This window comes from Vibrio gallicus (assembly GCF_024346875.1).
GTDB classification, from domain to species: Bacteria; Pseudomonadota; Gammaproteobacteria; order Enterobacterales; family Vibrionaceae; genus Vibrio; species Vibrio gallicus.
The window spans coordinates 115,343-576,715 of record NZ_AP024871.1 but is presented as its reverse complement, the minus strand read 5'-3'; the positions used below and the strand labels follow the sequence as shown (position 1 = coordinate 576,715).

The following is a 461,373-nucleotide window of genomic DNA, read 5'->3' as shown; positions in this document are numbered from 1 at the left end:
ATAACCATGGTTGTCGACATTTGGTTATACAGCACGAAAAAAACGATCGCGACTAAGATAAGGAATGCGGCAACTAACTGTTTGGTACGATCAACGCCTTTCAAAAGCATGGTACGAATACAGAAAGTTAAAATACCAGCAGTACAACCAATACCGATAAGATAGGTACTAACGTGTGGATTCAAGTAAGAGAAGTACGCAATAACATAGCCTACAACCAAATAAGTTAAGACAGGTAACAGGCGCGCGAAAGTCATAGGTTGCTTATCAAGCTCATCAACCACATTGTCATACAGCTTGCGCTTCACAATAAAGTTAAGAGCAGCCGCAGACTTACCAAGCACAACCAATGCTAGTACTGACATCACACCATACGCACTATCCATAAATAAAGGTGCGATACCAATACCTACCAACGAACCAACGTTGATTGCCATATAGAAGTAAGTCATACCCGATTTACTACCTGCATCATCCCCTTTATAGATACGACTCACAAGAGCCGTTGTTGGTGAAGCCACTAAGGAGTTAATAGCAGGAAGCAATGCATAAGCCATAATAAAGGCGTGTGTACCAAGGGAATGCACATTTGAGCTACCGAGATAAATTAAGATATATGCAAGGGCGATAAGACATACCCCCCAAGTAATACCACGACGAATACCAAGGTATTTATCAATAATGTAGCCACCAATAATTGGCATCATATAGCCGATAGCTTGGGTTACCCCCATAAACTCATAAGCCTCTTTCTCGGTCATACCTAGGCCATCTCGAGCGATAGGAAGAGTCAAGAAAAGGATAAAAATCGACATGATAGAGTAGGAAGCAAACTGCCCAAAGAACGTAATGGTGGTAACGTTAAATACTTGGGAGCTAATCAGCTTCTTATCTTCGTTAGGTGTATTAGATATAGTTTGCAAAATAAGTATCTCTAAAATCGTTTATGATTAAACCCAGCGATACAAGGGCTCAACGATAGATATAAAGCTATCGCGCGCGCAAAGGTAGCAAACTATTCATAGCGGATCAGAGTGGCATTATTACATTCCACAAATAGTAAACGGAGCAATTCGATTAAAAGCTAATCAACCAGATTGATAATAAAGAAAAAAACTTACTTTTCACCTAACATAGCGTCGGCTACTTGGAATACATTACATCTAGCAATGATGCGACAAGGATATAACACGGAGTGTTAGTTGCACTTTGCTCAACCAAAAAAAAATGGCCAGCAATGCTGACCATTCAATCCAAATAAAATCTATTATGGCGTATAGAAAGTGGCCGCACCTGGACCAACAGGTAAACCAAATACGAATACCCATACATAGAACAGTACTGACCAGCCCGCAATAAAGCACAGTGAATATGGCAGCATAGTTGCGACTAAGGTACCAATTCCAAGGTTCTTCATATAGCGGGTTGCGACGGCTAGGATCAAGCCAAAGTAACTCATCATTGGAGTAATGATGTTGGTAGTAGAATCACCAATACGATATGCCGCTTGAATAGTTTCAGGAGCATACCCAACCAGCATCAGCATAGGTACAAATATTGGTGCAGTAACCGCCCATTGCGCAGATGCTGAACCAATCATTAGGTTGATAAATCCGCACATCAAAATAAATGCGAAAAATAGCATAGGTCCTGTCAAACCAATTGATTGCAAGAAATCAGCACCCGCAACTGCAAATACCTGACCAAAGTTAGTCCACTTAAAGAATGCGACGAATTGTGCAGCAAAGAATACAAGTACGATATACATTCCCATAGAAGACATCGACTTTGCCATTGCATTAATTACATCTTTATCGGTTTTCATAGTGCCAACAGTGCGCCCGTAGACAAACCCTGGGATGGCAAAGAAAACAAAGATAAAGGCAACAATACTCTTAAGGAAAGGAGAACCAGAAACCAATCCTGTTTCAGGGTGACGCAGTGCTCCCCACTCTGGAACTATAGTCAAAGCGATGACTGAACTTACGGCCAAAACAGCAATACCTGCACGTTTTAGTCCTCGTTTTTCATTATCACTTAGCACACCCATGCTGTCGCCAGATAAATCCTCAGATGCTTCTTCATCATTATATTTACCAAGCTTAGGCTCAACAATCTTCTCAGTAACAAACGCACCGGTAATCGCGATAAAGAAGGTCGATATAAACATGAAGTACCATTTCGACTCTGGACCTACGGTATACGTTGGATCAATCATCTGTGCTGCAGTTTCAGTAATACCTGAAAGTAGCGGATCAACGGTACCAATAAGTAAATTTGCAGAGTAACCACCTGAAACCCCAGCAAAAGCCGCCGCTAAGCCAGCTAACGGGTGACGCCCTAATGAGTGGAATAACATCGCCGCAAGAGGGATAAGTACCACATAACCCAGCTCAGATGCTGTATTGGAGATAATACCAGCAAATACCACCGCCACTGTCACCATGCGAGTCGACGCTCCCATGACTAAGCCACGCATTGCAGCAGATAGCATTCCTGAGTGCTCTGCAATTGCGACACCTAACATAGCTACCAGCACAGTGCCTAAAGGAGCAAATCCTGTAAAGTTACTCACCAAATTGGTAACGATTAGACGCAAGCCTTCACCATTAAGCAGGCTTACCACCTCGATTATGCCGCTAGCACTACGACCAGGTGCACCTTCAGGGCGAGGATCTATAACTGAAACGTCAAAATAACCAGCAACACCAGACAGGAGTAGAATACCAACACAAAAGATTGCAAATAAAGTGATAGGGTGTGGTAATAGGTTGCCTAGATATTCAACGCTATCTAAAAAACGCGTAAATATCGGCTTCTTGGGTGGGCGCAGTGTCTGTTGAACAGATGTACTCATCTATATCTCCTTTGTAATTATAGTTATCTTTTTTACGGGTTACTCCCGCATCTACGGTTGTAGCACGTCATCCTACGACTACTGCAAAAATAAACCGGAAACATACCCTACAAAAATCCATTTTAAAAGTGAGCAATCTCTCAGAAAAGATTATATTTTTTTGTTAAAAGCTCTAAAAAATCATGCAATTAGAGACAAAACCCCGCTATAGCAATAGTTTAACGGTATTTATACTTCTTTATTACTGCCCCCTCATCACTGAGCCTGTATTTTCAAATATGTGACGCAGCACAAAATAATTCGCTATTATAAACAAGACTTTTTATAGATCTTGAACTATATACAACCTCATGCATACAATCGAACCTATTGGCACTATCCATACTCCTTACAAAGAAAAGTTTGCGATTCCGCGTCAACCCAACTTAGCACCCGACGTAATTACAGAACTGCATCTGATTGGAGAAGCAAATAACGAAGCAAGCGTTCGCGAACTTGAGCAGTTCTCTCACTTATGGCTGCTGTTTTTATTTGATCAGAATATAGAAGCAGGTTGGAAGCCCACAGTACGACCACCAAGACTTGGCGGCAACAAACGTGTGGGGGTCTTTGCCAGTCGCTCAACCTTTAGACCCAATGCCATTGGAATGTCGGCTGTGGAACTAAAAAGTGTCGAGATTAAAGGGGGTAACGTTGTTGTGAAGCTAGGCAACGTCGACCTTGTTCATGGCACCCCAATAATAGATATCAAGCCTTACATTCCCTACTCCGATGCAATAGCAGACGCGCGAGCAGGTTACGCCGAGCAATCTCCTCAAACCAAGCCTGTCGTATTTAGGCCTCAAGCATTAGATGTGTTACAAAAAAGCCCCGACAGCGAGTATCGGCAATTAGCCCTACAACAAATTCTGTCTCAAGATCCTAGGCCTGCTTATAAACAAAAACAGTCCGACAATAAGAGCTACACAGTGCAACTCTTTGATTGGGACGTAAGCTTTGAAGCAATAGAGGAAAGGATTGAAGTCACTACGATAAAACCTTTAGCGTAAGGCAATAGACTGATACTATAGAGGGCTTATTCTCCTAGGGTTACCTAGGAATTTTTTACTTAATCTAGACAACGGAAAGCGTAAATGCGTACCAGTAAATACCTAGTTTCTACCCTTAAAGAAACGCCAAATGACGCAGAGGTTATTAGCCACCAGTTAATGCTTCGTGCGGGTATGATTCGTAAACTTGCCTCGGGCCTATATACTTGGTTACCCACAGGTTTGCGTGTACTGCGTAAAGTAGAGAACATTGTTCGCGAAGAAATCGACAACGCAGGTGCTGTCGAAATACTAATGCCCGTTGTCCAACCCTTTGAGCTTTGGGAAGAAACAGGACGTTCAGAAAAAATGGGGGCCGAGCTATTGCGCTTTACTGACCGCCATCAACGTCCATTCGTTCTAAGCCCAACGGCTGAAGAAGTAGTAACTAGCCTTGTTCGTAATGAAGTCAACTCTTACAAGCAATTGCCTTTGAATCTATATCAAATTCAAACTAAATTCCGTGATGAGCGACGCCCTCGCTTTGGTGCTATGCGCGCACGTGAGTTTAGCATGATGGACGCTTACAGCTTTGATATTGATAAAGCAGGCCTAGAGAAATCATATGAAGCGATGCACGAAGCCTACTGTAAAGCCTTTGACCGTATGGGCCTTGATTATCGCCCTGTAATGGCAGATACCGGTGCTATCGGTGGTAATGGCTCTCATGAATTCCATGTACTTGCTGAAAGTGGTGAAGACCTAATTGCTTTCTCAACTGAGTCCGATTTTGCAGCTAACATTGAAAAAGCAGAAGCACTTGCTCCCCAAGGTGAGGCAGCGGCGCCAACTCAAGAGATGACGCTAGTTGATACTCCAAACGCGAAAACAATCGCCGAGCTAGTTGAGCAGTTCGAACTGCCTATCGAGAAAACAGTTAAAACCCTATTTGTTAAGGCATCTGACGAGGTTGATTCGCCTCTGATTGGCCTTATCATTCGTGGTGACCATGAGCTTAATGAAGTAAAAGCTGAGAACCTACCTCAAGTTGCTTCGCCATTAGAGATGGCAACGGAAGAAGAGATTCGTGCAGCAATTGGCGCAGGTCCTGGTTCACTTGGCCCAGTAAACCTTGAGCTACCATTTATTGTTGACCGTAGCGTTGCTGTAATGAGTGATTTTGGCGCTGGTGCAAACATCGATAACAAGCACTACTTCGGTGTTAACTGGGGACGCGATGCTGAGTTAGGTCAAATTGAAGACCTACGTAACGTCGTTGAAGGTGATCCAAGCCCTTGTGGTCAAGGTGTTATTCAATTAAAACGTGGCATCGAGGTTGGGCACATTTTCCAACTTGGTAATACCTATTCTGAGAAAATGAACTGCAGCGTGCTTGGCCCTGACGGTAAGAGCGCTATCCTTGAGATGGGCTGTTACGGTATCGGCGTATCACGTGTTGTGGCATCAGCTATTGAGCAAAATCACGATGCTAACGGCATTATCTGGCCTGAAGCATTAGCACCATATCAGGTCGCTATCGTTCCGATGAACATGCATAAGTCAGAACGTGTTAAAGAAGCAGCTGAAAAACTGTACGCTGACCTAACAGCGCAAGGGTTTGAAGTATTATTTGATGACCGTAAAGAACGCCCGGGGGTTATGTTCAAAGATATCGAACTTATCGGTATCCCACACACAATCGTGATTGGCGATCGCAGTATGGATAACGGTCATTTTGAATATAAAAATCGTCGTGATGGTGAGAAAGTGCCAGTTGAGATGGATTCTGTTATTGAGTACATCAAAGCGCAGATTAAATAGTCGAAAACAGATGAAGGCAGCTTACGCTGCCTTTATTTTTTAAGGGAAAGTAATGAAAGCATACGATTGTTGTGAGCTAGTACGTCAACTATACGCTCAAATTGGCAGTGGTGACCAAGCCTATGTACCACAAGCTATCAGCTGTGCGGTAAAGTCACTAAATGACATAGCTACTGACCAAACTCTACCAAAAGAAACCCGTGAAAAGGCAGCATTTGCCGCCGCTAACCTACTAATCTCAGATTTTGAGGACTAACTATGAACCTAGCTAACTATCAAACTATGGATGTAGTTATGCTAATGAGCATAGTGAATATGAAGTTGCGTGATGACTTTTCTGGTGACCTTGATGCCCTAAGCTCAAGTTTTGACATCGACAAGCAAGCCCTAATCGATCGTCTACAAACTGCCGGATTTGAGTGGCTCGCTCAAGCCAAACAATTCAGATAACACCCTCTTTACGGCATGCCTTAAACAAAAAACGGCTTTACTAATAAAGCCGTTTTTTATGCATTATTTATTTCCGCGCTTAAGGCTAATAATTTTTATATCTCGAATAACTGGTAGTTCTTCAGTTCAGGAATAGTAGCAACGACTCCTTTCTCTTGTTTAGAGAGCGCCTTCATCGAATCACAGTATTGCTGTGCCTGCTTTTTAACCTGCTTTGAATTCTGTTTTAGTTTGTTCTGAACTGAAACCTGTAATTGGGCCATCTGCTGTTGCAGAGCAGAGAAATCAACTCCCTTGTCAGATTTCATTTTTTCTTGAAGTACCGTAAATGCGCTGGCAAAAAACTCACGATTAAAGACTTCTTTGGCTTGAGAAAAGTCCTTGCTCCAGTTCTGATATACGTCCTTAAATGCGTCAGGCTTTAATACCATTTCACCGTTTTGATAGTAGCGTTTTTCAAGCTTGTCATAATAGCTAGCAACTGCGCTACGTACGTTCTCAAATGCCTTAGTATTGTTAAATGAAGCAGAGAGGTCGTCGATCACCTCATTAGCCACAGCAACACCAGACTTAGCGATCTCTTTTGCTTTAGGTACGACCGTGTTTAATTGCTCACGGTAGTCTTGCAACTGTTGTGACTGTTCGCTAGAAAGTAAGACCGCTTTACCTTTGATAATTAGTTGGTTGTCGGCCTGAAACTCAGCTGCGTTACCATGCTTATCGATAATTTTTACGTTCTTACCATCAAGATGCAGCTCTTGATGTACATCTATAGGACAAGCATTTGCTGGCATTTGCTCAGCCATAACCACTCCTGATGACATTACGCCGACACTTAAGGCTGCAATTGCTACCAAGCTGTGTATCTTTTTACACCACATACTACTCAATCCATTAATCTATTTTGTCGCTATTATCCAACAAGCTTAATTGCTTGGCTACAGCCTCTGACTGCAACATTACATTCAGCCCCAATAACCTTATCTCTCGACCATGTTGGCGAGTTAGAACCTGCTCTAACAATCCATGAAATGTATTCAAATCCAATTGCTTAGAGCCGCACTCAATGGTGGTCGTTTGAAAATCAGCAAACTTCACCTTGATACCTTGCTTGATAATTTCTCGACCAGTACGCTGTAAACGCTGCTCCAATTCAGGGTATAGCTTTTGCTCAATCGACTGCCAGCATTGAGTGAAGGTCGCTATATTTTGGTTAAAGGTGCGCTCTACCCCAACCGATTTTCGCTCTCGCTCGACCTCGACATTTCGCCTATCGACACCATGGCAACGCTTCCATAAAGATGCCCCTAACCGTCCATACTTAATCAATAAATCGCGATAATTACTTTTACGTACATCTTCTCCAACGTATAAGCCGCCGCGATTTAGCTTTTGTAAGGCAACCCTGCCAACGCCTGGTATTTTCTGCAAAGGCATCTCATCAATAAAGCTTTGCACCTGATGTGGAGGGATAACAAACTGACCATTAGGCTTATTTAAATCAGAAGCAACCTTGGCTAAAAATTTGATAGGCGCAATTCCCGCCGACGCGGTTAATCCGGTGACGTTAAAAATATCGTTGCGTATAGCTTGAGCAATAAGTGTGGCAGAGCCTTTGCATTGGGTACAGTCAGTCACATCTAGATAGGCTTCATCTAATGAAAGGGGCTCGATTAAAGGAGTATAGCGAGAAAATACCTCTCTGATCTGAGCAGAAACGGCTTTATAGACTGACATCCTTCCAGCTACTACTAATAATTCTGGGCATAATTTTTTAGCCTGCGCGGTTGGCATGGCGGAATGGATGCCAAACTTACGTGCTTCGTAATTACAAGTGCTTAATACACCGCGCTGCTTTTCGCTGCCACCAACAGCCATAGGTCGGCCTCGGTATTGGGGAAAATCACGCATTTCTACTGCCGCAAAGAAACAATCCATATCGATATGAATGATCTTTCGGTTAAACTCAGGCTTCAAGTACTGTTTAGGCATACAGTTATTCTACCCTAATGTAACATTATATTACTAGAGTATTAGAAAACTTGATCTACTAGAGATATTGAAAATTTACTAGTGCTAGTATTCGTTGATTTTCCTAGATAAGGAGAAAAGAAAGTCATGTCTACTATTTTACAGGGTATGCAAATGCTCTTCGTCGCATTTGGTGCTTTGGTTCTAGTTCCTCTATTAACGGGATTAGACCCAAGTGTCGCTCTTGTCGGCGCAGGTGTTGGTACTCTTTTATTTCAAATTATAACAAAACGCACGGTTCCTATCTTTTTGGCATCTTCTTTTGCCTTTATTGCTCCAATTCTTTACGGCGTTCAGGCATGGGGCATTCCTGCAACCATGGGTGGCCTAATGGCAGCGGGTATGGTTTATGTCATCCTTGGTGGCATCATTCGTGTGCGCGGTGTTGGAATTATCCATAAACTGCTACCACCAGTGGTAGTGGGTCCCGTTATCATGGTTATCGGCTTAGGTCTGGCTCCGACTGCGGTTAACATGGCACTGGGTAAATCTGGCGATGGCGCAATTCAATTGGTCGATGGCCAGCTATCGCTATGGATTGCATTGGCATCACTTTTCACTACCATTTTAGTTAGCGTATACGCAAAAGGCTTCTTAAAGCTCCTGCCTATATTCTCTGGTATCGCGGTAGGTTATATCTTGAGCCTGATGTTTGGCATTGTTGATTTTACTTCTGTTTATCAAGCAAGCTGGTTTGCACTACCAAACTTTACTACCCCTGAATTCAACATCAACGCGATTCTATTTATGATTCCTGTTGCTATTGCACCAGCGGTTGAACACGTAGGGGATATATTAGCTATCTCAAATGTGACGGGTAAAGACTACCTTAAGAAACCAGGCTTACACCGCACTATCGCAGGTGACGGGATCGCAACTATGGCGGCAAGTATGATGGGCGCTCCACCAAATACCACCTATAGTGAGGTGACTGGCGCGGTAATGCTAACTAAGGCATACAACCCTAAAATCATGACTTGGTCGGCAGTAACAGCAATTATTCTAGGCTTTGTAGGTAAGCTAGGCGGCCTGCTACAAACTATCCCTGTACCAGTTATGGGCGGCATCATGATGCTGTTATTTGGTTCAATTGCGACTGTAGGCCTTAACTCTCTGATCAAAAACCAAGTTGACCTTCACCAATCAAGAAACCTAGTGATTGTTGGCGTTACCTTAGTATTTGGTATCGGCGGCATGGCCTTTGGTATTGGTGATTTCAATCTGCAAGGCATCAGCCTATGCGGTATTGTTGCAATCCTTCTAAACCTAATCCTGCCAAAAGAACTTGGTGAGTCTAAGGTTGTCGACAACGCTCAGATTGATGACAAATAACCTTATTCAAGGCTAAAAAAATCCCAACACTAGGTGTTGGGATTTTTTTTACCTAATAATGTAATTAAGCGATTCTATCTTTTTCCCACTCAGCCATCTTCTCAGCTCGAGCTGCAGCCTTAGCTTCTCGACGCTTACGAGCATCACACGGTTCAGGGCAACTGCATACCTTGTCGATCCCCATAGCGTCCAAGCCACCGCAACTGCCTTTGACTACTTTCTTCTGAAAAATGTAGCCCACTGCCATCAAGGCAATGAACCCTAGGAATACACCAAAAGTAACTAAGTATGTTGCCATTATCGTGCCCTTTTACTTTATATACTGCGCAAATGCATCGGAATAAATCTCTTTAAAGCCATCCGCTGTTTTTACGATCATAAACACCGCTAGGCCATTGTCATTTGCTACACGTAAGCCTTCTTTATCTCCAAGAACCATTAAACCGGTTGCTAGACCATCTGCGGTCATACATGAAGGGTGAAGCGCTGTTACTGAAACAACCTTATTCGCGATAGGTTTGCCTGTTTTAGGGTTTATTATATGCGAATAACGGATTCCGTCACGCTCAAAATAATTACGATAATCACCAGATGTGGCCATCGCCATATCTCCAGGCTGTACAATTAACTCTACTTGGCGTGAATTAACCACTGGCTTTTCAATCGCTATGCGCCATTTCATATCCTTGGCGTTAGTCCCTTTAAGACGAAGCTCTCCACCAATTTCAACCATATAACGGTGAATATTTAATGATGCTAGATATTCGGATACCACATCAACGCCCCAACCCTTTGCAATAGTCGACAGGTCAACATACAGTTCAGGCAGGTCTTTGTGCAGGGTGTTGCCATCAATAAATAGATGATGGATACCGATCATTTTACGGCGAGCGTTAAGTTCATCAGCGGTTGGTACTGTATCTGGACGCGCTTCAGGGCCAAACCCCCAAAGATTAACCAGAGGCCCTACCGTGATATCTAATGCGCCCTCAGTCAATTTATTCAAGCGAATCGCTTCTTTTACTACCGTTGCCATTTGCGGTGAAACAACAAAATCCTCGGTCGTTTTTAGTTGATTAAATTGACTCAGCTCTGAATTCGGTCGATAAGTGGACATCTGATCATTAACTTGATTCAGAAGCTCATCTATTTTGCTCTGTATTTGAGTGGAGTCCGGTGCGTCACCATCAGCTATATATTTTATATGGTAGGTAGTGCCCATTGTTTTACCACTTAACGCTACCTGCTGTGGGGCTTGCTCGCACCCCGTCAAAACCATTGCTGCAACAAAGATTGCTAATACAGTTTTTAATCTTTTGCCAAGATGAGATACAAACTTCATCCCGCTCTCCATAACCATTAACTCATATAAAAGAAAAAGGCTGACTCTAATGAGTCAGCCGTCTTATCTCTCGATTATCGATTAACCACCGAAGTCATCGAGTAGGATATTTTCATCCTCAACACCTAAGTCTTTTAGCATACCAATAACGGCTGCATTCATCATAGGTGGACCACACATGTAGTATTCACAGTCTTCTGGCGCATCATGATCGCGTAGATAGTTTTCATACAGAACATTATGGATAAAGCCTGTGTAACCATCCCAGTTATCTTCTGGAAGTGGATCAGACAGCGCGCAATGCCAAACAAAATTGTCGTTCTCTGCTGCCAGATTGTCGAAGTCTTCGATATAGAACATCTCGCGCTTAGAGCGAGCACCATACCAGTAGCTCATCTTACGCTTAGATTTCAGACGCAACAATTGGTCAAAGATGTGTGAACGCATCGGTGCCATACCTGCACCACCACCGATAAAGACCATTTCAGCATCAGTTTCTTTAGCGAAGAACTCACCAAATGGCCCCGAAATAGTACATTTATCACCCGGTTTAAGCGACCAAATATACGATGACATAACGCCCGGCGGTACGTCAGGGTTATTTGGCGGTGGCGTTGCGATACGCACGTTAAGCTTAATCAAACCACGCTCTTCTGGGTATGATGCCATAGAGTAAGCACGGATTGATGGCTCATTCACAATAGACTCATAACGGAATAGGTTAAACTTATCCCAATCTTCTCGATATTCTCCTGGAACATCAAAATCTGAGTATTTAATGTGGTGAGGTTCAGCTTCAATCTGAATATAACCACCCGCACGGAAAGGTACTTCTTCACCCTCAGGGATCTTAAGCACAAGCTCTTTGATGAAGGTTGCTTCGTTGTCATTTGAAAGAACTTCACATTCCCACTTTTTAACACCGAAGATCTCTTCAGGAAGCTCGATCTCCATATCTGACTTAACCGCTACTTGACACGCTAGGCGTTCACCTTCGCGAGCTTCGCGCTTGCTAATGTGATCAAGTTCAGTTGGCAGAATATCACCACCGCCAGATTTAATCTTCACACGGCACTGACCACAAGAGCCACCACCACCACAAGCAGAAGATACAAAGATCCCACTTGCAGCCATAGCACTAAGCAGTTTATCACCCGGTGCTGTGATGAACCCTTTCTCAGGGTCACCGTTTACTAAAATGTTGACATCCCCTGTAGGCACTAACTTAGATTTGGCGAACAAAATCACCAACACTAAAGCAAGCACGATCAGAGTAAACATCACAATGCCAAGAATAATATCCATTGACTAATCCTTATTATTTACTCTTACAGTTGAACACCAGAGAATGACAAGAAACCAAGCGCCATCAAGCCTACAGTGATAAAGGTAATACCTAGACCACGCAAACCCGGAGGCACATCAGAATACTTCATCTTCTCGCGAATACCGGCCAAAGCGACAATAGCCAGCAGCCAACCGATACCAGAACCAAAGCCGTATACGACCGATTCTGTAAAGTTGTAATCGCGCTGTACCATGAAAGATACGCCACCAAAGATTGCACAGTTAACCGTGATTAACGGCAGGAAAATACCCAGTGCGTTGTACAAAGGTGGGAAGAATCGGTCGAGAATCATTTCTAATATCTGAACCAAAGCTGCGATAACACCGATAAAGGTGATGAAGTTTAGGAAGCTAAGGTCTACACCTGCTACCAATGCATTCTCTTTTAGCACCAAGTTAAACAACAGGTTGTTAACTGGTACAGCGATAGTAAGTACTGCGGTTACCGCAACACCAAGACCGAAAGAGGTTTTAACCTTCTTAGATACTGCAAGGAAAGTACACATACCTAAGAAGAATGACAGTGCTAAGTTTTCGATGAAAATCGATTTAACTAGCAAACTAATATAATGTTCCATAACGTCCTTACTCCTTCGCTTCTACTTGCTCTGGCTTGAATATGCGGATAACCCAAATCATAAAGCCAATCAAGAAGAACGCTGATGGTGCGAGTAGCATCATGCCGTTAGGCTGATACCAACCGCCATTGCTAGCCAAAGGAAGTACTTCCAAACCGAATAGCTTGCCTGAGCCAAACAATTCGCGGAAGAAAGCCACTGTGATAAGTACAAAACCGTAACCTAAACCGTTACCGATACCATCAAGAAATGATGGAATTGGTGCTGATTTCATCGCGTAAGCTTCTGCACGGCCCATTACAATACAGTTAGTAATAATAAGACCAACGAATACTGATAGCTGTTTAGAGATATCGTACAAGAAGGCTCTTAGTACCTCATCAACTACGATAACAAGCGAAGCGATGATAGCCATCTGTACGATAATACGTACGCTATTTGGGATATGGTTACGAATCAATGAAACAAAGAAGTTCGACAAGGCAGTTACAAACATTACTGCCAGCGTCATAACAAATGCTGTTTCAAGTTTAGTGGTTACAGCGAGTGCAGAACACACACCTAGAACCTGCAAAGCGATTGGGTTGTTATCTAAAACTGGAGCCCAAAGGTTTCGCTTCATCTCTTTAGAAAGTGCCATTAGTTCAACTCTCCTTCGCGAACTTTAGCTAGGAACGGACCAAAGCCCATGTCGCCTAACCAGAAATCGAAAGTATGCTGCACACCATTACCGGTCAAGGTCGCACCTGAGATACCATCAACACCATGTGTATCACCAGGAGCAGCACCACCTTTAACTATGCGTAATGCAGGTTTAAAGTTGTCGTCAAACAGCTTCTTACCTTCGAACTGAGCACGCCAAGTTGGGTTTTCAACTTCACCACCCAATCCAGGAGTCTCACCTTGTTCGTAGTAGGTAATACCAGAAACGGTGTTGCCATCCATCTCTACTGCAACGAATGCGTACATCATTGACCAAAGGCCTGTACCGTGAACCGGTAAAATGACGCGAGTGTAATGGCCATCTTGTTTAACTAAATAAACTGTACCGACATCTGCACGACGAATAATCTTGGCTAGATCTTTATCAGCAGCTAGGCGCTGGGATTGAGATGGGTCTTTAGCTGCACTACGTTGATCATAATGTGCTGCATCGCCTTCAACAAACTCACCACTATCAAAGTTAACCAAACGAGGTTCAATGAACTCTTGGTATAGCTCTGGAATTGGTGCATTTTCTTCAATACCAGCAACGTCGATAATCTTGCTCTGTTTATCTAATTGTGCGTTAGCTTGCTGCTTGTCGCGCAAACCAACGGCTGCAGTCGATACCACGATTGAGCACACTAAGCTCAAACCGATGACCACCGACAGCGTCTTTTTAATGCTATCGTTATTACTTGCCATAGCGTGCTTGTCTCCGCTTAATGTTCTTCTCAACAACGAAATGGTCAAACAATGGTGCAAATAGGTTCGCAAATAGGATAGCCAGCATCATACCCTCTGGGTAAGCTGGGTTAACTACACGAACAAGCACACACATGACACCGATTAGAGCACCGTACCACCACTTACCCTTATTGGTAAATGAAGCGGATACAGGATCTGTTGCCATAAATAACATACCAAATGCAAAGCCACCCAATACTAAGTGCCAGTACCAAGGCATGCTGAACATAGGGTTAGTATCAGAACCAATCAAGTTGAACATGGTTGCCGTTGCAATCATACCAATCATAACACCAGCAATAATGCGCCAAGACGCAATACCCATATATACGATCAGTGCCGCACCGACAAGTAACCATAGCGTTGATACTTCACCGATAGAACCTGGAATGTTACCAACAAATGCATCCATCCAAGTGATAGCTTGTTCGGTTACATTATGAACTAGATGACCTTGTCCGCCTTGAGACCATTGACTCAATGCAGTTGCGCCAGAGAAACCATCCGCAGCAGTCCATACTAGATCACCAGATATTTGTCCTGGGTATGCAAAGAATAGGAATGCACGTCCTGCAAGAGCAGGGTTAAGGAAGTTACGACCAGTACCACCAAAGATCTCTTTGGCAACCACAACACCAAAGGTAATCCCAAGTGCTGCTTGCCATAAAGGCAGCGTTGGCGGAACGATTAAGGCAAACAAGATAGAGGTAACAAAGAAGCCTTCATTCACTTCATGCTTACGCACGATACAAAATAGTACTTCCCAGAAACCGCCCACAATAAATACAGTGGCATAAATAGGCAGGAAGTAGGTTGCTCCGAGCAACATCTTACTGCCCCACCCCGCATCAGCACTTATTGAGCCACCTAGTAATTCAGTAAACCAGTAATGCCAGTCTCCTGAAACAATAGCGGCTAACTCAGTACCAGAATGCAAGAAAGTCAATGCACCTATTGCTTGGTTACCGGCGTTATACATACCCCAAAACATTGCTGGGAATACCGCAAACCAAACCATAATCATGATACGTTTCAAATCAACGCTATCACGCACGTGTGAACGAGTCGCAGTTACAGTGCCGGGAGTATAGAAAAGGGTAGCCGTTGCTTCATAGAGTGGGTACCACTTTTCAAACTTACCGCCCGCTTCAAATTGCGGTTCGATATCTTCGAAAAACTTTTTCAGCATGGGTTAACCTTCCTTCTCAATAGTGTCTAAGCAATCACGAAGCATCTCACCATACTCATACTTACCAGGGCAAACATAGGTACATAAAGCAAGGTCTTCTTCGGCTAGCTCTAGAACACCTAGACGTTGTGCACTATCTAAATCACCCGCGCACAAATCACGAAGCAATAACGTTGGTTCCATATCAAGTGGCATTACTTTTTCAAAGTTGCCGATTGGAACCATAGCGCGTTCACCACCATTGGTTGATGTGGTTAAGTTAAATAATTGTCCTTTAAACAGATGCCCAAGGAATGAACGAGTTACAGAGAACTTATTTTTACCTGGCATAGCCCAACCAAATAGTTCTTTATCACGCCCTTCACGCAATGCAGAAATTTGACTGTGATAGCGTCCAAGGTAGGCATGTACTCCAGCCGCTTTAGTACCACATAGAATCGAACCAGAGATAAGGCGAACCTCTCCTGGCATTAGCTCTTTTTCTGCTAACTCAGTGATACTTGCGCCAACTGTAGTTTTTACCAAACGTGGATTGCTAACTACAGGTCCCGCTAACGACACTACGCGTTCAGAGTCAATTTCACCGGTTGTGAATAGATTACCAATAGCAATCACATCTTGATAATTGATGCTCCAAGCGACATGTTCAGCATTGACTGGATACAAGAAATGCATATGTGTACCAGCCAGTCCCGCAGGGTGCGGACCATCAAAGACATGCTCTTCAATGTTTGATTGTGAAGAACGAGGCAGAGATGCGCCCTTCTTACACACGTAAACCTTCTCGTCAGTTAGAACCGAGAGAACATCAAGACCCGCAATGAATGCTTCTGATTGAGAATTGATAATCACTTCAGGGTTTGCCGCTAATGGATTGGTATCCATCGCAGTAACGAAGATCGCATTTGTTTTTGAGTCAATTGCAGGAACCTTGCTGAACGGACGAGTTCTCAAAGCAGTCCACACACCAGAGTCAACTAACTGTTTACGGATGATACTTTCATCCAAGTTAACCAATTGCTCTTGCGTGTATTTGTCGAAAGTAATTTGCTCATCGCCTGCTATTTCAATAACAACAGACTGCAAAACACGTTTCGCACCACGGTTAACTTCAATAACCGTGCCACCTTGTGGAGCGGTAAAGATAACCCCAGGGTTCTTTTTATCTTCAAAAAGAATCTGGCCTTTCTTTACGCTATCTCCCACGCGTACATGCATCGTTGGACGCATACCCACGTACTCTTCGCCAAGCAAGGCGACTTTTGAGACGGGATTACCGTCATTAATCACCTGGGTGGGAGCTCCCGATATAGGAAGATCCAAGCCCTTATTTATTGTAATCATACGCACTTGCACTATTTTCCAGGAAAAAAATGGGTGTCTGCCAAGACGCTCTATCTTGGCCTAAGCGACCCGACATAGAGTCGATTCGCTATTATATTTTTGTAGTTTGAAGCTCTAGGCTATAACAAGCCTGCTCCGGGCGGAGGATTATAGCACCCCACTAATTTGTATTCTATGTGCTGGGGCATCCAAACCCATTATTCTGAATCCACAAACCCACACATAACCCAGTAATGTGACACCGATCACAGAAAGAAATCTTTAACTCTGCATTCTTTCTCTTAATACTGAGGTTGTTACTCACCACCTCGGCATGGTGGGCTTTCAGGAATACTCTGCTGTTGCCACTCCAATTTAGTTAAGGTATGCATCGACAATGCATGTAGACCTGCTGCAAACTCGTCACTCAGTGTTGAGTTAACTAATCTATGTCTGGCAATTAAGCGTAAGTTTTCAAATTTATCACTAACAATAACAACCTTAAAATGGCTCTCTGAGCCCGGCGGTACATTATGTTTATGGCTCTCATTTATAACCTGTAAATGAGTGGGAGTTAGCGCTTGATTTAACTTCTGTTCGATAACCTGCTGTAGCATATTGATTCTCTTTATTTTGGTCTTCGAGTATCTATACCCAGATTCTTACAAACAATTTAAGTGGGTATAAGTATAATCCATAGCGCTACTTTTAACGCATCCGTAACATAAATGTAAAGCTAGATATCTCATTGTTAGATTAAAATAACAATCTCGATATTTTAATCAATTCTTCAGGTATCAGTCGCAAAAGAAAACCTGATTTGAGACAATGGACAAAGACTAAGATCACTATTTTAACAATATGAAAATCAATCTATCACAGCACGGTCAAAACCTGAGCCTTATGCGCTTCCCCAAGCAAGCAAAAGAAACACTGCAAGCTTGGGATGCAGGGGATGAATATATCATTGACCATTTCATGCAAGCCCCGCTCCCCAAAGGCAAGCACATACTGATACTAAACGACCAATTTGGCGCGTTAAGCTGTTGGTTTTCAAAGGACTATAAAGTGACTATGCAGACTGACTCTCATATCAGCTGGCTAGGTACTCTTAAAAACCTGCAACGTAATGATTGCAATAAGGTTTCCCTTATACGCTCTACTGAATCCTTGCCTGAAAAGATTGACTTGGTATTAATGAAGATCCCAAAGAATAATCGTTACCTAGTATGGCAACTGTCTCAATTGAAGCTCAACATCAAAGCGACAACCCCAGTTATTGCGGTAAATAAGGCTAATCTAATTCATAGCTCTACCTTAAACCTGTTTGAACAATACCTAGGACAAACCCATACCTCATTGGCACAAAAAAAGCATCGCCTCGTCTTTAGTCAGGCAAATGCCATCCAACCGAAACAGGTCGCATCAAGTACAACTTGGGACGTGAGTGAACATCAAATAACACTAGAAAACTTGCCGAATGTATACTCAGGTGAAAGCCTTGACCTTGGCGCCCGTTTTTTACTAGAGCACCTTCCAAGTAGTGAACAAGATCGACGCATTATCGACCTTGGCTGTGGCAACGGCGTACTTTCAGTAAAGATTGCGCAATTAAACCCTAATGCCCACATTACCAGCGTTGATGAAAGCTATATGGCGGTTGAATCAGCGAGAAGAAACCTCTTCAATAACCTTGGTGATCAACAGCGTTTTACATGCAAGGCTAATAACTGCCTCGACAAATTTGAACCGCGTAGCTGTGATCTCATTCTATGCAATCCGCCTTTCCACCAGCAAAACACAATTACTGACCATATCGCGTGGCAGATGTTTAATGATGCAAAACGCACCCTAGATGCTAGTGGTGAACTTTGGGTAATTGGTAACCGACATCTGAACTATCCTGCAAAGCTGTCGCGCCTGTTTGGTAAAAACAACGTCAATGTTGTGGCTAGCAATAGCAAATTTGTAATCATCTGTGCTACAAAAGCAATAGGTTAACTCCATTCTCATATTTAAAAAGGACATAATAATGAGACATTTACTGATTGCGGCTTGTACTATGCTCGCACTAAGCGGTTGTGCAAGCCCAACATCAGAGCAGTTAAATTTCACCCCCACTACAGATAATAGCCAGATTGCACTTCATCAAGCTAAATCTGTCACCCTGACTACAAAGGATATTCGTACCGCCCAATATCTTGCCTTGGTTAAAAAGAACGAAGATAAAGCACTACCAATACACGCTAAGCAAAATGTTCGAGTCGCACTAAACAATGCCTTACAGGGGGCTTTGCAAAAGCAAGGTTTCAACATTGTGCCTAACAGCGATAATCACATTCAGCTTGAGGTCCAAGAGGCACTAGTGCGCGTAAGCTCTTCAACCTTTAGTAATCAAATGCAAGCCAAAGTAACCCTAACGGTTACAGCTGAAACCAAAGCCGGTAAATTTGTAAAAACCTATACTGGCAGCGCAAAGGGTGAAAACTCTATGGGTGCATCGAATGAACAAATCGAACATATTATCAATCACGTATCTAAGCTAGTGCTCAATGAAATCACTAATGATGTTGAGCTTATCGATTACATGGAGGAAACCTTTAAATGATAAGAAATCTATTACTTTGCTGCGCACTCTTTAGTGCCAGTGTTTGGGCAAATACCAAGGTCGTATTTGAAACAACTCAAGGCAATTTCACCATTGAATTAAATGAGCAGCAAGCTCCACAAACCACTAAAAATTTTATGAAGTATGTGGATGATGGTAGCTATGAGGGCACTATCTTTCATCGTGTTATCAAAGGTTTTATGGCTCAAGGTGGCGGCTTCGATAAAGAGATGAAGCAGCGCCCAAGCTATGCACCTGTAAACAATGAAGCCAGTAACGGGCTTCAAAACCAAACGGCAACCGTAGCTATGGCTCGCACTAATGATCCAGACTCAGCCACTCGCCAGTTCTTTATTAACTATTCAAACAATGATTTTCTTAACTACTCATCATCAAACCCTGGTTATACCGTATTTGGTAAAGTTAGCTCTGGATTTGATGTGGTAAAGAAAATGGCAACGGTTCCAACCAAAACCCAAGGTTTCATGAAAGATATACCAGTAACTCCAATCGTTATAACTAAGGTTACTGTACAAAAGTAATACCGCTCACCACCGGCTAGGGGCGTTGCATACGCCCCTTTTCTAGCCCACAAAAAGGAACACCAATGTCAGAGAAACTGTCTTGGGGACAAACGATTCGTAGCTATATGGACAAACGCTTGATGTGGGTGTTTATGCTTGGCTGTTCTAGTGGTTTCCCATGGGTACTCATTGGGTCAAATATGTCAGGATGGCTAAAGGATGCGGGCCTCACCCGCTCTGCTATTGGCTATTTTGGTTCAGTATTTGCCGTGTATGCGATTAACTTTATGTGGGCTCCGCTGGTTGACCGAGTCAAACTTCCTATTTTGCACCGTTTTCTTGGACAAAGGCGCTCTTGGATACTGCTCTGCCAAGCTATTATTCTTGGTTGCACGATCGTCATTTCAGGGGTTGATCCTGCAAAAAGCTTAATGTTTACCTCAATGTTGGCGCTTTGTATTGCGATTGCCTCCTCAACACAAGACGTAGCTATAGACGCATACCGTATTGATACCTTTCCTAAAAGTGAAGCCTCTAAGCTGCCGCAAGCATCAGCAATGGCCGTGATGGGGTGGTGGACTGGATATTCTCTACCTGGCTATCTGGCGTTCGTTAATGCCGATAGTATTGGATGGAATGGGGTCTATGTCGGCATGGCAGTGATTGTCGGTATATTAATGCTATTTACTTTACTGGTTGGGGAACCCAAAACTAATCGCAGCTCTTTACAAGCAGAAGCTGAACAGCGACACGCCAAAGTCGTTGGCTCTCCTATTATAGCTTGGTTTAGTGTCACCCTTATTGAACCCTTTGCTGACTTCTTTAGGCGCAATGGCACTCGCGTGGCTTTAACGTTACTGCTATTCGTTTTCTTATTTAAGATTGGTGAGGCGTTCCTTGGTCGCATGTCAATTCCATTCTACAAAGAGATAGGCTTTAGCAATGAACAAATTGGCGACTACTCTAAACTTATCGGCTGGGGAGCTACCCTATTTTTCACCCTTGTCGGGAGTATGTTTAATGTAAGGTTTGGGATTGTTAAGGGACTCATGATCGGTGGTATTGCGATGTCGAGTAGCAACCTAATGTTTGCATGGATGGCAAATACAGGACCAAATGAACATTTATTCCTTGCTACTATTTTAGTCGACAATTTCACTACCGCTTTCTCTACAGTAGCCTTTGTTTCATTCTTAACCATACTGACAGGCCAAGCGTTTTCAGCCACTCAATATGCGCTACTGGCATCTCTTGGTAACCTAGGAAGAACTACTTTGGCCTCCTTTAGCGGAGAACTTGTAGACTACCTAAATGATTGGTCACTGTTCTTTATCTTGACAGCGGTGATGGTAATCCCAAGCTTGATCATGCTGTATTCACTACGCCATTATTTCTCAGATATACTAGAAAAAGCACGCAAGCGAGATGTGGAGATAGAATGTAAGCACTCCTAACCATCTCGTTGGCATAAAATAAATAGGGGAGCTCTCGCTCCCCTATTTATTGCTTAAAATCCATATTACGGATACATACCACGCCCAAACAGATTAAATATTCGAGCTGGCCCCTGAGTGAACACCATCGGCTCACTTAATACGGTCAAACACAGACAATCTTGCCCTACTTCTGTTCTTGGTGAGTGCCTTGTGGTGGAATCTGCAATGGTGAAATCCCCCTCTTGATATTCACCCTCTTCGTCCACGAAACGGCCATGAAGTACTAAGGTTGTTTCAATTCCCTTATGAGTGTGCTGAGGAACCTGAACTCCGCCACTAATATACAATAAGCTGACACGTTCATTTTCATCAATATCAAAGTTTGCGCTATAGACCTTCCCCCCGTAACTCTTCCAATCATTCAGTCTATGAGTAAGGCTATGCAGTGCTCGTGGCAGAACAAACTCTTTGCCATTCACAGTTACCTTGATGTCTCCATCAATGCGAGGTACTAACGAGGCTGGCTGTAAATTGGTGATGTCGTTAAACATCTGCTCCATATCAAAGGACATGTCTTGTTGTGCTTGTGGAAAGTGCTCAAACTCTTGAGAGGCTTGTTTTGCCTCCAGCTTTTCAACCTCAGCCTGACATTGTGGGCAAGTCTCTAAATGAGAAGCGATCGTTATACCATTGCAAGCATCTATCGTCCCATTTGCGTAAGCGGTTAGTAATTCTATGCTTGGATGATGTTTCATACTTGATCCGCCCTTATCGAGTCCTTTAGTTTTTCAACCGCTAATCTTAATCTAGATTTTACGGTTCCCAATGGTATATCAAATTTATCAGCCACCTCTTGATGAGGTAATTCATCTAGGTAGATGGCTTTGATTACTTCTTTTTGTTTAATAGGTAAAGTATCGAGATAGCGCACGATCTGTTCACGAAGCATACTTCTCTCAGGTGAATAGTGATCCACTAAATCAGGTGGGCAATAATCATCTGGCCAAATATCTTCAGAGTAAACGTGCAGTTGTTTACCTCTTTGCTTTCGCAACATATCAAAACAAAGGTTTCTGGCTATGGTATAGATCCATGTTGAGAGCGCGCTCTTACTACTGTCAAACAGGTGAGACTTTTGCCAAACCGCTGCCAGAGTCTCTTGCACCAACTCCATTGCAACTTGTTCGTTTCCCATATGCTTATAAGCGAATTGCTTCAAGCGAGGAGTGAAATAACGAAATATGTCAGCAAAAGCCTGTTTGTCACCTTGTTGAACCTTAGCCATACACTCAGCCCATTGCGCCTTCGTGGGTCCTGAAGACGAGGAGCTTGTAGCCTTGGTTATGGTTTCCATGTATCACCTATCAGGTTGAGAGGGGTTCCCCCTCCATCATTCAGTTATATCTGCAGCAAATAGTCCACCGTTGGTTGCAATGGCTTTGTATACCTTGCCATCTTCTAATGTAACCTCTGTTGGACCTAAGATTGGTGTCTTGCTACCCGGAGCAGTTACTGTGACAAAATAGGTACCACCAGCAACATAAATATCCTCTATAAAACTTGTATACGTAAAGTTAACCAGTGCAGGATCACTATTAATAATATTTCCATCACTCGTTAAGTGTATGTCAACCTCAGCCGCAGCGGACACAGAGGCAGCATGTAGCACATTCAGGGTAGCACTGGTTGCTACAGGGCGACGTTTATCAAGGATAACAAGCGGTGCAATATCGGGTAGATCATTGATAGCGTATACGCTGTAATTAACCCCCGGCGCCAACTCCGTATCGGCGGCATCAATTTGCAATACACCTGGATTATCAAAGGCGTACACGCCAAGGTCATAGGTTGCAGAGTCAAGTGGCACGTAATCCGTTACATCGGTAAACGACAGGTCAGAAATTGCCTCATTGCCATTAACTGAAACATCGACAACGGGTGTGTTAGAAGAGAGATGACCAACTCTTATTTCTGCTTGGTCATTCACATCATGAACCACAAAAGAGGTAGTGCCATCCATAACCAATAGTTTAACCGGAGATGAGCCCGTTATCTTATGTGTGTTTGGAATCGCAGCCACAGTTAATTCAGCACCTTCGGGTAAGGCAACACTACCTGAATCAAAAGCGACGGTTGTGCTACCAGCCAAAGCTAAGCGAATTCGGTATTCTCCACCAGGCACAAATACTACCCCCGTAAAGTCTTTGTATGCCAAAGTAGCAAGCGCGGTTGCAGGATCGATATTGGCATCCGGCGCGGTAACATGAACATCCACATCTGGAACACCTGGGGCCGCATGAACCGCCTGCACATCAACGGTTGTGACATCACCATCACCAGCACTGTCTCGGGTTATAATTAACGGTTCTACAGCAAACTGTGAACTTGGATCTGCCTGCCCTACAACCATAATTGTATATAAGGTATTTGGGTCAAGGTCTAACACCGTTCTAGGGACTACAGTTGCCACATCTCCAGCGGGAAGCTGCACATCAACCTGCACTGAATTTTCACCATCTTCTAAGCTGACATATCCCGATGCCGTTGCGTAATCCACACCACTTAGCGCAGGCTCATCGTTAACAATGACATTGGCAAGTGGTGCATCGGATAAAGCATGCACAGCCTGAACGTGGCTTTGAGTTGCATTGTCATTATCATCATCGTTACAGCCTACTAAGATTAAAGCTGAGGTAGCCAGCACTGCAGGTAAATATCGTTCTAACATGATGTTATCTCCGTAATTTTTCTCACTGCGAATCAATTGCTTGGCAAAGAAATTTAAGTGCTTCACCACAATCGGACTGAGAAGTAAGGTGTTCAAATTGCTGACATTCTATAGGTAGGATCTCCAACCATCTCTGGCTAACCCAGCTTGCATCATCAAAAAAGCAATGCGGATAAAGACGCCTGATCTCTGGAAATTTCTGATACACGCGTTGAAGTTGGTTGCTAATAAATAAAGAGGATTGATTGAGCTCTTGACTGCTCCAGTTACTCAGAAGATCGACTTCTGCGCACCTTAAGCCATCGAACTCACTCCATACCCTTTTTAACTTAAAGCGTCGTGTACCAACGATAGTGACCCCAAGAAAGCCATCATCTAGCTGTTCAAAATCAATAATTTTAGTGAGTGTTCCAACACGAGAGACATTATTTGGAGATGACAAAGATGGGTCTCCAAGCAAACAGATCCCAAATCCTTGATCCTGCTTACAGCAATCGCTAATCATCCGATTGTAGCGGGGCTCAAAGATCCTAAGAGTCATTTTCCCCTCAGGGAGTACGACCGAACTTACAGGGAATAACTTGATTACCGACATATTGCACTTCCATATTTCAATCTCAAATATTGTTACGCTGCCCTTCTTTAATCGATCACTAATTAACAACAAGCAGCTAAAAATGGCGTGAATATATTGAGCAACTTAATATCGACGCACCTTATCCATAGTTATGAGATCAAGATCACACACTTAGATGGAACTTTTGCAAAAAAGTGCTTTCATTTGTGGGTGAGATCTCTATTATTCGAGCCACGAAATCGGTTGCTTTGGAAAAGTAACCACAAACAGCTAATAATTAGCTGATTTCTATCGCAAACAACTTTTGAGTATCTTTTATTATGCGCAAATCTTTATTGACACTTGGACTACTAGCAGCAACATCAGCTCCAGTATTAGCAGCTGACTACACCGATGGTGATATCCACAAAAATGATTACAAGTGGATGCAATTTAACCTTATGGGTGCTTTTAACGAAAAAGGTGCTGGCCCTGAATCTTCTCACGATTACCTAGAAATGGAATTTGGCGGTCGCTCTGGAGTCTTTGACCTATACGGTTATGTTGATGTATTCAACTTGCTGAGCAATCCTAGTTCAGATAAAGATGGCCAAGAAAAGATGTTTATGAAGTTTGCGCCTCGTGTTTCTCTTGATGCATTAACCCATAAAGACCTTTCTTTTGGACCTGTACAAGAGCTTTACGTAGCTACTTTGATGGAATGGGGCGGAAATTCTGGTGTAAACACACAGAAAATTGGTCTAGGTTCTGACGTAAACGTACCTTGGTTAGGAAAAATTGGTCTTAACTTCTACGGAACTTACGACTCAAATTCAAAAGACTGGAACGGTTACCAAGTATCTACCAACTGGTTCAAACCTTTCTTCTTCTTCGAAAACGGTTCATTTATCTCTTACCAAGGTTACATCGATTACCAATTCGGTATGGAAGATAAACAAAGCTATCAAGCAAGTAATGGTGGTGCGATGTTCAATGGCATCTACTGGCACTCTGAACACTATGCTGTTGGTTATGGCTTGAAACTTTATCACAATGTATACGGATTCGAAGACGGTCAAGCTTTACCTTGGGCTCCAGTAGCTGATTCTTCAGGCATTGGTCATTACGTTTCTGTTACTTACAAGTTCTAAGAACTGTATAACCTCATGCTCAAATAGGCGCCGATGGCGCCTTTTTTTATGCTTTTTATTCGCCCGATTCCGGTAAAAGCAGTATCCTTGCTCTGATTTAGTTCCTATGGGAGAAGAGTGTGAAGATCGCGGTTGTAGGAATGGGAGCGATTGGTTCCCTATTTGCATATTCATTGAGTCAAGATGGTCATCAGTTAAGTTGTTGGACAAAAGGCCAACACAGCACCCTGTCTATTGCTTTAGACAAGGATAACATCCGCTCTTTTCCTACCAATATCCCATCACAACTAGAGCAGTGCGAACTGGTTATTGTCTGTGTTAAATCATGGCAGCTACAACAGGCTCTGAAGCAGGTCTTACCCTACATACCGCTTGCTGTCCCTATATTAATTTCACACAACGGCATGGGCGCGATTGAGCAATCAAATAAGCTACTTATAAACCGTCCAATATTGTTTGCCACCACCACCCACGCCGCTCTAAAGCCATCTTCAAATCAGGTTCTACATACCGGCTGGGGACAAACCACCATTGGCCCGTATTCAGAACAAGCCCGCAATTTAACGTGGGTAGTGGATTTGATTAATCATGCCTTGCCTGTCGCAAAATGGGAAAAAAACATCAAACAGGCGCTATGGCATAAACTGGCTATAAATTGCTGCATAAATCCCCTTACTGCACTATTAAACTGTCGTAATGGTGCGTTAGATACCCCAGATACAGCCAATACGATCAAGGCGATATGCTCAGAAGTCAGCCTAGTCATGCAAGCTGATGGATTTCAGGTTCACGCATCGCAACTTGATCAAACCGTTAATTCAGTGATAAAGGCCACGGCAAACAACTATTCTTCCATGCATCAAGATATCGCGCATCATAGAAAAACTGAAATCGACTATATTACAGGGTATCTGCTACAACGTGCTAAAATTCACACAATAGACACCCCACACAATCTAAAGTTATATCAAGAAATCAAACAGTTAGAGGTTGGCAATGACAATTAAAGCCTTAGTTCCCATAGCTCAAGGAACCGAAGAGATGGAAGCTATCACCATCATAGATACCCTAATTCGCGCCGACTATGAGGTTACAGTAGCCAGTGTTGATTTCGAAGGCAGGCTACAGCTTACCGGATCAAGAGGTATCCCCTTGGTTGCGCAGAAAAAATTGGTCGAGGTTGCGGATGAAGAATTTGACGTTATCGCCCTCCCCGGTGGTGTGGCGGGAGCTGAGGTATTTCGTGACAGTATTCTATTAGTCGAGATGATCAAACAGCAAAAATACGATGGTCGACTCAACGCAGCTATATGTGCAAGCCCTGCGCTGGTGTTTATCCATCATGATATCTATCCAGATACATTAATGACATGTCATCCACACTTTCAGTCTAAGATCCCTAGTGATTTGTGGCGCCCAAAGCGCGTGACCTACGACTTAAATAATAAGGTTTTGACTAGCCAAGGGCCGGCAAGCGCATTTGAGTTTGCTATTGAGATCATCACCCTGCTATCAGGAAAAGCATTTGCATGGCAAGTGGCTGAACCCATGGTTCCTCTACCAAACTTAAACCTATCTGATTTAGGAGAAAAACGTGTTTGATATACAAGCGGTAAGAGCTCAGTTTCCCGCCTTAAGTAATGTACCGTTTACCTACCTAGATAGCGCGGCTACTACCCAAAAACCACAAGCAGTTATCGATGCAATTACTCACTATTACACCCAGAGCAACGCGAATGTGCATCGTGGTAGTCATAGCTTAACCACTCAAGCGACCACTCAATTTGAGCAGGCGCGTGAAACCGTATGCCGCTTTATCAATGCCCAATCAACAAAGGAAATTGTCTGGACACGCGGCGCTACTGAGGCGATAAATCTTATCGCTCAAACCTACGCTAGAAACAGCCTAAAATCAGGTGATGAGATATTAATTAGTGAGATGGAGCATCACGCCAACATTGTTCCTTGGCAGTTAGTCGCCACACAAACTGGCGCTAAGATAGTTAAAATTCCGATGACAACTGATTGTCAGTTGGACCTAGATGCCTATAAAGCACGACTAACCCCTAGAACGAAGATTGTTGCTATCAGCCACGTATCTAACGTCACCGGTACTCGCCATCCTATCGAAAAAATGATAGCCATAGCTAGGCAGAATAACTGCGTGGTGGTGGTTGATGGTGCGCAGGGTATTGTCCATGAGACCGTAGATGTTCAGGCTTTAGGTTGTGATTTCTATGTCTTCTCAGGGCATAAGCTATTCGCTCCAACGGGAATTGGCGTATTGTATGGACGCTTACCCTTGCTTGAGGCGATGCCACCTTGGCACGGCGGAGGTAAAATGGTGCACAAGGTCAGTTTTGAGGGAACCTCGTTTAGTGATTTGCCCGGTAAATTTGAAGCCGGAACACCTAACGTAGCTGGCTCCATAGCTCTGGCTACTGCAATCAATTGGTTGCAAGGTATCGACATGCAACACGCAGAGCAACATATTACTCGATTACAGCACCAAGCCTACCAAGGATTGTCGGCTATCGAGGATGTAACCGTTATCGGTTATCAAGAGCAAGCCAGCGTCATTAGCTTTGTCATAGATGGTGTTCACCACCAAGACATCGCCACCTTGCTCGATCAACAAGGTATTGCATTAAGGGCTGGACATCATTGTGCCCACCCATTTATGGATGCTTTAGATATTAAAGGGACGGTACGTGCATCCTTTGCTTTGTATAACAATATGGATGATGTGCAGAAGCTTATCAGCGCCGTAGAAAAAGCCGCAGATATGCTGTAGTAAGGAAAGTAGTCTATTTTGATAATATAAAGAGTCCTTAGTTTGGGACTCTTTATATTTAAAAGCGGTTTTAAATCATCTGTTTTATCTGCTCGACAATCGCCTTTAGGCCATTGCCACGAGATGGACTCAAGTGCTCAATGAGTCCTAATTTAGCAAAGTAACCCTCGAGATCGAACGCCTGTATTTCATCACCCGTTCTATTATTAAGGGCAGCCAAAGCAATCGCGATAAGACCACGCACGATACGTGCATCAGAATCAGCAGAAAAATGCCATTTCCCTGCAACGTATTCACCGGTCAGCCATACCTGACTCTCACATCCCGCAACCGTAACATCAGCATTTCTTTGCGACTGCGATAACACAGGTAACTTCTTACCCCATTGGATAACCTGACGATAGCGCTGCTCCCAACCAGACAGCGTCTGCATGGTCGCCACTATCTCATCGTGGTTTATACTATATCCAAATGGGTTATTTTGGGCAAAATCTGAAAGTTGAGCCATAACCTAACTATGCTTTTGAATGAGTTTTTCAATAATACGTGATACCGCAACAAAACCAAAGGTTGCAGTAACCACCGTCGCTGCACCAAAGCCCGTTGCACAATCCATACGCTTAGGTCCCTCAGCAGTAGCCTTCACGCCACATACAGAGCCATCGGCTTGTGGATACTTAAGCTGCTCTGTTGAGAAAACGCAATCAATGGCGAACTTTCGCTTTGGATTTTTACTAAAGTTATGGAAGCGACGTAATTGATCTTTGATTTTTTTCGCTAGCGGATCTTGCACTGTTTTACTGAGATCGGCGACGCAAATCTGAGTCGGATCAACCTGCCCACCCGCACCACCAATAGTGATAACCTTGATCTTATTGCTGCGACAATAAGCTAGTAGTGAGGCCTTGGCCTTAACACTGTCAATCGCATCCAGCACATAGTCGTAATCTTTGCTCAAATATTGCGCTTGATTGTCTGCGTCAATAAAGTCATCAATGAGATTGACCTTACACTCAGGGTTAATCAGCCTAACACGCTCCGCCATCACCTCGATCTTACTTTGACCAACAGTGCCTGTCATAGCGTGGATCTGACGATTAATATTAGTGACGCATACATCATCCATGTCGATGAGTGTTAACTCTCCAATACCACTACGCGCTAAGGCTTCAACAGCCCACGAGCCTACCCCACCGATGCCTATCACACACACATGGGCTGCCCGTAGGATCTCTACTTGGCTATTCCCGTACAGGCGGCGTGTGCCACCAAAGCGCTGGTCATAAGATTCTGATGCTGGGCTAGTCAACTCTCGCATGACGATATTTCTCCACACAAATACAACAAGAGTGCGATTTATACGCACTCTTGAGTTTAATGTCTAGGGTCTGTTGGGCAATTGCCAAGGATTTTCAGTGGGGCTATTTTCTAACCCTAACTTCCATACCCGACCAAAATGCTTATAGTGACCAGACTGAACCCCTGCTCGCGGTCCCATACCATGATATAGGTCGAGGTGGTTGTGCTTAACTGCGCCACCGGTATCTAATACAATCAATAATCGTAATGCATGGGAACCAGACCAAGTACCATCAGCATTAAGCAGTGGTACCTCTGCTAATATCGGAGTACCCATAGGTAATAAACTGCGGTCTCCTGCAACAGATGCTAATGGAAGTAATGGAATACCAGCGGTTCCACGCACTGCCAGGTCATCCTTTGGAGCAAAGAACACATAAGATGGGTTTTGCTCTAACAGCTCACGTACCGTTTGCTCATCATTTTCACTTACCCATTGTTTAATCGCCTTCAACGACATTTTATGTCTTGGCACTAAACCACGCTCTATGAGTATGCGTCCAATGCTGACATATGGGCGATTATTTTTACCTGAGTAGGCAAAATATTGCATGCTATTGTCATCACCGAAGTGCACAAATCCACTGCCTTGCACTTCCATCAAGAATGGGTCTATTCGATTCGCAGCGTAACCTAACTCAAGCCCTTTGCCATCTAGTGCACCTTCGTTGATCTGAGCTCGAGTAGGACACTGTCCTGAACAATTCGGTTTTCCGTAAAGGGGGTATTTATATACTGCATCCGCTTGATGTCTTAACTCAATAACCGGTGAAAAGTATCCGGTAAACAGTACGTTCCCCTTCTTATCTCCACCACGCATCTGAGCGCTCTGAATACCATAGTTGGCAAGCTCATCAGGATTACCACTTTGCAAAGCCCACTCCGAAAGAGTTTCATACAAACCACGATATTTTCTAGCCATCGAAGGTGAGTTTTCCAGCACCTGTTGGGCTTGCTTATCAAACGAATTGAGATCTCGATATGCATTACTCTCAACCGTATCGACTTTGGTCAGAGGCTTAGTAAAAGTTTGGTCTGAATATTGCTGTCCGAGATCTGTATTTTGAGCACAGCCAGCAAGTAAAAGGGGTATAACAAAGGAGGCAAATATTTTACGCATATAATAAACAGATAGTTAAGCAAGTAGTAGCAGGATGACAAACTCACACCAGCAACGCAATCTTTACTTCATTATTGACTAACAATTGACGATTAAAATATTCGACTAATTTTGATACAGATATTGCATTTTAATATTTACTCATTTAAATTACATAAAAATTCAAACTGGATATTGAGATGGTTCGCAGTACTGAGTTGGTAAAAGGATTTAGGCAATCAACCCCCTATGTTAACTCACATAGGGATAAAACTATGGTTATCTCCCTAAGTGGCGAGGCCATAAGCCATGAAAACTTCCCTAACATCGTTAGTGATATAGCGCTATTACATAGCCTTGGAGTTAAGCTCGTTCTAGTTTTTGGCGTACGCCCACAAATAGAGCAAAGCCTGCAACAACACGCTATTGATGCCAACTATCACAAACAAATTCGAGTAACAGACTCTGCGACTTTACCTCTGGTAATGCAGGCTGCTGGTCAGTCACAGCTTGCGATTACTGCGCACCTATCGATGAGCCTCAATAACACCCCTATGGCGGGTAATGAACTCAATATTGTCAGTGGTAACTTTGTCATCGCTCAACCGCTAGGCGTTGAGGATGGTGTTGATTATCAAAGCAGTGGTCGAGTTCGCCGTATTGACGTACAAGGCATCAACAGAGCCCTTGATCAAGGCTCGATCGTTTTAATTTCCCCTGTAGCCGGTTCAGTAACTGGGGAGTGCTTCAACTTAGTATCTGAAGATCTCGCTACCAAGATTGCTATCAAACTGGGGGCTGCAAAATTAATAGGCTTCTCTCCAGAGCAAGGCTACGTAGATGATAGTGGTGCTGTGGTTTCTGAGCTAATACCACAACAGGTAGAAAATATCCTTAAGCAAGGAAAGGCTTTAAACAGCAATCGTAGATTTTTAGAAGCCGCTTTGCTGGCATGCCGTAAAGGCGTGCAGCGTAGCCACTTAATAAGTTATGCTGAAGATGGAGCACTTATTCAAGAGCTGTTCTCACGAGACGGTATTGGTACTCAGATAGTGACCGAAAGTGCCGAGCAGATCCGCAAGGCGACGATCGATGATATTGGTGGGATATTAGACTTAATCATTCCTTTGGAAAGTGAAGGGATTTTGGTTCGCCGCTCTAGAGAGCAACTCGAACAAGAAATAGAGAAATTCACCATCATCATCAAAGATGACATCATCATAGGTTGTGTTGCTCTTTACCCTTATCCAGAAGATGATATGGCGGAAATGGCCTGCCTTGCAATACACTCTGAATATCGCGATGGCAATAGAGGCGCCCACCTCTTAACCCATATGAAGCATCAAACCCAATGCTTAGATATAGCGCAACTTTTCATTCTAACTACTCACAGCCTACATTGGTTTAGAGAGCAAGGTTTCAGTGAAATAGAGATCGCTGATCTTCCAATCAAAAAGCGCGATCTCTATAACTTCCAACGCAACTCTAAGATCCTAGCGCTGGATGTCTAAACGCTGAGATAGATGGCTACTGCGCTCTGTTTTACGCATAACAGAGCGCTTTATGATCCCATCATCCGCGATAATCTTAAGAAATGACTTGGCTCGAGTAACACCTGTATAGAATAGCTCTCGCGTGAGTATTGGTGATGGCAGTTTGGGTAATAACAGGTAGGTATTCTTGAACTCGCTCCCCTGCGATTTATGTATTGTCATTGCAAATGCAGTTTCGTGTGCAGGCACACGGCTTGGTAATACAGCTTTAACCCCACCATCAGGCTGCTCAAAAAACACCTTCATTCGAGGAGTACTATCACTGGTATCCATCAAACAAATACCTATATCACCATTGTAGAGTTGCTGGCTATGATCATTAGTAGTGATCATAATTGGGCGCCCCAAATACCAAGTATCACGATGCTGAGCAATTAAACCCTTGCTTGCCAATCTTTGCTCTATCTTTTGGTTTAGCCCTTCAACACCAAACTCCCCTTCTCGAACGGCACATAGCAGGCGCGTAGTCGAAAACTGCTTTAATACTTGGGCGGCGTATGTTCGCGTAGGTGCCTCATTCTCAGGCCTCAGCTCCAAATAGGCGCGATATTTCTCTCCCAACTCTATGACCAACTGGTTATAGCTGTCACTTTCTAGCTCGCTATGCTGAACATCGTCTAGGTTTTGCTTAACAAGGTGTAGACTCTTATCTGCATCGCCATTATTAATCGCTTTGGCCAACATCCCAATACCTGAACGGCTATGAAAGCGATAACTTTTTCTTAGAGTCGTCAGGCTATCCGCTACCGCACTTTGAGTAGCTGGTGTATTTGTGTAGTTATATCCGGTTAATTGCGTAAGTGCTTGTCGATAAGATTGGGTAAGCCCAGCTTGCAATGCACAAATATCACCAAGCACAGAACCGGCCTCCACTGAAGACAACTGATCTCTATCGCCTAATAAGATCAAGCGTGCATGCTTTGGCAATGCATCTAATAACTTGTGCATTAAGGGTAAATCGACCATCGAGGCTTCATCAAGAATAAGCAGGTCTAGGTGCAGTGGATTGTGTGCATTATGTTTAAAATCAACCTTACCCGCGCGTGCACCTAACAAGCGATGAATGGTACTGGCAGTGGTCGGAATGCGCTCTTTTATCTGCGGTGAAACAGGTAAAGAGTCTATCGCCTGACCTATCGACTCAGTAAGACGCGCCGCCGCTTTGCCAGTAGGGGCTGCAAGTTTTATATTTAGATTACCTGAAACAGAGCTAACCAGTGCGGCTAATAGCTTTGATACTGTGGTCGTTTTTCCGGTGCCCGGCCCACCAGAAATAACGCACAATCTACGTAATAGGGCGGTCGCCGCTGCTATCTTTTGATAGTTCTTACAAGCCGATTGTGGGATAAGGGTGGCAATGGACTCAAGATCACTTGAGCCAGTGGCAGTCTTGGCAATGTCCAACACTTTGCCCCACTCTATTTGTGAAGCTTCCTCAATATCTAAGGCTTCACAAATAATCCGTTGCCACTGACTATCATTGGCATGATCCAACCCCTGCAGGTCTTTAAACAAGTAGCTCCACTGCCACTCAAATAAGCGATCAAGCTCTTGGGATAAATGCTGTTTGGTATGAGCGTCTAGCTCTATGGGTGTTGCAAATTCAATTAATTTATTAGCTAACTGCGACTCAAACTGCCAGTATTTTTGTAGATACAGGCTTCCAAATTCATACACCAAAGGCCTAGCTTCATGCTTTGAATTCCGCATGATAAGCGAGCTCAGTTTGATCTGCTCTAACCAATCTATATCGAGCAACTGTGGATCTAGTAAGGATTGAAACTTAGCCGCTGAGAAAGTATCAAGGGGTGACCATTTGTCATCAATCGTTAAGCAACTGTTTCCCTTACTTAATTCGAAACTCACCGCAGCTACTAATACTGCGCTCGCTTCACGATGTTCCGGCGGCTCGTTTTCTGATAAAAACTTGGCTAACTGATAATCCAATTGGCGAATTAAACCTAACTGGCAAAATTGTTCAAGCCACTGTAGCCAAGTGAATTCTTGAAAAGGGTTTTGTTCAGTGATTGGTAATGTTGCGTCCATTTATTTCACTTCCCCTTTAATATGCATGTCCAGCTGTTCAAGTAGCGCTTGATTTGGCTTGGTATTAAATACACCATAATCACCACTGCCATCCATTCCTCGTAAAAACAGATAATAGACCCCACCAAAATGTGTTTGGTAGTCATAATCCAAGATTCGAGATTTCAAAAAACGGTGTAAAGCTAAGGCATAGATCTGATACTGGGCATCGTATCTATGCTCTAACATCGCCTGCTGTAAGCTTTGGCTATGATATAAAGAAGCATCATCCCCAAGATGATTGGACTTCCAATCCAATACATAGAACTTCCCCTCATGTTCAAATACGAGGTCTATAAAGCCTTTAAGCATTCCTTTCACTCGATTAAATTCAAGGGCTTGAGCCTGAGCTGTGAGCGAGTCATTGTCACTGGCAATCTGATGAAAAACCTGCGCTGAGAGATGCTTTATGGGTAATAAAAACTCCATTTCAACCAAACGCTGTTTCGGTTGTAGGCGATTTAGCTTAAGACCCTTGCCATCCAAATCGGTATCAAGAACCGTATTTACCATACTCTGTAATATTGGTAACCATTCGCTATCTAACTGCTCATCATGGAGTAACTTTTCAATTATGGCTTGATTCAATTCACTAAACGCAGTTTCGGTATACTCAACCTGTTCAAAAAGGGTATGCAAAAACGTGCCCGGATTTGCACCACGAGGAAAGTTAAACATATTCCTTTCGAGTACTATATTCGGCATAGCTTGGTCTTGAGCTGCATCAATATCGATATCACCAGACAACAACGAGCTCGGTGTATAGCTATGTTTACCCGCCTTCGACAACCCTGAATAACTGGTCATACGCCATTCGGTATCAATGGTATGTTTCAGCTGCGCCGCAACAACTTGCTGCTGTGATTGATGAGAAGTAACAACCTGACTGTCATCCCATTGCGGCGGTTCGCATACCCGCATACAAGCAAACTTACTCTCTAATTCATTCAAGCAATGACTCAGCACACTCGCTTCTTGAGGCTCTGCCCCTTGTAACAGATAGCCAATTGCGCTTTGATGAGTAGAGAGTGCTTTTTTATTACCATCTTTAAGGGCCGCAATCCCCATATAACAGCCATAAACGGCACGGGTAATTGCCACATAGAGCAGTCTTAAGTCTTCAGCCAATCGCTCCTGCTCTGCTTGCTTGATACCTTGTTTATTATTATCAAGGTCAAGGCGGCTTTGCTTGAGTTCAGCGTCATAGTAAATGGCTTGCTTTGAGGCTCTAAATCCACTCACAAATGGCACAAAAACCAGATCATACTCAAGTCCTTTTGACTTATGTATTGTCACTACCTGAATCAGATTTTGCTCTGATTCTAAGCGCTGTTTTTGTTCTTCACTGCCATCACCAGAATTGGCATTCTCTATACGCTCATTGAACCAGCGCAATAGTGCATACTCACTTTCAAGCTCAACGGATGCCTGCTGTAACACCTCTGCAAGGTGCATTAAATCGGTCAGTAGGCGCTCACCTTCAAGCTGTGACTTTAGGGTTTGAGCTAGGGTTCGTTTTTGTATCCAGTAGCGAATAAGCGCCATCACCCCAAACTTGTCTAAGTATTGTTTGTAGTCTGTAAATTCATTAACCACCGACTCCCATTGCGATTCATCTTGCTGTAAGGCATCTAGATAGGACAGCGGCAGCTGTAAAAGCTGGCAACCTAGGCTTGCGCGAATCGCCCCTTCATCGTGATTATTTAATACTGCATACAGAAACATAGCCAGATCAGGCGCTGCGGCAGAGGCATATACACTGTCTCTGTTTGATAGGTATACACTGGCTATACCTTTCTTAGAAAGTGCCTGGCGAACCATAGCGGCTTCGTTCCCTGTACGAACTAAAACTGCGATATTATTTGGTTTAATCGATTGACCAGCGACAGTAGCCTGACCTCGCTGTGAGGCGGTTAGTAAGCGCCCTATCTCTGTCGCACAACCTTGCGCCATTACTTCCAAGTAGTCTGCTTTTTTCACCCCTTGCTCGCTATCCATTAACCAAGTGGTTAATGCTGGTTGAGGTTCACCTTCAACTTGCCACTGCATGCTATGAGCCTTAGGGCTTGGGTCAACCGCTATAAAAGGTATGTCATCATCGTATATAAACGGCTGTATTGCTTCAGAAAAGAGTAAATTACTTGCCTCAACCATATCTGCACTTGAACGCCAGTTAGTGGTTAGATTGAAATGAGATGTAACCTCTTTACGAGCTTGAATATAGGTAAAGATATCCGCCCCTCTAAAGGCATAAATCGCCTGCTTAGGGTCCCCTATCATAAATAGGCCACACTCGGCATGGCCTTGATATACCTGACTAAAGATACTGTACTGCTGCGGGTCGGTATCTTGAAACTCATCGATCATTGCAACTGGATATAGGCTTCGAATTCGCTCACGCAATAGCTCTGTTGTGTCATTTAACAGTGCTGTATTGAGATGTGATAGCAGATCATCAAACGAAAGCTGATGCTTTTTCTGTTTACTTTTAATCACAGACTGTCGGCAAGTTTCAATAGCGTCTACAAGGATAGATTGCTTTATATCTATGGCTGGCAGCTGCAAGAAAACCTCTATTTGATCAAAAGCCTCAAGCTGAGGAGGGGCTCCCTTTTTGGTTTTATCTTGCAACACTGAGCATCTAAAACGCTCTAGCTCCGCTGGGAAGGTTATCGAATTAGATTGTTGCTCAGCCCAACTATCAAGCTTACTAATCCAGTTGGGTACATTTCGCTTGTTGTAGGGGTTTTTAGCAATGCCTGAATCAGCAATTATTTTTTCGACTTGTGAGCTGGCTTCTAACCATTGCGACTTCATCTGTTGTGTCTTAATCAGTCTATCTTGATACTGCTCAGTCAGGTTATTCACTCCCCCAGGGGCGTAAATATAACGCTCACTACCGGAAAGGTGAGTTTTTATCTCTTTAAGCAGTATCTCTGGCGAGCGCCATTGTTCTCTTACTGCATCCACCAGCGCTTGGGGTAACGGGTAAAATTGTCGACGCCAGTAGTCAGCAACCGCCTGCTTCATCAATTCACTTTCATCGGTAATTAACTCAGAAGCAAAGCGACTTCCTGATTCAAATGCATTTTGTGTCAGCATTCTTTGACAAAAACCGTGAATCGTAAATATTGCTGCTTCATCCATCTGTCGCTCTGCATCTAGGAGTAACTGACACGCCAGTCCATGGTCTGGAGTCTGATTAAGTAATGGCTGTATCACAGGATCATTGGACTCTCCGCGACTAAAGGCAATTCGAGCTTGGTGGATACGAGCTCTAATTCGGTCACGCAACTCTGCGGTTGCCGCCTCGGTAAAGGTTACAACTAGGATTTGTTCAACCGTAAGTGGGGTTTTATGTGCACTAAATTGATCCCCATGTCCCAGTAACAACCGCAGGTAAAGCCCTGCGATAGTAAAGGTTTTTCCTGTTCCCGCAGAGGCTTCAATAAGCCTCATGCCATGCAAAGGAAAAGAAAGCGGCTCAAGTTGTTTAACTGTGATATTTGATAACTGACTCATACCTAACCCAAAACAAGGTTGAAAATTTTGTGAGCCTAAACCAACTCTTTCAATATTCTTTAGAAACAGTGGTTTATCTCATTGAAGATTGCGATCTATTTCACTGTTATACATAACAGTTATCCGTAGTCTTCGTACAATCGAAAAAATTGGTCTCTCTGACCTTAGGCCGCTAAGAATTACCCTACATATAATAAAATCTAGCGGCCGCCTAACTCTGCCAATCAATCCATCAGTTTTAATCGCTCGATAGCAGGAAGCAGTATCCGCTCACTCAACTGCATTGCTTTACTATAAAAATTGCTATCCAACTCCTTCCATACTCGCTGAATATAATAATTATCGTACTCTCCGTTAGAGTAGTTATTCCCAACCAATACTGACTCAAACTTACTTCTAGCTAAGGCTCTAGCTTGCTCTGAATCCATCTTAACTAATCGTTTATTAAACTCAGACATGGCTTCAAATGCACTAACGGGAAAATAGGGTAGCGGTACTTTTTGTCCTGCAAGAAACTCGGAAGTAAGATCATCAAATAAGCTCTGGGCTACGTCGGTATCTAACGCTTCAAAGTAATAATGTTGTACCCCGCTATGCTTATCGAATCCAATAAAATGCGTCTTCGTAGGCTTACTACTAATGCTAGCAATCAAGTGCTGAATCCAAGTAGAAAATATATCTTGTGAACGAACCCTGCCCGCTCGATAATAAACACCACCAGCGGCATAGCGTTGTTTCAGCCACCCTACTAATTGCGTATCTTGATTTAGAGGTAGCGAGACTTGAATATCCACTTGCGCAGAGGCCGTAACAAACTGCACTTCTTTAGCTATTTCGCGAGCGACCGCTTCGACCTCTTCTAGCTCAGCGGTGCCAAAGTAACCAATAGGTAACTGCCCAGATATATGCAGCCAATCGGCAAGTTTGTCAGTGCCGAGCACGCCTTGATCTAACTCAGCCTCTAGCAGCTGCTGTTTAAACAGGTATGACTCTAAGCCATTAAGTGAAAAAGGTTCGTTATCTTCAATCGACTCACCTTGTCCTTCAAACCAAATATTCAATTGACGATTAAAGAAATACTTCACCGGCAAGGACCAAAAACGAATCAGCTCTTCAATATCGATCTCTGTTGGCAGGTTAGGATTTATTGAATGATCAGCACTCAACGGTAGTGAGATATCCATATTGGCAACAGCCGCCCATTCACTGGCGAAGCTACCCCTATGCTCAGAAAAAGCATCCAAACTAAACGGCGTCATACTGTGTTTAAATGAAATAGAGTCAAGTAGTTGTTGTCCCGACATATCCACACTTAGCTGTGTATCGACATCTAAGCAGTAGTTTTGAGAACAAAACTCCATCAGCTCAGTAACTACAATAGAAGGAAGTCGAGGGCTATTATCATGTATCGATTGCCCAACGTAGCTGATATATAATTTTTGTTGGGCTGATAGAATCGCTTCTAAGAAAAGATACCTATCATCATCCCTACGACTACGATCGCCAGATCGCGCTTTTACATTAATAAGGTCAAAGCCTTCTTTTGCCACCGTTCGCGGGTAAGCCCCATCATTCATCCCCAACAAGCAAACAACCTTAAATGGGATCGAGCGCATTGGCATCAAGGTACAGAAATTCACCTGACCGGCTAAAAAACGCTGACTTATACGGCTAGTATCAAGCTTGCCCTGCAAATATTCGCTCACAATTCGAAGATCTATTAGTTGCGAAAATTGCGCCTCTTCTGTTTGTCCTACTAACTGGGATATTGCGTCTCTTATCGTTTTTATTGCCAGTTCGTTATCCACATCTAAGATAAAAAATGCCTCTAGCATTTGAATAACTTGCTGCTGCCATAAATCAGCCGTTCTTGCCTTGGCTAATTCACCTCTGTGTTGCAATAGGGTTTCAACAAAGTGCGCCAACTTACCAGCCAACTCGGCCTGTAATCCTTCAACCTGTTGATAGGGTGCTACCGCTTGTTGTGCAATATCAAAGGACGTATCAGAGGACATGGCGTAACCCATTAAAATTCGTCTCAATCCAAACAACCACGTATTTTGGCTCATCTCTGGAAGCTCTAGCTCCAACGATGTTTGGCTGTCGAGCCCCCAACGAATCCCTGCCTCTTCAATCCAATTAGACAACAGATCAAATTCCGACTCCGATATTGCAAACCGCTGCAATATGGCTGGCGTCTCAAGCAGAGATAATATTTCACCTCTTTCACAGCGACTATTTGGCAAGTTCAACAGCTGCATAAAGGCGTTTAGTATCGGTGATTCTTGGCTGGCACTACGATCAGATATTGAGAAAGGAATGCGTCTTTCATAAGGTGTATTGCCAAATATACTTTGAATAATGGGCGCATAGGTATTGATATCAGATACCATCACTATGATATCTTTAGGCTTGAGGTTGGGATCGCTATTAAATAGATGCAGTAGTTGATCATACAAAACCTCCACCTCACGCGTAGCGCTATGACAGGCATGCAAAGTCAAAGAATTATCATGCTGTGGTACAACTTGCTTATGATGGCTGTCTAGTAGGTTGCTATCATCTTGATGCTGTTCAAGTAGCAGCATGTCTTGCTGTATCTGGGTAAGTAGAGATATAGAATCAACATCAGCAAAGGCATCAATTTCATTGCTTTCAAGGAGCGATAATAAATGGAGATTATCCCTGCCTTGCTTTCCTAGTGAGGCTAATAGGTTATTGGAGACTGCTAAATGATTAGATTCAGGCAGTTGGTTGCTCTCGATATCCCCTTTAAGTAAAACCTCACCTTGCTCTTGCAACCAGTCTTGTCCATGCCAGCGAATTTTAGGACGATTCTGTTTAGACATCTTGATTAACGTTTTCTGATCTTTGACATCTCCCCAATAGAAACGGCAGGGATTATGAAATAACAGATGCACATCAATATGCTCACCAAGCGCTTTGAGCGCTTCTAGGTACTTAGGCGGTAGTGAGCTGATACCGAACACAAACAAACGCTTAGGTAGCCCTTCATGCTCAACCAGTTCACCACGGCTTAATGCATCAATAAAACTCTGATAGAGGTTTGCCCTATGGTATGGGGACTGATTAAGGCTTTGGGTATAATCAACTAAAGCGCGCCATAATTCTCCTTGCCACAACCCTTGCTCACCTAGCTCTAATGGATGCAGTCCTTGCTCCCAACTAAGGATATAATCAGCACGGTATACAAGGTATCCATCAAAGATATCAGCAATTTTTTCACACAGCTGATAGCACTTAGACCCATCATTGTCCTGCTCGAGGTATTGAGCCAGAGGCGAAAAATTCTTCCCCTTTAAAAGAGTCGGCAAGATGTGCATCAACTTCCAAGTCATTGCCTCTTTATTAAAGGTACTTCGCTTAGGAACATCAGGTAATATTTCAACAAACATGTTCCAAATAAAGGTAGCAGGCAGCGGGAAGTTGATATTTGCAGCGATCCCTTCATCCTCGGCAATAGCCATCTTTAGCCATTGCGACATCCCGGGGCTTTGTACCAAGATTTGTTCTTGTTCGAAAGGAGAAGAAAGAGGTTTTTGACCCATCAGCGCAATTAATAGCGACTTAAGTACATCAATTTGATTAGAGTGATAAACGGTAAACAAAGCTGGCTCTCAATCCATTGAATTATATCAATAAGACTAACATAACCAGCTTAAATTAACGGAATATCAATAGCATTATTTCGCCATTGCAGCCAGTCGAGGCTGAACCAATAGATGATTGAGGTATTTAAATGCGACATAGCTGACAACTACCACTGCAATAACTAACTCAATAATCGCTAAGGTATGGATTTGATTAACGTACTCAGATGCAACCTTTAAGCTCATCATCCATGCTGATACCTTAAATAGTGCGGTGGCACTAATAACCAAAGGGAAAGTAAGCGCCGAATAAGCAGGACTAAATGGAAGCTTCAACAAGCGATAGAGTGCTAGATAGATAACTAACGTCATAAGCACTGCAATCCCAAATAGTAACGCGACCACCATAGGCGATGGTATAGAAACAAAAGAGAGATACCCTGCTAATGAAAGACTGGCAGGAGCTGCCATAATCGCGATAGTTGGCTTAGCCGCATCGTGTACTAACTCTGAAAACATAAAGCGGTAGATCATTAAAGGCAACATGACTGCGTAAGCCAACATCCCAAAGTATAGGGTTATTTCGGCAATCCAATGCAATGACTCTCCACCATGAAAAGTAAGTGCGGCAACAATAATACCTACCGGAGGCACAAACCAACTTGGGAGCATATGTTGCAACTCAAAGCTTTGACTGCGATAGAAAATGAAATTGATTAAAAATACAATATGCAGGATAACCGCAACCAGCCAAATGGCATGTCCTAGCCATGAAGCATGATTCGCAATAGCGTGTGAAACTACCATGCTTGCCATAGCAAAGGTAGGCACAACACTACCAACAACAGGATGGGCAAGGTCTTTTTTTAGAAGCTGCGGATGTAATATAAATTTAGTCGCTAGAATAAGCAGTAGCAAAAACCCTAGTGTGGCACCTGTATTCTGCGCATAGCCATTAAAAATGCCTATGTTTTCTAAACACCAGCCTAAACTAGCAATACCTAATGCGAGTCCAGCCATTGGTGTTGGTGCATTTTCAATACGAGATAATAATTTCACTGAGCCCTCGATCTGTGTTCTAAAAAGTAATGCGTTCAGATTACACTTGCATTTCGTTTATTAAAATTTAAAGATACAAAACACACGTCAAGTAAAATTAAACATTATGTTAGCCTTCACTCTGCGCCAACTCGAAGTATTTATCTCAATCACACAAGCTCGCTCTCTATCAGCGGCAGCCACGAAGCTGTGCTTATCTAAAGCCGCCGTAAGCCTTTCTTTAGCCGAGCTTGAAAATCAACTTGGGCATAGCCTATTTGACCGCATCAAAAACCGCTTGGTGCTCAACAATGAAGGAAAACTTTTACTTCCCGCAGCCAATGAATTATTGGACCGAGCTAGAGAGCTGCCCCAGCTATTCAATCAGGGCTCCCAACTAACAGGTAAAATCCACCTTGGGGCAAGCAACACCATAGGGAATCAATTGTTACCATTATTAGTTCGCGATTTTACCGCAAAACATCCTAATATTGAATTTGATATGCAACTTTCAAACTCATCCGCTTTGGTTCAACAAGTGTCTGAGTTTGGTTTAGATTGCGCACTAATAGAAAGCAATGAAGTCTCCCCTCAACTCAATCATCACTCTTTTGGTTACGACAACATGTGCATTGTATGTGCGCCCTCTCACCCATTATTGAATAACAAAAACCTTTATCTCCATGATTTAGAATCACAAAGTTGGCTACTACGAGAGCCCGGTTCGGGATCTCGAGATTTCTTTATTACCCACATTGCCACTCAACTTAAAAGCTGGAATAAAGCATTTGAGCTGACTTCTAGCGAAGCGATTATTAATAGTGTTGGCGTTGGATTGGGACTGGCTTGTCTATCGGAATTATCCGTAGCAACCGCAATTCAAGCAGGAAAGGTAGCAAAACTTGCCATTCAACTGCCACTAGCTAGAAAGATGCAGCTTGTGGTGCATAACAAAAAACACCTCAATCCACAGCTAAAAGCCTTTATTGACTTTAGTCTTGCTTGGCGATTGAGCAATCACCTCGCAAAATCAGCAACTGAACTAGACTGTAAACAGTGAATTCTGTATAAATCAACAGTATCAAATAACCTAATTTAATGAGGATGAACCATGGCTGTTATCGTCAAGTACGTGGTAGAACGCAACGGAGAAGAAAAGATGACTTTTACCTCAAAAGCGGAAGCTGATGCCTATGACAAAATGCTGGATATGGCCGACGAACTATTCGAACTGCTAGGTAAAAGTGAAATTATTGCAGATGAAGAGAAGCAAGAAGAGCTTTCTATGTATCTGGCAAAAAACAAAGACGAAGTACTTTACGCCTTGGGAGCAAAACGCAAACCTGCCCCTAAAAAGCCAAAAGTGGTAAAAGATTCAGCAATAGATGAATCTAGCGAGTCTGATGCAGCTTAAACTCTAGAATAGTTGTACAGGGACTGCTAACGTAGTCCCTATTAATCACTCATATGCAACAACCTCAATGAAAGAGTTAATTCTTCATGCTGTAACTGTGTTTATGGGCTTTTTTGCTATCATGAACCCTATTGCCAACACCCCTATATTCCTTGGACTTACTAGTGGTGCAGACCATGCCACCGCCAAATCAGTCGCCCTACGTTCCGTATTTATCGCTTTTATCATAGTTACTATTTTTGCGATATCAGGAAAGATCATCTTTGACCTGTTCGGTATCACCTTGTATGCACTGCGTATCACGGGTGGTATTTTGGTTATCATGATTGGCTTCAATATGCTGCAAGGCAAGAATGAACACACCCACGCCAATAAACGCATGTCAGCATTAGAGCAAAAACAAGCTGCACTCGGAATTGCTGTATCACCACTAGCAATGCCTATTTTGGCAGGTCCTGGCACCATAGCGACAGCGATGAACTTCGCCGCAGTTGGGGGCTATTATGAGGTAAGTATTACTGTACTTGCGTTTGCACTGTTATGTGGCATTACCTATTTACTATTTGTCTCTGGTGAAGCCTTAGTGAAAGCACTCGGCGCAAGTGTGCTCAATGTAATTACTAGAATGATGGGGTTAATCCTAGCTGTAATCGGTATGCAGATGCTTATCGAGGGTATCCATCAAGCCTATAGTGCGCTATTCAACTAGTGCAGCACTCATAGACTCAACCATTTTGTCAGTTTTCATGATTTAGCCCTTTTCACCTATGCTTGGGCTGATTATAGTGTAATCCTGATAACAAATTTAAGAGGCATGCATTCTGATATCTGGGTTCATAAATGAGCTTAGCTAGCATGCCAAAACTATTATATGGAGATTTATTAATGTCTTTCTTTGCACTGGCTCTCGGTAGCGCAACCAAAAACCGAGATGGTAAAATTATTGAAGCCTTCTTCCCTGCCCCAATCTTAAACCCAACTTCTGATTTAATTGCAGCAGTTAAACAGGTATCAAACTACACGCAAGGCAATCAAAGTATTGAACTATCTCCACAGCAATGCGCCGAGCTTGTAACTGTGTTTGAAAATAATAACCAATCTGCAAGCGCAAACTTTGCTTCAAAAGCAGCACAATCAACTCAACCTTTGGTGATTACAGTTCTTGAAACTGATGACAAGCCTCAATCAGTTGCCGAGGGCTTTTTAAAGTTGCAACTTATTTCTCATCGCCTTGCTAAACCACACGCTATTGTTCTCGATGGTATTTTTGGTCTACTACACAACATCGCATGGACAAATGAAGGCCCTATCGATCTTCCTGAGCTTGCTGAACGTCAAATTGACGCTCGCCTTGCTGGACGTGCTTTAACGGTCGATTGCGTAGATAAATTCCCTAAAATGGTAGACTACATTGTTCCGACTGGCGTTCGTATTGCTGATACCTCTCGTGTACGCCTTGGTGCGCATGTAGGTGAAGGCACAACCGTTATGCACGAGGGCTTTATCAACTTCAATGCTGGCACAACAGGTGTAAGTATGGTTGAAGGTCGAATCTCAGCGGGTGTTATGGTTGGTGAAGGATCAGACATTGGTGGTGGTGCTTCAATTATGGGCACACTCTCTGGCGGCGGTAAGGTTGTTATTGCTATTGGTGAAAATAGCCTACTTGGCGCTAATGCTGGCCTAGGCTTTCCTCTAGGGGACCGCTGTACTATTGAATCTGGCTTGTACGTAACAGCTGGCACCAAAGTGCAGATGCTTGATAGCAATGGTAAACCAGTTGAGATAGCAAAAGCACGTGATCTTGCTGGAAAGTCGGATCTACTTTTCCGCAGAAACTCTCAATCAGGTGCGGTAGAGTGTCTTACCAATAAGTCTGCTGTTGAACTCAATAGCGAATTACATAGCAACAACTAACCATTGTTTCCGAGATGAATTATTGTTTCGTGAAATAAAAACGTAAAAAAAGGGAGAACATTATGTTCTCCCTTTTATTATGCTTCGACATTAGAGCGAAGCAAAAACTAAAGCTAACTCTCTTCAGTTGTTACTTTTCAGATAACGTATGAAGATTAACTTCCTCTTGCTTCTTACCAGCGCCTGGGTCGTTGAATGTATCGATATCTAACGCACCCTCTGACTTACCAACAATTACAGTAACCGCACTATCACCTGTAATATTTACCGCAGTACGAATCATATCCAATAGGCGATCCACCCCCATAATTAAGGCAATACCTTCTAAAGGAAGACCCACTTGGTTCAATACCATTGCAAGCATAATCAAACCAACCCCTGGGACACCAGCAGTACCTATAGAGGCCAATGTCGCAGTTAGGATTACCGTTAGATAGTCCCCCATAGTTAGGTCAATATTGAACGCTTGTGCAATAAAGGCGGTCGCAACACCTTGCATGATGGCAGTACCATCCATATTGATCGTTGCACCTAACGGTATAGTAAAAGATGAAACACGGTTATGGACTCCCAAGCGATGAGTCGCAGTTTCCATAGTCACCGGAATGGTTGCATTTGAAGAAGCAGTAGAGAATGCGAACATGACCGCATCTTCCATTTTCTTCAAGAAGTTGATCGGATTTAGACCCGTTGCAACCTTCAATAATATTGGATATACCACCAAACCTTGAATCAATAATGCGGCGCTCAATACCAGGAAGTACCCCCCAGATTGACAATAGCTCCAAGGCCAATATTTGCAAACAGCTTCGACATTAAGAAAAACACACCATAAGGAGCGATATTCATAAGCAGCGTAACGAGCTTCATGATCACTTCGTTGATATCACGAAATGCAGCGGCAACTCTATCGCCAGCTTCGCCACAAGCGCTTATCGCGATACCAAACAGCAACGCAAATACAATAATCTGCAGTGTGTTTCCCTGAGCCATAGATTGAATCGGGTTGGTAGGGAACATATCGATAATAACTTTGCCTAGCGAAGGCGCTTCGGTCGCAGTAAAGGAGGTTGCCGCAGTGAGGTCGGCACCACTACCGGGCTGGAATACCGTTCCCATGAAAATAGCCATAGAGATAGCGATCATGGTTGTAATGATATAAAAAAGCAGCGTTTTTCCACCAAGTCGACCTAAGGTAGAAATGTCTTTTAGGGAACTGGTTCCGCAAACTAGAGAGACAAAGACCAATGGCACTACAAGCATTTTTAAGCTTGCAATAAATATAGATCCACCGACATCAAATAAACCGTTTACCAGATAACCTTGTACAAAGTGGTTTTCTGAAAATATCAAACGAATAATAAAACCTGTCAGTATCCCTAATACCATACCCATAATCACACGGGCTGTCAGAGACAGTTTTTTATCAGTATTCATCTATGAATACTCCTTCTTAAAGTGTTTAAAGAGCTTTGAACGGCTGCAAAGCCCCCACAAACCCTATCAGACCAACAATAGATAATTATTCTCACTTAGCCTGTTAATTATCAGTATTTGAAGGCCGTCTCAATTTTACGCTTCCAAAAACATAAATCCTAACAAACTAATCACACAACAAAGACAAGTTAGCTCAAAAAACACCCAGACCCAACGCGGTAAACCACCAGCATTTCAACATCGGAGTCATACATTCCATTTTCAAAACAAACGCAACCTAAACAAAAATATAATAAGTCCAACTTCAGGTAATAATTGTAGCTCAATCATCAATTTTTTTGGTACTTACCACCATTGCTAGTGCTCTATCTGCAATAAAAAATAAGCACTCCAATAAATTGGAGTGCTTATCCATGTGGCATACTAATCTTAGCTTACTGTACTACCCTTCTACCGGTTCAACTTTTTGCAGTCGCAATTCCGACAGAGCTCTTTCTAGGTTCTCATTGGCCGTCTTATAGTAAGAAGGCTTTTTATCAATTGCTTGTTGAAAGTATGGAATCGCTTCTTCTGGGCTTCCCCTTAACATCACGAAGTAACCTACATTATTAAGCGCTTCTGGCTCACTCATATTCCTTTTAAATATATTCAAAGCTTGTCGGTTATCCCCTAAAGCAATATAGATTAACGCCAGATTATTCAGTGCTTTTTCATTCCCAGGTTCTCTTTTAAGGGCGCGATTGGTTATCCGTTGCGCCAAATAGTACCCTCCACTCATATAATGAGAATAACCAAGGTTAACTAGAGTCTGGGTTGAGTTTGGAGCAATCTCTAATGCTCTTTCATAGTAGCGCTTAGCAAGGTCATGGTTTTGCTCCGTATCAGATAATACGCCCAGTCCCATATAACTTCTAAATGGGCTCTGAGAATCATAGGGTAAATCTTTAAGAACTTCGTCTGTAAGCGAAGAGTAATTTTCCAAGACCTGAGGGTTATTAAGCCTAACTTGATCCTCACTTACAGCTCTAAAGAAGTAGGTTCTACCTTCATCTACCAAGCCCTGCTTAGTATAGATAAGCCCTAACTCCTCCAAAGATTTAATGCTATTGGGCTCAGCCTCAACTGATTTGAGATACGCCTTTTCAGCTAGTGCAACATCTCCCTTTGCAGCATGGATTCGACCTATGGTATAGAGGGTTTTAGGCTGATGAGTTGCATCGTTAAACGTGAGTGAGCGAATATATTCATAAAGAGCTAAATCATAATTTTGATTGGTTAGCGCTTTATCCCCTCTTTCAATAGCCTCTAACTCTGTTTTAGGTGGCTCTTCATTAGTTAACGAGTCAACAGGTTTACCTGAATATAAGCTGTTATCAAATGAGCTGTTTTTGTTGTCGGTATCTGAGGCACAACCGAACAGGCTCACACCTAAGGTCAATGCGACAACCAGTTTTTTAAGTTTGAAATCCATTTCTTATTTCCTTAGCTATTTTAGCGCATCGAACAGCGTCATTAATCCAGGTCCCAGCGCCACAATAAAGAAGCAAGGCCAGATAAACATCACCATTGGGAATAACATTTTTGTGGGAATTTTTGCTGCAACCTCTTCTGCTTCTTGAGTTCGTTTATCTCGATAGTCTTCAGTATAGTCTCTTAAGGTTTGTGCAATACTCCCCCCAACTTTGGCGGCATGTGAAAGCATTGTCACTAGCCCAGTCAACTCAACTACACCGGTTCTATCGACCAACTCTTTAAAGGCGATTGGCATTTCAACACCGGCTTGAATCTTAGCGCATACCGTCTCTAGTTCGGCGGCAAAATCGGGGTGACTCACCATAAGCTCGTCTCCCACTCTTTTAAGCGCGGCATTGAACCCCAAGCCAGATTCAGTACACACTACGAGTAAGTCTAAAGCATCGGGGACCGCCGCTTTGACCCTGTCTTTTCGCTCAGAAACCATCTTGGCCAAAACCATATTTGGACCAAATAGACCAAACCACAAGGCCACAATAATAAGCAGTGTCATATATCCTGAGTCTCTCATCAGGAAATATACAACGGCCGATAAAAATACACCGATCAATGCACTAAATAGCTTTATCGCATAAAACAGATTTAAGGCACTTTGATCATGATACCCAGCCTGAATAAGTTGCAGTTGTATACTGTGTCTTTCTTTAGCTGAGTTGGGAACCATGAGTGGTGCAAAGTTTTTTAACGCGCTGTCCATTCGATCAGACCTTGCATGTGGGTCAGAATCACCACTAATCGATTTCAGTTTTCTTTTTAAAGGCGAGTTAACGCCCAGCACTAGCATCCCGACAGCCATAACCGCTAAGACTGTGCCAACCATAACCATAAATAAGAAAAGATTATCGCGACTGATTAAGTCTTGCAGTGATGATGTACCTAGTAAGCTATTGAAATCCATAACTACACCTTAATATTTACAATTCTTCTTATCCAAAACGCACCAATCGCAAGGCTCACGATACCAACGCTCACTGCGGTAATACCTCGAGGATCACTAATCAATAGTTCAGCATGAGTTGGGTTGATAAACATAGTTAATATATAAAGTGCGAAAGGAGACAGTACTAAGATCCATGAGGAAAGACGAGCCTCTGCTGATAGGGTTCTTATTTTCCTAGCTAGTTTAAACCTAGCACGTAAAACCTTCGAAACCTTATCAAGGTTCTCAGTCAAATTACCCCCTGTCTCTTTTTGCAAAATAACTGCACTCGCAAAAGCCAACATAGACACAGTTGGTGTTCTATCAACCATCTGCATAATTGCAAGGCGCATATCATAGCCAAAATTGAGCAGGTTAAAGGTTTTACTAAATTCCAGTCCAATAGGGTCTGGCATCTCCTCACCAACCTCTTTAAAGGCTTGGTTTATCGGTTGGCCCGCCTGAAGGACCCGCTTAATAATATCTAACGATTCTGGTAACTGCTCTTCAAAGGTTTGTAGTCGTTTAGATATACAGCGCTGGATCCACATATATGTGATAACCACCGGCGCAAAGAAAATAGCTACCGATACATACCACTGCTGGTTTAACACCAGAGATACAACTAACGCTAAGACACTTGCTAACGTAACCCACCCCATCAAACGCCCGAGGGTTACTTTTAGGCCTCCTAGTTCAAGCATTTTTTTAAGGCGTTCAAAGGCAGGTATTTTAACCATCTGCCTTTCAAAGGGGGTCATTTCTTTAAGATAATACTCTTGAAGTAATGACAAACTCTCTTCGTCTACCTTACGCTGAGCCTGCTTTAGTCGCTTGGCCAACTCACCATGTTTTGCCTTTTGTCCTGCAACAGGTAACAGCAATGCTTGTGAGATAAATAGAACAGCAAAAAACAGCAATACTAGAAATAAACCCAAATTATCCATAGCCTAATGCCTCTCTAGTTACTGGCTTTAAAGAGTTCAAATGGAATATCCAGACCTCTTTTTACCAAGTTGTCATGACAAGATGGCACGATTCCTGTCGCAATATATTCACCGATAATATTACCGTTCTCATCAATACCTCGACGGCGGAACTTAAATATTTCCGACATAGTAATAACATCACCTTCCATACCGTTAATCTCACATACACTAACCATGCGACGTTTACCGTCTTCTTGACGCTCCATCTGAACCACAAGGTGAATAGCAGACGCAATTTGTGAACGCAGGTTTTTTGCAGTCATGTTCCATCCAGCCATGGCGAACATATTTTCTACCCGGCTAAGGGCATCTCGAGGGGTGTTTGCGTGAATCGTGGCCAGTGAACCATCGTGACCTGTGTTCATAGCTGAAAGCATATCTACCGCTTCGGAACCACGCACCTCACCAATCACGATTCTATCTGGACGCATACGAAGTGAGTTCTTAACTAAATCACGCTGGGTAATCTCTCCTTTCCCTTCAAGGTTAGCAGGGCGGGTTTCAAGGCGAACGACATGTGGCTGTTGTAATTGAAGTTCAGCTGAATCCTCAATAGTTACGATGCGTTTATTACTGGGTATGAAACCAGAGAATATATTGAGGGTGGTAGTTTTCCCTGAACCGGTACCACCAGATATGAGAATATTCAGCTCCCCAGTAACAGCCGCTTCGATAAATTTGGCCATCTCTGGAGAAAGAGAGTTAAAACCTAACATATTATCCATGGTCAAACGGTCTACTGCAAAGCGACGAATTGAAACCGAGGCACCATCGATTGCAAGGGGTTGAATTATCGCGTTAACCCTAGAGCCATCTTTTAAGCGAGCATCAACCATTGGCGATGCTTCATCAATCCTACGCCCAACTTGACTAACGATTCTATCGATAATATTCCGCAAGTGCCTTTCATCTAAAAACGTATGCGGGGTTCGCTCCAGTTTACCAAACCTCTCGACGTATACGCTTTGAGGTCCATTGACCAAAATATCCGACACGCTTCGATCATTTAAAAGCGGCTCTAAAGGCCCTAACCCGAACACTTCGTCTTCTATCTGCTTAATGACACGTTTTCTCCCTTCCAAGCTTACTGGATGGGTTTTATCATCATTCATTAGCTGGCTTACAGCTTCTTGCAGTTCTCTTTTCGCCCTTCCTTCTTCGAGATTAGATAACACACCTAAATCAAGGGTCTCTAATAGCTTTTTATGGAAGTAGTGTTTAACGTCCTGTTCTTGCTTTTGTGCTTTATCTAACTCTGGGACATTATCAATATCAGACTGGCTCACATTTGTTACCGGCGAAATACTCACCTTAGTCTCAACAACTTGCTCTTGTTCTTGTTCTTGATTTTCAGCACTATTCGCTTTTCGCTCAAAATCTGGGTTAATATTTTTTCTTTTGAAAAACATAGTTGTTCCTCACTTAACTAAATAGTTTCTTAAGCCAACTGGTTTGAGATTCCGATTGTGGGACAATCGACAGAGCAAGTTGAGTAACTGCATTTGAAATCGGAGTACTCTTTTTATTCATCGCAAATGGTTTACCTAGATTTGAGCTTTCATTGACCGTTTTATAGTCATTGGGTAACACATGCACTCTTACATCCCCTAAAGCCTCTTCAATATCAGTGATTTTTAATTGATGCTTTTTGTCGTAGCGATTTATCACCACTTCTAACTGATTTTTAGGAGTGCCAAATTCAAGCTCTAATACGGATACCATGTCATTAGTATTCTTTAGCGATACGTATCCTTGCTGCGCAATCAAATAATTTTTGGTCGCAAGAGAAATCAAAGATCCATAATTGGCCTCAATTCCTCTAGAGAGATCCGCAACAATATGAGTGTAGTACTGACGTAGCAAAGGGATCACACGATGTAAATCGCGAGCTTTTAACTCATTTTCGATGGGGTGGAGTTGTTGAAAATTCAAAAAATACAAATTACTGGAGTGTTTGGACACCAGAGACTCAAGAGAGACTTCATCTAAACCTGAAGCGCCATCAATGACATCATGCAGTCCGTGTTGAGGTTGAAGATCTAAATAATCTTGGATAGCCCCAAATTGAACATCGAGATCAAGCAGCAGCACCTTGTTCGATTCTATCTTCGCTAACTCAATCGCGACATTCATCGCCACAGTAGATGCGCCACATCCCCCTTTACTGTTAATAAAGGTAAATAATTCAGATAGGTGTCGTGAAGACAGTTTCTCTTGTGAAATGGTTTTAAGAAGATTAGCAAGCCCCTCAAGAGTCGTTGATTCTGAGAGGAAATCCGACGCTCCAATACGCAATGCGGTTTTTAGCTCGATGCTATCGGCTTCATCACCGAACACTATTAATGTGGTATTTCCTGCTTGCAATAGCCCATTATTTTCATAAAGTTCCGAAATATTATGCGCCCAGTCACTAGATGCCTGAACAAATAATAGGTCTGGTGCCGCCGATTGGTTTAGTACACCTTCAGCCAAGCGCTCCAGCTCCATAAAAACTAGAGATACATTGTTACACCCTGCAAATTGCTTGTTTAGGTGAGCCTTAAACGACTCATGACTATAAACAACCCAAATTTGTAATTGGCTCTTTAACACCAATTTAAAGTGGTTATTGTCCGGTGTGATTTTAACTATTTCGCTCATTCCTTGGCCTCGTTAAAATTCAACAGATACCAATTATTTTATCTGTCCTCCGCCAGCTATAGTGGGGTAATGGATATCAGACAAAAAGCCCAAACCGGCTGTAATTCCTTTAAGCACGGTCAAGGCATGAGATGGCAACTAATTTTATTAAAATTGTTAATTACTAAAGCCTGAACCAATTGATATGTTCTTGCTTGCCCCTTTATTATAGCCCTTAATAGAAGCTTGAGCCCTCTCACCACTTCCTTCTGGTAACACTCCTAGGTTTTCCTCGGTAGCATTGGGGTTATAGGTCTGTTCTGCTTTGAGGTAGGCTACGGATTTGCCCAGTTCACTATTGTTAGAGCATCCAACCAAACCAACCATTAAGCACAATGTTATAAATATTTTATCCATGGTGATGTTCCCTATAATGAATGTCCAAACTGGCCTTCAGATCCACCCTGTGATGACGGCACCTTATTGCTTTCGGGTGCTTGTTTTTCACTATTTGGTACAACGAGCTCCGAATCGTAATAGGCAGATTTACCTATCAGATAAAACTCGATATCCGACGGTTCAACAAAACCATCTGTTGGTAATGTGATTTTATTTCTATCAATAGGTTTGGCTAAGCGTGGGGTAACCAAGATAACAAGTTCAGTTTCTCCCGATACGTACTGCTTACTCTTAAACAAGTTACCTAATACTGGGATGTCTCCAACACCAGGCATTTCATTAGCAATATCACGACTGTTTTCATTTAACAGACCCGCAATCCCGATAGTCTGGCCGTCTGCAAGTTCTAGCGTAGAAGAAGCGCTTCGCTTGGTAATAGGGGGAACAATATAGGCGGCATTAGAATCACCCGGGTTATATGACAGAGCACCAGTTGCTGCAACTTCACTCACCTCAACCGCCAGTTGAAGGTTAATTTTTTGATCACTAAGTACAACTGGAACAAAATCTAGCCCAACACCGTATTCCTTATATTCAATGCCTATCCCGTCATCATTTGGTACAGGAATTGGAAACTCACCACCGGCTAAAAATTTTGCTTGAGAACCACTTAATGTGGTCAAGTTTGGTTCAGCTAGAACCTTAGCCACACCATTTTCTTTTGCGATATCCAAGGCAAAAGTAAACAAAGTATTGCTGTCTACCAGCCCCCCAAGTAAGCCAAATTCATTGGCACCAACATTACCAATTATTGGCTGAATAATTCCAGATATCGCATTCTGACCTATACCAGCCCCCGCACTTGTTGCACCCCACGTGAAATCACCACTTTTTTGGAAGAAGTGAAAATTGGAATCAAAGCGACGCACTAAAGAGCGTTGCACTTCGGCTACGGTAACCTCCAGCATGACCTGTTGTGCTCCGCCTATGGTCATTAGGTTGATAACCCCAACATCCGCTTCGCCTGCATCGTCTTCAGTCGCATTTGCAGCTTGCCCCGCAGAATAGGTTTGTGCGACTTTAACAGCAATATTCATATTCTCTTGATTACTGACTAAACCACTCAAAATAAGCTTGTCTTGCGAGCTATGAACCTGTACTTGCTCATTCGGTAAAAACTCATATAGCTTCTGCTTTAGGTTATTTAGATCGTGAGTTACTTCTACGTTTAATGATTCAATTAGTCGACCTTGTGCATCCCAAACCGATAGGTTAGTCGAACCCAATTTTTTACCGATCAGAAACAGCTCATCTGAACGTATCATTACAATATCAAGCACATTGGGATCCCCTAGAGAAACCTTCTTCGCTTTACCTGCTATCTCTACATGGGTTGATTTATGATGTGGTATCGAAATAGTCCTGCCCGACTGCGATGCTGCCAACGAAACAGATACAAAACTTACCATTGTGAATATGAGTACTAAAATCCTTTTCATGTGTACCTCACTCGCTGACTCGAATACTTGAACGGCTGGTGCCTTTAATAATAGTCACACTAGGCGGAGCCACATAACGTCTTTGTGGTTTATCAATAGTTTGCGGATTTCTTAACGCTAATTGAATCGTTCCGCGGCTGTTTTCAGTTAACAGCTTTTCCGCTTCTCTTGGTGTTACTTCTAAGGTTACAGCTCTTACTATAATAGGCTTGTTATCATTAGTTCTTGCGGTTTGGTCTACAGCCAAAACCCGAATATTTTTTAATACCGTTGAGGTGCGATTATTTCTGGTATTTAGGATATCGACCTTATTACCAGGAAGAAGGAAACCCGCCACCCCGATAACATCATTAACTCGTATTGTTAACGCCCTTTTATCTTCAGGAATAAGTACAGCTAGGCTTGCGCCCTCATTCGGGCCACCAAAGTGCGATATATGGATAATTTGACCTGCAAACACTTGGTTTTTGGCAACCATACCCTCAAGTTGGCCATAGTCCTTAACCACCGTAGAGTCTATCCATGCCACTTCAAGTTGCTTCTTAGCTAAATGCTTGGCTTCAATAACAGTCCCTTCAGGAATATCCACTGCCGCAATCACCACCGGATGACGCTCAATAGTTTCAACCTTCACTTGTGGCTGAGTTTGACCCTCCATCCACTGCTTGGCCACCATAACTGCGCCCAATCCAAATACTACCGACAGGACTAATAAAAATATGATCGTTCCTTTGCTCATAATACCGACCCTCCGTGCTCGTCAGCAGTAAAATAAAGATCCCACGCCCTTTGTAATATAGTAGAGTTCACCTGAGGTGCAATCTCTTCAAACTGAATAATATCTTGGCTAATACCTAGAATATCTTTAGGTAAACATGGGAAATATCCTACTTTATGTAAAGAATGTAGGTTTAATAGGGTTTCAAGAGCAGAAGGAAGCAACTCAAGATCCTTATTTTTAGATAGGTCAGACCACAAATTTATATAGTCATTCTCTAATAAAGGTTGGAATTGGATCTTATATCCAAGGCGCCTTAAAAAGGCGGGATCAGCGATAGTCTGAGGATCTAAGTTGGTTGAAAATGCCATAGTCAAAACAAATGGTATGGTAATTTGTTGACCATTAGGCAATGACAGATGATCGTAATTGTACTCCATTGGAACGATCCAGCGGTTCAATAAAGTGGCAACCGGCATAGGTTGACGCCCAAGATCATCAATCACTAAAATACCGTTGTTGGCCATCATTTGTAGTGGTGCTATCCAAATACGGTTGTGTTCGGAATGATTGACCTCGAGCATATCCATAGTCAACTCGCCACCAACTTGGATATCAGGCCTCTTACATAGTACCCAACGCTTGTCGTAGTGACTCTTCAGCGAAATGACATCTCGATTATGTTTGTTGTCAACAGGCTTATGATGCTGCTCTGAGAATACCTTAATAATATTCCCAGCAGCAAATACTGCATAAGGGATATAGACCGAGGTATTGAGTGCATTCAATATTCTAGCCGCCACAAAACTCTTACCGGTACCTGCATGACCATACAAGAGCAGAGCTCTTCCTGAGTTAATTGCAGGACCCAACACTGGTATAAGCCTATTTGCGCCGTACACGTCAGACAGCGCTCGCTCAACATCAGGGCGTCGAATAAGTTGCGCCCTAAGGTCTTGCAGTTCAACCATTTGGTTATATTTTTGCAGCGATACTGGTACAGGGCCGATATAGGCGTCTTTTTTAAATGCTACTTCTGCCTCAGCCAGCCCTTGCTCAGACAGTGCGTATCGGACATGGCTCTTCGCTGATTCAGAAAATAGAGATTGTGCGCTAGGCTGAAACACTTCAACTAGGGCTTTTTTTCTCAATTCAGACAGAACATCCTCAATCAAATGCGTGACAATTCCTAGCATCTGAGCAAGATGTAATATATCTGTTTTGGGGTATGCTGATAGGTGCTTGACGACAAGGTTTTCGACAACGGCAGTTGGAATACCTAAATCATCCATGGAAGAAATAATAGCAGGGGCAGCAACTTGAGGGCTAAGGTGTGAATCAGAGCTCGTTGTATCATTCATAGAGGAAGCACTCCATTATTGTAGGATGCTACTAAACGCAAGACCTAATGTAACGGCAGGAGCAAAAGGCATGACCAGTTTATTGCCATAAATACTGTGTGAAGTATCTAGGTTACTTTTAAGTAGAAGACTCGGATCCATGCAAACTAATAGCGGATTGGTAACACCCAAACGGCTAATATTCATCAGTGCCGTGAATACACCTAATATACCGGCAGCCATTAGAATCCAGAAACTAGCCTCTAGAAGAGATCCCCACCCGACTACGTATCCGATAACCGAGAGCAGTTTTACATCTCCAGGAGACATTATTTTGAGAACGTAAAGCAGCAAAGAGCAAGCTAACATTGCTCCAAATCCAATTATATGTTCAACTAAAAAAATACCATTTGATATTAATAATAATGTATTAATAAACAGGATCATAAGTAATAACTTATTGGGTATTTTATTTTCAGTTATATCTTTAATGGAAACCATTATTAATAGAATCCAAACTAGAATTGAGATTTGCATAGTTGAAAAGGTACATAGTTAGGGTATAACTATGTACTCAATACCTTCTGTGATTGGAACCAATCAGTAGCAACGTGTTAATTTTTTATTTTAAATGAGTAATAATTCCCAGGTGAAATCATGGTCAATTAAGATTTGCAATCTTAATCTTAAATAATTAACTGAGCATCTATTAATAATTATATATTACACGTTTACAGCATTACGACTATAGAACCGAGATTCAATACAGTTAGCCAGAAATGCCTGCAATAATATTCGATAATTTTCCATCTAACTGAGTACCAAGGGTTGTGAATATAGTCGTTATGGCAGCAACTAGAAGTGATGCACCAATAACGTATTCAACAACCGTCAACCCTTCTTCATTATCGAGAAAAGCTTTAATATTTTTAAAATTGTCCATAATATCTCTCCAAAAGTCAGTCCCTTAACTGGACTCACAAATTGTAAGCATCTCACTTAAACAATGTTAGGATTTTGTTGCTAAAATGGAGCATTTCAAGTCAACATAATCCAAATCATAATGATTAGTTGCCTTCTGGTAAGCTTGATACGGTCTGATTGATTTTTCCTGAAAGGGTCACCTCATAACCAGTAAAGAAAACCACCAAAGCCCCTACTAGCAAAGCAGCAGCTACCACGTACTCAACCACGGTTAACCCTTCCTGATCTTGCATGAATTGCTGAAAATAATGCACCTGACGTCTCATTTTTGTTCTCCAACAGAATCTATTCATCGGATAATGTGATCATAGGTCATAGTTTATACAATGAGCTAGTCACTTTATTGCATAATCTTGCCATATTGGACTAAACTGTACTCAGCTCCCAAGGATGAGGAGCAAATCAAGGAAGATGGTTATGGAATCTAAACACTTTTGGATAGGTGGTGATTTCACACGGATAAGTGAACACGCCCCAGCGCAACTCGAGCAACTTTTTTTAAACTTTGGTCGAGACATTTCAGTGCTAACCCGCCCTGACATTAAATGTGCTTATTTTTTACTCGACAAAGATGTCATTGAGTTGTTTAAGCTTGCTCAAAATATTTGCAACAACTTGAATAAGTCATTGATTGTAGTCAGTCTACTACCTAGATATGAAGTTGAACTGCAACCCGCTGTAATTTCTCATTTTCATACCCTCTCAAAGGCTAAAACCTTTGAAGAGCAATTAGAAAGCATCATTCAACAGACTAATAATATTGCCCCTTCAAATAAAGGGAATATCTATACTCGATTAGTAAAGATTGATTCCTACATAGAAGACAATATCACACAAGATATTCGTGAAGAAGACCTTGCTAAACTAGCCAGTTTCTCTACAACTTATTTTTCTAAGTTTTTCAAAAAGCATAAAAAAATCAGCTTTCAACAATATCTCAGTAACAAAAGGGTTGCACTATCAAAGGTACTGCTAGAGCAACACCCTGATGAAAAAGTAGCCTCAATTGCATTTAGAGTAGGATATTCTGATGTCTCTTATTTTAACCGAGTATTCAAAAAACACACCAATTTAACCCCAACACAATATCGACAGCACACAAATTAACTTTCTTTATTAATCCCATATAAATCTCTGCTAAGCTTTTGAATACAAAAACGATAGTGAAAGTGAATGAGGAAGATATGGATTCAAATTTGGGCGTGGCGGAAAATAATGACATTTTTACTAATCCACCTTGTAGCTTACCTCCCCCGAATGAGCTCATCTTAAAATGGGCTCATGAACGACCAAACGAGGTTTACCTTAGACAAATAATTGATAGAGAGTTTGTCGACTACACTTATTCCGATATAGCCGATATGGCATTGAGGTTTGCTAACTCATTACGAAATTTAGGGCTAAAACCAAAAGATAAGGTCGCATTCATATCAAAAAACTGTGTTGAATGGTTTATTACAGACCTAGCATTAATGCTAGGTGACTATATTAGTGTGCCTATATTTCCTACCGCTGGCGCACAAACAATAGAGTATTGCATTACACATAGTGAAAGTAAGGCTCTTATTGCAGGTAAGCTTGATGATTCTACCCCAACCTCTGAGGTGATCTCTCGTAATCCAGACCTGATAACTGTCTCTTTTCCTTATGACTCAGCGCCTATCTGCGCTCATAAATTTGCCCAACTGGTTCACGACGTAGCCCCATTACCAGAGGCGGAGTACGCTCATCACCATGATGATAAGCTGATGTCGATCGTTTACACCTCAGGAACCTCAGGTACGCCCAAAGGCGCGATGCTGACCTATGGCGCATTTTCGTGGTCAGTACAAATGCTGGTTCAACATATTGGCATACAAGCCGGAGATAGAATGTTTTCCTATCTTCCGCTTGCGCACATAACAGAGCGCGTTTATATATTCGGTTCATCCATTGCCGCAGGACTACCGACAGCATTCCCTGAATCTCTAGATACGTTTATCGATGATGTTAAGATGCATCGACCAACCCTATTTATATCAGTCCCTCGACTGTGGACCCTTTTCCAACAAAGAATTCAGGATAAATTACCGCCTAAAAAACTTAATTTATTGCTAAAAATTCCGATCTTGAGCGGCATTATTAAAAAGAAAGTGGCGCAAGGATTAGGGCTAGACCAAGCGAGAGTTTTAGGTTGCGGCTCAGCACCTATAAGCCCTTCTATTCTTGAGTGGTACCACAGTGTTGGATTAAATATTACAGAGGCATGGGGAATGACAGAAACCTATGCTTACGGCACCTTAAACTATCCATTCAATCAGAACAAAATCGGTTCTATTGGACAAACAGGCCCCGGAGTAGAAATAAAAATCGCCGATGACGATGAAATACTATTACGAAGTAAGGGATTATTCTCAGGGTACTATAAAGAAGATAGCTTAACTGGAGAGAGCTTTAACAGTGATGGTTGGTTACATACAGGGGATGCAGGGCTAATTGATGATGAAGGATATATCTATATCCAGGGACGTAAAAAAGATACGTTCAAAACGGCCAAAGGTAAGTTTGTAGCACCAGTTCCTATTGAAAAGTCCTTTATTGAACTAATTAGAGTAGAAATGCTGTGCCTAATTGGACTGGGAATGCCAGGCCCAATAATGCTAGTCGTGCCACATGATTTTCCAAACTTTGATAAGCAGCGCTATGAAAACTCGCTTAAAAAAGTATTGGATAAAATGAATCGCACTTTAGATAACCATGAAAAAATCAAAGGGATTCTAGTTATCAAGGAACCTTGGAGCATAGACAACGATATATTGACCCCTACTTTAAAGATAAAGCGTCATGTGTTAGAGAAAAAATATCACGACATAGGAGATAACTGGCCTGACACGCCTGTCGTTTGGGAATCGTAAGTATTTATATATAAAGCAGTAATGCAGGCTAAAACCTGCATTACTGTTACTGACCAATAAAATGCCCCATCGAGTAATCCTTGTATAACTAACGCACCAAATAACGCCAGATTAAGAACAAGAACCTTAAATCTATTCTCGTTTTTATTACATAGCCTAATTAACGCAGATATAGATAGCTTACAAATTAACAACAAAGCGATAGCAGCACCAAATATTCCAACTTCAACTAGCAGCTGTAATATAAAATTGTGGGGCTGAAAGAAACCAAGACTTCCCATAAAGCGATAAGCATCTGGTCCACTTCCAAGCCATATTGACTCTCTAAATACAGATAAGGCATCAGACCACAACACCAGACGGTTACTAGAGAATTGATTCAACGTCACTGAATCTGCATTCGTAAAGTCACTTAACAACCTATTTAACCCATTCCACTCCAAAACATTTAATGGTAATGAGATAACAATAGTCACCATTGAGATAAAGATAAGATAATAGAGTCTCTTTAGCTTAGAGTATTGTGAGTATTGCAGATATCCAAACATAAATATAATAGAGGCAAACAGAGCTAAGAAACTTCCTCTACCACCTAGCCATAATAACAAACCTAAATTAGATATATAAAGCAAAGAATAAGCCACCCACTTAAACTTATTTTCATTATCAATTAATAGTCTATACGACAAATACACACAAGAGGTACAACAAACAAAGCCAATGATTCTACGGTTAAATACAAATGGAAGTTGACTATTTTCATTATTTATAACTGACGCAATATTAAAGTTATAGTCATAAATATAATAAAAAGCACATACAGATACCGCAATAGATATATAAAAATATATTAATTCAGGACTACCCCACCGTTTAAAATGCTCAATACATGAAATGAAAAATAAAAGATGTATACATAAGAATAGCATTCGCATCGATGAAATATATAAAGAAAGATTATCTAATTCAGGAGCAACCACCATATAGCTAATAATATAGGTAGTAATAAAGCCAATAAATAGCATCACACTAGGGCTAGCGTAATTGAATCTAACCCTAAGCTTAGTTTGCTGCCTAATATAAAGGATATAGACACACTGCACAGCTGCTATCAGCCAAAAAGACCAGTACGCATGGTAATTTAAAAATATTGAAAGAAAAAAAACGCCCGACAAGAGTCTATTAGCCCTACTCTTTGTCAAAAAATCCCTCTCTATTACCATGGTAACTCCCTTACCACTATTGTCGTCACTTTAGAATAGTTCAAAAACAAAAGCCCCGATAGCTTTCGCTATCGGGGCTTTATTAAAGCTTAAAAGATTACCTAAGAATTACTTCTTAGCTTTTTCTTCTTTAACTTTAGCAATTACTTCTTCTGCCACGTTCATTGGGCATGCTGCGTAGTGAGAGAACTCCATAGAGAACTGACCACGACCAGAAGTAATTGTACGTAGGTGACCGATGTAGCCGAACATCTCAGAAAGAGGTACGTCAGCTTTAATACGAACACCAGTAACACCAGCTTGTTGATCTTTGATCATACCACGACGACGGTTAAGGTCACCGATAACGTCACCTACGTGATCGTCTGGAGTGAACACGTCAACGTGCATGATTGGCTCAAGAAGTTGAGCACCAGCTTTAGGCATTGATTGACGGAATGCGCCTTTCGCTGCGATTTCAAATGCGATTGCAGATGAATCCACTGCGTGGAAGCCACCGTCGAATAGTTCAACTTCAACGTCTAGAGTTGGGAAACCAGCAAGAACACCGTTTTCCATCATAGATGCAAAACCTTTCTCAACTGCAGGCCAGAATTCCTTAGGAACGTTACCACCAACAACTGATGATTTGAACGAGAAACCTGAACCAGCTTCGCCTGGCTTGATGCGGTAGTCGATCTTACCGAACTGACCAGAACCACCAGACTGTTTCTTATGCGTGTAGCTATCTTCAATTGGTTGAGTGATAGTTTCACGGTAAGCAACCTGAGGAGCACCAACAGTTAGGTCAACACCGTAAGTACGCTTAAGGATGTCAACTTTGATGTCTAGGTGAAGCTCACCCATACCTTTAAGGATGGTTTCGCCAGTTTCTTCGTCAGTTTCAACTTGGAAAGATGGATCTTCTGCAACCATTTTACCGATAGCGATACCCATTTTTTCAGAACCGCCTTTATCTTTTGGAGATACAGCGATAGAGATTACTGGAGTTGGGAATACCATTGGCTCTAGAGTTACTTGATCTTTTGGATCACATAGAGTGTGACCAGTTTGAACGTTCTTCATACCAACGATCGCAATGATGTCACCAGCTTGTGCGCTAGTTAGTTCGTTACGGTCATCAGCTTGCATCTCAACCATACGGCCAACACGCTCTGTTTTACCAGTGAATGAGTTCAAGATGGTGTCACCTTTGTTCAATTTACCAGAGTAAATACGAACGAAAGTTAGAGCACCGAAGCGGTCATCCATGATTTTGAATGCAAGCGCTTTGAATGTTTCGTCAGCAGACACGATAGCGTGGTTGCCAGTTTCGTTGCCTTCTTCGTCCATAAGAGGTTGAGGATCAACTTCTGTTGGAGAAGGTAGGTAATCAACAACTGCGTCAAGAACGATTTGTACGCCCTTGTTCTTAAATGCAGAACCACAGTATGTTGGGAAGAACGCTAGTTCGTTAGTACCTTTACGGATACAACGCTTAATGTCTTCGATAGAAGGCTCTTCGCCGTCCATGTAAGCCATCATTAGGTCATCGTCTTGCTCAACAGCTGTCTCGATTAGCTCTTCACGGTATTGCTCTACGTCGTCAACCATGTCCGCAGGAACATCTTGGATTTCGTAGTTTTCAGGAAGACCAGTGTCATCCCAAACGTATGCTTTACGAGTTAGAAGGTCTACAACACCAACGAATTCATCTTCGCGGCCGATTGGTAGAACCATAACTAGAGGAGTTGCACCTAGAACGTTTTTAACTTGGTCAACAACGTTGTAGAAATCTGCACCCATACGGTCTAGTTTGTTAACGAAAATCAGACGAGCTACTTCTGATTCGTTAGCGTAACGCCAGTTAGTTTCTGATTGTGGTTCAACACCACCAGAACCACAGAATACGCCAACACCGCCATCAAGTACTTTAAGTGAACGGTAAACTTCAACTGTGAAGTCAACGTGTCCAGGAGTATCGATAACGTTTAGACGGTGATCTTTCCAGAAACAGCTTACGGCTGCTGACTGGATAGTAATACCGCGCTCAGCTTCCTGTTCCATGAAGTCAGTAGTTGATTCACCATCATGAACTTCACCAGTTTTGTGGATCTGGCCGGTAAGCTTTAGGATACGCTCAGTTGTCGTGGTTTTACCCGCATCAACGTGCGCGAAAATACCAATATTTCTGTATTTTGATAAATCAGTCATCGTTTTACTCTATCAATAGGATATAAAATGCGCGCTGAGTATACCATAATCTGTACAGACTGATAGCCTTGCGTGCATGTCGAGGGAAAAAACATTAATTTTTTCCAATTCAAAAAATATAGGTGACTTTTATACATCTGGAAAGCTGGTTTTCATCACATTTCATCAAATGCTTGGATAGCTTCTGATAGGTTTTTTACAGCGTGAATTCTCATACCTGGAATCCCACCCTTTGGCATATTAGAAAACGGCACAATGGCTTGAGTAAAGCCATGTTTGAAGGCTTCATTTAACCGCTCTTGCCCACTAGGGACTGGACGGATCTCCCCTGCTAAGCCTACTTCACCAAAAATAACCGCATCTTTAGGTAGCGATCTATCCCTAAAACTAGATAACAACGCCATGACTAAAGCTAAATCAGCACTGGTTTCTGAAACCTTAACTCCGCCTACTACATTGACAAATACATCCTGGTCAGCCATCTGCATTCCGCCATGCTTATGCAATACAGCAAGTAGCATTGACAAGCGATTCTGTTCTAGGCCAACCGCTATGCGTCGAGGGTTTGCTAGCTGAGAGTAATCCACTAACGCTTGTATCTCAATAAGCAAAGGACGAGTCCCTTCCCAGATAACCATTACCGAGCTACCGCTGGTTTGCTCCTCACCACGAGAAAGAAAAATTGCCGATGGATTAGAAACCTCTTTTAAACCCTCCCCCGTCATGGCGAACACGCCTAACTCATTTACCGCACCAAAACGGTTTTTATGACTGCGTAGGGTTCTAAATCGACTGTCTGTACTGCCATCTAATAACACTGAGCAATCAATAATATGCTCTAGAACTTTTGGTCCCGCTAGAGAGCCATCTTTAGTTACATGCCCCACCAGAAATATGGCCACATTATTTTGCTTAGCATAGCGAGTTAACGCCGTTGCGGATTCGCGCACTTGCGCTACTGTACCTGGAGAAGACTGTACATCCGATACATGCATAACCTGTATCGAATCAATAACCATTACTTTTGGTTGCTCTTTTTCAGCTACCTGACAAATTTTGTCGACATTCGTCTCAGAAAGCATCTTTAGCTTATCTTTGGGTAACCCCAAGCGAGATGCACGCATCGCCACTTGTTGTAACGACTCTTCCCCTGTTACATACAGTGTTGGTAAGTCAGTTGCTAGGCGGCACATAGTCTGCAATAACAAGGTTGATTTACCTGCGCCCGGATTACCACCAATCAAGATCGCAGCACCAGGAACAATGCCGCCACCTAAGACACGGTCAAACTCTCTAAAGGTTGAACTAAACCTTGGAACCTCTTGCAGGTCTATGTCTGCAAGTATCTGAACTTGCGACTGGGTTGCATTTCCAGCATACCCAGTAAGTCGCTCATTTCTCGCCACAGATGGAGAGGCTGCCAGCTTTACTTCAGTGATGGTATTCCACGCGCCACAAGCATTACATTGCCCCTGCCAACGAGGGAAATCTGCACCGCAATCGTTACATACGTAGGCTGTTTTTACTTTTGCCATGATTACTTATTTCTTACATTGTTGAATAACTAGAGAGGCACTTAGAATGCAAAGTACACCGCCCAGTGCTGAATATTTTATGGCAGCTTGCGCTTGTTGCTCAACCTTTGGCTTTGCGTGATACGCAATACCTAAGCCGGACTCGGCCATCATGACTAAATCATTCGCTCCATCACCAACTGCTACGCTATTTGATTTTGGAATATTATACGTCCCCCTAAGCTCTCGTAGTATCTCAGCTTTGGTTTCAGCTGAAACCACATCACCAATAACGCGACCAGTAAGTACACCGTCAATAATCTCGAGTTGGTTTGAACGGGCAAAATCCAGCGCTAAACTCTGTTTTAAGAAATCAGAAAAATAGGTAAAGCCACCCGATGCAACCGCCACCTTCCAACCGAACTGTTGCAACTGTTCGATAAGAAGTTTGGCTTCTGGCATCAAAGGAAGGGATACTCGCACTTGCTCTAAGATTGATTCAGGGGCATCGGCAAGCTTGCCAACTCGTTGGCGCAGGCTCTGTTCAAAATCAAGCTCACCTTGCATGGCACGCTCGGTGACCTCTGATACCTCATCCCCAACTCCGGCAAGCTTGGCAATTTCATCAATACACTCAATCTGAATCAAGGTTGAGTCCATATCAAACAAGGCAATTCCTGGCTCAGAAAGGTTCGGCAGCGCATCGACACAAACTGAATCAATCTGGTAATCAGCAAAGCTAGAACTCAAACCTTTAAGGGTGTCTACATCAATTAATAATACGTTATAACCCGCTATCTGCCATGAGGCATAGATTGAAGTAGACTCAACTAGGGCATGAATTTCTTTTTTTGAGAATACGATTGCTAACGAATGATTCTCGGGAAGTGTAGAATCTGAAAACTTAAGGTGTGAAACGGGCATGGTGCTCTTTCCTTGGAATTGTACGCTATACAGCAACTTACCCTATTGCAATTTATAAGCGCAAGTCCCACTATGAAATTTGTCTCAAGGTAAAGCATTAAATATATGAGTGACTCACTATTTTCTATTAAGGTTTTTATTAAAGCGATTAGTATTGCGCTACTGGCACTGATGTTTGTAACTATTGTACGCAGCAGCTTTTTTATTAGCCAAGGTAATCAACAGATTCAATTTAAACAGTTACAGACGCTGACAAAGCTTCTCATATCTCAAGCCTCTTTATCGGCCAGTGAGCTTATGATTAGAGCGGATCAAGAGAAACTGCGTGAATTGGCAAACCGCTTGGCCAAAGATACTTTAGTAGACGATGTCACCATCTATGACAGCAAAGGTGTAAAGCTTGCCGCAAGTAACAAAGCGACAACCGCACGCGAATCATTAGGGTTAGATACACCACTAGCCTCAGCAGGTATCGGAAAGCAACAGCTAGTTGAACCCATCTACGCTCAAAAAGCTATTATCGGCTATGTACGGGTCACTTTTGAGAAAGGACGGCTTACTGCATTTTCAGATCACCATTATCGTAACAGCGATCGCTCGATGCTGCTTATGATATTGCTAAGCTTTATTTCCGGTGTGCTAATCACCTTATTGTTAAGGCCTCAAAAATAAAAAAAAACGCTTGGCAATATGCCAAGCGTTTTCACAAATAGCTAACTAAATAGGTTATTCATCACCTAATAATACAGATTCAAGAGCGACTTCCATCATCTCATTAAACGTCGTTGCTCGCTCATCTGAGGTCGTTTGCTCACCACGCTTGATATGGTCAGATACAGTACAAATAGCCAAACATTTAGCACCATATTCAGCTGCAAGGCCGTACATACCAGCCGCTTCCATTTCGACCCCTAAGATACCGTATTTGTCTAGAACATCGAACATTTCAGGGTCAGGCGTGTAGAACAACTCAGCTGAAAATAGGTTACCTACTTTAACGTCGATACCTAGTTTCTGAGCCGCAAGCTCTGCGTTTCTAGCCATGCCGTAATCTGCAATCGCTGCAAAGTCATGGTCCTTAAAACGGATACGGTTTACTTTAGAGTCTGTGCATGCACCGATACCAATAACAACATCGCGTAGATTTACATCATCACGCACCGCACCACAACTGCCCACTCGAATTATCTTTTTAACGCCATAGTCTTTAATTAACTCTGTCGCATAAATAGAGCAAGATGGGATACCCATACCATGGCCCATTACTGAGATTCGACGCCCTTTATAGGTACCGGTAAATCCGTACATATTACGCACGTCACATACTTGTACGGTATCATCAAGAAAAGTCTCTGCAATATACTTTGCTCGCAACGGGTCACCCGGCATCAATACAACGTCTGCAAAATCACCCATTTCAGCATTAATATGAGGAGTAGCCATTATTTTATTATCCTTTCGTTATTCGTTGTTTAAAGGAAGTTAGTTCCATAATCCATTTTCGATGTACCAAAGTACTGCGCTAAACTTTGTCCGATATCGGCAAATGTTGAGCGGCGCCCCAGAGAGCCAGCTTTAACCGTCTCACCGTAAACCAATACGGGTATATGTTCACGGGTATGATCTGTTCCCTGCCACGTCGGGTCACAGCCATGATCGGCAGTTAAGATAAGCACATCATTTGGTTGAAGTAGCTCATAGATCTCTGGGAGTCTTTTATCAAAGTACTCTAGAGCCTCCGCGTAACCGGCTACATCTCGACGATGTCCATAAGCTGAATCGAAATCAACAAAGTTGGTAAATACAATCGTATTGTCACCCGCTTGTTTGATTTGTTGTTTGGTTAAATCAAACAAGCCTTCTAGGCCTGTCGCCTTAACCTTTTGGGTAATACCACAATGTGCGTAGATGTCTGCAATCTTACCCACAGAAATGACTTCACCTTGTTTCTCTTCCACTAGTTTTTGCAATACGGTTGGCGCAGGAGGTTCAATAGATAGATCTCTGCGATTACCCGTCCTTTGGAAGGATCCTGCTTTTTCACCAATAAATGGGCGCGCGATAACGCGGCCAATATTGTAGCCTTCAAGTTCCTCACGAACGATATGACACAATTCCATCAGTTTATCTAAGCCATAACTTTGTTCATGGCATGCAATCTGGAATACAGAATCAGCGGAAGTATAGAAAATAGGCTTGCCGGTTTGCATGTGTTCTTCACCTAGGTCGTCTAATACCTGGGTACCGGATGCGTGGCAATTACCAAGAAACCCAGGAATACCTGAACGCTCGACAATTTTATCGAGAAGGGCTTTAGGAAAGCTTTGTTGCTTATCACTAAAGTAACCCCACTCAAATAACACTGGAACACCTGCTATTTCCCAGTGCCCTGATGGGGTATCTTTACCTGAAGAAATTTCAGCGGCATGCCCATATGCTCCAATAATATCGGCCTCTTTATCCAAACCAATAGGAAATATTCCCGTTGACTCTTCGGCCGCGAGACCGAGACCTAATCGAGAAAGGTTGGGAAGGGTTAATGGTCCACTGCGGGTATCACTATTAGCCAGCCCTTTAGCACACTGCTCAGCTATATGCCCTAAGGTATCAGAGCCAACATCACCAAACTTATCCGCATCTTCGCTAGCGCCAATACCAAACGAGTCCAGTACGAGAATTATTGATCTTTTCATATTAGCAATCTCACTCTATATCTTGTGCACGGATTTGGGTGTAAACATTAGGCGTTGCCTTGTATTGACTGGCTTCTCCTACTTCCAAGGCAGCTTTCAGTAACTCAGCGGCTTGCTGCCACTGCTGCTCATTTCGTGCATGAATTACTGCAATAGGAGAATTGTTATCAACCACTTGCCCCAATTGAATGAATTGATCAAAACCTACTGCATAGTCGATTTGATCGCTTGCGACCCTGCGACCACCACCCATAGCAACCACAGCCATACCGATAGCGCGGGTATCCATAGCGATAACGGTTCCCGCTTTATCAGAAAATACCGGCTTAATGACTTCTGCCTGGGGAAGATAGCTTTGATAATTTTCAACAAAGTCACTTGGCCCACCTAGGCCTGCAACCATCTTGTTAAAACATTCAGCCGCCTTACCATTATCCAATACTTGAATCAGTTGTTGTTCGGCATGCTCGGAATCAACAGCTAAGCCACTTAGTACTAACATTTCTTTACAGCAAGCCATCGTAACTTCTAGGAGACGTGGGTTGCGATACTCTCCAGTTAAGAAGCGTACCGCTTCACGAACCTCAACTGCATTGCCCGCAGAAGAAGCTAATACCTGGTTCATATCCGTTAAAATTGCCGTGGTTTTAGTACCAGCACCGTTTGCTACTGCGACAATAGAGCGTGCCAACTCTTCAGATGCGGTATAGGTTGGCATAAAGGCGCCGGACCCGACTTTTACATCCATTACTAGCGAGCCTAAACCCGCCGCTAATTTTTTAGACAAAATAGATGCTGTAATAAGAGAAATATTATCAACAGTGGCAGTGATATCACGAGTGGCGTATACCCGCTTATCAGCAGGAGCTAGATCACCTGTTTGTCCAATAATGGCTACCCCTGCATCTTTAGTTACTAAACCAAAGACATCATTAGTTGGCACAATATTATAGCCAGGAATAGACTCTAACTTATCTAAAGTGCCTCCAGTATGGCCCAATCCGCGTCCAGATATCATTGGCACATACCCACCACATGCTGCAACCATAGGGCCAAGCATCAATGAGGTAACATCGCCAACACCACCAGTAGAATGCTTATCCACCACCGGGCCATCGAATTCCATATGTGTCCAATCAAGTACCATGCCTGAATCTCGCATCGCACAAGTTAATGCTATACGCTCTGGCATAGTCATTTCATTAAAAAATATTGCCATAGCAAAAGCTGCGATCTGACCCTCAGATACGCTTTCTTTTGTTACACCTTGAATAAAGAAGTTGATTTCATCTGCGGTAAGGATTTCACCGTCACGCTTCTTACGAATAATTTCTTGAGGTAAATACATAAAGCCCTACCTTTATACCAATCATAGTAAATAACTGTTCATCCTAGCCGGCTAAAACACTCGATAACCGCGTTAAAATTTTTGATTGTAGGATAAATTATTAAAAACAAAGGCGCGTTACTCTATAAAAGTACGAGCCTTCTCAGACTATTAGTATGCAGCTGGATCTGCTTTCTGGTCTGTTACTTCTAAGGTATTAAGTAGGTTTGTCAGCAAGCTCGAAGCACCAAAGCGGTAATGGCGTCTATCTGCCCAAGAATCACCAAGAATATCATCAGCCATAGCTAAATATTGCGCAGCATCTTCAGCACTGCGCACGCCACCGGCTGGTTTAAAGCCAACGTTTGTCACTCCCATATCACGGATAACTTCTAACATCATGCGAGCATATTCTGGGGTTGCGTTAACTGGTACTTTACCAGTTGAGGTTTTAATGAAATCTGCACCAGCTTTAATACAGATCTCTGAGGCTTGCTTTATCAAGGCTTCTTCTTTTAGCTCACCAGTTTCGATAATCACTTTCAACAGGATATCGCCGCACGCAGCCTTACATTGCTTGACCAACTCAAAGCCAACGTCGGCATTACCCGCCATTAGTGCTCGGTATGGAAATACTACATCAACTTCATCAGCACCGTAGGCAACCGCTGCTTTGGTTTCAGCAACCGCAATATCGATATCGTCATTGCCGTGAGGGAAGTTGGTTACCGTTGCAATGGTTACATTATCAGAACCCTGTTCACGTAATGTTTTCTTGGCAATAGGGATAAAGCGAGGATAGATACAGATTGCCGCAGTACTGCCTACTGGCGTTTTAGCTGCATGACACAAATCAATCACTTTTTGATCAGTATCGTCGTCGTTTAGTGTTGTTAAATCCATTAGTTTAAGTGCACGCAGTGCGGCAACTTTCAAATCGCTCATTTTGTTCTCCGAAGGTTAATAGTTTAGATGCCAATGTCATTATAGGTATGAATAGTGCATCCAAACTCAATGAACGGACTTGGTTCCGTGAAGACTTGGTGAATTGACCAATTGCTATCCTTGTCACCGTGATTAATACAGCCATACCTTGGCTGTAGTTGTACTAATTACTAATCACATTAGTATTTAAATAATATACTGTTATTGCATAAAGCGTTCTACTATCCATTGGTAGCAAACACCACCTAAATAGACTCCAACTATCCCCATGACACCAGATAATACAGGTGGTGCAGGGATCGGTAGCTTTATTGCCGAGAATAGAATCCCAACGATAAAACCCGCAAATACAGCAAGCAAGACTTCATTCATCTTTTATTCCTGACTATCAATTCAAAGTAACAGTATAGTTACTGTATTGGCCTTCGTAATATAGACGATAAAAGCAAACGTTTTGCATCTCAAAAACACCAAGCAAGGTGATTTATCCTTGCAAATAAAAGCGCCCCGATGTCTAACAACGGAGCGCTTTAAGTCTTAAGGTTCTAAGCTTGGCTATTCAGCCCTTAGAAAGATAAGAAGAATCCAGCAATAGTTGCGGCCATAAGGTTAGACAATGTACCTGCAATTACAGCTTTAATACCCATACGAGCAATCTCAGCACGACGCTTAGGTGCAATACCACCTAGACCACCAAGTAGAATTGCGATTGATGATAAGTTAGCAAAGCCACAAAGAGCAAAAGAGATGATTGCTTTTGTTTTCTCACTAAGAACAGCAGGAGCCGCATCACCTAGGTAAGGTGCAAATTGCGCATAAGCAACAAATTCGTTAGCTACGGTTTTAAGACCGATAAACTCACCAGCAACTTTAGCTTCAGACCAAGGAACACCGATAAGGAATGCTAAAGGAGAGAACAACCAACCAAGGATAGATTCTAAGGTTAAGTGCTCAAAACCAAACCAACCGCCGATGCCACCAAGTAAACCGTTTACAAGTGCAATTAGACCGATAAACGCAATCAACATTGCGCCAACGTTTAGAGCAAGTTGCAGACCAGCAGATGCACCGCCAGCAGCCGCATCGATTACGTTAGCTGGTTTATCTTCGCCTTCAACTGAAGTATCAGCCAATTGTTCAATCGGCTCATCTGTTTCTGGCTTCATGATTTTTGCAAACAATAGACCGCCAGGTGCAGCCATAAATGATGCCGCTACTAGGTATTCAATTGGCACACCCATAGATGCGTAACCCGCTAATACACCACCAGCAATAGAAGCAAGACCACCACACATAATGGCAAACAACTCAGATTGAGTCATACGTGGCACAAACGGACGCACTACCAATGGCGCTTCTGTTTGACCAACAAAGATGTTTGCTGCCGCTGACATTGATTCAGCACGAGAAGTACCTAGGGCTTTTTGCAAGCCACCACCAAGAATGCGGATAACCCACTGCATAATACCTAAGTAATAAAGTACAGAAATTAGTGCAGAGAAGAAGATAAGTGTAGGCAATACACGGAATGCGAAAATAAAGCCACCGCCACCGAACACTTCAAACATTTTGTCTGAAACAAGGCCGCCAAATAGGAAAGAAGTCCCGTCAGCACCGTAGTCAATTACACTTGAAACACCATCTGAAACGCTTTTCAGTAAGTCTTTACCCCAAGGTACGTAAAGTACGAATGCACCCAGCGCAAACTGGATAGCAAATGCACCAGCTACAGTGCGAATATTAATAGCTTTGCGGTTGTCTGATAGAAGTACTGCAATCAATATCAGTACGATCATGCCCACTAGGCTCATAAACAGGCTCATGGTTTATGGCTTCCTTATAAAATTGTAAAAAAAAGTTATGTATAAAACGGGCGTGATTATACCCAACCCAAAACGACAAGGTAAAGCATAGATCACGCTTTTATGATGTTTCATACGCAAACGTTTAAATCAAATCCGATCTAAGTCACATTCAAATCAAAATACTGACTAATAAACAACCAATCCAATCATAAGCTTGCAAATAATTGATTACTATTGCGCCAAAGGTGCTTTGCTAGTATAGAAGTGTTTTCACTACGTATCTTTACAAGTTGCAGGAAAATGTGAGGTAAATAATGTGGCGAGTTAGTCCCTCCTTCATAACCATGTAACGGCATGTCAGGTGCATCAGTCTCAAGCACCAATGCATCTAGAGGTAATCGAGCAAGTGCATCCCTTGTGCGGTGCGCACTTGGGCGGGTAATCACACTGCCTACCCCTAGTTTCATTCCGATATCATAGAAGGCTTTGGCTTGCTGATAGTTACCACTAAAACCGTGAATCACACCTTTAACCCCCGTATGCTTGTTGAGTAATGAGAGCACTTGATGATGCTGTTTTACTGAATGAACAACGATAGGTTTATTGTGTAGGCTCGCCAACTGCAACTGAAACTCAAATACCTCTACCTGCTTATCAAGACACTCCTTATATCGCTTATCTAAGCCACACTCTCCAATCGCCGCTATATTAGCGCCATGGCTTTCAATAAACGCAGCCAATAATTGGCACTCGTGATGCAACTCTTCAATCGACTTATAAATAGCCAATACCCGCTGAGGGTGAATCCCAACCCCTGCCAGTATTTTCGGTTGTTGCGCCAATTCTAAAACCTGACCCCAGTTATTACTGCCTATCGAAGGCACTAAAAAACGCGTCACCTGGGCTTGCTCGAACTTTTGCAGATAATTCTGCCAATCATTTTGAAAGCAATCGAAGTCTAAATGGCAATGAGTATCAAACCACACAATACATATCCTTATTACTCAATCTAATACCTGACTAAAGGTTAATTCACACCAATAGCTAATATCAATAAAGAGCATTTCATAACGAAAGTACAGCGCTAAAGACCTTACGGTTAGGTCATTAAATAAAAACACTGCAAATGAATATTGGTTCAGTATAAATTTCATTTATAAGGGAAGCATATCCCACATTCTTGTTGCAGTTAAGTTAGCTGTACATAATTCATCTCATCGTCAGGAGGCATAAAACGCAAGGAGCCGTAATAATTAACCCAATGAGAACTCAGCAAACATGAAAGCAAGCATATTAGCTCTATCTATATCTACTCTCCTATCCGCTTCAGCATTTGCCTCAGCAACCAAAGTAAACCTTGATGCTGCAAACTCAGCTACCGATCAATTAATTACCTCCCAGATGCAGGCAATTGATGCTTCGGTACAACATCAACTTGCAACTAAATACGCTAATGCTCAGCCAGGGGATATAGCCATCATTGATAATGATGTTTATGAGCAGCAACCTAATGGCACTTGGGCAGCTGTAGGTACAGCATCTGCAGCGCTCGTTGCTGGTATGCTTTCTGGCTCTTCAAACTCTTCTTCAGATGAGTTCAGCCCTGAACTTCCAATCTATGAAGAGCCTACTGGAAATTCTCCAGAATTTGGTGGCGACCGTCCTGAATTAGAACAGCCAACGAAGCCAGGTTACAACGGCGTTGAGTTCGATCGCGTTAGTGACTCCGTTATCAATGTAACCAAGAACGGCATCCCTATGGGGTCTCTGTTTATGACTGAAGGCGAGTGGTATTACGGCGCTGTCGGTGGAGCCGAGCCTATCCATATCACTAAAGACCTTATCAACGGCAAGCCTCCAATTGAGGTTGACCCAACTAAGCCAGGCTACAACGGCGTTGAGTTCGATCGCGTTAGTGACTCCGTTATCAATGTAACCAAGAACGGCATCCCTATGGGGTCTCTGTTTATGACTGAAGGCGAGTGGTATTACGGTGCTGTCGGTGGAGCCGAGCCTATCCATATCACTAAAGACCTTATCAACGGCAAGCCTCCAATTGAGGTTGACCCAACTAAGCCAGGCTACAACGGCGTTGAGTTCGATCGCGTTAGTGACTCCGTTATCAATGTAACCAAGAACGGCATCCCTATGGGGTCTCTGTTTATGACTGAAGGCGAGTGGTATTACGGCGCTGTCGGCGGAGCCGAGCCTATCCATATCACTAAAGACCTTATCAACGGCAAGCCTCCAATTGAGGTTGACCCAACTAAGCCAGGCTACAACGGCGTTGAGTTCGATCGCGTTAGTGACTCCGCTATCAATGTAACCAAGAACGGCATCCCTATGGGGTCTCTATTTATGACTGAAGGCGAGTGGTATTACAGCGCTGTCGGCGGAGCCGAGCCTATCCATATCACTAAAGACCTTATCAACGGCAAGCCTCCAATTGAGGTTGACCCAACTAAGCCAGGCTACAACGGCGTTGAGTTCGATCGCGTTAGTGACTCCGTTATCAATGTAACCAAGAACGGCATCCCTATGGGGTCTCTGTTTATGACTGAAGGCGAGTGGTATTACGGCGCTGTCGGTGGAGCCGAGCCTATCCATATCACTAAAGACCTTATCAACGGCAAGCCTCCAATTGAGGTTGACCCAACTAAGCCAGGCTACAACGGCGTTGAGTTCGATCGCGTTAGTGACTCCGTTATCAATGTAACCAAGAACGGCATCCCTATGGGGTCTCTGTTTATGACTGAAGGCGAGTGGTATTACGGCGCTGTCGGTGGAGCCGAGCCTATCCATATCACTAAAGACCTTATCAACGGCAAGCCTCCAATTGAGGTTGACCCAACTAAGCCAGGCTACAACGGCGTTGAGTTCGATCGCGTTAGTGACTCCGTTATCAATGTAACCAAGAACGGCATCCCTATGGGGTCTCTGTTTATGACTGAAGGCGAGTGGTATTACGGCGCTGTCGGTGGAGCCGAGCCTATCCATATCACTAAAGACCTTATCAACGGCAAGCCTCCAATTGAGGTTGACCCAACTAAGCCAGGTTACAACGGCGTTGAGTTCGATCGCGTTAGTGACTCCGTTATCAATGTAACCAAGAACGGCATCCCTATGGGGTCTCTATTTATGACTGAAGGCGAGTGGTATTACGGCGCTGTCGGCGGAGCCGAGCCTATCCATATCACTAAAGACCTTATCAACGGCAAGCCTCCAATTGAGGTTGACCCAACTAAGCCAGGCTACAACGGCGTTGAGTTCGATCGCGTTAGTGACTCCGTTATCAATGTAACCAAGAACGGCATCCCTATGGGGTCTCTGTTTATGACTGAAGGCGAGTGGTATTACGGCGCTGTCGGCGGAGCCGAGCCTATCCATATCACTAAAGACCTTATCAACGGCAAGCCTCCAATTGAGGTTGACCCAACTAAGCCGGGTTACGAAGGCATCACTGTCGAGGAGAGAGGCGGTGTTTATTATATTGATAAAAATGGCCAAAACATGGGGGCTCTGTTCAATAATGGTACCGACCTGATCTGGAACCCTGCCAGCGGAGACTCGGTTGTGGTCAGCAAAGACATGGTGAACAGCAAACTGAAAAACGTAAACCAAGCTAAGCTAAAACAGTTTAAGTCCAAAGTGCAACATCGTTTAACCAAGCTTAAGAAGTAACGATAACGCTTTAGCAAAACCTAAAACAATAGTCCTCTGATAGTAGAGGACTATTTCCTTTAGCTGACCTACTTTGGATCTTGTATGCGTTTTTTAACCACTCTCACCCTATTTATCTCATTTAATATTGCCGCTGAATCTACTTTAGTCGGTACGATAGAGAAATTTACCGACATATTTGGCATCAGCTTTTCTCAGTACCAGGGCAGTACAATTGCAACGCTAGATGGTAACTATTACGTAACCGAAAGACTTAGGGCATTTGGTGATATTGATACCGACTTAAACTGGGAGTTGGGTACTGGATATTCAATTTGGAGCGGGGAAAGCTACTACACGGAAAATAGTATTACTATAAGTGAATACAAGCTATCTACTGGCATCTTTGCTGCAAAAATGGTCAGCTCTGATTGGACCCTAATTGGAGATATGAACTATAACTACAAATTCGATACCGAGCGCTGCTTTGAAAATTTACAAGACCTTTGCCCAACAGAGTCATTATCAGATTCCTTTGAATACTCAGCGGGCTTAATCTGGAGCCCAATACAATATATAGATCTGTTGTATAAATTTAATCATGAAATTGGTTTCAAAAAAAATGCATACCATTTCTCAACACCAGATATAACGCTTAAAACCGACCGAACCAATCAGATCTATCATGAGATAGTCGCATTTATTAATATGAAGTATTTAAGACCATCAATAACCTACACTACTTATCAAGATAAAAGACGCGAAGATAGCATTGAGTTTGGCTTAACCTTTGACTTCTAAACTCGATTCAATAATCTTCTCAACTCTTCTCGCAATGCTTTATGCTGTACATTGTTTTGATACTTCTTATGATAAGTAAACTCAAACTCGACTGTTCGCATAGCAAAAGGGGGCTTCAAGATTTTCAAACCAAAGGCTTGGGCAAAAGAAGCCATGCTCTTCGATATTGCTGAAACATAGCTAGTCCCCTTAGTTGCAATAATCAGGTTGGTCATGTTTCCAACCTCAATGGCGACTTTTCTAGGAAGACTTTTTCCAGCCAGCACATCCACAATTTGTGCATTTTGCCGAAACAGCTTAAGTGTTACGTGCTCAGCTTCCAAATACTGCTGCATCGTGATTTCATTACCGATCACTGGATTTTCTTTATCACACATAAGAACTAACTCATCAGTGAAGGCGTGTTCAAAGTTAAGCCCACCTTCCCTTGGCAAGTTGTAATCGATAACCAAGTCTGCTTTATTGAGCTTTATATCCTGAATAACATCATCTGCATTTTTGGGTGATTCAAACAGCTGAATAGCGGGCATTTCTGGCAATATACCTATCGCGTTAATTCCTGCGTACACCACAAGCTTCTTTTCACTCGATACTGCGCCATCCATAAGCTCCAGTGCACTAGCCAACTGCAGCGCTAATTGATGCGCACGCGATGTTGGATCAATATACCTTCCCTTTCGAATAAAAAGTGGATATCCAAGAACCGTTTCAAAGCGCTTGATAGCTGAGCTTACCGCAGGTTGTGTAAGGTTCAACGACTCTGCAGCTTTGGTAATCGTGCCTAGGTTATATACCGCTAGAAAGGGGCGCACTAAATTAAGGTCAAACACCAGTATCTCCTTTACTTGATGCTTACTAGAGAAACAAAAAAGCCAGTTGCATGCAACTGGCTTTCAAATAATTAGTGTTCGCGAGTAGCTCGGAAGTCTACATCTGGGAAGCGTTCTCGAGCTAAGTTAAGGTTCACCATAGTTGGCGCAACGTAAGAGAGGTTATCGCCGCCATCTAGAGCGAGGTTACTCTGGTTCTTACGCTTAAACTCTTCTAGCTTCTTAACATCATCACATTCAACCCAGCGCGCTGTCGCAACGTTTACACCTTCGTAAATCGCCTCAACGTTATACTCGGCTTTCAAGCGTGCAACCACTACGTCAAACTGAAGTACACCAACCGCGCCTACGATCAAGTCATTATTCTGTAGTGGGCGGAATACCTGCACTGCTCCCTCTTCAGAAAGCTGTACTAGACCTTTAAGCAATTGTTTTTGCTTTAATGGATCTTTTAATCGAATACGACGGAATAACTCTGGTGCAAAGTTAGGGATCCCTGCAAACTTCAAGTTTTCACCTTGGGTAAAGGTGTCACCAATCTGAATTGTGCCGTGGTTATGCAGACCAATAATATCACCAGCATAGGCTGTTTCAGCACGTGTACGATCACCGGCCATAAAGGTTACTGCATCAGAAATACTAACATTTTTTCCGGTACGAACATGGTTCATCTTCATACCTTGCGAGTAAGTGCCTGATACGATTCGCATGAAAGCAATACGGTCTCGGTGTTTCGGATCCATGTTAGCTTGGATCTTAAATACAAAGCCTGAGAACTTCTCTTCAGTTGCGACAACCTTACGCTCATTGGCTTCACGCGTTTGTGGCGCTGGTGCCCATTTGGTCAAGCCATCAAGCATATGGTCAACACCAAAGTTACCTAACGCAGTACCAAAGTATACCGGTGTTAACTCACCAGCCAAGAATAGCTCTTGGTCAAACTCAGGACATGCACCAATAACTAGCTCTAACTCTTCGCGTACGCTTTCAGCTAGATCAGCACCTACCGCGGTATCTAACTCAGGGTTATCAAGCCCTTTGATAATACGTACTTCTTGAATCTCGTGACCATGGCCTGATTCATAAAGAATCGTTTCATCACGGTGAATATGATAAACACCCTTAAATTCTTTACCGCAACCAATTGGCCAAGTGATTGGCGCACAAGCCATACTCAGTTCACTCTCAACCTCATCTAGAACCTCCATTGGATCGCGCACATCACGATCCAATTTGTTCATAAAGGTCACAATTGGAGTATCACGTAGACGCGTTACTTCCATTAGTTTACGAGTACGGTCTTCGACACCCTTTGCCGCATCAATAACCATTAGGCAGGAATCAACTGCGGTAAGGGTTCGGTAGGTATCTTCAGAGAAGTCTTCGTGCCCTGGGGTATCGAGAAGGTTTACCAAGCAATCATTGTATGGAAACTGCATTACCGAGGTGGTAACAGAAATACCACGCTCTTTTTCCATCTCCATCCAGTCAGATTTGGCATGCTGGTTCGAGCCACGACCTTTTACCGTTCCCGCTTTTTGAATGGCGTTTCCGAATAAAAGTACTTTTTCGGTAATAGTGGTCTTACCCGCATCCGGGTGAGAAATGATAGCAAACGTACGACGCTTGCCTACTTCTTGCTGAAAGGGACTGTTTGACATTTATCGGGTTCTTTAAGTTAGTGCACTGTCTAATATTGGCGCTATTTTCGCTGATTCTGCGCCATTTCACAATCTATCTATAAAAGAAAGGCTCAATCCATGATTGAGCCTTTCTCGTTTGATGTCTATTTATAGCTAATTATCCGATTTCAACAAACATATCGTCGTTCACTTGGCTAGCACAAGCAAGGAAGTACCCTTGCTCAACATCTTCATCACTTAGTGGCCCTGTCGTTGAGCTAACAAGCTTAGATTTATCGCCCTTACAGCGACAACTACCGCATACACCAGCACGACATGCCGCAAATATCGGTAAACCTTCACTCTCTAGTGCATCAAGAACAGTCTGTTCCCCATCAATAGTCACTTCCTGCCCATTGATTGTTAGGGTATGTGAACCAGAATTACTTCCAGTTTCAGGTATCGCAACTTGAAACTGTTCATGATGAATGTGTTGTTTTGCTAGGCCTAGGCTTTCCAGCCATTGTTGAGCAGACTGCATATACCCATCAGGGCCACACATTAATGCGACTCGTGATGCTAAATTGCTATCTAGCTCAGCTAACACTTGCTCACTCAAGCGAGCATGAAACTCATCACCAGATTGATTGCTCACACACCATACCAGTTGTAGGTTCTGATATTGACTTGCCAGTGCTTCAAGTTCTTCAACGTAAACTCTATCTTCAGCAGTACTCGCGCTATGCACAAAAACTATATCCGCATCAGGGTTTTCAGCTAAACGTGATACCAGCATTGAATAAACAGGTGTAATACCACAGCCTGCACTTAATAGAATTAAGGCTTGGTCTTGATAAAGCTCAGCATTGAACTCACCAGCTGCTGGCATAGCCTGCAACGTATCACCTACGCTTAAACTATCAGCTAAATGGTTTGAGACTAAACCGTTGTTCACTCGCTTAATAGTCAAGCTACAACGAGTTTGACCCGGTTGAGAAGCCAAAGAATAACAGCGCTGTTCAATTGCACCGTCTATCTCAACTTGAATAGGAAGAAATTGACCTGGAATAAAATCCAAGCTTTGATCCGCCTCAAACCAATAGGTATTGATATCTTGAGTATCTCGGCGAATTTCAGTACAGGTTAATTGCATCTTTAAGTCTCCAAACGCAAATAAGATGCGCCCTAGGGCGCATCTTTTCTCGAGTTAAATTATGGTTTAAACCGATTAGCCAAGGATATCAGCTAGATCTTGTTCAACCGTAGTGATCAAACGTAGACCCGTTTGCTCATTAAGGTGATTGATCAGGTTATCGGTTAGGAAAGCAGGCGCTGTAGGACCAACACGGATATCTTTAATACCCAATGCCAATAGCGTCAATAGTACTGCAATCGCTTTTTGTTCAAACCAAGATAGGATCAGTGACAATGGCAATTCATTAACTTCACACTCGAAGGTTTCTGCTAGCGCAAGAGCTAACTGAATTGCAGAGTATGCATCGTTACACTGGCCAACGTCTAGGAAACGAGGGATACCATTGATATCACCAAACTCAAGGTCATTAAATTTAAACTTGCCACACGCTAGAGTTAAAATTAGCGTATCTTGAGGCGCAGCCTTCGCGAACTCAGTAAAGTAGTTGCGCTCTTTTTTGTCACCATCACAACCGCCAACTAGGAAGAAGTGACGAATGTTACCTGCTTTAACTTGTTCGATAACAGCAGGAGCTGCATCCATTAGTGCGTTGCGAGCAAACCCAGTCATAGTAAAATGTGGGATTTCGTCAAACTTAAAGCCTTCACACTCAAGTGCTTTATCAACAACAGCAGAGAAGTCATGCCCCTCAAGGTGTTCAACACCAGGCCAACCTACAATGTTACGAGTAAACATGCGATCGGCATATGCGCCAGTTTCAGGGTTGATCAGACAGTTAGATGTCATCACTATCGCGCCTGGGAAGTTAGCGAATTCTTTTTGCTGGTTCTGCCAAGCAGTACCGTAGTTACCGACTAGGTGTGGGAATTTACCGCCAAGCTCTGGATAAGCATGTGCTGGAAGCATCTCACCATGGGTATAAACATTGATACCCTTACCTTCCGTTTGCTCAAGAATGTACTGAAGATCGATAAGGTCGTGACCAGAAACTAGGATAGCTTTACCCGCTAATGGCTTCATATTCACTTTGGTTGGTACAGGATGACCAAATGCTTCTGTTTCACCTTTATCTAGCATCTGCATTACGGTGTAGTTTAGGTGACCACACGCCATTGCCAGACCAAGTAGCTCATCCATATCGTTCACACCTTCGCCTAAGCGAGCCATGATACGGTGGAATTCAGCAGAAACAGCTTCGTCTTGTTGACCAAGAATACGAGCATGCTCCATATAAGCAGCAACACCTTTTAGACCATAAAGAGCCAATAAACGAAGGCCCATGATATCTTCACCAATTGCGTCCGCATCTTGGTTTAATGCAGCTTCTGGAGCACGACTAAGTAGAACTACTTTTTCAGCCTCAATCGTAAAGTTCGCAGCGCCTTCAAATGCTTTTGGTGCAACGTTTTGAGTCATACACGCAGCTTCATAAGCACTCTTAATACTATCGCGTAGCTCAAGAGCTTGCTTGGTGTATTCCATTAAGCGAGCATCATCAAAGTTAACATTGGTTAAAGTTGAGAAAAATGCCTGTGGAACATAAGCGTCGACGTTAGTATCCACGATACCTAGCTCACGAGCAGCACTTGCATATGCACTCACGCCTTGCAGGATATAAATTAATACGTCTTGAAGATCAGAAATCTCCGCTGTTTTACCACACATACCCATCGCATACTGACAACCATTAGCAACTGGAGTCTGCATAGTTTGTTCACACTGAATACAAAACATTGTTCACCTTTAAGTAGCATTCAAAATAAATGTTTTGCGAGATATTACTCCTAAATCTCATTCTTAAAAGGCATTTCATATGCAACTTAAGTTTTCATTGATTTTAATCAAGATAGAAAACCGCACTCTACAGTGAACAATTCTCATTCAATGTTAGGTAGAAGCCATTGAAATAAAAAAGCCCTCTCAGTGGAGGGCTAAACGTAGTAACTCATTAAAATGGCATCCTCACGTCCCGAAGACGTTGGATAGTAACCTCGCCGGCGGTCTACCTCATTGAAGCCACTATTAAGATAGAGGTTTTGTGCGATGACATTTGACTCTCTAACCTCAAGCCAAATACTTTCCACTTTAAGTCGCTCACAGCGTTGAATCAGATAGCTAACAAGGCGACTACCAACCCCTTGGCCTTGGAACTCTGGTGCAACAGCTACGTTAAGCAAACTGACTTCACCAACAATATTCTGCGCATAGAAATACCCAATTAAGATATCACCATCAAACATACCGAAGTGCATTGCACCTCGGCTATTGAGGTCGTCAATCATACTGCGTTGCCATGGGTGTGAATGAGCACAAGACTCAATCTGCCATACTCGCTCTAGGTCTCGCACCTCAAGTGGTGCATATTTATAGTTACTCATATGACTTAATCTGTTCCCATAATGCTCGACGGTTTTGATTGTGGCCATCTATCTCCGTCAATAGTGGAGAATGTAAGGCTTTAGATATGTTTGTGCTTTGAGGCTCACAACCACAAAACCAAACCCACTCAAGATTATGCTCTCCCAATTGAGTAAACTGATTAGGTTGAATATGACGGCAATACTCTAAGCTCAATGACATTGCCCCTTGAATAACCTTCTGCATAAACAAGGCTTCAGAGCCTTGTGGAAGAGCTTGAGAAACAAATAACAGCTTGATATTTGAATCGATGATTAGAGATTCCGGCTGATAACCTTGCAGCCTATCCGGATGCAGTAAGCTCCATCGCTCTATACCCATCTCACTTAATAAGGCTTGATTTCTAATCTGATCCACTAGCGACCTCAATATTGATCAAATTCTTCAGAGTATTCAATTAACCCTGACAGCCCAGTAAAGCTATCCCCAGTTAAATCTAGAACCTGAAATGCACCTGCGGGTATATCCCATTGGCAACGGAATCGGTGTTGCTCTGCTGCTGCAAAGCCAAAGCGCGAATAATACGCAGGATCACCAAGAACAACACAGGCGGGATAACCCAACTCAAATAAAATAGACAAGCCTTCACGGATCATCTGCTCGGCAATCCCTTGATTGCGATACTCTTCCGCGACCGCGACCGGAGCTAAACCTTGCCAGCCATAATCGATTCCAGCAAGGGTAATTGATGAGAACTGAGCACTACCCATAACTTGTCCTTCATCATCACTGGCTACTATGCTGAGTGTTACCTTGCCATTTTCACGTAAAGAACGTACTAAATTTGCTTCTGCGTCGGTCGGGAAAACAGATTTAAGTAATCGATCAATCGAAAGATTATCCGCTGGAGCTTCTGTTCTAATAAGCATTATGAGACGTTCCTGATATTAAGGTTGAATCTGGTACATCGACACCTTTAGACACAAAAGTAGCCAATTGAGATAAGCCTATAGTTACTACCTTAGGCAATGCATCAAGATCAACGCTATCCATAAGGTTCTTAACCTCTAACCCTAGCTCAGTATCCCCTTCTATGCTCAAGCGGCGCTGAAAAAACAGTGTATCTGGATCTTCTTTTCGACCTGCAATCAAAATAAGATCGTTCAGGGTACCGGAAAAGCTGACGTCGTGCGCTTGCGCTTGGGTCTCAACTATCAATACTTCATCTTGAAAGCTGATAAACCACTCAAGGTCTAGATCAATAACAGAAACCTTAAGCCACTTGTCTTGTAAGAACTCAAAATCACCATCTTCTAACGCTTCTTTAAATACCATTTTTAGCCCTTCTAGCATGCTAATGCTATGTAACTTACTTGGAAGTAGTTTAGCTGGGCGCTTTAAAATACTAGCTGCGTTAGAAACTAAATGGTGTCTTACTTTGTCGAGCACAGGAATTCTCTATGGTTAGGATTTTTAAACATCATACTAAAATGTTCAAAGATGTGAACTGAGCTTGCTCAAACAAAGCACCTTTCGATACAAAAATGCCTCATATCAAGGTTCATACCAGAATCAGCAGTAAAATACTCTTCATTATTTCTAACTCTATGAATGCATTAATGGAATTACTTTGTCCGGCAGGCAACCTGCCCGCACTTAAAACCGCCATAGATTGCGGTGCCGATGCTGTTTACATCGGATTTAAAGATGACACCAATGCAAGGCACTTTGCTGGTTTAAACTTTAATGGTAAGAAATTTGAAAAAGCGGTGCAGTATGTGCATAACGCTGGTAAACATATTCATGTTGCTTTAAACACCTTTGCTCAACCGCAAGGCTTTGAGCGCTGGACCAATGCAGTTGATATGGCCGCACAAAATGGCGTAGATGCATTGATCGTGGCGGATATTGCGCTACTCGAATACGCCGCGAAACATTACCCTGAGCTTGAGCTGCATCTGTCAGTTCAAGCATCTGCAACCAATGTGGCCGCAATTGATTTCTACCATAAAAACTTCAATGTAAAACGAGTTGTTCTACCCCGAGTGTTATCCATCCACCAAGTAAAGCAACTCTCCCGTAATCTAACCTCAGATGTAGACTTAGAAGTGTTTGCCTTTGGCAGCTTATGCATTATGTCTGAGGGTCGTTGCTACCTATCCTCTTACTTGACCGGTGAGTCACCAAATACCGTCGGAGCATGTTCTCCGGCTAAATTTGTACGTTGGCAAGAAACGGAGCAAGGGCTTGAATCTCGCCTAAACGACATTCTTATTGACCGCTATGCTGAAGGGGAAAACGCGGGCTATCCAACGCTGTGCAAAGGACGTTTTGATACCCAAGTTGATGGCGAGAATAAGCGCTACCATGCTCTTGAAGAGCCGACTAGCCTTAATACCCTTTCACTTCTACCTGAACTTTTTGCGGCCAATGTTGCTTCAGTAAAAATAGAAGGACGTCAGCGCAGCCCAGCTTATGTTGAGCAAGTTACCCGCACTTGGCGCGCTGCGATTGACGCATATCAGCGCGACCCTGCCAACTATCAAGTACAACCGAATTGGGATAAGGCGCTGGCCAATGTATCTGAAGGAACTCAGACAACATTGGGTGCTTATCATCGTAAGTGGCAATAACGGAAAATCGAATCATGAAATACTCACTAGGGCCACTTCTCTACTTTTGGCCAAAGCAAGACATTGAACAATTTTATCATCAAGCAATGAACTCAGATGCGGATATCATCTATCTTGGTGAATCGGTTTGTTCAAAGCGCCGTGAGATGAAACCAGCCCATTGGCTCGAATTAGGAAAAGCATTATCTAGCTCAGGAAAACAGGTCGTTGTATCGACAATGGCGCTGTTAGAAGCACCAAGTGAAGTCAATATAATGAAGAAGTATATCGACAATGGTGACTTTGTAATTGAGGCAAATGATGTATCTGCTGTTCAGTTAGCCTATGAAAAGCGCGTACCTTTTGTGGTAGGTGCCGCCATCAATACCTATAACGCACATACACTAAACCTATTTTTAAAACAGGGCATGATTCGCTGGTGCATGCCGGTAGAGTTATCGCGTGATTGGTTGGTAAATACCCTGCAGCAATGTGATGAGCTTGGTATTCGCGATAAATTTGAAGTTGAAGTATTTAGCCACGGATATCTTCCTTTAGCCTACTCTGCACGCTGCTTCACTGCACGCGCTGAAAACAAAGCCAAAGATGAATGCGAAACCTGCTGTATTAAATACCCAACTGGCCTGCAGGTGAATAGCCAAGAAGGACAGTCTGTTTTCAATCTAAATGGTATCCAGACTCAATCAGGTTACTGCTATAACCTAATCAATGACCAAGCCTCGATGGAAGGGATCGTTGATGTGGTGCGCCTTAGCCCCCTAGGTGTAGAAACCTTTAGCCACCTTGAACAGTTTAAGTCCAACCAAGATGGTTCAAATCCATGTCTATTACAGGACCGACAATGTAATGGCTATTGGCATCAAGTCGCTGGCCTAGAAGTTAAATAGTCCAAAAAAGTAAGGCGTCCAATGGACGCCTTACACTATTACTGATTTTGGCTCTGCTGTCGCAGATCCTTGAAGATATTGCCCAACTCAAGTAAGGCATATCTGTGTTCTACATAATCATAAACATTAAAACTCAATGCCAGCTTGTATAGGCCAATCGCTTCCGAGTACTCACCCGCAAGTTGATGTTTCTTAGCTAGATAGAAGTACGCCTCAGTTAAGCGCTGCGCAAGGGCTGTGTTGCCTGAAATTCCATTGGGTAAATTTTGAAATACCTGTTGCTCAGACTCTTTATCTAGCATCAAGCCAACTAAATCCCAACCCCATAAGTCGTTCTTATCTTGATAACGTTGCTGTAATTTTTTAGTCGCGGCACTCTTATCCGTTTTCATCTCTATGATATATAGCCAAAGAGCTCGGAAAGGATCGCTCGGATCGTCTTGATAATGCTGGGTCATTGCATCAAGAGCGAGATCCTCTCGACCTCCATAATACAGTGCAATGGCTTGATTTCGCTCAGCATATTTATTTTCAGGGTCTAACTCAAGGGTTGAATCAAACGCTTCATAAGCTGCGTCAAATTGGCCAATTTGTGTAAAATAGACCCCTAACAAATTAAATATATCTGGCTGAGCAGGGTTTATGGATAGGCTTTGATTAAAATCATAACGAGCCAACTCTCTCAACCCAAGGCTATCGTAGTAAACGCCGCGCTCAAAGTGCAACTGAGACCTTTGTTGCGGGGTCAAATCATCTTGCAACAATAACTGTGTAGAGCGAGCTATCTGCACCTCTTGCTGAATCGTAGGTTGAAGAGGTACCGCCAATGGTGGTGCCCATTGCTGACTTCCTCGACTAGAACACCCGCTTATAATCAAAGCTACGCTAGCCACAAACAGACTAATCCATTTCACAAACAACTACCTCCATGTGAGGAATATCAACTTAGTTCCTTTAGAATAGAAAAAGAGGAGCATAAATGCTCCTCTTTTTAGTCCTGATATCGATTTTTTTACTTAAAAATCAATATTATTCCGCAGCAGGTGCGTCGTTAGACTCTTCTGCTGGTTTTTCTACCGCTTCTTTCATGCTCAAACGAACACGGCCTTGGCGGTCGATTTCAAGAACCTTAACTTTAACTTCTTGGCCTTCAGTTAGGTAATCAGATACTTTCTCTACACGCTTCTCAGCAATTTGAGAGATGTGTACTAGACCATCTTTACCAGGAAGGATAGTAACGAATGCACCAAAGTCAGCTAGACGTGCAACTTTACCTAGGTAGATAGTACCCACTTCTACTTCAGCAGTGATAGCCTTGATGCGATCGATAGCATCTTGAGCTTGTTCACCAGAAGTTGCAGCAATCTTAACTGTACCGTCGTCTTCGATTTCGATAGTCGTTCCAGTCTCTTCACATAGAGAACGGATAACTGCGCCACCTTTACCGATAACATCACGGATTTTCTCAGGGTTAATCTTCATTTGGTGGATACGTGGAGCAAATTCAGAGATGTCTTCACGAGCACCAGAGATAGCTTCATCCATTACAGAAAGGATGTGCTTACGCGCACCTTGTGCTTGGTTAAGAGCGATCTGCATGATCTCTTTAGTGATGCCTTCGATCTTAATGTCCATTTGAAGAGCAGTGATACCATCGTGAGTACCTGCTACTTTAAAGTCCATGTCGCCAAGGTGGTCTTCGTCACCCAAGATGTCAGAAAGAACAACAAAGTCATCGCCTTCTTTAACCAAGCCCATAGCAATACCTGCTACAGAAGCTTTAATTGGTACACCAGCATCCATAAGAGCAAGAGAAGTACCACATACAGAAGCCATTGAAGAAGAACCGTTAGATTCAGTGATTTCAGATACAACACGAACTGTGTATGGGAAATCTTCAACAGAAGGCATAACTGCAGCAATACCGCGCTTAGCTAGTTTACCGTGGCCGATTTCACGACGCTTAGGAGAACCAACAAAACCTGTTTCGCCAACACAGTATGGAGGGAAGTTGTAGTGTAGTAAGAAGTTATCTTTACGCTCACCAGTTAACTCATCGATGATTTGAGCATCGCGTTGAGTACCAAGTGTTGCTGTAACTAGAGCCTGAGTCTCACCACGAGTAAATAGAGCAGAACCGTGAGTGCGTGGAAGTACACCAGTACGAACGTCTAGCGCACGAACCATGTCTTTTTCACGGCCATCGATACGTGGGTTACCAGCAATGATACCGCTACGTACTACTGTTTTTTCCAAGTCATGGAAGATGGTGTGAATTTCTTTTGGATTAAGATCTGCATCTTCAGCCAATAGTTTCTCTTTTACTTCATCGCTGATCTGATGGATACGGTCATAACGCGCCATTTTCTCAGTGATTTGGTACGCTTCAACTAGTTGTGCTTCTGCAAGCTCAGCAATCTTGTTGTTTAGCTCAGTGTTTTCAGCAGGAGCAACCCAATCCCATGCAGGAGTTGCTACTTCAGCAGCAAACTCATTGATTGCAGAGATAACAGTTTGTTGTTGGTCGTGACCATAAACAACAGCAGCTAGCATCTCTTCTTCTGTCAGGTTGTCTGCTTGAGACTCAACCATTAATACTGCGTTATCAGTACCAGAAACCACAAGGTCTAGCTTAGATGTAGCGAGCTCAGTAATGCTTGGGTTAAGTACAAGTTGACCATCAACATGACCAACACGAGCAGCACCGATAGGACCATTAAATGGCATACCTGAAATAGCAAGAGCGGCAGAAGTCGCGATCATGGTTGGGATATCAGGCTGAACATCAGGGTTCACAGAAACAACAGTCGCAATTACTTGAACTTCGTTTTTAAACGCGTCTGGGAAAAGTGGGCGAATTGGGCGGTCGATAAGGCGAGCCGTTAGAGTTTCGCCTTCAGAAGGACGGCCTTCACGCTTGAAGAAACCACCTGGGATTTTACCAGCAGCGTAAGTACGCTCTTGATAGTTAACAGTTAGCGGGAAGAAGTCTTGGCCTGAAACCGCTTCTTTTTTACCTACAACTGATACAAATACAGCTGTGTCGTCCATGTTTACCATAACGGCAGCAGTTGCTTGACGAGCCATAACGCCAGTTTCTAGCGTTACTGTGTGATTTCCATATTGGAAAGTCTTAATAACTGGTTTTTCGAACATTCTAATTCCTTGTTCTAAGCTTGAGCTTAGATGAGTGGTTCATTCAAGGCATTACAAATCGCGACTAGTAAAAAAAGAGTCCAACAGCAAAGCGGATTAACTCTGTTTTTAATAGTCGCGACCTTTTGGTCGACGAGTGTGACTGTAATGCTTCAATTTCTATTCAAATCGTTACGAATTTCACGCAAAAATTCGTGGTGTATTATAACGGCTTAATCTAGATTTGGCTAAATTTAGACAGCAAAAAAGGGGCTAAAAGCCCCTTTTTGTACAAACTGTTCTATGCAGTCACTTATTAGCGACGTAGGCCTAGACGTTTGATTAGTGCGTGGTAACGATCTAGGTTTTTACCTTTAAGGTAATCTAGAAGTTTACGACGACGAGAAACCATACGTAGAAGACCGCGACGGCTGTGGTGGTCTTGTTTGTGGTCAGCAAAGTGACCTTGTAGGTGGTTAATAGAAGCTGTAAGTAGTGCTACTTGAACTTCTGGTGAACCAGTATCGCCTTCGCCTTGTGCGTATTCTGCAACGATTGCTGCTTTAGTTTCTGCATTCAGAGACATAATTCTCTCCTGATAAGAGTAGGTTTAAAAGTTGTAGCGCCAATCTCTGATTCAGCCGCTACGCGAAGCGCGAATTATACGGATAAGATTTAGGTAAAGCAAGGGGAAGATCTGACCTAGATTCTAGAACCTAGGTGCTAGGCTTTAACCCTGCTCTTCGCTAAATACAACTAAACGTTTTGGGGCAACACGGCCGTCATCGTCAATATCAGCAACGCCGATGAAGAGCTTCTCTTCACCTGCGGTCATTCGCACAGGGCCTTCAACTGGAGCACCAAACACCTGTACAGGTTGTCCGTGCTGAACCATATCCACAAGTTCTGGGATAAGGTTTACTTCAGGAAGGTCTTCTACTGCGGTATCCATTGGTAGCAACAGTGGATCGAGTAACTCTTTTGGCGCAATCTCTTCGGCATTCGCTTTATCGAGCAGCTCCTGCAATTGTTCCAGTGTTACCATTTTTTCGTAAGGGTATTTTGCAACACCAGAACGACGAAGATAAGTAACATGAGCGCCACAGCCGAGCATTTCCCCTAAGTCGTCCACAATCGTACGAATATAGGTTCCCTTAGAGCAATGCACTTCGAGCTCAACCTCATCGCCTTCAAAACGAATCAGGTTAATCTCATATACCGTTATCTTTCGAGATTCACGAGGTACTTCGATACCTTCACGCGCATATTCGTAAAGCGGTTTACCCTGATATTTCAGCGCTGAGAACATAGATGGTACTTGATCTGTCGTGCCTCGAAACTTCTCGATACACTGCTGAAGTTTTTCCTCACTCACATCTACTAGGCGAGTTTCAACAACCTCTCCATCTGAATCCGAGGTGTTAGTACGCTCACCAAGTTTAGCTATAGTGCGATAACGCTTATCTGAATCAAGGAGATACTGTGAAAACTTGGTTGCTTCACCTAAGCAAATAGGTAGCATTCCAGTTGCCAATGGGTCAAGCGCTCCCGTATGTCCTGCTTTCTGAGCAAAGAAGATACGCTTTACTTTTTGCAGAGCATCGTTAGATGAAATTCCAGTGGGTTTATCTAACAAAACTACGCCATTGACCGGGCGGCCCTTACGTCGTCTTGCCATTACTCTTCATCCTCGCGACCCGAATCCTCGCGACGTTTCTTATCTTTAGATACGACTTCACTCACAAGGCTAGACATACGTATACCTTCAACCAGAGTGCTGTCATAAACAAAGCGCACTTCAGGAGTCAAGCGTAGACGAATACGCTTACCAAGCATCATACGGATCTGTACTTCATGCTCTTTTAGCGCTTCAAGGCTAGTTTCTGGAGTTTGATCGCCAATGCATAGGAAGGTAACAAATACCTTAGCTACGGCTAAATCGCGTGATACCTCAACGTCGGAAATGGTAACCATTCCAATACGAGAGTCACGAACTTCACGCTGTAATAATACAGCCAGTTCTTTTTGCAGTTGTTGCGACACACGCTGTGTGCGGCTAAATTCTTTTGACATTTCTTTTCTCACTTTAGAAAAAATAATGAGGGGCATAAGCCCCCCATGGTGTATTCAACAACCAATTATCAAACCTTAGGGGTCAGACAATTTTTGTCAATGTGTTGATTAGTCAAGAGTACGCTTAACTTCAACGATTTCGAATACTTCGATTTGGTCACCAACGCGAACATCATTATAGTTCTTAACGCCGATACCACACTCGTAGCCATTCTTAACTTCTTGTACGTCATCTTTGAAGCGGCGTAGAGATTCTAGCTCACCTTCGTAGATTACAACGTTATCACGAAGTACACGGATTGGGTTGTTACGCTTAATCACGCCTTCAGTAACCATACAACCAGCGATTGCGCCCAGTTTAGGTGACTTAAATACGTCACGTACTTCAGCAAGACCAATGATTTCTTGTCTGAATTCTGGAGCAAGCATACCGCCCATCGCTTGTTTAACTTCGTCAATCAATTGGTAAATGATTGAGTAGTAACGAAGGTCTAGGTTCTCGTTTTCAACAGCGCGGCGAGCAGATGCATCAGCACGAACGTTGAAACCAAGTAGGATAGCGTTAGACGCTGCTGCAAGTACTGCGTCAGTCTCAGTGATACCACCGACACCAGAACCTACGATATTCACCTTCACTTCTTCAGTAGAAAGTTTACGTAGAGAATCAGCGATAGCTTCCACAGAACCCTGAACGTCCGCTTTAAGTACAACGTTAAGCTCAGCAACTTCACCAGCAGTCATGTTAGAGAACATGTTCTCTAGTTTCGCTTTCTGTTGACGTGCTAGTTTCACATCACGGAATTTACCTTGGCGGTAGTTGGCTACTTCACGAGCTTTACGCTCATCACGAACTACAGTTGCTTCGTCACCTGACGCAGGAACACCAGATAGACCGATGATTTCTACAGGGATCGAAGGACCTGCTTGTGTGATTTCAGCACCGTTCTCATCGCGCATTGCACGAACACGGCCGTATTCTTGACCACAAAGTAGGATATCGCCCTTGTTAAGCGTACCAGACTGAACAAGAACCGTTGCAACTGGACCACGACCTTTATCAAGGCGGGATTCAACAACAACACCAGATGCCATACCTTCAGCTACAGCTGTAAGCTCTAGAATCTCTGATTGTAGAAGGATAGTTTCTAGCAGGCTCTCAATGTTAGTACCTTGTTTTGCAGAGATGTGAACAAACATGTTCTCACCGCCCCACTCTTCAGGGATAACATCGTATTGAGCTAGTTCGTTCTTAACGTTGTCTGGGTTTGCACCCTCTTTATCGATCTTGTTCACAGCAACAATCAGAGGTACACCCGCCGCTTGCGCGTGCTGGATTGCTTCGATTGTTTGTGGCATTACACCATCATCTGCTGCTACAACTAGAACAACGATATCCGTAGCTTGAGCACCACGAGCACGCATTGCGGTAAACGCGGCGTGTCCAGGAGTATCCAAGAACGTAATCATGCCGTTGTCAGTTTCTACGTGGTATGCACCGATATGCTGGGTAATACCGCCCGCTTCACCTGAAGCAACATGTGCTTTACGAATGTAATCAAGTGTTGACGTTTTACCATGGTCAACGTGACCCATGATAGTAACAACTGGAGCACGAGATACAGCGTCAAAAGCGTTGTCACGATCTGACAGTACTGCTTCTTCTAGCTCATTCTCTTTACGAAGAACAACCTTGTGTCCCATTTCTTCTGCAACTAGAGCTGCAGTTTCTTGGTCAATCACTTGGTTAATGGTTGCCATAGCACCCATCTTCATCATTACTTTGATAACTTCAGTCGCTTTTACAGACATCTTGTTAGCTAGCTCAGCAATTACGATAGTTTCACCGATAACTACATCTGCTTTTGCTACAGCGGCTGTTTTATCGAAGCCATGCTGCATAGAAGACGGTTTAGCGAGTTTGCCACGACCGCGACCGCGTTGGTTACGACCACCGCGAGTGTTAGCTTGAGCTTTATTATCGCTCGCTTTTTTCTTTTTCTTCTTACGAGCACCACTGGTATCTGCACGACGATCTGCTTCATCCTCTGCTTCACGAGCATAGGTAGAGGTCGTTACGTGATAGTCACCGGTCTCAGTTTTTTTACTTTGTTCTTCTTTAGCCCAACGCTCAGCATTCTCTTCAGCCAATTTACGAGCATCTTCAAGAAGCTTCTCAGCTTCTTGTTCTACTTTACGTTTTGCTTCTTCTTCTTGGCGACGCTGTAGTTCAGCCGCTTCTTTAGCTGCCATGTCGTTCTTCACTTTACGCTCTTCTGTCTCTTTTTGCTCAGCCTTAACATTCTTAGGTTGAGCTTTTTCTGCTGCTTCACGCGTTGCTTTTTCTTCAGCTTCTCGTTTGGCCGCAGCCTCTGCTTCGCGCTTGGCTGCTTCAGCTTCACGGTTAGCTTTATCTTCAGCTTCACGCGCCGCTTTATCTTCAGCTTCACGGTTAGCTACTGCTTCTGCTTCTAGACGTGCTTGCTCTTCTGCTTCTAAGCGAGCTTCATCATCTACAGTAGTACGCTTAACGTATGTACGTTTTTTGCGCACTTCTACAGTAACATCTTTGCTCTTACCGCCGCCAGCAGAAACGCTTAAAGTGCTGCGTTTTTTACGCTGTAGAGTCAAACGCGTTGGTTCAACCTCTCCAGCTGCGTCGCCATGCTCACGCTTAAGGTGTGTTAGGAGTGTCTGTTTTTCATCATCGCTTACGTTGTCTGCCGCTGTTTTTTTCATACCTGCGTCAGCAAGTTGTTCAACGAGACGATCAACCGGCGTACCAATTTCTTCACTCAGTGCTTTAACTGTTAGTTGTGTCATTCAACTACCTCCGTGCCGATTATTCTTCGTCGCCAAACCAACAAATATTACGTGCAGCCATGATTAGCTCACCTGCGCGTTCTTCTGTTAGTTCTTCGATACCTTCTAGATCATCAATACCTTGGTCTGCAAGATCTTCTAGAGTTTTCACACCTTTCGCCGCTAACTTAAACGCCATTTCGCGCTCTAGCCCTTCTAGAGCTAGTAAGTCATCTGCTGGGTGAAGTCCCTCGAAGGTTTCTTCTTTTGCAAGTGCTAATGTTGTAAGAGCGTTTTTCGCTCTAGTACGTAGCTCTTCAACAAGATCCTCATCTAGGCCATTGATTTCTAGTAGCTCGTTCATAGGAACGTAAGCTACTTCCTCTAAGGTAGAGAAGCCTTCTTCTACAAGAAGTTCAGCGAAATCTTGCTCGATATCTAGGTGCTTAATGAAGCTTTCAATAGCTTCAGTTGATTCTGCTTCGTGTTTCTTCTGTAAGTCTTCTACAGTCATTACGTTCAGTTCCCAACCAGTAAGTTGCGATGCCAAACGTACGTTTTGACCACTACGGCCAATTGCTTGCGCTAGGTTATCAGCTTCAACAGCGATATCCATTGAGTGCGTGTCTTCATCTACGATGATTGACGCTACATCAGCAGGAGCCATTGCATTGATAACGAACTGCGCTGGGTTGTCATCCCAAAGGATGATATCGATACGCTCATTGCCTAACTCACCAGATACTGCCTGTACGCGTGCTCCACGCATACCTACACATGCACCTACTGGGTCGATACGGCGATCGTTAGTTTTAACTGCGATCTTGGCACGAGAACCTGGATCACGAGCTGCTGCTTTAAGCTCGATGATCTCTTCTGCAATTTCAGGCACTTCGATACGGAATAGTTCAGTTAGCATCTCAGGCTTAGAGCGAGTGATAAATAGCTGGAAACCACGTGCTTCAGGACGTACTGAGTAAAGTAGACCACGAACACGGTCACCTGGACGGAAGTTTTCACGAGGAAGTTGGTCATCACGTAGGATTACCGCTTCTGCGTTTTCACCAAGGTCTAGAATAACTGTTTCACGGTTCACTTTCTTAACAACGCCAGTGATTAACTCACCTTCGTTATCAATGAACTTTTCAACGATTTGCTCACGCTCAGCTTCACGTACTTTCTGTACGATTACTTGCTTAGCAGTTTGAGTCGTAATACGGTCAAACTTAACTGATTCGATATCATCTTCAATGAAATCACCAATCTGAATCGTTTCATCTTCATATTGAGCCGCTTCAATAGAGATTTCTTTAGTTGGGCTTTCTACTTCTGCAACAGCTTCCCAACGACGGAAAGTATCAAACTCACCGCTTTTTCGATCGATAGCAACACGTACTTCGATTTCAATTTCATATTTCTTTTTGGTTGCAGTTGATAGTGCAATTTCTAGAGCTTCAAAAATACGCTCACGCGGTACCGCTTTTTCGTTCGATACGGCTTCAACTACAGCTAAAATTTCTTTGTTCATTCTTCTAGCCTCTTCAAACAGACTTAAAATTTAGGGATCAGATTGGCTTTAGAGATGTTGCTCAATACGAACTCATGCTCTTCTTTGTCAGCTTCGATTGTAATCGTTTCGCCATCGACCTTGCGGATAGTACCTTTCCATTTACGGCGGTTACCCACACCCATCTTCAAGACGATATTGACATCATGCTCCAGAAACTGCTCATAGTGTGCTGGTTTAAACAGAGGGCGTTCAAGGCCTGGTGAAGAAACTTCTAGGCTATACGCAACCGAAATAGGGTCTTCTACATCAAGTACCGCACTAACTTGATGGCTTACTTCTGCACAATCATCGACATTGATGCCATTCTCGCTATCAATAAAGATGCGCAGTGTCGAGTACTCACCAGCACGAATAAATTCAAGTCCAACTAATTCATAGCCTGACGCCGCTACTGGCGCTTCAAGCATTTCAGTTAGTTGTCTTTCTAAACCAGTCATTGTTCAACCACTCCAGAAACAAAAAAAGGGCATAAAGCCCAATTCAAATACCAAGCACCCCACAGTGAGAAACTGCAGATAACAAAAAACCCCGATAGTCGGGGTTTTATGATGCTGGACCCTGATATCACTAAGCTAAAAGAAGCTTAGCTCATAACAGACAAATGTCAGTTATGATGTTAGAAAAACGAATTCTGATCGCGAGACCTGCTAGATACTAGCGAGATTCACTGTGTCTTATGAACAATCAATACTCTGTATTGGCTATTCATAAAGCTTATCAAGAAATGGTTGCGGGGGCCGGATTTGAACCGACGACCTTCGGGTTATGAGCCCGACGAGCTACCAAACTGCTCCACCCCGCGTCCGACTGTGAACGATATACGTTCAACAGATTGTTTTTCAAACAATTAATGGTGCCGAGAGAGGGACTCGAACCCTCACACCAAAGGCACCAGCACCTCATGCTGGCGTGTCTACCAATTTCACCATCTCGGCAAGAATCATTTCAGCTTATTGAGGAATCTCTTCGCCGGTTTCGGCTGGAACTTCACTCGCTGGGTTATCTGTTTTTTGAATAGTTTGACCCGCAGTAGGATCAACCCATTGAGACTCGGTCTTATGCGTAGACATATTACCAAGAACCAAACAAACAACGATAAATACTGCTGCAAAAACTGCAGTCATTCGGGTTAGGAAATTTCCTGAGCCGCCAGCGCCAAACACTGTGTTTGATGCGCCTGCACCGAAAGAGGCTCCCATATCTGCGCCTTTACCTTGTTGAATCAGAACTAGGCCAATCACACCAAGCGCAGCCAACAGGTAAATCACAAGTAGAGTTTCAAACATCTTTCCACCTATGTTCCAAATTGTTGAGCCAGCGCCATCATGATAAAAAACCACAACAAAGCTAGCGTCCCTTATTAGGGCGGACGCAATACTATCGAAAGCAGCCCGCTGTTACAAGGAAAAAAAACACCTTACCTATCAATTGCTCAGCATTTGAGCACCCTAGGTAGTGGCATCTGCTTTTTTATTTAAAAATCCATCGAGGATAACCATAGCTGCGCCAATAACGATGGCACTATCAGCAAGGTTAAATGCTGGCCAATGGTAGTTTCCAACAAAGAAGTCTAGATAGTCGACAACAAAACCATGTACGATTCGATCGAACACATTGCCTATCGCTCCACCGATGATCAGAGCATAAGAAATATTGTTCCATTTATCGCTACTCGGCAAGCGCTTCATCCATAGCATCAGCATTGCACAGACAACAAAAGCAATCCCAGTAAACAACCAGCGTTGCCAGCCATCTTGGTCGCCCAAGAAACTAAAAGCTGCGCCATAGTTATGAACATATAACAGATTAAAGAAAGGCAACACCTCAATACGGTTTGCCCATCCATAACCCATATTATCCATAACCACTAGCTTAATGCCGATATCTGCGACAAAAATCAGAGCCGCTAGCCATAACCAGCGTAGCCCTGTAGTTTTAAATGCACTCATATTAAACAAACTTACGAGTTTCGCCGTCGCCTTCTACGTTAGATACGCAGCGGCCACAGATGGTTTCATGACCTTCAATAGTGCCTACATCTGACGTATGGTGCCAGCAGCGCTCACACTTCTGTTGCTCCGTTGCTTTAACCTCTACAGCGAGACCTTCAACTTCTGTTTCAGATGCCGCTTCACTCTTCTCAGATAAAGGACGCACTTCAGCTTGAGAAGTCAATAACACAAAACGAAGCTCATCAGATAGCTTGCTTAATTTAGCTGCAATCTCGTCACTGGCAAATAGAGTTACCTCTGCTTGTAGTGCCCCACCGATGATTTTTTCTTTACGTGCATTTTCAAGCAGTTTATTTACCGCAGTACGAACCTGTTGAATCTCTTCCCAGAACTCGTAGCTTAGCTCTTCGTTTTCATCTAATCCGAATAGGCCGGTATACCACTCGCCAGTAAAGACAAACTTATCTCTAGAGCCCGGCATTTCATTCCAGATTTCATCAGCAGTAAATGACATGATAGGAGCCATCCAGCGTACCAGTGCTTCTACGATATAGTACAACGCAGTTTGGCAGCTACGCTGAGCATGACTGCCCGCCTTCGCTGTGTACTGACGGTCTTTAATCACGTCTAGATAGAAAGAGCCCATTTCAATAGAACAGAACTGCATTAAACGCTGCGTTACACCATGAGTGTTGTATGCCTCAAAACAGCTAACAATCTCTGTTTGAGCTTCTAGAGCACGCCCTACAGCCCAGCGGTCTAAAGCAACCATTTCTTCTGCTGGGACAAGATCTGTTTCTGGATTGAATCCATTTAGGTTAGCTAAGAAGAAACGCGCAGTATTACGAATACGGCGATACGCATCAGCGCTACGCTTTAGGATCTCATCTGAAACCGCAACTTCACCTGTGTAATCGGTAGAAGAAACCCATAGGCGTAGAATATCTGCGCCAAGGCGGTTAGTTACGTCTTTAGGTGCAACAACGTTACCGATAGACTTAGACATCTTACGTCCGTCACCATCCACCACAAAACCGTGAGTTAACACTTGCTTGTATGGTGCTTCATCTTTCATCGCAATCGATGAAATAAGTGATGATTGGAACCAGCCACGGTGTTGGTCCGAACCCTCTAGGTAAAGATCTGCGCTAGCACCGTTATACTCCTCACGAGCATCAACGACCGAGTAGTGAGTAACACCAGAATCAAACCATACATCTAATGTATCAAGGGTTTTTTCATAGTTCTCAGCGTCTGCTTCACCAAGCAGTTCAGCCACATCCACATCCCACCAAGCTTGAATACCTTTTTGCTCAACTAGTTGAGCAACTTTTTCAATTAACTCTTGGGTATTAGGGTGAAGCTCCGATGTCTCTTTATGTACAAATAGGGTAATTGGCACACCCCAAGTACGCTGACGAGAAATACACCACTCAGGGCGTCCTTCAACCATACCTTCGATACGGCTTTGACCCCATTCAGGCATCCATTCAACATCTTTGATAGCACCTAATGCTTTTTCACGTAGACCCGCTTGGTCCATAGAAATAAACCATTGTGGTGTCGCACGGAAAATAATAGGTGTCTTGTGACGCCAGCAGTGCGGGTAACTATGTTCATAAGCATGATGATGTAAAAGAGCACCTTTTTCTTTTAGTACATCAAGAACCGATGCATTAGCTTTAAATACATGCTGACCGGCAAAAAGCTCTGTGTCTGGCAGGTAAACACCATTTGAGCCAACAGGATTTGCTATTTCTAGGCCATATTTTTGACCGACCACGAAGTCTTCTTGGCCATGACCCGGAGCGGTATGCACAACACCAGTACCCGATTCAGTAGTAACATGGTCACCTAAAATGGCTGGTACACTGAAATCATAAAATGGGTGGTTAAACTCGCTTAGCTCTAGGTCTGCACCTGTAGCAAAACCAAGATTATGGTAGTGCTCGATACCTGCGCGATCCATAAGTTGAGTCACTAATTCAGACGAAACGATTAGACGCTCAGGTTGACGCTCATCAGTACCTTCAACTTGAACAAGCACATACTCAAGGTCATCACGTAAACATACCGCACGGTTTGCAGGTAGTGTCCAAGGAGTAGTAGTCCAGATAACTGTTGAGATTTGACCTTGACCTTCAACGCCATCAGCCAATGCAAACTTAGCAAGTACAGCCGCTTCATCTTTCGCTTTAAAGCGAACATCAATAGACGGTGAAACCTTGTCTTTATACTCAACCTCAGCTTCCGCAAGTGCAGAGCCACAATCGGTACACCAATGCACAGGTTTAAAGCCTTTTAATAGGTGACCTTTGTCAGCTATTTGGCCTAATGCACGAATAATATTTGCTTCAGTTCCAAAGTCCATTGTGCGATATGGTTTATCCCACTCACCCATAATACCTAGACGCTTAAAGCTTTCTTTCTGGCCTTCTACCTGGCCTGCTGCATACTTACGACACTCTTCACGAAACTCAGCTGCAGAAATCTTCTGACCTGGCTTGCCTTTTTTCTTCTCAACCATAAGCTCAATTGGAAGACCATGACAATCCCAGCCAGGAATATAAGGTGCATCAAACCCAGACAACGTCTTAGATTTGATAATAATGTCTTTAAGAATCTTGTTTAGTGCATGGCCGATATGAATATCACCATTTGCGTATGGAGGACCATCATGTAGAACAAAAGGCTTATTGCCTTTTTTAGCTTCACGGATCGCACCGTAAAGATCTTCCTTATACCAACGCTTTAGCATCTCTGGTTCACGGTTCGCCAGATTACCACGCATAGGAAACCCTGTTTCAGGAAGGTTCAGGGTATCTTTATAATCAGTCATCGATTCTTAATTCCGTAATATTGGGCGATGTTTAGATATTAAGGTTGATATAAACATCAACGCTTTGTCCGAAGCAACCACACCCTAGCTGCTTCAGCATCTAATTCAATTTGAGTTTTTAGCGCGTCGAATGACGGAAACTTCACCTCGTTGCGCAGTTTATGTAGCAAGCACACTTCAAGTTGCTCACCATACAAATTTGTAGAGAAGTCAAAAAAATGAACTTCGAGTTGCTGACGGACTCCGTCAACCGTAGGTCTTTGCCCTACATTGGCGACCCCACCTAGGGTCTGCCCTTTATATTTCGCTTCTACGACGTAAACCCCAGACACTGGAGAAACACATCGTTTTAACGGTAGGTTTGCGGTTGGAAAACCGATTGTTCGGCCCAGTTTCCTGCCGTGAGAGACGCGACCACTAATGCTATAGTCTCTTCCTAGCATAGTCTTCGCAGCCACTAAATCATCTTCTGCTAATGCTTTTCGAATAGCAGTGCTACTTACACGTTGCTGTTCTAAACAGAAACTGCTGGTACTCACAACCTCAAACCCAAATTCCTTACCAGCTTGTTGTAGCAAAGCAAAATCACCTTGGCGTTGTTTACCAAAACGAAAATCATCACCAACAACAAGGTACCGAACCCCTAACTGCTCAACAAGCAATTGCTGAATAAAGCGCTCTGCTGGTAAATTGGCAAATACTTTATTGAAGTTAAGGCACAACAAACTGTCTAGATCGAGTTTGCTCAATTGCACAAACTTATCTCGTAGTCGTGTAAGCCTTGCCGGCGCCTTTTGCTGCATAAATAGCTCGAGCGGTTGAGGCTCAAATGTCATTACAACCGCAGCAAGACCAAGCTGGTTAGCTTTTAGGTTAACTTGCTTCAATACGGCTTGATGGCCTAAATGTACACCATCAAAATTACCTATGGTCAATACGCATCCCCTATGGCTAGGGCGAAGGTTATGACTGCCTCGGATTAATTGCATGAAACTCGCTTAAACCTAATCTAATTAGTCTTGTTTGCTAAACTGGCGAATTATATACCTAAATGGCGACAATATGCCAGTATAAGCCCCTAGCCTTCTACTTTTAGATGACGTAGACGAATCCCGAGTAATAATGCACTAATCAAATAAGTCACACCACCAGCTGCAATCAAACCGCTCAACTGCAATACACGCCCCATCAAGCTCATCTGCAGCCATGCTGACATCGGTGGCAAGATGTATACAATTACTGCCACCATAAATGCCCCTGCCACCAGCAATCGTAACAAGTACCCGATAGTTTGCTTACTTAACTTATACACCTTGGCTGTGTGTAAACCTCGATACAGCAATGCCATATTTACAAATGCAGATAATGCGGTTGCCATCGCCAAGCCTACATAGCCGTAATGCCATGCGAATATAATATTAAATACCATGTTAGTGGTCATTGCGATAATGCCATAGCGCACTGGGGTTTTGGTGTCTTGACGCGAATAGTACCCAGGGGCAAGAACCTTAATTAACATAAAGTTGAGCAGACCTGAAGCGTACGCGATTAAAGACATTGAAGATTGATGAACCTCATAGGTTCCAAACTCACCGCGCATAAATAAAACCATAAGCAGCGGCTTGGCCAACACAATCAGCCCCAACATTGCAGGAAGCCCAAGTAAGAACACCATACGGATTCCCCAATCCATGGTATTAGAAAACCCTTGGCTATGGGCATTAACATGTTTTTTGGAAAGAGCAGGTAATATTACTGTTGCAATCGCAATCCCAAACAACCCCAATGGAAACTCAAGTAAACGGTCAGAGTAATAGAGCCAACTAATTGATCCTGTTTGCAAAAAGCTGGCAATAAAGGTATCTAGAAGCAGGTTAATTTGGCTAACAGACACACCAAATAACGCAGGGATCATAAGGGTACGGATCCGCACCACCCCCGGATCATTCCACCCCCATTGTGGGCGCACTAGCACTCCCTCTCTCGCTAAGAAAGGAATTTGAAACAAGAACTGAACTAAGCCGCCTAGGAATACGCCGATCGCCAAACCAATTTCAGGGTTATCTAAACGCGGCGCAACAGTCACCGCCATCAGAATCAGCATCACATTTAGAAAGACAGGGGTAAATGAAGATACGGCAAATTTACCTAAGGTATTTAATACCGAGCCAGATAATGCCACAAAGGTGATAAACCATAAGTATGGGAAGGTGATCTTTAACATCAAGCTTGCCATTTCAAATTTTTCAGCCGATGGCCCACCCTTAAGCCAATCAATAAACCACCCCGTACCAAAGATTGCGGTTACGACTCCTGAACCCAATACGCCAAATAGGGTAACCACTGTGACTATGACGCCTAACGTTCCGGACACCTTGGCAATCAGCTGGCGCGTTTCTGTCATGTCCTCTTTTTGTTGGTACTCAGTTAATACTGGGACAAATGCCTGAGAAAAGGCACCTTCGGCAAATAACCTACGCAAGAAATTAGGTATCTTATTTGCAAAGAAAAACACATCGGCGCTTGCCCCCGCTCCCATTAGATTTGCCACAACCACATCACGTACTAGCCCTAACACTCTAGAAACGAGAGTCATAGCGCTAACAATAGCACCCGACTTAAGTAAGCCTTTACTCACACAATATTCCTTACTTTTCTTTGTCTATACAATGATGTTTAAAGTGCCTTCACCTAATTCAATCACTCGACGAACAGAGAATAAATCATGCCTACCATGCAAGCCTGATTATTTGATATCATTAGGTGTACATTAAATTAGTTTAGTCTCTGAACAAGAGCGACCAATAAATGAACTGCATCTTCAATGCACTTGGATATAGCATTACCTTTAAAATGCTGTTAGAATCCACGCCATCTTAACCGTGTTCTCCTTTCTAAACAAAATTTGTTTGTTTATGACGGGTTTTCACACAATTTAATTGACTTTCGGATAACAAAGAGGCATTCTCCACGACCTTAATATTGTTACCGAATAAGTTTTGGGAGTTAGACCCTTGGCAAACAGCAAATCTGCTAAGAAACGCGCTATCCAAGCTGAGAAACGTCGCCAGCATAACGCTAGCCGTCGTTCTATGATGCGCACTTACATGAAAAAAACTGTTGCAGCTATTGAAGCTGGCGACAAAGAAGCTGCTACAACTGCATTCGTTGCAGTTACTCCGATCCTAGATCGCATGGCAACTAAAGGCCTTATTCATAAGAATAAAGCTGCTCGCCATAAAGCACGCTTCAACGCTGCAATCAAAGCACTTTAATAGTCTTGTGATTGTTTTTAAAAACCGGCTTATGCCGGTTTTTTTGTGTCTAAATTATTTGAATAGCCTAGAAAAGTCCGCATCACAAACACTCTTAACCGCTGGGTGTTGAATCATACGTTCAGCAAAAATCACAAAAAACTCTTCCTTTAAGTCCTTTATATTCGCTATATGTGAAAATTCAGCCAATACATTATGGTGCGCAGGATAACTGGTAGGGGCAATAAATACTGTTTCAGGATGAGCATCAGCAAAAGCCTTCATTAAGGCAACGTCATCAAACTCACCCAGAATATTTGGCTGATAACCTTGTCTATCACACCACTCAAGAATTTTTCTTCCCATAGAGGTTCTAGAGCCAGGTATCAAAAGCTTATATTGAGCAATATTATTTAAGAACTCTTTTTCTTCGACAGGTGTTGCAGAATAAAAGCTCATACTACAATCACCCAGCTTCTTACTATATAGACCCGCATTTTGTGAAGAATCAATCGCACAATCAGACAAAATCATATCGAGTTTATGCTGTGCAAGCCTTTCTAATAACAGTTCGTGGGTTGCTTCAAAGCAACGCAGGTGGATATTGCCATCCATAGGAATAGTTGTAGACAGGATCTGACTTACTAAGCGCTTAGATAGCGCATCCGCAACTCCCACTTCAAACAACAGGTTTGCTCTTTGACTGTAATTAACGATATCCATCATTTCATAGCTAAGATCAAACATGCGATCAGCATATTTAAATACTAACTGCCCAAGTTCAGTTGGTTCAATGGTGCGGCCATTTCGCTTGGTCAACTTACCATTTAACCGCTGTTCCAACGCTTTGATTTGTCCGGTTACTGTTTGTGGTGTCAAAAATAGAGCATCTGCTGCCTTAGTTAATGAGCCTTGTTTACACACCATCCAAAAATAATAAAGATGGTTATAGTTTAGGTGTGACATTCACATGATCCTTAGAGTGCAAATTTCAATGTATATGCTTATTTACTTCGAAAATACCGAATTAATTTTGCAGTAAGATGACACATTTGCAATAAATAATTTATTCCGAGATCACTTTTTTGGATAAAAACCACAGTTACAAACAACATAAAACCAAAGCAAAACCACCAAAAACCCTTACCAAACAACACCTTAAGTGGGAATTGTAACTGGTAAATACTTTACTATCCTAAAGGCAATGAAATGCACAGTTTTTGGCGAGTGTAATATAAATGAAATATAAGTTATCTAAACTCGCCAACAGTTAATTAATCGCCTAATTAAAGGTCGGAGAAAATCCATGAATAACCAAGCATCTTCAGTGACAACCACAGGGGTAGCTAAAGCTACTTGGCTGCGCTGGGCTAACTTAGCTTTCATGTTATATCTTTTGCTTGTTTCTGTATCTCTGGTAGGAAGTGGTTTTAAGCTTGCTTCTGGCGAGCATGCAAAGACATTATTTGAGTTCGCCTCTCATCCAGTTGCTGGCTTAATGATAGGTCTAGTTGCAACGGCCTTGATTCAATCATCAAGTACTGTAACTTCAATTATCGTTGGCTTAGTTGCCGGTGGTCTTCCTGTAGGGATTGCAATCCCTATGGTTATGGGTGCCAACATTGGTACAACGGTAACCAATACCTTAGTCAGCTTGGGGCACCTGCGCTGCAAAATAGAGTTTAAACGTGCTTTTGCAAGTGCAACGGTTCATGACTTCTTCAACCTGTTAGCTGTTCTTATCTTCCTACCTTTAGAGATGATGTTTGGTATCTTTGCCAAGATGTCAGCATGGTTGGTTGCACCGTTAATGACAACTGGTGACCTTAACATGGGCGGCTTTAACTTTATTAAGCCTTTGACTAAGCCATTAATCAGTGTTGTACAAGACCCTCTAACCGCACTTGGTCCAATCGTAGCCGGTGTTAGCATGATTATTATAGGTATCGCAACCATCATAATCTCTATCACTATTATGGGTAAGCTAATGAAAAGCTTGATGGTAGGCCGTGCACGAGAAATCCTAAAAAATGCCATCGGTCGTGGCCCATTGCACGGTATTTTCTCGGGTTCAATTGTCACCATATTAGTTCAATCATCTTCTACTACAACCAGCTTAATGGTTCCGCTTGTAGGCTCTGGTGTGCTTAAGGTACGTGATGTTTATCCATTTACCCTTGGAGCAAACATCGGCACCTGTATTACTGCGCTACTCGCAGCAACTGCTGTCACTGGTGAGTTTGCAGCTTATGCATTGCAGATTGCACTGGTTCACCTGATATTTAACGTCTCTGCCACGCTGTTTATTTTTGGTATCCCGCTACTGCGCGAACTGCCACTAAAAGGAGCTGATTGGATTTCAACTATGGCACTGAAGAACAAAGGTGTAGTTGCCGGCTATCTAGTTGCAGTGTTTATCTTTATGCCAGGTCTGGTTATCGCTATGACTAGCTAATTACTTCCTGCTACGCATATAAAAAGCCCAGCTAGCTGGGCTTTTTTATTATTCATTATAAAACAGCACTAAAGAGCCGCCTTTAAGAGTGCTTCCATAGTTAATATTAATACCGACCCCAACGTTATAGACCAGCGACGAGTAATCACTGGTATCTATCACCCAGCCAAACGCATATTCATTGTAATGGGTCGCACCTATCGGGTCTCGCAAGTCCCCCCCTACATCTATGCGTCTAAATCGCACCAGCAAGTCTTGCTTTCTATCCCCCCACGCATCTAGATGGTACTTATACTGCAAGCTATTCATAACTCGCCATCCTTCAGGCGTTGCATTTGCAGTTCCAATAGAGCCACCATAGCTGCGCCCCCAAAAATAGTGATACTCCGTATTAAACTGAATCTCTCCAGCCCCTACATCTTTGGTGTAAATAAGATCCAGTTGCGGCTCAACTATCCATACATTGGAAGAACCATTAATAACTGAGTCAATATTCTCTCTATCAATAAGCTCCTTCAGAGGGCTATTAGCGGTAAATTCATTCCGATAGTACATTAGGTGCAAACCAGTTCCACCAAACAACTGCCAGCCTTCAGAGAGCTGGTAACCTAACGAGTATTCAGCATAGCCCGCTAAGATTTGATCGCGGGTTTCATCTGCTGGCCAATCTAAATCGAGTTCATTTATAGCTTGGTAATCAATATCTCGATTGAGCTCCATAAAAGCAGCCCTTAGCTTTAATCTATGCAGCCATTTACTGTGGTCACTTTCAAAGTGGAATGAAATAGGAAGAGAAGTACCGGTAATTCTTTTACGTGTATCTAGGGACTCTTGCCCTCCAAGACTGGGATTATCGATACCGAATATCTTATTGGGATCAAAACTGGCAAAGCCAAATGAAATCATCTCGCTATCGGTCAGTACTAGCGCTGTTGCAAACACCCCTTCTAGATACTTGTCAGTATCTAGTAATGGGGCGCTAGTGGCAGATAGCGGCAACACACTTGCGGCTAAAAATAATGAACAACGTCCTTGTTTCATTCTATAAAGCTCAAATAAAAAGAAAGGCTGATAATAATTAATTATCAGCCTTTAATCGCAAATGTGCCAATTATCAGTGAGTTAAACTGAGAAAGGATACTTAATTGCAGGGTGAGACTCATACCCCTCGACCGAAAAATCATCTAAAGTCACCCAGGTTTCTAGGTCTTGTAACGATTTAATCTTCGGATTGATAATAAACTGAGGTGCCAAGAGCGGTTCTCGCGTCAATTGCACGTCTCTCATCAATTCAAGTTGGTCTTCATAAATATGAGCATTGACTATTTTATGGTATGCCTGCCCCGGTTTCTTACCCGTAATTTGCGCCATAATAGCTAGAAAAACATAGACTTGAACCATGTTGAAGTTAAGGCCCAAAGGTACATCACATGAACGCTGAGTGCTATTGAGGTACAAGGTATCACCTAGCAGTGAAAAGTGATGGCTGTACATGCAAGGCCGTAGGCACCCCATGTGAAACTCACCTGGGTTATAAAAATTAAGGATCTCACCTCGGTCATCTACACCGCGAGTGAGATCATCAACAATCTTTTTCAGCTGGTCGATATGACCACCATCTGGCTTTGCCCACTGCCGCCCCTGAACTCCGTATACTCGCCCCATATCATCCGTGCCTTTACGGAAGCTATTTTCAAGCCAAGCTTGGTTCAGGTTTGAATTGGCATCCCAGGTTTTTGTGCCAAGCTCACGAAACTGAGCTGCATTGTCATAGCCACGGATATAACCGAGAAGCTCTGCAACAGCAGCCTTCCAAAAGCTTTTACGTGTTGTTACCAAAGGGAAGGCATTATTTGCTACATCATAGCTAAGATCCGCATTGATAACCGTAAGACAGCGTTTTCCTGTTCTTTCGTTTTCAATCCAATGTCCCTGTTCAACAATTCGATGGCAAAGGTCTAGATACTGCTTCACTTATTTCTCCTCGTGCGCTTGAGTTTGCAGAGACTTTTTATTGTATTTATATGCCCACCACAGCATGACGGCACCAATAAAGATCATCGGAGTAGATAAAATCTGTCCCATTGAAATCCAATCACCAAATAGACCTAACTGAGCATCAGGTTCTCTGAAATATTCCACGATAAAACGGAAACTTCCGTAACCAATAAGAAAAAGTCCGGATACCGCTCCCGCAGGTCTTGGCTTCTTAATAAACAGGTTTAGGATTAAGAATAAAACAATCCCTTCAAGAAACGCTTCATAAAGCTGAGAGGGATGACGAGGAAGGTAGCCACCACTAGGGAACAGCACCGCCCAAGAGACATCTGTTACACGCCCCCAAAGCTCATCATTCATAAAGTTGCCTACTCGTCCCATACCCAATCCAAACGGAATCAAGGGCGCGATAAAATCGGCAACATTGAAAAAAGTTCGTCCATTCTTATAGGCGTAATATGCCATAGCCGATATAACGCCTATTAGGCCACCGTGGAATGACATACCTCCGGTCCATACCTTAAATAGATACAGTGGATTATCCAAAAACAGGTCAAAATGGTAGAAGATAACGTAGCCAATTCGACCACCGACCACGACACCTAAAAACCCCAAAAAGAGTAAGTCTGAAACTTGCTCTCTATTCCAACCACTCCCCTTTTTATCGGCGCGACGATTGGCAAGCCACATAGCAAACGCAAATCCGACTAAATACATCAACCCATACCAACGAATAGAAATGGGGCCCAGTTCTAGCAAAACCGGATCAATGTGCGGATAGGTGATAAATTCCTGATTCATAATTTCTCGATAAATATAACATCAACTAATAAGCGTTCTTGCTGCAATAAGTAGCAACAAGCAAGCAAAAAACTTTTTTAACACTGGGGCTGGTAGCGTCGAAGCTAACTTTACTCCCCAGCGAGTTGTAAGTACTGAACACGATGCAATAGCAAAAAAAGCAGGCAAATAGACAAAGCCCACACTATAAGGCGGTAGTGTATCACTATTAGTTCCATGAAGGATAAATCCTAGCATTCCTGATAGAGCCAATACCGCACCACATATCGACGAAGAACCTATCGCTTTTCGCATTTCAACGCTATGCCTGCTCAGAAATGGCACCATCAAAGATCCACCACCAATCCCAGCTAAGCTTGAGATTGTACCTATGATACCTCCCGCGCCCAAAGTTATAAACCGAGAAGGCATAGTTCGGTTCCGACCACTTTTGACTGAGAAAAACATCTGTAAAGCGAGACTTAGAACTATTGTGCCAAAGATTTTAGGTAGATATTCAGTAGGAACCCATTCCGCAACAAAGCTTCCGGCAAAGCCACCAATAATGACGCCAGGCAATAAGCTTTTAATTACACAAGTATCAAAATTTGTCGCTCGAATGTGGTTAAAGGCAGAAGACGAAGAGGTAAAAACAACGCAAGCTAAAGAGGTAGCCAACGCCATATGCATTGCAATTTCAGTAGGTATATCAAAAAAAGGCAACAAATATAGCAATGATGGCACTATGATTAAGCCACCACCAATACCGAGCAAGCCTGCTAATACGCCAACAATGCCACCTAGAACAACTAAAACGATAAGCAATTCAAACATTATTGTTTACCCGGCTTAACATAGCCGATGAGTTTTTGTTGTTTTAAGTAGTCTTGTGCCAAGTTATGTACATCTTCAGCATAGGATTGTTGTAAAGCTTGAGCTGACAGCTCACGCAACTTTTTAATTTCAGTCTGGCGGATGAGGTGTTTAATTCGGGCCACATTCGATGAGTTCATACTTAACTGCTCAAAACCCAAGCCTAACAACAATAAAGCACCCAATGGGTCACCAGCTAACTCACCACATACCGACACTTCCAATTGCGATTCCTGACAGCGATGTTGTATGTCATGTAGCGCCATAATAACCGCAGGGTGCATCACCTCATACAGCTCAGAAACCCGAGCATTATTGCGATCAACTGCGAGCAAGTATTGGGTTAAATCATTGGTGCCAACAGAGACAAAGTTAATTTTCTCTGCAACGAATGGCAGTAAATATATAAGTGATGGCACCTCAATCATAATCCCGATTTCAGGCCGACGCACCTGCGGAAAGCTCAATGATATTTCATCAAAAGCCTGCTCAAAAAGCCTTAATGAAGCATCTAATTCTTTCACACTTGAGATCATAGGTAATAAAATTTTCAACTTACAACTTAGCCCTACACTTGCTCTGAGCATGGCACGCAGTTGAATCAAAAAGATATCAGGATGATCTAAGGTAAAGCGAATTCCCCTCCAGCCAAGAAAAGGGTTTTCCTCTTCCATAGGAAAATAAGGTAATGATTTATCGCCACCGACATCTAAGGTACGCATAACAACAGGCTTCCCCCTTGCTCGAACTAGTACCTGTCGATAGTGATAAAATTGCTCATCTTCTGATGGAAATGATTGCTTAAGTAAAAAGGATACCTCAGTTCGATATAGACCAATCCCATCGACAGCCTGACTCAAGGCACTGGTTTCATCGATATCTAATCCCGCATTCATCAGCACCTTAATATGCAAGCCATCTTTAGTGATCGCTGGCTTTAAGGCTGTTGATTCTACCTTAGAGCGCATCTCAAGCTCTTCATTGAGAAGCTTGCGATAATATTTACGTTGCCCAGCTGTCGGTTGAGGCATAACCTCACCGTTGTAGCCATCAACAATAATAATACGCCCATTGGCAATATCAGATGATACCGGCACACCTAATACAGCTGGGATCCCTAGCGCCCGAGACAATATCGCCGCATGGGAATTAACCCCGCCTTGCATAGACACAATCCCGAGGATTTTATCTCTAGGTATGGAAGCAAATAACGTTGTGGTCATTTCATTTACAACTAGAATAACTGGCTCGGCCAACTGAACCTGCTTCGATTGAGAATGATGCAAGAAATAGAGTAGCCTTTGCCCAAGTTCTCGAACATCTTGTGAGCGTTGTTGTAAATAAAGGTCACTCATGCGAGCAAAATGATTCGAATAGCGCTCAATTACTTGGCGAAGCGCCCACTCAGCAGCATCACCTTTATCTATTTGTCCTAGCAATTCCGAGCGCAATTTAGGGTCATTTAACAAGTGAGTAAACAGGTCAAAAATAGCCAATGCATCTTTATTGAGATCACTGTCTAACTGCTTTCGCAACCGACGGAACTCTTTAAGCGCATTTTCAATTGCCAGCAGTAACCATTCTTTATCACTTTTAGGATCGACCGCAGATGCAGGAAGTACATCGGTTAGAACATACTCGTCACTTTCACGCCATATTGGACCAATAGCAATCCCTTTACTGGCACCGATACCGCTAAGTAGCGGCCGACGTTTATGTTGTAATAGCCACTTACCTTGCTGTTGCTCATTGGCAATCAATACCGCCAACTGAGCTGCCAGAGTAACTAGGAAGGATTCCTCTTGCTCATTAAACTGCCTAGATGCTTGCTGCTGTATAACCATTACGCCAAGAACACGCTTTCGGTATACGATGGGCGTCGCTAGATAGGCTTGATAAATATGCTCTCCCAGTTGTGGAAAGAACTTATAGCTAGGATGAGAGGAAGCTTTGGCAAGGTTTAAGGGTTCAGCCGTACGGTAAACAAGACCAACTAAGCCTTGATTAAAACCTATATGAAGGCTTTCTCCACTAAAAATCAGCCCCTTGGTTGCCATTAACTCAAGGCGCTGTTTTTGATGATTAGAAAGGTAGATAGTGCAACATTCGCTATCCATTGCACTACATGTTTTTTCCACCAGCAGTTCTAGGGCTTGATGAATATCATCTGCCCGCGATACATGCTCAACTATCTCCCTTAGTTGATTTAGCATTAACGCTATCCTCTACGGTGTTTGCGTTTACGGTTTTGTTTTCTGTCATTAAACGGCATGGCAAAAGATGCAAACTCTTTCATCGCTCGACGATATACATCGCGCTTAAAAGAGACAACTTGTCTTACTGGATACCAATAACTTACCCAGCGCCAACCATCAAATTCAGGAGAATGCCCCTTTTGCATATCAATATGGGACTCATCGCCCACTAATTGCAGTAAGAACCATTTTTGCTTTTGACCAATACAGACAGGCTTAGAATCCCAACGAACCAGTCGCTTAGGTAGGCGATAGCGCAACCAATGACGACTGGTAGTAACTATTCTTACATCTTGCTTTGTTAGCCCAACCTCTTCATACAACTCACGATACATGGCTTGCTCAGGGGTTTCCCCATCATCAATGCCACCTTGTGGAAATTGCCAAGAATGTTGTCCGTATCGCTTAGCCCAGAAAACTTGACCGTGGTTATTACATATTACGATTCCCACATTTAAGCGGTAACCATCGCCATCGATCACTGGCTAGCCTCTACAATAAAATTTTATATACCTCGATTTTTCCACAGATCCCCTAAGGTAGCAAACCTATACTTCTCAAAAGTTACTAATTTCGTATCAATTGGGACATATATGTACTAAAACTCGGTTTATTTACACTTATCAACAACAAAGCGCAGCCCTCTTCATTTTTATTCACTATATCTGTGAATAACTTTGTGCGAAAACTTTTCCAGTCCTAATTTAGTGTACACATAATAACAGGCACTAAATGTAGAGAAAACAAACAACATATTATTTATCCATTTAAAAACAGTATGTTAAATACAAATATTCACTACAAATACATAGCAAAGATATGATTAAAAAACGATCCATCTAGATCGGTTAAAGATCCACCAACCCTTTCTTTATCCACATGCAACGCTCTAAAAGGCATAATTGGCACCGCAAAACAAGCACAAACCGCCCCCTAAACCCCTGTTTATTCATACATAGCTTTATTTAATTCACTGGGTACATACCTTCTCTGTGGATAAGTCAGAAAATAGACATTATTCATAACTAGATATGTCCCTATTTCGATCATATCATCAACAGAGATCGTTAATATGAGAACTGCCGTGAGCCTACCAACCCCCACTACCGAGAAAGAGCTTTGTGAGCGAGCCTTAAACCTAGCTGGCTTCACCTTAGGTGAGCTTGCCCAACAACTCGATATTACGCCTCCAGATGATCTTCGCCGAGATAAAGGCTGGGTTGGACAATTGATCGAGCGACATTTAGGTGCGCAAGCAGGCAGTCGTCCAGAACAGGATTTCATTCATCTTGGTATTGAATTAAAAACAATCCCTTTGAGTCATACCGGAACCCCATTAGAAAGCACCTTTGTTAGTGTGGCACCACTCACTGGTATCACTGGGCTGCGATGGGAAGAGAGTCATATAAGACAAAAGCTAAGTCGAGTGTTATGGATACCTGTCGAGGGAGAGCGTGAGATCCCTGTTCAAGATAGACATGTGGGAATGCCTGTTTTATGGTCTCCCACTACCCAACAAGAGCAACTCATACGCAATGACTGGGAAGAGTTAATGGAGATGATAGCTCTAGGTCGTATCCATGAGATCAACGCGCGATATGGGGAGGTTTTACAGATACGCCCTAAAGCTGCCAATAGCAGAGCACTCACAGATGCATTTGGTGCAAGCGGCACAAGCATCAAAACATTACCTAGGGGGTTCTATTTACGTAGCAGTTTCACGAAACAGATCCTACACAACGCTCTACATGCTATAGAGTGAATCTAGTTAATAGCTATTTAATGACAGCTCAATATCGTGATAAAGCTTACCATCAGAAACACCGCATTCATCGTAAGCATTGTGTAGGCGTAAATAAACGCTGCACAGCCCCAAGCGTGTTAATTCCTCTTTAACTAACTCAAGAGAAGCATAACTAATAGGAGATCCATTCTCCCTTATGGGCTCAAGCCGGTGTTTAAATTCAACTGCGATCTGATATGTCGAGAGATCCGCACACCCAATAACAAATACTTTAGGTACCACTGAATGTCTCTCTATATCAGCATGAATCCATTGATCAAACTGCTGTTTTTGCATGACTAGCCTCACTTTGGCTAACTTTCTGCACTCAATAAAAGTAAAGTTCAGTTAGTTGTCGGGATCAACCTATTGCCTAAGAATATTATTAGCCATTGCTACTCAATAACTTTTCGACCACATCTCCTAGTATTTTAAAGGTTTCGGTTCTCGAACTACTCGGACGCCAAACTAGGCCAATATCCCGATAAGCTCGCCGACCGGGAGGATCAACAATCTCCAGATCATGATTTACCAACAAGCCATGATCAATCGCCATCTGAGGAATAAAAGTGGTGCCTAATCCATTTTCCACCATTTGCACTAAGGTGTGTAAGCTGGTGGCAGTGAAAGGATTTATCTTTCTTTTTTCAGTCAATTTACAAGCTGATACAGCATGCTCTGTTAAACAGTGTTCTTTTTCCAAAAGAAATACTGATTGGTCAGGAAGGTCTTCATAATGCAAAGGGATCTTAATTTGTTTCGCTTGTTCCTTACTGATCACCATTCGAAATTGGTCTTGGCCTACGAAGCGACTGGCAAGCCCTCCTATATCTACAGGTAGCGCTAATACCAAAACATCTAATTGTCCATCTTGCAAAGCGGTTAATAGATTGGCTGTGGTGTCTTCTCTAAGTAATAGATTAAGGTCTGGAAACGATTGATTCACCTCTCGCACTAAGCTGCTCAATAAAAATGGAGCGATAGTTGGAATAGCACCTAAACGTAATTGCCCTTGCATCAAGCCACCACATGCTAAATGCCCTAGTTCCATTAAATCTTGGCTTTTGGTTAGCAGTTCCCTGCCTTGTTTAACCACCATTTCGCCAACATGAGTAAACACTAAGCTGCTTTTCTTCTCTTTTTTTTCATAAAGTGGGCAACCAAACTGCTCCTCTAGATTCTGAATACCTTTACTTAAAGTTGATTGGCTAACAAAGCAAAGCTGTGCCGCTTCTCCAAAATGTCGAGTTTCATAGAGGGTGATTAAATAATGTATCTGCTTCAAACTAGGCCATTTGTTCATAAAACTATCGAATCTCCACTAACTCATCGCCTCAAAATGTGCGTTAGATAACAAAATCTAAACATCGTTTTTTTCGATTGTATCAATCTATTTATTTCGCTTTTTTCTATAATACGTTTTGTATTATAGTCTGTCTCGTTAAAACACGGATTAAGCCTAACCTATAGGCATAACAATAATTTATTAGGAGCAAGATCATGGTATTAGTAGGTCGTCAAGCACCAGACTTTACAGCAGCAGCAGTACTAGGTAACGGTGAAATCGTTGATAACTTCAACTTTGCTGAATTCACTAAAGGCAAAAAAGCTGTTGTTTTCTTCTACCCACTAGACTTCACATTTGTGTGCCCATCTGAGCTGATCGCTTTTGATAACCGTCTTCAAGATTTCCAAGACAAAGGCGTTGAAGTAATCGGTGTTTCTATCGATTCTCAGTTCTCTCACAACGCATGGCGTAACACTGCTATCGATGATGGCGGTATCGGTCAAGTTAAATACCCTCTAGTTGCTGACGTTAAGCATGAAATCTGTAAAGCATACGACGTTGAGCATCCAGAAGCTGGCGTTGCTTTCCGTGGCTCTTTCCTAATCGACGAAGATGGCCTAGTACGTCACCAAGTAATCAACGACCTTCCTCTAGGCCGTAACATCGACGAAATGCTACGTATGGTTGATGCACTTAACTTCCACCAGAAAAATGGTGAAGTTTGCCCAGCACAATGGGAAGAAGGTAAAGCAGGTATGGACGCATCTCCAAAAGGTGTTGCAGACTTCCTATCTGAGCACGCTGCAGACCTAAGCAAATAAGCTTAAGTTCATGTTAATATCAGCAGGTTGGAGCAATCCAGCCTGCTTTTTTTTGCTTATAAAACAGAGGCTTTACCTATGCCCTTTGAGCTAGAAGTTTGTATCGATAATATCGAATCTCTATCCACGGCAATCGCAGCTGGTGCAACGCGAATAGAACTGTGCAGCTCCTTAGCTTTAGGGGGACTTACGCCATCATTTGGGTTCATGCAACAAGCTGCCAAACAAAGCACAGTACCCATTTATGCCATGATTCGACCGCGGCAAGGGGATTTTCTGTTTAGCCCGCAAGAGTTTGATTTGATGTTAGCTGATATCAACGCAGCTCAAGAGGCAGGGCTAAGTGGCATTGTTATCGGTGCATTAACCGCATCAGGAGAGATCGATACGAAAAATTGCCGCAACCTCATTAAAGCTGCCCTTGGTATGGGGGTGACGTTTCACCGTGCATTTGATCTATGTAAAGAGCCGACAACAGCACTTGAAGAAATTATCAATTTAGGCTGTGAACGCATATTAACATCAGGCTTAGCCCCAACAGCTGAGGCCGGTAGTGAGGTATTAAAGCAGCTCAATGAATTAGCAAAAGGGCGGATCTCTCTAATGGCAGGAGCTGGAGTTAATCAAAGCAACGTAAAAGGCATCATCCAACAGTCAGGGATAACTGAGGTTCATCTTTCAGGAAAAGGGTTTCGTAACAGCTTAATGACCTTTAATTCAAGTAATGCAAAAATGGGTGCCGATGAAGTCGATGACAGCCAGATCCCTGTTACACAACATCAAGCCGTTGCCAATGTAAAAGCAGTACTAGATTCGCTTAGCTAGCCCGATATTTGGAAATTTCTTCATCATTAGAGTGGCGTACATCTTTTCCTTTTACTGCATAGATGATGTATTCACAGATATTTTGGCACCTATCGCCGACTCTTTCGATAGCTCGCGCAGACCACATCACCTCTAGAATGGTAGGAATAGAATCCGTTTCGTCGATCATCAATTGCGTCAATTGCTTGATAACCGAAGAGTACTCTTGATCAACACGCTCATCCATTTCATAAACTAACGCTGCAGACTCTAGGTCCATTCTAGCAAATGCATCAAGTACTTGATGAAGCATACTAATTGCCAAGCGGCATAAGGGTTCTAATGACGTCTGATACCTAGGGTCAGCACTCTTATGGTCTAAAGAAGTTCGAGCCAAACGAGAGGCAACATCACCAATTCGCTCTAAATCTGCAATGGTTTTGATGATCGACATCACCAATCGCAGGTCTCCCGCTGTTGGCTGGCGCCTTGCAATAATGCGCGTGCAGGCTTCATCGATTGCTACCTCCATCGCATTCACATTATGGTCTTCGGCAATGACCTTTTTGGCTAACTCAAAGTCTTGCTTGACCAGCGCGCGTAATGCATAGCCCAGTTGCTGCTCTACCAACCCACCCATAGCAAGTACATGGCTTCGAATAGCTTCCAACTCAACATTGTATTGTCCTGATATATGACGACCTGAGTGCATGTTGTTCTCTATTTCCTATCCAATTCTGCCGGTAATGTAATCTTCTGTTTGTTTCATTTTGGGTGATGTAAACATCGAATCGGTATCTCGATATTCAACAATCCTTCCCATATGAACGAAAGCAGTATAATCACTTACCCTTGCCGCTTGCTGCATGTTATGAGTAACGATGACCACCGTATAACGTGCCTTTAGCTCATTAATCAGCTCTTCTATGGTCAGCGTAGATATTGGGTCTAAGGTCGAGGTGGGTTCATCAAGAAGCAAAACCTCCGGTTCAATAGCTATTGCTCTCGCAATAATTAAACGCTGCTGTTGACCAGCGGAAAGACGAAATGCACTTTCATGCAGCCTATTTTTCACTTCTTGCCATAGTCCAGCCCCGCGAAGTGCCTGCTCACAGCAGTCATCGAGTACTCGACTGTTCTTAATACCCTGTAAGCGCAATCCATATATAACATTCTCATATACTGATTTTGGAAATGGGATTGGCTTTTGGAACACCATACCCACTTTACGACGTAACGCAGACACATCGACATTCGGAGCATAAATATCTTCTCCGTACAGTCGAATATTACCTAAAATATCACACCCCTCAACCAGATCATTCATCCGATTTATCGAGCGCATAATAGTCGATTTACCACATCCAGAAGGGCCAATAAAAGCAGTAACCTTCCCCTTAGGGATCTTCATCGAGATATCAAAAAGAGCCTGTTTCTGCGCGTAAAAGAGATTAAGGTTATCAATCTCAATTGCAGTTTTGTCCGCAGGAAGATTTTCAATATCTAGTGGCTTCAACAAATTAAAAGACGATAGATCAGAAAACATGTTCATCAAATCCTAGGTTACGAAAGCTATCTCTTAACGAGTTACGAATTCTTATGGCGATCAGGTTTAAGCCAATGATCACAGTGACTAACAGCATCGAGGTTGCATACACCAAAGACTTAGCAGCTTCTAGATTTGAGGTTTGAAAGCCAGCGTCATAGATGTGAAACCCTAAATGCATGAATTTACGGTCAAGGTGGACATACGGGAATTGCCCATCAACAGGTAAACTTGGAGCCAGTTTCACTACCCCAACTAGCATCAATGGCGCAACCTCTCCCGCCGCCCTAGCAACTGCCAATATCATAGCGGTTAGTATTGCTGGCATCGCCATTGGCAATACAATGCGCAGTAATGTTTCTGATTTGGTTGCTCCTAGAGCAAACGAGCCGTGCCTAACAGATCTGGGGATTCTTGATAATCCATCTTCAATCGTCACCACAACCACAGGCAAGGTCAACATTGCGAGCGTTAATGATGCCCACAACAAACCAGGCGTGCCAAAAGTCGGGGCTGGTAGCGCATCAGAGTAAAATAGCTCATCTATCGTCCCGCCCATGCCATACACAAAGAAGCCCAATCCAAATACGCCGTATACAATAGAAGGTACACCAGCAAGGTTGTTGACCGAAATTCTGATCACGCGGGTCAACCAATTATTTTTGGCGTATTCGTGTAGATATACCCCTGCAAGAACACCAAGAGGCATAACAGCAATAGACATCAGCAGCACCAATAACACCGTGCCAAAAATAGCAGGGTATACTCCCCCTTCAGAGTTAGACTCTCTTGGGTCTTGTACCAAAAACGCCCATACTGATTTACACCAGTGCTGTAGCTTATCTATATGGCTCATTGCATTGGGATACCACGCATCCAGTATTCGCGTAAATTTAATCTGATGAGATTGACCATACATGTCTTGAACCCAAACAGAAGATTTACTCATCTGTTGCTGTAACTTATCAACCTTTGCTTCAACTTCGTTTCTATATTTATTTAATTGCGCTCTATGCTGATTTAATTTAGCGATTTGCTCTAGGCTACTTTCATGCTTTAACAGTTCAGCAATCTGTTCACGATTACGTTGCAATTGCCATGACAGTGGCTCTACTTGGTTTTCGACTAAATAGGCGATTTTATCGCGAATTCTATCCGTCTCATCAAGGGCTTCATGTACTCTTTTGGCAAGGTCATCAGTAAATTGCCCTTGCTCTGTCACCAGAGATTGTACTCGTCCAATAAACGGGCCAGACTTAGTTCGATTAAGAACAATAATATCTTGCTCTAGCTGCTCCTTTGACCACTTATATGCGAAAGTGGAAATAAAATCATTACCATAAAAATCTCTATTTCCAATCCGAATAACAAGGCGCTCAAGGCTAGGCACGGCTTGGCTTTGTATATCCAGCACAAGGTCTTTTGGGATCTCAGCTTGCTGTTGCTTGGACAGCTGTCGCAAAGGTATTTGTTGTCGCTGATAAATCTCTCCTATTACACGTTGCCCATTCGCGTTTTGCCACTCATATACCGGTTGTGGCCAAAAATAGTTTATACCGTTCCAGCCAATAAAAAGCAGGATGCCTAAAACCAATAGCATGCTCACGGTAACTGCAAGGGAGGACAGCCATATCCAGGGTTTTCCAGATTTAATCCAATCAATCACAAGCAGCCCCTACAGCGAACGATATTTATCGCGCAAGCGTTGACGAACACTTTCTGCAACGCTGTTAACAACAAAAGTAAAAAGAAACAAAATCAGAGCTGACAAAAATAATAGGTGGTAATGAGAGCTCCCTACTTTTGATTCTGGAAGTTCAGTGGCAATTGTTGCAGTCAATGAACGCAAGCCATCGAATATATTCCACTCAGTAAGCGGTGTATTCCCGGTTACAGTCAAAACGATCATAGTTTCACCTACGGCTCTGCCCATTCCGAGCATAACGGCTGATATAATACCGGGACTGGCAGTAAGCAATACCACTCGGGTTAAGGTCTGCCACTCCGTTGCACCTAACGCTAATGAACCGTCTGATAAGTGCTTAGGTACCGACGATATAGCATCCTCTGCAATGGTGAAAATTGTCGGGATCACAGCAAACCCCATTGCAAGCCCTACGATCAAGGAGTTGCGCTGCTGATAATCCCAGCCATGATCAGCAAGATACAGGATTAAACCATCGCTAAACCAAAGACTCTCAAGATAAGGAGCAATAAAAAACGTCCCCACAATCACAATTAATAACACAGGAAGAAGTGATAACAGGTGCAGACCACGCGGAACTCGTCGACTATACCCAACCGGAACCCATAGCCATATTCTGCCTAAAAGCAGCGTCACAACGGGCATTGTGATAACACTTAAAATAAAGCCGAGTAGATTCTTTTCTAAAAATGGAGCAAACCATGTGGCTGCGACAAAGCCAATAACAAGCGTTGGCAAAGCCTCCATCAATTCAATAGTAGGCTTAACTACATTTCGCACTGGAGAAGACATAAAGAAAGCGGTATATATCGCACCAAATACCGCTATAGGTACTGAAAATAGCATGGCATAGGTTGCCGCCTTCAAGGTACCAAACACCAAAGGTGTCAGACTAAACTTTGGCTCAATATCCTCTGTTGCGGCTGCGGGTTGCCAAACATAATCAGCACTAGGGTAACCTTCATATTTAATTTTTTGAGTCAAAGCTTTTAATGATATTTGCTGATGTGGGGCTTCAACTCGAGTTATCGACGCCTGTTTACCAGCAATATTGAGTATGAACTCATCATTCTCCGATAGCACACTGATAGCTGGGGATAACAGCGCAGATTTAAACCGCATAATCGGTTTACTATTGGTTGCATTAAATAGGGTATATTCTCCATCAGCTTCAATAGTCCAAAACCCTTTTACTGTATGTTGCGCCAGTATATGAGTCAGTGGTGATGCTAGTTGATAGTTTTGTCCACGAATAAATTGTCGCCCTCTGTTCACCACCATAAACCACAATTCAACCTTATTAGTGGTATCCGAGGTAATTACACTGCGCTCGCCATTTAGTAGCTTAAATGTCTTGGATAAATCATCGACGGCTAAAGAAGCGTGAGCAATCCTTGGCACAAAGGGGGCACCTACTTTTTCTCGGTTGAATAAATGGAAAGCATTATCATCGAGTACAGCCAGAAAACGCCCATCTTTGGAGATTTGAATCTGGTTAATGTTATTAAAATGGTTGCGTAGAGTATGCTGTTGGCGATGCACAGCTCCTTTAGCATCACTCCAATAGCTTAGTATTTCTACCTGCTTAGAATCAGCCCTCACAAAAACAGAGTTATCCCCCTGCTTAGCAAAGACAAAATTATTGGTGGCAAAATGATCATCACCAAAGCTCAATTGAGGTAAGGTATTATCCACCCTAAGGTTCGGGGTATAGTTTCTGCCTGTTTCCGAGTGTGAAACAATAAACTCAGGCATCACCACTTCAATGGCGCCAGAGCTATCCATTGTCGCAACCCAAGACTGCATTCCTGACTGACTAACAAACAACGGTTCGTGTTTAAGCTGCGCTTGATTTACTAACTCCGCCTGTCCTTTATTTATACTGTAGTAAGTGATTTTTCCAGACTTCGTAATAAGGACAATATTATGTCCTGTGCTATCAATAGTCGCATCCATAATCATGGCGCTATCAATTGGCAGTTCAAGCTGTATCGAATGGTGTGAAGGGGAACTGAAAACAGGAATAGTCTCTAAAATAAAGTACATAAATATACCCAATAAACCAACTAATAACCCTAGGCCGCTAGCTTTGACCACGGCGGTTATTAGTTTATCTTTGAGTAAACGTACTCTATTGCTCTCTTGTAACAAGTGAAGGCCTTATAAATATTTGCTGCTAATTAGACGAGCTTGATGCTGCCGATTTTTAATAATTGATATTACCTTGATTGAGCTAATAGCTATCGCTACAACTTTAAGCCCAATTTCGCTAACTCTCGTTGTGCTAGCTCTTTTGATATTGAAATGTACCCACTGCGAACTACAGCGTCTTGTCCTTCATGTGAATAAATAAACTTTATAAACTCTCTTTGTCTACGCGACAACATACGATTTGGCGGTTTATTCACATAAACATACAGCTTACGGCCTAAAGGGTATTTACCGCTAATAATGTTTTTGCGAGTTGGTAATGTGTAGCTATCTCCAAAATCATCTAACGCTACTAATCTAGAACCCACTACCGATGAAGCCACTCCAGAATATCCAATTGCAGATGGAGACGACGCTACAGATTGAACAACCGAACTTGCACCTAACATCTCATTTACTGAGTTACGAAAATCACCACCACAAAGCACCTTACTCTTAAATACTTCATGTGTACCAGAGACTGAATTACGCCCAAAGGTCTGGATCTTTAATCTTCCCCAATTTTGAGTAACCCCTAACTCACTCCACGAGGTTACTCTATGTTCTGAACCACAAAAGTTAGTCGCAGAGAAAATAGAATCTAACTGCCTAAAATTCAGTCCCTTTATTGGGTTATCCTGATGCACGTAAACACCTACTGCATCTAATGCAACAACTAAAGCTGTAGGCTCATAACCGTATTGTTTCTCAAACGCAGCAATTTCACTTGGCTTCATCAAGCGACTCATAGGCCCAAATTGAGCTGTGCCCTGAGTAAGGGCTGGAATGGCACTCGAACTACCTGCGGCATGAACCTGCATATTGACACTAGGATAGACTACAGAGAAATCCTCAGCCCATGAGGACATGATTCCAGCAAGAGAATCTGATCCTATCGATGATAAGTTACCGCTCACCCCATATATCTTCTGATAGCTGGGTAACTCATCTCCTGCTGTTGTCATACCCGAAAACAGCAACAGAGTGATAGATAACCAGTATTTCATCAAGCGACTTCGCCTCTCACTACAAAATGTTGAGGTAGTACAAAAGAAAACTGGCTTCCTTGTCCCAACTCACTTTGCACTTCGAGCTGAGTATCATAGTGACTCAAGGTATGTTTTACTATCGCAAGCCCTAGACCGCTGCCTCCAGTTTCACGTGAGCGATCCTTATCAACGCGATAAAAACGTTCAGTAAGGCGATGTAGGTGCTGTGACTCGATCCCTTCACCAGTATCAATTACTCTAAACTCAGCCCCAGATGCTACTTCCTGCCAGCACAGGGTGATATGGCTTGCTGGTGGCGTGTATTTCACCGCGTTATAGACTAAGTTTGAAATAGCACTACGCAGCTGATCTTGTTCACCTAATACCATTAAAGACTCATCAATATCTAAAGAAATCTGATGCTGCTTCGTTCCACTTAACGCTATCGCCTCTTTCTCTAATATGTGTAACATCTTAGGGACGTCAATAACGTCATCACCAGCGCCCATTGGCGCGGCCTCAATTTTAGATAAAGTAAGTAATTGATTCACTAAACTATTCATTCTATTTAGCTGCTCAGTCATAACGCCATGAGCTTTAGGCCACATTGGACCAACCAACATATCAGGGTCGGCTGTCATCTCTAAGTAGCCTTGTAGAACAGTCATTGGGGTTCGGAGTTCATGCGATACATTGGCAAAGAAGTTTCTTCTCATTCCTTCTAGCTGTTTTAGCTGCGAAACATTTCGCACAACTAGCATTTGTTCACCATCCGTGTAAGGCACAATCCGCAACTCAAGAATACGCTCCATATTTAATGGCGAGCGCATTTCCAAGGGTTCAGAAAAGTCATTTTTACTGAGGTACTTACTAAAGTCTGGTGAACGTAACAGATTGGTGATAGGAAGGTCTGAGTCCTCAGGCCAGCGAAAACCTAATAGTTGCTGAGCTAAACGATTACACCAAACAATATTACCTTCATCTCGGAATACAACCACAGCATCAGGTAGAGACTCCGCACCATTGCGGAAACGACGAACTAAACTGGTAAGCTCTTTGCGCTTACGGCGCTGACGCAGTTGCAATCGATACATACCGTCAAAGAGCGGTGCCCAGTTTCCAGAGCTAGAAGGTGGAGACAAGCGTTTGTCATTCCATAGCCAACGAGAGAAGCGCATTTGATTATATAAATGCCATCCCAACTGCAGAACAGTTGCAATCAACAGCATCCAAGACATATGACCAAATAACCAGCCTAAGATTAGCCACGGTGTGTAAAAAAAAGCCAGCTCAAGAGCTAGCTTCTTCCACGTCAACTTTTCTACCATCTATTGGTATTCTCCAAAGTTCAAGCGTTGAAGGACTATGCTTTTACAGAAAAGCGGTAACCAGCTCCGCGAACGGTTTGGATAAGCTTATGATGATCCGTCGCTTCTAACACTTTTCTTAATCTACGAATATGTACATCCACAGTGCGATCTTCAACATACACATTAGTGCCCCAAATATTATTTAGAAGCTGCTCACGGCTGTATACTCGCTCTTGGTGTGTCATAAAGAAGTGTAACATCTTAAACTCAGTTGGACCCATATCTAGCGGTTGATCAATTGCGGTAACGCGATGTGAAACAGGGTCTAGGCGTAACTTTTGAACATCAATAACATCTTCGGTTGATGTTGGTGAAGCTCGACGAATAACAGCCTTTAAACGAGCGACTAGCTCTTTAGGAGAGAATGGCTTAGTAATATAATCGTCAGCGCCAACCTCTAGCCCTTTAACTTTATCTTCTTCTTCACCTCGGGCGGTGAGCATTACTACTGGGATGCTACGCATCATCTCTTCGCGCTTGAGGTGTTTAATAAAGTTAATACCAGTACCACCAGGTAACATCCAATCCAGAAGAATAAGATCAGGAAATGGTTCCTTTAACTGGCTAATAGCAGTGTCATAATCTTCGGCTTCGACCGTCTCATAACCTTTCTGCTCTAAAACAAAGCAAAGCATTTCACGGATCGGTGCTTCATCCTCGACTACTAGGATTCTTCTAGACATTTCTTTTATTACCTCAGTTCATCTTAAGATACTACTATTATCAAGGTAAATTATGACAGTTTTGTGTCCATTGAAAACAAAAATTAATAATAAATTCACTATACAGCGCGCTTTTTATATTAGGCGAAAGGCACCGCTATAGATTATGATCGCATCTTTGCCGTCCAAAAATTAGAGTCTTTATTATGTGGTTCAAAAACTGCCTTGTTTACCGATTCAATCGTGAAATTGATATCAACCTGGAAAAACTAGAACAGCAACTGAGTGAATTTCAATTCAGCCCTTGTGGTAGCCAAGACAAACAAAAGTTTGGTTGGGCTTATGCAATGCCTGGACAAGATCAACTCTTAAGCCACCAAGCCGAAGGTAAAATTTTGCTATGTGCAAAAAAAGAAGAAAAGTTGCTTCCAGCATCGGTGGTTAATGAGGCCGTTGCCAATAAAGTTGACCTTTTAGAGCAGCAAGAAAATCGTCGCCTTAAAAAGACTGAGCGAGACACCATCAAAGATGATGTGCTGATGGATTTACTCCCAAGAGCATTCTCACGCAGTCAGCGCACATTCTTACTTATTTCTATCGCTGATGGGGTCATCTTAGTTGATTCCGCAAGCAGTAAAAAAGCAGAAGATGCACTTTCTTTACTGCGTAAAACACTCGGCAGTCTTCCTGTGGTTCCTGCACTACCGAATACTCCAGTAGAAGCAACCCTTACCGCTTGGGTCGACGCAGATAACGCACCAACAAGCTTTGAGGTTTTACAAGAAGCAGAATTGAAGTCAGCAGTTGAAGACGGCGGTATTATTCGTTGCAAGCAACAAGACCTGCAAAGTGAAGAGATTAAAAATCATATTTTGGCCAACAAACTAGTCACTAAACTTGCCCTTAATTGGGAGAACCGTATTGAGTTTGTATTGGCTGACGATGCCAGCTTGAAGCGCCTTAAGTTTGGCGACGACATCAAAGATCAAAATGATGATATTCCTCGTGAAGATAAAAGTGCTCGCTTTGATGCAGACTTTTCACTAATGAGTAGTGAGTTAATATCATTGGTTGCAGACTTACATCAAGCACTTGGTGGCCTCGAACAGTCGTAACATCAACTAGAATTAGGCTTGTACTATTTTTTTGTGGCGATTTTTACATCAATGCCGTAAAATTCGCCCTCCTTTATATCCCATCATTTAGTGATGCGATCCTGACTTGATATCAGAAAGAGTGTACAAGATGTTCAAACCAGAATTACTATCGCCTGCCGGCAGCCTTAAGAATATGCGTTATGCCTTTGCATATGGCGCAGATGCCGTTTATGCAGGACAACCACGTTACAGCCTTCGTGTAAGAAACAATGAGTTCAACCACGAAAACCTACAGATCGGGATCGACGAAGCGCACGCTCAAGGAAAGAAGCTGTACGTTGTTTGTAACATCCAGCCGCACAACTCAAAATTAAAAACCTTTATTCGTGACCTTAAACCTGTGGTAGAGATGGGCCCTGATGCCTTAATCATGTCTGACCCAGGCCTAATCATGATGGTACGCGAAGCCTTCCCTGAGATGCCTATTCACCTTTCAGTACAAGCGAATGCGGTAAACTGGGCTACAGTAAAATTCTGGTCTTCACAGGGTGTAGAGCGCGTAATTCTGTCTCGTGAACTATCTCTTGAAGAAATTGCAGAGGTGCGTGAGCACTGCCCTGATACTGAGCTAGAGATCTTTGTTCACGGCGCACTATGCATGGCTTACTCTGGCCGTTGTTTACTATCAGGCTACATTAATAAGCGTGATCCAAACCAAGGGACATGTACCAACGCATGTCGTTGGGAATACAAAGCAGAAAAAGCAACTGAAGATGATGCAGGCCAAATCGTTGAGATTCAACAACCTGAAGAGCGCCCAGACAATACCCTTGGTCTAGGCAAACCGACCGATGAGGTTGTGCTTCTATCTGAATCTCACCGCCCAGAAGAAAAAATGGCGGCATTTGAGGACGAACACGGCACCTATATTATGAATTCAAAAGACCTGCGTGCAGTTCAACATGTTGAGCGTCTGACTAAGATGGGTGTGCATTCACTTAAAATTGAAGGCCGTACCAAATCTTTCTACTATTGTGCACGTACAGCCCAAGTTTATCGTAAAGCTATCGATGATGCGGTTGCAGGTAAACCATTTGATGAGAACCTACTTGGCACTCTTGAGAGCCTTGCTCACCGTGGTTACACCGAAGGTTTCCTACGCCGTCATACTCACGATACTTATCAAAACTATGACTACGGTTACTCCGTGTCTGATTCGCAGCAGTTTGTTGGGGAATTTACCGGTAAACGCCGTGGCGACTTAGTTGAAGTTGAAGTTAAAAACAAATTTATTGTCGGTGATAGCCTTGAGCTGATGACCCCAAACGGCAATATTGTATTTAACCTAGAAGTAATGGAAAACCGTAAGTCTGAGAGTATTGATGATGCAAAAGGCAATGGCCACTTTGTATTTATTCCTGTACCTAAAGATGTAGATCTAGAGTTTGGATTACTGATGCGCAACCTAAATGCAGGTCAAGATACGCGTAACCCAACAGGTAAGTAACCCATGGCGCTACTGATCCAAAGCAGTTGTATTAACTGTGATATGTGTGAACCTGAATGCCCTAACAATGCAATTAGCATGGGTGACTCTATATATGAAATTGACCCAGATTTATGTACTGAGTGTAAAGGGCATTATGATGTACCAACTTGTAAATCGGTATGCCCGATAACCAAATGTATTATCACAGATCCACAGCGAGTTGAAACAGAAGCTGAACTTCTTGAGAAATTCGTGGTTATTCAAGGGCTGGCGTGATTCGTTAATCAACAATAAAAATCCGATACTCATTATTGAGTGTCGGATTTTTTCATTTAATAGGTATTAATTTATGTTTGATCTGTGGCGTACACTACATACCATAACTCAATATCAATATCTGTCACAACCGGGTAAAAACTCAATCATGGGTTGGGCTGGAAGCGGTAAAGGTCGCGTTGAAACGCAATTAAATAATGACACCATATACTTTACTGAGTCGGGTGAATTCATTCTTTCTCAGAATGGCTATAAAGTAGAAACGAGTAATGAGTTCATCTGGAGTAGGGTCTCAAATACTCGCATAAAACTTTATCACTCACGCTTTGGAAGAGAACAAAAAGTTGAGTTATTTGAGCTTGTCTATGACAGTGACTCTAAAGCGTGGGAGAGCGAACAAGCACACCTATGTGGGGATGATATCTACAGTGGAAAAGTGCTTGAAAGTGAGCGCGGACTAGAGTTCTTTTGGACTATCGCAGGTCCACGTAAAGAAGAAAATTTACATTACTATTATTCGAGGTAAGCGTGGGATACTTAATTGCAACAACCATCATGTGGTCACTTTCTTTTAGTTTAATTGGTGTTTATCTTGCAGGGCAAGTGGATGCATATGTGTCGGTCTGGCTCCGTATTGCTCTAGCAGCATTGGTTTTTGTACCCCTACTACGCATTAAAGCAGTATCTAGCAAAGAGGCTATTCAACTAATGGCCATTGGCGGCATACAACTTGGGCTGATGTATATCTTCTACTACCAATCGTTTTTACTATTATCCGTCCCTGAAGTTTTAATATTTACCGTCTTTACTCCTATTTATGTAACGCTTATCTATGATGCGCTTAACAAGCAGTTTAACCCTTGGTATCTATTGACTGCATTAATTGCCGTCGCCGGAGCTGTCGTTATTCGATATGACAGCATAACTGAAAATTACTTAGTTGGTTTCTTAGTTGTACAGTGCTCAAACCTTTGTTTTGCCTTTGGCCAAGTTGGATATAAATATTTCAAAGAATCACGCCCACAGATGCACCAAAAAGAGATTTTTGGTTGGTTTTATATCGGTGCTTTAATCATTGTTAGCATTGCATGGTTACTATGGGGTAAGGCTGAGATGCCGACACAACCTTTACAACTGGGTATACTTTTATGGTTAGGTGTCGGTGCTTCTGGTGTTGGCTATTTTCTTTGGAACCGCGGTGCCAGTAAGGTTGATCCTGGGTATCTCGCAATCATGAATAATGCTTTGATTCCAGCAGGACTTATTGTAAATGTAACCATTTGGAATCGTGATGAAGATATTCCGCGCTTAATAATTGGCGGTATGATCATTCTTCTCGCTCTATTTATCCATTCAAAGATCAAGCGTAATAGCCCTTCAAGTAAACAAGTCTAACCTAAAGCTCTAGTGCCCTTTTTTATGTATTCATATATTGAAGGGCACCACTTTATTGGCATATTGATTAAACTTACTGCTATAGATATTGAGTAAGAGTAATAAGCTGATGAAGATAACAAGCTTGGGCCATGCGGCCTACCTTATCGAAGGTAACAGAGTCAAAGCACTTATCGACCCTTTTCTTAGTGGTAACCCCAATACAGAATATGATGAGTATTCTTTTAATGACATCAGCCATATTTTCGTCACTCATGGACACGCCGATCACCTAGGCGATACGATAAATATAGCTAAACGATGTAATGCGACTGTCATAGCTAACGCCGAGATTTGCGGCGAACTCAACAAGCTTGAAGTAAAGACTCATGGCATGCACATTGGCGGGCGTTTTCAGTTCGATTTTGGCAAGGTTAAAATGACTCCAGCCCTACACGGATCACGCTTAGACCTGCCCAATGGCGCAGTGTATGGTGGTAATCCCGGTGGCTATATTATTGAAGTGGATGGCGTTAAGCTATATCACGCGGGTGATACTGGTTTAAGCGTTGAAATGACCTTAATCCGTAAAGAAAATCTCGATATAGCACTATTACCCATTGGTGGTAACTACACCATGGATATTGAAGATGCCTTACTGGCAGCAGATATGCTTAAAGCAAAGCTAACTATCCCAATGCATTACGATACCTTTCCTTTGATCAAAGCTAACCCTCATACCTTTATACAATCACTCCCTGATAAGCTTAAAGGCTGCTTATTGGCAGTTGGGGAATCGTTGGAAGTGTAGGGATTTTGGTGCAGAATAGAACTTAAAAAGTCCGATACTTGTGTATCGGCTTTTTAAATAAGTGGCTTCGTTTCCGGGACTCGAACCCGCGACCCCCGGCGTGACAGGTCGGCTTTCTTTCCAAGGTGTAGCAACCAACTGAACTGCCGTTCCTATTAATATGCCAAACGTATTAATATGCCGAAGCTCACTTTTATGAAGACGAAAAAAAACCGATACTTTCATATCGGTTTTTTTAATAAGTGGCTTCGTTTCCGGGACTCGAACCCGCGACCCCCGGCGTGACAGGTCGGCTTTCTTTCCAAGGTGTAGCAACCAACTGAACTGCCGTTCCTATTAATATGCCAAACGTATTAATATGCCGAAGCTCACTTTTATGGAGACGAAAAAAAACCGATACTTTCGTATCGGTTTTTTTAATAAGTGGCTTCGTTTCCGGGACTCGAACCCGCGACCCCCGGCGTGACAGGTCGGCTTTCTTTCCAAGGTGTAGCAACCAACTGAACTGCCGTTCCTATTAATATGCCAAACGTATTAATATGCCGAAGCTCACTTTTATGGAGACGAAAAAAAACCGATACTTTCGTATCGGTTTTTTTAATAAGTGGCTTCGTTTCCGGGACTCGAACCCGCGACCCCCGGCGTGACAGGTCGGCTTTCTTTCCAAGGTGTAGCAACCAACTGAACTGCCGTTCCTATTAATATGCCAAACGTATTAATATGCCGAAGCTCACTTTTATGGAGACGAAAAAAAACCGATACTTTCGTATCGGTTTTTTTAATAAGTGGCTTCGTTTCCGGGACTCGAACCCGCGACCCCCGGCGTGACAGGTCGGCTTTCTTTCCAAGGTGTAGCAACCAACTGAACTGCCATTCGTATTTATATGCCGGTGTTCACTTTTATGAAGACGAAAAAAAACCGATACTTTCGTATCGGTTTTTTAATAAGTGGCGGAGTGGACGGGACTCGAACCCGCGACCCCCGGCGTGACAGGCCGGTATTCTAACCAACTGAACTACCACTCCGCAGTGGTATCTTTTACTAAATAAAGTCTTAGCGTTGGTCGCTTTATTTAGTTTTGTTTCCAGATTATTCAATCTAAAAACGCAATTAAAGCCTGGCGATGTCCTACTCTCACATGGGGAAACCCCACACTACCATCGGCGCTACTGTGTTTCACTTCTGAGTTCGGCATGGAATCAGGTGGGTCCACAGCGCTATGGTCGCCAAGCAAATTTCTTATTTGTCTTCAGCTTTTTCAAAAAAAGCTAAAAGCAAAAATTAATAATTCGGAAAGCTATATTTAAAAGTTATTGTCACACATTCAAAGTTCTTACTTCGAGTCCACAAAACCCCTTGGGTGTTGTATGGTTAAGCCTCACGGGCAATTAGTACAGGTTAGCTCAATGCCTCGCAGCACTTACACACCCTGCCTATCAACGTTCTAGTCTCGAACAACCCTTCAGGACACTTAAAGTGCCAGGGAAGACTCATCTCAGGGCTCGCTTCCCGCTTAGATGCTTTCAGCGGTTATCGATTCCGAACTTAGCTACCGGGCAATGCCATTGGCATGACAACCCGAACACCAGAGGTTCGTCCACTCCGGTCCTCTCGTACTAGGAGCAGCCCCCTTCAATCTTCCAACGCCCACGGCAGATAGGGACCGAACTGTCTCACGACGTTCTAAACCCAGCTCGCGTACCACTTTAAATGGCGAACAGCCATACCCTTGGGACCGACTTCAGCCCCAGGATGTGATGAGCCGACATCGAGGTGCCAAACACCGCCGTCGATATGAACTCTTGGGCGGTATCAGCCTGTTATCCCCGGAGTACCTTTTATCCGTTGAGCGATGGCCCTTCCATTCAGAACCACCGGATCACTATGACCTGCTTTCGCACCTGCTCGAATTGTCATTCTCGCAGTCAAGCGGGCTTATGCCATTGCACTAACCACACGATGTCCAACCGTGTTTAGCCCACCTTCGTGCTCCTCCGTTACTCTTTGGGAGGAGACCGCCCCAGTCAAACTACCCACCAGGCACTGTCCTCATCCCCGATAAGGGGACTAAGTTAGAACATCAACACTACAAGGGTGGTATTTCAAGGACGGCTCCAACGATACTAGCGTACCGTCTTCAAAGCCTCCCACCTATCCTACACATGTAGGGTCAATGTTCAGTGCCAAGCTGTAGTAAAGGTTCACGGGGTCTTTCCGTCTAGCCGCGGGTACACTGCATCTTCACAGCGATTTCAATTTCACTGAGTCTCGGGTGGAGACAGCGTGGCCATCATTACGCCATTCGTGCAGGTCGGAACTTACCCGACAAGGAATTTCGCTACCTTAGGACCGTTATAGTTACGGCCGCCGTTTACCGGGGCTTCGATCAAGAGCTTCGACCGAAGTCTAACCCCATCAATTAACCTTCCGGCACCGGGCAGGCGTCACACCGTATACGTCATCTTACGATTTTGCACAGTGCTGTGTTTTTAATAAACAGTTGCAGCCACCTGGTATCTGCGACTCCTAGTAGCTCCATCCGCAAGGGACTTCACCGCCAAGAGCGTACCTTCTCCCGAAGTTACGGTACCATTTTGCCTAGTTCCTTCACCCGAGTTCTCTCAAGCGCCTTGGTATTCTCTACCCGACCACCTGTGTCGGTTTGGGGTACGATTTCTTATAATCTGAAGCTTAGAGGCTTTTCCTGGAAGCATGGCATCAATGACTTCACTGCACGTAGCAGCTCGACATCGTATCTCAGCGTTAAGAAAGTCCGGATTTACCTAAACCTTCCGCCTACATACTTGAACCTGGACAACCATCGCCAGGCCCACCTAGCCTTCTCCGTCCCCCCATCGCAATTATAAGAAGTACGGGAATATTAACCCGTTTCCCATCGACTACGCCTTTCGGCCTCGCCTTAGGGGTCGACTTACCCTGCCCCGATTAACGTTGGACAGGAACCCTTGGTCTTCCGGCGAGGGGGTTTTTCACCCCCTTTATCGTTACTCATGTCAGCATTCGCACTTCTGATACGTCCAGCAGCCCTTACAGACCACCTTCAACCGCTTACAGAACGCTCCCCTACCCCGCATACAAAAGTATGCAGCCGCAGCTTCGGTGTATAGCTTAGCCCCGTTACATCTTCCGCGCAGGCCGACTCGACCAGTGAGCTATTACGCTTTCTTTAAATGATGGCTGCTTCTAAGCCAACATCCTGGCTGTCTGAGCCTTCCCACATCGTTTCCCACTTAGCTATACTTTGGGACCTTAGCTGGCGGTCTGGGTTGTTTCCCTCTCCACGACGGACGTTAGCACCCGCCGTGTGTCTCCCGGATAGTACTCAATGGTATTCGGAGTTTGCAAAGGGTTGGTAAGTCGGGATGACCCCCTAGCCTTAACAGTGCTCTACCCCCATTGGTATTCGTCCGAGGCGCTACCTAAATAGCTTTCGGGGAGAACCAGCTATCTCCAGGTTTGATTGGCCTTTCACCCCTAGCCACAAGTCATCCGCTAATTTTTCAACATTAGTCGGTTCGGTCCTCCAGTTGATGTTACTCAACCTTCAACCTGCCCATGGCTAGATCACCTGGTTTCGGGTCTAATTCTAGCAACTCGACGCCCAGTTAAGACTCGGTTTCCCTACGGCTCCCCTATACGGTTAACCTTGCTACTAAAATTAAGTCGCTGACCCATTATACAAAAGGTACGCAGTCACGCTTCGAGGCGCTCCTACTGCTTGTACGTACACGGTTTCAGGTTCTATTTCACTCCCCTCACAGGGGTTCTTTTCGCCTTTCCCTCACGGTACTGGTTCACTATCGGTCAGTCAGTAGTATTTAGCCTTGGAGGATGGTCCCCCCATGTTCAAACAGGATATCACGTGTCCCGCCTTACTCGTTTTCACTTAAAATGCGTTGTCGGTTACGGGGCTATCACCCTATATTGCGAGACTTTCCAGACTCTTCACCTGACGCATTAAAAGCTTAAGGGCTAATCCAATTTCGCTCGCCGCTACTTTCGGAATCTCGGTTGATTTCTCTTCCTTCGGGTACTTAGATGTTTCAGTTCCCCGAGTTTGCCTCATTAACCTATGTATTCAGTTAATGATACGTGCTTATGCACGTGGGTTTCCCCATTCAGAAATCCCAGACTCAAATGGTTATTACTACCTAATCTGGGCTTATCGCAAGTTATTACGTCTTTCATCGCCTCTGACTGCCAAGGCATCCACCGTGTACGCTTAGTCACTTAACCATACAACCCCAAAGGGTCTTGCTTAACGCAATGCGTTTGCTACAACGCAGTATGACGTTTCCAAGGTGCGTTATCTCTTTATTATGAGCGAGATAACATTCGATTTTGCCGGACTCAAATTTGAATGCACTCTGGCAAGAATGCATTCCCAAGAACACTTGAATGTGTGTTGGTACCTAAATCCCTCTTTACTTAAAAAGAAGTACTTAGGATTTGAGAACTTTTAAATTTGATAAATAATGCTTTCTCCGTATAAAACTGGACATTATTTATCGTCAGCTTTCCAAATTGTTAAAGAGCATGTATTTCTAGCCAAAAGGCAATAAAAAACATTTTCTAATTACTTTCAGTTACTTCGCTTAGGCGACAAAAATCCCAACCAGCATCAATTTCTTGTTCTGGTTTGGAATACGTTTCCAAAAATAGTTAGAGAATGGTGGGCGATACCGGGCTCGAACCAGTGACCCCCTCCTTGTAAGGGAGGTGCTCTCCCAACTGAGCTAATCGCCCACATTTTATTGTTCAGTGGTATGAACATTCTAAGATGGTGGAGCTATGCGGGATCGAACCGCAGACCTCCTGCGTGCAAGGCAGGCGCTCTCCCAGCTGAGCTATAGCCCCATCTTAGGAACTATTTTCTCCTTTTAAAGGGAGAAAATGGTGGGTCGTGCAGGATTCGAACCTGCGACCAATTGATTAAAAGTCAACTGCTCTACCAGCTGAGCTAACGACCCAATGGTATCCCGTAGGGGAGTCGAACCCCTGTTACCGCCGTGAAAGGGCGGTGTCCTAGGCCTCTAGACGAACGGGACACTAGATTCACATTTACTCCAAAGAGCAAACGCAAATTGTTGAAGCGCCTTGGGGGGCACTTCAAAATCTCTTTACTTTCTAAACCATATCAATCTGTGTGGACACTCATCGTGAATAATCATCGTATAAGGAGGTGATCCAGCCCCAGGTTCCCCTAGGGCTACCTTGTTACGACTTCACCCCAGTCATGAACCACAAAGTGGTAAGCGTTCTCCCGAAGGTTAAACTACCTACTTCTTTTGCAGCCCACTCCCATGGTGTGACGGGCGGTGTGTACAAGGCCCGGGAACGTATTCACCGTAGCATTCTGATCTACGATTACTAGCGATTCCGACTTCATGGAGTCGAGTTGCAGACTCCAATCCGGACTACGACGCACTTTTTGGGATTCGCTCACCATCGCTGGCTCGCCGCCCTCTGTATGCGCCATTGTAGCACGTGTGTAGCCCTACTCGTAAGGGCCATGATGACTTGACGTCGTCCCCACCTTCCTCCGGTTTATCACCGGCAGTCTCCCTGGAGTTCCCACCATTACGTGCTGGCAAACAAGGATAGGGGTTGCGCTCGTTGCGGGACTTAACCCAACATTTCACAACACGAGCTGACGACAGCCATGCAGCACCTGTCTCAGAGTTCCCGAAGGCACTAAGCTATCTCTAGCGAATTCTCTGGATGTCAAGAGTAGGTAAGGTTCTTCGCGTTGCATCGAATTAAACCACATGCTCCACCGCTTGTGCGGGCCCCCGTCAATTCATTTGAGTTTTAATCTTGCGACCGTACTCCCCAGGCGGTCTACTTAACGCGTTAGCTCCGAAAGCCACGGCTCAAGGCCACAACCTCCAAGTAGACATCGTTTACGGCGTGGACTACCAGGGTATCTAATCCTGTTTGCTCCCCACGCTTTCGCATCTGAGTGTCAGTATCTGTCCAGGGGGCCGCCTTCGCCACTGGTATTCCTTCAGATCTCTACGCATTTCACCGCTACACCTGAAATTCTACCCCCCTCTACAGTACTCTAGCCTGCCAGTTTCAAATGCGGTTCCGAGGTTGAGCCCCGGGCTTTCACATCTGACTTAACAAACCACCTGCATGCGCTTTACGCCCAGTAATTCCGATTAACGCTCGCACCCTCCGTATTACCGCGGCTGCTGGCACGGAGTTAGCCGGTGCTTCTTCTGTCGCTAACGTCAAACGATGCAGCTATTAACTACAACGCCTTCCTCACGACTGAAAGTACTTTACAACCCGAAGGCCTTCTTCATACACGCGGCATGGCTGCATCAGGCTTGCGCCCATTGTGCAATATTCCCCACTGCTGCCTCCCGTAGGAGTCTGGACCGTGTCTCAGTTCCAGTGTGGCTGATCATCCTCTCAGACCAGCTAGGGATCGTCGCCTTGGTGAGCCATTACCTCACCAACTAGCTAATCCCACCTGGGCTAATCTTGACGCGAGAGGTCCGAAGATCCCCCTCTTTGGCCCGTAGGCATTATGCGGTATTAGCTATCGTTTCCAATAGTTATCCCCCACATCAAGGCATATACCCAGGCATTACTCACCCGTCCGCCGCTCGACGCCCAATAAATCACCCGAAGGGTCAATGTTGTCGTTTCCGCTCGACTTGCATGTGTTAGGCCTGCCGCCAGCGTTCAATCTGAGCCATGATCAAACTCTTCAATTAAAGTTTTGTTGCATCTAAGATGCGGCTCAATGAATACTGACTTCAAAACTGTTCCTTACTCGAAAGTAAGAAGTAATTTTAAAGCTATTATCGTTCCAACAGAACGATAATGAATTGACTGTGCTCTTATCGGTCTTTACTTTTAAAAAAGTAAAATAAAACAGCTCAAGGCTGCACCCAATTTGATTTTGGTCACTCAGTTCATTGATAAATCTTTTCGATTATCATCAACGAGTGCCCACACAGATTGATAGGTTTAAATTGTTAAAGAGCTTGCTTTCGAGGCTTACCTCTCAAGCGGACGGCCTATTCTAATGAAATAATTATTAGTGTCAAACACTTTTTATCAATCAATTCATGTTTTTAGAACCGCTTATTGTCAGCGACTTTTATCGTGACAACGGAGGCGCATTATAAGAATAAAACGCCTCCTGACAAGCCCAAAATGGCTTTTTTTTAAAAAAAAAGTGTAATTGAGCGAATATTGAACATAGCAAACGTTTACGTGACTTTTTTAGCCCTGTAATCCCCTACTTGCGCTCATTGTTTTACTTGTTTTGCCACAATATGTTCATCCTTAACCTCAAGCTGGATAGGGAGTGTTGGGATAAATTCCCCAGCTAGTAGTGATTTAGCGAGTGGATTCTCAATATATTGCTGAATCGCTCTTTTAAGGGGCCTTGCTCCATATACTGGATCAAAACCAATTTGCGCAATTTTATCTAACGCCTGTGCGCTTATCACCAAATGGAACTCTTTTGCCTCTAAACGCTTAATTAGTGCATTTAACTGAATCGAGGCTATGTTCTTAATATGCTCTTGGCCTAACGGGTGGAATACAACGCTCTCATCTACGCGGTTTAAGAACTCTGGACGAAAATGATTTTTCACCACTTCCATCACCCTCTCTTTCATCTGCGTATAGCTAGTTTCGCCAAATCCATCATGAATCTGAGTCGACCCTAGGTTTGAGGTCATAATTAGCACCGTGTTACGGAAATCAACGGTTCGTCCTTGGCCATCAGTTAATCGACCATCATCCAATACTTGTAATAGGATATTGAACACATCAGGATGCGCTTTCTCCACTTCATCAAGTAAAATAACCGAATAAGGTTTACGGCGAACAGCCTCGGTTAAATACCCTCCCTCTTCATAGCCTACATAACCAGGAGGTGCACCGACCAATCTTGCAACTGAGTGTTTTTCCATGAATTCTGACATATCAATACGCACCATTGCCTCTTGACTATCAAACATGAAATTGGCCAGTGTTTTGCAAAGCTCTGTTTTACCAACCCCTGTTGGACCTAAAAATAAAAACGAACCAATAGGCTTGTTTGGATCCGATAAGCCCGCTCGACTGCGACGTATGGCATCGGCCACCGCATCTACAGCTTCATTTTGCCCAATGACACTGCGGTGCAACTCTTGCTCCATGCGCAGCAGTTTACCCTTCTCGGCTTCCAACATTTTTGAAACCGGAATACCCGTCTGCTTGGAGAGTACCTCGGCAATTTCAGCATCAGACACTTTATTTCGCAGCAGTGTCATTTCTATTTGCTCGACATTACTCGCCAATTCCAACTGTTTTTCTAGCTCAGGAATACGACCATATTGCAGTTCAGACATACGATTAAGGTCGCCCGCTCGACGTGCGAACTCAAGGTCTAGACGTGCTTGCTCAATCTCTGCTTTGATATTTTGAGTGCCAGAAAGTGACGCTTTTTCAGCAGTCCAAACTTCATCAAATTCCGCATATTGACGCTCTTTGTCGGTAAGCTCTTCATTGATTAACGCAATACGCTTTCGACTGGCATCATCGTCTTCTTTATGTAGTGCTTGCTGCTCCATTTTTAATTGAATAATTTTGCGGTCAAGCTTATCCATAACCTCTGGTTTTGAATCAATTTGTATACGAATCGATGATGCAGCCTCATCAATAAGATCTATCGCTTTATCTGGTAACTGTCTATCCGTGACATAACGGTGTGAAAGGGTTGCCGCGGCGACTATAGCAGGATCGGTAATATCAACGTGGTGGTGAAGCTCGTACTTCTCTTTTAATCCACGTAATATCGCAATGGTATCCTCTACACTAGGTTCATCGACTAATACCTTTTGGAAGCGGCGCTCCAAGGCAGGATCTTTCTCTATATATTGGCGGTGTTCATCTAATGTAGTCGCTCCAACACAATGAAGCTCGCCTCTAGCTAGCGCCGGTTTTAGCATATTACCGGCATCCATTGCCCCTTCGCCTTTACCTGCGCCGACCATGGTATGCATTTCATCAATAAAGAGAATTATATTGCCCTCTTCTTGAGCCAACTCATTAAGTACCGCTTTTAAACGCTCTTCAAACTCACCTCTATATTTAGCGCCTGCGATCAAAGCCCCCATATCCAGAGCGAGCACGCGACGACCTTTAAGTCCTTCCGGAACTTCATCATTGATAATACGCTGTGCCAAGCCTTCCAAAATCGCAGTCTTACCAACACCAGGCTCACCAATTAGAACTGGGTTATTTTTGGTTCGGCGTTGTAACACTTGAATAGTACGGCGTATTTCATCATCTCGACCAATCACTGGATCTAGCTTACCCTGCTCTGCACGGGCGGTGAGGTCTATGGTGTATTTTTCTAAGGCTTGGCGCTGCTCTTCTGCGTTGGGGTCGTCAACCTTTTGACCACCGGTGATCTTTTCGATCGCCTCGATGATTTTTCTTTCGCTCAGCCCCTGAGATTTTAATATAGGCCCCAGCTGACTGCTGTCATGAATCGCAGCTTGTAGAAAAAGCTCAGAGGATATATAGCTATCATTTCGTTTCTGAGAAAACTTATCACAAAGATTGAGAAGCTTAGTTAACGCTTGGGATACCTGAACATCCACTGCCATCCCACTTACTTTAGGTAGCTTGTCGAGCTGCTCAGACAACTGAGCGCGAAGCTTGGCAATGTCAACCTGAAGCAGGGACATTAATGGACGAATACTACCGCCATTTTGATTAAGCAGTGCAGATAATAGATGGGCTGGTTCTATATATTGATGATCTCGGCCAACCGCTAGAGATTGTGCATCCGAGATTGCGGCTTGGAATTTTCCAGTTAATCGATCAAAACGCATTTCGAACTCCTTTGAATACAAACTCACTTGTTTACTTTATATTCAAATGGATGCGCGAAACGCATTTTTCAAGGCTGGCTCACCTTATACTTTGTACTACTCTAGTCTGTTATCCAGATAAAGCTTGCTTGACGGCCAGTATTAGATTGTCTTCTATAGGAAAAGAATGTCTCAGGATTGGAGTAGGTGCACAGATTCGATAAAGCGACATCTTTACACCCCATACGGGTTAAGCGTAGCTTGGCTAATAGCGGTAAATCAGCCATAAATTTTCCCGGTTTGTGTTGTATAAAGGCAATCGCATCACTTGGTTCAATATCAACAAACTGTTGGCGAACCTCTTCGCCCACTTCAAAGGCTTCGACGCCAATTGCAGGACCAATCCAAGCTGTAACGTCTTGTGCAAAGCACTCAAGTGTATTCTCTAAAATACCACCGACCAGTCCCCGCCACCCTGCATGGGTAGCAGCCACTTGCTGACCATTTTTACTGGCAAACAAAACGGGTAAACAATCGGCGGTCATAACACTCAATACAACCCCTGGTGTAGAAGTAACCAAGGCATCGGATTCAATGGCTGAGATTGAAGGACTATCAACCGAGGCAACAACGGTCGAGTGGGTCTGATTCATCCATATAGCAGCGCTAGGCATATTACTTACCTGCTGCAAGTGCTGACGATTGCGCTGTACTAGCTCTGGATCATCAGACACATGCATACCTAAATTAAGACTTGCAAAGTCTCCTGTTGAAAAGCCGCCAGTACGAGTAGAACTGACTGCTTGCACAGTATTAGGCAATGCCCATTTAGGACGAATAAAACTCATTAATAGTCGTCTTCTGGGTTCAGTTTGGCATCGATACGCAGCGCTTCTGCCATCTGCACCATATCATCTGGCACAGGAGCATGAAAACTCATCTCTTCACCCGTTGTTGGGTGTATAAATTTAAGCATAACCGCATGCAAAGCTTGGCGATCAAAACTACGAATCATCTCCGTCAGTTTCTCAGACGCACCTTTTGGAATACGAGCTCGTCCTCCATAGGCTATATCTCCTAACAACGGATGTTGTAAATAGGACATATGCACACGTATTTGGTGAGTACGGCCAGTTTCTAGGCGTAAACGGATACGAGTGTGCTCACGAAAGTGCTCAGCTACACGGTAATGGGTGACAGCGGGTTTACCCAACTCATTGACAGCCATAAGGGTGCGCTTATTTGGATGGCGGCCAATCGGCTTTTCAATCATGCCACCAGCGGTCATTTTACCGATCGCAATCGCTTCATATTCACGTGTAATACGACGCTTTTGTAGCGTACGAACTAAACGAGTTTGGGTTGGTACATTTTTAGCGACAACCATCAAACCTGTGGTGTCTTTATCCAGACGGTGCACGATACCAGCGCGTGGCACTTCTGCAATCTGCGGATAATGGAACAGCAATGCATTCAATACAGTACTGTCGGGAGTACCCGCTCCAGGGTGCACAACAAATCCACGCGGTTTATTGATAACTAAAAGATCTTCATCTTCGTATACAATATCGAGAGGTAAGTCTTGGGCTTCCCAGCGTTCTTCATCTTCGATTTCAGCGACGACAGTGATCTCTTCTCCCCCCATAACTCGTATGCGGGGCTTAGTAATAACCTTGCCATCAACGGAAACGTTTCCGTTTAACAACCATTCTTTCAAGCGTGAGCGAGAGAAATCATCAAATAGCTCAGCTAGAGCTTGATCAAGTCTTTGCCCTAATTGGCTTGGATTAACGGTATTTTTTAACTCTATTTTTTGGGCCATATCGAACTTTTTAAAAAACTGTGGGACTAATGCTTACGACTATGAAAAAATAGACGTTTCGGTTATTGTATCTGCTATCTAGCTGATTGTAACGTTCACACAACAAATAAAATTATCTAGCATGGCTTCTGGTTATAAAATGAAACACCTACCCGCACTCGGATTGCTATCAGTTTTGCTGTTAGCAGGCTGTAGTAGTAGTGATGAAATCGTACCTGATGTACCGCCATCACAACTGTATGCTGACGCGCAAACTTCTCTTAGAGAAGGTGGCTGGACTTCCGCAATTGAAAAATTGGAAGCTCTAGACTCTCGCTACCCATTTGGTCCTTACTCGGAGCAAGTACAGCTAGATCTCATCTTTGCTTACTATAAAAATGATGAATTGCCTCTCGCATTAGCAACTATTGAGCGCTTTACACGCCTCAACCCAACCCATGATAAATCCGATTGGATACTATATATGCGTGGCTTGACCCATATGGCTCAAGACAGAAACTTTTTGCACGATGTATTTAATATCGATCGTTCAGATCGCGATCCTGAACCGGTTAAACTCGCCTTCTCAGACTTCAAGCGCCTACTACAACGCTATCCTGATAGCGCTTATGCTGAAGACTCCATGCAACGTATGATCTCCCTAAAGCATAGACTTGCCGAATACGATCTAGCTACTGCTGACTTTTACGTAAGACGCAAAGCTTGGATTGCGGCAATAAACCGCACTCAAGAGATTCAAAAGACCTACCCTGACACTGAAGCTGCTCGAAAGTCATTACGCCTCCAACTTATTGCTTATCAAGAACTAAACCTTGACGACGCTGTAGCGCGCACTGAAAAATTAATTGAGTTAAATCCGTTATAAGTGTTAAGTTTAAGAGACCGAATGTTAAATAATTAGCATTCGGTCGCAGACATGAAGTCTGCTTTTTCATTAACCTACAGGGACTGTAGTATGAAAAGTCTATTGATTTGGCTTATAGCTTTAAGCTCTTTCTCGGCTATAGGGCTTGAGCTTTCTCCATTGCAACGCAATACCTACAAAGGAGACCTAGATCAGTTAAAACAAAAAGGGGTGATTCGAGCCCTAGTGTCTGCTGATCTTGGTTTTTATTACGTTGAAGGTGGGCGCCCCAAAGGCATCATTGCTGAACAGTTGCATCACTTTGAAAATAACCTCAAAAAACATACCCCGTTAATGCGGATAAAGATCATCCCAGTCGGGCGTGATGATCTTCTACAGGCTCTTGAGAATGGGTTTGGTGATATTGCAGTCGCCAATCTTACTATCACCGAAAAACGCTCCAAGCTAGTTGACTTCAGTGACCCGATTCTGAAGGGTATCCAGGAGCTGTTTGTAACACATAAAGACTTCCCTAAAATCACACAGCTTGCAGACCTTGAAGGCCTTGAGGTTTGGATTAGAGCCAGTTCTAGCTACTTTGAGAGTATTCAAGCATTCAATCAACGCCTGTCCGATAAAGGACTCGCCCCAATGCGGGTCAATTTTATTCAAGAAGATTTGCAAGACATTGAACTGATTGAGATGGTCGACCAAGGCTACATTCGAGCAACCGTCATCGACAGCCACAAGACCAAATTATGGTCAAAGGTCATGAATAACATCCAAGTACATACCGAATTCCCAGTACGAGAAGATGGCAATATTGCTTGGGCACTACGTAAAAACAGCCCTCAATTAAAAAGCGAAGTGAATCGCTACCTTAAAAAAGCTAAGGGAGGTACCCTGCTCGGCAACGTCATCTATGGCAAATATATAGATAACACTCGATGGCTTAATCGCGCCCTGAATCCTAAAAAAATGGCAAAGCTTAGTAGCCTTTCTAAAATCTTTGAGCGATATGGTGAGCAGTACGATATCGACTGGGTGATGTTATCTGCGCAAGCTTTCCAAGAATCAGGCTTAGATAATAGTAAGGTGTCACACCGAGGTGCAGTAGGCATAATGCAGGTGCTACCTGCTACTGCAAAAGACCCTTATATCAATATCCCTAATATTCAGCCGGTAGAAAATAACATTCATGCTGGGACCAAATATCTGCGTTTCATCCACGACCGTTACTTCAATGACCCGGATATTGAAGAGAACGACAAGGTTTATTTTAGCCTTGCCTCATACAATGCAGGTCCTGCAAAAATTCGGAGAATGCGCTCACTTGCGCGCAAGCATGGCTATGACCCCAATATCTGGTTTAACAATGTAGAGATCATTGCTCGTCGTAATATAGGACGTGAACCGGTGCAGTATGTCGCCAATATCAACCGCTATTACGTTATCTATAAACAGCTTGGGCTCATTCAAGATGAGCGTATCGAAAACAATATTACCGGAGAGGCAAACATCGAACCTGTGCAATTGATATTTGAGACAAATAAGTAGGATTATTATTCATTAAGGCAGGGTTATGCAGACGCGCTAAAACACTAAAAATTGATGATTTTCAGCGTCTCTTCCCTTTCAAAATTGCCACCAAATCAAAGGGCTTGCAAGCAATTTTTTACAAACATTGGTATAGAGTCACAAACCCTATCACAGAAGGTATTTGACCCCAATCAGTGTGATCTTGATCGTATTATTTCATGATAAAAATCGTATTCTAGATACATCCCACAAGGGTTTCTACAGAGGAAAGAGCTTATGCAAATGAACATTACCGGAAAAAACATTGAGATTACCTCTGCTATCCGTGCGCATATCGAAGCTAAATTTAAAAAGCTAGAAAAATGGCAAGTAGATATTATTGGTTGCCAAGCTAGCTTCCAAGAAGAGCCAAATAAAAATAAAAGATTTGAAGCTGTCATTACCGTTCCTAAGGGACAGCTGGTTGCCTCTTCTGTACATGAAGATCTTTATATTGCAGTAAATGAAGTAGAACAAAAGCTTGAGCGTCAGCTAAATAAATTACGTCATAAACCCGAAGCTCGACGTGCTGCGCCTGTAGAGATTGCTACGCCAGAGGAAGATCCGGTCTAGTTTATCGCATTTCTAATCAACATATGAACAACAGCGCCTAAAGGCGCTGTTTTTGCTTGACCGTAAAACTCGCCTTGCTTATTGTGAGATAAAACCTTCGGCGTCTCATTAAAGGAAGCAATAATGGCACATCCCCCTATTTCTCTGGAAGAAATACGAATTAAGCTCAACGCACTCGATGATCAACTACTGAGCCTGCTCTCAGAACGCCGAGCCCTCAGCCTTGAGGTAGCAAAAAGTAAAGTCGAAACCTCAAAGCCTGTTCGAGATGCTAAAAGAGAACAACAACTGCTGGTTAAGCTCATTCGAAATGGTCAAGACAAATACCAACTCGATGCACAATACATCACCAAGGTATTCCATACCATTATCGAAGATTCTGTGCTGCTGCAACAATCGTATCTACAAAATCTGGTTAATCCCGCTTTACAACGCAAGCCTTTGGCTCGTGTCGCCTTCTTAGGCTCAAAAGGCTCTTACTCTCATCTTGCCAGTCGTGACTACTTTAGCCGACGCAATACAGACCTTATTGAGCTCAACTGCGATGGCTTTAAAGAGATTATAAAAACCGTTGAATCAGGGCACGCTGACTATGGAATGCTACCCATAGAAAATACCAGTTCAGGCTCAATCAATGAGGTATATGACCTTTTACAGCACACTACCTTATATATTGTTGGTGAGCTTGCTCAGCCAATTGAACACTGCCTTGTTGCAACCTCTGAAATTCGATTGGAGCAGATTAAAACCCTCTACTCTCATCCGCAGCCCCACCAACAGTGCAGTGATTTCTTGAGTCGACTTGATGGGGTTAAACTTGAAACCTGCGTCAGTACTGCTGATGCAATGCGTAAGGTCAAAGAGTTAGATAGACCTGATGTTGCAGCAATTGGCAATGCCATCAGTGGTAAGCTTTACGGGTTACAAACTATTCAGCAAAATATTGCCAATCAAACCGAAAACCACACCCGTTTTATCGTAGTTGCCAGAAAACCCGTCAGTGTTTCCACTCAAATTCCTGCTAAGACAACCTTGATTATGTCAACCTCTCAAGAGGCTGGCTCATTGGTAGAAACATTGTTGGTGCTGCAACGCTATGGCATCAATATTACCAAACTAGAATCACGACCTATTATCGGCAATCCGTGGGAAGAAATGTTCTATATGGATCTAGAAACAAACCTAGATTCTGAGTGTACCCAAAAGGCAATTAATGAGCTGCAAACCATTACCCGCTACCTTAAGGTGCTAGGCTGTTACCCCAGCGAAAACATCAAAGCCACTCAGGTTAAAATGCCTTAAATGATGAAAAAAGTAATTGTTGCCTCATTAAACCCGGCCAAAATTAATGCGGTAAAAAGCGCATTCTCTGAGGTATTTCCAGAGCGTCTATTTAGCTTCGAGGGAGTTAGTGTTGCCAGCGAGGTACCCGATCAGCCAATGTCAGATATCCAGACTAAGCAAGGTGCTCTAAATCGAGTTCATAATGCAAAAGCGCAAGTTAAAGATGCTGATTTTTATGTTGGCCTTGAGGCCGGAATTGAAAACAACGCCACTTTTGCGTGGATGATTATCGAATCGATGGCCACTCGCGGTGAATCACGCTCATCGAGCCTGATGCTCCCACCAAAGGTAATCCAACGAATAGAAAGCGGTGAAGAGTTAGGTGATGCTATGGATTTTGTTTATGGCACGAGTAATATCAAACAAAAAGGTGGGGCGATTGGTATCCTTACCGATAATCGTTTGAGTCGCAGTAGCGTGTATCATCAAGCTCTGATTCTCGCTCTCATCCCGTTTATTAACCCTGATTCTTTCTAAATCTCTATAACAAAGGCGCTCAACGGAGCGCCTTTGTTATTTATTCAGCTGCAACAGATCTGACAGTATCTTGATCTCCTCTTTTGAACGAGCTTTTAACTCATTATTACCTCGAGTCACCGTTGCTATCCCTACCCCAAGATCTTGACTAATCTGGCGCTGGGAGCACTGCTGATTCAAAAGCATATCCAATATCTTAGCTCGAGTCGCCAACGCTTCGCGCTCATCAGCCGTCAGCATGATAGACAACAACGTCTGTTGATGCCCATCAGCGACCGCTTTTTCAATCATCTGCAGAACCTTGTTCCATTCTTGATCTGGCACGTTCAACTTCTTATCTAACCTGTCTTAATCCTATTAATACTTCATTTCAGACTCTAAGTCAGATAAAAAGGTACCTTTTTTATCAAGAATATCTCGATAATAAACCTCAAACATCAATATATTCTGTATATAACCTCGGGTTTCCTTAAATGGGATAGCCTCAATAAAGGAGTACGCATCCAGTTTGCCTCCGGTACGCTCACGCCATTGTGAGATGCGATTCGGCCCTGCGTTATATGCTCCAAAAGCAAAGATTCGGTTGCCATTATAGTCTTCCATCAGGCTCGATAAATATCGACTTCCAACCTCAATATTTTTCTCCACAGTGAAAAGATCATTAGCTCCTTGGTAATCAAGGTCGTACACTTTTGCGGTATGAGAGGCCGTTTTCGGCATAATTTGCATTAAACCACGCGCTCCAACAGGAGACTGCGCGTCCGCATCCAGACCACTCTCTTGACGTGCAAGGGAGATTAACGTGACCGGATTCACATCGTATTTCTTGGCATAGAAATTGAACCACCACTGATGAGCTAGTGGGAAACGCAGGTCTAGATGATCCCACATTTTCGCTTCTATGGTCGCGATAACAGTTAGGTGGTGCCAATGTTTCTTAGCCGCGTATTGAGCTAATGCGCGCTGCTGATCATGGGTAGCACGGGATAATAACCAGCGCCACTCATGCTTAGCTGCACTAATTTTATCCACCGCAATTAGCTCCTTAATTCGAGCTAGACTAGAGCTAAATTGCGTTATCGAGGCCGCTTTGTCCACAATAACAGACGACTGATACTGTACCGGAACATTTAAATAATCTGCCGCCGCTATACTATAGAAATTACGATGCCCGAGCAGTTCCTGCATGCGAGCCTTACCTTGCTCTACCTCGCCTTGAGCCAATTCTGTGCGAGCTAACCAGTACTGCCAGCGCTTTGAGTTACGATCTTTTTGTGGCAGGCGCTCGATCCATATGGCAAGGCCATGCCAATCTTGATGCTGTATCGCTAACCTTGCTCGGCGCTCTAGCCAAGTCTTATTATGGCTGTGAAGTAACGTATCATCTCGCCATTTCGCCAATGTTTCGTCATCGGTATTGATCAGGCTATAAGCAATATAATCCGCAACCTGTTGCTTCTCTTGGGCAGTGTATTTTTGAGCCTTGGCAACTGGGTCTAGCAAGTTAATCGCTAATTGTGGTTCCCTTTCAGCATAGGTTAATTGCCTCAATGCAGACATACTCACCTTTTTGTTGTACTCGGTCGCAGCTTGACTCTGCGCATAGTTTTTTAGGTGTGAACGACTTTTATACAGTTGATATATTGCCATTGCATTCTGAGACGCATCATCTGACTTCGGTAAATCTTTGAGGTAATTTATCAAGCCGCCGTTTCGAGCAGAAAATGCTAACTGCATACGTTGCAAAACCAGTTCATCACTGCGCATACCTGCCTTGTTCCACACCTCAAATAGCGGGTCACACTCTTTGGCTATACTGCTGCCGTTCAGCCACAATTCATTTGCTCCCTGAAACGCTCGCTGGGTCTCTCCTAGCTTATATTTAGAAAAGTAAAAACTACATTGGTAGCTTTGCATGCGAGGCTTGGTTGTTTGAAAGTGATAGAAGCCATCCCAGTTTTGATTCTCTACCAATGCATCTAGGTACTCACCTCGAATTGTTTGTGAGAACGGATATTGATGATGCTGTTTAATATATTGCTCTACCTCTTTAGGTGTTCTGTGCGCTATATCTAGTAAAAACATACGATAGTCTAGATAAGGTGTTAACGGGTAATCATCCAGTTGTTTACGCACCGCTGTAAACTGTTCAATCTGATGTTGAGTAATCAATAACTGTGCCTGTTCATAGGTTTCTCTTTGCTGCTCTAGGGTCATCGCTGACACTGATAGCGACGCTATTCCTAGACCAAGGCCAAGCCATTTTATTATTGCTGCCATAACACTCCCAAAAGCAAAGAAAATTCCAACATTTAAGGCTAAGGGTTTTGGTTTTTCCGTTTCCCCTGCATTAATCAATAATACGCAACAAATCATGACAAATGTAAGAAGCCTGCAAACTTATAATATAAGTTTGTTAAAGCATGTATTTTAAAGGCCGGTGACGTAACAAAATCGATTCTAATAGTATAAAATAGAGCCTTATATCTTTATAAGACACAGGATCAAAAGGCAATGGCTGAATACGTCTATACCATGTCTCGGGTGAGCAAAGTTGTGCCGCCAAAACGTCAAATCCTAAAAGACATCTCTTTAAGCTTTTTTCCAGGGGCGAAGATTGGTGTTTTAGGCCTCAATGGCGCTGGTAAATCTACGCTACTACGCATTATGGCAGGTATCGATACCGACATTGATGGCGAAGCACGCCCACAACCAGGGCTCAAAGTTGGTTATCTTCCACAAGAACCCGTTCTAGATGAGTCTAAAACCGTACGTGAAATCGTAGAAGAGGCGGTTTCTGATGTTGCTGGTGCAATGAAACGTCTCGACGAAGTCTATGCTGCGTATGCAGAACCTGACGCAGATTTCGATGCGCTAGCAAAAGAACAGGGTGAACTTGAAGGCCTTATTCAAGCAAAAGACGGACATAACCTTGAGAACTCACTTGAACGCGCTGCTGATGCACTTCGCCTGCCTGAGTGGGATCAGAAAATTGAACACCTATCTGGTGGTGAGCGTCGTCGCGTAGCTATCTGTCGTCTACTGCTTGAGAAGCCAGATATGCTGCTTCTTGATGAGCCTACTAACCACTTGGATGCGGAGTCTGTCGCTTGGCTAGAACGCTTCCTTGTTGACTATACAGGTACCGTTGTGGCAATTACCCACGACCGTTACTTCCTAGATAACGCAGCTGGCTGGATTCTAGAACTTGACCGTGGTGAAGGTATCCCATGGGAAGGTAACTATACCTCTTGGCTTGAGCAAAAAGATGCTCGCCTACAGCAAGAAGCCTCTCAAGAGAGTGCTCGTCAAAAGACTATCGAGAAAGAGCTTGAGTGGGTTCGTCAAAACCCTAAAGGCCGTCAATCTAAGTCTAAAGCTCGTATGGCTCGCTTTGAAGAACTGCAAAGCGGCGATCGTCAAAAGCGTAACGAAACCAACGAATTGTTCATCCCACCAGGTGAGCGTCTTGGTGACAAAGTTATCGAGGTTAAGAACCTGACTAAATCTTTTGATGGCCGAGTTCTTATCGACGACCTGTCATTTAGCATGCCTAAGGGTGCTATCGTCGGTATTATCGGTGCCAATGGTGCAGGTAAATCAACTCTATTCAAGATGCTAAGCAGCACAGAACAGCCTGATTCAGGTAGTGTTGAAATGGGTGATACGGTTAAACTGGCTTCTGTTGACCAGTTCCGTGACAGCATGGATGACACTAAAACTGTCTTCCAAGAGATCTCAGAAGGCGCTGATATCATCAAGATCAACAACTTTGAAATTCCAGCTCGTGCTTACTGCTCGCGCTTTAACTTCAAAGGCTCAGATCAGCAGAAAGTGATCGGCCAGCTTTCTGGCGGTGAGCGTAACCGTGTTCACCTAGCTAAGCTTCTTAAAACTGGCGGCAACGTATTGCTTCTCGATGAGCCAACCAATGACCTTGACGTAGAAACCCTGCGTGCGCTAGAAGAAGCTCTACTTGAGTTCCCAGGCTGCGCAATGGTTATCTCGCATGACCGTTGGTTCCTAGACCGTATCGCAACTCACATCATCGATTACCGTGATGAGGGACAGGTTAACTTCTACGAAGGTAACTACAACGAATATATGGAATGGCTGAAGAAAACCCTTGGTCCTGAAGCGGCTGAACCACACCGTATTAAGTACAAACGCGTGTCTAAGTAATTAGACTTATCTAATAAAAAAGGTCGCATAATGCGACCTTTTTTTAAGATATAAACCTAGCCTTCTCGCTGTATTGCATCGTTGGCTTGTTTGAGTAGCTTTTGGCTCTCTGTCATGAACAATTTTGAATAGTCTCCAAACCAATTGGATACCCCATTAAATTGCTCAACGAAAGACGCTTTATCGTGATTATCGAGTAATGATATAGCCTCACCAAAACGCTGATGGAAGCGCTTAATCATCGCAATATTCTGCTCTGAAGAGAGAATAATATCACCATATAAGTCAGGGTCTTGAGCAAACAAGCGCCCTACCATTGCCAACTCTAGTCGATAAATCGGTGAGCTTAACTTCATCAAGGTATCTATATCTGGGTTTTCTTGACTCAGATGTAACCCATAAGCAAATGACGTAAAGTGGCGCAACGCTTGAATTAGGGTCATACCATTATCATGCTCCTGGGCATCCATAGGACAAAGGCTCGCCCCCCAGATAGCAAACTGCTCAAGCAGCCATTGATAATGCTCAGCACCTCGTCCCTCACAGTGCACAATAACTTGCTTGGCAAGGCTTGGAACATCAGGACCAAACATTGGGTGTAACCCAACAACTGGACCTTTATGTACCTGCATCATCGCAGTTAAGGGGGCGTGCTTAATTGAAGTAAGGTCGCATAAAATACAATCCTCAGGAAGGTGTGATAGTGTTTCAATCACCCCCTGAGTAAGATTGATTGGCACACTCACGACAACTAAGCCTGCATTGGCAAATATTGCTTCAGATTGTTCCCAATCTTGGCGGCCAATCACCTTTACATTGTAACCGGAAAGATTAAACATCTTATGGAACAAGCCACCAAGCTGTCCTCGCCCACCGATAATAACGACATCCTTCAAATTAGGATTAAGGCACTTAAACCCTGAATCATTTTCACTGGCGTAGGATTCACGCATAGTACGGCGCAAAATATCTTCTATAAGCTGCGGTGGAATGCCTCGCTTTTCCGCTTCAGCGCGACGAGAAGCAAGCATTGCAGCCTCTCGATCTGGGGCATAGATAGGCAAACCATGTTCACTTTTTACTTCCCCGACCTTTTCCACTAGCGCTAAACGTTGCTCCAATAGATCAAGCATTTGCTTATCTACATGATCTATCTCATCACGTAATTGCAGAAGTTCCTTTGCCATACTTTACTCTAATGCCTACTTCAAACGATCTTGTAAAAAGGGTACCAGTTCTTGGTGCGCTTTTGTTAATAATTCCTCGGTACTTTCCCAATTGATACACGCATCTGTAATCGAGATACCGTAAGCCATTTCGCTTAGTGGAATATCGGAGCTCTGGTTACCTTCATTGATATTACTTTCAATCATTAGACCTATGATAGATTTATTGCCTTCACGAATTTGCTGAATGGCATCTGCTGCAACCAATGGCTGACGGCGATAATCCTTACGTGAGTTTGCATGGCTACAATCGATCATTAGTGATGCTTCAAGTCCAGACTTAGCTAACTCTTCTTCACATTCACGTACAGATACAGAATCATAATTGGTTTGTTTACCACCACGTAAAATCACATGCCCATCGGGGTTGCCTTTGGTGGTAAGAAGTGCCACCTGACCTTCACGGTTGATACCAATAAAACGATGGCTTGAAGAAGCCGCTTGCATTGCATTGATTGCGGTAGAAAGGCTGCCATCAGTACCATTTTTAAAACCAACTGGCATTGACAAACCACTTGCCATTTCACGGTGAGTTTGTGATTCAGTAGTACGAGCACCAATCGCAGACCAACTAAAGGTATCAGCTACATATTGTGGGCTGATTGGATCCAGCGCTTCAGTAGCTAAAGGAATCCCCATCTCCGCAAGCTCAACTAGCAGTGTTCGAGCGGTATGCAAGCCGTGCTCAATATCAAAGCTTCCATCAAGATGTGGGTCATTGATAAGACCTTTCCAACCTACGGTTGTGCGTGGTTTTTCAAAGTATACGCGCATCACTAAATACAATTGATCGCCAACAACCTCAGATAAAGCTTTAAGTCGCTCAGCGTACTCTTTTGCAGCTTCTACATCGTGGATTGAACATGGACCACAAACAACTAGCAAACGATGGTCTTTTTTCTTGATGATATCGGCAATTGTTTGACGAGAAGATTGAATAAACTGACGTGCTGTTTCGCTCAACGGCAACTTCTGTTTCAGTTCTTCAGGGGTGATCATAATCTGTTCATCAGTGATATGAATATTACTAAGTTCGCTACGTTGCATAATTCCGCCGTAAAAAATATTGTACAGGTGTTGTTAACTCTATGCATACAAGATACCAAGCTTAATATTTAAAGCAAGCATTTTGTACACATTTAACTACATTGCATGTAAACAATAACTTACACCCAGCTTGCTTCAATGTAAGTTATTGAAGATAAACCATTTTAGATATGCCATTCTAAACGTGTAAACTTAACGCTATATCTTCCCCCTAAGAAATAGTATGGAACTGATCCTCTCTTTATTACAGCAAATGTGTGTTTACTTAATGGTGGCGTATACCTTGAGTAAGACTCCCCTTGTCATTCCGGTGCTCAACATGTCTAAGCGCAGTAGCCATAAATTTATCTGCTACGTAATGTTTTCACTATTTTGTATTTTAGGAACCTACTTTGGGTTGCAGATCAATGATGCCATTGCCAACACTCGCGCCATTGGCGCTGTATTAGGGGGAATATTTGGCGGGCCATTGGTCGGATTTGCGGTGGGTTTAACTGGTGGACTGCATCGATATAGCATGGGGGGATTTACTGACTTGGCCTGCGCCATATCAACCACAGCAGAAGGCGTCATCGGAGGTCTTGTGCACCTTTATATGATAAAGAAAAATCGCCGTGAGCAACTGTTTAGCCCTACGTTAATATTTTTTGTTACCTTGGGGGCGGAGGTTGTACAAATGTGCATCATATTGATGGTAGCTAAGCCCTTCTATCAAGCCCAAGTTTTGGTTGAATCCATTGCCACACCAATGATTCTCGCCAACTCTCTGGGGGCGGCATTTTTTATCAGCATACTGCAAGACCGCAAAGCCATACTTGAAGAGTATTCAGCGGCCTACTCTCGGCGAGCCCTTAAAATTGCAGAGCGCTCTGTTGGGATTTTTACGGAAGGGTTAAACCCCACTAGTGCCCAAAAGATTGCCTCTATCATTCATCAAGAAACCAATGTTGGCGCAGTTGCTATTACTGATAAAGAGAAGATATTAGCATTTGTAGGCATTGGCTCAGATCACCATAAACCCAATACCGAGATATCATCGGCTTACACGCACGCCTCAATCAATGAACATCGTATTATCTATCTAGACGGCAAAGAACACCCATATCAATGCTCTATAGATAGCGAATGTAAACTAGGCTCAGCTTTGGTTATTCCTTTGCATGCGGATGAAAAAGTAATCGGAACTATTAAGTTATATGAACCGCGACGTAAGCTGTTCTCTTCTATCAATATGGCAATGGCTGAAGGGATTGCTCAGCTACTCTCTAGCCAGATCTTAAACGGCGATTATCAACAGAAAAAAATACTGCTGTCACAAGCTGAGATAAAATTACTACACGCACAGGTCAATCCGCATTTTCTGTTCAATGCATTAAATACCATTAGTGCAGTAATTCGTCGCGATCCAGACAATGCACGCCGCTTAATCCAGCATCTTTCACAGTTCTTTAGAGGGAATCTGAAGCAGAACACTGAATTTGTTACCCTTAAACAAGAGATTGAACATGTTAAATCCTATCTCACAATAGAAAAGGCTCGCTTTGCCGACCGTTTGGATGTAGATATCGATATTGACCCTCGCTACCTAGCAACTCATATCCCAAGCTTTACTCTGCAACCACTAGTAGAAAACGCAGTCAAACATGGCGTGTCCAATCTATTTGAAAAAGGAATAATCCGTATCTACGGTGAAGTAACAAATGACGGTTACCAGATCACAGTCGAAGATAACGCAGGCTTATTTCAGCCTGAGCAAAGAGATAAATCGGGTTTAGGTATGCAGATCGTAACTAAACGCCTTACTAACTATTTTGGCCAGCAGTCTGAGTTAGAGATAGCCTGCGAAGCCAATCAATATACTAGGATGAGTTTTCTGCTCCCCACTAATCTATGAGCACACAAAAACTAACCGCAATTGTCATTGATGACGAGCCTCTTGCTCGCGAAGAATTGATTGAATTATTGACTCAAACCGAGCGTGTTCAGGTCGTTGACCAAGCAACTAATGCAATCCAAGGATTACAGAAGATCAATGCCCTTAAGCCCGATATCGTCTTTTTAGATATCGAAATGCCTCAGGTTTCAGGGATTGAACTGCTGAGTATGCTCGACCCTGACACCATGCCAGCGGTTGTGTTTGTCACCGCTTATGACCAGTATGCTCTGCAAGCATTTGAAGATAACGCCTTTGATTATCTTCTCAAGCCCGTCGATTATGCCCGTTTAGATAAAACCGTATGCCGCTTAGCTAAACGATTTAACCAACACCAACCCACTACCGATTTTTCAGCTATCACACCAGAACTTGAGCACGTACCTTGTATTGGGCACAACCGCATTATGCTAGTGCCTATCAATGAAATAGAAGTCGCTTTTAGTGACATTAGTGGCGTTACTATTCAGACCACAAATAATACTGCAACCAGTCAATTGACCTTGAAGATTCTTGAACAGAAAACTCACCTTGTGCGCTGCCATAGGCAATACCTAATCAACCTTAAAACCATTAAAGAGATTAAGCTCCTTGAGCAAGGACTTGCAGAGATAATCACTCAAGGAGGCCATAGTGCACCGGTCAGTCGACGTTACCTTAAACTACTTAAAGAACGCCTTGGGTTTAACTAATATAGTACCGTTGCTTTAGCTAGATTCGAGTCGAACCAATGCCTCTGATGCCTGCTTCCATTTAGCAGAAGCACGCAGCTGTGAAAGGTTAAAGCTATGTGTTTTCTCAAGCAACTTAGCATTAAATACCTGCGTAACCTCAAGGCTATCAAGTATCTCGACAGCGCCGTTACGATTATTACACATCAACACCATATCACAGCCAGCTTGCAATGATTGTTGCGCACGAGACGCCGCTCCCCCCATAACTCCCGCACCTTCCATATTGAGGTCATCAGAAAAAACCAACCCTTGAAAGTTCAACTGTTGACGCAGAACCTGCTTTAACCAATATTCAGAACCACTAGCAGGTTGTGAGTCGTAATGAGGGTAAATAACGTGTGCAGGCATCATGGCGTCTAATAAACCACTATCGATCTGACTTTTAAATATCGCCATGTCTTGCTCAAAGATTGAGGTTCTTTCATCAATTGGGGTCTCTTTGTGAGAGTCAGCAAGCACACCACCATGTCCAGGGAAGTGTTTACCTGTGGTTGCCATCCCCGCCTCTTTCATGCCTTTCATATAGGCACTGCTATACCTAATCACTGTATCTTGATCTTCACCAAAAGCTCGCGATCCGATAGCAAGGCAGTCATGGCCGGCATCCAGTACTGGAGCAAAACTCAGATCAATATCATGGGCAATGATCTCTGCCGCCATAAGCCATCCTGCTTGCTGCGCTAGTTGTAGACCATTTTTATGCTTAGCAAACTCTTGCGCAGGAGGAATGCGAGTAAAGCCATCTCGAAAACGTTGCACTCGCCCACCTTCTTGGTCAACCCCAATAAGGATTGGGCGCTTAGCTGCTTTTCGAATTGATTTAGTCAAAGCTAACAGCTGCTGATTATCATGGAAGTTACGAGTAAATAAGATCACACCACCTACAGATGGATGTTGGAGTATCTCTTTTTCTTCAGCATCAATTTCAAAACTCTCTACATCAAGCCATAACGGGCCCATATCAACTCCTTAAATATCATTAATAATCGCAACTCAAATAAGGAATAAGCTCAGCTGAGTAGCATTAGCAGGGTATTCAGTTTATTGTTATTTGACAATCACTTGGCAAATTATATTCGACATGAAAGAAAAATATATCGGTATCATGTCAGGAACAAGTCTGGATGGCGTAGACCTTGCTTTAGCAAGCTTTGAAAACGGCAACACTCAGTGCCTGGCAACCTTTGAATACCCCATTCCGTGGGAATTAAAACAAAAGACCCTTGCTGTCTGTCAAGGGCAAGCAACAACGTTAGCTGAAATTGGTGAATTAAATCAAAGATTTGCTCGTTTATATAGCGAGGCGACTATCGCTTTCCTAACTCAACATTCTATCGAGCGTGAATCCATTACCGCTATCGGATGCCACGGGCAAACCGTCTTTCATCAACCAACAGGTCCCTTCCCTTTTACGACTCAAATTGGGGACCCTAACTATATCGCTATTCACACTGGTATAAAGGTGGTGGCAGACTTTAGAAGCAAAGACATTGCTCTTGGGGGGCAAGGTGCACCGTTAGTCCCTGCCTACCATCAAACCCTTTTTAGTCGTGAACACTCAACCAAGGTAGTATTAAATATTGGAGGCATCGCCAATATTTCCGTACTCAAACCCGATACAAGCGTACTGGGTTATGATACTGGCCCCGGAAACATGTTAATGGATGCGTGGATACACCGCCATCAGGCAAAACCTTATGATAAGCAAGGTAAACTAGCGCAACAAGGAAGCGTGAATAGCGGCTTATTAGAACAGCTAATGACCGATCCTTTCTTGGGGCAAGCATACCCAAAAAGCACCGGTAGAGAGCACTACAACCTAGCGTGGTTGGATACACAGCTGCAAAACTTCTCAGATATTAGTGTTGCAGATGTACAAGCAACCTTACTGGAATTCACTGCGCGCAGCATAAGTGAACAATGCCAATATCATGCGCATGGAAACAATAACCAACTCATGATCTGCGGTGGTGGGGCTAATAATCCAGCTTTAGTATCTCGCATTAAACAGCTTGTTCCCACTTGGCAAGTCACCGATACCGACGCCCATGGAATCAGCAGTGATTATATGGAAGCCTTAGCATTTGCATGGCTTGCTCATCGCCGGATTCATCAACTGCCAAGCAACCTTCCACAAGTCACCGGCGCACGAGAAAAAACCTCTCTCGGTGTTATTTATCTACCCAATTAGGAGTCTTCATGTCCAATCACTTAATCGACGCGCTAGCAAAACTTGTTTCCGAAGATCGCAATCCAAATACAATGGATCTCGATACGCTTTCTAGTCTTGAGATAGTTGAGAAGATGAACCAAGCCGATAAAGAGGTGCCTCTTGCTATTGAAAAGGCGTTACCCCAAATAGCCAACGCAGTAGATGCAATTGCGATGGCATTTAAACAAGGTGGCAGGCTGATATATATTGGTGCCGGAACCAGTGGCCGCCTTGGAGTACTTGACGCATCAGAGTGTCCTCCAACCTTTAGCGTCGATAAAAACCAAGTTATTGGCATGATAGCTGGCGGAAAAGCAGCCATGTTTGAGGCTCAAGAAGGCGCTGAAGATAGCCTAGTATTGGCTGAGAAAGACTTAGCATCTATTGGGTTGGCAGCTGTCGATGTTGTGGTCGGCATCGCTGCAAGTGGCCGAACTCCATACGTTATTGGCGCATTAGAATATGCTAATAATATAGGTGCAACCAGCGTCTCGCTTTCATGTAACCCTGACTCTCCCATTGCCAACAGGGCGACGATAGCTATCTCGCCTATCGTAGGCCCAGAAGTACTCACTGGCTCAACTCGCCTCAAGGCGGGTACCGCTCAGAAATTGGTTTTAAATATGCTTTCTACTGCAAGTATGGTGAAAACAGGTAAGGCCTACCAAAACCTAATGGTAGATGTAAAACCAAGCAATGAGAAATTGGTGGCACGCGCCATTCGGATCGTCATGCAGGCGACAGAGTGTGATAGAGAACAAGCAGAAAAAAGGCTAAGGCAGGCAGATATGAAGGTAAAACTGGCTATCATGATGCAGTTAACAGGATCTGGCAAAGCACAAGCCACAGCTCTTTTAGAGCATCAAAACGGCTTTATACGCCAATAAACCCTAAAACAATCATTTAAAATACATCATTAAACACCTGACATTGTTCGCTCAATGTCAGGATAGGTTGGTTTTATGTAAATTCGCGTAGATAAATAACTTCTCATATTTGCCTATTGCTTGAATTGAGTCACAAAAATATAATTTAAGCAACAAATAAGTATCAAAGGCAATTGACTTTTCATATTGAAGTTAACGGTTTTTTTAGACCCTTAACTCAATATTCAAAGTCAGTGCCTTATCGATTCGTAAATGAAGAGGTTCTATGCAATTTAATACATCAAAACTGGCTTTAGCTGCCCTAATTTCAAGTGTAGTTGCACTTGGCGGTTGTCACGATTCACATCATAGCGATAACGCTCCTGTTGCAGTAAAAGCACCAGAAGATGGTGAGTTAGCAAACATAAAGCTAACTAAAGAAGAGCAAGTTCGTAAAGAGCAGTTGATGCTAATTGCTGGTCTAGATGCTTCATTAGCAACCACTTATGCGAAAGATAAACAAGCGACTCAAGACATTCTTGATGCTGCAAGAAAACAGCAAGGCCCTAAAATTAGAACTGCATTCCCTGGTGTTGCAGCTCAACAAATTCCTTATGCGCTACAAGCGGACCTATCAGCTATCCAGCACGCTATGGGGTGGCCTGATTTCGATGAAACATTAACTGCGGTTAAAGGCTTCATGCAAGAGATCTCTAGTTCTAAGCCTAATCACGTATACAACCTTGGAGCAGACTTCCCAACGACTAAGGTTCTAGATTCAAGTGTATATGATTGGAATGAACTAGAAACTCAATTACATTACATCGTAGTACACCTTGATACACCAATTGTAGACAATACTGGTACTGCAGAAACTATCCGTCAAATGTTAGCTGGCGATGGTAAAGATAAGCAAGGCTACTATGCTGGCGACCTTAACGCCTCTATTGCAGCTATTCCTCCAATGCCAAAAGCTTCTGATGTAACCGCTTCAACTGGCGACCTTAAATCTCAACTAAAAGCTAAATTTTATCTTGATGACCAAGACATAAAGCTAGTACTAGAGAAAGCTAGTAAAGATGCTAAGGTTGCGGCAAACCTCAAAGCAATGCTAGCCAAAAACAATAATGACCTTATCTTCCACGGTACTAACCCTGCAGAGTTTGAATTTGTATCTCCAGCAACCAATGCAACACCAGGCTATGTACAAGACAACTGGACACCACAGCTAGAAGCACGCTTCAAGCGTATATTTGGTCAGGTTATGTTCCTATATAACACCCCTGAATTTGCACAGCAGTTCGATAATGGCAACAACGTTGCAATGCTGGATAAAGCAACTCAAGGTAAGCCAGGTCCATTTAATACACCGATGCCAAATAGCTTTGCGCAGTTAAAAGCGGATTCCCTAGTCACCACCGAAGCCCACAAACTGAAAGTTGTGCTTTCTGGCAGTAAGACTGGCTTTGACTATGGTATGGCAGCGGCTAAAGGCTCTTCTCAGAAAGTGGTAATGACGGTTGAAGAAGACTCACTACTGCACGCTGGATTTGGTCAGGTGCCACTAGTAGCGCACGAATTTAGTCACACTTGGGGTTATGCTCACGATCCTGTAAATGAGACCATGCTAAAACCAAACAACATCCCGTACTACATTCAGTTCATCATGGGTTATAACCAAGACCTAACTAAACTATGTGGCAATAGCGCACAATGCCACGCTAACAGTAAATCAGATGTTGGTGCACCTACCCTAACTTGGGGTAATGCAAACAGTATCCAAGTTGAATACTTTGGCTTTAACACCTTCTAATCGAAGCGAATTTACATTGAGCTAAATTAATCAATAGCAATTAAAAGGCCAGTAGTACTATTACTACTGGCCTTTGTTATTTTGAATTAGTTACGCTCGTTCCAGCCGCGCTGCCATTCCATACGAAATTTTTGCGCATCTTCCCTACCTTCACACGCACCTTCATAGTAGTGACCGGTAAGCCCCATCTGATAGGCGAAGTTAGGATTACAATACTCAGCAACTCCTCTGCTATAGCCTTGCTCATAAGCTCCGATATTGGCCTCTCCTAGCTCTTTTAATCGAGAGTAGGTTCTCGGCAGACTACCTTTAACACCATCTCGATAACCGATAGCATTCCAGTCTCCCTTCGCAATGAGGTCAGTCTCACTACTGGCACACCCGATTAGCATTGCGGCACTTATTACCAATATCCCTAGATTTAGCGACTTCATGAGCACTCCATTGCAATAATTTTGATTAGCTTAACATAATTACACCTAGTACAAGTGCGGTACAAACGCCTTAAAAAACCACTCAAATCAACATCTCGACCGCTTAGTATAGTATCCGACCGCTGACCCCGATAGGGAAGGTATTCATTGCCAAGGCTTCATATTATGTAATGAATAAATTTGCTAATTAAATCCAAACACTAAGAGAATATAATTATGTTGTGGTTTTTAACTTGTGTTGCGGCACTTATAGCCGGTTACTTCATCTACGGCGCTATCGTAGAAAAGATTTTCGGGATCAACGAAAAACGTAAAACGCCGGCTCATACTAAACAAGATGGTGTCGACTATGTACCTATGTCGACCAAAAAAGTGTATCTGGTTCAGTTGCTAAATATTGCTGGCGTTGGCCCAATCTTTGGCCCAATCATGGGGGCACTTTACGGCCCTGCTGCTATGTTGTGGATTGTTCTAGGCTGTGTATTCGCTGGTGCTGTTCACGATTACTTCTCTGGTATGCTTTCAGTACGTAATGGCGGCGCTTCGGTTCCCACCCTTGCTGGGCGCTACTTAGGCAATGGCGCAAAACACTTTATGAATATCTTTGCCATTGTTCTATTGCTACTGGTTGGTGTGGTGTTTGTTTCAGCTCCTGCCGGCATGATTACCAATCTCATCAATGACCAGACTGATTTCACGGTGACTATGACCACTATGGTTGGCATTATCTTCGCCTACTACATCATTGCCACTATCGTACCGGTTGATAAAATCATTGGCCGTTTCTACCCACTGTTTGGTGCGCTACTGATTTTTATGTCCGTAGGTCTAATCTCAGCGGTTGCTATCTCTGACTCTCACAGCGTTATGGGCAACTTTGAGGTCAGCGATATGTTCAGCAACATGAACCCGAACGACCTTCCACTTTGGCCGGCACTATTTATCACCATTGCATGTGGCGCTATATCAGGCTTCCACGCAACTCAGTCACCACTCATGGCGCGCTGCATAGAAAATGAGAACAATGGCCGCTTTGTATTCTACGGCGCTATGATAGGTGAAGGTATTATCGCTCTTATCTGGTGTGCTCTAGCGCTTTCGTTCTTCGGCTCTGTTGATGCGTTATCTGATGTTATCGCAAACGGTGGTCCGGGTAAGGTTGTGTATGACTCTTCATTTGGCCTGCTAGGTGTAACTGGTGGTATCATTGCCTTCCTAGGTGTTGTGATTCTACCTATCACCTCTGGTGACACAGCATTCCGCTCAAGCCGTTTGATCTTGGCTGAATATTTCAACCTAGACCAGAAATCAATACGTAATCGTCTAATGATGGCCGCTCCACTGTTTATTCTCGGTGGCATCCTAACTCAAGTAGACTTCGGTATTATCTGGCGCTACTTCGGATTTGCAAACCAAACAACCGCGGTAATGATGTTGTGGACCGCATCGGCTTATCTGCTACGTCACAATAAATTCCACTGGATCACAACCGTACCAGCAATGTTTATGACTACGGTATGTATCACCTTCATCTTAAATAACGCAAGCCTTGGCTTTGGTTTGGATATGCAGGTATCGACCATCATAGGTATCATCACTATGTTACTTATCACTGCAAGCGTTATAAAGAAGTCAGCGGGCAAAGGGGAACGCGAACTCCCTGGGGACAAACAACAGACTAAGCCAGCAACTGATATCGCTTAGCCGCTATTAACTATTGAGAAAAAAGGCTTCCCGAGGGAAGCCTTTTTATTGATTGTAGGTAAACCACCACTTAGTTTTACTAAGCTATTTACACTTGTTTGATCTGTAACTCTCTTGGCACTTCGAAGAACATATTCTCTTCTCGACCTAAGATTTCATTAACAGTCGCACCATCAGTCAGCTCTTTAACTCTGTCTAAAATAGTGTTTACTAATTCTTCTGGCGCTGAAGCACCTGCGGTCATGCCAATTTTTTTGCACCCTTTCAACCAGTTTGCATCAATATCTTCTGGGCAATCCGTTAGATAGGCAGGCGTGCCAAGCTTTTCAGCTAACTCTTTGAGACGAGTAGAGTTGGAGGAGTTCTTCGAACCTACCACTACCATAACCTCTACCTGACTGGCTAAGGTACGCACTGCATCTTGACGATTCTGTGTGGCATAGCAGATGTCATCTTTGCGCGGCCCTTGGATATCAGGAAACACCTCACGCAACTTATCTATTACACCTGCAGTTTCATCAACGGAGAGCGTAGTTTGGCTGACATAATGTAAATTAGATGGGTCTTTAACCGCTAACTGGTCAACATCATTCGGGGTTTCAACTAGGTACATACCACCATCATCGCTGGCGTATTGCCCCATAGTTCCTTCCACCTCTGGGTGTCCCGCATGACCAATAAGTACCACTTCGATATGCTTGCGACTCGCACGCGCTACCTCCATGTGCACTTTAGTTACAAGAGGGCATGTGGCATCAAACACGGTAAGGTCTCGTTTTTTTGCCTCATTGCGCACCGCCTGAGAAACACCATGAGCGGAAAATATAACAATATTGTCATCTGGCACTTCAGATAACTCTTCAACAAATACCGCACCACGACGCTTAAGGCCTTCAACCACGAAGCGGTTGTGCACCACTTCATGTCTAACATAAATAGGTGGCTGATACATCTCTAAGGCACGTTCAACGATACTGATAGCGCGATCCACCCCAGCACAAAAGCCTCTTGGGTTGGCTAGAAGAATTTCCATGGTCATTTTATTATTACCCAAATGCAAAACTGCTCACATTCTAGCGGTAACTGAGTGTTTAACTCAAGTATTTGCTATTCGACCCCAACAATTTCAACCTCAAACACAACATCACGCCCAGCTAAAGGGTGATTGAAATCAACGGTCACAGAATCCCCTGCAATCTCAGTAATTATCCCTGGGATCTCAACGCCGTCTGGGCCACTAAACGCCATCACAGTTCCAACCTCTACCTGAGTATCTCCGACAAACTTGGCGCGCTCCATATAATGAATATTATCTGGATTTGACAGACCAAATGCATCTGACGCGGCTAAAGAAATAGAACGTTTCTGTCCCTTACTCATACCAATTAAGTGGGTTTCAAAGTTATCACTCAGGCTACCATCACCAATAATAAGTTTGGCAGGCTTCCCCATTTGATAGGTACTATCTGCGACTGAACCATCTTCTAGCTTAATTGCAAAGTGCAGTGTCACTGCACTATTTTGGGTAATTGTAGGCACAATATCATCCTTCCAATAAAAAAACGGCCGACACCATGTCGACCGTTTTATTAGACTACTTGATTCAACGTTTGCCCTTAAGGCATTTCATCAAATTCTGCGCCTTCCTTCTCAACTTTTGGTGGCATCAAGTGCTCACGAGAAACACCAAGTTTCAGAGCTAGGTTTGATGCAACATAGATAGAGGAGTAAGTACCAACAGTAATACCAAGCAATAATGCTAAAGCAAAGCCATGGATGTTTGCACCACCCTTAGTAAACAGAGCTATTACCACAAACAATGTTGTACCAGAGGTAATCAAGGTACGGCTTAGGGTTTGAGTAATAGCACCATTGATAATCTCAACCGAACCGCCTTTACGGATCTTACGGAAGTTCTCACGAATCCGGTCGAATACTACTATGGTATCGTTGAGTGAGTAACCCACCACTGTCAGCAAGGCTGCAACTATGGTTAGATCCACCTCAATCTGTAGTATTGAGAAAATACCTAGGGTAATAATAACATCGTGCGCCAAGGCCAATACCGCCCCAGCAGCTAGACGCCATTCAAAGCGTACCGATACATAGAGCAAGATACAGATAAGCGATACGATAATCGCAAGGCCGCCCGCTTCTGCTAGTTCATCTCCGACATTCGGTCCAACAAACTCAACACGACGCATTTCTACGCTTTCACCAGTGCCTTGTTCTAAAGCTTCGATAATCTGGCTGCCAAGTTGTTCACCCTGCAGGTTATCTCTAGGACGTAGACGTACCATTACTTCGCGAGCAGAACCGAAGTTTTGTACTGTTGCGTCACCAAACCCTTTTTGGTCAAGTGCACCACGGATCTCTTCTAGATTAGCTGGATTTTCAAACCCAACCTCAATCAGAGTACCGCCGGTAAAATCTAGACCCCAGTTCAACCAATTAGTTGATAGGGTGAAGATTGACGCAACAATCATTAATACTGACAACACAACCGCGCCTTTCGACCAGCGCATAAAGTCGATCGCTTTGTCAGCTCTCATTAGTTGAAACATGCTAATACCTTCAATTAGATCGACAGTTTAGAGATGCGTTTACCGCCATACAGCAGATTAACCACACAACGTGTACCAATAATGGCAGTGAACATTGAGGTCAAGATACCGATAGACAGAGTTACCGCAAAGCCTTTAATCGCACCAGTACCAACCGCAAATAGGATAATGGCGGTTAATAGGGTGGTGATGTTGGCATCGGCAATGGTACTGAATGCATTCGCATAACCTTGGTGAATCGCTTGCTGAGGATTACGTCCATCACGCAGCTCTTCACGGATACGCTCAAATATCAATACGTTAGCATCCACCGCCATACCGACTGTCAATACAATACCGGCAATGCCTGGTAGGGTCATAGTGGCCCCAGGAATCATAGACATAACGCCTATGATCAACACTAGGTTAGCCATTAGAGCCATGTTGGCAATGAAACCAAACTTACGGTAATAAAACAGTGTAAATAGCATTACCGCAACTAGGCCCCAAACACACGCTTGAATACCTTTATCGATGTTTTGTTGCCCCATAGATGGACCTATGGTGCGCTCTTCTACGATAGAGATAGGAGCGATAAGAGCACCGGCTCGCAATAATAGTGCTAGGTTGTGTGCTTCAGCTGATGAGTCAATACCTGTAATACGGAAGCTACGACCAAGAGCAGACTGAATCGTCGCTTGGTTGATCACTTCTTCGTGCTTACTTAGGATGACTTTACCTTCCGGCGTACGCTTACCACTGTCTTTGTACTCAGCAAAAACAGTCGCCATTAGCTTACCAATATTCTTTCTAGAGAAGGCTCCCATCTTGCTTCCACCTTCGCTATCTAGCGAGATGTTAACCTGTGGACGACCGTACTCATCGGCACTTGAACTTGCATCCGTGATGCTAGAACCGCCAAGAATAACGCGTTTTTTAAGTACAACAGGACGTCCATTACGGTCTGTTTTAACTTCACTTCCGGCAGGAACACGACCACTTGCAGCCGCAGCTATATCAGCCTGCATGTCCACTTCTCGGAACTCAAGGGTAGCCGTTGCACCAAGAATCTCTTTAGCGCGAGCAGTATCTTGAACACCGGGAAGCTCAACCACAATACGGCTTGCACCTTGACGTTGAACAAGCGGCTCTGCAACACCTAATTCATTCACACGGTTACGAAGGATTGTAATATTCTGCTCTACGGCATAATTACGAACCTCAGTTAGACGGGCTTCATTAAATTTGGCAGTTAGCGTAAAGCGACCATTGGCATCTGAATCCGTAAATACAGTGTCGGCATGCTTAGATCTAAGCAATTGCTTTGCTTGGTCAAGCTGAGCGGCATCACGTAAGATAACCTCAACAGAGTCTTTATTGGCGCGAATAGAGCGGTAACGAATACGCTCTTCACGCAGTTCACTGCGGAAGGCTTCTTCTTGTTGACCGATCAATTTTTGCATTGCTGCGTCCATATCCACTTCCATTAAGAAGTGCACACCACCACGCAAATCCAGGCCAAGTTTCATTGGCGCAGCGCCAATACTTTCTAGCCAGTTTGGTGTTGATGCGGCTAAGTTCAGCGCAACAATCAGATTAGGGCCTACCGCTTCGCTGATAACGTCTCGAGCACTAATCTGAGTATCAGTGTCGCCAAAACGTACCAAGATAGAGCCATTCTCTAAAGCGATAGATTTATGTGATAGGTTCTCTTTTTCAAGAGCTTGGGTGACAGTATCCATGGTTGCCATATCAACAGAGGCACCACGTGCCCCTGTAATTTGAATGGCTGGATCTTCACCGTACAGGTTTGGAAGTGCGTACAGGGCCGCGACCAAGATGGCCAAAAGTACCATCAAATACTTCCATAACGGATAACGGTTTAACACAGCGAGGATCCTTAAGCTGGTTTTATAGAGATTTCAGTGTACCCTTAGGTAGCACTGCTGTAACGAATTCTTTCTTGATTACAACTTCGTTATTCTGGTTAAGCTCAATTGCAATAAAGTCATTCTCTTCAGAGATTGAAGCAATTTTACCAACGATACCACCACTGGTTAGAATCTCATCACCTTTAGACATAGAAGCAATAAGGTTTTTATGCTCTTTAACGCGTTTTGATTGTGGACGGTAAATCATAAAATAGAAAATTACCGCGAACATACCTAGCATGATCAGCATTTCAAAACCACCACCTTGTGATGCGCCTTCAGCTGCAGCATGAGCTTGAGAGATGAATAAACTCATAACAAAAAGTCCCCTTTTAAAAAAATTATAAATAAAGTTATCGTAATAGATGAGGCTTTCTCCCTATAGTTTCAAGGGGGATAGCCCAAATACTAACAGGGCAAATACAACAAACTGTTGAATTTGCCCTGAAATGGATTATTGCGCGTCACCTTTCATCAAAGGTGGCACTTCACGGTCTCTACGTGCATAGAACTCTTCTACAAACGTCTCGAAACGATCCTCATCGATTGCTAGACGAATACTCTCCATTAAACGTTGATAATAACGAAGGTTATGGATGGTATTCAAACGAGCACCCAAGATCTCGTTACAGCGATCGAGGTGGTTCAGGTACGATTTAGAATAGTTGCGGCAAGTGTAACAGTCACACTCAGGATCTAGTGGAGAAGTGTCGGTTTTATGTTTCGCGTTTCGGATCTTGATCACACCACCGGTCACAAATAGGTGACCATTGCGTGCATTTCGCGTCGGCATAACACAGTCAAACATATCGATACCACGACGAACACCTTCAACGAGGTCTTCAGGTTTACCGACACCCATCAGATAGCGAGGCTTATCAGCTGGTAGTTGTGGGCAAGTATGCTCCAATACTCGGTGCATATCTTCTTTTGGTTCACCAACCGCAAGGCCGCCAACAGCATAGCCATCAAAACCAATATTGGTTAAGCCTTCAACAGAGATATCACGCAGGTCTTCATAAACCCCACCTTGCACAATACCAAACAGTGCATTTGGGTTCTCAAGCTCATCAAAATGGTCACGAGAACGCTGCGCCCAACGTAAAGACATCTCCATCGACTTCTTAGCTTCATCGTGCGTCGCTGGGTAAGGCGTACATTCATCGAAGATCATAACCACATCAGAGCCTAGGTCACGTTGGATCTCCATCGACTTTTCTGCGTCCATAAAGATTTTGTCACCGTTTACTGGGTTGCGAAAGTGCACGCCAGATTCTGTGATCTTACGGATATCTCCAAGACTAAATACCTGAAAGCCACCTGAATCGGTCAAAATTGGGCCCTGCCAATTCATAAAATCATGCAGATCGCCGTGCATCTTCATCACTTCTTGCCCAGGGCGAAGCCAAAGGTGGAATGTATTACCAAGTAGAATTTCAGCGCCAGTGCCTTTCACCTCTTCAGGTGTCATGCCTTTTACTGTGCCGTAGGTACCTACCGGCATGAAAGCAGGGGTTTCAACCGAACCACGGTTGAACTGTAACTGACCTCGGCGAGCAACGCCGTCGGTTTTCTTGAGTTCAAATTTCACGAAGGACTCCAATATGCCAGAGAAACAATCTGACGGTTAGTTTAGGACATATCTCGTAAGATATAGCGCCTTATAAGAGTGTTTGCATTCAGATGCAAAAAGTATCTATCTATAATACTTTCTAGAATTACCTAGCACTCGCCTACTCTAACTAACTACTGCGCCAGTTAGGGGTTGAATTCTAAATTCTCGCTTATAACCCTTTGCGAGTCACAAACATAGCATCGCCATAACTGAAGAAACGATACTTGTTCTGAACCGCATGGGAATAGGCATTCATAACATGATCATAGCCTGCAAACGCACTTACCAGCATAATCAGAGTTGACTCTGGAAGGTGGAAATTAGTTAACAAGCCATCAATAAGTTGAAACTCATAGCCTGGGTAAATAAAAATATCGGTGTCACCAAAAAAGGCCTTTAGTTCAGTGCCATTTTTGACTGCATCTTGAGCGGCACTCTCTAAAGAACGAACCGAGGTTGTTCCAACTGCAATCACACGTCCACCCTTGTGCTTGGTTTCAAGAATGGTATCTACAACCTCTTGGGTAACCTCAACATACTCCGCGTGCATGTGATGCTCTAAGATGTTGTCGACCCGTACAGGCTGAAAGGTACCCGCACCTACATGTAGGGTAACGAATGCAAGCTTAGCGCCCTTAGCTTGGATCTTGGCTAAAATAGCTTCATCAAAATGCAGCCCAGCGGTAGGGGCGGCAACCGCTCCTGGTTTCTCATTGTAAACCGTTTGATAACGCTCTTGGTCTGAATCTTCGTCAGGGCGATCAATGTAAGGAGGCAATGGCATATGCCCTACCTCTTCTAAGATCTTCAACACGGCTTTATCTGAGGTGAATTTAAGCTCAAACAGTGCATCATGGCGAGCTACCATCTCCGCTTGGTATTGATCATCGTCGCCTAAGAATATCTGAGTTCCAGGTTTCGGTGCTTTTGAAGAGCGCACATGGGCCAAAATAGAATGCTCATCTAGCATGCGCTCGACTAGAACCTCGATTTTACCGCCACTAGCCTTACGTCCAAATACACGCGCAGGAATCACGCGAGTATTATTAAATACCAGCAGGTCTCCAGCTTGGATGGAATCAAGGATATCGGTAAACCCCTTGTCTTCAATAAGGCCACTATTGCCATCTAACTTAAGCAAACGGCTCGCGGTACGCTCCTGCATAGGGTAGCGTGCGATCAACTCATCAGGGAGTTCAAAATGAAAATCAGAAACTTGCATGGGGTCTACAATCCTAGGCTAAATTTTTTGCAGGGCGCTAGTATAGATTGCCATCAGGCAAGATCAAGGAAAGTTCGACATTCTACACAACTCCTTGCTAAAGCGATCAGTAAGCACCACTCAAAAAAGTAAAATAAACGTTAAAATTTTGGGCGTTTTTTGGGGTTAAATCAAAGTTTAAAGCGAGACCTAAACCTATAGTTAATAAAGATGGAACTGACAGGAGATTATTATGATAACAATAGCCGAGCTTATGACTCGAACCCCCTACACTCTGCTGCGCTCCAATACCTTAGCAGATGCTAGAAAATTAATGGCAGAGCACGATATTCGGCATGTTCCAGTAGTCGATACCGATGACAAGCTATTGGGGTTAATTACTCAGCGAGATATCTTGGCAGCTCAAGATTCGAGCTTGCAGGTTAACCCAAATAGTGACGCCTACACCCTAGAAACACCACTCAACCTCGCAATGCGTAAAAACGTATTAACTGTCTCTCCACGAGCAGGATTACGAGAAAGCGCACTGGTAATGCAAAAACGAAAAGTTGGGTGTCTACCCGTGGTTTCAAATCATATTTTGGTCGGCATTATTACTGACAGTGATTTTGTGTCGGTAGCAATCAACCTGCTTGAGCTACAACAAGAAGTTGAGCCTGTAGAATCCGATACATAAAAAAACGGCACCCTAATTAAGGTGCCGTTTTTGATTCTAAACTGCAATTACTGCTGTGGACGCATTGCAGGGAATAGGATTACGTCACGGATAGTGTGCGTGTTGGTAAACAGCATTGCCAAGCGGTCAATACCAATACCTTGGCCTGCTGTTGGCGGCAGGCCGTGTTCTAGTGCTGTAATGTAATCAGCATCGTAGTACATAGCTTCATCATCACCGGCATCTTTCGCATCAACCTGTGCTTTAAAGCGAGCATCTTGATCTTCTGCATCATTTAGCTCAGAGAATCCATTTGCTACTTCACGGCCACCAATAAAGAACTCAAAGCGGTCAGTAAAGAACGGGTTGTCATCGCTGCGACGCGCCAATGGAGAGATATCTGCTGGGTAGCCAGTAATAAAGGTAGGCTGAATCAGTTGCGGCTCAGCGGTTTCACCAAAGATCTCTTCAAGCAATTGACCACATGTCCAGAACGTTTCTACGTTAACATGCACTGATTTAGCGATAGCAACCATCTTGTCACGGTCTTGCAGATCAGCCTCAGTTAGGGCTTGAATGTCAGCGTGGTCAGGGTTGTACTGTTTGATCGCTTCAAACATGCTCATGCGCGCGTAAGTGCCACCAAACTCAACAGTTTCATCACCATATGGCATTGAAGTAGAACCCAATACTTCCACCGCTACAGTACTTAGCATCTCTTCAGTAAGATCCATTAGGTCTTTATAATCAGAGTAAGCTTGATAGAACTCCATCATAGTGAATTCTGGGTTGTGGCGCGGAGACAAGCCTTCGTTACGGAAGTTACGGTTGATCTCGAATACGCGATCAAAGCCACCCACAACCAAACGCTTCAGATACAGCTCTGGAGCAACACGCAGGTACATATCGATATCTAGCGCATTGTGATGGGTGATAAACGGACGCGCCGTTGCACCACCAGGAATCACGTGCATCATAGGTGTTTCAACTTCAAGGTAGCCTTTGCCACTCATGAAGCTGCGAATTGCAGATACAAGCTTAGAGCGAACAATAAATGCAGAACGAGAATCTTCGTTCACAATAAGGTCAACGTAGCGCTGACGATAACGCATCTCTTGGTCAGTCAAGCCGTGGAATTTTTCTGGAAGCGGACGAAGTGCTTTAGTTAGCAACTCGTATTCTTCCATATTCACATATAGGTCGCCTTTACCAGATTTATGAAGCGCACCTTTGATGCCTACGATATCACCGATATCTAGACCTTGATATTTCGCTTTCAGGTCTTTCTGAACGTTTTTCGCAGCATAGCCTTGAATACGACCAGAGGTCTCTTGAATCACAAGGAAGGGACCACGTTTAGCCATAATACGGCCCGCAATAGCGACGATGTGGTTAAGCTCTTCTAGCTCTTCTTTGCTCTTTTCACCGAACTGCTTTTGTAGGTCGCCCGCAAGTGCGTCACGACGGAAGTCATTCGGGTGGCCATTTGCGTTACAGTTTTTGCGAATTTCATCTAGTTTCGCACGGCGTTCAGCAATTAGCTTATTTTCTTCTTGAGCGTTGTCATTTTGAACAGCATCAGTCATTTTGATCTATCCTGCTTCGATATAGTGTCGGTGAAAAGCTTACAAACCTGATTTCAGGCTAGCTTCAATAAATTTGTCTAGGTCGCCATCTAGGACGGCTTGGGTGTTGCGATTTTCAATACCAGTACGCAAATCTTTGATACGTGAGTCATCCAGAACGTAAGAACGAATCTGACTACCCCAACCTATATCCGATTTCGCATCTTCATTGGCTTGCTTCTCGGCATTCTGTTTTTGCAACTCATATTCAAACAATTTAGCACGTAGTTGCTTCATCGCTTGATCTTTGTTCTTATGCTGAGAACGATCGTTCTGGCACTGTACAACAATATTCGTTGGCAAGTGAGTAATACGTACCGCTGATTCTGTGGTGTTAACGTGCTGACCACCAGCACCAGATGCACGGTATACATCAATACGTAAATCAGACGGGTTGATATCTATCTGAATATTGTCATCAATCTCTGGATATATGAATGCAGAAGCAAAAGAAGTATGACGACGACCGCCTGAATCAAATGGTGATTTACGAACTAAGCGATGTACGCCCGTTTCTGTGCGTAACCAGCCGTAGGCGTACTCACCAGCAATACGAACCGTTGCTGATTTCAATCCTGCAACCTCGCCCTCTGATACCTCGATAACCTCAGTTTTGAAGCCTTTCGACTCAGCCCAACGCAGGTACATACGCAGTAACATAGAGGTCCAGTCTTGAGCCTCAGTACCACCAGAGCCTGATTGCAAATCGATATAGCAATCAGAACCATCATGGTCACCAGAAAACATACGACGGAACTCTAGCTTCTCTAGCTTCGCTTCTAGTTCTGCTAATTCAGGTTCAATCTCATCGAAGGTTTCTTGGTCTTCTTCTTCCACCGCAAGTTCAAGTAAACCTTCGACGTCTTCGCCGCCTTGGTCAAGTTGATCTATGGTTTCTACAACCGCTTCAAGGGATGCACGTTCTTTACCAAGTGCTTGAGCACGCTCAGGTTCGTTCCATACATCGGGTTGTTCTAGCTCTGCATTTACCTCTTCTAGACGCTCTTTCTTAGCGTCATAGTCAAAGGTACCCCCTCAGGACATTAGTGCGTTCAGACACGTCCTGTAGGCGGTTTTTAATAGGATTGATTTCAAACATCTTCTGCCAGTAATTTGAATAGAAAATAACCGCAGAATTTTACTTAAAAATGTGACCAAGATACAGGAATATTTACTATATCCTTGCCATATAGTGAATTTTATTAGGCACCTTCGATATGCTCTACCATTAATTGCATGCTTTGATTACCACGAAACTCATTGATATCTAAGCGGTATGCAAGGCGAACCTTAGTTGTTGCCGCATCAGGCCAGCGTCTAAGATCTACGTTAAAGGCAATGGCATCCACCATAATATTAGTGGGATGAGAGCGATGCAGGGGTTCAAGCATCAGCTTAAGGTGCTTTTCACCAACTAATTTCTGATGCAATACCTTAAACTCACCATCAAAGATAGGCTCTGGAAATGCTTGCCCCCAAGGACCGCCTTGACGGATTTCTTGTGCGGTATGCATATTAAACTGCTCAGGAGTAAGCTCGCCATCCGATAAGATAATGCCTTTAAGGGCATGGTCATCAAGTTGCGCTCGAACCGCGTCGTCAAATAGCTTAGAGAATATTTCAAAATCTTTTTCTTTAATGGATAAGCCCGCTGCCATTGCATGTCCACCAAACTTCAAGATAAGGCCTGGGTTTTGAACATCAATCAGATCCAGCGTATCACGCATATGCAAGCCTACAATCGAGCGGCAAGAGCCTTTAATCACACCATCACCACCGTCAGCAAATGCAATAACCGGACGATGAAACTTATCTTTGATGCGTGAAGCTAGGATACCAATTACGCCCTGATGCCAGTCTCGCTGAAACATGGCTAGCCCATGAGGCAGATCCTGAGTACTACTAAATTGTAGCCGTTCACACAGCGCCATTGCCTCTTGTTTCATCCCCTCTTCTATCTCTTTTCGAGTCTGATTAAGAGAATCAAGTTCAGATGCCATACGGCGCGCAGCATGAATGTTGGAACACATTAATAACTCGACCCCAAATGACATATCATCCAAGCGACCAGCTGCATTAATACGTGGTCCTAGAGCAAAACCAAAGTCAGAGGCCACTAGGCGGCTCGGGTTGCGCTTTGCTATCTCAATTAAGGCTAAGATGCCAGGTCGCCCTTTTCCAGCGCGTATTCGTTGTAGGCCTTGATGTACTAATATTCGATTATTCTCATCCAATGGCACCACATCGGCTACCGTGCCAAGTGCGACTAAATCGAGCAACTCAGATAGGTTTGGCTCTGGTATACCCCGCTCACTAAAGCTATTTTTTTGCCTTAGCTTGGCTCGCACCGCAGCCATTAGATAAAAGGCAACCCCAACCCCAGCTAATGCCTTAGAAGGAAAATCACATTCATGTAAATTAGGGTTAACCATCGCATCGGCATCGGGGAGCTCATGCCCTGGCAAGTGGTGGTCAGTAACCAGCACCTTAATATTATGTTGCTTGGCGTATTTAACCCCTTCAATCGAAGACACACCGTTGTCGACCGTCATAATAAGCTCTGCGCCCATTGCGATAGCTTGTTGTACAACCTCAGGACTAAGCCCATAGCCGTCTTCAAATCGATTGGGGACTAGATAGTCAACATTGCTGGAGCCTAACATACGCAAAGCTAAAACCGACAGCGCGGAACTGGTTGCGCCATCAGCATCAAAGTCCCCCACCACAATAATACGCACACCCTGCTCAATAGCATCAACGAGCAAATCAGCCGCAGGCTGAATGCCATATAGGCGAGTAGGAGGTAATAACCCCTTTGCCCCTTTATCGAGTTGCTGTACAGACGTCACCCCTCTCGAGGAATAAACACGACGCATTAAAGGAGAGAGTGAATCAGGCAGGTGTGATATATCACAAACAGGACGGCGTTGAATTTCAATCATGATGGCAACAATACGTAGTGGAAAAGAAACAGCGCGGATACATCCGCGCTATAATTTTTGGCAAGATTACGACTTATCTTCTGCTTGAAGGCGCTCAAGCAACGCTTTAGGCGGCAGATAACCACCCACATTAATGCCGTTTGGTGTAAATACTGATGGCGTTCCGGTTACACCGACCGCGCGACCAAGCTTATGTTGTTCAACAATGATTTGTTGGCACTGCTTGAGCTTATCGGCAGGCACTGATGCCGCTTTACCGCGTAGCTTAACATCGTCCATCGCCTGTTTAGGGTCATCACTACACCAAATGCTTGCCATTTGATGACCAATATCACTCGCGGCACCAGCACGCGGGAATGCCATATAACGGATGGTAATTCCTAGGTCATTATATTGTTGCATCTCACTGTGCAGTTTATGACAGTAACCACATGAAATATCAGTAAATACAGTCACTACATACTTTTCATTTTTTGCTTTGTAGATAACCATATCATCTTTATGTTCACTAAATAGCTTGGCAAATTTAGGGCCATTGCGTAGCGCTGCAACATCCTTGAAATTACCTTTATCATCTAAAGAATACAGCTTCCCAGGGATAAAATAGTCCCCTTTTAGTGAAGAATAGAATGTCCCTTGATCGGTAGTAACTTCTACGACACCTGGCATTTCAGACTGCTCAACGTGAAGGATAGTCACTCCGATTTTTTCAAATCGCTGCTTAAGCTGAGCTTGGTCGAAATCTGCTGCACTGGCTTTGAAGACCAGCATAGAGCAGAGCAATAGGCCAAGGGTGCGAGATAAGTACTTCATATATGTTCCTTTATAGAGACCAACTAGGCTCTTGGGTGGTGTTGCTGATGGATCAGCTTTAATCGTTCTTTTGCTACATGAGTATAAATTTGCGTTGTCGATAAGTCACTATGCCCTAGCAACATCTGTACAACCCTGAGATCTGCGCCGTAATTTAATAAGTGCGTAGCAAACGCATGTCGCAATACGTGAGGTGAAAGTGAGTCACTGTCTATATTAGCGATTTGCGCATAATGTTTTATACGGTGCCAAAACGTTTGACGGGTCATTTGACGGGCTCGCTTGCTAGGAAAAACCACATCCGATGAGGTCTCTCCAAGTAACTCTGGGCGACCTACAGTCATAAAACGCTCAATCCAATCAATGGCATTTTCCCCCATAGGTACCAATCGCTCCTTACCCCCTTTACCAATTACCCTAACTACCCCTTGACGCAGGCTTAGGTTCTCAGTGGTCAAACCCACTAACTCGGTAACGCGCAATCCGGTAGCATACAGAAGCTCTAGCATCGCCTTATCTCTAAGCTCAATGGTATCTTGCGGGTTTGGAGCAGCAAGTAGGCTTTCCACCTGTGCTTCACTAATATCTTTTGGTAAGCGCTTGGCCAGTTTGGGGCGAACTAAAAGTGCCGATGGGTCATCTTCGCGCATTCGCTCACGATTGAAATACTGGAAGATACGACGCATTGCTGACAACATGCGGGCCTTACTCGATTGGGCGAAACCCTTTTCTGAGAGCCAGATTTGATAGTCGAGCAATTGTTCATTGGAAACGGTCAATAGATCCGAGTCTATAGACTCTAGCCAAGTAACCAGTTTACTTAGATCTAAACGGTACGATGCCAAAGTATTCTCTGACAGCCCTTTCTCCATCCAAGCCGCATCTAAAAACTGCTCAATAAGCTGCTGATTTGACAAGCTATAACATCCAACCTTGTGCATTAATTGATACCAGTATACCCGATAACGCCACACGCAAACTGCAATAGAAACAAAATAGAGGTAAAATCCTTTTACCTCGACTAAGTAGTATGCAAATAGAATGAAAATAGGACTATTTTACGGCTCAACCACTTGTTATACCGAAATGGTTGCGGAAAAGATTCGTGACATCATAGGCTCTGAGCTAGTTGACCTGCACAACGTAAAGCAAAGCCCATTAAGCTTAATGAGTGACTATGATTTACTGATTTTAGGTATCTCTACTTGGGACTTCGGCGAACTGCAAGAAGATTGGAGTGAGGTATGGGATACGCTAGGTGAAATAAGCATCACAGGAAAGCATGTGGCGTTGTTTGGTCTTGGTGATCAAGAAGGTTACGGTGAATGGTACTTAGATGCTATGGGACTACTGCACCAGCAACTGCAAGCTCATACCCCTCAGTTTATCGGATATTGGCCAATTGACGGCTATGAATTTACAGGCTCAAAGGCCCTAACCCAAGATGGTAAGCAGTTTCTTGGTTTGGCACTAGACGAAGACTCTCAATATGATCTCACCGACGAACGCCTCAACACATGGTGCACACAGATACTCACTCAATACGCCGACTCGTTATAATTTACCGTCGACACTATGAATAAAACTAAGAGTTTTGAATTTAAAGCCTTCACCATACATGGTGGAAACAGCGGTATGCCAGTCAGCACTGATGGCGTACTGCTGGGTGCATGGGCAACAATCGAATACGCCAACACCATCCTAGATATTGGTACAGGAACTGGATTGCTGGCGCTAATGTGTGCCCAAAGAAACCCACATGCCAAGATCAACGCCATCGATATCAATCATGAAGCAATTGTTGCTGCAACCCATAACGTTGAGCTCAGTCCGTGGAATGATCGCATTCAATTGCAGCAAATCGACGTTAGTCAGCTTATAGCTCCAAAAAAATTTGAACATATTATCTGCAATCCACCATATTTTAATTCTGGTGAACAGAGTCGAATACAGCAAAGAGCAATCGCTCGGCATACCGATACACTCAGTCATCAAGCGCTACTTATTGCCGCTGATAAATTGTTATCATCACAAGGAAGAGCAAGCTTCATTCTGCCAACAGTTGAAGGCGAAGCCTTTATAGCTCAAGCAGTTAGCTATAATTGGCATGTATCACGACGCTGTGAAATTCAAACCACAGCGACTAAACCCGTTAGTCGATTACTGTTTGAGTTGTCACGTCAAGAGTGCCAAATAGAGGCTTCTCAACTGCTAATTCATCAACAGCAAGCGTACAGTAAAGCGTTTGTTCGCTTAACCCAAGATTTCTATTTGAAGATGTAGGCTATATACTACACCCTTTAACACCACTCCATTGCGGATCGTAACTGTGATTAGAACCTTTGCTGATTTAGATTTAGACCAAACATTAATTAAAGCCATTGAAGAGGTAGGCTATGAGCGCCCAACTAAGGTGCAAAGTGAAGCTATCCCTCATGCTTTAGACGGCAGAGATATTCTTGCTTCCGCCCCTACAGGAACGGGAAAAACAGCGGCATTCGTACTGCCAGCACTGCAATACCTTTTAGACTTCCCGCGTAAAAAAGGTGGCCCAGCACGCGTACTTATCCTGACCCCTACTCGAGAGCTTGCCCTTCAAATCACCGAGCAAGCTCAGGCGTTGGCGAAAAATACTAGCCTGAATATCTTCACGATTACCGGTGGTGTTACCTACCAAGAGCATGCAGACATTCTCTCAACCACCCAAGATATCGTGGTCGCAACGCCTGGTCGCTTGCTTGAGTATATTGATGCTGAGCGCTTTGATTGCCGCGCAATCGAATGGCTGGTTCTAGATGAAGCGGATCGCATGCTTGATATGGGCTTTGCTCCAGTTGTCGATCGACTTTCAGCTGAGTGTCGCTGGAGAAAACAAACCTTACTATTTTCTGCAACTCTTGAGGGACAAGGTGTTGAAGGCTTCACTACGGATCTTCTAACTAATCCAGCAGAAGTGAACTCAACCCCACCAATTAAAGAGCGCAAGAAAATCACGCAGTGGTATCACCGTGCTGATGATGCTGAGCATAAGCTGGCACTACTTAAAACTATTCTTACCGAGCAAGCAGAACGTACCATAGTATTTCTTAAGACTCGTGAACGTTTAGGCGAATTACGCCAGCAACTCGATAGCGCGCAGATCCCATGCAGCTGGATTCAAGGTGAAATGCCTCAAGACAGACGTAATAATGCAATCCGCCGCTTTAAAGAGGGTGAACTCAACGTATTATTGGCAACGGATGTAGCCGCTCGTGGTATTGATATTCCAGATGTTAGCCACGTTATCAACTATGACCTGCCTCGCACCGCCGATGTCTATTTGCACCGTATTGGCCGTACTGGTCGTGCTGGTAAAAAAGGCTGTGCTATCTCCCTAGTGGAAGCTCATGACCAATCTATGATGGAGCGCGTACAGCGCTACACCAATGAAGCCATTAAAGAGCGTTTCATTAAAGAGCTGCGTCCTAAACACAAAAAACCTGTGTTTAAGAAAAAGAAGAAGAAAGAAGATAACGCCAAGCCTGCTAAGAAAAAAGTTAAGAAGAAATAGGCTGTGCAGATAGTATAGGAGAGCTTAGGCTCTCCTTTTTTATGTCGCAGACTCTGGGGCGCAGATAACCTAACTTAGCGTTGCCAGTCAATATATGTTATCTGATATAAGCAGTGCCAACTTAAAGGGGAATCTGGGGCAAGCTTGGGATGTTGGAATGGTTGCTTAATATCCCGCATACCAACCTTTTGCATTACCCGCTGTGACGGCAAATTGCATAACGCCGTAAAGCTATACACAGCTTCGAGTCTGAGCTCTTCAAAGGCAAATTTAATCACCCGATTGGCCGCTTGTGGCGCTAAACCTTGCCCCCAAAATGCTTTATTAAAACGCCAAGCTATCTCAACAAAGTCATGCTCTAGAATACCCTCTTCAGATTTGCGTGATTGTAAACCGAGCATGCCAACAAACTCACTTGTCGCCTTCAGTTCGACCACCCACATCCCCCATCCTTGCTCAGATATTTCCTCACTTAAGTGGCGAGCAAACTCTACGCTCTGCAGTGGTGATAATGGGTTAGGGAAATAGCGCATCACCTCATGGTCTGCGTTCATCTGTACAAAGCTATCGTAATCTGTTGCTTTCCATGGGCGCAACAAAAGCAGCTCAGTCTCTAGGCTAAAGCGCTCATGGTTACTGCTGTTCACGCTTAAACACCAGCTGCGTTGCGGTTGATTCAGACTCGCAATAATAGTATCCCGCACTGTCGAACTGCTTGAGTGCATCAACTGAATTGATACGATGTTGAATAATATATTTTGCCATCATACCGCGTGCTTTTTTAGCAAAGAAACTAATCACCTTATAGGTGCCATTCTTGCAGTCCTTGAATACAGGGGTAATAACCGTCCCTTGAACCCCTCGCACCTTAACCGATTTAAAGTATTCATTTGACGCTAGGTTGATTAGCAGGTCATCCCCCTGCGCAACTAAATCTTGATTGATCTTATCTGTTATCTGATCCCCCCAGAAATGATACAGGTTACTCCCTTTAGCATTGGCTAAACGAGTACCCATTTCTAGGCGGTAAGGCTGCATAAGGTCTAACGGTTTTAATAAACCATATAAGCCGGAAAGCATTCTAAAATGTGACTGCGCATAATCAAAGTCTTGCTCACTGAATGTTTCTGCTTCTAGCCCTGTGTAGACATCGCCTTTAAAGGCTAAGATAGCTTGACGGGAGTTTTGCAAGGTGAAGGTTTTGGACCACTGCTCAAACCTAGCGGCATTGAGCCCTGCAATCTTATCGCTCACCTTCATCAGTCCAGATATATCGGCTGGTGTTAATTGACGGCATATCTCGATAAGCGCAGAGGCTTGTTGAACAAAGTCTGGCTGAGTATATTGCTGGGTTGCTAACGGCGATTCAAAATCAAGAGTTTTAGCAGGCGAAACGAGTACCAACATTACAGAATTCCTTTGCGAGTTTGAGATGTATCCAAATTGACAAGAAGTATGCAGTCATATGGATACGACTAGGGTATAAAAAAAGCCGTGCTATGTCAGCACGGCTTTTTCAATCAATATCATCGGTGAGACCAATTACTCTTTTTTAGTCGCATCCTTGTTATACCAAATGCCTTCTTCTAACTGCGATTGAAGTTCAGGGTAATCATTGGCATCAAAGGTTGGTAACTTACCGGCTTTTAGTTGCTGGTTATAATCTTTGGCTAACTTAACCACAATACCTGACAGCAATAAGATAGCCACCATATTCACTATTGCCATAAGTCCCATCGAGACATCAGCCATAGCCCATACCACCGGCAATGAAGATACCGCGCCAAACATAACCATGCCCAACACGATAATCCTGAAGATATTCAAGCCTGCTTTGTGGTTGTGCTCCAAGAAAATTAGGTTGGTTTCAGCATACGAGTAGTTTGCGATAATCGAAGTAAATGCAAAGAAGAAGATCGCCACTGCCACAAAAATGCCACCCCAGCTTCCTACTTCGGCACTCAGTGCTCTCTGGGTCAACTCAATACCGGTTATCTCACCACCAGGTACGTACTCTCCAGATACAAGGATAATCGCAACGGTCGCGGTACAGATAACAATAGTATCTGTAAATACACCAAGCATCTGAACATAACCTTGAGATGCTGGATGCGGTGGATAAGGTGTTGCTGATGCTGCGGCGTTTGGCGCAGAACCCATGCCCGCTTCGTTGGAGAATAGTCCACGCTTGATACCATTGATCAATGCTTGAGCAATCGCATAACCCGCTCCACCAGCTGCTGCTTCTTGGAAGCCGAATGCACTCTTAAAGATAAGCGCTAGTACATCAGGCACCTTCTCATAGTTTATAGCCATTACGTAGAAAGCAAGTACAAGATAAGCAAGAGCCATGACCGGAACAACCAACTCAGCCGTACGTGCGATTTTACGGATACCACCAAAAATAACAAACGCAGAAAGCAGAGCAACACCCACACCGACAACCCAAGTGTCGATACCAAAGGCATTATTCATTGCGTTTGCAATGGAGTTTGCTTGTACTGAGTTAAATACCAAGCCAAATGCAATTATAAGGAGAATAGAGAACAACACACCCATCCAGCGCATGCCTAGCCCTTTCTCCATATAGTAAGCAGGACCACCACGATAGTTGCCATCTTCGTCTTTGGTTTTGTATAGCTGCGCCAAGGTACTTTCAGCAAATGAGGTTGCCATACCGAGCATGGCAATCACCCACATCCAGAAGATAGCCCCAGGCCCACCTAAAGTAAGAGCTACCGCAACCCCAGCCATATTACCTGTGCCAACGCGAGCAGCAAGACTGGTACAAAGAGCTTGGAAAGAAGATATACCGGCCTTGTCAGCCTTACGGCTATTTTTTAGAACACTGAACATGTGTCCGAAATGTCGAAACTGAATGAACCCTAAGCGCAAGGTAAAATAGATACCACCACCTACCAACAAGTAGATAAGGATTGATCCCCAAAGAAGATCATTCATTAAATTGATAATGTCTGTCATAGCAAACCCTATTATTTTTATTAGACTTCAAAAAGATGAAGAAACCGTACCGCCCCAATGGATTGATATTCCTTCCATTGAAAATTAGAGCGCATACAAAAACTGAGTCTAAATCCTTTATGAACCACAGTAAGGCTAGGTGTTAGCAACTAGCCAGCAGAGAGATATATTAAGCAAATGATTTCTATGCACTCAATCCGGCGCATCATGCCGTCAACATAGATAAAAAGCAAATTTCACTGGTATCAGCGATTACAAAACAAACGATTCTGTCACCAACAACAGAAATAGCCCCCATTTAGAAACATTTTCTTCACAAAAAAACAATAAATGCGAAATAGTTCATAGATATATTGGGCTTGTTTATGGTTATAATTATGACAGTAATCTAAAGGTTCAAGGAGAAGCTTTAAATTACTGAACAATGTTCAACGCTCGCGTGAAATATAAAGGATGTATTTATGGACAGCTTGCAACTCGATGACATTTATCAAACCCCAGAACCTCGTCGCGCTCGTGGTAGTCGCTCTAAACCAGCAAAGCGTAAGTGGAGAGAAATCGAAGCCATTAAAGACCGTCAGCGCTTACAAAAAGAGCTGATGGATCTCGATATTGGTGCTGAATATGAGTTGGAAGATATAAAACTATAACTCAGTCCACGATGAAAAAAGGATGGCTTTGACCATCCTTTTTTGCCAACGCGTAACTTAAGTCAATTATCAATCTGTTTCTTTGAGCCTTGTCGCAAGTTGTTTATATCGGTCTGCGATTGTATCGCCAAATACAGGATCTTCTTCTTGTGCCCCCCAGTGCTGCTCTAAATACTGCCAATCAGAAGTCGTAAATGTTTGCTTAATCAAAGGGATAATTTGCTGCTCTTCAAGATCAAGGTGTTGTTTTTGGCGACGGATAAAACCCTCTAGTTGATTGGCGAAGACGTCAAATGGTACCACAGCATCATTTAAGATCATCTCCACCACATCGAGGAACTCATGAGTCAATTTAGCAAGGGCTACATGTTCCAACTCTAAATTCTGGATCTGCTGCTGCTCGCCATACTTCTCAATATAATAGTGGTAGATCAGATCTTCTTTAGGGTGGTGAGTTCGTTCAGAGTGATCACAAAGATAGTCTGCAACCTCTTTAACTAATGAATAATTAATTGGCTCTTCTGCTCTTAAGTGAGCCAGCTTTTTATTTAGAATGGCAAGTAAACGCACCATATATCCATGCTCGCGATGGATCCTTTCTAATAACATTTTTATTCCCCTTCCATATCCACTGCTCTAATTTTAAGCAATAATTTAGATTACGTATTGGATAGGTTCAAAAAACTTACTTTTTATATGGACATTAATCTGGATTGGTAGGTATTTGCCAATCTATCTGCGAACGGCCATTTGAGGTGAGGTACTGGTTTGCTAATGAAAAGTGTCGACACCCAAAAAAACCGCGGCGCGCGCTTAAAGGTGATGGATGTGCACAGCTCAAAACCAAGTGCTTAGAATCATCAATTTCCGCCCCTTTTTTCTGAGCATGAGCTCCCCAAAGCATAAACACTAAGCCTTGCTTATGTTCAGACAACAGCTTAATTACCGCTTGAGAAAAGGTTTCCCAACCACATTTGGCGTGGGAGTGTGCAAGCCCTTCTTCTACCGTCAATACCGTATTGAGTAGCAGGACGCCTTGTTCTGCCCAATAGGATAAACAGCCGTGCTCAGGAACACTAAATCCTGCAATATCGCTATCAAGCTCCTTATAGATATTGCGTAAAGAAGGTGGGGTTTTATTACCAGGTAATACAGAAAAGCTCAACCCATGCGCTTGATTAGCCCCATGATATGGGTCTTGACCCAATATAATCACTTTTACATTATCTAATGGCGTACTATCAAACGCAGCAAAGACTTGATCTTGAGGTGGATAAATCTGTTTTCCTGACTCTCTTTGCTGAGCAACAAAGCTTTCAATCTGTGTAAAGTAAGGAAGCTGTTGTTGCTGAGCAATAAATTCTTGCCAATTCATTTTTCGCACCTTGCTTAAATTAATGGCATTAGAATAACTTGTTAAGCACTCCGAATACATTGTTTCTTTGGCGCACGCTGCGGGGTTCTAAAGTGCCCTTGACCACGCTGAATTGGACGAGCTTGCGGAACAACTGAGATTGAATTAAACATGGCACACTCCTTGTTAATGTGACTTCCATCACATTAAGTATTTAAGGAAATGTGCCTAAAGATCAATTAGGATCTTAAATATCCCTCAAAAGTATTAGATAACTTGTTGCTCAAAGGCTCTAAGTGCTTGGATCTCTTGCTCCCATAACTCTGGCTCAATAGTTTCAAGAACAAGAGGAATGTGGTTGAACCTAGGATCTTGAGCAATAAACTTAAAACACTCCCAACCAATTTCGCCAGCCCCTAATGAGTGATGCCTATCGACCTTCCCCCCTAAAGGGATCTTTGAGTCATTGATATGCATAGCTCGCAAATAGTGCATCCCTACTACTCGTTCGAACTCATCAAAAGTCTGCTGACAGGCTTCAAATGTTCTTAGGTCGTATCCCGCAACAAAGGTATGACAGGTATCAATACACACCCCGACTCGGGATTTATCTTCTACCTGCTCAATAATTTCAGCAAGATGCTCAAAGCGCCAACCTAAATTACTTCCTTGGCCTGCGGTATTCTCGATAACGGCTACCACATTGGGAACGGCTTTATGTGCCAAGTTAATTGACTCGGCAATCAAGCTTAGACACTCGCTCTCCGATATTTTCTTAAGGTGGCTCCCTGGGTGGAAGTTAAGCAGAGTTAAGCCCAACAGATTACAACGCTCCATCTCATCAATAAACGCCGCTCGAGATTTTTCTAACTTTTCAGCCTCTGGCGCACCCAGATTTATCAAGTAGGAGTCGTGAGGCAGTATCTGCTCTGATTTAAAACCCAGTGCAGTACAGTTTTTCTTAAAGGAGTCGATACTTTTTTGAGTTAATGGCTTTGCCGCCCATTGCCGTTGATTTTTAGTAAACAAAGCAAATGCATTTGCGCCAATTTCCTTGGCTCGTAATGGAGCATTCTCAACTCCTCCCGCAGCCGAGACATGCGCTCCGAAAAACTTATTTGTTGTCATTGAATTTTCTCATTTTATCTCTATTTGACCCGCATAATCCGTTCTGGAACAGCATCGAATATCATCTAAATGTTGTAAATTTACGACACTTAGTGGGAAATTTGTTGATAATGTGTAAAATACACACCCTAACTTCCTATTTTACGTATAACTTGATCATAATCATGGAAAACACCTTAAAAAAACTATGGTTTCTAGTTGTTTTTTGACGTAAATCAATATAAATTGACAAACATCAAGTGAACGAGAGTATTTACGCTCCGAACTGAAAAAATTTACTTACTGTAAAACCATTATTTTTTTAACACTTAGGAGAATATCATGATCCAAGGAATTCAAATTACTAAAGCAGCAAACGATGAGCTACTAAACTCTATCTGGCTTCTAGATTCTGAAAAAAATGAAGCTCGCTGTGTAGTTGCTAGTGCTGGTTATGAAGCAGACCAAGTTGTTGCTGCATCTGATCTAGGTGAATATGAAAGCCGTGAAGTTGCTATCGAAAAAGCACCTAAAGTAGAAGGTGGTCAACACCTAAACGTTAACGTTCTTAAGCGCGAAACGTTAGAAGATGCGGTTAAACACCCAGAGAACTACCCACAGCTAACTATCCGTGTATCTGGCTATGCTGTACGTTTCAACTCTCTAACTCAAGAGCAGCAACGCGACGTTATCGCTCGTACCTTTACTGCTTCTCTATAATCAGAGAGCATTAAAGAATTAGGTATTCCACCTAATAACAGAATCAAGGCCCAGTGATTATTCACTGGGTTTTTTTATGCCTCCTTTTTATGAGTAAAAGTGAGACATAAAAAAAGCGGCAATAAATATTGCCGCTTGCTTATCTCATATAAACGCTATGCTTGAACGCTTTTCAAAACAGCCTTTAACTGCTCAAAATCGTTATTCAATTCTTGAGACAATAGCTCCATAACCGCATGCTTTGCTAATGGACCAGGCAGCTCAATATCTGTGCCTAGAATATCGTCTACAACCTCTTTAAACTTAGCTGGGTGCGCCGTGCATAGGAAGATACCTGTTTCACCTTGCTGTAGCTGCTCTTGAAGTACTCGATAAGCTATAGCACCATGCGGCTCACACAGATAACCAAGCTCGTTTAGCTCTTTCACACTGTGTGCACTTTGCTCATCCGATACTGCGCCACTACCAAGGGTATCAAGCCCCCAGCCTTTACGTTGACATAGCTCTTCGATACGAGGCCAGTTGTTTGGCTGACTTACATCCATTGCATTCGAGGTAGTTGCAACCGTTGGCTTTGGATCCCACTCACCAGTAGTGAGGTAGCGAGGCACAGTGTCATTGGCATTAGTTGCGGCAATGAAGCGCTTAATAGGTAAACCTAAAGCCTTCGCTAGTAGCCCAGCAGTTAGGTTGCCAAAGTTGCCACTCGGTACTGAAATCACCAGGTTTTCACGTTGCTGTTTACTCAGTTGAGCTGCCGCTTCAAAGTAATAGCATATCTGCGCCATCAAACGGCTAATATTGATTGAATTCGCTGAGTTTAAGCCAATCTCTTCACGTAGAGCCGCATCATCAAACGCTTGTTTAACTAAAGCTTGGCAATCATCAAAATCACCGTTGATCGATACCGTATGGATATTTCCACCAAGGGTACAAAATAACTTTTCCTGTAATGGGCTGATCTTTCCTTTAGGGTACAGGATCACTACATTGATATTTGGCAAACCATAAAATGCATGCGCTACTGCAGCACCGGTATCACCAGAAGTCGCCGTTAAAATAGTGATCTTGCCTCCATCAGAGACAGCGAGCAAGGATTGAGCCATAAAACGGCCACCAAAGTCTTTAAACGCCAGCGTTGGACCATGGAATAATTCAAGTGCATAGGTGCCATCTTTGACTTGCTTAAGTGGTGCTGGGAACTGAAAAGCATTCCCGACTAATTCATTCACTTGTTCACTGCTAAGCTCATCACCAATCAAAGCTGATAAGATCTTACCACTTCTGGTTACGAAGTCTTCTGCAAGTAATTGATCAATATCGCCCAGTTGCGGGATATCAGTTGGGAAAAATAGCCCCTGATTACGTCCTAATCCTTGACGTACCGCTTGTGAAAAAGAGACTTGCTCATCGTTGTGTTTGATGTTGTACAGCTTCATAAATTGCTTCCTGTAATTTTCGAGCCTTGTTGGTCTATTTGACAAATATGCACGAAACCATCTTCATTTTGAACATAATTTGCAGCCAACCACGCCTGCACGCGCTGTGCTACCTCTAAACTATCGCAGACCGTAAATAAAGTCGGACCACTACCTGAAATACCTGTGGTCAATGCGCCAGCAACTGCAGCGTAATCTCTAGCTTCTGCAAAGCCCGGAAGTAACCGCTGACGATACGGTTCAGCGATTACATCTTTAATCATTTTTGCCGCCAGTAATGGCTGGTTCGAATAGCTTGCATGAATAAAACCTGCAAGATGACGACCATGTGCAATGATGTCTTGTCGACGATACTGCGCAGGTAAAATTTCTCTAGCTGCGGCAGTTGAAACATTAATACCAGGGTATGCCATAACCCAATACCAGTTGTCGAAACTTGGTACTGACTGGCTAATAATATCAAGTTCTTCAACCATTAACTGTACGCCACCAAGGTAACATGGGGCAACATTATCATAGTGAATGCCACCTGAAATTTTACCTTCCATTTCTCCCATCAGTGCCAACAATTCAGTTTCAGTTAGCGGGTTTCCATGGAATTGGTTCAAGGCATCTAATGCCGCAACAATCGAACAGGCACTCGAACCTAGGCCCGAACCAATTGGCATATTTTTTTCTAAGGTGACTTCAACTTGAAGTAGAGCTAAGCCCTTACTTTTCATCTCTCTTGCAAATACAGTCCAGCAATCATAAACAATATTCTGTTTCGGATCGGTCGGTAGTTTAGAAACAAAATCACCGGCTACTATCAGGCTAAATGCCTTTTCTCCTTCACAAACAGTGACTTTGTCTCCTAGCAGAGAGCCATCTATAGGCGATACCGCAGCACCAAGCACATCAAAGCCAACACTTACATTACCAATTGAAGCTGGCGCGTATACCGTTACACTTTTTGACATAACTAAATCCCTAACTTCCAGCCTAAGGTACGCATCACATCTGAGAATACACCTGCAGCTGTGACCTCAGTACCCGCTCCATAACCACGCATAACCAATGGAATTGGTTGATAGTAGCGGCTATAAAATGCCAAGGCATTCTCGCCGTCTTTTACTTTAAATAGCGGGTCATTTTCGTCTACTGCTGCGATAGTAACTCGGCATTTACCTTGATCTATTTCTCCAACATAACGCAATACTTTACCCTCAGCGGCTGCCTGTTGAGAAAGCTCACTAAAGTACGCATCTGCCTGAGGAAGGCGCTCGATAAACTCCTCAACTGTCCCTGAATCATCAAAACCTGGTGGTAGAGCTTGATCAACCACAACGTCCTCAAGTTCAATCGACATCCCTGTTTCTCGAGCCAGAATAAGCAGCTTACGCGCAACATCCATCCCAGAAAGATCATCTCGAGGATCAGGTTCGGTAAAACCATTATCCATCGCGACTTTGGTTGCTTGGCTAAGGGTCATCCCTTCATCTAATTTACCAAAAATAAATGACAATGAACCAGATAAGATACCGTTAAATTTCTCCAGTTCATCTCCGGCAGAGATAAGGTTTTGCAGGTTTTCAATAACGGGTAAACCAGCACCAACTGTCGTCTCATACATAAGCTTGCGGCGAGAGCTACGTGCTACCTGGCGTAATTGATGGTAGTAGGCCATGCTTGCCGTATTTGCTTTCTTATTCGGTGTCACCACATGGAAACCAGCGGCTAAGAAATCGGCATATTGTTCAGCAATATGTTCGCTAGATGTACAGTCAACCAGTACAGGGTTGATAATATGATTACGTTTAACCACTGCACTTAGTGATGCTAAGCTAAATGTTTCAGAGGCATTGCTCATTCGATCGCGCCAATGCTCTAATGGTAATCCCTCAGGATCAAGCAACATACCCTTGCTGTTCGCTAAACCACAAACACGAATTACAACCCCTTGTTTGGCTAATTTCTGCTGTTGACGACGAACTTGATCCACCAGCTCACCCCCAACACCACCAATACCTACAACAAATAGATCTAGGAAGTTTTTCGAGTTAAACAGGTTTTCATGGCAAGCTTTGATCGCCTCTGAAACCTTATCTTCTGGAATCACCGCTGAGATAGCGCGCTCTGATGAGCCTTGAGCAATTGCAGTGATATTTACGTTAACTTGAGTAAGAGAAGTAAAGAATTTAGACGCTACGCCTCGTGAGGTACGCATACCATCACCAACCAGAGTTACAATTGCTACATTGCTAATGAAATCAACCGGCTCTAACAACCCATCTTTAAGCTCTAGCTCAAATGCATCTTCTAGAACAGCCTTTGCTCTATCGCAATCGGCAGCTTCAATACAAAAGCTAATACTGTATTCAGAAGAGGACTGAGTGATTAAAACAATCGAAATTCCCGCCGAAGACATGGCACCAAATACACGGCTCGCCATACCAACCATACCCTTCATACCTGGGCCTGAAACATTCACCATCGATAGGTTATTGAGGGTTGTAATACCCTTGATTTCTAGGTTGTCTTCACCAGTGTCTAAACCAATTAACGTACCAGCACCTTGCGGGTTAAAGCTGTTCTTAATTAAACAAGGGATATTGAAGCGTGCAATAGGTGCGATTGTTTTAGGGTGTAAAACAGATGCACCGAAGTATGAAAGCTCCATTGCTTCTTGATAACTAAGAGATTTCAGTAAGCGAGCATCTTCTACTAATCGAGGATCACAGTTATAAACGCCGTCGACATCGGTCCATATTTCACAGCAGTCTGCTCTTAAGCAAGCGGCAAGCACAGCAGCAGAGTAATCGGAACCATTACGTCCAAGCGTTACCAGTTCACCTTTCTCATTACCGGCAGTAAAGCCAGGCATGATATGTACTTTACCCACTTCTAATGGCGCTGATTGAAAGTTTAGAGTCGAAACCTCTAAATCAACCATTGCCTCTAAGTAATCACCATTAGCCAAAAGATAATGCACAGGATCTAGTAATGCTGCAGGTTGTCCTTTAGCCTCTAAAACTGCTTTCATTAACTGAGTGGAGATTTTTTCACCTTTACTGATAATGCGAGCATTAACGTGTGCCGGGCAAGTACCTAACAAACCAATACCATGAATAAAGTCTTCGAGGTTATCTAATGACTCTTTTACCTGTGCTTCGAAGGCATCAAGTTGCAGGTTGGGTAGCGTGGCTTGAAGCTGAGAGGCTAACTCTTTAAATGAGGTTTTAAGCTCTTCTACATTGCGCTTGGTATCGCGTCCTTCAAGCGCAGCGTCAATGATTGCTACTAATTTATTCGTGGTTTTACCTGGGGCTGAAAGTACTACTGCCAACTCTTCTTGATCGGCATTATTAGCAATGATATTCGCCGCGCGCATAAAGCGATCTACATCTGCTAACGACGATCCCCCAAATTTTAATACTCGCATTTCATTCTCCCTGAACAAAATTAAAAAAAAGGCCTGTATCTGATGGGGATACAGGCCTTTTTTTGAAAAAATTTATCTCAATAGCCTGCCCCAGCACAACCGGTGCCGGTAATAATAATTCTGGTAATCAGGCTTAATGAATTCATATAAATAAACTATCTTCGAACTTGTTTCTTTTAACTAACTCTAGCAATACCTATTTTTTAATTGTTAGTCAATATCTAATCGTGGTTCATCATTATTTTTGAGGTTCATCAAGCCAAAAAAGTAGAAATCGTCACGCTATGACATAAAAAAAAGCACAAAAAACGACCTTTGCATTGGCAAACAACAACGACAACTTCCATACTTGAACATCGTTAAAGGACTAGATTAGAGGAGGGGAATACCATGCAAAGTAAAATATCTGCCCTTTTTCTAGTGACGACAACATTGCTGTACCTCCCTTATGCTTTAGGCCAAGAATCTGAAACCTCACATCCCCAGCCTTGGCTTACTCCAGAGGCATCACCACATAAGGTTTTCGTTAACGCCGACTCGAGCGCAGGGATACAATTTGATGTTTGGCAAATGGATACTGGCTACTCATACTCGGTAATGGATAATATCGACCTATACATAGCCACTCGCATCACCAACAGCGCAGATGAGCCTCATCAACGTGGCTTTCTAAGTGGTATGAACTATCATTTCAACGACAAACTATCATTAAATAGCGCCATCTATACCTCACCTGCAAGCTCACAGAGCGTTAATAATGCCATGAGTGCCGAAGTGTCTGGTAAATACATGCTCACCGACACCCTGAATGTAAAGGCAACCTTAGATTATGAAGAGTGGCAAAGTGGCGTCGAGGTTAAACTCGGGTTTAGCTTTTAGTTTACTATTTAACCATAGTTTGCCGCATCATTGTGGATTGAGGTGCTAACACTCAAATGTAAATACAAATATCTCCCCTCATGATTGCCGCCACCCTATATCACTCTAAAAAATGAACCAGATCACATATTTACAGTTATAAACGCGCATAATGTTAATGAAAAATTGATTGATTGAGGTCAATAAAGTGCAAGCTATTAACAATAAGAGATTGTTATGAAGCTGTTAAGTGAGTACAATCACGCCCAAATTGGCTGAGAATTAAAGTTTACGGAACTGAAATTATCGGAAGATAGATTCCATGGAGGGATAGTTAAGGTTAAATGAAATCATACATTACATCAGTAATTATGAGCATTTTAATTACCTTAATGTTATTTTTTTGCCTAGTATTTATATATTTATAGTTAATTGCACAGTTTAGGTAGAGTAATGCAAACCCCTAACATTCTTATCGTTGAAGACGAACAAGTTACCCGTAGTACCCTTAAAAGTATCTTTGAAGCCGAAGGTTATAATGTATTTGAAGCAATTGATGGTGACACTATGCACCAAACAATCGCTGAGCATTCAGTTAATCTTGTGATCATGGATATTAACCTTCCAGGCAAGAATGGCTTATTGCTAGCTCGTGAACTACGTGAGCAAGCGAATGTCGCTCTGATGTTCCTGACTGGTCGTGACAACGAAGTAGACAAGATTCTAGGTCTAGAAATTGGTGCAGATGATTATATCACTAAGCCTTTCAACCCTCGTGAACTGACTATTCGTGCTCGCAACTTACTTGCTCGCTCAATGAATGCAAACCGCGAAGGCGAAGAAGAGAATAAAAACGTTGAGAAATATACCTTCAACGGTTGGATTCTTGATATCAATAGTCGCTCTCTTGTGAACCCTAACGGTGAGTCATATAAACTACCTCGCTCTGAGTTCCGAGCTCTACTGCACTTCTGTGAAAACCCAGGCAAGATCCAAACTCGTGCTGAATTATTGAAAAAAATGACCGGTCGCGAGCTTAAGCCACATGATCGCACTGTTGATGTAACCATTCGTCGCATCCGTAAGCATTTCGAATCTGTTGTGGGTACTCCTGAGATTATCGCCACTATCCACGGCGAAGGTTACCGCTTCTGTGGAAACCTAGACTAAGTATTTTATCTAGTCCATAAACAATAAAACCCAGCTATAAGCTGGGTTTTTCTATATAGAGCTGATACCTAAAAGACGAGATCAACCTTCACATTTTTGTCAACAGCCCATACTTGCTTTTGGCCATTATCCAATAAAACGCCCACATCAAGGGTATCGACTTCGTTAGCAAAATGCTCTGGTTGCTTAAAGGAAACCTTCCACTGGTTTTCACTGCCAGCTTCAACCTCAAAATCTTTATCACTCACCTCAACCACATCACTCCCGTGACGCAATACAATGGCGGTTACATCCATATTTGCTGGGATCTCTCGGTCAGCCGATAAGCTCAAACTACCATGAAGCGGCGCTGTGGGCTCTTCACCTATGGTCGGCATCTTATTAATCCAAAGACTACTGGTAAGATTAATGTTGGTTTTTTCTACGCTTACCGATGCTTGATTCTGCCACGGCACATTGCTAGTAGTAGCGCAGCCAAATAACAGTGATGTGCATGCTAATGCACTTGCTAAAAGTTTTAGTTTCATTCAAAAAATACTCCGAGCAGAGGTTTACAACCTAAAGGCCCCACCACTACTTTTTCAGATTGGTATCATTAAAATTTTCGTCAATCCAGTTTAACAGTATCTGAATATCATTTAAGTAATTGTTTCGTATCTCATCTACCCAATCGTGAATATTTTCCCACCATGCAGGCAGCTCTGGGGACTGCGCCTGCTGTGCCACAGATTGAATGCGCTGTAGACCCACGGAACCTGCCGCCCCTTTAATTTTATGGGCTTCTGATGCTATCGCCTTTTGATCTTTTGCTACCAGGTTGGAATCAAGGATAGAAATATACTCAGGCATCATATCCGAAAATAAAGCAATGCTATCGAGCACAGGCTTTTTACCTACTATCTCAATATAAGATGTCAGCATCTCTTTATCGATAAGGGTGTCGACCGATAACTCAGTCGATGCATCTTCTAGAACCGCCTTGGTCGCATGGGAAATAATATCCACCTCATACGATTGTACGTTACATAACTTATGCATTATCTTACGCAGTGCCTTGGCTGAAAGCGGTTTACTCAAAGCATCTTGCATTCCAGCACCTCGATACTCCGTCTTATCTTTCACTAGATTAGCGGTTAAAGCCACTATCGGCGGTGATGATGGATACTGTTTACGGATATCTTTGGCGACATCAAAGCCGGTCATATCCGGAAGTTGAATATCTAGTAGCACTAAATCATATTTATCAGGTGCAAACATCTGCAACGCTTCTTTACCTGTTCTAGCAACATCAACGCTATGACCCAAGCTTTCAATTAAAGAGCGTGCAACGGTAATGTTCAGCTCAATATCTTCGACCATAAATATGGATAAACCGTTCTGTACTGGCTCAATTTCAAACTCCGCTTGAGATTTATCGGCCAGTGGCACCGTGATTTCAACATAAAAAGTGCTGCCATGCCCTAACTCACTTGTGGCGTATAGCTCTCCTCCCATTTTATCTATGAGTGAATGCGATACAGCCAGACCAATACCCGTACCTACCGCATGTAGATTACCCTCGCCTGACTTCACTTGATAATACATCGCAAAGATCTTATCTAGCTCTTGTTCTGGAATACCAACACCAGTATCTTCAATTTCAAAGCGAAGGCTTACCTGATTATTATCGACAGGCTCAGCGCTAACGTTTACGTTTACCCCCCCCTGCTGGGTAAACTTTATCGCATTACTGATTAAGTTCCATAGCACTTGGCGAAGACGTGTGGCATCGACCATCACACTACCTGGCATGTCAGTTAACCTATCTAACTCAAAATTCAGATTTTTCTGATCAGCCATCAGGCGTGACAAGCTATCTAATTCACTGACAAATTCATTAAAGTTTAACTCTGAAGGTACAAGCTCCAATTTATTACGATCAAATTTATCCATATCTATTATGTCGTTAAAGATATGGCCTAAGGTAATCGCACTGACGTTAATCGTCTGCATATATTGGCGCTGTTCTTTATCTAGTGAGGTATCCAATAGCATTCGACTCAAGCCTACGATGCCATTTAGAGGGGTTCTTAGCTCATGGCTAATGGTCGAGATAAAGGTTGTCTTATCTCGACTCGCTTTCTCTAGAGACTCTTCATGTCGCTTGCGTTCGGTAATATCTCGTCCAAATCCAGCGAGGCCTAAATGCCTTCCCTGCTTATCAAAGAACGGCGCTTTTCTGAGCTCAAAGAATGCTTTATGACCATCTGGATATTCCAACCACTGCTCATAAATAATCTCTCTGTTATTCTCAATAACTATCTTGTCAGTCTCTACAATCTGCTGTGCGATCTCTTTTTTATAGACCTGCCAAGGTGTTAGACCCACTAGATCTTGCTCGGTTTTACCCGTTAGTTTCTCTACTGCCTGATTGCATCCGGAAAAAACGCCATCTTTACTGCGGTAATAAAAGAGGTCTGGAGAGGCGTCAATAAAGGAGCGTAATAAGGCAGTACGCTCAGACAAAGCTATTTGAGTCGCCTCGCGTTGAAACACCTCATGCTCAAGATCAGACATAATTTGCTTGCGCGACTCTTCTGCTGCCAGCCTCTCTTTTATCTCTGAATTTAGCTGCTCGATATTTTGTCTTAATTGATGATTTAGCTCTAAATCACGATCACGCATATCATTGAGCTCGGATACGAGTTTGGATAATCGACTGCGAGATTCTTCTAATTGCTCAACCATTGTCGAGATAAAGTAGACAGCCCAGGGCGTAATAATGAGACCAAATGCCATCGAGCGCAGCATATGATGGGTATCAAAGGGCTCATTAAGAATGAATGCAATCGTAACATGGACAAACAATGCCAATATTATCAATGCAATAGCTAGGATAATAGAAAAACGATATATCCCAAGCCTAACCAGCCAGTTGACATAATATTGTGTGAAGAATTTAAGTGGGCGCATCAAGCAGTCCTATTATGGGTACTGCTTGTAGTCTATATTGAGCTCATCAAAAAGTAACCTAAGCGAGTTACGATCGGTGACTTAGATTTAAAGTTGGGGAGTTAGTATCGGTTTACTATAAATAAACGGTCGCTCAATCAATGTCCCCTGAGCACCCTCTTTATCAAGAGTTCGTCCTATTTCTGTCATCGCCAGCCAACGGTTTTCACACCATAAAGGCGACAATAATGTTGGGCGTCGCGCAGCAGAAGATACCCTATGATACACAACATCTGGTGGGGTCATACGGATCATTGTCGATGCAATATCAACATACTGTTCAAGACTTGGCGCCTCTAGTTTGCCTGCCTTCCACGCTTTCGCCATGGTACTACCTTCTACAATATGCAGCCCATGCAACTTGATGCCATCAGTACCAACATCGAGCACCTTTTTTAAGGTCTCAATATTATCCTGCTTAGTCTCTTTTGGTAGCCCTACAATGAGGTGAGTACACACCTTTATACCATGAGCACGTGCTCGCTTGGTGATCTGTGCATAACACTCAAAATCATGGCCTCGATTAATTCGCTTAAGGGTATTATTGTTTGCGGTTTGTAACCCCAACTCCAACCATATTTCATACCCTTTTTGCTTGTATTCAATCAATAAATCCATCACCGCATCAGGCACACAATCAGGACGCGTTCCAACACAAAGACCAACGATATCGGATGAACGCAAAGCCTGTTCATACATATTACGCAGAACCTGAACCTCAGCGAAGGTATTGGTATAGGCTTGAAAATAAGCGAAGTATTTTTTGGCGCGTTTGATTTCACCGGAACGGTCGCTCAATTGCATCTCAATAGACTGGGCTTGGGTGTTTTCGTCAACAAAAGAAGATACATTGCAGAAGGTACATCCTCCTCGACCAATAGTGCCATCTCTATTGGGGCAACTAAAACCACCATGCAAGGTCAATTTGTGCACCTTTTCCCCATAACGACGTTGGAGATCTTGCCCTAAAGTATTGACTAATTCATGGAGTTGCATCGAGTTCTTGCCTGTTATTCAAAGTAAGTGCGTCCCTATGAAACTAAATTACATCCGTGCATTAAAAGCGGCCCATTTTATCATGTGCCTCAATTTATTTCGATGTTCAATTAGTGAACAATTAGTTCACAGTCAGTTTCCACTACAATCTGCGCCCTATCCCTCACTAGTTCGTGAACAAAAAATGTCCATTAAAAATAGATTTTGCGACAACTTTCGTTGGAATTTGGCAAAACAAAAATGTAGGATAGTTTCACCTGTCACTTAAAAACAGTGCTTTTTATGCACATTTTTTAAATGAATAGTCGGTTAAATCCTAAACCTACCTATAACACTCACCGCTTTAAGCCGTGATATAAAGGATTAACCATGGAATTGTTTTACTCGCGATACTTTCAGCGAGAGACGGAATGGACGCTCGCTAACTTACCTCAAAGTTAGCTTATATAAGACAACTACAAGGATTGGTCCAGCTTTGCTGCGACCCCATTAGATTGGAAGGATTATCTATGTTGGATAAAGAGCAATCAGCACAAGGTCTTTATACTCCAGAATTGGAGCATGACGCTTGTGGTATCGGTTTTGTTGCTCACCTCAAAAACCGAAAATCGCATCAAGTCGTTACACAGGCGCTAGATATGCTAGCACGTATGGAGCACCGTGGCGGTCAAGGCTGCGATCCTGCTTCAGGCGATGGTGCTGGTATTTTACTGCAAAAACCGCATGAGTTTCTGCTAGAAGAGTGTGTTAATCAAGGGATTCGCCTACCCTCTTTTGAGAAGTATGGCGTTGGTGTCGTGCTATTTCCAAGAGATGAGTATAAACGAGCACAATGCCGAGATATTCTAGAGCGCAACGCGCAACGTCTTGAATTAGAAATTCTAGGCTATAGAGTACTCCCAACTGACAACTCAATGTTAGGTGCCGATCCCCTCAGTACAGAACCACAATTTGAGCACGTGTTTATTGGTGGTGGTCCAAGTACTACACCTGAAGAGCTAGAGCGAAAACTCTATGTGCTGCGTAATTACACTGTACGAGTATGCTTAGAAAGCGTATCCAATATTGGTGATGACTTCTATATCAACTCTTTGTCTTATAAGACATTAGTTTATAAAGGACAGCTCACTACAGAACAAGTACCTCAGTACTTCCTAGACCTGCAAAACCCAACCATGGTGACTGCACTGGCCTTGGTTCACTCACGCTTCTCAACCAATACATTCCCAAGATGGCGCCTGGCTCAGCCTTTCCGCTATATTGCGCACAATGGTGAGATCAACACAGTTCGCGGTAACCTGAACTGGATGAAGGCGCGTGAAGCGATTCTTGAGTCTGACTTATTCAGCCAGGCTGAAATCGATATGCTACTGCCTATCTGTCAAGAAGGTAGCTCAGATTCATCCAACTTCGATATGGCTCTAGAGCTGCTAGTGCTATCGGGTCGTACTCTGCCACATGCTCTGATGATGCTTATCCCAGAAGCTTGGCAAGAAAACAAGAACATGGATCCTAAGCGTCGTGCTTTCTATCAGTATCACGCTAACATTATGGAACCGTGGGACGGCCCTGCATCAGTATGTTTTACTGATGGTGTTCAAGTAGGTGCCACGCTAGACCGAAATGGTCTACGCCCTTCTCGCTATACAGTGACTAAAGATAACTTCTTAGTGATGGCATCAGAGTCTGGGGTAGTGGAAATTGAACCAGAAAATGTTGAATTTCGTGGCCGCCTGCAACCGGGTCGTATCTTCGTTGCCGATCTAGAACAAGGTCGCATCATATCTGATGAAGAAGTAAAAGATTCAATCTCAAACGCTCAGCCGTATGAGAAATGGGTTGAAGAAAACCTCCTCAGCCTCAAAAAACTGCCTGACGCAGAAAACGAATTCAACCAACCTTCTCCAGATCGCTTACTGCACAAGCAACAAGCGTTTGGCGTGAGCTCTGAAGAAGTTAATGAAATCATTGTACCTATGGCAAGAGATGGCAAAGAGCCACTATCTGCTATGGGTGCTGACTGGCCATTAGCTGTGCTATCGCATCAGTCACAACACCTATCAAACTACTTTAAGCAGCTGTTTGCTCAAGTTACCAACCCACCAATCGATCCGATTCGTGAGCGTATGGTTATGTCTTTGAATACCTACCTTGGTAAAGACCATAACCTACTAACGGAAACACCAGAGCACTGTCAAAAAGTAGAGCTTGAATCTCCAGTTCTATCCAACTCAGAACTAGAGAAACTGCGTGCTATCGATAATGAGCACTTACAAGCTAAAACCCTAGATATCGTCTTCCAAGCCAGTGAAGAAAAAGGCAAGCTGCAACGAGCACTAAAACGTATCTGCCAGTATGCTGAAGATGCAGTAACCGATGGTTATTCCATTATTTTGCTTACCGACCGTGCCGTAAACTCTAACCACGCTGCAATCCCTGCAATGTTGGCGGTAGGTGCTGTTCACCATCACCTTATCCGTAAAGGTCTACGTGCCAAATGTGACATTGTTGTTGAAACCGCTGATGCGCGCGAAACCCATCACTTTGCTACGCTCATTGGCTATGGTGCAAACGCAATCAACCCATACTTGGTTATCGAAACCTTAGTTGAACTGCAACGCACTAAGAAATTAGATCCAGAAGTCCACGTCAAAGAGCTGTTCGAGAACTACCGTAAGGGTGTTAACGGCGGCCTACTGAAGATCTTCTCTAAGATGGGTATCTCAACGCTTCAGTCTTACCACGGCGCTCAAATCTTTGAAGCACTCGGTATCAGTAAATCTGTTGTTGATAAGTACTTTACGGGTACGGTTTCTCGTATTCAGGGTCTAACTATTGATGACATCGCTAAAGAAGTGATGGTTCGTCACCGTATCGGCTACCCGGCACGTGAGATCCCAGTACAGCTACTCGATGTTGGTGGTGTTTATCAGTGGAAACAGCGTGGTGAAAAACACCTGTTTAACCCTGAAACAATTTCACTACTACAGCAATCAACTCGCAATAAAGACTTTGCTCAGTTTAAGCAATATACCCAAGCAGTTGATAGCCAAGGTGATAACGCTGCAACCCTGCGTAGCCAGTTAGATTTTGTTAAAAACCCAGCTGGCTCTATCCCACTTGAAGAAGTTGAACCAATTGAAAGCATTCTAAAGCGCTTTGCAACAGGTGCAATGTCATTTGGCTCTATCTCTTACGAGGCGCACTCTACCCTTGCTGTTGCTATGAACCGCATCGGTGCGAAATCAAACTCAGGTGAAGGTGGTGAAGACCCATCTCGTTTTGAGCGCAAAGAGAATGGTGATTGGGAACGCTCTGCTATCAAGCAGGTAGCCTCTGGACGCTTTGGTGTAACCTCTTATTACCTAACCAACTCTGAAGAGATTCAGATTAAGATGGCGCAGGGTGCTAAGCCAGGCGAAGGTGGTCAGCTACCGGGCGATAAAGTTGATGACTGGATCGGTGCAACGCGTCACTCCACTCCTGGAGTTGGCTTGATTTCACCACCGCCACACCACGATATCTACTCAATCGAAGATTTGGCTCAGCTTATCTACGACTTGAAGAACGCAAACCGTGCTGGTCGTGTTAACGTGAAGCTAGTATCAGAAGCGGGTGTGGGTACTATCGCATCAGGTGTAGCTAAAGCTAAGGCTGACGTGGTTCTTATTGCAGGCTTTGATGGCGGTACAGGTGCATCACCAATGTCTTCTATCCGTCACACGGGTTTACCGTGGGAACTAGGTCTAGCTGAAACCCACCAAACACTACTGAAGAATGGTCTACGTAACCGTATCGTTGTTCAGTCTGATGGCCAAATGAAGACACCTCGTGACCTTGCAGTAGCAACACTACTTGGCGCTGAAGAGTGGGGCGTAGCAACCGCAGCCTTGGTTGTTGAAGGCTGTATCATGATGCGTAAGTGTCATAAGAATACCTGCCCAGTTGGCATCGCAACTCAAAACAAGACCCTGCGCGAGCGCTTTGATGGCCGCGTAGAAGATGTTGTAACCTTCTTCCGCTACATGGCTGAAGGTATGCGTGAAATCATGGCTGAGCTTGGCTACCGCACCATTCAAGAAATGGTAGGTCAGTCTCACAAGCTTAAGGTTCGTAATGATATCGCACATTGGAAATACAAAAACCTAGACTTATCGCCTGTTCTTCACCTAGAACCGGCGCGCGAGCAAGATGGCGTATTTAACCAAATTGAGCAGAACCACAACCTTGAAGATGTATTGGACCGTAAGCTTATCCAAACCGCGATCCCAGCTCTAGAGAATGGTGCTGCGGTTAAAGCTGAATTCCCAATTATTAACACCGATCGAAGCGTAGGCACCATGTTGTCTAACGAAATCTCAAAGGTATATAAAGACCAAGGGTTACCAGCTCTGATGGACGTTAAGTTCAACGGTAGTGCGGGTCAATCATTTGGTGCTTTCCTTGCCAAAGGCGTTAAGTTTGAGGTTGAGGGAGACGCGAACGACTACTGGGGTAAAGGCCTATCAGGCGGTACTCTTGTACTCTATCCTGATGCCAAATCAAACATTGTTCCTGAAGATAACATTGTTGTGGGTAACGTATGTTTCTACGGTGCAACCTCTGGTGAGTCTTATATCCGTGGTCTAGCGGGCGAACGCTTCTGTGTTCGTAACTCTGGCGCTAAGGTTGTTGTTGAAGGTGTTGGTGACCATGGCTGTGAATACATGACTGGTGGTGTCGCTGTTATCCTTGGCTCTACCGGCCGTAACTTTGCAGCAGGCATGAGCGGCGGTGTCGCTTATGTATGGGATAAAGCAGGAGACTTTGAAAGCAAGCTAAACGCAGAGCTTGTAGACTTAGATCCTATCGAAGAAGAAGATAAAACTCTAATTCGTGACATGCTGACGAAACATGTTCAATTCACAGGAAGTGAGGTTGCCAAGACGTTCTTAGACAACTTTGAAGTAAGCCTGCAATCACTGTTAAAAGTGATGCCGCGTGACTACAAAGCTGTTCTACAAAAGAATAAAGCAATCGCTGAGCAACAAACTGAAACGGAGGCAGTTTAATCATGGGTAAGCCTACTGGATTTTTAGAAAACGGTCGTGAACTTCCAAAAAAACTCGACCCATCGGTTCGTATCGAAGACAACAAAGAATTCGTGTTAAACGAAGAATTTGGCGAAAAGATCAATACTCAGGCATCGCGTTGTATGGACTGTGGCGTACCTTTCTGCCACAGCGGTTGCCCAATCGGCAACATCATCCCTGAGTTTAACGATGCGGTTTATCGTGATAGCTGGGAAGAGGCTTGGAATATCCTAAGCTCGACCAATAACTTCCCAGAATTTACCGGTCGTGTATGTCCATCACCATGTGAAACAGCGTGTGTACTAGGGATCAACCAAGACCCTATTACCATCTGTAACATTGAGAAGACTATCGTAGAGCGTGCTTATAAGGAAGGCTATGCCAAGCCTAAGAAGCCCCGCTGTCGTACCGGTAAGAGTGTTGCGATTATAGGTAGTGGTCCTGCCGGCTTATCTGCCGCAGAGCAGCTAAATAGCGCGGGTCACTGCGTAACTGTATTTGAGCGTGATGAGAAAGTGGGTGGCTTACTGCGCTTTGGTATCCCTGACTTTAAGCTAGGCATGGATATTATCGACCGTAAGATTAACCTTATGGCAGATGCTGGTGTGAAGTTTGAAGTGAATGCTCACATTGGGGTCGATATCAACGCTCAGCAACTTCGTCAAGATTTTGACGTCGTGCTACTAACTGGCGGTTCAACCGTACCACGTGATCTTCCGATCCCGGGTCGTGAGCTATCAGGTGTGCACTTCGCTATGGAGTTCTTGGGACAAAACAACCGTCGCGCTAACGACATGGACCTAAAGAGTGAAGAGATTCACGCGGCAGGCAAACATGTTGTGGTTGTCGGTGGTGGTGATACGGGTTCTGACTGTGTAGGTACCTCTAACCGTCATAAAGCGGCGAGCATTACTCAGGTTGAGATCATGCCGCTCCCACCAGAGAAACGCCCCGCTAACATGCCATGGCCGCAATACCCAATGATCATGAAAACAACCACTTCTCACGAAGAAGGCTGTGAGCGTCATTGGAACATCCTAACCAAAGAGTTTATCGGCAACGATAAGGGTGAGGTAACCGGTCTACGTATTGCTGATATCGTTTGGCAAGACGCAGCTCCTGGTGAGCGTCCATCATTTAAAGAAGTGGCAGGCAGTGAGCGTGTGATCCCTTGTGATATGGCATTCCTAGCAATGGGCTTCTTGCACCCAGAACCAAGTGGTGTACTTGCTCAGCTCGATATTGAACTAGACGAGCGTGGCAATGTTGCAGCAGAAGGCTTTGCTACAAACCAAAAAGGTATATTTGCAGCAGGTGATATGCGCACAGGTCAATCGTTAGTTGTACGTTGCATCAACGAAGGTCGTGAATGTGCAATCGCTATCGACAAATACCTAATGCAAGGCTCCAACCTAGAATCTATAGCCAATTCGCAGATGTTGTCTGCATAGATACAAAACCTCACTAGCGTGAGGACAATGATCTCCAATCTTGGCCAGCAGTTCATGCTGGCCTTTTTTATGCCCACCGCACTCTATTTTATGATGACTCCCTTGACCTGCGATCATGAAAGCTTTAACTTGCCATCCATATGTAGCGTAAATGAATGTAAGTTGTTAAGCATTAAGGTGCGGCCACCATTCATTTTATATTGGATTATTTATAGGTTTAAGTTGATGATAAAAAAAGGATTAATCATAACAAGCATGGCATTACTTACCTCTGCTTGTAGCAATGGAGATATAACAATGCAAGACCGTACTCTTAACCCTTGTGGCGATAAACCAAATTGCGTATCAACCCAAGATACTCGTGAACAGCACGCCCTTGCTCCTTTTTCTCTCGCACAAAATGCGTCTATAGACTCTATTGAGCAAGCCGCACTAAGCCTAGGTCGCGCCCAAACAGCAGTAAAACAAACTGATTATCTGCGCATTGAATATACGAGTAGAGTGTTCAGGTTTATTGATGACCTAGAGCTAAAAATACAAGATGGAAAGCTGTTGGTACGCTCTGAATCTCGTACTGGGCATTCTGATTTTGGTGTTAACCGTGAGCGAGCGGATAAGCTAAGACAAGCCCTAGTTGAGGCGGATCAAATTACACCTTAATTGTCGCTGTCTATTAGTTAGTCTAATCCCTCATAGCAATAAGCCCTAGCCACCTACTCTTGAGTTTTTAGGGCTAAATACCGCACTAATTATGCTGACGCTTCAACAAACAAAGGGATATGCTACAATCTCGCCAATCTAAATATACTAAAGCGAGATTTTCATGAAAGTCGGAATTATTGGCGCAATGGAGCAGGAAGTATCCATTCTAAAACAGTCTATTTCCAACCTTACTGAGCAACAGAAAGGCGGCTGCACCTTCTATGCTGGCAATATAAAAGGCGTTGAGGTAGTACTGCTGCAATCAGGAATCGGAAAGGTCGCAGCTTCTATTGGCACTACCCTGTTAATCAATGAATTTCAACCCGATATCGTTATTAATACTGGTTCAGCCGGTGGATTCGACGCCAGCCTTAACTTAGGTGACGTAATTATCTCTAGCGAGGTTCGCCACCACGATGCCGATGTCACCGCTTTTGGTTATGAGATTGGACAAATGGCCGGTCAACCAGCAGCGTTTATTGCAGACCAATATCTTATCGAGCTTGCTGAAAAAGCACTTGGTGATAAGCATGCTGTACGTGGATTGATTTGCACAGGTGATACCTTTGTATGTACCCCCGAAGCACAACAGCGTATTCGCAGCAACTTCCCTAGTGTTATCGCGGTAGAGATGGAAGCTTCTGCTATTGCTCAGACCTGCCATCAATTCAACATGCCTTTCGTTGTTGTACGAGCTATCTCGGATGTTGCAGATAAAGAATCTCCAATGAGCTTTGAAGAGTTCTTGCCGCTTGCTGCTAAGAGCTCATCTGAGATGGTGTTCAATATGTTAGATCTTATCTCACAGCAATGAGCCTGCTCTACTCAATAGACCTATTTGGCACTGCAATCTTTGCTATCTCTGGTGTATTGCTTGCCGGGCGTTTGAAAATGGATCCATTTGGGGTACTTGTACTCGCATCCGTCACCGCCATTGGTGGCGGCACTATTCGCGATATGATGATAGGCGCTACCCCGGTATTTTGGATCCACGATAACAACTACATTTGGGTCATCATACTGACAAGCTTAGCTACCATGCTGATTGTACGTAGGCCCAAGCGCATACCTTGGTATGTATTGCCGGTATGTGATGCAATAGGGCTTGCGGCCTTTGTCGGGATCGGAGTTGAAAAAGCACTCTCCTATCAAGCTTCATATTTAATAGCGGTAATGATGGGGGTGTTAACTGGCTGTGGAGGCGGTATCATCCGCGATATTCTCGCGCGTGAAATTCCGATGGTTTTACGAAGTGAAGTCTATGCGACCGCTTGTATTGCCGGAGGGGCTATACATACTGGTTTGCTTACATTTGGCTTTACATCAAATAATGCCATGTTGGGTGGTATCTTTGTTACCTTAGCCATACGATTGGCGGCAATTCGCTGGCATCTCTCGTTACCTACTTTCGCTCTAAAACGCACATAAGTACAAGGCATCTAAGGATGCCTTTCTTTTTGCCAGTAAATCATCTAACGTTGGGTAATTGATTCCTATATTTCACTACAATAATGTTACTCGAAGGTATAGAAACACTACTGGTATTAAGCAAACATAAAACTATGAGCAAGGCAGGATCACAGCTTTATATTAGCTCGTCTGCGGTAAGTAAGCGCATCTCCAATCTGGAGAAGAGACTCAATAAGAAGCTAGTAGAGCCTAACGGACGGCAAGTCCGTCTAACCCCTGAAGCACAGAAGTTAATTGAAAGCATCGGCCCAAGTTTCTTAGAGCTACAGGGTAGAATATTTGATCAGCAGAGCATCCCTGAACACACGCCTATTGTATTAGATTGTTCGGAGACACTGATTGCCGGTTATATTGGTGAGAATATCTCGTTACTTAAACAGGTAGAAAAAACCTTCAAAATAACCACCAATCATACCCCTCGCATCGTAGAAAACATTCAATCAGGACGAGCAACAATTGGTATCTGCGCTGGTTTTTTACCGTCACACCATGGGCTAAAAACCTACCATCTGCTCGATGAGCCTTTTTATGTGGTCAGCACAGCACATCTTGAGCAGTTACCTGAGCGCCTTATTTGTAATGACTTATCTAACCCAGCCAACAGCTATCAGTTGCCTTTGTTAAGTAAGGTTGGCATTACCCCTGCAATGGAAATGGATTCTTATACTGCAGCAGCTAAGCTCGCGTTAGGAGGGCTAGAACCGGCTTTAGTCCCTTATTCTATCATTAAAGCGCTCTCTATCTCAGACAAAAATATCTATCAATTTGAAGGACTTAAACACCTCTATCGACCGGTATATATCTGTGTACGCATTAATAGCGAAAAAAACCAGAGGGTTAAAACAATGATACAAACCATTGGTGATGCTGTTCCCAAAGCAATTTACTAGCCATTATCATGGACATCAGGATAACCATAGGACGCACCCATTTTTGCCCCTTATTAATCACAACCTTAGCCCCAAGGCGAGCGCCTAAAAAGCCACCGATAGCCATCAACAGTCCAACTTTCCACACCGGAAGGCCTGCAATTATGAAGAAGGTCAGCGCTGTAATATTAGAGGTAAAATTTAATATCTTAGTCCGAGCGGTTGCTTGAACCAACGAGCAGTTAGCAATGGCAACAAAACAGACAGTAAAGATAGACCCAGTTCCTGGGCCAAAGAAACCATCATAAAAGCCGACGCTACAACCAACAACCAATGCAAACATCGCATCAGAGATCCTTGGCTTCTTATCCGATGATTCAGTCGCCGGAGGGGCAAGTAAGAAGTAACCTGAAATTAAAATCAGCAATATAGGGATAAGGCTAGTCAGTATCGACGCATCAATATATTGTACTGAGTTGGAGCCAATTGCCGCACCAATAAAGGTAAAAAAGATAGCTAAGCGCATCTCTTTAAGGCTGACGAAACCACTTCTAACAAAGTAAAGGCTAGCGGAAAAGCTACCAAAAGAGCTTTGCAACTTATTGGTTGCAAGAGCTTGAGTTGGTGGCAGGCCGGCAGCAAGAAGTGCAGGGACAGTTAACAACCCCCCTCCACCTGCCATGGCATCAATAAAGCCTGCAAGCCCTGCAACAAAAAATAGAAGAGTTAAAACCTGAATGGAGATCTCCACAACCTTACTTCCTAAACGTAACTAAATATTGGGCAAGAATAACACTGTGATCCAGCTCACTAAAGGGAAAGCTTGGATTCTAATTCATTCCACTTATTCATCAATAAATAGCGCCAGCTTAAAACAAAAAAAGCCCGCTAAAATAGCGGGCAATGAGGTTGTCTATGTGGGGTATAACACCCCACTAATTATTATTTTAGTTTAAGTCTCGGCTAGAAAAGCTAACCAATTTGGCTTATGCCAGACTCAATTTTACTTTTGCATGCAGCTCTTGAACTGAAGTAACGTTCTTGGTTGCATCTGAATTATGAGATAGACATGTAGCAAATGCAGCGTTCAAGGTAGTGGTATAGTTCACTTTCTCAGCCAGTGCACCACGACGTAAAACCTTAGAGTCTTCAATCGCTTGACGTCCTGCTGCTGTATTCACAATGTAGGTGTACTCATTGTTCTTGATACGGTCAAGAATATGAGGACGACCTTCGTGCACCTTGTTTACTAGGCGAGGGTTAATACCCGCTTCGCCAAGGATTACCGCAGTACCATGAGTTGCATCAAGCTTGTAACCAATCTTGATTAGCTTAGATGCCAGGTCAACAACACGCTGTTTGTCACCTTCTCGAACAGAAAGTAATGCTCGTCCACCTTCAGGATAAACCTTACCACAGCCAAGCTCTGCTTTAGCAAACGCTTCAGCAAAGGTTGCACCTACGCCCATAACCTCACCAGTAGAGCGCATTTCTGGGCCCAATAGTGGATCAACACCAGGGAACTTGTTGAACGGCAATACTACTTCTTTAACTGAGTAGTATGGTGGGATGATCTCTTTAGTGAAGCCTTGAGCTTCTAGAGATTGTCCTGCCATTACGCGTGCTGCAATTTTAGCAATTGGAGCACCAGTTGCTTTAGATACAAACGGTACGGTACGCGCTGCACGAGGGTTAACCTCGATTAGGTATACTTCGTTGTTCTTAACCGCAAACTGGGTGTTCATTAGGCCACGAACACCTAGCTCAAACGCTAGCTTTTCAACTTGCTCACGCATCACATCTTGGATTTCTTGGCTTAGGGTGTAAGCCGGAAGTGAACATGCTGAGTCACCTGAGTGAACACCCGCTTGCTCGATGTGTTCCATGATACCGCCGATAACAACGCGCTCACCATCACAGATGGCATCAACGTCTACTTCAATAGCGTCATCTAGGAAGCTATCAAGTAGTACAGGTGATTCGTTTGATACGCTTACTGCTTCGTTGAAGTAGCGACGCAAGTCTTGTTCGTCGTATACAATTTCCATCGCACGACCACCAAGTACATAAGAAGGACGCACAACCAGTGGGAAGCCGATTTCGCGAGATTTCTCAACCGCCTGCTCCATAGTTGTTACTGTTGCGTTTTCTGGCTGAAGTAGGCCTAGACGGTCTACAGCAACTTGGAAGCGCTCACGGTCTTCTGCACGGTCGATAGCATCTGGGCTGGTACCAATGATAGGTACGCCAGCGGCTTCAAGAGCACGAGCCAGTTTCAATGGTGTTTGACCACCGTACTGAACGATAACGCCTTTTGGCTTCTCAACACGAGCGATAGCTAATACGTCTTCCAGGGTTACTGGTTCGAAGTACAAGCGGTCTGATGTGTCGTAGTCAGTAGAAACTGTCTCAGGGTTACAGTTAACCATGATAGTTTCGTAGCCATCTTCACGCAGTGCTAGAGAGGCGTGAACACAGCAGTAGTCAAATTCAATACCTTGGCCGATACGGTTTGGACCGCCACCTAGGATCATGATCTTGTCTTTATCTGTTGGATTTGCTTCACACTCTTCATCGTAAGATGAGTACATGTAAGCGGTATCCGAAGAGAATTCAGCAGCACAGGTATCAACACGCTTATAAACAGGGTGGATATCATACTGGTCGCGCAAGCGACGAATCTCGTTTTCAGCAACACCTAGAATCTTAGATAAGCGAGCATCGGCAAAGCCTTTACGCTTAAGTTGGTTTAGAACATCTTTGTTCAAGCCAGCAAAGCCGTTCACTTTAACTTGTTGCTCAAGCTTCACTAGGTCTTCGATTTGAACTAGGAACCAAGGGTCAATTTGCGTTAGGTTAAATACGCCATCTACAGACATACCTGCACGGAATGCATCCGCGATGTACCAAATACGCTCAGCGCCAGCATCTTTAAGCTCGTGACGGATCTTAGTCAAAGCGTCAGGAGCATCTAGGTCAACCATCTCGTCAAAGCCCGTTGCGCCAACTTCTAGGCCACGCAGTGCTTTCTGTAGAGATTCTTGTTGGTTACGACCAATCGCCATCACCTCACCAACAGATTTCATCTGTGTGGTTAGACGGTCGTTAGCACCTGCAAATTTCTCGAAGTTAAAACGAGGAATCTTAGTCACTACGTAGTCGATTGTTGGTTCGAATGATGCTGGAGTTGCGCCACCAGTGATGTCATTCATAAGCTCGTCTAGAGTAAAGCCTACAGCCAGTTTCGCTGCAATCTTAGCGATTGGGAAACCTGTTGCTTTAGATGCTAGAGCTGAAGAGCGAGATACACGTGGGTTCATCTCGATGATAACCATACGGCCATCTTTCGGGTTGATACCAAACTGTACGTTTGAACCACCTGTCTCTACACCAATCTCACGAAGTACTGCAAGAGACGCGTTACGCATCAATTGGTATTCTTTATCCGTTAGGGTTTGAGCTGGTGCTACTGTGATTGAGTCACCGGTGTGGATGCCCATTGGGTCGAAGTTTTCAATCGCACATACGATGATGCAGTTGTCCGCTTTGTCGCGAACCACTTCCATCTCGTACTCTTTCCAACCGATTAGAGATTCATCGATAAGAAGCTCGTTAGTCGGAGATAGGTCCAGACCACGACGACAGATGTCTTCAAATTCTTCTTTGTTGTACGCAATACCGCCACCAGTACCGCCCATAGTGAACGATGGACGAATGATACAAGGGAAGCCTACCATGTCTAAAACTTTGTAAGCTTCTTCCATAGTTTTCGCTGTATCAGCCGTTGGGCACTCAAGACCAATTGATTTCATCGCTTTATCGAAGCGAGAGCGGTCTTCTGCTTTATCAATCGCATCAGCCGTTGCGCCGATCATTTCTACGTCAAACTCAGCAAGTACGCCATGCTTTTCAAGGTCTAGTGCACAGTTAAGTGCAGTCTGGCCACCCATAGTAGGTAGGACTGCATCTGGGCGCTCTTTAGCGATGATGTTACGTACTACTTCCCACTGGATTGGTTCGATGTATGTTGCATCGGCCATCTCTGGGTCAGTCATGATAGTTGCTGGGTTTGAGTTAACTAGAATTACTCGGTAGCCTTCTTCACGAAGTGCTTTACACGCTTGTGCGCCAGAGTAGTCAAACTCACACGCCTGACCGATTACGATCGGGCCAGCACCTAAAATTAGAATGCTTTTAATGTCATTACGTTTTGGCATTTTTCTCTACTCCAACTTACGCTTTGTCTTGCTTGTTAGAAGCAAACTGGTTAATCAGGTCAATGAAATGGTCAAATAGCGGCGCTGCGTCGTGTGGACCTGGGCTCGCTTCTGGGTGACCTTGGAAGCTAAACGCTGGCTTATCAGTGCGGTGAATACCCTGTAAAGAGCCATCAAATAGTGATTTGTGCGTTGCGCGTAAGTTAGCTGGTAGTGTCTCTTCATCAGCAGCAAAGCCGTGGTTCTGAGAAGTAATCATCACTACATCGCGATCTAGGTCTTTAACAGGATGGTTGGCACCGTGGTGACCAAACTTCATCTTCACTGTTTTAGCGCCTGATGCCAAAGCTAGGATTTGGTGACCAAGGCAGATACCGAAAATAGGTAAGCCTTTGTCTAGGAAAGTCTGTGTTGCTTCAATGGCGTAAGTACACGGTGCAGGGTCACCAGGGCCATTTGAAAGAAATACGCCGTCTGGGTTCATTGCCAGTACTTCTTCCGCTGAGGTTTCAGCAGGAACAACGGTTAGGCGGCAGCCACGGTCAACGAGCATGCGCAGGATGTTGCGTTTTGCACCGAAGTCGTAGGCAACAACGTGATATGGCAGTTCTGAGTCATCTTTCGCTTGTGGAAGACCACCTGTGAGCGTCCACGAACCTTGTTTCCATTGGTACGCTTCTTTTGTAGTAACCTCTTGCGCAAGATCCATTCCTTTTAGGCCAGGGAATTCTTTTGCTTTAGCTAGCGCTAGAGCTTCATCAAGGTTGTTACCAGCAACAACACAACCGTTCTGTGCACCCTTCTCACGTAGGATACGGGTTAGTTTACGCGTATCTATGTCTGCAATGCCGACAATGTTTTGAGATTTAAGGTAATCAGAAAGAGAGAGTTCGTTGCGGAAATTAGAAGCGATAAGAGGGAGATCGCGAATTACGAGGCCTTGAGCGTGAATCGAGGTTGATTCTTCGTCTTCGGAATTAGTTCCGGTATTGCCAATATGAGGATAGGTAAGAGTAACGATTTGCTGAGAATAGGAAGGGTCGGTAAGTATTTCTTGATAGCCCGTCATTGAAGTATTGAAAACAACTTCTCCGACTGCTGAACCATCAGCTCCAATCGACACCCCACGAAACACAGTCCCATCTTCCAGGACTAATAGCGCTGGCTTATTCAAGACAACCTCCAAAAATATAAATATGTGAAATTATTAAATTAAATTTCAAAAATACAGTCCATCTAGAGAGTCAGATCACATTTGCTGAATCCAGATAAATTGGCGGCATTCTAATTATCCATACTAATATTGTCAATAATTAATGCGATATTTCATGCTTATTTTGACATTCTCATCCTCAACCACCTATAAAGAGCCATTAATGCATAACTTTATGGATTATTCTCTGCGCATACGGCCTATTTTATCCCAAAAAATGGCAGTTCATAATAAAAAGACACTTCATCCAAATAGCAAACGATAACCCGCCTAGTTTTAACTTACTTTTGCAGCCTTAGGTGCAATATCACAACAAGAGCAGCAAAATAAACAATAAACTACGCCATACAAGCAATTTATGACCATGAAGACTTCACGCAATAAAAATGCCAGCGTTGCTGGCATTTTTATTCACTAAATATTATTCAAATCTAGAACATCGGTCATGGTGTACATGCCTTCTGGCATATCATGCAACCACAGAGCCGCTCTGATCGCCCCATTGGCAAAGGTCATACGATCGGTAGCTTTATGGGTTATCTCTACGCGCTCACCTAAATCAGCAAACATCGCAGTATGTTCACCAACTATATCGCCGGCACGAATCGTTGCAAAGCCAATCTCATCTCGGCTACGCTCACCCGTGATTCCCTCGCGAGCATATACAGCAACATCAGAGAGCTCATTGCCCATAGCATTTGCAATCGCCTCTCCCATGCCAATAGCAGTACCTGATGGCGCATCGACTTTATGTCGATGATGAGCCTCGACAATCTCGATATCCGTATAGTCGCCCATAACCTTGGCTGCTTTCTCTAACAGCTTAAATACCAGATTAACACCGACACTAAAGTTAGGCGCCATCACAATAGAAACCTGTTTAGCGTATGCTTCAACTTGCTGTTTTTGTTGTTCATTAAAACCTGTGGTGCCAATAACAATCGACTTGCCGAACTGCTTACACAGTTCTAGGTTTTTTAGGGTGTTCTCTGGTGCGGTAAAATCGACAATTACATCGAAATTATCGATTACCTTAGTAAAGTCATCTACTAAGCTAATATCAAGCTTACCTTCACCACTAAGCTCACCTGCATCAACACCAATCAAAGAAGAATGTGGACGTTCATTGGCAGCACCAAGCGTTGCACTTTCTATCGCTTTGGTTGCTTTCACTAAGTTCCGGCCCATACGGCCTGCCGCTCCGGCTACTGCAATTCTAACCACTTACCGATTCTCCCCATCTACATAGCTAAATTTTATCCAAATAATGTATCTGAATCACACTTTATAATCCAGAACATTAGTGGCGCACACACTTCTAAATGAATCTATTCCTAATATACTCACGTCGCACGCTCGTATTCAGTCCATTACTTGTAATCGAATAAAAAATATCTCGCAACACAACCGCGTTAAACCCGCAGTTATTGACCATTAAACTGGTGCATTACCGCCTCAACAATAGGCTGGTTTGCTTCAGGAAAAGCATACTGATGCAAATCACTTACGGCCACCCACTCTCCCTGCTGCCCTTCTTTGCCATACGGCTTTCCGCTGAAAGCTTCGATTAAGAAGAAGTCAAAATTCAACGATTTATCAGAATAGTCAAAATCAAAGCTCTGAAATAATTGCACTGTGAGGTTGTTGATCCCAACCTCTTCATGCAACTCTCGCTCTATTGCGTCTTTAGCCAACTCTTGAAATTCTACCTTGCCCCCAGGAAACTCCCAAAAACCACCTTTATGTGCATGATCTGGCCTTTTGGTTATAAATACTTGGTCTTGATTTGAGTTTAGAATGATTGCGGCAACTATATGAATACGCTTCACTACTCTTCCTCTTCTATATCTATAGCTAAAAAAAAGCCGCGATTAACGCGGCTTATAAATCAATAGAGGTAAAAAATTAAGCTATCTTGCCATGGCATTGCTTATATTTTTTACCCGAACCACAAGGGCACGGCTCATTACGACCCACTTTTTGAGTGTTGCGTACTGGCTGCTGAGGTTGCTGTGGCTCTGATTCATCGGCAAGCTGATTGTCGGCTTGTTGATGTTGAGCTTGAGCCATACGAGCGGTTGCTTCAGCCTGAGCTTGGCGCTGAGCTTCTGCTTGCTCAACTTGTTCAGGTTGCTGAACTCGAACCTTACTTAGAACCTGAATCACATCTGATTTCAAGGTATCTAGTAAGCCTTCAAATAGCTCAAAAGACTCACGCTTATATTCTTGTTTCGGGTTCTTCTGTGCATAACCACGTAGATGAATACCCTGACGAAGATGATCCATTGCTGCTAGGTGTTCTTTCCACAACCCATCTAATGATTGCAGCATCACGGATTTTTCAAAGTTACGCAATACAGATTCACCAACAGCTTCTTCTTTGAGCTTATAGACTGCAACCGCTTCCGCTAGGATTTTCTCACGCAGCGCTTCTTCATAAAGCTTATCGTCTTCATCTAGCCAAGATTGAATAGCAAGATCGAGATCAAAGTCAGATTTAAGTTGATCTTGTAGGCCTGGTATATCCCACATATCTTCAATTGATTGTGGCGGAATGTATTGATCGATAATCGATTGAATAACATCAGCGCGGTTGTGCTCAATCATTTCACTGATATCTTCAGCAACCATAAGCTCATCACGTAGTTCATAAACAACTTTACGCTGATCGTTTGCTACATCATCATATTCTAGAAGCTGCTTACGGATATCAAAGTTGCGGCCTTCAACCTTACGTTGCGCCTTTTCAATTGAGCGAGAAAGCATCTTACTCTCAATAGCTTCACCTTCGTCCATACCTGATTGGATAAGTCCAGCCATGCGGTCAGAAGTAAAGATACGCAGTAAGCTATCTTCCATTGATAAATAGAAGCGTGAAGAGCCCGCATCACCTTGACGGCCTGAACGACCACGGAGCTGGTTATCGATACGACGCGACTCGTGGCGCTCAGTACCAATAATATGTAAACCGCCAGCGTCAAGAACAGCATTATGAATTTTCTGCCACTCTTGCTTCGCTTTTGCCATTTGCTCTTTGTCTGGTTCAGCTTGGTTCTCGAATTCCATTTTCCAGTTGCCGCCCAGCACAATATCAGTACCACGACCAGCCATGTTAGTCGCAATAGTCACCGCGCTAGGTAGACCAGCTTGCGCTACGATATCGGCTTCGCTTTCGTGGAACTTCGCATTCAATACGTTGTGTTTGATCTTGGCTTTCTTCAGCGCATTTGAGAGGAGCTCTGATTTTTCAATCGAAACTGTACCAACTAAGGTCGGTTGACGTTTCTCAACACGCTGTTTGATATCTTCGATAATGGCAGCAAATTTATCTGCTTCGGTGCGGTAAACCACATCGGCCATATCATCACGAATCATAGGTTTGTTAGTTGGGATAACAACTGTATCTAAGCCATAGATAGACTGGAACTCAAATGCTTCGGTATCAGCCGTACCTGTCATTCCTGACAATTTGTCGTAAAGGCGGAAATAATTCTGGAAGGTGATAGATGCTAGGGTTTGGTTTTCATTTTGAATCTTCACACCTTCTTTAGCTTCTACTGCTTGGTGAAGACCTTCAGACCAGCGACGCCCAGGCATAGTACGGCCGGTGTGCTCATCAACAATAACCACTTCACCTTCATCTGTAACAATGTAATCTACGTTACGTTCAAACAGTACATGCGCACGCAAACCTGCATTCACATGGTGTAGAAGGCTAATGTTAGCTGGAGAATAAAGGGTGTCACCCTCTTCCATCATGCCATTTTTCACCAGTAGCTCTTCAACAAATTCTTGACCATTTTCGGTCCAATGAACTTGCTTTGATTTTTCATCAACTGTGTAGTGACCGTCGCCGCGATATTCTTCACTGTCTTCTTTATCTTGTTTCTCAAGATGAGGAATCAAGGTGTTAACACGAGTATAAAGATCAGAGCTATCTTCAGCAGGACCAGAAATAATCAGCGGAGTACGCGCTTCATCGATAAGGATGGAATCCACCTCATCCACAATCGAGAAATAAAGTTCGCGTTGTACACGGTCTTCGGCTCTAAATGCCATATTATCGCGCAAATAATCGAATCCAAACTCATTATTTGTTCCGTAAAGAATATCGGATTTATATGCTTCTTGCTTGGCTTGAGGTGGCATATTTGACACATTGATACCAACGGTCATACCAAGGAATTCAAATAGTGGGCGGTTGGTTTCTGCATCACGGGTCGCTAGGTAGTCATTCACTGTTATTACGTGAACCCCCTTACCGGTCAATGCATTTAAATAAGCAGCTAAAGTCGCAGTTAAGGTTTTACCTTCACCAGTACGCATCTCTGCAATTTCGCTGTCATTAAGTACCATACCACCAATTAGCTGTACGTCGAAATGACGCATGCCAAATACACGCTTAGATGCTTCACGAACTGTGGCAAATGCATGAGGGAGTAATTGGTCTACGGTTTCACCCTGTTCTAAGCGCTGACGAAATTCTGCTGTTTTGGCTTGTAGTTCTTCGTCACTTAATTTTTCATAATCTGGCTCGTAGCTGTTGATCTCTTTAACGATCTTGCGAAGTCGACGTAGAGTCCTATCATTTCGACTGCCAATTACCTTTGTCAGTAGCTTAGTTATCATGATTCTATATATCTCGTGTTGGGACCCATATAGGTCCAAAATTGCTCAGCTTAGTATATGTGAAAGATATTGTGCTCAAAGCCCACACTTTCAAGCTTTAGTGTGCCCTAGTGTATGAAATTTTGATGTCCGCCACCAATGGAAACTGGATTTGTTTGAGCAAACCTCTATTTTTGTCTGACTAATGACCAAACATAGAGCGATTCAAGGCTCAACACGTGGTAAAATTGCAAATAAAGATTTGGAAATAAGGCAAATACGTGCGAGATCATAGGCCCACACTCACTGAAGATATTATCAGCAAATCTAAACTGTCTGATATTCAAAAGCATGCCGCCCAACTCCATCGGTTAAATAAAACTGTAATTGAACTATTGCCAAAAGACATTCAACGCTACTGCCGCGTGGCAAATTGTCGTGGTGGACAGCTTATTGTTGAAGTCGCTAACGCCTCTATCAAAATGAAGCTTAACTACGACCGCCTACATCTACTTTCTCAACTGCGTAAACAAGGCTTTGCCAGCCTGATAAATATCGAAATCAATGTGAGACCTGAGCTATATATCAACGCGCCAGCCCTAGTAAAAGAGCCTGCGATAAAGCGCCCTCCACTTTCTCAGGCTGCCGCCGATAACCTAAACATGTTGGCCGAAATGGCGCCTGACAAAATAAAAAAACGATTGCAGAACATTGCCAAGCTAGCCCAAAAGTAACTCGCCCACTGAATTTGAACCAAAAAAAAGCAGACCGAAGTCTGCTTTTTTAAAACTGATTGTTATGCTAAAACCATATTAGGCTCAGCAAATGCAACGGGGGAGCCAACTTCTTCTTCGAAGGTTACCCACTCCCAAGCTTCTTGATTCGCTAACACTGCACGTAACAGTTGGTTATTCAAGCCATGCCCTGATTTAAATGCGCGTAACTCACCAACAATTGGTGAACCGCACATATACATATCACCAATAGCATCCAATACTTTATGAGTAACGAATTCATTGCTGAAGCGCAGGCCATCTTCGTTAAGGATACGATAATCATCCAGAACGATCGCGTTATCAAAGCTACCACCCAAAACTAGGTTTTGAGATTGGAGGTATTCGATATCACGCATAAAGCCAAAAGTACGAGCACGTGCGATATCTTTCACAAATGAACTTGACGAGAAATCAAACAATAGATGCTGCTCATCTGAATCGATTGCAGGGTGTTCAAATTCTATTTCAAAATCCAATCGGAAGCCGTTATAAGGAACTAATTCAGCCCACTTATCGCCATCTTCAACACGAACTGGTTTCTTAATACGAATAAAGCGCTTAGCCGCATTTTGCGTTTCAATGCCCGCTGACTGCAACAGATAAACAAATGGGCTAGCACTGCCATCCATAATTGGGATCTCCGGTGCATCGACCTCGATAATTAAGTTATCGATTCCCATACCCGAAAGTGCCGCGTTCAAATGCTCGACAGTTGAAATACGCACGCCATCGTCATTAACAAGGGCAGTACATAGCATAGTATCTCGTACTGAATTCGCGTCTGCTGGAAAATCCACAGCAGGCTCTAAGTCTGTTCGACGATATACAATACCAGTATTGGTTGCTGCCGGGCGAAGCGTCAGAGTCACTTTGCGACCGGAGTGAAGTCCCACACCAGTAGTTTTAACAATCTCTTTTAAAGTACGCTGCCTAATCATGCAATACCCCTCATTAACACAAAATTACTAGCTTCATCAGCTAGGTCAGACATCCTACCAGCTTTTTGATAATTGTCAAAAAATGAACAATTAATCAGCCTGGTTGCGTAAGAACGCTGGAATATCTAAGTAACCACTTTCAGGTTGACCGTTTGTAGCTGGTTTCTGTTGAGCGGCTGCTGCACGTCCAACTGGCTCAGATTTTTTCACAGGAGATGGTGTTGGTTGAACCTTCACTTCTTCTGCTTTATGAATCGGAGCTGCTACCTTAGCCGGTTCTGCTGTTGCGACTGCAGGCTTAGGTTTAGCACCACCTGAAACAAGCGTGATCTCTGGTTTCTTTTCAGAGCCAATACCTGTTGCTACCACGGTTACACGGAATTCATCAGACATGTCAGGGTCTAATGAAGTACCAATTACAACTGTAGCATTATCAGAAGCAAATGCTTTAACCGTGTTACCCACGATTTCAAATTCATCCAGACGCATGTCCATGCCAGCAGTAATGTTAACCAACACACCACGAGCACCAGCTAGGTCGATATCTTCAAGTAGTGAGTGTGAAATTGCAGCTTCTGCCGCTTCTTCCGCACGGTCTTCACCAGTAGATACACCGCTACCCATCATAGCTTGACCCATCTCAGACATTACGGTTCGAACATCTGCAAAGTCAACGTTGATCATACCTGGGCGAGTAATCAGCTCCGCAATACCTTGTACTGCATCTTTGAGTACATCGTTTGCATAACCAAATGCTTCTAATAGAGTTACATTGCGACCATAAACTTTAAGTAGTTTCTCATTTGGAATGGTAATCAAAGAATCGACATGCTTAGAAAGCTCCTCGATACCTTGTTCAGAAAAAGCTAAACGCTTCTTACCTTCAAAACCAAATGGCTTGGTAACTACTGCTACAGTAAGTACACCAATCTCTTTCGCAATTTCAGCAATAACCGGAGCAGCACCAGTACCTGTACCGCCGCCCATACCAGCTGCGATAAATACCATGTCAGCACCAGCTAGCACTTGTTTAATCGCTTCGCGATCTTCTAGGGCTGAATCACGACCTACCTGAGGGTTCGCGCCCGCGCCTAGACCTTTAGTAATATCAGTACCGATCTGAATGACTGAGTTAACTGTGGCCTTGCGTAGTGCCTGAGCATCGGTATTAATGCTGATAAACTCAACACCTTCGATTGACTCACGTACCATATGCTCAACAGCGTTGCCGCCGCCGCCGCCAACACCAACGACCTTGATAACCGCTTCATCATTCATTTCTGTCATCGGTTCAAACATGTGCTATCTCCGTTCCCTGGGTTCCAGGTTAAAATTCTTTTTGTATCCAATTACGCATTTTATTAAAAAAGTCGCTAAACGATGACTGTTTCGGCTCAGAGTATTCGCCATCGTCATTGAGTCGACTGTCTTTACCATAATGCAATAAACCAACTGCCGTAGAGTGGTAAGGTTCTTTTACATAGTCAGTTAGGCCTTTAACCTCGGTAGGTTTACCGATTCGGACCTGGCTGCCAAACACTCGTTCAGCACACTCAACTAAGCCTTCAATCTGTGCTGCACCACCGGTCAATACAACGCCTGCTGCAATATGGTGATGCTTAACGCCACTCTCTCTCATGCTATTCTGTGCGTGTTCAATAGCCTGATTAATCAAGCCCATGAGTTCAGTATAACGTGGTTCTATAACTTCCGATAAGGTTTGTCGCTGTAAACTGCGAGATGGACGACCACCAACACTAGGCACATTGACCGTGTCATCTTTGCTTACTAATTCACTCTTAGCACAACCGTATTTCGCTTTAATTTCTTCAGCGTCATTAATTGGCGTACCAAATGCAAATGCAATATCACTAGTTACAGAATTGCCCGCATACGAGAACACTTCTGTATGACGAAGAGCACCGCCGGTCCATAGAGCTACGTCCATGGTTCCTGCGCCGATATCCACCACACAAACACCCAATTCTTTTTCATCTTCGGTAATAACAGCATCACTTGCCGCTAAACCGGAAAAGACCAATTGCTCTACGGTTAATCCGCAACGCTCAACAGCCTTTATTACGTTTCGCGCCATATCGTTATGGCATGAAATCATATGAACACTAACCTCCATACGTACACCAGAAAGCCCTAATGGATTCTTGATGCCGCCTAGGTGGTCAATCTTAAATTCTTGTGGGATAACATGAAGAATTCGTTCTTCTTCACCAATCTTAATCGAACGAGCAGTATGGATTGCACGATCCATATCTTCTTGGGAGACCTCTTCATCAGAGATCGTTCCCATTCCTTTCTCTATTCGGCTAGTAATATGCTGGCCAGAAATCGATAGGAATACATTGCTGATTTTACACTCAGCCATTAGTTCCGCTTGGTTGACAGCGCGCTCTACAGACTTAATAACGGAATCCAGATCGTTTACACCACCCTTATCCATGCCTCGAGAAGGACTACTGCCAGATCCAATAATATTGATCTGTCCGTCTGGAAGGATTTCACCGACTAACGCTGAAATCGTTGCAGTGCCAATATCCAGACCGACAATCAAACTATCATCCATGCCCTTGGTCATTATTACTCTCTACTCTTTTTGATCCGACAACCAGCCTATTGCAGCTCCAGTGTCGTAGCGTAAGTCTATGTAACTGATCTGTTGTGCTTTTTCATCCAGGTGCTGGTAAAGCTCAATAAACCGCTCAACCCTTTCATCCAACGCTTCCTTACCTAATTCTAGGCGGATGCCATTATCTAAAATTAATTGCCACGCACGCCTATCATTGAGAACCACTGAGGTGATTTCTAGGCCTAACGCGTTAAATTTTGGGGTAATTTTATGCCAAGTATCTAACACTTGTTGGCTCGAATTTTTTGGGCCATACAGGCGCACAATATCTTGATCTTTCTGATGCAACCCCCCTGCATCAGCATCAAAAACAACGGCATGATCATCAAGTAAAGCGTTGCCATTCCAGATAGCTATCGGAGTATGCTCTACAACAAACACCTTTACTGTATTTGGCCACTGCTTACGTACAGATGCATTTTCTACCCAAGGTAAAGACTCTACTGCTTGTTGCAATTGGTCTACATCCTGAGTCATGAAGGTTCCAAGGGGCATGATATTTGATAGCGCATGCTGGACATCGGAGTTATGTACATACTCCAAGTCACCCTGTAAAACAAATTGAGAAAGGGGTAACCGCCCACCATCTCGCATCCATGTCACTGTGGCACTAATTCCAACAGCAATTGCGACCACCACAGCGATAAAAAAGCTGAAATCTGTCCAAGAAAACTTAAATTTTCGAGCTATTGTCGTCTCTGTTTCGACGTTTAATACTGATTCCATATTATTAAGTGCGTCGACTTCCTAATTAATAGCTTATCTAAGCCTACAGACAAGCAATACTTACATGATTATACTTGCCTGAGGCCATCTTTCCATACCAATAAAACACAATTCTTGTAAGAATTTAGCTTTTTTGCATAGTTTCAATGTTAAGTTCGAGTGTTTCTAACTTTTTAGCAACTTTACCTACGTCTCCAGCCCCTTGGGTAAGAACTAAATCACCGTCTTTAATCAAGTTTGCTAACACACTTGGTAATGCTTGTTGATCTGCAACAAATACAGGCTCCAGCTTACCGCGACTACGAATGGTACGACAAAGAGAGCGTCCATCCGCACCAGCAATCGCTTCTTCACCAGCAGAATAAACCTCTAGCATAATAAGCACATCAACCTTGTCTAATACGTTAGCAAAATCATCATAGAGATCGCGCGTACGGCTGTATCTATGTGGCTGGAAGATCATAACTAAACGCTTATCTTCCCAGCCAGCACGAGCAGCTTCAATGGTAACGTCAACTTCACTCGGATGATGACCGTAATCATCGACTAACATAGCCTTGCCATTACCCGTTTCAAATTCACCTAAATGCTCGAATCGACGCCCAGTACCTTGAGTTGCAGACAAAGCAACAACAATCGCTTCATCTGAGATATCATCCTCAGTTGCGACTGCAATCGCTGCCGAAGCATTTAACGCATTGTGCTTGCCCGGTAAGTTGAGTGTGATATCTAGGTCGGCTTTACCTTTTCGCTCCACCGTAAATAAACTTTTATGGCCCTGTTGGCGATAGTTAGTAATACGTACATCTGCATCTTTACAGAAACCGTAGGTAATAACCTGACGGCTTATTTGAGGCAGCATCTCTCGAATAACAGGATCATCGACACACATAATAGCCTGACCATAGAAAGGCAGTTTATGCAGAAAATCAATAAACGTTTGTTTAAGTACACTAAAGTCACCACCATAAGTATCCATATGGTCGGCTTCTATGTTGGTGACAATCGCCACCATAGGCTGTAAGTGCAAAAACGAAGCATCACTTTCATCCGCTTCTGCTATCAGGATTCGACTCGACCCTAAGCGTGCATTGGTACCGGCACTCTTAACCAAGCCGCCATTAACAAATGTTGGATCAAGACCTGCTTCTGAATAGATTTGAGTAACCAAAGCCGTAGTTGTGGTTTTGCCATGAGTCCCAGCGACTGCAATCCCATGACGATAACGCATTAATTCAGCAAGCATTTCAGCGCGACGAACAACCGGAATACGAGCCTCTTGCGCAGCTTTTAGCTCTGGGTTGTGTTGATTGATCGCGGTAGAAACCACCACCACACTCGCACCATCAATATTAGACGCACAATGGCCAATAAAAACCTTGGCACCCTTGGCAGTTAAGCGCTCAGTCACGACATTATTCGCAATATCTGAGCCAGAGATGGCATAGCCTTCATTTAATAACACCTCGGCAATGCCACTCATGCCAGCACCACCGATACCAACAAAGTGGATACATTGCACTCGGCGCATTTCAGGGATCATGGCGCGGATCTGCGCTAGGTTCTGCTTATGTTCAATTACCATTAGGTTCTCTTTTCTTATTTTGCTAGCGCTTGAATGGCCTGTGCCACAACTTTATCTGCACTCACTTTAGCCGCTAAACGAGACTGGGTTGCCATATGCAGCAACTGTTCGCGGGTTAAGCCATTTAACATATCGTACAATGCATCAACTGAAAGTACATCTTGCTCTATCATCTTGGCCGCATCAGCCTCAACCAAATAATCTGCATTTAATGCCTGTTGGCGATCTTTATGCGGGTAAGGAATAAATATTGCGGCTAAACCAGCGGCGGATACCTCAGATACAGTCAATGCTCCAGAGCGACATACAATTACGTCTGCCCATGCATAGGCCTCATCAACATCATCAATAAAATCAGTGACTTTGGCTTGGTTTACTCCAGCTTGCTGGTATCTGGCATTTACATCCGCAGAGTTATTTTTACCGACCTGATGCCAGATGGTATAACCTGAGTTCAGTTTGCCCATTACCTGTGGCAGGGTATGATTTAGGATGCGAGCGCCCTGACTCCCCCCCATAACCAAAACACGAATATCGCCCTGACGTCCACTCAATCGAACCTCTGGGCTCGGCAATGCCACCACGCTACTGCGCACCGGATTACCCACTACTTCTGCATCCTTGAATGCGCCGGGAAATGCTTGAAAAACTTTACTTGCAACCTTAGCTAGCCAGCCGTTAGTTAAACCTGCAACCGCATTTTGTTCGTGCAGAACTAACGGGATACCACACAGCTTAGCCGCGATACCACCGGGACCACTAACATAGCCCCCCATACCTAAAACCACATCGGGCTGATAAGCTTGAATATATTTCTTGGCTTGGCGTATCGCATTAACGATCTGAAAAGGTGCGGCAATCAGCTTTTTAGCGCCCTGACCACGCAGGCCTTTTACCTTAATAAAATCAATTTCAATACCGTGCTTAGGAACAAGATCGGCTTCCATACGGTCAGCCGTACCTAACCAGCGAATTTCCCAGCCATGCTGCTGCAAATATTTAGCCACTGCTAACCCCGGAAAGACATGCCCTCCAGTACCACCAGCCATAACTAACAGACGCTTATTTCGTGTCATTATTTGTATCCTGATTAAAGGAGTCTAGATATTCCTCAACCCTGTATTCATGATCGATTCGAAGCACAATTGCCACTGCAATCGACATAATAATTAAACTAGAACCGCCATAACTAATTAGGGGCAAGGTCAGCCCTTTTGTTGGTACCATACCCGCAGCAGCCCCAACATTGACCACGGTCTGGAATGCAAACCAGATCCCAAAACCAAATGCAAGATAGCCACTAAAGACATGCTTAGCCTCAAAGGCTCGTTTACCAATAAAGATGATCTTAAATACTAGAGCAAAGAGTAATAGCAATATTGCACATACCCCCACAAACCCAAGCTCTTCGCCAATAACCGCAAATACAAAGTCGGTATGTGCTTCAGGGAGATACGCAAGTTTCTGTATCGAGTTACCTAACCCTTGCCCCATCCATTCACCACGACCAAATGCCATAAGTGACTGCGTTAGCTGATAACCACTGCCAAAGGGGTCTTCCCAAGGGTTCATAAACGAGGTAACACGCTTAACACGGTAAGGTTCAATTGCAATAAGAACCATAATGCTAAGCACCCCCATCGCAGCTAACGACAAGAACTGCCAGAGCTTAGCCCCAGCAATAAACAGCATGCCAAACATAGTCACTAGCATTACGACTACCGTACCTAAGTCAGGTTGGCCAAGTAACAATATGGCTAGAGTTCCAAATACCAGCATAGGTTTAATAAAACCACCAAAAAAGGTACTACGCACCTCTTCTTGCTTACGAACTAGGTAGCTGGCCATAAATATAAACAGAGAGAGCTTTGCCAATTCTGCTGGCTGGAAGTTTATCGGACCTAATGGAATCCAACGCGATGCACCATTTACCGATTTACCTGCGACCAATACTATAAATAGCATCAATACACAGACGATAAGCATCAGCGTACTCCAATTCATCCAGTAGCGCGTAGGGATATGCATAGCAACCGCCATTACACACACTGACAAAGAAAGATAAATCGCATGCTTAAACATGTAGTGGAACGGCGCATTAAAGTCAGAATAACTTGCTTGAATCGATGCCGATGACACCATAACCAAGCCAATCAGCATCAGCATCAGCGACAACCATACCAATTGGCGATCATACATGACCGGCATCGCCTTCACTGGCTCTGGTTCTGGTTTTGATTCCGTCTCTGGCAAAATTTCTGCTTGAGTATCTGCCGATTCAATAAGTACATCCGGTTGGTCTGCAACCATTTCAGTTGAGAATTTGGATTTTGCATTATCCGATGATCCCTTACCATGGAATCGATTAAACCACTTCATAAACATCTTTTATTAATTATAAGGGATTGTAGATTTAGCTAACTTGGTAAAAAAATCACCACGCTGCATAAAATTCGCAAACTGATCAAAACTGGCACAAGCAGGAGACAGCATCACCATATCACCCATTCTTAATTGGGGGCGGATGACTGATATCGCCTGTGACATATCCTGAAAATACACACTATTGGATGATAGTGGCATAAATTGCTCTCCATCTGCGCCAAAACAGCACAGCTGAACATTAAGTTGGCTTAGAGCTGGGGCTAATTCTGAAAAATCGGCTCCTTTGCCATCGCCACCTACCAATAAATAAAGCACGCCAGGTAGCTGTAAGCCCTGAATGGCAGCAAGGGTACTGGCGACATTGGTAGCCTTAGAGTCATTTACCCACACTACGCCACTCTCTCGACTTACAACCTGACAGCGATGGCTTAAGCCTTGATAACTCCTAAGGGTATCAAGGGCTAACAATACATCGACCTCAGCCGAATCAAGTAACGCTATAGCCGCAAGTACATTAAGCTGGTTGTGCTGCCCAACCAAAGACAATTCATCAGCGGCAATAAGAGGCTGACCTTGTTTGGTTAACCAAGTTTTACCGTCATTTTCTGCAAGGCTGTACTTTGCCTGTGACAGACCGAATTCAACCACATCATCAGTGCTACCATCGGGATAGGTTGCTTTATCGTTGAAATTTACAATCTTGGTTTCAGCGCACTCGAAGATGCGTAACTTAGCCTGGCGATAATCCGCCATACCAATATAGCGATCCATGTGGTCTTCAGAGAGGTTCAAAAATGCAGCTGCTTTTAGTTTCAGGCTTGATGTTGTTTCAAGCTGAAAGCTTGATAACTCCAATACATACAGGTCAGCATCTTGTGTAAGTAAATCAAGAGCTGGAACGCCAATATTACCACCAACGCCAACCTTAAAGCCTGCTGCTTGAGCCATTTCACCAGTTAGGTCTGTAACTGTGCTTTTACCATTTGAACCAGTAATCGCGAGTACCGGCTTGTTTACCGCCCACGCAAACAACTCAATATCGCCGACAACCTTAACTCCAACTGCCATAGCCTGTTGCAATGGCTCACAAGCAAGAGCAATACCGGGATTGGCAACGATAAGGTCAGCATCATTCAACCATTGCTGATTCCACTCGCCACAGTGTAGCTCTACCCCCGTAGGGAGTTGATCCGCGCCAGGAGGCTGTGATCGAGTATCGATAACCTGAATGGATAAGTCTTGAGTTAGGGTCAGCAAGTGACGCACAACAGACAATCCAGTAATTCCCAAGCCAACGACGACAACCTTATTAATACCTTGCCAATGTTGCATTGCTTAACGTACCTTCAAGGTCGCAAGACCAATTAAAACTAGAACGATTGAGATAATCCAAAAGCGCACGATAACACGTGGCTCTGGCCAGCCTTTAAGTTCATAGTGGTGATGAATTGGAGCCATACGGAATACACGCTGACCACGTAGCTTGTATGAACCAACCTGTAAGATTACCGACAGCGTCTCCATAACAAATACGCCCCCCATAATCACTAATACAAATTCTTGGCGTACCAATACCGCAATAGTACCCAGTACTCCACCTAGTGCTAATGAACCAACATCACCCATAAATACTTGTGCTGGGTAGGTGTTAAACCATAAGAATCCAAGCCCGGCACCAACAATTGCAGTGCAGAAAATAACCAGCTCACTAGTATATGGGATATAAGGAATATGCAAATACTGTGCAAAGTTAACGTTGCCTGTGGCGTAGGCAATAATAGCAAAGCCAGCTGCAACCAAAATAGTTGGCATGATGGCTAATCCGTCTAGACCATCGGTAAGGTTTACAGCATTGCTGGTACCAACAATTACGAAATAGGTCAGGACAATATAAAACAGCCCCAGTTGCGGCATAATATCTTTAAAGAAAGGCACTACTAATTGTGTAGCCGCCGTATCTTGACCGTGCACATACAGTGCAAATGCCACGACTATCGCAATTGCGGATTGCCAGAAATATTTCCAGCGCGCAATCAAGCCATCGGTATTTTTACGCACTACCTTACGATAATCATCTACAAAACCGACTGCACCGTAGCCAAGCAGTACAAACTGCACCGCCCAAACATAAGGGTTAGTAAGGTCAGCCCATAGTAGCACCGTGATGGTGATAGCCGCTAAGATCATCACCCCACCCATAGTGGGTGTGCCGTGTTTACTTAGGTGAGATTCCGGACCATCATGACGAACGATCTGACCTATTTGCATCATCTGTAGACGAGCGATCAATTTCGGTCCAATCCAAAGAGAGAGACCTAACGCCGTCAAAATACTCATGATCGAGCGGAAAGACAGGTAATCAAATAGTCGGAAAAAAGAGAAATATGGCTGAATTAAGTCCGCTAGCCAAATAATCATTTAAGCTTCTCCTTCAAAGCAGCGGCAATCTTGCCCATCTGTGCACTATTGGCACCTTTCACAAGCAAGGTATGGTGGGATTGTGAGTCGATTAGTATGTGTTGTTCTATATAGTCCAGCATAGTTTGGTGGTCATCAAAATGAGTGCCCCCCGTTTGCTGGCTAATAACCTCAGTGTCATCACCATAGGTTAGAACATGTTCAAATGAAAATTGAGCTGCATGTTGTCCGACTTGACGATGAAGTTCAATACTTTCTTCACCAAGTTCCGCCATAAACCCAAGAATCAACCAACGTGTACCTGAAAAATTAGACAACAAATCTGCTGCCGCCTTCATAGCAGGAACGCTGGCGTTATAGCTATCATCAATAAGTCGAATTTTATCGGTTAATGACTCAAGTGCAACTCTACCTTTAACCTGGGTTAAAGCTTGGAGCCCCTCGATTATACGCGGTAGTTCAATCCCCATATTCAAGGTGATAGCAGTCGCCGCTACAGCATTAGCTACATTATGCTTTCCGACAACGCTAAGAGATAACAGCGCCGTATCAGATGGAGTGTGCAGTTGGCATGTTGCATAGCCGTCAGCATCCACCTCAATATTAGAAGCGTAAAAATCAGCCTGTGAGTTTTGTAACGCAAAGGTTTGAACTTGAGTATGTGACAATTTTTCCTGCCACAGCTCTGCACCATGACTATCTAAGTTGTACAGCGCTAAGCCTTGTTCACTCAAGGTGTTAAAAATCTCACCTTTGGCTTGCTTAACCCCGTCAATAGAGCCAAAGCCTTCAAGGTGTGCCGCGGCCACATTGTTAACCAGTGCAATATCCGGTTTAACTAATCCAACCGTATAATCAATTTCACCGATATGGTTAGCGCCCAGTTCTATCACTGCAAAGTCATGCTGCTCATTGGCTCTCAACAGGGTCAATGGTGCGCCAATATCGTTATTAAAGTTACCTAAGGTCGCAACAACATTACCTTCTAAACCTAGGATAGAAGCAACCATCTCTTTGACTGTGGTTTTACCGCAGCTACCAGTAATCGCTACGGTTGGGATTTGTAGTGTCGAAAATACCCAAGCGCTCAATTGCCCTAAAGCAATCCGCGTATCATTGACCACCAGTTGCGGAATATCAATCGGTAGAACTCGTTCAACCAATAGTGCTGATGCACCACTAGCAGCAACATCCTCACAAAAATCATGGGCATCGAATTTATCACCTACTAAAGCAATAAACAGCTGTTGTGGTTCGATATGTCGACTGTCAGTAGAGACAGATATAATAGAGGTATCGTCACCAACCAACTGAGCACTAAGCGGCTCAACCAGTTGCGATAATGAGCAACTAATCATACGCTAATACCCAATAGATTCATTGCTGACTCCCTGTCTGAATAATGGATGGTTTTATCTCCAATGATTTGATAGTCCTCATGCCCTTTTCCTGCCAGCAAGATAATATCTTGAGCAGTTGCATTTTCAATAGCATAAGACAAGGCACAAAATCTATCATGCTCGACTTGTACTGAGCTTTGTTCACTTATGCCCGCCAACATATCTTGAATGATTTGTTGAGGGTCTTCACTGCGGGGATTATCATCGGCCAAGATCACCTTATCGGCAAAACGTGAACCAATCTCGGCCATCATAGGTCGCTTACCGCGATCTCTATCACCGCCACAGCCAAATATAGCCCAAAGTTTACCTTTACAATGCACTCTAAGTGCACATAAAGCTTTCTCTAATGCATCCGGGGTATGAGCATAGTCAACCACTATCTTAGCCATGTCAGTTTTATGAAAAAGTTCCATTCGCCCTATCACTGGCGTTAACTCAGCCGCTGTTTTTTCTAGCGCACTTCGCTCAACGCCGAGAGCGAGTAGCGTTGCAAAAGCAACTAATAGGTTGCTGGCGTTAAATTCACCAATCAATGGTGCGACCAAACATCCAGCCCCCCAATGACTTTGATATTGAATTTCAATCCCTTGCTCAGAATACTTAACCTCAGAGGCGTAGATATAAGCAGCCGTTGCTGGCTTGCTAATCAAGGAAACCGCAATCGCGTCGGGTAACTCTTCCAGCCACTGCCTTCCAATACTGTCATCAGCGTTAATAATTTTGTGCTGACAGGCATGCTGAGTAAAAAGGCTCTGTTTCGCTTTCGCGTATTCTGCCATGTTGCCATGATAATCGAGGTGATCTCGACTCAGGTTAGTAAACACACCTGCGGCAAATGTTAGGGCCTTAATTCTATGCTGAACTAAACCGTGAGATGAGGTTTCAAGTGCCGCAAATTTTGCGCCTTGTTGTTTCAATTCACTTAAAATCTTGCGAATTTCTATCGCACTACCTGTGGTATTTTTAGCTTGCTGTAGGTTCTCAAGAAAGCCATTTCCGGTCGTTCCCATAACCGCTGTAGGTAGCTCAACTTTACTCAACCATTGCGCCATTAGCTGGGTAATTGTGGTCTTACCATTAGTACCCGTAACGGCAATAAGCTCTAACCCAGAACTTGGGTACAAACGACCCGCAAGCTCAGATAAGTGTTCAACAAGGGAATCGAGATAGACAATTACCGTATTTTCGACCCACTGTATGGTGCCATGCGGATAGCCAGCATCACTTTGCGCTAAAACCGCGTTGGCCCCAGCATTTATAGCGTTAGATATGAACTTCCTACCATCTACAGCATGCCCTTTGATCGCAACAAAAGTACTACCTTGGGTGACTGCTCGGCTATCAAGCTCTAGCTCGGTTATCGTAATAGCCTCAAGCTTGGTTTCTGTTGTGATAAGCCAAGGCTGTATAAGGTATGGCAGTGTAATATTTGAAGGCATGTCTAATTATCCTTTGCTGCATCAGGGGTAACGTTCAAGATCTGAAGTGCTCCCTTCATAACTTCACCGAATACTGGCGCTGCTACTGCACCACCGTAATATTCATCCCCTTGAGGCTCATTGACGACCACAACCATAGCGATTCTCGGGTGACTTATTGGTGCAAGACCTGCTGTAAGTGATACATATTCATCACTGTATCCTCCCGAGTTGGCTTTACGCGATGTCCCTGTTTTTGCGCCGACACGATAACCAGGCACACGGGCGTGAATCGCAGAACCGCCAGGCTGAGTAACGGCTTCAAGCATCAACAATAACTTAGCAACGTTTTCCTTTGAGGCGATTCGCTTCGGCTCCAAGCCTCCCGTCTGCCCTTGAACGATATGCAAAGGCATATCCATACCGTAATTCCCTAACGTGGCATAAGCGTGCGCAAGCTGTAATGGAGTTAACGCAATACCATAACCAAAGGCGAGAGTCGCAATCTCAAACTTAGACCAGCGACGACGGTTTGGAAATAGGCCGGCTGTCTCACCAACTAGGTTAAGCCCTGACATTGAGCCAAATCCAACTGAGCTATAGGTACCCAGCAATGCTTCTAATGGCATCCCTAATGCAAGCTTTGCTACCCCAACGTTACTTGATTTCTGCAAAATAGTTTTCAGGTCAGCCTTGCCCACTGGCGAGCCATCTCTGACTCGGCTACCCCCTATTCTGAAAAAGCCATTTCCAGTATCAACGATGGTATGCTCATCAGCCGTTCCTGTTTCAAGGGCGGTTAAAACAACAAAGGGCTTAATCGATGAACCCGGCTCTATCGCATCGGTAATCGCGCGGTTACGCATCCTAAAAGTTTGCAATTGATCACGAGCGTTTGGGTTATATGACGGGGCATTCACCATCGCCAAGACTCCCCCAGTTTGCACATCGATCATCACAATAGTACCAGAGGTTGCTCTATGGTCAGCAACCGCTTGTTTAATTGCGCGATACGCAATAGCTTGTATGCGCTGGTCGATAGTAAGTTTTAACGGCTTACCTTGCTGTCCTTGCTTGGAAGAGATATTTTCAACCACGCGACCATCTCGGTCTTTACGGACCTTTCGCGATCCATCAGAGCCCGAGAGCCACTTATCGAAACTTTTCTCTATACCTTCTTGACCATGCCCATCTACGCCAGTAATCCCGACAATATGAGCACTCACCTCACCTGCAGGGTAATAGCGTCGAGACTCACTCGACATACCAATGCCTTTGAGCTTCAACTCTTTGATGTACTTAGCCATCGCAGGGCTCACTTGACGCTGCAAGTAGATAAAACGGCGATGCTTATGGCTATCAATACGATGAATCAGTTCATCTCGGTCAAGATGAAGAACATCGGCCAGTGCATGCCAACGTTTAACATCTTGCAACCCGTCGCCTTTTTCAAAGATGGTTTTAGGGTCAGCATAAACAGCTTGCACCGGGACACTAATGGCAATTTGCTCGCCATTTCTATCCGAAATAATGCCGCGAGCAGACCTTACCGCATGCACGCGAACCGAGCGCATATCACTCTGCTTAATTAGGGTTCCTGGCTCAATAATTTGGATATAAGCAACTCGTGCAACTAGCGAACCCAGTAATAACAAGACAAAAGCCAATACAGTCATATAGCGCCAGCGGATGATCCCTGACTCCATAACCTCTGTCATTGCGGGTGTTTTCTTAGGGGCTACACGTTTATTCTTATTCTTCGGCTTGCTTTTTTTAGCTGCTACTTTTTTAGGCTTCATTTCAATCTAACCAAAACTTCTTTGTCTGAATCAGGACGAATCATATCCAATTCAGATACTGCTATTTTTTGTACACGACTGTGTTCAGAAAGGGAGTTCTCTTCAATGATCAGGTTACGCCATTCATCATCCAGCTTTTCACGAGCGGTCAATTGTTGGTTTTTCTGATCGATAGCGTGGCGTGTCAGGTGCGTCGTCAGTACTACTGACATCGCACTAAAGAAAATAATAATTAGCAGAAACATTGAGATCCGCCCTGCGGTAAACAGATCCTGCACTATGTGCATACCTAATAACGGAACCTGTTCGTGATCTGGCGTTTCAATACGCTCACCAAATGGCTTTAGAATCAACTCCTTTAGAGAAGGCTTACTCCTAGGACGAGCAAAAGGTTTGGTGTTCGCTTTTGGTTTTTTGTTACGCGCGTTAACTTTGCTCTTGCCACCAGTTAAGGCTTTAACAGGCTTAATTAACTTCCTTGTATGTTGAATCATAATTTTTCAGCAATTCTTAATACCGAGCTTCTGGCTCGTATATTGACATCAAGTTCAGATTTGGACGGCTTTATCGCCTTGCCAACAGTTTTAAATACCGCGCTACCCAATTCCTTAATTTGGTCTTCAGTTAATGGCATACCATGTGGTACTTGAGGGCCTCGGCTCTCTTTACGCATAAACTGTTTAACCATACGGTCTTCTAAAGAGTGGAAACTAATAACAGACAACCGCCCTTGCGGGGCTAGTACTTGCTTGGCACCATTTAGTGCAGTAGCAATTTCATCCAATTCACTATTAATATAGATTCGAAAGGCTTGAAAGGAACGGGTCGCTGGGTGCTTTTTCTCTTTATAACTTTTTGGTGCCGCTTCCGAGATCAGCTTGGCTAACTGAGAGGTACGTATCAGAGGCTCATTTTCTTCGTTTTCACGATAGGCTACGATAGCTTTGGCGATGCGCCATGCGTGTTTATCTTCACCAAACTCACGAATAACCCAACAAATATCCTCAACATCTGCGTCTTCTAACCACTTAGACACAGGGATACCTGAGGTAGGATCCATACGCATATCTAGTGGTCCATCTTTCATAAAGCTGAATCCACGTTCGGCATCATCTAGCTGCGGGGAAGAGACCCCGAGGTCTAGAAGTACCCCATCAACCTTATCTTTTAGACCACGTTCGATTGCATACTCAGCAATCCCAGAGAATGGACCGTGGATAATGGTAAACCTAGGATCATCAATTTTGCTGGCTTCCGCAATTGCTTGAGGATCTCTATCTATGCTGTAAAGTTTTCCGTTTTCACCTAGTTTAGATAGGATGGTACGGCTGTGACCGCCACGGCCAAAAGTGCCATCGATATAAATGCCATCAGGCTTAATATTTAGGCCGTCAATAGACTCATTCAACAGCACCGATACATGCTTGAATTGTTCGCTCATTGGAGAAGCTCAGCTAGTTTAAAATAAACAGTACTTTAGTGTACTGAATTCAAAGAGCTTAGTCAGCGTTTGTGTGCTAAATCTCACAATAATTCTACGTAAAAAACGTTATATAGCGGAAATTATGATGCTGGAAGCATAAGGATTTTGAAAGTTGAGCTTGCAGAAATAATAAAGCCTCGAACAAACGTTCGAGGCTTTATTATTTTATTGGTGGAGCATACCGATAAGCCGGGTTCTGTACCGCTTGCGCGGTGATAGCCATTCGTCTAGGCCAGCAATCGCTCACTGGCTCAAGCAACCTACCCGCTCTCTTACGCGAGCAACGCAATGTGAGAGCCTATTTGGTCTTGCTTCGGGTGGAGTTTACCTTGCTACGAACTGTTACCAGTCGCACGGTGCGCTCTTACCGCACCCTTTCACCCTTACCTGTGCCCGAAGGCCATCGGCGGTTTTCTCTCTGCTGCACTTGTCGTGGGCTTGCGCCCCCCAGGCGTTACCTGGCACCCTGCTCTATGAAGCCCGGACTTTCCTCCCCTCCGTCAGTCTCCCGAAGGACATCAACGAAGCAGCGACTATCTGGTTAGCTCCGTGGCAGATTGTATAGCGTCCAACCTAAAATGTCTACCGCCAGATTGGGTTCAGCTTAGGTTCTCTAAACCCCACTTATACAGGGCATTCTTTTTAAGGTTGTAAATCTCAGAAGCCAAAGCAGCTGCTTTCTTCAAAGGGAGTTCTTTTACTAAAATACCTAAGGTGCGCTTAACCTCTTCTGGCAATTCATTATCAGCCTGCTCACGGTGACCATGCACCAATAACACCATTTCACCACGAATACGGTTACTATCTTCGTTTAACCAAGGAATCAATTCACCTAACGGCATTCCCTGAATCGTCTCAAAGGTTTTTGTTAGCTCTCGAGCTAGCACTACCTGACGGTCCTCTCCAAGAATAGCGAGCATGTCATCTAAAGAATCAAGGATACGATGCGGTGACTCATAAAAGATACAGGTGCGCTCTACCTTGGCCAAAGACATAAATTTGTCACGACGCCCTTTGCTCTTAGGTGGTAAAAAACCTTCAAAGCTAAAACGGTCTGACGGCAAACCTGAAGCACTCAATGCTGCTATCACGGCACATGCCCCAGGCAGTGGAACCACTCGAATCCCAGCGCTACGACACTGATTAACGAGATGATAGCCTGGATCACTAATAAGTGGCGTTCCAGCATCAGACACTAGGCCAATATTTTGTCCGCTCAGTAATCTTTCCACCAACACTTGGGCTTTTTGCTGCTCGTTGTGGTCATGTAAAGCAAAGGTTCGAGTTGAAATATTCAGGTGCGATAGCAAACGTCCGGTATGTCTTGTATCTTCCGCTGCTATTAGGTCAACTTGGTTTAAAACCTCAATTGCACGCTGAGTTATATCCCCCAAATTTCCTATTGGAGTAGGCACAATAAAGAGTGTTCCTACGGAAGATTCTAAAGAATTGTTATCTGTCATTTGTTTACCGTCACTTGAAGGATTAATATAGAGGTAATTAACCCATACGATTTAAAGAACTCATGGCGCAAAAAAAACGATCTGGATACAGTGTATCACGCATTTTTACCCCAATTGCATTGTCTGTACTTCTCGCTGCTTGCTCAACCCAACCTTCTGGGCCGGACGTAGCGCAACAGTCTAATATTCTTAATGAGCCAACTCAAACCTCTGAGTTTTATCTCATGAAGGCGGACTCTACTGAGGGTGCATTGCAAGTCGATTGGCTTATTCTATCCCTAAAAGCAGCTGTCGATGAAAATAATTCGGATCTAGCGAATCGTATTATACGACGTCTTGCCCAACTGCAGATGACAGAGAAGCAACAAGCTGAATGGCAACTAGCTAGAGCAGAGTTGATGGTAAACAACAATCAACCAGCAGATGCTATCAAACAGCTTAACTTCCAAAATCAATGGAAACTAGATAGACAACAGTGGCATCGATACTACGAGATGCGCTCGGAAATCTACCAAGCATTATACCTACCGATCAAAGCTGCAGAAGAATTGATCTACGGCGCTGACTTCTTAAATGAGGATCAACAGCAAGCAAACTCAGATCATATATGGGCATTACTATCATCAACCTCATTAGATGACCTTAGTGCAATCACAGTAAAAAGTGATGAAAAGGATCTCGAAGGATGGCGTACACTTGCTGTCTATAAACAGACGCTAGGCGGCAATCTACCAAGGTTGCAGAAAACCGTACAGAAATGGATTGATGAAAACGTTAGCCATCCTGCCGCGCTTTATACGCCAACAGAGTTAAAAGAAATTCTCGCTTTAGAGATCCTGCAACCGGCTAAAACTGCTCTTATTTTACCATTAAGTGGTAAGTTTGCTAAGCAAGCTAAGATTATCCGCGATGGCTTTGTATTCGCAATGATGCGCGATAAAGAGCGTGACCCAACAACGGATTACGTTATTATCGACAGCGAAAAAAACAGCATGGATGATATCGAGCAACAACTTATCGACCAAGATGTCGACTTCGTTGTTGGCCCGTTAATGAAGGATAAAATTGAGAAACTGCAACAACTACAACAAGAAAGTGCGGCTCCAATTCCAATGCTGGCATTAAACTTTCCTGATGAAGTGATTCAAAATAACCAGTTCTGCTATGTGACCCTCTCTCCTGAGCAAGAGGCTCAAGAGGCGGCAAAACACTTGGCTACGTCAGGCTATAAGTACCCATTAGTTATAGCACCAAACGGTTCATATGGACGACGTATGGCAAAGGCCTTCCAACAGCAGTGGGCACAGCAACAAGACACCAAAGCTGCTGCAGCTTACTTTAAATCAAATAGCCAGCTACAGTTTGCGGTAAATAATGTATTTGGCATACAGCAGAGCAAACGTCGTATTGCACAAATGGATAATTTGGTAGGTATGGAGATGGAAGCTACCGAGCGTTCACGTCGTGATATTGATGCGGTGTATATCATAGCGAAAGACTCTGAGCTGAATCTGATTAAACCATTTATTAATGTGGCGATTAACCCAGAAGCGACACCACCGAAGCTGTACGCTAACTCATTGAGTCACTCAGGTATACAGCGTGCATCTCAAGACTTATCTGGTGTTATCTATAGCGATATACCAATGCTAGTAAACCCTGATCCCGCACTAGAAAAAGAGATGCAATCAGTGTGGAGTAAATCAAACTTCCAGATTATACGCTTACGTGCTCTAGGCATGGACGCATATAGTTTAGTGAATTCACTGCCAAATATGAAAGTAAGCCAAGGGCTAACTGTTCCAGGTCAGACTGGCGTACTAAGCATTGATGACTCATGTGTTGTTCAACGCCAGCTTAGCTGGGCTGAATATGAGTCTGCTAAGTAAGTTTAAGATTGGACAACAGTATGAAACCCAGGCTCTGCAGTTTTTGCAGGGCCAAGGCCTTACGCTAGTAGAACGTAACTTTCGAGCTAAATGTGGTGAAATAGACCTCATTATGCTCGAAAATGACGAAATTATTTTTGTAGAAGTGAAATATCGCAGCCACACAAATTTTGGAGTGGCTAGTGAAAGCGTGACTCGAGCCAAGCAATCTAAGCTCATAAAAACAGCCCAGATTTGGTTAAGCACAAATAAAAAGTCAGCGCACCATACTTATTTTCGATTTGATGTCGTCACTATTACAGGACAACAGCAACAAATTGAATGGATTAAAAACGCATTAACCGAAGGATAGACATGCACGACAGCATCAAAGCCAGCTTTACCGAGAGTATTCAGATTCAAATTGCCGCAGCTGAAGCCCTCCCCGATGTCATAACCCATGCAGCGCAAGCTATGGTCAGTACCCTATTAAATGGGAACAAGATCTTATGCTGTGGTAATGGAGGGTCGAATGCAAACTCTCAGCAATTTGTATCTTGTCTATTAAATCGATTTGAAACAGAGCGCCCTAGTCTACCAGCAATGACTCTAACCTCAGATATTGCGACACTTACCGCCGTTGCTAACGACTACCACTATGAAGAGGTTTTCTCCAAGCAAGTACGAGCTATTGGACAGCAAGGTGATATCTTGCTGGCTATATCTACTAGCGGCAATAGTAAAAATATTATTAAAGCGATGGAAGCTGCAGTAACCCGTGATATGACTATAATCGCTCTCACAGGTAAAGATGGTGGTGAGATGGCAGGCTTATTAGGTGAACATGATGTTGAAATTCGTATTCCTTCAAATCGTACTGCTCGAATCCATGAAATGCATATGTTGACCCTGCATTGTCTGTGTGATCTTATTGATCAGGTCTTATTTCCTAGCCATAGCTAATAACCGTCAAAGGGTGAAATCATGTTGTACACTCGACAATTAAAATTAGTCATATTAACTCTATTTGCCAGTTTTGCCCTCAGTGGCTGCGCAGGAATGCTAACCCTAGGCTCAGATACACCAAGCGTCTCTGATGTGCGCTCTACAAGTCAGGTTTGGCAAGACAATAATATCGAATTTGAAGCCGCTGCACTGAGCAACAAGCCGCCCTTTAGAGGCCATTCTCGTATTGCTGCAAATGCTTATCGTGGACGGGTGGTGCTAATCGGTCAGATTGCAACAGAGCAACAGAAACAACAAGTTGAAGAACAAGTTAAGCTGGTTAAAGGCGTAAATAAAGTCTACAACCAGCTGCAAGTAGGACCGGTTGTCGATGTTAGCCAGATGAGTCGTGACAGCTGGATAACCACCAAAGTGAAGTCGTTCTTAACGCGTGAAGCAAAGCTTAAAGGTGCTAGCATTAAGGTCATCACTGAAAACAATGAAGTATTTCTATTTGGTTATGTTACCGCTGAACATGCCAATATTGCGACCGAGGTTACGCGCAATGTCTCAGGCGTAAAGCATGTAATTCGAGGATTTGTGGTAGCTGAAAACGCCATTGATGATGTCGACAAACCTAGCGAGCCTGAGCGCCGTGAAGCCACCGTAGAAGATATTATTGAATCAACGCCAACTCAAGCCACTACGACAAACGAGAATAGCGTAACCAATCAAACATCACAGGCAGATGAATCAGACAACACCAATTCTACCGACGATGATGACGCTGTTGCTGAAGACTCCAATCAACCCTATATAGACTCTTCTGATAGAATCACTGAGGAAGACCTGTAACAACAAAAAAGTCTCGCATATAGCGAGACTTTTATTTTATCAAAGCATAGATACTATTTTACTACACGTAAGCTAGGGCGACCTTTTGGAGGACGAGGTGATTCATCATCTGGACCACTCTCTTCATCACTAGGCGCAGCTTCAACCGGTTGAACGCTATCCGTCGAAGAGAGGTGTTGAATTTCTTCGCTCTCTTCAATATCGTCATAGGCTTCTTCTGGCTCAAACATAGTACCAGCACCGTTTTCACGAGCGTAAATTGCTTGCACAGCATAGATAGGCACAATAACCGAGTGTGGACGTCCACCAAAACGAGCATGAAAGGTTACCGCTTCATTGCTTATTTCGATATTGCCTACCGCACGTGGTGCAACGTTCAAGATAATCTGTCCATCTTGTACGTATTCATCCGGCACCCGCACTCCACTCATCATAGCGTCTACTACTAGGTGTGGTGTCAAATCATTATCAACCAGCCACTCATAAAAAGCGCGCAGCAGATATGGTCGACGTGGCGTCATTGCAGAAATATCCATTAGCGAACGAGACGCATCTCACGCTCAGCTTCAGTTAAAGAAGCAAGGAATGAGTCACGTTCAAATACGCGATTCATGTATATTTTCAGCTCTTTAGAACCTGGGCCTGTTAACTCAATACCGAAAGTTGGTAAACGCCACAATAGTGGAGCTAAATAACAATCGATCAAGCTGAAGTCTTCACTCATGAAGTACTCGCTTTCAGCGAATAACGGACCAAGCATCAGCAAGTCATTACGCAGCTTCTGACGGGCTTTTTCCGCTTCTTCCGCATTACCGCTAATCACCTTCTCAGCAAGGCTATACCAGTTACGTTGAATGCGATACATCATAAGACGATTCTTACCGCGGTCTACTGGGTATACAGGCATAAGTGGTGGATGAGGGAAACGCTCGTCCAGATATTCCATGATGATTTTTGAATCATAAAGAGTCAATTCACGGTCTACCAAGGTTGGCACAGATTTGTATGGGTTTAGCTCTGTAAGCTCAGTAGGTAAGTTTCCTTCCTCTACAAGCTCAACCTCGACGCTTACTCCCTTCTCAGCCAAGACAATACGTACTTGATGGCTAGCCATATCAGTAGCGCTTGAGAATAGAGTCATCACAGAACGTTTATTGGCAGCTACAGCCATGAGCCCTCCGGTCATTATTCAATAAAACAACAATGGAGGCATCATGCCCCCATTAAAGAAATTAGCATTACATGATATCACGATTAGTGGATATCGCGCCAATACTCTTTATATAGTAAGAAGGCAACGCCAGTAAAGACAAGCAAGAATAACAAGGCCCACAGCCCCATTTGCTCTCGCTCTACCTGAACTGGATCTCCTGCATACTCAAGGAAGTTAACCAGATCCCGAATCGCATCATCATATTCACTCTGACTTAGCTCACCAGTACCATCCGCCTTCACTCCAACCACAACACGTTGTTCTTCACCATCAACCAGCGTAGTTTCATAAACTGGCTTCGGCACACCCTGAAGCTCCTCAAGAGCGTGCGGCATACCAACACTTGGGAAGATAATGTTATTCACCCCAAATGGACGGCTCGGGTCTTCATAGAATGAGCGTAAATAAGTGTATAGCCAATCTACGCCACGAACTCGTGCGGTCAAAGTTAGATCCGGTGGCGCCGTACCAAACCATTTAGCGGCATCTTTTTCCGGAATATTGTTGGTCATCAGGTCGCCAATCGCAGCCGACGAATCAAACATTAGGTTTTCACGCATTAGATCAAGCGGAATACCTAAGTCAGTAGCAACGCGTTCATAGCGCTGATATTGAGTGGCATGACAACCAAAGCAATAGTTCATAAAGGTCTGTGCGCCACGCTGCAATGAAGCGTGGTCACGGATATCATTGTTAGCTTTGTCTAGTGCGAAGTTACCACCAGCGGCAAAACCGATAGCTGGTAACAGCGCAAACAAAAATACGAATAACTTCTTCATTATTTAGTCACCCTCGTCGGTAGCGTTTTGGTTTTTTCATTCTTGCTGTAGATAAATAAGACCACAAAGAACATAAAGTAACCCACACTAAACAAGCGTGATAAATTGGTATACAACTCTGTTGCTGGCAGGGCTCCTAGCACCCCTAAACCTACAAATGAAACCGTAAATTGAATTAAGTTAACCATATGGATCTTGCTACGGTAGCGGAACGAACGAACGTTACAGCGATCGAGCCATGGCAATAGGAATAACACCACAATTGATCCACCAAAGAACACAAACCCAATAAGTTTGTCCGGTATTGCGCGTAAAATGGCGTAGTTTGGAGAGAAGTACCAAACCGGAGCGATATGCTCAGGGGTCTTCAACGGGTTCGCAACCTCAAAGTTAGGTGGTTCAAGGAAGAAGCCTCCCATTGCTGGTGCGTAAAACAGCACATAACAGAAGAATAGTAAGAAGACACCAATATAAAAGAGATCCTTTAAGGTTCCATATGGATGGAACGGCATGGAGTCAATAATGTCATACTTCTTGGTATAGTCTTCGTGGAATTTGAAGTCAGCCTGGTAATCTTCACCCATAGTTCCTTTTGGAAGCTTAGTGTCGATACCGTCTGGGTTATTAGAGCCTACTTCGTGTAGCGCTAAGATATGCAACGCAACTAGCAACAACAATACAATAGGTAATGCAATAACGTGCAATGCAAAGAAGCGGTTTAGGGTTGCGCCCGAGATAACATAGTCGCCTCGAATCCATAGCGTTAGGTCATCACCTACGAAAGGAATAGCCCCAAACAAGCCTATGATTACCTGAGCTCCCCAGTAAGACATCTGCCCCCAAGGTAGCATATACCCCATGAAAGCCTCTGCCATTAGAACGACAAACAGTAGCATGCCGAATAGCCATACTAGCTCACGTGGTTTCTGATAAGAGCCATAGATAAGACCACGGAACATATGCAGGTAAATAACGATAAAGAAGAAAGATGCGCCAGTAGAGTGCATGTAACGTAGTAACCAACCGTACTCAACGTCACGCATGATATATTCAACCGATGCAAACGCACCTTCTGCCGAAGGAACATAGTTCATGGTTAGCCAGATACCTGTCACGATCTGGTTGACTAAAACCAGCATGGCTAAGGCACCAAAGATATACCAAAAGTTTGAATTTTTGGGCTGAGGGTATTCCGACATGTGTTTGCGATAGGCATTCATTGCCGGGATGCGCTTTTCAATCCAGCCGAGTAAAGCCTCCATTAAGCTTCTCCTTCGTCTTCGCCGATCAACAGCAAGTTATCATTCAGGTACATATACGGTGGTATTGCGAGGTTATATGGCGCCGGTACCCCTTGAAATACTCGACCTGCCATATCAAACTTTGAACCATGACATGGACAGAAGAACCCTGATTTAAGCCCGCTTACCTGCTCACCAAAATTATTTGGCATGTAAGTCGGTGAACAACCAAGGTGAGTACATAATCCCACGGCTACGAATATTTCAGGCTTTAAAGAACGATAAGGATTTTGGGCATAAGAAGGCTGTTGTTCTTCTACTGAATTCGGGTCACGTAATTGATTTTCTATCTTGCCAAGCTCTGCAAGCGTTGACTCTCCACGGCGGACAACCCATACCGGCTGACCACGCCAGATAGCTCTCGCCATCTGTCCTTCTTCAAGCTTGCTTATATCAAACTCAACAGGTGCACCTGCAGATTTAGCACGAGCACTTGGATTCCAAGACTTGATAAAGGGGACAGCCACAGCAGCGGCTCCCAGCCCACCGACTACTGCCGTAGTTGCGGTCAGAAACTTGCGGCGTCCATTATTTAGTGGCGCATTGCTCATCCAACATTCTCCCATTTGCTCCTTTGGATAGATTTACTCTTTTAACAGAGCAATATCTCTATTTTTATGGGGAGAAATGATAAAGAAAGTGTTACTTCAAGACAAGATAAAGCTACCTTTTCACAACATATGTAAACAAAATCAGAGCATAGGTCACAAAAAGCACAAAAGTGATAACTTGAAGGTGGAAGGGGTTATATAGAAAGGATTTTTTATTTTTAAAAAAACAAAAAGCTCGGTATAAAACCGAGCTTTTTCCAACACAATTCCAGTAAAAACTGGAGCATTGCTCTTTCGTAAAGAAAGATTAACGCTTCGAGAATTGTGGCTTACGACGTGCTTTACGTAGACCAACTTTCTTACGTTCAACTTTACGTGCGTCACGAGTAACGTAACCAGCTGAGCGTAATACAGGGCGTAGAGACTCGTCATACTCCATAAGAGCGCGAGTGATACCGTGACGAATTGCACCAGCTTGACCAGAAATACCGCCACCTTTAACAGTGATGTATAGGTCAAGTTTTTCAATCATTTCAACTAGCTCTAGTGGCTGACGAACAACCATGCGAGAAGTTTCACGACCGAAGTACTCATCAAGGCTACGCTTGTTGATTACGATGTTACCAGCGCCCGGTTTGATGAAAACACGAGCAGCTGAGCTTTTGCGACGACCAGTGCCGTAGTATTGATTCTCTGCCATTTCCATAATCCCCAATTAGATGTCTAGTACTTGTGGTTGTTGAGCAGCATGGTTGTGCTCAGCGCCAGCGTATACTTTTAGCTTACGGTACATTGCGCGGCCTAGAGGACCACGTGGTAACATACCTTTAACAGCTAGTTCAATAACCATCTCTGGCTTCTTGTCGATCAGTTTTTCAAAAGTGATAGACTTAAGGCCACCTGGGAATTCAGAGTGACGGTAATACACTTTACCTTTAGCCTTGTTACCAGTTACGGTAATCTTCTCAGCGTTAACAACGATGATGTAATCACCAGTGTCACAATGAGGAGTGTATTCAGCTTTATGCTTACCGCGTAGGCGAGAAGCGATTTCACTTGCAAGACGACCTAGAGTTTTACCTTCAGCGTCTACAACATACCAGTCACGTTTTACTGTTTCTGGTTTAGCAACGAATGTTTTCATGCTAATAATAACCCGTTATATTTGAATTTAAACCAATAAGGAGCAATTGCTCCCACTGTCTAAGAGCCCATTCATCACCCCTTCGAGTGGTGGCACTCTTTGGCAATTTCCATAAAGAAAATCACCTGCAGTAACGGTGGGTCGCAGGATTATACCCGAGTAAGCCTAAAACGCAATCCTATTTGAGACTTTTTTAACCACTATTTAAATCCATTTTCTCTTTAAGCAAGGTGCTCTCGTTCAAGATAAGCCAGACTTTGCATTTCCGTAAGCCTTGACTGACAGCGTTCGAATTCGAACCCTAAGCGCTGCCCTGCATACAGTTCATTTAGTGCCACATCTGCTGAGATAATAAGACATACATTACGCTCATAGAACTCATCAACTAAGGCAATAAAACGCCTTGCTGCATCATCTTTATCGGCTTTAATATGCGGTACATCGCATAGTAGAACTGTATGGTACTCTCGCGACAGCTCAATATAGTCATTCTGACTTCTTGCGCTCTGACATAGCTGTTTAAAACTCGCCATCAGCACCCCGTTGTAGGCCTTGCTCACTTCAATAACACGATGGTTTATGTCTATAGACTTAACCCCAACGCCCTGCTCTACCTCTATGCCGCTAAGCCGCTGAAAATAGTGCTCAAGGTTTTGACTGGCGATATCATTTAAGGGGTAATGATACAACTCAGCTTGTGAAAGGGTACGTAATCTAAAATCATTGTCGCTATCTAGCTGATGAACTGCGCAATTACTTTCAATTAGCTCAATAGCTGGTAGGAATCGAGCTCGCTGCAATCCATTTTTATATAATAGATGAGGAGGAATGTTTGAGGTCGCGACCAGGGTAATATTACGAGCAAACAAGGCTTGAAAAAGCGTGCCTAACAGCATGGCATCGGTAATGTCTGATACAAAAAACTCATCAAAGCAGATAATATCGGTCTGTTGCTTAAATCTATCGGCTACCAACTCCAATGGGTCACTTTGTTTGTCTAGGCTCTTGAGTTCATCGTGCACACGATACATAAAGCGATGAAAGTGCAGGCGCAATTTACGCTCTGTTGGTAGTAGATCATAGAAACTATCCATCAAATAGGTTTTACCTCGACCTACCCCGCCCCAGACGTACAAACCTTGCACCGCATCAACCGGCTTTGGTTTACTAAGCCACTTACGCCATGTAGATATTTTTTGTGGCTGTTGATTTTGCACCTCAGTAAAGCATTGAAATAGATGCTCAAATGCTTCTACCGCTTTAAATTGCTTCGCGTCATACTGAAAACCATGCCTGTCTATGTCTTGCTTATATTTTTGTAAAGGGGTCATAGATAACAATAGTTAATACTAGATTCTTTATTGGTAAGGCTTTCCATAGTAGCATGGGGTAAGTTAAGGTGTAAGGACACTGTAACTCGATTGTTAACAAGATAACAAAAGGAAAGACTATGCCTTGGATTTATGCAGTCATCGGCTTATTTGTAGGTATCATCATCGGAATTATCATTGCCCGCATTACGACTCCGCAATACCAGAAACAAAAAGAGCTACAAAAAGAACTTGAAGCCTCAAAGTTTAAGCTAGAACAACAACGTCAGGACCTGACTGACCACTTCTCTGACACCGCAGGAATGTTAGATAGTTTAGGTAAGGAATATCGTAAGCTATATGAGCATATGGCAGCTACCTCAAACGAACTGCTTCCAAATACGCCTGAGCAAGATAACCCGTTTGCCAAAAAACTCGAGACTCAGAACACAGACCAAGGTCAATCTGAGGCGGACTCTGGTGCTCAACCAAAAGACTATGCCAAAGGCGCCACAGGCATGCTAAAAGAGGAAGAGAAGGTAATCTTAGACGCCCCTGAAGCAGTCAAGGCGTCTTAATTTGGCTTTAACCTCATAAATAGCACTAACCCTATAAAAATTTAGGGTTAAAAATGAACTGGCATTGGTTTTTCAGGTCATATATTTTCGTACACCTTAGTAGCCTCCTAAATCAATTGTTTCAGGGGTCGATTTTTTATTGTGAAAGGAGATTATGATGAAAAAACCTTTGCTTGCTTTCTCTATTGTTGCACTAAGTATTAGTTCCATCATCACACCACTGCAAGCCAGTGCTGCGCTTCCAACTCAGATTGAAGGGCAACAACTTCCAAGCCTTGCACCTATGCTAGAGAAGGTTTCACCCGCAGTTGTAAGCATTGCCGTTGAGGGTACGCAGGTTTCTAAGCAACGTATCCCAGAAAGTTTCCGCTTCTTTTTTGGTGATGAACTCCCAGCTGATCAAGTTCAAGAGCGTCCTTTTCGAGGTTTAGGATCAGGCGTTATCCTTGATGCCAACAAGGGATATATTGTCACCAACTACCATGTCATTAATAACGCTAACTCTATCAAGGTTCAGTTAACCGATGGTCGAGAATATAAAGCGGAGCTCGTTGGTGGCGATAAGATGACGGATATCGCCCTGCTTAAGCTAGAGAAAAAAGCCAAGAATCTGACTCAGATAAAACTAGCCGACTCCGATAAGCTACGAGTAGGCGACTTTACTGTCGCAATAGGTAACCCATTTGGGCTTGGTCAAACAGTAACATCGGGTATTGTCTCCGCACTAGGACGCAGTGGGTTAAACCTTGAAAACCTCGAGAACTTTATCCAAACAGATGCAGCGATTAATAGCGGCAACTCCGGTGGTGCATTGGTTAACCTTAGAGGTGAACTGATCGGCATCAATACTGCAATCCTAGGTCCAAATGGCGGTAATATCGGCATTGGTTTCTCTATTCCATCTAACATGATGAAAAACCTTACCGACCAAATCCTAGAGCATGGTGAAGTGAAGCGCGGTATGCTTGGCGTACAAGGTGGAGAGATCACCTCTGAGTTAGCAGATGCCTTAGGTTATGAATCCAGCAAAGGCGCGTTTGTTAATCAAGTTATGCCTGATAGCGCCGCTGAAAAAGCAGGCCTACAAGCCGGCGATATTATTACCTCACTCAATAGTAAAAGCATCAACACCTTTGGTGAACTGCGAGCTAAAGTTGCAACGCTAGGCGCAGGCAAGAAGATTACCCTAGGGGTTATTCGAGACGGGAATAAGAAGACCTTTAATGTCACCCTCGGTGAATCCAAACTACAGAAAACAAAAGCTGAGTTGATTCATAAAGGACTCGCTGGTGCTGAGCTAAGTAACACCAGCAAGAGTGATAAAGCCAAAGGGGTAAAAGTAACCTCAGTAGCCGATGGCTCTCCAGCTCAATCTTATCAATTTGAGCAAGGTGATATCATTGTTGGCGTTAACCGTAAGCCTATAAGTAATCTTGGCGAGTTACGTAAGATCACTGAAAAAACCGACGGTGTATTGGCGTTGAACGTACTACGTGGTGACCGTAAGATAATTATCGTAGTCCGATAATCCCTGCTATTTAGAGGTCATAAGGGAAGCACACTGCTTCCCTTTTATTTAATTAAAATAGAGTGTTATGCTTAAGTCTTGCTCTAAATTATTGAGATATTTATGCTGAAATTTCTATTACGTTCGACACTACTCGGGTTGCTTGCTGCGGCGATTGTTATCGCTATTGTTCCCAATCTTCGTAATAAGATACTTCCTCAGCCCTCTCCTTCTCACACCCAACAAACCCCTGATACGCCCATGTCATTTAATACAGCGGTTCGTCGAGCAGGGCCTGCGGTGGTCAATATATATAGCCGTCAATATTCAGAAGATGATCGCCGAAAACTGAAGACTCAAGGCTTAGGTTCTGGGGTTATCGTCAGTAAGAAAGGCTACATCATCACCAACTATCATGTCATCGCCAAAGCCGATCAAGTGATCGTAGCCTTACAAGATGGACGAATTGCCAGCGCACAACTGGTTGGGCAAGATCAAAGAACCGATATCGCTGTACTGCAAATATCTCTCTCCGATCTACCAATAATCCCACTCAATCCAGATTATCAAGCTAAGGTGGGCGATGTTGTTCTGGCGATAGGCAACCCCTATAACTTAGGTCAAACGACTACGCTGGGAATTATCTCAGCAACGGGTCGCTCATCTATCAGTAGTGATGGCAGACAAGCACTATTGCAAACCGATGCTGCAATTAATGCGGGTAACTCAGGTGGCGCATTGGTCAATAGCACCGGTGATCTGGTTGGTATCAATACCTCTTCTTTTCAACAGGCCACTGATCTCGAAACCTATGGTATATCCTTTGCTATCCCATACCAGCTTGCACTAAAGATCATGCGTAAGATCATCGCTGATGGGCGCGTCATTCGCGGTTATATCGGAGTAGATGGCCACGATATCAGCCCTATGACTAATCGCTTGCTACTGGGGAACTTTAGCAGCGGTATTGTTGTGCTTCGAGTTGAGGCCGACGGTCCTGCCGACAAAGCCGGAATTAAGCCACGTGATGTTATCGTCAAGATAGGCGAAACCACAGCCGATAACAGAGAAAATGTTATGGATGTAATCACCGACGCAAGGCCGGGAACTAAGGTCAATATCTTAGTCATTCGCGATGGCCAGCAGCTCACTATCCCCGTCACAGTAGGGGAAGATATTCGCACCATCAATACACCACAATCGTAATACACGAAATATAAAAAAGCCGAGTTCATCATGCTACTCGGCTTTTTTTGTGTCAGATTATGATATCAATCCTACTAAATAGCAGGTCATTCTAGCTTGTTAAAACACTCGCTAACTGCGTTAGAATCTTTGATGGGTATCAATCCAATTCTATATTTGTAACCCTTTGCAATCCACGAGGTAGCATTGCACCTCTTCGGCCACGTTCACCACGGAAATTATCGAGATCCGAAGGCTTCAATCCTAGCTTACGCTTACCGGCATATAGCGTGATAGAGGCTCCAGCAGGAATAACCGTGAGGTGAGATAAAAACTCTTCACGCGCCTTTGACTTAGCAGAAGGAATATTTATGATTTTATTCCCTTTACCTTTACCAAGTTGTGGCAAATCCTTAATCGCAAATAACAGCATGCGACCTTGATTGGTAATAGCCAAGATTTCATCTTGGTCTAGGTTACCTATTTGGCTAGGCTGCATAATTTCAGAGGCTTGTGGCAGGTTAACTAACGCCTTACCACTGCGGTTTTTCGATACAAGGTCACTGCCCTTACACACAAAACCATACCCAGCATCAGACCCTACCAGCCATAATTGGTCCTCTTCACCCATCAATACTTGACGAATCGTAGTGCCTGTCGAAATATTTAATCGTCCCGTAATCGGTTCACCTTGGCTGCGAGCCGAAGGTAAGGTATGAGATTCAAGGGCATAGCTTCGACCATCAGATCCTAAGAAAATGGCTTGTTGATTGCTCTTTCCTTTAGCGGAAGTTAGATAATTATCACCAGACTTATAGTTCAATGAGGATGCATCTACCTCATGCCCTTTAGCGTGACGTATCCAGCCTTTCTCAGACAATACAACAGTAATAGGCTCACTCGGTAGCAAGTCTTTTTCAGTAAGCGCACGCGCCTCTGCTCGCTCGACTATCGGCGAACGGCGGTCATCACCAAACTTCTCCGCATCAGCCTTAATCTCTTTCTTGATCAGGGTATTAAGACGGCGCTCAGAACCAAGCAGTAGCTCTAGATGCTTACGCTCTTTCTCAAGCTCATCCAACTCACCACGGATCTTAAACTCTTCAAGTTTGGCTAATTGACGTAACTTGGTATCCAGAATGGCATCGGCTTGAATTGCGGTCAGCTCAAAGCGTTGCATCAACACCGGCTTAGGCTCATCTTCGCTACGAATAATCTCAATTACTTCATCAATATTGAGATATGCCGTCAACAAGCCTTCAAGGATATGCAGCCTTGCTAACACCTTATCTAAGCGATACTGCAAACGGCTACGCACCGTTTGACGGCGAAACTCAACCCACTCTCTTAAGATCTGTACCAGGCCTTTTACTTGAGGGCGCTTGTCCAAACCGATCATATTGAGGTTTACACGATAGTTTTTTTCGAGATCAGTCGAAGCAAACAAGTGATTCATTAACTGATCACAATCAATACGATTTGAGCGAGGCACAACCACGATGCGTGTAGGGTTTTCATGGTCAGATTCATCTCTTAGATCATCAACCATAGGTAACTTCTTAGCTCGCATTTGATTTGCGATTTGTTCAAGAAGCTTAGAGCCTGAAACTTGATGCGGAAGCGAGGTGATAACAATATCACTGCTCTCTTTATGCCATACAGCGCGCATCTTGATTGAACCGCGTCCAGTACGATAGATCTTTTCAATATCAGACTTAGGCGAGATGATCTCAGCCTCAGTTGGATAGTCTGGGCCCTGAACATATTGCATTACATCAGCAAGCTCAGCCTTTGAATTATCAATCAATTCAATTGCAGCATTGGCAACCTCACGCACGTTGTGCGGAGGAATATCAGTCGCCATACCAACCGCAATACCTGTAATACCGTTTAATAGTATATGAGGTAGTCGCGCAGGTAGCATCTGCGGCTCTTTCATCGAGCCATCAAAGTTTGGCTGCCAATCTACGGTTCCTTGGCCTAGCTCTCCAAGTAATACCTCGGCAAACTTAGACAGCTTAGATTCGGTATAACGCATTGCGGCGAAGGACTTAGGGTCATCTGGAGCGCCCCAGTTACCTTGTCCGTCAACCAAAGGGTAGCGATAGGTAAATGGCTGTGCCATCAATACCATTGCTTCATAACACGCGGTATCACCATGTGGATGATATTTACCTAAAACATCACCAACCGTACGCGCAGATTTCTTATATTTAGCCGATGCGCTTAAGCCAAGCTCGGACATCGCATAGATAATCCGACGCTGAACAGGCTTTAAACCATCTCCAACATAAGGCAATGCACGGTCCATAATGACGTACATTGAATAATTCAGATAAGCGTCTTCTGTAAACTTGCGCATTGGCAGTTGTTCAACGCCGTCATAGGTAATTTCGTTAGACATTGTTATACCTCAGCCATATCACCGTTACTTTGCAGCCAATGACGACGGTCATCAGCACGCTTTTTACCAAGCAACATATCCATCATTTCCATGGTTTGCTCATCATCATCTATGGTCAACTGCACTAAACGGCGAGTATTAGGATCCATAGTAGTCTCACGCAATTGGAGTGGATTCATCTCACCCAAACCTTTAAAGCGTTGTACATTGATCTTGGCTCTTTTCTTACTTAAGCGATCGATAATGCCATCTTTCTCATCATCATCTAACGCGTAAAATACCTCTTTACCGCAATCAATTCGATACAGAGGCGGCATAGCTACATACACATGTCCTGCATTAACTAACGCTCGGAAGTGACGCGTAAATAGAGCGCATAATAGGGTTGCGATATGTAGTCCATCCGAGTCCGCATCCGCTAGGATACAGATCTTGCCGTAACGTAGACTATTAAGATTATCGTTATCAGGGTCGATACCTAGTGCAACCGAGATATCATGTACCTCTTGCGAAGCCAGTACCTGATCAGCGGCGACTTCCCAAGTATTGAGGATTTTTCCGCGCAATGGCATAACCGCTTGAAACTCACGATCGCGAGCCTGCTTAGCTGAACCTCCCGCAGAGTCCCCTTCCACCAAAAACAGCTCAGTACGATTCAAATCTTGCACTGAGCAATCGGTTAACTTACCTGGTAAGGCTGGTCCAGAGGCGACCTTTTTACGCACAACTTTCTTGCTCGCTCGCATACGACGATGTGCATTGGCAATACAAGCCTCTGCCAGTTGTTCTGCGATATGTGGCATTTCATTAAGCCATAAGCTAAATGAATCTTTAACCACTCCAGAAACAAACGCAGCACAATGACGAGAAGAGAGTCTTTCTTTAGTTTGCCCCGCAAACTGAGGGTCCTGCATCTTAACTGACAACACATATGAACAACGCTCAAATACGTCATCACCCGTAAGCTTTACTCCTCGTGGCAGGAGGTTGCGGAACTCGCAGAATTCACGCATGGCATCGAGTAACCCCTGACGCAGGCCGTTGACGTGCGTACCACCTTGCGCTGTTGGAATAAGGTTAACGTAGCTCTCGGTAATTAATTCACCACCTTCTGGTTGCCAAGTAATTGCCCAATCTGCGGCCTCAGTTTCACCACTGAACTCACCGGTTAATGGTGACTCAGGTAAAACCGTATAGCCCTTAACGCCTTCAGCCAAATAGTCTTTTAGACCACTCTCGTAGTACCACTTATGCTCTTTATTATTTACTTTATCGTTAAAGGTAATCTCAAGACCTGGGCATAACACAGCCTTAGCTCGAAGATTATTGACCAGTCGAGTAACTGAAAAGTTTCCTGAATCGAAATACTGCTTTTCTGGCCAAAAGTGTACGCTCGTACCACTATTACGCTTACCGCAGGTACCTGTAACCTCTAGCTCTTGAACCTTATTACCATGCTCAAATGCAATCTCATACACCTGACCATCACGACGAACCTTAACCTCTACACGCTTAGATAAAGCATTTACTACAGAGATACCTACGCCATGCAGACCACCTGAAAACTGGTAGTTTTTGTTAGAGAACTTACCGCCAGCATGCAATTTACAAAAGATAAGCTCAACACCCGAGATTTTCTCTTCTGGGTGGATATCTACCGGCATACCACGACCATCATCAGTGATTTCTAATGATTGGTCTGCATGCAAGGTGACTTGTATCTTAGAGGCATGGCCGGCCAGAGCTTCATCGACACTGTTATCGATAACCTCTTGACCCAAATGGTTCGGGCGAGACGTATCAGTGTACATTCCTGGACGACGACGAACAGGCTCCAAGCCATTTAAGACTTCTATCGCTCCAGCGTTATATTGTTCTGTCATATTCTGAAATTTATACTCTTGAAGTTATCTTGCATTATTCCTAAAGCGATACGCATCAGGTTTTACTGTGCAAGTACAAGCAACTCGAACCTCGGCAATAACCGGTTGTCCAAACCCATCGAGTCGCAGTTATTCACGTAAAAAGATGTCCTATCATACTCTGGATCTGAATCTTTCCTGTCAAGTTTCGCGGTTAATACATCCCAAAAACAATGAAGTTTGCTGATATATCAAGCAAACGGAAACTAAAGCTGTAAAAAATCAATTATTTCTTTGGCGTGGCGTTCAAAGCCAACAAAGCTGTGATCGCCTCCCGCTTCTATGGTCTGTTTCGCACCTTGATACTTAGCTACTGCTTGATGATAATCCAAAACCTCATCTCCTGTTTGCTGTAACAGCCAAAAATCTTGTGGCGATGCTAGATTTTTGACATCAATACCTCTTAGGTCTTCAACGTGCTGCGGCTGCAAGTTGTACTGTTGATGGGTATAGGGGTTTACCTGTGGTCCAAGATAATCTTGTAACAGCTCATAAGGCTTGGCGGCGGGGTTCACCAATACCGCTTTCATTGGGTATTCATGTTTTAGCCAAGTGGCAAAATAACCACCCAACGAGCTCCCCACCACTCCCATATGATAGTCGGTAGAGTAGCGTTCACACAGTTCACGCAACAACGCAAAACATGGCTGCGGATAAACTGGTAGCTGTGGTGAAACAAAAGTGATATCCGGGCGGTGCTCGGCGCAATACGCCTTTAAAATCTCCGCCTTCAATGACAAGGGTGAACTATTAAAACCATGTAAATAAAGCAATAAAGAAGGTTTAGATGACAAAATAGGCTCCCTTAATAGAATAAAGCGACATTAATGCCGCTTTATATCACCTTACGAATATGTAATTAGGCTCTGTTGAGCTAATAACCTTGTGCATCAAAGTCTGGCACAAAGCTACCATCTGGCAAGCGATACACCTGTGATTCTACTCTTCCATCTTTATGCAGCGTTAGAGAACGCCACCCTGGTGAAAGGTTATCTAATGAAAATTCGTTGCTGTTCACTTTGAATTGAATACAAGTTGAGGGCGTCGCTAATATACGAACACCGTGCCTTTCACTCTCAAACTCTTGATGCACATGACCAGATAACACAGTGCGTACATTAGAGTGCCTATCAAGCACTTCCCACAGCTGTTTGGCTTTTTGCAATCTATGCTGATCCAACCAAGCACTACCGATAGTTACTGGGTTATGGTGAAGTAGAACCAAGCTATGACGTTGTGAATGCTCGGCAAGCTTGTTATCCAAAAACTCTAGCTGTTGAGCGTCAAGAAAGCCATGTGGCAAGCCTTGAACCTGGCTATCAAGTAAAATAACCTGCCAGTAATCACCAGCTAAAAAGTGAGTCGAATCTTGTATCTGAGGATGGGGCAAGACTGCGCCCATGCTTGGAATAAAGTCATGATTACCCGGTAGCCAGTAACACGGTTTTTCTAGCGGCTTAATTCCGTGGATAAATTTCTCATACGAAGCTATAGAATGATCTTGAGAGATATCACCGGTCGCGACGATAGCATCAAATTTATGTCGTTTTTTTATGATATCTTCAATTACAGCATAAAAGCTCTGCTCGGTATTCACACTAAGCAAAGTCCTTTCGCCATCCTCAAAGAGATGCATGTCTGTTATTTGTAATAACTGAACAGATTCATCTGCCACAACCAATTGCGGTTCCACTGTCTAAAATTCCAAGTTTAATTTCATCTCAAGCCTAAACCTAAAGTAGCGGCTCACGGCTAATTCCCATCTTCAAGCAGAATGTCAACCAGTCCCCAAGAAATTGATTCAACTGATGCTTTTCATCTTTTTGCATCATTCTTGCGTTGGGGTAGTCATATCGAGCGTGTATTACTCTCATTTTTTCACTTGCACACACTTCTGCAACCTTAGCATCGTGATAAAGGCGTACAGTCATATGCGGAAGTGGAAAAACGGGAACTTGATCACACTGAAAAACATCAACGAGGGTGGTGTATCGGGTCACTTCCATCACATTTATTTGATATACCTGTGATTGAACCTGATAAGTTCGAGCGTCACCAACCTCATGATTTGCAGGAAGTAATGCATTCAACTTCGCATAATTAGTCTCATACAATCGCATAAGACCTGCAAAGTCTACATGATACTCCTTATTAGATGCTAATTTTGCCATGATGCTCTCACCTGTTCATAATTTAGCATCAACCACTGTAAAGCCATAATCGAAGATGCATTCTCAATTGTACCATTTTTAACCAGCTCATAGGCTTGCTCACGGCTAAAAATATGCACTTTGATATCTTCATTTTCAGATGCAACACCAAAAACCCCACCTTCATTAGGCGCGTCTACGCACCCAATAAATAGCTCTATTCGCTCAGAGCAACCGCCTGCCGATGGGTAATATCCAGTGATATGCTGCAGATCTTGTACTTCCAAACCAGATTCTTCCATGGCTTCTCGTTTGGCAACTTCAGCTGGGGACTCATTGGGTTTATCTAGCATTCCGGCTACAATTTCAAGTTGCCACGGCAGAGCTTGATTAAGAGCTCCCACTCGAATTTGTTCCACCAAAACAACGCTGTCTTTTACCGGATCATAAGGCAACATAGCGACCGCATGACCTCTTTCTAATAGTTCACGCTCAACGATATTACTCCACCCACCATTAAATAGCTTATGCTTAAACTTATATTTATTAAGCGTAAAAAACCCGCTATACAGAGACTGTTGACCTATAAGTTCGACATCTTGTGTAGCGAATGTTGGATAGCTATATCGTTTGCTCATAATCCGTTTACATCCTTGATATTTGGACAGAAAACACCCATTTTAATCAACTTAAAAAATAAAAGTTACTGTTTTTTTTTAATTGCTGATAAATTACTCAGTAACTCGACGCAGAATTGGAGTTTTATTAGTTTTTGGTAGTATGCTAAGTAATAAGATGTACAATAACCTGCTTATTTAAATTTCATACACTCAGTAGTAGGAAAGAGCCCACAAATGAAAAAAGTGCTATCTGTTTTGATCGCAGCTTCGCTCGGAACACTTTCTATTTCAGCCTCGGCCGAAAACCTAGCTGAAATATACAAGCAAGCTCAAGATAACGATCCTCAATTACTTCGCTCAGCAGCGCAGCGTGATGCAGCTTTCGAAGCTGTATCTTCCTCAAGAGCCCCACTCTTACCACAAATTTCACTAACTGCAGCCTACAACTATGGCGAGGGTTATTTTGGTGAAGAGACCAATGCGTTCACCGCTGGTGTCGGCTTGAGTCAAGAACTGTATCAGCGCTCTAGTTGGGTTACTCTCGAAACTTCTGAGAAGCAGGCGCGTCAACAAGACTCCGCTTATGCTGCACAAAAACAAAACCTGATTCTACGTGTTGCAACAGCCTACTTTGAAGTCCTTAGGGCTCAAGATGGCCTAGAGTTTGTTCAAGCAGAGAAAAAGGCCGTTGCTCGCCAATTAGACCAAGAGAAGCAGCGCTTTGATGTTGGTCTATCTGCAATTACTAACGTACACGAAGCACAAGCTGAATACGATAGCGTACTTGCAGCAGAAGTCACTGCAAAAAACAGCCTAGTAAACAGCTATGAATCACTACGTGAAATCACAGGTCAAGGCCATAACAACCTCGATGTGCTGGATGTAAAACGCTTCTCAGCGTCACCGGCTGCTAAATCTACTGATAAACTTGTCGAACAGGCTCAATCAGAAAACTTGAGCTTATTGGCCGCTCGTATCAATCAAGATATCGCTCGCGACAACATTAAGCTAGCAAGCTCTGGTCACCTGCCTTCATTGACCTTCAATGCAGATGCAGGCTATGCCAACGGTACCCTAAGTGGTACTACTGATGTGGATGATACCAAGTACAACCTAGGTATTAACCTTTCAGTGCCACTGTATACCGGTGGTAATGTTTCAGCTCAAGTTAAGCAAGCTGAATACAACTATGTGGCAGTAAGTGAAGACCTAGAAGCCTCTTACCGCTCAGTAGTAAAAACTGTTCGCGCCTCTAAGAACAACATCGATGCGACCCTAGGCTCGATTAAAGCCTATGAGCAGTCTCTAGTATCCGCTGAATCTGCATTAGCCGCTGTAGAAACTGGCTACGAAGTAGGTTCGCGTACTATCGTTGATGTTCTAGACTTTACTCGTCGCGTATTTGAGGCGAAACGAAATCTATCAGATGCTCGCTATAACTACGTGATCAGCGTATTACAGCTAAAACAGGCCGTTGGTACGCTAAGTGAGCAAGACGTATTGGATATCAATACTGGGTTAATTCCTGCTACTTCAGCAACGAAAGAAGACAGCTAACTCGCTAATTAAAAATAAAAAAAGGATGGCTTTCGCCATCCTTTTTTATTTTTATCAGCAATCAACAAACATACACTACTTATTTTTTGCCTTTAATCGCTTCGATAATCTCTGTCGTCGAGCAGCCATCTTCAAAGTTTAAAACCTCGACGCTACCACCAGCGGCAATAACCTCTTTACCACCTGCGATCTCTTCCGGTTTGTAGTCACCACCCTTAACTAAAAGATCAGGCAATATCTCGGAAATCAAGCGTTGCGGGGTATCTTCAGAGAAAGGCACAACCCAGTCTACAGCACCTAAGCCAGCCAATACTGCCATACGGCGATCCGTTGGGTTAACCGGACGAGCTGGCCCTTTAAGCCGTTTAACTGAATCATCGGTATTAACCGCCACAATCAGCCTATCACCTAGCTTAGCCGCATGATTTAAATAGGACACGTGTCCTGCATGCAGGATATCAAAGCAGCCATTAGTCATAACGACATTTTCACCCTTGGCTTGCGCCTTACGTACCGCTTCAATCAATGCTGACTCTGCAATGACGCCATAGTCAGTATCTTGTGAACCATGAACCGCTTCTGCTAACTCAATGGTTGAAAGCGTCGATGTACCAAGCTTACCAACTACAACCCCAGCGGCAGCATTAGCTAGCGCACACGCTTCTTGTAAGGATTTTCCAGCTGCAACTGATGCTGCAAGCACAGATATTACTGTATCACCCGCGCCTGTAACGTCGTAAACCTCTTGTGCTTGGGTTGGCAGATGGAATGCCTCACAACCTTTGCGAATCAAGGTCATGCCATTCTCACTACGAGTCACTAGCAGGGCTTCAAAATCAAATTTTTCAACAAGAGCCAGGCCCTTCTCAATCAGCTCTTCATCGTTGGCTACAGGCCCTACAACATGCTCAAACTCAGTCATGTTTGGCGTTAATAGCGTTGCACCACGATAGCGTTCAAAGTCTGCACCCTTGGGGTCGATAAATACGGGAACACCCGCCTCACGAGCCTTAGCAATCATTGCTTGAGAGTGCTCAAGTGCGCCCTTAGCATAGTCTGAAAGAATCACAGCTTTGGCTTTGTGTAGTGAAAGATCCATACGTGAAAGCACGGCTTCTTCATCAATGTCGCTAAATTTATCTTCAAAATCAAGACGGATCAGCTGCTGTCCACGACTCATTACTCGTAATTTAGTAATGGTTGGGTAGTCCGGAAGCGAAACAAAGTCACAGCTTACTTTCAACGCGGATAGCTTTTCAGTAAGTACGCGAGCGGGCTCATCAATACCAGTCAGCCCAACTAGGTTAGTTACCCCTCCTAGTGCTGCAATATTCATCGCTACGTTTGCCGCACCACCAGGACGCTCCTCGTTATTCTCTACTTTCACCACAGGCACTGGTGCTTCTGGTGAAATTCGTCCCGTAGGGCCGTACCAATAGCGATCTAGCATAACATCACCAATGATCAGTACACCCGCTTTGCTATAATCGGGAAGAATCGGTTTCATAGTTACTCCGAACTGTAAAATTTATCTGCAATTCTAGCACAGCTAACAACTTGACTTTTAGTGCTATTCACTGAATTTTAGGTCAACTCATCATCCAGTGACGCCATGCATCACTAACCCATAGACGTTCTTGCTCAAATTTAGTAGATGAAACGTCCGCATCAAGATCCAATAGATTACGCCGATGGATCTCATTTCTCATCAAAGTATAAGCACTGGTAAGTCGCGTCGCCTGTTGCTGATCCAATAATCCGGCATCAACTAAGCTTGCCAAAATACGAACATTATCCGACCACACAGTTAATTCAGGATAAGCGTGGCTAAAATTTAACACCCAATATTGAGTCAAAAATTCAATATCAGTAATACCACCTTGATCTTGTTTGAGCATGAATCGTTGTGATTTCTTACCACCGAGATGGTCACGCATTTTCTCTCTCATCTCGACAACCTGCTGTTTAAGGTCATCGCTATCGCGAGCGGTTTGTAAAACGTTACGCCTTACATTATTAAACTCTGTAACGAGTGCCTCATCACCATAAATGGCTCTGGCTCTCACTAAGGCTTGATGCTCCCATGTCCATGCATCTTGCTGTTGATAATCATCAAATGCATCAATTGGGCTCACCATCAAACCAGATGCTCCCGATGGTCGCAGACGGGTATCGACTTCATACAATACGCCAGAGGCAGTTCGAGTTGAAAATAGATGCACGATACGCTGGGCAAACCGCAGATAGAACTGTCGCCCATCAATACTCTTTTCACCGTTGGTATAGGACGATACTGGACAATTATGGACAAATACTACATCTAGATCTGAGTTGTACCCCAGCTCCCAACCACCTACTTTGCCGTAGCCCAATACTGCAAACCCCTTGCCTTGATCAAGGTGGTTAGGCTCACCATACTTGGCCTTCATCTGAAACCATGCTTGATTAATCACTTGCTCTACAACTGCTTCAGCAAGATACGTTAGGTGATCGCTCACCTTCATTACGGGTAAGACTCCCGCAATATCTGCAGCCGCAATACGCAAGATACAGGTTTGCTTGAATTGCCTTAGTGCTTCCATCTGCTGCTCCATATCCTCTTCAGGAATACGGGTTAGATAATCACGCAACTCAGCTTTATAGCTACTTAATTCAATCGGACGATACAGCTGCTGTGGGTCGAGCAGCTCATCAAGCAGAACCGGATATCGCCCTAGAAGTTCAGTAATCATTGGGCTTGCGGTGCACAGGCGTACCAGCTGTTCGAGTGCAGCTGTATGTTCATCAAGCAGCTCTAAGTAAGTGGTGCGGGTTATAATCTTTGAAAGTACACTAAGCACTCGCTCTAAGCCAAACTCCCCTTCTGGGTGATTGCAGATACTAGACAATACTTTGGGCATTAAACGATTTAAAACCTCTCGACCTCTAGGACCAAGAGTTTTCTTTCCTAGCTCTTTTTTAAAGTGGTGCAGGGTTTGAGCCAACTCAGAGGGGAGTTTCTCTGTTAGCTTCTCTTTACACTCATCGAAGATAGACTCTAATGCGGCTTGATCACTGGCTAACGCCCAGCTCTCAACAAATACAGGTTCGACACCTTGTTGTTGCTCGTCTTCTCCTCCAATCAGATCCTCAAAGACCTGATGTACGTGTGAGGTATGTTGTTGTAGCTGTTCTAACATTGCCGCATACGATTCAAATCCCATCACAGTTGCAAGCTGCAATTGTCTTGATGGTGTATCCGGTAAGGTTTGAGTTTGCTTGTCTTCTTCCGCTTGCAGCAGATTTTCTAGCTTGCGTAAAAACAGGTACGCCTGAGTTAAACCATTGACCTCTTCAACCTCAAGTAATCCTTGCTCTTTTATAGCATCTAGAGTTGGCAACAAACCTCGCCCACGTAAGCTTGGCTCGCGTCCTCCTCGAATCAGTTGAAACACCTGGGCAATAAATTCAATCTCTCTAATACCGCCTGAGCCTAGCTTTATATTATTTTGTAAGCCACGGCGCCTTACCTCTGCGGTAATCATGCTTTTCATGCGGCGTAGAGATTGAATGGCGCTAAAGTCAATATAGCGACGAAATACAAAAGGACGCAGCATCTGGCGAAGTTCTTGATACCTAGGGTACATTTCACGCCCCATAACCCTAGCTTTAACCATCGCATAGCGCTCCCAATCACGCCCTTGCTCTTGGTAGTAATCTTCTAAGGCAGCAAAGCTCATGACTAAAGGACCACTGTCCCCAAACGGCCTTAAGCGCATATCTACTCGGTAACAAAATCCATCTATTGTATGTTGATCGAGGGACTTAATAATGCGCTGCCCAAGGCGAGTAAAAAATTGAGCATTAGCAATGCTACGTCGCACACCTTGCGTCTCTCCGTTTTCAGGGTAAGCAAAGATCAAATCAATATCTGAAGAGTAATTAAGCTCACCACCGCCTAGCTTACCCATCCCAATGATCAGCATCTCTTGCGCTTCACCTTGCTGATTGGTTGGTGTTCCCCATAGCTTACAGCACTCTTTATAGTGCCACGCATAGGTCTCAAAGATGATGGATTCAGCTAGCTCAGAGACATGCTTTAAACTGTGCTCAACTGACCCAATATCATTGATGTCGCGCCAGGCAACCCAACACAACTCACGATGACGAAACAATCGCAACTGACGCATTAGGCTCGCTTCATCACGACACTCTGCTAAGTCCAATTTTAATCGCTGACGATAGTCATCACTGCGCTCATCGTCACTCAACATCTTAGGCAGTTGCTCAATAAGCTGCGGATCTGCGTTTAGTCGTTCAGTGAGGAAGCGACTAAATGCTGTTACTTTGTGCAACTGTTCCAGGTGTTCAGCTGTCCATTGCTGTTCAAGCTGAGGATAGTTTTGGGTTAATTGCTCAAATGCGCCCTGCTGTTCCATTTCCATCACCTAATATAAGTATCTTGTCTAAGCATAAAAAAAACGCTTGCCTCAGGGCAAGCGCTAAACTTCATAGTTGTGCTCAATCTTTCCAATATGCTTCGACTTCTAAGCACATTGTTCGAGTTTGCTCCATCGCATGTAAGATGGATGCCTGTTGTCTATATAGCCAACGTCGCAGCTGCTCCTGCTCATCACCTTCAAGATCATCTACTAATGGACTTATCGTTTCTAAAGTCAACAGATCATCAATACCTTGCGCTAAATCTGCCCACGGAAGGCGAAACTGTTTGCGTAGCTCGTAGTCATAAAGGGACGCAAAGCAGATACCAGAAAAAAGACTGCGATTGAGGTGATACTGCTCTTGCATATAATCCTGCGCAGTAAGGACCTGCTCGACAGGGAATGAGCTCTGTAATTCTGCCCAGGTGCGGTCTAATTGATGCTTTGAAAACTCGACAATATTTGAGTTAATTCTCTTGCTAGCTCTTTCATCGAGAAAGTGCTGCCAACCCTTACTCAATAACCAACGGCTTACATCGAGTATTAGGCCTGAGTAACGTGAGGACTGAAAAAGGTGTAATACATCTTGTTGTGAGGGAAGCTCATCTCTCATCTCAGACAGGCGCTTGACCAGCTTTTTACGGGCATCCAATTTGCGCAATGCATGCCCTCTATCTTCAGTAAGATCATCAAGATAATCAGCACTTTTCAGCCAACTAAATTCTTGCTCTAACCACTTCAGCTCCTGCCGTACCACTGCACTTGCTCGTTTCGGAATAATGCCGTCAAACACAGCTAAGGTCTGTCTAACAAAACTTAAGGCGTGACTGATCTCATGCAGACACTCCATTGAAGGCGATTCTACATAACTTTGCTCATGATAAAGCCAATGTGCTAAGGCATGTTCCAGTGACTTAATAAAGCAGCTTTCAACACTATCACTGGCTTGAGTGGCAACTAAGCCTAATGGCTGTGGTTTACTTCCTTTATAGCCTTGGGCAAGGCGATAGCCACGCGCCGCTTTACTTAGGTTTCCTAATCGAACACCACCGTGCTCACTAAACTGACGAGCCAGGGTAAATAGAGCCTCGGTTTGTCCTGACTTCAATTCCAATTCAAGCTCACATATAGGGGAGCTCTTATCGCCAGCAATAACCTCACCAATATCTAGAGCCACCTCAACTTGGCTACCATCATCCATACCAATTAGCCACATTTCCCGGGTAAAGTTGGTCGCGAAAATAGGATTAAGCTGTGCACCTAATTGAGCAACAGATAGCCCTTCTGGCCAAATATCTTCTGGATGTAGCTTTAGATCAGGGGTGTTACTGGTATGTTCTGCATTATACTCAGGTCTTTGGTGTAAACCGGCTACCACTCGCCCTGATGTTTTTACGGTTTGAACGTATACATCATCAAAGCGTCGAATGCGCATCCCAATATCATGCTCTCTTAGCCAGTTATTAGGGGTATCGAAGTAGGTATTACCAAGTTCTTTACTATTTTGCTGGAGGATTTTTTGTTGTGTTAGCTTTTGCTTTAAAACGTCTGAAAATTCTGGAGATACAAAAAATTTCAGCTCTATTTCATTTTCCATGGAGTTCTCGTATTGAAGATTTAGCTATCCCAAATCAGTTAATAGCAGATTAAGACCAAAACACGTCATCAGCAAGAGGCTTTAGGCTACTCTATACCCATTGATTCAAGTTACACGCCTCTATTTAGAGGTTTATAAAAAAATACACCCAATTAGTAGTACAAAACACCAAAAACTAGAGTAATTAAACTATCCTTTGCTCTTCAAATTATGAAAAAACCTATTATAGTTACACCCCAACATGACAAACGAATTACATAGCTTCTATGCCAGTAAATACCATAATGGGCTTGTTTGCAAAATCTCCCATCAAGCCACTACAGCAACACGTTGCGAAAGTACAAGAATGCTGCAGTTTACTTCCACAGTTTTTCGACGCTGCGAATAACGGTGAATGGGATAAAGCCACTGATTATCAACAGCAGATATCATCTCTAGAAAAAGATGCTGACGCACTCAAACGTCAAATACGTTTGCATCTGCCAAGCGGCCTTTTTATGGCTATGGATAGAAGAGATCTATTGGATGTGCTTACTCAGCAAGACAGAGTAGCAAACCTAGCAAAAGATATTTGCGGCCGTGTAATAGGTCGTCAACTATTAGTGCCTCATAGCATGTACCCTGACTTCGTCACCTACGTGAATCGTTGTCTTGATGCTGTAGGGCAAATGTATTCAGTAATTAATGGATTAGAAGAATTACTCGAGACAGGCTTCAAAGGACGTGAAGTTACACTTATTGCATCTATGATTGATGAACTAGATCGCATTGAAGATGATACGGACAATATGCAGATTGGCTTACGCCAAAACCTACTTGCCATAGAGCAAGACTATAGTCCTGTTGATGTCATGTTTTTATACAAGATTCTCGAGTGGGTTGGTGCGATTGCAGATCAAGCTCAGCGCGTATGTGCGCGTCTTGAACTGATGATTGCTCGATAATTATTCATTAATCTTCCTGCATAGATTGCAAAGGAAACTCCATGGAAATTCTCGCTAACTACGGCACAATTCTATTAATTACTGCCGCAGCATTTGGCTTTATGATGGCCGTTGGTATTGGTGCCAACGATGTAGCAAACGCAATGGGTACCTCTGTAGGTTCAAAAGCCCTGACCGTAAAGCAAGCAATCATAATTGCAATGATCTTTGAATTCGCTGGTGCTTATTTAGCCGGTGGTGAAGTGACTGATACCATTCGTAAAGGGGTTATTGATACCTCTTTATTTACTGCCCATCCAGACCTCCTGGTATTTGGCATGATGTCGGCGCTATTAGCCGCTGGTACTTGGTTACTACTGGCCTCTTTTATGGGATGGCCAGTATCAACGACCCACTCTATCATTGGCGCTATCATTGGCTTTGCAATGGTCTCTGTTGGCTCTAATGCTATTGATTGGAGTTCAGTACAAGGCATAGTGGGTAGCTGGGTAATTACCCCTTTTATCTCGGGTATTTTTGCTTACTTTATCTTTATTAGCGCCCAGAAGTTTATCTTCGATACAGATAACCCTATGGCTAATGCCAAGCGTTATGTACCTGTTTATATGTTTCTCACCACCCTGGTTATTGCTCTAGTTACGATCAAAAAAGGTCTTAAACATGTAGGGCTACACCTAACAAACGGTGAGGCTTGGGCATGGGCAGTTGCGATTTCATCGGCAGTAATGGTGCTAGGTTATTTCTATATCCAACAGCGTTTCAAGCATGACCAAGAGAACCATGAACACAGCTTTAGCGGTGTAGAGAGTGTATTTAGCACATTAATGGTTATTACTGCTTGTGCAATGGCATTTGCACACGGTTCTAACGATGTAGCCAATGCTATCGGTCCTCTATCAGCTATCGTTTCAACCATAGAAAACATGGGTGAAATTGGCGCTCAATCAAGTATTGCATGGTGGATCCTACCTCTAGGCGGTATCGGTATTGTGATTGGTCTTGCGACTCTAGGTCACAAAGTCATGTCTACCGTAGGTACTGGGATTACAGAGTTAACCCCTAGTCGTGGCTTTGCAGCACAACTAGCCACTGCGAGTACCGTTGTTCTAGCATCAGGTACAGGGCTTCCTATCTCTACTACACAAACCTTAGTTGGTGCAGTATTGGGCGTAGGCTTTGCACGTGGTATCGCAGCCCTAAACCTAGGTGTAGTAAGGAATATTGTTGTGTCTTGGGTTGTTACCCTACCAGCTGGTGCATTTCTTGCGATTATCTTCTATGAGATCCTACTTCGAGTATTTTAGTTCTCAAAGCTGATTGAACAATGTCAATCAGGTGTCATTTTTTGACAATCTCAGGTTATAGAGGGAGCTTAGCTCCCTCTTTTAGTTGCAGGCGGCGCTGAATCTACTTACTATTTAAGCAATCTTGGAAGGCACAAATAGAGCATATGAAAATGTCTCCTTCCTATTAAAATTAGAAATATCTAAAGGACAAACAGTGAAAAAATTATTTCTTATTGCAGTTGCCCTTGTGCTTTCTGCACCTGCATTTGCGAAAACCCGTTATATATCAGATGATCTTTTCACCTATATGCATTCCGGCCCGAGTGCTCAATACCGCATTATAGGTAGCGTTAACGCTGGTTCAAAAGTTAACTTAGTGAAAACAAACACCGGCTCTGGTTTTAGCGAGGTTGTTGACTCGCGCGGTCGCAGAGGCTGGGTAGAAACCAAATACGTAAGTACGGTTGAAGGGCGAGCAACACGCATGCCTCGTCTAGAAAAAGAGTTGGCTGAAGTTAAAGCTGAGCTTGCCGGATTCAATAAAAAGGCAGAGCAAGAACAAAAAAGCCTAGTTAGCTCTCTTAAAGCTCGCAATACTCAGATCTCTGACATGGAAGAAAGCTATAACCATATCAATGATCAACTAACTTCAGCACAGAGTGAAGTTCGCGAACTGCGTGCACGTCTAGATACTCAAAAAGAAGACCTACTGCTTAAATACTTCATGTATGGCGGCGGTGTTGCAGGTCTAGGCTTATTGTTTGGCTTATTGTTGCCACACATTATTCCTCGTCGTAAGAAATCTCCAAACGGCTGGGCTTAACACCTCGCCTCTTAAGACCTAGCTCTAAGACCTAAAAAAAGCTGCCATTGATATGGCAGCTTTTTTGTATCTATCGATCAGATAATCGGCTTTACCCTTTCCATTCATAGAGTGCGGGTATCTTGATTTTATCTCCAGCAAACGAGACTACGATATAACGAGGTGCTATCTCCACCAGCTTGACGCCAGCTCCAGCAGACTGCCCTTCTTGTAACTCTTTACCGTTAATCTTCACCCAGCGATGGTTTGAACTACTGGCATACATATGGGTTTGTAGATTCAATGCAGGCAAGCGTCCGTGGTATTTAGCGCTGTTTTTCTCAATATCAACTAGGTTGCTCGATTGCGATGGCACCTGATTGGAGCGTTGAGAGCCAGACTTAGAGTCAGATTCTAATACGTCCGGGCTATCTTTTAAGATACTTGAAACCTGATTTGCTAACTCGGGAGATAAGCCACTAAGATCCAGCTTAGATAGATTCCATTGCCCATCATCCGCACCATCTTTAGCCGATACCACCTTTTGCTGCGGATGGGCTGTGTTGTGCTCAGTTCGCTTCCTAATTGGTTTAGGCAATTCAAGCTTAGGTAAAGCCGCCAAATTTTGAGGCTGCGGTTTATCGAAGAATTGGATATCTAACACAGCTTGATCTGCAGTGTCTTTCATCGGCAGTATAATTGCAGGTGCATCCATAAAGCTATTTACAATACGATAAGAAAGCTGGTCTACCGGCTGCCCTATGCTCGGCACATAAAACTTTAATGACGCCCCGATGAGTACCCCTACAGCTCCAATCAATAGCCAATTAGATATCGAGTCTGTTTCAGTTTGAGCCTGGGTTACTTTAGGAATACGTGCGGGTTGAACCTGCTCATATTGCTTTTGTGATTTCTGCAAAGCCTTTAATACCTGAGACATTACATCGCCTCCTTAGACACTGCTAACAAAGTGGGTGCCTTATGATTACTCAATCTATCGAGCTGACGCAAGGTTCGCTCTCCAGCAACGCCATCTGCTGTCAGCCCTTGCCATTCTTGAAATGAGCTTACCCGCTGCTTTAGACTAGCGGTAAACAGAGAGGTATTAAGTGGCTCAACATTTAACGCCTTCGCCAGCAATTCATCCAGCTTACTTACCTGTACTCCTCGATAATCAAGCTTGAGTGTATCGGTAATCTCACTATACCAAAGTGTGGTGAACTCCCCCTGCCAGTGCTGCTTTAGCCATGTCAGAGGCAATTTTAGGCTTTGATTATTGATAATCAATTCTACCTTATCTCTCCCCACATAAGTCAGCAGAGCATAGAACGGCATCCCCTCTCGATAAAGGGTCAAAACAGTTGGTCGATTAGAGGCAACGATTTGTTCTAGAGATGCAGTGCCTTGATAGCAATGAAAGGGGGCGTGCGTACTTGAGAGACAGTTGGCATCGATTATCGAAGCCTTGTAGCCCCATAGAGCATACAGAGACTGCATTGCCGTAGTTAGCGAACTACTTTGCTCAACCAAGCTATCTAATCTCTGATTTTGCTGCTCTCGCTGCATGACTAATGTTTGGCTACGCTGCTCAAGTTTTTGTTGCTGTTGAACTAACATGGCATGCTCATCGCCCACTCGGTGATATTGCTGCCACATAGACATGGCACCAAAGCCAAGCCCTGCACATAAAATAAAGCCAGCACACATAGCTTTACGAGAAATCACTGAAGTGGAGGAAGATAAGCCTGCTTGTGGTAATACTTGAAACGCAACAACATCTTGGCTTGCTTGCAGGGCAATCTTGCTGTCTACCTCATTCAATTGACTCAACATCGCATAGTGCAGCGCCTTATCACATACAAGATTGATTAAACGAGGCACACCTTGGGTTTTGCTAGCTATGATCTTGAGCGCTTTGCTACTAAACAGCTTCTTATCACACCCAGCAACACGTAACCGAAACTGGATATAGTCGCCAATTTCTTTCTCGATTAAGGGCAGAAGATGATAGCGCCCAGTAATGCGCTGGGCTAACTGACGCAGCTCAACCGTCTGCAGCTTCTGCTGCAATTCGGGTTGACCAATCAATAGCACTTTAAGCAGTTTATGGCTTTCAGTTTCAAGATTAGTCAGTAAGCGCAGCTGCTCTAAAACCTGAGCACTAAGGTGCTGGGCTTCATCAATAAACAGCAACGTCTGTTTACCTTGCTGATGATTTTGCAAAAGGTACTGATAGATAAGTTGGGACAACTGCTTTAGTGAAGTTGGCTGCTGATAGGTTAAGCAAAACTCATCACAGATAGCTTCCAGTAGCTCCAATTCAGAAAAGGTTGGATTAAGGATAAGACCCGTAACCCAATTGGACTCCAAGCTGGCTAACATCGCCTTAGAAACAGTCGTTTTACCCGTACCTACCTCTCCGGTAAGCATGGCAAACCCACCGCCACCACTAATTCCCATTTGTAAATGAGTCAATGCTTCACGATGACGACCACTTAAGAATAAAAACTTAGGGCTCGGTACTATTGAAAATGGCTCATCAACAAAGCCAAAATAATCTTTATACATGTCGGCGGTGCGACTCCACTTCTTTTCTAGCTAGGCTCAAGCTACCATTGAAACAAATAATGTAAAGCTATCTTGAGCCTTTTGACCTTTGACGATCAAATTATGCTCAAGACTCAATCATCTTAAGCGTGAACAATTAGAGGTTAATATCTTGCAACGTTATCTAGTCGGTGGTGCCGTACGCGACAAATTACTTGGTATTGAAAACTACGACCGCGATTGGGTTGTGGTTGGCTCAACACCAGAACATATGCAACAGCAAGGCTACCAAGCGGTAGGAAAAGACTTTCCAGTGTTTCTCCACCCCAAAACCAAAGAGGAGTATGCCCTAGCGCGTACCGAACGTAAATCGGGTGCTGGATACACTGGATTTGACTGCTTCTTTACCGCTGATGTTAGCTTAGAAGAAGACCTAATCAGGCGCGATCTCACCATCAATGCCATCGCTGAAGATGCCAACGGCAATCTTATCGACCCCTATCATGGGACAAGGGATATTGAAAACCGAATATTGAGACATGTCTCAAGCGCTTTTACTGAAGATCCATTGCGCGTACTTAGGGTGGCTCGTTTTGCCGCAAAGCTTCACCATTTAGGGTTTAGTATTGCAAAAGAGACCATCGAGCTTATGCGCGCCATCAGCGCCTCTGGGGAACTAAAAACCCTGACTGCGGAACGAGTATGGCTAGAGTGGAATAAATCCTTGAACACTAAAGACCCTCAAGTATTCCTTGAGGTGTTGCGAGCATGTGGCGCATTGGTCGAGGTACTCCCTGAGTTAGACCGCCTATTTGGCGTACCCCAGCCGGCACAATGGCATCCTGAAGTCGATAGCGGCATCCATACCCTGCTCGTAGCAAAGCAAGCGGCGCAATTAAGCCCCTTGGAAGAGGTGCGCTTTGCAGCTCAAGTTCATGACCTAGGCAAAGGAATAACCCCTGCATCAGAATGGCCTAGCCACAAGCTGCATTGCCATACCGGCATTAAGCTTATCGACGCCCTATGCCAGAGGTTACGAATCCCAAACCAATTTAAGCAACTAGCTAAAAATGTCTGCGCTCAACACTCGAATATACACCGAGCTCAAGAGCTAAAAGCTGCCACATTATTAAAGGTATTAGACTCCTTAGATGTATGGCGCAAGCCTGAATCCCTGCCGCAGGTACTACTTTGCTGTATAGCTGACTCTCGCGGGCGCACAGGGTTTGAAGAGATAGATTACCCCCAGCAACAGTATTTTACCCAAGCCTACCAAGCGGCCTTAGCCGTAAGCGTACAATCCGTTATTCACGATGGGTTTAAGGGAAAAGAGATCCGCGATCAACTCAATAACCGCCGAATTGAAGCAATTCAACAGGTAAAGCAGGACTGGCAGGCACAAAAAAAGTGGCTCTAAAGCCACTTTTTCTTAACCTCATTTACTGCATCAGTAAGAAGGTGAATAGACCCGCCCCAAGCAGCAGTCGATAAATGACAAACGGGGTCATTCCCATACGAGAAATGAGCTTCAGGAAGTAGTGGATACAAATATATGCACTAACGAAAGAGACCGCAATCCCTGTACTAAGCACGCCAAGATGCATCGGCTCAGGGCTCAATGCGAGCTTAGTCCCTAAATATCCACCAGCCAATGTAATAATTGGAATCGACATTAGGAATGAAAACCTTGCCGCCGCTTCTCGAGTAAACCCAAGGTATAGAGCCGCGGTAATGGTCGCCCCAGAACGAGAAGTCCCCGGAATCATTGCCATTGCCTGCGCAACACCAATAAATAGCGCCTTCTTCCATGTGGTTTGATATTCATCGTCAGCCAAACGCGAGTGTTTATCTGCCCACCACAGCAACAAGCCAAAGATGATCGTCGTACACGCAATAACCCAAGCACTGCGTAGATATAGCTCAATTAGATCATTAAGGAATAACCCTGCAAGCCCCGCAGGAACAGTAGCTAAGATAATCATCCACGCAAATGTGGATTCCTTACTGTGTTGCTGTTTAAAAACAGAGCTAAAAAAAGCACCCAGTAAGCTCACTACTTCATGACGAAAATAGAGGACAACCGCCAATAATGTGCCCACATGTACTGCGACATCAAAGGCCAGTCCTTGATCTTCCCAACCTAAAACAGCAGAAGGTAAGATCAAATGCGCCGAACTAGAAATCGGCAAAAACTCAGTAAGGCCTTGTATCAAGGCTAATGCGAAGGCTTCAAAATAACTCATTAAATTGCATCACTAAAATTGGATAGAAACAGGGAATAGGTTCTTCATTCCCCCAATGGACTCGAATGTCTGCTCCCACAACTGACGCACCGTGCGGCCATCATTGGGTATAACCAAATCCGGGCAAAGTTCCAGCAAGGGGTGCAATACGAAGTTAAACTTATAGATATCACTACGCGGAAGCTGCGGCTTTTCTAAGCAGGTCTCACTTCCAAATAATAAAATATCAATATCTAGGGTGCGATCTTGATTCTTTCTCGCATCCTGTGGACGTCCATATTGGACTTCGAGAGCACGTAAATGCAATTTTAGCGGCTCAAGTTCTAACGAAATGTCTAACTCGACCACAAAATTGAAAAATTCCGCACCATCGAAGCCACTTGCAGGACATCGATACACAGTCGATACTTTTAGATTAGCATCCAATTTTTTCAATTCGGTGACAGCGAGTAAACTATTTTGACGCCTATCAATATTCGTACCAACCCCAAGGTAAACTCGTGTCACAAGCTTCCTCGCTCGATTACCACTCCAACACTGCTGGCTTGCGGTACTGCACCGGGTTTACGTACTCGAATCTTGACCCAAGGCACGTTAAACTGTTGCATGATAATAGACGCTACTTCCTCTGCAACGCGCTCAACAAGTAAAAAACGGCCATTTTCAATATGCTGCAAAATAGCTTGGCTAACAGAGAAATAATCTAGAGCATCACTTACATCGTCACTATTGCCTGCTGGGCGATTGTCATGGGCCATTTCAATATCTAGCACTAGTTTCTGCTTGATCTGTTGTTCCCAGTCATACACCCCTATGGTAGTGATAACTTCCAGTTGCTCAATAAATACGCGATCTTGAATCATACCCATAGTCCTATATCATCCGTTAAAGTTTGAGGTCGGATAAACCCAATCAACAAAAAAACGTAATATACTACATCCAGTGTCCATCTATCATCTTGATTCGTGGACTGACTGAGACAAATTTGTAAAGGATATCTATGTCTGCAACGGTACTGCTAATGATCTTCTGCGCCTATTTACTAGGCTCGGTATCTAGCGCCGTATTGATCTGTCGTCTATTTAAGCTACCAGATCCAAGAAAATCCGGTTCTCATAACCCTGGAGCCACTAACGTGCTGCGCATTGGTGGTCGCCTGCCAGCATTCTTAGTGTTGTTCTGTGATATGTCGAAGGGAATCATTCCTGTGTGGAGTGGTTATTTCTTAGATATTGACCCGGTGATGCTCGGCCTAATTGGGATTGCCGCCTGCATTGGCCATATTTACCCTATTTTCTTTCACTTTAAAGGTGGCAAAGGAGTCGCGACAGCAATAGGCGCTATCGCACCTATCGGTTGGGACCTTACCGGTATGCTAATGGGAACATGGTTAATCTCAGCCTTAGTATTTCGCTTTTCATCTCTTGCGGCACTAATAACCGCTTTAATAGCCCCTTTCTATACTTGGCTAATTAAGCCGCAATACACGCTTCCAGTAGCAATGCTGTGTTGCCTTATCATCTGGCGACACCAAGAAAATATTAAGCGCTTAATCAATGGTGAAGAGCCAAAGATAAATCTAAAAAGAAAGCTCGCTAAAAAATAACTAAACATAAAAAAACGCCCCTAAATTAGGGGCGTTATGATTTGAATTATTTTGTGATGGGGTGCAATTGGTCAATCGGCCAGCGAGGCTGCGCTTGAACCGATAGATCGGACGTTTCATTATTCTTCAAACGCTGCATACCTGCGTAAGCAATCATCGCACCATTATCTGTACAAAATTCGGTTCTTGGGTAATAGACATCGCCACCAACCTTTTTAGCCAATGCGCCTAGTGCTTCACGAAGCTGCTTATTGGCACTCACACCACCAGCAATAACAATGCGCTTCATACCGGTTTGCTCAAGAGCGCGTTTGCACTTGATAACTAAGGTCGCACACACCGCCTCTTGGAAAGCATAAGCAATATCCGCGCGAGTTTGGTCATCGTTATCATTGGCCGCTATCGTATTTGCAGCAAAGGTTTTTAGACCAGAAAAACTCATGTCTAAACCAGGTCTATCTGTCATTGGGCGCGGAAACTTGAAGCGACCAGGGGTGCCTTTCTCTGCTAAGCGAGATAATAATGGCCCACCTGGGTAATCTAACCCCATTAACTTAGCGGTTTTATCAAACGCTTCCCCTGCGGCATCATCAATGGATTCGCCAAGAATTTTATACTCTCCAATCCCTTTCACTTCGACAATCATGGTATGCCCGCCAGAGACTAACATTGCAATGAACGGAAAAGGAGGTGGCGTATCTTCAAGCATCGGAGCCAGCAAATGCCCTTCCATATGGTGTACAGGAACCGCTGGCACTCCCCACGCATAAGCAACACTGCGCCCTATGGTTGCGCCAACTAATAAAGCCCCTACCAAACCAGGGCCTGCGGTGTAAGCCACACCATCAATATCATCCGAGGTGAGGTTGGCCTCTTTTAATGCTTGCTTGATAAGTGGAATCGTCTTTTTGACATGATCTCGAGACGCCAACTCTGGCACTACTCCACCATAATCTGCGTGCAATTTAATTTGGCTGTAGAGCTGGTGTGATAACAAGCCCTTTTCGTCGTCATAGATTGCGATGCCTGTTTCATCACAGGATGTTTCAATACCTAAAATTCGCATAATGTTCTCGAGATGCTGACAATTTGGCGCATATTAACATTGTCCTTCTATTGGTCACAAACTATTGATCGTTTTATCCCCAATAAAGTGCTTTACAAACACCATCAGTTCGGATTAAAATTCCGCACCATTTTTGATCAAACTGGTTGTTCTCCACACATATCGATTTGTTTGGAACAGTGTAGACCAGTATTAACGAATAACCCCTGAGGTGAAAGGCATATGCCAGTAGTTAAAGTACGTGAAAACGAACCGTTCGACGTAGCTCTACGTCGCTTTAAACGCTCTTGCGAAAAAGCAGGTATTCTTTCTGAAGTGCGTCGTCGTGAGCACTACGAAAAACCAACTACAGTTCGCAAACGCGCTAAAGCAGCGGCTCAAAAGCGTCACGCTAAAAAGCTAGCTCGCGAAAACGCACGTCGCGTTCGTCTTTACTAATCCCCGATTTAATTAGGAATTAGTAATGGCTCTTATTGATAATCTCAAAGAAGAGCAAAAATCTGCGATGAGAGCCAAGGACAAAGCGCGCCTTGGCACTATCCGTTTAGCTTTATCAGCAATCAAGCAACGAGAAGTCGACGAGAGAATTACTCTCACTGACGACGACATCATTGCTGTGCTGACTAAGATGGTTAAACAACGTCGCGATTCTGTCGCTCAATTTGAATCTGCTGGTCGTCAAGACCTTGCTGATGCTGAGAAAGTTGAAATCACAGTACTTGAGGAATTTATGCCTCAACCACTTAGCGAAGAAGAAGTTACTGCATTAGTTGATAATGCAATTACTGAATCCGGAGCTGCGGGCATGCAAGACATGGGTAAAGTGATGGGCGTTCTTAAGCCGCAAATTCAAGGGCGCGCAGATATGGGTAAAGTAAGTGGTTTAGTTCGCTCTAAACTTGCTTAATCCCACATAAAAATTAAAGCAGGCCGTGCTATTCTCTGAATGCACGGCTTGTTTGTATCTCCAAACCAGTAACTTCTTTAGGATTTATGGCAGGACATATCCCTCGCAGCTTCATAGATGACCTCCTTGCTCGACTCGATATTGTCGACATCATCGATGCGCGCGTAAAACTAAAGAAACAAGGCAAGAACTACGGTGCTTGCTGCCCCTTCCACAACGAGAAAACCCCTTCATTTAGCGTTAGCCAAGAGAAACAGTTCTATCACTGCTTTGGCTGTGGTGTGCACGGTAACGCCATTGACTTTATGATGGAGTTTGAGCGTCTAGAGTTTGTAGAAGCCATTGATGAGCTCGCATCACACATTGGCGTAGAAGTACCTCGAGAACAGCGTCAAGGTGGAGTTAACCGCCAAGGGCCTCAGGCCAACTCAGAACAAAAACGTTCCCTTTACGATCTATTAGGTAGCATCGCCAACTACTATCGCAGCCAGCTTAAGACCAGCGCCGGAAAGGTTGCAGTGGAATACCTAAAGAATCGCGGGCTTAGTGGAGAGATAGCTCAAAAGTTTGATATTGGCTTTGTACCAGATGAGTGGGATTCTGTTCGCAAAAACTTTGGTCAACAGAAACAAACCCAAGATGCGCTAGTTAGTGCCGGTATGCTGATAGAGAACGATAAAGGCAATCGCTATGACCGTTTTCGTGGCCGGGTTATGTTCCCCATTCGGGACCGTCGTGGGCGTGTAATTGGATTTGGTGGTCGTGTCATCGGTGATGGCACGCCTAAGTATCTCAACTCACCAGAAACACCTGTATTCCATAAAGGTAAAGAACTCTACGGTCTCTACGAGGTTCTGCAAACGCACCGCTCTCCAGAACAGGTGTTAGTGGTTGAAGGCTATATGGATGTAGTAGCACTGGCGCAATTTGGTGTCGATTATGCTGTTGCATCCCTTGGCACCTCAACCACGGGTGACCATCTACAGATGTTATTTCGCCAAACCAGTACTATTGTTTGTTGCTATGATGGTGATAGAGCTGGACGTGATGCGGCATGGCGCGCTATGGAAAATGCCCTTCCCTATCTCAATGACGGGCGTCAGCTTAAGTTTATGTTTTTACCAGACGGTGAAGACCCAGATAGCTACATTCGAGAACACGGTAAGGTTGCATTTGAAAAGCAAGTACAAAGCGCTACTAACCTCTCTGACTTTATGTTTCAGAGCTTATTATCGCAAGTCGATACCAGTAGTAAAGAAGGCATGGCAAAGCTAAGTACTTTAGCCGTACCTTTGATTGATAAGGTTCCAGGGGGAACGCTTCGCCTCTATCTAAGAGAGTTACTAGGACGCAAACTAGGACTAGTTGACGAAAGGCAGTTGCAGCAGCTCATAGCCAAGAATAACCAACAACAAAGCCGGCCTGCTCCCCATAAGAAAATTGAACGTACACCGATGCGTGTCGTCCTTGCTCTATTGTTACAAAACCCACAATTTGTGGAGTTTGTCCCGAATTTAGAATCTATTGGGCAAACTAATTTGCCTGGTCTAAGTTTATTATTCGATGTGGTTGATAAATGTATAAATCATCCCCATATAACCACAGGTCAGCTATTAGAGCACTGGCGCAATCATAACAATGAAAAAGTGTTGTCACTTTTAGCCAGTTGGGATATCCCAACCTATAAAGAAGAAGACAACCTAGAAGATATTTTTTGCGATTCACTAGATAAGGTAATTTATCAGTGTATCGAGAAGCAAATTGAGACTCTGCAAGCAAAAGAAAGAAGTCTCGGCTTATCAGTCGAGGAAAAAAGGGAGCTACTAGCATTAATGCTAGATTTAAAAGCATGATACCCCTATTCGCTTGCATCGTTAAAACTTTGCTATAATTAGCGGTTCGCAATTCGCAGCAAACTCGTTCCATCACAGACCAGAATTTGGATACTATCTATGGATCAAAATAGGCAGTCACAGCTTAAAGCACTTGTCCTAAAAGGCAAGGAGCAAGGCTATCTAACATACGCAGAAGTTAACGATCACCTGCCACCTGAAATCGTTGACTCTGAGCAAGTTGAAGACATCATTCAGATGATCAACGATATGGGCATCAAGGTAGTTGAAAACGCTACAGAAATTGATGACGATACTATCGATGAATCAAACAATGTCGTCGACGAAGAAGCCGCAGAAGCCGCGGTAGCTGCCCTTAGTAGCGTAGAAAGCGAGATCGGTCGTACAACCGACCCTGTACGTATGTATATGCGTGAAATGGGTACTGTTGAACTACTAACGCGTGAAGGCGAGATCGACATTGCCAAACGTATTGAAGATGGTATTAACCAAGTTCAAGCATCTGTTGCTGAGTTCCCAGGCACCATTCCATACATCCTTGACCAATTTGATAAGGTTCAAGCTGAAGAACTTCGTCTTACTGACATCATTGCTGGGTTTGTTGACCCTGATGATCAAGAGACCACTGCACCAACCGCAACTCACGTTGGTTCAGAGCTTGCAGAAACTGATCTGAAAGATGCAGATGCAACAGAAGACGACGATGAGGAAGAAGAGGAAGAAGATACAGGTATCGACCCTGAGCTTGCTCTAGAGAAATTCACATCGCTACGAAATACATACCAAGACCTACAACTTGTGGTGAACTCTGAAGGCCGCGATAGCAAAGCCTACAGAAAAGCAACTGATAAGGTTCTCGACGTATTCCGTGAATTCCGTCTGACACCAAAGCAATTTGACCACTTGGTAACTAAGCTTCGCACCTCTATGGATCGCGTTCGTACCCAAGAGCGTCTTATCATGCGTCAAACCGTTGAATACGGTGGCATGCCAAAGAAAGAATTCGTTAAACAATTTACTGGTAACGAATCAAGCGATGCTTGGCTAGACCAAACACTCTCTTCTAACGTAGCGTATAAAGATAAAGTTCTGCGCAACGAAGAAGACATCCGTCGTTCGATCCACAAACTGAAAATCATTGAAGAAGAAACTTCATTGACCGTTCAGCAGATCAAAGAAATCAGTCGTCGCATGTCTATCGGTGAAGCGAAAGCTCGCCGTGCTAAGAAAGAGATGGTTGAAGCAAACTTACGTCTAGTAATCTCGATTGCTAAAAAGTACACCAACCGTGGCCTACAGTTCCTTGACCTGATTCAGGAAGGTAACATCGGCCTAATGAAAGCGGTTGATAAGTTTGAATATCGTCGTGGTTATAAGTTCTCTACTTATGCGACTTGGTGGATTCGCCAAGCGATCACTCGTTCAATTGCAGACCAGGCACGTACCATTCGTATCCCTGTGCACATGATCGAGACTATCAACAAGCTAAACCGTATCTCGCGTCAAATGCTACAAGAGATGGGTCGTGAGCCACTGCCAGAAGAATTGGCAGAGCGCATGCAAATGCCTGAAGATAAGATCCGTAAAGTACTTAAAATTGCCAAAGAGCCAATCTCTATGGAGACACCAATCGGTGACGACGAAGATTCGCATCTAGGTGACTTTATCGAGGATACAACTTTAGAGCTTCCTCTAGACTCTGCTACCTCAACTAGCTTGAAGTTCGCAACCAAAGACGTTCTAGCGGGCCTAACCCCTCGTGAAGCAAAAGTACTGCGTATGCGCTTTGGTATCGATATGAACACTGACCACACCCTAGAAGAGGTTGGTAAGCAGTTTGACGTTACTCGTGAACGTATCCGTCAGATCGAAGCAAAAGCACTACGTAAACTACGTCACCCAAGCCGCTCAGAAACCTTGCGCAGCTTCCTAGACGAGTAAAATGACACTCTAGTGTTTAAAAGGTGAGCTTAAGCTCACCTTTTTTGTACCTAATGGTTCGATTGCTCAAAAAGCATACGTAAATCAGAAGATTGAGCGCACTGTTCCCTAGACACTCCCGCCACCATCTCATATAATCTTCACCCTAAATGGCCCCTTAGCTCAGTGGTTAGAGCAGTCGACTCATAATCGATTGGTCCGCAGTTCAAGTCTGCGAGGGGCCACCATATATAGAAAGGCCTGAGAGCGTTATCGCTTCTCAGGCCTTTTGCTTTTCCGCTCTCTTAGCTGTTACATACTTCAATGAAGCCCCAGAAGCTCTTAATCCTGCATTCAAAACTAATAAACTTCGCTGTAATCAAACTCACTCTCCCTAAAGATTTGTATTTCACCTAGGATACATTCGGTTACAAAGTTCCTTGTCGCTTTGCAATATAGTGTCGTCATTGTCATTTGAATTGAGCGAATAAGGCTTTAATCATGAAAAAAATTAGTTTAACTATCTCTGCTATTTTACTTTCACATGCGGCTTTAGCTGATGCTGGAAACACTTATATCCGCAACGGTAATATCTATAGCCATGAAGGCAAAGGCTTTGTGGGAGGCGGTGTCATTACTGCTAGTAAATACTATAAGGGTCAAAAGCACCAAACCACAGCTTATCTTAACGGCGGGTATCATGGTGAAGATTTTAACGTCGATCTTGGCAACGGTATTAACTATCGTTTTGCGGGTAACAACGACGATATACTTAACATGAGTGTATTTATGGTCGCTAACCCTGGCTTTGACGCCGATGATGCAAAAATCCTAAAAGGCATGAAAGATCGTGACTTTAGCGGTGATCTTGGTTTAAACGCCGACTTTCACCTAGGACAAGGCACCCTTTCTGGTAAATTCCAACAAGACGTCACCGGTGTTTATAAGAGCTTCCAGACTGACCTGACTTACTACCACCCAATGCAGCTTGGCTTTGTCGATTTCGTGCCGTATGCAGGTGTACATTATTACAGTGAAGACTTTGTTAACTACTATGCGGGGGTTTCTTCTTCTGAAGCAACCGTTGGACGTCCTGCCTACAAGGCTGATGGAGCCTTTGCATATAAGGTCGGTTACAACATGATCATTCCGGTCACTGAGCACCTCGATATTACTCAAGCAACGGGCTATGCGTATCTAGATTCAGACCTATCTGATTCGCCGTTAATTGATAGTGAAAATCAATGGGCAACCACAGTTGGCGTGAACTACACGTTCTAAATTAGGGGTTCTATAATGAGGCTACTAAATAACTTTTCAATCGTTGCGTTGCTTGCACTGCTGCTGAGCGCTTGCGCTACTCCGTATAATACGCAAAAAAGCTTTTGGACATTTGGTAAGGGTTTTACAACCACACAGATTGCCTCTGATAGCTGGCAGATTAGCTTTGTTGGAAATAACTACACCGATAGAGCTAAGGTTCGAGAGTATGTGATGTATAAATCCGCGCAGCTGTGCCATAAAGCAGGGCTTCCTTACTTTACCTACACCACCGAGATCACCAATCGTGACTCTGTAGGTCAAGTTGGAGTCGCAAACGCTAATAATGACTTAATCATAGGTACGTCAAGCATCACTAAAGAAGGCTCTAGCGTGGTTGAAGTGACTGGCTTAAAGGCGATACCTAGTAATCCCAAGCATCGCATCTACGATACTGAGTTCATCTTAAGTCATCTAAACGTTAAAGGTTAACCTCATTATTTTGACGCGAAGCACCCTACTTATCACTAGTTGGGTGCTTTTTTTATCGGGATTTTTTGTCGAGTATCGCTAGGCTTAATTTCATACTCGCACCGCCAAGCTCTGGATCACTATGGATGGAAAGCTTTGATCCCATCCAGGCACCGATGCGTACGACGATAGCTAGCCCCATACCGTGTCCGGCGTTGTCTCGGCTTTGTGTTCCTCTTACAAAGGGTTTTATTACCTGCTCTGCTTCTTGCTCATCAATTCCTTTGCCGTCATCGGCAACCGTAAGCTCCGCTATATTGCCCTGTTGTACAAGCTGTACGCATATTTTGGATACCCCAAAACGCTCAGCATTACTCAGCAGATTCCCTAATTGCATGGATAAGTATTTAGGGTCACTCTCTACCATTATAGGCTTAGAATAGGGTCGAAATTCGAGTTGATGGGTATCTGAGGTATAAGCGGCTAACTTAGTTTCCAACCAACTATTAAACTCAATAACCTCTAACTTGGGCTCAATATTGGCTTGATCGAGCCTTGCATAACTGAGCAAGGTTGAGACCAGCTCCTCCATAGTATCTAAGTCACGATTGATGCGGGTAAAATATTTAAGCTGCAGCTGTTCATTATCGGTTTCTTCGACAGCTTCTATGCCAAATCTGAGTCTGGCTATTGGTGTTTTTAGATCATGTGATACAGCGCGACTCAACAGTTTATTGTCATCTACTAGCTGTGAGATACGGTCGGCCATCTTATTAAATTCGGTTTCAATTTCAGCAATATAGGATGACCTATTTACCTGAATTCGTTGTTGAAGCTCCCCCATACCAAAGGATTTAGTCACCCTACTCAGATTCAGTAGTTGTCGAATCAGCGGAGACACCCACAGCAACAAAATAACTACCATACCAACATAAAAAAGCAGGGTGTAAAGCCGATTAAAAGTCGGAACTTGCTCTTCTACTGGTAATAAATGGGTTTTGATATTCAGTACCTTGCCAGTATTCGGTAGCCGATAGTGAAGGGAGACTCCTTCGTTCGATTCCAGTACCAGCGAGCCTTGGGATTCAAACTGCAATTTCAATGAGGGTGGCAAAGGAAAATTCGCCTCATTAATCAGTGACAGCTGTTCATTGTTATGTTGATTCCAGCTTTCTATAAGGCCTTTACTATCAACCCCGCTATCATCAATAGCGTGCGCTAAGCTCACCCCAGTGAGTTGCAATGCCTGTATCCGCTCTCTCGCTATCATTGATGCCGACTTGGTTTGGTGTTGGGTCGCATATTCCGTAATCGACCACCCCAAGATAACAATTGAAGTAAGAACAACTAAAACCAATGAAGCAATCAGCTTTCTCATATTAAAGTACTGGCCTACTGGTTATCATCGCGGCAAAACAGGTAACCTTGCCCACGAATCGTTTTGATTTTATAGGCTTGCGGTGGCGCATCTTGAAGCTTTTTTCTTAGCCGTGAAATACGGTTATCAATAGAGCGATCAAAGCCATCATATTCAATCCCGCGCAACTGCGTGGTGAGATCGGTACGAGAAACCACAGTGCCTTGTTTAGAAGCCAACAACCAAAACGCATCGAACTCATTCGCGTTGAGATCTAGACTATAATTACCAATCGTGACCGACTTTGCGGTGGCATTAAGGGTCAAACTGTCAAACTGCAGCAGTTGTTTGGGCTTTTCATCCGTAGCGCGACGCAACAGCGCCTTAATATGAGCCAGCATAACCTTAGGGCGTACAGGTTTGGTTAGATAGTCATCAGCACCCACTTCTAGGCCTTTAATTTCATCACCATCTTCCACACAAGCGGTCATAAATAATATCGGGCCTGAATAGAAGGCTCTCGCCTCTTTACAGACATCAAAGCCCCCCTTAACTGGTAACATGACATCCAATAATACAAGGTCTGGGCTTTCTTCAGATATCATCTGTAGAGCAAAATCCCCCTGACTTGCGACCGTCACACTATAATCGTGATCGATAAGATAATCTCCGATCCACTCAGCCAACGATGTATCATCTTCAACCACCAATATGTGCTTTTTGTCGCTCAAAATAATCTCCATCCAGATTGGGACTGCTTGGGCGCCTTATATACCCAAGTTACGACCACTTTAACCTCAGCCAGCACCTTAGCAGTGGTTTGCTCAATTAGCCGATACGTCGTAGTATTTGCGTTTTCAAAGCTGTATTCATAGCCTTGCAAGAAACGCCCTTCCCAGCATACAAGGTTTTTACCATTGTCCACCTGCAACAAGCAGTACTTTCCGTTATTTGGGGTCTGCCATTGAAACGCTATCGTTTGATAGCAGGTCTGGCCTTTGTGCAGAGCAACGCACTGCTGTGGGGTGGCAGTAAAATCGATACTATGCTCTGCTGCTGACGCTGGCATAGCACTCATAAATAACAGCAATAGGCAGCACAAAAATAATCTATTCATGCTTCCACCTAAAATACATAACTTATTGAGACGTTAAATAACGAGTTGTAATCCGCCTTACTAAATGGGCTTTCGGAGATTTCATCCGATATCGACGTAATACGATAGATTGAGCGAAATACGAAATCTTGGCTGATAGGATAAGCTGCACCAAGCTCTAGGCTGTAATTAATCGCGCTTCCCGGTTGATATTGATAAAATTGACTGGTCGCTTCCTCTGCGCTTACACCATATATATTACGAGTCAACTGCTTCGACAGGTATGTGGCACCGCCCAAAGTATATAGATTCCAGTTTCGCACCTGCCACGACTTACCTAGCCTTACTGTGCTCTGAAAGCCCTGATTATTATAATAATCACTCACCGCTCGGAACTGGAATACATAGTTATCATCCCAATAGCGAGTTGCGCGAATACCAGCGCCAACATAGAGAGACTCATCCGACATCAGGTAAGCATTTTTTTGTGCTTCGTTCATCGAACTAAGGTCTGAATCATCATCTCTTTGCCACGTCATCTCTAGGTTTGCCGCTAAGAAATCAAGTGACCAATGCTCTGAGTTCCAAAAATTATATCCAAGATTGGTTCCATCTTGCGAGAGATGAACCAGCTCAACGAACAACCCTTTATATTGATAAATGCCACTAAGCATTAATAGCGGTTGAACATCATCATGCTCGGAATCACGCACATCAACCTGGTTTATGGCCAGCGCACTAACCCCTACCTCAAAGTAACCACCGCTATCTAAGCGACTTCCACTTTGAGCAACACTGCTAGATATATCCTCGGCATAAACCGCAGTCGAAAACAGAAGACCACTTCCTAGAAGTAGCGCGATTAGCGGTCGTATAACACAGCTAGATAGGTACGAAATACCAACCTGCTGGGCGGAGTGAGATTGCACTGATTAATCCCAATATTGTTCTCTTTAGGGGTACAACTATTATGGCCCTAGCACCCAGCTGAGTCCATAATCCCTGAATAAGATTCAACACTTAATCGCTACATATTCCAAAATAGCGGTTTATTACTACTAACCGTAAATCACAGGCAAAAAAAATCCGCGCTAAGCGCGGATTTAATATTAGATATAAGGTTACTTGTTATCGTCACGAAGGAAGATCAACCAGTAGTAAACACCTACAAATAAACCACCGCCGATGATGTTACCGATAGTTACAGGGATTAGGTTGTTTACAACAAAACCCATTACATTTAGGTCTGCGTAGTTTGCAATATTTGCACCGGTCATGTGCCAAAACTCAGCTGGAGCGAAGTTTTTAATAGCAATTGCCATAGGTACTTGGAACATATTTGCAATACAGTGTTCAAAACCAGAAGCAACGAACATCGCTACAGGTAGGATAAGAACCATCACTTTATCAGTTAATGAGCGAGCACCGTAGGTCATCCATACTGCAAGACAAACAAGCAGGTTACACATAATACCTAGCGCTACAGCCTGGATAAATGTGTGATGCAGTTTATGTTGTGAGATAGCCATAGCGTTCAAGCCCATTTGGCCATTGTCGCCCATGTATTCACGGGTAACGAGCATAACGCCCACTAAGATGATTGCGCCAACAAAGTTACCACAATAAACAGCTGCCCAGTTCTTAAGAAGCTGAAGCGTAGTAATTTTACCACTTGCTCGTGCAACTAGAGTAAGCACACTACTAGTGAATAGCTCAGCACCGGTAACAACCACTAAGATCAAACCAAGGCTGAATGCTAAACCACCAGCTAGCTTGCTTATTCCGTAGGCCATATCGCCAGCGCCAGTAGTAACTACTGTATAAAAGACAAAGGCAATACCAATGTGTATGCCTGCGGTTATTGCCAAAAGAAATGATTTAAACTGGTTTTTACTGGCTTTCTTTACACCTGCTTCAACAGCGCGTTTCGCCATTTCAGGGGGCATAAATGAGTCAAAAGTATTCAGATCAGAATCAGCCATGTGCAATCTTATCCATATTAGAGGGTTAAATAGTACGCAGAATTTACTCTTACAATAAATCATTGCATAGAGATGTTTATGCAACTTTATATTTACTATTCAAACTATATGCCATTTATTCACCCGCAACTTAATATTTTTCGGAAATCAAAGGTCACTTTTCCCCTCTGATTTACTTGCTCTATCCGACAAAAAAGCACAGCCCAACTTTATTTAACGCTATTTTAATAAATAATAACCGTTGTTTTTCTCATGACCCGTAGTGATGCATGTCCACAGATACCATACAAAAAGATGAACCCGTAAGCCGCGTGTTTTGGCGCTTTGCCATACCTTCTGTCGCCGCTATGCTAATCAGTGGCCTATATCAAATTATCGATGGTATATTTGTTGGTCATTATGTCGGCTATGCGGGGCTTGCCGGTATCAATATGGCCTGGCCGATTATCGCTTCCATTATGGGGTTTGGTATTTTAGTTGGGATGGGAGCGGGGAGCCTAATATCAATGGCAAGAGGCGCTGGCGATAACTCCCAAGCACAGCGGATACTTAATAATGCTATAGGATTACTATTATTCTTCTCTGCTCTTGCTACCCCATTAGTCATGTTGTTTGGTCATCAATTATTACTATTGCAGGGCGCTCATGGGGTGTCACTACAACACGGCTATGACTATATTCATATATTTGGTTACGTGGCTCCTTTTGCCATTATATCTACCGCGATACCCATATTAATACGCAACGACAATAGCCCGCACATAGCGACGGCACTAACGATCCTTGGTGCCGTGCTAAATATCGGGCTCGATTACCTCTATCTTGGCGTACTCGACCAAGGGTTGCGCGGCGCGGCGATTGCAACGGCAATCTCTCAAATCATTGTCACTGGAGTTGGCGTTGTCTATTTTATTAGTGCGCAAGCCGAGATCCGCGTTACCAAGATTAGGCTAAATCTCTCATCCATATTAGCTATCAGCCGACTCGGCAGTTCAAGCTTAGTGATGTTTGCTTACTTCTCGTTTGTTATTGCGCTACATAACCTGTTGTTAATGAAGTATGGGGGTGAGGTCTACGTAGGGGCGTTTGCTATCATCGGCTATATTGCGACCTTGTACTACCTGTTTGCAGAAGGGATTGCCGCCGGTATGCAGCCTCCGGTTAGCTATGATTTTGGCAATGCTAGACCACATAGAGTAAAGCAGACTGTCATGTTAGCTGGCAAGGTTATATTGATATCAGGGACGGCCACGATACTACTACTAAATCTATATCCTGAGTTTTTCATCTCACTATTTTCAAGCCAAGATGAAAGCCTACTTCGCACCACAATAGAGGGATTAAGGTTGCATCTGAGCCTGCTGTTCTTAGATGGCTTTCTATTCTTGGCTTCGGTTTATTTCATGGCGGTGGGTAAAGGAGGCAAAGCGCTATTTGTGTCTATGGGTAACATGTTGGTGCAGTTCCCCTTTCTTTATTTTGTACCACAATGGCTTGGAGTCACTGGGGTTTGGCTAGCCTTACCTCTTTCTAATTTAGTGCTGACCCTAATTGTGGCACCTATGCTGTGGAAAGATCTAAAGCTACTTACTGAACTGAAATTTAAGGCGGTAAAAGCATAACAAATACGCCCTACACCGCCTCTAATAGCTACAAAACAGTGCGCAGATAATCCAACATACCGCAAATAGCGGCTACCTGAGCAAGATTGCACTGCTGCGCTGTCGCCTTATTACTATCTGGATACACCTCCGTTGTGGTGGTGTATTGCGCTCCAGTAAAGCCAGCACATAAACCAAGCTTTTGTAGCGGATAGTTAATCACACCAAACTGAACTACAGGGGAGCCGATAATCGTTCCGTCAGGATCGGCGGGTGCAATGTGAGTCACCTTAGAAACCGATTCAATAACCGCCTTTTGCAATTCAGGCTGAGGGTTATTTGTATCCCCAACGGTATAAAAGCCATCGGGAATTGAGCCTGCTGAAAACTCGATACCGTCTCTAGCCGCAAGAGCTGGGCGAAACTCTTGCTCATCACTATCTGTGGTCTCATGCAGGTCAATATGAGCTAATATATCAACGCCTAGACCCTGCACAAACTGCATCACCAATGCAGATTCAGGCGCTGGGCTATTGGCAACAAAAGAGCGGTTCGGATCAACAGCATCTGGATTCCAGCGATTAATGATCTCATAACCCCACGGTGAAACGCACGGCACAACAATCAAGTTAAAGCTGTCGAGGTACTGTTCTGCCTTATCTTTTAAAAACAACAAGGATCCGTGAACGCCAGAGGTTTCATAACCGTGTACACCTCCGGTCACCAAGACAGTGGGTTTGCTGTTATCCCAGCCCTTAGATGTGAACCCAAATAGAGGGTACTTACCAGATTGATAGTTAAGTTCGCCATATTGAATACGCTCAAATGCATCACTTACTTGTTCTATTTTTACTAGCACATCATCTTGATACGAACGCTGCACAACACGGCTATCACGCCATTGTTGCACCTCTTTGTGTGTCCATTTTTGCCCCACAGTACCAATAGGGTAACGATAAGATTGCTGCATAACAATGCTCCATATCACTTACAGTATGGGATTAGCCTACCATACTCCACATGCGAATACTCAGTAGCCTAGAGTGCTTAATAGTAAAAAGATCATCATGATCTAATTACTATTAAAGCTTGGTTAACCAAAACCTACCGTTCTGCTTTATCTTTAATCCGCAGGGAATACAACCCCGGTCTGTCGACGTATCTCAGTTAATAATTTTGAGACGATTAAAGAGCGCTGCTTATCTTGAGGATTAATCTCTCCTTGATTGACCCTTTCGGCAAACTTAAGCGCTTCGTAATACATGGGATTTGAGTGTTGATCCACGCTCAAATTCTGAGGAGCTTGGTCTCTTTGATGTAGCGTAACTGTATTGCATAAGGCGATCATATCGACCTGTAGGCTTGATGCCTCCCCCTGAATCTCACTGGCTAAGAAACTGTCATTAACCTTTGAATGCGTCACAACAACATCAAACTCTCCGTAGTTAAAGATAACGCTACCATGCCCATCAACCCCTGAAGCCAGCTTTACAGCATTCGCTTTCAGCGATAGTGGCTCACCAAACAATGCAACCGTAGCTGAAACACAATAAAAGCCAATATCCATAATCGACCCATTTGAAAAGTCAGGATTAAAGGTATTTGGATTTTCACCATCGAGATACTTTTGATAGCGAGAAGAATACTGGCAATAGTTGATATTCGCCTTTCGAATTTTACCTAGCTTAGATAGGTTATCTCGCAGTACCTGAAAGTTTGGTAAATATTCAGACATATAAGCCTCGAATAATACTGCATTATTTTTTTCTGCTACCTCAAACATCTGCTGAGCAAGTGCCGCAGTGCTCGCCATTGGTTTTTCGACAACCACATGCTTACCCGCTTCCAACATCAACATTGTCTGAGGTGCATGGTAAGAGTTGGGGCTGGCGACATAGATACAATCTGCCTCACTTAATGCCACTTGCTCGAGGTCTGTATAGATGCGGGAGGTTGAGAATTTGTCAGCGAATGCTTGAGCAGAGTCCTTATTTCGGGAATAGACCCCGTACAATTCGAACTTGTTGGTATCTAACGCGGCACGCACGAAACGTTCAGTGATCCAGCTGGTGCCTATGATAACTAGTTTTAGCATATTTATTCCTACAACCCCGACAATTAACAGGGACTATATCATGCATATTTAGTCCAATATCTTGCAAAATCTCACTGAGGATTTATTTCATTGTTAAAAATAATTATTTTGAGCTAAAACCTTGTTCTAAGACAAATCTCAACCGTGAATTCAATCTCGCAAGGTGTTAGAATCTGACACCATCAAGAAATTTTATTACATTTTATATTTTTGTCGCCTTGCACATTACTTTTAACGTACAAACGAGAAAATAAGAGATTATCCGCTTTAAAATTAGCATAAAGGCTGTTTTATAAGCTATTTTTACTCAATTACTGTATCAGGATATTACTGAGTATAAACAGACAGCATGATAGCCATATGATCTAAATTTTGTAATTTAATTACAAATGAAGTAATATGCTCGGCAGTATCCTATTTGAATTTATATAATACTTACCGGAGAGTATTTTCCATGAAAAAGACCAAAATCGTATGTACGATTGGCCCTAAAACAGAGTCTGTAGAGAAGCTAACTGAACTTGTAAACGCTGGTATGAACGTAATGCGTTTGAACTTCTCTCACGGTGATTTCGCAGAACACTCTGCACGTATCGTAAATTTCCGCACCGTAATGGCAAACGCAGGTAAACAACTAGCTATCCTACTGGATACTAAAGGTCCTGAAATCCGTACTATCAAGCTAGAAGGCGGCAATGATGTTGACCTAGTAGCTGGTCAAGAATTCACATTCACTACTGACGCTTCAGTAATTGGTAACAAAGATATTGTTGCTGTTACTTATACTGGCTTCCCAGCAGACCTTGCAACTGGTAACACTATCCTAGTAGACGACGGTCTAATTGAGATGGAAGTGCTTTCTACTACTGCAACTGAAGTTAAGTGTAAAGTTCTTAACAACGGCGCACTAGGCGAAAACAAAGGTGTTAACCTTCCTGGCGTTTCTGTTCAACTTCCTGCTCTTTCTGAGAAAGACAAAGCTGACCTGAAGTTTGGTTGTGAGCAAGGCGTTGATTTCGTTGCAGCTTCTTTCATCCGTAAAGAAGAAGACGTTAAAGAAATCCGTGAGCTTCTAAATGCTAACGGTGGCGAAAACATCCACATCATCTCTAAAATCGAAAACCAAGAAGGTGTTGATAACTTCGACGCTATCCTTGAAGCTTCTGACGGCATCATGGTTGCTCGTGGCGACCTAGGTGTTGAAATCCCAGCTGAAGAAGTAATCTTCGCTCAGAAGATGATGATTGAGAAGTGTAACCGCGCTCGTAAGATGGTTATCACTGCAACTCAAATGCTTGATTCTATGATTCAAAACCCACGTCCAACTCGCGCAGAAGCGGGTGACGTTGCAAACGCAATCATGGATGGTACTGATGCAGTAATGCTTTCTGGTGAAACTGCTAAAGGTAAGTACCCTGTTGAAGCTGTTACTATCATGGCTCAAATCGCTAACCGTACTGACGGCGCGCTTAAAGCTGAACTAGGTTCTCGTCTTGATAGCCCACGTCTACGCATCACTGAAGCAGTATGTAAAGGCGCAGTAGACACTGCTGAGAAGCTAGCGGCTCCTCTAATCATCGTTGCTACTAAAGGCGGCAAGTCTGCACGTTCTGTACGTAAGTACTTCCCAACTGCAAGCATTGTTGCTCTAACAACTAACTCTAAGACAGCTGCACAGCTAGTTCTTACTAAGGGTGTTCGTCCAGTTCTTGTTGATTCTATCGACAGCACTGACGCATTCTACAAAAACGGTAAAGAATACGTTCTTAACGCTGGTTTTGGTAAGAAAGGCGATATCGTAGTTATGGTTTCTGGTGCTCTAGTTGCTTCAGGTACTACTAACACAGCATCTGTACACGTACTGTAATTACAGTTCAAGTCAGATACTAAAAGAGAGCCTAGCGGCTCTCTTTTTTGTTTTTAGTAAGCAAATAATTCGCTTCTGTGGGTATTCATTAGCAACACCATCGGCAGAAAGTAAACTGGATTAACGCTTATTCCCAGAAGCATCAAGCCCCCAACTATCAACCTAACAAATGCACTTTTTAGCATCAACTCGCCTCTTTTAGTCACCAGAGCACAATTCCGTTTCCGTCTGGGCGATTAATATTCACACGAATTTTATAGGTTAAATTTCAATCAATCAAGGCGTTTACACCGAGCCTCTGTGAGACTTCAAATTTTTTCACTAAAAAAGCCACTTCCTTTCAGAAGTAGCCTCTTAAGATTATATAACGATGTAATCTAGGATTATGTGCGCAATGTGCGATCGCCTCTCGCGATGCCAACTACGCCACTTCGCGCAACCTCAATAACCTCAGTTGCTTCGGATACAGCCTTAATAAAGGCATCCAATTTCTCACTGGTCCCTGCAAGCTGAACCGTATACTGAGAGGTCGTAACATCAACAATCTGGCCACGGAAGATATCAGCTGTACGCTTTACCTCTGCACGTGCAAGACCGGAAGCCTTGAGCTTGACCATCATTAACTCACGTTCAATATGCTCGAACTCTGTCACCTCTTGCACTTTAAGCACATCAATTAGCTTATGCAGTTGTTTTTGAATCTGCTCTAGCTGAAGCTCGTTGGTTTCAGTTGTGATATTCAGGCGAGATAGGGTCTCATCATCGGTCGGAGATACGGTCAAAGATTCAATGTTATAACCACGCTGAGAAAACAAGCCTACTACTCGAGACAGTGAACCCGGCTGGTTCTCCAGTAACAACGAAATAATGTGTTTCATGTTAGGTTCTCTCCGTCTTGCTTAACCACATTTTATCCATACCTTCCCCTTTGATCTGCATTGGGTAGACATGCTCAGTCTCATCGACACTGATATCAACAAATACCAAGCGATCTTTTAATGCCAGTGCTTTCTCAAGCCCAGATTCCAGCTCGTCAGGGGTTTGAATACGTATCCCAACATGACCATAAGCTTCCGCAATTGCAGCAAAATCAGGTACAGAGCTCATATAAGAGTTAGAGTGACGACCTTGATAGATGATATCTTGCCACTGCTTCACCATGCCTAAAAAGCGATTGTTTAGGTTAATAATTTTAACTGGGATATCATATTGTAGAGCTGTCGATAGCTCCTGAATATTCATCTGAATACTGCCATCTCCGGTTACGACTACAACCTCTTCTTCAGGGTGAGCAAACTTCACTCCCATCCCCGCAGGCAAGCCAAAGCCCATAGTGCCTAAGCCGCCAGAGTTAATCCAACGTCGAGACTTATTAAATGGATAGTACAGCGCCGCAAACATCTGATGCTGCCCTACATCAGAAGCAACATAAGCATCCCCCTTGGTCAACTTATGCAGGGTTTCAATCACCTGTTGTGGCTTAATTCGATCCGGCGAGGTCTGATAGGACAAACACTGCTTAGCACGCCATACCTCAATATCACTCCACCAACTATCTAATGCGGCTTTATCATTACGCTCTTCTTGGGACACCAATAGCGATGTTAGGCTCTGTAAGACCTTCTCTGCCGAGCCAACAATAGGCAAATCCACACGCACATTCTTTGATATAGATGATGGGTCGATATCAATATGAATAACCTTGGCATTAGGACAGTATTTTTCTAGGTTATTTGTAGTTCGGTCATCAAAGCGCACACCTACACCAAATATAAGATCGGCTTCATGCATCGCCATATTCGCTTCATAGGTTCCGTGCATGCCAAGCATGCCGAGCGAATTGCGGTGCGTTCCAGGAAATGCTCCCAGCCCCATAAGGGTACTCACTACCGGAATACTCAACTCTTCTGCTAGCTGAAGAAGGTATTCATCTGATTGTGAGATAACCGCTCCACCACCAACATACAGTACCGGTTTCTTTGCCTCTAATAGCGCTTTTAGCGCTTTCTTGATCTGCCCTTTGTGCCCGGTTGTAGTCGGATTATAAGAGCGCATCTTAATCGCTTCTGGGTATTGATATGGAAGCTTAATAAGAGGGTTTAATATATCTTTAGGCAGATCAATAACTACCGGTCCAGGGCGGCCAGTAGAAGCAATATAGAATGCTTTTTTTATAGTTTCAGGGATATCTTCCGTCGATTTAACCAAAAAGCTATGTTTAACCACAGGACGAGATACACCAACGATATCACATTCTTGAAATGCATCATTGCCGATAAGATTATTTGGCACATTCCCTGAGATAACGACCATAGGGATAGAGTCCATGTATGCTGTTGCAATACCGGTAATGGTATTGGTTGCACCAGGACCTGAGCAAACCAAGACCACACCAGGTTTCCCTGTTGAGCGTGCGTAGCCATCAGCCATGTGTGTAGCCGCTTGCTCGTGTCGTACTAGTAAGTGTTTGATCTTATCTGCTTTGGCATGCAAGGCATCATAGATATCAAGAACCGAACCGCCGGGATAGCCAAAGATTTGCTCAACTTGCTCTTCAATCAATGACTGGACGACCATCTCTGCACCAGATAGCATTTCCATTAATTTCTCCTTACCGACACGGGTGTATTGGGTGAACACAACGTGCGGTTTTACATAGTTTAGGGCTTATTCGTAGCCTAACAGTGAAATCCTCGCCTCATCGTCCACAAGTGACACATGAAGCCTGTTCTGACTATGTTTTTAAGCCAGCCATAGCAGACTTAAAATAACCTAATTACCATACCGTTTTTTTTCCATATATGTCTACGTAAAAAATACATTTTATTAACATGATTGCAGTAAGGTAAGTTTCATAATCAAGCGGGTGTGATATATGCAACGCAATAAAAAAGCCCGCTGACAAAATGCATTGTCAGCGGGCTTTATATTGGAAAGATATGTAATTTACTGCTTAGGCTTTTTCTTGCCCTTCGCGCCATCTTCATACATCTCTTCAATCTCATCTTGATAGCGGTCGTTAATAACCTTTCTACGCAGTTTTTGGGTTGGGGTTAACTCCCCTTTCTCCATTGAGAACGCCTTAGGTAGCAGCTTAAATTTCTTAACTTGCTCAAACTTAGCTAGGTTTTGTTGTAACTCAGCAACGCGTGATTCAAGCATCTCGACAATTTGGCTATTTTTCAGTAGCTCAACTTTATCGTGATATTTAATATTCAGCTCTTTAGCGTGCTCTTCTAGCGCCTCAAAGCTTGGCACTATCAAGGCAGACACAAACTTACGAGTATCAGCAATCACTGCAATCTGTTCGATAAAGTGGTCTTTACCAATGGTACCCTCGACAACTTGAGGCGCGATATATTTACCTCCCGATGTCTTCATTAACTCTTTGATTCTATCAGTAATAAATAGGTTACCATCTTCATCAAAATGCCCCGCATCACCGGTTTTAAGAAAGCCATTGCTGTCGAAGGTCTTGGCCGTTTCTTCTGGTAATTTATAGTAGCCGCGCATCACCATTGGTCCACGGACTAAAATCTCATTTTGTTCGCCAATCTTCACCTGAGCACCCGGCATTGAGGTACCGATAGAATCAGGATTAAACATTGGCTCATCCCAGCAAGATACAGTCGCTGTCGTCTCGGTCATACCGTAACCCAGCTTAACATTTAGGCCTAAGGCGTGAAAAAATCTACCTATGGTCTGATCCAGCTTTGCACCACCACATGGCATGATTTTAATACGGCCACCTAGCAGTTCACGCAACTTACTTAATACCAATTTGTCGGCAAGGGCGTGACTTTTCTTAAGCATTAATGAAGGCTTGCGTTGCTCTTGGTGACAAAGGGCCATTCTCGCACCCATATTAACAGCCCAAGTAAACATCGCTTTTTTAACAAAAGAGGCGTGAGAAACTTTTTCATGAATCGCTGAGAAAATCTTCTCATAAAAGCGTGGTACTGCGCACATAACCGTTGGTTTCACTTCACCCAAGGCTTCACGCACCTGCATGGTATCAATTAAGTAGCAGTTGGTCGCACCGGTATACAGGACATACATTGTCCACGCCCGCTCAAATACATGCGACAAAGGCAAGAAACACAATGAGACATCGTCTTGAGTTAAATTAAGGCGCTCTACATGCCCTTGTAATTGGTAGGCAAAGTTTGCGTAATCGAGCATAACTCCTTTCGGTTGACCTGTAGTACCTGAGGTATAAATCAGGGTCACAAGATCATCAAGGTTAGCGTCGTCAATACGCTGTAAAAAATCCTGTTGAAGCTCTGGATTATCTATTACCGCTTGTTGACCTTGTTCAATAAAGGCATTCCAGCTTAGAACATGTTGATGATCACCAAGATCAACATTGTCACTCATAGCAACAATAAGCTGTAGCTGAGGACATCGATCAAAAATAGACACTGCTGAGTCAAATTGCTCTTGCTCGCCAGCAAATAAAATCTTCACATCGGCGTTTTCAAGCACGTAAGCAGACTGCTCAGCGGTATTAGTTGGATAGATAGGTACAGTTACCAGGCGAGCCTGCAAAGATCCTAAATCTGCCATGCTCCATTTGGGCATGTTATTAGAGTTGATACCAACTTTATCTTGCACACTCAGGCCTTGAGCTATCAAAGCTAATGAAACAGCATCCATTTGCTGACCAAGTTGCGTCCATGATATATCAAGCCAAGTCCCTTGAACTTTGTGTTTAAGGGCGACTCTATCTCCACCATCTATGGTACGTTGGCGGACATTTTTAACAATATGGAACTCTTTGATGCTCATAACTCTACCTCATGGCTTACACTTGTAAGCTGAATTGACGCCCTAGTCTACATCCGAGCAAGAAAAACGCAATTCCATTATTGCCTCACTCTATATAAATTGAGACTCAAACCACGTTATTTATATCCCTTTTAGCATAGTCAATGTGTCGTTTTGCATATAAAAAAGCACTGCCAGTCTCCCTAACAGTGCCTTCCTATACTAATTAGCGACCTCTATGCTGAAAGTCTCTATACTGAAAGTGCGTCTTTTTCTGTGGCGACTTCCGAACAAATGCGCATTAGCTGGTCTTTAATCCATACATGTGCGTTATCTTTCTGAGTTGACTCATGCCAAGTTAGATAAGCCTTTACTTGGTTGTCCTGCTTTGGATAAGTGAGGGTATGTATACCCAAACTCGCTGGGAAATATTCAGTAATCCAACTTGGTACAGCGCAGATCAACTCTGACTGAGCCGCTACCGCTATCAAATTACCTAGCGTTGCGCCTTGGTACGCAACCTCACAGCTAAGATTACGATAGATCAATTCATTAAAGTTAAGCAGGCCATTTACAGAAGATAATCGCGCATGCTTTTCATTTTGGAACTGCTCTATTGAGATGCCACTAGACTGGCCGAGACGAGGGTGCTGATTGGAACACACTACCACCAACTCATCAGTGAAAATCTCTGTACTAACAAAGCCTTCTTTCTCAAACTTCACATAATCAATAACGAAATCGATGTCTTGATATTGAAGCTTCTCTTCCATAGTGCTGCCAGTTAATGAATCTAATTTAAGATTCACTTGTGGGGCTTGCTTACCAATATCACGCATTAACCTTGGAGCAAAGCGCACATCATTTGGCGTACAAATCGCAACCGAGAATGTTCTCGATGAGGTTGCGGGCTCAAAGCTCGCCCCTGGCAACTCATTCTTTACTAGCTGTAAGGCCTGACGCACAGGACCAAATAGCTGACGTGCTCTCAACGTCGGAGCGATACCTCGACCTTGCCTCATAAACAGTTCATCTTGAAACATCACTTTTAACCTTGCCACGGCGTTACTCACTGCCGGCTGTGACATATTGAGGTTGTGGGCAGCACGGGTGATATTTTGCTCTTGCATTACAGCATCGAAAACCGTTAATAGGTTTAGATCGACACCACGCAAGTGGTTCTCTCGACAAACTCCTTTAGTCGCTTGGTGTATGGTATTGCTAGTCAACATATTGTCAGTCTCTTTATAGTAGGATCATTGTGGTCAACTACCTGAACGGAACGTCAAGCTATCTCATCATCATCAACCTGATGAATAATCAACCCCTCTACTATCTGGCAAAAGAAAACCAGCTCCAAACAAATTGACAAAGAATCAGTATATTTTAGCCACCACTCACACGATACCTTTCAAAACAACGACTTAAACAGCGCATAAAAAGTTCTAAATTAGATTATTCAACCTAAAATGGGAACAATGTTCCCATTGATGACGCGATAACGATCGAGCTATGAGGTATTTTCAACCCATCCCCCCTTCAATTTAAGGCATGCTTCGCTCGTATTATCAATCCATTAAATGAGTGCAGTGACTGGGAAAATCGACCTGTTTCCACAGCTTATCACTAAGGCTTTGTTGCTGATCCCACTTTCCTTCTATAACCCAATCTGAAATTGCACCGGCCACATCTGGATACAATATAGGATCAGGTTTATCTTCTTCCAACCAACTGCGAACAATGGAAGGCGCAAGCTCAAGCATTGCTCGCCCCAAACCTAAATGGTCAATCGTTGCGACATTGCTTTGCTGTTCAAACTGCCCATCTAGTGGCTTCAATAGCAGTTTTTTTCCAAGGCTGAGTGCTTCTGATGGCAACTCAAATCCGCCATTAGCAATCACACCATGGCAAGCAAATAGGTCTTTTTGAAACCCTTGAACGGAGAGTGGGGAAAATTGAATATTATGGTCTTCATGCATGATGTGCACATCAGGGTGATAGCAACGAAATTGGTACTCTCCAAATTTTTTCAGTAATTCACTTACCTGCTTAAGGTCTTCAAACGGCAAGTAAACTAGAACAAAATCTTGTTCAGTGATTTGGCTATCTACCTCAATGTTAACTATTGGAGGTAAAATAGGTTGGTCAAAATGGTACCAATGTAATCCCAAATGAAAATCGGCGGGTGCAAAATGATGAATGATCGTTTTATCCATCAATCCATACTCTTTCTTTGGTACATGGTATCGAAAAGCATTTTGATGGCTAATACTAATACAAGGTACCCCTTGCTTTTTTGCCGCCCAAGCGGTGACCGGCTCAAAATCATTCAGAACAAGGTCATAATCTTTAACCTTGGTTTGATTGATGTCTTGAAATAAACCTATCAAGTTATTGTTAGTTGCGGTTTTTAGATAATCAATCTTACCGCGGTTTGCATTAAACGATAGGCCGCCGAAGGTTCGATAGTCATCAAATATATCCATAGAGAAATACTTGTGCTTATCTCTTCCTGAGAACGCAAAGTCCACTTCAACACCCTTAGTACGCTTTAAAGCCTTAGCCATCGCTCTTGCTCGTGCGATATGACCATTTCCAGTCCCTTGGACACCATAAAGAATCTTCAATTTATACTCCAATAATCGAAATGGCAGTGAATGCGCTAAATACCCCTAAGCCCACCCCTACAACAATGTCACTAAAGAAATGCACACCTAATAAAATTCGAGACATAGCAATCATTGCCGCCCATAGCGCAACAAATGGTATTAAACTCGGAAAAAAGAAGCCGGCGAGTACTGCCATGATGGTGGCTGCAGCAGTGTGTCCTGACGGCAAACTATACCTATCAGACGGCTCAATAAGATTGATAATTTTTGCAGACAAATTATGCGGTCGACGTCGACGAAAGATATTCTTCGTCACCCAATAGATCGGCAGTTCAATCGCAAAAGCAAGCAAACTACATATCAATAATAATCGCCCTTCAACGGGCTCGATTAACCACGCTATAGCGGCCAATATCGGATATAGATGCCCATCCCCTGTATGCGAAACTGCGCGACTAAATTGTCCAACTTGGCGAACATATTTATGCCCAACACACAAATGAGAAAAGGCAAGATCAAACCTTACGATAGGATTAATGCGTGTAATTGAATGTGTTTCGATACTACTCATATGTTCCTCTTCGTTCTTTGCTATAACCTATTGACCAAGTTAGGCATCGCAAATGACAAAGAGGTGACGTTTTCCCCTCAGCAATATTACAGTTCCAAAAAACTTTTATGAATCATAAAAAAAAGACAGGCCGTAGCCTGTCCTCTAGTCGTAATAACTCATTGCAAGTCTAATTATATCGATAGGTTTTCATGCTTAGTAACCTTGCCAAAATCTGCCAATATTGCGTAGGCGCATGGCACCATAAATAGCACTAATACGGTCGAAGCAAAGATACCAAATACAATCGAAATAACCAGCGGCTGAATAATCTGAGCCTGAAGGCTGGTTTCAAGTAGCAGTGGTAACAAGCCTGCGGCAGTTGTCATTGAGGTGATAAACACCGCTCTAAAGCGCTCACGACTCGCTTTAACAACGGACTCATGCACGCTATCTCCTTCATCTATATGATGCCGTATATATTGCACCAACAATATGGAGTCATTGACAACAATCCCCGCCAGAGAAACAAACCCCATCATACTTGGCATGCTCATGTTGTGCCCAAGTAGAAAGTGCCCCCATATAACCCCGATAAATGCCAAAGGTATCGCCAGCATAACCACAAAGGGCTCTAAATAACTGCGGAATTGATAGCTCAAGATAGCGAACACCCCGAACAAACCAACCAAGAAGCCTTTCCCCATAGACGAACCGGTTTTGGCTGAATCTTTAGACTCCCCCTCGAAGTCAAAGCGAATCCCTGGATACTTCTGTTTGAGCTTAGGCATCTCTTGCTTGATAAAGGTTGAGATGATCTCTCCTGAACTTGCTTTCGAGGTATCCAGATCGGCAAATACACTTACTGTTCTTAAGCCGTTTACTCTCTCTATACGTACATAGTTTCTTTGAAAATCAAAGCTAGCAATACTTGATAGAGGGATCTGAGCGCCGCTCGGCATAATAATAGGAAAGTTAGATAAACGATCGAGATCGCCTGCTACTCGCTTATCAAGGCGCACTTCAATCTTGATGTTTTCAACCCCAACCTGTATCTCATCAGCAGTCTGTCCATAAAAGGCAGCCCGCAACTGGTTAGCTATCATCTGTCCATTAACGCCGTAGACTTCGGCCCCTGGGCGAAGTTTTACCAACACCTCTTCTTTACCCATCCGCATATCATCAAGCACACCGTGTACCCCATCAAACTCATTGAGGTAAGATTGAATATCGATGGATGCCGCCTTTAATTGCTTCAAGTCATCATGCTGCAAACGGATCTCAATCGCTCGTCCACCTGGTCCCATGGTAGGCTCTTTAAATACTAAAGAAATTGGGGTTGCAAGCTCGCCAACATCTTTGCGCCACGCTGCAACGAAATCATCAATGCGCGTATTACGCAGCTCAGCTCCGAGTAGATCAAGGCGAACCGTTGCTAGGTGAGGACCAGATTCGTTGGCATCCGCATTGCTATTGAAGCTGGCAGTAATGTGCTGGACTAATGGTGTGCCATTTTCAACATCTTTAGTGAGCTGCTGGTCTAGCCTTTTAGCTGAAGCAATCAACTTATCGACAACCACTTCGGTCTGACTCAATGATGAACCTGGAGGTAAGATAATGCGAGCCTCGGCAATATCACCTTCCAAATCAGGGAATGGGACGAATTTGAGGTGTCCGCCTACCAATAAAGAAATTGAGATCAGCAGCGCGGCAACAACCCCTCCCATAAATAAATAGCGGTACTCTACCGCCTTATCGACAGCGTTGACTAAGGTATGGTTCCTAAAGTGTTCAAACTTTTCCAGAAACACCTGTTTAAAGCGCAGATCAGGACGCTCTTTCTTTTTCGAATGTAATGAGTGCGCTAGGTGGTGAGGTAGAATTAGAAAGGCTTCAACCAAACTCAGCGACAGTACCAGTATCAATACCTGTGGCACGGCTTTAAGTACTGCTCCCATCTCTCCATCTAAAAACAGCAGACTACCAAAGATACATATCGTGGTTAAGAATGAGGATAGGACTCCCGGAAATACCTTACGCACCCCGTTATAAACTGCATCATCAATCTCCTCTCCTTTATCTAGATGGGAGGCGATAGATTCAGCGATAACAATGGCGTCATCCATCATGATACCTATTGCCATCAGCAAACCGACCAGCGACATAACGTTGATAGAGATCCCCAGATTAGACATTAAGAATATGCCACCAAGGAAGGCTACGGGTAAGCCGGCGGCAACCCAGAAAGAGTAACGCAAACTAAAGAACAACCACATGGTAAAGAAGACCAACACGATCCCCTGCCCACCATTCTCTACCATCATAGTAAGTCGGTCCCATAGTACCGAAGAAAGGTCGTTAGTAGTCTCTATCGTGACGCCATCAGGCGCGATTTCTCGCTGATCATGAACAAATTTAACCACTTGGTCTTTAATTCGCAGTGCGTCATCTTCTTTGTTTTTACTTACCTTTAAAATTGCCGATGGCTTGCCATCGAACAATACTTTTTGTTCATCTAATTCAAAACGGTCGGTAATAGTTGCTACATCACGCAGATGTATTAACGAGCCATTGCTGCCTGAGCCTATAACAATACTTTCTAATTGAGTTGGTGTGATTTTGCGCTCATCAAAACGAATTAAGAAATTCTTATCTGGCGTTTCAACACTGCCACTGGGTAATTTTACGTTTTGCTTACCTATCTGCTGAGCGATATCACTCACCGTAAGCCCCAATTGGCGCATAGCTTGAGCATTTAATTCCACGCGGTACTCATGTTCCGAGAACCCCGAAACATTGACCAAAGACACACCATAATCAAGCTTTAGAGTACGCTTTAATTTTTCTGCATACGCCTTTAACTCTGGCCAAGTTGTATTCGCGGTAATTGCAATATCAATTACGGGCTCATTCCAATCGAGTTCTTGAACAATTGGCGACTCAATCTGGTCAGGAAAGTCATTAATTGCATTTATCTGTGTTTGTACATCCACTAGCATTCGGCCAATATCTGCACCATCATCTAGTTTCAGAATTAGGCTTGCACTGCCTTCAACCGCCTCACAGGTTGTCTCTTCAATATTGGATAATCCATCAATCGCATCTTCTAGGCGTACACATAGGCTCTCCTCAACCTCCATCGGAGAAGCACCAGGATAGACGATAGTCGCCATAATATAAGGGGGAGAAAACTCAGGAAATGTCTCACGCTTGATGGTTGGCAAAGCAAGCAACCCCACCAACAATAGCAGTAGCATTAATAAATTAGCTGCCGTTGGGTGTCTAGAGAAAAAACGAATCACGCTTTATCCTCCGGTTGTTCCTCAAGCTTCAATGACATCCCTGAAATAGCAGGCAGTAGATCATTAAGGATCAATTGATCGCCGTCTTTGATATCACCATCAATCACCACCTTTTGCTCTCGACGGTATTTAATCGTAACCGGTAAAATCACTAATTTGCTGTTCTTAAATAGATATACTTTATCTCCATGTAAGGCTCTCTCTGGAATAATCCAGCTTGGGGAAGCCATTCCTTCTATTTGCGCTCGAACCAACATTCCACTGACTAATGGTGGGCCTGATTTTTCATTAAGCTGCTTATAGTCTTGTGAGATCTCTAGAATCACGCCAGCAGTCGCTTGGCTGGGATCTATCGAGTCTGAAATACGCGCAACTTTTGCAGGCCAAGTGGCCTCGAGGTTACCACTTGATAAGGTTACCTGAGCCTTCAGTTTTTCAATGCTTGGCAAAGGTGAACCCACAGCATCGCGGGTTAGATTAGAGATACTTCCTACTAGCCTTTGCACATCATGGATAGACAGTTGAGCCTCAACCTCCATCGTATCTAAACCTTGCGCAGACAACATTTCTTGTTGTTGATTAACTACCTGATTAAGCTCAATGCCCACCTCAGAAATACGAAGGTCTTGAGGTAATACGACCGAGGTTTTGGCTAGTTTTGTTTGCGCTTCTTGCACCTTAGATTGATTGACCTTAACCAAGGTCTGTGCAACCTGCTTTTCATCGGGATAGAGTGCTAATTGATTTTCAATATCCTGCACTACTTTTTGCTGGGCAAGATAGGTTTGCTGCTGAGAGTCTACATCGGATTGAGATGCTACTTTTTTCAGTCTAAGATCTTGTTTTCTTTGAAGCTCTTTCTTGGTTAGCAACAAACGAGAACGCTCTATTTTTATACTGCTTTGACGGTTTTTATGTTCTAAAGAGAGTTTCTTCAATTGCGTTTCGCTTGAGCTCAGGTCTGCTTTTGCTTGAGTCAGTTTCAGTTCATAATCAAGGGGATCAATACGTAGTACTTCCGTTCCCTTTGGCAAGATACGCCCACGCTCTAAAGATGGGTGACGATACACGACCTTACCTGAAACCTCAGCAATCGCCTTCCACTCAAACTTCGGTGCCACCTTGCCAAAACCAATGATTTTCGGCGCCATAGGTTGTAGATGCAGTGGCATAACCTCAACCACCTTAGAGCGGTCTCCTGCTGGTTTAGTTGCAACCTCTGGACGAGTCTCCATCATGATAATTAAAACAATAACTCCGACAGCTAACGCTGGGAAAAATAATAGCTTTTTACTTATTTTCATTGCTTAGTCTCATAGTTCAGCAAACCGTCACGCGGCGAGATAATTATTCAGCATACATTGACCAATTATTTTTTCGGAAATCATCAATTAGGCCAAAGCATATATCATACCTTGTACAACCAATCTGAGACCAATCTAATCAGGCATTAGCTCTAACTCATTATTAGTGATGCATATTTTCTAACTTATAATCCAACCTAGTACTAAATTTGCAAAATTTATTTCCATTATACTTGACGACTGCATAAAAAGTACGGTATTACTCTATTAACTTACTTGATGGAACGTTTATACAAATGAACTTTGGTACTTTCTCAACCCTACTCCTCCTCCTCATCGTGACTTAATCACGCGGGTAGCTAGTGGATGAAAAATACCACCATCAATATAGAAACCCGCACATTGATTGCGGGTTTTTTTGTATTTGAACTGGACAACAGCATAAGGAAGTCAACATGAGTGATCAGGTCATTATCTTTGACACAACGTTACGTGATGGTGAGCAAGCACTGTCTGCGAGTCTTACTGTCAAAGAAAAGCTACAAATCGCATATGCTCTAGAGCGATTGGGCGTAGACGTCATTGAAGCTGGCTTTCCGGTATCATCACCAGGCGATTTTGAGTCAGTTCAGACCATAGCTAAAAACATCAAAAACTCACGTATTTGTGGTCTATCGCGAGCTGTCGCTAAAGATATTGACGCGGCGGCCGAAGCGCTAAAGGTTGCTGAACAGTTCCGTATCCATACCTTCATCTCTACTTCAACTATTCACGTTCAAGATAAGCTTCGACGCAGTTATGATGATGTTATTGAAATGGGGGTCAATGCGGTCAAACATGCCAGAAACTACACCGATGACGTAGAATTCTCTTGTGAAGATGCTGGTCGAACCCCTATTGACAACCTATGCCGTATGGTTGAAGCCGCTATCAACGCTGGGGCTAATACCATCAATATCCCAGATACGGTTGGGTATACGGTACCAAATGAATTTGGTGGCATTATCCAGACCCTATTTAACCGCGTACCGAACATCGATAAGGCTATCATCTCAGTGCACTGCCATGATGACTTAGGTATGTCAGTTGCCAACTCAATTGCCGCGGTGCAAGCTGGTGCTCGTCAGGTTGAAGGCACAATCAATGGTATCGGAGAGCGTGCAGGTAACTGCTCACTTGAAGAAGTTGCGATGATAATTAAGACTCGCGAAAGCCTATTGAATGTATCTTCCAATATCAAACACAATGAAATCCATCGCACCAGCAAGCTTGTTAGTCAGCTATGTAACATGCCGATTCAAAGCAATAAGGCCATTGTTGGTAGCAACGCATTTAGCCATTCATCAGGCATTCACCAAGATGGCATGCTAAAGAACAAAAATACTTACGAAATCATGACCCCTGAGTCAATTGGCCTTAAAAACCAAGCCTTGAACCTAACCAGTCGCTCTGGTCGCGCCGCCGTGAAGAGCCATATGGAAACTATGGGTTATCGTGAAGAAGAATATAACCTAGACACCCTATATGCAGACTTTTTGAAACTTGCAGACCGCAAGGGACAGGTGTTTGACTATGACCTTGAAGCGCTAATGCACTTCGCAAACCTGCGCGATGAAGATGATTTCTTTAAGCTAAAATATCTAAGCGTCCAGTCAGGCAGTATCATGGCGACCACCAGCATTAAGCTTTTATGCGGTGATGAAGAGATGAGTGAAGCTGCGGTTGGTAATGGCCCTGTTGATGCTCTTTATCAATGTATTTACCGTGTTACTGGCTACGATATCGTGCTTGATAAGTTTGACTTAACCGCCAAAGGTGAAGGTGAAGATGGCCTAGGCCAAGCCGACATTATCGCTAATTATAAAGGTCGAAAATATCACGGTACGGGTATATCCACCGATATCGTTGAAGCTTCAGGTCAGGCTCTATTACATGTAATCAATAGCATTCATCGCGCTGACCAAATTGAAGAGATAAAACAGAATAAACTCGCTGAAACCGTTTAAATTTCATCCCCTCAATTGAGGGGACGTTCTAGCTTATTTTATAGGAAGCCTATTTCATGGTAGATAAAACTTACAACATCGCAGTATTACCTGGTGACGGCATTGGCCCAGAGGTAATGCAACAAGCTCACAAAGTACTAGATGCAATCGAACAAAAGCATGCAATCAAGCTAGCGCGTACAGAATATGACGTGGGCGGTATCGCTATCGACAACCATGGCTCTCCGCTACCACCACACACCTTAAAGGGGTGTGAGGATTCAAATGCGATTTTGTTCGGCTCTGTAGGCGGCCCGAAGTGGGAAAATCTACCACCTAATGAACAACCTGAGCGAGGCGCACTTCTTCCGCTACGTAAACACTTCCAACTGTTTTGTAACTTGCGTCCAGCACAGATCCACAATGGCTTAGAGGGTTTCTCCCCTCTGCGCGCCGATATCTCAGAGCGCGGTTTTAATATCGTTGTGGTTCGTGAACTAACCGGTGGCATCTACTTCGGCCAACCAAAAGGACGTGAGGGTGAAGGCGCAAATGAGAAAGCGTTTGATACCGAGGTTTATCATCGCTATGAGATTGAGCGTATCGCTCGTATCGCATTTGAATCCGCTCGTTTACGCAACAAAAATGTTTACTCTATCGATAAAGCAAATGTACTTCAGAGCTCTATTTTATGGCGTGAAGTGGTAGAAGAAGTCGCTAAAGACTATCCAGATATTACCTTGAACCATATGTACATCGATAACGCGACCATGCAACTTATCAAAGACCCGTCTCAATTCGATATCATGTTGTGTTCTAATATCTTCGGCGACATCCTCTCTGATGAATGTGCCATGATTACAGGCTCAATGGGCATGCTTCCGTCTGCCAGCTTAAATGAAAGCAACTTTGGTCTCTACGAACCGGCAGGCGGCAGTGCTCCTGATATTGCAGGCAAAAACATTGCTAACCCAGTAGCTCAAATCCTATCGGCGGCATTGATGCTTCGCTACAGCTTAGGTGAAGAAGCCGCAGCAAAAGATATCGAAACGGCAGTAAGTAAAGCACTATCTGCAGGTGAACTAACCGCAGACCTAGCGGGCAAAAATACAGCTCTAACCACATCTGAAATGGGCGACAAGATTGCTCAATACATCTTGGGCGCGTAAGGAATCAATCATGGCTAAAACCCTATATGAAAAAGTCTACGATGCACATATCGTAGTTGAGGCTGAAGGCGAAAACCCAATTCTATATATCGATCGTCATCTGGTACATGAAGTAACCTCACCACAAGCTTTTGATGGCTTGCGAGAAAAAGGCCGCCGTGTACGCCAAACAGAAAAGACCTTCGCCACTATGGATCACAACGTCTCTACCACCACCAAAGACATAAATGCCTCTGGTGAGATGGCGCGTATTCAGATGGAAACCCTATCTCATAACTGTGGTGAATTCGGCGTTCGTTTATATGACCTTAACCACAAATATCAAGGGATCGTTCATGTTATGGGGCCAGAACTGGGTATCACCCTACCTGGCATGACCATAGTGTGTGGTGATTCTCATACCGCAACCCACGGGGCATTTGGTTCGATTGCCTTTGGTATTGGTACCTCTGAGGTTGAGCACGTACTTGCTACACAAACCCTAAAGCAATCTCGTGCTAAAACCATGAAGATTGAAGTTAAAGGCAAGGTTGCACCAGGCATTACCGCCAAAGACATCGTATTAGCTATCATAGGAAAAACCACCGCTGCCGGCGGCACTGGCTATGTGGTGGAATTCTGCGGTGAAGCTATCACTGACCTTTCTATGGAAGGACGTATGACAGTGTGCAACATGGCAATCGAGCTTGGCGCTAAAGCGGGTTTAATCGCACCTGATCAAACCACTTTTGATTATATCAAAGGTCGTAAGTTCGCACCTAAAGCTGAAGATTGGGATGCGGCAGTTGAGTACTGGTCTACATTACACAGTGATAGCGACGCTCAATTCGACGCAGTTGTCACCTTAGAGGCAAGCGAGATAAAGCCACAGATCACCTGGGGAACTAACCCTGGCCAAGTTATCTCGGTTGATACCCCAATCCCAACTCCAGAAAGCTTTTCCGATCCAGTTGAGAAAACCTCAGCCGAGAAAGCCCTTGCGTATATGGGACTAACCGGCGGCACTTCACTTAAAGACTATAAAATCGATAAGGTGTTTGTTGGCTCTTGCACCAACTCTCGTATCGAAGATATGCGAGCGGCAGCTCAAATAGCCAAAGGACGTCAAGTCGCCAGCCATGTGCAAGCTCTTATTGTTCCGGGCTCTGAACAGGTTAAAGCACAGGCTGAATCTGAGGGACTAGATAAAATCTTCCTTGATGCTGGCTTTGAGTGGCGACTACCAGGTTGCTCTATGTGCTTGGCAATGAACAACGACCGACTAGGTCCTCAAGAACGCTGCGCATCAACCAGCAACCGTAACTTCGAAGGTCGCCAAGGTCGTGAGGGTCGTACTCATCTAGTCAGCCCAGCGATGGCAGCAGCGGCAGCAATTGCCGGTCACTTCGTCGATATTCGTGAATTTGAACAGTAAGGGAAACAAATGTCTGGTTTTAAGCAACACACAGGGTTAGTCGTTCCTCTAGACGCAGCAAACGTTGATACGGATGCCATCATTCCTAAGCAGTTCTTACAAAAAGTAACTCGAACCGGCTTTGGTAAGCACCTATTCCATGACTGGCGCTTCCTCGATGACGCAGGTCAACAACCGAACCCAGAGTTCATTATGAACGCACCAAGATATCAAGGTGCAAGTATTTTGCTAGCTCGTGAAAACTTTGGCTGCGGCTCCTCTCGTGAACATGCTCCATGGGCACTGGCTGACTACGGTATTACGGTAATGATTGCACCAAGTTTTGCCGATATATTCTATGGCAACTCGATCAACAACCAGATGGTACCGGTACGCTTGAGCGAACAAGAGGTAGATGAAATATTTACCTATGTACAGCACAACGAAGGCGCACAGGTCACGGTTGATCTAGAAGCAATGACCGTAACAGCAGACGCGAAACAATACTCTTTCGAGATTGATGAGTTTCGTCGCCACTGCCTGCTAAATGGCTTAGACAATATTGGTCTAACCTTGCAACATGTAGATAAGATCACAGAGTACGAACACAGCATCCCAAGCTTCATGCGCTAATTTCATCAAAGGTGAAATAAAGTTCATACTAAAAAGGTCGTGTAATTACACGGCCTTTTTTTATGGAGAAAACAATGCGTTATCTATGCTTACTTATGGCATGCCTTTCATTCTCATCCCTAGCTGCGCCAAAATCAGAGCTTTGGCCTTACTGGAATAAACAAGGCACGAATACAGGGCTTAACCACCAAGCTTGGCAAACTCTGTTAGACAAGTACCTAGTAACCCAAGGTGAGTACACACTCTTTAGCTACGCTAAGGTCAGCAAGCAGGACAGAGCCAATCTACAAGGTTATTTACACTCATTGACCAGCATAGACCCAACAACCTATACCAAAGCTGAGCAATACGCGTACTGGGTTAATTTATACAACGCCCTTACCGTAGATCTGATTCTTCAGGCATATCCGGTTAAATCCATTACCAAGTTAGGCGGCTTATTTAGTTTTGGTCCATGGGGAGATAAGTTAATTAGCATTCAAGGACAGGATGTTAGTTTAAATGATATTGAGCATCGGATATTGCGTCCTATATGGAATGATCCTCGAACCCACTATGCGGTCAACTGTGCAAGCCTTGGTTGTCCTAACCTGCAACCACAAGCCTTTACCGCACGCAACCGTGAAGCGCTGCTTGAGCAAGCCGCAGTAGGCTTTATAAACAGTGATAAGGGCGTTCGATTACAAGGAAACAACCTACAGTTATCTTCTATTTACGACTGGTTTGCTGTGGATTTTGGCGGGGAAAAGCAAGTACTTGCTTACCTGGTACTATACCGCCCTGAACTAAAGGGCTTTTCAGGTAAAGTGAGCTTTGATTATGACTGGCGATTAAACCAGCCTCAATACGAGTAGCAAATGAGATAAAGAGCTTAGGCGCAGTGCTTGGCAGACAACCAAGTACAGTGCCTAAGCTCCCAAAAAGAAAAGACTTATACTAACGGCATAAGTTTATTTGGTTACTTGAAGCCGCGCTCTTTTTTAACCAGATCATAAGCACTCTGGATCTCTTGAGCCTTCTCTTTCGCTACTTCTAGCATCTCAGGAGGTAAGCCCTTAGCTGATAGCTTATCAGGATGATGCTCATTCATCAGTTTACGATAAGCACGCTTAATCTGTTTAGAATCCTCCTGCGCATCGACACCTAGAATCTCATATGCTGCCGCTAACTGATCTTCAGAAGGCGCTTGTTGGAAACCGCCACCGTGCTGATGACCTTGATACCCGCCACCTTGCTGGAAGCGATACGCTGCCTCTTGCATACGCAAGCGACGCTCAAGTTGCGCAGCATTGAACCCCAATTCCTGAGCTACGATATGCAGTACATCACGCTCTTTAGGGTGAAGACTGCCATCGGCAAATGCAGACGACACCTGAAGCTCTAGAAAGAACTGCAGCAGATCTTTACGTCCATGACTACCCGCTTTAACTCGGCGTAAAACTGAGCGTAGCGGAAATGAGGACGATTTACCTTCTCTAAATGCCTCTTGTGCGGTACGCTTTTGATCTGGATTTAGATTCATGCGCTGCATCATTATCGACGCTAGTTGAATCTCACTCTCTGTTACTTGGCCTTTGGCCTTGGCAACATGCCCCATAACGGAGAAAGCGGCTCCAAAAAACTCAGCTTGCTGGGCTGGATTTACGCTATTTTGAAATCCACCAAACGAAGAGTTATAGCCAGATCGCCTTGCTTTTGCACGGTCAAAGCTATGCCCAATAATAAGGCCAAATAACAAACCAAAGGGTCCGCCGAAAAGAAACCCAAAAAAAGCGCCTAAAATTTTACCAAAAACGAACATCATGCTTCTCAATTTACTAATTTTTAAAGAGTAATGTACTCTCTTTAGTGCCTGTCGTTCCAAATTCTATTATCATTAGGAACATTCTGCCGAGATTACGGTCAACTACAGTCTACGGACTTATTTACCATCAAGGAAGTTTCCACCCGATGTCAATTTTTCCCCGCACCTGGCTTGCAATATCTATCTCCGCCATTTTTATGGCGACGAGCGCTCAAGCTGAAACAAGTGTGCAGGAGAACTCCACTGAAAATCAAGGTGTTCACAAAGAATCTGAAGCACCAAGCACATCAAGTCAAGATGTTGCGACTAAATCTTCAGTGCAAAATTCCGATGATGACTCAAGCGAGAACAATACCGAAGCGGCTCCCGAGCTTAAAGCTATTTTAGCCGCAGCCAATGATCAAACAATAGATGTGACTGAACAATGCTTCCCACCAGATAATGCTGAACCGAATTCTTTACCCACTAAGGTAGAAGCCGACTCTCTAGAAGGCGTCAACGGTCAAGAAGCAACCTATAGCGGCAACGTTCAGGTGACTCAGGGAAATAATCGTCTTAGTGCCGATACAGTCACACTCCACCAGCAAGATAACCTTGTGGTTGCAACCGGTAATGTCAAGATGACCAATGGGCAGATACGCTCAGTCTCCGATAAAGCAACAACCAACCTAGATACCGATGTCTCTACCCTAGAAATGGCCAACTATAGCCTACTTTGTCAAAGTGGCCGTGGTGACGCTAAGGTTATTCGGGTTGAAGGCAAGGCTTACTATGAATTAGAAGATGGTAGCATTACATCCTGTCCTGAGGATGATGATTCTTGGCGCTTGGTTTCTTCATCAATTGAGATTGATAACGAAGCAGAAGAAGCAACCCTGTACAACCCAAGGTTTGAGATTCAAAAAGTTCCGGTGTTTTATCTACCTTGGTTAACCGTTCCGATTGGTGACAACCGTAAGACAGGCTTTCTTTATCCGACGGTTTCATACGGTACCAGCGATGGTGCTGAGGTGGAGATCCCTTTCTATTGGAACTTAGCGCCTAACTATGACCTCGAAACTACTGCCAAATATATGAGCGAGCGCGGTACGCAATTGGACGGTAAGTTTCGTTATCTGAGTGATTTTGGGCGTGGTGAGATTCAGGCTCAGTATCTAGGCGACGATCAGAAATATCCTGACTTGGATGATCGCTGGGGCGTTGGTTATAAACACTATGGCGTATTTGATAGAAACTGGAAACTGCAGGTCGACTACGCCAAGGTAAGTGATATCTACTATTTTAGAGATATATCTTCCAGTATTGGTGAGCGCGAAGATGGTCAGTTGCTACAACAAGGTCAAGTATCATGGAGAAACGAACACTGGGATACCAGCTTACTTGTTCGTGATTTCCAATTACTGTCCACGACCACTAACCTTCCATATCAGATGATGCCTCAGCTAAGGGCTAACTACTACTTCCCTGAGCTTACCGACTTTATCGATTTTGATGTAATTAGCCATATTACCCAGTTCAAGACCGATGACGCCCGAGGCGTAAAACCTATATCTGCTACTCGAGTTCATATTGAGCCTGGGGTCAAGATCCCGCTTACCACCACTTGGGGTGGTTGGGAAACAGAGGGTCGCCTATTAACGACATACTACAACCAGGATCTGAGTAATATGAACCCTGGCAGTGTCGGTGATCTTAAACAAGATGTGACGCGTGTTATTCCTGAATTCCGTAGTAGTGGCTCTCTCTATCTAGAACGCGGCACCAGTGTTTTCAAAGGCTACACCCAAACACTTGAGCCTAGAGTTCAGTATTTGTATGTACCAGATGAAGACCAATCTGATATCTACAATTATGATACAACCCTAATGCAAACCGATTACTACGGCCTATTCCGTACTCGGAAGTTCAGTGGTGTTGATAAGATAGTGTCAGCGAATCAGGTAAGCTACGGTGCCACCACCCGATTTTATGACCAAAACTATAGAGAGCGTCTCAACCTCTCCTTTGGCCAAATTTATTATCTAAATGATAATAGCAACAATAACAGTAGCAATAATCAGGAAGATAATAACTACTCGGCATGGGCAGTTGAGGCTGATTTCAACGTCAACGACTATGTCTTTTACCATGGTGGTATTCAGTATGATATTGGTGATGAAGAAGTGCAGCTTGCCAACAGCACCTTAGAATATCGACGAGGTGCCGGCTATGTGCAAACCAACTACCGCTTTGTATCTCGTAAATATATAGAAGATTCAGTAGATGGCATCAATGTTGGTAGTGTAACCAATGATGGCATCTCACAAGTTGGTCTACTTGGCGGATATAAATTTAACAAGAACTGGAACGTCAATGCTCAGTACTTCCATGATACAACTGAAAATATCATGCTTGAGGCACTAGCTAGACTAACCTACACCTCTGATTGCTGGTATGTTGGGGTTACTTATACCGACCAGTTGCGCTCTTGGGACACCGTAGGTGCTCCAAACCCGGGCCCTGAATATGAAGAGAATATCAGCTTCAATATCGGGATTATCGGCTTTGGTACAAACTTTGGCACTGACTATGGTGACGGCGGCAATGCTCTAGGGTACGGTCGACCTTTCTACCTCAATAACTAGGGTCCGTTTGACCTAATAACATATTTAAACGTATTGGAAGTAACATGAACATGTGTAAACGACTTCTCACTTTAGCCATGATGGTGCTAATCCCTACATTGGCAACTGCTGCACCTGTCGAACTCGATAAGGTTGCGGTGATCGTAAATGATGGGGTCATCCTACAAAGTGATATTGATAGCGCAATAAAAGGCGTAAAAGCGGGCGCTGTTGAGAAAAAGCAAAAGCTACCGGATGACACTGTGCTTCACGATCAAGTGGTCGACAAGCTAATTATGGATGAACTGCAATCCCAAGAAGCTAAACGTATTGGGGTACGTATCGATGATAATCGACTCGATGAAGCGATAAAAACCATCGCTGATAATAATAAGCAGACCCTGCAACAATTAAAAGGCAGCGTTCAAGCTAGAGGCTTAACCTACGCCGAATTCCGCGAACAGATCAGAAAAGAAGTCTCTATATCTGAGGCGCGCAATGCTCTGGTACGTCGCCGTATTAATATTTTGCCTGCTGAAGTTGAAACCATGTCCGCGATGCTTGCCAAAGAAAGCAACAAGACCGTGAACTACCGTGTCGGCCATATACAGCTTCGATTCAATGACCAGCAAACCAAAGCTGAGGTTCAACAGCAAGCTGAGGAAATAGTAAAACGACTCAATAGCGGTGAAAACTTCTCAGATCTCGCTCTTGAATACTCTAAAGGCCCTAAGGCTCTTGAAGGTGGCGATTGGGGATGGATGCGTAAAGAAGAGATGCCTACCATATTTGCAGACCAAATCACCACCCAAGGTAAAGACGCAATTATTGGTCCATTTCGCAGCGGTATCGGCTTCCATATTTTAAAAATTGAAGATGTCCAAGGCCTTGAAACTGTTGCCGTAACGGAAGTGAATGCCCGCCATATCCTGATCAAAACCTCGGTTATTTTAAGTGATGATGGTGCGAAAAGAGAGCTAGAAGATATTACTCGCCGCATTCAATCTGGAGAAGCTTCGTTTTCTGATCTAGCCAAACAATACAGCGCCGATCCAGGCTCTGCGGCACGTGGTGGCGAACTTGGTTTCCAAACCCCTGACCTTTATGTTCCTGAGTTTAAACACAAGGTAGAGACCCTCCCTGTAGATAAGATTAGTGAACCATTTAAGACTGTTCATGGCTGGCATATCGTTGAAGTACTCGGTCGCCGTCAAGTAGACCGTACTGATAGTGCAATGAAGAATAAAGCCTACCGAATTCTATTCAATCGCAAATTCAATGAAGAAGCGACAGCTTGGCTACAAGAGCTTCGTGCAAGTGCATTTATAGAAATGGTACAGCCTGATGACGCAGATGCAATTGAAGAGGCAGATGATGAGTAAGCGTATCGTAGTTACTGCTGGAGAACCTGCTGGCGTAGGGCCTGACTTAGTGTTAGCACTTGCTAACCTATCATCAAATCATCAATTCGTGGTATGTGCCGACAAGCAGATGCTTGCTGAAAGAGCGAAGCATTTAGGTATCGACGTGACCTTAGTTGACTATGATGCAAGCATATCATCCGCGCCACATAGTAAAGGCACATTGGTGGTCGAACATGTCGCTATGGCTGAGCCTTGTGTCATTGGCGAGCTCAATGAAGCAAATGGTCACTATGTATTAAAAACACTGGAACGAGCAGCCCAAGGTTGCCTTAGTGGTGAGTTTGCCGCTATAGTCACCGGCCCTGTGCATAAAGGGGTAATAAACCGAGCTGGTGTTGCCTTTAGTGGCCATACTGAGTTTTTTGCGGAGCAATCTAATACACCACTAGTGGTGATGATGCTTGCAACAGAAGGATTAAAGGTTGCGTTAGTAACGACTCACATACCTTTAGCTTATGTTTCAAAAGCCGTAACCGAAGAGCGCTTAACCAGCATTATGCAGATTTTGCATCAGGATATGGTGAGTAAATTTGCATTACCTAACCCTAAGATTTATGTATGCGGTCTCAATCCTCATGCGGGTGAGGATGGCTGTCTAGGTACTGAGGAGATCGAAACCATCGCTCCTACCCTAGAAAAATTACGCGCAGAAGGCATGAATATTACTGGCCCACTGCCTGCTGATACCATCTTCAACCAAAAATATTTGGATGATGCAGATGTAATTTTGGGTATGTACCATGATCAGGTGCTTCCAGTGCTAAAATACAAAGGGTTCGGCAATTCGGTGAATATTACCCTAGGCTTGCCATTTATTCGTACCTCTGTGGATCATGGGACGGCATTAGATTTAGCAGGAACCGGTCAAGTGGATTCAGGAAGCTTCCAGACCGCGCTTTCCCATGCGATAGAATTAGTTGAGAAAAAACAATGAGAAATGATGTCCATTTAGGACACAAAGCGCGTAAACGTTTTGGTCAGAACTTTCTAAACGATCCCTACATTATTGATGGCATCGTTTCCTCTATCAATCCTCTTCCAGGGCAAAACCTGGTTGAGATTGGTCCTGGCCTTGGCGCAATTACTGAGCCTGTAGGGCAATTAGTGGATAAGCTTACGGTTATTGAACTAGACCGTGACTTGGCTGAGCGCTTGCGCCTCCACCCACAACTTGCAGATAAGCTAACCATTCATGAAGGCGATGCTATGCGCTTCGACTTCACGCAACTGGTTAAGCCAAACAACAAACTGCGTATCTTCGGCAACCTGCCATACAACATATCGACGCCATTGATGTTTCATTTGTTTGAATATCATGCTGACATTCAAGATATGCACTTTATGCTACAAAAAGAAGTGGTTAACCGCCTTGCAGCTGGCCCTGGTACTAAGGCGTATGGCCGCCTAACCGTTATGGCTCAATATTACTGTAAGGTTGTTCCAGTTCTTGAAGTGCCACCGACCGCATTTGTACCGCCACCAAAAGTGGACTCAGCCGTCGTTCGATTAGCCCCTTATGAGGTTCTACCGTATCCAGCAAAAGACCTAAAATGGTTAGATAGAGTTTGCCGAGACGGCTTCAACCAAAGACGTAAAACTGTGCGCAATTGCTTTAAACCTCATGCGAGTGCAGAAGAGCTTGAGCAACTTGGTATTTCACCAACAATGCGCCCTGAAAACCTCACCTTAAAGCAGTTTGTTGACCTTGCTAACTGGTTAGCAGATAAACACGCTTAGGTAAACCACCCAAGGAGACCACATGGATGTACGTCAACCTTGTATAAAATGCTTTGTAAATACCAAATACATAGAGGCTCAGTCTGATCCAGACAACAGTCACTATGTATTTGCATATATGATTACCATCAAAAACCTTGGGCCAGAGTCGGTTCAATTATTATCTCGTCATTGGCTCATAACCGATGGCAATGGTAAACAACTCACAGTTGAAGGTGATGGCGTAGTTGGAGAGCAACCCATCATTAAGGTTAACGACGACTATACCTATACCAGTGGCACTGCACTAGAAACCCCCGTCGGTGTTATGCAGGGACACTACGTTATGCAGAGTGAAAGTGGTGATACCTTTACCTCTGAGATAGCCCCCTTCAATCTCGCAATTCCCAATATCATCAACTAGCTGAGGCTTGTCTTGTCTACCTATATTGTCGGCGACATCCAAGGATGCTTGCAAGAACTAAAACTCCTGCTATCTAAAGTACAATTCAATCCAAATATCGATACCCTGTGGGTCGCAGGAGACCTCGTAGCTAGAGGGCCTGAGTCATTACAAACACTGCGTTTTATTAAGTCCCTTGGAGATAGCGCCAAGGTAGTACTGGGCAATCATGACCTGCATTTACTTGCCGTATCCTTAGGCATACACAAGGTAAAAGAAAAAGATAAAACAGCACCAATACTATTGGCTGAGGATAAACAAGACCTACTTGACTGGCTTAGGCATCAACCCTTACTTGCCGAACACTCAGACTTTGTATTAAGCCATGCTGGTATCTATCCATTATGGGATCTCAATACGAGCCGAAGCCTAGCTAAAGAGATCGAAACCATATTGCAAGGGGAACACTGGCAGCAACTGATTAGAGATATGTATGCCAATCAACCCATCATATGGAGCAGCAATCTAACAGGTATCGAGCGCCACCGTTTTATCATCAATGCGTTTACTCGTATGCGATATTGTGATCAACAGGGCCGACTTGATATGGCAAACAAGCTCTCTCCTGAACAACTAGATGACAACCCATTGATTCCCTGGTTTGACTTACCACAACGTGTACCCCTAGAAAAAACCGCTATTTTTGGACACTGGGCTGCCCTAATGGGGTTAACCACTGAACATGTAATTGGTCTAGATACAGGTTGTGTTTGGGGAAACCATATGACGATATTGAGGTGGGAAGATCAGTGCTACTTTGAGCAAGCAGCACTGACAGAAGCTTAAGCGAACACTAGTTATTTCTTTCTAGAATAACAAACTGCATGTTGTGAGCGTTCTTCTCGTCGCTGGTGACATGCTGTGAATACGTCTGTGTCCACTCACCCCCCCATTGTGGAAACTGAGTGTCTCCGTCAACTACAAGGTCAATGTGGGTAAGATAAAGCCTAGATGCCAGCTGCAGACAGCTCTGATAAATAGAACCACCGCCAATTATCATCACCTCTTCAACCCCATCGACAAGCGCTAGCGCTTGCTCAATCGAGGTTACCGTCGACACCCCTTCGATTTCTAAGTTAGGATCTCGGCTGATAACAATATTTTGCCTACCAGGCAGAGGTCGCCCTATCGATTGGTAGGTTTTTCTGCCCATAACCACAGGCTTACCTAATGTGCATTGCTTAAACCAAGCAAAGTCAGCCGGAAGATGCCACGGCATCTGATTTTCTTTGCCGATAACGCGATCTTGCGCCATTGCAGCGATCATACTAATGACCATAAAACCTCTTGCTAAACTATCGGCTTACGTCGATAAATAAATAACCCAGGCATTGCTAATCCGATAGCTAAGCCTGCAATAATAAACATGGCACTCAGAAAGTTTTCAATCAGGAGAGCAAATAGCTCATGGGAGTACCCAAGCTGATTGATCTCAACTAAAGCCGTCATAGCATTGAATGCATACACCCCTGGCACCATTGGGATCATAGCTGCCACAGTGAACACTTTGGGGTGAGCTAAAAATCGATGCGACCACAATACGCCAATAAAACCCACCAGTGTGGCGGCAAATAAGGTAGACCATTCAATAGACAGTCCAAACTGCATCATAAGGTAGCGAGAGCCATGCCCAATAGCGCCACCCATCGCACAATATATTAAGGCATTGCGAGGAACATTAAATACCAAAGCAAACCCTACTGCTGGTATCGCAGCAAACAACATATCGTCCACTAATCCCAGTAATAACTCAGCCCAAAACGTCATAGCGTGACTCCAAATAAGCCCAACACTCCACCCACAGCAACAATACCCAAGCAAGTTGCGAGCGTGAGTAGACTCGCCATCACAAAGCGAGCAATCCCCATGTTGATATATCCTTTTAATACATCTGCAACTGAATTGATGAGCGGAAAGCCCGGCACTAGCATCAATACAGCGGATGCCATAACCAAATGTGGGTAGTTTCCAATACCAAATACCGTCGCTTGGGCTGATATTAGGGAGGTAACAAAAGCTGTCAAACCAAAGTTTAACAATGGGTTAAAATGACGATGGCCGATCTCTTGGCGTACAGTCATTCCCACAGAGGATGCGATGAATGTCATTATAAACACCCATATATCACCACCAGCCAAATGGCTAAAAGCGGCACAGGATAAACCAATCATACCGACAACGAGCCAGCGGTTGTAGCGCTCGGGAGTGATATTATTCAATCTGGCTTGAGCCATTTCAAAATTCAATATCCCTCGCTCCAACATAATACAAACTCGTTGAATATCAGTCACAACCTTCATATTAATCCCTCTATCGGGACAACGCCGAGTGGTGGTTATACAGCGCCCGTTATGTAAGGTGGTAATGACCAAAGCATTCGAGGTCAGAGAAACCTCTACTTCATCTAAACCGCACGCCAGCCCAATGCGCTGCATGATGCCACCAATTAACGCACTCTCAGCCCCATGGGCATGTAACATCTGACCTGCCTGAGCAACAAGCCGGCTTATAAGCCTTTGATCTGTATTCATTTTCACATCGTAAGTAATTGGTGTTCAAAATCGAAATACGGTTGCACTAAGAACAGAGTACCGTACATATCAAGCTGATTTAGACGTGTGTGATAGGTTCAGAGCTAGAATCAGCAAACGCTTTAAGCTTGCAAGGTCTTCAATAAGCTTTACATTAAGCCAAATGTAGCCATATATATCGGTTTCATGCCCATCAATATCTGCGATGATACTCTTAAGCTCTTGGATAATTTCCTTGCTGTTTAGCGTCTCGCCATCATCAATAAGCTCACCAGTTGTCACCATATGCGCCATATCCATCAGTTTTTTCTCTACTTGTTTCTGACACAACTTTAATTTTTTGGAATAAAGCATATTGAGATGACTTTCACGATCACTCCAATATGAGTGATTTAGTAACTCTATGGTGCACAGCATATTGCGGAGTTGATTCTGGATGGCATCAATTATCTGACCATTCAAGCGAGTCTCTTTGATTGAAGGAGTTCCAAGGGTGTTTATCTTAGCCATCTCTTTCACCAAACTCTTTTGAAAGGGTTCGAGATCAGGTTTTTCGATAACATTCGGAGAATAGGAAAGATGATAAACGGTAGAGAAATTACTTAATACGCGATGAATTCGCATACGCCAATGAATAAAGGCACGCTGTGGATAAATTAAACAAAATGCCACCGCGATAGCACAACCAATAGAGACATCAAACGCTCGCCATAGGGCAACACTAACGTCGCTATCTCCGCCACCAGCAGTGACAGATAACGTGATACAAACCAGAATACATACATAGGGACGCTTACCTTGAGAATAATAAGCGCTGATGTAGATAACTGCGCCACACCAAATAAGCGTGGCTATAAAAGAGTATTGAGATATCGCTATTGCAAGCACACCAGAACCTGCGCCAATTATCGTTCCTAACACTCGATGCCAAGCACGAGGAAGCACATTTCCTAGATAAGACATTGGAACTATGACCACAACAAGGGTGATTAAGATCCAGGTTCGTTCAGGAACGTCAAAGTAGCCTGTTAATAGCATTGTAAGCATAAAAGCGAGTGCGACACGCACGCTATGTACTACACGATAATTCGTAAATATGAAGGTATCTAGACTAGAAATTGCTTGATCAAGGCGCATTACTCTTTCCATGAGATGATGAGCAGAATAAAAAAAAGAGCCTGAACCTCGTTCAAACTCTTAAAGATAAATTATGCTTAATTGACGTCTAAATGTCCAATGTTACTCTCGAACCCAGATCACGTGTCCGTCATCTTCATCGTCGTCGTCGTCGTCAAACTCATCCCAGTCGCCGTCTTCAGTTACGACATTATTACCAGACATTGCGTCTTTATGGTAATCGTCCCACATAAAGTCAACTTTCTCATCTTCGCTGGTCTCTTCAGCTTTACGAGGTAGAGATTCCATAAAGTCAGCAAGCTTAAAGCACAGCTCTTTAGTGCCGTTGCGATTGATTGCAGAGATCTTAAAGTACTGCTCTTCCCAACCAAGGGCATCTAGGATTGCTTGGATGATCTCATCTACCTCTTCTTCAGGCATAAGATCAACCTTATTAAATACCAGCCAGCGAGGCTTATCCGCTAATTTTCCACTGTATTGTTCAAGCTCATCGATAATGGTTAAAGCATTCTGTACTGGATCACTTTGATCAACAGGCATTATATCGATCATGTGCAGTAACACACGGCAACGTTCAAGGTGTTTTAAGAAACGAATACCAAGGCCAGCACCATCAGCAGCACCTTCAATAAGACCTGGAATATCAGCAACCACAAAGCTCTTCTCTGGTACTACTGATACAACACCAAGGCTTGGGATTAAAGTAGTAAATGGATAATCAGCTACCTTTGGTTTCGCTGCAGATACGGCGCGGATAAAGGTTGATTTACCAGCATTTGGTAGGCCAAGCATACCAACATCAGCCAATAGCAATAGCTCAAGACGAAGTTCACGAACCTCACCTTTAGTACCCATGGTCTTTTGACGCGGCGCTCGGTTCACTGATGATTTGAAACGGGTATTACCTAGTCCGTGCCATCCACCTTTACCAACCATGACCTTCTTGCCGTGCTCTGCTACCTCACCCACCACTTCATTGGTATGGATATCTACAGCGCGCGTACCAACGGGTACCTTCATTACTAAGTCTTTACCACGCTTACCAGTACAGTTACCACCACTACCATTCTTACCGCGTTCTGCCGCGTAAAAACGTTGGAAACGATAATCGATAAGGGTGTTCAGGTTTTCATCAGCTTCAATGTATACATCGCCGCCATCGCCGCCATCGCCACCATCAGGGCCGCCTTTGGCTACAAATTTTTCACGCCAAAAACTTACAACGCCGTTACCGCCATCGCCAGCTTCAATCTTTACTACTGCTTCATCTACGAATTTCATTTCTCACTCCAAAGCGGTGTGAATATTCTGCCTGGATCAACTTTAGCAGATCCATACCTAATTAGGGATCTAGGGGTCTGGGCTATAAGCCCTAGACTATAAGCAATCTAGGACTCAGAGCCAAGAAACCTAGTATCCTATAAATAAAAAACCCCGCCAGTTTGGCAGGGCTTTTAAATTCAGCTTGAAACTAAGTAATTATTACTCAGAATCGATGCTAACAAATTTACGGTTCTTAGGACCTTTAACTTCAAATTTCACTTTACCTTCAGTAAGAGCGAAAAGAGTGTGGTCTTTACCGATACCAACGTTAGTGCCTGCGTGGAATTTAGTACCACGTTGACGAACGATGATGTTACCCGCTAGAACTGATTCGCCACCAAAACGTTTAACGCCTAGACGTTTACTTTCTGAATCGCGACCGTTACGAGTAGAACCGCCAGCTTTTTTGTGTGCCATTGTTAAACTCTCCTAAAACTTAAGCGTTGATGCCAGTGATTTTCACTTCAGTGAACCACTGACGGTGGCCTTGTTGTTTGCGAGAATGCTTACGACGACGGAACTTAACGATTTTAATTTTATCGCCACGACCGTGCTTAACCACTTCAGCAACAACTTTGCCGCCCTCAACAAGAGGAGCACCAACAGTGATTTCTTCACCATTAGCAATCATCAGAACTGAGTCAAACTCAACAGTTGCACCAGTTTCAACGTCCAATTTCTCTAAACGAAGGGTTTGACCTTCGCTAACACGGTGTTGTTTACCACCAGATTGGAAAACAGCGTACATATTTTACTCCGCTTTTTCCGCACAGCCTTAGCCTGTTTTGGGCAGTTCGGGTGTGCGCTAAACTAATTCATCAATAGGGCGCAGATTCTACGTGAATGCTTCACATAAGACAAGCCATATTTTAAAAAAATTGGCGAAAACATAATCGCCTCATAAAAGTGTGTGAATGATGCCTTTTACGGCTGTATTTAGCAATGATTTTTAGTATAAAATCCGATTCTAATTATCAGTTTAGCTACCTCTTGTAGCCCTTCATTTCGGAATAAAAATGGATTTTAGTGCTATCCAAGCCCTGACATCAGATGACATGGCAAAGGTCGATAAGACCATCTATGCCCAACTGAATTCAGACGTAGCCCTGATTAATCAGCTCGGCTTCTATATTATTGGCAATGGCGGTAAACGCCTTCGCCCATTGATTACCTTATTGTCTGCTCGTGCTCTTGGCTACCAAGGCGAGAAACACATCATGGCGGCAGCCTTCATTGAATTCATCCATACAGCCACCCTGCTGCATGATGACGTTGTCGATGAATCCGATATGCGTCGCGGCAAAGAAACGGCTAACGCAGCTTATGGGAACGCAGCCAGCGTATTGGTAGGAGACTATATTTACACCCGCTCTTTCCAAATGATGACCAGCTTAGGATCTTTAAGGATCTTAGAGCTCATGAGCGAAGCGGTAAATGTGATCGCAGAGGGCGAGGTTCAGCAATTAATAAATTGTAACGATCCTTCAACTACTGAAGCGAGCTACATGCAGGTTATCTACTCCAAGACCGCTCGCTTATTCGAAGCTGCCTCACAGATGGCCGCTATTCTTACCGATGCTCCGGCACATATAGAGCAAGCAATGCAGGATTATGGTCGATACCTCGGAACTGCATTTCAGCTTATTGACGATGTATTGGATTACACCGCAGACGGTAAAGAAATGGGCAAAAATGTAGGGGACGACCTTGCTGAAGGTAAACCTACTCTACCCTTGTTATACGCTATGCAAAACGGCAATGACCAACAACGTGAGATGATTCGCGACGCAATAGAACATGCCAATGGAATGGAACATCTCGACGATATTCTAAGTGCCATGCGTGAAACTGGAGCCCTAGAGTACACCACTCAGGTTGCAGAAAATGAGGCAGACAAAGCCATTGCGGCGTTATCTGTACTCGATGATAGTGAAGAAAAGCAATCGCTTATTGCCCTAGCCCACCTTGCTGTAAAGCGGAATAAATAATTTAAGTATAAAAAAACGCGTCACTTCAAGTGACGCGTTTTTTTATTAATAATATTGCTCACACCCGGTGTGCATCTGTTCTTGAGCTTCAAGACGTACAATATCTTCAGCCCACTGCTGATTATCAAGGTCTTGTAACAACACGGTTTGATAAGCTCTATCGATAACGATCACCCGACCAATACCAAGATCAGATTCTACCCACATACCTTTCTCTATATTTAAGATATCCATGGCTTGCCCCTTTATCAATAAGATAACTAGGGCTCTATGACCCTAGAATCTCTTACGTGCAAAGCCATCAATAAGATCAATATAGATATGATGTTAGCTATATTTAAAACGTCGGCCTACTTGACGAACTCTTCACCTATCTTGATATCACCAACCAAGGTTTCGAGCATGCCATCTAGTGCGCTCTTTTCAAACTCACTCAGTGGACCGTAATCTAAAATTTGCTCAACGCCATCTTTACCAAGCAGTACCGGCTGAGCAAAGAAACGAGCATGCTTTCCATTGCCTTCGACGTAAGCACATTCAACAACGTTCGACTCGCCTTGTAGAGCTTTAACCAAAGAGATACCAAAGCGGCAAGCTGCTTGCCCCATCGAAAGGGTTGCACTACCACCACCAGCTTTCGCTTCAACAACTTCGGTGCCTGCGTTCTGGATACGATCAGTTAAGGCGACAACTTCTTCGTGACTGAATTCAACACCCTCTACCTGAGATAGTAGTGGCAAAATAGTTACACCAGAGTGACCCCCAATAACAGGTACATCCATGGTTAATGGATCTTTGCCTTTCAGTTCCGCTACAAACGCCTCTGAGCGAATAAGATCTAGGGTGGTCACGCCAAATAATTTGCGTTTGTCATAAACCCCTTCTTTCTTCAATACATCAGCAGCAATAGCAACCGTTGTATTTACTGGGTTGGTAATAATGCCAATACACGCAGTTGGGCACACTTTAGCTATCTTTTCTGCTAGTGATTTGACGATACCTGCATTTATATTGAACAGATCAGAGCGATCCATTCCTGGCTTACGTGCAACACCTGCGGAGATAAGCACAACATCCGCACCTTCTAGCGCCGGCGTTGGATCTTCACCAGAAAAGCCTTTAATTGAAACATTAGTTGGAATATGACTAAGATCAGCAGCAACACCAGGAGTTACAGGGGCAATATCATATAACGCTAAATCAGTGCCTGCAGGCAGGTTGTTTTTAAGTAACAGAGCTAACGCTTGGCCTATACCGCCTGCGGCTCCAATAACAGATACTTTCATTACAATCTCCTTGGGTAAAATAGGATAATTTTTTATCTTTCCACGCTATACGATTCACTTAAAATTTACAATTAAACAACCTTGCGTTTGCGACTTTACTCACTTACTGCAATTACCCATCAAACTCTAAAACAAAATAAATATTCATTCTTCGATATCTATCACTTTCTGTTTTCGCCTGTATATTGGTATCTGTAATCTTATGTGAGACAATTATCTGCACTCCATCTTTCTGCTGGCTTCTCACGCCTAACAAGAATTAAAAAATAGGATCTCTAATGCGAAACAGCGAAAAACAAGACCAACTAATACGTGAATTTAAATCTCTTCTTAAACAAGAGCGCTTTGGCTCTCAAGGTGAAATAGTTGAAGCCTTGAAACTGCAAGGGTTTGAAAATATAAATCAATCCAAAATATCCCGTATGCTGACTAAATTTGGTGCCGTTCGTACTCGAAATGCCAAAATGGAAATGGTGTACTGCCTGCCTGCTGAGCTTGGTGTACCGACCGTTTCAAGCTCTCTTAGAGAATTAGTGCTGGATATAGATTATAACAATGCGATTGTGGTTATTCATACCGGACCTGCTGGGGCTCAACTCATTGCGCGCCTACTCGATTCTTTAGGTAAATCTGAGGGTATTTTGGGAGTTGTCGCTGGCGATGATACGATATTTATCACCCCGACTATTGATGTTACAACTAAGCAACTATTCGAATCAGTATGCGATTTATTTGAATACATTGATTAATATCTAACAATAAAAGCTCATCGTCACAGATTGTGACCTTTAGCACAAAGTTTAACATTGCCCCTGCCCCCAAATATATATGGTATGCCTTATATCATGGGGGCTACAAATCGATTCATTTTACATTTCCCTTACCTGATCGTGCATTAACATCACGTTTGTAACCTTCAGCGTCTATTTATCCACTTTTTTTTGTTATCATTCAGCTACTTTTTCGGGCTCCAAATGTTGCCAAATAGTACTAAAATGGTTGTACTTACTAGCAACAAATATAATCCGACTAGGCAAACAGTCTCCTTTTGGGTTTAGTAATGAAGCGTTAAAGAAAAAGATGTCGTTTCCAAGTAGGAAACCAATAGCACAAAGAAGGCTGTTGATATGATCATGGATATAAGGATAAAGCTATCATGGCATTGAAAAATATAATTCAGCTTGGCGTTATTGCCGCAGCTACAATGGGAGCAACAACGCTTTCTGCGCAAGAGTTTATAACTATAGGTACTGGTTCTGTGACTGGTGTTTATTACCCGACAGGCGGAGCTATCTGCAAACTGGTCAACAAAGACCGTAATGACCACAATGTACGTTGCTCTGTAGAGTCAACGGGGGGATCGATCTACAACGTAAACACCATTCGCTCTGGTGAATTAGATTTTGGTATCGTTCAGTCCGACTGGCAGTTCCACGGTTACAACGGAACGAGTAAGTTTTCAAAACAAGGTCCATACAAAAAGCTTCGTGCAATGTTCTCCCTTCATACAGAACCATTTAATATCATTGCCCGTGAAGATGCTGATATCAATAACGTCTCTGACCTAGCAGGCAAGCGTGTCAATATTGGTAACCCAGGCTCTGGTGACCGTGCAACAATGGGTGTTGTTATGGACGCTATGGGCTGGACCAATGACTCCTTTAAGCTAGCTTCTGAACTCAAAGGATCTGAGCGTTCACAAGCACTATGTGACAATAAAATTGACGCATTTATCTATATGGTTGGTCACCCAAATGGCTCAATAAAAGAAGCCACCACCTCTTGTAATGCGAAGCTAGTTCCAGCAACGGGGCCACAGATAGACAAGATCGTTGCAGATAACCCCTACTATGCATTTAGTACGGTGCCAGCTGGAATGTATCGTGGTACAGACCAAGATATAAAAAGCTTTGGTGTAGCCGCAACTATGGTAACCACATCTGATGTTTCGGATGAAGTGGCTTATACCGTAGCTAAGGCTGTATTTGAAAACTTTGCTACCTTCAAGCGCTTGCACCCTGCATTCGCTAACCTAAAGAAAGAAAACATGGTGAAAGATGGTATTTCAATCCCTCTCCACCCTGGCGCTGAAAAATACTACCGTGAGATCGGGTTGATCAAATAAGATCATAGCGGCATACGAACTAAGGGGGTCGATCCCCCTTATCTAATTCAAGCCTCCTATACTGGAGGCTGTTTCCCCGAACCTATCCTAACCCATTTTATTTATTCGGGGTTGTCAGTCATATCAATACATACATTTGGCTAGACTTGAGCACAGAGCATACTCCAACAAGCCTGTGCGACAACAAATTAGGACACACTAATGACTCAATCAACGACGCCCCCTCAAGACGTCCAAGAGATGGTTGCCCAGGCTGATACTGGCGCTAGAAATCCAAGCGGTATTCCAGGTCGCATCTTATGGACAGTACCTCTTTTATGGTCACTGTTTCAGTTATGGTATGCCTCACCACTGCCATTTATATTTAACTTTGCCATATTAAATGATACTGAAGCTCGAGCAATTCACCTTACTTTTGCTATTTTCCTTGCCTTCACTGCTTATCCAGCTAGTAAGCGTTCTGCCCGAGATAGAATCCCAGTCGTAGATTGGGTCCTAGCTCTACTTGGAAGTTTCGCTGCCGCCTATATCTATATTTTCTATACCCAATTAGCTGAACGCTCAGGAGCACCAACCTCATTTGATATCGTTGCCGCTGTTACCGGGATGCTATTGCTACTTGAAGCCACTCGACGTGCTTTAGGCCCTCCACTTATGGTGGTTGCCGCGGTATTTCTAACCTATACCTTTGCTGGGCCTTATATGCCTGATGTGATTGCACACAAAGGTGCAAGTTTAAATAAGGCTATGTCACACCTATGGCTAACTACTGAAGGTGTATTTGGGGTTGCACTGGGAGTTTCCACTTCGTTTGTATTTCTATTTGTTCTATTCGGGGCCATGTTAGAGCGAGCAGGCGCTGGGGCATACTTTATTAAAGTCGCGTTCTCATTATTGGGGCATATGCGCGGTGGCCCAGCTAAAGCCGCCGTGGTGGCGTCTGGTTTGTCAGGTTTAGTATCAGGTTCATCTATTGCTAACGTTGTAACTACTGGCACCTTTACCATCCCATTAATGAAACGTGTGGGCTTCCCCGGAACAAAAGCTGGGGCTGTGGAGGTTGCTGCATCAACTAACGGTCAGTTGACTCCTCCAATAATGGGAGCAGCGGCATTTTTGATGGTGGAGTATGTCGGCATTTCATATGTTGAGGTTATAAAAGCGGCACTACTACCTGCACTGATCTCCTACATTGCCCTTATCTATATTGTGCATCTAGAAGCCTGCAAGGCAGGCATGCAAGGTTTACCGCGTCGCCATAACCCAACACTAGTACAGAGCCTACTCTCCTTTACCGGCACCATTCTTGGGCTATGTATTCTTAGTGCTGCCGTTTACTACGGTATTGGCTGGACTAAGGGTGTGTTTGGCGCGGCAGCAACACCGATTGTTTCAATAGCACTGCTTGTTGTATATGTACTTCTGGTACGAGTCTCTTCTCGCTATCAAGCACACGCCGAAATGGATCCAGACCTAACCGTAATTCCAGACCCTGGACCGACAATAAAATCCGGACTGCATTTCCTACTACCGATTGTGGTGCTGGTGTGGTGTTTGACTGTGGAGCGTTTCTCGCCAGGCTTGTCCGCATTTTGGGCAACCGTCTTTATGATCTTTATCTTGCTGACTCAAAGGCCATTAATGAGCTTTTTCGCTAAGCAAGATACGCTACTTGCATCATTTAAAATAGGGGTTAGAGACCTGTTAGAAGCACTGGTTTCTGGTGCTCGAAATATGATAGGTATCGGGGTTGCAACCGCAGCCGCAGGTACGGTGGTTGGGGTGGTAACCCTAACCGGAATCGGGCTAGTCATGACCGATTTTGTTGAGTTTATCTCTGGGGGCAGTATCATTTTAATGCTGCTATTTACCGCTATCATTAGTCTCGTGCTCGGAATGGGATTGCCCACAACGGCCAATTACATCGTGGTATCAACCCTAATGGCGCCCGTTATAGTGACCTTAGGCGCCGCTCACGGGCTCATTATTCCATTGATTGCGGTACATCTATTTGTGTTCTATTTTGGCATCCTAGCTGACGATACGCCTCCCGTTGGTCTTGCCGCATTTGCCGCAGCCGCGATAGCCAAATCTGACCCTATCCGAACTGGTATTCAAGGCTTTACCTACGATATTCGAACCGCAATATTACCATTCATGTTCGTGTTTAACACCCAACTGCTAATGATAGGTGTTGACAGTTGGTGGCATTTATTCTTAACCGTCATCTCTGCCACAATCGCGATGCTGCTCTTCTCAGCAGCCACTCAAGGATGGTGGTTCACTCGCAATAAATGGTGGGAAACGCTAGCTCTACTTATTCTAACCTTCTCATTTTTTAGACCTGGTTTTTGGTGGGATATGATTTATCCAAACACCCTTGAGATACCCGCAACTCAGATCAGTCAAGTCGTCGAGAAGCTCCCCATTGGAACCCCAATAGAGATGCGAGTCGAAGGCTTAACCTTAGACGGTAAACAGATGAGTAAAACGGTACGCCTTCCATTTGAGGAACAAGCCAAGGGAGCGGAAGATCGCATCGCCTCTATGGGATTAATGCTATCTAAAACCGAACATAAGGTCATCGTAGATATGGTCGAGTTTGGCTCACCCGCAGAGGCTTCAGGCATTGATTTTGATTGGGAGATAAAGCACATAATCCAAAAAGCCGATCGCCCAATGAAAGAGTGGGTTTTCATCCCAGCCCTAATCTTGGTAATAATAATTGGCCTAAATCAACGTCGACGCAGTTCTAAGGCCACTATATCAGTTTAAATTGATTTCGCTCAATGCCCCATAGTTTGCTCTATGGGGCAATAGCAACTCAAGAAATCACAGGCGCCATATTAGATGTATAAACAAATTCTAGTCCCTGTTGATCTGAACGAACAAGGGTTCAGCGACAAGGCATTAAAGGCCGCGGTTTGGCATGCAAAGCAATCCAACGCACAGCTACACCTACTCAATGTGCTACCGGGCATTCATATGTCGATGGTTGCCACTTATTTTCCTCAAGATGCAGTTAAGCAGATGAAAAAGGATGTCGAGAAACAATTACGCGCCTTTGCCGATAACTTTATCGACCCTGAACTTGTTTACCATGTTCATATTGCTGAAGGTAAGCCGTACACTACCATCATCGATTATTCAGAAAAACTCGGCACTGACCTTATCGTTATGCCTAGTCATAAGCGCTCTAAAATCGATAAGGTCGTACTCGGCTCAGTCGCAAGTAAGGTTGTTGAAAACTCACATATCAATGTTTTGGTCATCAAACCTAATGGTTAATTGAAAAACGGTTACATTGACACCCTTTTCTAGACCACACGGTTATGCGAACCACCAGCGACAAAGCTTTCGATATTGTCTAATAAGATATCGACTAATCCCTGAATGGCTGAGTCGCTACCCCAAGCAACATGCGGGGTTAGCAGCAGATTAGGTAGATGTGCATTAGCAATTAATGGATTATTTTCATCGGCAGGCTCTTGAGTAAACACATCAAAACCCGCTCCAGCTATCTCGTTTGAAAGCAAGGCATCAACTAAGCTAGCCTCTTCAACCAGCCCACCTCGGCCACTATTAATTAACACTGAGGTTGGCTTCATCAAGCTAAGTTCATGCTCAGAAATCAGGTTCTGTGTTTGCTCATTGAGGGGACAATGCAAGGTTACTGCATCGGCCATCTTCAACGCTTGCTCAAATTCAACATATCCAGCACGCGCCTCAGACGCACCTTTTCGCTCAGCGTAAATCACTTGCATTCCTAGAGCCTTGGCTAACTCTCCAACTGCACCACCTAAACTACCCGAACCGACCACAGCCAGTATAGAACCAGCAATATCGGCAATTGGATGGGTAAAGAAACAAAACTGCCCTTTGTGTTGCCAAACACCATTTTGAATATCTTGATGATATGCAAATAGATTGCGCTTCAAAGCAAACAGCATCCCGATGACATGTTCAGGTACCGATTGGGTCGCGTAACCCTGTACATTGCAAACCGCAACACCTTGTTGCTGACAGTAGTTGAGATCTACATTGTTGGTTCCAGTAGCAGAGACCGCTATTAACTTAATACTCGGATGGTTTCTCAGTGTTGAAGCATCTAGAACCACCTTATTGGTGATCACAATATCAGCACCGTCTAGGCGCTCTGTGAGCTGTTCCTGAGAAGTGGTAGGGAAACTTGCCCACTGATGCTCAAACGAGAGCGGGCGAAACTGGATATGCTCAGGAATAGTATCCTGATCGAGAAATACAACCTTGTACATGAGTGCCCTTAATTAAAAATAAAAATCAGCAGTACCAACCTTACTTAAAATTTGCGCTTCACGCCGTTATTTTTAGTAAGGAATGGCCTGTTCAAGGCCATTTCTTTAATTTTTAGGCAAGGTCTTATAATCAGGTAACTCTGAAGGTGATGAATAGATATCTAATACCATAGGCTCAGCATCAGTAAAGAAATCACAAGCAACAAACATACTCACCAATTGGTTATCCTTGGGATGGTAAAAACTCAGCTCTGTCGAATGCAGTTGAAGTCGCTCCGAGTAGTCTTGCGCCTGCGGATGTGCATAGAACTCATCACCAACAATTGGGTGGTTAATTTCGCTCATATGCACGCGAAGTTGATGCGAACGTCCGGTAATAGGTAGCAAGCGAACAATACAGGTTTGAGCCTCTTGTTCTACCCTTTGGTAGTCAGTCTGAGACGGTTTACCATCTTGATTACACACCTTCTGTCTTGGTCTGTTTGGCCAATCACAAATCAGAGGCAGATCAATTAACCCCTCTTTTTCCTCTAACGTTCCCCATACCCGGGCATAATAGACCTTATGGGTTAAGCGGTATTGAAATTGCTTTTTAAGGTGTCGCTCCGCATCCTTAGTTAACGCAAATAACATCAAACCTGAGGTTGCCATATCCAGCCGATGCACCACTTGAATATCCGGGTACTCCTCAACCAAGCGGCTCCATAAGCTGTCATAATGCTTCTCTTCACGCCCAGGAACCGACAGTAAACCTGCCGGTTTATTAGCAACCAATATATGCTCATCTTGATAGGTGATATCAATCCAAGGGTCTATTGGCGGTCGGTATTCCATCATCACTGCGCTATGGCTCCATTAATTGTGAGAAACAACGATCACACGCAAAGAATCCAATTGGATTTGAGCATTGGCAATATATTTATCCAGCTGTTGAATTTGGTTCTCAATCGCCTCAACCTCTTCATCACGAATGTTTGGATTCACAGCCTTCAGCGCTAATAAACGCTCTAACTCAGCATTCAAGTTAGCACGCATCTCGCTCTGCGCCAGCTGTTTCACTTGCTCGTGTTCGGCTCCAATCTTCTCATCACCCGCCTTGATCAACGCCTGAATCTGCCCTTGTACCGAGCCGACTAACTTACTCGCCATATGTCGATTAATTGGGCTAAGTTGACGGTTAAAACTGTCAAATTCAACTTGCTGAGAAAGGTCATTGCCCTTACCGTCCAACATAATTCGAATTGGAGTCTGCGGCAGATAACGGCCAATACCACTACTTTTGGGAGCCTGTGCATCAACAAGATAGATAAGCTCTAACAGCATGGTTCCGACAGGTAATGCCTTGTTTTTAAGCAGTGAAACCGCAGAGGCACCAACGCCTTCAGTCAGTAGCAGATCGATGCCTCCTTGAATCATAGGGTGCTCCCAAGACATGAAGTGCATATCTTCACGAGAAAGGGCGGTATCGCGATCAAAGGTAATCGTCGCACCATCATATGGAAGACCCGGATAACTAGGCACTAGCATGTGTTCTGAAGGAGAGACCACCAATGCATTCTCGCCCTTATCGTCTTGATTAAGTCCAATACAGTCAAACAGACTCAATGCAAAGCTCACAAACTGAGTCTCTCCATCTTTAGCCGAAATTTGCTCAACCAATTGATGTGCACGCTCACCGCCGTTTGAGTGCATCTCTAGCAATCGGTCACGACCGTGCTCAAGTTGTTGTTTCAGTTCCTGATTTATTTGGGCTGATTGAGCAATAATATTATCTAATTCCGCTGAATCTCCCGTTGCCACCATTTCACTAAGTTCAAAGGCGAACTTCTCATATACGGTGCGCCCTGTTGGGCAGGTTTCGGCAAAAGCATTCAGGCCTTCATGATACCAATGGGCAAGCACACCTTGAGAGCTTCCCTCAAGGTAAGGCACAAATATATCGATATCAGAGCTTTGACCAATACGGTCTAGACGCCCAATACGCTGTTCAAGCAGATCAGGATTAAATGGAAGGTCAAACATCACTAATTGATTCGCAAACTGGAAGTTGCGCCCTTCAGAGCCAATCTCTGAACAGATCAATACCTGAGCACCACCTTCTTCTTGTGCGAAGTAAGCCGCGGCCTTATCACGCTCTATGATTGACATTCCTTCATGGAATACCGTGGCACGAATGCCTTCACGCTCACGCAATGCTTGCTCAAGCTGCAATGCAGTTTCCGCTCGTGATGCTATGACCAAGATCTTATCAGCACGCTTCTCTTTCACTTTATCGATAAGCCAATCAACACGGCTATCAAACTGCCACCAGTTACCTGTATCACCAAGCTCTTGGAATATTTCTTCAGGATAAAGCATGATTGTGGCCTGTTTTTCTATAGGCAAATCACGGTTAAACATCTTAGAAACCTTCACTGCACGAGTATATTGCTCAGGCATAGGCATAGGTAAAAGGTGTACACGACGCTCAGGAAAGCCTTGAACCGCTGCGCGAGTATTACGGAACAACACGCGCCCAGTGCCATGTCTATCCATAAGGTTGTCGATCAGCTCATGTCGGGCTAATAGTTGCTGTTCTTGGTGAGCACTATCGGCAACCGCACGCAGCAGCGGTTCAATATCTTGCTCTGCAAGCAACTCTCCAATCTGGTTCTTAGCTTCATTAGACAGAGCGCCGCCAGATAATAGTTGTCCAACCGCATCAGCAACCGGTTGATAATTCGCTTCTTCTTCTACAAATGCTGAGTAGTCATAAAAACGATCAGGGTCCAATAGGCGCAGGCGTGCAAAATGGCTTTCACGTCCTAATTGCTCTGGAGTCGCGGTTAATAGCAATACAGCAGAAATACTGTTCGCCAGTGACTCAACCGCAAGGTATTCCGCACTTGGTGCATCAAGGCTCCATTCAAGGTGATGGGCCTCATCGACGACCAATAAATCCCAATGTGCATCTAATACCTGCTGATGACGCTTAGGGCTGTTTTTTAAGAAATCTAAAGAACACAAAACAAATTGCTGAGTCTCAAATGGATTGTGAGCATCGGCATAAGCCTCGATACAGCGCTCTTCATCAAAGACAGAAAAATGCAGGTTAAAGCGGCGCATCATTTCTACTAGCCATTGGTGCTGTAGGGTCTCTGGAACAACAATCAGAATACGTTCAGCTCTACCAGCTAATACTTGCTGATGAATGATCATGCCGGCTTCGATGGTCTTACCTAAACCAACCTCATCGGCCAGTAGCACGCGCGGTGCATATCGTTTACCAACTTCATGTGCGATAAACAGCTGATGCGGAATGAGTCCAGCACGCATGCCGTGCAATCCTCGCAGTGGACTTTTATGTTGCTGATATTGATTTTGAAGCGCTTGGTAACGAAGTACAAAGTTGTCCATACGGTCAATCTGACCAGCAAATAGCTTATCTTGAGGCTTATTAAAGCGGATCTGGTGGCTTAAGAATATTTCTCGCAGCTCAACATTTTGCTCTTGGGTATCAAGTCGAGTACCAACGTAGGTTAATACGCCATTGTCATCCAATACTTGTTCAACCTGTAGTGACCAATCTTGATGAGATTCAACCTGATCACCGACAGAGAAAATAACTCGAGTAATAGGCGCGTCACTAATGGCGTACACCCTCTCTTCTTCAGATGCAGCAAACATTAACGCTACCGTTCGGGCATCAATAGCCACCACTGTACCTAAGCCCAAATCACTTTCTGTGTCACTAATCCAACGTTGACCTATCGCAAATGCCATCCAGCTCAATCTCCTCAATAAAATTGATGGTTAATAGACTCTAATAGTAGAAGAAAAACGCAAGATATATGTGCTATTTACTTCTAACAATTACAACTACACCGCTTACAAAAAAGGGCGTAATCATATTGCATCCAATGAAGTCGGTCACGTAAAACCTTAATTTTACAGAGTAAAAATCAAGCACTCGAATAACTAGATAGTTAAATAAACCCAATAGCCATCGACAAATTTGAGGTACTCGCCGTAAATATTAGGCGTCTCGCTGGTCATAACCCCAAGGTTGAATTAGGGCCTGTTCAATACCTAGATGATCTAATATGCGGGCCACCATAAAGTCTATAAGATCTTGTATTGATTGTGGTTGATGATAAAAGCCTGGCGCTGCAGGCATGATTGTTACCCCCATCTTAGAAAGCTTGAGCATGTTCTCAAGATGCAAGGTAGAGAATGGGGTCTCACGTACCATAAGGATAAGCTGGCCACGCTCTTTGATAACCACATCAGCAGCTCGCTCAATAAGGTTATCTGACATACCATGTGCAATAGAGGCTAAACTGCCTGCAGAACACGGGCATACCACCATTTGTCTCGGCGCTGCTGAGCCTGAGGCAACGGGAGAAAACCAATCTTCTTTACCGCATACCACAATGGCCTCATCACCACAGCCTAAATAACCCACTAACGCCTGCTTCATTGACTCTGGACCACTAGGTAGCTTTAGGTTGTGTTCAGTAGCAAGCACCACCCTTGCCGCAGAAGAAATCAGTACAAATACCTGATAGTTGGCTTGAATCAATCTCTTAAGAAGCGTCAATCCATAAGGGGCACCTGAAGCCCCTGTCATCGCCAGCGTTATCTGTTTATTATGCTTCTTCATATCGGCTATCCATTCTGGTGCTTGGCTTCTAATGCACTCAATAGTTTGGTATGAATGCCTTCAAAACCGCCATTACTCATAATTAATATATGATCACCAGCTTGGCTCTCCTTCACTAAAGATTCGACCAACTGCGATACGGAATCAGAAACAAAGCTAGGTTGAGAACACTGCTGTGCAACCTCAGAAACGGACCATTCAATATTATCAGGCTGGTACATATAAACTCGGTCAGCCAGATTAAGAGAGTTGGCTAACGTATCCTTGTGCACTCCCATCTTCATGGTGCTAGATCGTGGCTCTATTACAGCTAAAATACGTTGTTGACCAACCTTATTGCGTAGCCCTTCAAGGGTGAGATTAATCGCTGTTGGATGATGAGCAAAATCGTCGTATATCACGATACCATTGACCTCACCTTTCAACTCTAAACGCCTTTTAGTATTGATAAACTTGCCCAAAGCCTCACACGCTAATTCGGGTGCAACCCCTACATGCCTAGCGGCGGCGATAGCCATTAATGCATTATTGACATTATGCTCACCAACTAGATTCCAATCCACTTCGCCTACCACGCGGCCTTCATACAACACGTCAAAATGACTACCGTCGATATGCCTTTTAGTTACCTGCCACTGTTGGTGAGAGAACTCAGTCTCACTCCAACAGCCACGTTGTAATACATCCGCTAACGCAACATCATCGGCAGGCGCTAGAATACGACCATTGCCCGGAACCGTGCGCACTAGGTGGTGGAACTGGCGCTTTATAGCTTCAAGATCATCAAAGATATCAGCATGGTCAAACTCTAGATTATTCATAATTAAGGTGCGTGGATGATAGTGCACAAACTTAGAGCGTTTATCAAAGAAGGCACTATCGTACTCATCAGCTTCTACCACAAAAAACATGCTCTGCCCTAAGCGAGCCGATTGTCCAAAGTTACCCAATACTCCACCGACTAAAAAACCGGGATTGTAACCACAATCTTCCAATATCCACGCTAACATGCTTGAGGTTGTGGTTTTACCATGGGTTCCAGAAACCGCTAACACCCAGCGATCATGCAATAAAAACTCTTGTAACCATTGCGGGCCAGAGGTGTATTTAAGGTTGCGGTCCAGTACATATTCAACACAAGGATTGCCACGACTCATCGCATTACCAATCACAACCAAATCAGGAGCAGGGTCAAGCTGAGAAGGGTCATAGCCTTGAATTATATCTATCCCTTCTGATTCTAAAAGAGTGCTCATCGGAGGATAAACATTGGCATCACTGCCTGTCACCTTATGTCCCATTTGCTTAGCTAAAACCGCCGCGCCTCCCATGAAGGTACCGCAGATGCCTAAGATGTGAATATGCATAGTCGTTCCATTTGCTTAATCGGCATTTATCTTATGTAAGTTATTGTGCGCGTATCAGAAATGAACCTCAAGATAGTTTGCAAACTGTTGACCGGTGAATAACAAAAATAACCGCAAGCTACTTATGCCTCTCTTGTTTAATCAAATTTTCCTGTAATATTTAAAATAATGTGACACTGATCAGTTAGTTTTCACCTCGTAATATGTTTTATGGTGTAAATTCGGAGAGGATTAATAACCCTAATTTTTGTCATAGAACTAGAACGGAACCTCCCCCATGTCCAATCTGAGAACTCTTGGCGAATTCATCATTGAAAAACAGTATGACTTTCCTCATGCCAGTGGTGAGCTTTCGTCTCTTTTGTCGTCGATTAACCTAGCGGCAAAAATTGTACATCGCGAGATCAATAAAGCAGGTCTTGTTGATATTACTGGCGCAGCCGGTGAAGAAAACATTCAAGGTGAAGCGCAACAAAAACTTGATGTATTAGCGAACGATACATTCAAAGCAGCTTTGCAAAACCGCGACCAAGTGTGCGGCATCGCTAGTGAAGAAGAAGACGAAGCCGTTGCTTTCGATGGTGAATTAAACCAACGTGCAAAATATGTCGTTCTAATCGACCCACTCGATGGTTCTAGCAACATTGATGTTAACGTTTCTGTTGGTACTATTTTCTCTATCTACCGTCGTCTATCACCTATGGGTCAACCAGCTGAAAACCGTGATTTCTTACAGCCAGGTACAGAGCAAGTTGCATCTGGGTATGTGATCTATGGTTCATCAACCATGCTGGTATATTCAACAGGTAAGGGCGTACACGGCTTTACTTATGACCCATCAATCGGTTCATTCTGCCTATCCCATGAAGATATGAGATTCCCGAAACAGGGATATATCTATTCAATAAATGAAGGTAACTATATTAAGTTCCCTAAAGGCGTGAAGAAGTATATTAAATACTGTCAGGAAGAAGACGAAGCAGGTAAGCGTCCTTACACCTCTCGTTATATCGGTTCACTCGTATCAGACTTCCACCGCAACCTACTACTTGGTGGTATTTTCTTATACCCAAGCACACGCTCTTACCCAAGTGGTAAACTGCGTCTGCTGTATGAGTGCAACCCAATTGCTTTCCTTACAGAGCAAGCTGGCGGCTCAGCAACAGACGGTGAGCGCCGTATACTAGAGATTAAACCTGAAGAACTGCACCAACGTGTACCTTTCTTCGTAGGTTCAACCGACATGATTGATACACTACACGGTTTCCTAGAACAGCATCCGGGCGAATACTAAACTTAAATGGGCGTCGTCAGACGCCCATTTTTATTTCTGCTCCACCCAAATAATGGCATCGCTATCAAATCCAACTTCCTTAATCTTACGTAGGAAGCGCTGCTTTAATGCCTCGTCAACCTGTGGGGTACGAGATAGTAGCCATAGATAGTCATGATTTGGCCCCGCAACAAATGCATATTGATAATCATCTTTATCCAGCTCAAATATCACATAGGCGCCATAGAAGGGACCAAAAAAGGATACTTTAAGGTGGCCTGATTCTTCAGAGTTAACAAAGTAGGCTTTGCCCTCTGCGGTTCTCCATTGCTGGCTTTGAGTATCAAAGCCGCGGTTGATAACCCTAACCCCATTGTCATCTCGCAATGAATATTGGGCTGTAACCCGATTCATACCTCGCTCAAAGGAGTGATCCAAGCGAGCGATCTCATACCATTTACCTAAGTAGCGCGACAGTTGAAAACCCTGCACAGGCTCTACCTTATCAGGTACGCCAACGCAGCCACTTAGCATCAACGCCAATAAAACCATCCATAGTTTCATCTTGTATCCTTACTGATTAATCATAGATAAATGCAAATTAGTTACGCAAATTCCAGTCTCCAGACTCAATTGCCTTGCCATTTTCAGAGCCCTGATACAGATATATCCAAGCCTCACCAAACGGAGTTTCTAATACCTCACGCCGGTATTCAGTTGGAACATCCTCCAGTATATCTAGTTGCTCTAGTACCTTTTCATCGATACGATAAATTTCACCCGTGATTGCGCTGTATCCTTCAACAAGTCCTGGATAGGCACCTAAATCGAACAATGCATATTCTGGCTTGGTCTCAAACATACCAAGTAACTCACTAGCCTCAAGTAGATGATGATTACTCTCGCCCTGACGTAATGTTCCGTATACAAAAACCAAATATTGCATCTTCCTTGCTCCAATAGCGGTTAATTGAATTCAAATTGATAAAGTAAATCAACGGCATTATCAGCCCCTGACATTACCTCTAAATATAGCTCCTTCATAATGCGGTAGCGGAAAGTAAATTCACCGATCGGCTCAAAAATACCAACACCATATTTTACCTGTAACCCAGGAAGTATATATCCACTCACCGTAACCTGTGAGTCATCACCACTACCGGCCGTATCCAGTTGCAGGTCGCTCACTCCAAACGCTTCGCCTATCTCTCCAACTAAGCGGCCACTTTGCGCTAAACTTAGCCCAATTAGTGCCGTTGTCATGGTGTTACCACCTGAACTGCTATCGAGATCTCGTCCTCGTAAAATATAAGACAAAGCATTAGCCTGCGGCATCGAAGGTTCAGAAAAGACCTGAACACTCGGTTCATCGGCAGGCCCTGTGACCCTAATACCAGCAATAACATCGTCTTCAGTATTCTCTGGGTTTCGAATTGCTTTAATTGATAAGAATGGCTGATCAGCCGGGCCATTAAATTGAACCTTTCCTTCATCAATCAGCAGGTCTTGTCCGAAAGAACGATATGAGCCATCAACAATACTCACCTCACCTAAAATAAAGGGAGCATTATTTTTTTGCGAGACGTTAAGTTCCCCAACTAGGCTACCTTTAAGGCCAAATGCACTCAGTCTAAAGTCATTTCCAATAATCACTTTGATATTCGAATGTATCTTAAATGGAAACTCTTTGGTCTGTTCAATTGGTTTGAGGTCCTTGTCGACGACAATCTCATCTGAAGATACTGAAATAGCCGATGGAGGAAGCTCTTTGACCTCAATCCGAGCCCATGGCAGCCGCACCTCACCACTGACATCAATTAGGCCCGGAGTAATCGCCACCGAAATATTTGGCGAGACCTTGGCTTTGACCTCTGGTGGAAGTTCCACCAGCAACTCTTGCGCAGCAAGATTGAGGTGCGCATGCCAATCCTCAAGTGAGGTCCAGTCAGCATCGCCTTTCAGATTTAGCTTACCCTCTTGGGTTTCAATATTTGACTGTAATTGAGCCTGATAACCAGAGAAACGCATTGTGAGATCCCCTGATTGAATATCGACAGGCGTTGCATCCCCTTTAGCTACTAGGTCTTTAACCTTGAAATCACCCACGATCTTAGGCTGCAGAGCTGGCCCTGTAATATGTAAATCAGAGTTAATCTCAGCCCCAACCTCACTAAACTCTCCAAACAGAGGCTGTAGCATCTGCAAGGTCAGTTTTTGCAGTTGAATACGAGCATCGAGCTGCTTATTTTGTTTTGAAACATTAGCAATGCTGGCCTCACCTTTTAGGTCACCATTGTCCTTTAAGTCAATTAACCATTTAGCCGAAAGGTTGTCCTTCATTAAGCTGGCGCTTAGTGCAATGTCATTCCAAGCGACGACTAAAGGTCTATCAAGTTTCTGAGTCACACTGCCCGTTGGCATTTCAACCTGCAGTTCAAGTTCAGGTAATGCGGTTGGCGACCACTTAGCTCTCGCAGTAGCATTTAGCTTACCTTTAAGTAAGGTTTCAGGAGGAAGCAGTGGTTGAATTTGAGAGAAGTCAAACTGGCTAATACTGGCAAACACCTCACCAGATTGCCCCGCTATAACATCCTTATCTAAACAAATTTTTGATTGCGATTGTAGCCAACAATGCGCCTCCACAAAGGCTTGTTGCTTATCAACGTCATAAGCGAGATTAGGGGCATGGTCTAGACGCCATGTACCTTGCAGCGTTGTAAATTGGGCGGAGTTTAATCGACCGTCCCATACCAGCCCTGGGGTTTCCTTCGCTCCCCCTTCAACGCTAAGTGCTCCCTTAACCATCTCAGAATCGATACTGAAATCAAATCTATGTTGCTGCTGTGAACCATTGAAATTGAATTCGCTGCTTGTAACCTTTTGTCCCTGATAATCCAACTGATTCACCCCTAAAGAGATTCGACCTTTAGGGGTTGGTAGCGGAATCACATCTCCCTTAACCGAGACACTATCTACTGTAAGTTGCTCTAACCATTTGATCTTTTTCGCAACAATATCGGTGATCACCTCGGGGGTATTTTGTGCTCCTCGAAGCTTCAAGCTACCAATAATTGCACCGTTAACATCTGGTACCGTATGCCCTAGCTTAGGCACATCAATCTTGGCATCGAGATCCCATTGTTTATCTAATCCCCCAGAGAGTCGAATGCGGTTCTGACCATGGGCCACGACCAACCCAGGGGTTTTTAGCTGATATTCACCGCTACCTTGAGGGTCTTTAGCTTCAAGTGCTCCGTTAATATTCAAGGGATACTGCCGAAAAATGCCATCGATATCTAACTTGGGCACCTTAACTTCCCAACCTCCCGCTTGAGTCAATCGACCAGAGGTTTGCAACTGCCCACTAATATTTCCCTCAGCCTGAGGCCAATATGTGCCCGGTTGAATCTGCTCAAGGTTCAGGTCTGCTTTCCAAAAAACCAAGTTATCCCAATTAGCTAAAACCTTGCCTTTGACCTCTCCCCCAAGGGTTTTGACATCAATATCACGCAAGTCCAACTGCACCATACTACCGTGGCCATCAACATTAAGGTCAACGTCAGGTATCTGGGTACCTTGTGCCGCGGCATCTAACTGCAACGAATAAGCTTTTAGGTTTCCTTTCGCCATCAGTGATGCGATCTGCACCTTATACTCAGCCTTACCCTTTAAAGGCCATTGTAGTTTGGCTTTAGATAACGCGATATCGAAAGGAAGTTTAGGGTCGAGAGGTTTCAGTTTAGCCTTAATATCCGCATGAATAAGATCCCTTAGGCTCGCATTAAGAGCAAGGTCTGCGATACTGCCCTCGGCATCTAAACTAAGAGACTGGCCTGCAGCTTGGGTTTGCTTAACCTTAGCATTGGCTTTGAGTTGCAACGGATAATCCCCCACCAGCTGACTATTACCTTTCAGGTTCGCATCAAGTTGCGGCATCGACAGATCAAAGTTCTGTATATCGACATTATTGCCTTTAGCAAAGCCAACTAGGTTTACTTTATCTAACTGCACATCAGGGTTGGTTAACTTAAAATCGGTGACCGTTATACCTTGGATATCAATACTGAGTGGAATCCATACCTCAGGTAGAACAATCGGGGCTTCCGTCTCTGCTGTAGATGGCGCAGGCTTGGTTTCAACCGAGGTCGACTCTGGAGTAGGCGCTAGCGTAACGCGCCCTCCATCAAAGGAAGTTGGGGTTAGCGTCAGGTTATCAAAGCGCATCTGAGCGCCGGTTTTAAACTCTCGCCATGTGACCTTATTACCTAAAATACTAAGGTCGACCTTATTCAAATACAGGTCATTAATCTTTACTCCGATCCCAAACGGGATCGACACCGAACGCAGTGGTTCACTGGCTTCATCTTCGGTTGTATCTTCCGAAGGAGGAAGCTTAGTAAGTGCTAACTTAGCCCCTTCGACACCCAGGGTATCTACACACAACTGGGCTTGTGGTAAGCAGCGCAACTGAAGGTCTAACTCCAACTTATCAGCATGAAAATCAACGAACAGCTGCGGATTTTTATAGTCAATATTGTATAAGCGAAAGTCGGTGAGTAAGGCTCCATCAACCTCATCCACACTCAGTTCAGAAACAAACTGCTCCGCTGTCCAAACAATACTTTTCAAGCCTGAATTGGTAAAAAGTAAGAAATACAGCAACGCCAGAATAAAGAGAATAAGCGCCAACACACCAAGGGATAGATGGGTAAGCGTCCATAAAATACGCTTCCAAAGGGGGCGCTTTTTGTGTTGTTTCTTTTGTGGCTGCTTGGGTGGTGTTTGTGTCATTACAATTCAGGCCCCAATCCAAAGTGAATCTGGTACTGATCTTGCCCTTCCTCTGCGTCTAGAGCAAAACCTAGATCAAGGCGCACCGGTCCAACTGGTGATGCCCAACGCACCCCAAACCCTGTACCCGTTTTCCATTGTGGGGTTTCATTCCATGCATCACCATAATCCACAAAGGTGGCCAGCCACCAATTGCCATAAACTCGATACTGATACTCTAAGCTACTCGTCACCATATACTTCGCACCAGTTAGCTTACCTTTGCTGTCCTTAGGTGAAATAGACTCATATTTATAGCCACGTAAATTGTTATCTCCCCCAGCAAAAAAGCGCAGTGATGGCGGAAGGTTGAATACTGACTCTGTAAAGTTTGCACTGCCATTTACTCGAAATAGTCCACGGTGATTACGACCTAAGCTTCGAATCCAAGCGCTATGCCCTTGTACACGAAGTACTCGCGCCTGCGAAAGAAGTGCTTCATCACCATATTCTAATGTAATAGATTGCTTATCTCCCCACATCGGCATAGCACCGCCTCGTGAGCGCGTCTTAGAATAAGAAATACCGGGCAGCAGCATAGTAAATCGATCATCTTGTATACCTTGTTTGAAGTCTTCATTGAGTAAACGAATAAAGACAGTGCGATGCCAGCCGCTATCGAGCTCCCAATGGCGCTCTAGACCTAGGCTAGATTCAAAGCTTATCGTATCGTTGTTATCTAAATACTTCATCCCATACTGGATTCGATAAAACTCTTTAAGCACATCTTCAAGGGGAATTTTATAGCCCACAACGACCTGTTGTTCGGGTTTAGATAATTCAAAGCTACTGTCAAAGCTATGCCCTTGAGCATTCAACCATGGGCGCTTCCAAGCGAGCTTACCTCTCACCCCAACATCGGTAGAGACCCCAATACCGGTTTCGATTTGATGCTTAGATTGAGGGGCTAACTGGATGGTCATTGGCAATTCATGATTACCTTGGCCGACCTGACTTAAGTCTGGTTCGACATATACCGTTGAGAACCAATCAGTACTCGAAAGGTTTTGATTCAACTGACCAACGTCACTGGCAAGATAAGGGTCTCCTTGCTCAAACGGAATAACAGATCGCACCCTATCTTCTTCAATTTGAGAGCCAGAAATCTTGATTGGCCCAAAGTGATAGCGAAAACCACTGCTATAGTGCAGACGCACAAAGGCTTGATTAAGGTCTGGTGCTACCTCTAGGCGAGCCATAGAAAAGTCACCCTCAAAGTAGCCATGTTTTAGGGCTAAGTTTCTAATATCAGATTTTAATGCGTCGTATTGACCATGATTAAGGCGAGCACCTACCTTTAATGGGCTCTTATCCAATAACGCTTTGAAGGCAGGATCATCTTTAGCCTCACCTGTCACTTCGATGTCTAACTCTTTTATAGTAATAGGTTCACCGAGCTCGACCGTAACATTGAGCTCTTGTTCTTCCTTATCTACAGTGAAAGAAAGTATGGGGTGGTAATAGCCCATAGCACGAAGCGCTTGGGTAATATCATCTTCTATCTGGGACTGAAAGCGTAGCGAGGTTGAATAGTCTTCTTCAGGAATTGCCGATAGGTACACGTCTACGTTGTCTTGGACTTCTCCAGACAATCCTTCAATATTTAGAGTGGCCTCTGCGAGACACCAATGACTAACACACAAACAAGCCAGTGCTAGACAATTCCTTATAAGACGCTTAACCATTGATGAGGGGTTACATTACTTCCTGTAGTAAGACACTGATGCCAAAATATATCCAAATCAGCAAACCCATAGTATAAAGGATTAAATAGAGAAAAAAATTCCGAATATTCAATCTTTTGCAAGGAGACGCTATGTTTGACAAGCAAACCATGATTTCAAAAAAAGACGCGCTTGTAGGGCGTGATGCTCCCATCCTGACTAAGGGGACACATTTCGTCAACCATACAGATTTGACCGCACCTCCAGCAAATGGTTGCCAGCAAATTTTATTAGGTCTCGGCTGCTTCTGGGGAGCTGAGCGATTATTCTGGAATACCCCAGGGGTTGCATCTACATCCGTTGGTTACAGTGGAGGCTATACCCAGAACCCAACCTATGAAGAAGTGTGTTCGGGACAAACTGGGCATACCGAAGTGGTTAGAGTGATATTTGATCCCGAGCAGATATCGTTAAAACAGATTTTAACTCTATTTTGGGAAAAGCATGACCCGACTCAAGGCATGCAACAAGGTAATGATAAAGGGACACAGTATCGCTCTGCTATTTATACATTTGATCAACAGCAGCATACAGTAGCGGTAGCATCTAAAGCAGATTATCAAGCATTACTTGCTCCGTCAGTTACAGACAGCATCACCACTGAAATTGCTGCAGCTACAACCTACTTTCTAGCAGAAGAGTATCACCAACAATATCTCGCTAAGAACCCAAATGGTTATTGTGGCTTAGGCGGGACAGGGATATGCTTCCCGCCAGACGAAAACCTATAAACAACATATACTAACGTTTAAATCATCTCGATACATAACAACGGAATAAAACATGAAGCTAAAACACCTTATTGCAGCTGTTGGCGTAACCCTTTCTTTTTCTTCTTGGGCTGTAAACTTTACCGCTGGTGACAAAGCCCCTGAAGTAAAAGTAGAAACATATGGCGAAATTTTAGTGAAGCAAGATGATATCGCCTATCAAAACTGGGACTCTGCGACTATGGCGGGTAAGACTCGAGTTATTCAAGCGATTGCTGGACGCTCTGCTGCAAAAGCCCTAAATCAACCAATGATAAAGGCCATCATAGCCGCCCAACTGCCTGATGAACAATATCAAACCACAACCATCATCAACCAGAGTGATTCGATCTGGGGTACAGGTTCATTTGTAAAATCCAGCGCTGAAGACAGCAAGCGTGAATTTCAACGCTCTTCTATTGTGCTTGATAAAGATGGTGCGGTAGCCAAGGCATGGCAACTCCAACCGAAATCATCCATGATTGCTGTGCAGAGTAAAGATGGGCATATCTTGTGGGCTAAAGATGGTGAGCTAACCCAACCCGAAATAGACAAAGTCATCTCTCTGATAAAGAGCGATTTACAGTAAGCAAGTTTTAGAAAGTCATTATGATACAATGTATCATTAGATGCTGTTTTACAATTCTCAAAACAGATATAGAAACTCTATTACTGACTCCACATAAAGGATTACACACCATGATAAAAGCCACACGCCCACTCCTATCAATGAGCGCTATCGCAATTGCCATTACGTCTTTGTCTGTCCATGCGCAAGAGCACTTCCGTCAGCATGAAGCTCATGTACATGGTCACGTTGCATTTAATATTGCTCAAGATGGCAAAGACCTGTTAGTTGAGATCCACGCACCTGGTGCGGATGTTGTTGGCTTTGAACATGCTCCAAGTAATGCCGAACAAAAACAAACCCTTAAATCAGCACTGTCTACATTAAACAGTGCAGATACTATTCTAACATTGAGCTCTGATGCGAATTGTAAACTGGCTTCCGCAGAAGTGACGCATACTCTAGGTCAACATCACGATGAGCATGAAGAACATGACCATGAAGGGCATGACCACGATCATGAAGGTCACGACCACGGCCATCATGATGACCATGACCATGACCATGACAAGCATGATCACGAGGGTCACGAGCATCATGAAGGTGGTCACGGGGAGTTTACTATCGCTTATCAATACCAATGTGGTGATATGTCAAACCTAAAGCAGATAGATACGGCTTGGTTTGAACACTTCTCTAACACTAAAGAGATCAATGCTAACGTCCTTACCGACAATGCCCAAAAAGCACTAACCCTTGCCAAGGGTGAAAATGTAATTAAGCTATAAGCTTATACACCGAGCACTTAGGTGCTCGGTCTTAACCCACTATTTTTATCTAGGATTTATTGTGTCTCAACCTGAAACCGTCATTGAATTGAACAATGTACGCTTTACTTGGCCAGACGCTGAAAAAGCGACACTGGATATCCCCTCGCTCACAGTTAAACGCGGTCAGCATATCTTTATCAAGGGCCCAAGTGGTTGTGGTAAATCAACCCTACTCAGCCTACTTACAGGGATCAGTAGCTGCGAAAGTGGGACACTAAAGGTATTAGACACCGAGCTTTCAAGCCTAAGTCAAACTCAAAGAGATCGCTTCCGAGCTGACAACATTGGCTATATATTTCAACAGTTTAATCTTCTTCCTTATCTATCTGTAATCGATAACGTGATACTACCCTGTCATTTTTCTAAGCGTCGCAAGCAGGGAGCAGATTCAGACCTAAAACAGCAAGCAAGGCAACTGCTCAGTCGACTGCACCTTGCTGAAGAGCTACTGGATAAACCTGTCGTAGAGCTGAGTATTGGTCAGCAACAACGCGTCGCAGCTGCGCGAGCGCTGATTGGTAAGCCCCAATTGGTCATCGCCGATGAACCAACTTCGGCACTCGATTTTGCTAATCGCACTGCATTTATTGAACTCCTTATGGAGCAAGCACAGCTCGCCGATTCCACTTTAGTATTTGTAAGTCACGACCCGACATTAGAAGCCTTATTCGATATTAGTGTCGACCTGCAAGATATTAACCTTATCAAGACGGGGAGTATCAACTAATGCAAGCTACAGCCCATCTGGCTTGGAGAAGCCTAATAAACCGCAAAACTACCGCAATTCTAACCATACTCACGGTAGCAATATCGGTCATCTTACTGCTTGGTGTAGAGCGCATCCGTACTGAAGCTAAAAATAGCTTTGCTAACACCATTTCAGGCACTGACCTTATTGTCGGAGCGCGCTCCGGCCAAGTAAATCTGCTTCTTTACTCTGTATTCCGTATTGGTAATGCGACCAATAATATCGATTGGAAGAGCTTTGAAGAAATCAGTAGTCAACCGGCTGTGGATTGGGCAATTCCAATCTCTCTTGGTGACTCACATAAAGGATTTCGGGTTATGGGGACAACCCAAGCCTACTTTGACCACTATAAATATGGTCAGAAGCAGCATATTGAATTAAGCCAAGGCCGCCCTTTTTCAGGATTATTTGAGACCGTACTTGGTGCTGATGTCGCCAAAGAGCTCGGTTATAAAGTCGGTAGCAAAATCATCATTGCCCACGGTATATCAGATGTCGCATTTGCCCGACATGATCACCTTCCATTTACCGTAGTCGGTATTCTTGCTCCCACAGGAACGCCTGTCGATAAAACCGTACATGTATCCCTCGGCGCCATTGAAGCTATACACGTTGGTTGGGAATCTGGAGCCAACCTTGGGACTAACCCAGGAGCGGAAGTACTGAAAAAGATGGATTTTCAGCCCAAGCAGATCACCGCCTTTATGCTAGGATTAAAATCCAAGATCCAAACCTTTTCTTTGCAACGCCAGATCAATGAGTATACCAAAGAACCCTTATCTGCAATTCTACCTGGAGTCGCGCTATCGGAACTTTGGGGAATGATGTCCGTTGCCGAGCAAGCCTTGTTAGCTGTATCTGGGTTTGTGGTTGTAGCAGGACTTCTTGGCATGCTAAGTAGTCTATTAACTAGCCTTCAAGAACGTCGCCGTGAAATGGCAATCCTGCGTGCTATGGGTGCGAGACCTCGGCATATTTTCGTACTATTGGTTAGCGAAGCCACCGCTTTAACACTGGCGGGAATACTGGTAGGTATTGCGGGATTATATGCTTTACTTGCTATCGTCGGCCCCATAATTCACCATCAGTATGGTATTCGTATTGGATTGAATCTTTTAACCAGCTACGAATGGACATTGATGGGGTTAGTCTTGATTGCCGGTGTTATTATTGGCTTTATTCCAGCATTTAGAGCATATCGTCAATCCCTTGCTGACGGCATGACGATCCGAATATAAGAGAGTGCAAATGAAAAAAGTGTTTCAGGGAGTCTGTGCCTTAGTGCTTATTATGATGAGCACCTTAGTACATGCCGAACCATTAGAATTGGACTGGGGCGACCTCATTCCAGAGGCTGAGCGCGCTCAGTTTGATCATCAAGGAATGCCAGTTGCCGTCAATCACGATGGGATGGCTCGAGCAAAACAGCACATTGTTGGTACAATGCGCACTGAACTCGATGGTAGCGAAATAAAGATCCCAGGATTTGTTATTCCTCTAGAAGGGGATGCAAACACTGTGACTGAATTTTTGCTCGTACCTTACTTTGGTGCGTGCATTCATGTACCACCACCACCGCCTAATCAGATCGTATATGTGAAGTTTCCAAGTGGCGCTCCTATACAAAAACTATGGGATGTGGTGTATGTGGTCGGTGAGCTAAAGGTTCAGACCGTAGAGCATGAACTTGCTGAAACAGGTTATTTGCTCAACGGTGTTAAAATCGAACCCTATGACGACGAATAAACTCGATTAGTAACTCAGTTACACATACGCGCTAGCTTCGGCTAGCGCTTCTTTATTGGGCTTAAACCACTGCAGCTTTTCACCCAACTCAACTACCTCACCTATCACCACCAAAGCGGGAGCCTCTGCTTGTTTTGCCAATACCGATAACTCAGATAACGTACCAAAAAATACCTTCTGCGATACCGTTGTTCCCTTTTCTACCACGGCAATAGGAATCTGCTTATCTCGACCGCTTTCAATAAGCTTATTCTGTATATATTCCGCTCTCATCAACCCCATGTAGACAACCAAGGTCTGATTCGCTCGCGCAAGTGTAGACCAATCAAAGCTATCAGACTCAGCCTTTAAATGGCCAGTCACAAACATCGCGGATTGAGCAAAATCTCGATGGGTTAAAGGGATGCCCGCATAAGCGGTTGCACCAGCGGCTGCGGTAATACCAGGCACAACCTGAAAGTTAATTCCGGCATCTACCAATACTTCTAGCTCTTCTGCTCCGCGTCCAAAGATAAAGGGATCGCCGCCTTTTAAACGCACTACCTTATAGCCTTGCATAGCAAAGTCGACTAATAACTGATTGGTTTTCTGCTGCGGTACACTATGAGATCCCGCCCGCTTACCGACACACACTAAAATAGCGTCACTGCCTGCTAAGGCTAGAATTTCCGGCGATACTAAGTAATCATAGAGAATAACTTCTGCCTGTCTTAGCATATTAAGCGCTTTAATGGTAAGCAGTTCAGGGTCACCCGGCCCGGCACCAACTAGGGCTACAGTTCCCTTATCTAGAGTTGAGAAAGGCAGCTTAGAATCGTATGCAGGTCTAGGTGTAAAGGGAATTATGGTATCGAGCATGATGTAGGTCCCAAAGAATAATTAGCTCGATTATCACGCAATAAAGGTATAACCTTAAATTCGATATTTTTATTCTTTATAACCAAAATGGATGTCGATGGCGATGTTGCAGTGGAAAACCCTAAGATTTGAACAAATTGACTCCCATCTACTTTATCAACTGATCAAACTAAGAATAGATGTATTCGTTGTTGAACAAGAATGTCCCTATCCTGAATTAGATAACAAAGATACCTTAGCTGAGGTTCGCCACTTATTAGGCTTTATCAATGATGAACTTGTTGCCTGTGCAAGGCTTCTACCTTGTGGCGTCTCTTATCCTGAGGTAAGTATCGGAAGAGTTGTAATTGCTAAGCAATGGCGTAAACATAAATTAGGCCATGATTTAATGACTAAAGCTGTCTCTACATGCCTAGATATATGGCCAAATCAAGACATCGAGATTGGCGCTCAAAACCATCTTCGCCAATTCTATGCCAAACACGGTTTTGAGGCTTTTTCAGAAGTGTACTTAGAGGATGATATTCCTCACGTTGATATGCGTCGCTATCGCTAGTTATTTGCTACGCCCAAAACTGCCGTCAGATAACCTAAAGAACATGATCGAGTCATTACCGTTCTCCAGTTGCAATATATCTAATTGACCTTGATTGTTTCTTTTAAAGCGCACCAGTTGCCCCTGGCGGATCTGACTCAGCGGTTTATCTGGCCCTTCTATTTTGGCCAAAGCATTTAACGCCGACATACTTAGATCGTTATTACGAAATACATTAGCCAAGGTATCACCGGTTTTGACCTTATACTCAATCCATTGTTGAGAGACCGGCGTATGTACAACGGTGCCGGGTTGTTGGGTCGTACTACCTGCTAATAAATCTTGTTGCTCACTCAGTCCTTGATTATTGATAGGCACCGAGACTCGTTGATTAAGTACCGTTGCCTCTTGCTTCACTGCACTGATTTTTTTAGGCAGCGGGCTCAAGATCGCAATAATAGTAATAGGCACTAAAATCATAAGGGCACGTCGATGGAACTTTGGCAATGGTATAGATAACCGGCCAAATGCCCCTTTGATATTGCTAGGCAATTTTTTCCATTCAATGCCTTGAAACTTTTCTGTCAAAAGCTCTGTATGTCGTTTCGAGCGATTACGCCGATTCATTCCATATTCCCCTAAGAATCTCCTAGTTTACCCACACTGAATTTGTAGCTAGGGCGTAGTCAGCATATATAAAATTTAAACCATTGAATACAAACAAACTATTTATAGATGTAATTTTAAGCAAAATTTCAGTAATAAATACGAGAGATGAGTATAGCTTTACATTCACGAGCAACAAAATTTCAAACAAACACAGAAACTGGTATGCTTAGCGTTTCGCAAAAAACACACAAAGAGAAACTCTTATGTCTGAAGTAACATTCGAAACTGTAGAACAAAAAGCAAGCTACGGTATCGGTCTACAAATGGGTCAGCAACTTGCTGGCAGCGGCCTAGAAGGTCTTAACGTTGACGCTATTGCTCAAGGTATTGCGACAGCTCTACAAGGTGAACAACCAGCGATTGCAGTAGACGAAATAAATGAAGCACTTCAAGAGCTTCACACTCGCATGGAATCTGCTCGTTCAGAAATGGCTAAAGTTGCTGCTGCTGACGGCGAAGCATTCCTAGCTGATAACGCTCTTCGTTCAGAAGTTTCTGTACTTGAATCTGGTCTTCAATATGAAGTACTTGTTGCAGGCGAAGGTGAAATCCCAACTTCAGATAAGCAAGTTCGTGTTCATTACCACGGCCAACTAACTGACGGCACAGTATTTGACAGCTCTGTATCACGCGGTCAACCTGCTGAGTTCCCAGTAACAGGTGTAATTAAAGGTTGGGTTGAAGCACTTCAACTTATGCCTGTAGGCTCTAAGTGGAAACTATACATTCCACAAGACCTTGCTTATGGTGAGCGTGGCGCAGGTGCTGCTATCCCTCCATTCGCAGCGCTAGTATTTGAAGTTGAGTTACTGGCTATTCTTTAAGCCTATGAGCAACACTTCTATTAATTTGAAACGGTCTCTTTGAGGCCGTTTTTTTATACATTCAATAAATATTAGTTCCCACGTTGCAAGGAGCACCACAAACATGCCATGTTAGTATTTGTGTTCAGTATAAAAACTAAGGAAGGAATGCCCCATGAAAGACGAAACACTAGCCATTCATTACGGTTATGAAACCGACCCAACAACCAAATCTTGTGCGACCCCAATCTATCAAACCGTAGCTTACGAGTTTGACGATGCACAACATGGTGCAGACCTCTTTGACTTGGCAGTACCCGGCAATATCTACAGCAGAATAATGAACCCTACCAATGACGTTTTAGAGAAAAGAATGGCGGCATTAGAAGGTGGGATTGCAGGCCTTGCGGTAAGTTCTGGCTCATCTGCTATTCATTACGCGATACTAACCTTAGCTCGTAGTGGGGATAACATAGTATCAACGCCACAACTATACGGTGGTACTTATACGTTATTTGCGCACATGTTACCAAGTTTAGGTATCGAGGTACGTTTTGCTAAAAATGATAGCAGTGAAGCACTTGCTGAACTCATCGACGACAACACCAAAGCGGTTTACTGCGAATCAATCGGCAACCCTGCCGGTAATATTGCAGATATCGGCGCTATCAGTAAACTAGCCCATAGCATGGGTGTACCCGTTATCGTTGATAATACCGTTGCGACTCCAGCTGTGTGCAAACCGATTGAACACGGTGCTGATATCGTAGTGCATTCATTAACTAAATACGTAGGCGGCCATGGTACAACGCTAGGTGGCATGATCGTTGATTCAGGAAAGTTTCCATGGGCTCAATTCCCCGACAAGTTCCCTGAGTTTAACCGACCAGAACCTTCATACCATGGCGTAGTGTATGCTGAAGCCTTTGGTGAAGCCGCATTTATTGGACGCGCTCGTACCGTTCCTCTAAGAAATACCGGATCAGCGTTATCCCCAATGAATGCCTTTATGCTGATGCAAGGGCTAGAGACACTGTCTTTGCGCATGGAACGCCATTGTGAAAATGCGATAAAGGTTGCTAATTTTCTAAATAATCACCCTAAAGTTAGCTGGGTAAGCTACGCAGGATTAGAAGATTCGGCATACTATGAGCTTGCTCAAAAATACATGCAGGGTAAACCCTCGAGTATCCTATCTTTTGGCTTAAAAGATGGCTATGAGGCTGGAGTTAAGTTCTATGATGCTCTTCAGATATTTAAGCGCTTAGTTAATATCGGTGACGCGAAATCACTTGCATGTCACCCTGCATCAACAACCCACCGCCAGCTTAATGAACAAGAGCAAAAGAATGCGGGTGTTGCACCTGAGATGATTCGTTTATCTGTAGGTATTGAACACATTGATGACATCCTTGCAGACCTTGAACAAGCTTTGAATCAGTAACCCCAATACTATTCAGCATAAGCGGCGCTATCATAGCGCCGTTTTTTTTCACAGCAAGGCGAACAATCCTCTCCTAAAATTAAGATCCTTCAAGATTGTTTTACAGGAGTTAACAATGAAACTATGGATTGTTCCACTGCTCGCTACCATAGCATTTAGCACCCCAAGTTATGCACTATTCGGTTTGTTTGACTCAGATGATGATGAAAAGAAAACCGATGTATCAGCGCTAGCTGGCTCTATTAACGACCAGCTTAGTACGACCCAAAACTCACCTTTAACCGATTTGTTGACTGAACAACTAGATGTTACTCCGACCCAAGCCGCTGGAGGGGCGGGTGCATTACTTTCTTTAGCTCAATCTCAGCTATCAAACGGTCAGTCGAGTGAATTAGGATCGTTAATTCCGGGCCTAAATAGCTTCACCTCTTCTACTGGGCTTGCATCTATGATTACCAATATGGATTCAGTTAAGAGTACCTTTGAAAAGCTAGGGATTGACCCATCATTGGTGTCTCAGTTCGCACCGGTGATTATGCAGTATCTTACTTCACAAGGAGCAAGTAGTGGCTTACTGGGATCTTTAGGAAGTTTGTGGGGGTAGCTTTACTATTGTAATGAACAATTGCTAAACGGGGTGAGTCTGATACGAGGAGCGTGGTGCTTTTTGGTAACAACTAAGTGAGAGCTGTCAAAATACAATTTTTAGCGTGATTATATTTTAGATACAAAAAAGCCGAGCAGATGCTCGGCTTTTTCGTTATATCACGAACTGATTACTCAGCAGCTTCTTCAGCAGCTGGGCGATCAACAAGCTCAATGTAAGCCATTGGAGCTTTGTCGCCAGCACGGAAGCCAGCTTTTAGGATACGTGTGTAACCACCCTGACGGGTAGCGAAACGTGGACCTAGTTCGTTAAATAGTTTTGCCACAACTTCGTTATCACGAGTGCGAGCAAATGCTAGACGACGGTTAGCAACACTGTCTGTCTTAGCTAATGTAATCAAAGGCTCAACTACGCGACGTAGCTCTTTTGCTTTTGGTAATGTAGTCTTGATAACTTCATGACGTACAAGAGAGCTAGCCATATTGCTGAACATCGCTTTGCGATGTGAGCTGTTGCGGTTGAGTTGACGACCACTCTTACGATGGCGCATGACCTAATCCTTCTAACTATTATCGATTAATCTTCAGCGATAGATGCTGGTGGCCAGTTTTCTAGGCGCATACCTAGAGACAGACCGCGAGATGCAAGTACGTCTTTAATCTCTGTTAGAGACTTCTTGCCAAGGTTCGGAGTTTTAAGAAGCTCCACCTCGGTACGCTGTACAAGATCACCGATGTAGTGAATCGCTTCTGCTTTTAAACAGTTAGCAGAGCGAACTGTTAGCTCAAGATCGTCTACAGGACGAAGTAGGATAGGATCGAACTCCGGCTTCTCTTCCTCTTTCTCTGGAACTCGTACATCACGAAGATCTACGAACGCATCCAATTGTTCAGCAAGAATAGTTGCTGCACGACGGATAGCTTCTTCCGGTTCAAGAGTGCCATTGGTTTCCATATCGATAACCAATTTATCCAAGTCAGTACGCTGTTCTACACGAGCTGCTTCAACACTGTAGGCAATTTTGTCTACTGGGCTGTAAGTAGCGTCGACTAGTAGGCGACCGATTGGACGCTCGTCTTCTTCAGTATGAATACGAGCTGAAGCTGGAACATAACCACGACCACGTTCTACTTTGATACGCATAGCGATCTCTGCATTGTCATCAGTAAGATGACAGATAACGTGTTCTGGGTTAGCGATCTCTACATCACCATCATGGGTGATGTCACCTGCAACCACAGGGCCTGAGCCTGATTTGTTAAGTGTAATAAACACTTCATCTTTGCCTTCGGCAACGCGCACAGCTAACCCTTTCAGGTTAAGTAGGATTTCAAGAATGTCTTCTTGAACGCCTTCTTTAGTACTGTATTCGTGAAGTACGCCTTCAATCTCTACTTCTGTTACGGCACAACCCGGCATAGAAGATAGAAGAATACGGCGAAGTGCATTACCAAGAGTGTGACCGAAACCACGCTCTAATGGCTCAAGAGTTACTTTTGCGTGTGTCGTGTTGATCTGTTCGATATCAACTAGACGTGGCTTAAGAAATTCTGTTACAGAACCCTGCATTGTGTCCTCTCTTTAGTTTAACCTTACTTAGAGTAAAGTTCGACGATCAGGTGTTCGTTGATGTCAGCTGATAGATCAGAACGTTCTGGTAAACGTTTGAACGTACCTTCCATTTTGCTGCCATCTACTTCAATCCAAGTTGGTTTTTCGCGTTGTCCAGCAACTTCTAGAGCCGCTTTAATGCGAGATTGCGTTTTAGCTTTCTCACGAATAGAAACAACGTCGTTAGCCGCTACTTTGAATGAAGGAACGTTTACAACTTTACCGTTAACTAGGATAGCTTTATGGCTAACTAGCTGGCGTGCTTCTGCGCGAGTTGCGCCAAAGCCCATGCGGTAAACTACGTTATCAAGACGACCTTCAAGAAGCTGAAGCAGGTTTTCACCTGTGTTGCCTTTAAGGCGTGCAGCTTCTTTGTAGTAGTTACGGAATTGTTTTTCTAGAACGCCATATGTACGACGAACTTTTTGCTTCTCACGAAGCTGAACGCCATATTCAGATAGACGACCGCGACGAGCGCCGTGTACACCTGGAGCGTTATCGATTTTACACTTGGTATCGATCGCACGGATGCCTGATTTAAGGAATAAATCAGTACCTTCGCGACGGCTAAGCTTCAGCTTAGGACCCAAATATCTTGCCATGTTCTTTCTCCAATATTCCTAGAAACGAAACTTAAACGCGACGTTTCTTAGGTGGACGACAACCGTTATGAGGGATCGGAGTTGCATCAACGATGTTGGTGATGCGATATCCTGCTGCATTCAATGCACGGATAGTTGACTCACGACCAGGACCTGGGCCCTTAACCATAACTTCCAAGTTCTTAAGGCCATATTCTTTAGCCATTTCGCCAGCGCGCTCTGCTGCAACCTGAGCTGCGAACGGAGTTGACTTACGAGAACCACGGAAACCTGAACCACCTGCAGTAGCCCAAGCTAGTGCGTTACCTTGACGGTCAGTAATGGTCACGATTGTGTTGTTAAAAGAAGCATGAATGTGCGCTACGCCATCAGCTACTTGCTTGCGGACGCGTTTACGTGCGCGAGTTGGTTGTTTTGCCATTGTACTCTACCCTTCCGACTATTTCTTGATCGGCTTACGCGGACCCTTGCGGGTGCGAGCATTGGTTTTAGTACGCTGCCCACGAAGAGGTAGACTGCGACGATGACGAAGACCGCGGTAACAACCAAGGTCCATGAGACGCTTGATGTTCATTGAGACTTCACGACGAAGATCACCTTCTACAGTGTATTTTGCAACACCATCACGCAGCTGATTGATCTGCTGTTCTGTTAGTTCACTGATCTTAACATTTTCAGCAATACCCACTTCAGCTAAAATAGCTTGAGCGCGGGTTTTACCGATGCCGTAGATCGCAGTAAGTGCGATTACAGCATGTTTTTGATCAGGAATGTTAATGCCTGCTATACGGGCCACTATTCACTCCTAGTACTTTCATAAAGAATTATCCGCTGCAGAGCCCGTTGAGGATACGCAGCGGCATACTACTTCTTTTGCACGCAAAAGGTAGGCCGAGGAATATACTCGAACCTACCCTATATTTCAAGTAAAAATTTCTGTTGATTAGCCTTGGCGCTGTTTATGCTTTGGCTCACTACAAATCACGCGCACAACACCGTTGCGTTTGATGATTTTGCAGTTACGACAGATTTTTTTAACGGAAGCACGAACTTTCATTGCTAAACTCCGTAATTAATCTTGGAATTACCGCCGATTAACGGCCGTAACCCTTCAGATTTGCTTTCTTCAACACAGAATCATACTGTTGAGACATCAGATGAGTCTGTACCTGTGCCATAAAGTCCATGATTACCACTACTACGATGAGTAGGGAGGTACCGCCGAAGTAGAAACGTACGTTCCACGCTACCATCATGAACTCGGGAATCAGACAGATAAAGGTAATATATAGAGCACCTGCAAGGGTAAGTCTAGTCATTACTTTATCGATGTATCTAGCTGTCTGCTCTCCTGGGCGGATGCCGGGTACGAAAGCACCAGACTTCTTCAAATTATCTGCTGTTTCACGCGGGTTGAATACCAACGCCGTGTAGAAGAAGCAGAAAAATATGATTGCGGCTGCATAAAGCATAACATACAGAGGCTGACCAGGGCTTAAAGCAAGTGAAACATCAGTTAACCAACCGAATGTAGCACTCTCACCATTCTGACCAAACCACTGAGCTAATGTTCCAGGGAACAAAATAATGCTCGATGCAAAAATCGCAGGGATAACACCAGCCATGTTGATTTTCAACGGCAAGTGAGAACTCTGCGCAGCAAATACCTTACGACCTTGTTGGCGTTTCGCATAGTTAACGACGATACGACGTTGACCACGCTCCATGAACACAACAAAGTAGATAACAGCAAAAGCTACCACTGCAATCAATAATAGAAGAAGAACGTGCAATTCACCTTGACGCGCTTGTTCAATTGTTTGACCAATTGCTCGAGGCAAACCAGCAACAATACCTGCAAATATGATTAACGATATACCGTTACCAATTCCGCGCTCTGTAATTTGTTCACCTAACCACATCAAAAACATGGTGCCGGTTACTAAACTCACGGTAGCAATTAGGGTGAACATGGTTTGGTTGATAACAACCAGATTGTCGACCATATTCGGTAAACCTGTTGCAATACCGATAGCTTGGAATGTTGCAAGTACCAGCGTGCCGTAACGCGTATACTGACTTATCTTACGACGGCCAGCTTCACCCTCTTTTTTAAGCTCTGCAAGAGCGGGATGAACAACGGTTAGCAATTGGACCACAATAGATGCCGAAATATACGGCATGATACCAAGGGCCAAGATAGATGCACGCGATAGCGCACCACCTGAGAACATGTTAAACATTTCTACGATGGTGCCCTGCTGCTGATCCAGCAATTGGGCAAGGACAGCTGCGTCAATACCAGGAATCGGAACAAAAGAGCCCGCACGAAATACTAATAACGCGCCTATTACGAATAGTAAGCGTGATTTCAATTCAGCCGTGCCACTTTTTGCACTACTAAAATCTTGTCCTGGTTTTTTAGCCATCTGTACCTTTCCCGCGAAGATTATTCTTCGATTTTACCGCCGGCAGCTTCGATTGCAGCTTTAGCGCCTTTAGTTACGCGAAGACCTTTAACAGTCACTGCTTTATTGATCTCACCAGATAGAACAACTTTTACAAACTCGATGTTCTTAGTGATCACGTTAGCAGCTTTAAGGCTGTTAAGATCTACAACGTCACTTGATACCTTCGCTAGCTCAGCTAGACGAACTTCAGCAGTCACTAGGCTCTTACGAGAAGTGAAACCGAATTTAGGTAAACGCTGTTTCAAAGGCATTTGACCACCTTCAAAACCTACACGAACTTTACCGCCCGAGCGTGATTTCTGACCTTTATGGCCACGGCCACCGGTTTTACCCAGGCCTGAACCGATACCACGGCCTACGCGCTTCTTAGAAGGCTTAGAACCCGCAGCCGGTGATAGAGTATTCAAACGCATTCTGATTACTCCTCAACTTTAACCATGTAGTAAACCTTGTTGATCATGCCGCGTACTGCAGGCGTGTCTTCAAGTTCTACTGTGTGGTTGATGCGACGAAGGCCAAGACCACGTAGGCACAATTTGTGCTTAGGTAGACGACCGATTGAGCTTTTAGTTTGAGTTACTTTAATAGTAGCCATGGTTTACTCCGAAATATTTTCAACAGTTAGACCACGTTTAGCAGCCACCATCTCAGGAGATTTCATGCCACTCAAACCATCGATAGTCGCGCGAACGATGTTAATAGGGTTTGTAGAACCGTATGCTTTCGCAAGTACGTTACGTACACCTATAACTTCAAGTACTGCACGCATCGCACCACCGGCGATGATACCTGTACCTTCCGCTGCTGGCTGCATGTAAACTTTAGAGCCAGTATGACGACCTTTCACCGCGTGGTGAAGAGTACCTTCGTTAAGCGCGATAGTAACCATGTTACGACGTGCTTTTTCCATTGCTTTTTGAATCGCAGCAGGTACTTCACGAGCTTTGCCGTAACCGAAACCTACACGACCATTACCGTCACCAACTACTGTTAGTGCAGTAAAACTAAAGATTCGACCACCTTTAACCGTTTTAGAAACACGGTTAACAGCGATTAGCTTTTCTGCCAAATCTGAAGCTTGTTGTTGTTCTTTAGCCATCTTCCAACCCTACCTTAGAATTTCAGACCAGCTTCGCGAGCAGATTCTGCTAGCGCCGCCACTCGACCGTGGTATTGGAAACCAGAACGATCAAACGCAACAGCTTCGATGCCTTTTTCAAGAGCACGCTCAGCAACAGCTTTACCAACTGCCTTAGCTGCGTCTACGTTACCAGTATTCTTAACTTGCTCACGGATCGCTTTTTCTACAGTAGAAGCAGCTGCGATAACCTCAGAGCCGTTTGGTGCAATAACCTGTGCGTAAACGTGACGTGGAGTACGATGTACTACAAGACGGTTTACACGAAGTTCAGCAATCTTACGACGTGCACGTGTAGCACGACGGATGCGAGATGCTTTCTTATCCATAGTGTTACCTTACTTCTTCTTAGCTTCTTTGGTACGCACAAATTCATCTGCGTAACGAACACCTTTGCCTTTATAAGGCTCAGGTTCACGGTAAGAACGAATGTCAGCTGCAACCTGACCAACTAGTTGCTTATCAGCACCAGTTAGTACAATCTCAGTTTGAGTTGGACATTCCGCTTTAATACCCGCTGGCACTTCGTGCTCAACTGGGTGAGAGAAACCTAGAGTTAGACTTACTGCATTGCCTTTAACAGCAGCACGGTAACCAACACCCTTAAGGGTAAGTTTCTTTGTAAAGCCTTCAGTAACACCAACAACCATGTTATTCACAAGAGCACGTGCAGTACCAGCTTGAGCGTTAGCTTTAGCGATACCTTCGCGTGGAGCGAAAACAATAGTGTTATCTTCCTGTGAAACTTCTACTGCGCCGTTAAGCACACGAGAAAGTTCACCTTTAGGGCCTTTAACAGTCACTTCTTGACCGTTAAGTTTCACCTCTACGCCTGCTGGAATAGAGACAGGTGCCTTAGCAACACGAGACATATTCTACTCCTTAAGCTACGTAGCAGATGATCTCACCACCAAGACCTGCCTTGCGAGCAGCTCGGTCTGTCATAAGACCTTTGGAAGTGGACACTACAGCAATACCCAAACCACCCATCACAGAAGGAAGGCTGTCTTTATTTTTATAGACACGCAGACCTGGACGAGAAACACGTTGGATTTGCTCGATTACTGGTTTAGCTTGGAAGTACTTAAGAGTAACTTCTAGCTCTGGTTTTGCTTCGCCTTCAACAGCGAAATCAACGATGTAACCTTCGTTTTTCAGCAAAGTAGCAACTGCAACTTTAAGCTTTGAAGAAGGCATTTTTACAGCAACTTTGTTTGCTGCCTGACCGTTACGAAGACGGGTCAGCATATCCGAAATCGGATCTTGCATGCTCATAAGATATACTCCAAATGATTAAGTGGCAATTACCAGCTAGCCTTACGAAGTCCAGGAATCTCGCCTTTCATGCAAGCTTCACGAACTTTGATACGGCTTAAACCGAATTTACGTAGGTAACCGTGTGGGCGACCAGTTTGGTTGCAACGGTTACGCTGACGTGATGCACTTGAATCACGTGGAAGAGATTGCAGTTTAAGCACTGCATCCCAACGATCTTCTTCTGATGCGTTCACATCGCTGATGATGTTTTTTAGCTCTAGACGCTTTTCAGCGAATTTAGCTACTAGTTTTGCACGCTTAGCTTCGCGTGCCTTCATAGATTCTTTAGCCATAACAGTAACCCTTCACCCTACTTACGGAATGGGAAGTTAAAGGCAGCCAGCAGAGCTCGGCCTTCCGCATCTGTGCCCGCTGAAGTCGTGATAGTAATATCAAGACCACGTACACGATCAACTTTATCAAAGTCGATTTCCGGAAAGATGATTTGCTCGCGAACGCCCATGCTGTAGTTACCGCGTCCGTCAAAAGACTTAGCGCTAACGCCACGGAAGTCACGTACACGTGGTAGAGCGATTGAAATCAAACGCTCAAAGAAGTCCCACATGCGTTCGCCACGCAAGGTCACTTTACAACCGATAGGGTAGCCTTCACGGATTTTAAAACCTGCAACAGATTTACGCGCTTTAGTGATAAGTGGCTTTTGACCAGAAATGGTCGCCATATCAGCTGCTGCGTTCTCTAGAAGTTTCTTATCGTTGATTGCTTCACCAACACCCATGTTAAGGGTGATTTTCTCGATTCTAGGGACTTGCATGACGCTTGAGTAGCTGAACTCTTTGGTCAGTTCAGCAACTACAGACGACTTGTAGTAATCATGCAGTTTCGCCATAGTTAACTCCAAAATACTTTATATCTTAGTTAGAAACGATTTCGCCATTAGACTTGAAGAAACGAACTTTCTTGCCATCTTCAAAACGGAAACCGATGCGGTCTGCTTTGCCAGTAGCTGCGTTGTAGATTGCAATGTTTGAAGCATCAATTGCTGCTTCTTGCTCTACGATACCACCTTGAACACCCATTGCCGGTACAGGCTTCTGATGTTTCTTAACAAGGTTGATACCTTCAACGATAACTTTACCAGTTGTCAGAACCTTAGTTACTTTACCTTTCTTGCCTTTATCTTTTCCAGCAAGAACGATTACTTCGTCATTACGACGGATTTTAGCTGCCATTTCTTTGCTCCTTATAGTACTTCTGGAGCCAGTGATACAATCTTCATGAATTTCGCATTACGAAGTTCACGAGTCACTGGGCCAAAGATACGAGTGCCGACTGGTTGCTCAGTAGTGTCGTTCAACAATACGCAAGCATTACGGTCGAAGCGAATGACAGAACCGTCTGGACGACGTACGCCTTTACGGGTGCGCACAACCACCGCCTTCAGAACATCACCTTTTTTTACTTTACCGCGAGGAATTGCTTCCTTCACTGTAACTTTGATGATGTCACCGATATGTGCATAACGACGGTGAGAGCCACCCAGAACCTTAATACACATTACCTTGCGCGCACCAGAGTTATCTGCAGCGTCAAGTGTACTTTGCATTTGGATCATTGTTAGTGCTCCGCTAAATATTAAAAACTAGACCCTCTCGGGTCGGGCTGCCTCTTTAAAGGGACGCGAATTGTAACACCCTTTTCCCTTATTGGGTAGACAAAAAATAAGCGGCTTCCAAAAAAAACTGGAAGCCGCTTTAAGCTGCTAAGAATTAACGAAAATTAGATTTTCGCTTTTTCAACAACTTTTACCAAAGTCCAAGATTTTGTCTTAGACAGTGGACGACATTCTAAAATTTCAACTGTATCGCCTAGGCCACACTCGTTGTTTTCATCATGTGCGTGAATCTTAGTCGTACGCTTTACGAACTTGCCGTAAATTGGGTGTTTAACCATGCGCTCGATAGCAACAACAATAGACTTATCGCCCTTGTTGCTAACAACACGACCAAGTGAAGTACGGATTTTGTCGCTCATTATACGTCTGCCTTCTCAGTCAAAACGGTTTTAACACGTGCGATATCACGACGTACAGCTTTCAGAGTATGAGTTTGCTGAAGTTGACCAGTCGCAGCTTGCATACGCAAGTTAAACTGTTCACGTAGCAAATTCATTAGCTCAGCGTTAAGCTCTTCAACGCTTTTTTCGCGTAACTCTTGTGCTTTCATTACATCACCTGCTTAGTTACAAATGTTGTTTTGATAGGCAGTTTACGAGCCGCTAGGCGGAACGCTTCACGTGCCAACTCTTCAGGTACGCCATTCATTTCGTACATAACCTTGCCAGGTTGGATTTGTGCAACCCAGTACTCAACGTTACCTTTACCTTTACCTTGACGAACTTCAAGAGGTTTTTCAGTAATTGGTTTGTCTGGGAAAATACGAATCCAGATTTGACCTTGACGTTTGACGTGACGTGTCATTGCACGACGAGCCGCTTCGATTTGACGAGCAGTAATACGTCCACGACCAACAGCTTTAAGACCGAATTCGCCGAAGCTTACTTCAGTACCTTTAGCCAGACCGCGGTTACGACCAGTCTGAACCTTACGGAATTTAGTACGTTTAGGTTGTAGCATCTGTCGACTCCTTACTTACGGCCTTTACGCTGTTTCTTAGGCTTATCGCCTTTAGGCTCTACTGCATTAGCAGCTGGCATTCCACCAAGGATTTCTCCTTTGAAGATCCAAACTTTAATGCCGATTACACCGTATTGGGTGTGAGCCGAAGAAGTTGCGTAGTCAATGTCAGCACGTAGGGTATGTAGTGGCACACGGCCTTCACGGTACCATTCAGTACGCGCGATTTCAGCACCGCCAAGACGGCCACTTACTTCTACTTTGATACCCTTAGCACCTAGACGCATTGCATTTTGTACCGCGCGCTTCATAGCACGACGGAACATAACACGACGCTCTAACTGAGAAGCGATGCTGTCAGCCACTAATTGACCGTCCAGCTCAGGCTTACGTACTTCAGCGATGTTAATTTGCGCTGGTACACCTGCGATTTTCGCTACAGCTGCGCGTAGTTTCTCTACGTCTTCACCTTTCTTACCGATAACAACACCAGGGCGAGCAGTGTGAATAGTCACACGAATGCTCTTAGCTGGACGTTCGATAACGATACGTGATAGAGACGCTTTTGCTAGTTCCTTAGTAAGGAACTGACGTACCTTGAAGTCGCCGTCTAGGTTGTCAGCGAATTCTTTGGTATTAGCAAACCATGTAGCATTCCAAGGCTTGACGATGCCAAGACGAATACCATTAGGATGTACTTTCTGACCCATTGCTTAATCTCCTAGTCTTTTAGCGGTCTGCTACAACAACAGTGATGTGGCTTGAACGCTTCAAGATACGGTCTGCACGGCCTTTAGCACGAGGCATAATGCGCTTCATGATAGGGCCCTCATCTACAAAGATTTTAGCGACATTAAGATCATCAATGTCCGCACCTTCGTTGTGCTCAGCGTTCGCGATTGCTGACTCTAGAACTTTCTTAATAAGTTCAGCAGCTTTTTTGTTGCTGAAAGTTAGAACTTCTAGTGCTTGATCCACAGATTTACCGCGGATTTGGTCTGCAACTAAGCGAGCTTTCTGTGGAGAAATACGAGCAAAGTTATGTTTAGCTAAAGCTTCCATTATCTACTCCTTATTTCTTCTTAGCTTTCTTATCAGCAGCATGGCCGCGATAAGTGCGAGTTGGTGCGAATTCGCCCAGTTTGTGGCCGATCATTTCTTCGGTTACAAAAACTGGTACGTGCTGACGACCATTATGGACAGCGATGGTCAAACCGATCATAGTTGGTATGATCATTGAGCGACGGGACCAAGTCTTAATAGGCTTTTTGTCTCCGCTTTCCACCGCTTTCTCTACCTTCTTCAGCAAGTGTAGGTCAATAAAAGGACCTTTCTTGAGAGAACGTGGCATGGCGATTCCTCTTAATTAGATTACTTGTTACGACGACGTACGATGTACTTGTCAGTGCGCTTGTTCTTACGGGTTTTGAAGCCTTTAGTAGGCATACCCCAAGGTGATACTGGGTGACGACCACCAGAAGTACGACCTTCACCACCACCGTGTGGGTGATCTACTGGGTTCATTACTACACCACGTACGGTTGGACGTACGCCGCGCCAGCGTGAAGCACCAGCTTTACCTAGTTCACGTAGCATGTGCTCAGAGTTACCAACTTCACCGATCGTTGCACGACCTTCAGAAAGAACTTTGCGCATCTCGCCAGAACGTAGGCGTAGAGTTACATATGCACCGTCGCGAGCGACGATTTGTGCGTATGCACCTGCAGAACGAGCAATTTGTGCACCTTTACCAGGCTTAAGTTCAACACAGTGAACAGTTGAACCAACTGGGATGTTACGCATTGGCAGGGTGTTACCTGCTTTAATAGGCGCATCAACACCAGACTGGACTGTATCACCAGCTGAAATGCCTTTTGGTGCAATAATGTAGCTACGCTCACCGTCTGCGTACAGAACTAGAGCAATGTTTGCGCTACGGTTTGGATCGTATTCTAGGCGCTCAACTTTCGCTGGGATGCCATCTTTAGTACGTTTGAAATCAATCAAACGATAGTGATGTTTATGACCACCACCGATATGACGTACAGTAATACGACCGTTGTTGTTACGACCACCGTTCTTAGAGTTTTTCTCTAGAAGAGGTGCGTATGGCTTACCTTTGTGCAGGTCAGCATTAACAACTTTAACTACGTGACGACGACCAGGGGAAGTCGGCTTACATTTAACAATAGCCATTTCTCAACTACTCCTGTTATTCCGCACCGCCAACGAAGTCAAGATCTTGACCTTCTTTCAAGGTAACGTAGGCTTTCTTAACGTCTGAACGACGGCCTTCACGCATACCTTGACGTTTGGTCTTACCCTTAAGAACAAGAGTATTTACAGACTTAACTTCAACTTCAAAAAGCTTTTCTACTGCTGCTTTGATTTCTCTTTTAGTTGCATCTTTTGCTACTTTGAAAACGATAGTGTTCGCTTTCTCAGCAGCCATAGTTGCTTTTTCAGAGATATGTGGAGCACGTAGAACTTTTAGTAGACGCTCTTCAGTGATCATGCCAGCATCTCCTCAACTTGCTTAACTGCCTCAGCAGTCATTACAACTTTGTCAAACGCAATAAGACTCACTGGATCAATCGCAGCAACGTCACGTACGTCAACTTTGTAAAGGTTACGAGCAGCTAAGAATAGATTCTCATCTACTTCACCAGTCACGATCAGAACATCTTTAAGCTCAAGCTCTTCAAGCTTAGCAATTAGCTCTTTAGTTTTTGGAGCTTCTACTGAGAAGTTATCAACAACGATTAAACGCTCTTGACGAACAAGTTCAGAAAGAATGCTCTTCATAGCACCGCGGTACATTTTTTTGTTTACTTTTTGGCTGTGATCTTGTGGTTTCGCAGCAAAAGTAACACCACCTGTACGCCAGATTGGGCTACGAATTGTACCAGCACGCGCGCGGCCAGTACCTTTTTGACGCCATGGCTTAGCGCCACCGCCAGATACTTCAGAACGAGTCTTTTGAGCACGAGTACCTTGACGAGCACCTGCTGCAAATGCAACAACTACTTGGTGTACAAGAGCTTCGTTGAAGTCACGTCCGAAAGTAGTCTCGGAAACAGTTAGTGCATCAGCACCTTTAACCATCAATTCCATTACTTACTCCTAGACGTTAAGCTTTAACAGCTGGTTTTACGATAACGTTGCCGCCGATAGAGCCTGGTACTGCACCTTTAATAAGAAGCAGATTGCGCTCAGCGTCAACACGTACGATCTCTAGGTTTTGAGTCGTTACACGCTCAGCTCCCATGTGACCAGCCATTTTTTTGCCTTTAAATACGCGACCTGGAGTTTGGCATTGACCAATAGAACCAGGAGCACGGTGAGACAAAGAGTTACCGTGAGTCATATCTTGAGTACGGAAATTCCAGCGCTTAATAGCACCTTGGAAACCTTTACCTTTAGATGTACCAGTAACGTCTACTTTTTTAACGTCATTGAAAAGTTCTACTTTTAGCTCAGTGCCAATTTCAAACTCTTCTCCGTTTTCTAAACGGAATTCCCAAAGACCGCGACCAGCTTCAACACCAGCTTTAGCAAAGTGACCTGCTTCAGCTTTGTTTACACGGCTAGCTTTTTTCTCTCCAGCAGTAACTTGGATTGCAGAGTAGCCGTCAGTTTCTACAGAACGAATCTGTGAAACACGGTTATTTTCTACTTCAACAACTGTTACTGGGATAGAAACGCCTTCTTCAGTAAATACGCGGGTCATACCCACTTTACGTCCGACTAGACCAATCATTCTTCTAATCTCCCTTAACCTAGGCTGATTTGAACATCAACACCAGCAGCAAGATCTAGACGCATAAGAGCATCAACAGTCTTGTCAGTTGGTTCGACGATGTCGATCAAACGCTTGTGAGTACGAATTTCGTACTGGTCACGCGCGTCTTTGTTAACGTGCGGAGAGATAAGAACAGTGAAACGTTCTTTACGAGTAGGAAGTGGAATAGGACCACGAACCTGCGCGCCGGTACGCTTTGCTGTTTCAACGATTTCCGCAGTTGAAGCATCGATTAGCTTGTAATCGAAAGCTTTTAGGCGGATACGAATACGTTGGTTCTGCATGAGACAGAGCTCCAATTAATAATTAAATACACAAACAATATCGCCACTCACTCTTATAAAGATAAGGGAATGCCGATTGATTTATGTGAAACCGTAGCCTCCAAAATCAGGAAGCGTTGTCAGCTAATTTTCGATTAACTTATAGCTCTCGCTATTTTATTAATTGTATTAACCGCGAACATAAGCGGAGTATACGTTACCTAGGCTAATAGCCTAGCTCCTCGATGCTCATTGGTTCACAACCGACTTAAGTCAGTGGGAGGCATTATACAGATCGCAGAATAGTATGCAAGGGGTGTGTGAAAAATAATCGGAATTCAAGTCAGAGTGTGGGAATAGAAGAGTCTGATCGCTGAAGGCTTATAGCTGTCAGCTTATAAAATGCAAAAAGGGAAGCCGAAGCTCCCCTTTTTAGATGCGGTCTCTTCCGAAGAAGAATATCGCAAGATATTAACTAAATATTAGTCAAAGATCTTAGCAACAACACCAGCACCAACGGTACGGCCACCTTCGCGGATTGCGAAACGTAGACCTTCATCCATTGCGATTGGAGCGATTAGCTCAACAGTCATTTGGATGTTATCGCCTGGCATTACCATTTCTACGCCTTCAGGTAGAGTGATATCGCCTGTTACGTCAGTTGTACGGAAGTAGAACTGTGGACGGTAACCTTTGAAGAAAGGAGTGTGACGGCCGCCTTCGTCTTTAGAAAGAACGTACACTTCTGACTCAAATTTAGTGTGTGGGTTGATTGAACCTTTAGCAGCAAGTACTTGGCCACGTTCAACGTCATCACGCTTAGTACCACGTAGTAGTGCACCAACGTTCTCACCAGCACGACCTTCGTCAAGCAGTTTACGGAACATTTCAACACCAGTACAAGTAGTAACTGTAGTATCTTTGATACCAACGATTTCTACTTCGTCACCTACGCGTAGGATACCGCGCTCGATACGACCAGTTACAACAGTACCACGACCTTGGATTGAGAATACATCTTCAATAGGAAGTAGGAACGGTTGGTCAACAGCACGCTCTGGAAGTGGGATGTAAGAATCTAGTGCTTCTGCAAGCTCAACGATTTTATCTTCCCATTGTTTTTCGCCGTTTAGAGCGCCAAGAGCTGAACCTTGGATTACTGGTAGATCATCACCTGGGTAATCGTACTCAGAAAGAAGTTCACGAACTTCCATTTCTACTAGTTCAAGTAGCTCTTCGTCATCAACCATGTCACATTTGTTCATGAATACGATGATGAAAGGGATACCAACCTGACGACCAAGTAGGATGTGCTCACGAGTTTGAGGCATTGGGCCATCTGTCGCAGCAACAACTAGGATACCACCGTCCATTTGCGCAGCACCAGTGATCATGTTTTTAACATAATCGGCGTGTCCTGGGCAGTCTACGTGTGCGTAGTGACGTTCAGGAGTATCGTACTCAACGTGAGAAGTTGCGATTGTGATACCGCGCTCACGCTCTTCTGGAGCGTTATCGATTGATGCGAAGTCTTTCGCTTCACCGCCGTACACTTTTGAAAGAGTAGTACAGATTGCAGCAGTTAGAGTTGTTTTACCGTGGTCAACGTGGCCAATAGTACCAACGTTAACGTGCGGTTTCGTACGTTCAAATTTTTCTTTAGACACGATTGTGTTCCTTCCTAGTTATTGATTCGCCGAGACACAAAAAGTCGGGGCGCGCCAGAAGTTGCTATTTTATGCGGCATCTTTCGATAGCGCAATAGAATCATTATTAAACAGTAGCTATTTTCGCGATAAAGCGTGACTAATGTTTAACCACGTTCCGCAATAATAGATTCAGCGACATTCTTAGGTACCTCAGCGTATTCGCTAAACTCCATAGAATAAGACGCTCGCCCTTGAGTTGCAGAGCGTAAATCAGTTGAATAGCCAAACATGACAGACAGCGGAACCTGCGCGCGGACAATTTTCAGTCCAGCAGTACCATCTTCCATGCCTTCAATAATGCCGCGGCGACGGTTTAAGTCCCCTACTACACTACCCATCCAGTCGTCTGGCGTGGTTATTTCAACTTTCATCATTGGTTCAAGGAGAACTGGTTGTGCCTTAAGAGCACCATCCCTAAACGCCATTGAGGCAGCGATTCTAAACGCTATCTCACTTGAGTCAACATCGTGGTAAGAGCCATCAAACAAGGTAGCTTTGACATCCTGCATAGGATATCCAGCAAGCACACCATTGATCATTTGCTCTTCAATACCTTTCGATACTGAATTGATGTATTCACTTGGAACCACACCACCCACAACATCGTTCACAAAAACAAAACCTTCGCCCGGTTCTGATGGCTCAAGCTTAAGCCATACGTGACCATATTGGTTACGTTCACCTTGACGAATAAATTTACCTTCAATTTCAGTTGTACCACGAATTGCTTCACGGTAAGCCACTTGAGGGTTACCTACGTTACAACCAACATTGAATTCACGCTTCATACGGTCAACGATGATATCAAGGTGAAGTTCACCCATACCAGAGATCAACGTTTGACCAGTTTCTTCATCCATTTCGACACGGAAAGAAGGGTCTTCTGCTGCAAGCTTGTCTAAAGCGATAGCCATTTTATCTTGATCGGCTTGAGATCTTGGCTCAACCACAATCTGGATTACCGGTTCAGGAAATTCCATGCGCTCTAGAATCACCTTATGATGCTGGTCACACAAGGTATCACCTGTGGTTACATCTTTAAGGCCGATTACTGCTGCAATATCACCTGCATATACTTCTTTCACTTCTTCACGCTTGTTCGAATGCATCTGCACAATACGACCAAGGCGCTCTTTTTTCTGTTTTACCGAGTTGTAGACTGTTCCAGCCGTTTTAGCAACACCAGAGTAAACGCGCATAAAGGTCAGCGTTCCCACAAATGGGTCAGTTGCAATCTTAAACGCTAGAGCTGAGAACGGTTCTTTATCATCAGCATGACGCTCGACGTCTTTTTCGTTCTCATCTACACCTTGAATTGCTGGAACATCGATTGGTGACGGTAGGAAGTCAACAACGGCATCAAGCACAGCTTGAACGCCCTTATTTTTAAAAGCACTACCACATGTCGCCAATACAACTTCATTGTTAAGGGTACGGATACGCAGACCTTGTTTGATCTCCGCTTCGCTTAGTTCACCCTCTTCAAGGTATTTATCCATCAACTCTTCATTGGCTTCCGCTGCTGCCTCGACCAAGTTGGTACGCCACTCTTCAGCACTTTCAAGCATATCCGCTGGGATATCTTCATAAGAAAAAGACATACCTTGGTCGGCTTCATTCCAGCTGATTCGCTTCATCTTGATAAGGTCAACAACACCAGCAAACTCATCTTCCGCACCCACATTTAATTGGATAGGAATCGGAGTTGCGCCAAGACGCTCTTCGATTTGATCGACAACACGTAGGAAATCGGCCCCGGTACGGTCCATTTTATTTACGAACACTAAGCGTGGGACACCGTATTTATCAGCTTGACGCCAAACGGTTTCAGATTGAGGTTCTACGCCTGATGCACCACAGAATACAACTACTGCACCATCAAGCACGCGCAGTGAGCGTTCTACTTCAATGGTGAAATCAACGTGTCCTGGGGTATCAATGATGTTGATGCGATGGTCTGGGAATTGAGCTTCCATACCGCGCCAAAAGGTGGTGGTAGCCGCAGATGTGATAGTGATACCACGCTCTTGCTCTTGCTCCATCCAGTCCATAACTGCTGCGCCGTCATGAACCTCACCAATTTTATGGGAGAGACCGGTATAGAATAGAATACGCTCACTTGTGGTTGTTTTACCTGCATCTACGTGAGCCACGATACCGATATTACGGTAGTGCTCTATAGGAGTTTTACGAGCCACGATTGTATCCTCTTATTAGGGACTATTAATATTTAAAAAAAGCTTCAGAAATATTGATAGTTCCTATTTTTCTGTTCCGAAAAATAGACAAATGCAGCGAGCATAAAGCCCGCTGCACTTAAAGGTATTACCGAGGGATTACCAACGGTAGTGAGCGAACGCTTTGTTAGCGTCAGCCATGCGGTGAACGTCTTCACGTTTCTTAACCGCAGTACCTTTGTTCTCAGACGCATCTAGCATTTCAGCAGCTAGGCGTTGAGCCATAGATTTTTCACCACGCTTGCGCGCAGCTTCAACCAACCAACGCATAGCAAGTGCGTTACGGCGAACCGGACGAACTTCTACAGGTACTTGGTAAGTTGAACCACCTACACGGCGAGATTTAACTTCTACCGCTGGGCGAACATTTTCAAGAGCTTCTTCAAATACAGCTAAGTGGTCTTTACCAGACTTCTCAGCCATAGTTTCTAGTGCAGTGTAAACAATTTTCTCTGCAGTAGATTTTTTTCCGTCAACCATAAGGATGTTAACGAATTTTGCCAGCAGTTCAGATTTGAACTTAGGATCTGGAAGGATCTTACGCTGACCAATAACGCGACGACGTGGCATAGGAATTCTCCGTTGTCTTCTTCAGGTTATCCAAAACTTTTCAGTTTCTTCAAAATTAAAATTTAATTTAGTGTTTGGCCTTACTTAACGGAATCCATTAAGACTTAGGACGTTTCACACCGTATTTAGAACGACCTTTCTTACGGTCGTTTACGCCAGCACAGTCAAGTGCGCCGCGAACAGTGTGGTAACGTACACCTGGAAGGTCTTTAACACGACCACCACGGATAAGAACAACACTGTGCTCTTGAAGGTTGTGGCCTTCACCGCCGATGTACGAAGTCACTTCGAAGCCGTTCGTTAGACGAACACGACAAACTTTACGAAGTGCTGAGTTAGGTTTTTTAGGTGTTGTAGTGTAAACACGAGTACACACACCACGTTTTTGTGGACACGCTTCTAGCGCAGGCACGTTGCTTTTAACAACTTGCTTTGCACGAGGCTTGCGTACCAACTGGTTAATAGTTGCCATTAACTAGCTCCTGATTTACTTAAAGTAAGCTTTGTGAAAAATCTATACCCAATGCACTAGTGCAATTAGGGACGCGAAATTCTATGCGGGGACAGGTGGGGTGTCAAGAAATATACAGATCTTTTTCGTACAAAATTCATTCTAGGAACAGTAGTCATTGGTTTTAACTACCAAGTAATCGACTTACTGTGTTCTGCTGTGAGGTCTACGAAGCCAGAAAAATCAATCACTGCAATACTTGATTCTAGCATATCAATGATGCCCCTAGCCTCTGCATCCGGTCGTAACACCAGTGTTTGCAGGGGCTGAATGGATAAAAACGCATGATGACGTGGATTAGCTGCGTACACCGCATCTTCCACCAGCAGAAACCGATCTGTTGCTGTGGCGTACATGACTGCCTGTTCTAACTTATCTATTCGTGAAATTATGTGTAGCATTTAAAATCTCAGTATTTGAATACACTCGGACATTTTTTGTGCCACCTGGGATGGCGTTAGGAGCTCACCATCTAAGATAAGGTCTTTTTTGACCACACCATATTTAGATAAGCTCGTTTCACAAATAAAAATATCTTCCACATCATATAGCTCTAGTAAGCGAAAGGCGGCGATATAATCTCTGCTTAATATCGCTTGTGGTTGTTGCCGTTTAAGGAGCTGCAAAACCCCTTCGCCCACAAAAATCACACTGATATCTTCACTTAGAGCCGACGTTGCAAGGATCGCATCCAATCCCTCGCGCCCTTGAGCTGTAGAATGAGGCGCAGCTGAAAATATAAAGCCTAATTTCTTCACAGCTGCACCACCCTATCTCGAGTTAATAGGGCCTCGGCTAAACTGCCCAACCCAGACTGTTCAAATCCGTTAGCAAGGTTTGTTTGAGTTAATTGATGCTGTTGGGCTTCTTGCTCACCTATGATGCCTCGACGCAAAGAGGCGGCGACACAAGTTTGAAGCTGTATACCATGTTCTGCTGCAAGTTGTTGCCATGCTGCGACTAGATCAAATTCATCGTTGGCGGGAACCGTTAAACCGTTGCCATTGCTTACACCCTGCTGATAAAAGAAAACACTGACTAAGCGATGGCCTTTTTTAATCAATGCTTGCGCAAATTGGTAGGCATTTAATGGGCTTTGATCCCCATAAACACTTCCATTTACAACCAAGGTATAGGTTAGGCTCAAGGTTTACTCTCCAGTCTTGCGTTGACGGATGTATAGATAAACCGTGTGTTTTGAAATATTTAATCTATCCGCGACGCGGTTAATCGCATCTTTGATATCAAAAATTCCTTTATCATAAAGGTCCATCACAATCTGGCGATTCTTAGTATTGTTAGAAACACTTTTATCAGCATTAACCTCATCGATAGTACGTTCAACCGTTTGATCGACCAGCTCTTCAACATCACTTGCAAAGTTTACCGAAGATGCAGCAGCTTCCGCTTCTTCTGTTGGCATGAATGAGTGTAATACTTGGGAGAACGGCGCATCCAAGTTAACGTTAATACATAAAAGACCAATGACGCGATTATCACCATTGTGTATCGCTACCGTAATTGATTTCATCAACACGCCACCCTTAGCTCGGGTAAAATAAGAACGAGAAAAGTTACGTTCCGAGCCTTCAATATCTTTAAGCATTTTTAGTGCAAGATCAGTGATAGGAGAACCAACCTGACGACCGGTATTTTCGCCGTTTGCAATACGAATCGCAGAGGTGTTTAAGTCTTCTAGTGAGTGCAGGACAATCTCGCAAAAAGGACCTATCAAGCTAGCAATACCGTCAACCACTGCTTCATAAGAGCGCAAGATTACTTTGTCATGTTCCGTGAACGGCTTTACGTCAACTGAATCTAATTCAAGGAGAGATTCTGCATGGAGAGGCTGATATTGCACTTAAAGGTCCACCTAATGAAATTCAAATATTGCATTAAAGTTTATCAGATTATTTTAAAAAAGTGAGGATTGGTTACATTTAAGTCACTGTAATTCTGATCTAAATCATAAGTTTCTTCCACCTAAGCCGCTGTATTGTCAATCCTGAACAGAGATCTAGTTCATACAGATATAAAAAAACCGAGGACAAAGCCTCGGTTTGATTAACAAATTTACGCTGTTATTTTTTCGCGTCAGTCGCTTGTTGTTGTGGTGCTTCAATACTTAGCAGTTCAACTTCAAACACTAGCGTTGAATTAGCAGGGATTTTTGGTGATGCTTGATCGCCATATGCCAACTCTGGTGGGATAACAAATTTATATTTAGAGCCCACTTTCATTAACTGAACACCTTCAGTCCAACCAGGGATAACGCGATTAAGTGGGAACGTTGCAGGTTCGCCGCGGTCAATTGAGCTATCGAATTTAGTGCCGTCTGTAAGCGTACCTTCATAGTTAACTTTAACTACATCTGTCGCTTTTGGTGTTGCACCTGTGCCTTCTTTTTCTACTTGATAAAGAATGCCAGATTCGGTTGTTTTAACGCCTTCTTGCTTAGCGAACTCAGCACGGAAATCTTCACCCGCTTTTACTGCAGCTTCAGCTGTAGCTTTTGCTTTCGCTGCCATTTTTTCACTTACACGCTTATCTAAACCTTCTAGAGCGGCACGAATTTCATCTTCTTTAAGGCCAGGTTCGCCTGAGAATGAATCAGTAATACCTTTAAGTACCATCTCATCGCTAAGATCAATGCCGATTTCACGAGGTTTTTCTACGCTTGTCTTAAGGTAAGTAGCGAAAGAAACACCAATCGCATATGCTGCTTTTTCATCATCAGATTTGAACGTCATTGCAGCAGCTTCAGTTGCCGCTTGTGGAGCAGCCTCAGTTTTAGCAGCAGTTGTATCTTCTTTTTGACAACCTACTGCTAGAGCTACAGTAGCAGCTAGCAAAGAAAGTTTTAGCATTGATTTCATTTAATTCTCCAATTAATGGCCTAGCCATTTGTTGTAGGGCACTTTAAGATGCCACGCTTTGGTGACCGATATTTTAATATAAATTAAATTTGGTCAGCCGAATACAGATTAGTGTACGTTTTATCTTTCAATTACAGAAACATATTATTGTCATCTCAGTGTCAGAAAAGATACAACTATATAAAAAATTGAATTGTTAGCTTATAGACCCTATTTTTTGAAATAGTTCCCTAATGTAAACTCACTTAACAATAAAAACGACGAATATCAGTTATGACCAATAAAACCGAAGCCACCGACGTAATCGCTTTATTTACTCAACAAATCGATGATATGGAATGCAAAATCGCATTCCAAGAGCAAACCATTGATGAACTCAATGAAGCATTGAGCCAGCAACAAGTTCAAATCAGCAAGATGGAACAGCAAATGCGGCACATAGTAGGCAAGGTGAAAAACATGGAAACCTCAAACCTTGCAGATCCTTCCGAAGAAACGCCTCCTCCCCATTATTAATGGTAGCAAGGCATACTATTCGTCGGCATAAATTTTGACACTCACATTACCGTAAATATCAATAGCAGCTCTATACATACCGGAGCTGTTCATTGCGAAATGAATATCACCCGTTGCATCAAGGGCTATTAACCCGCCCTCTCCACCCATTGCCTCTAACTCACCATGGATAACGTGTTCAGCGGCAGTATGTACATCTTCATTTAAGTAACGCATTCGAGCGGCAAGATCTCCGGCAACCTGTTTGCGAATAAAGAATTCTCCAACACCTGTGGTCGATACCGCCACATTGCCATTCTCTGCGTGGGTTCCCGCTCCGATAATTGGACTATCTCCAACTCGGCCATACTTTTTGTTCGTCACCCCACCAGTACTAGTAGCAGCCGCCAGATTACCTTGCATGTCTAATGCAACAGCCCCCACAGTACCGTGCTTTCTATCGTCTGGATATTTGCTCTCTGAAAGGGCAAATAATCCCTTCTCTTTCATGGAGTTAAGCTGTTCAACTCGACGTTGCGTAATAAAGTAAGATTCATCAACAAAATCAAAGCCCTGCGACTCAGCAAATCGTTGCGCTCCATCAGCAATTAGAAATACGTGATTACTTTTTTTCATCACTGTATTTGCTAGCTCAATCGGGTTCTTAATGCCTTTGATTCCCGCAACAGCGCCCGCATTGAGATGCTTTCCATGCATGATAGAGGCATCCATTTCTATGCGTTCCTCATGGGTCAAAACAGAGCCCTTACCTGCATTAAATAGAGGCGAATCCTCCATCACCTTAACTGCAGCTATTGTGGCGTCGCCAGCATCACCCCCTAGGGTTAATACGGAATAACCAGCGCGAACTGACTCTTCAAGGGTATCTAGCACCGCTTTTTTGAGTTCATCGCTCATATTTTCTCGCAAAATAGTGCCTGCGCCGCCATGAATAGCAATACTTATAGGTTGATGCATAACATTTCCTTCGTTATAAAACCAAAAAAGCCCCCCATCACATGGGAGGCTCATTATTCATTTACAGATTAGTGATTTGAACAGCAGTCATCGCCTTTAGAGCAATCACCTTTCCCACCACAGCACTGATGGTCGTCATCTTTTTTATGGATGTGACCATGGGCTATTTCTTCTTCAGTTGCCGCACGCAATGCCACAACTTCAACATCAAAAGTCAGCGTTTGACCAGCTAGCATATGATTTCCATCAACAACCACATGGTCACCATCGACTTCAGTAACCTCTACAGGGATTGGGCCTTGGTCTGTATCTGCAAGAAAGCGCATGCCGACAACAATCTCATCTACGCCTTGGAATACATCAGCAGGTACACGCTGAACCATAACGTCAGAATGCTCGCCATAAGCCTCTTCAGGGCCTACGGTAACACTGAACTTATCACCAACCGAGCGACCAGTTAACGCATTCTCTAAACCTGTAACTAGGTTGTTGTGCCCGTGCAAATAATCTAAAGGAGCATCAACGCCCGCCTGATCAACAACTACGCCCTCTTCCACTTTTACTTGGTAAGCAAGGCTTACTACTGAGTTATTGTCAATTTTCATAGTCACTCCAAATGGTGATTGTTCAAAAAAGAGCCGCAATCATACCGATTAAGTGATCTTATTTCTAGGGCTCAAAGATTCCAATAATGGATTGCTTAGATGCTGCCTGTTGTTGCTGCTCTGTAACCCGCTGCTGCTTGAAATCACAACTTACGCACTCAGCCCACTCGACCTTATTTTCCTCCCACCAACGTAAGGTGTCTGTTTCCTTGCATTCTGGACAGGTCGCGCCAGCAATAAACCGCTTTTTAATACTCATGTTATTTATTCCAAAAGTGACTCGATTGTCGTTCGTTTTCTATTTCTCTATCGAAGATTTCTTCTAGTTCCTTACGCGCTTCCTTAGCTCGCAGTGCTAAGTTCTGCTCATCTCGATGCTCAGGTAGTAGCTCCTCAAGCATTTTATGGTCCAGCTTGCCAAAGTGCTTGGTCGCTCGCGTTGCTTGATGAGGATGCATCCCAAGCGAGACCAGTAATTGCCCCCCTAAGTCCAAGGCACTCAGAAAGGTTTCTCTAGAGTATGAGTTAACCCCGTGATTAAGCAGTTGATACGCCTCTACTCGGCTACGTGCTCGAGCCAATATCTTCAGGTGCGGAAAATGTTGCTGGCACATCTCTACCGTATCCAATATTTCATCTGGTGAATCGGTGCATAACACAATCGCCTCGGCGGTATTGGCTCCAGCTGCCCGTAATAAATCAATATTACTCGCCTCTCCATAATAAACTTTATACCCAAATTTTCTTAGCAACTTAATTTGACTGGCATCGCTCTCAAGAATGGTAATCTTGATCTTGTTCGCATACATAAGACGCCCAATAACCTGCCCAAAGCGCCCAAACCCAGCCACGATTACTTTTGGCTTTCGGCCTTCAATAGGTTTAACCGAGTCCTCTTCTGTCGGGTTAATACTGCGCGCATACCACCAACTTTGCCCTTTAAGTAATAATGGCGTAGTCACCATAGAAACACTCACCACTACCAATAGGAAACTCGATACCGAATCATCTAATAAGCCTAGCGCTAAAGCGGCGGTAAATATCACAAAGGCAAACTCTCCCCCTTGACTCAATATTGCCGACATCCGACTGCGTGATTTAGACTTCAGCCCAAACAGGTGTGCGAGTCCATATAAGACATAGCCTTTTACCACCACCAAACCGATAACGGTCAACAAGATTAATAGTGGATTTTCAATGAGTAACCCAAGGTTCACCGACATCCCGACCGAGATAAAAAACAAGCCCAATAGCAAGCCTTTAAATGGCTCGATAGTGATCTCTAACTCATGTCGATACTCACTTTCGGCTAATAACACCCCAGCTAAGAAGGTGCCGAGAGCCATAGAAAGACCAAGATATTGCATGATAACCGCAATACCAAACACCACTAGCAGAGCCGTTACCGTAAATAACTCTCGCGCCCCACTTAGTAATACATAACGAAATAAAGGGCGTAATAAGAAGTGACCAGCCACCAAGAGTGCACTGACCGCTGCCATTTTCATACCAACATCAGACCAATTCCCAGCAACATTACCCGCTAGCAGTGGCAATACTGCCAACATTGGAATGACAGCTATATCTTGAAACAGCAACACGGCAAACCCAGACTGTCCGGTTTCAGTACCAGATAACTCCTGCTCTTCGATAACTCGTAACGCAATCGCGGTTGAGGAAAGGGCCAACCCCATACCTATAGCTAAACTGCTACTCCATGATTGACCAAAAAAGTGAGCTACCAGCGAGATAAGTGCGGTAGTTAACACCACTTGAGCGCCACCAAGCCCAAGTATCGGGACTCGCATTGCCCACAATTTTTTCGGATTAAGCTCTAAGCCAATTAAAAATAGGAGTAACACGACCCCCAATTCGGAAAAGTGAAGAATTGAATCAACATCACTGATCAAGGCAAGGCCCCAAGGGCCGATAACAACACCAGCTATCAAGTAACCAAGCACGCTACCTAATCCCAACCTTTGAGCAAGAGGCACTGCAATGACGGCAGCACTGAGAAACAATACTCCACTTTGGATCAGGTCATTATTCAAGGCCATTTTCCGCTCCTAGATTGGTTGTGGCGGCAAAAGGATCACTCAACCATTTCGCGTAATCTAAAGCATGCTGGACACGCTCAACATCACTAACATTGCGTGACCAATATAAGATCAAAGGCTCAACCCAGTGCATTTGACACAGAGCAGCAGTTAATTCAAAGGGTTGCAGGATCTGCTCTAAGGGGTATTTGTTGTAACCGTCCGGTGAAAAAGCACAGGCTTTGCCACCTGTAGTGATGACGCTACGCCAATACTTATCTTTTAGGGAGCATTGCGCCCCGAATGCAAACCCTTTATCCAAAACCCGATCCATCCATTCCTTCATCAAAGCAGGGCAAGAATAGAGAAACATAGGGTGCTGAAAGACAATAAAATCATGTTGGAGTAAGCGTTGGTGCTCTGCTGCAATATCAATAAAAAAATCGGGGTATTCAGCATATAGATCATGAACCGTCACATTTGGTAAAGCTTGAATCTGCTCTATCATGCATCGATTAGCAACCGAGGTATCCGGCTCTGGGTGTGCGTATATCACCAACACCTTAGGGGGGTTATTTGTGGTTATTTCCGTCATTCCGTGACATTTTCCCATAAATACTCATCTGCTTTCTATCCTACCATATTAAATTCGTTGCAAAACACCGCATAGCAGCTGTGATGTTCGACTTTTGGATCGCTAACGCCTAATATGCCTGCCAAGATTATCAATATGCGACTTCCATGATTACTTTCTCTGAAATCCAATTGCTGCGTGGCGGCAAAGCACTCCTAGACAGTGCAACAGCAACTATCCATCCCGGTGATAAAGTCGGCCTTGTCGGTAAAAATGGGTGTGGTAAATCCACTCTCTTTGCCTTGATGAAGGACGAATTATCTATTGATGCTGGTGATTTCAAGCAACCAAAACATTGGGAGTTAGCCTGGGTTGCCCAAGAAACCCCAGCTCTTGAACGCTCAGCTTTAGAGTACGTGATAGATGGTGATAGAGAGTATCGTCAATTGGAAACTGAATTAGCCGATGCTGAAGCCAAAGATGATGGTAACAAGGTAGCCCTGCTACACGGAAAAATAGAGACCATCGGGGGTTACTCTATTCGTGCTCGCGCAGCTGAACTCTTGGATGGTCTAGGATTCTCACAGCCACAAATGCAGTGGAATCTAACCCAGTTTTCTGGTGGTTGGCGAATGCGCCTAAACCTTGCACAAGCATTATTATGTCGCTCCGATCTATTGCTACTCGATGAACCGACCAACCACTTGGATCTCGATGCTGTAATGTGGCTAGAGCGCTGGCTGCAAAGTTATCGCGGTACCCTAGTAGTTATATCCCATGACCGCGACTTCCTAGACCCAGTAATAAACCGCATTATCCATATTGAAAACCAAGTGCTCAATGAGTACACCGGAAACTACTCCTCGTTTGAAACCCAACGTGCTGAAAAGTTAGTTCTGCAACAGGCTAAGTTTCACAAGCAACAAAAACAGATGTCTCATATGCAGGGCTACATCGATAGATTCCGCTATAAGGCATCTAAGGCTCGACAGGCTCAGAGTAGGATAAAAGCCTTAGAGCGCATGGAAAAAGTGCTGCCCGCGCAATTTGATAATCCGTTTAGCTTTGAATTTAGAGAGCCAGATGCACTACCTAACCCAATCGTAATGATGGATAAAGTCAGTGCCGGTTATGGCGAAAAAATAATACTAGACCAAATACAGCTCAACTTAGTTCCGGGTAGTCGCATCGGTCTATTGGGGCGCAATGGCGCAGGTAAATCTACCCTTATCAAATTACTCTCTGGTGAGTTAGCTCCAAAAAGTGGGGAGTGTACTTATTCTCAAGGGGTAAAAATCGGTTATTTTGCCCAGCACCAACTTGAGACGCTTCACCCAGAAGAAACCCCGCTACAGCATCTAATGCAGATAGCCCCCAAACATACCGAGCAGCAACTACGAGACTACCTAGGAAGCTTTGGTTTCCAAGGTGAAAAGGCACTGGATAAAGTTGCTCCTTTCTCTGGTGGTGAGAAGGCACGCCTTGTCTTAGCATTATTAGTGTGGCAAAAACCAAACCTATTACTACTCGATGAGCCAACCAACCATTTAGACCTAGATATGCGTCAAGCGCTTACTCTAGCCTTGCAAACCTTTGAGGGTGCAATGGTTATCGTGAGCCACGATAGATACCTATTAAAAGCAACCACCGATGACTTGTATCTGGTTCATGACCAAATGGTAGAACCATTCGATGGTGACTTAGTTGATTACTATAAATGGCTAACAGAGCAACAGAAACTGACCAAGAAGGCGGACTCTACATCTATCACCAAAAGTAGCGAAAACTCTGCCGCCGCCAAGAAAGACCTGAAACGCAAGCAAGCTGAATTCCGTAAGCTTACTGCTCCAATTCGTAAAAATATAACTAAGCTTGAAGAGAAGATGGATAAACTCAATCAAGCTATTGAAGAGTGTGACCAACAGCTTAGCGATACGGATCTATATCAGATGGAAAACAAAGCTAAACTTACACAAGTGTTGAATAAACAGGCGCAAGCAAAAGCGGAGCTTGAAGAGGTCGAAATGGAATGGATGAGCGAGCAAGAGAGCTTAGAAGGCATGCAGGCTGAGCTGGATATCGAATAATATTTATGGCAAAGAGCACGCCCAATCAAACCCTAACCGTAGATAACCTATGGCAATTTAGCCTACGCTACTACTCGGTTCGAGAAATTAAAGAGGCGTGCCTAACCCTACAAAATCAATTCGATGGCAATGTGAATTTGCTACTAGCATTGCGTTGGCTAGAACAACATAGGCTGACCTTTCCAAAACAACAGTGGCCCCAACTTCAGCAAAGCCTTGAACGAACAGAGTCACTTTTACATGATTTTCGTCAATTGAGACGTAAAACCAAACAGTACCTCCCCAACTCTATAGACAAAGAGTCACTGCAATTCGAATTGCAATTGGAGCGCGAGCAACAGGTGGATATCGTGGCAGCAATTCATACCTTAACTATCACAACTGCAACCACTGAAAACTTGATAGATGAATACTGTCACCAATTGGGAGCTAAGCAACTTATTGATGAATTTAGGACACAAAGAGATGCAGAATAAATTCACACCGCACTGGAGCATAGCCAACCCTCACTTACAGACCCTGCTACCTCGGTTTGTAAGAAAGACTCCCTTGTTTACTCCTATATGGGAATCCATTCAGACCCCAGATAACGACTTTCTTGACTTGGCGTGGAGTGAAGATTGGAATCAGCTCCAAGCTTATAAAAAGCCCATTTTCATTTTATTCCATGGCCTTGAAGGTAGCTTTAATAGCCCCTATGCCAATGGACTAATGCACGCATTTGCTGATAAAGGTTGGCTTGCAGTAATGATGCATTTCCGTGGATGTAGCGGCAAACCAAACAAACAAGCCCGCGCTTATCATTCGGGAGAAACTGAAGATGCGCGTCAATTTTTAGAGCATCTAAATCAAAGGTTCCCATACAATCCTAAGGTAGCCGTCGGTATATCGCTAGGAGGGAATATGCTAATCAACTACCTAGCTAAATATGCCGATCAACCACTCATAGATGAAGCCAGCATAATCTCAGCTCCATTAGATTTAGCTGCGTGCTCGAAGCGTATTGAACACGGTTTCTCCAAGCTATATAACAGCTACTTGCTTAACTCATTGAAGCAATCATCTCTCAATAAATTGCATCTACTCGAAGAAGCGCTTGGCATTAATCGAGAAATGATCCTGAACATGCGTTTGTTACATCAGTTTGATGATGCTATCACAGCTCCGTTGCATGGCTTCGATAATGCAAAAGACTATTACACTAAATGCTCCGGACTACCCAAGCTCAATCAAACCTCAATCCCAATAAACCTTATTCATGCTTTAGATGACCCTTTTATGACCGATGAGGTTATTCCAAAGTTTAAGCTTGCTAGCAACCTTAAATATCATTTACTACCTAAAGGTGGGCACGTAGGTTTTATCCAGGGCACACCTTTTGAACCCAAATTCTGGTTAGAGATGGTGGTTCCCGCTTTTTATGATAAGTTTATACCCTCTACCTTTTAAGTTGATGTAATCCATGATCGTACCTTGGCAAGAAATTAGCCCTGAAACACTAGAATCCTTAGTAAAAGAATTTGTTCTTCGAGAAGGAACCGATTACGGAGATATAGAAGCAAGCTTACAGGACAAGGTTGATCAGGTTGTATTACAACTAAAAACCGGAGAAGCTGTTATCGTCTACTCTGAACTACATGAGAGTATCGATATCAAAGTAGGTAAAAACTCTCAACTCGTTTAACTCACATTCGACAAGGAACGTCATGTCAGCCAAGCACCCTATAATAGCAGTCACTGGTTCTTCAGGAGCAGGCACAACTACAACCTCAGAAGCCTTTCGTAAGATGTTTAATATGATGAAGGTTAACGCGGCTTGGGTTGAGGGAGATAGCTTTCACCGTTTTACCCGCCCAGAGATGGACATCGCCATCCGCAAAGCCAAAGAACAGGGCAAACACATCAGTTACTTTGGCCCTGAGGCGAATGATTTTCCTGCTCTCGAAGAGTTTTTTAAAGAGTATGGTGAAAAAGGCGAAGGCAAGGTTCGCCGTTATCTGCATACCTTCGACGAGGCTGTACCATATAATCAAATGCCGGGCACCTTTACCCCGTGGCAGGATCTTCCAGAAAATAATGACCTATTATTTTACGAAGGATTGCATGGCGGCGTCGTTGACCATAATTGCAATGTAGCTCGTCACGTTGATCTACTCATAGGCATGGTGCCGATTGTAAACCTAGAGTGGATTCAGAAATTCGTGAGGGATACTCGAGATAGAGGTCACTCTAGAGAAGCTGTTATGGACTCGATCGTACGCTCTATGGATGATTATCTTAATTTCATCACTCCGCAGTTCTCCCGTACCCATATTAACTTTCAACGAGTCCCGACGGTTGACACCTCAAATCCTCTCAATGCTAAGGGTATTCCGAGCTTAGATGAGAGCTTTGTTGTGATTCGAATGCGAGGCTTCAAAAATGTCGATTTTCCATATCTTTTAGCCATGATTGATGGCTCATTTATGTCGAGACATAACACTTTAGTGGTTCCTGGTGGCAAAATGAGCTTTGCAATGGAGCTCATAATCCGCCCGATTTCACAGCAACTTTTAGAAACAGGAAAAATAGGTTAGCTCGTGCATAGTGCACACTCTTGTGCAAGATTGTGATTCAAAGCACGATTTCGCTTACATTTTCGTCAAATTCGACCGATCAAAATCAAGAAATGTAGAACAAAAAGAGATACTATTCGTAATACAAAAATGACGCAGTTCACAGCAACTGCGAGCCTTCAGCCATGATAGGCAACAATACGAACATACTCGCTGTAGAGAGGAAGATAAGAATATGGTTTTAGGTAAACCTCAAACAGATCCAACTTTAGAATGGTTTTTGTCTCATTGTCATATCCACAAATACCCTTCAAAGAGCACCCTGATCCACGCTGGTGAAAAAGCCGAAACTTTGTATTACATCGTTAAAGGCTCAGTCGCTGTTCTAATCAAAGACGAAGAAGGTAAGGAAATGATTCTTTCTTACCTAAACCAAGGTGACTTTATTGGTGAGCTAGGTTTATTTGAAGAAGACCAAGAGCGTACTGCTTGGGTTCGTGCTAAATCACCATGTGAAGTAGCTGAAATCTCATTCAAAAAATTCCGTCAACTTATCCAAGTAAATCCTGACATCCTAATGCGTCTTTCTTCGCAAATGGCAAACCGTTTACAGGTTACTAGCCAAAAAGTAGGCGATTTAGCATTCTTAGATGTTACTGGTCGTATTGCACAGACTCTACTGAATCTTGCAAAACAACCAGATGCAATGACTCACCCAGACGGCATGCAAATCAAGATCACTCGTCAAGAGATTGGTCAGATTGTTGGCTGTTCTCGTGAGACTGTAGGTCGTATCTTGAAAATGCTAGAAGAGCAGAATCTAATCTCTGCACACGGCAAAACTATCGTAGTTTATGGTACTCGCTAATTCATAATTAGTGCATGTATACAAAGACCGCTGTCATAATCTGACGGCGGTTTTTTTATTCTAGCTTTTAGCTTTAGCCATCGGTACTTTCAAATATCTTATCTGCTGATGCCTCAACAAAGCCGTGGTAGAGCTGGCCTTGATGATCATTGTATCGCTTCGCAAACTCATAGAACCCACCCGGAATTACGTGCACACCATCGCTAAATGTGACTTCGACCTTATCAGCCATAGTAGAGGACTGCTCCAGCAATACATCGGCACTGCCCTTCACCTCTCCTCCTGATGCATTAATAGCAAAGCCCTTACCCTTTAGGAAATCATTAACTTGAGCAACATCCTCATATTTTGATAATTGATTTACACTAACGGTAAAGTGGTTTGCACCATATCCATGTGCGGCAACCCATGCGGCATATTCACTTTCACTCGCTAGATTTTGATAATCTCCAAAGTTTAATTCCCATAGCCGCCCTTGACACAAAAAGTCAGCTTGATGCAGTTTGTCAGCCTCTATTTGCGCCACCAGCTTAAGCACGATATTACGTAACTCATTTGAACAAAGGTGTAATTGCAGCTGGCTAATAAAGACCTTAGGCATAGTGGGATCTGGGTGCTGATAATGCTCTGCTATCAACTTTTTACTTTCAAATACATAATCCCCACCTTTTACGTAACCAAGCTCAATAAAAGGCTTAGCCAATGCCGGCAAAGCAACAGGATCAACACCAAAAGTACGCAGCGCGATGTGGTCATTGAGTAATGTTTGATCTTGTTTTAATAGTTGTTGGATAACTTGAGATGAGGGACAAAGACGCCCGTGAAAGTCTTCCCACAGTTTTTCAAACAATTTTTCAGCTGCCATACATCCTCCTTGCTATTACATGCTAATACCTGGCGACAAAGACTCAGGTAATAATGGTTCCGTTCCGTGAATCGATGCCATAGGGTAAGCACAATAATCTGCGGCGTAAAAAGCACTGGGACGAAGGTTGCCCGATGCGCCTGGGCCGCCAAATGGTGCATCACCACTTGCCCCTGTAATAGGACGATTGCGATTTACTATTCCAGCACGGATTTCATCACAGAACTGCTCCCACTGTTCATCTAAGGTAGAAATAAGGCCAGCAGAGAGCCCATATTGGGTGCTATTTGCTAACTGTATAGCTTCAGAGAATGATGAGTAGCGGACAACTTGTAATAGAGGACCAAAGTACTCTTCATCGGGTAATTCAGCTACAGCACTCACATCTAGAATTGTCGGAGATAAAAATGCATCACTACCTAACTCACCTTTAACCAGATACTCGCCACCTTGCCCCACCAAACTCTCTGCCGCTATAACAATTTGCTGCGCCGCAGTTCGAGAAATAAGCGTCCCCATAAATGGCTGCTCACCCGCAAAGGGCTGATCCATTTTAAGCTGCTTGGTCACCTCAACTAAACGCGAGACTAAGGTATCACCGGTATCACCATGAGGGATATAGAGTCGACGAGCACAGGTGCAGCGCTGACCCGCGCTAATAAATGCAGACTGGATGATAGTGTATACCGCAGCATCTAAGTCACCATGTTGCTCTGAAACGATAAGCGGGTTATTCCCCCCCATTTCTAAAGCCAACATTTTCTCTGGTTGACCTGCAAATTGGCGATGCAAGATATGACCCGTTTGCGCACTACCAGTAAACAGCAAACCATCAATATGGTTCGAACTGGCCAAGGCAATACCAGTCTCTTTTCCACCCTGAACAAGATTGATAACCCCAGCAGGAATACCGGCCTCTTGCCACAGCTTAACGGCTAACTCACCACATAAGGGGGTAAGATCTGATGGTTTAAATACAACCGTATTACCAGACAGTAACGCCGGAACAATATGACCATTTGGTAAATGAGCAGGGAAGTTATATGGACCAAATACCGCTAAAACACCTAATGGACGATGCTGAAGTGTAACGCTATTCTCTCCAACCTGTTTATGTTGAGTCCCTGTACGCTGATGGTAAGCACGAATAGATAGCGCAATTTTTCCAGCCATCGCCGCAGCCTCAGTGCGGGTTTCCCACAATGGCTTACCTGTTTCTTGGGCAATGGTTGTCGCGATTAACTCAGCATTCTCTTTTACTAACTCAGCAAAGCGCAATACGACCTGCTCACGCTGTTCAAAAGAGCGCTTTTTCCAACCTAAAAAGGCATTACGAGCACTCAGCACTGCAAGCTCTACTTGCCCCTTCGTTGCGCTATGGCCATGCCAGATTGATTGGCTGTTGTAAGGTGATTGAGAACCGAGTTCGCCACCTTGACCTGAGATCCATTCACCCGCTATGAAATGCGTTGTCATATCCATTCATCCTTGTCGTTGTGTAAACTTACTGCGCCACCATACGAATCCAATCCCCATTTTTGACTTCGAGGGCCATAGCGACCTTTGCCGACAAAGTTACGATTTGAGATTCATGGTCAACAGCGGCGGGCTGTGCAACAGCACGGAAGTTTTCAAAAGAGGTATTACACATAATATAGTTCTGAGTACTATGCTGTTCTGCGATAGAAACCTTGGCCCTAAATGAGCGACGCACTGTATCTATGTTGTGTACATCACACTCTACCGTCGGGCCCGCATCGAAAATATCGACATAATCTCGACAGATAAACCCTTCTTTCTCTAACAGGCGTAATGCAGGTTTAGTGTTATCGTGTACCTTACCGATAACAGCCTGAGCCTCTTCACTTAATAGGTTGATATAGATAGGCAGCTTAGGCATCAAGTCTGCAATGAAACCTTTATTACCTATCCCTGTAAGGTAGTCCGCATGGGTGAAATCAATAGAGAAGAAGTGGTCTTGCAACCACTCCCAAAACGGAGATTTACCCGCTTGATCGGACACCCCACGCATCTCAGCAAATATAGTTCGAGAAAAGCGATGTGGATGCTCAGCCAGCATCAAAAAGCGGCACTTAGACATCAAGCGACCATTTAAGCCCCCACGAAAACTGGGGCGCAAAAACAGAGTGCATATCTCTGAGCATCCGGTGTAGTTATTACCAAAGGTTAGTAAGCGTGCAACGTTGTTCACCCCTAAGGCTTGCGAAGAGTGAACCACCTTACTGATATGGTATGAATAGAAAGGTACGTCCCAACCCACAGCGGCTTCGACACCAGTAGTGCCTGCAACTTCTCCTGTATGACTATCAAATCCAACCATCAAGTACCCTTCATCACTGGGTTCCTTAACGTTCTGCTTGGCAAAACTGACAACAGAATGTTCAATTCGATTGTTAAGCAGGGTTTCATTTACGGGTAAAGATGTAAATCCATGCCCGGATTCCTCTGCACACATATAAAGAGCGTTGTAATCTTCCTTGGCTATTGGGCGTACTACCAACATCGCACTATCCTCCTGATAGATAACTAAGCGTTATATAATTTCGCCACCGCGCATTCTAAGCGGGCAAATCCTTGTTCAATTTCTTGTGTTGAAATAACCAATGATGGCGCAAAACGAACCACATTAGCACCAGCGACTAGCAGCATTAAGCCCTCATCACCCGCAGCAACCAGTACGTCACGAGCACGACCTTGCCACTCATCAACCAGTTCAGCTCCGATCAATAACCCCTTACCTCGAACCTCTTTAAAGATTGGGTATTTAGCATTAATTTGCGCAAGATGGTCACGAAACAGCTGTTCACGCAGCTTCACTCCATCTAGCACCTCTGGGGTTGATATGTGGTTAACAACTGCCTCTGCGACAGCACACGCTAATGGGTTACCACCATAGGTTGAGCCGTGAGTCCCAACTTTAAGGTGTTTAGCTACCTTATCTGTAGTCAAGATGGCTCCAATTGGAAAACCGCCCCCTAGGGATTTGGCAGTACTTAAAATATCTGGAGTTACACCAAGGCCTTGGTACGCATAGAAATCACCAGTACGACCATTACCCGTTTGCACCTCATCAAACACCAATAACGCATTATGTTTATCACACAATTCACGCACTGTTTGGGCAAACTCTGGCGTCGGCGGCACGATTCCACCCTCACCCTGTAAAGGTTCCATCATGACTGCACAGGTTTTATCTGATATAGCCGCCTTGAAAGCCTCGATATCGTTATATGGAATATGTTCGATATTGCCAGGCTTTGGTCCAAATCCATCGGAGTATGCCGCTTGTCCACCAACGGTTACCGTGAAGAAGGTACGGCCATGAAAGCCTTGATTGAAAGCAATGATTTGAGTTTTGTCTGAACCATAGTTATCAACGGCATAACGACGAGCAAGCTTAAGGGCTGCCTCGTTGGCCTCTGCTCCAGAGTTGGCAAAAAATATCTTATCTGCAAAGCTTAACTCGGTGAGTTTTTTCGCTAATCTCAATGCCGGCTCATTGGTCATAACATTGCTCAAATGCCATAATTTATTAGCCTGTTCGGTCAACGCCTTAACCATCACTGGATGGCAATGCCCTAAACAGCTAACAGCAATACCACCAGCAAAATCTATATATTCTTTGTCTTGCTGATCCCATACTCGCGACCCTTCTCCTCTAACGGGAATCATTGGCAACGGGTTGTAGCAAGGTAGCATTACCTTGTCGAAATCTTGGCGGGTTACTTCTGAAAACATGATGCGCTCCTTTTCTGTTTCCCTTCAGCCTAATGAGAAAATAGGCCAATGGCAAAGCATGAGATAGAGATTTCCTCTGTATGCGCATTGTATTAACAAATTATTAACTAATTCAAGACTTATTTATACATAATTACTACCGGAATCGGCACCAAAGATAGACAATGTGAAGCATGATGTATAATTGAGCGACTAGCAAAAATAAAGGTCGCTGATGGGTTGAAAATTAACGAATTAGCTTGAGGAAATTGTTGAGAATGTCGTGACCCTGTTCGGTTTTTATCGACTCCGGGTGAAATTGCACCCCTTCAATAGGCAAAGTTCTATGTCGATAGCCCATAATTTCAAACGGCTGACCGGCTTCATCTAGTGTCCATGAGGTCATCTGTAAGCACTCAGGGAGAGTGTTTTTGTCTACAACCAAAGAGTGATAACGCGTTACCGTAAGCGGGTTATTCAAGCCATTAAACACCCCACAACTATTATGCTCAATCGCTGTGGTTTTACCATGCATCACTTTATGTGCCCTTACTACTTTAGCGCCCAACACCTGCGCAATAGCTTGGTGACCAAGACACACACCGAGTATCGGTAGTCGCCCCATAAAGTATTGAATGGCTTGTAGGGATATCCCTGCATCATCTGGCGTACAAGGCCCAGGAGAAATAACCAAAGCCTGCGGTGATAAGGCTTCTATTTCTTGAATAGTAATTGCATCATTACGCACCACTTTCACCTCACACCCTAACTCACAAAAGTATTGATATAGGTTGTAAGTAAAAGAGTCGTAGTTATCAATAATTAACAGCATGGGGAAAGATAGGCTCCAAAAAAAATACCACCGCAAAGCGGTGGCATTCTATCACAATTATTTAAGCTGACGCCTAGGCATTTTATAGAGGGCGTTTAACAAAACCTACCGTTTCATAAACCTTATCTAAGGTTACGGCAGCTCTAGCTGATGCCTTTTGAGATCCCGCTTTCATCACTTCAGTAAGATACGGAATATCATTACGCACACGCTGGTATTCAGATTGAATCGGCTCTAGCATTGCAACAATGGCTTCACCAACATCTTTCTTAAATGGGCCATACATTTCAACCCCTTGATATTGAGCCTCAATTTCAGCAAAGGTTTTGCCTGTTGCCGCAGAATATAATCCCATAAGGTTTGCAATACCGCCCTTATTTTCTACATCATAAGCAATACGAGCTGGGCTTTCTGCATCTGTTTGAGCTTTGTTAATTTTCTTCAGAATGGATTTAGGATCTTCTAGCAAGGTAATAACGTTCTTACGGTTATCATCTGACTTAGACATCTTCTTCGATGCATCCTGTAGGCTCATAACACGAGCATTTACTGTAGGGATGTACGGCTCTGGAACCTGAAAAATAGGTGCCTCAGGCGTACCGTAGAGGTTATTAAAACGGTTGGCAATATCACGAGCTAGCTCTAAGTGTTGCTTCTGGTCGTTTCCTACAGGAACCTGATGAGCACCATACAACAGAATGTCGGCAGCCATAAGCACTGGGTAGCCATACAAGCCAACATTGACATCGTTGGCGTAGCGTTGTGCTTTATCTTTAAATTGAGTCATTCGATTTAGCTCACCCATCTGGGTGTAGCAGTTTAGAATCCACGCCAGTTGAGCATGTTCAGGCACATGAGACTGCACAAACAATGTACTCTTCTTGGGATCAACACCAACCGCTAGGCAAACTGCTAATGCATCTAAGGTTGCCTCTCTCAGTGCTGCTGGATCTTGACGCACGGTAATCGCATGAAGGTCAACAACACAGTATTGGCAATCATAGTCATCTTGCATCTGTTGCCATTGACGCAGAGCACCTAGATAGTTACCAATGCTTAATTCACCAGACGGCTGAACACCACTTAACACTATAGGTTTCGCGCTCATGTTATGACTTCCTCAAAACTACAAATAAATCAAATATGGAACACAGCAGTGTACTCACCAACGAGTATATTGCCAAAGAAAATAATCGTTTTTTAGCTTTAAACACTCAAAAGTTCATTTTGCTTCAATACTGAAAGTAACCCTGATAATTCTTCAATCAAAAAATCGGGAGATGACAGTTCGATAGGCTCACCATGATTGTAGCCATAGGGAACAGCGACAGACGCTACTCCGGCATTTTTCGCGGCCAATACATCGTTTTTAGAATCACCGACCAAGATGAACTCTGAATGTTGCAGTGCATGCTTATCCATTAAATAGTTCAATGGCATAGGATCTGGTTTACGCTTAGCAAACGAATCGCCACCAAGAACATCAACGAAGAACTCAGATATACCTTGCTGCTCCAATATTTCTGGCACGAAACACAAGGGCTTATTGGTGACAATTGCGAGCTTATACCCCTCATCAACCAACTGCTTAAGTGTATTTTTTACACTCGGATATAAATGACTTTTACTGTGGCCACAGCTGGCATAGAAGTAATCAAATTTCTCCCGTGCCTGTGTTTTTAGCTCCTCACTTAGACTTGAGTCTACTGCATAACTTTGGCTCAGAGCTCTTGCAACTAAGATATCTGCACCATTTCCAACCCACTCTCTAATTTGCTCTTCACTTACACCTGGGCGACCTATAGCTCGCATTGCTTGATCAGTTGCTAGGGTTAGATCTGGCACGCTATCTAGTAATGTGCCATCGAGGTCAAAAGCAATAAATTTAATCATTACTTTTCTCCAGCTCACTGCGCATTTCATCAATGACTTGTTTGTAATCTGGCTGATTAAAAATAGCCGAGCCTGCAACGAACATATCTGCACCTGCTTCGGCAATCTCACGAATATTGTCGACCTTAACCCCACCGTCGATCTCTAAACGGATATTACGTCCACTGGCATCGATGCGTTTACGTACCTCACGCAATTTGTCTAAGGTTGCGGGAATAAAGGATTGACCACCAAAGCCAGGATTAACCGACATGAGTAAGATCAGGTCGACTTTATCCATAATGTAATCTAGGTGGGAAAGTGATGTTGCTGGGTTTAGCACCACGCCGGCCTGACAGCCATGTTCTTTAATTAGCTGTAAGGTACGGTCAACGTGTTCAGAGGCTTCTACATGAAAGGTAATCATAGTTGCGCCCGCTTTGGCGAACTCAGGAACAATAGAATCAACAGGCTTAACCATTAGATGAACATCGATAGGTGCTGTAATGCCATAATCTCTTAACGCCTTACAGATTGGAGCGCCAAAGGTGAGATTAGGAACATAGTGGTTATCCATTACATCAAAATGCACCACATCAGCCCCCGCTTGCAGTACGCGCTCTACATCTTCACCTAAGCGGGCAAAATCTGCGGAGAGTATAGAGGGAGCTATTAAAAAGTCTTTCATCTGTGGCCTCAAAGTTATAGAAGTAAGCTAACGAACAAAATTGTACAAAAGCTATACCTTTAACTCAAAACCAATTGTGATTTTTGTCTTATTCAGCAGGTGGTTGAAACAGTGCCAGCAGCTCATCGACCTTATTACGGCCTGCGCCATTGCGACTAATGGTGCGTTTTACCTTAACCACGTTTAATTTTGCGCCATGATAGAGGCGACGAGTTAGGGTCGTATCATGATTAGAAATCAGTACTGATACTTTCTGTTTTGCTACTGTGCGCTCAGCAATATCTGCCAATGCGGCCTGATCATCTAAAGAAAAGCCATTGCCTGCATAGGTAGTAAAGTTGGCTGTATGTGAAAGTGGTGCATAAGGGGGATCACAATAAACTGCAGACTCTGGTCGAACTCGGTCAAACGTTTCTTTATACCCAGCACAGATAAAGGTCGCTTTCTGCGACTTTTCAGAAAAAAACTCTAATTCAGCTTCGGGAAAGTATGGCTTTTTGTATGAACCAAATGGAACATTGAAGCCACCTTTTTTGTTATAACGACACAGACCGTTAAACCCAAAACGATTCATATACAAAAAAGCAATTGAGCGAAACTGAATATCTTTGCTTTCATTAAATTGTCGACGAACATCCAGATAAGCCTGCTTTTGATTATATTCAGACGTGAATAAACGCCTAACCTCTTCAATATAAGGCTGAGGGTTGGTCTTCAAAAGGTTGTACAGGTTGATAAGATCAGGATTGATATCAGCGAGTAAATAGTCATCATAATCCGTATTTAAAAATACAGATCCTGCCCCAACGAAGGGTTCCACCAGCGTGTTTGCTTGCGGAAGATGGCGCTGAATATCTTCAACTAAGCCGTACTTTCCGCCTGCCCATTTTAGAAAGGCACGTTTTTTCTTCATTGCTGGTTTAACTACCCTTGTTCAATTGGTGGCGAAATGTAACATAAAAACGACGCGAGCTCAGCGTTATTTTCCAATCTCTATCTCTTTATGCACCTGAGACATTGATTTAACCCATGGCCCCAAATTTTGAATATCAGCCGACAATTTTGAAATGGCAGATTGAGCTTTACTTACTGTCTTGAAGTCTTGATAAGTAATTATGTACCACTGTTTATTAGAGCGAATCGTAGGGTAAATTCGAACCCTATCTACTACATGATACTGCTCAATAAATCCTTCGACCTCTTGCATGTTTTTAAGTGCTGCAAGCTGCACTGTATAACGCTTGCTTGATACAGCTAGTAAGGCATCTCTAGAGAACGAAAAGCTGACAGCGGGCCGAGGTGTCACCGGCTCTACAACTGGCTTAGTAACCTGGTTATCACTATCAATCAGCCCATCTAATACCTGTTCTGGAACAATCACCCGCTGACGTCCGTTAGAGCTTTTACCGACTGTAACTGTTTTATCCAGCACTGGCGGTGGTAGTGCGGCATCATCTACCTGTAAGGTATCTGGCTTTATCGGCTCCATCTCATGTGGTTGTGCCTCACCTTGTGCCATCGTCAACTCGGTGATAGCTGATGTAGACTTAGATTCAGCTTCAACCTGTTGCGACTGCATGTTATCGCCAGCAAGCCACCACCAAACAAAGCACCCAATAAGCGCAACAACAACCGCTAGCAGCAGGCCATATTTAACTGAACCACGAGAATTTGACGGCATTTTTTTACTCACTTTCTCTTCCGTACCTAAATGATTGAGCTGCCCTGGAGAAACCTTTCTATGTCTGTAACGCTTCCGAATTTGGTCTCTCTTGGCCATATTATCAAAACGACGCAGTACTAAAATATCTAGAAATAGGTCTTTATCCTGCGATGAAAGACAAGGAATAGTAATGACCCTAGGTCGTACATTGAAATTAATTTGCAGCGGGTTTATTTTTTCAAGTTGTAACTCAGGTGTGGCAGATAGCACTAAGTGAATACTTAGTGTTGGGTGTGCAGTTAGGCGCTCTACCAGACCCCAAAGTTCACTCAGGATGTCGGTGCTTGCGATCCCTGCATCGTCAATAACAAGCAACATGCGATGCGATTCAAGACCAAAAGCTTGGTCTAGGTTTTCATAGAGACTCAAGGCAGGATCGAAGGCATATTCAGACACTAACTGTTCAAACAGTTGCAGCTTAAACTCCAGCATTGATAGCTTGGGTTTACACTGGATTAGTCCACGATGCTTTGCAGAGTGAAATTCGACAAAAAAACGTTGGCTAATAGTGCTTTTCCCAGCACCAGTAGCCCCCGAAATAATAACTAAGCTAGAACCAAATTGCAGGCCAGAATTCAGTTGCTCTAATAGGTGCGACTGTGTCTCTAGCTCTAGCCATTTAGCTGGCTCGCTTGTTACCCTTTTGTGCTGCTTAAGCTTATGAATCAGGCTCATCCGTCACTCCTTGACTTCAGTTAATACCGCGCCTAATACCCTTATTTAGTTTGTCGGCTATCCTCGATCGCTTGATATACATACTTATGATCAAGGTCACTTACCACTTGTGCGCTACCAATACTGTTAGGAATAATCAATCTTAGTAGACCAGATAGAACCTTTTTGTCTCGCATCATATGCTTCATAAAATCTTCTCCCGTCATCTCCTTTGGAGTATGTACAGGCAGATCAAAAGCCATGAGTAAAGACTCAATACGCTGTGCGTCGGTGCTAGTCATTCGACCATCAAGGCTTGCAGCGCGAGCTGCCATCACAGTGCCAGAAGATACCGCCTCACCATGTAACCAATTACCATAGCCCATTTCGGCCTCTATAGCATGACCAAAGGTGTGGCCTAGGTTCAGTAGTGCACGAACACCTGACTCTTTTTCATCCTCAGCAACTACATCCGCCTTTATTTGACAACACTTAGCAATAGCGGTTATCAGGGATGAAGCATCGAGTTGAGTTAGAGATTGTTGGTTTTTTTCGATCCATTCAAAGAACGGGGCATCGATAATAATGCCATATTTAATCACCTCAGCCATACCTGCTGCAAATTCACGCTCAGGTAAGGTATTTAAGGTTTCAATATCGATAATCACTGCTTTGGGTTGGTAAAACGCACCGATCATGTTTTTACCTAACGGGTGATTTACCGCGGTCTTCCCACCGACTGATGAGTCTACTTGGGATAGTAAGGTGGTTGGGATCTGAACAAAATCAACTCCGCGCTGATAACAAGCAGCAGCAAAGCCGACTAAATCTCCCACTACACCACCACCAAGCGCTACCAACAACACATCTCGCCCATAATTATGTTCAAGTAAGAATGTCATCACTTGATTAAACGTATCTAGAGATTTGTATTGTTCACCATCTGGCAATTCTAGTACCCGAGTCAGACACCCTAAGTTTTTAAACTGCGCTTCTACTTGATCGGCGTATAAAGGGCCAACAGTAGTATTGGTGATAATAACGACACTTTGTTTAGAAAGGTCTTTAGTGGATGGGAATAGAGAAGAATAAAGGGCCGGGTTTCCCAATAACCCAGCACCAATTGAAATGGGGTAGCTTCGCTCCCCTAAACTTACCGTGATCCGTTCCATGGGATGCACTCCTCAGTAAGATTAACGCTCTTCCAGCATTTTAACGATTTGATTCGCAACAACTTTTGCGCTTTGGTCGTCAGTTTTTACTGTGTAATCGGCAACATCTTCATAAAGAGGGTTGCGTTCAGCGGCTAAACTCTCAAGAACTTCACGCGGCTCATCTATTTGTAGAAGAGGGCGTTTTTTGTCGCGGTTAGTGCGAGCAAGTTGCTTCTCGATAGTTGTTTCAAGGTATACAACAACACCTCGAGCAGACAAGCGGTTGCGGCTTTCTTTACTCAGTACAGAGCCACCACCAGTTGCCAAAACGATACCCAGATTCTCAGTCAGATCATTGATTACGGATTCTTCGCGTTTACGAAAGCCATCTTCGCCTTCAACATCGAATACCCAAGCAATATCTGCACCGGTGCGTTCTTCGATCACAGTATCCGAATCAACAAACTCCATATGAAGTTGTTGTGCTAGGTGTCTACCAATTGTACTTTTGCCGGCCCCCATAGGGCCAACAAGAAAAATATTACGTTTCTCGGCCATGTTCAGCAATTATTTACAACGTTAAATCAAAAAATAAATCGCCATTATTTATCATCGTGTTATTGATGACGCACTTCAATGACGCCTGGTTCCTCACATAAAAATCGTGATAAGACCCGAAATTATCTGGATTTGCAGGCGATTTTGCAATCAAAATTTGTTTTTTTTTATTTTTCTTGGCTAAGAACCCGCTTTTTCACTCAATTTACGTAACTTTATTTAGATACTGTGTCCTGTATTTTAGGTGTTACAAAGATCAATAACTCACTACGTGCTAATTTTTCAGAGGTTCGCCGAAAAAAGCCGCCAATCCACGGAATTTCAGCAAGATACGGGACTTCTTCTACATTTTTGGTGACGCTTTTTTGAAAAATACCCCCTAATACAAGGGTTTCGCCATCATCAATAAGTACTTGGGTGTGGATACGTTGGGTGTCAATTGCGACCGCTTCTCCGATTCCAGTCTTAACCACCTGCCCAGGTCTATCTTGAGTAACATTAAGGTCTAATACTAATCGATTATCTGGGGTTATCTGTGGCGTTACCTCCAAACTTAACACCGCCTTACGAAAAGAGACGGAAGTGGCACCACTTGAGGCTGCCTCCAAATAAGGGATCTCAGAACCTTGCTCTATATATGCCGGTCTTTTGTTGGTTGTTACCAACCTTGGACTCGAAATAATCTCGGCTTTCGCCTCTGCCTGCAATGCTGATAACTCGAGATCCAATAAAGTATCAGAGCCTAGACTGGCTAAACGTAGCGCGATACTGGTAGCATTTGGGTTAACCACGCCAAGATTTACATTCAAGTTATCTGCTATCACATTACTTCCCTGCAATGACTCCAAACTCGGCGCAACAGTCACCGGATTACCAGTTTTAGTTAATCCCCATCGAACCCCTAACTCATCCAAGTTACCTTGACTTAAGGTAACAATACGAGCCTCAATTAAGACCTGTTTTATAGGGATGTCTAGCTGAGTAATGATTTTTTGTATCTCAGCAAAGCGAGCCGGATATTCATAGATAAGCAAAGAATTAGTACGCTGGTCGACCGACAAACTGCCTTCGGCCGAAATCACGCCTTGAGAGCGATGCTGCCCCAGAATATCCGCAATATCTGATGCATTAGCGTATTTTATAGAAAATAGTCGAGATTGACGCTTCTCTGATGTTAAGTGTGGCGTTTGATTGCTATTGGATACTGGTACCTTTTTCTTTAGCGGTGGAGGCTCAAACCACTTCTGCTCAGCCAATACGACGGGGGCGAACAATAATAGCAGCAAGCAAAGTTCAATCTTCATTTCTCTCTCCATTAAAAGGTATATTTGGAGCGTAGAAATCGATATCCATAACGGCTTTAAGCCTTTCTCCCCCTCTTTCAACTCGAAGCATTGCGATGCGATTAAGGTAGGGATAATTAAGTACATCAACCGACAATCGATGAAAGGCATCGAATTCGCCATACAGTGTAATATGCAGCCGAAGTCGATTATCTACTGTAGACCAGTGCCAAGATTCAACCTCAATGCTTTGCGGAAGCTTAGGTGCAATATAAGCGTAAAAATCCTGAGCCGAGAATGGTGGTGCCAGTTGCGATAATTTTTCATGATATGCCTGCCCATAATCGACATTAACCTCACGATAAGTTCGCAATTCATTTAGCAGTGTTATACGTACAATATCTTGCTGTTGATACAGGTGCAGATATTGCTGCTTTTGCTCACTATGCCATGCGTTCCAGTACCAATATAACGTCAGGTTTATTAGCCCGCTAATGCCCACACCAATTAGCAAACCTACCTTCGGTGATAAGGTCCATACTTTATGCCACTCAATGAATCGCCAATTCAACATCTCTATCACCTTGTAGGAGTAGGTTTAGCTCAAAGGTTGAAAGTGGTGGCGTTGAAGAGCTATGCAGTGCCTCAAGGGTAACCGACTCTATATTTATCTGATTTCGCAAGCGCGAAACCAACTCATCTAGAAGCAAAAAATTTTCGACTTGCCCTTTCGCTAAACATAACGAGAGCTCACATTGCAACGAATGAATAAATACGCCTTTCGGTAAGGTGCTCGGTAATGCCTCAAAAAGATTAGTTACATGGAAGGTTCGCAATTGTTCATTGATATCCATAAGCAAATCGCGGTATTTAATATTTTCCAGATAATAGGCCTGCTCGCTCTTAACCTGCTCACGCAATTTCCCTACCTCAACCTTTGTCACCGATAACAATTCGCTTTCTTTCATTTCTTGAAGTGACATAAAGCCAATAAACAAACCATGTATGCAAGTAAGTAATAAAATAGGGGTAATTGTCGACAGTATCATTAGTCGTTTTTGACTTTGAAAGCGAGCTTCTCGCCACGGTAAAAGGTTTATCATCACCTGACACCCTTGCGCCATTGATAAGCGCTAACCGCGGTGGCTAATACAGAATAAAAGTGAGTATCAATAGAGATATGCAGAGCCTGCCATATTTCTAGCACGTCAACTAAAACCACCCCATCAAGGTTTATATTGAACTGCTGATCAGGGCTAAATATAGCGATGTGAGCGATCCCTTCTCCTCTGATATCGTGAGCTATTTCATCTATCAAATCCGGCTTATCTATGGGCAAGTTGCGCACGTAAATACCACGTCTAAATCGAACGAAATTAATGCGCTTAGCCTCAACTTCAATGTAAGCCTCTACATTATGTTGAGCTACTTGGTTGTAGGTTCGACATAGACAAATCAAGTCCATTACCTGCCACCCAACAATATCTGCCTGTACACCTAATTGAGATTGCACCTCGGACAAAGCCTGAGTTTCATAGATAAACAACTCTAGGGAATCAATACCTTCTACATGGTCACAGCTAAGCGTTCTATGGGCATACTCGGTATTAACCACTTCATCTATCTGCTGCCTCACCCACCACTGATTAACGTCTTTAGGTTTGGCCTTGAGTTTATGCAGTACATTATCTTGACGTAAACTTAACGCGACATCCGTTCTCCAGCGGTTTATAAAATGAGACACTGTATGGATGCGCCTATTGAATTGACTGCGTGAAACTTGCTCGCACTCTAAAACTTTCCAATGCTTTTTAGAAATGGCAATTGTTAACAGTTGGATATCTTGACCTGCGTTTTTTAGTGCCACTATGTGTATTTGGAACATAAGCCCTCGAAAAATGAGATAAAGATCAAAAATATAGGAAGCTAAGTTAAAAAAGGGTTAAACTTACCTAATCGAGATATTCACCGAATTCACGGGTTATCTCGTCATGAAATATTTGTCGCAAATCGGCGATGAAGCAATTAAACACCTCCTCAATACAAGGATATTTCGGTGAAGTTCTTAAAAATTACATTAGCTCTTGCATTAGCTTGCATGGTTCTTGGGCTAGGTACGATTTTTGGTTTCTATTATTATCTAAAACCACAACTTCCGGATGTAGCAACCCTAAAAAATGTTGAGCTACAAACTCCAATGCAGGTCTATAGCCAAGATGGGAAACTGATGGCTCAGTTTGGTGAAAAAAGACGTGTACCGCTAAAATTAGATGAGATGCCACCGCAACTTATCGATGCCATTATCGCCACCGAAGACAGCCGTTTTTATCAGCACTACGGTTTTGACCCTATCGGTATTGCTCGAGCTGCTTTCGCTGTTGTGACTAGCGGTAGTGCCAGTCAAGGTGCGAGTACGATTACCCAGCAGCTCGCTCGAAATTTCTTCCTCTCCAATGAGAAGAAAATCATGCGTAAGGTCAAAGAGATCTTCATTGCCGTACACATTGAGCAATTATTGACTAAGCAGGAAATCCTCGAATTATACCTCAATAAGATCTACTTAGGTCACCGTGCTTATGGTGTTGGCGCAGCGGCACAGGTTTATTTTGGTAAAGATCTCAAAGACCTAAGCCTTGGTGAGATTGCCGTAATTGCAGGCCTACCAAAAGCGCCGTCAACAATGAACCCTATCTACAGCATCGATCGTGCAATGACTCGTCGCAATGTTGTTCTGCAACGTATGCTGTCTGAAAATAAGATCACTCAGCAGCAATTTGATGATGCCCGAGTAGAAAAGCTCGATGGTATCGCTCATGGTGCAGAGATCGAAGTAAGCGCACCTTATGTAGCTGAAATTGCTCGCGCTTGGATGGTGAATAAATTTGGTGAAGAAAAAGCCTATACTTCAGGTATGCGTATATACACTACTGTACGTTCAGACCTACAAACTGCGGCTAATATCGCCTCTATTAGTAACCTGATTAACTACGATGAGCGTCACGGTTATCGAGGTGAAGAGAAAATCGCATGGAAACCTTCTGCTCAAGCTATGGATGAGCAAGAGTTAAAAGCATATATGCGCAAGCAACCAAGCTACGGTGTCATGCACCCAGCAGTTGTCACCAAGATAGATAAAAAATCAGCTGAGGTTTACATTAAAGGCTACGGCTATCAAACCATCGAGTGGGATGGAATGAGCTGGGCTCGTCGCTTTAAAACTGATGAGCGTCAAGGACGAGCACCTAAATCAGCAGCTGAGATCTTAGAGGTTGGGCAACAAATTTGGGCTCGCCCTACAGACCTTGCAACAGCGATGACCCCTAAGGTTTATAGCAAGCAGAAAACTGAAGCAACTGATACTGATACTGATAGCGAACAAATTAACCCTGAACAAGCACCAAGCCCTATAGTTTGGCGTTTAGGGCAAATCCCAAGTGCTAATACGGCGTTTGTATCTATCGAACCAACTACTGGAGCTATCACATCTCTAGTTGGTGGTTTCAACTTCGTACATAATAAATTTAACCGTGCGACTCAATCTTTACGTCAGGTTGGCTCAAGCATTAAACCATTCATCTACTCTGCAGCACTTGATGACGGTATGACTCTTGCTTCTTTAGTCAATGATGCACCAATTAACCAATGGGATGCAGAAGGCGGCACTGCGTGGCGTCCGAAGAACTCTCCACCGGTTTATGCTGGCCCTACCCGTCTTCGTATTGGCCTTGCCCAATCAAAGAATGTGATGGCTGTGCGTGTGTTACGTGCCGTTGGCCTAGATAAGGCGCGAGACTATCTAACTCGATTCGGGTTCGATAAGAAAAATACCCCTCGCTCTGAAACAATCGCACTCGGCGCCGGAAGTTTAACCCCAGTACAGATGGCTCAGGGATATTCTACCTTTGCTAATGGCGGGCATTATATTGAACCTTATTATATCGATAGAGTACAAGCACCTAACGGTGACGTTCGCTTCAAGGCAAACCCAACCGTAATCTGTAAGCATAACTGCAGTAGCAGATTAACCACAGATGTAACCGATGAAGCGCATCAAGCTGCCATTGAGTTAACCGAAGTAACCGATGACCACGGTGTTGCCTCTTCGCAAACCGAACCTAAAGTGCGCTATGCACCGCGAGTGATTACTCCACAAACCGCGTTTTTAGTACGCGAATTGATGTACAGCAATGTATGGGGGGGTGGTAACTGGTCTAAGGGTACAGGCTGGAACGGTACTGGCTTTAGAGCACAAAAACTGCATCGCCGTGATATAGGTGGTAAAACCGGAACGACCAACTCATCTAAAGATACTTGGTACAGTGGTTTTGGTCCGCACACAGTTGCTATCTCGTGGGTAGGTTTCGATAATCCGAGTCGCAAGCTAGGCAGAACCGAACACAACGCTAATCTAGGCAAAAGCCAAGTCAGTGGCGGTGAAGCAGGCGCAAAAACAGCTCAACCAGCTTGGATTGATTTCATGCGTATAGCCCTTGCAGATGAACCGATACAACGTAAGCAGGTACCATCAAATATAGTTCAAGCACGTATTGACCGAAGCTCTGGTTTGTTAACCTATAAAGCTGACGAAACATCACGCTTTGAGTATTTCTTACGCGGCACAGCACCAACTGAATATGTGCCAGACTCTTCCAACGAAAATCTACTCGGAGGGGATTTGTTCTCAGATGAACAAAACTCTGATGATAAAGATGACGATGGTGGTGATGAACTACTGTTCTAAAACATAAAACCCCAAGGCTAGCCTTGGGGTTTTTTATTATATGTTCTGTAGTTGTTTCGCAACATAATCAGCAAGCTGTTCAAAACGCGCTTTAAATGGTGAGCCAGGACGATAGGCAAGCACTAGCTTACGACTAGGTACTGGATTTCGTGCGGCTATATAGGTTACACCATCTTTGGATTTCTGGGTGCGTGGTACCGCTAGTTGCGGCAACAAGGTAATACCACTGCCAGCCGCTACCATATTTCGTAAGGTCTCTAAGCTGGTCGCTTTAAATCGCTTATCATCTTGCGCTCCTGCGGCAAAACAATACCCTAGAGCTTGGTCTCGAAGGCAGTGTCCATCACCAAGAGACAGCACCGTACTACCATTAAGCAGCTGCATATCAAGTTCCCCTAATGAACCCCAGCTGTGATTATCAGGTACGGCAACAACTAACGGTTCTTCATAGATTTCAATCTCTTTAAAGGGTTCCGTTTCTTTAACTGCGGCTAGAATAACGCAATCCAACTTTCCCTCCTCCAATTGTGCGACCAATTGATGAGTTTGAGCTTCATACAAAAACAGTTCTAATTCAGGAAAATCCTGTTTTATCTTAGGTATAATTAATGGCATTAGATAAGGGCCGACAGTGGGAATAAAGCCAATATGCAGGGGCCCCTCCATGCTATCTCCCTGCGCTCCTGCCATATCGGTAAATTGCTTTATTTCCGATAGTATCCGCTTAGCTTGTTCAACAAGTAGTAAGCCCGCATCCGTAAATAGTACTTTTCGACTGCTTCGTTCTAAAAGTGCCGTTCCTAGCTCATCTTCTAGTTTACGGATCTGACCGCTGAGGGTTGGCTGACTGACAAAACAGGCTTCTGCAGCCTTACGAAAATGTTTATGCTCAGACAAAGCCACCAAGTATTCAAAGTCTCGAATATTCACATAGCACCTTTTGATAAGTATTAACTATTGATAACATAGCATTAAACGATTATTCCTATCAGATTGATTGTTTAATAATGTGCGCAACAAAACGAAATAAAACGTTTAAAGGAATCTAATATGTTTGTATCTAAAGAAGGTCAGTCTGTACCTCAAGTAACCTTTCCTGTTCGAGTCGGTGACCAGTTTGTTCAAGTTACCTCCAACGATATTTTTGCTAATAAAACAGTCATCGTATTCAGTCTACCGGGTGCCTTTACTCCAACATGTTCATCTAGCCATTTACCACGCTTCAATGAGTTATTCTCTGTTTTTAAAGAGCACGGCGTCGATGAAATCGTATGTCTATCAGTAAATGATACCTTTGTTATGAATGCATGGAAGCAAGACCAGGAAGCTGAAAACATCCGCTTTTTGCCTGATGGCAATGGTGAATTTACGGATGGCATGGGGATGCTAGTAGATAAGAGTGAGCTTGGTTTTGGCAAGCGTTCATGGCGCTACAGCATGTTGGTTAAAAATGGCATCGTAGAGAAGATGTTTATCGAAGCCAACGAGCCTGGTGACCCGTTCAAGGTTTCGGATGCAGATACAATGCTCAACTACATTGCACCAGAACATAAAACTCAGGAATCAATCACTGTATTTACTAAGCCTGCTTGCCCGTTTTGCGCCAAAGCAAAGCAAGCTTTGATTGATCACGGATTGCAATATGAAGAAGTTGTACTGGGTAAGGATGCAACGTCAGTATCATTGCGTGCTGTAACTGGTCGCTCTACCGTGCCGCAAGTATTTATCGGCGGCAAGCATATCGGTGGCAGCGAAGAGCTTGAGGCTTACTTAGCGTAAGCGCAAATCAAGTCCCACTAAGATTAGTGGGCTTATATTTGTGGTACTAAAAAAACAAAACCCCTGAGCTATATTAAGCTCAGGGGTTTATTTAAATAAGGTGGCACTATTTAGGCAACATTGACCTTCATAATTACCTGCTCATTTAGGTCTATCTCCAGAGCAACCTCATCACATGCGTGTTGACGTGGACATTGCTCACAATCTTTGAGCACTTTCTCCGGTAGAAGTCGCTTAGAGGTTGGAATAAAGTCCTGCTTCATAAAGAACTCAGGGGTACGCGTTAGCACAAATACTTTTTGTATTGCCATTTTACGTGCTCTATCAACCAGATGCTGCACCACTGCACTGCCTTGACCTTGCCCTTGCCAACCGGCTTCAATACCCAAAGAGCGGATTTCAGCTAATCCTGAATCGTACACATATAAGGATGCACAACCAGTAACCTCGCCATGATGCTCTGCAACTGCGAAAGAACCAATATCACGAATTAGCTCACTGCGGCTGCGTGGCAGGTTATCACCCAACCCTGCCCAGTATGCGACCATTCCTTCAAGAGTATCGATATCAGTAAGGCGAGCAGAGCGAACTTTGACACCAGATGCGTCTCTTTGCTCTAAACGTTTCTGAGCTTGCTCAACGGCATACTTCACTTGCAAAGGACTTACGCCGCCCAAAGCTGAGCGTTTTTCAAGGCACGATTCGATGGTCAATATTTCATAAACATCATTATCAATCACATCCGAGAACTGCTTGAGCTCATTTAAGCTCAGCTCTTCAAGAGCACAGCCTTTCTCTATAGCAGCAACTACGGTTACCCCCACAATATGATGGGCTTCACGGAATGGGATACCTTTAGCTACCAAGTAGTCAGCAAGCTCAGTAGAGTTCGCATAACCTTGTTTTGCCGCTTCTAGGGTACGCTCACCATTGACTTGAATACCATCAAAGCATAACGCAGCCATTTCCATACAATCATTCCAAGTATCAAGAGCATCAAACAGCCCTTCCTTGTCTTCTTGCATATCTTTGTTGTATGCCAATGGTAACGCTTTTACGGTCATCATCATGCCAGCCAATGAGCCGTATACACGACCACATTTACCACGAATAAGCTCTAATGCATCTGGGTTTTTCTTCTGTGGCATAAGTGAAGAACCCGAAGTGACCGTATCTGCAAGCTCAATAAAGTTAGACTCACCTGAGTTATAAAAGATCATATCTTCAGCAAGGCGCGATAAATGAATCATCGACATTGATGAGATGGTCAATAGCTCCATCACATGGTCTCTATCAGATACTGAATCTAAGCTGTTACGGGTTGCACGTTGAAAGCCTAAAGAGTGCGCGAGTTTTTCACGATCCATAGGGTACGCAGTACCGGCTAAAGCACCAGAGCCCAGTGGACAGGTATCAAGGCGGTTAAGTGCATCACTAAGACGAGAATAATCACGCTCAAACATCTCAACATATGCAAGGCACCAATGTGCAAAAGTAACAGGTTGAGCTCTTTGAAGGTGGGTATAGCCAGGTAGAACCGTTTTTTGATGCTGCTGTGCAACTGTTACCAATTTATCTTGCAGCTTATCTAGTGCAATAAGTAATTGGTTTCCCTGCTGACGACACCACAGCTTAAGGTCTGTCGCTACCTGATCATTACGAGAACGACCAGTATGTAGCTTTTTACCAAGATCGCCTACTTTGCCAATCAGTTGCTGCTCAACCCATGAGTGAATATCTTCAGCATCTGATAGTAGGATCTGCTCAGGATCTTCCATAACCTCAAGCTTGAGTTCATTCAACGCTAGCTCGAGTTTCTGTTGTTCGGCTTCATCCAATACATTGACTGAAAGCAAGGCCTTAGACCAAGCAATAGAGCCAACAATGTCTTGCTCAGCCAATCGGTAATCGAATCGAAGTGAATCGTTGAACTGCTTAAACCGAGTGTCTGCTGCTTGGGTAAATCTACCGCCCCATAATGCCATTGTTGCTCTCCTGCTATGATCTTAATCTTTGATAATTTTAAACTATTTTTTCATTTCGTTTAATGCACGAATACGGCTGGATAGCGAATACAAACGAATAAATCCACCTGCATGGCTCTGGTCGTACACTTCATCTTCACCAAAGGTTGCAAACTCTTCTGAATAAAGGCTGTTGTTAGAACGCTTTTGAGTAACGGTTGCATTGCCTTTATACAGTTTAATAATAACTTCGCCGTTAACATCTTGAGCTAGCTCTTCAGACGCTGCCAGAATAGAACGACATAGTGGTGTAAACCAACGGCCATCATAAACTAGATGTGAGGCTTTTACCGCTAACTCTTCACGAAATTCAAACGCCGTCTTATCCAGAACTAACTGCTCAACAGCACGTAGCGCTTCCATCATGATGGTGCCACCCGGAGTTTCATAACAACCACGAGACTTCATACCAACTAAACGGTTTTCAACGATATCAATACGACCAATACCGTGCGCAGCACCTTTTTCATTCAAGTACACCAAGGTGTCATACGGAGTCATGGCTTTGCCATCTACATGGGTGATCTCACCCTTTTCAACCTTGATAGTAATGCTTTCAGACTGATCAGGTGCTTGCTCTGGATCTACTGTCCACGCCCAGCAATCTTCATTTGGTGCATTCCATGTTTCTTCTAGAACACCACCTTCAGTTGAGATATGCCATGCATTTGCATCACGAGAATAGATCTTGGTAAGAGATGCAGTACAAGGAATATTACGCTCTGCTAGGTAATCTAAGCACTCCTCACGGCTCACTAGATCCCATTCACGCCAAGGAGCAATAACATGCAAATCAGGGGCTAAGGCTGCAAATGCACCTTCAAAACGTACTTGGTCATTTCCTTTACCCGTACAACCGTGGCATAGCGCGTCCGCACCTACTTGACGTGCAACCTCAACCTGAGCCTTAGCGATAATAGGACGAGCCATAGAAGTACCTAGTAAGTATTTGCCCTCATAGGTCGCGCCAGTTTTAAGGGTTGGGTAGATATAATCTGCAACCATCTCTTCTTTTAGGTCAACAACATAGCACTCAGATGCGCCTGAAGCCTTTGCTTTTTCTTCGATACCATCAAGCTCTTCTGCACCTTGACCTACATCGGCTACGAATGCGACAACTTCGCACTTATAGTTTTCTTTCAGCCACGGGATGATCACTGATGTATCTAGGCCACCAGAATACGCTACTACTACTTTGTTTACTTTAGTCATTGAAATTCTCCACTCGCCAAAAGAGCATCTGCTCATTTGCGTAAATTTATTTAGTTACTGTTATTGAGGCAAAAATTGTGTGCCAACGTTTTGCCCTGCAAAAAGTTGAGCTAGTTTTTCTGGGTAACGCCATGAGGCAACTTGAATAGGTCTTCCTAAGTCCTTGGCCGCTTGCAAAGCCGCATTAACCTTAACGATCATTCCATCGGTAATAACCTGTCCCTTGATCAATTCATCAGCTTGCTGTGAATTAAGGCTTTCTAATAAGTGGCCTTTTCCGTCAAGGACTCCACTCACATCGGAAAGAAGAACCAGCTCTGCATCCAGTGCTGAAGCAACTGCTACCGCTGCTTGGTCAGCGTTCACATTCATCATTTCGCCACTATTGGTAAGACCAATAGAGCTGATAATAGGTAAGCACTGCGTTGCAAGGATTGCTTGTAACAGTTCAGGATTACCCGCGCTTGCTTTGCCTACGTTACCTAATTCAGGGTCCAACTGCTCAACCTTACACAAGCCACCATCGGCTAATGCCAAACCAACAGTGCTCAGTCCTGATTTAATCGCCTCACCTTGCAGCATCTTGTTTGCTGTACCCGCTAGGGCTCCAGTTACATATGGAATATGCTCTGCTGGGGTAACTCGTAGACCAGCTTTTTTAGTTGATGTTAGCTCTAATTTACCAAGCAGTTCATCCACCAAATATCCACCACCATGCACTACCACAATGGATCGTCGCGATTGCTGCTGTACTTTCTGTAATGCACCAAACAGCTTACCAAGCGTTTCATTACACTCTAACGCTGCGCCACCTAACTTAACCACCAATGGTAATGTACTCATGATTTTTTCCTTACTATCACTTCTTATAGAAGCGACGTGGTTTCACCAAATTGATTACGAATATTCAAGCATTGCATCGCTTGTGCCGATGCACCTTTTAAAAGATTGTCTATCGCTGATACTACGATGAGGTGTTTGCCTTTTACGCTCCAGCCAATGTCGCAAAATGGCGTAAATTCAACATCTTTAATTTTTGGCATCACCTGCTGCTTTAAGCGAACTAAGGTTTGATCTGCATAAGCGTTTACAAACGCCTGCTCTACTTGCTCGCTGTCTACACCCTCAGCTAATTTCACAGTAATAGTGGCTAAGATGCCACGCTTAAAGTTGCCTAAATGCGGCGTAAAAATAACCTGCTGGTCTAAATGAGCGCTAATCTCAGGTTGATGACGGTGTGTAAATACACCATATGGCTGAAGGCTTACTTCACAAAAGCTATTAGTCGTAGATGCCTTAATTCCTGCTCCAGATACACCACTTACAGCGTTAATTACTGGCCATTGTGTTGCATCTAAAAGCTTTCCTTCAATTAACGGTTTAAGTGCTAATTGTGAGGCTGTTGGGTAGCAACCCGCCACTGCAACCAAATCCGTATGTTTAATTTCTTCACGATTCCACTCAGCAAGACCGTATACAGCCTGCTCAAGTAGCTGTGGATGTTGATGCTCAAATCCATAGTAGTCTGGGTAAAAACTATTGGAATGCACTCGATACGCACCAGACAAATCAAATACCTGACACTGCTTATCCAAAAATACAGGTGCAAGGTCATGGCTAACTTGATGCGCGGTTGCTAAAAACACGATATCTACATTTTCAGCGACATTCTCAGGAGATGTCAGCGGCAACAATGGTAAATCGACAATACCAGCCAGTTTCCCGTGCAGCGTTGAGATAGGTTTATTCGCATCTAAGCTGTTGGCGGATACGTATAAACCTGCTAGCTTGAGTTTAGGGTGTTTGGTTACCATCAAAGCCAATTCAGCTCCAGTGTAGCCACTGGCTCCGATAATCGCGACGGTCAATTGGTTGTCAATACTCATGCTTCACCCTAAATTGATTACTAATGTATTTAAAATGCTCTAAAATGCTTTTTTATTCACTTTATGTGATTTAGTATGTTTTTACCCTCTCAGTATTAATCTGTCAATAGTGGATGCAAATATAAATATGCGATTACCTGATTTTATAGACGTTTACCAAGGCCTAATTAGCACCTCTTCTATCAGCTCAACCGATGAAAAATGGGATCAAGGCAACGCTAAAGTCATCGAAAAGCTAGCCATCTGGTTTGAAAGTTTGGGATTTGCTGTTTCAACTGAAGAAGTCGAACCCGGTAAATACAACCTAATGGCACAACTTGGTCAAGGAAGCGGCGGTCTATTGTTAGCAGGCCATACAGATACGGTGCCATTTGATGAGGGCCGCTGGAACTATGACCCACATAAACTGACTCTCGACAACAATCGCTACTATGGTCTAGGGACTGCTGACATGAAGGGGTTCTTTGCCTTTATTCTCGACGCAGTAAAGAAAATGCATAGTAAGGGGACAGATTGGGGTAAGCAGAGCAAACCCTTATATATCCTAGCAACCTGCGATGAAGAAACGACAATGCTAGGGGCTAGACACTTTACTAAGGACGCCCCTTTCAAGCCTGATTATTGCATCATTGGTGAGCCTACTAGCTTAGTTCCAGTTCGGGGACATAAAGGTCATATGGCCAATTCCATTCGCATTACAGGGAAATCGGGACACTCTTCAGACCCGGCACTAGGCATCAATGCTATCGAGATCATGCATCAAGTCATGTACGCACTAATGCAACTCAAGGAAAAGCTGATCAAAGACCACCATCACCCAGGCTTTGCGATTCCTAACCCGACCTTGAACCTTGGTCATATCCATGGCGGAGATAGTGCCAATCGAATCTGTGGCTGTTGCGAGCTTCACTATGATCTAAGGCCGCTACCAGGGTTGAGCTTAGAGAGCCTAGACCAGCTCCTGCAAGAAGTGCTAGAACCAATAGAACAACAGTGGCCGAGCAGAATTACAATTACACCATTGCATGACGCAATTCCAGGCTACGAATGCGACCACAAACATGAGTTTGTCCATACCATGCAAGAGATCTGTCACACTGAATCACAAACCGTAAACTACTGTACTGAAGCACCATTTCTACAACAACTATGTCCTACGTTGGTTCTAGGTCCAGGCTCAATAGAACAGGCTCACCAACCCGATGAGTATCTAAGCTTAGATTTTATCGAACCGACTTTAGATATCCTTCAGCGATCGATTCATCACTACTGCTTTGAACAACAAAACTGAATAAAACTTTCAAATAAGTCACGATGATGAACATGATTAATATCAAGTTATTTGTTGGTTTTTTACTCTTTGATGTACAAAGTTTGACTCCGTCCCCATTTCTTCGATAGATTGAAGTCTATATCAAGGAAATAGATGTAATTTTGTTACGAGGCACACTGCAATGAACTCTAAGTATTCGGCCCTTACTAGCAACGTAAAAATGCTAGGGAACCTACTCGGTAACACCATAAAAGACGCCCATGGAGAGGAGATACTCAACAAAGTTGAGACAATTCGTCAACTGTCCAAAGCTGCTCGCAATGGCAGTCAAGAAGATCGTCAAGCGTTAATCACCGAAATAGAAACACTTCCGGACGAGCAATTTATTCCGGTCGCTCGCGCATTCAGTCAATTTCTAAATTTGACCAATATCGCAGATCAGTATCACACCATTTCTCGCCATTGTGATGAGGACGTTTGTGAAGCAAACTCTATCCAAAGCTTGTTCGACAAACTGTCACAAAAAAGCATTACTAAAGAGCAAACCTCTGAAGCCATTAAAAACCTCAATATTGAGCTGGTTTTAACGGCGCACCCAACTGAGATCACACGTCGCACTATGATCAATAAGTTGGTTAAGATTAATGATTGCCTATCTAAGCTTGACCTGAGCGACATCACTAATAGTGAGCGAGTAAAAACCGAACGACGCCTTGAACAACTTATCGCTCAAAGCTGGCACTCTGACGTTATCCGTAAACAACGCCCAACGCCATTAGATGAAGCGAAGTGGGGATTTGCAGTTGTTGAGAACTCACTATGGGAAGCGGTACCTGACTTCTTACGCGACCTTGATGGCAAAATTTCATCTTATTTAGATGAGAAATTACCTATTGATGCGCGACCTGTTCACTTCACATCTTGGGTCGGTGGAGACCGCGATGGTAACCCATTCGTAACTCATCACATCACCCAAAAAGTATTATGGCTTTCGAGAGCAAAAGCCGCTGAGCTTTACCATATAGATATTGAAGATCTAATCTCTGAACTCTCTATGACACGAAGCAACGACACGGTACGTGATCTAGCAAAAGACAACCACGAACCTTATCGTGCAATCCTAAAAGAGCTTCGTACGCTGCTAAGAAATACCACTAAGGTTATTGACGCGAAAACTCAGGGCACAGAGGTTCCAAACCTCCCTATCCTTGAATCAGCTGAGCAACTTTGGGCTCCTTTACATGCCATCTACACCTCTCTACACGAGTGTGGTATGGGTGTTATTGCTGATGGTTCATTACTAGATACCTTGCGTCGTATTCAATGCTTCGGTGTGCACCTTGTTCGCTTAGACATCCGTCAAGAAAGTACTCGTCATTCAGACGTACTTTCTGAGGTTACTCGCTATCTTGGCTTAGGTGACTATGACCAATGGACTGAGCAAGATAAAGTTGCCTTCTTAGTAAAAGAACTCAGCTCAAACCGCCCTCTTATCCCACAATACTGGGAACCATCCGAAGAGGTAAAAGAGGTTCTAGAAACCTGTAAAACTATTGCTCAACACCCTAAAGAAGCATTCGGGTCCTACGTTATCTCTATGGCTCGCACTGCATCTGACGTACTTGCAGTTCACTTGCTACTGCGTGAATCTGGCTGTCCATTCCGCCTTGGTGTATGCCCATTATTTGAAACCCTTGATGACCTTAATCGTTCTGAAGAAGTCATGCAGCAGTTATACGATATTGATTGGTATCGTGGATTCATCCAAGGCGAACAGATGGTGATGATTGGCTATTCTGATTCAGCGAAAGATGCGGGTGTAATGGCTGCGGGTTGGGCGCAATATGACGCAATGGATAAGCTAGTCAAGGTTTCTGAAAAAGAAAATATAGACCTTACCTTATTCCATGGTCGTGGCGGTACTATCGGTCGTGGTGGTGCTCCAGCGCATGCCGCACTTCTATCTCAGCCACCGAAGAGCTTAAAAGGCGGGCTTCGTGTAACCGAACAAGGCGAAATGATCCGCTTTAAACTGGGGCTGCCTCAAGTGGCAGTGAACAGTCTAAACCTTTATTCAAGTGCTATCTTAGAAGCAAACTTACTGCCGCCTCCTGAGCCTAAAAAAGAATGGCGCGATCTAATGGAAGTACTATCACAGGTTTCTTGTGATGCTTACCGCAATGTTGTAAGCGGCGAACCTGATTTTGTTCCTTACTTCCGCGCAGCCACTCCTGAGTTGGAGTTAGGTAAATTACCATTGGGCTCACGTCCTTCAAAGCGTAACCCAAATGGTGGTGTAGAGAGTCTACGAGCGATTCCATGGATCTTCTCTTGGAGCCAAAACCGTCTGGTTCTTCCTGCTTGGCTTGGTGCTGGGGAAGCGATTCAATACTCTATCGATAAAGGCCATCAGCAGTTATTAGAAGATATGTGCCGTGAATGGCCGTTCTTCTCTACCCGCCTAGGGATGCTAGAGATGGTGTTCTACAAATGCAGCACCGAGATATCTAAACTCTACGATCAGAAGCTTACAGACCCAAGCTTATGGCGCCTTGGCGAGAATCTTCGTCAACAAATGTATAAAGATATTGAAGCTGTATTAAAGGTAGAGAACAACGAAAACCTAATGCAAAGCGACCCATGGGGGCTAGAATCTATTCGTCTACGCAATACCTATGTTGAACCGCTTAATATGCTACAGGTTGAACTACTGAAGCGTACTCGTCAGACTGAAGAAGATAACCCTGAGTTAGAAGAAGCAATGATGATGACTATCGCAGGTATCGCAGCAGGCATGCGCAATACCGGCTAAGTATCTGTTACAGATAAGAATAAACAGAACCCTCAGCTAACGCTGAGGGTTTTTTATTGCACAAAACATTGCTGTTACATTCAGCAGGCATATGAAACAGACTTACTGAAACCCATTTTTGTAATACTTATTTTGCGATAATCTAATTGCACATAAACAAGGGTACACTCTCCTTAAGCTTTGCAACTCGTTGTGCAACAAGCTTACCCATAATAAAACTATATTCTTCTCAGGTGAGAAAGGCTTAAAAGGTAATACATGCATCCAAGTAAACCTTGGGTGACTACGCACTTTTCTTACATATCCTCACACTACCGAGGCTGATTGGTGTGTTGTTTTTTAATTGCAGTAATTTGGACGAAAAACATGTCATTACCATACGTTATTTTAACCGTACTAAGCACACGCGATGCGACTGGGTACGACATCACTAAAGAATTTTCCTATAGCATTGGCTATTTCTGGAAAGCGAGTCATCAACAGGTTTACCGCGAGTTAAACAAACTAGCAGCCAATGAAATGGTTACCTGTGAACTACAACCTCAATCAGGTAAACCGGATAAGAAAATCTATTCGATTACTGATAAAGGTCGTGAGTCTCTAGCTGGTTGGTTTGATCAACCTATCGCGCACCCTGCGGTACGTGATGAATTTGCAGCTAAGCTATACGCATGTGAAGTGCAGCCTTCTGAAGGCTTCTCTGACCAACTGCAACTGGCTTTAAGTGACTCTCGCAAGTTAGTTCAATTCTACCAAGATATTGAAAGCTCACACTATTCTGATGTCCGTCTACTCAATCAAAGAGAAAAGATTGAACGCCTAGCACTACGTCGTAATCTTCTTACGCGTCAAGCTTGGAATGAGTGGGCTCAAGAAGTACTAAGCGAAATTGCTTAATACTTTAAGTCATTCATAAAAAAAGGACCTATACGGTCCTTTTTTTTATTCAAATTCAGGGTTAAAGCTTCGGTCTTACGCCTAAGGTATGACACAGAGCGTAGGTCATTTCTGCACGATTCAATGTATAAAAGTGGAAGTCTTTTACCCCTTCACGACTCAAGGTTCGTACCATATCAATAGCCTGACTTGCCCCAACCAATTGGCGAGTAGTGGGGTCATCATCTAGCCCTTCAAACTGCTGCTGCATCCAACCTGGAACTCTAACTTGGTTCATTGCGGCAAAGCGAGATGCCTGCTTAAAGTTAGATACTGGCAAAATGCCTGGTACTATTTCAACATCAATACCAGCAGCAACACAGCGATCGCGGAATCTCAAGTAGCTCTCTACATCAAAGAAGAACTGCGTAATAGCTCGGTTAGCACCAGCATCTACCTTGCGTTTTAGGTTTAACAAATCAGATTGCGCACTCTTCGCTTCAGGGTGTACCTCAGGAAATGCCGCAACTGAAATATCAAAATCATGGCGTGATTTTAGCAACTCTACCAAATCAGAAGCGTACATATCAGGCTTGCCTCCACCAGCGGGAATATCACCACGTAGTGCAACGATACTTTCAATTCCGTTGGCCCAGTAGTCATCAGCGATGACTTCTAACTCTTGTCGACTCGCATCGATACAAGTCAGATGCGGAGCTGCAATTAGGCCCGTTTGGCTCTTAATTTCTTTAATAATAGAGTGGGTGCGGTCACGCTCTCCAGAATTAGCTCCGTAGGTTACAGAGACAAATTTTGGTTGTAGGGTTTTGAGGCGATGAACAGAATTCCAAAGGGTATCTTCCATTTTCTCGCTACTTGGGGGGAAAAATTCAAATGAAACATTAATATTGTCAGATAGCTCAGCAATGCTTTGATTCAATGAATCAATATGACTGGCGTGTGTATATCCCATATTTATTCTCCCTTAAAGCCAAATTATCTCGGCTAAAAATACGTTTAGACGTCTATATGTCTAAATAATGTAAATTTATGCCGCTGTTGTCAATAATATATTGAACATAATTATGCTTTTACTAAATACAAAAACGCCACCAGATATGGTGGCGTTAAAATCAAAGCAACCCTGAGAGTCGATTCAGGTCTGATTGAAGTGCCCCTGCGGTAACCTCTCGCCCCGCTCCTGGGCCCCTGATCACCAATGGATTATCCTTGTACCATTTACTTTCTATAGCAAAGATATTATCGCATGGTAGTAGATTAGCTAATGCATGATGCTCATCAAGAGCCTCTACGCCTACTGTCGCGTTGCCATCTTTGGTTAGGCGAGCGATATAGCGAAGAACCTTACCTTGTGACTGAGCAGCTTCTAGGCGTTCCTGTAGGATCTCGTTAAGCAGGTGTGCCTGTGAGAAAAAGTCATCGACATGCAGCTTCAACAAGCTTTCTGGTACCAAAGACTCTACCTTGACATTTTCAGGCTCAATCTCTAATCCCGACTCCCTAGCTAGGATAACTAGTTTGCGCATAACATCCGTACCATCAAGATCTGATCGAGGATCTGGCTCGGTAAGCCCTTGTTGCCAAGCTAAGTCCACCAACTCGCTGAATGGAACCGCACCATCGTACTGCTGAAATAACCATGACAAAGTGCCTGAGAATATACCGGCTAAAGCCACAATCTCATCACCACTCTCTCGCAGGTCTCGCACAGTATGGTTTACCGGTAACCCCGCACCTACTGTTGCATTGTACAGCCAATGACGGCCGGTTTTGGCAAACAAGTCTTGCACCTGATAATAGAACTGACTATTGGCAGAGCCTGCTAGCTTATTTGCTGATATAACATGCAGTCCACGCTCTGCAAATTCAAGATAACGGTCAGAAACCTGCTGGCTAGCGGTAACATCAATAATGACGATTTCATCATACTGCGTTTGTCTGCTTACTTTTTCTAACCAATCCTCTTGATTGGTTAATGCTTCATCTTTGAAGCGAGCATTAACCACATTGGCATTGATACCCTGCTCATCAAACCAATAACAATTACTTGCCACAACGGCGATCAAGTCAAAACTCATGCTATGACGCTTCTCTAAGGAATCCTTCTGCTGTGCAAATAACTCAACCCAGTTGGAACCAATATTACCTTTACCACACAACACCAATCCGATTCGCTTTTGAGCCTGGAACAGTTGCGTATGTAGCGATTGCAAAAGCACTGGAGCATGCGCTTTACGCAAAATAGCAATAAGGCTGAGCTCGCTCTCTGTTTCAAACATGAATTCAACAGCGGTATTTTTAAGCTGCTGATAAAAACCAAAGCAATGATTGGCATTGTTAGTCACACCAGCACCGACTGCCGCCACCAGCGAGAATCCAGATTTCACCTCTAAACCCACCTCCAAAGAGGCACTTTCAATACACTCAACTGCACCGGGAAGCAGTTCGCCAGTATAAGCCAAGCGTACACAGCGAGCATCGGAATCGCATTCATAAGCCAATGGTGCAAGCTGTGCCTTATTTAGCACGTTAAGCACTTTCGGCTCCAATGCCTCAAAATCATGGGAATGAGAATCTGTCAGCTCAATTAGATGAACATCATCCAATGACGTTACGATTTTAGCACCTCGACCAGAGGCAAGAACGCGCTCAATACGGGTGGAGCCAGACTCAGGTTGATGACTACAACGTAGCTCAAGATCCATAGTACTTTGAGCAACAGGCTGCAATGTACGACTATGCAGTACCGGTGCGGCTAAACGAGCAAGCTCGCTGGCTTCATCTAAGCGTAAAAGTGGCAATAAACACGCATCACTTACAATGCGGGGATCAGCACTGTACACACCCGCTACATCGCTCCAGATGGTTACTTTTTCAACCTCGGCCAAAGCACCAATGATGGTCGCTGAATAGTCCGAACCATTGCGACCAAGAAGAACCGTTTCTCCTTGCTGGTTTTGAGCCATAAACCCGGTGATTACCTTACGGCAATGAGGGTGCTGTGCTAATGTCGCTTTAATCAGAGGCCACGAAAGATTGCGGTCTATTTCAGGTTGCGTCCCGATTTCAGCACGCAGAAAATCGCGTGAATCGAGAGCAATAGCCGGCATCTGCTCGTGATTTAGTAATGCAGACAACAAGCGAGATGACCATACCTCTCCATGCCCTAAAACTGCGGCCTTTTGCGGCTCAGATAACGGGGCATTAAGAGCGCCAATACCAGAAATCTCAGCATTTAGTGCCTGCTGTAAAGGCTGTGCCAAAGTTGGCGGAAGTAATTCACTAATAAGGGCATTCTGATAGGCTCGAAGCTCCAACAGTACCTCATGAGCGATGCGCCCATCTTTATCTAGCGCCGCTAACCATTTCAGTAAATTATTGGTAGTTGAACCCGCAGCAGAAACAACCGTAAGATCAGATGCTCCGGAGTGTGCTCTTAGGATATTAACAACCCGACGAAAACACTCTGCGTTTGCTAGGCTACTTCCACCAAATTTATGGAGTTGAATCTGGCTCATTGTTGCACCTCTAGCAATGAAAACGCTTGTTCTAAATCAGCAATCAAATCCCCTGCATCCTCAAGACCTACAGAAAGACGTAATAAAAAGTGAGAGATACCAGCTTCAGCCAGTGCTTCCTCTCCCATAGCGCGGTGGGTCATAGTCGCTGGATGACAAATCAAACTCTCTACACCACCTAACGATTCAGCTAATGAGAATAGGGTTAAGCCACTCACAAACACCTTCAGTTCATCCATGCTGCCATCAAACTCAAAGCTCAACATACTGCCAAACCCAGTCTGCTGACGCTTGGCGATATCATGCCCAGGGTGCTGCGGTAGACTCGGATGGTAGATAGTTTTCACTCGTGATTGTGCTTTTAGGTACTCAAGAATCTGCTGCGAACTTTCTTCGTGAGCACGCATACGCGGACCTAAAGTACGGATACCACGTAGTGTCATATAGCTATCAAAAGGCGTGCCGGTAGCACCGATGCAATTACCCCACCAGCTTAATTCATCAGCATGCTGCTCATCTTTGGTAATAACTACACCGCCAATAACATCAGAATGGCCATTAATAAATTTGGTGGTGGAGTGGATAACAAAATCAGCCCCAAGTTCTAAAGGCTTTTGGAATATTGGAGTTAGGAAGGTGTTATCGACTGCGACAAGTGCACCAATCGCTTTAGCTTGCTCACAAACCTTAGCAATATCAACCACCCTAACCAATGGATTAGAAGGAGTCTCTAATAAGATAAGCTTTGGCTTTTTAGCCAGAGCTTGAGAGAACGCAGTGTCATCAGATTGATCAACAAACTCAACCTTAAAATCACCCTTTAATGAGCGGGTATTAAATAAACGATAGGTCCCACCGTAACAATCGTGGGGAGCAACGATTAAATCATCTGGGCCTAAAAATGTTGAAACCCAAAGATTCAATGCCGAGGTTCCACAATTGGTAACAACCGCACCTTTCCCAGACTCCAATTCAAATAAAGCCGTTTCTAATAGGTTACGGTTAGGGTTACCTGAACGGGTATAGTCGTATGTCGGTACATCGCCAAATGACGGAAAACCATAATTGGTTGATAAATAAATCGGAGGAACAACGGCATGATGCTGTGTATCAGACTCGATACCAGTACGAACTGCGATTGTTGATGGTTTATGTTTACTGCTCATTTTAAGCCTTCCTTTGACAATGAGTGGCGAATCTGGATACCAATCACTTATATTCCTATAGATTACCTTTCCTATTATCGGACTTCAACACATCTAGACGTCTAAATGCCTTTACTTGTAGCAGTAAACATCGCTAAAATCATGTTATCAGTATCCCTTAATCGGTAAATATAGGTTTTCCATGGCAGATTGGAACGGCGAGTACATTAGCCCTTATGCAGAGCACGGCAAAAAAAGCACCCAAGTTAAAAAGATTACGGTATCTATTCCCCTTAAGGTACTAAAGATTTTGACCGATGAAAGAACGCGACGCCAAATTAATAACTTACGTCACGCAACCAATAGTGAGCTATTGTGCGAAGCTTTTTTACATGCTTATACCGGTCAACCGCTGCCTACCGATGAAGATTTAAGAAAGGATTGTCCCGATGAGATCCCAACTGAAGCCAAACAAATTATGACCGAGCTAGGTATTGAACTAGAAACATTTGATGAATAATATTTAAAGACACCCTCATACCCGAGGATGTCTTTAGCTCACTGATAACTCATTGCGATTGCATGTAATTATCGGGTAGTTCGATTCTTGCCACACCAGACTCTATCGCTGCGGTTGCAACAGCCGTTGCAATACGTGGTAGTAAGCGCGGGTCCATTGGTTTTGGAATGATGTAACCTGAACCAAACTCTAGAGAATCAACTCCTGCAGCCTGCAACACCGATTTCGGGACGGGCTCTTTTGCCAGTTGACGAATCGCCTCTACCGCAGCCAGTTTCATTTCAATATTTATTTCGCTGGCTCTAACATCTAACGCCCCGCGAAAAATAAACGGAAAACAGATCACATTGTTGACCTGATTGGGATAATCAGAGCGTCCAGTTCCCATAATCAAATCATCACGCACTTGATGTGCTATCTGTGGTTGGATTTCAGGGTCTGGATTAGAGCACGCAAAAACCACGGGTTTGTCTCCCATCAAAGCTAGTGCTTCAGCAGAGAGTAGATCAGGACCTGATACCCCTAGAAATAAGTCGGCACCTTCGATAACGTCTTCTAAGGTACGCTTGTCTGTATTACTGGCAAACAACTGCTTATATTCATTAAGGTCATCGCGGCGTGTATGGATAACCCCTTTGCGGTCGAGCATATAAATCTTCTCTCGCAACGCACCGCATTTTATCAACAGCTCCATACAGGCAACTGCCGCAGCACCAGCCCCTAAGCAAACAATGGTCGAATCGCAAAGCTGTTTTCCTTGCAGCTCAATCGCATTTAACATTCCTGCTGCCGTGACTATCGCAGTTCCATGCTGATCATCATGGAATACCGGAATATCACAGTTCTCAATCAAGCGACGCTCAATTTCAAAGCAGTCTGGTGCTTTAATATCTTCTAGATTGATACCACCAAAGGTATCAGCAATGGCTGTTACCGTATCAACAAACTCATCTATGGTGCGGTGCTTGACCTGTATATCAATAGAATCTAGCCCTGCAAATCGTTTAAATAATAGAGACTTACCTTCCATAACCGGCTTTGACGCCATTGGGCCTAAATTACCCAAACCTAAGATAGCGGTACCATTAGAGATAACGGCTACCATATTGCCTTTGGCTGTGTACCTATACACACTGTCGATATTTTGAGCTATTTCACGTACTGGCTCTGCAACTCCGGGGCTATAAGCGAGCGAGAGGTCCACAGCCGTTTCAGCTGCTGTGGTGAGCTCTACACCAATTTTACCGGGCTTAGGGAATTCATGATAATTGAGGGCTTGTTGGCGAAAATCATCCGCGGTAGGTTCATCTGGCATAGAAAAGAAATCCTTTTGAAATCGACGACTAACTAGAGGTATGAAGATTCCGCTTAGATTGCATGGCGAAAGTTCATATACCTTAGAGTCTACTTAATACTTTCTATTTATGACCAGACAAAAACGAAAAAAGGCCGCAAATGCGACCTTTTTTTTCTAGCAACTAAGATTATTTCTTAGAAGATAGAGCACCGAAACGCTTGTTGAAGCGATCTACACGGCCGCCAGTATCAACGATACGTTGCTTACCAGTGTAGAATGGGTGACATTTGTCACACACGTCAAGGTGGATAGAATCTTTACCTAGAGTTGTATTGAACTCAAAAGTGTTGCCGCAAGAGCAAGTTGCTGTTACAGCTTTGTATTCAGGATGGATACCTGTTTTCATGGGAAAACCTCATATATAGGCCGCATCGCCATCTAGTTCTATGCTAGACACCACACGTAGTTTTAAATAGTGACACTGAGACTATCAGCATCTTCAAGGCGCAATATACTAATGAACCCTGCATCTATTATCAACCTGTTTGTGTTTTTTTTGGCCATTTTTGTTTGAAACACCCCTAATAGACGTGATTTTTGATAGGCTTCCTCTATACGCAAGCATCACATTTCAAGCTAGAGTACATAATGCGCCCAACCATAGCCAAAGTTGCCTTACCGGTCCCCTTAGATAGAGAGTTTGAATATCTCATTCCAGGACATCTATTTCCGGTTATAGGAGCAAGGGTTTGGGTACCATTTGGGCCCAAAAAACTACTGGGTATTGTTACCGGGCTATCCCATCAATCCGAATATGATGTCAACAAGCTCAAGCCATTGACGACACTGCTCGATCATGAGCCTTTATGGCCTGATACCCTATATAAACTCATTCTATGGGGTAGCCAGTTTTATCAAGCCCCAATCGGAGAGACATTTAATAACGTTATGCCCGGGGCTTTACGTAAAGGAAAGCCTGCATGCAAACAAGCAATACGTTGGTGGCAATTAACTGATAGTGGTAAAAACCAATTAATGCAAGGTTTTGGCCGAGCGATACAACAAGCCAAAATAATGCATGCTTTAGAGGCGGGTCCATTAACCCATCAACAATTATTAGAACTAGATGTCTCTCCTTCCGCTCTAAAAACACTCACCGAAAAAGGGTGGATTGTAGACAAAGAACAGATCAATACACCGCAAGAGTGGCCAAGCCAACTGGTTGATGAATCAGATAAACGTCAGCTTAATCATGAGCAAATGCTAGCTGTTGTCACCTTAAATCATGTAGAAGGTTATGAGTGCGCCCTTCTTGATGGTGTTACTGGTTCAGGTAAAACTGAGGTTTACTTACAGCTGATTGAAGCGGTTCTAGAAAAAGGAAAGCAGGCATTAGTATTAGTACCAGAGATAGGCTTAACCCCTCAAACCATCAACCGTTTTAAGCGACGCTTCAAGGTCAATGTTACTACCATCCACTCCGGGCTCAACGAAACAGAGCGCTTGAATGCTTGGCTAGAAACCAAGTCTGGGGAATGCGGTATATTAATTGGTACACGTTCAGCCTTAATGACCCCGTTCGCCGACCTCGGGATTATCATTGTAGACGAAGAACACGACACCTCTTATAAGCAACAAGATAGCTGGCGATACCATGCAAGAGACATGGCGATCCTTAGAGCTCATCATGAGCAAGTTCCTGTAGTACTCGGCTCCGCTACCCCTTCTTTAGAAACACTGGCCAATGCCCAATCCGGTAAATACTTACATTTAGAATTGACGCATCGAGCAGGAGGAGCACAGCCGACTCGTAATTTCGCTATTGATGTAAAAGGGCTGCATTTAGAAAGTGGCTTGAGCGCACCTTTGCTTGCAAAGATGCGTCAACATTTAGAGCAGGGAAACCAAGTTCTGCTATTTCTTAATCGTCGTGGATTTTCTCCAGCAATGATGTGTCATGAATGTGGGTGGATTGCAGACTGCATTAGGTGTGATGCTTATTACACCTATCATAAGGGAAGCGGTGAGATGCGCTGCCATCACTGCGGCTCACAGCGCCCAGTGATTCACCAATGCCAAAATTGCGGCTCAACTCAATTGGTGACAGTTGGGGTTGGAACAGAGCAGCTAGAGGCTCACCTTCAGACACTATTTCCAGAATATAAAACCCTGCGCATTGATCGAGACAACACTCGAAAAAAAGGCAGCCTTGACTCAGCATTGGAGGCGGTGCGAAAACAGGAGTACCAGATCCTTATCGGCACCCAAATGCTGGCCAAAGGACACCACTTCCCGAATGTCACCCTAGTGGCGCTTCTCGATGTAGATTCGTCTTTATATAGTAGTGACTTTAGGGCTTCGGAAAAGCTGGCGCAGCTGTTTATTCAAGTTGCTGGCCGCGCTGGACGAGCCAGCAAACCCGGCCAGGTCATACTGCAAACCCATCACCCTGAGCATTCGTTGTTACAAGCTTTAATTCACAAAGGGTATGCCGAATTTGCCAGCACTGCGATGCAAGAAAGAAAGCTCGCCCAACTTCCACCCTATACAAGCTTGACTCTATTTCGAGCAGAATCGAACTCTTTCGCACTTTGTGAGGAGTTCTTGAGGCAAGTACGAAGCACTTTAGAAGCTCACCCTTTGTTTGATAACAGCTGCTGGGTTATGGGGCCATCTCCAGCCCCAATGGCAAAACGAGCGGGTAAATCACGATGGCAACTGATACTGCAGTGCCAACTGCGCTCAACTATGCAAAGGCTTCTTTCTAGCTCAAAAGCGGCGATTGAATTATTGCCTAATGCTAAAAAAGTCCGCTGGAGTATTGATGTGGACCCACAAGATTTGAGTTGAGTAACGCAGAAAATAGATAGGTGCTGTGTTATTCGAGATCAGAGTTGCGAGATAACTCACAACTCAACATATGTATATCATACTGCCTCCCAAAACTATCTAACAACAATCAATTACACTGATCTTACCCCGTATAATATGCGCGGTTAAAAGGTTGAGGCAGAGTAAACAAAGGAATAGGTGATTTATGGCGACCATGAAGGATGTTGCTGAATTAGCGGGAGTTTCAACGGCAACAGTGTCTAGGGCTCTCATGAATCCAGAAAAAGTATCTTCTGCAACTAGACAAAAAGTTGAAGATGCAGTTATTCAATCGGGGTATTGTACCAGTAATCTGCTGAGGGGAATGAAGCGCAATGAGTCCAAAACCTTAGTTGTTATTGTACCTGACCTTAGTGACCCCTACTTTTCAGAGATATTACGTGGCATAGAGCATGCTGCATCTAAACAAGGCTATCTAGTTTTACACGGTGATAGCCAGCAGCAAAAGTGTCGCGATAACTCTTTAATACACCTTAACTATTCAAAGCAAGCTGATGGTTTAATTCTACTCGGAACCGATCTCCCTATTGATGCTAGAAAATCTGAACAAAAAAATCTCCCCCCTATGGTTATGGCTTGTGAGTATGCGCCAGAGTTAGAATTACCAACTATCCATATTGATAATTTAACAGCATCATATGAAGCGGTGAACTATTTAGCCCATCTAGGACATCGACATATTGCAGAAATTACAGGACCGCCGACCTCAACACTATCAAGTTTACGTAGCCAAGGTTTTCGGCAGGCACTGAGAAGAGCAGGCTTACCCTACGACTCATCTAAATCAATACAAGCCGACTTTAGCTTTGAAGCCGGTGTTGTCGCGATGCGTAAATTATCTAGCTCCCCTTCGCGCCCCACCGCGGTATTTTGTCACAACGATATCATTGCAATTGGGGTAATACATGAAGCAAAAAATATGGGATTACGAGTCCCCGAAGACCTCTCTATCATAGGTTTCGACAATATTTCTTTTTCCGAATACTGTGATCCCCCTTTAACCACAGTTGCCCAGCCACGTTTTGAAATTGGTTATCAAGCGGCACAGGTACTTTTAAACCAATTGAGAGGTGATAAAGTTCATATTGGCTCTCGTTTGCTCGATACTGAGTTAATATTGCGTAAAAGTACTAAACCACCGTGTCGCTAATATTGTTATCACTAGCCATTGTGCTTTAAAATAGCGGTATTATTCAGTTTAAAGAATCAATGGCGTGGCAAGAAAAGATTATGTAAAGGGTGGACGAGCTCCGAAAAAACGCTCCAAAAAGTCCGCACCTGCAAAAAAACCGTGGAAAGCTATTATCTTGGCTCTAATTCTAGTATTGGGCCTTGCTTATCTTTTATTTTCCTTAAGCCAAGACCCTGAGCCGCCAAAACAAGAGATCAGCACACCTATCTCTAAAGCACCTTCTCAAGACGACGAAGTTTTACCTCCGCCTCCTAAAGAAGAATGGGATTATGTGAAAACCCTTCCCGAGCGAGAAGTAAAGGTAGTCCCTAAAAAAGAGAAACTATCCGCAATCCCATATGTAATGCAATGTGGCGCTTATAAAAGCCGCGCTCAAGCGGAAGAAAGAAAGATGGATATCGCATTCCAAGGGCTTTCTAGTGAAATCCGTCAACGTAAAGGTAGCAGTTGGTATCGCGTAACTCTTGGTCCTTATGCTCGTAAGCGTCAAGCTGAAAAAGAAAAGCACAAACTACAGCGGGCGAAAATTGAGCCATGCCTAATCTGGAAAGATACTGGCCAATAAAATTCTCACCTTTTACTTAAGCCCCTCCAATTCATGAGGGGCTTTGAGTATGACCTAAGCCTTGAATTCCTCAGTAAACATCCCCATTCAATTGGTATCTCACTGGTGAAATTAAGGAAACCTCGTGACTACCATAATATCCGTACGCAGAAATAATAAAGTTGTCATAGCTGGTGATGGTCAAGTATCTCTTGGCAATACCGTAATGAAAGGCAACGCTCAAAAAGTACGTCGCCTATACAATGGCAAGGTACTAGCCGGATTTGCTGGCGGTACTGCTGACGCCTTCACCCTATTTGAGCGCTTTGAAAGCAAGCTACAAATGCATCAAGGCCACCTTACCCGAGCAGCAGTTGAACTTGCTAAAGACTGGCGTAGCGATAAAGCACTGCGCCGCCTAGAGGCCCTGCTAGCCGTTGCCGATGAAACCGCGTCATTAATTATCACTGGTAATGGTGATGTTGTTCAGCCTGAGAATGACTTAATTGCTATCGGTTCTGGCGGTAATTTTGCTCAATCTGCCGCTACCGCCCTACTAGAAAATACAGATTTAGACGCACGCGATATTGCAGAGAAATCTCTAAATATTGCGGGTGATATTTGTGTATTCACCAATCATCATCACACCATCGATGAACTTGAATACTAATAAAGGAATCTAGCATGTCTGAAATGACTCCTCGTGAAATTGTTCATGAACTGAACCGCCATATTATTGGCCAAGAAAACGCAAAACGCTCTGTAGCAATCGCCCTAAGAAACCGTTGGCGCCGTATGCAGCTTGAAGAAAGCCTACGCGTTGAAGTTACCCCAAAAAACATCCTAATGATTGGACCTACAGGTGTAGGTAAAACTGAGATTGCTCGCCGCTTAGCTAAGCTCGCAAATGCGCCGTTTATTAAGGTAGAAGCAACCAAGTTCACTGAGGTGGGATACGTAGGTAAAGAAGTTGAAACCATCATTCGTGACCTCACGGATGTAGCCGTAAAACTGACTCACCAACAAGCAACTGAAAAGGTGAAATTTCGCGCTGAAGAACAGGCCGAAGAACGCATTTTAGATGCTCTTCTTCCACCGGCTCGTGATGCTTGGGGTCAGAATGAGCAAAACGAAGACTCATCAAATACTCGTCAGATATTCCGTAAGAAGTTACGTGAAGGCAAATTAGATGACAAAGAGATAGATATTGAGATTGCCGCGCCACAAATGGGTGTTGAGATAATGGCGCCTCCAGGCATGGAAGAGATGACCAATCAACTGCAAGGTATGTTCCAAAACCTTTCAGGAAACACCACGAAGTCTCGTAAACTCAAGATCAAAGATGCCCTAAAATCTTTAATCGAAGAAGAAGCGGCTAAGCTGGTCAATCAAGAAGAACTCAAAGAAAATGCCATCTACAACGTAGAAAACAACGGCATCGTATTTATCGATGAGATAGACAAGATCTGTAAGCGAGGCGAAAGCTCAGGTCCTGACGTATCTCGTGAAGGCGTTCAGCGCGACCTACTACCTCTTATCGAAGGTAGTACAGTTTCAACCAAGCATGGCATGGTAAAAACTGACCACATACTGTTTATCGCTTCAGGTGCATTCCAGGTGGCTAAGCCTTCTGATCTTATTCCTGAACTACAAGGTCGACTTCCGATCCGTGTTGAGCTTGAGGCACTATCTAGTCATGACTTTGAGCGCATTCTCACCGAGCCTCGCGCCTCTCTTTCTGAGCAGTACATTGCCCTTTTAAAAACCGAAGATGTCGATGTTGAGTTTACCAAAGATGGTATCACCCGAATTGCAGAAGCTGCATGGCAGGTCAACGAAACTACCGAGAATATTGGTGCTCGTCGTCTACATACTGTAATGGAACGCTTGATGGATGAGATCTCATTTGATGCAACCGAGCAGTCTGGTAGTAAAGTCGTTATCAATGCTGATTATGTTGAAGGTAAGTTAGGTAAGCTAGTGGAAGATGAAGACCTAAGCCGCTTCATACTTTAAGTTTGCCCTTTAGACAAAAATGCCCAGCTAATAAGCTGGGCATTTTTATACATATGATTTAGTCACTACCAAACAAGTCTCGCGTGTATACCTTGTCAGCTACATCACGGATTTCATCAACCATACGGTTAGATACAATGACATCAGACACTTTCTTAAACTCATCAAGGTCACGGATATTCTTCGAGTGGAAGAAATGCTCCTCTTCGAGTACCGGTTCATAAATCACCACCTCGATTCCCTTGGCCTTTAGGCGCTTCATAATGCCTTGAATTGAAGAGGCGCGGAAGTTATCAGAACCAGATTTCATGATAAGGCGATAGATACCTACCACCTTAGGTTGGCGCTTCAAGATAGAATCCGCAATGAAGTCCTTACGGGTACGGTTTGCATCTACAATCGCACCTATGATGTTATTAGGTACATCTTGGTAGTTAGCTAATAATTGCTTAGTATCTTTAGGTAAGCAATAACCACCGTAACCAAAAGATGGATTGTTATAATGGCTACCAATACGAGGGTCTAAACCAACCCCTTCGATGATCTGACGAGCATCTAAGTTTTGTGCCTCAGCATAAGAGTCAAGCTCATTAAAATAAGAGACACGCAATGCTAAGTAGGTGTTTGAAAACAGCTTAACTGCTTCAGCCTCAGTAGAGTCGGTAAACAGAACATCTATATTTTGTTTTTCAGCCCCTTCTACCAGCAATGCGGCGAAGCGTTCTGCGCGCTCACTGCGCTCTCCCACAATAATTCGAGAAGGATTGAGGTTATCAAACAAAGCTCGACCTTCACGTAAGAACTCCGGAGAAAAGATAATATTCTCTGTACCCAGCTCTTGCTTCACTCGTGCGGTATACCCTACAGGAACGGTAGACTTAATTATCATTACTGCATCAGGGTTGATTGCCATTACATCTTTGATAACCGCCTCGACCGATGAGGTATTGAAGTAATTGGTCTGCGGGTCATAGTCAGTAGGCGTTGCAATAACAACAAACTCTGCATCTTTATACGCTAACCCTTTATCTAGGGTTGCGACAAAAAAAAGGTCTTTACGCGTAAGAAACTGCTCAATCTCAACATCCGCAATTGGAGATTGTTGATTATTTAGCATCTCCACCTTTTGTGGAATGATATCTACCGCGGTAACATCGTGGTTTTGAGCCAATAACATGGCATTAGATAGGCCCACATAACCTGTTCCTGCAATTGCAATTTTCATTATTTTATTCTTCTATTTCTCTGCGGCCAAAGGCGAATCGCACTAATACGATACCCACACCTAACATTCCACCAAATAATGCACCGAGCACGGCAATAAGAGCGCGCTTAGGTTTATCTCTGGAGATAGGCTTAGCCACATCTTCTAAGTAACGGAAGGTATCAAACGATATCTTTCTATCTATTTTTAGGGTTTCGAGCATCTTCAACTTAGCATTGATTTGCTGCAGTCGCGGCTCAATAACACTTAGGTTCTTAACCGATTGCAGTGCATTGATTTTCGCTTGTAGTCCTTTAGCGCCTAAGTCGATGGCAAATAGGTCATCATTTTGAGAGGTGCGTATTGGAGCATTCACTTGTGCTGCCTTAGCAATATCAAGAGACAACTGCGCGCGCTCTTGCTCAACCGCGAGGCGATTCTTAGCCTGGGTCTCAAGAATCAATTTCTGCTGCGTCAGCTCATTACGTTTCGCCTCAACCTTTGCTTGAAGGTTATCTAGGGCATCATCATAAACTCTTTTTTCAACCAATTTAATGTATTCGTTGAGTAAGTTAAAACTTCCCTCTTTAGTGGTCGCTTGCAGGCTAATGGTATAGCTAGACTTATCGCCTTTTTCTATCGGGGTTGCAGTAATTTTTTCAAACCAATCTGCATATAAGCGGCGCTCGGCATCTTCAAGCTCCTCATCAGACGTTTCAGCAAATAGCTGTTGTTGGAATGTTTTAAACTCAGCACTGTTATCCAAAAAATCACGCTTACTATTCGCTGAATTAAATGCACGAATATAGCGTTCAAACACTACTTTAGGGTCAATTAGATTATCCAATGACTTACTAACTAGGATACTGCCATCATCTTGATATACATCGAAGACAGGCTGAAATTGTCTAACCTGCAATTGGTAAGATTGAATATCTTTTGATTGAGGCTCAGTAATTTTAGCGTTCGAAGACCACCACTGCTGAGCAGTCAAAGCGTAAGCAATCGCGATAGCTGCAAATATAAAGGTAGTGAACACTATCAGCCACTTGCCCTTCCATAGAGCTACGAATAGCTCTCGCAGATCAATTTCATCATCGGCGTCATAGTATCCATTCATTGCCAAATCAGGCTGGCCAGTTGTCAAGTTAGTCTGTTTTTTCACTAGGTATCCCAATAGTAAAGAATTCACTGATATCTAGCTCAAAGTCTATCACAGACCTTTATAAATAGAGAAATATCTAAGTCGCTGTTAACACTTTGATGTGGTTGCTATAATCGACCAATCGCAATGTATTATTAAGGATAACCATGATTATTGTAACTGGCGGCGCTGGCATGATAGGCAGTAATATAATTAAAGCGCTCAATGATAAGGGTATCAACGACATCTTGGTCGTCGACAATCTAAAAAATGGCCGAAAGTTTGCAAACTTGGTTGACCTCAACATCGCTGACTATATGGATAAAGAAGACTTCTTAGTCCAAATTATGTCTGGTGAAAACTTTGGTCCAATCGATGCTATCTTCCATGAGGGTGCTTGCTCAGCAACCACTGAGTGGGATGGTAAGTATATGATGCATAACAACTATGAATACTCCAAAGAGCTACTTCATTACTGTTTAGAGCGTGAGATCCCTTTCCTATATGCATCTTCTGCCGCAACCTATGGTGAAACCGATACCTTTATCGAAGAAAAACCATATGAAGGTGCTTTAAATGTTTATGGATACTCTAAGCAGCAATTCGATAACTATGTACGCGCGGTGTTTCAAGATGCCGAAGCCCATGGTGAAAGCTTGTCTCAGGTTACCGGCTTTCGTTACTTTAACGTTTATGGTCCACGAGAACAGCATAAAGCATCAATGGCATCGGTTGCATTCCATCTAAACAATCAAATGAACGCTGGTGAAAACCCAAAACTATTTGCAGGCAGTGAACACTTCCGCCGTGATTTTGTATTTGTGGGCGACGTTGCAGCAGTAAATTTGTGGTTCTTAGAGCACGGTAATTCCGGCATATTTAACCTAGGCACAGGTAATGCTGAATCTTTTCAAGAAGTTGCGAAAGCCGTAATTAAGTACCATGCCAAAGGTGAAATCGAAACTATCCCATTCCCAGAACATCTAAAGGGTGCATATCAAGAGTACACTCAAGCTGACCTGACTAAGCTTCGAGCAACGGGATGCGATATTCAATTTAAGAGTGTAGCTGCAGGAGTTGCAGAATACATGGCCATCATTAATAGCTAAGCGACTAAAAATAGATATGTCATCAACACGAAACGACTTTGACCCCAAGGCATATAACCCCAAGTTTCAATGGGGCTTTTTAGCCCCTAAATATTGGGGAACTTGGCTAGGGATGCTGTTCTCGATACCGTTTAGTTTTCTTCCTATCCGCTGTCATCGCTATATTGCTAAGTTGGCAACCAACAAGGTAATGACGAAAACTCGCGGTCAAGCTCAACGGGCTAGAGTAAACCTGAAATACTGCTATCCCGACATGAAGCCAGAACAGCGCGAAAGCATAGTTGAAAAAACGCTAGTGACGGCGGCTACCTATTTAATGCGCTTTCCGCTATTAACCCTGCGCAGTAGACGCTGGCTTGAAAATAACACCGAGGTCTTTGGCCTAGAGCACTTTGAGCAAGCTAAACAGCGCGGAGAAAATGTCATATTTCTGGTCCCGCATACCTGGTCAGTTGACGTATTTGCAATGTTACTTGCATCTCAAGGCCACCCTATTTGCACTATGGTTAAGAGCCAAAAAAATCCATTAAGTGAATGGGCTATGTCCAAGCAAAGAAAGCAATATGGTGGACGATTATATGAGCGCTCAGGGGGCATCAAGCCTTTTATCAAAGCGATCAGAGATGGCTATACGGGGTATTTCTTACCAGATCAAGACCATGGCCCAAAACAGAGCCTGTTCGTTGATTTTTTTGCGACAACCAAGGCGACACTCCCAGTAATGGGATTTATATCCAAATCAGCCAAAGCCAAAGTACTACCTATTTGGGCATCTTTCGATAGTGATACCGGTAAATTTAGAGTGGATGTGTATCCCGCTTTAGAACCTTTTCCAACTGAAACACCAGAGCAAGATGCCCTAAGTATGAATCTCTTTATCGAGCAGATGTGCGTTGAGCGACCACACCAATATATGTGGAACCTAAAGTTACTACAGACTCAGCAAGATGGGACTTATATCTACAACGCAAAAATTGAAACGGAATCATAATGAAGAAAATCCTGATTATCGGGCCATCTTGGGTTGGCGATATGGTCATGAGCCAATCGCTTTATCGTGAGCTTAAACAGCAACACCCCGATAGCTCTATTGACGTTCTTGCCCCTGCATGGTGCAAACCTATCTTGTCTCGAATGGCTGAGGTGGACAACGCAATTGAGATGCCTCTAAGTCATGGGGATGTTAAGCTCGCCGAACGCTATAAAATTGGGAAATCATTACGTACTAAGGGCTACACTCATGCCTATGTGCTGCCTAATTCAGCTAAGTCCGCCCTGATTCCCTTCTTTGCCAAGATCCCTACACGCACCGGATGGACGGGAGAAAGTCGCTATGGCCTACTCAATGATATCCGCCCCAATAAGAAAGCATTCACCTTCATGGCTGAGCGCTATGTAGCGCTTGCACATCCTAAAGCAGAGATGCGTGACTCATCAAGCTTGGGGGGATTAACCAATATTCCTTGGCCAGTTTTGCAACTCGATAACACGCTTGTTCGCGCTACGGCGAATAAATTTAATCTAGGCTTAGAGCTACCAGTAGTTGGCTTATGCCCAGGTGCTGAATTTGGTCCGGCTAAGAAATGGCCCACAGCGCACTATGCTGAGCTAACTAAGCTACTGATAGATAATGGTTATCAGGTATGGCTATTCGGTTCACAAAAAGACGCCGAAACCACATCCGATATCATCTTACAGCAACCAGATACGCACCAAGATAAAATCGTTAGCCTTGCTGGCAAAACCTCATTAGAGGAAGCGGTGGATCTTCTATCCTTGTGCCAATATGTAGTGAGCAATGATTCAGGCTTAATGCATGTCGCTGCCGCAGTTGGATGCCATGTTATTGGTATCTACGGCTCAACATCACCAAGTTACACCCCGCCACTCACCGACCAAGTCGATATTATTAACACCGATATCGAATGCAGGCCATGCTTCAAACGAGAATGCCCATTAGGTCATTTACGGTGTCTTAAAGAGATATCTCCAACCTCTGTTTTGAGAAAAATTATTCATGCTTAATCTTGCTGTTTTTTCTAGTTTCTTTTCGTTTATTATCCCAGCTTTAATTTTGGTGTATGGCAAAAGCTACTCCTATACCATTATTCCATTTATGGTAGTTGGGTTAATCTGCTGCTATTGGTGTGATAAAAACAAATTTGATAAAGATGCCAAACTTATTGCTATCAGTTTTTTTGGTTACTTCGCTTGCACATTAATTTCATTAATCCTGCTTGGTGGTAGCTTTGGAAACCTAGATGCGCCAAGTCGAGCTATATTGATTCTGCCCGCACTATTACTTGTTTTAGCGGCAAAACCCAACCCAAAAGCACTAATTTGGGGAATCGTCATCGGTTCGGCTTTGGTTGGTTTAATCGCCCTTTATCATCACTTGGTATTACACGTTAGACCACTAAGCGTATGGCAGTTTATGGTTATTCAGGCTGGTGATATCGCTATGAGCATGGGACTTTTTGCGGTTGTAGTTGCTTTCCACCTAAAACGCTCACACGCACACTTTCTGGTTACAACTCTAGCCTTTATCGGCGGCGGACTAGGCATGCTTGCGAGCCTACTCTCTGGAGCTCGAGGTGGATGGGTATTAAGCCCATTTATTCTGTTATTCATCCTGTGGTGTTATAGGAAAGAAATTGGAATCAAGGCAAAGATCATATCAATACTCGGCTTAGTAATAGTGGGGTATTTCAGCTACCCTATGGTCGAAAAAAGGGTAGACATCGCGGTAAAAGAGGTGAGCAGCTATATCACTAGCAACACTTCTTACACCTCTGTTGGAACACGCTTCGACCTATGGAAATCCGGCGCATATGCATTTATAAAAAACCCTATTTTTGGCACCGGATACGAACAACGCGAACAAACTAAATTAAATGCTATTCAAGATGGCTGGGCAACAAAGGCTATTCTAAAGCATTCACGACTGCATAATAGCTACATTGAAGAGGCATCAGTCAAAGGTACTATCGGGATAATAGTATTGCTGTTTTTCTTTGGCGCGCCGCTATGGGTATTTGGTAAGGGCTACTTAGCCAATCAGAATATTTATGCATTACTTGGGGTTGTACACATCATCTCAACCATGGGCTATTGCCTAACCCAAAACTTTATTAACCATCATTCAGGCATGTTATTTTATATCGCGTTTATCGTGCTGTTTTATGCCTATAGCAAGCATTATTCTGAGGACAGAGTATGAATATCTTGGTTTGTAGCTCCTACAAAAATAGCTGGCATGCAGTAAGACCAGAGGCTGAGTTGTTCATAGAACTTGCAAAGCAAGGGCACAATATCACCGTTGCCACACAAGCTGATGCTGAATATGTTCAACGCTTTAAGGAGCATGGTATTAAGGTTGTTGATGCCTACCCGACAAAGAAAATATGCTTTGATACCATCAAGAAGCTAAAAAAAATAATCAAAGAGCAGCAGATTGATATCTGCTATGCCTTTAATTCGAAGACAATCCCCAATGCCGCCTTTGCCTCAATTGGTAGTAAAGTTAAGCTCATTGCATACAGAGGAACGACTGGAGGGCTATATCGACATGATATCTCTGCCTATCTGACTATCCTTCACCCTCGCGTTGATGGCGTAGTATGTGTTAGTGAAGCGGTAAGGCAAGATGTATTAAATCGAGTATGGAAGAATAAGCAAAACGTAGTGACTATCTATAAGGGGCATGACATCAACTGGTACGACCCTGAACCACTATCTAGACAAGAGTTCGCTATACCTGAGCAGGCAAAGATTGGTATCTGCGTAGCAAACTCTAGACCCTCTAAAGGAGTCCAGGTATTACTCGGCGCAGTAAAAGATATTGATGACCCGAACTTCCATTTAATTCTAGTCGGTGCCGGCATGGAAGAGTTACAACAATTAGCCGCACAGAGTTCAATGGCTAATCGTATTCACTTTCTAGGTTTTAGAAAAGACATCTCAAACCTAATGGCAATGTCAGACTTTCAGATTCAGCCCTCAATAAGTGGTGAAGGCTTACCTAAGACCATCATTGAAGCCATGGTTGTATCTAAACCATCAATTGTCACAACCACTGGCGGTTCAGCGGAATTAATTTCGACTGATATTAACGGCATTGTGGTTGATTCTGGCGACCAAAATGGCTTAAAAGGTGCCATCTTGAAGTTCATATCTAAAGAAGTTGACCTTACCGCTATGGGCACAAAGTCTAAACAAATTATGGAGAAAGAGTTTAGCTTGCAGAAAAGTGTGCAGGACCATTTAGAATATTTTTCTAAATTACTAAGTTAACTTTATTAAACATCCTTACTCAACCTAACTAATATTAAATTGAGCGAACATGAACAGTATAAAAGACAACACAATCCATGCTATATGGTTGGGTAAAAAAATGACGCCTTTAAGCTTTATATGTATTAATGACTGGAAAAAACAAGGTTATACAGTAAATTTATGGTTGGAAGATAACACTGAAATAATAGCGTGGATCAATGGATGTGAATTTGCTCGTAAATGTTATGACAAAAAACTATACGCATTTGTTACAGATTATCTAAGACTGAAAATATTGCAGAAATATGGTGGATTATATTTAGATACTGATGTAACCATTGAAGTTTCACCTTTCTATTTATTTGAAGGATTAGACTTTGCTGTTGGGTATGAAAATGACAAGGGCACTGTTGGTACAGCTATGATCTACTCAAATAAAAACTCTATTGAAATAAGCAAATTAGTTGATTTTTATGAACATGACATAATGAAGTCAGAGTTATATCTCGGCCCAGAAATAATGACCCATATGTTAGATAAAAACACAAGAATGGATAAGGTAAAATTATTTAACATCGAGTACTTTTATTCTTACCAAGGTGAAAAATTACACTTTGAAAAGCCTAAAAACGCCCACCTAATTCATTGGTTTCAACATAGCTGGAGTAAGTCGAGCCACAAATCCTTCTTGAAAAGCAAGCATAAGAATATTTTTGGTAAAATTTATGAGTGGCAAAAAAACATCTTACGATTTAAAAAATAATTAATCTAAGAAGTATGCCATGACCTTTTTCGTTTAAAAAGCTCATATGTTCTATATATTTCTTTACTGATTCTAATTAAAGTTGAACGATTTGATTTATCTTTACGTTGTCCTATTTCTGAAACTACATTTTCTCTATAACATGGTTCAGGTAAAGACGAATACACTTGAATCCCATGTAACCATGGTTTCTCTAAATAATTATCTACTGGATCAATGAATTCAGTCGCACCTTGAATAAATGCTCTCGCAGCCTTTACAGTAATAATATATCCAGTAGTGCCTGCTGTTTCTTGATTATTATAACCAAAAAGCAAACTCTCATTTATTCTCTCAATTTCATGGAAAATTGGTGGCGCACTATGATTTGGGATCGATGATAACTTCAAATAATCGTATATATCAGTTCTTTTATATAAAGATTTTATATACTCATCTCCACCTTCAACTAAACCAATATTATCTTCTAGAATGACTATAGGCTGACCTATTTCTATGCATCTCTCCCACAAAGCATAGTGACTAGCAAAACAAGCTACTTCAGTAGCTTTTAATACAAAGCCCTTCCTAAAATAGGTTTTCATTGGATTTGATTTATCATAAAGATGAAATTTAGGATCATTGATAGAAATCGCATCAAAAAACTCATACTCTAAACTAGTTGAGTTCAGAAGATTAACCACCCGCTCTCTTCTAGGGGAATTTTTTAATGAAATAACAAACGTTTTCATCACAGTTGTCTCACCAAACATCATCAGTAGCTTTTCCAACCATACAATATATCACACAACAATAAGCATACGATATACCTTCAATAAACTTTCATCTGAAAGCATCACTTGAAACCATATGACACACCTATTCTACTTGATTTTGTCGCACAATCTTTCAAACTACACCTAAAGCCTACTCTATATAGATCAATAGTTTGATTAGAATTCTATACAGCCTACTTCTGTTGTTGCTCTCGCCAGTACTGCTCTTTACTTTGCTCCGAACCAAGCAAGGTAAGCCAGCGGTCGGTGCTCGATGGAGCGAATATTTTGGCATCACTCCTCGATTAAATGAACAAAAGCCTATTTGGATACATACCGTTTCTGTAGGTGAGACGATAGCTGCCACACCCTTTATTAAGGCGCTAAAGCAAGCTCACCCTGACCAGCCTATTCTGATCACTACCACCACTACCACAGGTGCAGAGCAAGCAGAAAAGCTAGGTTCATTGGTGACGCATAGATACATGCCGATAGATTTTAGTTGGTGTGTGAGATTATTTCTAAGATCAATACAGCCACGCTGCTTGATTATCATGGAAACTGAGTTATGGCCTAACACCCTGCATTGCGTTGCCAATACAAATATCCCAATTATTGTCCTAAATGCTAGATTATCTGAGCGATCCTACGCTCGCTATAACAAGGTGTTACCTATATTCAAATCTATAAGCCAGAATATAAGTCACTTTATCTGCCAACACCAAGATGATGCGATACGCTTTATACAGCTGGGCGTGGCCAAAGATCGCGTTTCAATCTCTGGCTCACTCAAATTTGATATTGATATTGCCCCAGATATAACAAAGCGAGCAGTCTCCCTTCGTGAATCTCTTGGGAAGCATAGGCCAGTATGGATAGCCGCTAGCACACATGCAGGAGAGGACGAACAACTATTAGACGCTCATCGCTTGTTATTAGAACATATTCCCGATGCACTTATGATAATCGTTCCACGTCACCCGGAGCGCTTTGAGCAAGTGATGTCGCTTAGCCAACAGAGTGGATTTAATACCGTATCTAGAACCAGCCAGCTGAAAATCACTTCCGATACTCAAGTTTACCTTGCGGATACGATGGGTGAGATGTTGTTGCTAATTGGTAGCGCTGACATCTGTTTTATGGCAGGAAGTCTTATTGGTGATAAGGTTGGAGGTCACAATCCACTTGAGCCAGCCGCTTTAAGCAAACCAATATTAAATGGCTCTAGCTACTTTAATTTTAGTGATATCACTCATCAATTGCAGGGTAATGATGCAGTGACAATTTGTGACTCTAGCCAGCAAATTGCCATACAATTACGCCACCTTATAAGTAACCCGAATCAGAGCACTCAGATGGGGTTACGCGCATTAGAGGTGGTAAAGCACAATCAAGGAGCAGTACAAAAAAGCGTACAAGCCGTATCTGAATTTATTGATTAGCGCTTTGATATCCTTTAATTAAGGCATCCCAATCATCACTTTGCCAATGAATACTAAAGCGCTCAACTTCTTTCAAAAATGAGCGCTTGAGTCTAGCTAAATTAGATTGTTTCCAATCTTCTCCTGACTGCTCATAGCATTTATCAAAATCAATAATCCAAGCTACTTGGTCATCATCCAGTAAAATATTATGAATATTAAGGTCGGTATGGTTCACTTGGGCTCGATGGAGCTTAGCAATCTGTTGCCCGATAGCGATATAGACTTGCTCACTCAACGGACCTTGTTGCAGTATCCCAACCAAATCTTTTGCTCGCGGTATACGTTCACTTAACAGATCTGCTTTATAAAATAACCCTGATTTTATTACCCGTGCAGCTATCGGTCTTGGCACATTTACATTCGCTTGTCGAAGCTTCTGCAGTAGCACAAACTCTTGATAACTACGGCTTTTATCCCACCCTTTAAACCAATAGCTATCCTTAATCAATTTTCCGAATAGGCCACCACGCCGGTAATGACGTAGCGCTCCTTGCAAGCCATCAAGCTGTACAAACCAGGTCGTCCCTCGCCCTTGTGCAGTTCCAATAACTTTATCGTGCACATACCAATATGTCGCTTCACAGCTAAGTTCAGTAGGCGCACTGAGTAAATCCTTATCAAACCAAATCATCTCATTTGGCAGTTGCACAGTATCCACGGGTAAACCTCGAAATAAATCAATTACTTCCTTATTTTACAATTAACCTCAGCAACTGCATAATTTATCCATCAAACAAAAATGAGCTTCCTATGCCGCTATTTAATTCAGCCCCTAAATCTCTTTGTATACTGAGATTATCCGCCATTGGAGATGTCTGCCATGCCATTAGTGTTGTACAAGCTATTCAAGCACACTGGCCTAAAACCGAGATCACCTGGGTCTGCGGAAAAATAGAGGCACAATTGATAAGTGACTTACCTAACATCCGTGTTGTCGTATTCGACAAAAAGCTCGGATTTAAGGGAATGAGGAATGTATGGAAACAACTTTCTTCAACCCGGTTTGATGCCCTACTGCATATGCAAGCCGCGCTAAGAGCAAGTGCTCTATCCTTTGGCATTAAAGCCAAGTATAAGGTGGGCTTTGGTAAAAACCGCACTAAAGAGGGGCAGTGGTTGTTTACCAACAAACACTTACCTAAATCAGATAGCTTCCACGTACTGGATAACTTTGCTGATTTTGCTCGCTTTATCGGTGTACCATTTAACATTCCTAAATGGAATATTCCATTAAGTGAAGAAGATCAAAATTTTGCAGCCTCGGTTATTCCAGATAAAACAATCATTATTAGTCCAGCTGCAAGCAAAGATGAAAGAAATTGGATTCCAGAAAGATATGCTAAAATAGCTGATTATGTAGTGAGTAAAGGTTGGAATGTTGCACTATGTGGCTCACCTAGTGAAAGAGAGCAGCATTTAGGGCAACAAATTATAGATAGCGCTAAAGTACCAATCATAAACCTAATTGGGAAAACTAACTTAAAACAGCTTGTCGCCATAATCCAACACTCGCAAGGCGTCTTAGCTCCCGACTCAGGACCAGCGCACATTGCAACCACTCAAAGCACCCCAGTTATTGGGCTCTATGCTCATAGTAACCCATTACGCACTGGACCCTATGTAGATCAGGATTTAGTTGTAAGCACTTATGAGATACACATAAAAAACCAAAATAAGGCGAAGCTTTGGGGAACTAGAGCAAAAGGAAGTGATTTAATGAGATCTATAACTATAGACTCCGTAAGTGAAAAAATTGATATTTTAATTAAAAACAATAAGTTAAGTGATAATAAGCATGGATAAAAAACCCAGCATTGGTGTGTTAATAATAGTTAAAAATGCAGAAGCTCATTTAGAAAAAACTTTATCTTCAGTATCTGGCTGGGTTGATGAAATCATTATCCTAGATTCAGGTAGTGAAGATAACACACTGCAAATAGCCCAAAAATACACGTCAAAAATATACCATCAAGAATGGCTAGGTTTTGGCCTCCAAAGACAGAAGGCTCAAAGTTATATCGTAAGTGATTGGATTCTAGCACTAGACTCTGATGAAGAAGTAACAGAGCAATTAAAGACCTCAATCTTAAACGCAATTCAAAATGATGACGGAAAATCCATTTATCAAATTAATCGATTAACTAAAGCATTTGGGAAATTTATTCGTCACTCTGGATGGTATCCTGATAAAATCACAAGACTTTATCTAAATAAGTCCACTAAGTATAATAACTCACTCGTTCATGAGTCAGTAGTAATTCCTGATGGATACTCAACTAAATTACTTGATGGTGACTTACTACATTACACGATTGATACAATCCCTAATTATGTGAATAAAACTCAACATTATATGAAAGCTTGGGTTGATCAGAGAGAAGGGAAGAAAAAGTCTACGTTATTCGGTGCCATTATACATGGTATAGCAAGGTTCATAAAAATGTACATTCTAAAAAAAGGTTTTTTAGATGGTCGCCATGGCTTATTGCTAGCCTTACTTAGCGCTAATACAACATTCACTCGCTATGCTGATCTATGGTTAAGAGAGCATAATAAAAAAGAGCAATAAACAATGACAGCACCGCACAAAGAGCCTGAATTTATCAAGAAAAACATTTGTTTTGTAAATACTTCAAAGAATTGGGGAGGTGGTGAAAAATGGCATTTTGTAGCCGCTACGATCTGTGCAGAGGATGCTAACTGTACAGTAATAACACACCCTAACAGCTCTTTAGAGAACAAACTTAAAACTAAGAATAATATTTCAATTTTTAACACTAAAATTAGCAATGCTAGTTTTTTGAACCCACTTACTATTTTTAAACTATATAGACACTTTAAAAAGAATAACTATCAAAGTGTTATTTTAAATCTTCCTGCAGATGCAAAGTGTGCTGGATTAGCCGCAAAACTAGCTAAAGTCCCTAAAATAATATATAGAAGGGGGATGCCGCATCCAATAAGAAACACCTTTCTAAATAGAATTGTTTTTGGAAAAATAATCACAGATGTGATTGTAAACTCTGATGAAATTGGTCGTTCTATAACAAAGAACAATCCAAGAATAATCAATAAGGATCAAATTCACACTATATATAATGGTGTAGAAATAGAAAGCTACTCCCCTAAAGATTACTCATTAGAAGAGCATAAATCTAAAGTCATACTGGGTACTGCTGGTCGATGTGTTAACCAAAAAAATCAACTAATGCTCATGGACTTAGTAAAAGACCTAAAAGATAAAGGGTACAACATTGAGTTGTATATAGCTGGTACTGGTCCATTAGAGAGTAAAATTAAAGAAAAAATAATTACTTTAGGATTGGAGCAGCAAATAAAACTTCTTGGGTTTGTTGAAGATACCCCATCACTATTATCCACTTTAGATATCTATGTTTTTCCATCTCACTATGAAGGTTCAGCAAATGCTTTAGTGGAAGCGATGGCGACGGCAATCCCTAGTGTTACTTACAACGTAAGTAGTATGCCTGAAATGGTTAAACACAACCAAACAGGAAAGCTAGCAAACTATGAAGACCCTACCGACTTTTTAAATCAAGTAGAAGCTTTAATCAAAGACCGCGAATTAAGAGTCAAGCTCGGTCACAACGCACGCAAACTTGCCGAAAGTAAATTTAACAACAAAGTTATTTTCACTAAAATAAAACAGCATATAGGTGTAAATCGATAAATGAAAAACCACGTACTCTACCCTGGAACCTTCGATCCATTAACCAATGGGCACCTAGACATCATCACTCGTGCATCTAAGATGTTTGATAAATTAACCGTGTGTGTAGCAGCCAGCCCAAGTAAGAAAACCATGTTCTCATTAGAAGAGCGTGTAGAGATGCTAGAACTATCGGTTGCCCACTTAGGTAACGTCGAGGTTGAGGGTTTTTCTGGTCTACTGGTTGAATTTGCTAAGAATAAAAAAGCGAACCTCTTGGTACGCGGTCTTAGAACGACCATGGACTTTGAATATGAGTTTGGTTTAACCAGCATGTATCGCAAGCTACTTCCTGAGCTAGAAAGTATCTTCTTAACGCCTTCAGAAGAGTTTGCGTTTTTGTCTTCAACTATTGTACGCGAAGTGGCTATTCATGGTGGGGATGTGGAGGGATTTGTTCCCGCATCTGTCTTTAAACAAATCAAAAAAAAGGTTTAGCTTATTAGCCAAACCTTTCTCTTCTATAGCTTGTAATAAGCCCTGTACCAATCAGCAAAGGCTTTAACGCCTTCTTGCACACCTACCTGAGGCTTATAGCCTGTGGCCGCAAATAGGTCTTGAGTATCAGCGTAGGTTGCGTATACATCACCAGGTTGCATCGGCATAAAGTTTTTCTTAGCCTCAATGCCAAGCGCATCTTCCAATGACTCAATAAACGACATCAACTTCACCGGACTGCCATGCCCAATATTGTAAATTCGGTATGGTGCAGAGCTTGTTGCAGGTGAGCCTTGCTCAACCGTCCAATCCGGTGTTGGCTGCGGGATTACACCTTGGATACGGATAATGCCTTCAACGATATCATCGATATAGGTAAAATCACGCTGCATATCACCATTGTTATATACATCAATGGTATCGCCGTTGACTATGGCTTTAGTAAACTTAAATAACGCCATATCTGGGCGTCCCCATGGACCATATACGGTAAAAAAGCGTAAGCCAGTTGTTGGAATGCCATACAGATGCGAATAGCTATGTGCCATCATTTCATTGGACTTCTTCGTCGCGGCATACAGTGAAATAGGATGATCAACTGAATCAGAGGTATCAAACGGCATCTTCTGGTTCAAGCCATAAACTGAGCTAGATGAAGCGTATACTAGGTGCTTAACTTTATTATGACGACAGCCTTCTAGAATAGTTAAGTGCCCCACTAGATTGCTGTCAGCGTATGCTAATGGATTATCAATTGAATAACGCACCCCAGCTTGAGCGGCAAGGTGAATAACCACATCGAATTGTTCACCAGCAAAAAGCGTTGCTATCCCTTCACGATCCGCTAAATCTATCTGTCTGAATGAAAAGCTATCGTGTTCAATGCGCTTAAGACGGTCTTCTTTCAAAGATACCTGATAGTAATCATTCATATTGTCGATACCGACGACTTGATGACCCATATCTGTCAAGCGTTCAACTACTGCACTGCCAATAAAGCCAGCAGCCCCGGTCACTAAATATTTCATACTTCTTCCTTAGGTTGGCACATATCGCACCAAAACGTATTTCTTTGACCTATCATCTGCTGCTGAATTTGCGCGCCACAATCTGGGCATGCATCTCCAGCCTTACCGTATACCTGTAATTCTTGAGCAAAATAACCTGGCTTACCATCTGGTTGCTCAAAATCATTTAATGTTGTTCCACCCTGTAAAATAGCTCGATTTAGTACCAATTTTATCTGTAGAACTAATTCTTCCCAGTCAGGGTAACTCAATGAATTTGCAGGTCTTAATGGGTTAATTTTAGCATTAAACAGGGATTCATTAGCATAGATATTACCCACTCCAACCACAATTTTATTATCCATAATAAACTGCTTTACTGGGATTCGCCGCCTAGCGGCCAAAGGGGTTACATAATCAGCTGCAAAAATATCAGACAGCGGCTCAGGCCCAAGGTTATCTAAGATAGCTAGGCTTTCTCCTGCTGGAATCCACAACCAACACCCAAATCGACGCGGATCGTTATAACGCAATAACTTGCCATTCGAAAGAAGCAAATCTACATGGTCATGCTTACCATGCTCAATCCCTTGCTCTAAAACCCGCAATGAGCCCGACATACCAAGATGAATAACTATAGTTCCAGATTCAGTTTCGAGCAGCAGGTATTTTGCCCTGCGGGAAACCCCAACAATATGAACATCAGATAACGAACTAAGCTGTTTCGAGACTGGCCAACGCAGTTTGGGCTGCCTAACCACTATCTGTTGAATACGCTGGTTATTAATATGAGGGCTTATACCCAGACGAGAAACTTCTATTTCGGGTAGCTCAGGCATCAGGCGTCCTCAATAAAATATTAAATAGCATAAATTACAGGCATAAAAAAACCCAACTAAAAGTTGGGTTTTTATGTTCTGTTCTAAAGAAGAATCAATTACTTGATTTTAGCTTCTTTATACATAACGTGTTGACGAACAACTGGATCAAATTTCTTGATCTCAAATTTGCCCGGCATGTTACGTTTGTTTTTATCTGTAGTATAGAAGTGACCTGTACCAGCAGAAGAAACAAGTTTAATCTTTTCGCGAATGCCTTTAGCCATTGCTCAATTCCTCTTAAACGTTTTCGCCACGTGCACGAATATCTACAAGTACAGCATCAATGCCTTTCTTGTCGATGATACGCATGCCTTTAGCAGTTAGACGTAGTTTAACAAAACGTTTTTCGCTCTCTACCCAGAAACGATGAGTTTGTAGGTTCGGCAGAAAACGGCGCTTAGTAGCGTTGCGTGCGTGTGAACGGTTGTTACCCGTTACAGGACGCTTACCAGTTACTTGGCATACTCGGGACATGAATGTCTTCTCCAAATCGTTTCAGCTCGATATCAACCTTGGTGGCCGAACCTCTCAAATGAGGTCAAAAACCGTTATGGTAAATCCATACAAGGCTATCAAAGGTCGCGCATTATACTAAGTTAATAGATATTGCTCAAGACCCGAACAGATCCTTTTTACAGATTTACTGATCTTTTTTTAAGCAGAGCTGATTTTGTTCAAAAATAGTGCGCGAATGATACCAGAATTCTTACTTCCGACAACCTCTAATTACATTGATTTGCTTACTATAGACATTTAAGCTCCTATTTAAGGAAATTTAAACACTTTGGAGCTTGAATGACTCAATTGCTTTCAGCCATCCCCTTGACCTCATTAACTGGCGTTGGAGCTAAAATAGCTGAGAAATTACAAAAAATAGCTTTAATTTCTGTTCAAGACCTACTTTTTCACCTCCCACACCGCTATGAAGACCGCACTCGTGTCTATCCAATGCGAGCTCTGCATGCCGGTTTATGGGGGGCAGTAAAGGGTGAAGTCATGTCCGTTGATACCACATTCTCTCGTCGAAAAATGTTAACGGTTAAAATCAGTGACGGCAATGGAAGCGTTACACTGCGTTTTTTTAATTTCAATGCTGGAATGCGCAATAGCTTTACTGAAGGCAAATGGGTACATGCTTATGGCGAGATTAAACGCGGCAACTATGGATTAGAGATAGTTCACCCCGAGTATAAGTTTGTCTCAGAACAGCAGCAGATTGCCACCGAGTCCACACTAACCCCAGTCTACCCTACAACAGACGGGCTACGACAACTCACCCTTAGAAGTCTCACCGAACAAGCTTTATCATTACTAGATAGCGCTTCAGTTAATGAGCTATTGCCTCAGGGGCTTTACGACTCACAGCTCACCCTAAATCAAGCCCTACATATAGTGCATCGCCCTTCCCCTGATATTGACTTAAATCTATTTGATCAAGGCAGACACCCGGCGCAACTGCGTCTAGTCATAGAAGAGTTGTTAGCTCAGAATCTATCAATGCTTGCTTTAAGAAGTAAAGGACAGCAAGACAATGCTTTATCTTTGCCTGCATCCACACAGTTAAAACCTCAGCTACTAGGCCAGCTACCTTTTAAACCTACCGCGGCACAAAACCGAGTAGTTAAAGAGATCGAGGGGGATATTTGTCAACCACACCCTATGATGCGCTTAGTTCAAGGGGATGTTGGCTCAGGCAAAACCCTAGTCGCGGCTTTAGCCGCCCTCACGGCAATTGAGCAAGGCTATCAGGTTGCAATGATGGCTCCAACAGAGCTCTTAGCAGAGCAGCATGCTGTTAATTTTCAGGCTTGGTTCGAGAAATTAGGGATTCGTGTCGGTTGGCTAGCAGGGAAAATCACAGGTAAAGCCAAACAGGCGCAACTAGAAGCAATAGCAAATGGTGAAGCGCAGATGGTAGTAGGAACCCATGCGCTGTTTCAAGATCAGGTGCACTTTCATAAGTTGGCACTAATCATAATCGATGAACAGCATCGATTTGGGGTCCACCAGCGACTAGAGCTTAGAGAGAAAGGCGCCTTTGAGGGACTCTATCCCCATCAATTGATCATGACTGCCACCCCTATTCCCCGTACCTTAGCTATGACTGCCTATGCCGACCTAGAAACCTCAGTCATAGATGAGTTGCCCCCAGGGCGAACCCCAATTCAAACCGTTGCACTACCTGACACCAAGCGCCCAGATATCATAGAACGTATTCGCCATGCATGTACCACACAAGGTAAGCAGGCGTATTGGGTGTGCACACTGATCGATGAATCTGAAGTACTAGAGGCGCAAGCGGCAGCTGAGATTGCCGAGGAACTCAAACTCAAATTAACCGAGCTAAAAATAGGTTTGGTGCATGGCCGCATGAAACCCGCTGAGAAACAAGCGGTGATGAAGGCGTTTAAAGACAATCAACTGCAACTACTAGTTGCCACAACAGTTATTGAAGTCGGCGTTGATGTACCTAACGCCAGTTTAATGATCATTGAGAACCCAGAGCGCCTTGGGCTGGCACAATTGCATCAGCTACGTGGGCGAGTTGGACGAGGTAAGGTTGCCAGCCATTGCGTGCTTTTGTACCACGCACCACTATCTAAAACCGCTCAAAAACGCTTAGGTGTTCTTAGACAAAGCAGTGATGGGTTTGTGGTGGCGCAGCAAGACTTAGAAATACGTGGCCCCGGCGAGCTATTAGGTACCAAACAAACCGGGCTTGCCGATTTTAAAATAGCCGACCTAGTAAGGGATCAACATCTCATTCCTGAGGTGCAAAAAATGGCCCGCTACATTCATGAGCAGTACCCTGAGAATGCACGATCTATCATCCAACGCTGGGTAATCAATAGTGAGGAATACGCTAAAGCATGAGTCGGTGAGCACTATATCGGCTCACCGAATTGCATTACCGATTAACAGTATTAACGCTTCTTGTTACCTGCATTAGCAAACGCGGCAGCCATTGCTCCACCAATGCTAGGCGCATTTTGATTGCGCTGTGGTTTCCGATTATCGCGAGTAGAGTTCTCGCGAACAGGTTTGCGAGCAGGACGGTTGTCTTGTCCTGGTTCATCGTTCAATCTCATCGAAAGCCCAATACGCTTGCGTCGCAAATCAATCTCCATCACCTTAACCTTAACGATATCGCCAGCCTTCACCACCTCGCGAGGGTCTGACACAAACTTATCGGTTAACGCTGAAATATGTACCAAACCGTCTTGGTGTACACCGATATCAACAAAAGCACCAAAATTAGCCACATTGGAGACAACGCCCTCAAGTACCATCCCTTCTTCAAGGTCTGATACCTTATCGATACCTTCAGCAAAGGTTGCCGTTTTAAACTCAGGTCTCGGGTCTCGGCCTGGCTTATCAAGCTCTTTAATGATGTCTGTAACGGTAGGCAGACCAAATTGTTCATTGGTAAAATCAATGGCATTAAGCTTACCTAAGAAAGCACTATCACCAATAAGGTTTGAGATCGGCTTATTGGTTTTCTCCGCTATCGATTTAACAACGGGATACGCCTCAGGGTGTACTGATGATGAATCAAGAGGGTTACGTCCGTTCATTATGCGCAGAAATCCTGCGCTTTGTTCAAATGCTTTAGGCCCCATTCTGGCAACTTTCTTTAGGCTAGCGCGGCTTTCAAAGCGTCCATTATCATCACGATGAACCACGATGTTTTGTGCCAGCGTGCTCGACAAGCCTGCCACACGATTAAGCAATGCCGCTGAAGCTGTATTTACATCCACACCAACTGCGTTTACACAATCTTCAACCACCGCATCCAAGCGCTTGGCCAATGACGACTGACTAACATCGTGCTGATACTGACCCACACCAATAGATTTAGGGTCAATTTTCACAAGCTCCGCCAGTGGATCTTGCAAGCGACGGGCGATAGACACCGCACCACGCAGTGACACATCCATATCAGGGAACTCTTTAGCTGCCAATTCAGAGGCTGAATACACAGATGCCCCCGCTTCACTGACTACAATTTTTTGTACCTTGATGCCCTTGCTAATAATATCCCCAACAAAGGTATCAGATTCACGTGAAGCAGTTCCGTTACCAATTGCTACCAGATCTACATTGTGCTGTTTAATCAATCTCTCAATGCTTTGTAGCGACTTATCGTATTGCTTTTGCGGAGGATGCGGATAGATAACATCGGTTGCCAATACCTTACCCGTACCGTCTACCACCGCGATTTTGCAACCGGTTCTCAGTCCAGGGTCTAGACCTAAGGTAGCGCGAGGCCCTGCAGGTGCCGCCATTAACAGATCTTTTAGGTTCGAAGCAAATACCTCAATAGCCTCAATCTCTGCCTTATCTTTCATGATCGACATTAACTCGGTCTCAAGGTGCATCGACACCTTAACGCGCCATGCAAAGCTGATCACCTGTTTACGCCACACATCGGCAGGCGCGTCACTTAGGGTAATTCGGTAATGCTGCTCAATAATGGTTTCACAATAAGAGGTACGAATTGAAGGGTCTTGTTGAGGGTCTGCATTTAATGCCAATTGCAAGATACCCTCATTGCGACCACGCAACATCGCCAGTGCTCGGTGAGAAGGGACTCGACTTATTGGTTCATCATGTTCAAAGTAATCTTTAAACTTCTCACCTTCAGTCTCTTTGCCCTTCACTACTCGTGATTGCAGCACCGCATGCTTATTAAGATAAACACGCAATTTCTCAAGTAAATCTGCATGCTCGGCAATTCGCTCCATCAAGATAGCTCGCGCACCATCGAGCGCCGCTTTAGCATCAGCAATGCCTTTCTCGGTATCGACGAACTGTAATGCCTTTTGCTCAGGAACCTGATTTGGATTACTCCACAGTGAATCTGCTAGCGGTTCAAGACCAGCCTCAATAGCAATTTGTCCCTTAGTGCGACGCTTAGGTTTATAAGGAAGATAAAGGTCTTCAAGCCGGGTCTTATTGTCAGCAGCTAAAATCTCATGCTCAAGCTCTTTACTCAGCTTCCCTTGGTCTTCAATAGAGCGCAATATGGTTTGACGACGATCATCGAGCTCACGCAAGTAAATAAGACGGCTCTCTAATGTGCGCAGCTGCGTATCGTCTAAGCCTCCGGTAACCTCTTTCCTATAACGCGCGATAAACGGTACCGTATTGCCTTCATCTAGCAAGCCGACTGCCGAGTTTACTTGGCGAACTGGCACCTGTAATTCATCGGCAATGGTTTGAAAAATCTTTTGACTCATCCCTAATTCACTTCTGTGTGAGTAATTTAGTTCTATTTATGGGGGCGAATTAATAAAAATCCAGCGCTTAAGGCGCGATTACCTTCCCTCCATTGCAACGCATATGCTTGCAGTTGCTAAAAAATTAACTGAATATTTAACAGCAAGTTACTGATTATTGGTTAGTATTAATCTTGTATATCCAGAAATTCAAATACGGACATTGATAATGAACAAACGGCTCACAGGTTCCATTTCGCTGCTGGCTTCTCTTTTTCTCTCAGCAGGGGTACAAGCAAAACAGACCACCGAATACACTATGCTTGATGACAATAAACAACCCTATACAACCGCAGCCCCTGCTTTGTCTTGGGACGATAAGGTCATCCTAGGCCGAGTCGAAAGCGTCTACTATCAAGATATCGCAGCCCTAGAAGGAATTGCCTATATAGGGAAAATCGATACTGGAGCAGATACCACCTCAATGCATGCTGAAAATATTAAGGTGTATTCTGAAAACCCAAAATATAAGGGCTTACAAGACACTAAGTTAATGCAAACTATTGTGGATGAATATGGTGGCCCTAAGAGTAACTGGTGGCTAACAAGCTTCGACACCCCAGAGCGTAATATTCAAGGTATAGTGGAGTTTGAGATTAGGCATCCAGTTACTGGCAAGGTAATTTCATTACAACGCCCCCTTGCCAGAACCAGTGTTATCCGTAGCCGCACTAGTGAAATTCCACTCTATCGACCTGTGATCAATATTCCACTCACGATTGCTGGAGTCACTGTCAATACCGATGTTAACCTGACAGACCGTAGTAATTTTTCAGCGCCTATTCTGATCGGAAAAACCTTCCTCAAACAGCATGCTTGGGTATTTGCCGGCTATGACTATCTGCAAGCTCAACAAAACGCCGTTGTATTGCGCAAAGGCGAAGAGGTAACCGTTGGAACGGTATCTCTAAAATCCAGTTATTCATTGGTCAATAGCTACAGTCAACTGCATGCCACAGATATACAGATAGACCACGACCAACAGCTCGTTACGTTTAATTCAAAAAGCAAATCTGGAAATAAGGCGAAGATGACCTTACCTCTTATTCGAATGCTTAAGGTCGGGGGTTCGGAGAAACCGCTTGTCTCTGTGCCAATGCAAGTCGGTAAAACCAAGACACCCATACTCGCTTACCTAAAAGATCGCTCAAAATACGCGTCACAGATTAGAATTGGTAAGAATAGCCTCAGCAAGCACTTCGTTATCCATAGCTCAAATACCAATGCAGTTAAGGATCAGACCTACGCCTCGTTGCAAACCAATAAAAAAATCACCTCAGTCACCCCCCATGAAATCATTTATATTGATGACATTGCGGTAGAAGCAAGGCCTTCTTTTGCTATCAATACTCCGGTTCTGTTTGTGTCTAACCTTGAGTTAGGTAAGGGGAAAAACACAGAACAAGTAAGCTTTTATATCCCTAATGCCAAAGGAGAAAATAAAAAGGTTATCAGGCCCGTAGTACGTAAGATTCGTGTTGGTGAGTCGGTAAGGCCGGTGATCAAAGAGTCGATTATCATTGGCAACCAACAACAAAATATAGAGTTTGCCTTAGAAGTCGTAGATAAAGGTGAAGATGCTTATTTTGCGATTGGGCGTGGATTTAACAAGCAGGGCGTACTGATAAATACTCGCACCGAAGACCTTTTCGAACCACGCCCACTGTTTAGTGCAGGCTATATCGAAAAAGCCTCTGTCGCAGGGTTACGATTCTCGGTAAAACTGGATACAGGTGCCGACGTTAGCTCAATGAATGCCTTAAATATCAAACGCTTTGATGAAAATGGCAAGCCTATGGTTAGCTTTGACTACCACAACAGCGAGGGCCAGAAGCACTCCTTTACTCGTGAAGTGGTCGATATTATGCGGATTCGAGCCAAGGCCGGTGAAAAACCTAATGAGCGACCTGTGGTAATGATGAAGGTCAGCTTAGGTGATGTTTCCAAGTCTATACGCGTTAACCTGCAAGACAGAAGTCGATTTGAATACAGTATGATCCTTGGCAAAAATTTCTTAAAAAATGGTGTAGTCGTAAGCAGTGATGACACCTACTTGCTAGGGAAACAATAGCAATACTTGGCGGGTGCTCCTAGGTTGGGTAAAGTGAAACAAAAGACAACTAACTCTGTATATATATGAAAACCAACCTAATCACCCGCGAAGGCTTTGAAAAGCTGCAACAAGAACATGACTTCCTGTGGCATAAACGTCGCCCGGAAGTAACCAAAATAGTCACCTGGGCGGCGAGCCTTGGTGATAGATCTGAAAATGCTGATTATCAGTACAATAAACGCTTACTCAGACAGATTGACCGCAGGGTTCGCTACTTACGTAAACGCCTACCTGACCTAAAAGTTATCGATTACTCACCTGCGCAAGATGGAAAGGTCTTCTTTGGTGCATGGGTTGAGATTGAAAATGAAACCGGTGAAATTAAGCAGTTCAAAATTGTAGGGCCTGATGAAATCTACGGCGAACAAGTAAAACAATATATCTCTATTGATTCACCAATGGCTAGGGCTCTACTTAAGAAATCCATTGATGATGAAGCTGAGGTTACAACACCTGAAGGCGTTAAAACTTGGTTTATAAACCATATCGATTATAAAAAGCCACAATGGTTAAAACCCCTATAAAAACAGTAAAATAAGTTACCTATATTCACCAATTTCAAACCCAGTTAACATTCATTAACACTTTATCTGTCTATAATCAGGCGAATTTTGTTACATTTCTACGAGTTCTTTTATTGTCAGGCGTGTTAAAGGAGCAATACTGCTGTAGTGATGGACTACTTGAACGCAACCGCCAAATTACTCACTCGCAACATATTGGTTAAGTAGGTCTAGTTACATGCAAGAAAATTTTAAAGTCCTAGTCGTCGACGATGACGCTCGCTTGCGCTCTCTTTTAGAGAGATACCTTTCAGAGCAAGGTTTCCAGGTTCGTACCGTATCCAATGCAGAGCAAATGGATCGCCTACTTACTCGTGAAAACTTCAATTTAATGATCCTTGATCTTATGTTGCCGGGCGAAGATGGCCTTTCTATCTGCCGTCGCTTACGCAGTGCCAACAACATGCTTCCTATATTAATGCTGACCGCAAAAGGTGATGAAATTGATCGCATCGTCGGCTTAGAAGTAGGCGCTGATGATTATCTTCCTAAACCATTCAATCCTCGCGAATTGCTTGCTCGTGCACGCGCTGTTTTACGCCGTCAATCTATAGAAGCACCTGGAGCACCAAGTGCGCAGGAAGAGATTATTGAGTTTGGTGAATTCACCTTAAACCTAGGCACACGTGAAATGTTTAAGGGAGAACAAGTCATCCCTCTCACTTCAGGTGAGTTTGCGGTGCTTAAGATATTGGTCAGCAATGCACGTGAGCCTATGTCTCGCGACAAGCTCATGAACCTTGCTCGTGGTAGAGAATACTCAGCAATGGAACGTTCCATTGATGTACAGATATCTCGCCTGCGCCGAATCATTGAGGAAGACCCTAGTCACCCTCGCTATATTCAGACGGTATGGGGACTAGGCTACGTTTTCGTCCCTGACGGCCAAAAGGTATAACTCCTCTCAATGCGATCACGTAGTTCTATTACACAAACTATTATTGGCTTTATGGTGTTACTCATTGCTAGCCAAGTGTTTTCTTACTTCGTGATCCTAAACTATGCACTGCTCCCTAGCCTTAAGCAGTTCAATAGAATTCTCTCATATGAAATAAGCCTCATCAGTGAAGAGAATGCTCAAATGAAAAAAGAAGCAGAGCGTGGCATACCGGAAGATCAACGGCTAGCGCCACTCAGACAAGCTCTGCTCGTTCGCTTAGGTGTCAGTGTTCATCCCTATACCGACGCCTATCAAACTGAATTTAATAACTCCTTCTATCTCGACTTTATGAGTGACGAGATCGGCGAGGAAGTCGGTTCACCCGCAGATGCTCGCCTTAGCCGTGATAGCGAAAGCTATTTATTATGGATTCGATTAGATTCAATGCCAAATTGGCTACTTAAAGTCCCATTGACCGAGCTCAATCAAGACGAATTTAAGCCCCTTTTCATTTATAGCTTATTGGCCACTATACTAATAATTCTTGGTGGCTGGGGCTTTCTTCGCTGGCAAAACAGCCCATTGAAAAGCCTAGAAACTGCCGCAGTCAGCGTTGGACGAGGTATTGTTCCTCAACCACTAGACGAAAAAGGCACGACTGAGATCCGAGCTGTAACCAAAGCCTTCAATAAGATGGCGCGAGGTATCGAGGCACTAGAAGAGGATCGTCGATTAATGCTCGCTGGTATTAGTCATGATATCCGTACTCCTCTAACTCGTATCCGACTTGCCACCGAAATGATGTCTGAACAAGATAAGTACCTTGCAGAAGGTATAATCCAAGATACAGAGGAATGTAATGAGATAATCGGCCAGTTCATTGACTATCTCAAGCCAATGGATCGAAATGACTTTGAAGCAACAAACCTCAATATATTAGCTGAAGACCTATATCGATCGGTAGAAAACTATCAAGAAAGCGCTAATGATAATCATCAGATATCAATGCAAGATGGGAACGAGGAATTATTTAATGGCCTAGTACACTGCCAAGTGGATTTTAACCTAGATGAAAACCTTCCCGATATATATGCAAGTAATATCCCACTGCGCCGAGCCTTAAGCAACCTAATGGTAAACGCACAGCGTTATGGTAACGACTGGATAGGTATCACCACTCAGAAGTCTCGCAATAGCAAGCAAGTGCAGTTTATATTGGAAGATAACGGCCCTGGTATCCATAGTGACCAGCTAGAGCATGTATTTGAACCATTCACCCGCGGGGATACTGCGAGAGGCAGTGAGGGGACAGGACTTGGATTAGCCATAGTTCAGCGAATTATAACTGAACATAACGGTGAGATAGAGATGAGTAATAGACCACAAGGTGGCTTAAAGGTAGTGGTAACCTTTAACGCTTACTCAGCTAAATAACCCCTAACAAAAGAGCACGCTATTGCGTGCTCTTTTATCATTATGCCACTAATTACTTATAGTAAGAGTGAGCACCTTGTTCGTGTTCGGTTGCATCTTTAACGCCAGTAAGTTCTCCAGAGAACTCCTGCATTAGCTGCTTTTCGATACCTTCTTTTAAGGTAACATCCACCATTGAACAACCGTTACAACCACCACCAAACTGCACTAGTGCAATATTGTCGTCAGTTATCTTAACTAGATTGAGGTGACCACCGTGACCTGCGAGTTGCGGGTTAACCTGAGTTTGAATCACATACTCCACACGCTCAATAAGCGGTGCGTCGTCATTTACCTTACGCATCTTAGCGTTTGGTGCTTTCAGAGTAAGCTGTGAGCCCATCTTATCCGTAACATAATCAATCAGGGCATCCTCTAAAAAAGGAAGACTCAACTCATCGATATAGGCTGAGAATGCCTCATAGGGCATTTCTGTATCTGAAGCTTCTATTGCTTCTGGTGGACAATATGACACGCCACATTCAGCACTAGGCGTACCCGGATTTACCACGAATACACGAATATTAGTTCCTTCAGCCTGCTGTGAAAGCAGGTTAGCAAAGTGCGCTTGCGCAGCTTCTGTAATAGTAATTGTATTTGACACAATAAATACCTGAGTAATTGCGTAGGTTATTTTTGGCTACTATACCCCGAACCGGATTCGATGCCAATAAATTCGTAATCTTCTGCGCAAAACTTGCTAACTTAACCCAAGTCAGCTAGCCCTGCTCGACACACACAATAGACCTCGATACGCTTTACTCCGTGTCGACGCAATACGCGACAGATCTCGGTTACCGTTGCGCCCGAGGTCACTACATCATCGACAATAGCAACCCGCTCTGCATCTTGTATATATTTGATAAGTTTAGGGTTTACTATAAAAGCCTGCTTTAGGTTTCGTAACCTGTTATGGCGAGACAGCGCCATCTGCATTTTGGTATGCCGTGTACGAATAAGCGCGTTAGACAGGTACCTTGCCCCGATGTGAGGCGCAAGATAATAAGCTAGATAATCGCTTTGATTGAACCCTCTCCAACACAGTCTCCGCCAATGAGTCGGAACAGACAATAAGATAGGCGCTGGTTGTTTAATTCGCTCACTCAGCAGCCTTGCGAGTAGCATGACATGCCAAAACTGGCGCGCATACTTCACCTTTTTAACATAATCAGACAGTGGCGTTTGGTAGTTGGAAACACAATACATTTGATCCCAAGCTACCGCATAAGTCACACACTGTCCGCAGATTTCAACGGTTCTCTCTTGCTCAATACCACAGCGTAAACAGCGTGGCTTTTCATCGATGAGTTTTAAGCACGCGCTGCACCAACTGGTAGTGGCGCTTTCAATTCTACAGCCGCATACCGAGCAGTAATTTCCGGTCAAACGGATTAGGTTGTCACGCACATAAGCATGGAGGCTTTGTATTCTCACATCAGATACCATATTCTTCTATGGCTTAATTTTACTAACCCAATCCAAGGCCGGAGAATGAAAAATGACTGATGCTTCCCTTTCTACCACGCATTTAAACTGGGAGAGATATGGTCAAGGTCCTGACCTCATTCTGTTGCATGGCTGGGGAATGAATAGTGGTGTTTGGCAACACATCATCGAGAGTTTATCGCAAAGCTTTACTCTGCATTTGGTCGATCTGCCTGGTTACGGGTTAAGTCACCATCAGGGCTGTCAGTCAATCGAAGATATCTGCGAATGCGTATTGCGTGATGCGCCTCAAAAAGCAATCTGGCTCGGCTGGTCTTTGGGGGGGTTAGTAGCAACTCACATCGCGCTTAATGCGCCCGATAGAGTACATCAATTGGTAACCTTAGCTAGTTCACCAAGATTTGCGGCACAAGGAAAAGAATGGCGAGGTATTGCACCTAAGGTACTGAGTAATTTCACCGTTCAATTAACAGAAGATTTTCAAGGGACTATCGAGCGCTTTATGGCTCTACAGGCCCTTGGTAGTCCATCCGCTAAGCAGGACATAAAGTGCTTAAAAGAGGTTGTTTTGTCCAAGCCAATGCCTGATCCACAGGCACTGAGCTTAGGGTTGAAATTACTCGCTGAAATCGATTATCGAGCACAATTACCACAGCTAGAAATGCCTCTAATCCGGCTATATGGGAGGCTCGATGGTCTAGTGCCAGTTAGCATTGCTCATCAGTTAGATGAACAACTCACTGAGCAATCTCATATTTTCCAATCCTCATCCCATGCACCGTTTATCAGCGAGAGGGCCCAGTTTTGTGAGCTTATTCGCTCTCGCCTTTCAATAGAATGTCCTGCCATGGAAGCCCTCGATCACCAATAACAATAAAATTGGGGTTCTCTAGCGTTTCTCTGAGATTATAAGAAAGAGGGTTTAACTGGGTATCTAATATCGTGCCACCAGCTTGCTCTACAATGCATTGCGTGGCTGCTGTATCCCACTCACCAGTTGGACCAAGTCTTAGATAGCAGTCGGCGCTGCCTTCTGCCACTAAACATGCCTTAAGAGCTGCTGAGCCTAGAGGTATCAATTCATAGTTCCACTTTTGGGACATACAGTCGGTGATGCGATTAATATC

Annotated in this window: 422 protein-coding genes, 8 tRNA genes, 3 rRNA genes, 1 other RNA gene, 2 pseudogenes and 1 other annotated feature (2 of these 437 only partly in view); of the genes and pseudogenes, 147 read left to right on the top strand and 289 right to left on the bottom strand. The window is 43.7% G+C overall.

Features of this window, described 5'->3' with window-relative positions; genetic code table 11:
* On the bottom strand, positions 1-923 hold the 5' portion of the coding sequence (locus OCU28_RS02725; protein WP_261816832.1) for a peptide MFS transporter. Its footprint begins 580 nt before the window's first position; the window shows 923 of its 1,503 coding nt (coding positions 1-923); it begins with the start codon at positions 921-923; its stop codon lies beyond the left edge, outside the window.
* A gap of 344 nt (positions 924-1,267) precedes the next feature.
* Positions 1,268-2,857 carry an AbgT family transporter gene (locus tag OCU28_RS02720; protein ID WP_261816831.1) on the bottom strand — a complete coding sequence of 530 codons (1,590 nt, stop codon included), beginning with the start codon at positions 2,855-2,857 and terminating at the stop codon, positions 1,268-1,270.
* Between the two features lie 350 nt (positions 2,858-3,207).
* On the opposite strand from OCU28_RS02720, the gene tsaA reads away from it, so the two are divergent.
* The 4 genes from tsaA to OCU28_RS02700 all read left to right on the top strand — a co-directional run bounded on the left by tsaA (position 3,208) and on the right by OCU28_RS02700 (position 6,156).
* Positions 3,208-3,906 carry a tRNA (N6-threonylcarbamoyladenosine(37)-N6)-methyltransferase TrmO gene (gene tsaA / locus OCU28_RS02715; RefSeq protein ID WP_261816830.1) on the top strand — a complete coding sequence of 233 codons (699 nt, stop codon included), beginning with the start codon at positions 3,208-3,210 and terminating at the stop codon, positions 3,904-3,906.
* 84 nt (positions 3,907-3,990) lie between these two features.
* The gene (locus OCU28_RS02710; RefSeq protein ID WP_261816829.1) at positions 3,991-5,706 is read left to right on the top strand and encodes a proline--tRNA ligase; all 1,716 of its coding nucleotides are present in this window, start codon (positions 3,991-3,993) and stop codon (positions 5,704-5,706) included.
* 52 nt (positions 5,707-5,758) lie between these two features.
* Positions 5,759-5,962, top strand: coding sequence for a YaeP family protein (locus OCU28_RS02705; protein ID WP_261816828.1), 204 nt, complete (start codon positions 5,759-5,761; stop codon positions 5,960-5,962).
* A gap of 2 nt (positions 5,963-5,964) precedes the next feature.
* A complete protein-coding gene (locus OCU28_RS02700) occupies positions 5,965-6,156 on the top strand; it encodes a DUF4250 domain-containing protein (RefSeq protein WP_261816827.1) in 192 nt (63 codons plus the stop codon).
* Positions 6,157-6,251: 95 nt separating this feature from the next.
* Here the strand turns inward: OCU28_RS02700 and OCU28_RS02695 are convergent, their stop codons facing one another.
* Together OCU28_RS02695 and dinB are read right to left on the bottom strand one after the other, a co-directional pair.
* Positions 6,252-7,037, bottom strand: a complete 786-nt coding sequence (locus OCU28_RS02695; protein ID WP_261816826.1) for a YggN family protein — start codon at positions 7,035-7,037, stop codon at positions 6,252-6,254.
* Positions 7,038-7,050: 13 nt separating this feature from the next.
* Positions 7,051-8,148: a DNA polymerase IV gene (dinB, locus tag OCU28_RS02690; protein WP_261816825.1), complete on the bottom strand. Its 1,098-nt coding sequence runs from the start codon at positions 8,146-8,148 to the stop codon at positions 7,051-7,053.
* A gap of 126 nt (positions 8,149-8,274) precedes the next feature.
* Between dinB and OCU28_RS02685 the strand changes: the two genes are divergently transcribed.
* Complete coding sequence (locus tag OCU28_RS02685) at positions 8,275-9,519, top strand: uracil-xanthine permease family protein (protein WP_261816824.1); 1,245 nt, start codon at positions 8,275-8,277, stop codon at positions 9,517-9,519.
* Between the two features lie 64 nt (positions 9,520-9,583).
* On the opposite strand, the gene nqrM is transcribed toward OCU28_RS02685, so the two are convergent.
* From nqrM to OCU28_RS02640, 9 genes are all read right to left on the bottom strand, one after another.
* On the bottom strand, positions 9,584-9,817 hold the full coding sequence (nqrM, locus tag OCU28_RS02680) for a (Na+)-NQR maturation NqrM (protein ID WP_261816823.1): 234 nt from the start codon (positions 9,815-9,817) through the stop codon (positions 9,584-9,586).
* 12 nt (positions 9,818-9,829) lie between these two features.
* Complete coding sequence (locus tag OCU28_RS02675) at positions 9,830-10,861, bottom strand: FAD:protein FMN transferase (RefSeq protein WP_261816822.1); 1,032 nt, start codon at positions 10,859-10,861, stop codon at positions 9,830-9,832.
* Between the two features lie 81 nt (positions 10,862-10,942).
* Entirely contained in the window at positions 10,943-12,166 is a 1,224-nt protein-coding gene (nqrF, locus tag OCU28_RS02670; RefSeq protein ID WP_261816821.1) for an NADH:ubiquinone reductase (Na(+)-transporting) subunit F, read from the bottom strand.
* A gap of 23 nt (positions 12,167-12,189) precedes the next feature.
* Positions 12,190-12,786: an NADH:ubiquinone reductase (Na(+)-transporting) subunit E gene (gene nqrE / locus OCU28_RS02665; protein WP_261816820.1), complete on the bottom strand. Its 597-nt coding sequence runs from the start codon at positions 12,784-12,786 to the stop codon at positions 12,190-12,192.
* A 7-nt stretch (positions 12,787-12,793) separates the two neighbouring features.
* On the bottom strand, positions 12,794-13,426 hold the full coding sequence (locus OCU28_RS02660) for an NADH:ubiquinone reductase (Na(+)-transporting) subunit D (protein WP_261816819.1): 633 nt from the start codon (positions 13,424-13,426) through the stop codon (positions 12,794-12,796).
* Entirely contained in the window at positions 13,426-14,193 is a 768-nt protein-coding gene (locus OCU28_RS02655; RefSeq protein WP_261816818.1) for a Na(+)-translocating NADH-quinone reductase subunit C, read from the bottom strand. The genes OCU28_RS02660 and OCU28_RS02655 overlap by 1 nt, the downstream gene beginning before the upstream one ends.
* Positions 14,183-15,424 (bottom strand): NADH:ubiquinone reductase (Na(+)-transporting) subunit B, encoded by a 1,242-nt coding sequence (locus OCU28_RS02650; RefSeq protein ID WP_261816817.1) that lies wholly within the window; start codon positions 15,422-15,424, stop codon positions 14,183-14,185. The genes OCU28_RS02655 and OCU28_RS02650 overlap by 11 nt, the downstream gene beginning before the upstream one ends.
* A 3-nt stretch (positions 15,425-15,427) precedes the next feature.
* A complete protein-coding gene (locus tag OCU28_RS02645; RefSeq protein ID WP_261816816.1) occupies positions 15,428-16,768 on the bottom strand; it encodes a Na(+)-translocating NADH-quinone reductase subunit A in 1,341 nt (446 codons plus the stop codon).
* A 296-nt stretch (positions 16,769-17,064) separates the two neighbouring features.
* Entirely contained in the window at positions 17,065-17,364 is a 300-nt protein-coding gene (locus tag OCU28_RS02640; protein WP_261816815.1) for a BolA family protein, read from the bottom strand.
* A 244-nt stretch (positions 17,365-17,608) separates the two neighbouring features.
* Here OCU28_RS02640 and OCU28_RS02635 point away from each other — a divergent pair, with 244 nt between their 5' ends.
* From OCU28_RS02635 to OCU28_RS02620, 4 genes are all read left to right on the top strand, one after another.
* The gene (locus OCU28_RS02635; protein ID WP_261816814.1) at positions 17,609-18,748 is read left to right on the top strand and encodes a methyltransferase; all 1,140 of its coding nucleotides are present in this window, start codon (positions 17,609-17,611) and stop codon (positions 18,746-18,748) included.
* Positions 18,749-18,779: 31 nt separating this feature from the next.
* Positions 18,780-19,355 carry a YajG family lipoprotein gene (locus tag OCU28_RS02630; RefSeq protein ID WP_261816813.1) on the top strand — a complete coding sequence of 192 codons (576 nt, stop codon included), beginning with the start codon at positions 18,780-18,782 and terminating at the stop codon, positions 19,353-19,355.
* Positions 19,352-19,897 carry a peptidylprolyl isomerase gene (locus OCU28_RS02625; RefSeq protein WP_261816812.1) on the top strand — a complete coding sequence of 182 codons (546 nt, stop codon included), beginning with the start codon at positions 19,352-19,354 and terminating at the stop codon, positions 19,895-19,897. The genes OCU28_RS02630 and OCU28_RS02625 overlap by 4 nt, the downstream gene beginning before the upstream one ends.
* Positions 19,898-19,962: 65 nt before the next feature.
* Positions 19,963-21,333, top strand: coding sequence for an AmpG family muropeptide MFS transporter (locus OCU28_RS02620; RefSeq protein ID WP_261816811.1), 1,371 nt, complete (start codon positions 19,963-19,965; stop codon positions 21,331-21,333).
* 65 nt (positions 21,334-21,398) lie between these two features.
* On the opposite strand, the gene OCU28_RS02615 is transcribed toward OCU28_RS02620, so the two are convergent.
* The 4 genes from OCU28_RS02615 to OCU28_RS02600 are packed head-to-tail and all read right to left on the bottom strand — an operon-like array spanning position 21,399 to position 24,638.
* Positions 21,399-22,070 carry a ChrR family anti-sigma-E factor gene (locus OCU28_RS02615; protein ID WP_261816810.1) on the bottom strand — a complete coding sequence of 224 codons (672 nt, stop codon included), beginning with the start codon at positions 22,068-22,070 and terminating at the stop codon, positions 21,399-21,401.
* Positions 22,067-22,669 (bottom strand): sigma-70 family RNA polymerase sigma factor, encoded by a 603-nt coding sequence (locus OCU28_RS02610; protein ID WP_261816809.1) that lies wholly within the window; start codon positions 22,667-22,669, stop codon positions 22,067-22,069. The genes OCU28_RS02615 and OCU28_RS02610 overlap by 4 nt, the downstream gene beginning before the upstream one ends.
* A gap of 36 nt (positions 22,670-22,705) precedes the next feature.
* Entirely contained in the window at positions 22,706-24,043 is a 1,338-nt protein-coding gene (locus OCU28_RS02605; RefSeq protein WP_261816808.1) for a DUF4397 domain-containing protein, read from the bottom strand.
* 22 nt (positions 24,044-24,065) lie between these two features.
* Complete coding sequence (locus OCU28_RS02600; RefSeq protein ID WP_261816807.1) at positions 24,066-24,638, bottom strand: LON peptidase substrate-binding domain-containing protein; 573 nt, start codon at positions 24,636-24,638, stop codon at positions 24,066-24,068.
* Between the two features lie 302 nt (positions 24,639-24,940).
* Here OCU28_RS02600 and OCU28_RS02595 point away from each other — a divergent pair, with 302 nt between their 5' ends.
* From OCU28_RS02595 to csdA, 4 genes are all read left to right on the top strand, one after another.
* Complete coding sequence (locus tag OCU28_RS02595; protein ID WP_261816806.1) at positions 24,941-25,750, top strand: nucleoside-specific channel-forming Tsx family protein; 810 nt, start codon at positions 24,941-24,943, stop codon at positions 25,748-25,750.
* Between the two features lie 119 nt (positions 25,751-25,869).
* The gene (panE, locus tag OCU28_RS02590) at positions 25,870-26,757 is read left to right on the top strand and encodes a 2-dehydropantoate 2-reductase (protein ID WP_261816805.1); all 888 of its coding nucleotides are present in this window, start codon (positions 25,870-25,872) and stop codon (positions 26,755-26,757) included.
* Entirely contained in the window at positions 26,747-27,352 is a 606-nt protein-coding gene (locus tag OCU28_RS02585; protein WP_261816804.1) for a DJ-1 family glyoxalase III, read from the top strand. The genes panE and OCU28_RS02585 overlap by 11 nt, the downstream gene beginning before the upstream one ends.
* Entirely contained in the window at positions 27,345-28,544 is a 1,200-nt protein-coding gene (gene csdA / locus OCU28_RS02580) for a cysteine desulfurase CsdA (protein WP_261816803.1), read from the top strand. The genes OCU28_RS02585 and csdA overlap by 8 nt, the downstream gene beginning before the upstream one ends.
* Before the next feature lie 70 nt (positions 28,545-28,614).
* Here csdA and OCU28_RS02575 read toward each other — a convergent pair whose 3' ends face one another.
* From OCU28_RS02575 to mltA, 3 genes are all read right to left on the bottom strand, one after another.
* Positions 28,615-29,052 carry a SufE family protein gene (locus OCU28_RS02575; protein WP_261816802.1) on the bottom strand — a complete coding sequence of 146 codons (438 nt, stop codon included), beginning with the start codon at positions 29,050-29,052 and terminating at the stop codon, positions 28,615-28,617.
* Positions 29,053-29,055: 3 nt separating this feature from the next.
* Positions 29,056-29,862 carry a tRNA cyclic N6-threonylcarbamoyladenosine(37) synthase TcdA gene (gene tcdA, locus OCU28_RS02570; protein ID WP_261816801.1) on the bottom strand — a complete coding sequence of 269 codons (807 nt, stop codon included), beginning with the start codon at positions 29,860-29,862 and terminating at the stop codon, positions 29,056-29,058.
* A 63-nt stretch (positions 29,863-29,925) separates the two neighbouring features.
* Complete coding sequence (mltA, locus tag OCU28_RS02565; protein ID WP_261816800.1) at positions 29,926-31,023, bottom strand: murein transglycosylase A; 1,098 nt, start codon at positions 31,021-31,023, stop codon at positions 29,926-29,928.
* A gap of 179 nt (positions 31,024-31,202) precedes the next feature.
* Here mltA and argA point away from each other — a divergent pair, with 179 nt between their 5' ends.
* Entirely contained in the window at positions 31,203-32,513 is a 1,311-nt protein-coding gene (gene argA / locus OCU28_RS02560) for an amino-acid N-acetyltransferase (protein WP_261816799.1), read from the top strand.
* On the opposite strand, the gene recD is transcribed toward argA, so the two are convergent.
* The 4 genes from recD to OCU28_RS02540 form a co-directional block, all read right to left on the bottom strand.
* The gene (gene recD, locus OCU28_RS02555) at positions 32,496-34,601 is read right to left on the bottom strand and encodes an exodeoxyribonuclease V subunit alpha (protein ID WP_261816798.1); all 2,106 of its coding nucleotides are present in this window, start codon (positions 34,599-34,601) and stop codon (positions 32,496-32,498) included. The two genes, argA and recD, sit on opposite strands and share 18 nt — an antisense overlap.
* Complete coding sequence (recB, locus tag OCU28_RS02550; protein WP_261816797.1) at positions 34,602-38,162, bottom strand: exodeoxyribonuclease V subunit beta; 3,561 nt, start codon at positions 38,160-38,162, stop codon at positions 34,602-34,604.
* A 224-nt stretch (positions 38,163-38,386) separates the two neighbouring features.
* Complete coding sequence (recC, locus tag OCU28_RS02545) at positions 38,387-41,791, bottom strand: exodeoxyribonuclease V subunit gamma (RefSeq protein ID WP_261816796.1); 3,405 nt, start codon at positions 41,789-41,791, stop codon at positions 38,387-38,389.
* 75 nt (positions 41,792-41,866) lie between these two features.
* Positions 41,867-42,793 carry a TDT family transporter gene (locus OCU28_RS02540; protein WP_261817417.1) on the bottom strand — a complete coding sequence of 309 codons (927 nt, stop codon included), beginning with the start codon at positions 42,791-42,793 and terminating at the stop codon, positions 41,867-41,869.
* Between the two features lie 145 nt (positions 42,794-42,938).
* Between OCU28_RS02540 and OCU28_RS02535 the strand changes: the two genes are divergently transcribed.
* The 4 genes from OCU28_RS02535 (at position 42,939) to dapD (ending at position 46,142) form a co-directional block, all read left to right on the top strand.
* Entirely contained in the window at positions 42,939-43,871 is a 933-nt protein-coding gene (locus OCU28_RS02535) for a LysR substrate-binding domain-containing protein (protein ID WP_261816795.1), read from the top strand.
* Positions 43,872-43,922: 51 nt separating this feature from the next.
* Entirely contained in the window at positions 43,923-44,225 is a 303-nt protein-coding gene (locus tag OCU28_RS02530) for a YebG family protein (RefSeq protein WP_261816794.1), read from the top strand.
* Between the two features lie 67 nt (positions 44,226-44,292).
* On the top strand, positions 44,293-44,934 hold the full coding sequence (locus OCU28_RS02525) for a MarC family protein (RefSeq protein ID WP_261816793.1): 642 nt from the start codon (positions 44,293-44,295) through the stop codon (positions 44,932-44,934).
* A 176-nt stretch (positions 44,935-45,110) separates the two neighbouring features.
* The gene (gene dapD / locus OCU28_RS02520; protein ID WP_261816792.1) at positions 45,111-46,142 is read left to right on the top strand and encodes a 2,3,4,5-tetrahydropyridine-2,6-dicarboxylate N-succinyltransferase; all 1,032 of its coding nucleotides are present in this window, start codon (positions 45,111-45,113) and stop codon (positions 46,140-46,142) included.
* Positions 46,143-46,272: 130 nt separating this feature from the next.
* On the opposite strand, the pseudogene OCU28_RS02515 reads toward dapD, so the two are convergent.
* From OCU28_RS02515 to OCU28_RS02455, 13 genes and pseudogenes are all read right to left on the bottom strand, one after another.
* Positions 46,273-47,579: pseudogene (locus OCU28_RS02515) on the bottom strand (dicarboxylate/amino acid:cation symporter).
* A 442-nt stretch (positions 47,580-48,021) separates the two neighbouring features.
* Entirely contained in the window at positions 48,022-49,050 is a 1,029-nt protein-coding gene (locus OCU28_RS02510; protein ID WP_261816791.1) for a tetratricopeptide repeat protein, read from the bottom strand.
* A gap of 15 nt (positions 49,051-49,065) precedes the next feature.
* The gene (locus tag OCU28_RS02505; protein ID WP_261816790.1) at positions 49,066-50,010 is read right to left on the bottom strand and encodes a type II secretion system F family protein; all 945 of its coding nucleotides are present in this window, start codon (positions 50,008-50,010) and stop codon (positions 49,066-49,068) included.
* Positions 50,011-50,012: 2 nt separating this feature from the next.
* Positions 50,013-50,978 carry a type II secretion system F family protein gene (locus OCU28_RS02500; protein WP_261816789.1) on the bottom strand — a complete coding sequence of 322 codons (966 nt, stop codon included), beginning with the start codon at positions 50,976-50,978 and terminating at the stop codon, positions 50,013-50,015.
* Positions 50,979-50,992: 14 nt separating this feature from the next.
* Positions 50,993-52,429 (bottom strand): CpaF family protein, encoded by a 1,437-nt coding sequence (locus OCU28_RS02495; protein WP_261816788.1) that lies wholly within the window; start codon positions 52,427-52,429, stop codon positions 50,993-50,995.
* A 13-nt stretch (positions 52,430-52,442) separates the two neighbouring features.
* Positions 52,443-53,660, bottom strand: a complete 1,218-nt coding sequence (locus OCU28_RS02490) for an AAA family ATPase (protein ID WP_261816787.1) — start codon at positions 53,658-53,660, stop codon at positions 52,443-52,445.
* Between the two features lie 156 nt (positions 53,661-53,816).
* The gene (locus OCU28_RS02485; protein ID WP_261816786.1) at positions 53,817-54,056 is read right to left on the bottom strand and encodes a hypothetical protein; all 240 of its coding nucleotides are present in this window, start codon (positions 54,054-54,056) and stop codon (positions 53,817-53,819) included.
* 11 nt (positions 54,057-54,067) lie between these two features.
* On the bottom strand, positions 54,068-55,537 hold the full coding sequence (locus OCU28_RS02480; RefSeq protein ID WP_261816785.1) for a type II and III secretion system protein family protein: 1,470 nt from the start codon (positions 55,535-55,537) through the stop codon (positions 54,068-54,070).
* 7 nt (positions 55,538-55,544) lie between these two features.
* Positions 55,545-56,276: a Flp pilus assembly protein CpaB gene (cpaB, locus tag OCU28_RS02475; protein ID WP_261816784.1), complete on the bottom strand. Its 732-nt coding sequence runs from the start codon at positions 56,274-56,276 to the stop codon at positions 55,545-55,547.
* On the bottom strand, positions 56,273-57,616 hold the full coding sequence (locus OCU28_RS02470; RefSeq protein ID WP_261816783.1) for a P-loop NTPase family protein: 1,344 nt from the start codon (positions 57,614-57,616) through the stop codon (positions 56,273-56,275). The genes cpaB and OCU28_RS02470 overlap by 4 nt, the downstream gene beginning before the upstream one ends.
* 15 nt (positions 57,617-57,631) lie before the next feature.
* Complete coding sequence (locus OCU28_RS02465; RefSeq protein WP_261816782.1) at positions 57,632-58,132, bottom strand: prepilin peptidase; 501 nt, start codon at positions 58,130-58,132, stop codon at positions 57,632-57,634.
* A gap of 232 nt (positions 58,133-58,364) precedes the next feature.
* Positions 58,365-58,538, bottom strand: coding sequence for a Flp family type IVb pilin (locus tag OCU28_RS02460; RefSeq protein ID WP_261816781.1), 174 nt, complete (start codon positions 58,536-58,538; stop codon positions 58,365-58,367).
* A 124-nt stretch (positions 58,539-58,662) separates the two neighbouring features.
* A complete protein-coding gene (locus OCU28_RS02455) occupies positions 58,663-58,845 on the bottom strand; it encodes a Flp family type IVb pilin (protein WP_261816780.1) in 183 nt (60 codons plus the stop codon).
* Positions 58,846-58,996: 151 nt separating this feature from the next.
* On the opposite strand from OCU28_RS02455, the gene OCU28_RS02450 reads away from it, so the two are divergent.
* Together OCU28_RS02450 and OCU28_RS02445 are read left to right on the top strand one after the other, a co-directional pair.
* Complete coding sequence (locus OCU28_RS02450; RefSeq protein WP_261816779.1) at positions 58,997-59,686, top strand: helix-turn-helix transcriptional regulator; 690 nt, start codon at positions 58,997-58,999, stop codon at positions 59,684-59,686.
* A 77-nt stretch (positions 59,687-59,763) separates the two neighbouring features.
* Positions 59,764-61,473, top strand: coding sequence for an AMP-binding protein (locus OCU28_RS02445; RefSeq protein WP_261816778.1), 1,710 nt, complete (start codon positions 59,764-59,766; stop codon positions 61,471-61,473).
* On the opposite strand, the gene OCU28_RS02440 is transcribed toward OCU28_RS02445, so the two are convergent.
* The 4 genes from OCU28_RS02440 to serB all read right to left on the bottom strand — a co-directional run bounded on the left by OCU28_RS02440 (position 61,422) and on the right by serB (position 67,327).
* Positions 61,422-62,498, bottom strand: a complete 1,077-nt coding sequence (locus tag OCU28_RS02440; RefSeq protein ID WP_261817416.1) for an O-antigen ligase family protein — start codon at positions 62,496-62,498, stop codon at positions 61,422-61,424. The genes OCU28_RS02445 and OCU28_RS02440 overlap by 52 nt on opposite strands.
* Positions 62,499-62,804: 306 nt before the next feature.
* Entirely contained in the window at positions 62,805-64,889 is a 2,085-nt protein-coding gene (fusA, locus tag OCU28_RS02435; protein ID WP_261816777.1) for an elongation factor G, read from the bottom strand.
* A 155-nt stretch (positions 64,890-65,044) separates the two neighbouring features.
* Entirely contained in the window at positions 65,045-66,424 is a 1,380-nt protein-coding gene (gene radA / locus OCU28_RS02430) for a DNA repair protein RadA (protein WP_261816776.1), read from the bottom strand.
* Positions 66,425-66,430: 6 nt separating this feature from the next.
* Entirely contained in the window at positions 66,431-67,327 is an 897-nt protein-coding gene (serB, locus tag OCU28_RS02425) for a phosphoserine phosphatase SerB (protein WP_261816775.1), read from the bottom strand.
* Positions 67,328-67,432: 105 nt separating this feature from the next.
* Between serB and OCU28_RS02420 the strand changes: the two genes are divergently transcribed.
* Entirely contained in the window at positions 67,433-67,999 is a 567-nt protein-coding gene (locus OCU28_RS02420) for a YtjB family periplasmic protein (RefSeq protein ID WP_261816774.1), read from the top strand.
* 54 nt (positions 68,000-68,053) lie between these two features.
* Here the strand turns inward: OCU28_RS02420 and deoD are convergent, their stop codons facing one another.
* From deoD to OCU28_RS02385, 7 genes are all read right to left on the bottom strand, one after another.
* Positions 68,054-68,770: a purine-nucleoside phosphorylase gene (gene deoD / locus OCU28_RS02415; RefSeq protein WP_261816773.1), complete on the bottom strand. Its 717-nt coding sequence runs from the start codon at positions 68,768-68,770 to the stop codon at positions 68,054-68,056.
* 29 nt (positions 68,771-68,799) lie between these two features.
* A complete protein-coding gene (locus OCU28_RS02410; RefSeq protein ID WP_261816772.1) occupies positions 68,800-70,020 on the bottom strand; it encodes a phosphopentomutase in 1,221 nt (406 codons plus the stop codon).
* A gap of 10 nt (positions 70,021-70,030) precedes the next feature.
* Positions 70,031-71,368: a thymidine phosphorylase gene (deoA, locus tag OCU28_RS02405; RefSeq protein ID WP_261816771.1), complete on the bottom strand. Its 1,338-nt coding sequence runs from the start codon at positions 71,366-71,368 to the stop codon at positions 70,031-70,033.
* 150 nt (positions 71,369-71,518) lie between these two features.
* Positions 71,519-72,292, bottom strand: coding sequence for a deoxyribose-phosphate aldolase (gene deoC / locus OCU28_RS02400; protein WP_261816770.1), 774 nt, complete (start codon positions 72,290-72,292; stop codon positions 71,519-71,521).
* 201 nt (positions 72,293-72,493) lie between these two features.
* Positions 72,494-72,664: a XapX domain-containing protein gene (locus OCU28_RS02395; RefSeq protein WP_261816769.1), complete on the bottom strand. Its 171-nt coding sequence runs from the start codon at positions 72,662-72,664 to the stop codon at positions 72,494-72,496.
* 194 nt (positions 72,665-72,858) lie between these two features.
* On the bottom strand, positions 72,859-74,115 hold the full coding sequence (locus OCU28_RS02390; protein ID WP_261816768.1) for a NupC/NupG family nucleoside CNT transporter: 1,257 nt from the start codon (positions 74,113-74,115) through the stop codon (positions 72,859-72,861).
* Positions 74,116-74,303: 188 nt separating this feature from the next.
* A complete protein-coding gene (locus OCU28_RS02385) occupies positions 74,304-75,083 on the bottom strand; it encodes a TatD family hydrolase (RefSeq protein WP_261816767.1) in 780 nt (259 codons plus the stop codon).
* Positions 75,084-75,375: 292 nt separating this feature from the next.
* Here OCU28_RS02385 and OCU28_RS02380 point away from each other — a divergent pair, with 292 nt between their 5' ends.
* Both OCU28_RS02380 and OCU28_RS02375 read left to right on the top strand, forming a co-directional pair.
* Entirely contained in the window at positions 75,376-77,778 is a 2,403-nt protein-coding gene (locus tag OCU28_RS02380) for a hypothetical protein (RefSeq protein ID WP_261816766.1), read from the top strand.
* A gap of 84 nt (positions 77,779-77,862) precedes the next feature.
* A complete protein-coding gene (locus tag OCU28_RS02375; RefSeq protein WP_261816765.1) occupies positions 77,863-78,558 on the top strand; it encodes a hypothetical protein in 696 nt (231 codons plus the stop codon).
* On the opposite strand, the gene OCU28_RS02370 is transcribed toward OCU28_RS02375, so the two are convergent.
* The 8 genes from OCU28_RS02370 to ubiT form a co-directional block, all read right to left on the bottom strand.
* Positions 78,555-79,388: a LysR family transcriptional regulator gene (locus OCU28_RS02370; protein WP_261816764.1), complete on the bottom strand. Its 834-nt coding sequence runs from the start codon at positions 79,386-79,388 to the stop codon at positions 78,555-78,557. The two genes, OCU28_RS02375 and OCU28_RS02370, sit on opposite strands and share 4 nt — an antisense overlap.
* 71 nt (positions 79,389-79,459) lie before the next feature.
* Positions 79,460-81,049, bottom strand: a complete 1,590-nt coding sequence (gene prfC, locus OCU28_RS02365; protein WP_261816763.1) for a peptide chain release factor 3 — start codon at positions 81,047-81,049, stop codon at positions 79,460-79,462.
* A 139-nt stretch (positions 81,050-81,188) separates the two neighbouring features.
* Entirely contained in the window at positions 81,189-82,163 is a 975-nt protein-coding gene (locus OCU28_RS02360; protein ID WP_261816762.1) for an iron-sulfur cluster-binding domain-containing protein, read from the bottom strand.
* 75 nt (positions 82,164-82,238) lie between these two features.
* The gene (hcp, locus tag OCU28_RS02355) at positions 82,239-83,900 is read right to left on the bottom strand and encodes a hydroxylamine reductase (RefSeq protein ID WP_261816761.1); all 1,662 of its coding nucleotides are present in this window, start codon (positions 83,898-83,900) and stop codon (positions 82,239-82,241) included.
* Positions 83,901-84,097: 197 nt separating this feature from the next.
* Complete coding sequence (gene rimI / locus OCU28_RS02350) at positions 84,098-84,544, bottom strand: ribosomal protein S18-alanine N-acetyltransferase (protein WP_261816760.1); 447 nt, start codon at positions 84,542-84,544, stop codon at positions 84,098-84,100.
* The gene (locus OCU28_RS02345) at positions 84,537-84,941 is read right to left on the bottom strand and encodes a DNA polymerase III subunit psi (protein WP_261816759.1); all 405 of its coding nucleotides are present in this window, start codon (positions 84,939-84,941) and stop codon (positions 84,537-84,539) included. The genes rimI and OCU28_RS02345 overlap by 8 nt, the downstream gene beginning before the upstream one ends.
* 8 nt (positions 84,942-84,949) lie before the next feature.
* Positions 84,950-85,453 (bottom strand): GNAT family N-acetyltransferase, encoded by a 504-nt coding sequence (locus OCU28_RS02340; protein ID WP_261816758.1) that lies wholly within the window; start codon positions 85,451-85,453, stop codon positions 84,950-84,952.
* On the bottom strand, positions 85,443-85,973 hold the full coding sequence (gene ubiT / locus OCU28_RS02335) for a ubiquinone anaerobic biosynthesis accessory factor UbiT (RefSeq protein WP_261816757.1): 531 nt from the start codon (positions 85,971-85,973) through the stop codon (positions 85,443-85,445). Before ubiT ends, OCU28_RS02340 begins: the two co-directional genes overlap by 11 nt.
* A gap of 170 nt (positions 85,974-86,143) precedes the next feature.
* Here ubiT and ubiU point away from each other — a divergent pair, with 170 nt between their 5' ends.
* Positions 86,144-87,157 (top strand): ubiquinone anaerobic biosynthesis protein UbiU, encoded by a 1,014-nt coding sequence (ubiU, locus tag OCU28_RS02330; protein WP_261816756.1) that lies wholly within the window; start codon positions 86,144-86,146, stop codon positions 87,155-87,157.
* Positions 87,158-87,171: 14 nt separating this feature from the next.
* Positions 87,172-88,044 carry a U32 family peptidase gene (locus tag OCU28_RS02325; RefSeq protein ID WP_261816755.1) on the top strand — a complete coding sequence of 291 codons (873 nt, stop codon included), beginning with the start codon at positions 87,172-87,174 and terminating at the stop codon, positions 88,042-88,044.
* Between the two features lie 38 nt (positions 88,045-88,082).
* Here the strand turns inward: OCU28_RS02325 and nlpI are convergent, their stop codons facing one another.
* From nlpI to murJ, 15 genes are all read right to left on the bottom strand, one after another.
* Positions 88,083-88,958, bottom strand: a complete 876-nt coding sequence (gene nlpI, locus OCU28_RS02320; protein ID WP_261816754.1) for a lipoprotein NlpI — start codon at positions 88,956-88,958, stop codon at positions 88,083-88,085.
* Between the two features lie 115 nt (positions 88,959-89,073).
* Complete coding sequence (pnp, locus tag OCU28_RS02315) at positions 89,074-91,200, bottom strand: polyribonucleotide nucleotidyltransferase (RefSeq protein WP_261816753.1); 2,127 nt, start codon at positions 91,198-91,200, stop codon at positions 89,074-89,076.
* A gap of 295 nt (positions 91,201-91,495) precedes the next feature.
* A complete protein-coding gene (gene rpsO, locus OCU28_RS02310; protein ID WP_261816752.1) occupies positions 91,496-91,765 on the bottom strand; it encodes a 30S ribosomal protein S15 in 270 nt (89 codons plus the stop codon).
* A 144-nt stretch (positions 91,766-91,909) separates the two neighbouring features.
* The gene (gene truB, locus OCU28_RS02305; protein WP_261816751.1) at positions 91,910-92,857 is read right to left on the bottom strand and encodes a tRNA pseudouridine(55) synthase TruB; all 948 of its coding nucleotides are present in this window, start codon (positions 92,855-92,857) and stop codon (positions 91,910-91,912) included.
* Positions 92,857-93,252 (bottom strand): 30S ribosome-binding factor RbfA, encoded by a 396-nt coding sequence (gene rbfA / locus OCU28_RS02300; protein WP_261816750.1) that lies wholly within the window; start codon positions 93,250-93,252, stop codon positions 92,857-92,859. Before rbfA ends, truB begins: the two co-directional genes overlap by 1 nt.
* 108 nt (positions 93,253-93,360) lie before the next feature.
* Positions 93,361-96,072 (bottom strand): translation initiation factor IF-2, encoded by a 2,712-nt coding sequence (gene infB, locus OCU28_RS02295; protein ID WP_261816749.1) that lies wholly within the window; start codon positions 96,070-96,072, stop codon positions 93,361-93,363.
* A 19-nt stretch (positions 96,073-96,091) separates the two neighbouring features.
* A complete protein-coding gene (gene nusA / locus OCU28_RS02290; RefSeq protein WP_261816748.1) occupies positions 96,092-97,579 on the bottom strand; it encodes a transcription termination factor NusA in 1,488 nt (495 codons plus the stop codon).
* Between the two features lie 23 nt (positions 97,580-97,602).
* On the bottom strand, positions 97,603-98,058 hold the full coding sequence (rimP, locus tag OCU28_RS02285) for a ribosome maturation factor RimP (protein WP_261816747.1): 456 nt from the start codon (positions 98,056-98,058) through the stop codon (positions 97,603-97,605).
* A 288-nt stretch (positions 98,059-98,346) separates the two neighbouring features.
* Positions 98,347-98,423 (bottom strand) — tRNA-Met (locus tag OCU28_RS02280).
* Positions 98,424-98,472: 49 nt separating this feature from the next.
* Positions 98,473-98,556: transfer RNA gene (locus OCU28_RS02275), tRNA-Leu, on the bottom strand.
* Between the two features lie 15 nt (positions 98,557-98,571).
* Positions 98,572-98,907 (bottom strand): preprotein translocase subunit SecG, encoded by a 336-nt coding sequence (secG, locus tag OCU28_RS02270; protein ID WP_261816746.1) that lies wholly within the window; start codon positions 98,905-98,907, stop codon positions 98,572-98,574.
* 162 nt (positions 98,908-99,069) lie between these two features.
* Positions 99,070-99,570, bottom strand: a complete 501-nt coding sequence (lspA, locus tag OCU28_RS02265) for a signal peptidase II (protein WP_261816745.1) — start codon at positions 99,568-99,570, stop codon at positions 99,070-99,072.
* Between the two features lies 1 nt (position 99,571).
* Entirely contained in the window at positions 99,572-102,412 is a 2,841-nt protein-coding gene (ileS, locus tag OCU28_RS02260) for an isoleucine--tRNA ligase (protein WP_261816744.1), read from the bottom strand.
* Positions 102,413-102,468: 56 nt separating this feature from the next.
* The gene (gene ribF / locus OCU28_RS02255; protein WP_261816743.1) at positions 102,469-103,401 is read right to left on the bottom strand and encodes a bifunctional riboflavin kinase/FAD synthetase; all 933 of its coding nucleotides are present in this window, start codon (positions 103,399-103,401) and stop codon (positions 102,469-102,471) included.
* Positions 103,402-103,490: 89 nt separating this feature from the next.
* The gene (murJ, locus tag OCU28_RS02250) at positions 103,491-105,050 is read right to left on the bottom strand and encodes a murein biosynthesis integral membrane protein MurJ (protein ID WP_261816742.1); all 1,560 of its coding nucleotides are present in this window, start codon (positions 105,048-105,050) and stop codon (positions 103,491-103,493) included.
* Between the two features lie 376 nt (positions 105,051-105,426).
* Here murJ and rpsT point away from each other — a divergent pair, with 376 nt between their 5' ends.
* Positions 105,427-105,687: a 30S ribosomal protein S20 gene (gene rpsT / locus OCU28_RS02245; protein WP_261816741.1), complete on the top strand. Its 261-nt coding sequence runs from the start codon at positions 105,427-105,429 to the stop codon at positions 105,685-105,687.
* Positions 105,688-105,741: 54 nt separating this feature from the next.
* Here rpsT and nhaR read toward each other — a convergent pair whose 3' ends face one another.
* Complete coding sequence (nhaR, locus tag OCU28_RS02240) at positions 105,742-106,632, bottom strand: transcriptional activator NhaR (RefSeq protein WP_261816740.1); 891 nt, start codon at positions 106,630-106,632, stop codon at positions 105,742-105,744.
* Positions 106,633-106,972: 340 nt separating this feature from the next.
* On the opposite strand from nhaR, the gene OCU28_RS02235 reads away from it, so the two are divergent.
* Positions 106,973-108,121 carry a Na/Pi symporter gene (locus tag OCU28_RS02235; RefSeq protein WP_261816739.1) on the top strand — a complete coding sequence of 383 codons (1,149 nt, stop codon included), beginning with the start codon at positions 106,973-106,975 and terminating at the stop codon, positions 108,119-108,121.
* 48 nt (positions 108,122-108,169) lie between these two features.
* Here the strand turns inward: OCU28_RS02235 and OCU28_RS02230 are convergent, their stop codons facing one another.
* The 6 genes from OCU28_RS02230 to rppH all read right to left on the bottom strand — a co-directional run bounded on the left by OCU28_RS02230 (position 108,170) and on the right by rppH (position 114,509).
* Positions 108,170-109,162, bottom strand: coding sequence for a Solitary outer membrane autotransporter beta-barrel domain (locus OCU28_RS02230; protein WP_261816738.1), 993 nt, complete (start codon positions 109,160-109,162; stop codon positions 108,170-108,172).
* 81 nt (positions 109,163-109,243) lie between these two features.
* The gene (locus tag OCU28_RS02225; protein ID WP_261816737.1) at positions 109,244-110,095 is read right to left on the bottom strand and encodes a thymidylate synthase; all 852 of its coding nucleotides are present in this window, start codon (positions 110,093-110,095) and stop codon (positions 109,244-109,246) included.
* Positions 110,096-110,920 (bottom strand): prolipoprotein diacylglyceryl transferase, encoded by an 825-nt coding sequence (gene lgt / locus OCU28_RS02220; protein ID WP_261816736.1) that lies wholly within the window; start codon positions 110,918-110,920, stop codon positions 110,096-110,098.
* A 21-nt stretch (positions 110,921-110,941) separates the two neighbouring features.
* Positions 110,942-111,736, bottom strand: coding sequence for a sulfite exporter TauE/SafE family protein (locus OCU28_RS02215; RefSeq protein WP_261817415.1), 795 nt, complete (start codon positions 111,734-111,736; stop codon positions 110,942-110,944).
* The gene (gene ptsP, locus OCU28_RS02210) at positions 111,733-113,985 is read right to left on the bottom strand and encodes a phosphoenolpyruvate--protein phosphotransferase (RefSeq protein ID WP_261816735.1); all 2,253 of its coding nucleotides are present in this window, start codon (positions 113,983-113,985) and stop codon (positions 111,733-111,735) included. Before ptsP ends, OCU28_RS02215 begins: the two co-directional genes overlap by 4 nt.
* 5 nt (positions 113,986-113,990) lie before the next feature.
* On the bottom strand, positions 113,991-114,509 hold the full coding sequence (gene rppH, locus OCU28_RS02205; protein WP_261816734.1) for an RNA pyrophosphohydrolase: 519 nt from the start codon (positions 114,507-114,509) through the stop codon (positions 113,991-113,993).
* Between the two features lie 590 nt (positions 114,510-115,099).
* Here rppH and mutH point away from each other — a divergent pair.
* Complete coding sequence (mutH, locus tag OCU28_RS02200) at positions 115,100-115,789, top strand: DNA mismatch repair endonuclease MutH (protein ID WP_261816733.1); 690 nt, start codon at positions 115,100-115,102, stop codon at positions 115,787-115,789.
* A 6-nt stretch (positions 115,790-115,795) separates the two neighbouring features.
* Here mutH and OCU28_RS02195 read toward each other — a convergent pair whose 3' ends face one another.
* Together OCU28_RS02195 and OCU28_RS02190 are read right to left on the bottom strand one after the other, a co-directional pair.
* Positions 115,796-116,107, bottom strand: a complete 312-nt coding sequence (locus tag OCU28_RS02195; protein WP_261816732.1) for a DUF6482 family protein — start codon at positions 116,105-116,107, stop codon at positions 115,796-115,798.
* An 88-nt stretch (positions 116,108-116,195) separates the two neighbouring features.
* On the bottom strand, positions 116,196-117,113 hold the full coding sequence (locus OCU28_RS02190) for a hydrogen peroxide-inducible genes activator (RefSeq protein WP_261816731.1): 918 nt from the start codon (positions 117,111-117,113) through the stop codon (positions 116,196-116,198).
* Positions 117,114-117,310: 197 nt separating this feature from the next.
* Between OCU28_RS02190 and OCU28_RS02185 the strand changes: the two genes are divergently transcribed.
* Both OCU28_RS02185 and OCU28_RS02180 read left to right on the top strand, forming a co-directional pair.
* Positions 117,311-117,919 (top strand): peroxiredoxin C, encoded by a 609-nt coding sequence (locus OCU28_RS02185; RefSeq protein ID WP_261816730.1) that lies wholly within the window; start codon positions 117,311-117,313, stop codon positions 117,917-117,919.
* 78 nt (positions 117,920-117,997) lie between these two features.
* Complete coding sequence (locus tag OCU28_RS02180; protein ID WP_261816729.1) at positions 117,998-118,744, top strand: copper homeostasis protein CutC; 747 nt, start codon at positions 117,998-118,000, stop codon at positions 118,742-118,744.
* Here OCU28_RS02180 and phoU read toward each other — a convergent pair.
* From phoU to phoB, 7 genes are all read right to left on the bottom strand, one after another.
* The gene (gene phoU / locus OCU28_RS02175; RefSeq protein WP_261816728.1) at positions 118,737-119,435 is read right to left on the bottom strand and encodes a phosphate signaling complex protein PhoU; all 699 of its coding nucleotides are present in this window, start codon (positions 119,433-119,435) and stop codon (positions 118,737-118,739) included. The two genes, OCU28_RS02180 and phoU, sit on opposite strands and share 8 nt — an antisense overlap.
* A 15-nt stretch (positions 119,436-119,450) precedes the next feature.
* A complete protein-coding gene (gene pstB / locus OCU28_RS02170) occupies positions 119,451-120,269 on the bottom strand; it encodes a phosphate ABC transporter ATP-binding protein PstB (RefSeq protein WP_261816727.1) in 819 nt (272 codons plus the stop codon).
* On the bottom strand, positions 120,259-121,935 hold the full coding sequence (pstA, locus tag OCU28_RS02165) for a phosphate ABC transporter permease PstA (protein WP_261816726.1): 1,677 nt from the start codon (positions 121,933-121,935) through the stop codon (positions 120,259-120,261). Before pstA ends, pstB begins: the two co-directional genes overlap by 11 nt.
* Positions 121,936-121,944: 9 nt before the next feature.
* Positions 121,945-124,125, bottom strand: a complete 2,181-nt coding sequence (locus OCU28_RS02160; RefSeq protein WP_390623789.1) for an ABC transporter permease subunit — start codon at positions 124,123-124,125, stop codon at positions 121,945-121,947.
* A 95-nt stretch (positions 124,126-124,220) separates the two neighbouring features.
* Positions 124,221-125,171 (bottom strand): PstS family phosphate ABC transporter substrate-binding protein, encoded by a 951-nt coding sequence (locus OCU28_RS02155; protein ID WP_261816724.1) that lies wholly within the window; start codon positions 125,169-125,171, stop codon positions 124,221-124,223.
* The gene (phoR, locus tag OCU28_RS02150; protein ID WP_261816723.1) at positions 125,171-126,481 is read right to left on the bottom strand and encodes a phosphate regulon sensor histidine kinase PhoR; all 1,311 of its coding nucleotides are present in this window, start codon (positions 126,479-126,481) and stop codon (positions 125,171-125,173) included. The genes OCU28_RS02155 and phoR overlap by 1 nt, the downstream gene beginning before the upstream one ends.
* Before the next feature lie 35 nt (positions 126,482-126,516).
* Positions 126,517-127,206 carry a phosphate regulon transcriptional regulator PhoB gene (gene phoB, locus OCU28_RS02145; protein ID WP_261816722.1) on the bottom strand — a complete coding sequence of 230 codons (690 nt, stop codon included), beginning with the start codon at positions 127,204-127,206 and terminating at the stop codon, positions 126,517-126,519.
* 185 nt (positions 127,207-127,391) lie between these two features.
* On the opposite strand from phoB, the gene rdgC reads away from it, so the two are divergent.
* The 6 genes from rdgC to OCU28_RS02115 all read left to right on the top strand — a co-directional run bounded on the left by rdgC (position 127,392) and on the right by OCU28_RS02115 (position 132,232).
* Positions 127,392-128,300 (top strand): recombination-associated protein RdgC, encoded by a 909-nt coding sequence (gene rdgC, locus OCU28_RS02140; RefSeq protein WP_261816721.1) that lies wholly within the window; start codon positions 127,392-127,394, stop codon positions 128,298-128,300.
* A gap of 130 nt (positions 128,301-128,430) precedes the next feature.
* A complete protein-coding gene (gene trhP / locus OCU28_RS02135; RefSeq protein ID WP_261816720.1) occupies positions 128,431-129,789 on the top strand; it encodes a prephenate-dependent tRNA uridine(34) hydroxylase TrhP in 1,359 nt (452 codons plus the stop codon).
* A 3-nt stretch (positions 129,790-129,792) separates the two neighbouring features.
* A complete protein-coding gene (locus OCU28_RS02130; protein WP_261816719.1) occupies positions 129,793-130,047 on the top strand; it encodes a YfhL family 4Fe-4S dicluster ferredoxin in 255 nt (84 codons plus the stop codon).
* Between the two features lie 73 nt (positions 130,048-130,120).
* Positions 130,121-130,573, top strand: a complete 453-nt coding sequence (locus OCU28_RS02125; RefSeq protein ID WP_261816718.1) for a DUF6314 family protein — start codon at positions 130,121-130,123, stop codon at positions 130,571-130,573.
* A 29-nt stretch (positions 130,574-130,602) separates the two neighbouring features.
* The gene (locus OCU28_RS02120) at positions 130,603-131,442 is read left to right on the top strand and encodes a carboxylate/amino acid/amine transporter (protein WP_261817414.1); all 840 of its coding nucleotides are present in this window, start codon (positions 130,603-130,605) and stop codon (positions 131,440-131,442) included.
* A gap of 109 nt (positions 131,443-131,551) precedes the next feature.
* A complete protein-coding gene (locus tag OCU28_RS02115) occupies positions 131,552-132,232 on the top strand; it encodes a metal-dependent hydrolase (protein ID WP_261816717.1) in 681 nt (226 codons plus the stop codon).
* 949 nt (positions 132,233-133,181) lie between these two features.
* Here the strand turns inward: OCU28_RS02115 and OCU28_RS02110 are convergent.
* From OCU28_RS02110 to rluD, 11 genes are all read right to left on the bottom strand, one after another.
* A tRNA-Asp gene (locus OCU28_RS02110) sits at positions 133,182-133,258 on the bottom strand.
* A gap of 90 nt (positions 133,259-133,348) precedes the next feature.
* Positions 133,349-133,464, bottom strand: a 5S ribosomal RNA gene (gene rrf, locus OCU28_RS02105).
* Positions 133,465-133,600: 136 nt separating this feature from the next.
* Positions 133,601-136,490 (bottom strand): 23S ribosomal RNA (locus OCU28_RS02100).
* Between the two features lie 434 nt (positions 136,491-136,924).
* Positions 136,925-137,000 (bottom strand) — tRNA-Val (locus OCU28_RS02095).
* A 35-nt stretch (positions 137,001-137,035) separates the two neighbouring features.
* Positions 137,036-137,111: transfer RNA gene (locus tag OCU28_RS02090), tRNA-Ala, on the bottom strand.
* A gap of 37 nt (positions 137,112-137,148) precedes the next feature.
* Positions 137,149-137,224, bottom strand: a tRNA-Lys gene (locus OCU28_RS02085).
* Positions 137,225-137,226: 2 nt separating this feature from the next.
* Positions 137,227-137,302, bottom strand: a tRNA-Glu gene (locus OCU28_RS02080).
* 127 nt (positions 137,303-137,429) lie between these two features.
* Positions 137,430-138,982, bottom strand: a 16S ribosomal RNA gene (locus tag OCU28_RS02075).
* Together the 16S, 23S and 5S rRNA genes with 5 tRNA genes alongside form the textbook arrangement of a ribosomal RNA operon.
* A gap of 540 nt (positions 138,983-139,522) precedes the next feature.
* Positions 139,523-142,105, bottom strand: coding sequence for an ATP-dependent chaperone ClpB (gene clpB, locus OCU28_RS02070; RefSeq protein WP_261816716.1), 2,583 nt, complete (start codon positions 142,103-142,105; stop codon positions 139,523-139,525).
* A gap of 101 nt (positions 142,106-142,206) precedes the next feature.
* The gene (pgeF, locus tag OCU28_RS02065; RefSeq protein WP_261816715.1) at positions 142,207-142,932 is read right to left on the bottom strand and encodes a peptidoglycan editing factor PgeF; all 726 of its coding nucleotides are present in this window, start codon (positions 142,930-142,932) and stop codon (positions 142,207-142,209) included.
* Complete coding sequence (gene rluD, locus OCU28_RS02060; protein WP_261816714.1) at positions 142,932-143,906, bottom strand: 23S rRNA pseudouridine(1911/1915/1917) synthase RluD; 975 nt, start codon at positions 143,904-143,906, stop codon at positions 142,932-142,934. The genes pgeF and rluD overlap by 1 nt, the downstream gene beginning before the upstream one ends.
* 139 nt (positions 143,907-144,045) lie before the next feature.
* Between rluD and bamD the strand changes: the two genes are divergently transcribed.
* From bamD to yjjX, 5 genes are all read left to right on the top strand, one after another.
* Positions 144,046-144,771 (top strand): outer membrane protein assembly factor BamD, encoded by a 726-nt coding sequence (gene bamD / locus OCU28_RS02055; protein WP_261816713.1) that lies wholly within the window; start codon positions 144,046-144,048, stop codon positions 144,769-144,771.
* Between the two features lie 90 nt (positions 144,772-144,861).
* Complete coding sequence (locus OCU28_RS02050) at positions 144,862-146,307, top strand: MltF family protein (RefSeq protein ID WP_261816712.1); 1,446 nt, start codon at positions 144,862-144,864, stop codon at positions 146,305-146,307.
* A gap of 258 nt (positions 146,308-146,565) precedes the next feature.
* Positions 146,566-146,901: a ribosome hibernation-promoting factor, HPF/YfiA family gene (gene hpf, locus OCU28_RS02045; protein ID WP_261816711.1), complete on the top strand. Its 336-nt coding sequence runs from the start codon at positions 146,566-146,568 to the stop codon at positions 146,899-146,901.
* A gap of 123 nt (positions 146,902-147,024) precedes the next feature.
* Positions 147,025-148,203, top strand: a complete 1,179-nt coding sequence (gene pheA / locus OCU28_RS02040) for a prephenate dehydratase (RefSeq protein ID WP_261816710.1) — start codon at positions 147,025-147,027, stop codon at positions 148,201-148,203.
* Positions 148,204-148,206: 3 nt separating this feature from the next.
* Positions 148,207-148,722, top strand: a complete 516-nt coding sequence (gene yjjX, locus OCU28_RS02035) for an inosine/xanthosine triphosphatase (RefSeq protein WP_261817413.1) — start codon at positions 148,207-148,209, stop codon at positions 148,720-148,722.
* 36 nt (positions 148,723-148,758) lie between these two features.
* On the opposite strand, the gene trpR is transcribed toward yjjX, so the two are convergent.
* Together trpR and sltY are read right to left on the bottom strand one after the other, a co-directional pair.
* Positions 148,759-149,052, bottom strand: a complete 294-nt coding sequence (trpR, locus tag OCU28_RS02030) for a trp operon repressor (RefSeq protein ID WP_261816709.1) — start codon at positions 149,050-149,052, stop codon at positions 148,759-148,761.
* Between the two features lie 27 nt (positions 149,053-149,079).
* The gene (gene sltY, locus OCU28_RS02025; protein WP_261816708.1) at positions 149,080-151,002 is read right to left on the bottom strand and encodes a murein transglycosylase; all 1,923 of its coding nucleotides are present in this window, start codon (positions 151,000-151,002) and stop codon (positions 149,080-149,082) included.
* A 234-nt stretch (positions 151,003-151,236) separates the two neighbouring features.
* Here sltY and ettA point away from each other — a divergent pair, with 234 nt between their 5' ends.
* A complete protein-coding gene (gene ettA / locus OCU28_RS02020; RefSeq protein WP_261816707.1) occupies positions 151,237-152,904 on the top strand; it encodes an energy-dependent translational throttle protein EttA in 1,668 nt (555 codons plus the stop codon).
* 56 nt (positions 152,905-152,960) lie between these two features.
* Here the strand turns inward: ettA and tyrA are convergent, their stop codons facing one another.
* Both tyrA and OCU28_RS02010 read right to left on the bottom strand, forming a co-directional pair.
* On the bottom strand, positions 152,961-154,091 hold the full coding sequence (tyrA, locus tag OCU28_RS02015; protein ID WP_261816706.1) for a bifunctional chorismate mutase/prephenate dehydrogenase: 1,131 nt from the start codon (positions 154,089-154,091) through the stop codon (positions 152,961-152,963).
* Positions 154,092-154,106: 15 nt separating this feature from the next.
* Positions 154,107-155,177, bottom strand: coding sequence for a 3-deoxy-7-phosphoheptulonate synthase (locus OCU28_RS02010; RefSeq protein WP_261816705.1), 1,071 nt, complete (start codon positions 155,175-155,177; stop codon positions 154,107-154,109).
* 223 nt (positions 155,178-155,400) lie between these two features.
* Between OCU28_RS02010 and OCU28_RS02005 the strand changes: the two genes are divergently transcribed.
* Both OCU28_RS02005 and btsR read left to right on the top strand, forming a co-directional pair.
* Positions 155,401-157,071 (top strand): sensor histidine kinase, encoded by a 1,671-nt coding sequence (locus OCU28_RS02005; RefSeq protein ID WP_261816704.1) that lies wholly within the window; start codon positions 155,401-155,403, stop codon positions 157,069-157,071.
* The gene (gene btsR / locus OCU28_RS02000; RefSeq protein WP_261816703.1) at positions 157,068-157,802 is read left to right on the top strand and encodes a two-component system response regulator BtsR; all 735 of its coding nucleotides are present in this window, start codon (positions 157,068-157,070) and stop codon (positions 157,800-157,802) included. Before OCU28_RS02005 ends, btsR begins: the two co-directional genes overlap by 4 nt.
* A gap of 15 nt (positions 157,803-157,817) precedes the next feature.
* On the opposite strand, the gene nagZ is transcribed toward btsR, so the two are convergent.
* Positions 157,818-158,804, bottom strand: coding sequence for a beta-N-acetylhexosaminidase (gene nagZ, locus OCU28_RS01995; protein WP_261816702.1), 987 nt, complete (start codon positions 158,802-158,804; stop codon positions 157,818-157,820).
* Positions 158,805-158,925: 121 nt separating this feature from the next.
* Between nagZ and OCU28_RS01990 the strand changes: the two genes are divergently transcribed.
* The 3 genes from OCU28_RS01990 (at position 158,926) to OCU28_RS01980 (ending at position 162,735) form a co-directional block, all read left to right on the top strand.
* A complete protein-coding gene (locus OCU28_RS01990; RefSeq protein ID WP_261816701.1) occupies positions 158,926-160,035 on the top strand; it encodes an anhydro-N-acetylmuramic acid kinase in 1,110 nt (369 codons plus the stop codon).
* Positions 160,036-160,043: 8 nt separating this feature from the next.
* Complete coding sequence (gene murQ, locus OCU28_RS01985) at positions 160,044-160,943, top strand: N-acetylmuramic acid 6-phosphate etherase (protein ID WP_261816700.1); 900 nt, start codon at positions 160,044-160,046, stop codon at positions 160,941-160,943.
* A 265-nt stretch (positions 160,944-161,208) separates the two neighbouring features.
* Entirely contained in the window at positions 161,209-162,735 is a 1,527-nt protein-coding gene (locus tag OCU28_RS01980) for a hypothetical protein (RefSeq protein WP_261816699.1), read from the top strand.
* Between the two features lie 86 nt (positions 162,736-162,821).
* Here the strand turns inward: OCU28_RS01980 and OCU28_RS01975 are convergent, their stop codons facing one another.
* Entirely contained in the window at positions 162,822-163,169 is a 348-nt protein-coding gene (locus OCU28_RS01975; protein WP_261816698.1) for a DUF2799 domain-containing protein, read from the bottom strand.
* Between the two features lie 216 nt (positions 163,170-163,385).
* On the opposite strand from OCU28_RS01975, the gene OCU28_RS01970 reads away from it, so the two are divergent.
* On the top strand, positions 163,386-164,873 hold the full coding sequence (locus OCU28_RS01970) for a carbon starvation CstA family protein (RefSeq protein WP_261816697.1): 1,488 nt from the start codon (positions 163,386-163,388) through the stop codon (positions 164,871-164,873).
* Between the two features lie 88 nt (positions 164,874-164,961).
* On the opposite strand, the gene ispH is transcribed toward OCU28_RS01970, so the two are convergent.
* From ispH to queA, 7 genes are all read right to left on the bottom strand, one after another.
* Entirely contained in the window at positions 164,962-165,906 is a 945-nt protein-coding gene (ispH, locus tag OCU28_RS01965) for a 4-hydroxy-3-methylbut-2-enyl diphosphate reductase (RefSeq protein WP_261817412.1), read from the bottom strand.
* Between the two features lie 74 nt (positions 165,907-165,980).
* Positions 165,981-166,412, bottom strand: a complete 432-nt coding sequence (gene fkpB / locus OCU28_RS01960; protein ID WP_261816696.1) for an FKBP-type peptidyl-prolyl cis-trans isomerase — start codon at positions 166,410-166,412, stop codon at positions 165,981-165,983.
* A 77-nt stretch (positions 166,413-166,489) separates the two neighbouring features.
* A complete protein-coding gene (gene secF / locus OCU28_RS01955) occupies positions 166,490-167,437 on the bottom strand; it encodes a protein translocase subunit SecF (protein ID WP_261816695.1) in 948 nt (315 codons plus the stop codon).
* Between the two features lie 14 nt (positions 167,438-167,451).
* The gene (secD, locus tag OCU28_RS01950) at positions 167,452-169,305 is read right to left on the bottom strand and encodes a protein translocase subunit SecD (protein ID WP_261816694.1); all 1,854 of its coding nucleotides are present in this window, start codon (positions 169,303-169,305) and stop codon (positions 167,452-167,454) included.
* A gap of 22 nt (positions 169,306-169,327) precedes the next feature.
* Positions 169,328-169,663 (bottom strand): preprotein translocase subunit YajC, encoded by a 336-nt coding sequence (yajC, locus tag OCU28_RS01945; RefSeq protein ID WP_261816693.1) that lies wholly within the window; start codon positions 169,661-169,663, stop codon positions 169,328-169,330.
* Positions 169,664-169,801: 138 nt separating this feature from the next.
* On the bottom strand, positions 169,802-170,938 hold the full coding sequence (tgt, locus tag OCU28_RS01940) for a tRNA guanosine(34) transglycosylase Tgt (RefSeq protein ID WP_261816692.1): 1,137 nt from the start codon (positions 170,936-170,938) through the stop codon (positions 169,802-169,804).
* 193 nt (positions 170,939-171,131) lie between these two features.
* On the bottom strand, positions 171,132-172,184 hold the full coding sequence (queA, locus tag OCU28_RS01935) for a tRNA preQ1(34) S-adenosylmethionine ribosyltransferase-isomerase QueA (RefSeq protein ID WP_261816691.1): 1,053 nt from the start codon (positions 172,182-172,184) through the stop codon (positions 171,132-171,134).
* 232 nt (positions 172,185-172,416) lie between these two features.
* On the opposite strand from queA, the gene OCU28_RS01930 reads away from it, so the two are divergent.
* On the top strand, positions 172,417-172,860 hold the full coding sequence (locus OCU28_RS01930; RefSeq protein WP_261816690.1) for a CBS domain-containing protein: 444 nt from the start codon (positions 172,417-172,419) through the stop codon (positions 172,858-172,860).
* A 47-nt stretch (positions 172,861-172,907) separates the two neighbouring features.
* Here OCU28_RS01930 and lysS read toward each other — a convergent pair whose 3' ends face one another.
* The 5 genes from lysS to xerD form a co-directional block, all read right to left on the bottom strand.
* The gene (lysS, locus tag OCU28_RS01925) at positions 172,908-174,425 is read right to left on the bottom strand and encodes a lysine--tRNA ligase (RefSeq protein ID WP_261816689.1); all 1,518 of its coding nucleotides are present in this window, start codon (positions 174,423-174,425) and stop codon (positions 172,908-172,910) included.
* Positions 174,426-174,464: 39 nt separating this feature from the next.
* Positions 174,465-175,563, bottom strand: a protein-coding gene (gene prfB / locus OCU28_RS01920; protein WP_261816688.1) for a peptide chain release factor 2 whose coding sequence is annotated in 2 segments (ribosomal slippage) — positions 174,465-175,487 and positions 175,489-175,563 — 1,098 coding nt in all. Because the reading frame shifts where the segments join, the coding sequence is not laid out codon by codon here.
* Positions 175,564-175,666: 103 nt separating this feature from the next.
* Positions 175,667-177,406 carry a single-stranded-DNA-specific exonuclease RecJ gene (gene recJ, locus OCU28_RS01915; protein WP_261816687.1) on the bottom strand — a complete coding sequence of 580 codons (1,740 nt, stop codon included), beginning with the start codon at positions 177,404-177,406 and terminating at the stop codon, positions 175,667-175,669.
* A gap of 66 nt (positions 177,407-177,472) precedes the next feature.
* Positions 177,473-178,219, bottom strand: a complete 747-nt coding sequence (locus OCU28_RS01910; protein ID WP_261816686.1) for a thioredoxin fold domain-containing protein — start codon at positions 178,217-178,219, stop codon at positions 177,473-177,475.
* Between the two features lie 23 nt (positions 178,220-178,242).
* A complete protein-coding gene (gene xerD / locus OCU28_RS01905) occupies positions 178,243-179,160 on the bottom strand; it encodes a site-specific tyrosine recombinase XerD (RefSeq protein ID WP_261816685.1) in 918 nt (305 codons plus the stop codon).
* Between the two features lie 100 nt (positions 179,161-179,260).
* On the opposite strand from xerD, the gene fldB reads away from it, so the two are divergent.
* From fldB to srmB, 3 genes are read left to right on the top strand one after another with little or no spacing between them, the layout of a single operon-like run.
* A complete protein-coding gene (gene fldB / locus OCU28_RS01900; protein ID WP_261816684.1) occupies positions 179,261-179,779 on the top strand; it encodes a flavodoxin FldB in 519 nt (172 codons plus the stop codon).
* Positions 179,780-179,794: 15 nt separating this feature from the next.
* A complete protein-coding gene (locus OCU28_RS01895) occupies positions 179,795-180,502 on the top strand; it encodes a tRNA1(Val) (adenine(37)-N6)-methyltransferase (RefSeq protein WP_261816683.1) in 708 nt (235 codons plus the stop codon).
* Between the two features lie 46 nt (positions 180,503-180,548).
* The gene (gene srmB / locus OCU28_RS01890; protein WP_261816682.1) at positions 180,549-181,769 is read left to right on the top strand and encodes an ATP-dependent RNA helicase SrmB; all 1,221 of its coding nucleotides are present in this window, start codon (positions 180,549-180,551) and stop codon (positions 181,767-181,769) included.
* Between the two features lie 74 nt (positions 181,770-181,843).
* Here the strand turns inward: srmB and OCU28_RS01885 are convergent, their stop codons facing one another.
* From OCU28_RS01885 to OCU28_RS01875, 3 genes are all read right to left on the bottom strand, one after another.
* Positions 181,844-182,416, bottom strand: a complete 573-nt coding sequence (locus OCU28_RS01885; protein ID WP_261816681.1) for a GNAT family N-acetyltransferase — start codon at positions 182,414-182,416, stop codon at positions 181,844-181,846.
* Positions 182,403-183,176, bottom strand: coding sequence for a peroxide stress protein YaaA (gene yaaA, locus OCU28_RS01880; protein ID WP_261816680.1), 774 nt, complete (start codon positions 183,174-183,176; stop codon positions 182,403-182,405). The genes OCU28_RS01885 and yaaA overlap by 14 nt, the downstream gene beginning before the upstream one ends.
* A gap of 135 nt (positions 183,177-183,311) precedes the next feature.
* Positions 183,312-184,751, bottom strand: a complete 1,440-nt coding sequence (locus tag OCU28_RS01875) for an alanine/glycine:cation symporter family protein (protein ID WP_261816679.1) — start codon at positions 184,749-184,751, stop codon at positions 183,312-183,314.
* Between the two features lie 461 nt (positions 184,752-185,212).
* Here OCU28_RS01875 and OCU28_RS01870 point away from each other — a divergent pair, with 461 nt between their 5' ends.
* On the top strand, positions 185,213-185,401 hold the full coding sequence (locus OCU28_RS01870; protein ID WP_261816678.1) for a DUF3545 family protein: 189 nt from the start codon (positions 185,213-185,215) through the stop codon (positions 185,399-185,401).
* A gap of 69 nt (positions 185,402-185,470) precedes the next feature.
* Here OCU28_RS01870 and OCU28_RS01865 read toward each other — a convergent pair whose 3' ends face one another.
* The 3 genes from OCU28_RS01865 to nfo all read right to left on the bottom strand — a co-directional run bounded on the left by OCU28_RS01865 (position 185,471) and on the right by nfo (position 187,883).
* A complete protein-coding gene (locus OCU28_RS01865; protein ID WP_261816677.1) occupies positions 185,471-186,010 on the bottom strand; it encodes a hemerythrin domain-containing protein in 540 nt (179 codons plus the stop codon).
* A 94-nt stretch (positions 186,011-186,104) separates the two neighbouring features.
* Complete coding sequence (gene ung, locus OCU28_RS01860) at positions 186,105-186,836, bottom strand: uracil-DNA glycosylase (protein WP_261816676.1); 732 nt, start codon at positions 186,834-186,836, stop codon at positions 186,105-186,107.
* Between the two features lie 186 nt (positions 186,837-187,022).
* Positions 187,023-187,883, bottom strand: a complete 861-nt coding sequence (gene nfo / locus OCU28_RS01855; protein WP_261816675.1) for a deoxyribonuclease IV — start codon at positions 187,881-187,883, stop codon at positions 187,023-187,025.
* A gap of 321 nt (positions 187,884-188,204) precedes the next feature.
* Between nfo and grcA the strand changes: the two genes are divergently transcribed.
* The gene (gene grcA, locus OCU28_RS01850) at positions 188,205-188,582 is read left to right on the top strand and encodes an autonomous glycyl radical cofactor GrcA (protein ID WP_261816674.1); all 378 of its coding nucleotides are present in this window, start codon (positions 188,205-188,207) and stop codon (positions 188,580-188,582) included.
* Between the two features lie 155 nt (positions 188,583-188,737).
* On the opposite strand, the gene thrC is transcribed toward grcA, so the two are convergent.
* The 3 genes from thrC to thrA are packed head-to-tail and all read right to left on the bottom strand — an operon-like array spanning position 188,738 to position 193,442.
* Positions 188,738-190,021: a threonine synthase gene (gene thrC / locus OCU28_RS01845; RefSeq protein ID WP_261816673.1), complete on the bottom strand. Its 1,284-nt coding sequence runs from the start codon at positions 190,019-190,021 to the stop codon at positions 188,738-188,740.
* On the bottom strand, positions 190,018-190,980 hold the full coding sequence (gene thrB / locus OCU28_RS01840; RefSeq protein ID WP_261816672.1) for a homoserine kinase: 963 nt from the start codon (positions 190,978-190,980) through the stop codon (positions 190,018-190,020). Before thrB ends, thrC begins: the two co-directional genes overlap by 4 nt.
* A gap of 2 nt (positions 190,981-190,982) precedes the next feature.
* Positions 190,983-193,442, bottom strand: a complete 2,460-nt coding sequence (thrA, locus tag OCU28_RS01835; protein WP_261816671.1) for a bifunctional aspartate kinase/homoserine dehydrogenase I — start codon at positions 193,440-193,442, stop codon at positions 190,983-190,985.
* A 22-nt stretch (positions 193,443-193,464) separates the two neighbouring features.
* Positions 193,465-193,588: a sequence feature (Thr leader region), on the bottom strand.
* A 244-nt stretch (positions 193,589-193,832) separates the two neighbouring features.
* On the opposite strand from thrA, the gene OCU28_RS01830 reads away from it, so the two are divergent.
* On the top strand, positions 193,833-194,321 hold the full coding sequence (locus tag OCU28_RS01830) for a hypothetical protein (protein WP_261816670.1): 489 nt from the start codon (positions 193,833-193,835) through the stop codon (positions 194,319-194,321).
* A gap of 432 nt (positions 194,322-194,753) precedes the next feature.
* Complete coding sequence (gene arcA, locus OCU28_RS01825) at positions 194,754-195,470, top strand: two-component system response regulator ArcA (RefSeq protein ID WP_261816669.1); 717 nt, start codon at positions 194,754-194,756, stop codon at positions 195,468-195,470.
* Between the two features lie 68 nt (positions 195,471-195,538).
* Here the strand turns inward: arcA and OCU28_RS01820 are convergent, their stop codons facing one another.
* From OCU28_RS01820 to OCU28_RS01810, 3 genes are all read right to left on the bottom strand, one after another.
* On the bottom strand, positions 195,539-195,997 hold the full coding sequence (locus OCU28_RS01820) for a hypothetical protein (protein WP_261816668.1): 459 nt from the start codon (positions 195,995-195,997) through the stop codon (positions 195,539-195,541).
* 46 nt (positions 195,998-196,043) lie between these two features.
* Positions 196,044-198,422: an aerobic respiration two-component sensor histidine kinase ArcB gene (arcB, locus tag OCU28_RS01815; protein WP_261816667.1), complete on the bottom strand. Its 2,379-nt coding sequence runs from the start codon at positions 198,420-198,422 to the stop codon at positions 196,044-196,046.
* Between the two features lie 87 nt (positions 198,423-198,509).
* On the bottom strand, positions 198,510-199,457 hold the full coding sequence (locus OCU28_RS01810) for a TIGR01212 family radical SAM protein (RefSeq protein ID WP_261816666.1): 948 nt from the start codon (positions 199,455-199,457) through the stop codon (positions 198,510-198,512).
* Positions 199,458-199,966: 509 nt separating this feature from the next.
* On the opposite strand from OCU28_RS01810, the gene gltB reads away from it, so the two are divergent.
* The 6 genes from gltB to OCU28_RS01780 all read left to right on the top strand — a co-directional run bounded on the left by gltB (position 199,967) and on the right by OCU28_RS01780 (position 209,042).
* Positions 199,967-204,508 (top strand): glutamate synthase large subunit, encoded by a 4,542-nt coding sequence (gene gltB, locus OCU28_RS01805; protein WP_261816665.1) that lies wholly within the window; start codon positions 199,967-199,969, stop codon positions 204,506-204,508.
* Between the two features lie 2 nt (positions 204,509-204,510).
* Positions 204,511-205,980: a glutamate synthase subunit beta gene (locus OCU28_RS01800; RefSeq protein ID WP_261816664.1), complete on the top strand. Its 1,470-nt coding sequence runs from the start codon at positions 204,511-204,513 to the stop codon at positions 205,978-205,980.
* Between the two features lie 228 nt (positions 205,981-206,208).
* Positions 206,209-206,640, top strand: a complete 432-nt coding sequence (locus OCU28_RS01795; protein WP_261817411.1) for a DUF1499 domain-containing protein — start codon at positions 206,209-206,211, stop codon at positions 206,638-206,640.
* A 163-nt stretch (positions 206,641-206,803) separates the two neighbouring features.
* A complete protein-coding gene (gene mtnN, locus OCU28_RS01790; RefSeq protein WP_261816663.1) occupies positions 206,804-207,496 on the top strand; it encodes a 5'-methylthioadenosine/S-adenosylhomocysteine nucleosidase in 693 nt (230 codons plus the stop codon).
* Positions 207,493-208,110, top strand: coding sequence for a TRIC cation channel family protein (locus OCU28_RS01785; RefSeq protein WP_261816662.1), 618 nt, complete (start codon positions 207,493-207,495; stop codon positions 208,108-208,110). The genes mtnN and OCU28_RS01785 overlap by 4 nt, the downstream gene beginning before the upstream one ends.
* 83 nt (positions 208,111-208,193) lie before the next feature.
* Positions 208,194-209,042: a LysR family transcriptional regulator gene (locus OCU28_RS01780; protein ID WP_261816661.1), complete on the top strand. Its 849-nt coding sequence runs from the start codon at positions 208,194-208,196 to the stop codon at positions 209,040-209,042.
* Here OCU28_RS01780 and OCU28_RS01775 read toward each other — a convergent pair.
* The 6 genes from OCU28_RS01775 to secA form a co-directional block, all read right to left on the bottom strand.
* Positions 208,990-209,772 (bottom strand): TSUP family transporter, encoded by a 783-nt coding sequence (locus tag OCU28_RS01775; RefSeq protein ID WP_261816660.1) that lies wholly within the window; start codon positions 209,770-209,772, stop codon positions 208,990-208,992. The two genes, OCU28_RS01780 and OCU28_RS01775, sit on opposite strands and share 53 nt — an antisense overlap.
* 235 nt (positions 209,773-210,007) lie before the next feature.
* Positions 210,008-213,238, bottom strand: a complete 3,231-nt coding sequence (gene carB / locus OCU28_RS01770) for a carbamoyl-phosphate synthase large subunit (RefSeq protein ID WP_261816659.1) — start codon at positions 213,236-213,238, stop codon at positions 210,008-210,010.
* A gap of 16 nt (positions 213,239-213,254) precedes the next feature.
* Positions 213,255-214,412, bottom strand: a complete 1,158-nt coding sequence (gene carA, locus OCU28_RS01765; RefSeq protein ID WP_261816658.1) for a glutamine-hydrolyzing carbamoyl-phosphate synthase small subunit — start codon at positions 214,410-214,412, stop codon at positions 213,255-213,257.
* Between the two features lie 453 nt (positions 214,413-214,865).
* On the bottom strand, positions 214,866-215,675 hold the full coding sequence (gene dapB / locus OCU28_RS01760; protein WP_261816657.1) for a 4-hydroxy-tetrahydrodipicolinate reductase: 810 nt from the start codon (positions 215,673-215,675) through the stop codon (positions 214,866-214,868).
* A gap of 200 nt (positions 215,676-215,875) precedes the next feature.
* Positions 215,876-216,280, bottom strand: a complete 405-nt coding sequence (mutT, locus tag OCU28_RS01755) for an 8-oxo-dGTP diphosphatase MutT (protein ID WP_261816656.1) — start codon at positions 216,278-216,280, stop codon at positions 215,876-215,878.
* A gap of 76 nt (positions 216,281-216,356) precedes the next feature.
* Entirely contained in the window at positions 216,357-219,080 is a 2,724-nt protein-coding gene (gene secA / locus OCU28_RS01750) for a preprotein translocase subunit SecA (RefSeq protein ID WP_261816655.1), read from the bottom strand.
* Positions 219,081-219,340: 260 nt separating this feature from the next.
* Between secA and OCU28_RS01745 the strand changes: the two genes are divergently transcribed.
* Complete coding sequence (locus tag OCU28_RS01745) at positions 219,341-219,793, top strand: DUF721 domain-containing protein (RefSeq protein WP_261816654.1); 453 nt, start codon at positions 219,341-219,343, stop codon at positions 219,791-219,793.
* A 62-nt stretch (positions 219,794-219,855) separates the two neighbouring features.
* On the opposite strand, the gene lpxC is transcribed toward OCU28_RS01745, so the two are convergent.
* The 16 genes from lpxC to rsmI all read right to left on the bottom strand — a co-directional run bounded on the left by lpxC (position 219,856) and on the right by rsmI (position 238,097).
* Positions 219,856-220,773: a UDP-3-O-acyl-N-acetylglucosamine deacetylase gene (gene lpxC, locus OCU28_RS01740; RefSeq protein WP_261816653.1), complete on the bottom strand. Its 918-nt coding sequence runs from the start codon at positions 220,771-220,773 to the stop codon at positions 219,856-219,858.
* 90 nt (positions 220,774-220,863) lie between these two features.
* Complete coding sequence (gene ftsZ / locus OCU28_RS01735) at positions 220,864-222,072, bottom strand: cell division protein FtsZ (protein ID WP_261816652.1); 1,209 nt, start codon at positions 222,070-222,072, stop codon at positions 220,864-220,866.
* A 28-nt stretch (positions 222,073-222,100) separates the two neighbouring features.
* Positions 222,101-223,366: a cell division protein FtsA gene (gene ftsA / locus OCU28_RS01730; RefSeq protein WP_261816651.1), complete on the bottom strand. Its 1,266-nt coding sequence runs from the start codon at positions 223,364-223,366 to the stop codon at positions 222,101-222,103.
* Positions 223,367-223,375: 9 nt separating this feature from the next.
* Entirely contained in the window at positions 223,376-224,143 is a 768-nt protein-coding gene (locus OCU28_RS01725) for a cell division protein FtsQ/DivIB (protein ID WP_261816650.1), read from the bottom strand.
* A 124-nt stretch (positions 224,144-224,267) separates the two neighbouring features.
* Complete coding sequence (murC, locus tag OCU28_RS01720) at positions 224,268-225,728, bottom strand: UDP-N-acetylmuramate--L-alanine ligase (RefSeq protein ID WP_261816649.1); 1,461 nt, start codon at positions 225,726-225,728, stop codon at positions 224,268-224,270.
* Between the two features lie 14 nt (positions 225,729-225,742).
* Positions 225,743-226,804 (bottom strand): undecaprenyldiphospho-muramoylpentapeptide beta-N-acetylglucosaminyltransferase, encoded by a 1,062-nt coding sequence (gene murG / locus OCU28_RS01715; RefSeq protein ID WP_261816648.1) that lies wholly within the window; start codon positions 226,802-226,804, stop codon positions 225,743-225,745.
* A complete protein-coding gene (gene ftsW, locus OCU28_RS01710; RefSeq protein ID WP_261817410.1) occupies positions 226,791-227,936 on the bottom strand; it encodes a cell division protein FtsW in 1,146 nt (381 codons plus the stop codon). The genes murG and ftsW overlap by 14 nt, the downstream gene beginning before the upstream one ends.
* Before the next feature lie 183 nt (positions 227,937-228,119).
* Complete coding sequence (gene murD, locus OCU28_RS01705; RefSeq protein WP_261816647.1) at positions 228,120-229,445, bottom strand: UDP-N-acetylmuramoyl-L-alanine--D-glutamate ligase; 1,326 nt, start codon at positions 229,443-229,445, stop codon at positions 228,120-228,122.
* Between the two features lie 3 nt (positions 229,446-229,448).
* Positions 229,449-230,531, bottom strand: coding sequence for a phospho-N-acetylmuramoyl-pentapeptide-transferase (mraY, locus tag OCU28_RS01700; RefSeq protein ID WP_261816646.1), 1,083 nt, complete (start codon positions 230,529-230,531; stop codon positions 229,449-229,451).
* The gene (locus OCU28_RS01695; RefSeq protein ID WP_261816645.1) at positions 230,528-231,889 is read right to left on the bottom strand and encodes a UDP-N-acetylmuramoyl-tripeptide--D-alanyl-D-alanine ligase; all 1,362 of its coding nucleotides are present in this window, start codon (positions 231,887-231,889) and stop codon (positions 230,528-230,530) included. The genes mraY and OCU28_RS01695 overlap by 4 nt, the downstream gene beginning before the upstream one ends.
* On the bottom strand, positions 231,886-233,373 hold the full coding sequence (gene murE, locus OCU28_RS01690; RefSeq protein ID WP_261816644.1) for a UDP-N-acetylmuramoyl-L-alanyl-D-glutamate--2,6-diaminopimelate ligase: 1,488 nt from the start codon (positions 233,371-233,373) through the stop codon (positions 231,886-231,888). Before murE ends, OCU28_RS01695 begins: the two co-directional genes overlap by 4 nt.
* Positions 233,374-233,375: 2 nt before the next feature.
* Positions 233,376-235,151 carry a penicillin-binding transpeptidase domain-containing protein gene (locus tag OCU28_RS01685; protein ID WP_390623787.1) on the bottom strand — a complete coding sequence of 592 codons (1,776 nt, stop codon included), beginning with the start codon at positions 235,149-235,151 and terminating at the stop codon, positions 233,376-233,378.
* Positions 235,148-235,438, bottom strand: a complete 291-nt coding sequence (gene ftsL, locus OCU28_RS01680) for a cell division protein FtsL (RefSeq protein WP_261817408.1) — start codon at positions 235,436-235,438, stop codon at positions 235,148-235,150. The genes OCU28_RS01685 and ftsL overlap by 4 nt, the downstream gene beginning before the upstream one ends.
* Before the next feature lie 203 nt (positions 235,439-235,641).
* A complete protein-coding gene (gene rsmH / locus OCU28_RS01675) occupies positions 235,642-236,592 on the bottom strand; it encodes a 16S rRNA (cytosine(1402)-N(4))-methyltransferase RsmH (protein ID WP_261816643.1) in 951 nt (316 codons plus the stop codon).
* A gap of 211 nt (positions 236,593-236,803) precedes the next feature.
* Positions 236,804-237,183, bottom strand: an RNA gene (rnpB, locus tag OCU28_RS01670) — RNase P RNA component class A.
* A gap of 50 nt (positions 237,184-237,233) precedes the next feature.
* Positions 237,234-238,097 (bottom strand): 16S rRNA (cytidine(1402)-2'-O)-methyltransferase, encoded by an 864-nt coding sequence (rsmI, locus tag OCU28_RS01665; RefSeq protein ID WP_261816642.1) that lies wholly within the window; start codon positions 238,095-238,097, stop codon positions 237,234-237,236.
* Between the two features lie 62 nt (positions 238,098-238,159).
* On the opposite strand from rsmI, the gene OCU28_RS01660 reads away from it, so the two are divergent.
* From OCU28_RS01660 to OCU28_RS01645, 4 genes are read left to right on the top strand one after another with little or no spacing between them, the layout of a single operon-like run.
* Positions 238,160-239,986 carry a penicillin-binding protein activator gene (locus OCU28_RS01660; protein WP_261816641.1) on the top strand — a complete coding sequence of 609 codons (1,827 nt, stop codon included), beginning with the start codon at positions 238,160-238,162 and terminating at the stop codon, positions 239,984-239,986.
* On the top strand, positions 239,970-240,338 hold the full coding sequence (locus OCU28_RS01655) for a YraN family protein (protein ID WP_261816640.1): 369 nt from the start codon (positions 239,970-239,972) through the stop codon (positions 240,336-240,338). Before OCU28_RS01660 ends, OCU28_RS01655 begins: the two co-directional genes overlap by 17 nt.
* Positions 240,339-240,340: 2 nt before the next feature.
* Positions 240,341-240,928, top strand: coding sequence for a phosphoheptose isomerase (locus OCU28_RS01650; RefSeq protein ID WP_261816639.1), 588 nt, complete (start codon positions 240,341-240,343; stop codon positions 240,926-240,928).
* A gap of 21 nt (positions 240,929-240,949) precedes the next feature.
* Positions 240,950-241,765, top strand: coding sequence for a BON domain-containing protein (locus tag OCU28_RS01645; RefSeq protein ID WP_261816638.1), 816 nt, complete (start codon positions 240,950-240,952; stop codon positions 241,763-241,765).
* Between the two features lie 53 nt (positions 241,766-241,818).
* Here OCU28_RS01645 and sspB read toward each other — a convergent pair whose 3' ends face one another.
* From sspB to zapE, 8 genes are all read right to left on the bottom strand, one after another.
* Positions 241,819-242,301 (bottom strand): ClpXP protease specificity-enhancing factor, encoded by a 483-nt coding sequence (gene sspB, locus OCU28_RS01640; protein ID WP_261816637.1) that lies wholly within the window; start codon positions 242,299-242,301, stop codon positions 241,819-241,821.
* The gene (gene sspA, locus OCU28_RS01635; RefSeq protein ID WP_261816636.1) at positions 242,301-242,936 is read right to left on the bottom strand and encodes a stringent starvation protein SspA; all 636 of its coding nucleotides are present in this window, start codon (positions 242,934-242,936) and stop codon (positions 242,301-242,303) included. Before sspA ends, sspB begins: the two co-directional genes overlap by 1 nt.
* 83 nt (positions 242,937-243,019) lie before the next feature.
* Positions 243,020-243,757, bottom strand: coding sequence for a cytochrome c1 (locus OCU28_RS01630; RefSeq protein ID WP_261816635.1), 738 nt, complete (start codon positions 243,755-243,757; stop codon positions 243,020-243,022).
* On the bottom strand, positions 243,757-245,019 hold the full coding sequence (locus OCU28_RS01625; protein ID WP_261816634.1) for a cytochrome b: 1,263 nt from the start codon (positions 245,017-245,019) through the stop codon (positions 243,757-243,759). Before OCU28_RS01625 ends, OCU28_RS01630 begins: the two co-directional genes overlap by 1 nt.
* On the bottom strand, positions 245,019-245,609 hold the full coding sequence (gene petA, locus OCU28_RS01620) for a ubiquinol-cytochrome c reductase iron-sulfur subunit (RefSeq protein WP_261816633.1): 591 nt from the start codon (positions 245,607-245,609) through the stop codon (positions 245,019-245,021). The genes OCU28_RS01625 and petA overlap by 1 nt, the downstream gene beginning before the upstream one ends.
* Positions 245,610-245,916: 307 nt before the next feature.
* Complete coding sequence (gene rpsI / locus OCU28_RS01615; protein ID WP_261816632.1) at positions 245,917-246,309, bottom strand: 30S ribosomal protein S9; 393 nt, start codon at positions 246,307-246,309, stop codon at positions 245,917-245,919.
* A 15-nt stretch (positions 246,310-246,324) separates the two neighbouring features.
* Positions 246,325-246,753, bottom strand: a complete 429-nt coding sequence (rplM, locus tag OCU28_RS01610; protein WP_261816631.1) for a 50S ribosomal protein L13 — start codon at positions 246,751-246,753, stop codon at positions 246,325-246,327.
* Between the two features lie 221 nt (positions 246,754-246,974).
* Positions 246,975-248,084 (bottom strand): cell division protein ZapE, encoded by a 1,110-nt coding sequence (zapE, locus tag OCU28_RS01605; protein ID WP_261816630.1) that lies wholly within the window; start codon positions 248,082-248,084, stop codon positions 246,975-246,977.
* Positions 248,085-248,203: 119 nt separating this feature from the next.
* Between zapE and zapG the strand changes: the two genes are divergently transcribed.
* The 3 genes from zapG to degS all read left to right on the top strand — a co-directional run bounded on the left by zapG (position 248,204) and on the right by degS (position 251,354).
* Entirely contained in the window at positions 248,204-248,641 is a 438-nt protein-coding gene (gene zapG / locus OCU28_RS01600; protein ID WP_261816629.1) for a Z-ring associated protein ZapG, read from the top strand.
* Positions 248,642-248,798: 157 nt separating this feature from the next.
* Entirely contained in the window at positions 248,799-250,169 is a 1,371-nt protein-coding gene (locus OCU28_RS01595) for a Do family serine endopeptidase (RefSeq protein ID WP_261817407.1), read from the top strand.
* Positions 250,170-250,271: 102 nt separating this feature from the next.
* The gene (gene degS, locus OCU28_RS01590; protein ID WP_261816628.1) at positions 250,272-251,354 is read left to right on the top strand and encodes an outer membrane-stress sensor serine endopeptidase DegS; all 1,083 of its coding nucleotides are present in this window, start codon (positions 250,272-250,274) and stop codon (positions 251,352-251,354) included.
* 139 nt (positions 251,355-251,493) lie between these two features.
* Here the strand turns inward: degS and parC are convergent, their stop codons facing one another.
* The 6 genes from parC to nudF all read right to left on the bottom strand — a co-directional run bounded on the left by parC (position 251,494) and on the right by nudF (position 258,447).
* A complete protein-coding gene (gene parC, locus OCU28_RS01585; RefSeq protein WP_261816627.1) occupies positions 251,494-253,737 on the bottom strand; it encodes a DNA topoisomerase IV subunit A in 2,244 nt (747 codons plus the stop codon).
* 2 nt (positions 253,738-253,739) lie between these two features.
* A complete protein-coding gene (parE, locus tag OCU28_RS01580) occupies positions 253,740-255,620 on the bottom strand; it encodes a DNA topoisomerase IV subunit B (RefSeq protein ID WP_261816626.1) in 1,881 nt (626 codons plus the stop codon).
* 245 nt (positions 255,621-255,865) lie between these two features.
* Positions 255,866-256,453 (bottom strand): esterase YqiA, encoded by a 588-nt coding sequence (yqiA, locus tag OCU28_RS01575; RefSeq protein ID WP_261816625.1) that lies wholly within the window; start codon positions 256,451-256,453, stop codon positions 255,866-255,868.
* An 80-nt stretch (positions 256,454-256,533) separates the two neighbouring features.
* Positions 256,534-257,352: a 3',5'-cyclic-AMP phosphodiesterase gene (gene cpdA / locus OCU28_RS01570; protein WP_261816624.1), complete on the bottom strand. Its 819-nt coding sequence runs from the start codon at positions 257,350-257,352 to the stop codon at positions 256,534-256,536.
* A 40-nt stretch (positions 257,353-257,392) separates the two neighbouring features.
* Entirely contained in the window at positions 257,393-257,830 is a 438-nt protein-coding gene (locus OCU28_RS01565) for a DUF1249 family protein (protein WP_261816623.1), read from the bottom strand.
* Positions 257,818-258,447, bottom strand: a complete 630-nt coding sequence (gene nudF / locus OCU28_RS01560; RefSeq protein ID WP_261816622.1) for an ADP-ribose diphosphatase — start codon at positions 258,445-258,447, stop codon at positions 257,818-257,820. Before nudF ends, OCU28_RS01565 begins: the two co-directional genes overlap by 13 nt.
* A 216-nt stretch (positions 258,448-258,663) precedes the next feature.
* Between nudF and tolC the strand changes: the two genes are divergently transcribed.
* Positions 258,664-259,986 (top strand): outer membrane channel protein TolC, encoded by a 1,323-nt coding sequence (gene tolC / locus OCU28_RS01555; RefSeq protein ID WP_261816621.1) that lies wholly within the window; start codon positions 258,664-258,666, stop codon positions 259,984-259,986.
* A gap of 79 nt (positions 259,987-260,065) precedes the next feature.
* Here tolC and hldE read toward each other — a convergent pair whose 3' ends face one another.
* From hldE to OCU28_RS01540, 3 genes are all read right to left on the bottom strand, one after another.
* The gene (gene hldE, locus OCU28_RS01550; protein WP_261816620.1) at positions 260,066-261,493 is read right to left on the bottom strand and encodes a bifunctional D-glycero-beta-D-manno-heptose-7-phosphate kinase/D-glycero-beta-D-manno-heptose 1-phosphate adenylyltransferase HldE; all 1,428 of its coding nucleotides are present in this window, start codon (positions 261,491-261,493) and stop codon (positions 260,066-260,068) included.
* A gap of 82 nt (positions 261,494-261,575) precedes the next feature.
* Positions 261,576-264,404, bottom strand: coding sequence for a bifunctional [glutamate--ammonia ligase]-adenylyl-L-tyrosine phosphorylase/[glutamate--ammonia-ligase] adenylyltransferase (gene glnE / locus OCU28_RS01545; RefSeq protein WP_261816619.1), 2,829 nt, complete (start codon positions 264,402-264,404; stop codon positions 261,576-261,578).
* Positions 264,405-264,486: 82 nt separating this feature from the next.
* Complete coding sequence (locus tag OCU28_RS01540; protein WP_261816618.1) at positions 264,487-266,004, bottom strand: CYTH and CHAD domain-containing protein; 1,518 nt, start codon at positions 266,002-266,004, stop codon at positions 264,487-264,489.
* Between the two features lie 266 nt (positions 266,005-266,270).
* Between OCU28_RS01540 and OCU28_RS01535 the strand changes: the two genes are divergently transcribed.
* The 3 genes from OCU28_RS01535 to OCU28_RS01525 all read left to right on the top strand — a co-directional run bounded on the left by OCU28_RS01535 (position 266,271) and on the right by OCU28_RS01525 (position 269,057).
* On the top strand, positions 266,271-266,948 hold the full coding sequence (locus OCU28_RS01535) for a TIGR00153 family protein (protein WP_261816617.1): 678 nt from the start codon (positions 266,271-266,273) through the stop codon (positions 266,946-266,948).
* 41 nt (positions 266,949-266,989) lie between these two features.
* Positions 266,990-268,252 (top strand): inorganic phosphate transporter, encoded by a 1,263-nt coding sequence (locus OCU28_RS01530; protein WP_261816616.1) that lies wholly within the window; start codon positions 266,990-266,992, stop codon positions 268,250-268,252.
* 196 nt (positions 268,253-268,448) lie between these two features.
* Entirely contained in the window at positions 268,449-269,057 is a 609-nt protein-coding gene (locus OCU28_RS01525) for a TIGR04211 family SH3 domain-containing protein (protein WP_261816615.1), read from the top strand.
* Positions 269,058-269,148: 91 nt separating this feature from the next.
* Here the strand turns inward: OCU28_RS01525 and OCU28_RS01520 are convergent, their stop codons facing one another.
* Together OCU28_RS01520 and OCU28_RS01515 are read right to left on the bottom strand one after the other, a co-directional pair.
* On the bottom strand, positions 269,149-269,976 hold the full coding sequence (locus OCU28_RS01520; protein ID WP_261816614.1) for a general secretion pathway protein GspB: 828 nt from the start codon (positions 269,974-269,976) through the stop codon (positions 269,149-269,151).
* On the bottom strand, positions 269,976-271,604 hold the full coding sequence (locus OCU28_RS01515) for an ExeA family protein (RefSeq protein WP_261816613.1): 1,629 nt from the start codon (positions 271,602-271,604) through the stop codon (positions 269,976-269,978). The genes OCU28_RS01520 and OCU28_RS01515 overlap by 1 nt, the downstream gene beginning before the upstream one ends.
* Positions 271,605-271,755: 151 nt before the next feature.
* Here OCU28_RS01515 and OCU28_RS01510 point away from each other — a divergent pair, with 151 nt between their 5' ends.
* The gene (locus tag OCU28_RS01510) at positions 271,756-273,000 is read left to right on the top strand and encodes a multifunctional CCA addition/repair protein (RefSeq protein ID WP_261816612.1); all 1,245 of its coding nucleotides are present in this window, start codon (positions 271,756-271,758) and stop codon (positions 272,998-273,000) included.
* Between the two features lie 22 nt (positions 273,001-273,022).
* Here OCU28_RS01510 and OCU28_RS01505 read toward each other — a convergent pair whose 3' ends face one another.
* The 3 genes from OCU28_RS01505 to folB are packed head-to-tail and all read right to left on the bottom strand — an operon-like array spanning position 273,023 to position 274,689.
* Complete coding sequence (locus OCU28_RS01505) at positions 273,023-273,826, bottom strand: undecaprenyl-diphosphate phosphatase (RefSeq protein WP_261816611.1); 804 nt, start codon at positions 273,824-273,826, stop codon at positions 273,023-273,025.
* Between the two features lie 12 nt (positions 273,827-273,838).
* On the bottom strand, positions 273,839-274,333 hold the full coding sequence (folK, locus tag OCU28_RS01500; RefSeq protein ID WP_261816610.1) for a 2-amino-4-hydroxy-6-hydroxymethyldihydropteridine diphosphokinase: 495 nt from the start codon (positions 274,331-274,333) through the stop codon (positions 273,839-273,841).
* On the bottom strand, positions 274,330-274,689 hold the full coding sequence (gene folB, locus OCU28_RS01495; RefSeq protein WP_261816609.1) for a dihydroneopterin aldolase: 360 nt from the start codon (positions 274,687-274,689) through the stop codon (positions 274,330-274,332). Before folB ends, folK begins: the two co-directional genes overlap by 4 nt.
* 137 nt (positions 274,690-274,826) lie before the next feature.
* On the opposite strand from folB, the gene plsY reads away from it, so the two are divergent.
* On the top strand, positions 274,827-275,432 hold the full coding sequence (gene plsY, locus OCU28_RS01490) for a glycerol-3-phosphate 1-O-acyltransferase PlsY (RefSeq protein ID WP_261816608.1): 606 nt from the start codon (positions 274,827-274,829) through the stop codon (positions 275,430-275,432).
* 46 nt (positions 275,433-275,478) lie between these two features.
* On the opposite strand, the gene tsaD is transcribed toward plsY, so the two are convergent.
* Positions 275,479-276,498: a tRNA (adenosine(37)-N6)-threonylcarbamoyltransferase complex transferase subunit TsaD gene (gene tsaD, locus OCU28_RS01485; RefSeq protein WP_261816607.1), complete on the bottom strand. Its 1,020-nt coding sequence runs from the start codon at positions 276,496-276,498 to the stop codon at positions 275,479-275,481.
* 222 nt (positions 276,499-276,720) lie between these two features.
* Here tsaD and rpsU point away from each other — a divergent pair, with 222 nt between their 5' ends.
* From rpsU to OCU28_RS01450, 7 genes are all read left to right on the top strand, one after another.
* Positions 276,721-276,936 (top strand): 30S ribosomal protein S21, encoded by a 216-nt coding sequence (gene rpsU, locus OCU28_RS01480; RefSeq protein ID WP_001145625.1) that lies wholly within the window; start codon positions 276,721-276,723, stop codon positions 276,934-276,936.
* 25 nt (positions 276,937-276,961) lie between these two features.
* Complete coding sequence (locus tag OCU28_RS01475) at positions 276,962-277,405, top strand: GatB/YqeY domain-containing protein (RefSeq protein ID WP_261816606.1); 444 nt, start codon at positions 276,962-276,964, stop codon at positions 277,403-277,405.
* A gap of 86 nt (positions 277,406-277,491) precedes the next feature.
* A complete protein-coding gene (gene dnaG / locus OCU28_RS01470; protein WP_261816605.1) occupies positions 277,492-279,258 on the top strand; it encodes a DNA primase in 1,767 nt (588 codons plus the stop codon).
* Positions 279,259-279,357: 99 nt separating this feature from the next.
* The gene (rpoD, locus tag OCU28_RS01465; protein WP_261816604.1) at positions 279,358-281,199 is read left to right on the top strand and encodes an RNA polymerase sigma factor RpoD; all 1,842 of its coding nucleotides are present in this window, start codon (positions 279,358-279,360) and stop codon (positions 281,197-281,199) included.
* A gap of 151 nt (positions 281,200-281,350) precedes the next feature.
* Positions 281,351-281,426: transfer RNA gene (locus OCU28_RS01460), tRNA-Ile, on the top strand.
* 253 nt (positions 281,427-281,679) lie between these two features.
* The gene (ompV, locus tag OCU28_RS01455; protein ID WP_261816603.1) at positions 281,680-282,459 is read left to right on the top strand and encodes an outer membrane protein OmpV; all 780 of its coding nucleotides are present in this window, start codon (positions 281,680-281,682) and stop codon (positions 282,457-282,459) included.
* 15 nt (positions 282,460-282,474) lie between these two features.
* Positions 282,475-282,930 carry a CC0125/CC1285 family lipoprotein gene (locus OCU28_RS01450; RefSeq protein WP_261816602.1) on the top strand — a complete coding sequence of 152 codons (456 nt, stop codon included), beginning with the start codon at positions 282,475-282,477 and terminating at the stop codon, positions 282,928-282,930.
* A 52-nt stretch (positions 282,931-282,982) separates the two neighbouring features.
* Here the strand turns inward: OCU28_RS01450 and OCU28_RS01445 are convergent, their stop codons facing one another.
* The 5 genes from OCU28_RS01445 to focA all read right to left on the bottom strand — a co-directional run bounded on the left by OCU28_RS01445 (position 282,983) and on the right by focA (position 287,344).
* Positions 282,983-284,287, bottom strand: coding sequence for an ATP-binding protein (locus tag OCU28_RS01445; RefSeq protein ID WP_261816601.1), 1,305 nt, complete (start codon positions 284,285-284,287; stop codon positions 282,983-282,985).
* 14 nt (positions 284,288-284,301) lie between these two features.
* Positions 284,302-284,997, bottom strand: coding sequence for a response regulator transcription factor (locus tag OCU28_RS01440; protein WP_261816600.1), 696 nt, complete (start codon positions 284,995-284,997; stop codon positions 284,302-284,304).
* Positions 284,994-285,383 (bottom strand): DUF3019 domain-containing protein, encoded by a 390-nt coding sequence (locus OCU28_RS01435; RefSeq protein ID WP_261816599.1) that lies wholly within the window; start codon positions 285,381-285,383, stop codon positions 284,994-284,996. Before OCU28_RS01435 ends, OCU28_RS01440 begins: the two co-directional genes overlap by 4 nt.
* A gap of 8 nt (positions 285,384-285,391) precedes the next feature.
* On the bottom strand, positions 285,392-286,291 hold the full coding sequence (locus OCU28_RS01430) for a MipA/OmpV family protein (RefSeq protein ID WP_261816598.1): 900 nt from the start codon (positions 286,289-286,291) through the stop codon (positions 285,392-285,394).
* A 192-nt stretch (positions 286,292-286,483) separates the two neighbouring features.
* Entirely contained in the window at positions 286,484-287,344 is an 861-nt protein-coding gene (gene focA / locus OCU28_RS01425) for a formate transporter FocA (RefSeq protein ID WP_261816597.1), read from the bottom strand.
* 269 nt (positions 287,345-287,613) lie between these two features.
* On the opposite strand from focA, the gene OCU28_RS01420 reads away from it, so the two are divergent.
* Complete coding sequence (locus tag OCU28_RS01420) at positions 287,614-288,966, top strand: MATE family efflux transporter (protein ID WP_261816596.1); 1,353 nt, start codon at positions 287,614-287,616, stop codon at positions 288,964-288,966.
* Positions 288,967-288,994: 28 nt separating this feature from the next.
* On the opposite strand, the gene OCU28_RS01415 is transcribed toward OCU28_RS01420, so the two are convergent.
* Together OCU28_RS01415 and OCU28_RS01410 are read right to left on the bottom strand one after the other, a co-directional pair.
* The gene (locus OCU28_RS01415; protein ID WP_261816595.1) at positions 288,995-289,915 is read right to left on the bottom strand and encodes a M14 family metallopeptidase; all 921 of its coding nucleotides are present in this window, start codon (positions 289,913-289,915) and stop codon (positions 288,995-288,997) included.
* A 153-nt stretch (positions 289,916-290,068) separates the two neighbouring features.
* Positions 290,069-291,064: a Gfo/Idh/MocA family protein gene (locus OCU28_RS01410; RefSeq protein WP_261817406.1), complete on the bottom strand. Its 996-nt coding sequence runs from the start codon at positions 291,062-291,064 to the stop codon at positions 290,069-290,071.
* A 430-nt stretch (positions 291,065-291,494) separates the two neighbouring features.
* Between OCU28_RS01410 and pykF the strand changes: the two genes are divergently transcribed.
* Positions 291,495-292,907 (top strand): pyruvate kinase PykF, encoded by a 1,413-nt coding sequence (gene pykF, locus OCU28_RS01405; RefSeq protein ID WP_261816594.1) that lies wholly within the window; start codon positions 291,495-291,497, stop codon positions 292,905-292,907.
* A gap of 383 nt (positions 292,908-293,290) precedes the next feature.
* On the opposite strand, the gene ilvN is transcribed toward pykF, so the two are convergent.
* The 8 genes from ilvN to OCU28_RS01365 form a co-directional block, all read right to left on the bottom strand.
* Positions 293,291-293,785, bottom strand: a complete 495-nt coding sequence (gene ilvN / locus OCU28_RS01400) for an acetolactate synthase small subunit (RefSeq protein ID WP_261816593.1) — start codon at positions 293,783-293,785, stop codon at positions 293,291-293,293.
* 1 nt (position 293,786) lies between these two features.
* On the bottom strand, positions 293,787-295,508 hold the full coding sequence (locus OCU28_RS01395; RefSeq protein WP_261816592.1) for an acetolactate synthase 3 large subunit: 1,722 nt from the start codon (positions 295,506-295,508) through the stop codon (positions 293,787-293,789).
* Between the two features lie 345 nt (positions 295,509-295,853).
* Entirely contained in the window at positions 295,854-297,695 is a 1,842-nt protein-coding gene (locus tag OCU28_RS01390) for an AMP-dependent synthetase/ligase (RefSeq protein WP_261816591.1), read from the bottom strand.
* Positions 297,696-297,925: 230 nt separating this feature from the next.
* A complete protein-coding gene (leuO, locus tag OCU28_RS01385) occupies positions 297,926-298,906 on the bottom strand; it encodes a transcriptional regulator LeuO (RefSeq protein WP_261816590.1) in 981 nt (326 codons plus the stop codon).
* A gap of 336 nt (positions 298,907-299,242) precedes the next feature.
* A complete protein-coding gene (locus tag OCU28_RS01380; RefSeq protein WP_261816589.1) occupies positions 299,243-300,301 on the bottom strand; it encodes an MJ1255/VC2487 family glycosyltransferase in 1,059 nt (352 codons plus the stop codon).
* A 1-nt stretch (position 300,302) separates the two neighbouring features.
* Positions 300,303-300,854: a phosphatase PAP2 family protein gene (locus tag OCU28_RS01375; RefSeq protein WP_261816588.1), complete on the bottom strand. Its 552-nt coding sequence runs from the start codon at positions 300,852-300,854 to the stop codon at positions 300,303-300,305.
* A 173-nt stretch (positions 300,855-301,027) separates the two neighbouring features.
* Positions 301,028-304,135, bottom strand: a complete 3,108-nt coding sequence (locus tag OCU28_RS01370) for an efflux RND transporter permease subunit (protein WP_261816587.1) — start codon at positions 304,133-304,135, stop codon at positions 301,028-301,030.
* On the bottom strand, positions 304,132-305,439 hold the full coding sequence (locus OCU28_RS01365) for an efflux RND transporter periplasmic adaptor subunit (protein ID WP_261816586.1): 1,308 nt from the start codon (positions 305,437-305,439) through the stop codon (positions 304,132-304,134). The genes OCU28_RS01370 and OCU28_RS01365 overlap by 4 nt, the downstream gene beginning before the upstream one ends.
* 455 nt (positions 305,440-305,894) lie before the next feature.
* Here OCU28_RS01365 and leuA point away from each other — a divergent pair, with 455 nt between their 5' ends.
* From leuA to OCU28_RS01340, 5 genes are all read left to right on the top strand, one after another.
* Entirely contained in the window at positions 305,895-307,445 is a 1,551-nt protein-coding gene (gene leuA, locus OCU28_RS01360) for a 2-isopropylmalate synthase (protein WP_261816585.1), read from the top strand.
* A gap of 56 nt (positions 307,446-307,501) precedes the next feature.
* On the top strand, positions 307,502-308,593 hold the full coding sequence (gene leuB, locus OCU28_RS01355; protein WP_261816584.1) for a 3-isopropylmalate dehydrogenase: 1,092 nt from the start codon (positions 307,502-307,504) through the stop codon (positions 308,591-308,593).
* A gap of 10 nt (positions 308,594-308,603) precedes the next feature.
* Positions 308,604-310,007: a 3-isopropylmalate dehydratase large subunit gene (gene leuC, locus OCU28_RS01350; RefSeq protein ID WP_261816583.1), complete on the top strand. Its 1,404-nt coding sequence runs from the start codon at positions 308,604-308,606 to the stop codon at positions 310,005-310,007.
* Positions 310,008-310,016: 9 nt separating this feature from the next.
* The gene (leuD, locus tag OCU28_RS01345; RefSeq protein WP_261816582.1) at positions 310,017-310,619 is read left to right on the top strand and encodes a 3-isopropylmalate dehydratase small subunit; all 603 of its coding nucleotides are present in this window, start codon (positions 310,017-310,019) and stop codon (positions 310,617-310,619) included.
* Positions 310,620-310,693: 74 nt separating this feature from the next.
* Positions 310,694-311,473 carry a DUF547 domain-containing protein gene (locus OCU28_RS01340; RefSeq protein ID WP_261816581.1) on the top strand — a complete coding sequence of 260 codons (780 nt, stop codon included), beginning with the start codon at positions 310,694-310,696 and terminating at the stop codon, positions 311,471-311,473.
* 104 nt (positions 311,474-311,577) lie between these two features.
* Here the strand turns inward: OCU28_RS01340 and djlA are convergent, their stop codons facing one another.
* Positions 311,578-312,420 carry a co-chaperone DjlA gene (djlA, locus tag OCU28_RS01335; protein ID WP_261817405.1) on the bottom strand — a complete coding sequence of 281 codons (843 nt, stop codon included), beginning with the start codon at positions 312,418-312,420 and terminating at the stop codon, positions 311,578-311,580.
* A 149-nt stretch (positions 312,421-312,569) separates the two neighbouring features.
* On the opposite strand from djlA, the gene lptD reads away from it, so the two are divergent.
* The 6 genes from lptD to OCU28_RS01305 are packed head-to-tail and all read left to right on the top strand — an operon-like array spanning position 312,570 to position 319,415.
* Positions 312,570-315,047, top strand: coding sequence for an LPS assembly protein LptD (gene lptD / locus OCU28_RS01330; protein WP_261816580.1), 2,478 nt, complete (start codon positions 312,570-312,572; stop codon positions 315,045-315,047).
* A gap of 44 nt (positions 315,048-315,091) precedes the next feature.
* Positions 315,092-316,408 carry a peptidylprolyl isomerase SurA gene (gene surA, locus OCU28_RS01325; RefSeq protein WP_261816579.1) on the top strand — a complete coding sequence of 439 codons (1,317 nt, stop codon included), beginning with the start codon at positions 315,092-315,094 and terminating at the stop codon, positions 316,406-316,408.
* Positions 316,401-317,384: a 4-hydroxythreonine-4-phosphate dehydrogenase PdxA gene (gene pdxA / locus OCU28_RS01320; protein WP_261817404.1), complete on the top strand. Its 984-nt coding sequence runs from the start codon at positions 316,401-316,403 to the stop codon at positions 317,382-317,384. The genes surA and pdxA overlap by 8 nt, the downstream gene beginning before the upstream one ends.
* Complete coding sequence (gene rsmA, locus OCU28_RS01315; protein WP_261816578.1) at positions 317,381-318,187, top strand: 16S rRNA (adenine(1518)-N(6)/adenine(1519)-N(6))-dimethyltransferase RsmA; 807 nt, start codon at positions 317,381-317,383, stop codon at positions 318,185-318,187. The genes pdxA and rsmA overlap by 4 nt, the downstream gene beginning before the upstream one ends.
* A gap of 22 nt (positions 318,188-318,209) precedes the next feature.
* Positions 318,210-318,590 (top strand): Co2+/Mg2+ efflux protein ApaG, encoded by a 381-nt coding sequence (gene apaG / locus OCU28_RS01310; RefSeq protein WP_261816577.1) that lies wholly within the window; start codon positions 318,210-318,212, stop codon positions 318,588-318,590.
* A 12-nt stretch (positions 318,591-318,602) separates the two neighbouring features.
* A complete protein-coding gene (locus tag OCU28_RS01305) occupies positions 318,603-319,415 on the top strand; it encodes a symmetrical bis(5'-nucleosyl)-tetraphosphatase (RefSeq protein WP_261816576.1) in 813 nt (270 codons plus the stop codon).
* 7 nt (positions 319,416-319,422) lie between these two features.
* Here the strand turns inward: OCU28_RS01305 and folA are convergent, their stop codons facing one another.
* The 7 genes from folA to rplU all read right to left on the bottom strand — a co-directional run bounded on the left by folA (position 319,423) and on the right by rplU (position 324,368).
* Positions 319,423-319,908, bottom strand: a complete 486-nt coding sequence (gene folA / locus OCU28_RS01300) for a type 3 dihydrofolate reductase (RefSeq protein WP_261816575.1) — start codon at positions 319,906-319,908, stop codon at positions 319,423-319,425.
* Positions 319,909-319,919: 11 nt separating this feature from the next.
* Complete coding sequence (locus OCU28_RS01295) at positions 319,920-320,396, bottom strand: threonine/serine exporter family protein (RefSeq protein WP_261816574.1); 477 nt, start codon at positions 320,394-320,396, stop codon at positions 319,920-319,922.
* On the bottom strand, positions 320,393-321,160 hold the full coding sequence (locus tag OCU28_RS01290) for a threonine/serine exporter family protein (protein ID WP_261816573.1): 768 nt from the start codon (positions 321,158-321,160) through the stop codon (positions 320,393-320,395). Before OCU28_RS01290 ends, OCU28_RS01295 begins: the two co-directional genes overlap by 4 nt.
* 69 nt (positions 321,161-321,229) lie before the next feature.
* The gene (locus OCU28_RS01285; RefSeq protein ID WP_261816572.1) at positions 321,230-322,297 is read right to left on the bottom strand and encodes an FUSC family protein; all 1,068 of its coding nucleotides are present in this window, start codon (positions 322,295-322,297) and stop codon (positions 321,230-321,232) included.
* A gap of 102 nt (positions 322,298-322,399) precedes the next feature.
* Complete coding sequence (gene cgtA / locus OCU28_RS01280; protein ID WP_261816571.1) at positions 322,400-323,578, bottom strand: Obg family GTPase CgtA; 1,179 nt, start codon at positions 323,576-323,578, stop codon at positions 322,400-322,402.
* 201 nt (positions 323,579-323,779) lie between these two features.
* The gene (rpmA, locus tag OCU28_RS01275) at positions 323,780-324,037 is read right to left on the bottom strand and encodes a 50S ribosomal protein L27 (RefSeq protein ID WP_032553028.1); all 258 of its coding nucleotides are present in this window, start codon (positions 324,035-324,037) and stop codon (positions 323,780-323,782) included.
* 19 nt (positions 324,038-324,056) lie between these two features.
* A complete protein-coding gene (gene rplU, locus OCU28_RS01270; protein WP_261816570.1) occupies positions 324,057-324,368 on the bottom strand; it encodes a 50S ribosomal protein L21 in 312 nt (103 codons plus the stop codon).
* Between the two features lie 268 nt (positions 324,369-324,636).
* On the opposite strand from rplU, the gene ispB reads away from it, so the two are divergent.
* Complete coding sequence (gene ispB, locus OCU28_RS01265; RefSeq protein ID WP_261816569.1) at positions 324,637-325,608, top strand: octaprenyl diphosphate synthase; 972 nt, start codon at positions 324,637-324,639, stop codon at positions 325,606-325,608.
* A 45-nt stretch (positions 325,609-325,653) separates the two neighbouring features.
* Here ispB and OCU28_RS01260 read toward each other — a convergent pair whose 3' ends face one another.
* Positions 325,654-325,842, bottom strand: coding sequence for a hypothetical protein (locus OCU28_RS01260; RefSeq protein ID WP_261816568.1), 189 nt, complete (start codon positions 325,840-325,842; stop codon positions 325,654-325,656).
* 116 nt (positions 325,843-325,958) lie between these two features.
* On the bottom strand, positions 325,959-326,894 hold the full coding sequence (mdh, locus tag OCU28_RS01255; RefSeq protein ID WP_261816567.1) for a malate dehydrogenase: 936 nt from the start codon (positions 326,892-326,894) through the stop codon (positions 325,959-325,961).
* 278 nt (positions 326,895-327,172) lie between these two features.
* Here mdh and argR point away from each other — a divergent pair, with 278 nt between their 5' ends.
* From argR to OCU28_RS01235, 4 genes are all read left to right on the top strand, one after another.
* The gene (gene argR / locus OCU28_RS01250) at positions 327,173-327,643 is read left to right on the top strand and encodes a transcriptional regulator ArgR (protein ID WP_261816566.1); all 471 of its coding nucleotides are present in this window, start codon (positions 327,173-327,175) and stop codon (positions 327,641-327,643) included.
* Between the two features lie 407 nt (positions 327,644-328,050).
* Positions 328,051-329,019 carry a TAXI family TRAP transporter solute-binding subunit gene (locus OCU28_RS01245; protein WP_261816565.1) on the top strand — a complete coding sequence of 323 codons (969 nt, stop codon included), beginning with the start codon at positions 328,051-328,053 and terminating at the stop codon, positions 329,017-329,019.
* A 201-nt stretch (positions 329,020-329,220) separates the two neighbouring features.
* A complete protein-coding gene (locus tag OCU28_RS01240) occupies positions 329,221-331,794 on the top strand; it encodes a TRAP transporter permease (protein ID WP_261816564.1) in 2,574 nt (857 codons plus the stop codon).
* A 75-nt stretch (positions 331,795-331,869) separates the two neighbouring features.
* Positions 331,870-332,307 carry a universal stress protein gene (locus OCU28_RS01235; RefSeq protein ID WP_261816563.1) on the top strand — a complete coding sequence of 146 codons (438 nt, stop codon included), beginning with the start codon at positions 331,870-331,872 and terminating at the stop codon, positions 332,305-332,307.
* 29 nt (positions 332,308-332,336) lie between these two features.
* Here the strand turns inward: OCU28_RS01235 and OCU28_RS01230 are convergent, their stop codons facing one another.
* From OCU28_RS01230 to mpl, 5 genes are all read right to left on the bottom strand, one after another.
* Complete coding sequence (locus OCU28_RS01230; RefSeq protein WP_261816562.1) at positions 332,337-333,293, bottom strand: D-2-hydroxyacid dehydrogenase; 957 nt, start codon at positions 333,291-333,293, stop codon at positions 332,337-332,339.
* A gap of 105 nt (positions 333,294-333,398) precedes the next feature.
* On the bottom strand, positions 333,399-334,130 hold the full coding sequence (gene rluA / locus OCU28_RS01225) for a bifunctional tRNA pseudouridine(32) synthase/23S rRNA pseudouridine(746) synthase RluA (protein ID WP_261816561.1): 732 nt from the start codon (positions 334,128-334,130) through the stop codon (positions 333,399-333,401).
* 18 nt (positions 334,131-334,148) lie between these two features.
* A complete protein-coding gene (rapA, locus tag OCU28_RS01220; protein WP_261816560.1) occupies positions 334,149-337,055 on the bottom strand; it encodes an RNA polymerase-associated protein RapA in 2,907 nt (968 codons plus the stop codon).
* A gap of 253 nt (positions 337,056-337,308) precedes the next feature.
* Positions 337,309-337,935: a flavin prenyltransferase UbiX gene (locus OCU28_RS01215; RefSeq protein WP_261816559.1), complete on the bottom strand. Its 627-nt coding sequence runs from the start codon at positions 337,933-337,935 to the stop codon at positions 337,309-337,311.
* Between the two features lie 5 nt (positions 337,936-337,940).
* Complete coding sequence (mpl, locus tag OCU28_RS01210; protein ID WP_261816558.1) at positions 337,941-339,302, bottom strand: UDP-N-acetylmuramate:L-alanyl-gamma-D-glutamyl-meso-diaminopimelate ligase; 1,362 nt, start codon at positions 339,300-339,302, stop codon at positions 337,941-337,943.
* 277 nt (positions 339,303-339,579) lie between these two features.
* Between mpl and fbp the strand changes: the two genes are divergently transcribed.
* Positions 339,580-340,596 carry a class 1 fructose-bisphosphatase gene (gene fbp / locus OCU28_RS01205; RefSeq protein WP_261816557.1) on the top strand — a complete coding sequence of 339 codons (1,017 nt, stop codon included), beginning with the start codon at positions 339,580-339,582 and terminating at the stop codon, positions 340,594-340,596.
* Between the two features lie 30 nt (positions 340,597-340,626).
* Here fbp and OCU28_RS01200 read toward each other — a convergent pair whose 3' ends face one another.
* Genes OCU28_RS01200 through tamA form a run of 4 tightly spaced genes read right to left on the bottom strand, consistent with a single transcriptional unit; the run spans position 340,627 to position 347,090 of the window.
* On the bottom strand, positions 340,627-341,139 hold the full coding sequence (locus OCU28_RS01200; RefSeq protein WP_261816556.1) for a lipocalin family protein: 513 nt from the start codon (positions 341,137-341,139) through the stop codon (positions 340,627-340,629).
* A 37-nt stretch (positions 341,140-341,176) separates the two neighbouring features.
* Complete coding sequence (locus OCU28_RS01195; RefSeq protein ID WP_261816555.1) at positions 341,177-341,521, bottom strand: gamma-glutamylcyclotransferase family protein; 345 nt, start codon at positions 341,519-341,521, stop codon at positions 341,177-341,179.
* A gap of 20 nt (positions 341,522-341,541) precedes the next feature.
* Positions 341,542-345,366, bottom strand: a complete 3,825-nt coding sequence (tamB, locus tag OCU28_RS01190) for an autotransporter assembly complex protein TamB (RefSeq protein WP_261816554.1) — start codon at positions 345,364-345,366, stop codon at positions 341,542-341,544.
* Positions 345,366-347,090, bottom strand: coding sequence for an autotransporter assembly complex protein TamA (tamA, locus tag OCU28_RS01185; protein ID WP_261816553.1), 1,725 nt, complete (start codon positions 347,088-347,090; stop codon positions 345,366-345,368). Before tamA ends, tamB begins: the two co-directional genes overlap by 1 nt.
* 131 nt (positions 347,091-347,221) lie before the next feature.
* Here tamA and msrA point away from each other — a divergent pair, with 131 nt between their 5' ends.
* The 6 genes from msrA to OCU28_RS01155 all read left to right on the top strand — a co-directional run bounded on the left by msrA (position 347,222) and on the right by OCU28_RS01155 (position 351,770).
* Positions 347,222-347,860 (top strand): peptide-methionine (S)-S-oxide reductase MsrA, encoded by a 639-nt coding sequence (gene msrA, locus OCU28_RS01180; protein WP_261816552.1) that lies wholly within the window; start codon positions 347,222-347,224, stop codon positions 347,858-347,860.
* Positions 347,861-347,912: 52 nt separating this feature from the next.
* Positions 347,913-348,467 (top strand): YtfJ family protein, encoded by a 555-nt coding sequence (locus OCU28_RS01175; protein WP_261816551.1) that lies wholly within the window; start codon positions 347,913-347,915, stop codon positions 348,465-348,467.
* A 110-nt stretch (positions 348,468-348,577) separates the two neighbouring features.
* Positions 348,578-349,234 carry a zinc uptake protein ZrgA gene (gene zrgA, locus OCU28_RS01170; RefSeq protein WP_261816550.1) on the top strand — a complete coding sequence of 219 codons (657 nt, stop codon included), beginning with the start codon at positions 348,578-348,580 and terminating at the stop codon, positions 349,232-349,234.
* A gap of 58 nt (positions 349,235-349,292) precedes the next feature.
* Positions 349,293-350,003, top strand: coding sequence for an ABC transporter ATP-binding protein (locus tag OCU28_RS01165; RefSeq protein ID WP_390623803.1), 711 nt, complete (start codon positions 349,293-349,295; stop codon positions 350,001-350,003).
* A complete protein-coding gene (locus OCU28_RS01160; protein ID WP_261816548.1) occupies positions 350,003-351,262 on the top strand; it encodes an ABC transporter permease in 1,260 nt (419 codons plus the stop codon). Before OCU28_RS01165 ends, OCU28_RS01160 begins: the two co-directional genes overlap by 1 nt.
* 10 nt (positions 351,263-351,272) lie before the next feature.
* Complete coding sequence (locus OCU28_RS01155; protein WP_390623786.1) at positions 351,273-351,770, top strand: DUF3299 domain-containing protein; 498 nt, start codon at positions 351,273-351,275, stop codon at positions 351,768-351,770.
* An 18-nt stretch (positions 351,771-351,788) separates the two neighbouring features.
* On the opposite strand, the gene cobA is transcribed toward OCU28_RS01155, so the two are convergent.
* A complete protein-coding gene (gene cobA, locus OCU28_RS01150; protein ID WP_261816547.1) occupies positions 351,789-352,628 on the bottom strand; it encodes a uroporphyrinogen-III C-methyltransferase in 840 nt (279 codons plus the stop codon).
* A 103-nt stretch (positions 352,629-352,731) separates the two neighbouring features.
* Here cobA and OCU28_RS01145 point away from each other — a divergent pair, with 103 nt between their 5' ends.
* Positions 352,732-353,184: a GNAT family N-acetyltransferase gene (locus tag OCU28_RS01145; RefSeq protein WP_261817402.1), complete on the top strand. Its 453-nt coding sequence runs from the start codon at positions 352,732-352,734 to the stop codon at positions 353,182-353,184.
* On the opposite strand, the gene OCU28_RS01140 is transcribed toward OCU28_RS01145, so the two are convergent.
* Complete coding sequence (locus tag OCU28_RS01140; RefSeq protein WP_261816546.1) at positions 353,185-353,790, bottom strand: LysM-like peptidoglycan-binding domain-containing protein; 606 nt, start codon at positions 353,788-353,790, stop codon at positions 353,185-353,187.
* A gap of 245 nt (positions 353,791-354,035) precedes the next feature.
* Here OCU28_RS01140 and OCU28_RS01135 point away from each other — a divergent pair, with 245 nt between their 5' ends.
* From OCU28_RS01135 to OCU28_RS01125, 3 genes are all read left to right on the top strand, one after another.
* Complete coding sequence (locus OCU28_RS01135; RefSeq protein ID WP_261816545.1) at positions 354,036-354,656, top strand: FKBP-type peptidyl-prolyl cis-trans isomerase; 621 nt, start codon at positions 354,036-354,038, stop codon at positions 354,654-354,656.
* Between the two features lie 154 nt (positions 354,657-354,810).
* Positions 354,811-356,079, top strand: a complete 1,269-nt coding sequence (locus OCU28_RS01130; RefSeq protein WP_261816544.1) for an O-acetylhomoserine aminocarboxypropyltransferase/cysteine synthase family protein — start codon at positions 354,811-354,813, stop codon at positions 356,077-356,079.
* A 115-nt stretch (positions 356,080-356,194) separates the two neighbouring features.
* Complete coding sequence (locus OCU28_RS01125) at positions 356,195-356,683, top strand: DUF2780 domain-containing protein (protein ID WP_261816543.1); 489 nt, start codon at positions 356,195-356,197, stop codon at positions 356,681-356,683.
* A 172-nt stretch (positions 356,684-356,855) separates the two neighbouring features.
* On the opposite strand, the gene rplQ is transcribed toward OCU28_RS01125, so the two are convergent.
* From rplQ to fkpA, 37 genes are all read right to left on the bottom strand, one after another.
* The gene (gene rplQ / locus OCU28_RS01120; protein ID WP_017029078.1) at positions 356,856-357,236 is read right to left on the bottom strand and encodes a 50S ribosomal protein L17; all 381 of its coding nucleotides are present in this window, start codon (positions 357,234-357,236) and stop codon (positions 356,856-356,858) included.
* A gap of 26 nt (positions 357,237-357,262) precedes the next feature.
* A complete protein-coding gene (locus OCU28_RS01115; protein WP_017029079.1) occupies positions 357,263-358,255 on the bottom strand; it encodes a DNA-directed RNA polymerase subunit alpha in 993 nt (330 codons plus the stop codon).
* Positions 358,256-358,278: 23 nt separating this feature from the next.
* The gene (gene rpsD, locus OCU28_RS01110) at positions 358,279-358,899 is read right to left on the bottom strand and encodes a 30S ribosomal protein S4 (protein ID WP_261816542.1); all 621 of its coding nucleotides are present in this window, start codon (positions 358,897-358,899) and stop codon (positions 358,279-358,281) included.
* Positions 358,900-358,930: 31 nt separating this feature from the next.
* Positions 358,931-359,320 (bottom strand): 30S ribosomal protein S11, encoded by a 390-nt coding sequence (gene rpsK / locus OCU28_RS01105; RefSeq protein ID WP_004398450.1) that lies wholly within the window; start codon positions 359,318-359,320, stop codon positions 358,931-358,933.
* An 18-nt stretch (positions 359,321-359,338) separates the two neighbouring features.
* On the bottom strand, positions 359,339-359,695 hold the full coding sequence (gene rpsM, locus OCU28_RS01100) for a 30S ribosomal protein S13 (protein ID WP_261816541.1): 357 nt from the start codon (positions 359,693-359,695) through the stop codon (positions 359,339-359,341).
* A gap of 147 nt (positions 359,696-359,842) precedes the next feature.
* On the bottom strand, positions 359,843-359,956 hold the full coding sequence (rpmJ, locus tag OCU28_RS01095) for a 50S ribosomal protein L36 (RefSeq protein WP_039969906.1): 114 nt from the start codon (positions 359,954-359,956) through the stop codon (positions 359,843-359,845).
* Between the two features lie 37 nt (positions 359,957-359,993).
* Positions 359,994-361,328: a preprotein translocase subunit SecY gene (secY, locus tag OCU28_RS01090; RefSeq protein ID WP_261816540.1), complete on the bottom strand. Its 1,335-nt coding sequence runs from the start codon at positions 361,326-361,328 to the stop codon at positions 359,994-359,996.
* A gap of 20 nt (positions 361,329-361,348) precedes the next feature.
* Positions 361,349-361,783, bottom strand: coding sequence for a 50S ribosomal protein L15 (rplO, locus tag OCU28_RS01085; RefSeq protein WP_261816539.1), 435 nt, complete (start codon positions 361,781-361,783; stop codon positions 361,349-361,351).
* 5 nt (positions 361,784-361,788) lie between these two features.
* Positions 361,789-361,965: a 50S ribosomal protein L30 gene (gene rpmD, locus OCU28_RS01080; RefSeq protein WP_017029085.1), complete on the bottom strand. Its 177-nt coding sequence runs from the start codon at positions 361,963-361,965 to the stop codon at positions 361,789-361,791.
* A gap of 3 nt (positions 361,966-361,968) precedes the next feature.
* Positions 361,969-362,469, bottom strand: coding sequence for a 30S ribosomal protein S5 (gene rpsE / locus OCU28_RS01075; RefSeq protein WP_261816538.1), 501 nt, complete (start codon positions 362,467-362,469; stop codon positions 361,969-361,971).
* Positions 362,470-362,483: 14 nt separating this feature from the next.
* The gene (rplR, locus tag OCU28_RS01070; protein ID WP_261816537.1) at positions 362,484-362,837 is read right to left on the bottom strand and encodes a 50S ribosomal protein L18; all 354 of its coding nucleotides are present in this window, start codon (positions 362,835-362,837) and stop codon (positions 362,484-362,486) included.
* Positions 362,838-362,846: 9 nt separating this feature from the next.
* Positions 362,847-363,380: a 50S ribosomal protein L6 gene (gene rplF / locus OCU28_RS01065; protein ID WP_261816536.1), complete on the bottom strand. Its 534-nt coding sequence runs from the start codon at positions 363,378-363,380 to the stop codon at positions 362,847-362,849.
* Between the two features lie 10 nt (positions 363,381-363,390).
* On the bottom strand, positions 363,391-363,783 hold the full coding sequence (rpsH, locus tag OCU28_RS01060; RefSeq protein ID WP_261816535.1) for a 30S ribosomal protein S8: 393 nt from the start codon (positions 363,781-363,783) through the stop codon (positions 363,391-363,393).
* 29 nt (positions 363,784-363,812) lie between these two features.
* The gene (gene rpsN, locus OCU28_RS01055; RefSeq protein ID WP_261816534.1) at positions 363,813-364,118 is read right to left on the bottom strand and encodes a 30S ribosomal protein S14; all 306 of its coding nucleotides are present in this window, start codon (positions 364,116-364,118) and stop codon (positions 363,813-363,815) included.
* A 17-nt stretch (positions 364,119-364,135) separates the two neighbouring features.
* Positions 364,136-364,675 (bottom strand): 50S ribosomal protein L5, encoded by a 540-nt coding sequence (gene rplE / locus OCU28_RS01050; RefSeq protein WP_261816533.1) that lies wholly within the window; start codon positions 364,673-364,675, stop codon positions 364,136-364,138.
* 25 nt (positions 364,676-364,700) lie between these two features.
* The gene (gene rplX, locus OCU28_RS01045) at positions 364,701-365,018 is read right to left on the bottom strand and encodes a 50S ribosomal protein L24 (RefSeq protein WP_261816532.1); all 318 of its coding nucleotides are present in this window, start codon (positions 365,016-365,018) and stop codon (positions 364,701-364,703) included.
* A gap of 11 nt (positions 365,019-365,029) precedes the next feature.
* Positions 365,030-365,401 carry a 50S ribosomal protein L14 gene (gene rplN, locus OCU28_RS01040; RefSeq protein WP_006075569.1) on the bottom strand — a complete coding sequence of 124 codons (372 nt, stop codon included), beginning with the start codon at positions 365,399-365,401 and terminating at the stop codon, positions 365,030-365,032.
* Positions 365,402-365,565: 164 nt separating this feature from the next.
* The gene (gene rpsQ, locus OCU28_RS01035; RefSeq protein WP_261816531.1) at positions 365,566-365,820 is read right to left on the bottom strand and encodes a 30S ribosomal protein S17; all 255 of its coding nucleotides are present in this window, start codon (positions 365,818-365,820) and stop codon (positions 365,566-365,568) included.
* Positions 365,820-366,011 carry a 50S ribosomal protein L29 gene (gene rpmC / locus OCU28_RS01030; RefSeq protein ID WP_261816530.1) on the bottom strand — a complete coding sequence of 64 codons (192 nt, stop codon included), beginning with the start codon at positions 366,009-366,011 and terminating at the stop codon, positions 365,820-365,822. Before rpmC ends, rpsQ begins: the two co-directional genes overlap by 1 nt.
* Positions 366,011-366,421, bottom strand: coding sequence for a 50S ribosomal protein L16 (gene rplP, locus OCU28_RS01025; RefSeq protein WP_017029096.1), 411 nt, complete (start codon positions 366,419-366,421; stop codon positions 366,011-366,013). The genes rpmC and rplP overlap by 1 nt, the downstream gene beginning before the upstream one ends.
* Before the next feature lie 11 nt (positions 366,422-366,432).
* Complete coding sequence (gene rpsC / locus OCU28_RS01020; protein ID WP_261816529.1) at positions 366,433-367,131, bottom strand: 30S ribosomal protein S3; 699 nt, start codon at positions 367,129-367,131, stop codon at positions 366,433-366,435.
* A 19-nt stretch (positions 367,132-367,150) separates the two neighbouring features.
* Positions 367,151-367,483 (bottom strand): 50S ribosomal protein L22, encoded by a 333-nt coding sequence (gene rplV / locus OCU28_RS01015; RefSeq protein WP_261816528.1) that lies wholly within the window; start codon positions 367,481-367,483, stop codon positions 367,151-367,153.
* A 10-nt stretch (positions 367,484-367,493) separates the two neighbouring features.
* The gene (gene rpsS / locus OCU28_RS01010; RefSeq protein WP_004736729.1) at positions 367,494-367,772 is read right to left on the bottom strand and encodes a 30S ribosomal protein S19; all 279 of its coding nucleotides are present in this window, start codon (positions 367,770-367,772) and stop codon (positions 367,494-367,496) included.
* Positions 367,773-367,792: 20 nt separating this feature from the next.
* Positions 367,793-368,617 (bottom strand): 50S ribosomal protein L2, encoded by an 825-nt coding sequence (gene rplB, locus OCU28_RS01005; protein WP_261816527.1) that lies wholly within the window; start codon positions 368,615-368,617, stop codon positions 367,793-367,795.
* 16 nt (positions 368,618-368,633) lie between these two features.
* On the bottom strand, positions 368,634-368,936 hold the full coding sequence (gene rplW / locus OCU28_RS01000) for a 50S ribosomal protein L23 (RefSeq protein WP_261816526.1): 303 nt from the start codon (positions 368,934-368,936) through the stop codon (positions 368,634-368,636).
* Positions 368,933-369,535: a 50S ribosomal protein L4 gene (gene rplD, locus OCU28_RS00995; protein WP_261816525.1), complete on the bottom strand. Its 603-nt coding sequence runs from the start codon at positions 369,533-369,535 to the stop codon at positions 368,933-368,935. Before rplD ends, rplW begins: the two co-directional genes overlap by 4 nt.
* Positions 369,536-369,551: 16 nt before the next feature.
* Positions 369,552-370,181, bottom strand: a complete 630-nt coding sequence (gene rplC, locus OCU28_RS00990) for a 50S ribosomal protein L3 (RefSeq protein WP_261816524.1) — start codon at positions 370,179-370,181, stop codon at positions 369,552-369,554.
* A gap of 14 nt (positions 370,182-370,195) precedes the next feature.
* Positions 370,196-370,507, bottom strand: coding sequence for a 30S ribosomal protein S10 (rpsJ, locus tag OCU28_RS00985; RefSeq protein ID WP_001181007.1), 312 nt, complete (start codon positions 370,505-370,507; stop codon positions 370,196-370,198).
* 461 nt (positions 370,508-370,968) lie between these two features.
* Positions 370,969-372,153: an elongation factor Tu gene (gene tuf, locus OCU28_RS00980; RefSeq protein ID WP_261816238.1), complete on the bottom strand. Its 1,185-nt coding sequence runs from the start codon at positions 372,151-372,153 to the stop codon at positions 370,969-370,971.
* Positions 372,154-372,299: 146 nt separating this feature from the next.
* Positions 372,300-374,393, bottom strand: coding sequence for an elongation factor G (gene fusA / locus OCU28_RS00975; RefSeq protein WP_261816523.1), 2,094 nt, complete (start codon positions 374,391-374,393; stop codon positions 372,300-372,302).
* A gap of 138 nt (positions 374,394-374,531) precedes the next feature.
* Positions 374,532-375,002, bottom strand: a complete 471-nt coding sequence (rpsG, locus tag OCU28_RS00970) for a 30S ribosomal protein S7 (RefSeq protein ID WP_017029464.1) — start codon at positions 375,000-375,002, stop codon at positions 374,532-374,534.
* 97 nt (positions 375,003-375,099) lie between these two features.
* Positions 375,100-375,474, bottom strand: a complete 375-nt coding sequence (gene rpsL, locus OCU28_RS00965) for a 30S ribosomal protein S12 (RefSeq protein WP_005417208.1) — start codon at positions 375,472-375,474, stop codon at positions 375,100-375,102.
* 167 nt (positions 375,475-375,641) lie between these two features.
* Entirely contained in the window at positions 375,642-375,914 is a 273-nt protein-coding gene (tusB, locus tag OCU28_RS00960) for a sulfurtransferase complex subunit TusB (protein WP_261816522.1), read from the bottom strand.
* Positions 375,915-376,271, bottom strand: a complete 357-nt coding sequence (tusC, locus tag OCU28_RS00955; RefSeq protein ID WP_261816521.1) for a sulfurtransferase complex subunit TusC — start codon at positions 376,269-376,271, stop codon at positions 375,915-375,917. It abuts the gene before it with no gap.
* Positions 376,268-376,660, bottom strand: a complete 393-nt coding sequence (tusD, locus tag OCU28_RS00950; protein ID WP_261816520.1) for a sulfurtransferase complex subunit TusD — start codon at positions 376,658-376,660, stop codon at positions 376,268-376,270. Before tusD ends, tusC begins: the two co-directional genes overlap by 4 nt.
* A 3-nt stretch (positions 376,661-376,663) precedes the next feature.
* Positions 376,664-377,374 carry a helix-turn-helix transcriptional regulator gene (locus tag OCU28_RS00945; protein WP_261816519.1) on the bottom strand — a complete coding sequence of 237 codons (711 nt, stop codon included), beginning with the start codon at positions 377,372-377,374 and terminating at the stop codon, positions 376,664-376,666.
* 220 nt (positions 377,375-377,594) lie between these two features.
* Positions 377,595-378,389 carry an FKBP-type peptidyl-prolyl cis-trans isomerase gene (fkpA, locus tag OCU28_RS00940; RefSeq protein WP_261816518.1) on the bottom strand — a complete coding sequence of 265 codons (795 nt, stop codon included), beginning with the start codon at positions 378,387-378,389 and terminating at the stop codon, positions 377,595-377,597.
* A 273-nt stretch (positions 378,390-378,662) separates the two neighbouring features.
* Between fkpA and OCU28_RS00935 the strand changes: the two genes are divergently transcribed.
* On the top strand, positions 378,663-378,905 hold the full coding sequence (locus tag OCU28_RS00935) for a SlyX family protein (RefSeq protein ID WP_261816517.1): 243 nt from the start codon (positions 378,663-378,665) through the stop codon (positions 378,903-378,905).
* A gap of 15 nt (positions 378,906-378,920) precedes the next feature.
* On the opposite strand, the gene OCU28_RS00930 is transcribed toward OCU28_RS00935, so the two are convergent.
* The 5 genes from OCU28_RS00930 to kefG form a co-directional block, all read right to left on the bottom strand.
* On the bottom strand, positions 378,921-379,862 hold the full coding sequence (locus OCU28_RS00930; RefSeq protein WP_261816516.1) for an isoaspartyl peptidase/L-asparaginase family protein: 942 nt from the start codon (positions 379,860-379,862) through the stop codon (positions 378,921-378,923).
* A 68-nt stretch (positions 379,863-379,930) separates the two neighbouring features.
* Positions 379,931-380,467 carry a peptidylprolyl isomerase gene (slyD, locus tag OCU28_RS00925; protein ID WP_261816515.1) on the bottom strand — a complete coding sequence of 179 codons (537 nt, stop codon included), beginning with the start codon at positions 380,465-380,467 and terminating at the stop codon, positions 379,931-379,933.
* Positions 380,468-380,531: 64 nt separating this feature from the next.
* The gene (locus OCU28_RS00920; RefSeq protein ID WP_261816514.1) at positions 380,532-380,726 is read right to left on the bottom strand and encodes a YheV family putative zinc ribbon protein; all 195 of its coding nucleotides are present in this window, start codon (positions 380,724-380,726) and stop codon (positions 380,532-380,534) included.
* A 1-nt stretch (position 380,727) separates the two neighbouring features.
* Complete coding sequence (gene kefB, locus OCU28_RS00915) at positions 380,728-382,524, bottom strand: glutathione-regulated potassium-efflux system protein KefB (protein ID WP_261816513.1); 1,797 nt, start codon at positions 382,522-382,524, stop codon at positions 380,728-380,730.
* Positions 382,511-383,098 (bottom strand): glutathione-regulated potassium-efflux system ancillary protein KefG, encoded by a 588-nt coding sequence (gene kefG, locus OCU28_RS00910; RefSeq protein ID WP_261816512.1) that lies wholly within the window; start codon positions 383,096-383,098, stop codon positions 382,511-382,513. The genes kefB and kefG overlap by 14 nt, the downstream gene beginning before the upstream one ends.
* 146 nt (positions 383,099-383,244) lie before the next feature.
* Between kefG and OCU28_RS00905 the strand changes: the two genes are divergently transcribed.
* The 6 genes from OCU28_RS00905 to crp all read left to right on the top strand — a co-directional run bounded on the left by OCU28_RS00905 (position 383,245) and on the right by crp (position 388,587).
* Positions 383,245-385,164: an ABC transporter ATP-binding protein gene (locus OCU28_RS00905; protein ID WP_261816511.1), complete on the top strand. Its 1,920-nt coding sequence runs from the start codon at positions 383,245-383,247 to the stop codon at positions 385,162-385,164.
* A 5-nt stretch (positions 385,165-385,169) separates the two neighbouring features.
* Entirely contained in the window at positions 385,170-385,640 is a 471-nt protein-coding gene (locus OCU28_RS00900; protein WP_261816510.1) for a TIGR02444 family protein, read from the top strand.
* Positions 385,630-386,613: a hydrolase gene (locus tag OCU28_RS00895; protein ID WP_261816509.1), complete on the top strand. Its 984-nt coding sequence runs from the start codon at positions 385,630-385,632 to the stop codon at positions 386,611-386,613. Before OCU28_RS00900 ends, OCU28_RS00895 begins: the two co-directional genes overlap by 11 nt.
* A 13-nt stretch (positions 386,614-386,626) precedes the next feature.
* Positions 386,627-386,848 (top strand): YheU family protein, encoded by a 222-nt coding sequence (locus OCU28_RS00890; RefSeq protein WP_261816508.1) that lies wholly within the window; start codon positions 386,627-386,629, stop codon positions 386,846-386,848.
* 22 nt (positions 386,849-386,870) lie between these two features.
* Positions 386,871-387,740 carry a phosphoribulokinase gene (locus OCU28_RS00885; RefSeq protein WP_261816507.1) on the top strand — a complete coding sequence of 290 codons (870 nt, stop codon included), beginning with the start codon at positions 386,871-386,873 and terminating at the stop codon, positions 387,738-387,740.
* A gap of 214 nt (positions 387,741-387,954) precedes the next feature.
* Positions 387,955-388,587, top strand: coding sequence for a cAMP-activated global transcriptional regulator CRP (gene crp, locus OCU28_RS00880; protein WP_017036097.1), 633 nt, complete (start codon positions 387,955-387,957; stop codon positions 388,585-388,587).
* 73 nt (positions 388,588-388,660) lie between these two features.
* On the opposite strand, the gene OCU28_RS00875 is transcribed toward crp, so the two are convergent.
* From OCU28_RS00875 to OCU28_RS00800, 16 genes and pseudogenes are all read right to left on the bottom strand, one after another.
* Entirely contained in the window at positions 388,661-389,452 is a 792-nt protein-coding gene (locus OCU28_RS00875) for a DUF1338 domain-containing protein (RefSeq protein ID WP_261816506.1), read from the bottom strand.
* Positions 389,453-389,467: 15 nt separating this feature from the next.
* Positions 389,468-390,928, bottom strand: a complete 1,461-nt coding sequence (gene astD / locus OCU28_RS00870; RefSeq protein WP_261816505.1) for a succinylglutamate-semialdehyde dehydrogenase — start codon at positions 390,926-390,928, stop codon at positions 389,468-389,470.
* Positions 390,929-390,956: 28 nt separating this feature from the next.
* Positions 390,957-391,976: an arginine N-succinyltransferase gene (astA, locus tag OCU28_RS00865; protein ID WP_261816504.1), complete on the bottom strand. Its 1,020-nt coding sequence runs from the start codon at positions 391,974-391,976 to the stop codon at positions 390,957-390,959.
* A 23-nt stretch (positions 391,977-391,999) separates the two neighbouring features.
* A complete protein-coding gene (locus tag OCU28_RS00860; RefSeq protein ID WP_261816503.1) occupies positions 392,000-393,211 on the bottom strand; it encodes an aspartate aminotransferase family protein in 1,212 nt (403 codons plus the stop codon).
* Between the two features lie 226 nt (positions 393,212-393,437).
* A complete protein-coding gene (locus OCU28_RS00855; RefSeq protein ID WP_261816502.1) occupies positions 393,438-394,022 on the bottom strand; it encodes an aminodeoxychorismate/anthranilate synthase component II in 585 nt (194 codons plus the stop codon).
* Between the two features lie 82 nt (positions 394,023-394,104).
* Positions 394,105-395,130 carry a tryptophan--tRNA ligase gene (trpS, locus tag OCU28_RS00850; RefSeq protein WP_261816501.1) on the bottom strand — a complete coding sequence of 342 codons (1,026 nt, stop codon included), beginning with the start codon at positions 395,128-395,130 and terminating at the stop codon, positions 394,105-394,107.
* A 98-nt stretch (positions 395,131-395,228) separates the two neighbouring features.
* Positions 395,229-395,915, bottom strand: a complete 687-nt coding sequence (locus OCU28_RS00845; protein WP_261816500.1) for a phosphoglycolate phosphatase — start codon at positions 395,913-395,915, stop codon at positions 395,229-395,231.
* Entirely contained in the window at positions 395,908-396,582 is a 675-nt protein-coding gene (rpe, locus tag OCU28_RS00840; RefSeq protein WP_261816499.1) for a ribulose-phosphate 3-epimerase, read from the bottom strand. The genes OCU28_RS00845 and rpe overlap by 8 nt, the downstream gene beginning before the upstream one ends.
* A gap of 88 nt (positions 396,583-396,670) precedes the next feature.
* Complete coding sequence (locus tag OCU28_RS00835) at positions 396,671-397,495, bottom strand: Dam family site-specific DNA-(adenine-N6)-methyltransferase (RefSeq protein ID WP_261816498.1); 825 nt, start codon at positions 397,493-397,495, stop codon at positions 396,671-396,673.
* A 66-nt stretch (positions 397,496-397,561) separates the two neighbouring features.
* Positions 397,562-398,980, bottom strand: coding sequence for an SPOR domain-containing protein (locus tag OCU28_RS00830; protein WP_261816497.1), 1,419 nt, complete (start codon positions 398,978-398,980; stop codon positions 397,562-397,564).
* Between the two features lie 41 nt (positions 398,981-399,021).
* A complete protein-coding gene (gene aroB, locus OCU28_RS00825; protein ID WP_261816496.1) occupies positions 399,022-400,131 on the bottom strand; it encodes a 3-dehydroquinate synthase in 1,110 nt (369 codons plus the stop codon).
* Positions 400,132-400,152: 21 nt separating this feature from the next.
* The gene (gene aroK / locus OCU28_RS00820; protein ID WP_261816495.1) at positions 400,153-400,671 is read right to left on the bottom strand and encodes a shikimate kinase AroK; all 519 of its coding nucleotides are present in this window, start codon (positions 400,669-400,671) and stop codon (positions 400,153-400,155) included.
* A 215-nt stretch (positions 400,672-400,886) separates the two neighbouring features.
* A pseudogene (gene pilQ, locus OCU28_RS00815) lies at positions 400,887-401,831 on the bottom strand (type IV pilus secretin PilQ); the annotation flags it as partial.
* A 133-nt stretch (positions 401,832-401,964) separates the two neighbouring features.
* Positions 401,965-402,528 (bottom strand): hypothetical protein, encoded by a 564-nt coding sequence (locus tag OCU28_RS00810; protein ID WP_261816494.1) that lies wholly within the window; start codon positions 402,526-402,528, stop codon positions 401,965-401,967.
* Positions 402,506-403,057 carry a hypothetical protein gene (locus tag OCU28_RS00805; RefSeq protein WP_261816493.1) on the bottom strand — a complete coding sequence of 184 codons (552 nt, stop codon included), beginning with the start codon at positions 403,055-403,057 and terminating at the stop codon, positions 402,506-402,508. The genes OCU28_RS00810 and OCU28_RS00805 overlap by 23 nt, the downstream gene beginning before the upstream one ends.
* Complete coding sequence (locus tag OCU28_RS00800) at positions 403,057-403,839, bottom strand: hypothetical protein (protein WP_261816492.1); 783 nt, start codon at positions 403,837-403,839, stop codon at positions 403,057-403,059. The genes OCU28_RS00805 and OCU28_RS00800 overlap by 1 nt, the downstream gene beginning before the upstream one ends.
* A gap of 171 nt (positions 403,840-404,010) precedes the next feature.
* On the opposite strand from OCU28_RS00800, the gene OCU28_RS00795 reads away from it, so the two are divergent.
* Complete coding sequence (locus OCU28_RS00795; RefSeq protein WP_261816491.1) at positions 404,011-406,695, top strand: penicillin-binding protein 1A; 2,685 nt, start codon at positions 404,011-404,013, stop codon at positions 406,693-406,695.
* 36 nt (positions 406,696-406,731) lie between these two features.
* Here the strand turns inward: OCU28_RS00795 and oxyR are convergent, their stop codons facing one another.
* Positions 406,732-407,625, bottom strand: a complete 894-nt coding sequence (gene oxyR, locus OCU28_RS00790) for a DNA-binding transcriptional regulator OxyR (protein ID WP_261816490.1) — start codon at positions 407,623-407,625, stop codon at positions 406,732-406,734.
* Between the two features lie 120 nt (positions 407,626-407,745).
* Between oxyR and OCU28_RS00785 the strand changes: the two genes are divergently transcribed.
* On the top strand, positions 407,746-408,474 hold the full coding sequence (locus tag OCU28_RS00785; RefSeq protein ID WP_261816489.1) for a glutathione peroxidase: 729 nt from the start codon (positions 407,746-407,748) through the stop codon (positions 408,472-408,474).
* Positions 408,475-408,584: 110 nt separating this feature from the next.
* Here OCU28_RS00785 and argH read toward each other — a convergent pair whose 3' ends face one another.
* Genes argH through argC form a run of 4 tightly spaced genes read right to left on the bottom strand, consistent with a single transcriptional unit; the run spans position 408,585 to position 413,596 of the window.
* The gene (gene argH / locus OCU28_RS00780; RefSeq protein ID WP_261816488.1) at positions 408,585-410,459 is read right to left on the bottom strand and encodes an argininosuccinate lyase; all 1,875 of its coding nucleotides are present in this window, start codon (positions 410,457-410,459) and stop codon (positions 408,585-408,587) included.
* Positions 410,460-410,501: 42 nt separating this feature from the next.
* Positions 410,502-411,716, bottom strand: coding sequence for an argininosuccinate synthase (locus OCU28_RS00775; protein WP_261817401.1), 1,215 nt, complete (start codon positions 411,714-411,716; stop codon positions 410,502-410,504).
* 54 nt (positions 411,717-411,770) lie between these two features.
* Positions 411,771-412,553, bottom strand: coding sequence for an acetylglutamate kinase (gene argB / locus OCU28_RS00770; RefSeq protein WP_261816487.1), 783 nt, complete (start codon positions 412,551-412,553; stop codon positions 411,771-411,773).
* A 23-nt stretch (positions 412,554-412,576) separates the two neighbouring features.
* Positions 412,577-413,596 (bottom strand): N-acetyl-gamma-glutamyl-phosphate reductase, encoded by a 1,020-nt coding sequence (gene argC / locus OCU28_RS00765; RefSeq protein ID WP_261816486.1) that lies wholly within the window; start codon positions 413,594-413,596, stop codon positions 412,577-412,579.
* A gap of 127 nt (positions 413,597-413,723) precedes the next feature.
* On the opposite strand from argC, the gene argE reads away from it, so the two are divergent.
* From argE to OCU28_RS00750, 3 genes are all read left to right on the top strand, one after another.
* Entirely contained in the window at positions 413,724-414,887 is a 1,164-nt protein-coding gene (gene argE, locus OCU28_RS00760; RefSeq protein ID WP_261816485.1) for an acetylornithine deacetylase, read from the top strand.
* Between the two features lie 163 nt (positions 414,888-415,050).
* Entirely contained in the window at positions 415,051-417,681 is a 2,631-nt protein-coding gene (gene ppc, locus OCU28_RS00755; protein ID WP_261816484.1) for a phosphoenolpyruvate carboxylase, read from the top strand.
* Positions 417,682-418,047: 366 nt separating this feature from the next.
* On the top strand, positions 418,048-418,578 hold the full coding sequence (locus OCU28_RS00750) for a PadR family transcriptional regulator (protein WP_261816483.1): 531 nt from the start codon (positions 418,048-418,050) through the stop codon (positions 418,576-418,578).
* Positions 418,579-418,639: 61 nt separating this feature from the next.
* On the opposite strand, the gene metF is transcribed toward OCU28_RS00750, so the two are convergent.
* From metF to OCU28_RS00735, 3 genes are all read right to left on the bottom strand, one after another.
* A complete protein-coding gene (gene metF, locus OCU28_RS00745; protein WP_261816482.1) occupies positions 418,640-419,530 on the bottom strand; it encodes a methylenetetrahydrofolate reductase in 891 nt (296 codons plus the stop codon).
* A gap of 160 nt (positions 419,531-419,690) precedes the next feature.
* Positions 419,691-422,096, bottom strand: a complete 2,406-nt coding sequence (locus tag OCU28_RS00740; protein WP_261816481.1) for a bifunctional aspartate kinase/homoserine dehydrogenase II — start codon at positions 422,094-422,096, stop codon at positions 419,691-419,693.
* Positions 422,093-423,262 (bottom strand): O-succinylhomoserine (thiol)-lyase, encoded by a 1,170-nt coding sequence (locus OCU28_RS00735; protein ID WP_261816480.1) that lies wholly within the window; start codon positions 423,260-423,262, stop codon positions 422,093-422,095. The genes OCU28_RS00740 and OCU28_RS00735 overlap by 4 nt, the downstream gene beginning before the upstream one ends.
* 181 nt (positions 423,263-423,443) lie before the next feature.
* Here OCU28_RS00735 and metJ point away from each other — a divergent pair, with 181 nt between their 5' ends.
* The gene (gene metJ, locus OCU28_RS00730; protein ID WP_261816479.1) at positions 423,444-423,761 is read left to right on the top strand and encodes a met regulon transcriptional regulator MetJ; all 318 of its coding nucleotides are present in this window, start codon (positions 423,444-423,446) and stop codon (positions 423,759-423,761) included.
* Positions 423,762-423,810: 49 nt separating this feature from the next.
* Here the strand turns inward: metJ and OCU28_RS00725 are convergent, their stop codons facing one another.
* Both OCU28_RS00725 and rpmE read right to left on the bottom strand, forming a co-directional pair.
* A complete protein-coding gene (locus OCU28_RS00725) occupies positions 423,811-425,076 on the bottom strand; it encodes a malic enzyme-like NAD(P)-binding protein (protein ID WP_261816478.1) in 1,266 nt (421 codons plus the stop codon).
* A 169-nt stretch (positions 425,077-425,245) separates the two neighbouring features.
* Entirely contained in the window at positions 425,246-425,464 is a 219-nt protein-coding gene (gene rpmE, locus OCU28_RS00720) for a 50S ribosomal protein L31 (protein ID WP_261816477.1), read from the bottom strand.
* 242 nt (positions 425,465-425,706) lie between these two features.
* Between rpmE and priA the strand changes: the two genes are divergently transcribed.
* The 5 genes from priA (at position 425,707) to hslU (ending at position 431,702) form a co-directional block, all read left to right on the top strand.
* Positions 425,707-427,908, top strand: coding sequence for a primosomal protein N' (priA, locus tag OCU28_RS00715; protein ID WP_261816476.1), 2,202 nt, complete (start codon positions 425,707-425,709; stop codon positions 427,906-427,908).
* A 187-nt stretch (positions 427,909-428,095) separates the two neighbouring features.
* The gene (gene cytR, locus OCU28_RS00710) at positions 428,096-429,100 is read left to right on the top strand and encodes a DNA-binding transcriptional regulator CytR (RefSeq protein ID WP_261816475.1); all 1,005 of its coding nucleotides are present in this window, start codon (positions 428,096-428,098) and stop codon (positions 429,098-429,100) included.
* A 64-nt stretch (positions 429,101-429,164) separates the two neighbouring features.
* Positions 429,165-429,707 carry an SPOR domain-containing protein gene (locus OCU28_RS00705; RefSeq protein ID WP_261816474.1) on the top strand — a complete coding sequence of 181 codons (543 nt, stop codon included), beginning with the start codon at positions 429,165-429,167 and terminating at the stop codon, positions 429,705-429,707.
* A gap of 124 nt (positions 429,708-429,831) precedes the next feature.
* A complete protein-coding gene (hslV, locus tag OCU28_RS00700) occupies positions 429,832-430,356 on the top strand; it encodes an ATP-dependent protease subunit HslV (protein WP_261816473.1) in 525 nt (174 codons plus the stop codon).
* 14 nt (positions 430,357-430,370) lie between these two features.
* Positions 430,371-431,702 carry an HslU--HslV peptidase ATPase subunit gene (hslU, locus tag OCU28_RS00695; protein ID WP_261816472.1) on the top strand — a complete coding sequence of 444 codons (1,332 nt, stop codon included), beginning with the start codon at positions 430,371-430,373 and terminating at the stop codon, positions 431,700-431,702.
* 58 nt (positions 431,703-431,760) lie between these two features.
* Here the strand turns inward: hslU and OCU28_RS00690 are convergent, their stop codons facing one another.
* Both OCU28_RS00690 and OCU28_RS00685 read right to left on the bottom strand, forming a co-directional pair.
* Entirely contained in the window at positions 431,761-432,927 is a 1,167-nt protein-coding gene (locus OCU28_RS00690) for a nucleotide sugar dehydrogenase (protein ID WP_261816471.1), read from the bottom strand.
* 4 nt (positions 432,928-432,931) lie between these two features.
* Positions 432,932-434,071, bottom strand: a complete 1,140-nt coding sequence (locus OCU28_RS00685) for an LPS O-antigen chain length determinant protein WzzB (RefSeq protein ID WP_315972397.1) — start codon at positions 434,069-434,071, stop codon at positions 432,932-432,934.
* Between the two features lie 146 nt (positions 434,072-434,217).
* Here OCU28_RS00685 and rfaD point away from each other — a divergent pair, with 146 nt between their 5' ends.
* Genes rfaD through OCU28_RS00655 form a run of 6 tightly spaced genes read left to right on the top strand, consistent with a single transcriptional unit; the run spans position 434,218 to position 440,197 of the window.
* Positions 434,218-435,159, top strand: a complete 942-nt coding sequence (gene rfaD / locus OCU28_RS00680; protein WP_261816470.1) for an ADP-glyceromanno-heptose 6-epimerase — start codon at positions 434,218-434,220, stop codon at positions 435,157-435,159.
* Between the two features lie 16 nt (positions 435,160-435,175).
* The gene (gene lpxM, locus OCU28_RS00675; RefSeq protein ID WP_261816469.1) at positions 435,176-436,150 is read left to right on the top strand and encodes a lauroyl-Kdo(2)-lipid IV(A) myristoyltransferase; all 975 of its coding nucleotides are present in this window, start codon (positions 435,176-435,178) and stop codon (positions 436,148-436,150) included.
* On the top strand, positions 436,150-437,184 hold the full coding sequence (waaF, locus tag OCU28_RS00670) for a lipopolysaccharide heptosyltransferase II (RefSeq protein ID WP_261816468.1): 1,035 nt from the start codon (positions 436,150-436,152) through the stop codon (positions 437,182-437,184). The genes lpxM and waaF overlap by 1 nt, the downstream gene beginning before the upstream one ends.
* Positions 437,177-438,379: an O-antigen ligase family protein gene (locus OCU28_RS00665; RefSeq protein WP_261816467.1), complete on the top strand. Its 1,203-nt coding sequence runs from the start codon at positions 437,177-437,179 to the stop codon at positions 438,377-438,379. Before waaF ends, OCU28_RS00665 begins: the two co-directional genes overlap by 8 nt.
* Positions 438,376-439,452, top strand: a complete 1,077-nt coding sequence (locus OCU28_RS00660) for a glycosyltransferase family 4 protein (protein WP_261816466.1) — start codon at positions 438,376-438,378, stop codon at positions 439,450-439,452. The genes OCU28_RS00665 and OCU28_RS00660 overlap by 4 nt, the downstream gene beginning before the upstream one ends.
* Positions 439,453-439,501: 49 nt before the next feature.
* Positions 439,502-440,197: a glycosyltransferase family 32 protein gene (locus tag OCU28_RS00655; protein WP_261816465.1), complete on the top strand. Its 696-nt coding sequence runs from the start codon at positions 439,502-439,504 to the stop codon at positions 440,195-440,197.
* 5 nt (positions 440,198-440,202) lie between these two features.
* Here the strand turns inward: OCU28_RS00655 and OCU28_RS00650 are convergent, their stop codons facing one another.
* Positions 440,203-440,952, bottom strand: a complete 750-nt coding sequence (locus OCU28_RS00650) for a glycosyltransferase family 25 protein (RefSeq protein WP_261816464.1) — start codon at positions 440,950-440,952, stop codon at positions 440,203-440,205.
* A gap of 164 nt (positions 440,953-441,116) precedes the next feature.
* On the opposite strand from OCU28_RS00650, the gene waaA reads away from it, so the two are divergent.
* Positions 441,117-442,394, top strand: coding sequence for a lipid IV(A) 3-deoxy-D-manno-octulosonic acid transferase (gene waaA / locus OCU28_RS00645; protein WP_449356352.1), 1,278 nt, complete (start codon positions 441,117-441,119; stop codon positions 442,392-442,394).
* Here the strand turns inward: waaA and OCU28_RS00640 are convergent.
* Positions 442,384-443,067, bottom strand: a complete 684-nt coding sequence (locus tag OCU28_RS00640; protein WP_261817399.1) for a 3-deoxy-D-manno-octulosonic acid kinase — start codon at positions 443,065-443,067, stop codon at positions 442,384-442,386. The two genes, waaA and OCU28_RS00640, sit on opposite strands and share 11 nt — an antisense overlap.
* A 119-nt stretch (positions 443,068-443,186) precedes the next feature.
* On the opposite strand from OCU28_RS00640, the gene OCU28_RS00635 reads away from it, so the two are divergent.
* Genes OCU28_RS00635 through coaD form a run of 4 tightly spaced genes read left to right on the top strand, consistent with a single transcriptional unit; the run spans position 443,187 to position 446,604 of the window.
* Positions 443,187-444,239, top strand: a complete 1,053-nt coding sequence (locus OCU28_RS00635; RefSeq protein ID WP_261816462.1) for a glycosyltransferase family 9 protein — start codon at positions 443,187-443,189, stop codon at positions 444,237-444,239.
* On the top strand, positions 444,232-445,005 hold the full coding sequence (locus OCU28_RS00630; protein ID WP_261816461.1) for a glycosyltransferase family 2 protein: 774 nt from the start codon (positions 444,232-444,234) through the stop codon (positions 445,003-445,005). Before OCU28_RS00635 ends, OCU28_RS00630 begins: the two co-directional genes overlap by 8 nt.
* Before the next feature lie 3 nt (positions 445,006-445,008).
* Entirely contained in the window at positions 445,009-446,127 is a 1,119-nt protein-coding gene (locus tag OCU28_RS00625; RefSeq protein ID WP_261816460.1) for a glycosyltransferase, read from the top strand.
* Positions 446,128-446,604, top strand: a complete 477-nt coding sequence (gene coaD / locus OCU28_RS00620; RefSeq protein ID WP_261816459.1) for a pantetheine-phosphate adenylyltransferase — start codon at positions 446,128-446,130, stop codon at positions 446,602-446,604.
* A gap of 23 nt (positions 446,605-446,627) precedes the next feature.
* On the opposite strand, the gene OCU28_RS00615 is transcribed toward coaD, so the two are convergent.
* From OCU28_RS00615 to rpmB, 4 genes are all read right to left on the bottom strand, one after another.
* A complete protein-coding gene (locus OCU28_RS00615; protein WP_261816458.1) occupies positions 446,628-447,632 on the bottom strand; it encodes an NAD-dependent epimerase in 1,005 nt (334 codons plus the stop codon).
* Positions 447,629-448,450: a bifunctional DNA-formamidopyrimidine glycosylase/DNA-(apurinic or apyrimidinic site) lyase gene (mutM, locus tag OCU28_RS00610; RefSeq protein WP_261816457.1), complete on the bottom strand. Its 822-nt coding sequence runs from the start codon at positions 448,448-448,450 to the stop codon at positions 447,629-447,631. Before mutM ends, OCU28_RS00615 begins: the two co-directional genes overlap by 4 nt.
* Positions 448,451-448,548: 98 nt before the next feature.
* Positions 448,549-448,716 carry a 50S ribosomal protein L33 gene (rpmG, locus tag OCU28_RS00605; protein ID WP_017029383.1) on the bottom strand — a complete coding sequence of 56 codons (168 nt, stop codon included), beginning with the start codon at positions 448,714-448,716 and terminating at the stop codon, positions 448,549-448,551.
* A gap of 13 nt (positions 448,717-448,729) precedes the next feature.
* Complete coding sequence (gene rpmB / locus OCU28_RS00600) at positions 448,730-448,966, bottom strand: 50S ribosomal protein L28 (RefSeq protein WP_004728407.1); 237 nt, start codon at positions 448,964-448,966, stop codon at positions 448,730-448,732.
* A gap of 321 nt (positions 448,967-449,287) precedes the next feature.
* Between rpmB and recG the strand changes: the two genes are divergently transcribed.
* Positions 449,288-451,366 carry an ATP-dependent DNA helicase RecG gene (recG, locus tag OCU28_RS00595; protein ID WP_261816456.1) on the top strand — a complete coding sequence of 693 codons (2,079 nt, stop codon included), beginning with the start codon at positions 449,288-449,290 and terminating at the stop codon, positions 451,364-451,366.
* Positions 451,367-451,416: 50 nt separating this feature from the next.
* Here the strand turns inward: recG and OCU28_RS00590 are convergent, their stop codons facing one another.
* Positions 451,417-453,732, bottom strand: coding sequence for a Tex family protein (locus OCU28_RS00590; protein WP_261816455.1), 2,316 nt, complete (start codon positions 453,730-453,732; stop codon positions 451,417-451,419).
* Positions 453,733-453,940: 208 nt separating this feature from the next.
* Between OCU28_RS00590 and OCU28_RS00585 the strand changes: the two genes are divergently transcribed.
* From OCU28_RS00585 to OCU28_RS00570, 4 genes are all read left to right on the top strand, one after another.
* A complete protein-coding gene (locus OCU28_RS00585) occupies positions 453,941-455,842 on the top strand; it encodes a putative ATP-dependent zinc protease (protein WP_261816454.1) in 1,902 nt (633 codons plus the stop codon).
* Between the two features lie 65 nt (positions 455,843-455,907).
* On the top strand, positions 455,908-456,408 hold the full coding sequence (gene greB / locus OCU28_RS00580; protein ID WP_261816453.1) for a transcription elongation factor GreB: 501 nt from the start codon (positions 455,908-455,910) through the stop codon (positions 456,406-456,408).
* Positions 456,409-456,625: 217 nt separating this feature from the next.
* Entirely contained in the window at positions 456,626-457,345 is a 720-nt protein-coding gene (gene ompR / locus OCU28_RS00575) for an osmolarity response regulator transcription factor OmpR (protein WP_261816452.1), read from the top strand.
* A gap of 9 nt (positions 457,346-457,354) precedes the next feature.
* On the top strand, positions 457,355-458,761 hold the full coding sequence (locus OCU28_RS00570) for an ATP-binding protein (RefSeq protein WP_261816451.1): 1,407 nt from the start codon (positions 457,355-457,357) through the stop codon (positions 458,759-458,761).
* 52 nt (positions 458,762-458,813) lie between these two features.
* Here the strand turns inward: OCU28_RS00570 and nfuA are convergent, their stop codons facing one another.
* Both nfuA and OCU28_RS00560 read right to left on the bottom strand, forming a co-directional pair.
* A complete protein-coding gene (gene nfuA / locus OCU28_RS00565) occupies positions 458,814-459,404 on the bottom strand; it encodes a Fe-S biogenesis protein NfuA (protein WP_261816450.1) in 591 nt (196 codons plus the stop codon).
* A gap of 101 nt (positions 459,405-459,505) precedes the next feature.
* A complete protein-coding gene (locus OCU28_RS00560) occupies positions 459,506-460,234 on the bottom strand; it encodes a ComF family protein (RefSeq protein WP_261816449.1) in 729 nt (242 codons plus the stop codon).
* A gap of 64 nt (positions 460,235-460,298) precedes the next feature.
* Here OCU28_RS00560 and bioH point away from each other — a divergent pair, with 64 nt between their 5' ends.
* Complete coding sequence (gene bioH, locus OCU28_RS00555; protein WP_261816448.1) at positions 460,299-461,117, top strand: pimeloyl-ACP methyl ester esterase BioH; 819 nt, start codon at positions 460,299-460,301, stop codon at positions 461,115-461,117.
* Here bioH and cysQ read toward each other — a convergent pair.
* On the bottom strand, positions 461,059-461,373 hold the final stretch of the coding sequence (gene cysQ / locus OCU28_RS00550) for a 3'(2'),5'-bisphosphate nucleotidase CysQ (RefSeq protein ID WP_261816447.1). The gene runs 513 nt beyond the window's last position; the window shows 315 of its 828 coding nt (coding positions 514-828); the start codon falls outside the window, past its right edge; its stop codon occupies positions 461,059-461,061. The two genes, bioH and cysQ, sit on opposite strands and share 59 nt — an antisense overlap.

Coding starts and splice junctions, on each gene's coding strand:
- OCU28_RS02525 (WP_261816793.1), top strand. CDS start 44,293: ATGAAAGAGTTAATTCTTCATGCTGTAACTGTGTTTATGGGCTTTTTT.
- OCU28_RS02325 (WP_261816755.1), top strand. CDS start 87,172: ATGAAATACTCACTAGGGCCACTTCTCTACTTTTGGCCAAAGCAAGAC.
- OCU28_RS02485 (WP_261816786.1), bottom strand. CDS start 54,056: ATGGATAAAATATTTATAACATTGTGCTTAATGGTTGGTTTGGTTGGA.
- OCU28_RS01435 (WP_261816599.1), bottom strand. CDS start 285,383: ATGAATAGATTATTTTTGTGCTGCCTATTGCTGTTATTTATGAGTGCT.
- phoB (WP_261816722.1), bottom strand. CDS start 127,206: ATGTCTAGAAGAATCCTAGTAGTCGAGGATGAAGCACCGATCCGTGAA.
- OCU28_RS01160 (WP_261816548.1), top strand. CDS start 350,003: ATGCAAGCTACAGCCCATCTGGCTTGGAGAAGCCTAATAAACCGCAAA.
- rpmC (WP_261816530.1), bottom strand. CDS start 366,011: ATGAAAGCACAAGAGTTACGCGAAAAAAGCGTTGAAGAGCTTAACGCT.
- fbp (WP_261816557.1), top strand. CDS start 339,580: ATGTCCAATCTGAGAACTCTTGGCGAATTCATCATTGAAAAACAGTAT.
- OCU28_RS01980 (WP_261816699.1), top strand. CDS start 161,209: ATGCAATTTAATACATCAAAACTGGCTTTAGCTGCCCTAATTTCAAGT.
- OCU28_RS00805 (WP_261816493.1), bottom strand. CDS start 403,057: ATGATAAACCTTTTACCGTGGCGAGAAGCTCGCTTTCAAAGTCAAAAA.
- OCU28_RS02185 (WP_261816730.1), top strand. CDS start 117,311: ATGGTATTAGTAGGTCGTCAAGCACCAGACTTTACAGCAGCAGCAGTA.
- trhP (WP_261816720.1), top strand. CDS start 128,431: ATGTTCAAACCAGAATTACTATCGCCTGCCGGCAGCCTTAAGAATATG.
- OCU28_RS01660 (WP_261816641.1), top strand. CDS start 238,160: ATGGCGCAAAAAAAACGATCTGGATACAGTGTATCACGCATTTTTACC.
- OCU28_RS02410 (WP_261816772.1), bottom strand. CDS start 70,020: ATGAAAAGATCAATAATTCTCGTACTGGACTCGTTTGGTATTGGCGCT.
- rplC (WP_261816524.1), bottom strand. CDS start 370,181: ATGATTGGTCTAGTCGGACGTAAAGTGGGTATGACCCGCGTATTTACT.
- rplO (WP_261816539.1), bottom strand. CDS start 361,783: ATGCGTTTGAATACTCTATCACCGGCTGCGGGTTCTAAGCCTTCTAAG.
- ispB (WP_261816569.1), top strand. CDS start 324,637: ATGGATTTTAGTGCTATCCAAGCCCTGACATCAGATGACATGGCAAAG.
- OCU28_RS00895 (WP_261816509.1), top strand. CDS start 385,630: ATGCAGAATAAATTCACACCGCACTGGAGCATAGCCAACCCTCACTTA.
- OCU28_RS01535 (WP_261816617.1), top strand. CDS start 266,271: ATGCCAGTAAATACCATAATGGGCTTGTTTGCAAAATCTCCCATCAAG.
- tcdA (WP_261816801.1), bottom strand. CDS start 29,862: ATGCGAGAGTTGACTAGCCCAGCATCAGAATCTTATGACCAGCGCTTT.
- truB (WP_261816751.1), bottom strand. CDS start 92,857: ATGGCAAGACGACGTAAGGGCCGCCCGGTCAATGGCGTAGTTTTGTTA.
- sspB (WP_261816637.1), bottom strand. CDS start 242,301: ATGGATATTTCTGCAATGACGCCACGTCGACCATATCTGCTGCGCGCT.
- parE (WP_261816626.1), bottom strand. CDS start 255,620: ATGACAGAACAATATAACGCTGGAGCGATAGAAGTCTTAAATGGCTTG.
- OCU28_RS02575 (WP_261816802.1), bottom strand. CDS start 29,052: ATGGCTCAACTTTCAGATTTTGCCCAAAATAACCCATTTGGATATAGT.
- OCU28_RS01990 (WP_261816701.1), top strand. CDS start 158,926: ATGAAAGAAAAATATATCGGTATCATGTCAGGAACAAGTCTGGATGGC.
- clpB (WP_261816716.1), bottom strand. CDS start 142,105: ATGCGTTTTGATCGATTAACTGGAAAATTCCAAGCCGCAATCTCGGAT.
- rpsU (WP_001145625.1), top strand. CDS start 276,721: ATGCCAGTAGTTAAAGTACGTGAAAACGAACCGTTCGACGTAGCTCTA.
- rplQ (WP_017029078.1), bottom strand. CDS start 357,236: ATGCGCCATCGTAAGAGTGGTCGTCAACTCAACCGCAACAGCTCACAT.
- OCU28_RS01975 (WP_261816698.1), bottom strand. CDS start 163,169: ATGAAGTCGCTAAATCTAGGGATATTGGTAATAAGTGCCGCAATGCTA.
- OCU28_RS01630 (WP_261816635.1), bottom strand. CDS start 243,757: ATGAAGAAGTTATTCGTATTTTTGTTTGCGCTGTTACCAGCTATCGGT.
- OCU28_RS00875 (WP_261816506.1), bottom strand. CDS start 389,452: ATGGCAGCTGAAAAATTGTTTGAAAAACTGTGGGAAGACTTTCACGGG.
- OCU28_RS02490 (WP_261816787.1), bottom strand. CDS start 53,660: ATGAGCGAAATAGTTAAAATCACACCGGACAATAACCACTTTAAATTG.
- OCU28_RS01295 (WP_261816574.1), bottom strand. CDS start 320,396: ATGACGTTTTGGGCTGAGTTATTACTGGGATTAGTGGACGATATGTTG.
- pgeF (WP_261816715.1), bottom strand. CDS start 142,932: ATGAGTTTTATTCGTCCTAAATGGGCATTGCCTAATACTGTGCAAGCA.
- OCU28_RS01565 (WP_261816623.1), bottom strand. CDS start 257,830: ATGGCAAAATTAGCATCTAATAAGGAGTATCATGTAGACTTTGCAGGT.
- OCU28_RS02530 (WP_261816794.1), top strand. CDS start 43,923: ATGGCTGTTATCGTCAAGTACGTGGTAGAACGCAACGGAGAAGAAAAG.
- OCU28_RS00920 (WP_261816514.1), bottom strand. CDS start 380,726: ATGAGTATTAAAAAGCGGTTTATTGCTGGCGCGACCTGTCCAGAATGC.
- nfo (WP_261816675.1), bottom strand. CDS start 187,883: ATGACAACAAATAAGTTTTTCGGAGCGCATGTCTCGGCTGCGGGAGGA.
- crp (WP_017036097.1), top strand. CDS start 387,955: ATGGTTTTAGGTAAACCTCAAACAGATCCAACTTTAGAATGGTTTTTG.
- OCU28_RS00860 (WP_261816503.1), bottom strand. CDS start 393,211: ATGTTTTCAGAAGTAACCCGCCAAGATTTCGACAAGGTAATGCTACCT.
- rpsD (WP_261816542.1), bottom strand. CDS start 358,899: ATGGCAAGATATTTGGGTCCTAAGCTGAAGCTTAGCCGTCGCGAAGGT.
- OCU28_RS01595 (WP_261817407.1), top strand. CDS start 248,799: ATGAAAAAACCTTTGCTTGCTTTCTCTATTGTTGCACTAAGTATTAGT.
- ptsP (WP_261816735.1), bottom strand. CDS start 113,985: ATGCTAAATCAACTAAGGGAGATAGTTGAGCATGTATCGCGGGCAGAT.
- rpsK (WP_004398450.1), bottom strand. CDS start 359,320: ATGGCAAAACAACCAACTCGCGCACGTAAACGCGTCCGCAAGCAAGTA.
- cytR (WP_261816475.1), top strand. CDS start 428,096: ATGGCGACCATGAAGGATGTTGCTGAATTAGCGGGAGTTTCAACGGCA.
- OCU28_RS01725 (WP_261816650.1), bottom strand. CDS start 224,143: ATGGAATCAGTATTAAACGTCGAAACAGAGACGACAATAGCTCGAAAA.
- msrA (WP_261816552.1), top strand. CDS start 347,222: ATGTTTGACAAGCAAACCATGATTTCAAAAAAAGACGCGCTTGTAGGG.
- zapE (WP_261816630.1), bottom strand. CDS start 248,084: ATGACCCCTTTACAAAAATATAAGCAAGACATAGACAGGCATGGTTTT.
- OCU28_RS00625 (WP_261816460.1), top strand. CDS start 445,009: ATGACAGCACCGCACAAAGAGCCTGAATTTATCAAGAAAAACATTTGT.
- OCU28_RS00785 (WP_261816489.1), top strand. CDS start 407,746: ATGTTTGTATCTAAAGAAGGTCAGTCTGTACCTCAAGTAACCTTTCCT.
- ompV (WP_261816603.1), top strand. CDS start 281,680: ATGAAAAAAATTAGTTTAACTATCTCTGCTATTTTACTTTCACATGCG.
- OCU28_RS02195 (WP_261816732.1), bottom strand. CDS start 116,107: ATGCAAAAACAGCAGTTTGATCAATGGATTCATGCTGATATAGAGAGA.
- OCU28_RS01625 (WP_261816634.1), bottom strand. CDS start 245,019: ATGGAGGCTTTACTCGGCTGGATTGAAAAGCGCATCCCGGCAATGAAT.
- bioH (WP_261816448.1), top strand. CDS start 460,299: ATGACTGATGCTTCCCTTTCTACCACGCATTTAAACTGGGAGAGATAT.
- OCU28_RS01230 (WP_261816562.1), bottom strand. CDS start 333,293: ATGTACAAGGTTGTATTTCTCGATCAGGATACTATTCCTGAGCATATC.
- fkpA (WP_261816518.1), bottom strand. CDS start 378,389: ATGAAATCAATGCTAAAACTTTCTTTGCTAGCTGCTACTGTAGCTCTA.
- nudF (WP_261816622.1), bottom strand. CDS start 258,447: ATGAGCAAACGATATAGCTATCCAACATTCGCTACACAAGATGTCGAA.
- djlA (WP_261817405.1), bottom strand. CDS start 312,420: ATGTTCGTTTTTGGTAAAATTTTAGGCGCTTTTTTTGGGTTTCTTTTC.
- OCU28_RS00905 (WP_261816511.1), top strand. CDS start 383,245: ATGATTACTTTCTCTGAAATCCAATTGCTGCGTGGCGGCAAAGCACTC.
- cpaB (WP_261816784.1), bottom strand. CDS start 56,276: ATGAGCAAAGGAACGATCATATTTTTATTAGTCCTGTCGGTAGTATTT.
- btsR (WP_261816703.1), top strand. CDS start 157,068: ATGAGCACACAAAAACTAACCGCAATTGTCATTGATGACGAGCCTCTT.
- OCU28_RS02440 (WP_261817416.1), bottom strand. CDS start 62,498: ATGCTATTTATTGGCTTTATTACTACCTATATTATTAGCTATATGGTG.
- OCU28_RS02470 (WP_261816783.1), bottom strand. CDS start 57,616: ATGAATGATACAACGAGCTCTGATTCACACCTTAGCCCTCAAGTTGCT.
- slyD (WP_261816515.1), bottom strand. CDS start 380,467: ATGAAAATTGACAATAACTCAGTAGTAAGCCTTGCTTACCAAGTAAAA.
- OCU28_RS01820 (WP_261816668.1), bottom strand. CDS start 195,997: ATGAAACTAAAACTTTTAGCAAGTGCATTAGCATGCACATCACTGTTA.
- ribF (WP_261816743.1), bottom strand. CDS start 103,401: ATGCAATTAATCCGAGGCAGTCATAACCTTCGCCCTAGCCATAGGGGA.
- OCU28_RS00650 (WP_261816464.1), bottom strand. CDS start 440,952: ATGATGTTTGGTGAGACAACTGTGATGAAAACGTTTGTTATTTCATTA.
- OCU28_RS01340 (WP_261816581.1), top strand. CDS start 310,694: ATGCGTTATCTATGCTTACTTATGGCATGCCTTTCATTCTCATCCCTA.
- rplV (WP_261816528.1), bottom strand. CDS start 367,483: ATGGAAGCTTTAGCTAAACATAACTTTGCTCGTATTTCTCCACAGAAA.
- rpsH (WP_261816535.1), bottom strand. CDS start 363,783: ATGAGCATGCAAGATCCGATTTCGGATATGCTGACCCGTCTTCGTAAC.
- rpsO (WP_261816752.1), bottom strand. CDS start 91,765: ATGTCTCTGAATGCAGAAACTAAAGCAGCAATCGTTGCAGAATACGCA.
- rpsL (WP_005417208.1), bottom strand. CDS start 375,474: ATGGCAACTATTAACCAGTTGGTACGCAAGCCTCGTGCAAAGCAAGTT.
- OCU28_RS01650 (WP_261816639.1), top strand. CDS start 240,341: ATGCACGACAGCATCAAAGCCAGCTTTACCGAGAGTATTCAGATTCAA.
- coaD (WP_261816459.1), top strand. CDS start 446,128: ATGAAAAACCACGTACTCTACCCTGGAACCTTCGATCCATTAACCAAT.
- bamD (WP_261816713.1), top strand. CDS start 144,046: ATGAAACACCTACCCGCACTCGGATTGCTATCAGTTTTGCTGTTAGCA.
- rsmI (WP_261816642.1), bottom strand. CDS start 238,097: ATGACAGATAACAATTCTTTAGAATCTTCCGTAGGAACACTCTTTATT.
- OCU28_RS00630 (WP_261816461.1), top strand. CDS start 444,232: ATGGATAAAAAACCCAGCATTGGTGTGTTAATAATAGTTAAAAATGCA.
- folB (WP_261816609.1), bottom strand. CDS start 274,689: ATGATTCAAGATCGCGTATTTATTGAGCAACTGGAAGTTATCACTACC.
- leuO (WP_261816590.1), bottom strand. CDS start 298,906: ATGTTGACTAGCAATACCATACACCAAGCGACTAAAGGAGTTTGTCGA.
- OCU28_RS01780 (WP_261816661.1), top strand. CDS start 208,194: ATGTTACTCGAAGGTATAGAAACACTACTGGTATTAAGCAAACATAAA.
- phoR (WP_261816723.1), bottom strand. CDS start 126,481: ATGGTAGAAAAGTTGACGTGGAAGAAGCTAGCTCTTGAGCTGGCTTTT.
- OCU28_RS01865 (WP_261816677.1), bottom strand. CDS start 186,010: ATGTTATTAGAAAGGATCCATCGCGAGCATGGATATATGGTGCGTTTA.
- recB (WP_261816797.1), bottom strand. CDS start 38,162: ATGAGTCAGTTATCAAATATCACAGTTAAACAACTTGAGCCGCTTTCT.
- OCU28_RS02675 (WP_261816822.1), bottom strand. CDS start 10,861: ATGAAGTTTGTATCTCATCTTGGCAAAAGATTAAAAACTGTATTAGCA.
- secA (WP_261816655.1), bottom strand. CDS start 219,080: ATGATAACTAAGCTACTGACAAAGGTAATTGGCAGTCGAAATGATAGG.
- OCU28_RS02375 (WP_261816765.1), top strand. CDS start 77,863: ATGCGTTTTTTAACCACTCTCACCCTATTTATCTCATTTAATATTGCC.
- murE (WP_261816644.1), bottom strand. CDS start 233,373: ATGCCTTCAAATATTACACTGCCATACCTTATACAGCCTTGGCTTATC.
- rpsE (WP_261816538.1), bottom strand. CDS start 362,469: ATGGCTAAAGAACAACAACAAGCTTCAGATTTGGCAGAAAAGCTAATC.
- OCU28_RS01145 (WP_261817402.1), top strand. CDS start 352,732: ATGTTGCAGTGGAAAACCCTAAGATTTGAACAAATTGACTCCCATCTA.
- OCU28_RS02455 (WP_261816780.1), bottom strand. CDS start 58,845: ATGAGACGTCAGGTGCATTATTTTCAGCAATTCATGCAAGATCAGGAA.
- lgt (WP_261816736.1), bottom strand. CDS start 110,920: ATGAATCAGGAATTTATCACCTATCCGCACATTGATCCGGTTTTGCTA.
- rpsG (WP_017029464.1), bottom strand. CDS start 375,002: ATGCCACGTCGTCGCGTTATTGGTCAGCGTAAGATCCTTCCAGATCCT.
- leuA (WP_261816585.1), top strand. CDS start 305,895: ATGAGTGATCAGGTCATTATCTTTGACACAACGTTACGTGATGGTGAG.
- tsaD (WP_261816607.1), bottom strand. CDS start 276,498: ATGCGAATTTTAGGTATTGAAACATCCTGTGATGAAACAGGCATCGCA.
- gltB (WP_261816665.1), top strand. CDS start 199,967: ATGTTGGATAAAGAGCAATCAGCACAAGGTCTTTATACTCCAGAATTG.
- kefG (WP_261816512.1), bottom strand. CDS start 383,098: ATGACGGAAATAACCACAAATAACCCCCCTAAGGTGTTGGTGATATAC.
- rplB (WP_261816527.1), bottom strand. CDS start 368,617: ATGGCTATTGTTAAATGTAAGCCGACTTCCCCTGGTCGTCGTCACGTA.
- OCU28_RS02050 (WP_261816712.1), top strand. CDS start 144,862: ATGAAAAGTCTATTGATTTGGCTTATAGCTTTAAGCTCTTTCTCGGCT.
- murQ (WP_261816700.1), top strand. CDS start 160,044: ATGTCCAATCACTTAATCGACGCGCTAGCAAAACTTGTTTCCGAAGAT.
- OCU28_RS02460 (WP_261816781.1), bottom strand. CDS start 58,538: ATGGACAATTTTAAAAATATTAAAGCTTTTCTCGATAATGAAGAAGGG.
- rpmG (WP_017029383.1), bottom strand. CDS start 448,716: ATGGCTAAAGGCATTCGCGAAAAGATTAAACTTGTTTCTTCTGCTGGT.
- OCU28_RS00835 (WP_261816498.1), bottom strand. CDS start 397,495: ATGAAGAAAAAACGTGCCTTTCTAAAATGGGCAGGCGGAAAGTACGGC.
- OCU28_RS02380 (WP_261816766.1), top strand. CDS start 75,376: ATGAAAGCAAGCATATTAGCTCTATCTATATCTACTCTCCTATCCGCT.
- xerD (WP_261816685.1), bottom strand. CDS start 179,160: ATGCACAAGGTTGGATGTTATAGCTTGTCAAATCAGCAGCTTATTGAG.
- tolC (WP_261816621.1), top strand. CDS start 258,664: ATGAAAAAAGTGCTATCTGTTTTGATCGCAGCTTCGCTCGGAACACTT.
- OCU28_RS01645 (WP_261816638.1), top strand. CDS start 240,950: ATGTTGTACACTCGACAATTAAAATTAGTCATATTAACTCTATTTGCC.
- mltA (WP_261816800.1), bottom strand. CDS start 31,023: ATGCGTAAAATATTTGCCTCCTTTGTTATACCCCTTTTACTTGCTGGC.
- mtnN (WP_261816663.1), top strand. CDS start 206,804: ATGAAAGTCGGAATTATTGGCGCAATGGAGCAGGAAGTATCCATTCTA.
- greB (WP_261816453.1), top strand. CDS start 455,908: ATGAAAACCAACCTAATCACCCGCGAAGGCTTTGAAAAGCTGCAACAA.
- waaF (WP_261816468.1), top strand. CDS start 436,150: ATGAAGAAAATCCTGATTATCGGGCCATCTTGGGTTGGCGATATGGTC.
- OCU28_RS01140 (WP_261816546.1), bottom strand. CDS start 353,790: ATGAATCGGCGTAATCGCTCGAAACGACATACAGAGCTTTTGACAGAA.
- OCU28_RS00890 (WP_261816508.1), top strand. CDS start 386,627: ATGATCGTACCTTGGCAAGAAATTAGCCCTGAAACACTAGAATCCTTA.
- pnp (WP_261816753.1), bottom strand. CDS start 91,200: ATGTTCGAAAAACCAGTTATTAAGACTTTCCAATATGGAAATCACACA.
- yajC (WP_261816693.1), bottom strand. CDS start 169,663: ATGAGTTTATTCATCTCTCAAGCTCATGCTGCAGCTGAAGGCGCATCA.
- OCU28_RS00655 (WP_261816465.1), top strand. CDS start 439,502: ATGAACAGTATAAAAGACAACACAATCCATGCTATATGGTTGGGTAAA.
- OCU28_RS01685 (WP_390623787.1), bottom strand. CDS start 235,151: ATGAAGCCTAAAAAAGTAGCAGCTAAAAAAAGCAAGCCGAAGAATAAG.
- leuD (WP_261816582.1), top strand. CDS start 310,017: ATGTCTGGTTTTAAGCAACACACAGGGTTAGTCGTTCCTCTAGACGCA.
- deoC (WP_261816770.1), bottom strand. CDS start 72,292: ATGAGCGATTTGAAAGTTGCCGCACTGCGTGCACTTAAACTAATGGAT.
- OCU28_RS01895 (WP_261816683.1), top strand. CDS start 179,795: ATGAATAAAACTAAGAGTTTTGAATTTAAAGCCTTCACCATACATGGT.
- OCU28_RS02465 (WP_261816782.1), bottom strand. CDS start 58,132: ATGCAAATCTCAATTCTAGTTTGGATTCTATTAATAATGGTTTCCATT.
- rfaD (WP_261816470.1), top strand. CDS start 434,218: ATGATTATTGTAACTGGCGGCGCTGGCATGATAGGCAGTAATATAATT.
- OCU28_RS02610 (WP_261816809.1), bottom strand. CDS start 22,669: ATGGAAACCATAACCAAGGCTACAAGCTCCTCGTCTTCAGGACCCACG.
- OCU28_RS01365 (WP_261816586.1), bottom strand. CDS start 305,439: ATGAAAATAAGTAAAAAGCTATTATTTTTCCCAGCGTTAGCTGTCGGA.
- rplU (WP_261816570.1), bottom strand. CDS start 324,368: ATGTACGCTGTTTTCCAATCTGGTGGTAAACAACACCGTGTTAGCGAA.
- lpxC (WP_261816653.1), bottom strand. CDS start 220,773: ATGATTAGGCAGCGTACTTTAAAAGAGATTGTTAAAACTACTGGTGTG.
- OCU28_RS02005 (WP_261816704.1), top strand. CDS start 155,401: ATGGAACTGATCCTCTCTTTATTACAGCAAATGTGTGTTTACTTAATG.
- rplR (WP_261816537.1), bottom strand. CDS start 362,837: ATGGATAAGAAAGCATCTCGCATCCGTCGTGCTACACGTGCACGTCGT.
- OCU28_RS02640 (WP_261816815.1), bottom strand. CDS start 17,364: ATGCTACAGCAGGTTATCGAACAGAAGTTAAATCAAGCGCTAACTCCC.
- aroK (WP_261816495.1), bottom strand. CDS start 400,671: ATGGCCGAGAAACGTAATATTTTTCTTGTTGGCCCTATGGGGGCCGGC.
- OCU28_RS01800 (WP_261816664.1), top strand. CDS start 204,511: ATGGGTAAGCCTACTGGATTTTTAGAAAACGGTCGTGAACTTCCAAAA.
- OCU28_RS02120 (WP_261817414.1), top strand. CDS start 130,603: ATGTGGTCACTTTCTTTTAGTTTAATTGGTGTTTATCTTGCAGGGCAA.
- OCU28_RS00885 (WP_261816507.1), top strand. CDS start 386,871: ATGTCAGCCAAGCACCCTATAATAGCAGTCACTGGTTCTTCAGGAGCA.
- OCU28_RS01695 (WP_261816645.1), bottom strand. CDS start 231,889: ATGATTAGTTGCTCATTATCGCAACTGGTTGAGCCGCTTAGTGCTCAG.
- OCU28_RS00570 (WP_261816451.1), top strand. CDS start 457,355: ATGCGATCACGTAGTTCTATTACACAAACTATTATTGGCTTTATGGTG.
- argA (WP_261816799.1), top strand. CDS start 31,203: ATGGTTCGCAGTACTGAGTTGGTAAAAGGATTTAGGCAATCAACCCCC.
- OCU28_RS01655 (WP_261816640.1), top strand. CDS start 239,970: ATGAGTCTGCTAAGTAAGTTTAAGATTGGACAACAGTATGAAACCCAG.
- OCU28_RS00930 (WP_261816516.1), bottom strand. CDS start 379,862: ATGCATCAACCTATAAGTATTGCTATTCATGGCGGCGCAGGCACTATT.
- rsmH (WP_261816643.1), bottom strand. CDS start 236,592: ATGAGCGAACAATTCAAGCATGTATCGGTGCTGTTGAATGAGTCTATT.
- astD (WP_261816505.1), bottom strand. CDS start 390,928: ATGACAACGCATTTCATAGCGGGTGAATGGATCTCAGGTCAAGGTGGC.
- OCU28_RS02360 (WP_261816762.1), bottom strand. CDS start 82,163: ATGCAATTAACCTGTACTGAAATTCGCCGAGATACTCAAGATATCAAT.
- lptD (WP_261816580.1), top strand. CDS start 312,570: ATGTCAATTTTTCCCCGCACCTGGCTTGCAATATCTATCTCCGCCATT.
- OCU28_RS02535 (WP_261816795.1), top strand. CDS start 42,939: ATGTTAGCCTTCACTCTGCGCCAACTCGAAGTATTTATCTCAATCACA.
- OCU28_RS01155 (WP_390623786.1), top strand. CDS start 351,273: ATGAAAAAAGTGTTTCAGGGAGTCTGTGCCTTAGTGCTTATTATGATG.
- thrB (WP_261816672.1), bottom strand. CDS start 190,980: ATGTCAAAAAGTGTAACGGTATACGCGCCAGCTTCAATTGGTAATGTA.
- rplP (WP_017029096.1), bottom strand. CDS start 366,421: ATGCTACAACCTAAACGTACTAAATTCCGTAAGGTTCAGACTGGTCGT.
- ftsL (WP_261817408.1), bottom strand. CDS start 235,438: ATGCACATAGTGCAGGATCTGTTTACCGCAGGGCGGATCTCAATGTTT.
- OCU28_RS02230 (WP_261816738.1), bottom strand. CDS start 109,162: ATGAAACAAGGACGTTGTTCATTATTTTTAGCCGCAAGTGTGTTGCCG.
- priA (WP_261816476.1), top strand. CDS start 425,707: ATGCGCCCAACCATAGCCAAAGTTGCCTTACCGGTCCCCTTAGATAGA.
- OCU28_RS01115 (WP_017029079.1), bottom strand. CDS start 358,255: ATGCAGGGTTCTGTAACAGAATTTCTTAAGCCACGTCTAGTTGATATC.
- queA (WP_261816691.1), bottom strand. CDS start 172,184: ATGCAAGTTTCTGATTTTCATTTTGAACTCCCTGATGAGTTGATCGCA.
- folA (WP_261816575.1), bottom strand. CDS start 319,908: ATGGTCATTAGTATGATCGCTGCAATGGCGCAAGATCGCGTTATCGGC.
- OCU28_RS02480 (WP_261816785.1), bottom strand. CDS start 55,537: ATGAAAAGGATTTTAGTACTCATATTCACAATGGTAAGTTTTGTATCT.
- ftsZ (WP_261816652.1), bottom strand. CDS start 222,072: ATGTTTGAACCGATGACAGAAATGAATGATGAAGCGGTTATCAAGGTC.
- rimP (WP_261816747.1), bottom strand. CDS start 98,058: ATGACTGGTTTAGAAAGACAACTAACTGAAATGCTTGAAGCGCCAGTA.
- tamA (WP_261816553.1), bottom strand. CDS start 347,090: ATGGTTAAGCGTCTTATAAGGAATTGTCTAGCACTGGCTTGTTTGTGT.
- OCU28_RS01390 (WP_261816591.1), bottom strand. CDS start 297,695: ATGAGCATCAAAGAGTTCCATATTGTTAAAAATGTCCGCCAACGTACC.
- ftsA (WP_261816651.1), bottom strand. CDS start 223,366: ATGACCAAGGGCATGGATGATAGTTTGATTGTCGGTCTGGATATTGGC.
- mraY (WP_261816646.1), bottom strand. CDS start 230,531: ATGATTATTTGGCTAGCGGACTTAATTCAGCCATATTTCTCTTTTTTC.
- argE (WP_261816485.1), top strand. CDS start 413,724: ATGCGATTACCTGATTTTATAGACGTTTACCAAGGCCTAATTAGCACC.
- murD (WP_261816647.1), bottom strand. CDS start 229,445: ATGCAACATTGGCAAGGTATTAATAAGGTTGTCGTCGTTGGCTTGGGA.
- OCU28_RS02605 (WP_261816808.1), bottom strand. CDS start 24,043: ATGTTAGAACGATATTTACCTGCAGTGCTGGCTACCTCAGCTTTAATC.
- OCU28_RS02510 (WP_261816791.1), bottom strand. CDS start 49,050: ATGGATTTCAAACTTAAAAAACTGGTTGTCGCATTGACCTTAGGTGTG.
- OCU28_RS01375 (WP_261816588.1), bottom strand. CDS start 300,854: ATGAGTAGTATCGAAACACATTCAATTACACGCATTAATCCTATCGTA.
- rpsJ (WP_001181007.1), bottom strand. CDS start 370,507: ATGCAGAACCAACGTATTCGTATCCGCCTAAAAGCTTTCGATTACAAG.
- OCU28_RS02685 (WP_261816824.1), top strand. CDS start 8,275: ATGTCTACTATTTTACAGGGTATGCAAATGCTCTTCGTCGCATTTGGT.
- kefB (WP_261816513.1), bottom strand. CDS start 382,524: ATGGCCTTGAATAATGACCTGATCCAAAGTGGAGTATTGTTTCTCAGT.
- OCU28_RS01505 (WP_261816611.1), bottom strand. CDS start 273,826: ATGAGTTATTTTGAAGCCTTCGCATTAGCCTTGATACAAGGCCTTACT.
- aroB (WP_261816496.1), bottom strand. CDS start 400,131: ATGGAACGGATCACGGTAAGTTTAGGGGAGCGAAGCTACCCCATTTCA.
- ispH (WP_261817412.1), bottom strand. CDS start 165,906: ATGGAAATTCTTCTAGCCAACCCAAGAGGCTTTTGTGCTGGGGTGGAT.
- cobA (WP_261816547.1), bottom strand. CDS start 352,628: ATGCTCGATACCATAATTCCCTTTACACCTAGACCTGCATACGATTCT.
- rpsS (WP_004736729.1), bottom strand. CDS start 367,772: ATGCCACGTTCTCTCAAGAAAGGTCCTTTTATTGACCTACACTTGCTG.
- secF (WP_261816695.1), bottom strand. CDS start 167,437: ATGTTTCAACTAATGAGAGCTGACAAAGCGATCGACTTTATGCGCTGG.
- cgtA (WP_261816571.1), bottom strand. CDS start 323,578: ATGAAATTCGTAGATGAAGCAGTAGTAAAGATTGAAGCTGGCGATGGC.
- yaaA (WP_261816680.1), bottom strand. CDS start 183,176: ATGTTGGTACTCGTTTCGCCTGCTAAAACTCTTGATTTTGAATCGCCG.
- OCU28_RS02625 (WP_261816812.1), top strand. CDS start 19,352: ATGATAAGAAATCTATTACTTTGCTGCGCACTCTTTAGTGCCAGTGTT.
- recG (WP_261816456.1), top strand. CDS start 449,288: ATGACTCAATTGCTTTCAGCCATCCCCTTGACCTCATTAACTGGCGTT.
- rpmA (WP_032553028.1), bottom strand. CDS start 324,037: ATGGCACACAAAAAAGCTGGCGGTTCTACTCGTAACGGTCGCGATTCA.
- OCU28_RS00750 (WP_261816483.1), top strand. CDS start 418,048: ATGTCATTACCATACGTTATTTTAACCGTACTAAGCACACGCGATGCG.
- OCU28_RS02705 (WP_261816828.1), top strand. CDS start 5,759: ATGAAAGCATACGATTGTTGTGAGCTAGTACGTCAACTATACGCTCAA.
- sspA (WP_261816636.1), bottom strand. CDS start 242,936: ATGGCTGTAGCTGCCAATAAACGTTCTGTGATGACTCTATTCTCAAGC.
- rsmA (WP_261816578.1), top strand. CDS start 317,381: ATGAGAAATGATGTCCATTTAGGACACAAAGCGCGTAAACGTTTTGGT.
- OCU28_RS00900 (WP_261816510.1), top strand. CDS start 385,170: ATGGCAAAGAGCACGCCCAATCAAACCCTAACCGTAGATAACCTATGG.
- hpf (WP_261816711.1), top strand. CDS start 146,566: ATGCAAATGAACATTACCGGAAAAAACATTGAGATTACCTCTGCTATC.
- OCU28_RS02130 (WP_261816719.1), top strand. CDS start 129,793: ATGGCGCTACTGATCCAAAGCAGTTGTATTAACTGTGATATGTGTGAA.
- OCU28_RS02585 (WP_261816804.1), top strand. CDS start 26,747: ATGACAATTAAAGCCTTAGTTCCCATAGCTCAAGGAACCGAAGAGATG.
- OCU28_RS01475 (WP_261816606.1), top strand. CDS start 276,962: ATGGCTCTTATTGATAATCTCAAAGAAGAGCAAAAATCTGCGATGAGA.
- argH (WP_261816488.1), bottom strand. CDS start 410,459: ATGGCATTATGGGGCGGTAGATTTACCCAAGCAGCAGACACTCGGTTT.
- recJ (WP_261816687.1), bottom strand. CDS start 177,406: ATGATTGAAATTCAACGCCGTCCTGTTTGTGATATATCACACCTGCCT.
- deoA (WP_261816771.1), bottom strand. CDS start 71,368: ATGTATTTACCTCAAGAAATTATTCGTAAGAAGCGTGACGGTGAAATC.
- nagZ (WP_261816702.1), bottom strand. CDS start 158,804: ATGGGCCCGTTATGGCTTGATGTAGAGAGTTTTGAAATTGATGCTGAA.
- OCU28_RS02125 (WP_261816718.1), top strand. CDS start 130,121: ATGTTTGATCTGTGGCGTACACTACATACCATAACTCAATATCAATAT.
- OCU28_RS02540 (WP_261817417.1), bottom strand. CDS start 42,793: ATGGCTGGACTCGCATTAGGTATTGCTAGTTTAGGCTGGTGTTTAGAA.
- mpl (WP_261816558.1), bottom strand. CDS start 339,302: ATGCATATTCACATCTTAGGCATCTGCGGTACCTTCATGGGAGGCGCG.
- prfC (WP_261816763.1), bottom strand. CDS start 81,049: ATGTCAAACAGTCCCTTTCAGCAAGAAGTAGGCAAGCGTCGTACGTTT.
- ilvN (WP_261816593.1), bottom strand. CDS start 293,785: ATGAAACACATTATTTCGTTGTTACTGGAGAACCAGCCGGGTTCACTG.
- OCU28_RS00735 (WP_261816480.1), bottom strand. CDS start 423,262: ATGAGCAGTAAACATAAACCATCAACAATCGCAGTTCGTACTGGTATC.
- plsY (WP_261816608.1), top strand. CDS start 274,827: ATGTCTGCAACGGTACTGCTAATGATCTTCTGCGCCTATTTACTAGGC.
- yjjX (WP_261817413.1), top strand. CDS start 148,207: ATGAAAAAAGTAATTGTTGCCTCATTAAACCCGGCCAAAATTAATGCG.
- OCU28_RS02500 (WP_261816789.1), bottom strand. CDS start 50,978: ATGGATAATTTGGGTTTATTTCTAGTATTGCTGTTTTTTGCTGTTCTA.
- secG (WP_261816746.1), bottom strand. CDS start 98,907: ATGTTTGAAACTCTACTTGTGATTTACCTGTTGGCTGCGCTTGGTGTG.
- rpsQ (WP_261816531.1), bottom strand. CDS start 365,820: ATGAGCGACAAAATCCGTACTTCACTTGGTCGTGTTGTTAGCAACAAG.
- OCU28_RS02235 (WP_261816739.1), top strand. CDS start 106,973: ATGAATAACCAAGCATCTTCAGTGACAACCACAGGGGTAGCTAAAGCT.
- OCU28_RS01520 (WP_261816614.1), bottom strand. CDS start 269,976: ATGTCTCAGGTATTAAAGGCTTTGCAGAAATCACAAAAGCAATATGAG.
- OCU28_RS01285 (WP_261816572.1), bottom strand. CDS start 322,297: ATGCGCCTTGATCAAGCAATTTCTAGTCTAGATACCTTCATATTTACG.
- tusB (WP_261816522.1), bottom strand. CDS start 375,914: ATGCTACACATAATTTCACGAATAGATAAGTTAGAACAGGCAGTCATG.
- ubiU (WP_261816756.1), top strand. CDS start 86,144: ATGGAATTACTTTGTCCGGCAGGCAACCTGCCCGCACTTAAAACCGCC.
- pykF (WP_261816594.1), top strand. CDS start 291,495: ATGAAAAAGACCAAAATCGTATGTACGATTGGCCCTAAAACAGAGTCT.
- rapA (WP_261816560.1), bottom strand. CDS start 337,055: ATGGCATTTGCGATAGGTCAACGTTGGATTAGTGACACAGAAAGTGAT.
- recD (WP_261816798.1), bottom strand. CDS start 34,601: ATGGACGCAACATTACCAATCACTGAACAAAACCCTTTTCAAGAATTC.
- fldB (WP_261816684.1), top strand. CDS start 179,261: ATGAAAATAGGACTATTTTACGGCTCAACCACTTGTTATACCGAAATG.
- thrC (WP_261816673.1), bottom strand. CDS start 190,021: ATGAAGCTGTACAACATCAAACACAACGATGAGCAAGTCTCTTTTTCA.
- OCU28_RS02710 (WP_261816829.1), top strand. CDS start 3,991: ATGCGTACCAGTAAATACCTAGTTTCTACCCTTAAAGAAACGCCAAAT.
- surA (WP_261816579.1), top strand. CDS start 315,092: ATGAACATGTGTAAACGACTTCTCACTTTAGCCATGATGGTGCTAATC.
- rplN (WP_006075569.1), bottom strand. CDS start 365,401: ATGATCCAAATGCAAAGTACACTTGACGCTGCAGATAACTCTGGTGCG.
- leuB (WP_261816584.1), top strand. CDS start 307,502: ATGGTAGATAAAACTTACAACATCGCAGTATTACCTGGTGACGGCATT.
- rimI (WP_261816760.1), bottom strand. CDS start 84,544: ATGAGTAACTATAAATATGCACCACTTGAGGTGCGAGACCTAGAGCGA.
- OCU28_RS00725 (WP_261816478.1), bottom strand. CDS start 425,076: ATGCCAGATGAACCTACCGCGGATGATTTTCGCCAACAAGCCCTCAAT.
- ung (WP_261816676.1), bottom strand. CDS start 186,836: ATGTATTCGGAGTGCTTAACAAGTTATTCTAATGCCATTAATTTAAGC.
- glnE (WP_261816619.1), bottom strand. CDS start 264,404: ATGGAACAGCAGGGCGCATTTGAGCAATTAACCCAAAACTATCCTCAG.
- OCU28_RS02340 (WP_261816758.1), bottom strand. CDS start 85,453: ATGCTTATTAGAACAGAAGCTCCAGCGGATAATCTTTCGATTGATCGA.
- argC (WP_261816486.1), bottom strand. CDS start 413,596: ATGAGTATTGACAACCAATTGACCGTCGCGATTATCGGAGCCAGTGGC.
- trpS (WP_261816501.1), bottom strand. CDS start 395,130: ATGAGCGCGAAACCTATAGTGTTAAGTGGTGTTCAGCCGTCTGGTGAA.
- ftsW (WP_261817410.1), bottom strand. CDS start 227,936: ATGCCGGTCATGTATGATCGCCAATTGGTATGGTTGTCGCTGATGCTG.
- rpsN (WP_261816534.1), bottom strand. CDS start 364,118: ATGGCTAAAGAATCTATGAAGGCACGCGAAGCTAAGCGTGCAAAACTA.
- rpmB (WP_004728407.1), bottom strand. CDS start 448,966: ATGTCCCGAGTATGCCAAGTAACTGGTAAGCGTCCTGTAACGGGTAAC.
- OCU28_RS00935 (WP_261816517.1), top strand. CDS start 378,663: ATGACCAATAAAACCGAAGCCACCGACGTAATCGCTTTATTTACTCAA.
- rplD (WP_261816525.1), bottom strand. CDS start 369,535: ATGGAATTGATGGTTAAAGGTGCTGATGCACTAACTGTTTCCGAGACT.
- OCU28_RS01540 (WP_261816618.1), bottom strand. CDS start 266,004: ATGGAAAATGAAATAGAGCTGAAATTTTTTGTATCTCCAGAATTTTCA.
- OCU28_RS01200 (WP_261816556.1), bottom strand. CDS start 341,139: ATGAAACTATGGATGGTTTTATTGGCGTTGATGCTAAGTGGCTGCGTT.
- OCU28_RS00810 (WP_261816494.1), bottom strand. CDS start 402,528: ATGTTGAATTGGCGATTCATTGAGTGGCATAAAGTATGGACCTTATCA.
- zapG (WP_261816629.1), top strand. CDS start 248,204: ATGCCTTGGATTTATGCAGTCATCGGCTTATTTGTAGGTATCATCATC.
- lspA (WP_261816745.1), bottom strand. CDS start 99,570: ATGAGTGCATTTAAAACTACAGGGCTACGCTGGTTATGGCTAGCGGCT.
- pdxA (WP_261817404.1), top strand. CDS start 316,401: ATGAGTAAGCGTATCGTAGTTACTGCTGGAGAACCTGCTGGCGTAGGG.
- rbfA (WP_261816750.1), bottom strand. CDS start 93,252: ATGTCAAAAGAATTTAGCCGCACACAGCGTGTGTCGCAACAACTGCAA.
- hcp (WP_261816761.1), bottom strand. CDS start 83,900: ATGTTTTGTATTCAGTGTGAACAAACTATGCAGACTCCAGTTGCTAAT.
- OCU28_RS02635 (WP_261816814.1), top strand. CDS start 17,609: ATGAAAATCAATCTATCACAGCACGGTCAAAACCTGAGCCTTATGCGC.
- OCU28_RS02645 (WP_261816816.1), bottom strand. CDS start 16,768: ATGATTACAATAAATAAGGGCTTGGATCTTCCTATATCGGGAGCTCCC.
- OCU28_RS00800 (WP_261816492.1), bottom strand. CDS start 403,839: ATGTTCCAAATACACATAGTGGCACTAAAAAACGCAGGTCAAGATATC.
- OCU28_RS02505 (WP_261816790.1), bottom strand. CDS start 50,010: ATGGATTTCAATAGCTTACTAGGTACATCATCACTGCAAGACTTAATC.
- OCU28_RS02445 (WP_261816778.1), top strand. CDS start 59,764: ATGGATTCAAATTTGGGCGTGGCGGAAAATAATGACATTTTTACTAAT.
- OCU28_RS02180 (WP_261816729.1), top strand. CDS start 117,998: ATGCCCTTTGAGCTAGAAGTTTGTATCGATAATATCGAATCTCTATCC.
- phoU (WP_261816728.1), bottom strand. CDS start 119,435: ATGCACTCAGGTCGTCATATATCAGGACAATACAATGTTGAGTTGGAA.
- metJ (WP_261816479.1), top strand. CDS start 423,444: ATGGCAGATTGGAACGGCGAGTACATTAGCCCTTATGCAGAGCACGGC.
- OCU28_RS01245 (WP_261816565.1), top strand. CDS start 328,051: ATGGCATTGAAAAATATAATTCAGCTTGGCGTTATTGCCGCAGCTACA.
- secY (WP_261816540.1), bottom strand. CDS start 361,328: ATGGCTAAAAAACCAGGACAAGATTTTAGTAGTGCAAAAAGTGGCACG.
- petA (WP_261816633.1), bottom strand. CDS start 245,609: ATGAGCAATGCGCCACTAAATAATGGACGCCGCAAGTTTCTGACCGCA.
- rplX (WP_261816532.1), bottom strand. CDS start 365,018: ATGGCAGCTAAAATCCGTCGTAATGACGAAGTAATCGTTCTTGCTGGA.
- nqrF (WP_261816821.1), bottom strand. CDS start 12,166: ATGGATATTATTCTTGGCATTGTGATGTTTACTCTGATCGTGCTTGCT.
- grcA (WP_261816674.1), top strand. CDS start 188,205: ATGATCCAAGGAATTCAAATTACTAAAGCAGCAAACGATGAGCTACTA.
- OCU28_RS00660 (WP_261816466.1), top strand. CDS start 438,376: ATGAATATCTTGGTTTGTAGCTCCTACAAAAATAGCTGGCATGCAGTA.
- OCU28_RS00845 (WP_261816500.1), bottom strand. CDS start 395,915: ATGATTAAATTTATTGCTTTTGACCTCGATGGCACATTACTAGATAGC.
- OCU28_RS00665 (WP_261816467.1), top strand. CDS start 437,177: ATGCTTAATCTTGCTGTTTTTTCTAGTTTCTTTTCGTTTATTATCCCA.
- ileS (WP_261816744.1), bottom strand. CDS start 102,412: ATGACTGATTATAAAGATACCCTGAACCTTCCTGAAACAGGGTTTCCT.
- OCU28_RS00640 (WP_261817399.1), bottom strand. CDS start 443,067: ATGATTTGGTTTGATAAGGATTTACTCAGTGCGCCTACTGAACTTAGC.
- OCU28_RS01970 (WP_261816697.1), top strand. CDS start 163,386: ATGTTGTGGTTTTTAACTTGTGTTGCGGCACTTATAGCCGGTTACTTC.
- OCU28_RS01415 (WP_261816595.1), bottom strand. CDS start 289,915: ATGCAGCAATCTTATCGTTACCCTATTGGTACTGTGGGGCAAAAATGG.
- OCU28_RS01930 (WP_261816690.1), top strand. CDS start 172,417: ATGATAACAATAGCCGAGCTTATGACTCGAACCCCCTACACTCTGCTG.
- argR (WP_261816566.1), top strand. CDS start 327,173: ATGCGAAACAGCGAAAAACAAGACCAACTAATACGTGAATTTAAATCT.
- metF (WP_261816482.1), bottom strand. CDS start 419,530: ATGGGATATACACACGCCAGTCATATTGATTCATTGAATCAAAGCATT.
- OCU28_RS02700 (WP_261816827.1), top strand. CDS start 5,965: ATGAACCTAGCTAACTATCAAACTATGGATGTAGTTATGCTAATGAGC.
- OCU28_RS01910 (WP_261816686.1), bottom strand. CDS start 178,219: ATGAAGTACTTATCTCGCACCCTTGGCCTATTGCTCTGCTCTATGCTG.
- OCU28_RS02660 (WP_261816819.1), bottom strand. CDS start 13,426: ATGGCACTTTCTAAAGAGATGAAGCGAAACCTTTGGGCTCCAGTTTTA.
- OCU28_RS02390 (WP_261816768.1), bottom strand. CDS start 74,115: ATGAGCCTGTTTATGAGCCTAGTGGGCATGATCGTACTGATATTGATT.
- serB (WP_261816775.1), bottom strand. CDS start 67,327: ATGCCCGTTTCACACCTTAAGTTTTCAGATTCTACACTTCCCGAGAAT.
- OCU28_RS01125 (WP_261816543.1), top strand. CDS start 356,195: ATGAAACTATGGATTGTTCCACTGCTCGCTACCATAGCATTTAGCACC.
- mdh (WP_261816567.1), bottom strand. CDS start 326,894: ATGAAAGTATCTGTTATTGGAGCCGCAGGCGGTATAGGCCAAGCGTTA.
- pstB (WP_261816727.1), bottom strand. CDS start 120,269: ATGTTTTCTGATCTATCGTCTTTTAATTTGTTGAAGCCACTAGATATT.
- OCU28_RS01240 (WP_261816564.1), top strand. CDS start 329,221: ATGACTCAATCAACGACGCCCCCTCAAGACGTCCAAGAGATGGTTGCC.
- OCU28_RS00635 (WP_261816462.1), top strand. CDS start 443,187: ATGCCGCTATTTAATTCAGCCCCTAAATCTCTTTGTATACTGAGATTA.
- parC (WP_261816627.1), bottom strand. CDS start 253,737: ATGTCTAACGAAATTACCTATGACGGCGTTGAACAACTGCCAATGCGC.
- OCU28_RS00855 (WP_261816502.1), bottom strand. CDS start 394,022: ATGCTGTTAATTATTGATAACTACGACTCTTTTACTTACAACCTATAT.
- OCU28_RS02010 (WP_261816705.1), bottom strand. CDS start 155,177: ATGCAACGTAGCGAACTTAGTAATATTCATATCACTGATGAACAGATT.
- zrgA (WP_261816550.1), top strand. CDS start 348,578: ATGATAAAAGCCACACGCCCACTCCTATCAATGAGCGCTATCGCAATT.
- rpoD (WP_261816604.1), top strand. CDS start 279,358: ATGGATCAAAATAGGCAGTCACAGCTTAAAGCACTTGTCCTAAAAGGC.
- deoD (WP_261816773.1), bottom strand. CDS start 68,770: ATGGCTACTCCTCATATTAATGCTGAAATGGGTGATTTTGCAGACGTT.
- OCU28_RS01515 (WP_261816613.1), bottom strand. CDS start 271,604: ATGTATAAAGATTATTTTGGCTTTGTTGATGAGCCATTTTCAATAGTA.
- OCU28_RS02395 (WP_261816769.1), bottom strand. CDS start 72,664: ATGAATGAAGTCTTGCTTGCTGTATTTGCGGGTTTTATCGTTGGGATT.
- ompR (WP_261816452.1), top strand. CDS start 456,626: ATGCAAGAAAATTTTAAAGTCCTAGTCGTCGACGATGACGCTCGCTTG.
- murC (WP_261816649.1), bottom strand. CDS start 225,728: ATGGTAATTGAACATAAGCAGAACCTAGCGCAGATCCGCGCCATGATC.
- rplW (WP_261816526.1), bottom strand. CDS start 368,936: ATGATCACTGAAGAGCGTCTACTAAAAGTTCTACGTGCTCCACATATC.
- OCU28_RS01530 (WP_261816616.1), top strand. CDS start 266,990: ATGGAAATTCTCGCTAACTACGGCACAATTCTATTAATTACTGCCGCA.
- OCU28_RS01810 (WP_261816666.1), bottom strand. CDS start 199,457: ATGCAACTCCATGAATTAGTCAATACTTTAGGGCAAGATCTCCAACGT.
- OCU28_RS00585 (WP_261816454.1), top strand. CDS start 453,941: ATGAACAAACGGCTCACAGGTTCCATTTCGCTGCTGGCTTCTCTTTTT.
- OCU28_RS02630 (WP_261816813.1), top strand. CDS start 18,780: ATGAGACATTTACTGATTGCGGCTTGTACTATGCTCGCACTAAGCGGT.
- rplF (WP_261816536.1), bottom strand. CDS start 363,380: ATGTCTCGTGTTGCTAAGGCACCTGTCTCTATTCCAGCAGGCGTAGAG.
- OCU28_RS01785 (WP_261816662.1), top strand. CDS start 207,493: ATGAGCCTGCTCTACTCAATAGACCTATTTGGCACTGCAATCTTTGCT.
- OCU28_RS02495 (WP_261816788.1), bottom strand. CDS start 52,429: ATGTTTTTCAAAAGAAAAAATATTAACCCAGATTTTGAGCGAAAAGCG.
- nqrM (WP_261816823.1), bottom strand. CDS start 9,817: ATGGCAACATACTTAGTTACTTTTGGTGTATTCCTAGGGTTCATTGCC.
- OCU28_RS00615 (WP_261816458.1), bottom strand. CDS start 447,632: ATGAAATATTTAGTGACCGGGGCTGCTGGCTTTATTGGCAGTGCAGTA.
- leuC (WP_261816583.1), top strand. CDS start 308,604: ATGGCTAAAACCCTATATGAAAAAGTCTACGATGCACATATCGTAGTT.
- OCU28_RS02450 (WP_261816779.1), top strand. CDS start 58,997: ATGGAATCTAAACACTTTTGGATAGGTGGTGATTTCACACGGATAAGT.
- apaG (WP_261816577.1), top strand. CDS start 318,210: ATGGATGTACGTCAACCTTGTATAAAATGCTTTGTAAATACCAAATAC.
- OCU28_RS01215 (WP_261816559.1), bottom strand. CDS start 337,935: ATGAAGAAGCATAATAAACAGATAACGCTGGCGATGACAGGGGCTTCA.
- rpsC (WP_261816529.1), bottom strand. CDS start 367,131: ATGGGTCAGAAAGTACATCCTAATGGTATTCGTCTTGGCATCGTCAAG.
- OCU28_RS01830 (WP_261816670.1), top strand. CDS start 193,833: ATGCAAAGTAAAATATCTGCCCTTTTTCTAGTGACGACAACATTGCTG.
- focA (WP_261816597.1), bottom strand. CDS start 287,344: ATGGCTGATTCTGATCTGAATACTTTTGACTCATTTATGCCCCCTGAA.
- OCU28_RS02620 (WP_261816811.1), top strand. CDS start 19,963: ATGTCAGAGAAACTGTCTTGGGGACAAACGATTCGTAGCTATATGGAC.
- rpsI (WP_261816632.1), bottom strand. CDS start 246,309: ATGGCAGAGAATCAATACTACGGCACTGGTCGTCGCAAAAGCTCAGCT.
- rpmD (WP_017029085.1), bottom strand. CDS start 361,965: ATGGCTACTATTAAAGTAACTCAAACTAAAAGCTCAATCGGTCGTCTA.
- ettA (WP_261816707.1), top strand. CDS start 151,237: ATGGCTGAATACGTCTATACCATGTCTCGGGTGAGCAAAGTTGTGCCG.
- hldE (WP_261816620.1), bottom strand. CDS start 261,493: ATGAAACCGATTCTTCCCGATTATAGCAAAGCGGGTGTACTGATCATT.
- rplM (WP_261816631.1), bottom strand. CDS start 246,753: ATGAAAACATTCGTTGCTAAACCAGAAACAGTAAAACGTGACTGGTAT.
- OCU28_RS00830 (WP_261816497.1), bottom strand. CDS start 398,980: ATGAGCCTGATTCATAAGCTTAAGCAGCACAAAAGGGTAACAAGCGAG.
- rdgC (WP_261816721.1), top strand. CDS start 127,392: ATGTGGTTCAAAAACTGCCTTGTTTACCGATTCAATCGTGAAATTGAT.
- OCU28_RS01290 (WP_261816573.1), bottom strand. CDS start 321,160: ATGAATACAGATCAAAGGCTTATAAGCCGGCTTGTTGCTCAGGCAGGT.
- arcB (WP_261816667.1), bottom strand. CDS start 198,422: ATGCGCCCACTTAAATTCTTCACACAATATTATGTCAACTGGCTGGTT.
- degS (WP_261816628.1), top strand. CDS start 250,272: ATGCTGAAATTTCTATTACGTTCGACACTACTCGGGTTGCTTGCTGCG.
- pheA (WP_261816710.1), top strand. CDS start 147,025: ATGGCACATCCCCCTATTTCTCTGGAAGAAATACGAATTAAGCTCAAC.
- OCU28_RS01175 (WP_261816551.1), top strand. CDS start 347,913: ATGAAGCTAAAACACCTTATTGCAGCTGTTGGCGTAACCCTTTCTTTT.
- tsaA (WP_261816830.1), top strand. CDS start 3,208: ATGCATACAATCGAACCTATTGGCACTATCCATACTCCTTACAAAGAA.
- dnaG (WP_261816605.1), top strand. CDS start 277,492: ATGGCAGGACATATCCCTCGCAGCTTCATAGATGACCTCCTTGCTCGA.
- arcA (WP_261816669.1), top strand. CDS start 194,754: ATGCAAACCCCTAACATTCTTATCGTTGAAGACGAACAAGTTACCCGT.
- dinB (WP_261816825.1), bottom strand. CDS start 8,148: ATGCCTAAACAGTACTTGAAGCCTGAGTTTAACCGAAAGATCATTCAT.
- OCU28_RS02695 (WP_261816826.1), bottom strand. CDS start 7,037: ATGTGGTGTAAAAAGATACACAGCTTGGTAGCAATTGCAGCCTTAAGT.
- OCU28_RS00690 (WP_261816471.1), bottom strand. CDS start 432,927: ATGAAAATTGCAATTGCAGGAACAGGTTATGTGGGCCTATCTAATGCC.
- OCU28_RS01135 (WP_261816545.1), top strand. CDS start 354,036: ATGTCTGAAGTAACATTCGAAACTGTAGAACAAAAAGCAAGCTACGGT.
- OCU28_RS01870 (WP_261816678.1), top strand. CDS start 185,213: ATGGACAGCTTGCAACTCGATGACATTTATCAAACCCCAGAACCTCGT.
- rpmE (WP_261816477.1), bottom strand. CDS start 425,464: ATGAAAACAGGTATCCATCCTGAATACAAAGCTGTAACAGCAACTTGC.
- OCU28_RS01195 (WP_261816555.1), bottom strand. CDS start 341,521: ATGCAATATTTGGTTTTTGTATACGGAACATTACGTCAGGGCGAGAGT.
- OCU28_RS02600 (WP_261816807.1), bottom strand. CDS start 24,638: ATGTCGGTAATCAAGTTATTCCCTGTAAGTTCGGTCGTACTCCCTGAG.
- lysS (WP_261816689.1), bottom strand. CDS start 174,425: ATGACTGATGCTGTTCAAAATGACAACGCTCAAGAAGAAAATAAGCTA.
- OCU28_RS02650 (WP_261816817.1), bottom strand. CDS start 15,424: ATGCTGAAAAAGTTTTTCGAAGATATCGAACCGCAATTTGAAGCGGGC.
- OCU28_RS02595 (WP_261816806.1), top strand. CDS start 24,941: ATGCGCAAATCTTTATTGACACTTGGACTACTAGCAGCAACATCAGCT.
- OCU28_RS02115 (WP_261816717.1), top strand. CDS start 131,552: ATGAAGATAACAAGCTTGGGCCATGCGGCCTACCTTATCGAAGGTAAC.
- OCU28_RS02720 (WP_261816831.1), bottom strand. CDS start 2,857: ATGAGTACATCTGTTCAACAGACACTGCGCCCACCCAAGAAGCCGATA.
- astA (WP_261816504.1), bottom strand. CDS start 391,976: ATGTTGGTAGTACGCCCAATAGCCAAGGAAGATTACAACGCTCTTTAT.
- rpe (WP_261816499.1), bottom strand. CDS start 396,582: ATGAAAGACTTTTTAATAGCTCCCTCTATACTCTCCGCAGATTTTGCC.
- lpxM (WP_261816469.1), top strand. CDS start 435,176: ATGTCATCAACACGAAACGACTTTGACCCCAAGGCATATAACCCCAAG.
- tamB (WP_261816554.1), bottom strand. CDS start 345,366: ATGACACAAACACCACCCAAGCAGCCACAAAAGAAACAACACAAAAAG.
- thrA (WP_261816671.1), bottom strand. CDS start 193,442: ATGCGAGTATTAAAATTTGGGGGATCGTCGTTAGCAGATGTAGATCGC.
- OCU28_RS02155 (WP_261816724.1), bottom strand. CDS start 125,171: ATGAAATACTGGTTATCTATCACTCTGTTGCTGTTTTCGGGTATGACA.
- OCU28_RS01260 (WP_261816568.1), bottom strand. CDS start 325,842: ATGGATATCTTAAATATAGAGAAAGGTATGTGGGTAGAATCTGATCTT.
- nhaR (WP_261816740.1), bottom strand. CDS start 106,632: ATGTCACACCTAAACTATAACCATCTTTATTATTTTTGGATGGTGTGT.
- OCU28_RS01875 (WP_261816679.1), bottom strand. CDS start 184,751: ATGACAGACATTATCAATTTAATGAATGATCTTCTTTGGGGATCAATC.
- rpmJ (WP_039969906.1), bottom strand. CDS start 359,956: ATGAAAGTTCGTGCTTCCGTTAAAAAAATCTGTCGTAACTGCAAAATC.
- mutM (WP_261816457.1), bottom strand. CDS start 448,450: ATGCCTGAGCTACCCGAAATAGAAGTTTCTCGTCTGGGTATAAGCCCT.
- fusA (WP_261816777.1), bottom strand. CDS start 64,889: ATGACTGATTTATCAAAATACAGAAATATTGGTATTTTCGCGCACGTT.
- radA (WP_261816776.1), bottom strand. CDS start 66,424: ATGGCAAAAGTAAAAACAGCCTACGTATGTAACGATTGCGGTGCAGAT.
- rluA (WP_261816561.1), bottom strand. CDS start 334,130: ATGATGGAATACCGACCGCCAATAGACCCTTGGATTGATATCACCTAT.
- ppc (WP_261816484.1), top strand. CDS start 415,051: ATGAACTCTAAGTATTCGGCCCTTACTAGCAACGTAAAAATGCTAGGG.
- OCU28_RS01235 (WP_261816563.1), top strand. CDS start 331,870: ATGTATAAACAAATTCTAGTCCCTGTTGATCTGAACGAACAAGGGTTC.
- OCU28_RS02615 (WP_261816810.1), bottom strand. CDS start 22,070: ATGAAACATCATCCAAGCATAGAATTACTAACCGCTTACGCAAATGGG.
- OCU28_RS01450 (WP_261816602.1), top strand. CDS start 282,475: ATGAGGCTACTAAATAACTTTTCAATCGTTGCGTTGCTTGCACTGCTG.
- OCU28_RS02655 (WP_261816818.1), bottom strand. CDS start 14,193: ATGGCAAGTAATAACGATAGCATTAAAAAGACGCTGTCGGTGGTCATC.
- OCU28_RS01420 (WP_261816596.1), top strand. CDS start 287,614: ATGTCCACAGATACCATACAAAAAGATGAACCCGTAAGCCGCGTGTTT.
- OCU28_RS01445 (WP_261816601.1), bottom strand. CDS start 284,287: ATGAGAAAGCTGATTGCTTCATTGGTTTTAGTTGTTCTTACTTCAATT.
- dapD (WP_261816792.1), top strand. CDS start 45,111: ATGTCTTTCTTTGCACTGGCTCTCGGTAGCGCAACCAAAAACCGAGAT.
- tyrA (WP_261816706.1), bottom strand. CDS start 154,091: ATGGCAAAGGAACTTCTGCAATTACGTGATGAGATAGATCATGTAGAT.
- rluD (WP_261816714.1), bottom strand. CDS start 143,906: ATGGCCCAAAAAATAGAGTTAAAAAATACCGTTAATCCAAGCCAATTA.
- OCU28_RS01130 (WP_261816544.1), top strand. CDS start 354,811: ATGAAAGACGAAACACTAGCCATTCATTACGGTTATGAAACCGACCCA.
- argB (WP_261816487.1), bottom strand. CDS start 412,553: ATGAGTACATTACCATTGGTGGTTAAGTTAGGTGGCGCAGCGTTAGAG.
- infB (WP_261816749.1), bottom strand. CDS start 96,072: ATGACACAACTAACAGTTAAAGCACTGAGTGAAGAAATTGGTACGCCG.
- OCU28_RS02420 (WP_261816774.1), top strand. CDS start 67,433: ATGAGTGACTCACTATTTTCTATTAAGGTTTTTATTAAAGCGATTAGT.
- rplE (WP_261816533.1), bottom strand. CDS start 364,675: ATGGCGAAACTGCATGATTACTACAAGTCGTCTGTAGTTGCTGAACTG.
- sltY (WP_261816708.1), bottom strand. CDS start 151,002: ATGGCAGCAATAATAAAATGGCTTGGCCTTGGTCTAGGAATAGCGTCG.
- nqrE (WP_261816820.1), bottom strand. CDS start 12,786: ATGGAACATTATATTAGTTTGCTAGTTAAATCGATTTTCATCGAAAAC.
- OCU28_RS01395 (WP_261816592.1), bottom strand. CDS start 295,508: ATGGAAATGCTATCTGGTGCAGAGATGGTCGTCCAGTCATTGATTGAA.
- OCU28_RS02190 (WP_261816731.1), bottom strand. CDS start 117,113: ATGAACAAATGGCCTAGTTTGAAGCAGATACATTATTTAATCACCCTC.
- murG (WP_261816648.1), bottom strand. CDS start 226,804: ATGACACGAAATAAGCGTCTGTTAGTTATGGCTGGTGGTACTGGAGGG.
- OCU28_RS00740 (WP_261816481.1), bottom strand. CDS start 422,096: ATGAGCCAGATTCAACTCCATAAATTTGGTGGAAGTAGCCTAGCAAAC.
- carB (WP_261816659.1), bottom strand. CDS start 213,238: ATGCCAAAACGTAATGACATTAAAAGCATTCTAATTTTAGGTGCTGGC.
- OCU28_RS00590 (WP_261816455.1), bottom strand. CDS start 453,732: ATGAGTCAAAAGATTTTTCAAACCATTGCCGATGAATTACAGGTGCCA.
- hslU (WP_261816472.1), top strand. CDS start 430,371: ATGTCTGAAATGACTCCTCGTGAAATTGTTCATGAACTGAACCGCCAT.
- mutH (WP_261816733.1), top strand. CDS start 115,100: ATGAGAACTGCCGTGAGCCTACCAACCCCCACTACCGAGAAAGAGCTT.
- nusA (WP_261816748.1), bottom strand. CDS start 97,579: ATGAACAAAGAAATTTTAGCTGTAGTTGAAGCCGTATCGAACGAAAAA.